Annotated in this window: 404 protein-coding genes, 5 tRNA genes and 2 pseudogenes (2 of these 411 running past the window's edge); 196 read left to right on the forward strand and 215 right to left on the reverse strand. The window is 34.9% G+C overall.

The window, feature by feature from the left end:
- The 3 genes in view from OA86_RS00250 to OA86_RS00260 are tightly spaced (at most 25 nt apart) and all read left to right on the forward strand, a layout consistent with a single transcriptional unit that may run on beyond the window.
- Window positions 1-278, forward strand: partial view of a hypothetical protein gene (locus OA86_RS00250; protein WP_126340428.1) — the 3' portion only. Its footprint begins 118 nt before the window's first position; 278 of the gene's 396 nt are visible here — the last part of the coding sequence; its start codon lies off the left edge, out of view; it ends in the stop codon at window positions 276-278.
- A 25-nt stretch (window positions 279-303) separates the two neighbouring features.
- Window positions 304-1,059, forward strand: coding sequence for a sensor histidine kinase (locus tag OA86_RS00255; protein ID WP_169743928.1), 756 nt, complete (start codon window positions 304-306; stop codon window positions 1,057-1,059).
- A gap of 6 nt (window positions 1,060-1,065) precedes the next feature.
- Window positions 1,066-1,710 (forward strand): response regulator transcription factor, encoded by a 645-nt coding sequence (locus OA86_RS00260; RefSeq protein ID WP_039347113.1) that lies wholly within the window; start codon window positions 1,066-1,068, stop codon window positions 1,708-1,710.
- A 199-nt stretch (window positions 1,711-1,909) separates the two neighbouring features.
- Here OA86_RS00260 and OA86_RS00265 read toward each other — a convergent pair whose 3' ends face one another.
- On the reverse strand, window positions 1,910-2,590 hold the full coding sequence (locus OA86_RS00265; protein ID WP_039347114.1) for an SIR2 family NAD-dependent protein deacylase: 681 nt from the start codon (window positions 2,588-2,590) through the stop codon (window positions 1,910-1,912).
- 94 nt (window positions 2,591-2,684) lie between these two features.
- Between OA86_RS00265 and OA86_RS00270 the strand changes: the two genes are divergently transcribed.
- The 20 genes from OA86_RS00270 (at window position 2,685) to OA86_RS00365 (ending at window position 25,328) form a co-directional block, all read left to right on the forward strand.
- Complete coding sequence (locus tag OA86_RS00270) at window positions 2,685-3,206, forward strand: GNAT family N-acetyltransferase (protein ID WP_039347117.1); 522 nt, start codon at window positions 2,685-2,687, stop codon at window positions 3,204-3,206.
- 86 nt (window positions 3,207-3,292) lie between these two features.
- Window positions 3,293-4,822, forward strand: coding sequence for a 2,3-bisphosphoglycerate-independent phosphoglycerate mutase (gene gpmI, locus OA86_RS00275; RefSeq protein ID WP_039347119.1), 1,530 nt, complete (start codon window positions 3,293-3,295; stop codon window positions 4,820-4,822).
- 169 nt (window positions 4,823-4,991) lie between these two features.
- A complete protein-coding gene (locus OA86_RS00280; protein ID WP_039347121.1) occupies window positions 4,992-6,350 on the forward strand; it encodes an ATP-binding protein in 1,359 nt (452 codons plus the stop codon).
- Between the two features lie 63 nt (window positions 6,351-6,413).
- Window positions 6,414-7,073 carry a LuxR C-terminal-related transcriptional regulator gene (locus OA86_RS00285; protein ID WP_169743929.1) on the forward strand — a complete coding sequence of 220 codons (660 nt, stop codon included), beginning with the start codon at window positions 6,414-6,416 and terminating at the stop codon, window positions 7,071-7,073.
- 92 nt (window positions 7,074-7,165) lie between these two features.
- On the forward strand, window positions 7,166-9,112 hold the full coding sequence (locus OA86_RS00290) for a tetratricopeptide repeat-containing sensor histidine kinase (protein WP_082017275.1): 1,947 nt from the start codon (window positions 7,166-7,168) through the stop codon (window positions 9,110-9,112).
- The gene (locus tag OA86_RS00295; RefSeq protein WP_039347128.1) at window positions 9,113-9,766 is read left to right on the forward strand and encodes a response regulator; all 654 of its coding nucleotides are present in this window, start codon (window positions 9,113-9,115) and stop codon (window positions 9,764-9,766) included.
- Between the two features lie 207 nt (window positions 9,767-9,973).
- Window positions 9,974-11,887 (forward strand): hypothetical protein, encoded by a 1,914-nt coding sequence (locus tag OA86_RS00300; protein WP_039347131.1) that lies wholly within the window; start codon window positions 9,974-9,976, stop codon window positions 11,885-11,887.
- Window positions 11,888-12,209: 322 nt separating this feature from the next.
- Window positions 12,210-13,187, forward strand: a complete 978-nt coding sequence (locus OA86_RS00305; RefSeq protein WP_039347133.1) for an acyl-ACP desaturase — start codon at window positions 12,210-12,212, stop codon at window positions 13,185-13,187.
- 92 nt (window positions 13,188-13,279) lie between these two features.
- On the forward strand, window positions 13,280-13,711 hold the full coding sequence (locus OA86_RS00310; protein ID WP_039347135.1) for a BT0820 family HAD-type phosphatase: 432 nt from the start codon (window positions 13,280-13,282) through the stop codon (window positions 13,709-13,711).
- A gap of 66 nt (window positions 13,712-13,777) precedes the next feature.
- A complete protein-coding gene (map, locus tag OA86_RS00315) occupies window positions 13,778-14,587 on the forward strand; it encodes a type I methionyl aminopeptidase (RefSeq protein WP_039347137.1) in 810 nt (269 codons plus the stop codon).
- Window positions 14,587-15,354 carry a class I SAM-dependent methyltransferase gene (locus OA86_RS00320; protein ID WP_039347139.1) on the forward strand — a complete coding sequence of 256 codons (768 nt, stop codon included), beginning with the start codon at window positions 14,587-14,589 and terminating at the stop codon, window positions 15,352-15,354. Before map ends, OA86_RS00320 begins: the two co-directional genes overlap by 1 nt.
- Window positions 15,355-15,369: 15 nt before the next feature.
- Window positions 15,370-16,140 (forward strand): SGNH/GDSL hydrolase family protein, encoded by a 771-nt coding sequence (locus OA86_RS00325; RefSeq protein WP_039348256.1) that lies wholly within the window; start codon window positions 15,370-15,372, stop codon window positions 16,138-16,140.
- A gap of 127 nt (window positions 16,141-16,267) precedes the next feature.
- Window positions 16,268-17,143 carry a GTPase Era gene (era, locus tag OA86_RS00330; RefSeq protein WP_039347141.1) on the forward strand — a complete coding sequence of 292 codons (876 nt, stop codon included), beginning with the start codon at window positions 16,268-16,270 and terminating at the stop codon, window positions 17,141-17,143.
- Between the two features lie 65 nt (window positions 17,144-17,208).
- On the forward strand, window positions 17,209-17,637 hold the full coding sequence (locus OA86_RS00335; RefSeq protein ID WP_039347144.1) for a DoxX family protein: 429 nt from the start codon (window positions 17,209-17,211) through the stop codon (window positions 17,635-17,637).
- An 82-nt stretch (window positions 17,638-17,719) separates the two neighbouring features.
- Window positions 17,720-20,122 carry a S9 family peptidase gene (locus OA86_RS00340; protein ID WP_039347148.1) on the forward strand — a complete coding sequence of 801 codons (2,403 nt, stop codon included), beginning with the start codon at window positions 17,720-17,722 and terminating at the stop codon, window positions 20,120-20,122.
- A gap of 226 nt (window positions 20,123-20,348) precedes the next feature.
- Window positions 20,349-20,867 carry a hypothetical protein gene (locus OA86_RS00345; protein WP_039347151.1) on the forward strand — a complete coding sequence of 173 codons (519 nt, stop codon included), beginning with the start codon at window positions 20,349-20,351 and terminating at the stop codon, window positions 20,865-20,867.
- A gap of 7 nt (window positions 20,868-20,874) precedes the next feature.
- Window positions 20,875-22,152 carry a phospholipase D-like domain-containing protein gene (locus tag OA86_RS00350; protein WP_052257312.1) on the forward strand — a complete coding sequence of 426 codons (1,278 nt, stop codon included), beginning with the start codon at window positions 20,875-20,877 and terminating at the stop codon, window positions 22,150-22,152.
- A 457-nt stretch (window positions 22,153-22,609) separates the two neighbouring features.
- A complete protein-coding gene (locus tag OA86_RS00355; RefSeq protein ID WP_039347153.1) occupies window positions 22,610-23,122 on the forward strand; it encodes a hypothetical protein in 513 nt (170 codons plus the stop codon).
- Between the two features lie 146 nt (window positions 23,123-23,268).
- Complete coding sequence (locus OA86_RS00360; RefSeq protein WP_039347156.1) at window positions 23,269-24,027, forward strand: NUDIX hydrolase; 759 nt, start codon at window positions 23,269-23,271, stop codon at window positions 24,025-24,027.
- A gap of 119 nt (window positions 24,028-24,146) precedes the next feature.
- On the forward strand, window positions 24,147-25,328 hold the full coding sequence (locus OA86_RS00365) for an acyl-CoA dehydrogenase family protein (protein ID WP_039347159.1): 1,182 nt from the start codon (window positions 24,147-24,149) through the stop codon (window positions 25,326-25,328).
- Window positions 25,329-25,410: 82 nt separating this feature from the next.
- Here the strand turns inward: OA86_RS00365 and OA86_RS00370 are convergent, their stop codons facing one another.
- The 3 genes from OA86_RS00370 to rsmG all read right to left on the reverse strand — a co-directional run bounded on the left by OA86_RS00370 (window position 25,411) and on the right by rsmG (window position 29,337).
- Window positions 25,411-28,137, reverse strand: coding sequence for a PD-(D/E)XK nuclease family protein (locus OA86_RS00370; RefSeq protein WP_039347161.1), 2,727 nt, complete (start codon window positions 28,135-28,137; stop codon window positions 25,411-25,413).
- Between the two features lie 93 nt (window positions 28,138-28,230).
- A complete protein-coding gene (locus OA86_RS00375; RefSeq protein ID WP_039347164.1) occupies window positions 28,231-28,647 on the reverse strand; it encodes a hypothetical protein in 417 nt (138 codons plus the stop codon).
- A gap of 54 nt (window positions 28,648-28,701) precedes the next feature.
- Complete coding sequence (rsmG, locus tag OA86_RS00380; RefSeq protein ID WP_039347167.1) at window positions 28,702-29,337, reverse strand: 16S rRNA (guanine(527)-N(7))-methyltransferase RsmG; 636 nt, start codon at window positions 29,335-29,337, stop codon at window positions 28,702-28,704.
- An 86-nt stretch (window positions 29,338-29,423) separates the two neighbouring features.
- Here rsmG and OA86_RS00385 point away from each other — a divergent pair, with 86 nt between their 5' ends.
- Complete coding sequence (locus OA86_RS00385; protein ID WP_039347169.1) at window positions 29,424-30,623, forward strand: pyridoxal phosphate-dependent aminotransferase; 1,200 nt, start codon at window positions 29,424-29,426, stop codon at window positions 30,621-30,623.
- A gap of 74 nt (window positions 30,624-30,697) precedes the next feature.
- Here OA86_RS00385 and OA86_RS00390 read toward each other — a convergent pair whose 3' ends face one another.
- A complete protein-coding gene (locus tag OA86_RS00390) occupies window positions 30,698-31,477 on the reverse strand; it encodes a zinc ribbon domain-containing protein (RefSeq protein ID WP_039347172.1) in 780 nt (259 codons plus the stop codon).
- Window positions 31,478-31,481: 4 nt separating this feature from the next.
- Entirely contained in the window at window positions 31,482-32,579 is a 1,098-nt protein-coding gene (locus OA86_RS00395; RefSeq protein ID WP_039347174.1) for a Nif3-like dinuclear metal center hexameric protein, read from the reverse strand.
- A gap of 59 nt (window positions 32,580-32,638) precedes the next feature.
- Here OA86_RS00395 and OA86_RS00400 point away from each other — a divergent pair, with 59 nt between their 5' ends.
- On the forward strand, window positions 32,639-33,466 hold the full coding sequence (locus tag OA86_RS00400) for an ion transporter (protein WP_039347178.1): 828 nt from the start codon (window positions 32,639-32,641) through the stop codon (window positions 33,464-33,466).
- A 326-nt stretch (window positions 33,467-33,792) separates the two neighbouring features.
- On the opposite strand, the gene OA86_RS00405 is transcribed toward OA86_RS00400, so the two are convergent.
- The 3 genes from OA86_RS00405 to OA86_RS00415 form a co-directional block, all read right to left on the reverse strand.
- The gene (locus OA86_RS00405) at window positions 33,793-34,845 is read right to left on the reverse strand and encodes a peptidylprolyl isomerase (RefSeq protein ID WP_126340427.1); all 1,053 of its coding nucleotides are present in this window, start codon (window positions 34,843-34,845) and stop codon (window positions 33,793-33,795) included.
- An 83-nt stretch (window positions 34,846-34,928) separates the two neighbouring features.
- Window positions 34,929-35,438, reverse strand: a complete 510-nt coding sequence (locus tag OA86_RS00410; RefSeq protein WP_039348263.1) for an FKBP-type peptidyl-prolyl cis-trans isomerase — start codon at window positions 35,436-35,438, stop codon at window positions 34,929-34,931.
- Window positions 35,439-35,536: 98 nt separating this feature from the next.
- Window positions 35,537-36,610, reverse strand: a complete 1,074-nt coding sequence (locus tag OA86_RS00415; protein WP_039347183.1) for a branched-chain amino acid aminotransferase — start codon at window positions 36,608-36,610, stop codon at window positions 35,537-35,539.
- A gap of 84 nt (window positions 36,611-36,694) precedes the next feature.
- On the opposite strand from OA86_RS00415, the gene mnmC2 reads away from it, so the two are divergent.
- The gene (gene mnmC2 / locus OA86_RS00420) at window positions 36,695-37,381 is read left to right on the forward strand and encodes a tRNA (5-methylaminomethyl-2-thiouridine)(34)-methyltransferase MnmC2 (RefSeq protein WP_039347187.1); all 687 of its coding nucleotides are present in this window, start codon (window positions 36,695-36,697) and stop codon (window positions 37,379-37,381) included.
- Between the two features lie 58 nt (window positions 37,382-37,439).
- Window positions 37,440-37,856, forward strand: a complete 417-nt coding sequence (locus tag OA86_RS00425; protein WP_039347190.1) for an NUDIX hydrolase — start codon at window positions 37,440-37,442, stop codon at window positions 37,854-37,856.
- Here OA86_RS00425 and OA86_RS00430 read toward each other — a convergent pair.
- Window positions 37,851-38,642, reverse strand: coding sequence for a S1/P1 nuclease (locus tag OA86_RS00430; protein ID WP_039347193.1), 792 nt, complete (start codon window positions 38,640-38,642; stop codon window positions 37,851-37,853). The two genes, OA86_RS00425 and OA86_RS00430, sit on opposite strands and share 6 nt — an antisense overlap.
- Window positions 38,643-38,645: 3 nt before the next feature.
- Window positions 38,646-39,353: a DUF4294 domain-containing protein gene (locus tag OA86_RS00435; RefSeq protein WP_039347196.1), complete on the reverse strand. Its 708-nt coding sequence runs from the start codon at window positions 39,351-39,353 to the stop codon at window positions 38,646-38,648.
- A gap of 56 nt (window positions 39,354-39,409) precedes the next feature.
- Here OA86_RS00435 and OA86_RS00440 point away from each other — a divergent pair, with 56 nt between their 5' ends.
- Window positions 39,410-40,486, forward strand: a complete 1,077-nt coding sequence (locus tag OA86_RS00440) for a M42 family metallopeptidase (RefSeq protein ID WP_039347199.1) — start codon at window positions 39,410-39,412, stop codon at window positions 40,484-40,486.
- A 48-nt stretch (window positions 40,487-40,534) separates the two neighbouring features.
- Window positions 40,535-41,185 carry a ribulose-phosphate 3-epimerase gene (gene rpe / locus OA86_RS00445; RefSeq protein ID WP_039347202.1) on the forward strand — a complete coding sequence of 217 codons (651 nt, stop codon included), beginning with the start codon at window positions 40,535-40,537 and terminating at the stop codon, window positions 41,183-41,185.
- 609 nt (window positions 41,186-41,794) lie between these two features.
- Here rpe and OA86_RS00450 read toward each other — a convergent pair.
- The 6 genes from OA86_RS00450 to cphA all read right to left on the reverse strand — a co-directional run bounded on the left by OA86_RS00450 (window position 41,795) and on the right by cphA (window position 49,066).
- Window positions 41,795-42,214 (reverse strand): nucleoside-diphosphate kinase, encoded by a 420-nt coding sequence (locus tag OA86_RS00450; protein WP_039347204.1) that lies wholly within the window; start codon window positions 42,212-42,214, stop codon window positions 41,795-41,797.
- Between the two features lie 177 nt (window positions 42,215-42,391).
- A complete protein-coding gene (rsgA, locus tag OA86_RS00455; RefSeq protein ID WP_039347207.1) occupies window positions 42,392-43,318 on the reverse strand; it encodes a ribosome small subunit-dependent GTPase A in 927 nt (308 codons plus the stop codon).
- 67 nt (window positions 43,319-43,385) lie between these two features.
- On the reverse strand, window positions 43,386-44,453 hold the full coding sequence (locus OA86_RS00460; protein ID WP_039348265.1) for a chorismate mutase: 1,068 nt from the start codon (window positions 44,451-44,453) through the stop codon (window positions 43,386-43,388).
- 40 nt (window positions 44,454-44,493) lie between these two features.
- Window positions 44,494-44,982: a DUF8439 domain-containing protein gene (locus OA86_RS00465; RefSeq protein ID WP_246008065.1), complete on the reverse strand. Its 489-nt coding sequence runs from the start codon at window positions 44,980-44,982 to the stop codon at window positions 44,494-44,496.
- A 104-nt stretch (window positions 44,983-45,086) separates the two neighbouring features.
- Window positions 45,087-46,172, reverse strand: coding sequence for a DNA polymerase III subunit gamma/tau (gene dnaX / locus OA86_RS00470; RefSeq protein WP_039347210.1), 1,086 nt, complete (start codon window positions 46,170-46,172; stop codon window positions 45,087-45,089).
- A gap of 263 nt (window positions 46,173-46,435) precedes the next feature.
- Entirely contained in the window at window positions 46,436-49,066 is a 2,631-nt protein-coding gene (gene cphA / locus OA86_RS00475; protein ID WP_039347213.1) for a cyanophycin synthetase, read from the reverse strand.
- A gap of 197 nt (window positions 49,067-49,263) precedes the next feature.
- Here cphA and OA86_RS00480 point away from each other — a divergent pair, with 197 nt between their 5' ends.
- Both OA86_RS00480 and OA86_RS00485 read left to right on the forward strand, forming a co-directional pair.
- Window positions 49,264-50,151, forward strand: coding sequence for a cyanophycinase (locus OA86_RS00480; RefSeq protein WP_039347216.1), 888 nt, complete (start codon window positions 49,264-49,266; stop codon window positions 50,149-50,151).
- 96 nt (window positions 50,152-50,247) lie between these two features.
- Complete coding sequence (locus OA86_RS00485) at window positions 50,248-51,090, forward strand: isoaspartyl peptidase/L-asparaginase (protein WP_039347219.1); 843 nt, start codon at window positions 50,248-50,250, stop codon at window positions 51,088-51,090.
- Window positions 51,091-51,146: 56 nt separating this feature from the next.
- Here the strand turns inward: OA86_RS00485 and OA86_RS16200 are convergent, their stop codons facing one another.
- Together OA86_RS16200 and OA86_RS16205 are read right to left on the reverse strand one after the other, a co-directional pair.
- Complete coding sequence (locus OA86_RS16200) at window positions 51,147-52,295, reverse strand: putative PEP-binding protein (RefSeq protein WP_311316310.1); 1,149 nt, start codon at window positions 52,293-52,295, stop codon at window positions 51,147-51,149.
- 96 nt (window positions 52,296-52,391) lie between these two features.
- Window positions 52,392-53,897: a PEP/pyruvate-binding domain-containing protein gene (locus OA86_RS16205; protein WP_311316311.1), complete on the reverse strand. Its 1,506-nt coding sequence runs from the start codon at window positions 53,895-53,897 to the stop codon at window positions 52,392-52,394.
- A gap of 219 nt (window positions 53,898-54,116) precedes the next feature.
- Between OA86_RS16205 and OA86_RS00495 the strand changes: the two genes are divergently transcribed.
- Complete coding sequence (locus OA86_RS00495) at window positions 54,117-54,305, forward strand: hypothetical protein (RefSeq protein WP_039347222.1); 189 nt, start codon at window positions 54,117-54,119, stop codon at window positions 54,303-54,305.
- A gap of 30 nt (window positions 54,306-54,335) precedes the next feature.
- Here the strand turns inward: OA86_RS00495 and OA86_RS00500 are convergent, their stop codons facing one another.
- Window positions 54,336-55,358 (reverse strand): 3-oxoacyl-ACP synthase III family protein, encoded by a 1,023-nt coding sequence (locus OA86_RS00500; protein WP_039347225.1) that lies wholly within the window; start codon window positions 55,356-55,358, stop codon window positions 54,336-54,338.
- 92 nt (window positions 55,359-55,450) lie between these two features.
- On the opposite strand from OA86_RS00500, the gene OA86_RS00505 reads away from it, so the two are divergent.
- The 9 genes from OA86_RS00505 to OA86_RS00545 all read left to right on the forward strand — a co-directional run bounded on the left by OA86_RS00505 (window position 55,451) and on the right by OA86_RS00545 (window position 65,779).
- Window positions 55,451-56,353 (forward strand): CorA family divalent cation transporter, encoded by a 903-nt coding sequence (locus OA86_RS00505; RefSeq protein ID WP_039347228.1) that lies wholly within the window; start codon window positions 55,451-55,453, stop codon window positions 56,351-56,353.
- 170 nt (window positions 56,354-56,523) lie between these two features.
- Complete coding sequence (gene rlmF, locus OA86_RS00510) at window positions 56,524-57,501, forward strand: 23S rRNA (adenine(1618)-N(6))-methyltransferase RlmF (RefSeq protein WP_039347231.1); 978 nt, start codon at window positions 56,524-56,526, stop codon at window positions 57,499-57,501.
- Window positions 57,502-57,559: 58 nt separating this feature from the next.
- The gene (locus OA86_RS00515) at window positions 57,560-58,129 is read left to right on the forward strand and encodes a hypothetical protein (RefSeq protein ID WP_039347234.1); all 570 of its coding nucleotides are present in this window, start codon (window positions 57,560-57,562) and stop codon (window positions 58,127-58,129) included.
- Window positions 58,114-58,551, forward strand: a complete 438-nt coding sequence (locus OA86_RS00520; RefSeq protein WP_039347237.1) for a carboxymuconolactone decarboxylase family protein — start codon at window positions 58,114-58,116, stop codon at window positions 58,549-58,551. The genes OA86_RS00515 and OA86_RS00520 overlap by 16 nt, the downstream gene beginning before the upstream one ends.
- A 43-nt stretch (window positions 58,552-58,594) precedes the next feature.
- Window positions 58,595-60,028 carry a pyridoxal phosphate-dependent decarboxylase family protein gene (locus OA86_RS00525; protein ID WP_039347240.1) on the forward strand — a complete coding sequence of 478 codons (1,434 nt, stop codon included), beginning with the start codon at window positions 58,595-58,597 and terminating at the stop codon, window positions 60,026-60,028.
- A gap of 577 nt (window positions 60,029-60,605) precedes the next feature.
- Window positions 60,606-61,481 carry a caspase family protein gene (locus OA86_RS00530; protein ID WP_039347243.1) on the forward strand — a complete coding sequence of 292 codons (876 nt, stop codon included), beginning with the start codon at window positions 60,606-60,608 and terminating at the stop codon, window positions 61,479-61,481.
- A gap of 12 nt (window positions 61,482-61,493) precedes the next feature.
- Entirely contained in the window at window positions 61,494-63,089 is a 1,596-nt protein-coding gene (locus OA86_RS00535) for a S8 family peptidase (RefSeq protein WP_039347246.1), read from the forward strand.
- Window positions 63,090-63,101: 12 nt separating this feature from the next.
- Window positions 63,102-64,199: a hypothetical protein gene (locus OA86_RS00540; RefSeq protein WP_039347250.1), complete on the forward strand. Its 1,098-nt coding sequence runs from the start codon at window positions 63,102-63,104 to the stop codon at window positions 64,197-64,199.
- Complete coding sequence (locus OA86_RS00545; RefSeq protein ID WP_246008064.1) at window positions 64,196-65,779, forward strand: patatin-like phospholipase family protein; 1,584 nt, start codon at window positions 64,196-64,198, stop codon at window positions 65,777-65,779. Before OA86_RS00540 ends, OA86_RS00545 begins: the two co-directional genes overlap by 4 nt.
- A gap of 146 nt (window positions 65,780-65,925) precedes the next feature.
- Here OA86_RS00545 and OA86_RS00550 read toward each other — a convergent pair whose 3' ends face one another.
- The 4 genes from OA86_RS00550 to OA86_RS00565 form a co-directional block, all read right to left on the reverse strand.
- Window positions 65,926-67,506, reverse strand: a complete 1,581-nt coding sequence (locus tag OA86_RS00550) for a DHA2 family efflux MFS transporter permease subunit (protein WP_039347256.1) — start codon at window positions 67,504-67,506, stop codon at window positions 65,926-65,928.
- Window positions 67,507-67,592: 86 nt separating this feature from the next.
- On the reverse strand, window positions 67,593-68,711 hold the full coding sequence (locus OA86_RS00555; protein ID WP_039348271.1) for an HlyD family secretion protein: 1,119 nt from the start codon (window positions 68,709-68,711) through the stop codon (window positions 67,593-67,595).
- 49 nt (window positions 68,712-68,760) lie between these two features.
- Window positions 68,761-70,077, reverse strand: a complete 1,317-nt coding sequence (locus OA86_RS00560; protein WP_039347259.1) for a TolC family protein — start codon at window positions 70,075-70,077, stop codon at window positions 68,761-68,763.
- Window positions 70,061-70,678: a TetR/AcrR family transcriptional regulator gene (locus tag OA86_RS00565; RefSeq protein WP_039347262.1), complete on the reverse strand. Its 618-nt coding sequence runs from the start codon at window positions 70,676-70,678 to the stop codon at window positions 70,061-70,063. Before OA86_RS00565 ends, OA86_RS00560 begins: the two co-directional genes overlap by 17 nt.
- A 166-nt stretch (window positions 70,679-70,844) precedes the next feature.
- Here OA86_RS00565 and OA86_RS00570 point away from each other — a divergent pair, with 166 nt between their 5' ends.
- The 4 genes from OA86_RS00570 (at window position 70,845) to OA86_RS00585 (ending at window position 74,689) form a co-directional block, all read left to right on the forward strand.
- A complete protein-coding gene (locus tag OA86_RS00570; RefSeq protein WP_039347264.1) occupies window positions 70,845-71,174 on the forward strand; it encodes an ArsR/SmtB family transcription factor in 330 nt (109 codons plus the stop codon).
- Between the two features lie 23 nt (window positions 71,175-71,197).
- A complete protein-coding gene (locus OA86_RS00575; protein ID WP_039348274.1) occupies window positions 71,198-72,037 on the forward strand; it encodes an arsenite methyltransferase in 840 nt (279 codons plus the stop codon).
- 72 nt (window positions 72,038-72,109) lie between these two features.
- Window positions 72,110-72,379: a hypothetical protein gene (locus OA86_RS00580; protein WP_039347268.1), complete on the forward strand. Its 270-nt coding sequence runs from the start codon at window positions 72,110-72,112 to the stop codon at window positions 72,377-72,379.
- Window positions 72,380-72,691: 312 nt separating this feature from the next.
- The gene (locus tag OA86_RS00585; protein WP_039347271.1) at window positions 72,692-74,689 is read left to right on the forward strand and encodes a fibronectin type III domain-containing protein; all 1,998 of its coding nucleotides are present in this window, start codon (window positions 72,692-72,694) and stop codon (window positions 74,687-74,689) included.
- Between the two features lie 91 nt (window positions 74,690-74,780).
- Here OA86_RS00585 and dnaE read toward each other — a convergent pair whose 3' ends face one another.
- Complete coding sequence (gene dnaE, locus OA86_RS00590; protein ID WP_039347273.1) at window positions 74,781-79,439, reverse strand: DNA polymerase III subunit alpha; 4,659 nt, start codon at window positions 79,437-79,439, stop codon at window positions 74,781-74,783.
- A gap of 146 nt (window positions 79,440-79,585) precedes the next feature.
- Between dnaE and OA86_RS00595 the strand changes: the two genes are divergently transcribed.
- Window positions 79,586-81,658 (forward strand): alpha-ketoacid dehydrogenase subunit alpha/beta, encoded by a 2,073-nt coding sequence (locus tag OA86_RS00595; protein WP_039348277.1) that lies wholly within the window; start codon window positions 79,586-79,588, stop codon window positions 81,656-81,658.
- 200 nt (window positions 81,659-81,858) lie between these two features.
- On the opposite strand, the gene cax is transcribed toward OA86_RS00595, so the two are convergent.
- Window positions 81,859-82,917 (reverse strand): calcium/proton exchanger, encoded by a 1,059-nt coding sequence (gene cax, locus OA86_RS00600; RefSeq protein ID WP_039347277.1) that lies wholly within the window; start codon window positions 82,915-82,917, stop codon window positions 81,859-81,861.
- Between the two features lie 318 nt (window positions 82,918-83,235).
- Here cax and ligA point away from each other — a divergent pair, with 318 nt between their 5' ends.
- The 10 genes from ligA (at window position 83,236) to OA86_RS00650 (ending at window position 99,063) form a co-directional block, all read left to right on the forward strand.
- Window positions 83,236-85,242 (forward strand): NAD-dependent DNA ligase LigA, encoded by a 2,007-nt coding sequence (ligA, locus tag OA86_RS00605; RefSeq protein ID WP_039347280.1) that lies wholly within the window; start codon window positions 83,236-83,238, stop codon window positions 85,240-85,242.
- 264 nt (window positions 85,243-85,506) lie between these two features.
- Entirely contained in the window at window positions 85,507-88,248 is a 2,742-nt protein-coding gene (locus tag OA86_RS00610; RefSeq protein WP_039347283.1) for a M4 family metallopeptidase, read from the forward strand.
- 193 nt (window positions 88,249-88,441) lie between these two features.
- Window positions 88,442-89,857 carry a leucyl aminopeptidase family protein gene (locus OA86_RS00615; RefSeq protein WP_052257313.1) on the forward strand — a complete coding sequence of 472 codons (1,416 nt, stop codon included), beginning with the start codon at window positions 88,442-88,444 and terminating at the stop codon, window positions 89,855-89,857.
- A 144-nt stretch (window positions 89,858-90,001) separates the two neighbouring features.
- Window positions 90,002-91,213 carry an ATP-grasp domain-containing protein gene (locus tag OA86_RS00620; RefSeq protein WP_039347286.1) on the forward strand — a complete coding sequence of 404 codons (1,212 nt, stop codon included), beginning with the start codon at window positions 90,002-90,004 and terminating at the stop codon, window positions 91,211-91,213.
- 56 nt (window positions 91,214-91,269) lie between these two features.
- Window positions 91,270-91,983, forward strand: coding sequence for an alpha/beta hydrolase-fold protein (locus OA86_RS00625; RefSeq protein WP_039347289.1), 714 nt, complete (start codon window positions 91,270-91,272; stop codon window positions 91,981-91,983).
- Between the two features lie 70 nt (window positions 91,984-92,053).
- The gene (locus tag OA86_RS00630; protein WP_039347292.1) at window positions 92,054-93,013 is read left to right on the forward strand and encodes an ATP-grasp domain-containing protein; all 960 of its coding nucleotides are present in this window, start codon (window positions 92,054-92,056) and stop codon (window positions 93,011-93,013) included.
- Window positions 93,014-93,123: 110 nt separating this feature from the next.
- Window positions 93,124-94,230 (forward strand): carboxylate-amine ligase, encoded by a 1,107-nt coding sequence (locus OA86_RS00635; protein WP_039347295.1) that lies wholly within the window; start codon window positions 93,124-93,126, stop codon window positions 94,228-94,230.
- Window positions 94,231-94,269: 39 nt separating this feature from the next.
- The gene (locus OA86_RS00640; protein WP_039347298.1) at window positions 94,270-95,097 is read left to right on the forward strand and encodes a type 1 glutamine amidotransferase; all 828 of its coding nucleotides are present in this window, start codon (window positions 94,270-94,272) and stop codon (window positions 95,095-95,097) included.
- Between the two features lie 245 nt (window positions 95,098-95,342).
- On the forward strand, window positions 95,343-96,524 hold the full coding sequence (locus tag OA86_RS00645; protein ID WP_039347300.1) for a hypothetical protein: 1,182 nt from the start codon (window positions 95,343-95,345) through the stop codon (window positions 96,522-96,524).
- 379 nt (window positions 96,525-96,903) lie between these two features.
- Window positions 96,904-99,063, forward strand: a complete 2,160-nt coding sequence (locus OA86_RS00650; RefSeq protein WP_039347302.1) for a prolyl oligopeptidase family serine peptidase — start codon at window positions 96,904-96,906, stop codon at window positions 99,061-99,063.
- Between the two features lie 100 nt (window positions 99,064-99,163).
- Here the strand turns inward: OA86_RS00650 and OA86_RS16140 are convergent.
- Window positions 99,164-99,364, reverse strand: a pseudogene (locus tag OA86_RS16140) (hypothetical protein); the annotation flags it as partial.
- 217 nt (window positions 99,365-99,581) lie between these two features.
- Here OA86_RS16140 and OA86_RS00655 point away from each other — a divergent pair.
- The 5 genes from OA86_RS00655 (at window position 99,582) to OA86_RS00675 (ending at window position 107,043) form a co-directional block, all read left to right on the forward strand.
- A complete protein-coding gene (locus OA86_RS00655) occupies window positions 99,582-100,889 on the forward strand; it encodes a DUF2130 domain-containing protein (protein WP_039347304.1) in 1,308 nt (435 codons plus the stop codon).
- 248 nt (window positions 100,890-101,137) lie between these two features.
- A complete protein-coding gene (locus tag OA86_RS00660) occupies window positions 101,138-101,506 on the forward strand; it encodes a hypothetical protein (protein ID WP_039347307.1) in 369 nt (122 codons plus the stop codon).
- A gap of 56 nt (window positions 101,507-101,562) precedes the next feature.
- Window positions 101,563-103,311 carry an N-acyl-D-amino-acid deacylase family protein gene (locus OA86_RS00665; protein ID WP_039347310.1) on the forward strand — a complete coding sequence of 583 codons (1,749 nt, stop codon included), beginning with the start codon at window positions 101,563-101,565 and terminating at the stop codon, window positions 103,309-103,311.
- A gap of 312 nt (window positions 103,312-103,623) precedes the next feature.
- Window positions 103,624-105,273, forward strand: coding sequence for a phospholipase D-like domain-containing protein (locus OA86_RS00670; RefSeq protein WP_039347313.1), 1,650 nt, complete (start codon window positions 103,624-103,626; stop codon window positions 105,271-105,273).
- A gap of 381 nt (window positions 105,274-105,654) precedes the next feature.
- Entirely contained in the window at window positions 105,655-107,043 is a 1,389-nt protein-coding gene (locus OA86_RS00675) for a mercuric reductase (RefSeq protein ID WP_039347316.1), read from the forward strand.
- A gap of 266 nt (window positions 107,044-107,309) precedes the next feature.
- Here OA86_RS00675 and OA86_RS00680 read toward each other — a convergent pair.
- Both OA86_RS00680 and OA86_RS00685 read right to left on the reverse strand, forming a co-directional pair.
- A tRNA-Met gene (locus OA86_RS00680) sits at window positions 107,310-107,382 on the reverse strand.
- A gap of 214 nt (window positions 107,383-107,596) precedes the next feature.
- Window positions 107,597-107,669: transfer RNA gene (locus OA86_RS00685), tRNA-Met, on the reverse strand.
- An 89-nt stretch (window positions 107,670-107,758) separates the two neighbouring features.
- Between OA86_RS00685 and OA86_RS00690 the strand changes: the two genes are divergently transcribed.
- The 8 genes from OA86_RS00690 to OA86_RS00725 all read left to right on the forward strand — a co-directional run bounded on the left by OA86_RS00690 (window position 107,759) and on the right by OA86_RS00725 (window position 114,945).
- Window positions 107,759-108,370 carry an L-threonylcarbamoyladenylate synthase gene (locus OA86_RS00690; protein ID WP_039347319.1) on the forward strand — a complete coding sequence of 204 codons (612 nt, stop codon included), beginning with the start codon at window positions 107,759-107,761 and terminating at the stop codon, window positions 108,368-108,370.
- A 162-nt stretch (window positions 108,371-108,532) separates the two neighbouring features.
- The gene (yaaA, locus tag OA86_RS00695) at window positions 108,533-109,291 is read left to right on the forward strand and encodes a peroxide stress protein YaaA (protein WP_039347322.1); all 759 of its coding nucleotides are present in this window, start codon (window positions 108,533-108,535) and stop codon (window positions 109,289-109,291) included.
- Window positions 109,292-109,305: 14 nt separating this feature from the next.
- On the forward strand, window positions 109,306-109,704 hold the full coding sequence (locus OA86_RS00700) for an acyl-CoA thioesterase (RefSeq protein ID WP_039347324.1): 399 nt from the start codon (window positions 109,306-109,308) through the stop codon (window positions 109,702-109,704).
- A gap of 60 nt (window positions 109,705-109,764) precedes the next feature.
- Window positions 109,765-112,287, forward strand: a complete 2,523-nt coding sequence (locus tag OA86_RS00705; protein ID WP_052257314.1) for a copper-transporting P-type ATPase — start codon at window positions 109,765-109,767, stop codon at window positions 112,285-112,287.
- A gap of 98 nt (window positions 112,288-112,385) precedes the next feature.
- Window positions 112,386-112,919, forward strand: coding sequence for a ferritin-like domain-containing protein (locus OA86_RS00710; RefSeq protein ID WP_039347325.1), 534 nt, complete (start codon window positions 112,386-112,388; stop codon window positions 112,917-112,919).
- A 134-nt stretch (window positions 112,920-113,053) separates the two neighbouring features.
- A complete protein-coding gene (locus tag OA86_RS00715; RefSeq protein WP_039347328.1) occupies window positions 113,054-113,590 on the forward strand; it encodes a type 1 glutamine amidotransferase domain-containing protein in 537 nt (178 codons plus the stop codon).
- Between the two features lie 25 nt (window positions 113,591-113,615).
- The gene (locus OA86_RS00720) at window positions 113,616-114,224 is read left to right on the forward strand and encodes a hypothetical protein (RefSeq protein ID WP_052257315.1); all 609 of its coding nucleotides are present in this window, start codon (window positions 113,616-113,618) and stop codon (window positions 114,222-114,224) included.
- Window positions 114,211-114,945, forward strand: a complete 735-nt coding sequence (locus tag OA86_RS00725; RefSeq protein WP_052257316.1) for a DUF72 domain-containing protein — start codon at window positions 114,211-114,213, stop codon at window positions 114,943-114,945. The genes OA86_RS00720 and OA86_RS00725 overlap by 14 nt, the downstream gene beginning before the upstream one ends.
- Window position 114,946: 1 nt before the next feature.
- Here OA86_RS00725 and OA86_RS00730 read toward each other — a convergent pair whose 3' ends face one another.
- The 5 genes from OA86_RS00730 to queA form a co-directional block, all read right to left on the reverse strand.
- Window positions 114,947-115,924: a polyprenyl synthetase family protein gene (locus OA86_RS00730; RefSeq protein WP_039347330.1), complete on the reverse strand. Its 978-nt coding sequence runs from the start codon at window positions 115,922-115,924 to the stop codon at window positions 114,947-114,949.
- An 88-nt stretch (window positions 115,925-116,012) separates the two neighbouring features.
- Complete coding sequence (locus OA86_RS00735; protein WP_039347332.1) at window positions 116,013-116,897, reverse strand: hypothetical protein; 885 nt, start codon at window positions 116,895-116,897, stop codon at window positions 116,013-116,015.
- Complete coding sequence (locus tag OA86_RS00740) at window positions 116,894-117,613, reverse strand: YoaK family protein (RefSeq protein WP_039347335.1); 720 nt, start codon at window positions 117,611-117,613, stop codon at window positions 116,894-116,896. The genes OA86_RS00735 and OA86_RS00740 overlap by 4 nt, the downstream gene beginning before the upstream one ends.
- Window positions 117,613-118,647, reverse strand: coding sequence for a dual-specificity RNA methyltransferase RlmN (rlmN, locus tag OA86_RS00745; protein ID WP_039347338.1), 1,035 nt, complete (start codon window positions 118,645-118,647; stop codon window positions 117,613-117,615). The genes OA86_RS00740 and rlmN overlap by 1 nt, the downstream gene beginning before the upstream one ends.
- A gap of 89 nt (window positions 118,648-118,736) precedes the next feature.
- Entirely contained in the window at window positions 118,737-119,786 is a 1,050-nt protein-coding gene (queA, locus tag OA86_RS00750) for a tRNA preQ1(34) S-adenosylmethionine ribosyltransferase-isomerase QueA (protein ID WP_039347340.1), read from the reverse strand.
- A gap of 169 nt (window positions 119,787-119,955) precedes the next feature.
- Here queA and OA86_RS00755 point away from each other — a divergent pair, with 169 nt between their 5' ends.
- Window positions 119,956-120,504, forward strand: coding sequence for a hypothetical protein (locus OA86_RS00755; protein WP_126340426.1), 549 nt, complete (start codon window positions 119,956-119,958; stop codon window positions 120,502-120,504).
- An 8-nt stretch (window positions 120,505-120,512) separates the two neighbouring features.
- Here the strand turns inward: OA86_RS00755 and OA86_RS00760 are convergent, their stop codons facing one another.
- The 10 genes from OA86_RS00760 to xth form a co-directional block, all read right to left on the reverse strand.
- Window positions 120,513-121,205 (reverse strand): hypothetical protein, encoded by a 693-nt coding sequence (locus tag OA86_RS00760; protein WP_074781361.1) that lies wholly within the window; start codon window positions 121,203-121,205, stop codon window positions 120,513-120,515.
- Entirely contained in the window at window positions 121,202-121,690 is a 489-nt protein-coding gene (locus OA86_RS00765) for a DNA-deoxyinosine glycosylase (protein WP_039347349.1), read from the reverse strand. Before OA86_RS00765 ends, OA86_RS00760 begins: the two co-directional genes overlap by 4 nt.
- A 39-nt stretch (window positions 121,691-121,729) precedes the next feature.
- Window positions 121,730-122,455: a DUF6090 family protein gene (locus tag OA86_RS00770; RefSeq protein WP_039347353.1), complete on the reverse strand. Its 726-nt coding sequence runs from the start codon at window positions 122,453-122,455 to the stop codon at window positions 121,730-121,732.
- Window positions 122,456-122,577: 122 nt separating this feature from the next.
- The gene (locus tag OA86_RS00775) at window positions 122,578-124,575 is read right to left on the reverse strand and encodes a S9 family peptidase (protein WP_039347355.1); all 1,998 of its coding nucleotides are present in this window, start codon (window positions 124,573-124,575) and stop codon (window positions 122,578-122,580) included.
- Between the two features lie 67 nt (window positions 124,576-124,642).
- Window positions 124,643-125,134, reverse strand: coding sequence for a PH domain-containing protein (locus OA86_RS00780; RefSeq protein WP_039347358.1), 492 nt, complete (start codon window positions 125,132-125,134; stop codon window positions 124,643-124,645).
- A 1-nt stretch (window position 125,135) separates the two neighbouring features.
- Complete coding sequence (locus OA86_RS00785; protein ID WP_039347361.1) at window positions 125,136-126,998, reverse strand: M1 family metallopeptidase; 1,863 nt, start codon at window positions 126,996-126,998, stop codon at window positions 125,136-125,138.
- A gap of 121 nt (window positions 126,999-127,119) precedes the next feature.
- The gene (locus OA86_RS00790) at window positions 127,120-127,464 is read right to left on the reverse strand and encodes a phage holin family protein (protein ID WP_039347363.1); all 345 of its coding nucleotides are present in this window, start codon (window positions 127,462-127,464) and stop codon (window positions 127,120-127,122) included.
- Window positions 127,465-127,467: 3 nt separating this feature from the next.
- On the reverse strand, window positions 127,468-127,980 hold the full coding sequence (locus OA86_RS00795) for a DUF2147 domain-containing protein (RefSeq protein ID WP_169743930.1): 513 nt from the start codon (window positions 127,978-127,980) through the stop codon (window positions 127,468-127,470).
- A gap of 20 nt (window positions 127,981-128,000) precedes the next feature.
- Window positions 128,001-128,396, reverse strand: coding sequence for a hypothetical protein (locus tag OA86_RS00800; RefSeq protein WP_039347367.1), 396 nt, complete (start codon window positions 128,394-128,396; stop codon window positions 128,001-128,003).
- 13 nt (window positions 128,397-128,409) lie between these two features.
- On the reverse strand, window positions 128,410-129,189 hold the full coding sequence (xth, locus tag OA86_RS00805) for an exodeoxyribonuclease III (protein WP_039347369.1): 780 nt from the start codon (window positions 129,187-129,189) through the stop codon (window positions 128,410-128,412).
- Window positions 129,190-129,284: 95 nt separating this feature from the next.
- Between xth and ku the strand changes: the two genes are divergently transcribed.
- The 7 genes from ku to OA86_RS00840 all read left to right on the forward strand — a co-directional run bounded on the left by ku (window position 129,285) and on the right by OA86_RS00840 (window position 138,407).
- Window positions 129,285-130,064, forward strand: a complete 780-nt coding sequence (ku, locus tag OA86_RS00810; protein WP_039348293.1) for a non-homologous end joining protein Ku — start codon at window positions 129,285-129,287, stop codon at window positions 130,062-130,064.
- A 56-nt stretch (window positions 130,065-130,120) separates the two neighbouring features.
- Complete coding sequence (ligD, locus tag OA86_RS00815) at window positions 130,121-132,658, forward strand: DNA ligase D (RefSeq protein ID WP_039347371.1); 2,538 nt, start codon at window positions 130,121-130,123, stop codon at window positions 132,656-132,658.
- A gap of 57 nt (window positions 132,659-132,715) precedes the next feature.
- Window positions 132,716-133,153 (forward strand): DUF6526 family protein, encoded by a 438-nt coding sequence (locus OA86_RS00820; protein ID WP_039347374.1) that lies wholly within the window; start codon window positions 132,716-132,718, stop codon window positions 133,151-133,153.
- Window positions 133,154-133,193: 40 nt separating this feature from the next.
- Window positions 133,194-133,358, forward strand: coding sequence for a hypothetical protein (locus OA86_RS00825; RefSeq protein ID WP_039347377.1), 165 nt, complete (start codon window positions 133,194-133,196; stop codon window positions 133,356-133,358).
- A gap of 192 nt (window positions 133,359-133,550) precedes the next feature.
- Entirely contained in the window at window positions 133,551-134,660 is a 1,110-nt protein-coding gene (locus OA86_RS00830; protein WP_039347379.1) for a DNA topoisomerase IB, read from the forward strand.
- Between the two features lie 170 nt (window positions 134,661-134,830).
- Entirely contained in the window at window positions 134,831-135,787 is a 957-nt protein-coding gene (locus OA86_RS00835) for a fasciclin domain-containing protein (RefSeq protein WP_039347382.1), read from the forward strand.
- Between the two features lie 232 nt (window positions 135,788-136,019).
- Window positions 136,020-138,407 (forward strand): TonB-dependent receptor plug domain-containing protein, encoded by a 2,388-nt coding sequence (locus OA86_RS00840; RefSeq protein ID WP_039347385.1) that lies wholly within the window; start codon window positions 136,020-136,022, stop codon window positions 138,405-138,407.
- Between the two features lie 69 nt (window positions 138,408-138,476).
- On the opposite strand, the gene OA86_RS00845 is transcribed toward OA86_RS00840, so the two are convergent.
- The 17 genes from OA86_RS00845 to OA86_RS00925 form a co-directional block, all read right to left on the reverse strand.
- Window positions 138,477-139,016, reverse strand: a complete 540-nt coding sequence (locus tag OA86_RS00845; RefSeq protein ID WP_039348296.1) for a lipocalin family protein — start codon at window positions 139,014-139,016, stop codon at window positions 138,477-138,479.
- 17 nt (window positions 139,017-139,033) lie between these two features.
- A complete protein-coding gene (gene pdeM / locus OA86_RS00850) occupies window positions 139,034-139,675 on the reverse strand; it encodes a ligase-associated DNA damage response endonuclease PdeM (protein WP_052257317.1) in 642 nt (213 codons plus the stop codon).
- Window positions 139,676-139,936: 261 nt separating this feature from the next.
- The gene (locus OA86_RS00855) at window positions 139,937-142,414 is read right to left on the reverse strand and encodes a ligase-associated DNA damage response DEXH box helicase (RefSeq protein ID WP_082017277.1); all 2,478 of its coding nucleotides are present in this window, start codon (window positions 142,412-142,414) and stop codon (window positions 139,937-139,939) included.
- 89 nt (window positions 142,415-142,503) lie between these two features.
- A complete protein-coding gene (locus OA86_RS00860; protein ID WP_039347388.1) occupies window positions 142,504-144,084 on the reverse strand; it encodes an ATP-dependent DNA ligase in 1,581 nt (526 codons plus the stop codon).
- A 113-nt stretch (window positions 144,085-144,197) separates the two neighbouring features.
- A complete protein-coding gene (locus tag OA86_RS00865) occupies window positions 144,198-145,256 on the reverse strand; it encodes a ligase-associated DNA damage response exonuclease (protein WP_052257318.1) in 1,059 nt (352 codons plus the stop codon).
- 110 nt (window positions 145,257-145,366) lie between these two features.
- On the reverse strand, window positions 145,367-146,131 hold the full coding sequence (locus tag OA86_RS00870; protein ID WP_039347391.1) for a TIGR03915 family putative DNA repair protein: 765 nt from the start codon (window positions 146,129-146,131) through the stop codon (window positions 145,367-145,369).
- Window positions 146,131-147,390, reverse strand: coding sequence for a putative DNA modification/repair radical SAM protein (locus OA86_RS00875; RefSeq protein ID WP_039347393.1), 1,260 nt, complete (start codon window positions 147,388-147,390; stop codon window positions 146,131-146,133). Before OA86_RS00875 ends, OA86_RS00870 begins: the two co-directional genes overlap by 1 nt.
- A 106-nt stretch (window positions 147,391-147,496) precedes the next feature.
- On the reverse strand, window positions 147,497-148,012 hold the full coding sequence (locus tag OA86_RS00880; RefSeq protein ID WP_039347395.1) for a pyridoxamine 5'-phosphate oxidase family protein: 516 nt from the start codon (window positions 148,010-148,012) through the stop codon (window positions 147,497-147,499).
- Window positions 148,013-148,233: 221 nt separating this feature from the next.
- The gene (locus OA86_RS00885; RefSeq protein ID WP_039347398.1) at window positions 148,234-148,689 is read right to left on the reverse strand and encodes a DUF1810 domain-containing protein; all 456 of its coding nucleotides are present in this window, start codon (window positions 148,687-148,689) and stop codon (window positions 148,234-148,236) included.
- A gap of 91 nt (window positions 148,690-148,780) precedes the next feature.
- Window positions 148,781-149,224: a PepSY-like domain-containing protein gene (locus OA86_RS00890; protein WP_074781360.1), complete on the reverse strand. Its 444-nt coding sequence runs from the start codon at window positions 149,222-149,224 to the stop codon at window positions 148,781-148,783.
- Between the two features lie 179 nt (window positions 149,225-149,403).
- Window positions 149,404-150,408, reverse strand: a complete 1,005-nt coding sequence (locus tag OA86_RS00895) for a YncE family protein (protein WP_052257320.1) — start codon at window positions 150,406-150,408, stop codon at window positions 149,404-149,406.
- Between the two features lie 11 nt (window positions 150,409-150,419).
- Complete coding sequence (locus OA86_RS00900; protein WP_039347401.1) at window positions 150,420-153,473, reverse strand: efflux RND transporter permease subunit; 3,054 nt, start codon at window positions 153,471-153,473, stop codon at window positions 150,420-150,422.
- A gap of 200 nt (window positions 153,474-153,673) precedes the next feature.
- Window positions 153,674-154,591 (reverse strand): efflux RND transporter periplasmic adaptor subunit, encoded by a 918-nt coding sequence (locus tag OA86_RS00905; protein WP_039347404.1) that lies wholly within the window; start codon window positions 154,589-154,591, stop codon window positions 153,674-153,676.
- A complete protein-coding gene (locus OA86_RS00910; RefSeq protein WP_039347407.1) occupies window positions 154,591-155,853 on the reverse strand; it encodes a TolC family protein in 1,263 nt (420 codons plus the stop codon). The genes OA86_RS00905 and OA86_RS00910 overlap by 1 nt, the downstream gene beginning before the upstream one ends.
- Before the next feature lie 260 nt (window positions 155,854-156,113).
- Window positions 156,114-157,367, reverse strand: a complete 1,254-nt coding sequence (locus OA86_RS00915; protein WP_082017278.1) for a sensor histidine kinase — start codon at window positions 157,365-157,367, stop codon at window positions 156,114-156,116.
- Window positions 157,364-158,167 carry a response regulator transcription factor gene (locus tag OA86_RS00920; RefSeq protein ID WP_311316312.1) on the reverse strand — a complete coding sequence of 268 codons (804 nt, stop codon included), beginning with the start codon at window positions 158,165-158,167 and terminating at the stop codon, window positions 157,364-157,366. The genes OA86_RS00915 and OA86_RS00920 overlap by 4 nt, the downstream gene beginning before the upstream one ends.
- A gap of 95 nt (window positions 158,168-158,262) precedes the next feature.
- Complete coding sequence (locus tag OA86_RS00925) at window positions 158,263-159,159, reverse strand: diacylglycerol/lipid kinase family protein (protein WP_039347412.1); 897 nt, start codon at window positions 159,157-159,159, stop codon at window positions 158,263-158,265.
- Window positions 159,160-159,271: 112 nt separating this feature from the next.
- Between OA86_RS00925 and OA86_RS00930 the strand changes: the two genes are divergently transcribed.
- Both OA86_RS00930 and OA86_RS00935 read left to right on the forward strand, forming a co-directional pair.
- Complete coding sequence (locus OA86_RS00930) at window positions 159,272-160,255, forward strand: App1 family protein phosphatidate phosphatase (protein WP_039347414.1); 984 nt, start codon at window positions 159,272-159,274, stop codon at window positions 160,253-160,255.
- Between the two features lie 192 nt (window positions 160,256-160,447).
- Complete coding sequence (locus OA86_RS00935) at window positions 160,448-160,882, forward strand: cold-shock protein (protein ID WP_039347417.1); 435 nt, start codon at window positions 160,448-160,450, stop codon at window positions 160,880-160,882.
- A 112-nt stretch (window positions 160,883-160,994) separates the two neighbouring features.
- Here the strand turns inward: OA86_RS00935 and OA86_RS00940 are convergent, their stop codons facing one another.
- The 14 genes from OA86_RS00940 to OA86_RS00995 all read right to left on the reverse strand — a co-directional run bounded on the left by OA86_RS00940 (window position 160,995) and on the right by OA86_RS00995 (window position 176,562).
- Window positions 160,995-161,642, reverse strand: coding sequence for an SOS response-associated peptidase (locus tag OA86_RS00940; protein ID WP_052257321.1), 648 nt, complete (start codon window positions 161,640-161,642; stop codon window positions 160,995-160,997).
- Window positions 161,643-161,741: 99 nt separating this feature from the next.
- On the reverse strand, window positions 161,742-162,017 hold the full coding sequence (locus tag OA86_RS00945) for a hypothetical protein (RefSeq protein WP_039347420.1): 276 nt from the start codon (window positions 162,015-162,017) through the stop codon (window positions 161,742-161,744).
- 148 nt (window positions 162,018-162,165) lie between these two features.
- Window positions 162,166-162,306: a hypothetical protein gene (locus OA86_RS15760; protein WP_169743931.1), complete on the reverse strand. Its 141-nt coding sequence runs from the start codon at window positions 162,304-162,306 to the stop codon at window positions 162,166-162,168.
- Between the two features lie 24 nt (window positions 162,307-162,330).
- Window positions 162,331-162,456 carry a hypothetical protein gene (locus tag OA86_RS15915; protein ID WP_260241519.1) on the reverse strand — a complete coding sequence of 42 codons (126 nt, stop codon included), beginning with the start codon at window positions 162,454-162,456 and terminating at the stop codon, window positions 162,331-162,333.
- Window positions 162,457-162,633: 177 nt separating this feature from the next.
- Window positions 162,634-163,395: a LytR/AlgR family response regulator transcription factor gene (locus OA86_RS00950; RefSeq protein ID WP_039347423.1), complete on the reverse strand. Its 762-nt coding sequence runs from the start codon at window positions 163,393-163,395 to the stop codon at window positions 162,634-162,636.
- Window positions 163,396-163,453: 58 nt separating this feature from the next.
- The gene (locus tag OA86_RS15820; protein WP_052257322.1) at window positions 163,454-164,392 is read right to left on the reverse strand and encodes a GIY-YIG nuclease family protein; all 939 of its coding nucleotides are present in this window, start codon (window positions 164,390-164,392) and stop codon (window positions 163,454-163,456) included.
- Window positions 164,393-164,404: 12 nt separating this feature from the next.
- On the reverse strand, window positions 164,405-164,902 hold the full coding sequence (locus OA86_RS00960) for a hypothetical protein (protein ID WP_039347425.1): 498 nt from the start codon (window positions 164,900-164,902) through the stop codon (window positions 164,405-164,407).
- A gap of 10 nt (window positions 164,903-164,912) precedes the next feature.
- On the reverse strand, window positions 164,913-166,895 hold the full coding sequence (locus OA86_RS00965; protein ID WP_039347428.1) for an AAA family ATPase: 1,983 nt from the start codon (window positions 166,893-166,895) through the stop codon (window positions 164,913-164,915).
- Between the two features lie 4 nt (window positions 166,896-166,899).
- Complete coding sequence (locus OA86_RS00970) at window positions 166,900-170,517, reverse strand: Eco57I restriction-modification methylase domain-containing protein (RefSeq protein WP_052257323.1); 3,618 nt, start codon at window positions 170,515-170,517, stop codon at window positions 166,900-166,902.
- Window positions 170,517-173,846: a helicase-related protein gene (locus OA86_RS00975; protein ID WP_039347432.1), complete on the reverse strand. Its 3,330-nt coding sequence runs from the start codon at window positions 173,844-173,846 to the stop codon at window positions 170,517-170,519. Before OA86_RS00975 ends, OA86_RS00970 begins: the two co-directional genes overlap by 1 nt.
- Entirely contained in the window at window positions 173,847-174,044 is a 198-nt protein-coding gene (locus OA86_RS00980; RefSeq protein ID WP_039348326.1) for a helix-turn-helix transcriptional regulator, read from the reverse strand.
- A gap of 264 nt (window positions 174,045-174,308) precedes the next feature.
- Window positions 174,309-174,704: a septal ring lytic transglycosylase RlpA family protein gene (locus tag OA86_RS00985; RefSeq protein ID WP_039347435.1), complete on the reverse strand. Its 396-nt coding sequence runs from the start codon at window positions 174,702-174,704 to the stop codon at window positions 174,309-174,311.
- Between the two features lie 237 nt (window positions 174,705-174,941).
- Complete coding sequence (locus OA86_RS00990; RefSeq protein ID WP_052257324.1) at window positions 174,942-175,370, reverse strand: DUF6266 family protein; 429 nt, start codon at window positions 175,368-175,370, stop codon at window positions 174,942-174,944.
- Window positions 175,371-176,022: 652 nt separating this feature from the next.
- The gene (locus OA86_RS00995; protein ID WP_052257325.1) at window positions 176,023-176,562 is read right to left on the reverse strand and encodes a hypothetical protein; all 540 of its coding nucleotides are present in this window, start codon (window positions 176,560-176,562) and stop codon (window positions 176,023-176,025) included.
- A 170-nt stretch (window positions 176,563-176,732) separates the two neighbouring features.
- Here OA86_RS00995 and OA86_RS01000 point away from each other — a divergent pair, with 170 nt between their 5' ends.
- Window positions 176,733-177,137 carry a helix-turn-helix domain-containing protein gene (locus OA86_RS01000; RefSeq protein ID WP_039348334.1) on the forward strand — a complete coding sequence of 135 codons (405 nt, stop codon included), beginning with the start codon at window positions 176,733-176,735 and terminating at the stop codon, window positions 177,135-177,137.
- Window positions 177,138-177,449: 312 nt separating this feature from the next.
- On the opposite strand, the gene OA86_RS01005 is transcribed toward OA86_RS01000, so the two are convergent.
- The 4 genes from OA86_RS01005 to OA86_RS01020 all read right to left on the reverse strand — a co-directional run bounded on the left by OA86_RS01005 (window position 177,450) and on the right by OA86_RS01020 (window position 179,443).
- On the reverse strand, window positions 177,450-177,959 hold the full coding sequence (locus OA86_RS01005; RefSeq protein ID WP_039347439.1) for a hypothetical protein: 510 nt from the start codon (window positions 177,957-177,959) through the stop codon (window positions 177,450-177,452).
- Window positions 177,959-178,426 carry a hypothetical protein gene (locus OA86_RS01010; protein WP_039347441.1) on the reverse strand — a complete coding sequence of 156 codons (468 nt, stop codon included), beginning with the start codon at window positions 178,424-178,426 and terminating at the stop codon, window positions 177,959-177,961. Before OA86_RS01010 ends, OA86_RS01005 begins: the two co-directional genes overlap by 1 nt.
- On the reverse strand, window positions 178,416-178,811 hold the full coding sequence (locus tag OA86_RS01015; protein ID WP_039347443.1) for a hypothetical protein: 396 nt from the start codon (window positions 178,809-178,811) through the stop codon (window positions 178,416-178,418). The genes OA86_RS01010 and OA86_RS01015 overlap by 11 nt, the downstream gene beginning before the upstream one ends.
- A 101-nt stretch (window positions 178,812-178,912) precedes the next feature.
- Window positions 178,913-179,443: a DUF5677 domain-containing protein gene (locus OA86_RS01020; RefSeq protein WP_311316314.1), complete on the reverse strand. Its 531-nt coding sequence runs from the start codon at window positions 179,441-179,443 to the stop codon at window positions 178,913-178,915.
- A 747-nt stretch (window positions 179,444-180,190) separates the two neighbouring features.
- Between OA86_RS01020 and OA86_RS01025 the strand changes: the two genes are divergently transcribed.
- A complete protein-coding gene (locus tag OA86_RS01025; protein ID WP_039347449.1) occupies window positions 180,191-181,765 on the forward strand; it encodes a hypothetical protein in 1,575 nt (524 codons plus the stop codon).
- Between the two features lie 433 nt (window positions 181,766-182,198).
- On the opposite strand, the gene OA86_RS15140 is transcribed toward OA86_RS01025, so the two are convergent.
- The 8 genes from OA86_RS15140 to OA86_RS01065 all read right to left on the reverse strand — a co-directional run bounded on the left by OA86_RS15140 (window position 182,199) and on the right by OA86_RS01065 (window position 189,790).
- On the reverse strand, window positions 182,199-183,800 hold the full coding sequence (locus tag OA86_RS15140; RefSeq protein ID WP_052257326.1) for an ice-binding family protein: 1,602 nt from the start codon (window positions 183,798-183,800) through the stop codon (window positions 182,199-182,201).
- A gap of 449 nt (window positions 183,801-184,249) precedes the next feature.
- Complete coding sequence (locus tag OA86_RS01035; RefSeq protein ID WP_074781359.1) at window positions 184,250-184,810, reverse strand: helix-turn-helix domain-containing protein; 561 nt, start codon at window positions 184,808-184,810, stop codon at window positions 184,250-184,252.
- 262 nt (window positions 184,811-185,072) lie between these two features.
- A complete protein-coding gene (locus OA86_RS01040; RefSeq protein WP_126340424.1) occupies window positions 185,073-185,654 on the reverse strand; it encodes a hypothetical protein in 582 nt (193 codons plus the stop codon).
- A 244-nt stretch (window positions 185,655-185,898) separates the two neighbouring features.
- Complete coding sequence (locus OA86_RS01045; RefSeq protein WP_260241529.1) at window positions 185,899-186,255, reverse strand: cupin domain-containing protein; 357 nt, start codon at window positions 186,253-186,255, stop codon at window positions 185,899-185,901.
- Window positions 186,256-186,564: 309 nt separating this feature from the next.
- On the reverse strand, window positions 186,565-187,152 hold the full coding sequence (locus OA86_RS01050) for an SOUL family heme-binding protein (RefSeq protein WP_039347458.1): 588 nt from the start codon (window positions 187,150-187,152) through the stop codon (window positions 186,565-186,567).
- Window positions 187,153-187,211: 59 nt separating this feature from the next.
- Complete coding sequence (locus OA86_RS01055; RefSeq protein ID WP_052257327.1) at window positions 187,212-187,514, reverse strand: hypothetical protein; 303 nt, start codon at window positions 187,512-187,514, stop codon at window positions 187,212-187,214.
- A gap of 489 nt (window positions 187,515-188,003) precedes the next feature.
- The gene (locus OA86_RS01060; RefSeq protein WP_039347462.1) at window positions 188,004-188,297 is read right to left on the reverse strand and encodes a GIY-YIG nuclease family protein; all 294 of its coding nucleotides are present in this window, start codon (window positions 188,295-188,297) and stop codon (window positions 188,004-188,006) included.
- Window positions 188,298-188,806: 509 nt separating this feature from the next.
- A complete protein-coding gene (locus tag OA86_RS01065) occupies window positions 188,807-189,790 on the reverse strand; it encodes an aldo/keto reductase (RefSeq protein WP_039347464.1) in 984 nt (327 codons plus the stop codon).
- A 410-nt stretch (window positions 189,791-190,200) separates the two neighbouring features.
- On the opposite strand from OA86_RS01065, the gene OA86_RS01070 reads away from it, so the two are divergent.
- Window positions 190,201-192,045 carry a Xaa-Pro dipeptidyl-peptidase gene (locus OA86_RS01070; protein WP_039347469.1) on the forward strand — a complete coding sequence of 615 codons (1,845 nt, stop codon included), beginning with the start codon at window positions 190,201-190,203 and terminating at the stop codon, window positions 192,043-192,045.
- Between the two features lie 272 nt (window positions 192,046-192,317).
- On the opposite strand, the gene OA86_RS01075 is transcribed toward OA86_RS01070, so the two are convergent.
- Window positions 192,318-194,327, reverse strand: a complete 2,010-nt coding sequence (locus OA86_RS01075; protein WP_039347472.1) for a M13 family metallopeptidase — start codon at window positions 194,325-194,327, stop codon at window positions 192,318-192,320.
- Window positions 194,328-194,969: 642 nt separating this feature from the next.
- Between OA86_RS01075 and OA86_RS01080 the strand changes: the two genes are divergently transcribed.
- Together OA86_RS01080 and OA86_RS01085 are read left to right on the forward strand one after the other, a co-directional pair.
- Window positions 194,970-195,761: an alpha/beta fold hydrolase gene (locus OA86_RS01080; RefSeq protein WP_039347474.1), complete on the forward strand. Its 792-nt coding sequence runs from the start codon at window positions 194,970-194,972 to the stop codon at window positions 195,759-195,761.
- Entirely contained in the window at window positions 195,758-196,882 is a 1,125-nt protein-coding gene (locus OA86_RS01085) for a PAS domain-containing sensor histidine kinase (protein ID WP_082017279.1), read from the forward strand. Before OA86_RS01080 ends, OA86_RS01085 begins: the two co-directional genes overlap by 4 nt.
- A gap of 150 nt (window positions 196,883-197,032) precedes the next feature.
- On the opposite strand, the gene OA86_RS01090 is transcribed toward OA86_RS01085, so the two are convergent.
- The 3 genes from OA86_RS01090 to mnmE all read right to left on the reverse strand — a co-directional run bounded on the left by OA86_RS01090 (window position 197,033) and on the right by mnmE (window position 200,392).
- Window positions 197,033-197,365 (reverse strand): zinc ribbon domain-containing protein, encoded by a 333-nt coding sequence (locus tag OA86_RS01090; protein WP_039347481.1) that lies wholly within the window; start codon window positions 197,363-197,365, stop codon window positions 197,033-197,035.
- Window positions 197,366-197,606: 241 nt separating this feature from the next.
- Complete coding sequence (locus tag OA86_RS01095) at window positions 197,607-198,764, reverse strand: lycopene cyclase family protein (protein ID WP_039347486.1); 1,158 nt, start codon at window positions 198,762-198,764, stop codon at window positions 197,607-197,609.
- Window positions 198,765-198,880: 116 nt separating this feature from the next.
- A complete protein-coding gene (gene mnmE, locus OA86_RS01100) occupies window positions 198,881-200,392 on the reverse strand; it encodes a tRNA uridine-5-carboxymethylaminomethyl(34) synthesis GTPase MnmE (protein WP_039347489.1) in 1,512 nt (503 codons plus the stop codon).
- Between mnmE and OA86_RS01105 the strand changes: the two genes are divergently transcribed.
- The 8 genes from OA86_RS01105 (at window position 200,391) to OA86_RS01140 (ending at window position 205,448) form a co-directional block, all read left to right on the forward strand.
- A complete protein-coding gene (locus tag OA86_RS01105; RefSeq protein WP_039347492.1) occupies window positions 200,391-200,621 on the forward strand; it encodes a hypothetical protein in 231 nt (76 codons plus the stop codon). The two genes, mnmE and OA86_RS01105, sit on opposite strands and share 2 nt — an antisense overlap.
- Window positions 200,622-200,667: 46 nt before the next feature.
- Entirely contained in the window at window positions 200,668-201,525 is an 858-nt protein-coding gene (locus OA86_RS01110) for a hypothetical protein (protein WP_039347495.1), read from the forward strand.
- Window positions 201,525-201,968: a hypothetical protein gene (locus OA86_RS01115; RefSeq protein ID WP_039347497.1), complete on the forward strand. Its 444-nt coding sequence runs from the start codon at window positions 201,525-201,527 to the stop codon at window positions 201,966-201,968. Before OA86_RS01110 ends, OA86_RS01115 begins: the two co-directional genes overlap by 1 nt.
- A gap of 74 nt (window positions 201,969-202,042) precedes the next feature.
- The gene (locus tag OA86_RS01120; protein ID WP_039347501.1) at window positions 202,043-202,810 is read left to right on the forward strand and encodes a hypothetical protein; all 768 of its coding nucleotides are present in this window, start codon (window positions 202,043-202,045) and stop codon (window positions 202,808-202,810) included.
- A gap of 173 nt (window positions 202,811-202,983) precedes the next feature.
- Complete coding sequence (locus tag OA86_RS01125; protein ID WP_039347504.1) at window positions 202,984-203,532, forward strand: hypothetical protein; 549 nt, start codon at window positions 202,984-202,986, stop codon at window positions 203,530-203,532.
- Between the two features lie 28 nt (window positions 203,533-203,560).
- Entirely contained in the window at window positions 203,561-204,007 is a 447-nt protein-coding gene (locus tag OA86_RS01130; RefSeq protein ID WP_039347508.1) for a hypothetical protein, read from the forward strand.
- A 137-nt stretch (window positions 204,008-204,144) separates the two neighbouring features.
- Entirely contained in the window at window positions 204,145-204,396 is a 252-nt protein-coding gene (locus OA86_RS01135; RefSeq protein ID WP_126340423.1) for a hypothetical protein, read from the forward strand.
- A gap of 77 nt (window positions 204,397-204,473) precedes the next feature.
- On the forward strand, window positions 204,474-205,448 hold the full coding sequence (locus tag OA86_RS01140) for an NAD(P)H-quinone oxidoreductase (RefSeq protein ID WP_039347513.1): 975 nt from the start codon (window positions 204,474-204,476) through the stop codon (window positions 205,446-205,448).
- 481 nt (window positions 205,449-205,929) lie between these two features.
- Here the strand turns inward: OA86_RS01140 and OA86_RS01145 are convergent, their stop codons facing one another.
- Window positions 205,930-207,078 carry an alpha/beta hydrolase gene (locus OA86_RS01145; protein ID WP_039347515.1) on the reverse strand — a complete coding sequence of 383 codons (1,149 nt, stop codon included), beginning with the start codon at window positions 207,076-207,078 and terminating at the stop codon, window positions 205,930-205,932.
- 418 nt (window positions 207,079-207,496) lie between these two features.
- On the opposite strand from OA86_RS01145, the gene OA86_RS01150 reads away from it, so the two are divergent.
- From OA86_RS01150 to OA86_RS01165, 4 genes are all read left to right on the forward strand, one after another.
- The gene (locus OA86_RS01150; RefSeq protein ID WP_039347517.1) at window positions 207,497-208,477 is read left to right on the forward strand and encodes a dipeptidase; all 981 of its coding nucleotides are present in this window, start codon (window positions 207,497-207,499) and stop codon (window positions 208,475-208,477) included.
- 85 nt (window positions 208,478-208,562) lie between these two features.
- A complete protein-coding gene (locus tag OA86_RS01155) occupies window positions 208,563-209,465 on the forward strand; it encodes a histone deacetylase family protein (protein ID WP_039347520.1) in 903 nt (300 codons plus the stop codon).
- 45 nt (window positions 209,466-209,510) lie between these two features.
- On the forward strand, window positions 209,511-210,005 hold the full coding sequence (locus OA86_RS01160; RefSeq protein WP_039347523.1) for a nucleoside deaminase: 495 nt from the start codon (window positions 209,511-209,513) through the stop codon (window positions 210,003-210,005).
- A 458-nt stretch (window positions 210,006-210,463) separates the two neighbouring features.
- Window positions 210,464-210,757 carry a hypothetical protein gene (locus OA86_RS01165; protein WP_039347526.1) on the forward strand — a complete coding sequence of 98 codons (294 nt, stop codon included), beginning with the start codon at window positions 210,464-210,466 and terminating at the stop codon, window positions 210,755-210,757.
- 55 nt (window positions 210,758-210,812) lie between these two features.
- Here the strand turns inward: OA86_RS01165 and OA86_RS01170 are convergent, their stop codons facing one another.
- Window positions 210,813-212,585, reverse strand: coding sequence for an aminopeptidase P family protein (locus OA86_RS01170; protein ID WP_039347529.1), 1,773 nt, complete (start codon window positions 212,583-212,585; stop codon window positions 210,813-210,815).
- A gap of 243 nt (window positions 212,586-212,828) precedes the next feature.
- Between OA86_RS01170 and OA86_RS01175 the strand changes: the two genes are divergently transcribed.
- A complete protein-coding gene (locus OA86_RS01175) occupies window positions 212,829-214,061 on the forward strand; it encodes a porin family protein (RefSeq protein ID WP_039347533.1) in 1,233 nt (410 codons plus the stop codon).
- Window positions 214,062-214,339: 278 nt separating this feature from the next.
- Here the strand turns inward: OA86_RS01175 and OA86_RS01180 are convergent, their stop codons facing one another.
- Window positions 214,340-215,728 (reverse strand): tetratricopeptide repeat protein, encoded by a 1,389-nt coding sequence (locus tag OA86_RS01180; RefSeq protein ID WP_039347536.1) that lies wholly within the window; start codon window positions 215,726-215,728, stop codon window positions 214,340-214,342.
- 27 nt (window positions 215,729-215,755) lie between these two features.
- The gene (gyrA, locus tag OA86_RS01185) at window positions 215,756-218,404 is read right to left on the reverse strand and encodes a DNA gyrase subunit A (RefSeq protein WP_039347539.1); all 2,649 of its coding nucleotides are present in this window, start codon (window positions 218,402-218,404) and stop codon (window positions 215,756-215,758) included.
- A gap of 150 nt (window positions 218,405-218,554) precedes the next feature.
- Between gyrA and OA86_RS01190 the strand changes: the two genes are divergently transcribed.
- A complete protein-coding gene (locus OA86_RS01190; RefSeq protein WP_039347542.1) occupies window positions 218,555-218,869 on the forward strand; it encodes a DUF4286 family protein in 315 nt (104 codons plus the stop codon).
- A gap of 236 nt (window positions 218,870-219,105) precedes the next feature.
- Here the strand turns inward: OA86_RS01190 and OA86_RS01195 are convergent, their stop codons facing one another.
- Window positions 219,106-219,792 (reverse strand): Bax inhibitor-1/YccA family protein, encoded by a 687-nt coding sequence (locus OA86_RS01195; RefSeq protein WP_039347545.1) that lies wholly within the window; start codon window positions 219,790-219,792, stop codon window positions 219,106-219,108.
- 36 nt (window positions 219,793-219,828) lie between these two features.
- Complete coding sequence (locus OA86_RS01200; RefSeq protein WP_039347548.1) at window positions 219,829-220,863, reverse strand: acyl-CoA reductase; 1,035 nt, start codon at window positions 220,861-220,863, stop codon at window positions 219,829-219,831.
- A 59-nt stretch (window positions 220,864-220,922) separates the two neighbouring features.
- Between OA86_RS01200 and OA86_RS01205 the strand changes: the two genes are divergently transcribed.
- The 6 genes from OA86_RS01205 to OA86_RS01230 all read left to right on the forward strand — a co-directional run bounded on the left by OA86_RS01205 (window position 220,923) and on the right by OA86_RS01230 (window position 226,462).
- Complete coding sequence (locus OA86_RS01205; protein WP_039347551.1) at window positions 220,923-221,273, forward strand: 4Fe-4S binding protein; 351 nt, start codon at window positions 220,923-220,925, stop codon at window positions 221,271-221,273.
- Window positions 221,274-221,370: 97 nt separating this feature from the next.
- On the forward strand, window positions 221,371-222,435 hold the full coding sequence (serC, locus tag OA86_RS01210; RefSeq protein ID WP_039347554.1) for a 3-phosphoserine/phosphohydroxythreonine transaminase: 1,065 nt from the start codon (window positions 221,371-221,373) through the stop codon (window positions 222,433-222,435).
- A gap of 40 nt (window positions 222,436-222,475) precedes the next feature.
- Window positions 222,476-223,435 carry a D-2-hydroxyacid dehydrogenase gene (locus OA86_RS01215; protein ID WP_039347557.1) on the forward strand — a complete coding sequence of 320 codons (960 nt, stop codon included), beginning with the start codon at window positions 222,476-222,478 and terminating at the stop codon, window positions 223,433-223,435.
- An 8-nt stretch (window positions 223,436-223,443) separates the two neighbouring features.
- Window positions 223,444-224,685 carry a DUF1015 domain-containing protein gene (locus OA86_RS01220; RefSeq protein WP_039347560.1) on the forward strand — a complete coding sequence of 414 codons (1,242 nt, stop codon included), beginning with the start codon at window positions 223,444-223,446 and terminating at the stop codon, window positions 224,683-224,685.
- A gap of 59 nt (window positions 224,686-224,744) precedes the next feature.
- Window positions 224,745-226,109, forward strand: a complete 1,365-nt coding sequence (locus OA86_RS01225) for a M20/M25/M40 family metallo-hydrolase (protein ID WP_039347563.1) — start codon at window positions 224,745-224,747, stop codon at window positions 226,107-226,109.
- Window positions 226,109-226,462: a diacylglycerol kinase family protein gene (locus OA86_RS01230; protein ID WP_039347566.1), complete on the forward strand. Its 354-nt coding sequence runs from the start codon at window positions 226,109-226,111 to the stop codon at window positions 226,460-226,462. The genes OA86_RS01225 and OA86_RS01230 overlap by 1 nt, the downstream gene beginning before the upstream one ends.
- On the opposite strand, the gene OA86_RS01235 is transcribed toward OA86_RS01230, so the two are convergent.
- The 7 genes from OA86_RS01235 to OA86_RS01265 all read right to left on the reverse strand — a co-directional run bounded on the left by OA86_RS01235 (window position 226,459) and on the right by OA86_RS01265 (window position 234,932).
- Entirely contained in the window at window positions 226,459-227,232 is a 774-nt protein-coding gene (locus OA86_RS01235) for a patatin-like phospholipase family protein (protein WP_039347569.1), read from the reverse strand. The genes OA86_RS01230 and OA86_RS01235 overlap by 4 nt on opposite strands.
- A gap of 706 nt (window positions 227,233-227,938) precedes the next feature.
- Window positions 227,939-229,330 carry a dihydrolipoyl dehydrogenase gene (gene lpdA / locus OA86_RS01240; protein WP_039347572.1) on the reverse strand — a complete coding sequence of 464 codons (1,392 nt, stop codon included), beginning with the start codon at window positions 229,328-229,330 and terminating at the stop codon, window positions 227,939-227,941.
- Window positions 229,331-229,372: 42 nt separating this feature from the next.
- Window positions 229,373-230,266, reverse strand: a complete 894-nt coding sequence (locus OA86_RS01245) for a TIGR01777 family oxidoreductase (protein WP_039348347.1) — start codon at window positions 230,264-230,266, stop codon at window positions 229,373-229,375.
- Between the two features lie 58 nt (window positions 230,267-230,324).
- Complete coding sequence (locus OA86_RS01250; protein WP_052257329.1) at window positions 230,325-231,125, reverse strand: DCC1-like thiol-disulfide oxidoreductase family protein; 801 nt, start codon at window positions 231,123-231,125, stop codon at window positions 230,325-230,327.
- A 170-nt stretch (window positions 231,126-231,295) separates the two neighbouring features.
- Window positions 231,296-231,799 (reverse strand): GbsR/MarR family transcriptional regulator, encoded by a 504-nt coding sequence (locus OA86_RS01255; protein ID WP_039347575.1) that lies wholly within the window; start codon window positions 231,797-231,799, stop codon window positions 231,296-231,298.
- Between the two features lie 311 nt (window positions 231,800-232,110).
- Window positions 232,111-234,540, reverse strand: a complete 2,430-nt coding sequence (locus OA86_RS01260; RefSeq protein WP_039347578.1) for an alpha-ketoacid dehydrogenase subunit alpha/beta — start codon at window positions 234,538-234,540, stop codon at window positions 232,111-232,113.
- Window positions 234,541-234,701: 161 nt separating this feature from the next.
- Entirely contained in the window at window positions 234,702-234,932 is a 231-nt protein-coding gene (locus OA86_RS01265) for a hypothetical protein (RefSeq protein ID WP_039347580.1), read from the reverse strand.
- Between the two features lie 185 nt (window positions 234,933-235,117).
- On the opposite strand from OA86_RS01265, the gene OA86_RS01270 reads away from it, so the two are divergent.
- The gene (locus OA86_RS01270) at window positions 235,118-236,842 is read left to right on the forward strand and encodes a helix-turn-helix domain-containing protein (RefSeq protein ID WP_039347583.1); all 1,725 of its coding nucleotides are present in this window, start codon (window positions 235,118-235,120) and stop codon (window positions 236,840-236,842) included.
- Between the two features lie 151 nt (window positions 236,843-236,993).
- Here the strand turns inward: OA86_RS01270 and OA86_RS01275 are convergent, their stop codons facing one another.
- From OA86_RS01275 to amaB, 3 genes are all read right to left on the reverse strand, one after another.
- Window positions 236,994-237,242 (reverse strand): DUF2007 domain-containing protein, encoded by a 249-nt coding sequence (locus tag OA86_RS01275; RefSeq protein WP_039347587.1) that lies wholly within the window; start codon window positions 237,240-237,242, stop codon window positions 236,994-236,996.
- 153 nt (window positions 237,243-237,395) lie between these two features.
- Complete coding sequence (gene lat, locus OA86_RS01280; RefSeq protein ID WP_039347591.1) at window positions 237,396-238,730, reverse strand: L-lysine 6-transaminase; 1,335 nt, start codon at window positions 238,728-238,730, stop codon at window positions 237,396-237,398.
- A 213-nt stretch (window positions 238,731-238,943) separates the two neighbouring features.
- Window positions 238,944-240,494 (reverse strand): L-piperidine-6-carboxylate dehydrogenase, encoded by a 1,551-nt coding sequence (amaB, locus tag OA86_RS01285; protein WP_039347595.1) that lies wholly within the window; start codon window positions 240,492-240,494, stop codon window positions 238,944-238,946.
- Between the two features lie 217 nt (window positions 240,495-240,711).
- Between amaB and OA86_RS15765 the strand changes: the two genes are divergently transcribed.
- Window positions 240,712-240,870 carry a hypothetical protein gene (locus tag OA86_RS15765; RefSeq protein ID WP_169743932.1) on the forward strand — a complete coding sequence of 53 codons (159 nt, stop codon included), beginning with the start codon at window positions 240,712-240,714 and terminating at the stop codon, window positions 240,868-240,870.
- Window position 240,871: 1 nt separating this feature from the next.
- Here OA86_RS15765 and OA86_RS01290 read toward each other — a convergent pair whose 3' ends face one another.
- Together OA86_RS01290 and OA86_RS01295 are read right to left on the reverse strand one after the other, a co-directional pair.
- A complete protein-coding gene (locus OA86_RS01290; protein WP_039347598.1) occupies window positions 240,872-242,128 on the reverse strand; it encodes a hypothetical protein in 1,257 nt (418 codons plus the stop codon).
- Window positions 242,082-244,655, reverse strand: a complete 2,574-nt coding sequence (locus OA86_RS01295; protein ID WP_039347601.1) for a DUF2339 domain-containing protein — start codon at window positions 244,653-244,655, stop codon at window positions 242,082-242,084. The genes OA86_RS01290 and OA86_RS01295 overlap by 47 nt, the downstream gene beginning before the upstream one ends.
- 168 nt (window positions 244,656-244,823) lie before the next feature.
- Between OA86_RS01295 and OA86_RS01300 the strand changes: the two genes are divergently transcribed.
- Entirely contained in the window at window positions 244,824-246,212 is a 1,389-nt protein-coding gene (locus OA86_RS01300; RefSeq protein WP_039347604.1) for a DASH family cryptochrome, read from the forward strand.
- 44 nt (window positions 246,213-246,256) lie between these two features.
- Here OA86_RS01300 and OA86_RS01305 read toward each other — a convergent pair whose 3' ends face one another.
- The 8 genes from OA86_RS01305 to msrB all read right to left on the reverse strand — a co-directional run bounded on the left by OA86_RS01305 (window position 246,257) and on the right by msrB (window position 250,993).
- The gene (locus tag OA86_RS01305) at window positions 246,257-246,481 is read right to left on the reverse strand and encodes a DUF3253 domain-containing protein (RefSeq protein WP_074781358.1); all 225 of its coding nucleotides are present in this window, start codon (window positions 246,479-246,481) and stop codon (window positions 246,257-246,259) included.
- Between the two features lie 3 nt (window positions 246,482-246,484).
- A complete protein-coding gene (locus OA86_RS01310) occupies window positions 246,485-246,694 on the reverse strand; it encodes a hypervirulence associated TUDOR domain-containing protein (protein ID WP_039347607.1) in 210 nt (69 codons plus the stop codon).
- A gap of 25 nt (window positions 246,695-246,719) precedes the next feature.
- Entirely contained in the window at window positions 246,720-247,265 is a 546-nt protein-coding gene (locus OA86_RS01315; protein ID WP_039347610.1) for a GNAT family N-acetyltransferase, read from the reverse strand.
- A 61-nt stretch (window positions 247,266-247,326) separates the two neighbouring features.
- Complete coding sequence (locus tag OA86_RS01320) at window positions 247,327-247,689, reverse strand: nuclear transport factor 2 family protein (protein ID WP_039347613.1); 363 nt, start codon at window positions 247,687-247,689, stop codon at window positions 247,327-247,329.
- Window positions 247,690-247,727: 38 nt separating this feature from the next.
- The gene (locus tag OA86_RS16090) at window positions 247,728-248,771 is read right to left on the reverse strand and encodes a bifunctional transcriptional activator/DNA repair enzyme AdaA (protein ID WP_039347616.1); all 1,044 of its coding nucleotides are present in this window, start codon (window positions 248,769-248,771) and stop codon (window positions 247,728-247,730) included.
- A 322-nt stretch (window positions 248,772-249,093) separates the two neighbouring features.
- Window positions 249,094-249,693, reverse strand: coding sequence for a DUF2911 domain-containing protein (locus OA86_RS01330; RefSeq protein WP_039347619.1), 600 nt, complete (start codon window positions 249,691-249,693; stop codon window positions 249,094-249,096).
- Between the two features lie 118 nt (window positions 249,694-249,811).
- Window positions 249,812-250,387, reverse strand: coding sequence for a fasciclin domain-containing protein (locus OA86_RS01335; RefSeq protein WP_177187102.1), 576 nt, complete (start codon window positions 250,385-250,387; stop codon window positions 249,812-249,814).
- Window positions 250,388-250,456: 69 nt separating this feature from the next.
- Window positions 250,457-250,993, reverse strand: a complete 537-nt coding sequence (gene msrB / locus OA86_RS01340; RefSeq protein ID WP_039347622.1) for a peptide-methionine (R)-S-oxide reductase MsrB — start codon at window positions 250,991-250,993, stop codon at window positions 250,457-250,459.
- A gap of 90 nt (window positions 250,994-251,083) precedes the next feature.
- Here msrB and OA86_RS01345 point away from each other — a divergent pair, with 90 nt between their 5' ends.
- Both OA86_RS01345 and OA86_RS01350 read left to right on the forward strand, forming a co-directional pair.
- Window positions 251,084-251,659 carry an RNA polymerase sigma factor gene (locus OA86_RS01345; protein ID WP_039347626.1) on the forward strand — a complete coding sequence of 192 codons (576 nt, stop codon included), beginning with the start codon at window positions 251,084-251,086 and terminating at the stop codon, window positions 251,657-251,659.
- A gap of 2 nt (window positions 251,660-251,661) precedes the next feature.
- A complete protein-coding gene (locus OA86_RS01350; protein WP_039347628.1) occupies window positions 251,662-252,438 on the forward strand; it encodes an anti-sigma factor in 777 nt (258 codons plus the stop codon).
- A gap of 93 nt (window positions 252,439-252,531) precedes the next feature.
- Here the strand turns inward: OA86_RS01350 and OA86_RS01355 are convergent, their stop codons facing one another.
- The 6 genes from OA86_RS01355 to OA86_RS01380 form a co-directional block, all read right to left on the reverse strand.
- On the reverse strand, window positions 252,532-253,173 hold the full coding sequence (locus tag OA86_RS01355) for an ABC transporter ATP-binding protein (RefSeq protein WP_039347632.1): 642 nt from the start codon (window positions 253,171-253,173) through the stop codon (window positions 252,532-252,534).
- Window positions 253,174-253,177: 4 nt separating this feature from the next.
- A complete protein-coding gene (locus OA86_RS01360; RefSeq protein WP_039347635.1) occupies window positions 253,178-254,716 on the reverse strand; it encodes an ABC transporter permease/substrate-binding protein in 1,539 nt (512 codons plus the stop codon).
- Window positions 254,717-254,802: 86 nt separating this feature from the next.
- On the reverse strand, window positions 254,803-255,516 hold the full coding sequence (locus OA86_RS01365) for a YqjF family protein (protein ID WP_039347637.1): 714 nt from the start codon (window positions 255,514-255,516) through the stop codon (window positions 254,803-254,805).
- A 125-nt stretch (window positions 255,517-255,641) separates the two neighbouring features.
- Window positions 255,642-258,827, reverse strand: a complete 3,186-nt coding sequence (carB, locus tag OA86_RS01370; RefSeq protein WP_039347639.1) for a carbamoyl-phosphate synthase large subunit — start codon at window positions 258,825-258,827, stop codon at window positions 255,642-255,644.
- Between the two features lie 2 nt (window positions 258,828-258,829).
- Complete coding sequence (locus OA86_RS01375; RefSeq protein WP_039347643.1) at window positions 258,830-259,918, reverse strand: carbamoyl phosphate synthase small subunit; 1,089 nt, start codon at window positions 259,916-259,918, stop codon at window positions 258,830-258,832.
- A 107-nt stretch (window positions 259,919-260,025) separates the two neighbouring features.
- Window positions 260,026-260,922, reverse strand: coding sequence for an aspartate carbamoyltransferase catalytic subunit (locus OA86_RS01380; protein ID WP_039347648.1), 897 nt, complete (start codon window positions 260,920-260,922; stop codon window positions 260,026-260,028).
- 227 nt (window positions 260,923-261,149) lie between these two features.
- Here OA86_RS01380 and OA86_RS01385 point away from each other — a divergent pair, with 227 nt between their 5' ends.
- The 16 genes from OA86_RS01385 (at window position 261,150) to fsa (ending at window position 279,107) form a co-directional block, all read left to right on the forward strand.
- Window positions 261,150-261,566 (forward strand): transposase-like zinc-binding domain-containing protein, encoded by a 417-nt coding sequence (locus tag OA86_RS01385; RefSeq protein WP_039347651.1) that lies wholly within the window; start codon window positions 261,150-261,152, stop codon window positions 261,564-261,566.
- Window positions 261,567-261,716: 150 nt separating this feature from the next.
- Window positions 261,717-263,036 (forward strand): DcaP family trimeric outer membrane transporter, encoded by a 1,320-nt coding sequence (locus tag OA86_RS01390; RefSeq protein WP_039347655.1) that lies wholly within the window; start codon window positions 261,717-261,719, stop codon window positions 263,034-263,036.
- Between the two features lie 146 nt (window positions 263,037-263,182).
- The gene (locus OA86_RS01395) at window positions 263,183-264,727 is read left to right on the forward strand and encodes an MFS transporter (protein ID WP_052257354.1); all 1,545 of its coding nucleotides are present in this window, start codon (window positions 263,183-263,185) and stop codon (window positions 264,725-264,727) included.
- Between the two features lie 56 nt (window positions 264,728-264,783).
- On the forward strand, window positions 264,784-265,011 hold the full coding sequence (locus OA86_RS01400; RefSeq protein WP_039347658.1) for a DUF6814 family protein: 228 nt from the start codon (window positions 264,784-264,786) through the stop codon (window positions 265,009-265,011).
- Between the two features lie 250 nt (window positions 265,012-265,261).
- Window positions 265,262-267,943, forward strand: a complete 2,682-nt coding sequence (locus OA86_RS01410; protein ID WP_039347664.1) for an ATP-binding protein — start codon at window positions 265,262-265,264, stop codon at window positions 267,941-267,943.
- Entirely contained in the window at window positions 267,940-268,302 is a 363-nt protein-coding gene (locus OA86_RS01415; protein WP_039347667.1) for a response regulator transcription factor, read from the forward strand. The genes OA86_RS01410 and OA86_RS01415 overlap by 4 nt, the downstream gene beginning before the upstream one ends.
- Before the next feature lie 47 nt (window positions 268,303-268,349).
- The gene (locus OA86_RS01420; protein ID WP_039348358.1) at window positions 268,350-270,251 is read left to right on the forward strand and encodes an AMP-binding protein; all 1,902 of its coding nucleotides are present in this window, start codon (window positions 268,350-268,352) and stop codon (window positions 270,249-270,251) included.
- 139 nt (window positions 270,252-270,390) lie between these two features.
- Window positions 270,391-272,298 carry an acetate--CoA ligase gene (acs, locus tag OA86_RS01425; RefSeq protein ID WP_039347670.1) on the forward strand — a complete coding sequence of 636 codons (1,908 nt, stop codon included), beginning with the start codon at window positions 270,391-270,393 and terminating at the stop codon, window positions 272,296-272,298.
- Between the two features lie 361 nt (window positions 272,299-272,659).
- Window positions 272,660-273,799 (forward strand): NAD(P)/FAD-dependent oxidoreductase, encoded by a 1,140-nt coding sequence (locus tag OA86_RS01430; RefSeq protein ID WP_039347673.1) that lies wholly within the window; start codon window positions 272,660-272,662, stop codon window positions 273,797-273,799.
- Window positions 273,799-274,515 carry a methyltransferase domain-containing protein gene (locus tag OA86_RS01435; RefSeq protein WP_039347676.1) on the forward strand — a complete coding sequence of 239 codons (717 nt, stop codon included), beginning with the start codon at window positions 273,799-273,801 and terminating at the stop codon, window positions 274,513-274,515. Before OA86_RS01430 ends, OA86_RS01435 begins: the two co-directional genes overlap by 1 nt.
- Window positions 274,516-274,552: 37 nt before the next feature.
- Window positions 274,553-275,605, forward strand: coding sequence for a type III polyketide synthase (locus tag OA86_RS01440; RefSeq protein WP_039347679.1), 1,053 nt, complete (start codon window positions 274,553-274,555; stop codon window positions 275,603-275,605).
- Window positions 275,599-276,396: an enoyl-ACP reductase FabI gene (locus tag OA86_RS01445; RefSeq protein ID WP_039347682.1), complete on the forward strand. Its 798-nt coding sequence runs from the start codon at window positions 275,599-275,601 to the stop codon at window positions 276,394-276,396. The genes OA86_RS01440 and OA86_RS01445 overlap by 7 nt, the downstream gene beginning before the upstream one ends.
- Window positions 276,397-276,831 carry a 3-hydroxyacyl-ACP dehydratase FabZ family protein gene (locus tag OA86_RS01450; protein WP_039347685.1) on the forward strand — a complete coding sequence of 145 codons (435 nt, stop codon included), beginning with the start codon at window positions 276,397-276,399 and terminating at the stop codon, window positions 276,829-276,831.
- A gap of 1 nt (window position 276,832) precedes the next feature.
- Window positions 276,833-278,104, forward strand: coding sequence for a beta-ketoacyl-[acyl-carrier-protein] synthase family protein (locus OA86_RS01455; RefSeq protein WP_039347688.1), 1,272 nt, complete (start codon window positions 276,833-276,835; stop codon window positions 278,102-278,104).
- Window positions 278,105-278,123: 19 nt separating this feature from the next.
- Window positions 278,124-278,378 (forward strand): acyl carrier protein, encoded by a 255-nt coding sequence (locus OA86_RS01460; protein ID WP_039347691.1) that lies wholly within the window; start codon window positions 278,124-278,126, stop codon window positions 278,376-278,378.
- A 75-nt stretch (window positions 278,379-278,453) separates the two neighbouring features.
- A complete protein-coding gene (fsa, locus tag OA86_RS01465; RefSeq protein WP_039347696.1) occupies window positions 278,454-279,107 on the forward strand; it encodes a fructose-6-phosphate aldolase in 654 nt (217 codons plus the stop codon).
- Between the two features lie 98 nt (window positions 279,108-279,205).
- On the opposite strand, the gene OA86_RS01470 is transcribed toward fsa, so the two are convergent.
- Entirely contained in the window at window positions 279,206-280,630 is a 1,425-nt protein-coding gene (locus OA86_RS01470; protein ID WP_169743933.1) for a T9SS type A sorting domain-containing protein, read from the reverse strand.
- A 212-nt stretch (window positions 280,631-280,842) separates the two neighbouring features.
- Between OA86_RS01470 and OA86_RS01475 the strand changes: the two genes are divergently transcribed.
- Genes OA86_RS01475 through OA86_RS01485 form a run of 3 tightly spaced genes read left to right on the forward strand, consistent with a single transcriptional unit; the run spans window position 280,843 to window position 282,369 of the window.
- Window positions 280,843-281,475 (forward strand): NAD(P)H-dependent oxidoreductase, encoded by a 633-nt coding sequence (locus OA86_RS01475; RefSeq protein WP_039347702.1) that lies wholly within the window; start codon window positions 280,843-280,845, stop codon window positions 281,473-281,475.
- A gap of 29 nt (window positions 281,476-281,504) precedes the next feature.
- Window positions 281,505-281,942 carry a MarR family winged helix-turn-helix transcriptional regulator gene (locus OA86_RS01480; RefSeq protein ID WP_039347705.1) on the forward strand — a complete coding sequence of 146 codons (438 nt, stop codon included), beginning with the start codon at window positions 281,505-281,507 and terminating at the stop codon, window positions 281,940-281,942.
- A 4-nt stretch (window positions 281,943-281,946) separates the two neighbouring features.
- The gene (locus tag OA86_RS01485; RefSeq protein WP_039347708.1) at window positions 281,947-282,369 is read left to right on the forward strand and encodes an organic hydroperoxide resistance protein; all 423 of its coding nucleotides are present in this window, start codon (window positions 281,947-281,949) and stop codon (window positions 282,367-282,369) included.
- Between the two features lie 198 nt (window positions 282,370-282,567).
- Here OA86_RS01485 and OA86_RS01490 read toward each other — a convergent pair.
- The 4 genes from OA86_RS01490 to OA86_RS01505 all read right to left on the reverse strand — a co-directional run bounded on the left by OA86_RS01490 (window position 282,568) and on the right by OA86_RS01505 (window position 291,329).
- Window positions 282,568-282,641 (reverse strand) — tRNA-Arg (locus tag OA86_RS01490).
- Between the two features lie 76 nt (window positions 282,642-282,717).
- Window positions 282,718-284,493 (reverse strand): TonB-dependent receptor, encoded by a 1,776-nt coding sequence (locus OA86_RS01495; RefSeq protein WP_039347711.1) that lies wholly within the window; start codon window positions 284,491-284,493, stop codon window positions 282,718-282,720.
- A gap of 65 nt (window positions 284,494-284,558) precedes the next feature.
- Entirely contained in the window at window positions 284,559-287,522 is a 2,964-nt protein-coding gene (locus OA86_RS01500) for a tetratricopeptide repeat protein (protein WP_039347714.1), read from the reverse strand.
- Between the two features lie 249 nt (window positions 287,523-287,771).
- On the reverse strand, window positions 287,772-291,329 hold the full coding sequence (locus tag OA86_RS01505) for an FIDD domain-containing protein (protein WP_039347717.1): 3,558 nt from the start codon (window positions 291,327-291,329) through the stop codon (window positions 287,772-287,774).
- Window positions 291,330-291,457: 128 nt separating this feature from the next.
- On the opposite strand from OA86_RS01505, the gene OA86_RS01510 reads away from it, so the two are divergent.
- Together OA86_RS01510 and OA86_RS01515 are read left to right on the forward strand one after the other, a co-directional pair.
- The gene (locus OA86_RS01510; RefSeq protein ID WP_039347720.1) at window positions 291,458-293,152 is read left to right on the forward strand and encodes an APC family permease; all 1,695 of its coding nucleotides are present in this window, start codon (window positions 291,458-291,460) and stop codon (window positions 293,150-293,152) included.
- Entirely contained in the window at window positions 293,152-293,463 is a 312-nt protein-coding gene (locus OA86_RS01515) for an Mpo1-like protein (protein WP_039347723.1), read from the forward strand. Before OA86_RS01510 ends, OA86_RS01515 begins: the two co-directional genes overlap by 1 nt.
- A gap of 72 nt (window positions 293,464-293,535) precedes the next feature.
- Here OA86_RS01515 and OA86_RS01520 read toward each other — a convergent pair whose 3' ends face one another.
- The gene (locus OA86_RS01520) at window positions 293,536-294,429 is read right to left on the reverse strand and encodes an SPFH domain-containing protein (protein WP_039347726.1); all 894 of its coding nucleotides are present in this window, start codon (window positions 294,427-294,429) and stop codon (window positions 293,536-293,538) included.
- Between the two features lie 305 nt (window positions 294,430-294,734).
- On the opposite strand from OA86_RS01520, the gene OA86_RS15145 reads away from it, so the two are divergent.
- Together OA86_RS15145 and OA86_RS01530 are read left to right on the forward strand one after the other, a co-directional pair.
- Entirely contained in the window at window positions 294,735-297,581 is a 2,847-nt protein-coding gene (locus OA86_RS15145) for a S8 family serine peptidase (RefSeq protein ID WP_052257330.1), read from the forward strand.
- 2 nt (window positions 297,582-297,583) lie between these two features.
- A complete protein-coding gene (locus OA86_RS01530) occupies window positions 297,584-299,374 on the forward strand; it encodes a hypothetical protein (protein ID WP_039347728.1) in 1,791 nt (596 codons plus the stop codon).
- Window positions 299,375-300,002: 628 nt separating this feature from the next.
- On the opposite strand, the gene dgt is transcribed toward OA86_RS01530, so the two are convergent.
- Window positions 300,003-301,358, reverse strand: coding sequence for a dGTP triphosphohydrolase (dgt, locus tag OA86_RS01540; RefSeq protein WP_039348364.1), 1,356 nt, complete (start codon window positions 301,356-301,358; stop codon window positions 300,003-300,005).
- Between the two features lie 50 nt (window positions 301,359-301,408).
- Here dgt and OA86_RS01545 point away from each other — a divergent pair, with 50 nt between their 5' ends.
- Window positions 301,409-302,506, forward strand: coding sequence for a hypothetical protein (locus OA86_RS01545; protein WP_039347733.1), 1,098 nt, complete (start codon window positions 301,409-301,411; stop codon window positions 302,504-302,506).
- Between the two features lie 289 nt (window positions 302,507-302,795).
- On the opposite strand, the gene gcvP is transcribed toward OA86_RS01545, so the two are convergent.
- The 11 genes from gcvP to tpx form a co-directional block, all read right to left on the reverse strand.
- A complete protein-coding gene (gene gcvP, locus OA86_RS01550; protein ID WP_039347736.1) occupies window positions 302,796-305,657 on the reverse strand; it encodes an aminomethyl-transferring glycine dehydrogenase in 2,862 nt (953 codons plus the stop codon).
- 311 nt (window positions 305,658-305,968) lie between these two features.
- Complete coding sequence (locus OA86_RS01555) at window positions 305,969-306,619, reverse strand: J domain-containing protein (protein ID WP_039347739.1); 651 nt, start codon at window positions 306,617-306,619, stop codon at window positions 305,969-305,971.
- A gap of 108 nt (window positions 306,620-306,727) precedes the next feature.
- Window positions 306,728-306,994 carry a hypothetical protein gene (locus tag OA86_RS01560; RefSeq protein WP_039347741.1) on the reverse strand — a complete coding sequence of 89 codons (267 nt, stop codon included), beginning with the start codon at window positions 306,992-306,994 and terminating at the stop codon, window positions 306,728-306,730.
- Window positions 306,995-307,275: 281 nt separating this feature from the next.
- Window positions 307,276-307,608, reverse strand: coding sequence for a hypothetical protein (locus OA86_RS01565; RefSeq protein WP_039347743.1), 333 nt, complete (start codon window positions 307,606-307,608; stop codon window positions 307,276-307,278).
- Window positions 307,609-307,618: 10 nt separating this feature from the next.
- Window positions 307,619-308,194 carry an RNA polymerase sigma factor gene (locus OA86_RS01570; RefSeq protein WP_039347745.1) on the reverse strand — a complete coding sequence of 192 codons (576 nt, stop codon included), beginning with the start codon at window positions 308,192-308,194 and terminating at the stop codon, window positions 307,619-307,621.
- 90 nt (window positions 308,195-308,284) lie between these two features.
- Window positions 308,285-308,728, reverse strand: coding sequence for an SRPBCC family protein (locus OA86_RS01575; RefSeq protein ID WP_039347747.1), 444 nt, complete (start codon window positions 308,726-308,728; stop codon window positions 308,285-308,287).
- Between the two features lie 25 nt (window positions 308,729-308,753).
- Complete coding sequence (locus tag OA86_RS01580; RefSeq protein WP_039347750.1) at window positions 308,754-309,608, reverse strand: VOC family protein; 855 nt, start codon at window positions 309,606-309,608, stop codon at window positions 308,754-308,756.
- Window positions 309,609-309,656: 48 nt separating this feature from the next.
- A complete protein-coding gene (locus OA86_RS01585; protein WP_039347753.1) occupies window positions 309,657-310,070 on the reverse strand; it encodes an SRPBCC domain-containing protein in 414 nt (137 codons plus the stop codon).
- A 66-nt stretch (window positions 310,071-310,136) separates the two neighbouring features.
- Entirely contained in the window at window positions 310,137-310,550 is a 414-nt protein-coding gene (locus OA86_RS01590) for an SRPBCC domain-containing protein (RefSeq protein WP_039347757.1), read from the reverse strand.
- A gap of 117 nt (window positions 310,551-310,667) precedes the next feature.
- Entirely contained in the window at window positions 310,668-311,879 is a 1,212-nt protein-coding gene (locus OA86_RS01595) for a DUF763 domain-containing protein (RefSeq protein WP_039347760.1), read from the reverse strand.
- Window positions 311,880-311,972: 93 nt separating this feature from the next.
- A complete protein-coding gene (gene tpx, locus OA86_RS01600) occupies window positions 311,973-312,470 on the reverse strand; it encodes a thiol peroxidase (protein ID WP_039347763.1) in 498 nt (165 codons plus the stop codon).
- Window positions 312,471-312,832: 362 nt separating this feature from the next.
- On the opposite strand from tpx, the gene OA86_RS01605 reads away from it, so the two are divergent.
- Together OA86_RS01605 and OA86_RS01610 are read left to right on the forward strand one after the other, a co-directional pair.
- Window positions 312,833-315,052: an NADP-dependent isocitrate dehydrogenase gene (locus OA86_RS01605; RefSeq protein ID WP_039347766.1), complete on the forward strand. Its 2,220-nt coding sequence runs from the start codon at window positions 312,833-312,835 to the stop codon at window positions 315,050-315,052.
- Window positions 315,053-315,167: 115 nt separating this feature from the next.
- Entirely contained in the window at window positions 315,168-315,782 is a 615-nt protein-coding gene (locus OA86_RS01610) for a hypothetical protein (protein ID WP_039347770.1), read from the forward strand.
- A gap of 88 nt (window positions 315,783-315,870) precedes the next feature.
- Here the strand turns inward: OA86_RS01610 and OA86_RS01615 are convergent, their stop codons facing one another.
- The 21 genes and pseudogenes from OA86_RS01615 to OA86_RS01715 all read right to left on the reverse strand — a co-directional run bounded on the left by OA86_RS01615 (window position 315,871) and on the right by OA86_RS01715 (window position 336,772).
- Window positions 315,871-316,980 carry a pseudouridine synthase gene (locus tag OA86_RS01615; RefSeq protein WP_246008063.1) on the reverse strand — a complete coding sequence of 370 codons (1,110 nt, stop codon included), beginning with the start codon at window positions 316,978-316,980 and terminating at the stop codon, window positions 315,871-315,873.
- Window positions 316,981-317,112: 132 nt separating this feature from the next.
- Entirely contained in the window at window positions 317,113-318,003 is an 891-nt protein-coding gene (locus OA86_RS01620) for a UbiA family prenyltransferase (RefSeq protein WP_039347773.1), read from the reverse strand.
- A 52-nt stretch (window positions 318,004-318,055) separates the two neighbouring features.
- Complete coding sequence (locus OA86_RS01625; RefSeq protein ID WP_039347777.1) at window positions 318,056-318,982, reverse strand: mevalonate kinase family protein; 927 nt, start codon at window positions 318,980-318,982, stop codon at window positions 318,056-318,058.
- A 90-nt stretch (window positions 318,983-319,072) separates the two neighbouring features.
- Window positions 319,073-320,557 (reverse strand): MFS transporter, encoded by a 1,485-nt coding sequence (locus OA86_RS01630; protein WP_039347780.1) that lies wholly within the window; start codon window positions 320,555-320,557, stop codon window positions 319,073-319,075.
- A 103-nt stretch (window positions 320,558-320,660) separates the two neighbouring features.
- Window positions 320,661-321,839, reverse strand: a complete 1,179-nt coding sequence (locus OA86_RS01635) for an acetyl-CoA C-acyltransferase (protein ID WP_039347783.1) — start codon at window positions 321,837-321,839, stop codon at window positions 320,661-320,663.
- A gap of 137 nt (window positions 321,840-321,976) precedes the next feature.
- Window positions 321,977-323,236 carry a nucleoside permease gene (locus OA86_RS01640; RefSeq protein ID WP_039347785.1) on the reverse strand — a complete coding sequence of 420 codons (1,260 nt, stop codon included), beginning with the start codon at window positions 323,234-323,236 and terminating at the stop codon, window positions 321,977-321,979.
- Between the two features lie 19 nt (window positions 323,237-323,255).
- Window positions 323,256-323,852, reverse strand: coding sequence for a bifunctional nuclease family protein (locus OA86_RS01645; protein ID WP_039347787.1), 597 nt, complete (start codon window positions 323,850-323,852; stop codon window positions 323,256-323,258).
- A gap of 96 nt (window positions 323,853-323,948) precedes the next feature.
- Window positions 323,949-325,319: a sensor histidine kinase gene (locus tag OA86_RS01650; protein ID WP_039347790.1), complete on the reverse strand. Its 1,371-nt coding sequence runs from the start codon at window positions 325,317-325,319 to the stop codon at window positions 323,949-323,951.
- A 156-nt stretch (window positions 325,320-325,475) separates the two neighbouring features.
- On the reverse strand, window positions 325,476-326,423 hold the full coding sequence (locus OA86_RS01655; protein ID WP_039347794.1) for an electron transfer flavoprotein subunit alpha/FixB family protein: 948 nt from the start codon (window positions 326,421-326,423) through the stop codon (window positions 325,476-325,478).
- A 31-nt stretch (window positions 326,424-326,454) separates the two neighbouring features.
- A complete protein-coding gene (locus tag OA86_RS01660) occupies window positions 326,455-327,201 on the reverse strand; it encodes an electron transfer flavoprotein subunit beta/FixA family protein (protein WP_039347797.1) in 747 nt (248 codons plus the stop codon).
- 151 nt (window positions 327,202-327,352) lie between these two features.
- The gene (locus tag OA86_RS01665) at window positions 327,353-328,060 is read right to left on the reverse strand and encodes an SDR family oxidoreductase (protein WP_039347799.1); all 708 of its coding nucleotides are present in this window, start codon (window positions 328,058-328,060) and stop codon (window positions 327,353-327,355) included.
- Window positions 328,061-328,228: 168 nt separating this feature from the next.
- Window positions 328,229-329,074: a T9SS type A sorting domain-containing protein gene (locus tag OA86_RS01670; protein ID WP_039347803.1), complete on the reverse strand. Its 846-nt coding sequence runs from the start codon at window positions 329,072-329,074 to the stop codon at window positions 328,229-328,231.
- A gap of 97 nt (window positions 329,075-329,171) precedes the next feature.
- Window positions 329,172-329,270: pseudogene (locus tag OA86_RS16145) on the reverse strand (T9SS type A sorting domain-containing protein); the annotation flags it as partial.
- Between the two features lie 104 nt (window positions 329,271-329,374).
- Window positions 329,375-330,757, reverse strand: a complete 1,383-nt coding sequence (locus tag OA86_RS01675) for a dipeptidase (RefSeq protein ID WP_039347806.1) — start codon at window positions 330,755-330,757, stop codon at window positions 329,375-329,377.
- A gap of 97 nt (window positions 330,758-330,854) precedes the next feature.
- Entirely contained in the window at window positions 330,855-331,202 is a 348-nt protein-coding gene (locus tag OA86_RS01680) for a hypothetical protein (RefSeq protein WP_039347808.1), read from the reverse strand.
- A gap of 14 nt (window positions 331,203-331,216) precedes the next feature.
- Window positions 331,217-332,365 carry a class I SAM-dependent methyltransferase gene (locus OA86_RS01685; protein WP_039347810.1) on the reverse strand — a complete coding sequence of 383 codons (1,149 nt, stop codon included), beginning with the start codon at window positions 332,363-332,365 and terminating at the stop codon, window positions 331,217-331,219.
- Window positions 332,366-332,441: 76 nt separating this feature from the next.
- Entirely contained in the window at window positions 332,442-333,608 is a 1,167-nt protein-coding gene (locus OA86_RS01690) for a methylmalonyl-CoA mutase family protein (RefSeq protein WP_039347813.1), read from the reverse strand.
- A 315-nt stretch (window positions 333,609-333,923) separates the two neighbouring features.
- Window positions 333,924-334,274, reverse strand: a complete 351-nt coding sequence (locus OA86_RS01700; RefSeq protein ID WP_039347821.1) for an FtsB family cell division protein — start codon at window positions 334,272-334,274, stop codon at window positions 333,924-333,926.
- Window positions 334,275-334,322: 48 nt separating this feature from the next.
- A complete protein-coding gene (gene udk / locus OA86_RS01705; protein WP_039347823.1) occupies window positions 334,323-334,940 on the reverse strand; it encodes a uridine kinase in 618 nt (205 codons plus the stop codon).
- A gap of 82 nt (window positions 334,941-335,022) precedes the next feature.
- Window positions 335,023-335,580 (reverse strand): SanA/YdcF family protein, encoded by a 558-nt coding sequence (locus OA86_RS01710; protein WP_126340516.1) that lies wholly within the window; start codon window positions 335,578-335,580, stop codon window positions 335,023-335,025.
- 64 nt (window positions 335,581-335,644) lie between these two features.
- On the reverse strand, window positions 335,645-336,772 hold the full coding sequence (locus OA86_RS01715) for a 2Fe-2S iron-sulfur cluster-binding protein (protein WP_039347829.1): 1,128 nt from the start codon (window positions 336,770-336,772) through the stop codon (window positions 335,645-335,647).
- A 114-nt stretch (window positions 336,773-336,886) separates the two neighbouring features.
- On the opposite strand from OA86_RS01715, the gene OA86_RS01720 reads away from it, so the two are divergent.
- The 8 genes from OA86_RS01720 (at window position 336,887) to OA86_RS01755 (ending at window position 346,076) form a co-directional block, all read left to right on the forward strand.
- Window positions 336,887-337,459 (forward strand): TlpA family protein disulfide reductase, encoded by a 573-nt coding sequence (locus tag OA86_RS01720; RefSeq protein ID WP_039347832.1) that lies wholly within the window; start codon window positions 336,887-336,889, stop codon window positions 337,457-337,459.
- A 78-nt stretch (window positions 337,460-337,537) separates the two neighbouring features.
- Window positions 337,538-338,518 carry an iron chelate uptake ABC transporter family permease subunit gene (locus tag OA86_RS01725; protein ID WP_039348370.1) on the forward strand — a complete coding sequence of 327 codons (981 nt, stop codon included), beginning with the start codon at window positions 337,538-337,540 and terminating at the stop codon, window positions 338,516-338,518.
- A gap of 41 nt (window positions 338,519-338,559) precedes the next feature.
- Window positions 338,560-339,483, forward strand: coding sequence for an ABC transporter ATP-binding protein (locus tag OA86_RS01730; protein ID WP_039347835.1), 924 nt, complete (start codon window positions 338,560-338,562; stop codon window positions 339,481-339,483).
- Window positions 339,484-339,649: 166 nt separating this feature from the next.
- The gene (locus OA86_RS01735; protein ID WP_039347838.1) at window positions 339,650-340,102 is read left to right on the forward strand and encodes a MarR family winged helix-turn-helix transcriptional regulator; all 453 of its coding nucleotides are present in this window, start codon (window positions 339,650-339,652) and stop codon (window positions 340,100-340,102) included.
- Window positions 340,103-340,107: 5 nt separating this feature from the next.
- Window positions 340,108-342,501, forward strand: coding sequence for a 3-hydroxyacyl-CoA dehydrogenase/enoyl-CoA hydratase family protein (locus OA86_RS01740; RefSeq protein WP_039347843.1), 2,394 nt, complete (start codon window positions 340,108-340,110; stop codon window positions 342,499-342,501).
- An 84-nt stretch (window positions 342,502-342,585) separates the two neighbouring features.
- On the forward strand, window positions 342,586-343,770 hold the full coding sequence (locus tag OA86_RS01745) for an acetyl-CoA C-acyltransferase (protein WP_039347845.1): 1,185 nt from the start codon (window positions 342,586-342,588) through the stop codon (window positions 343,768-343,770).
- Between the two features lie 71 nt (window positions 343,771-343,841).
- Complete coding sequence (locus OA86_RS01750) at window positions 343,842-344,204, forward strand: four helix bundle protein (RefSeq protein ID WP_039347848.1); 363 nt, start codon at window positions 343,842-343,844, stop codon at window positions 344,202-344,204.
- Window positions 344,205-344,285: 81 nt separating this feature from the next.
- Window positions 344,286-346,076 carry an acyl-CoA dehydrogenase FadE gene (locus OA86_RS01755; RefSeq protein ID WP_039347850.1) on the forward strand — a complete coding sequence of 597 codons (1,791 nt, stop codon included), beginning with the start codon at window positions 344,286-344,288 and terminating at the stop codon, window positions 346,074-346,076.
- A 259-nt stretch (window positions 346,077-346,335) separates the two neighbouring features.
- Here OA86_RS01755 and OA86_RS01760 read toward each other — a convergent pair whose 3' ends face one another.
- Both OA86_RS01760 and OA86_RS16150 read right to left on the reverse strand, forming a co-directional pair.
- The gene (locus OA86_RS01760; protein WP_039347852.1) at window positions 346,336-346,890 is read right to left on the reverse strand and encodes an REP-associated tyrosine transposase; all 555 of its coding nucleotides are present in this window, start codon (window positions 346,888-346,890) and stop codon (window positions 346,336-346,338) included.
- A gap of 152 nt (window positions 346,891-347,042) precedes the next feature.
- The gene (locus OA86_RS16150) at window positions 347,043-347,222 is read right to left on the reverse strand and encodes a PLDc N-terminal domain-containing protein (protein ID WP_074781357.1); all 180 of its coding nucleotides are present in this window, start codon (window positions 347,220-347,222) and stop codon (window positions 347,043-347,045) included.
- A gap of 407 nt (window positions 347,223-347,629) precedes the next feature.
- On the opposite strand from OA86_RS16150, the gene OA86_RS01765 reads away from it, so the two are divergent.
- Entirely contained in the window at window positions 347,630-348,568 is a 939-nt protein-coding gene (locus tag OA86_RS01765; protein WP_126340421.1) for a hypothetical protein, read from the forward strand.
- An 85-nt stretch (window positions 348,569-348,653) separates the two neighbouring features.
- Here OA86_RS01765 and OA86_RS01770 read toward each other — a convergent pair whose 3' ends face one another.
- On the reverse strand, window positions 348,654-348,983 hold the full coding sequence (locus OA86_RS01770; protein ID WP_074781356.1) for a helix-turn-helix domain-containing protein: 330 nt from the start codon (window positions 348,981-348,983) through the stop codon (window positions 348,654-348,656).
- A gap of 685 nt (window positions 348,984-349,668) precedes the next feature.
- Here OA86_RS01770 and OA86_RS01775 point away from each other — a divergent pair.
- The 4 genes from OA86_RS01775 (at window position 349,669) to OA86_RS01790 (ending at window position 355,520) form a co-directional block, all read left to right on the forward strand.
- Window positions 349,669-350,961, forward strand: a complete 1,293-nt coding sequence (locus tag OA86_RS01775) for a ferredoxin reductase family protein (protein WP_039347857.1) — start codon at window positions 349,669-349,671, stop codon at window positions 350,959-350,961.
- 370 nt (window positions 350,962-351,331) lie between these two features.
- Window positions 351,332-351,901: a Dps family protein gene (locus OA86_RS01780; protein ID WP_198410771.1), complete on the forward strand. Its 570-nt coding sequence runs from the start codon at window positions 351,332-351,334 to the stop codon at window positions 351,899-351,901.
- 420 nt (window positions 351,902-352,321) lie between these two features.
- Window positions 352,322-354,988: a cation-translocating P-type ATPase gene (locus OA86_RS01785; protein ID WP_039347859.1), complete on the forward strand. Its 2,667-nt coding sequence runs from the start codon at window positions 352,322-352,324 to the stop codon at window positions 354,986-354,988.
- A 241-nt stretch (window positions 354,989-355,229) separates the two neighbouring features.
- Window positions 355,230-355,520, forward strand: a complete 291-nt coding sequence (locus OA86_RS01790; RefSeq protein ID WP_039347860.1) for a DUF7674 family protein — start codon at window positions 355,230-355,232, stop codon at window positions 355,518-355,520.
- A gap of 121 nt (window positions 355,521-355,641) precedes the next feature.
- Here the strand turns inward: OA86_RS01790 and OA86_RS01795 are convergent, their stop codons facing one another.
- Window positions 355,642-355,881, reverse strand: a complete 240-nt coding sequence (locus tag OA86_RS01795) for a hypothetical protein (protein ID WP_246008062.1) — start codon at window positions 355,879-355,881, stop codon at window positions 355,642-355,644.
- Window positions 355,882-356,255: 374 nt separating this feature from the next.
- Between OA86_RS01795 and OA86_RS01800 the strand changes: the two genes are divergently transcribed.
- From OA86_RS01800 to OA86_RS01820, 5 genes are all read left to right on the forward strand, one after another.
- Window positions 356,256-356,489 carry a 4a-hydroxytetrahydrobiopterin dehydratase gene (locus OA86_RS01800; RefSeq protein ID WP_039347863.1) on the forward strand — a complete coding sequence of 78 codons (234 nt, stop codon included), beginning with the start codon at window positions 356,256-356,258 and terminating at the stop codon, window positions 356,487-356,489.
- Between the two features lie 161 nt (window positions 356,490-356,650).
- Entirely contained in the window at window positions 356,651-357,274 is a 624-nt protein-coding gene (locus tag OA86_RS01805; RefSeq protein WP_052257332.1) for a hypothetical protein, read from the forward strand.
- A gap of 121 nt (window positions 357,275-357,395) precedes the next feature.
- The gene (locus OA86_RS01810) at window positions 357,396-357,713 is read left to right on the forward strand and encodes a hypothetical protein (protein ID WP_039347866.1); all 318 of its coding nucleotides are present in this window, start codon (window positions 357,396-357,398) and stop codon (window positions 357,711-357,713) included.
- Between the two features lie 220 nt (window positions 357,714-357,933).
- Window positions 357,934-359,469, forward strand: coding sequence for a SulP family inorganic anion transporter (locus tag OA86_RS01815; protein WP_039347869.1), 1,536 nt, complete (start codon window positions 357,934-357,936; stop codon window positions 359,467-359,469).
- Between the two features lie 146 nt (window positions 359,470-359,615).
- Complete coding sequence (locus tag OA86_RS01820; protein ID WP_039347872.1) at window positions 359,616-359,942, forward strand: YegP family protein; 327 nt, start codon at window positions 359,616-359,618, stop codon at window positions 359,940-359,942.
- 86 nt (window positions 359,943-360,028) lie between these two features.
- Here OA86_RS01820 and OA86_RS01825 read toward each other — a convergent pair whose 3' ends face one another.
- Window positions 360,029-360,340 carry a hypothetical protein gene (locus OA86_RS01825; protein WP_039347875.1) on the reverse strand — a complete coding sequence of 104 codons (312 nt, stop codon included), beginning with the start codon at window positions 360,338-360,340 and terminating at the stop codon, window positions 360,029-360,031.
- Between the two features lie 280 nt (window positions 360,341-360,620).
- On the opposite strand from OA86_RS01825, the gene OA86_RS01830 reads away from it, so the two are divergent.
- From OA86_RS01830 to OA86_RS01860, 7 genes are all read left to right on the forward strand, one after another.
- Entirely contained in the window at window positions 360,621-364,058 is a 3,438-nt protein-coding gene (locus tag OA86_RS01830; RefSeq protein ID WP_039347878.1) for a trifunctional glycoside hydrolase family 18/polysaccharide deacetylase/glycosyltransferase family 2 protein, read from the forward strand.
- Window positions 364,059-364,079: 21 nt separating this feature from the next.
- A complete protein-coding gene (locus tag OA86_RS01835; protein ID WP_052257333.1) occupies window positions 364,080-364,703 on the forward strand; it encodes an MFS transporter in 624 nt (207 codons plus the stop codon).
- Complete coding sequence (locus OA86_RS01840) at window positions 364,696-367,287, forward strand: phosphatidylglycerol lysyltransferase domain-containing protein (protein WP_039347881.1); 2,592 nt, start codon at window positions 364,696-364,698, stop codon at window positions 367,285-367,287. The genes OA86_RS01835 and OA86_RS01840 overlap by 8 nt, the downstream gene beginning before the upstream one ends.
- Window positions 367,284-367,955: an AcvB/VirJ family lysyl-phosphatidylglycerol hydrolase gene (locus OA86_RS01845; protein WP_039347883.1), complete on the forward strand. Its 672-nt coding sequence runs from the start codon at window positions 367,284-367,286 to the stop codon at window positions 367,953-367,955. Before OA86_RS01840 ends, OA86_RS01845 begins: the two co-directional genes overlap by 4 nt.
- Window positions 367,956-367,966: 11 nt before the next feature.
- The gene (locus tag OA86_RS01850; protein WP_039347887.1) at window positions 367,967-368,269 is read left to right on the forward strand and encodes a hypothetical protein; all 303 of its coding nucleotides are present in this window, start codon (window positions 367,967-367,969) and stop codon (window positions 368,267-368,269) included.
- 69 nt (window positions 368,270-368,338) lie between these two features.
- Entirely contained in the window at window positions 368,339-368,893 is a 555-nt protein-coding gene (locus tag OA86_RS01855) for a DUF1003 domain-containing protein (protein WP_039347890.1), read from the forward strand.
- 102 nt (window positions 368,894-368,995) lie between these two features.
- Window positions 368,996-369,439 carry a phosphohydrolase gene (locus OA86_RS01860; protein ID WP_039347893.1) on the forward strand — a complete coding sequence of 148 codons (444 nt, stop codon included), beginning with the start codon at window positions 368,996-368,998 and terminating at the stop codon, window positions 369,437-369,439.
- 14 nt (window positions 369,440-369,453) lie between these two features.
- Here the strand turns inward: OA86_RS01860 and rluF are convergent, their stop codons facing one another.
- The 5 genes from rluF to OA86_RS01885 form a co-directional block, all read right to left on the reverse strand.
- Entirely contained in the window at window positions 369,454-370,182 is a 729-nt protein-coding gene (gene rluF / locus OA86_RS01865) for a 23S rRNA pseudouridine(2604) synthase RluF (RefSeq protein WP_039347896.1), read from the reverse strand.
- 59 nt (window positions 370,183-370,241) lie between these two features.
- Window positions 370,242-370,946 carry a tRNA pseudouridine(55) synthase TruB gene (gene truB, locus OA86_RS01870; RefSeq protein WP_039347899.1) on the reverse strand — a complete coding sequence of 235 codons (705 nt, stop codon included), beginning with the start codon at window positions 370,944-370,946 and terminating at the stop codon, window positions 370,242-370,244.
- Window positions 370,947-371,067: 121 nt separating this feature from the next.
- Entirely contained in the window at window positions 371,068-371,886 is an 819-nt protein-coding gene (locus tag OA86_RS01875) for an undecaprenyl-diphosphate phosphatase (RefSeq protein ID WP_039347902.1), read from the reverse strand.
- A 70-nt stretch (window positions 371,887-371,956) separates the two neighbouring features.
- On the reverse strand, window positions 371,957-372,262 hold the full coding sequence (locus tag OA86_RS01880) for a DUF3098 domain-containing protein (protein ID WP_039347906.1): 306 nt from the start codon (window positions 372,260-372,262) through the stop codon (window positions 371,957-371,959).
- Window positions 372,263-372,264: 2 nt separating this feature from the next.
- On the reverse strand, window positions 372,265-373,164 hold the full coding sequence (locus OA86_RS01885; protein WP_039347909.1) for a cell division protein FtsX: 900 nt from the start codon (window positions 373,162-373,164) through the stop codon (window positions 372,265-372,267).
- Between the two features lie 130 nt (window positions 373,165-373,294).
- Between OA86_RS01885 and rsmA the strand changes: the two genes are divergently transcribed.
- Window positions 373,295-374,065 carry a 16S rRNA (adenine(1518)-N(6)/adenine(1519)-N(6))-dimethyltransferase RsmA gene (rsmA, locus tag OA86_RS01890; protein ID WP_039347911.1) on the forward strand — a complete coding sequence of 257 codons (771 nt, stop codon included), beginning with the start codon at window positions 373,295-373,297 and terminating at the stop codon, window positions 374,063-374,065.
- 23 nt (window positions 374,066-374,088) lie between these two features.
- Here rsmA and OA86_RS01895 read toward each other — a convergent pair whose 3' ends face one another.
- The 8 genes from OA86_RS01895 to OA86_RS01930 form a co-directional block, all read right to left on the reverse strand.
- Window positions 374,089-374,661 (reverse strand): DUF1003 domain-containing protein, encoded by a 573-nt coding sequence (locus OA86_RS01895; protein WP_177187101.1) that lies wholly within the window; start codon window positions 374,659-374,661, stop codon window positions 374,089-374,091.
- A gap of 16 nt (window positions 374,662-374,677) precedes the next feature.
- On the reverse strand, window positions 374,678-375,442 hold the full coding sequence (locus OA86_RS01900) for a TIGR02757 family protein (protein WP_039347913.1): 765 nt from the start codon (window positions 375,440-375,442) through the stop codon (window positions 374,678-374,680).
- Window positions 375,443-375,488: 46 nt separating this feature from the next.
- On the reverse strand, window positions 375,489-375,899 hold the full coding sequence (locus OA86_RS01905) for a hypothetical protein (protein ID WP_039347915.1): 411 nt from the start codon (window positions 375,897-375,899) through the stop codon (window positions 375,489-375,491).
- A 148-nt stretch (window positions 375,900-376,047) separates the two neighbouring features.
- Entirely contained in the window at window positions 376,048-376,494 is a 447-nt protein-coding gene (locus tag OA86_RS01910) for a hypothetical protein (RefSeq protein WP_039347917.1), read from the reverse strand.
- A 60-nt stretch (window positions 376,495-376,554) separates the two neighbouring features.
- Window positions 376,555-377,472, reverse strand: coding sequence for a ribonuclease Z (locus tag OA86_RS01915; RefSeq protein WP_039347919.1), 918 nt, complete (start codon window positions 377,470-377,472; stop codon window positions 376,555-376,557).
- 256 nt (window positions 377,473-377,728) lie between these two features.
- Complete coding sequence (gene ccsB / locus OA86_RS01920; RefSeq protein WP_039347920.1) at window positions 377,729-381,040, reverse strand: c-type cytochrome biogenesis protein CcsB; 3,312 nt, start codon at window positions 381,038-381,040, stop codon at window positions 377,729-377,731.
- A gap of 211 nt (window positions 381,041-381,251) precedes the next feature.
- Window positions 381,252-381,614, reverse strand: coding sequence for a PH domain-containing protein (locus tag OA86_RS15150; protein WP_169743934.1), 363 nt, complete (start codon window positions 381,612-381,614; stop codon window positions 381,252-381,254).
- Window positions 381,615-381,703: 89 nt separating this feature from the next.
- Complete coding sequence (locus tag OA86_RS01930) at window positions 381,704-382,354, reverse strand: protein-L-isoaspartate(D-aspartate) O-methyltransferase (RefSeq protein WP_039347923.1); 651 nt, start codon at window positions 382,352-382,354, stop codon at window positions 381,704-381,706.
- Between the two features lie 181 nt (window positions 382,355-382,535).
- Between OA86_RS01930 and OA86_RS01935 the strand changes: the two genes are divergently transcribed.
- The 8 genes from OA86_RS01935 to OA86_RS01970 all read left to right on the forward strand — a co-directional run bounded on the left by OA86_RS01935 (window position 382,536) and on the right by OA86_RS01970 (window position 388,752).
- Window positions 382,536-383,498 (forward strand): Gfo/Idh/MocA family protein, encoded by a 963-nt coding sequence (locus OA86_RS01935; protein ID WP_039347925.1) that lies wholly within the window; start codon window positions 382,536-382,538, stop codon window positions 383,496-383,498.
- Window positions 383,499-383,548: 50 nt separating this feature from the next.
- Complete coding sequence (locus OA86_RS01940) at window positions 383,549-383,854, forward strand: GIY-YIG nuclease family protein (protein ID WP_039347927.1); 306 nt, start codon at window positions 383,549-383,551, stop codon at window positions 383,852-383,854.
- Window positions 383,855-383,932: 78 nt separating this feature from the next.
- Window positions 383,933-384,814: a class A beta-lactamase, subclass A2 gene (gene bla / locus OA86_RS01945; protein ID WP_039347928.1), complete on the forward strand. Its 882-nt coding sequence runs from the start codon at window positions 383,933-383,935 to the stop codon at window positions 384,812-384,814.
- On the forward strand, window positions 384,815-385,633 hold the full coding sequence (locus tag OA86_RS15155) for a M23 family metallopeptidase (protein WP_052257336.1): 819 nt from the start codon (window positions 384,815-384,817) through the stop codon (window positions 385,631-385,633).
- A gap of 49 nt (window positions 385,634-385,682) precedes the next feature.
- A complete protein-coding gene (locus OA86_RS01955) occupies window positions 385,683-386,573 on the forward strand; it encodes a 3-hydroxybutyryl-CoA dehydrogenase (protein ID WP_039347931.1) in 891 nt (296 codons plus the stop codon).
- 3 nt (window positions 386,574-386,576) lie between these two features.
- The gene (locus tag OA86_RS01960) at window positions 386,577-387,146 is read left to right on the forward strand and encodes a hypothetical protein (protein ID WP_039347934.1); all 570 of its coding nucleotides are present in this window, start codon (window positions 386,577-386,579) and stop codon (window positions 387,144-387,146) included.
- Between the two features lie 7 nt (window positions 387,147-387,153).
- Entirely contained in the window at window positions 387,154-388,476 is a 1,323-nt protein-coding gene (locus OA86_RS01965; RefSeq protein ID WP_039347937.1) for a hypothetical protein, read from the forward strand.
- Between the two features lie 33 nt (window positions 388,477-388,509).
- The gene (locus tag OA86_RS01970; RefSeq protein WP_039347940.1) at window positions 388,510-388,752 is read left to right on the forward strand and encodes a DUF8828 family protein; all 243 of its coding nucleotides are present in this window, start codon (window positions 388,510-388,512) and stop codon (window positions 388,750-388,752) included.
- Between the two features lie 62 nt (window positions 388,753-388,814).
- Here the strand turns inward: OA86_RS01970 and OA86_RS01975 are convergent, their stop codons facing one another.
- The 5 genes from OA86_RS01975 to OA86_RS01995 all read right to left on the reverse strand — a co-directional run bounded on the left by OA86_RS01975 (window position 388,815) and on the right by OA86_RS01995 (window position 395,730).
- Window positions 388,815-389,213, reverse strand: a complete 399-nt coding sequence (locus OA86_RS01975) for an META domain-containing protein (protein ID WP_039347944.1) — start codon at window positions 389,211-389,213, stop codon at window positions 388,815-388,817.
- A 117-nt stretch (window positions 389,214-389,330) separates the two neighbouring features.
- Entirely contained in the window at window positions 389,331-391,730 is a 2,400-nt protein-coding gene (gene pheT / locus OA86_RS01980; protein WP_039347946.1) for a phenylalanine--tRNA ligase subunit beta, read from the reverse strand.
- Window positions 391,731-391,880: 150 nt separating this feature from the next.
- Window positions 391,881-393,011, reverse strand: a complete 1,131-nt coding sequence (dnaN, locus tag OA86_RS01985; RefSeq protein ID WP_039347949.1) for a DNA polymerase III subunit beta — start codon at window positions 393,009-393,011, stop codon at window positions 391,881-391,883.
- A gap of 142 nt (window positions 393,012-393,153) precedes the next feature.
- The gene (locus OA86_RS01990; protein WP_039347952.1) at window positions 393,154-393,870 is read right to left on the reverse strand and encodes a DUF2490 domain-containing protein; all 717 of its coding nucleotides are present in this window, start codon (window positions 393,868-393,870) and stop codon (window positions 393,154-393,156) included.
- Between the two features lie 51 nt (window positions 393,871-393,921).
- Window positions 393,922-395,730 (reverse strand): TonB-dependent receptor plug domain-containing protein, encoded by a 1,809-nt coding sequence (locus tag OA86_RS01995; protein WP_039347955.1) that lies wholly within the window; start codon window positions 395,728-395,730, stop codon window positions 393,922-393,924.
- Window positions 395,731-396,079: 349 nt separating this feature from the next.
- On the opposite strand from OA86_RS01995, the gene uvrA reads away from it, so the two are divergent.
- The 9 genes from uvrA to OA86_RS02040 all read left to right on the forward strand — a co-directional run bounded on the left by uvrA (window position 396,080) and on the right by OA86_RS02040 (window position 411,962).
- Window positions 396,080-398,866: an excinuclease ABC subunit UvrA gene (gene uvrA / locus OA86_RS02000; RefSeq protein ID WP_039347958.1), complete on the forward strand. Its 2,787-nt coding sequence runs from the start codon at window positions 396,080-396,082 to the stop codon at window positions 398,864-398,866.
- A 118-nt stretch (window positions 398,867-398,984) separates the two neighbouring features.
- Window positions 398,985-401,984: a sensor histidine kinase gene (locus OA86_RS02005; protein ID WP_039347961.1), complete on the forward strand. Its 3,000-nt coding sequence runs from the start codon at window positions 398,985-398,987 to the stop codon at window positions 401,982-401,984.
- A 56-nt stretch (window positions 401,985-402,040) separates the two neighbouring features.
- A complete protein-coding gene (locus OA86_RS02010; RefSeq protein ID WP_039347964.1) occupies window positions 402,041-402,655 on the forward strand; it encodes a response regulator in 615 nt (204 codons plus the stop codon).
- 107 nt (window positions 402,656-402,762) lie between these two features.
- Window positions 402,763-405,087, forward strand: a complete 2,325-nt coding sequence (locus tag OA86_RS02015; RefSeq protein WP_039347967.1) for a hypothetical protein — start codon at window positions 402,763-402,765, stop codon at window positions 405,085-405,087.
- Between the two features lie 4 nt (window positions 405,088-405,091).
- Window positions 405,092-407,284 (forward strand): hypothetical protein, encoded by a 2,193-nt coding sequence (locus tag OA86_RS02020; RefSeq protein ID WP_074781354.1) that lies wholly within the window; start codon window positions 405,092-405,094, stop codon window positions 407,282-407,284.
- A gap of 23 nt (window positions 407,285-407,307) precedes the next feature.
- A complete protein-coding gene (locus OA86_RS02025) occupies window positions 407,308-408,624 on the forward strand; it encodes a lysyl oxidase family protein (RefSeq protein WP_169743935.1) in 1,317 nt (438 codons plus the stop codon).
- 270 nt (window positions 408,625-408,894) lie between these two features.
- The gene (locus OA86_RS02030) at window positions 408,895-409,893 is read left to right on the forward strand and encodes an FAD-binding domain-containing protein (RefSeq protein ID WP_246008061.1); all 999 of its coding nucleotides are present in this window, start codon (window positions 408,895-408,897) and stop codon (window positions 409,891-409,893) included.
- Between the two features lie 15 nt (window positions 409,894-409,908).
- Window positions 409,909-411,393 (forward strand): cryptochrome/photolyase family protein, encoded by a 1,485-nt coding sequence (locus tag OA86_RS02035; RefSeq protein WP_039347977.1) that lies wholly within the window; start codon window positions 409,909-409,911, stop codon window positions 411,391-411,393.
- Between the two features lie 497 nt (window positions 411,394-411,890).
- Window positions 411,891-411,962: transfer RNA gene (locus tag OA86_RS02040), tRNA-Arg, on the forward strand.
- A 90-nt stretch (window positions 411,963-412,052) separates the two neighbouring features.
- Here the strand turns inward: OA86_RS02040 and OA86_RS02045 are convergent.
- Window positions 412,053-413,063 carry a M28 family metallopeptidase gene (locus OA86_RS02045; protein ID WP_039347982.1) on the reverse strand — a complete coding sequence of 337 codons (1,011 nt, stop codon included), beginning with the start codon at window positions 413,061-413,063 and terminating at the stop codon, window positions 412,053-412,055.
- 89 nt (window positions 413,064-413,152) lie between these two features.
- Between OA86_RS02045 and OA86_RS02050 the strand changes: the two genes are divergently transcribed.
- The 5 genes from OA86_RS02050 to OA86_RS16155 all read left to right on the forward strand — a co-directional run bounded on the left by OA86_RS02050 (window position 413,153) and on the right by OA86_RS16155 (window position 416,936).
- A complete protein-coding gene (locus OA86_RS02050; protein ID WP_039347985.1) occupies window positions 413,153-414,301 on the forward strand; it encodes a methionine aminotransferase in 1,149 nt (382 codons plus the stop codon).
- 218 nt (window positions 414,302-414,519) lie between these two features.
- Complete coding sequence (locus OA86_RS02055; RefSeq protein ID WP_246008060.1) at window positions 414,520-415,713, forward strand: serine hydrolase domain-containing protein; 1,194 nt, start codon at window positions 414,520-414,522, stop codon at window positions 415,711-415,713.
- 10 nt (window positions 415,714-415,723) lie between these two features.
- Entirely contained in the window at window positions 415,724-416,497 is a 774-nt protein-coding gene (locus OA86_RS02060) for a glucose 1-dehydrogenase (RefSeq protein ID WP_039347988.1), read from the forward strand.
- Between the two features lie 41 nt (window positions 416,498-416,538).
- Window positions 416,539-416,847, forward strand: a complete 309-nt coding sequence (locus OA86_RS15845) for a hypothetical protein (protein ID WP_198410770.1) — start codon at window positions 416,539-416,541, stop codon at window positions 416,845-416,847.
- The gene (locus OA86_RS16155; RefSeq protein ID WP_375600431.1) at window positions 416,847-416,936 is read left to right on the forward strand and encodes a helix-turn-helix domain-containing protein; all 90 of its coding nucleotides are present in this window, start codon (window positions 416,847-416,849) and stop codon (window positions 416,934-416,936) included. Before OA86_RS15845 ends, OA86_RS16155 begins: the two co-directional genes overlap by 1 nt.
- A 201-nt stretch (window positions 416,937-417,137) precedes the next feature.
- Here OA86_RS16155 and OA86_RS02075 read toward each other — a convergent pair whose 3' ends face one another.
- Window positions 417,138-420,197 carry a DNA polymerase III subunit alpha gene (locus tag OA86_RS02075; RefSeq protein WP_039347995.1) on the reverse strand — a complete coding sequence of 1,020 codons (3,060 nt, stop codon included), beginning with the start codon at window positions 420,195-420,197 and terminating at the stop codon, window positions 417,138-417,140.
- A 500-nt stretch (window positions 420,198-420,697) separates the two neighbouring features.
- On the reverse strand, window positions 420,698-421,849 hold the full coding sequence (gene dinB, locus OA86_RS02080) for a DNA polymerase IV (RefSeq protein WP_039347998.1): 1,152 nt from the start codon (window positions 421,847-421,849) through the stop codon (window positions 420,698-420,700).
- Window positions 421,850-421,911: 62 nt separating this feature from the next.
- Between dinB and OA86_RS02085 the strand changes: the two genes are divergently transcribed.
- Entirely contained in the window at window positions 421,912-422,673 is a 762-nt protein-coding gene (locus OA86_RS02085) for an XRE family transcriptional regulator (RefSeq protein WP_039348001.1), read from the forward strand.
- 296 nt (window positions 422,674-422,969) lie between these two features.
- On the opposite strand, the gene OA86_RS02090 is transcribed toward OA86_RS02085, so the two are convergent.
- The 6 genes from OA86_RS02090 to OA86_RS02115 form a co-directional block, all read right to left on the reverse strand.
- Window positions 422,970-424,751: an FG-GAP-like repeat-containing protein gene (locus OA86_RS02090; protein ID WP_074781353.1), complete on the reverse strand. Its 1,782-nt coding sequence runs from the start codon at window positions 424,749-424,751 to the stop codon at window positions 422,970-422,972.
- A gap of 139 nt (window positions 424,752-424,890) precedes the next feature.
- A complete protein-coding gene (locus tag OA86_RS02095; RefSeq protein WP_039348006.1) occupies window positions 424,891-425,283 on the reverse strand; it encodes a response regulator in 393 nt (130 codons plus the stop codon).
- 132 nt (window positions 425,284-425,415) lie between these two features.
- Window positions 425,416-426,072, reverse strand: coding sequence for a response regulator (locus OA86_RS02100; protein WP_039348010.1), 657 nt, complete (start codon window positions 426,070-426,072; stop codon window positions 425,416-425,418).
- 14 nt (window positions 426,073-426,086) lie between these two features.
- Window positions 426,087-428,681 carry a tetratricopeptide repeat protein gene (locus OA86_RS15160; RefSeq protein WP_052257338.1) on the reverse strand — a complete coding sequence of 865 codons (2,595 nt, stop codon included), beginning with the start codon at window positions 428,679-428,681 and terminating at the stop codon, window positions 426,087-426,089.
- Window positions 428,682-428,869: 188 nt separating this feature from the next.
- Window positions 428,870-429,328, reverse strand: coding sequence for a low affinity iron permease family protein (locus tag OA86_RS02110; protein WP_039348013.1), 459 nt, complete (start codon window positions 429,326-429,328; stop codon window positions 428,870-428,872).
- Between the two features lie 109 nt (window positions 429,329-429,437).
- Complete coding sequence (locus tag OA86_RS02115; protein ID WP_039348017.1) at window positions 429,438-429,701, reverse strand: SemiSWEET transporter; 264 nt, start codon at window positions 429,699-429,701, stop codon at window positions 429,438-429,440.
- 137 nt (window positions 429,702-429,838) lie between these two features.
- On the opposite strand from OA86_RS02115, the gene OA86_RS02120 reads away from it, so the two are divergent.
- Entirely contained in the window at window positions 429,839-431,053 is a 1,215-nt protein-coding gene (locus tag OA86_RS02120) for a DUF2254 domain-containing protein (protein ID WP_039348394.1), read from the forward strand.
- A gap of 70 nt (window positions 431,054-431,123) precedes the next feature.
- Here the strand turns inward: OA86_RS02120 and OA86_RS02125 are convergent, their stop codons facing one another.
- The 5 genes from OA86_RS02125 to OA86_RS02145 all read right to left on the reverse strand — a co-directional run bounded on the left by OA86_RS02125 (window position 431,124) and on the right by OA86_RS02145 (window position 434,794).
- Window positions 431,124-431,318: a hypothetical protein gene (locus OA86_RS02125; RefSeq protein ID WP_039348020.1), complete on the reverse strand. Its 195-nt coding sequence runs from the start codon at window positions 431,316-431,318 to the stop codon at window positions 431,124-431,126.
- A gap of 17 nt (window positions 431,319-431,335) precedes the next feature.
- Entirely contained in the window at window positions 431,336-432,226 is an 891-nt protein-coding gene (locus tag OA86_RS15165) for an AraC family transcriptional regulator (protein ID WP_052257340.1), read from the reverse strand.
- An 83-nt stretch (window positions 432,227-432,309) separates the two neighbouring features.
- Window positions 432,310-433,431 (reverse strand): alanine racemase, encoded by a 1,122-nt coding sequence (locus OA86_RS02135; RefSeq protein ID WP_039348024.1) that lies wholly within the window; start codon window positions 433,429-433,431, stop codon window positions 432,310-432,312.
- 1 nt (window position 433,432) lies between these two features.
- Window positions 433,433-433,879, reverse strand: a complete 447-nt coding sequence (locus tag OA86_RS02140) for a GNAT family N-acetyltransferase (protein WP_039348027.1) — start codon at window positions 433,877-433,879, stop codon at window positions 433,433-433,435.
- 9 nt (window positions 433,880-433,888) lie between these two features.
- Entirely contained in the window at window positions 433,889-434,794 is a 906-nt protein-coding gene (locus OA86_RS02145) for a universal stress protein (protein WP_169743936.1), read from the reverse strand.
- Between the two features lie 341 nt (window positions 434,795-435,135).
- Here OA86_RS02145 and OA86_RS02150 point away from each other — a divergent pair, with 341 nt between their 5' ends.
- A complete protein-coding gene (locus tag OA86_RS02150) occupies window positions 435,136-436,119 on the forward strand; it encodes a hypothetical protein (RefSeq protein WP_039348034.1) in 984 nt (327 codons plus the stop codon).
- A gap of 190 nt (window positions 436,120-436,309) precedes the next feature.
- Here OA86_RS02150 and OA86_RS15635 read toward each other — a convergent pair.
- The 5 genes from OA86_RS15635 to holA form a co-directional block, all read right to left on the reverse strand.
- Window positions 436,310-436,394, reverse strand: a tRNA-Ser gene (locus OA86_RS15635).
- Between the two features lie 109 nt (window positions 436,395-436,503).
- On the reverse strand, window positions 436,504-436,869 hold the full coding sequence (gene crcB, locus OA86_RS02155; protein WP_039348036.1) for a fluoride efflux transporter CrcB: 366 nt from the start codon (window positions 436,867-436,869) through the stop codon (window positions 436,504-436,506).
- 59 nt (window positions 436,870-436,928) lie between these two features.
- The gene (gene trxB / locus OA86_RS02160) at window positions 436,929-437,870 is read right to left on the reverse strand and encodes a thioredoxin-disulfide reductase (protein WP_039348039.1); all 942 of its coding nucleotides are present in this window, start codon (window positions 437,868-437,870) and stop codon (window positions 436,929-436,931) included.
- Between the two features lie 463 nt (window positions 437,871-438,333).
- A complete protein-coding gene (locus OA86_RS02165) occupies window positions 438,334-439,212 on the reverse strand; it encodes an IS110 family RNA-guided transposase (RefSeq protein WP_052257341.1) in 879 nt (292 codons plus the stop codon).
- A gap of 520 nt (window positions 439,213-439,732) precedes the next feature.
- A complete protein-coding gene (gene holA / locus OA86_RS02170; protein WP_039348043.1) occupies window positions 439,733-440,770 on the reverse strand; it encodes a DNA polymerase III subunit delta in 1,038 nt (345 codons plus the stop codon).
- 2 nt (window positions 440,771-440,772) lie between these two features.
- On the opposite strand from holA, the gene OA86_RS02175 reads away from it, so the two are divergent.
- Together OA86_RS02175 and OA86_RS02180 are read left to right on the forward strand one after the other, a co-directional pair.
- Window positions 440,773-441,207, forward strand: a complete 435-nt coding sequence (locus tag OA86_RS02175; RefSeq protein WP_039348045.1) for a type I restriction enzyme HsdR N-terminal domain-containing protein — start codon at window positions 440,773-440,775, stop codon at window positions 441,205-441,207.
- Between the two features lie 62 nt (window positions 441,208-441,269).
- Entirely contained in the window at window positions 441,270-441,878 is a 609-nt protein-coding gene (locus OA86_RS02180) for an HAD family hydrolase (protein ID WP_039348048.1), read from the forward strand.
- 124 nt (window positions 441,879-442,002) lie between these two features.
- On the opposite strand, the gene OA86_RS02185 is transcribed toward OA86_RS02180, so the two are convergent.
- Window positions 442,003-442,365 carry a cupin domain-containing protein gene (locus tag OA86_RS02185; protein WP_039348051.1) on the reverse strand — a complete coding sequence of 121 codons (363 nt, stop codon included), beginning with the start codon at window positions 442,363-442,365 and terminating at the stop codon, window positions 442,003-442,005.
- 240 nt (window positions 442,366-442,605) lie between these two features.
- Here OA86_RS02185 and OA86_RS02190 point away from each other — a divergent pair, with 240 nt between their 5' ends.
- Complete coding sequence (locus OA86_RS02190) at window positions 442,606-443,349, forward strand: dienelactone hydrolase family protein (RefSeq protein ID WP_052257342.1); 744 nt, start codon at window positions 442,606-442,608, stop codon at window positions 443,347-443,349.
- Between the two features lie 192 nt (window positions 443,350-443,541).
- On the opposite strand, the gene OA86_RS02195 is transcribed toward OA86_RS02190, so the two are convergent.
- Entirely contained in the window at window positions 443,542-444,195 is a 654-nt protein-coding gene (locus OA86_RS02195; RefSeq protein ID WP_039348054.1) for a CoA transferase subunit B, read from the reverse strand.
- Window positions 444,196-444,321: 126 nt separating this feature from the next.
- On the opposite strand from OA86_RS02195, the gene OA86_RS02200 reads away from it, so the two are divergent.
- The 5 genes from OA86_RS02200 to OA86_RS02220 all read left to right on the forward strand — a co-directional run bounded on the left by OA86_RS02200 (window position 444,322) and on the right by OA86_RS02220 (window position 448,711).
- Window positions 444,322-446,124, forward strand: coding sequence for an ABC transporter ATP-binding protein (locus OA86_RS02200; RefSeq protein WP_039348058.1), 1,803 nt, complete (start codon window positions 444,322-444,324; stop codon window positions 446,122-446,124).
- Window positions 446,125-446,247: 123 nt separating this feature from the next.
- Window positions 446,248-446,703, forward strand: a complete 456-nt coding sequence (locus OA86_RS15170; protein ID WP_052257343.1) for a hypothetical protein — start codon at window positions 446,248-446,250, stop codon at window positions 446,701-446,703.
- A gap of 51 nt (window positions 446,704-446,754) precedes the next feature.
- Window positions 446,755-447,801: a flavin monoamine oxidase family protein gene (locus OA86_RS02210; protein WP_039348061.1), complete on the forward strand. Its 1,047-nt coding sequence runs from the start codon at window positions 446,755-446,757 to the stop codon at window positions 447,799-447,801.
- Between the two features lie 232 nt (window positions 447,802-448,033).
- Window positions 448,034-448,390: a type II toxin-antitoxin system RelE/ParE family toxin gene (locus tag OA86_RS02215; protein WP_039348065.1), complete on the forward strand. Its 357-nt coding sequence runs from the start codon at window positions 448,034-448,036 to the stop codon at window positions 448,388-448,390.
- A gap of 12 nt (window positions 448,391-448,402) precedes the next feature.
- A complete protein-coding gene (locus OA86_RS02220) occupies window positions 448,403-448,711 on the forward strand; it encodes a helix-turn-helix domain-containing protein (RefSeq protein WP_052257344.1) in 309 nt (102 codons plus the stop codon).
- Between the two features lie 81 nt (window positions 448,712-448,792).
- Here OA86_RS02220 and OA86_RS02225 read toward each other — a convergent pair whose 3' ends face one another.
- A complete protein-coding gene (locus OA86_RS02225; protein WP_039348068.1) occupies window positions 448,793-449,494 on the reverse strand; it encodes a CoA transferase subunit A in 702 nt (233 codons plus the stop codon).
- A gap of 524 nt (window positions 449,495-450,018) precedes the next feature.
- Here OA86_RS02225 and rplS point away from each other — a divergent pair.
- Window positions 450,019-450,372, forward strand: coding sequence for a 50S ribosomal protein L19 (gene rplS / locus OA86_RS02230; RefSeq protein ID WP_039348071.1), 354 nt, complete (start codon window positions 450,019-450,021; stop codon window positions 450,370-450,372).
- 116 nt (window positions 450,373-450,488) lie between these two features.
- Here the strand turns inward: rplS and OA86_RS02235 are convergent, their stop codons facing one another.
- The 8 genes from OA86_RS02235 to rpsA all read right to left on the reverse strand — a co-directional run bounded on the left by OA86_RS02235 (window position 450,489) and on the right by rpsA (window position 460,285).
- Window positions 450,489-450,785 carry a hypothetical protein gene (locus OA86_RS02235; RefSeq protein ID WP_039348074.1) on the reverse strand — a complete coding sequence of 99 codons (297 nt, stop codon included), beginning with the start codon at window positions 450,783-450,785 and terminating at the stop codon, window positions 450,489-450,491.
- 12 nt (window positions 450,786-450,797) lie between these two features.
- The gene (cydB, locus tag OA86_RS02240) at window positions 450,798-451,871 is read right to left on the reverse strand and encodes a cytochrome d ubiquinol oxidase subunit II (RefSeq protein WP_039348407.1); all 1,074 of its coding nucleotides are present in this window, start codon (window positions 451,869-451,871) and stop codon (window positions 450,798-450,800) included.
- A gap of 3 nt (window positions 451,872-451,874) precedes the next feature.
- Window positions 451,875-453,206 carry a cytochrome ubiquinol oxidase subunit I gene (locus tag OA86_RS02245; RefSeq protein WP_039348409.1) on the reverse strand — a complete coding sequence of 444 codons (1,332 nt, stop codon included), beginning with the start codon at window positions 453,204-453,206 and terminating at the stop codon, window positions 451,875-451,877.
- 62 nt (window positions 453,207-453,268) lie between these two features.
- Window positions 453,269-453,982, reverse strand: a complete 714-nt coding sequence (locus OA86_RS02250; protein ID WP_246008059.1) for a peroxiredoxin — start codon at window positions 453,980-453,982, stop codon at window positions 453,269-453,271.
- Window positions 453,983-454,252: 270 nt separating this feature from the next.
- Entirely contained in the window at window positions 454,253-454,813 is a 561-nt protein-coding gene (locus OA86_RS02255; RefSeq protein WP_039348080.1) for a hypothetical protein, read from the reverse strand.
- Between the two features lie 101 nt (window positions 454,814-454,914).
- Window positions 454,915-455,643 carry a T9SS type A sorting domain-containing protein gene (locus OA86_RS02260; protein WP_039348083.1) on the reverse strand — a complete coding sequence of 243 codons (729 nt, stop codon included), beginning with the start codon at window positions 455,641-455,643 and terminating at the stop codon, window positions 454,915-454,917.
- 118 nt (window positions 455,644-455,761) lie between these two features.
- Window positions 455,762-458,371 (reverse strand): T9SS-dependent M36 family metallopeptidase, encoded by a 2,610-nt coding sequence (locus OA86_RS02265; RefSeq protein ID WP_052257346.1) that lies wholly within the window; start codon window positions 458,369-458,371, stop codon window positions 455,762-455,764.
- Window positions 458,372-458,485: 114 nt separating this feature from the next.
- Entirely contained in the window at window positions 458,486-460,285 is a 1,800-nt protein-coding gene (rpsA, locus tag OA86_RS02270) for a 30S ribosomal protein S1 (protein ID WP_039348088.1), read from the reverse strand.
- A gap of 351 nt (window positions 460,286-460,636) precedes the next feature.
- On the opposite strand from rpsA, the gene OA86_RS02280 reads away from it, so the two are divergent.
- Window positions 460,637-461,373 carry the 5' portion of a DEAD/DEAH box helicase gene (locus OA86_RS02280; protein WP_039348093.1) on the forward strand. It continues 571 nt past the right edge of the window, so only the first 737 of its 1,308 coding nucleotides appear in the window; its start codon is at window positions 460,637-460,639; the stop codon falls past the right edge of the window.

The following is a 461,373-nucleotide window of genomic DNA, read 5'->3' on the forward strand; positions in this document are numbered from 1 at the left end:
ACTTTGTAGAAGTGGTTTTATTAACAGGAAGTATTTTTTTAGTCATGTCTCAAACATTTAATTCAGATAAAATTTTGGGACTAGGTCATTATTTTCCTTTCTGGGTTTGTATCAGTTTACTCGTGACATATTTAGGAGTTTTACCTCTTCTTGTCATCAGTTACACTGCAACAAATTTGATGAACCTAAATATATTTTTCGTATTATTATTCTTGGTAAATGTAGCAGGATATACCATTTTATTTTTTGGTATTTTGAAGGCGAAAAAAGAAATTTAATTTTTTAGTGATGAAATTTTCTGAAATGGATTTCTTACTTATTCTAACCACTTTCATGATTTTGATAGTGGTTTTAATGATGGTGGCAATCTACAGCGTTTTTATTAAAAAAAAATCGCAATTGATTTTAACACAAAAAATAAAAGAAGCTACCTTTGAACAGGAACTTGCAAATTCGCAGGTCGAGATTAAAGAACAGACCTTGAATTATATAGGACAGGAACTTCATGATGATCTGGGACAGAAACTTTCGGTTGCCAGATTGATGACCAACAAATTATCGTTTTCTGATGAGAGCGAGAAAAAAGAAATTGCAAATGAAATCAATCTTTTAATAGGGGAGTGCATTCAGGATATCAGAAATCTATCGAAAGTTTTTATTACAAAACAAGTTGAACATTTTGGATTTGTTGAATCTTTGGAACGGGAAATTTTTAGAATTAAAAGATTACAGCTTTTGGAGGTTCATTATGATATCAATAATCGCGATTTAGAAATTAACTCCAGTCACGCACTAATTTTATTTAGAATTATCCAGGAGTGTATAAATAATGTCATCAAGCATTCTAAGTCAAAATGTATTGAACTACTTGTTATCGACCATCAAGATTTTATCGATATTAATATTAATGACACAGGAATCGGATTTAATACCCACAGAGAAGACAATGGTAGCGGTTTAAAAAACATGATCAGTCGTGCCAAAATCATAAATACCGATTTTAAGATAAACTCTTCTGAAAAAGATGGAACGAAAGTTTTGATTACTTATAATAAATAAAAAATCATGGAAAAGATAAAAATTGCAATTGTAGATGATCATAAATTAGTTTCGAAAGCGCTGGAAAATTTACTTTCTTTTAATTCTAATTTTGAAGTAATTATGAACTGCTTCAATGGTCAAGATTTTTTGGATCAGCTCAGAACGAGAAAAGATCATCCCGATGTTATTTTAATGGATATCAATATGCCCATCAAAAATGGAATTGAAACGACGGAAGAAATTTCGAAGGAATTCCCAAATTTGAAAGTCATTGCTCTAACAATGGAAGATAATGAGGGAACAATTATCAAAATGCTAAAAGCCGGTGCAAAAGGATATTTACTGAAAGATATGTCGCCGGATATTTTATTTGATGCCATTGACATTGTTCACAAGAAAGGCATTTTTTATACAGATCTGTTGACTCAAAGTTTGCTAAAGATAAAAACAGAGGAAAAACTTTTGAACGAGTTACACGAAACTCTGAAAGGTCGCGAAATCGAGTTTATTAAATTGGCATGCTCCGAACTCACTTATCGAGAAATAGCAGATCAAATGTTCCTGAGTCCCAGAACAATAGATGGTTATCGCGATTCCGTATTTTTAAAATTGAATATAAAAACCAGAGTAGGAATTGTGTTATTTGCTATTAAAAATAATCTTACTTAAAAAAGGGTGTTTTCACGCTTGTTTTACCTTTTTTTTAAATATAGTTTTGCAGGACACAATTCACAAATAATGAAAAGAGAAGGCCGGTTTTTTTTAACCGGTTTTTTCGTGAATTAAACTGAATGTAGATTTTACATATAAAATTTAAAGTGTTATCAAAACATTCAATAAACATCAAATAGCTTCAGACAACTATTTATTATTTCAATAACCTGTCTTTTAATTTTCTCATTCCTTCTGTGGCAGAAGTTTTAAAAAAATTCTCAGCCTTCACAAAATTATTGTCTAACTGCGGATCGATCACAAAAACCTCACAATGATCTGGTATGTATTGTATTAAACTTGCGGCCGGATAAACTTGCATGGAAGTGCCAATAACCAAAAATATATCAGCAGTCTCTGCCACTTTTACAGCTTGATCCATCTCTGGAACCATTTCTCCAAACCATACAATATGTGGACGCAGTTGAACTCCTTCAGAATTGAAGTCACCCAAATTCAAATCCTTTTCCCACGAAATTATTTTAGAATCTGAATTAATTGACCGTGCTTTTTTTAGTTCACCATGCAAATGAATTATGTTCGAGGAGCCGGCTCTCTCATGCAGATCATCTACATTTTGAGTGATAATTTTCACATCAAAATAATCTTCGAGTTCTGCTAAAATAAGATGTGCCTCATTTGGTTCAACTTCATTCAATTGTTTTCTTCTTGCGTTATAAAAATCCAGAACCATTTCCGGATTACGTTCAAAACCTTCCGGACTTGCAACATCTTCAATTCTATGATTTTCCCATAAACCGTTTGAATCTCTAAATGTTTTCACCCCACTTTCTGCGGAAATTCCTGCTCCAGAAAGCACAACAAGTTTCTTTTTCATCTTATTTTTTTTAAAATTACAAAAATTTTATTTCAATTTTGTCGGATTAAATTAAAGAAATCTTAATTAAATTTGTAAACGTAAAAATTTTCAAATGCAAGAGTTAGATGACGATTTTATTTTAAGAAGAGCAGCGATTTCGGATCAGGAAAAAATCTGGGAAATTCTGCAACAAGCTATTCAAAGACGCAAAAACGATGGCAGCAATCAGTGGCAAGATGGTTACCCAAATTCTGAAACTGCCATCATTGACATTCAGAATAAAGTTGGATTTGTATTAGAAAAAAATAATGAAATTGCCGGTTATGCCGCAATTATTTTTGATGTCGAACCTGCTTATGAAAATATTGAAGGAAAATGGTTGAGCGAAGGAGAATATGCGGTGATCCATCGCGTCGCCATTTCCGAAAAGTTTTTAGGTCAAGGAATCGCAACAGAATTATTTTTGAAAATTGAAGATTTTGTAAAATCTAATCAAGTCATGAGTATTAAAGTGGATACCAATTTCGATAATATTCAAATGTTAAAAATTCTGGACAAATTAGAATATTCCTATTGTGGGGAAGTTCATTTCCGCGGAAGTCCCAGAAAAGCTTTCGAGAAAATATTAACTTAAATAGAATTTTTAGCTTTTGAAATTCACACTTGAAAATCTGGGAAAATTGCCCGTAATTCATTAAATTTGTACTATAAAATTAAAAAATGTCAAAAAAAGCGATCTTAGCTATTCTCGACGGATGGGGAATCGGTACTGATTCCAAAGTCTCTGCAATTGATCAGGCAAATACTCCTTTTATAGATTCATGTTATAAAAACTTCCCACACACAACCCTCGAAGCGAGTGGTATTGCGGTAGGTTTACCATTTGGTCAGATGGGAAATTCTGAAGTTGGACATATGAATCTGGGTGCTGGTCGCGTTGTTTACCAAAATTTAGTAAAACTTAACATCGCAGTAGAAAATGCTACTTTAGGAAAAGAAAATGTGATTACTGAAGCCTTCGATTATGCCTTAAAAAATAAAAAAAATGTTCATTTCATCGGTTTGGTTTCCGATGGTGGAGTACATTCCCACATTAATCATTTGAAAGGACTTTTGACCGCTGCTCACGAAAATGGATTGCAAGATAATGTTTATGTTCACGCCTTTACCGACGGACGCGACTGCGATCCACATTCTGGCGAAGGTTTTATAAAAGAACTTCTCGATCATATGGCTTTAACTACCGGAAAACTGGCAACAGTCGTAGGAAGATATTATGCGATGGATCGTGATAAAAGATGGGAACGTGTAAAATTAGCGTATGACGCAATGGTAAATGGAGTAGGTGAGCAAACGCACGATATTTTAACATCCATTAAAAAATCTTACGAAAATGGAATTACCGATGAATTTCTAAAACCCATGATCTGCTTGAAAGAAAGCAATTTGCCTGTGATTAAAATAGAAAATGATGACGTGGTTTTCTGCTTTAATTTTAGAACTGATCGGGGACGGGAAATTACAGAAGTTCTTTCACAGCATGATTTACCAGATTACGGGATGCATCATTTGAATCTCTATTATGTCACAATGACTAATTATGATAAGAATTTTAAAAATGTGAAGGTCGTTTTTGATGAAGAAGTTTTGCATCAAACATTGGGTGAAATTTTGGAAAAAAATGGAAGAACGCAGATCAGAGTTGCTGAAACGGAAAAATATCCACACGTGACATTTTTCTTTTCAGGTGGACAGGAAGCGGAATTTATTGGAGAGCGCAGACTGCTTTGTCCGAGTCCGAAAGATGTACCCACTTACGATTTCAAACCGGAAATGTCGGCTTATGATATTACAGGAAAAATTCTACCAGAGATTGAAAACGAAGGTGCAGATTTTATTTGTCTTAATTTTGCTAATACTGATATGGTCGGACATACCGGCGTTTTTTCTGCCGCAATAAAAGCCGCAGAAGTTGTAGATGAGTGCATCGGTAAAGTTGCAACTGCTGCTTATGAACATGGTTATGCAGTTTTTATTTTGGCGGATCACGGAAACTCAGATGTAATGATCAATCCCGATGGAACACCAAATACACAGCATTCCACCAATCTAGTTCCTTTAATTGTAATGGACAAAGATCACACCTGGAATTTGAAACCCGGAAAGTTAGGTGATGTGGCTCCTTCAATTTTGAAAGTGATGGGAATCGAAATTCCTGCTATAATGACCGGCGAAGTTTTGGTGAGTTAAACAACCATACATTTGGAAGAATTTCTAAAAAAATTTACAGTAAAAACGGCTTTTAAAACAGCCGTTTTTTTTATGTCACAAATTGCTACGTATCTCACCATAATTTGTTATTTTTAATTAATTATTAAAAATTAAGCAAACACTTGTTTTCGTTCTAAAATCAATCGTTATGAATTATAAAGATCCTCTCGTATTAATTCTAAACTTAACGGTGATTTTAGTTCTCATTCTTTTAATTCTGCCAACTTTACTCAACAAGAAAGAAAAAATTGGGGTTAGAGTTTCCTTTTCCATCATTTTTTTTATAGTGATCGTTAATTGTACGGGAAATTTGATCATTTTTTATTTTGAAAATTATAGCTTGCTTCCGTTACATTTTGCATTGATGTGCATTCCGTTTCTGTTCGGTCCTGCGATCTATTTTTATGTCAGAGAAATCAATGATTCGCACATTACTAATTTAGTACCGCATTTAATAATACCTTTTATTGCTCTTTTTGGAGCACTTCTCTACAATTTTTGGTCTCCGGAGGAAAAAAACAATGTTATAAAGCAAATGGCAGAAGGATCTTATTTACCCTATAATATTGTTAATACTACTGTAATTATCGTTCCCCTCTATTATTTTGTGAAGTCAAAAATATGGCTTAAAAAATTTAAACTCAATACGCATGATATCTTTTATGCACAGAAGAGAATACGGAAAAATTGGGCAAATGAATTTCTGAATTATATGATTTTCAGTATGTTTTCATTTTTAATTATAGTTGTTATTACGTCGTATTTTATGCACATTCCTCAAATGTATTTAGATTTAATAGGAATGCCGATCTATTTTCCTTTCATCTATTCTGTTGTAGCGGTTAGAAATAACATGATATCTAAAGAATTGGAAATGAATTACGTTTTGGTAAAATCTGAAAATGAAGTAAAACTCAGCGAGCAGAGAATAAATATTTCACGTGATTTGCATGATAATATTGGCGCCTATGCAAACAGTCTCATTTCTAAAATTGATTATATCTCTACTTCAGATGAAAACATTAATACCCATCAAATTAAAGACTTAAAGGATAATGCAGAAAGTATTTTAAGTCTGCTTCGACAAACAATTTGGGTGCTCAATAATGATGAAATTGGAGCGGAATCCTCCTTCGATTATGTAAAACAATACGCGTTAAAGATTTTTAAAAACACCAATATTAAAGTAGCTTTTGACGAGAATATTGAAAGAAATAAAATTTTGAGTGCCGCAGAAGCCAGCAATATCTTTCGGATTATTCAGGAAGCTTGCCAAAATATCATGAAACATTCGAAGGCAGACAAAGTAAAGATCGGTATAATTAGTAACGATTATTTCGCGATTAGTATTGAAGATAATGGAGTAGGTTTCACAGAAAATAATTCTGGTGATTCCTACGGATTAAAAAACATGCAGCAACGGGCAAAAAATATAGGGATGTTCCTCAAAATCGAGAAGATCATTGAAAGCGGAACAAAAATCACCATTACAAATTCCACGATATAAATACGCTTTTAAGCGTATGTTATTTTTTGAATCTTATTAATATTTTTGAACAAACTAATGACCATGAAAATTGGAATTGTTGAAGACCATTTTATCAACCGCAAGATCATCAAGGAAAAAATACTTCCGTATGAAGATATCCAGTTAGTGATTGAGGCTGAAAATGGGGAACATTTCTTCGATTTAATGAAAGACTTGCGGAAAGAAGATTATCCGCAAGTTGTTCTTATTGATTTAGAAATGCCTTTATTAGACGGGATTTCAACCATTTCCCTTTCTTCCATTCGTTATCCTGCTATCAAATTTATTGTATTGACCATTTATGAAGATAATGATAAAATTTTCGATGCTATAAAAGCCGGCGCAAGTGGATATCTGCTCAAAGAAGACCGAGCGGTAAATATTGTCGATGCAGTTACAAACGTTATCGAATTTGACGGGATCCCAATGAGTCCAGCAATTGCGAGAAGAGCCATGAAACTCTTAAGTGGTATCACCCAAAAGAATATTCCTCTGGAAAAAATTGAAGATTACCAGCTAAGTTCAAGGGAAATCCAGGTTTTAAAAGAAATTGTGAGCGGGAATAATCCTGCCGAAATTGGTGAGAAACTGTTCATCAGTCCTAATACGGTGAGAACGCATGTGAATAATATTTACAAGAAGCTTCACCTGAATTCCAGAGCTCAAGTAATCAGTTTAGCACACAAAAATAATTGGATATAGTTTATAACTATCTACCATTGTTTTAATTACGTAGAATTACGTATTGCCAAAGATGACTTGAATGTTGATTTTTGATAAAAATCACGCTTTTTATGCTACCCTTCAAAAATCTACTTTTGAGAGTGCTGTTTTTTCTCACTTTCCTAACTTCTTTCCCAGTTATGAAAGCTCAGAATCTGCAGGAAGTAATTACAAATTTAAAGACAGAATTAACGAAGAGTCCCGATGATAAAAAACGAGCCTCAATTTATTCTGATCTCACCTGGTATTATGCAAGCGTTTCCGTAGATTCTGCTTTACACTATGGCAAAAAAGCGATTACTGCTACAGAAATATTAAAGGATTCTACGCTTTTAGCTCAAATTTATAGTGATCTGGGCGCTGTTCATTTCCGAAATAACGATTTTAAAAATTCAGAAAGAAATTATCTTCAATCCTATCAAATAAGAAAAAAGCAAAATAATATTGCGGGAATTGCAAAACTCAATAATAATTTAGCATCTGTTTATCAAAGCACCTTTCAGTACAAAAAGGCAATGAAAATGTATTTGGAAGCGCTCAACTTTTTTGAAAGTAAGGCGGATGAAAAAAACATCAATGCTACAAAAGCCAATATAGGATTGCTGTTTATCGATTTAAAAGATAACACCAATGCCATAAAATATATTACAGAAGCAATTGATTTTTTTGAAGAGCAGGATAAAAACGTAGAATTCGACAATAAACTTTGCGAAAATTATTTGAATCTAGGCAAGGCATTTCAAATGAAAAAGGATTATGCCACTGCGGAAAAGTATTATAATAAAAGTTCTGAAATTTGTAATAAAGTAGGTAATAAACAAGGTTATGCTTTCTCGAAAAGAAACCTCGGTAATTTAAATACACTTTTAAAAAATGATTCTGCGGCGGAATTAAATCTTAAAATTTCGAAAGAGACGAGAAAAGAATTCAACTCAAAATTAGATACAGAAAGCAATGATATCGATGTTGCGCAAAACTTGATCGTTCAGGAAAAATTTTTAGAAGCTAAAAGAATTTTGCTGAAAATTCTGCCTGTTTTTGAAAAAGAAAATTCCAAAGAAAATCTTCTTTCAACTTATAAGTTGCTTACAAATATTTACCATCACAGCAGTCAAACCGATAGTGCAGATCTCTTTTTTGAAAAATATGTTGCACTGGATTCTGATCTGGTAAATACGAGTGTGAATAAAGATACCTCTGAAATGGAAAAAAAATACCGGAGTTTACAGAAGGACAATGAAATTTTATCGCAAAAATCCAAGATATTCAAGACCAATGTTATTGTTTTCTCACTTTTAGGTTTTTTACTGATGGGATTTATTTATTACAAAAATTATCAGAACAAACAGAAAATAAAACTCCAGAAAGAAATTCTACATCAGCAGGATCTGGCTACGAAAGCAGTTATGAACGCAGAAGATAATGAGCGGAAAAGAATGGCAACGCACCTTCACGATGGAATCGGACAGTTGCTTACTGCTGCAAATATGAACATGAGCGTTCTGGATGAGTACAAAAAAGATGAAAATAATTTTACAAAAGTTCTCAACAAAACGCGGGAAATTTTGGCGGAAGCCATGTTGGATGTGAGAACGCTTTCTCATCAGATCATGCCCAATATGCTCATCAAAAATAGTCTTGCAGATGCTTTGAGGGATTTAATTTCAAAAACGAATTCGCCAAAACTACATCTTGAACTGAAAATGGAAGGTTTGAAAAAAGATTTAAACCAAAATATTCAGGTTGTTATGTATCGAATTATTCAGGAATGCATCAACAATACGATCAAGCACGCAAAAGCTAACAAAGTAGAAATTTCTCTAATTCAAAGCAATGATATGATCGAGGCTATTTTCAAAGATGATGGAATTGGTTTTAATCCCTTAAAAATAAATTCGCGAAATGATGGTTTAGGCCTCGAAAATATTAGATCCCGAATCGATATGTTAAAAGGAGATTTAAAAATTGACAGCGCTGAAGGAAAAGGAACTTCAATCATAATGAAAATCCCAATTTAGATGGAAAACATACTTGATATTGTAATTATCGATGACCACAATATTATTATTGAAGGTCTGGAAATGCTTTTAAGTTTTGAAAAAAATGTGAGAATTCTAAAAACTTATAATGACGCGTATGATTTTTTGGGCGATTTACGAGGTCAAAAATTATTACCAAAAATACTTTTGATGGATTTAATGATGCCAACGATCAATGGATTGGATGCTTCAAAAATCATTAAAAAAGAATTCCCGGAAATAAGGATTATCATTCTATCTATGAATTGCGAGCCAAAAGTGATTTACGAATTGATAGAAAAGATCGAAGTGGAAGGATATCTTTCCAAAAAAATTAGCAGAACTGAATTGTACACCGCTTTAAATGAAGTCAACAAAGGGTATGTTCACTTGTCGGAAGAAGCGCAACAGGCATTGAATTGTTTTAGAGAAAAAATTATTTCTTACCCTGAAATAAAACTTTCCTGCCGTGAAAAGGAAATTGTCGATTTGATGATCAATGGTTTCTCAAACAGAGAAATTTCAGCAAAACTTTTTATCAGTGAAAGCACCGTCGAAACGCACCGCAAGAATATCTATCGAAAAACAGAAGCGCATTCTATTCCCAAACTCATACAAATTGTGAATGATCTTAATCTTTTGCAAACCATTTGATGAATAAAAAGGCGTCAAATCAGGATAAAAAATAATGAAAAAAATATAATGTTGGAAAATGATCCAGCTTAACCATGTAAATTCAAAGAGAAAACCTCAATTTTTATTGAGGTTTTTTTGTTTTTAGTTTAAAAAATACCCATTTCAGGGTATCATTTTTTTTCAGATATCAAATAATTTTACTTCAGTTAAAAAATCACAAGTACCATGAAACTAAAAAAATCACTCGTTGCGATCTGCACATTCAGTTGCTTAGCAATCACCGCACAACAGGCAGGATTCAATGTCCTGGAAAAAGATTACGACATTTCCCGAAAAGCCAAAAAAGGTTACCTCGGTGGAATAGAAGGTAAAGAAAATGGAAATTTTGACATGATCTATTTCCTGCCTTCATCCAAACGAAAAGTGAAAATAGAAACTTATTCTTTTGATAAAGATGCCAATCTTACCAATACGGTAAAAGACGACTGGGAGGTAGAAAAAGCAAGAAAACGCTACAAAGGCTTAACTTATAAAGGAGATTTGCTCATCAACAAAGCAATTTCGGTAAGTTCGAACATGATGGGCAGAATGGTTTATAAAAACCGGGAAGTAACCGCAAAATACAACTGGCTTGCCGGAGGTTATGTAAAAAAAGTTAAAATGCTCGATAAGCAAAAACTTGCGAATGAAAATGGTGATGAATATCTTTTTGGTGGCGCTTACGAAGTGGAAAGAGACAGCGCAATTTTGGTTATTGGTTTTCCATATAATAAAGAAAAAGCCGATTTTTCGAAAATGGATTTCATGAAAGTGAACAATACAGGAAAGATCACAAATTTAGAAACCATCAACACAGGATATCAACTGCGACCCGTTTTTTCCAAAGCTCTTTTAGATGACGACAGCAAAAATATTGAGAATGACGATCTCCCAAGAGACTGGATCCATATTATGTCGCCCGCAAAAGGCACAGCAGGAGATCCGAACGAAATGACTTATTTCCGGATTTCGCCTAAAGGAAAAATTAAAGAAAATTTTAAATTTATAGCGCCAACTGCAGGATACAGAATTATTAACGCCTACGAAAAAAATGGTGAGGTAATTTTGTACGGTTTGGGAATTAAAAAAGATGGTAAATCAACGGAAGAAATTTTAGGTTCCGCAGTTTCTGCAACCAGTATGGATAGTGAAGAAATTGAACAAACCAAAGGAGGTTCTTCGGCGACGGAAAATATTATCGGCAAAGTAAGCGGTTTAGGCGGTCTAATCAGTGCTGCTCGAAAAACAGTCAATGTGGTTTCAGGAAAAGAAGAGATGATGCCAACTCAGGATGCTTTGGATACGATGATGGATGAAAAAAAATATACCGATTTTATTTTGTGCAAAATGTCTGGAGGTAAAGCTGTTTTTGTGAATGCAACACCGATCGCAGAATTAAATCAAAAAGCCGTTGCAGGTCCAGATATGAAAAAGCCTTTAGAATTTGACGGGAAGAAATTTAAAACCAATAATTTCCAGATTTTAAATGATGGTTCAATGCTTCTAAGTTTTCAGGATTTCAAAAAAAATAACAGTCGTGGCGGCGGTGGAAGTAAGTTCTTGAACACTTTGGCCGGAGTTTACACCAGTTCGAGCGGAAAGAAATACGACAGAATTTATCAGGGATTGTATATGCTGCATTTCACTCCAGATGGTCGTCTTAATAAAAATTATACCGTATTACTTGATCAGCAGAACAAAAAAGGATTTTTCAACAATTCGCCCATGACCGCCGATAACTTCTCAGCTACAAGTTATATCATTCAAAGCAAAGATGGAAAATCGGTCAACTGGATAATGGAAATGGTAAAGGCGATCGATGTTGATACTGATTTCAGCAGCACAACCAACTTTTTCAATGGTTCTACTACCAATATAACTACCACAAGTTATGCCCCGTTCTATAGTATTGAATATGGGAAATTAAATTTGCAGTCAGGGACCTCCACAGAATTTAGAACTTTGGGAGATTTGGAGAAGAAAAAATTCTATCTCTACGAAAAATACAACAGAATCCAGATCGGTGACTACACGTATTTCTTCAGTGAAACACCAAAAGGAGATAGAATGTTAATTTCCAGACTTGATTTAAACCAATAATCATTAAAAAAACGTGATTTCCGCACCTGATCTTGAATGAGTTTTTATGATTTTTCGGGTGTGGTTTTATGTGATATTAAATAATTTTAAAATGAAACTATTAATATCGTTTTTGAAATTTGCCTTCAAAACAATTATAAATGGAGGATCACTGTAATTTAGAATGTTTTTTAATGAAGTCTTTATATATAGCCTTAAAATTTATAGGTTTAACACAAATGATGAAGACAAAATTCAGTAGGAAATTTTTCCTGCTGAATTTTTTTCCTCTATGCAACAAATAATAATTTCATTATATTTGTTCTCTTAAAAAGTAAAGAACATGTACAATAAATTAGTAAGATTAGAAGTGATGCGAAATCTGGGAACAGAAGTTAACGACTTCATTTCCTCCTACCTTACTCCTGTAGAAAAAATATGGCAACCAAGCGATTTCCTGCCTGATTCCTCTTCAAACGAATTTAAATATGAAGTTGAAGAACTTCAAACGTTCGCACAGGAAATGGATTATGATCTTTTTGTAACGCTGATCGGGGACTGTATTACAGAAGAAGCTTTGCCAACATATGAATCTTGGTTGATGGGAATTGACGGAGTTAATCAGGAAGAAAGTACAGGATGGGCTCAGTGGATAAGAAGCTGGACTGCCGAAGAAAACAGACATGGTGACCTGCTCAACAAATATCTCTATCTCTGCGGAAGAGTAAATATGAGAGAAGTAGAAATTACAACCCAATATTTAATTCAGGACGGACTTGATATCGGAACAACAATGGATCCTTACAGAAATTTTGTTTACACGAGTTTTCAGGAAACTGCGACCAACGTTTCTCATAGAAGAGTAGGTACTTTAGCAAAACAAAGCGGTAACGTGAAGTTAGCGAAAATGTGCGGCGTGATTGCTGCAGATGAAGCTCGACATGCAAAAGCATACAAACATTTCGTTACCAGAATTTTCGAAGTAGATCCTTCAGAAATGATGCTCGCTTTTGAAGATATGATGCGCAAGAAAATTGTTATGCCTGCACATTTGATGCGCGAATCTGGGCAAAAAGCTGGTGAACTTTGGTCTCATTTTTCAGATGCAGCTCAAAGAGCAATGGTTTACACGGGTCACGATTATATCAATATCCTGAGCGAACTTCTTGATGACTGGAAAATTGAACACATCACTGGATTAAACGAAAAAGCGGAGAAAGCACAGGAATATTTAATGAAACTTCCTGGTAGATTACAGAAAATTACCGACCGAATTGCAACTCCAGATTTAGATCATCAATTCAAATGGATTAAATCTTAATATTAAATTATAGTAAAATATATTCTCAGAGTGGTCGATGTTTTCTACCACTCTTTTATTTTCTTATCTTTGCAAAAATTAAATTGACCGAGATGAAAAGCAATAAAAAACTAGCCATTGATTTTGACGGTACGGTCGTCGATGATGCATATCCGGGAATCGGCAAACCGAAAACTTTCGCTTTCGACACTTTAAAAAAGCTTCAGTCAGAGGGTTATCGATTAATTCTTTGGACTTATCGTCATGGTAAAACTTTGGACGAAGCTGTACAGTTTTGCAAAAAAAATGGAGTAGAGTTTTATGCAGTGAACTCAAGTTTTGAAGGTGAAATTTTTGATCACGCAGAAGCTTCCAGAAAAATCGATGCTGACTTATTTATTGATGACAGAAATTTAGGAGGTTTTCCGGGTTGGGGCGAAATCTATAATATCATCAATGACAGAATAGAATTTCGTGTAGAAGGCAATGAAGTTTTAGCCTATTCTAAAATCAAAAAGGATAAAAAGAAAGGCTTGTTCTGGTAAAATTTACTGGAAAAATAAGGAGCTTTTAGTTTTAAAATATTAAAAAATAAATTGTCAAAATAAACGATGATTCACTTAAAAACAATCGAAGAACTTCGGTTAATGCGCGAAAGTGCACAATTGGTTTCCAAAACTTTGGGGATGATTGCAAAAGAGATAAAACCAGGTGTAACAACTTTACATTTGGATAATTTAGGGGGTGAATTCATTCGGGATCATGGCGGTGAACCAGCTTTCCTTGGAATGTATGGTTTTCCTAAAAATCTTTGTATTTCGCCAAATTCTGAAGTGGTTCATGGTATTCCAAATGAAAAGCCGTTGGAGGAAGGTGATATTCTTTCTGTCGATTGTGGCGTTTATATGAATGGTTTTTATGGCGATCACGCTTATTCTTTTGAGGTTGGAGAAGTGACTTCGGAAACAAAAAGATTATTACAGATCACCAAAGAATCTTTATACAAAGGAATCGAGCAATGTATTCGTGGAAAAAGAGTAGGAGATATCTCCAATGCGATTCAGGAATATTGCGAAAAACACGGTTATGGTGTCGTTCGCGAACTGGTTGGTCACGGTTTAGGTAGAAAAATGCACGAAGATCCTCAGGTTCCAAATTATGGAAGAAAAGGAAGTGGAAAAGTTTTAAAAGACGGAATCGTTCTCGCCATCGAACCTATGGTCAATCTTGGAACTGAAAAAGTAAAATTTCACGAAGATGGTTGGACGGTGACTTCGCTTGATAATTCACCTTCTGCACATTTTGAACACGACGTTTGCATCATCAACGGAAAACCGGTTTTACTTTCTACGTACAAATATATTTATGAAGCATTAGGAATTGTCAGTGAGGAGGAAAAACCATTTACTTTGGATTTTTAATGAAAACCCTGACTAAATTTCTCTTAAATAAAATCCCAAGACCTTTATTGATCAAAGCGAGTATTTTGGCGCGACCTTTAATTGTTCAATTTTTTAAAGGCAACAAATTTACTGATCCAATCGACGGTAAATCTTATCGGAAATTTCTTCCTTATGGTTACGGGAAACAGCGTGTAAATGCACTTTCTCCCGGAACATTAAGTCTGGAACGTCATCGCCAAATGTGGTTGTATCTGCAAAATGAAACCGACTTTTTTACTAAAAATTACAAAGTTCTTCATATCGCTCCAGAACAGGAATTCCTCAGGAAATTCAAAAAAATGAAAAATCTGGATTATATTTCTGCGGATCTTTACTCGCCGATCGTGGATGTAAAAGCAGATATTTTAGATTTACCTTTTGAAGATGAAAGTTTCGATATCGTTTTTTGTAACCATGTTTTAGAACATATAGAAGACGATAAAAAAGCCATGAGCGAATTATTTCGGGTGATGAGAAAAGGCGGCTGGGGAATTTTTCAGGTTCCTATGAAGAATTCTTTAGAAAAAACTTACGAAGATTTCAGCATTAAAGATCCGAAAGAAAGACAAAAACATTTCGGACAATACGACCACGTTCGCTGGTACGGAATGGATTATTTTGATCGATTGAAAAATGTTGGTTTTGAAGCAGATATCAACTTTTATTCAAGGAAATTTTCAAGTGAAGAACGGGAAAGATTTGCTTTAATGGAGAATGAGATTTTACCGGTCGTTTCAAAGAAATAAATGAAAATAATTGAAATGAAAAACAATTATTTAATCCATTTATTAAAGTCGATTCCGTTATTACCCATTATCTATTTTCAGGGAAAGAAGATCAGAAAAGAAATTCAATTATTCCCCGAAGCAAAAAATCCGGAAGATTCTATCAATGCCAATTCCGATAAAAATTTAAATATTTTATTTATTGGGGAAAGTTCATTTGCCGGAGTTGGCGTAGAAAATCACAAAAATGGTTTTGCCGGTCATTTCTCAAATGCCTTGAGCGAAAAATTTCATTATAATATCAACTGGAAAGTTTATGCAAAAACAGGTTATAATGTTGACAAAATTCAAAGAAAAATAATTCCTCTCATTGTTGAGAAAGAGTGTAATCTTTTGGTGATCGGCATTGGTGGGAATGATACTTTTGAATTGAATCAACCTAAAAAATGGCGTGAAAGTGTTCAGTTCTTAATTAATGATCTGCGACAAAAATTTCCTGAAACTCCAGTTTTATTTGCGCAGTTACCGACTATCGAAATGTTTCCTGCCTTTTCGAAAGAAATGAAACAGGTTTTAGGAAATCACAAAGATATTCTTGCAGATCATCTCGACAAACAAGTTTTAAAGAACAAAAATGTCTATTTCCCGACCGAAAAAATAAATGTTAAAGAATGGCTCGGAAAACTCAAAGAAGGTCAAACTGTTTCAGAATTTTTTAGCGATGGAATTCATCCTTCAGAACTCTGTTATGATTTGTGGGCGAAAGATTGTGTAACATTTTTAGGTCAATCAAAAATAAATTTTTAGTAACCTTTGATAAAAATATCGATCATTAGATAATTATAGTTTTAGTGGTACAACAATGTTTCACTACCTTTGTAGAGATTTCGAATTTTCGAGGTCTTTTAATTTTTAATTACTTCAATAAAAAAGAATGCACAAAGCAGGATTTGTAAATATAGTAGGGAAACCGAATGCCGGTAAATCGACACTTCTCAATCAATTGATGGGAGAGAAGTTAGCAATTGTAACCCAGAAAGCACAGACAACGAGACACCGAATTTTCGGGATTTATAATGAAGAAGATTTGCAGATCGTTTTTTCTGACACTCCGGGAGTTTTAGATCCGAAGTATGGTTTGCAGGAAAAAATGATGGATTATGTGAAAGATTCTTTACAGGATGCCGATGTTTTCCTTTTCATAGTAGATATATTAGACCGTACTGAACCCTTCGAATTTCTGGTTGATAAATTGAATAAAATTCCGGTTCCTGTATTAATTTTGGTCAATAAGATCGATGAGTCAAACCAGGAAGATTTAGAGAAAACAATGGAGTTGTGGCACGAGAGGATTCCAAAAGCAGAGATTCTGCCAATTTCTGCATTGAAAGGTTTTAATACGGATGCTATTTTGCCAAAATTGAAATCTTTATTACCAGAAAATCCGCCATACTACGACAAAGATCAATATACCGACAAACCGGAGCGATTTTTTGTCAATGAAGCAATTCGAGAGAAAATTTTATTAAATTACGACAAAGAAGTTCCTTATTCCGTAGAAGTGGTTACCGAAATCTTTAACGAAAAAGAAGGAATTATTTTTATTGATTCTGTTATTTATGTGGAGCGAGATACCCAGAAAGGTATTATTATCGGGCATAAAGGAGATGCAATAAAAAAAGTAGGAACAGAAGCAAGATTAGATCTGGAGAAATTCTTTTCGAAAAAAATCCATCTTAATTTATTTGTAAAAGTGAAAAAAGACTGGCGAAAAAATGACAGAGATTTAAAGAATTTTGGGTACAGCTAAAATTAAATAATTACAGAATACCGTTACGGAGAGGATTTATTAAATTTGCTTTTAAAATTATTTGAATGAATTATTTAACTTCGACGAAAAACAATCCTTTAATTACAGATATTGTTCTTCTTGTTATTAGAATTTTTATAGGTTTCGCCATGCTTTCACACGGTTTTCCTAAACTTCAGCTTTTATTTTCTGGCGAAGAAATTAAGTTTGTTGATATTTTGGGAATGGGTGCAAAAAGCTCTTTAGCGATTGCGGTTTTTGCCGAATTTGTTTGCTCAATATTTATCATTTTAGGACTGTTCACAAGAATAGCCGTTTTCTTTTTGGTGATAACAATGGCTGTAGCAGGATTATTTGTACACAGTGCAGATGTTTTTTCAACGCGTGAACTAAGTTTGCTATATCTTTCCGTATATCTGTTAATTTTGGCTTTAGGACCGGGAAGGTTTTCAATCGACGCTATGATCAGCAAAAGGAGAGAATCTCGCTGGTAATTTTGAAATTACAGATTAAACAGATCACAAATAAACAGTAATTTTTTTGCTGTTTTTTTTATAAACTTAAATTAGAATTTTTATGAAATTAAAATTAACAATTTGCTTGCTTGCGTTTTTGAATTTTAGCAATGCGCAGGAAAATATTACCTATCAAAAGCCTTCCGCAGAAATTTTGAAACTTGCTGATTTTCAAAGAGCACCTTCTGTCATGATGGACAGTAAAAAAAACTGGATGGTCTTTTCTTATCGAAATACTTACAAAACTTTAGAGGATCTCAATCAGGAGGAAGTAAAACTCGGCGGCTTGCGGATTAATCCTGTTACCAATATTTCCAGCAGTGTTACTTACGTTAATAATCTGAAGGTTCGGAAATTGAAAGATAAGACGGAGATTCAGGTAAAAGGTCTACCGGAAAATCTAAAAATCACCAATATTTCCTGGTCACCAGATGAAAGAAAAATTGCCTTTACGAATACAGTCAAAGATGGAGTAGAACTCTGGATTTTAGATTTGGAAACCGCAACTGCAAAAAAAATATCTTCCTCTAATTTAAATTCAAACTTAGGTTCACCATTTATCTGGTTCAAAGATTCCGAAAATCTTTTGGTAAAAATGTTGCCAAAAGATCGACCTGCACTTCTGGACAGCAAAAAAGATCTGCCAACAGGACCAATTGTTTCGACTTCAGACGGAAAAGTTTCGCAAAACAGAACATATCAGGATTTACTGAAAAATCCACAGGACGAAAAGAATTTTGAGATCTTGACTTCCGCAGAATTATATAAAATTGATTTGAAGGGAAACGCGACTCAATTTAAAGAAGCCGATCTATATGCTGGTTTAAGTTTCTCCCCAGATGGCAATTATTTGATGGCAACAACCATTAAAAAACCTTTTTCTTATATCGTTCCTTTAAGCAGATTTCCAATGGTAACGAACGTTTACGATAAAAACGGATCATTGCTAAAAACGGTAAATGAAGTTCCTTTAAATGAAATTATGGCGAAAGGTTTTTCATCTGTCAGACCCGGTAAAAGATACATGGAATGGCGGGATGATCAGCCTTCAACTTTAGTTTATGCAGAAGCTTTAGACGGTGGCGACCAAGCAAAATCAGTGGATTTTCGGGATGAGATCTTTATTTGGGAAGCTCCATTTTCGAATGCGCCAAAATCTTTCTTCAAAACCAAACAAAGATACGCCGGTTTAGACTGGTCTAACTCAGATTATGCTTTCGTATCCGAAGATTGGTATGATACGAGAAATTTTAAAACTTATTTGATCGATTTAAAAAACAATACTTCGAAAGTCATTGAAGACCGGAATTCACAAGATGTTTACAGCGATCCCGGTAATTTTAATAAAACTAAAAACCAGTATGGCAGAAACGTGATTGACATTATAAATAACAAAGCATTTTTGATTGGCGCCGGTTTTACGAAAGACGGACAAAAACCTTTCATCGATGAAATGGATTTGAAAACCCAGCAGAAAAAAAGATGGTACACTTCAAATTTAACTGGATCTAAGGAAAACCTGATCGATATTCTTGATGCGCAAAAAGGCGATATTTTAACCGTTCAACAGTCTGCAAATTTATATCCTAATTACTTTGTCAGAAATATCAGATCGAAGAAATCAACTCCCGTAACTGCATTTCCGAATCCTTTTGAATCTTTAAAAAATGTGTATAAAGAAGTCATTAAATATAAAAGAAATGACGGCGTAGAATTAACTGGAACGCTTTATTTACCTGCAAATTACGACAGAAAAAATCATACAGAGAAATTACCGCTTTTAATTTGGGCGTATCCAACGGAATATAAAGATAAAAATACTGCGGGTCAAAATACACAGAATCCGAATGATTTTACTTTTCCAAGTTATGGCTCTTTCATTTATTGGGTAACGAAAGGTTATGCGGTTTTAGATGATGCAGCCTTCCCAATTATTGGCGAAGGAAAAACGGAACCCAACGACACTTTTATACCACAATTAGTTGCCAATGGAAAAGCAGCGATCGACGCACTTGATAAATTAGGATATATCGACCGCAATAAAGTTGCAGTTGGTGGTCATTCTTACGGCGCATTTATGACGGCAAATCTTCTCACTTATTCCAAAGATTATGCGTGTGGAATTGCACGGAGTGGCGCTTATAACAGAACTTTAACACCGTTTGGATTTCAGAGTGAGCAGCGAAATTATTGGGACATTCCGCAAATTTATAATGCAATGTCACCCTTTATGAATGCAGATAAAATGAAAACTCCATTATTGTTGATTCATGGTGATGCCGACAATAATCCCGGAACTTTTACGCTTCAAACCGAAAGATATTTTCAGGCGTTGAAAAACCTGGGAGCACCAGTAAGAATGGTGCTTTTACCGAAAGAAGCCCACGGTTATGCAGCGAAAGAAAATATTTTCCATGTTCTTTGGGAAGAAGATCAGTTTCTGGAGAAATGTTTAAAAAAATAAAGATAAAGTCTCCCAGAAATGGGAGACTTTTTTTGGATGTTTATTTTAAAATATATAGACTAAAAAAATTCGTTTTTAAGAAGGGGAGGAGCAATTTCTTTAAATTCAGGACTACAAATAAATTGATGTTTTAAATTAGTTCTCCTTGAATACTTTTTCCGTATCTATTGGTTTTCAGTAAATTAGTTGTAATTTTATTTGATAAAACTAATTAAAAACCATAACCATGGAAAATTTTAAAACCAAAAACGGTGTAAGTGTTCGTGCTTACAGCGGAGATGCGATCACACTTTTGGCATTCGATCTTACCGAGCATTTGACTAAAAACTTAGCAGGTTTTTCGATCGGTTTCAAGTATAAAGAGGGTGATCAATGGATTGAAAAGTATATTTATAATCGCCTGACTTTCCATGATGAGTTCAGGAAAAATAGCGGAATTAAACAGTATGACAGAAATTCAACCCTATATTCACCCATACAAAAATTCAATTGGGTTCATGTTCCAAATACCGATATTTCAAGCAGAAAAGCAGTTTTTGGAGATTATATTTATACCATTACACCAAGATATATCGAAGACGGAAAATTGGTGTCACTCAATTCAGATCTTTCTGTGGAAATTGATATTCCGGTAAAACCTTATCAAGAAAAGAGTACAACACTGGCTTTTACGAGAGGATTTGTTTCCTCCGTTGCGTACGCTACCAGATTCAGTCGGAAAAATAATTGTTCGCCCGAAAAATAATAATGAATTGATTTTTGACATCAAGCAAATCGCTGATTCTGCAATGAGATGGAACGAAAAAACGCGGAAAAATGAGCTGGTTCCATACAGTTTCGAGGAGCAGCATGAATGGTTAGGATGGCAAGCAAGAAACAGAATTTTAGAATTTTTAGAGGAGACGATAAAAGATAAAACTTTAAATTTAAAAGTTTTTGCATTCGATTTAGATGAGCCGGAAATTTGTAAGAAATTGCTTCAGTTGGCAAAAGAAAAACGACTGCTAATGATTTTGGATGATTCCAAAGGTCACAAAGAAGAAAAAGCTTTTGAAACAATTTTTGAAACTGAATTTCTTAAAGTAAGCGATACTGATCATATCAAAAGAGGACATTTCAGTTCTTTGGCGCATTGTAAAATAATGGTTCAATTGAAAAAAGCAGTTCCAAAAAAAGTATTGACAGGTTCTGCGAATTTCTCTACGAATGGATTTTATGTGAATAGTAATCACGTTATTATTTTTAAAAACTCCAAAATATCACAACTTTATTCGGATATTTTTGATGCTTCTTTTGGCGATGAAAATATGAAGAAATTCAAAGTCGGAGCGTTTGCGCTTAAAGACCACCAGATTCTTAAAACCACGTCATCTCCTGAAATGACCGTGACTGTTGCACCTCATAATAAAGTAGATGCAGAAAGGATTTTTGACCGAATCAGCACTAAAATCGAGAGAACAGATACTACAGATATTTTGTTTGCAGTGATGAATGACCGGAGCGCAGGAAGTATTTTAAGTTCTCTTCGCAAACAAATATCAAATGAAAATGTTTTCAGTTACGGAATTACCGATACCATCGGAAAAAATGACGAAGATTTTGGAATTTTCCTTTATAAACCTAACTCAAAACGAGGAATTAGAGTCGCGGCAAGAGGAATTGAAAACAATCTTCCTGAACCTTTCGGAACAGTTCCCGGAATTGATGGTTACGCAATTCATCATAAATTTATCGTTGTCAATTTTAAAGGAAATGATCCGGTGGTGTATTGTGGAAGTTCAAATTTAGCTTTCGGTCCGGAACAAAAAAACGGGGATAATTTATTAGAAATTCGAGATAAAGATATTGTCACCGCTTTTGCCATAGAAGCTTTACGACTGGTTGATCATTTTCACTGGAGAAATACTTCGCTGGAAAGTGTGGGTCATCTTTGGCTGGATAATTTATCTGGTATAAAAAAATGGTCAGAATCATGGTTAACGGAAGGAAATTTGAAATGCAGACAAAGGAAACTTTATATGAAGAAATAGAAGAAACTCATTCGTTGAATTCCCTAAATCAAAGAGTATTTTTATTATTTACCAGTTTATGGCAAATGCATTTTCTCAGAGCATTATCATCCAGAAAACATATTCTATTTAACATAATATAAATTATAGGACTTTTTACGGAAATTAAAATATGCGTGTATTGACCATTTTACTTTACACCAAATCCTCTTTTCCCGGGTTTTATCTGAATTAAATAATTCAGCAGATTCTCATCGATTAATATTAAAATGTATATCAACTCCAATCATCATAAACTGATTAGAGAAAAGTTTAAGTGTAAAGAAAATAATTCTCCCAGCTGGTAATTTACAAACTCTGCTTACAATTTTCATCAGCTTTGCCAGAACAAAATAAATTTCTAGCAACCTGATTTATAAGGAAACTTTTTTTCACCTAAAAAACATTAAATTTGAGCCACTAAACAATTAAAACTGACATGAAAAAATATCTTTTGACAACATGCGCATTCATCTTTATTTTGAGCTGCGAAAAAAAAATCTCCGAAAACATTAATATAAAAAATACAAACGATTCGGTGGTCGTTGTTCCAGAAAATTCAGAACCAATCGAATCTTCTACCCAACAAACCTGCTATTTAGGAGTGACAGGAAAAGACTCTGTATTTATTTCCCTGGATGATAATCTAGGGACTATCACAGGAAAAATGCGTTATAAAAATGCAGAAAAAGACAGTTCATTTGGTGATATTGTGGGAACGCAGAACGGTGATACTCTAAAACTAAACTATACTTTTCAGTCAGAAGGCACAATGTCGGAGCGCGAAATTTATTTTCTAAAGAAGAAAGATCAATTAACGGAAGGTATTGGCGACCACAAAATTGAAGGTAAGAAAGATTTTTATGAAAATACTTCGAAACTCAAATTTGATGGTTCAAGTCTAAAACAAGTTGATTGTAAGGATTTTGATAAAAAAGTAACGGTAAAATAAGACTAATCTCATCAGTATAATATCATTTAAAATTAAATGATTATAGCAATTTTCATTATCTATTGCATTAAATATAGTTCATATGATAAGTTTTAGTACTTTAGACTAATCAAATTTTTAAAAGCCTTATTTATTAATTTCCCCGTATGAAAATCGACGATTCTAAAAATAAACAAAACCTGCAGGAACTTCTGGATACGCGGGATTTTGTACAGCATATATCTGTTGATTGCGTGATTTTTGGTTTCCATAAAGGCATTATGAAAGTTTTGCTTCTCAAATATCATGATCTCGATCTATGCTCTTTACCTGGAGGATTCGTATTTAATGATGAAGATCTACATGATGCTGCAGTTCGTGTTTTGTACGAGCGAACACATCTTTCAAATATTTTTTTGGAACAGTTTCAAACTTTTGGAGATCGGAATAGAACTGAAAATAATGCACACCGGGTTTTGCTCGCAAGCAAACATATTGAGGTTCCGAAAGATCACTGGACTTTTCAACGTTTTATCACCGTCGGATATTGCAGTTTGATCGATTTTTCTTTGGTAGACACCTTTCCCAATAATATGATCGAAGAGTGTAAATGGTTTGAAGTAAATAATCTTCCGAAAATGGCTTTCGATCATGAAGAGATTATCAAAAAAGGATTAGAATTTATACGTCGAAATATAGATACTCAAATCGTTGCAAGCAGTTTGTTGCCGGAAAAATTTACCATGAAAGAATTACAGACGGTTTACGAAATAGTACTCGATGAAAAATTTAGAAGAAATAATTTCCAGCGAAAAATTTTAGCCTTAAATTCCTTGGAAAGACTTGAAAAACTATTCGACGGTTCCGCAAATAAAGCACCTTATCTGTACAAATTTGCAGATAAAAAATTGTACGAATTGCTTTAATTATCAGTTTCATGAAATTCTACCAATACTGCTCATTTATTTCACTAAATTCTTTAGGAAATACGCTCAAAAATTTCCTCACCTTTCCGAAAAATCTTAATTTTAGCAAAATCTAAAAAATGTCATACTACCCTCTTACGACCCTTCCTGATTACTATTTAATGGATGAACTTTTGACCGAAGAACACAAGCTTATTCGGCAATCGGTGAGAGACTGGGTTGAAAGTTTTGTGATGCCAAAAATTGATGAAGCGGCACAAAACCATACCGATATTCCAAACCTGATGAAAGAATTGGGGAAAATTGGAGCTTTAGGTCCTTACATTCCCGAAGAGTACGGCGGTTCTGGTTTAGATCAGATCTCCTACGGATTAATTATGCAGGAGTTGGAGCGCGGAGATTCTGCGATTCGCTCAGCGGCTTCTGTACAAAGTTCTTTGGTCATGTTTCCTATCAATGAGTTCGGTTCTGAAGAGCAAAAGAAAAAATTCTTACCTCATTTAGCTTCCGGAGAAATGATCGGGGCATTTGGCTTGACAGAGCCGAATCATGGTTCTGATCCAAGTTCCATGGAAACGCATTTCGAAGATAAAGGTGATCATTATTTATTGAATGGTGCTAAAATGTGGATCACCAACGCACCGCTTTGTGATATTGCCGTTGTTTGGGGAAAAAATGAAGAAGGAAAAATTCAGGGATTGATTGTAGAAAGAGCTTTCGAAGGTTTTACAACTCCCGAAACGCATCATAAATGGAGTCTTCGTGCTTCGAAAACCGGGGAACTGGTTTTTAATAACGTCAAAGTTCCAAAAGAAAATTTATTACCAAATGTTACAGGATTAAAAGGTCCTTTATCTTGTTTAAATTCTGCACGTTACGGAATTTCATGGGGAGTTATCGGTGCTGCAGTAGATTGTTATTGCACAGCTTTACAATATGCAAAAGAAAGAACACAATTTGGAAAACCAATTGCCGGATTCCAGTTGCAACAGAAAAAATTAGCTGAATTCTTAACAGAAATTACAAAAGCACAATTGCTCTGTCTTCAGTTAGGAAGATTGAAAAATGATCATAAAGCAACGCCTGCACAGATTTCTATGGCGAAAAGAAATAACGTAAAAATTGCGATCGACATCGCGAGAGAATCGCGTCAGATTCTTGGAGGAATGGGAATTATGGGTGAATTCCCGATGATGCGGCACGCTGCAAATCTGGAATCTGTAATTACTTATGAAGGAACACACGACGTTCATTTATTGATCACCGGAATGGATATTACAGGAATTAATGCGTTCGGATAATTTTAATTCTTTCAAATAAAATAGAAAACCTTCAATTACTTGAAGGTTTTTTTAGGCTTAAACAAATCGAATTTTAATTCAATTACCAACTAACTTTCTCTTCTTCAACAAAATATTTTTCGGGATCTAAAATATCGAGAATTACATTTTTTATAGATTTCATGGGAGTTTCCAAAAGTTTTAACGATATTTCATCTTCTGCAAAGATCTGCAAATTTTGAACCCCTTTATTCACCTCTGCAAAACTCCAGATTCCACATTCGACGAAATTATCGGGATTTTTGTTTTGCTTTAAAACTGAATACGCATAAATACACAACTGCATCGCCTGTTTGTAATCATCGCGGAAAAAAAGCTGTTCTAATTTTTCTACATCTTCTGGTTTTTTCGGAGCTGAAATGGAGAGGTTTTTCGTCTTCGCAGTTTTAAAATCGATGATTCTTAAATTTCCGTTGAGTCGGTCAACCCGGTCGATAAATCCATAAAAAGAAACTTTGTCAGTTTTTGCTTCATCTAAATAAAAATCAATGCCTTCAAAATTTCCCTCAACGCTTAAGATCTCAAGAGAATTTCCTTCCTCCACCAATTTTTTATCGTAATCCAAAACGTTGCGCACTACTCTTTCCGCAATTGATCTATGAATAAAATTCATTCCTTTTGCATAGAATTCAACCTGGTGTTTTAAAGTTTCGATGGCTGCATTGATGGATTCGAGCAGCGCTTCATCAGTAAGAGTCAAATCATTTACAGTCAGTTTTTTACCGACTAATTTCTCATAAATATATTGAAGTGCATAATGCACTAAATTTCCATAACTTCTTTGGGACAGTTCTTCTTCAATTTCATTTGTTTCCCGTGTACTCAAAATTTTTGTCAGATAAAAATCTACCGGATTATAGAGATAAGAAGTTAAATGAGACGCGGAAACCCGGGTTTTCCACGTTTCCAACTTCTCTAAAACTTTTGGGGTTTTTTCAATTTGAATTAATTCCTGCTGAATTGGATCTGAGGAATTTTCAATGATGATATTTTCAATTTGATGATGAACATCTTCAATTTCCATCTGGGTAATAAAACGGCTTTTTTCTCCCGTATTAACGCCGGAATTTAACGCATTAAAAAGAAGATGAACATTCTTGGCATCCTGAATTAAGCGATAATAATGATAAGCATAAATGCTGTCATTCTCCAAAAAAGTATGCAGATCAAAATGTTGACGGACATCAAACGGCAGATAAGTATTCTGCGAATTTCCGAGCGGTAATTTACCTTCATTTACGGATAAAAGGATTACATTTTCGAAGTTGAGAAGGCGCGTTTCCAAAAGTCCCATAACTTGTAAACCTTGCAGTGGTTCTCCTTGAAAATCAATGGACTCCGAACTTACCAGTTGATTGATCAAAACTTCCAGTGTTTCCATTTTAATTTCAAAAGAATACGGTGAAATTTGATTTTGAATAATTTTAAAACTCTTTTCGAAATGAGCGATATTTTCGTATAAAATATCATCCAGATCTCTGAATTTCAACTCATAGCAAAATTTAATAAGCAGATCTAAAAAGTCTCTAATTGAAGATGCTTTTTTGAAAAGTTCAAAATAAGAAAGCTCTGCAAGAAATTCTGTGAACTGTTTTTTAGAAATATAAACGATGTTTCTTTCTTCAATATTAAATTTAAAAGTCGTTATTATTTCCTGATCAATTTCTGAATTTGGCAATTCTTCTAAAACGGACAAAACGTCGTTGTAATAATACGAGGAGTTTTTTTTCTCCAGTTGTTTTTGAAGATAAAAAAGCTGCTTCATCGCATTGCTGAAACCTAAATTTTTCAACGGAAATCCCATCGTAATATTAAGATATTGCACTGAATTCATAGCATCTAAACTCGCAGGAAGCAAATTTTCGTCGAGTAAAACCACTGCCGTTTTCGAAAGATTTGGATCATTGATCTCTTTGAAAATTTCAGGTAAAACCTTTGTCTGCGTTATGTTGCCGGAAACTTCATAAACTCTAATGTTTTTTGCTTGGGCAAAATCATTTTCGATCCACTGGAATGGTCTTTTTTCTGTAAACTCTTTCCATAATTTATGACTGCGCAAAAATTTTCCGGCTTCCTGTCTTTCATCATTGAAATAATACAAATCTGCCTGAAAAAAACATTGTCCTTTATCCCATTGTAAAAGACTTTTTATCAATTTTTCCTCAACTGGCGTAAAGGCATTAAAGCCACAAAACACAAATTTCTGATTCGTTTTTTGTGCGAAATCTTCAAGTTTATCTTTGGCTGCTTCGTGAATCATTCCTGAAGTTGCCCAATTTTTTTCGTTCAGTTTTTGCTTTAAAATGGGCAGAAAAACATTCATCTTCTGCCAGAAATTTAAGAACTTTCTGCGTGGAAGATCTTCCGAATCGCCTAAGTTTTCGGACCAGTTTTTAATTCTTTCCTCATCGAACATATATTCTAAAACCGATTTATCGCTTTCTGAAAATTTTAAAATATCATCCCAATCTTTCAACAAAGTCGGAAACCATTTCAAAAAGTTGGCGAAATCCTCCGATGGATGAAGTTCATGATAGATCTGGAACGCAAATAGCCATAAAGAAATTCCCTGAACAGGCTGCTTTCCGGAAAGATCTGTTATTAAATCCTCAATGGTAAAGAAGTTGGGTAGAAAACCAGAATATTGTTTTTCTCTCAAAATTTTCTTGATGAAAACGATCGGTCTTTTACCGGGAAGAACGATGTCAAATCCCGATAAATCAGCATTTTGTTCCAGAAGTTCGGTAATTATTTTTTGGAGAAATTTCATATTAAAATGGAAAGATGAAAAATAAGAAAATTAAAATAGAAAACCTCAGAAAAATAAGTTTTTCCTGAGGTTTTATAATTTTGAAAATAAGATTTATTGAACGACGATATTTTTTTGAATGTAGATATTTTGACCTGCAGAATCCTGACCATTGTAAAATTTGAAAAGATAAGTTCCTGTTTTCTGCGGATTAAAATTAATCTGAGAAGATTTAGTCACCAGATCTCCGCAAGATGCAGTTGTTTTAAATTTATAGGAGATCACCTTTCTTTCAAACTCGGACGTATGCAAATAATCGTATCCGTAAAAACCTTCGCATTTTGCGGTGTAATTTGAGTATGTTTTAATAGTTTGGGTAGTCAAAACATCCATCGTGTCCTGTGCAATTTTCACGCTGTCAATTTTGAGTGCTTCGGTATTTAGAATTTCGTCTCCTTCAAAACGGTCGTTGCAACTCATTACACTGAAAGTCAATAATATTGGTAAACTAAAAAGTAATATTTTTTTCATGATGTCCTATTTATATTATTAAAACGATAAACATAAAACCTTTATTATGCAATATTAAGAATTAAAATTTCCCTTAGATAAATATACCACCTTTTTTGTTTCGAAAAATTCACTTTCAAAATAATTTTGAAGATTAAATACTTCAGTTTTCATTCCAGCTAATTCTTCAGTGAGATCACCGCCTTTCAAATAAAGCACGCCATTGTGTTTCGGATTAAACTGTTCTTTTTCAAATTTACCTCTTAACCAACGGAGAAAAATCGGCATTTGAGTTACAGCTCTGCTTACAATAAAGTGAAATTGACCTTTCACATCTTCAGCCCTTCCATGAATAGCAGTGATATTTTTGAGACCGATTCCTTCTGAAACTTCTTTCACGACTGTAATTTTTTTACCGATAGAATCTACAAGTGTGAAGTGAACTTCAGGAAACAAAATAGCAAGCGGTATTCCGGGGAAACCTCCTCCAGTCCCAATATCCAGAACTTTTGTGGTGGGTGAAAACTCTATCACTTTTGCAATTCCGAGGGAATGCAGAATATGTTTTTCGTAAAGAGAATCCATATCTTTCCGGGAAATCACATTTATTTTTTCATTCCATTCTTTATAAAGTTCATCTAATTTAGCAAACTGTTCGATTTGAACTTTAGAAAGATCCGGGAAATATTTTTGAATTAATTCAACTGACATGCTTTGATTATAATTTCTACAAATTTAAAGAAACAAGTTTAAAACTTTGCAGAAAAAAATTATCTTTGAGAAACTTAAAAATAATTATGGATAATTACTCAGAGCGACTGAATCGGATGAGTTTTTCGCAGACTTTTGTGATGAGCAACAAGGTGCGGGAAATGAAGGCGAAAGGAATCGACGTTATCAGTTTAACCCTTGGCGAACCTGATTTTGATGTTCCGAAAAATATTAAAGAAGCTGCTTTTGCTGCTATCAATAATAACTTCAGTCACTACTCTCCTGTTCCCGGATTTTTGGATTTGCGGGAAGCAATTTGCGAAAAATTAAAACGAGATAATAATTTAGCATATCTACCCTCTCAAATCTGCGTTTCTAACGGTGCAAAACAGTCGATTTTAAATGTTTTATCGGCTATTATTAATGATGGTGATGAAGTGATCTTACCTGCGCCATATTGGGTGAGTTACGATGAAATGGTAAAAATGGTGGGCGGAAAATCTGTTTTTATTGAAACTTCCATTGAAACTGATTTTAAAATGACTGCAGAACAATTGGAGAAAGCCATCACGCCCAAAACAAAAGCTTTTCTTTACAGTTCACCCTGCAATCCTTCCGGAAGTTTTTATAAATATGAAGAATTGGAGAAAATCGCTGATGTGGTCGCGAAATATCCTCACATTACCATTATTTCCGATGAGATCTACGAATACATCAATTACGACGGAAAACACACTTCTATCGCTGAATTTCCGCAGGTTTATGAACAAACTGCGGTGATCAACGGAATGTCGAAAGCCTTTGCAATGACAGGCTGGAGAATTGGTTATTCTGCTTGTCCGAAATGGTTGGCAATCGGTTGCGAAAAAATTCAGGGACAAATGACGAGTGGTGCAAATTCGATGGCTCAAAAAGCGTCGGTAACTGCTTTGAAAACTGATTATTCTGAATATCGTTACATGATAGAGGAATTTAAAAAACGACGCGATATCGTTTATAATTTGATGAAAGAAATTCCTGGATTTAAAGTGAATTATCCGGAATCGGCTTTCTATTTTTTCCCTGATATTTCCTATTACATTGGGAAATCTCTAAACGGGAAAATTATTAATAATGCAGATGATTTTGCAATGTTTTTGCTTGATGAAGCTCATGTTGGAACCGTTGGTGGCGTTTCATTCGGAAACTCAAACTGTGTCCGCTTTTCTTATGCCGCATCGGAAAAAGAGCTGATAGAGGCCATGAAAAGAATTAAAGATTGTTTGGAAAACTGCACGATCAGTTAGTTTTCTTTACAAACAATTTACAAAAAAGCCAGTTTGAAAATTTCAAACTGGCTTTTTTTATATTTCGGAAATTATTAGAATTTAATAATATCTTTCATTTTTTCGTTTTCTTCATTCACCATATCGTCGTCAACAAGAATTTTTCCACTGTGTTCATCGATGATGATTTTCTTTCTCTGTGCAATTTCCATTTGTTTTTGCGGAGGCAAAGTAAAGAATGAACCTTTTGGCGCACCTCTTTCTAAACCTACAACAGCAAGTCCTGTTGGAGAATTTGTACGGATTCTTTGGTAAGAAGCCAATAATCTTGCATCGATATTTGCTGCAAATTCTTTTGATTTAGCGATCAGGAAATCTTCTTCTTTTTGAGTTTCAGAAACTAAATTTTCCAACTCTTCTTTTTTAAATTTAAGGTGGGTTTTTAATTCTGCAATTTTAGTATTCAGTTCTTCGAAAGTTTCGTTCTTATGAGCGATTTTCGCAGAAAATTCTTTAATTCTTTTATCTGAAAGTTGCATCTCAAGTTCTTGAAATTCAATTTCTTTGTCTAAAGCTTCGAATTCTTTGTTATTTCGTACGGTATCTTGTTGCGATTTGTATTTATCGATCAAAGATTTCGCGTGATTAATGACTTCATTTTTTGTATTAATTTCGTCATTCTGTTCTTTAATTTCAGCTGCGAATTTTTCGGATCTTTTAGCAAGACCTTCAATTTCACTTTCCAAATCTTCAACTTCAATCGGCAATTCACCTCTGGTGTTACGAATTTCATCTAATCTGGAATCGATTATTTGTAAATCGTAAAGCGCTCTTAACTTATCTTCAACGGAGATTTCTACAGTTTTCTTAGCCATATTGTTATAAAAAATAATTTACAGGATTGGTTTTCTCAAGAGATTTTGAGATTGCAAATTTAGGAAAAATTTCCGATAAAACCTCAAATAATTGTTGAGTTACAAATTGTTCGGACTCAAAATGACCAATGTCGCAGATCATCATTTTGTCTTCATTTTGAAAAAAATCGTGGTATTTTACATCACCTGTTAAGTAAGCATCGCAATTTTTTGAAAATGCAGCTTTTATTCCACTGGCGCCACTTCCTCCTAAGACGCCGACTCTTTTAATATTTTTTCTATTGAAATTCGAGTGCCGGATTATTTTCAGATTAAATTTATCCTTTACCAATTTTAAAAAATCATTTTCGGTCATTTCATTTTCCAGGTTACCAAAACGACCTAAACCAGCGTATTGATTATCATTTTCTAAACTTAAAATTTTGTACGCGACCTCTTCATAAGGATGCGAAGCTTTCATCGCGGCAAGTATTTGATTTTGTTTATAAGATTCGAAAATGACCGAAATCATTTGTTCATCTGCGTTTTCACGAATATCTTGTTGGCCTGAAAAAGGATTTGAACCCTCATTTGGTCTGAAAGTTCCATTTCCTGAAACTGTAAAACTGCATTCATCATAAAAACCAATATTTCCCGCACCGGCTGCAAATAAAGCTTCTTTTACCTTTTCTGAATGTTCAGTGGGAACATAAACTTCCAGACTTTTTAAATTATTGGATTTAGGCATCAAAATTTGTTGATTTTTTAAACCTAACTTTTCGCAGATGCCATAGTTAACACCGAAATAATGATTGTCAAAAGCAGTATGAATCGCATAAATTGCAATTTTATTTTCGATGGCTTTCAATACTGATCGCTCTACATAATTTTTTCCAGTCAAAGATTTTAATCCTGAAAAAATAATCGGATGAAAAGTAATTATTAAATTTGAATTTTTTTCGATCGCTTCATTTACTACATTTTCCAGCGCATCATGACAAATTAGAATCCCAGTTAATTCCCGATCAGGATTTCCACACAAAAGCCCAATATTGTCGAAATCTTCGGCCTGTTTTAAAGGAATTCGCTTTTCAATTTCAAAAATTGCTTTATTAATAGTCATTTTCTTAAGTTTGTAGCGAAATTAAGGATAATTTCTTTAAATTTAATTTTTTGCTAAATATGGAAAAGGAACACGATTTTTTACCCGAGAGAACAAAATGGAAACGTCTGGTTTTTAGGGTTATTTTTAAAGCAGATACCAAATCTGGTAAAGCATTTGACCTTATTCTCCTTTTTCTTATTTTGCTGAGTACTTTCATCGTAATGATGGAAAGTGTAAGTATTTTTGATGCGAAACTTCATCATATCTTTATTGTAATAGAAATTTTTATTACGGTAATTTTTACAATAGAATATGCTTTAAGAATTATCACGCTTCGTAATAAGAAAGCCTATATTTTCAGTTTCTTTGGAGTAATCGACTTCTTAGCCATACTTCCCTTCTATCTAAGTTTATTTATTCCAATTACTAAATATTTTTTGATCCTCAGAATGTTGAGAATGCTGAGAGTTTTCAGAATTTTCAATCTATTGGATTTCATGAATGACGGAAAATTTATTGTAACCGCCTTAAAAAACAGCTCTCGCAAAATCTATATTTTCTTGATGTTCCTAATGATTTTTTCGGTAATCGTTGGATCGCTAATGTTTATGGTAGAAGGACATCGGGAAGGATTTGAAAGCATTCCTCAAAGTGTATATTGGGCGGTTGTAACGGTGACGACGGTCGGTTACGGTGATGTTTCGCCGGGAACTCCGTTGGGAAAATTTCTCTCGGTTCTTTTGATGCTTGCAGGTTATTCTATTATTGCGGTTCCGACGGGAATTGTAACGGCAGAGATGCGAAATAAGCGTCAGGATTTATATAAAAATTGTCCGAGATGCGGTAATAGTGATAATGATGATGATGCGAGATTTTGTAAAATTTGCGCGGAAAAATTGAAATAAAAAAAAGATGCATTTAAAAAATGCACCTTTATAGAACTCCCCAATCATTTGTGTTTTGTTTGTTAAGAGTTTCTTTCGAATCCTTGCTCTCTCGAACAGATCATCTTTGAAAAGTTCCCATCATTTGTGTTTTGTTTATCCTTTTCGATGCTCAAATATAGAAGTTAATTCTATCACGATCAACCGTGAAATCACCCTATTTTAAAAAAAATAGTCTATTTTCCAAAAAATTAAATTTTTGGTCTTAAATAAAACAACACTTCAAAAAGAAGTGTTGTTTATAGTTATTTGAGATCAATAGTGATTTTCACACCATATCATATCAATTATTTTGACAGATTGCTTTTTACTTTTACAAGTTCAACATCAAAAATTAACCAGGCGTTTGGCGGAATCACTCCTCCTGCTCCATTTGCACCATATCCTAATTCAGACGGAATAAGCAAAGTTGCAGTTTCTCCTTCTTTCAATAATAATATTCCTTCGTCCCAACCTTTAATTACCTGACCAACTCCAATTGGAATATCGATCGGTTGATTTCTTTTGAAAGAAGAATCAAATTCAGTCCCATCTACTAATTTACCAGCATAATGTACAGAAACTTCGTCACCTTTTTGTGGAACAACTCCGTCTGTTTTTTTTGTAATTTTATAAAATAATCCTGAAGGAGTTGATTTCATTGTAGCTTTCAAATCATCAACAAGCTTTTGCTGATTGCCTGCAAATTCTTCTTCTTTTTTCTTTTTATCAGCTTCGATTTTTGCCATCATGGCTTTATTGTCTTCTGCAATTTTAGATTTTCCTTCAGTAAAAATTTTTGCAGCATCATAACCTTTGTACTGATCACCTTTAGAGAAGATCGAAACTTTTTCTAAAACAACATTGGTTTTAGGTTTATCCTGTGGTCCTTTATCAACGTTTGCAATGACGTCGACAATATCTAAACCATTGACTACTTTACCAAAAATAGTATGTTTACCATCTAACCAAGGCGTCGCAACTTCAGTAATGAAGAACTGAGAACCGTTGGTATTAGGACCAGAATTTGCCATAGAAAGAATTCCTTTCCCAGTGTGCTGCAAATTGTTTTTCTCGTCATCAAATTTATAACCTGGATCGCCCATTCCTGTTCCTTGAGGATCACCTCCCTGAATCATAAAATCCTTTATAACTCTGTGGAAAATAGTTCCGTCGTAAAATGGAACTCCTTTAGCTTTTGCTTTGTTATCGATTTTCCCTTCAGCCAAACCAACAAAATTGGCAACTGTAACGGGAGCATCTTTGTCTTCGAATTTAACGATCATATTTCCTTTTGAAGTTTGGAAATTGCCATAAAGACCTTCTTTCAGACCTTCGTAAGTTTCTTTGTCTACGTTCATTTTTTTATAAATTGAGGTGCAACTAGTTAGCGAAAGTGCCGCTACTGCGATTAAAAAATTTTTCTTTAACATTAATATAAGATTTAAAGTACTTTTATTTTGATGATCAAGGGCATATCATTTGCGATTTTCTCGTTGTCTCCATAAGTCCCGAATGCTAAAACTGACGGTACTAAAAGCGTTGCCTCCTGATTTTTTTGCAAATATCTCAATGCATCTTCTACTGCTTTTAACTCTTCAAAATGTCCAAAATGAACATTGATTTTTTCTTTGGAAGTATCAAGAAGTTTCACGTGATCGAAATCAAAGATATCATATCTGTAGGAAATGACGTCACCATCATTTTTTCTTGGATTCTTCTGCAAATTATCAATGTTTACCCAATAGTTTAAACTCATTGGGTAGAACGTTTGATCTTGATTTCTGATCCAGTCCTGAATTTGTATTCTTTCGGTAACATTCAGATTTTTCGCTCTGTTTCTGGAAGTATTCATATCCTTTTCGCTCAAAAATCCACCCACAGGAGGATGAGTTTGCGTATTTTGTACACAACCAATAAGAAACAGCGAGGAAATTATAATTATTTTTTGCATAAAAACTTTTGCGAAAATAAGAAATTCGAACCACATTATAAAACGAAAAAACCGGATAAAAATTTTTTCCGGTTTTTTATATTAATATTAGATCGAAATTAAACGGTTTCTAAAACATTTTTTTCTACCAAAACTCTCCAGCCGAAAGGATCTTCCGCTTTATTGGTCTGAATATCTACCAAATCTTTTTGAAGCGTTAATGCGAAACTTTCTTCTAAAGATAATTTCGGAAGCATTAATTTTTCTCCTTTATAACCTAAAGCCTGGAAAACAGTTGTTACAACAGCTGTTCCAACTCCCCAAACTTCTTTCAAAGTTCCGTTCTTTTGAGCTTCAACAACAGTTTTTACAGAGATAGGTTCAATTTTCATTTCAATTCCTCTCTTATTTGCTAATGCAATAAAACTGTCTCTCGTAATTCCATCGAGAATTTTTTCTGAAGTTGGCGGTGTATAAATGGTATCGTTGATTCTTACAAAAACATTCATTGTTCCACTTTCTTCAAAATATTCGTGGGTAGAATCATCCGTCCAGATGATCTGGTCGTAACCTTCTTCCATCGCTAATTTGGTAGGATAAAAAGAAGCTGCATAATTCCCGGCAGCTTTTGCAGAACCTACTCCACCATTTGCTGCTCTGGAATAAAAATCTGAAATTTTCACTGAAACAGGTTCAGTATAGTAACTTTTTGCAGGTGTCGCAACAATAGCAAACATATATTTATTTGCAATTCTCGCTTTCAAAGCTTCTTCCGTCGCAAAAATCAGCGGGCGAATATATAAAGACATTCCTTCTCCTTGCGGAATCCAGTTTCTGTCCATATCAACAAGTGCCTTCAAACCTTCCAAAAACATTTCCTCGTTAACTTCCGGCATTGCTAAACGAGAAGCCGATTTATTAATTCTCGCAAAATTCTTTTCAGGACGGAAGAGAAAGACTTTTCCATCTTTATCTTTATAAGCTTTCATTCCTTCAAAACAGGCTTGACCGTAATTTACGCCCATCATCGCTGGAGAAAAAGGAAGTTGACCATAAGGAACTAATTTAACATCGCCCCATTTTCCGTCTTCAAATTCGCAGATAATCATGTGATCGATAAACGTATTTCCAAAAGAAAAATTTTCAGGATCAAAACTTGAAATTCTTGGATTGGTAGATTTTTGAATTATCATATTAAAAATTATTTTTGATGTTCTACAAATTTAATATAATTTTTTAAATATCAAAATTTTAAATTAATTTTGAAAAAAATTAAGATGGAAAGAGAGATCAGAACAACTGAAGATGGTAGTAAAACACTGTATATTAATGATTTAAATGAAAACTATCATTCTCATCACGGTGCATTGCAAGAAGCGCTTCATGTCTTTATTGAAAATGGGTTAAAATTGATATATTGTTACGAAATTAACATTTTAGAACTCGGTTTTGGTACAGGTTTAAATGTTTTGGTTACAATTAATGATTTTTTGAAAAATGATAAAAATCATGTCATTAATTATTTCACAATCGAAAAATATCCCGTAAACGCAAACGAAGTGAAAGAATTAGATTACGGTTCTTTTTTTGATAATCCGGAAATTAAAAAAATATACGATGTTTTGCATAATTGTGAGTGGAATCAAAAGGTAGAAATTTTACCTAATTTTTTCTTTACTAAATTTCAGTGCGATTTTTTTGATTTAGAAAATTTAAGCATGCCAAAGATCAATCTTGTATATTATGATTGCTTCGGAGCAAGAGTTCAGCCAGATTTGTGGGAAGAAAGGATATTTGGGATGGTTTCAAATAAAATGGAGATTGGCGGATTACTTACTACCTACTCCTCTAAAGGAAGTGTGCGCAGAATTTTGAAGGAACTTAATTTTGAAGTAGTAAAAATGGCGGGACCTCCCGGAAAGAGAGAGATGATTAATGCCACGAAAATCGGTCCTGAGAACTAGATAACGAATACCAAAAAATTACTAAATTTGAAAAGAGGTTCTTAAAATATTATTAAATATGATTGATAAAATAAATGTCAGAGTTTACGCAACCGTTCTTAAAGACAAGAAAATTCTATCCCTTCACGAAGAATATGTAGGCGATCACTTACTGAAATTTCCAGGAGGTGGATTGGAATTTGGCGAAAGTATCCTGGAATGTCTACACCGAGAATTTGAAGAAGAACTTAATTTAAAAATTAAAAATCTACAGCATTTCTATACACAGGAAGATTTTTTAGTTTCAAAATTTCGGGATAATGAGCAATTGTTGACCATTTATTATCTGGCAGAAATCGTTGATGAAGATGATCTGATCATTCGAGACTCCTGCATCGAAAAAATAGAATGGATTTCCCTCGATACCGAAGAAAATCCATTTCCATTGCCTATTGACAAAATTGTTTTCGTTTTGCTGAAAAAGAAATTTTTATAAAACCTCGTTCAAAATTTTAGCCAAACGAAGACCGCCGTATAATAACTGACGTTCTAATAAAGGTTCAAATTTATAATTGTAGTCGTAAGAATAAGACGCATCAGCAACAGAATTAGAATAAATTCTGTTTGCTTGTTTATGACTGTCGTACAACCAGTCTTCTAAAGTTCCCGCTTGAATCTGTTTTACTTCTTCTTTCGATTTTACATCTAAAACACTGGCAAATTCCGTATAACTGTATTTCTGCGAATCCACTAATTTGGTGTCCCATAAAGAATGCAGGTTGGTATTTTCACCAAAAAATTTAAGTTTAATTTTATTTCCACCCAAATCTTCTGCTCTTCCAACGTGAAGAGGTTGAGCGGCATCCCCCATTAAGTGTATGAGAAATCGAAGCGCAATTTCTTTGTCTTTAACAGAAGTGTTTTTATCCTTAATCTGATCAGAAAGAATTTTTATCTGAGTATAAATATTAGGAGCTTTCTGTGCTTTTAAACTTTGAGTAAATGATTGAATATTCATTTGAGGATCAACATTTATATAATGCCATTGCTCGGTTTGCTTCCAAACTCCGGTAGTATCTGCTTTAATAAAATCTGGCCAGTTTGCCCAATATGCTAATTTTTCGTCACCGATTAATTTTTTCAAATGTCTCTTTGCTTTACCGGAAAGATGATTTTGAGCGATTTCTGCAATCACTCTGTGACCAGTTGTTCCCCAAGAGTAGGCGAAATTGAAACTCAAAATGGCTAAAACCAAAATTGAGTTTTTTAAAATTGTTTTCATTAATTATTTTTTGATTTTAAAATTCTGGTAACCTGGATAAGGTTGAAAATAGCCGGCGTTCCAATTGCTTTGAAGAAGGGCCTCCAGGAATTCATCAGTCCTATTTTTATGCGGATTAAATGGTTCCTTTATATCTACATCTGCAATATTTCCTTTTACATTCCACCAAAATGCACTCCAGCCGCCACGCAGTTCTTTAATAATATCGTACACTGTTTTTCCGGTGGCTCGATTCATTAATTTTGCAAAAACGCGACCCTCGGTCGTAGTAAGATCTCGCAATTGTTTTTCGTATTGATCTGCTAATGCGTTCTGTCTAGCGTTGACATATTTTCGCTGGGCACTTTTATCCAGACCTCTAGATTCATTTTCAATATCTTGATATTGCTCTAAAGCGGTTATAAAAAGCGGATAAACCCGATTCAATTTCTTATTAAGAAAAAAATAATAATTTTGGTCGAGTTGATTATTGAATTTAGGTTTTTTGAATAAAATTAATTCATCCATTACCACCACATTTTCGCCGTTTATTTCGTAGATTCTGGCTTTCTGGCCTTCGTCGTAGTAGTATTTATTTCCGACATCATCGGTTTTTAACATTTCTGGCGGATACTGACTAATTGGCTTTGCGATAAGAATTGAATCTTGCTGTGCATGAGCGAAAAGTGCAGTAAAGAGAAGAAATATTAAGATCAGTTTGTTAAATTTCATTACTTTTACTTCCTATAAAATCAAGTTTTACACTAACAAAATTCATTCCCTTTCTCATGAAATTTAAAAATAAATCGCTACTATTTTTAGAAGAATATCTAAATACTGCATCTCCAACAGGTTACGAACACAACGGCCAAAAAGTCTGGATGGATTACATAAAACCATATGTTGACAAAGTTGAATTTGATCATTACGGAACATGTTATGGCATTATTAATCCGGAAGCAGAATTTAAAGTTGTCATCGAAGCACACGCAGATGAAATTTCCTGGTATGTGAATTACATCACCGATGATGGATTGATCTACGTCATCAGAAACGGTGGCTCTGATCAAATGATCGCTCCTTCAAAAGTCGTCAACATTCATGGTGAAAAAGGAATCGTGAAGGGAGTTTTTGGTTGGCCTGCAATTCATACAAGAATTGGTGAAGAGAAAGAAACTACGCCAAAACTCGAAAATATTTTTATTGACTGTGGTGCAGTGATGAAAAAAGAAGTTGAAGAATTAGGGATCTTTGTCGGAACCATGATTACGTATCCCGATGAATTTTTTGAGTTAAACGATCGGTATTTTGTTTGTCGGGCTTTAGATAACAGAATTGGTGGATTTATGATTGCTGAAGTTGCGCGACTTTTAAAGGAAAATAAAAAGAAACTGCCATTTGGTTTATATATAACCAATTCCGTTCAGGAAGAAGTTGGTTTGTACGGTGCAGACATGATTGCAGATACGATAAAACCAAATATCGCGATCATTACTGATGTTACGCATGATACTTCTACGCCAATGATCGAAAAGAAAAAAGAAGGAGATTTGAAATGTGGAGATGGTCCTGTTATTTATTTTGCACCAAGTGTGCATCACAAAATTCGGGAGTTAATTGTAGAAACTGCAAAAGATAAAAAAATCCCTTATCAAAGAGCGGCTTCAAGCAGAGCAACAGGAACCGATACCGACGCATTTGCCCATTCAAACGGTGGAGTTCCATCAGCTTTAATTTCGCTTCCCTTAAGATATATGCATACGACTGTAGAAATGGTTGCAAAAAAAGATGTGGCAAACGTGATCGAGTTGATCTATGAAACTTTATTACAGATTACTCCGGAAATGAATTTGAAATATCATTGAAAAAATAAATCTAAAGTATACCAACCAACAATTTTTAAAAAAGTAAAAATGAAAACAAAAATGATTGCTCCTTCCCTACTTTCCGCAGATTTCGGAAATCTTGAAAGAGATATCGAAATGTTGAATCAATCGCAGGCAGACTGGATTCATGTAGATGTAATGGATGGGAGATTCGTTCCTAATATTTCTTTCGGTTTCCCTGTGATGAAAACGGTGCAGAAATTTTCGAAGAAATTTGTAGATGTTCACTTAATGATTGTAGAACCTGAAAAATATGTGGAAGAATTCATTGCTCAAGGTGCAGATTTAGTTTCAGTTCATTATGAGGCTTGTATTCATCTTAACAGAGTCATTAATTTAATTCAGGAAAAAGGCGCAAAAGCCGGAGTTGTACTTAATCCTTCAACGCCTGTTTTAATGTTGGAAGATATTATTGCAGATGTAGATCTGGTATTATTAATGAGTGTGAATCCGGGATTTGGTGGACAGAAATTCATTGAAAATACCTACAAAAAGATCGCAGAAACCAAAGATTTAATTTTATCAAACAATTCCACGGCACTTATCGAAGTTGATGGTGGTGTAAATCTGGAAAATGCTGCAAGACTTTTTGAAGCTGGTGCTGATGTTTTGGTTGCCGGAAATGCAGTTTTTTCTACTGAGAATCCACAAAAAACTATTGAACTTTTAAAATTATAATTTAATTTTTAGAGCAATGTTTTACTGAAGTATATTGGAAATAAAACAAGGAAATATTGTATCAATTATGCCCGGTTTATTGAACTTTTTCTCTCATGAGATGTGGAAAATTCATTTTCAAAGATTTCTTTTCTGCCGCCCGAAATGCTTGGCTTAAAAGAATTAGCAAATAAAGAATTCCTAGATCAAAAATTTTATATAATAATTTCATAACAATTCTTTTTTATAAATAGTTGTTTTACTTTAGAAAAAGTGGAATTTTGTAAGGTTTAAATTTAAAATTTATTTCTGCTAAAATTAACCGTTAAAACACCTGTTTTTTTTAATCTCAAACAAAAATTCCAGAAATCTTCTGGAATTTTTGGTGCGATGTATTTAAATTTTAAAAGTAAGAACAAAATGTCTTCTATTTAACTTTGTTATTTTTTGAAGCCAATATTTACAAATGACACAAACGGATTGCTGTAAACACTTTTTGCTTTATCGTATTAAAGATTATATTTTCCGGCAACCGAAATTTTCGGTACAATTTTCATATTTTTAAATTTAAAAAAAACGCAAAAAAAATACTCAGTAAAACTGAGCATTTCATTTAAGATATTCAAAGTCTTAGAAAATTTCTTTCCCAGCAAAATGAAAACTTGCTTCAATTAAAGCATTCTCATCAGAATCTGATCCGTGAACAGCATTTTCGCCGATAGATCTTGCGAACATTTTTCTGATGGTTCCTTCGGCTGCATCGGCAGGATTTGTAGCACCAATTAAAGTTCTGAAATCTTCAACTGCATTGTCCTTTTCTAAAACTGCAGCAACGATAGGATTTGAACTCATAAAATCTACCAATTCTCCGTAGAAAGGTCGTTCAGCGTGAACTTCATAGAATTTTTTCGCATCTGCAACCGTAAGTTGAGTTAATTTTAAAGCTTTGATTTTAAAACCTGCTTCTGCAATTTTTCCTAAAATAGCACCAATGTGACCATCTGCAACTGCATCTGGTTTGATCATGGTGAATGTAATTTTACCTGACATATATCTTGTTTTATTGTGCGGCGAAATTACAAAAAACTTTCTTATCTTTGCACTGAAAGTTCATAAAAAATGAGACGTCAATTTTATTGGCACGGAAATTGTAATTATTTTTCCGATTCTCATGTTTAATTTGAGTTTTCATGGTTATTAGTTTTTACCCAGCTTCGGCTGGGTTTTTTATTGGGCCGTATTTTCTTCGGCTTCCTCCATTAGTTTTAAGTAGGTCATGTACCGTGTTTCCTCGATTTCTCCAGTTTCCAGGTTTTCCAAAACTGCACATTTAGGTTCATTGATGTGCATACAATTATGAAATTTGCAACCTCTTCCAATTCGGAAAATTTCTGGAAAATAATGTTGAATTTCTTCTTTCTGAACATCGATCATGGCGAATTCCCGAACTCCAGGAGTGTCAATTACACTACCACCAAAATCCCAAAAATGCATCTGTGCAAAAGTAGTTGTATGTTTCCCTTTTAAAAGCTTTTCAGAAATTTCTGAAGTCCTGATATTTAAAGCAGGTTGCAATGCATTTACCAAAGTAGATTTTCCACTGCCGGAATGTCCAAAGAAAACAGAAACTTTATCTTTGATGGTTTCCTGCAAAACTTCTAAATTCATTTTAGAATAAGAAGAAATCTCTAAAGTTTCGTAGCCAATATGCTGATAAATATTCTCAATTATTTTTACAACTTCAACTTCGTCCTCGCTTAAAACATCAATTTTATTGAATAGAATTAATGGTTTGATGTTGTACGCTTCACAACATGCCAAAAATCGGTCAAGAAAACCTAAGGAAGTTTCTGGATGTTTTAAGGTATAGATGAAACAGGCGACATCAATATTGGACGCAATGATGTGTGCTTCTTTTGAAAGATTGGTCGATTTTCGAATGAGATAATTTTTCTTCGGTTCAATCTTCGTAATCCAGGCAACGTCATCAATTTCCAAAGAAAATTCTACCAAATCTCCTACAGCAAGTGGATTTGTGAGTCGGGTCTTGATGAGTTTAAATTTTCCCCGAATTCTGGCCTCGAAAAATCTTCCCGTTTCCTGTTCTAAAACCTGGTACCAACTTCCGGTGGATTTTGTGATGAGCCCTTTCATTAATTATTACAATTAAATTTTAACTCAAAATTCAAGCTTAAAAAACCGGGGACAATAAGTATTTTCATTAAATATTATTCTGAACCTCAATCGATTCTTCGTGAATGGCTTTGAAAACTTTCTCTATAAATTCTGGAGACATCCCAGTTTCATCAGCTTTTTGATTCGCATATTCTGTAATTACTTTCCACCTTTCCGGTTGAAAAATCGCAATGCTGTTGTCCTTTTTTAGAGTTCCAATTTTTTCCGAAATTTTCATTCTTTGGGACAAAAGTTCAATCAAATTAAAATCAAGATCTGAAATCAAAGTTCTGTGACGTCCCATTTCATCATCGAAAACGGAAATGTCTGAATTTCTGATCTGTAAATTACCAATTAATTCTGCCAAAACTTCAGGAGTAATTTGCTGAGAAGCATCGCTCCAAGCTTCGTCGGGATTACAGTGACTTTCAATGATCATTCCTTCATAACCAACATTCATCGCTTCCTGCGCAATTCCGGCCAAACCAGTTCTGTTCCCACAAATGTGCGACGGATCAACCAACATCGGAATATTTGGATACTGATTTTTGAAATCTAAAGCGATCTGCCAGTTTGGAATATTTCTGTATTTTGTTTTTTGGTACGTTGAAAAACCACGGTGAATAACGCCTAAATTTTTCACGTCTTGTCCTAAAAGTCTTTCCAAAGCTCCGATCCATAAAGCCAGATCCGGATTTACAGGATTTTTTACAAGGACCGGTTTTTCTGTTCCTTTTAAAGCTTCAGCTATTTCCTGAACAGTGAAAGGATTTACTGTAGAACGCGCTCCGATCCACAAAATATCGACATCCGCTTCTAAAGCTGCAGCAACGTGATGCGCATTTGCTACTTCTGTTGCAGTCTTAAAACCATATTCTTGCTTCACTTTTTTTAACCAGCCTAAACCGATTGTTCCAACGCCTTCGAAACCATTGGGTTTGGTTCTTGGTTTCCAAATTCCTGCACGGAAGATTGGAACTTCAGCACCGCTTTCTTTAATTCTTCTCGCAGTTTCAAGCATTTGAGATTCGCTCTCTGCGCTACAAGGTCCTGCAATTATGATTGGTTTTGGGAATTCATTCACCCAATTATTTTCTAAATTTTGTAAATCCATTTCGTAGAACTTGTCAATTATTAATTGACTATTTTTTATTTTAATTAAAATCAAATTTGAATAAATCATCTAAATCCCGCAAAACAGGATTGATTTCGGCAAATTTATCGAAAATCTTTCGTTTGGTCATAATTTCTTTTTTCAGCGAAACGTCATTTTTATATTTGATGACGATATTAAAGTGATTCACTTTGTGCATGAAATGATTAAAGAAATCGGACCGAACTTTTTCAAACTCACTCTTTGCAGAATCTGATGAATATGTTATTTCTACAATATCTTCACCTTTTTTCTGAAATTTAAAAGAGTTAATGGCATTATAGATAATAATATCTTTTTCCTGAAGTTCTTCGACGAATATTTGCCAAGCGTTTTGCAGATCGGTTTCTGTAAAATGATTGCTTGGTAATTCCTCTTTTATTTTATCAATTAATTTTTCTTCCTCGGTTTCCGATTTTTTTAGTGCATTGTTGATGCTGAATTTTGAAGTAATTTTTTGGTTCGCAATAGGTTCCGCTGTTTTCAGCATTACTTTAGGAATTTCTTTCGGAAAATTATCAGCGACTTCTGGCTTGCTTTCGAGTTTTGAAATTTGAAGAATTGGAGCTACAACTTTAAGAAGCGGTGCTAAAATCAGGAATTTTTTTTTTTAGAATCTCCTCCAACTGCTGTTAAAGATGAAAGTTGCATCAAGGCAATTTCTACGGTTAGTCGAGGGTTTTTGGAGTTTTTATAATTAATGTCCGCGTGATTACAAATTTCAATCGCATCAATTAATTGTTGAGCATTCCAGCTTTTACTTTGCTCAGAAAATTTAATTTTTGTTTGATCGCCAACTTCAATTAAACTTAAAGTCTGCGGATTCTGCGCCATCATTAAATCTCGGAAATGATTCCCTAAACCAGCAATAAATAAATGCGAATCAAAACCTTTTTTTACAATTTCATTAAAGGCAAATAAAGTTTCCGGAATTTTATTTTGATGCGCCAAATCAACAATATTCAAATATTGATCGTAATCGAGAATATTGAGAACTTCAGCAGCTTTTGCAAGCGTAATATTTTTCTGAGTAAAAGTCGCCAACCGGTCAAAAATCGAAAGTGCATCCCGAAGTGCGCCATCAGCTTTCTGTGCAATTAAATAAAGCGCATCTTCTTCATATTTTACCGATTCTTTCTCAGCAATTTTTTTCAAATGAGTTTGAATGTCTTCGATCGTGATTCTTTTAAAATCATAAATCTGACATCTGGACAAAATCGTCGGAATAATTTTATGCTTTTCAGTCGTTGCTAAAATAAAAATAGCATGAGCAGGAGGTTCTTCTAAAGTTTTCAAAAAAGCATTAAAAGCGGCAGAAGACAACATGTGAACCTCATCAATAATGTAAATCTTATACTTCCCAACTTGTGGCGCAAACCGAACCTGATCTGTTAACTCCCGAATATCTTCCACGGAATTGTTCGAAGCAGCGTCGAGTTCAAAAATATTATAAGCGAAACCGTCTTCCGAAGTAGAACCGTCTCTTTCGTTAATTTTGCGGGCGAGAATTCTGGCGCAGGTTGTTTTACCAACTCCTCTCGGACCACAAAATAAAAGCGCCTGAGCCAATTGATTTTCTTCAATCGCATGTTCCAAGGTATCTGTAATGTGAGATTGCCCGACAACAGTTTCAAACTCTTGCGGACGGTACTTTCTTGCAGAAACAACGAAATTTTCCATTGGTCAAAAATAGGGAAATTAATTAGAAAATAAAACAGGAATTAGATTAAACGCGATAAATCTTTTTGTCAAAAATTCACGATTTTATTTTTAAATATTTTGATTTTGCGGTTGATAAATTCTCTGCAAATTTTCTGAATTTTTCCCATGCAAATATAAATTTATGGGATTAAAATATAAATTAGTGCAATTATTACCTGTCCTTTAAAAAAGAAAACTCTCAAAACAATTTGCTTTGAGAGTTTCTTTAAAAGTGAAAAAGATTACATTATTTTACCTTCTTCCAGTATTTCTTTGTTCTGATATTCCTGTACCAAGTCGATTGCATTGGAAACTACATCGCTCAAAGCAGTAATAAATGTTCCTTCTTCCGCCATACTCATCGCATGTTTCAAAGCTTCAATTTCTTTCGGAATGATTTCATAGCTCACATCTCTTCCAGATTCCTGAATTCCCGAAATGATAAGACCATTGATTTCTTCCTCAGCTCTTCCGCGAAGATGCTTTTCGTTGCGAATGATGATATAATCAAACATTCTTCCCGCGATTTTTCCGCATTCTTTGATATCCTCATCTCTGCGGTCCCCAACTCCGGAAATAATTCCAATTTTCTTGGTAGCTTCGACATTTTTCAGATAATCTTCGATGGCTTCGTAACCTGCGGGATTGTGCGCAAAATCAATTAAAACGTTGAATTTCTTGAATTTAAAAATATTCAATCTTCCTGGCGTTAATGCTGCACTCGGAATAAAAGTTCTCAATGAATTAGCGATATCTTCAATTTCAAAACCATAAAGATAAGTTGCTAAACTTGCCGCCAAAACATTTGAGATCATAAATTTCGCCTTTCCTTCCATCGTAATGGGAATATTATTGGCTTTCGCGATTCTAATTTTCCAGTCTCCTTTTTTAATGGTAACGAAACCTTCTTCGTAAACGCAGGTAATTTTTCCTTCTTTTGCGAATTTTTTGATGTGAGGATTATTTTCATCCAAACTGAAAATTGCAACTTTAGAATCTAAATCTGGCATTAACCTCATTGAATAGGCATCATCTGCATTCAAAACGCTCCAACCGTCTTTTTTTACAGAATCTAAAACGACTCTTTTTACTTTGGTTAGATCTTTTAAATTATGAATGTCGCTTATACCGAGATGATCTTCTTTAATATTGGTCAAAACGCCAATGTCACAATAGCTGAAACCTAATCCTGAGCGTAGAATTCCTCCTCTCGCTGTTTCCAAAACCGCAAATTCAACAGTTGGATCTTTTAAAACAAATTCGGCTGAAATTGGACCAGTTGTATCACCTTTCGTCAACATCGTATTCTGAATATAAATTCCATCAGAAGTAGTAAATCCTACTCTATAACCATTATTTTTAACAATATGTGCAATTAGTCTTGTTGTGGTAGTTTTACCGTTTGTACCGGTTACTGCAATGATTGGAATTCTAAACGCTTTTCCTTGAGGATACAACATATCAACAACTGGAGCAGCAACGTTTCGTGGCAAACCTTCGCTTGGAGCAAGGTGCATTCTAAAACCTGGAGCTGCATTTACTTCTAAAATCGCTCCGCCACTTTCTTTCAAAGGTTGCGTTAAATTTTCTGCCATAATATCGACTCCACAAACATCGAGACCGATAATTTTCGAAATCCTTTCGCACATCGTAATGTTTTCCGGATGAATCATATCGGTAACGTCGATTGAAGTTCCACCTGTCGAGAGGTTTGCTGTTGATTTTAAATATACGATTTCTCCTTTTTGAGGAATACTTTCCAGCGTGTAGTGTAATTTTTCTAAAAGTTCGTTGGTATCTTTATCGACAGAAATTTCAGTCAATACATTTTCGTGACCATAACCTCTTCTTGGATCAAGATTTTCTTTTTCGATCAAATCGTTAATATTTTTTTCACCATCTCCTACGATATGCGCCGGAACTCTTCTTGCAGCGGCAATCATCTTGTGATTAATGACCAAAACCCGAAAATCATAACCTGTGATATATCTTTCTACAATAACTTTTGCACCGTAAGTCTGTGCATGTTGCAAACCAATTTTAGCAGCTTCCCAATCATTAACATTGATGGATGAACCTTTACCATGATTACCATCTAAAGGTTTCAAAACAATTGGATAATCTATTTTACGAATTACTTTTTCCAAACCTTCTTCATCAATGACCAGATCTCCTGTAGGAACAGGTATTGCAGCATCATCGAGCATTTTTTTGGTCAACTCTTTATTGCATGCAATATCTACGGCGATAGAACTTGTTTTTCCGGTGATCGTGGCTTGAAATCGCTGCTGATTAATACCATAACCTAACTGAACCAAAGAATTTCTACCCAAACGAATCCAGGGAATATTTCTGGCAACGGCTTCCTGAACAATACTTCCTGTTGAAGGACCGAGTCTTTCCCGTTCTCGTTTTTCTTTTAAAGTTTGAATGCATTCTTGAATAGGATAATCTCTACCATCCATAAGAGCATGAGCGATTTCCACTGATTGTTCCGCTGCATAAACGCCAGAATTTTCTTCGATATAACTAAAAACAACGTTATAAATACCGGGAGTCTTGGTTTCCCGCGTTCTTCCAAAACCGGCATCCATTCCGGCTAAAGTTTGGATTTCTAAGGCAATATGTTCAATAACATGACCCATCCACGTTCCCATTTCTATCCTTTGAAAAAATCCACCCTCTACTCCTTCCGAACATCGATGGGTGATAAGAGACGGAATCAGCCTTTCTAAATTTTCACGAAAACCTTCAATTTTATTGGTGGGTAAATGTTCCGCTTCCTCTAAATCCAGTCGCATTTGAATTAATTTTTTTCGACGAATACTCCAGATATTTGGACCTCTTAAAACCTGTATTTTTACAATTTTCATATTGTTATCCTCTAATTATAATACTTATTTATTTTGTTTGAAAATCAAAGATAAAAGAAATGCTTAATAATTTGAAATATTTTTTTGAAAATGATAATTAATACTTTCAAATTGAAGCAAATCTATACCGATAAAAGATTTCATATTTATATAAAGTATTTAAGGAGAAAGTAATATTTTTTCTAAATTTGCAAGCTATGAGACCAATTGGAAAATTAATGATTATCGGTGGTGCTGTAAACAAAGGCAGCTTTGCAGAAACCGAATACGACCAAAATGTAGAACGAAACCTCAACTTTTTTGAACGAGGAATTCTACGGAAGATCATCAACGAATCCCGATTGAAGGAAGATTCTATCATCGAAATTATTACGACAGCCTCGCAAATTCCTCAAATTGTTGGTCCAGAATATAAGAAGGCTTTCGAATTTCTAGGTTCAAAACATGTAAATATTTTAGATATTCAAAATAGAGAACAAGCCAATAGTGATGCGATTGTTGCTCGTGCAAATGCTGCAGATGTGGTGATGTTTACGGGTGGAGATCAACTTCGCCTGACTTCAATTTTGGGCGGTACCCGATTTCATGATGCAATTTTACTGAAATATCAGGAACAGGATTTTATTTATGCCGGAACTTCCGCCGGAGCTGCCGCTGCTTCTGAAAATATGATCTATCAAGGTTCCAGCAGCGAAGCTTTATTAAAAGGAGAAATAAAAACAACGCAAGGTTTAGGTTTCATAGAAAATGTGATCGTTGATACGCATTTTGTACAGCGCGGAAGAATTGGAAGACTATTTCAGGCGGTTGTCAATAATCCGCGAACACTAGGAATTGGTTTGGGTGAAGATACGGGACTTTATATCGATGGTGAAATCATGACTGCGATCGGTTCCGGACTTGTTATTTTAGTTGACGGTCGTTTTATTAAAGATACAAATCTTACCAATATTGAACTTGGTCAACCTATTTCCATTGATAATTTGATCGTACACGTTTTATCGCAAAATGATTTTTATGATTTAAAAACGAAAGATTTGACTATTGTTAATTCTCAGTACAATCCAATTCCACAGGATCATTAGACTAAAAAATTGAAACTTATCTGAAATCAATTATCTGTTTCAAAATGTATTTTGGAATTGTTGCTTAATAAACCTCATCCTTAAAAATAAAATTTAATGAAAATCATCATCCACGGCGGATTTTTCTCCGAAAGCGATCAAAGCCACGAAGTGAAAACGGCGAAACAAAATTCTTTAAAAAAAATCGCAGCAAAAGCGTTCGAGTTTTTAAAAACAAATTCAGCAGATGCGACTGTTGTTTACGCTATTTCCTTGTTAGAAAATGATTCTTTATATAATGCAGGAATCGGTTCTCAAATTCAAAGCGACGGGAAAATTCGGATGAGCGCTTCTTTGATGAATGGCGACACGCAGAAATTTGCTGGCGTTATAAATATTGAAAATGTAAAAAATCCAATTAAAGTTGCACAAGTTTTAATGAAAGAAGACGACCGAGTTTTAGGTGGAAATGGCGCTAAAATATATGCATTAGAAAATGGTTTCGAAGATTTCTCCACTGAAATTCCGCAGCGTAGAAAAGAATTTGAAGAGAAAGTCAAAAATGGTGGAAAAGGAACGGTTGGTTGTGTTGCTTTAGATTCCAACGGAAAATTAGCAGCCGGAACTTCTACCGGTGGAAAAGGTTTTGAGATCGTTGGAAGAATTTCAGATTCTGCGACGGTTGCTGGGAATTTCGCCAATCAATTTTGCGGCGTAAGTTGCACTGGAGTTGGTGAAGATATTGTCAGCAACGCCACCGCAGCTAAAATTGTAATTCGTGTGACCGATGGAATGACGATTGAAAAAGCTTTTGAAAAAACATTTAGCGAACTGAAAGAAATCGACGGATTTGCCGGTGCAATTTCCATTGATAAAGACGGAAATATTTTCCATCAAGATTCTTATCCAACCATGGTTTTTGCCAGTTATGACGGAACTGATTTTGAAACTTTTAATTAAAAAATAAAAACTGCCTTAAGAAATTGAGGCAGTTTCATTTTAAAATCAGATCTAAATTATTTTTCTTCAATCGCAGCTTGAGCTGCAGCCAATCTTGAGATAGGAACTCTAAACGGAGAGCAACTCACATAATTCAAACCGAGTCGATGACAGAATTTCACGGATTCTGGATCACCACCGTGTTCACCGCAAATTCCAACTTTTAAATGAGGTTTTACAGAACGGCCTTTTTCTACGCCAATTCTGATTAATTCTCCCACTCCACTTTGATCGATGGATACAAAAGGATCTTCCGGCAAAAGTTTTAAGTCTAAATATTTCGGTAAAAATCCACCGATATCATCTCGGGAAAATCCGAAACACATTTGCGTTAGATCATTCGTTCCGAAGCTAAAGAAATCTGCAACAGTTGCCATGGAATCGCCTTTTAAAGCAGCTCTTGGAGTTTCAATCATTGTTCCATAAAGATAAGGAATCGATTTCATTTTCATCTTTTCGCAAACTTCCAGATAAACGCGATCGACAATTTCTTTCTGATGACGAAGTTCGTGTCTTCCCACCACGACAGGAATCATAATTTCCGGTAAGGCTTTTTTACCATCTCGTATTAATTCAGAAGCAGCTTCTAAAATTGCCCGAACCTGCATTTCTGTAATCTCCGGATAAGAAACTCCCAAACGAACGCCACGATGTCCCAACATAGGATTGTTTTCGTGAAGGGCAAGAATTCTGCGGTTCAAAACACTCATTCTAACACCGAGTTCTTTGCTTAATTCCTGTAATTTTTCTTTATCGTGCGGAACAAATTCGTGTAATGGTGGATCGAGCAACCGAATCGTAACCGGTTTTCCGTCCATTACTTCTAAAGTTGCTTTAATGTCTTTTTTTACAAATTGGAAAAGTTCATTCAAAGCAGATTTTCGCTCCTTTTCTGTCGTACTCATGATCATTTTTCGCAGTAGGAATAAAGGCTTCTCGCTTCCTTCCCCGTAAAACATGTGCTCTGTTCTGAATAATCCAATTCCTTCTGCACCGAAATAAGCAGCTTGTTGTGCATCTTTCGGCGTGTCTGCGTTAGTTCTTACGCCTAATCTTTTGGCTTTATCAACGAAAGTCATCAAGGTTTTGTAAGAAGCATTTTTATTTAAATCAGTATTTGAAAGTTGCAAAACTCCTTCGTAAGCCATCCCGGTTGTTCCGTTCATCGTTAACCATTCTCCATCGTAGATTTTTTTGCCATCTTTGGTTAAAAAATATTTTTCTTTTTCAAAAATTTCAATGTCGTTACAACCTACGATACATCATTTTCCCCAACCTCTTGCAACCAAAGCTGCGTGAGAAGTCATTCCACCTTTCGTAGTTAAAATTGCCTGAGCTTTGTGCATTCCATCAACATCTTCCGGCGAAGTTTCTTCCCGAACCAAAATAACTTTTTCTCCTTTCAATCCTAATTCAACTGCTTCTTCCGAAGAAAATACTACTTTTCCAACGGCTCCACCAGGACCTGCAGGAAGTCCTTTTGCAATCGGTTTATTTTTCTTTTCTTCTTCCGGATCGATCATTGGAAGTAGTAATTCGATCAACTGATTAGGATTTACCCGCATTACGGCGGTATCTGCATCGATCAATTTTTCTTTGTACATATCTGCAGCCATTTTTACGGCAGCAACACCGTTTCTTTTTCCGACTCTGCATTGTAACATAAAGAGTTTTCCTTTTTCAATGGTGAACTCGATATCCTGCATGTCTTTGTAATGTTTTTCTAAACGTTGCTGAATTTCATCCAACTCTTTAAACTGAGAAGGCATGAATTTTTCTAAAGTTGTTAAGTCTTTTGAATGATCATTTTTGGACTCATTATTAATTGGTAACGGAGTTCTAATTCCAGCTACAACATCTTCTCCTTGCGCATTGACCAAATATTCACCGTAAAAATAATGATCTCCATTTCCGGGATTTCTGGTAAAGGCAACTCCTGTACAAGAGCCTTCTCCCATATTTCCGTAAACCATCGCCTGAACATTTACGGCAGTTCCCCAATCATCGGGAATTCTTTCAATTTTACGATATTCGATGGCGCGTTTTCCATTCCACGAAGCGAACACCGCTCCAATCCCGCCCATTAATTGATCCCACGGATTATCTGGGAATTCAACTTTTAGATATTTTTTGGTTAAGGCTTTAAATTCTTTTACTAATTTTTTCAGATCATCTGCAGAAAGTTCAGTATCCAATTCAACTCCTTTTTCTTTTTTAAGTTCTTCTAAACGTTCATCCATGAGTTTACGGATTCCTTTACCTTTTGCAGGTTCCATTCCGCCAGCTTTTTCGATGACCACATCGGAATACATCATGACTAATCTTCGGTAAGCGTCGTAAGCAAATCTCGCGTCGCCGGATTTTTCTATGAGACCTTTGACTGTTTCGTCATTCAAACCGATATTTAAAACGGTATCCATCATTCCTGGCATTGATTTTCTAGCACCGGAACGAACTGACATCAAGAGCGGATCTTTTAAATCTCCAAATTTTTTGCCCATCAGTTTTTCAACTTCGGAAAGGGCTTTTTTAATTTCTTTTTCTAATTTTTTCGGATAGGTTTTTTTGTGATCATAATAATAAGTACAAACTTCTGTAGTTACCGTAAATCCGGGTGGAACAGGAAGTTTTAGATTTTTATGTCCTGCCATTTCAGCAAGGTTTGCTCCTTTTCCGCCTAAAAGATTTTTCATTGATTCATTACCGTCAGCTTTTCCGCCACCAAAGAAATAGATGTATTTTGCATCTTTTTTAGTTTTAAGTTCCATAATATCTAGGTTTTTTAATTTCTATATTTCTAAAGTACAAGTAAAGGTAGCCCATTTTACGCCTTAAAAAGAAAGTGACGAGTGACAAAAATCAATTTTTCTCAAAGTCATTTCAAATGGTGAATCAATGAAAAAATATAAAATTTATCTTTCCTGCACCGATAAAAAAAAGAGTTGCATAATTTTTGTTTTACTTCTGCACAATTAAAAAATTATATTATGAAAAAAGTATTGGCTTTTGCGATCCTAGGAACTTTAAGTTTTGCGAGTTGCGCTCAAAAAGAAGAAAAACGTGAGGATTATAAGGAGAATCACAGTGTTGATGAAAAACGAAATGCGGGTGTTCCAGACGCCGCGATGAGCGATTCGGCACAAGTTAAAGATTCTATGAAAGTAGAAACGAAATAATAAAAAATGCGTCGATTGACGCATTTTTTATTAATATTCAAATAAGATTGAACCCCATGTGAATCCGCTTCCAAAAGCAGAAAGAAGAACCAAATCGCCTCTTTTGATTTTTCCTTGTTCAATCGCTTCGCTTAAAGCAATCGGAATTGAAGCTGCGGTTGTATTTCCGTATTTCTGAATATTATTAAATACTTTCTCATCAGGTAAGTTGAATTTCTTTTGGACGAACTGCGCAATTCGTAAATTCGCTTGGTGAGGAATAAACATATCTAAATCATCAACCGTTTTGCCGGCAGATTTCAGAGCTTCATTCATGGTTTCAGGAAATCTTGTTACCGCATGTTTGAAAACAAAATTTCCGTTCATGATTGGATAAACTTCTTCGTTGGTTACATTTTCAGGTTCCAGTCGCATTCTATCACTCCAACCGAATTTAGAACCTGGAAATTTTGTACAAAGCTCTTCTGCGTGTTTTCCTTCTGAATGCATATTGAAAGCCAAAATATCGCCAGCTTTTTCGTCTTCTGAGGCGGATAAAATCACTGCTCCGGCTCCATCTCCAAAGATTACAGAAACTCCACGACCTTCGTCTGAAAAATCCAAACCAAAAGAATGAACTTCTGCTCCAACCACCAAAATATTTTTGTACTGACCAGCTTTAATAAAAGCATTGGCAACACTCATCGCATAAACAAATCCTGAACACTGATTTCTAACATCCAACGCACCAATCGTGTCACAACCTAATTTTTCCTGCAACAAAACGCCACAACCAGGAAAATAGTAATCTGGTGAAAGCGTTGCAAAAACGATAAAGTCGATATCTTTTGAGGTTAAACCAGCCATTTTCAAGGCTTTTTCTGAAGCTTTGAAACCTAGATAAGAAGTGGTTTCGTCGGAATCATTTCTATTTTTGCGATGATGCCTTTCCTTAATTCCGGTTCTTTCTGTAATCCACTCATCGTTTGTGGTCATGAGTTTTGACAGATCATCATTGGTGACCACATTTTCGGGAACATAATGACCAATCCCTTTTATTATACTTTTTATCATGAATTTTTTTTTACTAAAGACAAAGATAAATTATATTTGAAACATAATAAAAAAGTTTAATCTTTACTTAAAAATAGTATTAAATTTGTGAAATGGCAATAGAAATTATTTACCGAAACGACCACTGTGAATGGATCGATGTAGAAGCTCCGACAGAGGAAGATTTGAATTTCTTACACGAACGATATGAGATCAACATGCTTCTTTTAGAAGATACCATAGATCCCAATCACCTCCCGAAATTTGAACAGGACCACAACGTTAAATTTTTTCTGATGCGAGAAAATACGGAGTTAGAACGTTCGAATCTGAACACGATTAGCGATATCTCGACGAAGTTGGGCGTTTTTCTGTTGAGCAATATTATTATTACTGTTCACCGCATGAAAAATCGGAGCGTTTATGAATATAAAAAAGAAATTTTAAAGCTTGAAAATTCTGATGTTTCTGCAGAAACTATCGCCTTGCAATTAGCTTTAAAAGTCATGAAATCTTTTGATGATGAATCAAAGAATCTCATGGAAACCATGGATAATATTGAGAATGAAATTTTTCTTAAAAATACCAACAATTCCAACCAAATTCGAAGATTGTATCAGTTGAAAAGGAAATCTGGTCTCAATGCACGGATTTTAAATATCTCCGCAGACTGGATTTATAAATTCAAACTTTTAAAATTAGACGACGCACAAATTACCGATTTAAATGATAAACATAAAGATGTAATCACCGATTTTGAACATTTGAATGCACAGGTAACCAGTCTTATTTCGATGTTTTTGGCCATGAGCGATCAAAAAGCCAATCAGGTCATGAAATTTTTGGCGATCTACTCTATGTACTTTTTTCCGGTCACTTTTATCGCTGGAATTTATGGGATGAATTTTGATAATATGCCCGAACTTCACCAGCCAATGGGATATTTTCTAACTTTAGGAGTAATGGGTTTTATTGTGTTGCTAACCTTTTTATTCGTCAGAAAAAAACGGTGGTAATTTTTTTGCGGTGATTTTAATTCGATTCTTTTCTTAAAGATTTCTTTATTAAAACTTCATTAATAATCATATGATTCTAGTAGAAATCCTGGCTAAAAAAATTCAACAACTATTTTCTCCGTTTAAAAAATCCGTAAATTCGCAGTCTTAACAGAAATTACTTTAAAAAGATGTCAGCAGAAAAAAATATTCAAGAAAAAACGAGACTTCATATCCGAAATAAAAATAGAGAAAAATATGATCTAGAAGCTTTAGTGATTGCGATTCCTGAACTTTCTGAACATATTAAACCTAATAAATATGGTGAAAATTCTGTAGATTTTGCAAATCCAGTGGCGGTAAAATTGCTTAATAAAGCTTTGCTCAAACATTATTATGGCATCGAAAACTGGGATTTTCCAGATGAAAATCTTTGTCCACCAATTCCGGGAAGAGCAGATTATCTGCATTATATCGCAGATTTATTAACTCAAAGTAATTTTGGAACGCTTCCAAACGGTGATCAAATAACGGTTCTCGATATTGGAGTTGGTGCAAATTGCATCTACCCTATTATTGGTGTTACCGAGTATGGCTGGAATTTTATCGGATCTGATATCAATCCTGAGTCAATCGAATCTGCGCAAAAAATTGTAGATGCGAATGAAACTTTGAAAGATAAAATTAAATTCAGATTGCAGGAAAGTTCGAAATCTATTTTTGCAGGAATCATTAATGAAGATGAAAAAATTGATATAACGATTTGCAACCCGCCTTTTCATTCCTCAACGGAAGAAGCTCAGAAAACGAGTCGTAGAAAAGTAAAAAATCTTACCGGAAAAAAAGTAAAAACGCCCGAACTTAATTTTGCGGGAATTAGTGCAGAACTAATTTGTGAAGGTGGCGAACATACTTTCATCCACAATATGATTAATGAAAGTAAAGATTTCGCAGAAAATTGTTATTGGTTTTCTACTTTAGTTTCTAAAGAATCTAATTTAAAAGGAGTTTACAAAGCTTTAGGACTTGTTGAAGCAACACAGATCAAAACGATTCCAATCGGAACGGGAAATAAATCGAGCCGAATCGTTGCCTGGTCTTTTCTTTCTAAAAAGGAACAGAGTGACTGGCGCGAAACGAAATGGAAAGCTGCGGAGAAGATTGATTAATTTTTAGAAAGAAATTTTGAATTGAAATTGACGGTAATAAACTGAAATTCGTACTTCGATGAATGAAAGCAATAAACAAAGGTTAATCATACTTTCTGATTTATGGGGTGCAGAAAAATCGGACTGGATTAAATATTATACTTCTATTTTAGAAAGATATTTTGAGATAAAGTTTTATGACAGTTGCGTTCTAGGTGATGTTTCAAAAGAGAAATATTCAGAGGAAAAATTGCATCATCAATTTGTTAATGGTGGAATGGAAAAAGCCGTTCAGAATCTTTTAGAAAAAGAAAAGGAAAATATAATAATTTTATGTTTCAGCATCGGTGGATTGATTGCATGGAAAGCTGGTAATTCTGGTCTCAAAATTCAAAATTTATTTGCCATCTCTTCCACAAGATTGAGATACGAAACTCAAAAGCCTTTCGCAAAAATTGAATTAATTTATGGTGAAGAAGATGCTTACAAACCTAAAAAGGATTGGTTTGAAAAGTTTGGGATTAAAATGAATTTTCTTGCGCGTGAAGGTCACGATCTCTACAAAAAGAAAGAAATCGCAGAAAAGATCTGTAAAATGATTGTTCAAAAGGTATTCAATTATAAACTTCAGTTATGGAAAATAGAATAAATATTTCGAAAGTAGATCCAAAAGCGTACGAAGCCATGATCGGCTTAGAAAAATATCTTGCGCAAAGTGGTTTAGATAAAATGCTTTACGAACTTATTAAAACCAGAGCTTCACAAATCAACGGTTGCGCATATTGCATTAATATGCATACCCGAGATGCAGTAAAATTGGGTGAAACTTCACAACGATTATTTTTGCTAAATGCATGGCGGGAAACAGAACTTTTCACTGAAAAAGAAAGAGCCGTCTTAGCATTAACAGAAGCGATGACTTTAATAACAAATGGTCATGTTCCGGATGATGTTTATAAGAATGCCGAAGCTTATTTAACTCCGAATGAATTGGCTGCAGTGATCATGGCCGTAGTCGCCATCAATGGTTGGAACAGAATCGCGATTACTGCAAGAATGCCTTTAGATTAGAAATTTAATTTTATATTAAAGTATAAATCAAACAATTCTCATTGTGGATACCGAAGACCTACTCTTAAAATTAAGTGATCTCAATAAAACCAGTCAACAATTAGATACACCGGAATCTGAAAGACTTGAAATGATAGAAAGTGTAAGCAATTACGCAAATCAATTTATTTTAGGACTTAATACGGTTAAAGCTTTTCAGGAGAAAGAAGCCACGTCATTAGAAATTAGGGATCAAAAAAGACCATTGAAGGAACTTCTCGATTTGTATCAAAAACAAGTTGTTGAAACGGGTATTAACGCGGCTTCAGGAAAGCATTTAGGATATATCCCGGGAGGTGGCGTTTTTCCGGCGGCTCTTGCCGATTTTATCGCAGCGGTTACTAATCCTTTTGCAAGTGTACATTATGCTTCGCCGGGTGCAGCGACTATTGAAAATGAAGTGATCAACTGGCTTAAAAATATCTTTTCTTTTCCAGATGATTCTGTTGGGTGTTTGTCTTCCGGCGGTTCAATTTCTACTCTGATTGCATTTACTGCAGCAAGAGATCAACACAAAGTGAAGAATGAATTCATTCAAAAAAATGTGGTTTATCTGAGTGAGCAAGTTCATCATTCGACTCAGAAAGCCTTAAGAATTATTGGATTGGAAGATATCGTAATTCGCTATATTGCCATTGATGAGAATCATAAAATTAAAACTGATTCCTTAGAAGAATTGATTCAGAAAGATATTTCAGCCGGACTTCAACCTTTTATGGTCGTTGCTACCGCTGGAACTACCGATACAGGAACGATCGATCCTTTAGATGAAATTGCAGATCTTACCAAAAAATATAAAATGTGGTTTCATGTTGATGCTGCTTACGGCGGGTTTTTTATCATGACTTCCAAAAAAGAATTTTTCAAAGGAATCGAAAAAGCCGATTCTCTTATTATTGATCCTCATAAAGGATTATTTCTCCCGTATGGAGTTGGTGCAGTATTGATTAAAGACAGCGAGGCAGTTTTGCATTCCAATTATTATACGGCGAATTATATGCAGGATGGTGCGAATGAGGAAATGCTGAAAAGTCCAGCTAATGTTTCGCCAGAATTGACCAAACATTTTAGAGGACTGCGCGTTTGGTTGCCTTTGCAAATGCTTGGGAAAGAACCTTTCGTGGCTTGTCTGGAAGAAAAACTATTATTAGTTCATTACTTTAGAAATCAACTGGCAGAACTTGGTTTTTGTTTAGGACCACAACCGGATTTGTCGATCAGTTATTTTTGGTATCCTTTTGAGGAAAATATAGAGGAAAAAAATCGTGATTTAATGGATGAAATTCATGCAGATGGTTCCGTCTTTCTAAGTTCTTCAATAATTGATCAACGTTTCGTCATCAGAATTGCAATTTTAGCTTTCAGAACAAAAAAGGAAACGATAGATGAAGCAGTAGAAATGATCAAACGATGTCTGGAAAAATTGAAGCAGAAATAATAGGTAAAGAATATTATGGTTTCTGAGTTCCGTTGAAACAAACTTTTCTATAGCTTTTTCAAAAATTTATCCTTCTAAGATTTCTAATCCTTCACCCTACTCTTAATAATTCCACGCGAAGCTTCTTTAATCAAATTCACAAAAACGGAGGCTTCTGAATCGATCTCGTAAATTAAATTTTTAAGTTTCTGCATTTCTAATCAATTGACAACGAAGTAGTTAATATCTAAGTCTGCACTCACATCAAACTTTGCGGGGAGAAATCTGCTTTCGCCTTTATAGACGGTAATTCCTCTACCTAGTTTATTGACTAGTTGATGCTTTATTTATTCACTTTTTGCAGAAATAATAGTAACTCCCGTAAATACTTAAATTACTTCTACTTCATAATCGATGATTTTTTCCGATACGGGGAAAACACCCTTTTTTAGTCTGAAACTGTTATGTTCAGAATATTATTATTAATTTTGATATTAAACTGATGAAAAATTGCCATGAAAACAAATTCCACTTCCCACAAAGAGATTTTTACAAACCGCTGTTTTTCAATGACTTTAAATTGATTAAATAAAACACGATGGAAAATTTCTTTGCCCTCATTATTGGTGTTGGCGGAGATTTAGCCGCTACTGCAGAAGACGCCACCGCAATTAAAACCTTGCTTTGTGATCCCGAAAAAGGAGGTTATCCGCCGGAAAATATCGAATTTTTGGTGAATGAAGATTCCACAAAACTAAAGGTTCTCGATTCGCTGGAAAATATTATTTCCAAAACGTCAAAGCTTGAGAAAGCCACGGTTATGGTCTATTATTCCGGACATGGTTTGCAGATTCCAAATGATAGCGATCCTGATAAATTAGATTATTACTTGAAAACTTCCGGTGCCGACAAAGCCAATAAAGAAGAGACCATGCTCAATGGAGATCTTTTTTCGGAAAAAATAGAAAAGATTAAAGCTGATAAATTACTCATCCTCCTCGACTGCTGTCACGCAGACGGAATGAAACGAAAAAACATTTCAGAGTTGGAAGATCTGGTGATTGAAGACAAATCATCCAATCGCGCGTTATTAGAAAAATTGAATTCCGGTGAAGGAAAGGTTTTTATTTCCGCCTGCGATGATAATGAAGAATCTGTCATTTTACCAGGTTCGAAAAATAGCCTTTTCACAAAGGTTTGCCTCGAAGTTTTTGATGGAAAATTATCACCAGCTGATGAATTTGTGAGTGTGGTCGATCTAATGTATTACGTCATCAAAGAAATTCCCAAAAGAGTGTTGCCATTTCACCATATTCAACGACCGATCATCACAGAGGTTCAGCATCTGTCCCCCGATTATTTCATCTGCCGCAATGGTAATTATAAACCTCTAAGAAATGATCTGGAAGATTTTATGATTGATGATTCTGTGGAAAGACTTGATTTCATCAAAAATTACAGCAACAAAATTTAAAAACTACAAACAATGGAAATTCTAAACAAAAACGGGAAAGTAATACCACAATTGATTACCAAAGGTGATGACAAAAAACCTTGGGACAGCGCTCACGATTATTTAGATGACGAAATAAAATCTACTGGAAATGCAGAATATGTGGAACCTAATTTAGAGAACAAAATTTTCTCGGCAGAAGATCCCGGAAGCTTTCAGAATAAAGCTGTTTCCGCGCTGGAAAGTTTTAACGAAGATGATTATCTGAAAAACTGGCCAAAACCTGAGGTACAAACCGACCGTTTTGTGTGGCATCTTAATGATCAGTTCTCCGAATTTAAAAAAGCAAATCGAAAACTTCTGGAAAAAATCTCAGATCCGAAAATCAAAATAGGACACATTGATACGGGATTTCAACCAGATCATCCTGCCCTGCCAAAAAATTTGAATAAAGAAAAAAGCAAAAGTTTCATCAAAGGAGAAGAAGGGAAACAAGCGATTGATATTGCGTCGGGAAAAAGTCTGGAACAGGACGGTCACGGAACCGCCACTATGATTTTGCTGGCCGGAAATTCTGTAAAAAACAGCGACACCGACAATAACTACGAAGGTTTTGTAGGAGCTGCACCTTTCGCCGAAATTATTTCGATGAGAATTTCTGAAACGGTTGCTTTGATCCAAACTTCAGCATTTGTCGATGCTTTGGAATATGCTATTTCGGAAGGTTGCGAAGTGATCAGCATGTCAATGGCAGGAGCGCCTTCAAAAGCCTGGGCAAATATGGTCAACAAAGCCTATGAAGCGGGAATCACTATTGTAACCGCTGCCGGTAATTCCTGGTTTGAAGGTCCAAAACAAGCGCTGCCAAAAAGAGTTCTTTATCCCGCAAGATGGGATCGTGTGATTGCAGCAACCGGTGTTGCATGTGATAATTTGCCTTATGTTTTAGAAGCACGACTTCAAAAAAAATCAGAAGGCGGCGAAACAATGCAGGGAAATTTTGGACCAGAAGACGTAATGACTCACGCTTTAGCGGCTTATACACCGAACGTGATCTGGGCAACCATGAATGATAAAGGAAAGTATTTTCGTTTGGATGGTGGTGGAACTTCTTCTGCGACGCCACAAGTTGCGGCCGCTGCTGCGATTTGGCTGACTTATTATCGAGATGAGATCAATGAAATTTTAAAAAAATATCCAGGTGAAAAATGGCGAAAAGTTGAGATGGTGAAAAATGCACTCTTCAATTCTGCCGAACGATATTCGTATCCTTTGTATAAAATATATTTAGGAAGAGGAATTTTAAAAGCTGATAAAGCCCTTGTAATTCCCCCTTCAGGGGAAAATTTGACAAAAGCAAAAGAAGCCAATGTCAATCTTTGGGGAATATTGGATCTATTGGGACTGCTTCTCAGACTCAAAGGAGATAATGAAGCAGATGACGTGAGATCTGAGATGTTTCAAGCCGAAATTCTGCAGCAAATGCACAGTAATCCTAACCTTCAAAAATTTTTAGATTATGAAGAAACGGATATCTGGACCGATGCTGACAGGGAATTAATGAGACAGGAACTTTTGAAATCTGACACGGTTTCTGATAAATTGAAGGAATATTTGAGATCTGAATAAAGATTTAAAGCCATGACAACCACACCAATTTATATATTAATTTTTCTATTCTTACTAAATTCCTGTTCCGAAAGCAACAGTAAAACGTCAACGACAAGCGCTACTGATAATGTTACTACATCAGTTTCAGAGGATACCATGAACATGACTCCACAGGATCAAACTGTAAATGTTGACCAGATCAAACCTGAAAAGCAAACTGAACCGAAGCAGGAAAATATTGATAATCCTATCGCGGTAAATCCATCTGCTCGACAAGTTAAGCTCTACAAATTAAATGCGGCACATGATTCTGTGCAGGTCGCCTTTAATAAAATCAAACCGGAACTTCTTAATAAGCATACAGAAATTATCAATCCGAACCTTTCCGGCTTAATTAAGAAGAATGACGAAATAAATTCTCCGGTTGAACCACCGACTGAAATTTCACCAGAACCAAAAGTTGAAACTCCTGTTGTTGCAGAAAAACCTAAAAATGCAGTGCTTGGCTTTTCCTATTTCCCGCAGATTCCCCTGAATGAAGAACGTGATCTGCGAGTTTTTGTGAAAATCGAGGGTGAAGGAAAACAAGTCGCAAAAAAATTAAAAGCGATTGAAAAAGAAGATCTTGAATTTACAAAGACAAATGACAGCAGTATTGTTTGTATCGTCAAAAATATTGAAGCCTTCAAAAAACTGTCGATTAAACCATTTTATGATTACGATGACTTCAGAATTACAAAAGTGGATGATGGAATTGCAAATACAAATGTAGGCGATCCGAATGAACAGATTTTGGATTTTACCAACGGAAATTACTGGCACTGGAAAGTGAAAGCAATCGCAAAATCCGGACATGTAGGAACCGTTACTTTAATCATCAAAGCGGAAACACCTGCAGGACAAACACTTCAACTGGCAGAACGACAGATCAAAATAAAAATTGGTATCGATCAGCCAGTCCCAACATTTTGGGAGAAAATATATAATTTTCTAGACGCGCATTTTAAAGAAATATTGTCATTAATAATTATTCCATTAGCGCTTTATCTCTTTAATTTAATAAGGAAAAAATATATTGCTAAAAAGGAAGAAGAACCGATACAAAAAACACCCGAAACAAAATTATGATGAATCAAAAACCATTAGAACAATTACTTGCAGATCAGCAACTCGATTCAGCATCCAAAGAAAAACTGAAAGCCCTTCACGAACTCATTGCGCCGAAAGAGTTTTCAGATATTTTGGATCAGGAAGGAAATCAATACGTCAATTTTGTGCAGGAAGGTGGCGGAGTTTGGGGCGTTGCATTAGTCGGCTATCTGTATGCGCTCGAAAGTTTCGGCATTCGTTTTTTAAGAATCGCCGGAACAAGCGCTGGTGCGATCAATACAATGTTAATCGCAGCGATGGGTGACCGGTCAAAAAATAAAAGCATGCGAATTAAAGACATCCTTTTTCAATGGAAATTTGAGGAATTTATGGATGGTAAATCTATCGTGAAACAAATGGCAAGTCGAATTTTGAAGAGTAAGAACTACATGAAAAAAATTGGATTATCGATTTTATTTCTATTTCTTGTCATCATTATTTTTCCTTTTTTGATTTTATTTCTAAAAATAAATCCCTGGTATTATCTTATTCCTTTCCTCGGTTTAAGTTTTCTCATTTATGTCATCCTGCATTACTACCATCTTTTTCAGGTCAATCATATTGGACTGAATCCCGGAAATGCTTTTGAAAATAAATTGAAAACTGCGCTTGACAGTTTTAATATTAAGAGTGTGAGCAATCTTAATGAAGAATACAATCAAAATGGAAGAAAGCTTAATCTGAACTACCGTTTCGGGAATGGTGAAGAATATTACAATACTGCCATCGAAAACATCAACAATATTCATCAGAAAGAACTGGCCAATATTGACATGCTGAAATTCAATTTTTTTCTGGAATCTGCGCAAAGCAGCGACATTTATAAAGAAAATCCCTTCACCCTTCTGCGGGCAGATTATACGATCATTGCGACCGACATTAATGCAAAGATAAAAGTAGAACTTCCCAAAATGGCTAATCTTTACTGGACGAATACAGAACTATCCATAATAAGTCCTGCGAAATTTGTCCGTGCTTCTATGTCTGTTCCCTATTTTTTCGAACCGATGATCACGAAAATAGATATTGCGAAAGATTCGATCGTGCAAGCATGGAAATTCTGGCTGAATGCTGAACCTGCAAATGTTTTTGAGGAAGGCGTTTTTGTAGATGGAGGAAGTATCTCTAATTTTCCGATCGATATTTTTCACGAAAGTGATATTTTTTATCCCAGAATTCCGGTGTTTGGCGTAAGACTCGTCGATCAGGCAGAATTGGGTGAAGCGAGAGGTCCGGGAAGTAAAAACATTTTGAAAAGTCCGTTTAGTTTTCTGGGTGCAATTTTCGATACTTTAAAAGGCTATAACGACAAATCTTTTTTAACGAAATATACGTTTTACAGTACTCATAGCATTCAATACGTGGATTGCAGTCCGAGTAACTGGCTCAATTTTTTTATGCAGGATGAGGAGAAGATTGTCCTCTTCAACAAAGGATTTCGCGCAGGATTAGATTTCATGGAAAAATTTGACTGGGAAAACTATAAGTATGAAAGAATGTTGGTAGCGTTGAAAGAAAAAGGAATTTTAAAGCAGGAAGCAAAACCAAATGTTGGCTAAATTTAATTCAAGATTAACCGCATTGATATAGTTAATCCATATATATGTTTAACTATTCAAACACTAAAAAAGTCACAGAAATTAATCTGTGACTTTTCAATTTTAGCGGTAAAATAAAAAAATATTGTTTAAAATCTTTTTTAATATTAATGCATTGCATCGCTCACATCAATCGGTTCTCTACCCTTTCGTTCTTTCACGAATAAAACAAATGGAATACAGATCAAAAATAGAATTCCGAGGTAAAGAAAAACATCCATGTAAGCTAAAACAGAGGCCTGTTTCAAAACGCTGAAATCTAATAATTTATAAGCAGACTGCAAAGCTACATCTGGAGAAAAACCTTTTGAAATAAAACTAGCTTTTAATCCGGCAAGTCTTTGTTGTACGTCGAAGCTATTTCCATCTAAATACTGCGAAAGATTTGCCCGGTGAATAGAGGTTTGATTTGCGATAAAAGTAGTGATCGCCGCAATCCCAAAAGAACCACCTAATTGTCTCATCATTCCTGTAAAAGCCGCACCCTGACCAATTTCCTGTCCTTTTAAGGTACTCAAAGCTAAAGACGTAATTGGAATAAATAATAATCCTAATCCCATTCCGCGCACGATCAACATCCAGAAGAAATCATTCTTTCCTGTGTCCGGACCAATAATTTTGTAACCCCAGAAACTGTAGATGAAGAAGGTGAGTAAACCCAGCGCAACCAATAACTGTTGCTTGACTCCTCTCGTTAATAGTCTTCCGATAATTGGCATCATCACCGCGGTTGTCAAAGCTGCAGGAATCATTAAAGCTCCCGATTGCAAAGCTGTCCAACCTAAAATACTTTGTGTATAAAGCGGAACAATGAATGTGGATCCGTAAAGACCGAAACCTAAAATAAAAGACATCGCGGTTCCCAGTCTTAAGTTTCCGTTTTTCAAAACCCGCAGTTCCACAATCGGATATTTGTAGGTGAGTTCACGCCAAAGGAAAAGAATCAGTCCAATGACTGCAGACGCAGTTAAGAAAATAATGAGTTTACTGTCAAACCAGTCTTCTTCGTGTCCCCTTTCCAAAATATACTGAAGAGAACCTACCGTAATTGCGAGCAAAAGAATTCCGAACCAGTCGACATCTCTTGCTTTTCGTTTTTCGGCAAATTTCGGACTTCGTACAAATTGTAAAGTCATAATTGCCGCAGCAATTCCAAGCGGAATGTTGATGTAAAAGATATAAGGCCAGCTAAAATTATCGACAATATAACCTCCTAAAGGCGGACCTAAAGTTGGGCCGATAATTACACCTAATCCATAAATCGCTTGAGCCATACTCCGTTTTTCAATCGGATAAGATTCAGTAATGATGGTTTGTGAAGTCACCAAAAGGGCTCCACCACCAATTCCCTGACATAAACGGAAAAATACGAGTTCCCAAATATTGGTCGCATTTCCACAGAGAAAAGAGAAAATGGTAAATATGATAATAGAAGCGGCGAAATAATTTCTACGTCCAAACTGTGCAGACAGCCAGCTTGTCATCGGAACAATAATTACGTTCCCGATCGCATAAGCGGTAATTACCCAACCCACCTCGGAAAGTGTCGCACCCAGATTTCCCTTCATTTCATTCAAAGCCACATTGACGATGGTAGAATCTACAATTTCTAAAAGCGCACACATTATCGCAGTAATGGTGATGATGAACCGTCTGGTGCCGTATTCGACTAATGAATCCTGTTGCATTTTTTTGCTGGAAGTTTGAAGTTTTTTTAAAGAGAGAAATTTTTAAAGTCAGAAAAAATTGATTTTTCGTCCTTTCTCGAACTTCATTATTTTAAATTAACGGTTGTTTTTACATTCATTCCTGCACGAAGTTTTTTTGCGATTTTTGGATCGAGTTTTACAAAATCGATTCTTACCGGAAGTCTTTGAACCACTTTCACAAAATTTCCACTTGCATTATCCGGAGGAAGAATAGAAAAGGTTGAACCTGTTGCCGGAGAAAAAGAACTTACAACACCTTCAAATTTATGATCCGGAAAAGCATCAATTTCAACATCGACTTTTTGACCTTCTACCATTTTAGAAAGTTGTGTTTCTTTGAAATTAGCAATAATCCAGTTGCTGTTATCTCTTACCAAACTAAATAATTGCGCTCCAGCCTGAACAAACTGCCCTTTTTGAGTAGAAACTTTTGAAACAAAACCATCTTCCGGCGCCAAAATAATGGTGTAAGACAACATTAATTTTGCATTTTCAACATCTACTTCTCTTTGTTTAGACACCGAACTTGCAACACCGATTTGTTCGGAACTTGCTGCAGTTTGTGAATTCACAATTCCTGTTTGTTGAGAAACCTGATTTCTTTGATCAACCAAAACCTGTAACTGCCGGTCAGCAGATTGTTTGGCAGCCAAAGCAGTTTCATATTGCTGTTGCGTGATGGTATGATCTTTTACCAAATTGCTGTATCTTTTTAGATCTTGCGAAGTTTTCCACACATTTACTTTAGCTGCTTCAATCTGTGCAGTTGCAGTCGCGATAGCAGCATTAGTAGAATTAATGTTTTGAGACGCAGCATTCGTACTTGCTTTTGCCGTAGAAATATTACTTCTTGCTGTTCCCAACGCAGCTTTTGCAGATTCCAAAGCCATTTTTTGATCTCTGTTATCTAGGATGACCAAAGTATCTCCTTTTTTAACAAATTGATTATCTTTCACATGAACTTCAGTGATATAACCTGAGACTTTCGAAATTACAGGACTCATATTCGAAGCGATCTGAGCGTCATCTGTAGACTCATGGGTTTGGCCAAAAGAATAAGTTCGGTATCCAAAAATTCCACCAACAATTAAAACTGCTGCTAAAATGATAGGAAAAATGGGGCTTTTCTTTTTCTTAGATTCTGGGAAAAGTTCCGGCTGTTCTGGGGTAGTATTATCGTCCATTGTATTATTTTCTGTTTTTATTTGTATTTTTTTCAACGTGAAGCGCTGTTTATTTTAAAATTAAAATTCCTGAGGTTTGCAGTAGCTTTCGATTAGCAAGTGCCGCATCAGCTTTCGCATTAACAACATTTACGTTGGCTGTAATTTGTGCCGCATCCGCATCTAAAAGCTCAGTGATGGTCGCTAAACCGTTATCGAATTTATTTTTCGTCACCCGATAATTTTCATTTGCCTGATCTGCAGCTTTTTCGTAAACAACAATTTTCTTCTTCGCAAACTGGGAATTCTGAAAATCTCTGTTTACTTCCAGTTTGATTTGATCGCCCAGTAGATCGGTGGTCGCCGAAATTTCTTTTTCTTTAGCCTCTGCTTTTAATAAAGCTGAATTTTTCTTCCAGAGATTATCGATGTTGTATTGTAATCCGATTCCGATATTGGCAGCGTTAAAAATGGTAAGGATCTTCGGAACGTCGGCTGCAATATAACCTCCTGTTAAAGCGATTGTCGGTAAATTCTCGGCTTTCGCAGATTTAATTCCCAGTTCGATGGCTTTTTTTTGATAATCGATCGCCAGCAGATCTTTTCTGTTTGAAGTCGCTTGATCTAAATAATAGGAAACGGGACGGTTTTCAGAAAGTTCTGCGATATAATTTTCGTCGATTTGAATTTCTGTAGTTTCCGGAAGTCCCAATAGCAGATCCATATTGATGTTCGCAATGCTGTAATTATTCTCTGCGTCCAGCAATTGCAATTCGATATTTGAGGTTTGCAGATTTGCTTTTAATTTATCATTTCTGGCAATGATCCCATTGTCTTCTAATTTCTGAAAAGACTGATCTCTCTTTTGAGCTGCCGAAAGATTTTCTTCTAAAACTTTAATTGCCTGATTGGCTTTGAAAAGGTTGTTATAAGCTTGTGAAACATTATATGCAATCGCAACTTTATTGTTCTCACTGCTTAGTTTTGACGCTTCGATTAAATATTGTGCTGATTGAATTCCGTATTTTATTCTGCCACCCGCATAGATTGGGAGCGAGGCTGCAACGTTTCCGTAAAATGCAGAATTTGCTGTTGGCGTACTTCCACCGTTTGGCGAAGGTGGCAAAATTTTCAGATCTACATTTGCATTTGCGAGCGCTAAAGCAGTTCCCGAAACTTTTAAACTTGGAAGTCTGTTGTTTTTAGCTTCCAGATAATTGGCAGTCGCTTCCTGGATTTTCGCTTCATCAATTTTCAAATTTTTCGAATTTTGAATTCCGAGCATTACGGCTTCATCCAAAGTAATCGATTTTTTTTCCTGCGCATTTAAGCTAACTGCGAGGGTCAGAAAAGCAATTACAAAAAGTGAGTTATTTATTTTCTTCATAACCTAAAAGGTATTTTAAAACGTTTTTGATGTGGTTGTTGAGGTCTTCAAAATAAAGATTCTCATATTTTTCGTCACCTTTATAAAACTTTTTATAAATCGGCAAAGAATTTAAGGCGCTAAAAATTGTTCCTGAAATTGTAGAATGAATAAATTCTAAGCGCGGTCTTTTGGTGAAAACTTTATTTTTAAGTCCAGATTCGATCAGCTGCTTGTATATCTCCAGAAATCCCATTTTCGATTCATTCAAAACCTTTACAATGTGTTCATTTTTATTTGTCAACTGTTCCCTTTGCATGATGAGGTAAAAAGTTTTGAGGTTTTTTACCCGGTCGGTGTAGCGATTGATCACCACAATTAACTTCTCCCATTCATTCATCTTTTTATCAGCGATAACATCTTTGGCAAAAGACAGACTTTCATTCATCCGAAACTCAAAAATTTTTTCAAACAGTTTTTCTTTCGAACCAAAATAATAAGAAATCATAGAAACATTTACGTTGGCTTCCTTAGAAATTTCTCTAATTGAAGTTCCTTCGAAACCCTTTTCAGCAAAGAGCTTTTCAGCGTTAAATAAAATATTTTCTTCCTTTGAAATCATGATTTTAATGATTTTGCGGTTGCAAAGTTAAACTATTATTTTGCTGAATCAATCAAACGTTTGATTTTAATTGATAGTTTTTAAAAAAAGTTTTCATAGATAAAGCTAATATCGTAATATTGCAATATCAAATTATTAATTCAGAAAATACATTCAATTTTTAAAAATGGGTCTTACAAAAACGGAACACTTTACGGAGGAACAAAATGAAATTTCCTCCTTATTAAAAGCTTTGGCTCACCCCGCCAGAATCGCGATTGTAGAATATCTTTTATCCATTGATACTTGCATTTGTAATGATATTGTTGCAGAAATTGGTTTGGCACAGGCAACAGTTTCTCAACATTTAAAAGAATTGAAAAATGCTGAGATCATTCAGGGAACGATCGAGGGAAAATCGATCTGCTATTGTATCAATCCCAAAACCTTTAAAAAAATGGAGCATTTTATCGGTCAAATATTTTATAAAATCGATCAGCAGAATAATTGCTGCTAACTACAAAAAGAAAAATTCAGACGATGGAAACAAACGAACAGATCAAAGAAATGGTAAAGCAAAAATATTCTGAAATTGCTTTGCAGGATAAAGCAACGAACGAATCATCCTGTTGCGGTGCAGGAGGTTGCAGCACGGAAGTTTACAACATCATGTCGGAAGAATATAACGAAATCGATGGCTATGCGAAAGAGGCTGATCTTGGTTTAGGTTGCGGTCTACCAACGAATTTTGCAAGAATTAAAAAAGGAGATACGGTCATAGATTTAGGTAGTGGCGCCGGAAACGACTGTTTTGTCGCCCGTGCAGAAACCGGTGAAGATGGTCGCGTGATCGGAATTGATTTTACGGAAGCGATGATTGAAAAAGCGAAGAAAAATGCAACTCAATTAGGGTATCAAAATGTGGAATTTCGACAGGGTGATATTGAAAATATTCCGATGACTGCAAATGTGGCAGATGTTGTAGTGAGCAATTGTGTGATGAACCTGGTTCCCGATAAACCAAAAGCTTTTGCAGAAGTTTATCGAATTTTAAAACCGACCGGTCATTTTTCGATTTCCGATATTGTTTTGGTGGGAGAATTGCCTGAAAAAATAAAAAATGCCGCCGAAATGTATGCAGGTTGCGTGGCAAGTGCGATCCAGAAAGAAGATTATTTAAATATTATCAAGGAATCGGGTTTCAAAAATATCATCCTTCAAAAAGAAAAAGCGATTATCATTCCTGATGATATTTTAAGAAATTATCTGAACGAAGACGAAATTGAGACTTATAAAAATTCTGATACCAAGATTTTCAGCATTACCGTTTTTGCAGAAAAAGGTGAGAAATGTTGCTCACCAAATGACAACTGCTGTTAGAAAAAATAATTCTATAAACTCACATTTTATTTTACCTTTGACTTACTTTAAAACTATTAAAATCAAATCAATATGAAAAAAATTATTTCGGTTTTGGCAATTACCGCTTGCACTTTTGCTTATTCCCAGGAAACTCCGAAAAAAGATTGTTGCGCAGGAAAAGATAAAAAAGAATGCAGTATGGAAGGTAAGAAGACTTCAAAAGGTTGTGACATGAAAGATCACAAAGATTGCAAAATGGATGGTAATAAAACAGCAAAAGCCTGTGATATGAAAAACCACAAGGATTGCAAGATGGATTGCAAAGAAAAAGATAAAAGGGAGGCTAAAAAAGTCGCTTAATAATTACAACCGCTGAAAAGCGGTTTTTTTTTTGTAAAATATTTGACTACTTAAATTTTTGTACTTCAATACTCGATGAATTTTACTAAACTTTTAAATAAAACAGATTTGGGTGTCAATAAAATTTAAACCAGCGTATAAATTAAGTAATCAATTATTCAACATTTTAAATTAATAAAAAAATTCAAACTTTTTTATTATTGTATTCATCAATGTTTTTAAAGACCATAAGGTGATAAAGTGATAAGTCCTTAGAAATTAGGTACAAAGAAATATTTATTTGTAATTTACAATAACTAAAAACACAATAAAATGAAAACTATTTACACCTTGATGATGTTTTTTGCCACCTTTTGGCAAATGAATGCAAAGTATTCTACAGTTTCTTTTTCCGAGAATTTCTCTGACACAAAAGCATGCGAGAGTTTAACAATCTCACATCACAGCTCCATTGATTTGAGTACGAAATGCTCGATCAAATCTGATGCAGATTATTCTGTATTTAACACCAATACTTCTTTAGCGACTTGTAATCCACCAACTTCGCCTCAAGATAGTTATGTAACTTCTACCACAGCAAAAATATCCTGGACACCACCTGCTGTTTCGCCGGCGAATGGCTACGAGATTTATTACAGCAACAATAATGTTCCTCCCACTGCAGCTACAGCACCCACTTTAACAGGAATCTTCGGAGTAAATACAAATTTAACAGGTCTTACGCCTTCCAAGGGATATTACGTTTATGTACGCAGCAATTGTAGCCCCACTGAAAAAAGTGTTTGGACTGAGAGCACTGTTTTTGTGACCAATTGTCCTGTCGTAGCAGAATTTACTCAAAATTTTGATTCTGTTAATGACCCCAATTTGCCCAATTGTTGGCGTAGAATAAACGGACTTGGAGATGTAAATGTTCAACCTGCACCAATAGGATCTCCACCAAATGCCTTGCGAATGTATTCTGCTACTGTTCCCAAAGTGGCTATGATTTCATTACCACCGGTAAATACGCTGCAGTCAGGAAATTACAAACTGCGTTTTAAATTACGGGGGAATTCTGCACCAGGCGGAAAACTGGAAGTAGGATATCTTATTGATCAGCAGAATCTTGCAACTTTTGTTTTATTATATACCTATACTGCAAACAGTATTAGCGTAGTAGATAATTATGAGACTCCACCGATTGTTGCTCCTCCCGGAATAGAGACGTTAGCTTTTAGAGCTTCTCCTACTCCTGCGACCGCTATTTTAATTGATGATGTGGTTTACAGCTTAGCTTCATCCTGCACAGAACCAACTACTATCAAAGCAAATGCTTTACAGACAAACGGAGCAACGATATCCTGGACTGCGCCAGTAAATGTACCGGCAAACGGATACGAAATTTATTACAGCACAGTCAATACAGCTCCCACAGCCGCAACACCTCCAACTATTACAGGAGTTAATGCTTTAAGTATTGTTTTAAGCAGTTTAAATTCTGCTACAAAATATTATCTTTGGGTGAGGTCAAACTGTTCACCTGCCGAAAAAAGTATCTGGACGAACAGTATTAATTTTGTGACGCTCTGTAATAATGCAAATCCTCCTTATACCATGGATTTTTCGACAGCAGTTTATCCCGATTTGCCTATATGCACTTCTGCAAGCAATGAAGGTTCAGGTAGCATTTGGGATGTAAGACCTGCAGCTCCGGGATTTACAGGAAAACTTCTGGAATACAGTTATAATACGTTATTTCCCGCCAATACCTGGTTCTACACGCAGGGTATTAATTTGGTTAAAGGAAATACATATTCCATAGGTTATAAATATGGCAATAATTCTACTACGTATAAAGAAAAATTGAAAGTTGCCATTGGAACTTCACCAACCGCAGCTGCGATGACAACCACTATCGGAAATTATCCTTCAATAAGTACTTTGACACCAATTACTGAAACTAATAAAACTTTTAAACCTACCATTTCCGGCGTTTACTATTTAGGCTTTCAAGCTTATTCCGACCCGAAACAGGATCACCTGTATCTTGATGATATAAAAGTGACCACTATCGCTTTAGCAACTGATGAGACCTCACATGGTGAAAATTTATTGAAGATCTATCCAAATCCGTTCAGCGAATTTGTGAACATATCAGAATTTGAAAATATTGAAAAGATATTAATAACAGATGCTTCCGGAAGATTTATTAAAACGGTGAGACCTTCAAAAAGTTTGAATTTAAAAAACTTAAGTAAAGGTTTATATCTGATCAATCTGCAAATGAAAGATGGTTCTGTTCAGATTATTAAGGCTATTAAAAAATAATATCATTAATTTAAAATAGAAGAGCGACAGTAATGCCGCTCTTTTTTTGTTGTAAAGTATTCAGGAAATTTTAGTGCGCAGTGGTATAATTCTAATTTAAAAAAACTTCATACTTCTGCATTTCATGAATAATCTCTAATAAGTGACCATTAATGTCAACCTGTGCTTTCATAGAAATTAATTCCATGGTGGATTGATCTTCCGGATTTTTAACATAGAAATTAAGTTTATGTTCACCGTTCGTATCGATAAAATTGGTCTTAAAAAACTCAATATCTTCTCTTCTCAGATCATTGATATCAATGACAACGGTCATTTTCTTGGCAAATTTTTCAAAAGCATCTTTCAGATCGATCACTTCAGAAACGTTTACGAAAACTCTTCCATCAGATGACTGCGAAAATTTAACTTTAAAAATAACAAATCGCTGTACGTCAATTTTATCACGTAATCTCATGTAATCGCGGTCGCCCAGACGAAAACCGTAACTTCCGCTATAATCTTCCAAAGTTAAAAACGCTATTTTTTCTCCGCTGTTTTTACCGTCTTTCACCGTATATTCAGTAACCAGACCGGAAACCATATATTCCGGAGCATTATTTTTTAAAGCCTGCTTTTCTTTCCAGCTCAATTTATCGTTGGTGAAAAGATCGGGTTGTTGATTGGCAAAAACTGTATTTTTAAAGCTTTCAATTTCATCTAAATTTAAGAAATTAAAATTCCCTCTTGGCTCGACGAGTTTAGTCGGTTCTTCAATTAAAGCATCTTCATCACCATCCAGATTTTCGATTGGAATATCGACCAGATCTTCGTCCACATCAGAAAGGTCATCAATAACATCAATTGGAACAATAATTTTTTCAAGTTCTATTTCTTCCTCTTTTTTACCTTCCAAAATTTCTTTTTTAGTCAAAGCTCCCTGTAAAAACTGAAACTGAAATTTATATTCATCTAAAGGATGCGCCGAAAGGTAGAAGCCAATAATTTCCTTTTCCTTATTGAGTTTGTGCATGTTTTGCCACTCCGGAGCGGGATTTATTTTGGGTTGCTCAATTTTTACTTCATCTGCAAAATCTGCAAACAGAGAATTTTCTATTTCATTAATGTTGTCCTGAAAACTCTGTCCATAGCGTAAAAGTCTTTCTATATTGGTTTTTCCGGAATTGTCGATATCAAAATACTGTGCGCGGTGAAAACGGTCAACTTCATCAAAAGCGCCTGCAACAACTAAACTTTCCGCAACTCTTTTATTCATTTGCGAAGACGGAATTTTTTCAAAAAAATCGTAAATATTTTTATACCGTTCCTCTTTTCTTGCAGCAACAATTGCTTCACTCGGACCTTCCCCAATTCCTTTGATGGCACCTAAACCAAAACGGATCTGACCTTTTTCGTTCACCGCAAATGCATACTGCGATTCATTAATATCCGGACCTAAAACGTCAACACCAATACTTTTGCAATCCTCCATGAATAAAGTGATCTGCTTCGTATTATTAATGTTATTCGACATCACACTTGCCATATATTCTGCCGCATAATTGGCTTTTAAATAGGCAGTTTGATACGCAATCAAAGCATAACATGTGGAGTGAGATTTGTTGAAAGCGTACTCTGCAAAAGCTTCCCAGTCTTTCCAGATCTTGTTCAGTTTGGTTTCATCCAGCTCATTAAGTTTTCCGCCCTCCAGAAATTTTGGATACATTTTATCCAGTGTTGGACGGTCTTTTTTACCCATTGCTTTTCGCAAAGTATCGGCTTCACCTTTTGTAAAATTAGCGAGTTTCTGAGACAGAAGCATTACCTGCTCCTGATAAACAGTAATTCCGTAGGTTTCTTCTAAATATTCCTTTGTTTCTTCTAAATCATATGTCGTTTCTTCCGTACCATTTTTTCGATTGATAAAAAGTGGGATATATTTAATTGGTCCAGGTCGATATAGCGCATTCATTGCGATTAAATCCCCGAATTTCGTCGGTTTAAGTTCGCGCATATATTTCTGCATTCCTGGACTTTCATACTGAAAAATCCCCACCGTTCTACCCTCTTTAAATAATTGGTACGTTTTCAAATCATCTAAAGGAATTTCATCGGGATTGATATCGATCCCGTGTTTTTCTTTGATGAGTTTAATGGCGTGTTTGATGATAGTCAAAGTTCGTAAACCCAGGAAATCCATCTTGAGCAAACCTGCACTTTCAGCGACTGAATTGTCAAATTGCGAGACCAAAATATCTGCATCTTTCGCTGCAATGGTGATCGGAACAAGGTTTGAAATATCTTCCGGCGTGATGATCACTCCACAAGCATGAATTCCGGTATTCCGAATACAACCTTCCATTTTTTGCGCTGCCGAAAGAACATCGTAGCGTTCATCTTGTGGATTTGCCAGAATATCTTTCATTTCCTGCGCCAAAACTTTATCTTCTGGCGCAAGTTTATCAAATTTCGCAAAAGCTTTTGCAATGTTCATTCCCGGTGTTGAAGGAATTAATTTTGCAATATTATTGGTTTCAAAAATCGGAACATCTAAAACCCTTCCCGCATCTTTAATAGCAGATTTTCCACCTAAAACCGAATACGTAATAATTTGTGCAACATTGCTTTTTCCATATTTTTCAACCACCCATTTAATGATCTTATCGCGGCCTTCATCGTCAAAATCAATATCGATATCGGGCATCGAAATCCTTTCCGGATTTAGAAAACGCTCAAAAAGTAAATCATAGGCAATCGGATCTACGTTTGTAATACCTGTACAATAGGCAACGGCAGAACCTGCAGCAGAACCACGACCCGGTCCAACCCAAACTCCCATTTTACGGGCTTCTTCACAAAAATCCTGTACAATCAAAAAGTATCCGGGATAACCTGTATTTGCAATTACACCGAGTTCAAAATCGAGCCTTTCCTTTATTTCTTCAGTGATTTCCGGATATTTTTTTTCAGCGCCTTTGTACGTTAAATATCTTAAATAAGCATTTTCACCTCTTTTTCCGCCATCCAGTTTATCTTCTTCGCTCAAAAATTCTTTTGGAATTCCAAACTCCGGAAGGAGAACATCGCGCTTCAAAGTGTAAGGTTCAAACTTTCCTAAAAATTCAGTATAAGCTTCAAAAGCATCGGGGAACTGGCGGAAACTTTGTGTGAGTTCGTCGCTGTTTTTAATATTAAATTCATGAGTGGGTAAACCTCTTCTCTTCCCAAAACCTTTTCCAATAGGCGAAGATAATTTCTCGCCATCTTTAATACAATATAAAATATCCTGAATATGAGCATCGGATTTTTCCGTGTAAAAAGTTTCGTTTTGGGCTAAAATTTTGGTGTCATATTTCTCTGCGAATTCGAGTAAAACATCATTCAAATGTTCCTCCTCTTCAACCTCATGGTTTTGGATCTGCACATAAAAATCGTCTTTGAAAGTATCTTTCCACCATTTGAAAACTTCTTCCCCTTTCTGCTCCCCAAATTCTAATATCGTGCTTGGAATATCTCCTAAAGTTCCCGCTGTTAGAGCAATAAGATTTTCTTTATATTCGATAATCATTTGTTTTGAAATCCGTGGAACTCCAAAATAAAATCCATTAACGTAACCAATACTTGATAATTTCGTCAGGTTTTTATACCCTTTCATATTTTTTGCCAGCAAAACTACATGAGTTCGGCGGTCTGGATCATCTTTCGTAAACTGTTTCTTTTCGGGTCGGTCAGAAATATAAAATTCACACCCAATAATAGGAATTAAAGGTTTACTTCGAGGTTCAGTTTCATTAAATTCAATGCCTTCTTCTTGTGCCTTTTGCTTTTTATCTAAATATTCCTGTTGTTTCTTTTTAATGTTTCCATTTGTTTTCTCCACTTCTGAAACAAATTTAAAAGCGCCCATCATATTTCCCAGATCGACAATTCCGACTGCTGAAAAATTATTTTCTAAGGCTTTATTGATCAATTCCTGAATATTGGACGAAGCTTGAAGTGAAGAATAAATACTGTGATTGTGAAAATTAAAATAGTCTCCAATTTCAATTTCATAAGTATCGCCAAAATCAACTTTCTTTTTCTTTTTGGAACCTGCAACCTGTCTTCTGATGATAATTCCGAAAGGTTGAATAGGATCGCGATGACTTTTGATAAACTCCTGAAGTTCAGATTCTGAAATTTTAAGTTTCTCGGCAGGAATAATTCCGATCCGCATCATTTCGAAAAAAACCTGTGCGGTTGCGTTTACATCGGCTGCTGCGTTGTGCGCTTCATCAAATTTTTTATCGTATAGTTTTTCGTAAAGTTCTGTCAGTTTTGGAGATTTAAAACGTCCATTTCTTCCACCACCGAGTTGACAATAATTGGTTCCCAATTCCATGGTATCTGCGGAAGCGATTTTTTCTAACGTATTTTCGACTTCTTTTCTGAAAAATTCTGCACCAACAATTTTGTAATCAAAATCGATATTGTGACCGGCAACGACTTCTGCTTTTTTTAAAACTTCTTTAAATTCTTCTAAAACTTCCTGAAGATCTCGTCCCTCTTCATTGGCCATTTTCGTAGATATACCGTGAATTCTACTTGCATTAAAAGGGATGTCGTAACCTTCTGGTTTAATGATATAGTCCTGGTTTTCGAGCAACGTTCCATCTTGCGCATGAAGTTGCCAAGCAATTTGCACCATTCTTGGCCAATTATCTGAATCAGAGAGCGGTGCGTTATAATTTTTGGGTAAACCTGTGGTTTCAGTATCGAAAATTAAGTACATTTAGGAGAAGAATTTTTGTAAAATTAGTGTAAAATTTCTTTAAAAAAAAGTTGGAATTTTGGAAAATAAGAATTGTTTTGCTTCGTGAAAAGATATTGTTTTTTGTGGATTTCAATCTTCGACAAAAATTTTTATCTTTGTTCAATATGGAAATTATCAAAAAAGAAATTGTTTCTCAAGAGATATTGCTGAAAGCGTTTGGTCACATGATGACTGCTAAAGCAACTGCAGATGTTTACGAAGAAAACCGAAATATTTGCAAATACGTCCACTCTACTTCCCGCGGTCACGAAGCGATTCAACTTGCTACTGCTTATCAAATGACAAAGGAAGACTGGGTTTCTCCTTACTACCGTGACGAAAGTATGTTACTCGGAATGGGTTTCGAACCTTATCAGTTAATGTTACAATTATTGGCGAAAGCAGACGATCCATTTTCTGGTGGACGGTCTTATTATTCGCATCCATCAAGTCGCGCTGAAAATTTACCTAAAATTATTCACCAAAGTTCTGCAACCGGAATGCAGGCTATTCCGACAACAGGAGTTGCGCAGGGAATTAAATATATTCAGGAATTCAATTTACAGGAATTTGAAAATAATCCCGTTGTAGTTTGCAGTTTTGGAGATAATTCTATCACAGAAGGTGAAGTTTCCGAAGCGTTTCAGTTTGCAGCACTTCATCAATTGCCAATTATATTTTTAGTTCAGGACAATGAATGGGGAATTTCTGTAACGAAAGAAGAAGCAAGAACTTCAGACGCTTATGATTTCGCAGCAGGTTTTGTCGGATTAAATAGAATGAAAGTTGATGGAACGGATTTCGAGGCCAGTTTTGAAGCCATGAAAAAAGCCGTTGATTTTGTAAGAACAGAAAGAAAACCCATGTTGGTTTGCGCAAGTACAGTTTTGATCGGACATCATACTTCCGGCGTTCGACGAGAATTTTATCGGGAAGAAGAAGATCTGGAAAAACACAGAGCCAAAGACCCAGGAGTTATTCTTAGAAAAAGATTATTGGAAGAAGGAGTCGATGAAGAACTTTTAAAACAAATAGAAGAGAAAGCCAGATTAGAAGTCGAACAGGCTTTTGAAAAAGCGATAAACGCTGAAGATCCAAAACCTGAAACGGTTGAAGACCACGTCTTCGCTCCGACTCCAATTACAGAAGAAGTTGGGCAGAGAGAAGGAGAAAATCCAGAGAAAATTGTAATGGTTGATGCGGCCATTCACGCCATTCAGGAAATTATGTGGAAACATCCCGAAGCTTTATTGTACGGGCAAGATGTTGGGGAAAGGATTGGTGGTGTTTTCAGAGAAACGGTGACTTTAGGAAAAAAATTCGGAAATAAAAGAGTTTTTAATACACCAATTCAGGAAGCCTATATCATTGGTTCAACGGTTGGAATGAGCGCAGTTGGGTTAAAGCCAATTGTGGAAGTTCAGTTCGCCGACTATATTTACCCAGGAATCAATCAACTGATTACAGAGGTTTCAAAATCTAGCTATCTGAGCAACGGAAAATTTCCGGTGAGCAATATTATCCGTGTCCCAATCGGAGCTTACGGCGGCGGTGGTCCTTATCACAGTGGAAGTGTTGAAAGTATCCTCTGTAATATCAAAGGAATCAAAATAGCGTATCCAAGCAATGCAGCAGATTTTAAAGGATTATTAAAAGCTGCTTATTACGATCCAAATCCGGTTGTAATGCTGGAACATAAAGGTTTATACTGGAGCAAAGTTCCCGGAACAGAAGATGCAAAAACCATCGAACCTGCAGAAGATTATATTTTACCTTTTGGAAAAGGAAAAATCCTTTTAGAAGCTGATCAAACTGAAACCGAAAAAGGCCGAACAATGCTCATCGTTACCTATGGAATGGGAGTTTATTGGGCAAAAGAAGCTGCTAAGAATTTCGAAGGAAGAGTTGAGATTATCGATTTGCGAACTTTAATTCCTTTGGATGAAAAATTGGTTTTTGAACGAACAAAACTCCATGGAAAATGTCTCGTTTTAACAGAAGAGCAAATTAATAATTCGTTTGCAGAAGCTTTTGCACAAAGAATTTCGAAAAATTGTTTCCGATATTTAGATGCTCCGGTTGAAGCGATGGGATCTCTCAACTTGCCTGCAGTTCCAATTAATTTAGTTCTAGAAAAAGAAATGCTTCCCAACGCTGAAAAACTTTCTATAAAAATTGGAGAAATGTTGACTCAATAATTTGACATAAAAAGTCTTAAACGATAAAGTCACAAAAGATTTCATTTCGGAAAACTTTTGTGACTTTCATTTTAATCGAACTTTTGAAATATGTATTTAGAATTGCGAATGATTAAGAGCTATATTAGGAACTGTTACACGCAGCACCTTTTGCACACTTTCCTTTTACTTTTTTTCCAAAACTTTTGTGGCTAAAAACTTTATCCCCACCAAAAAGCCGTCGCAATAATAATATACAATCCGATCAACGCAACACCTTCCAGCCAAATACTTTCCCCATCAAAAACGATAAAAGCACTTACCAAAACCGAAAGCGCCAAAGCTGCCAATAATAGCGGACTTAAAACAAAGGACAAAACCGCACCTCCCAAAAAGAAGGAAAGAATAATCAGCAAAGGATAGATCACCAAGGCGATCTGCAACGATGAGTTCATGATCACACTCACAGCATAATCTGCTTTATTTTTCAAAGCCAACTGAATTCCAACCAAATTTTCAATTGCATTTCCCGCAATCGCGACGACGATCAAACCAGCAAAAACATCATTAATTCCGAGAGAATCCATCGCCGGTTTCAAGGCTTCCACAAACCAATCTGACACAAACGCGGCACCAACTCCGGAGGCTGCCAAGATGATCAAAGTCACCGGCAAACTCCACGTGGCTTCTTCCGCATCGCCATTTTTATCAGGCGTTATCGACTTGTCTCCTTTAATTGAAAAGGTTAAGTATGCGCCGAACGTTATTAATAAAACTACTGCAACAATAATATCTAAAGTGTTCAAATGACTTTCCGCCGGTGTATGCAAATAAAAAGTTAAGGTCGGAACCGCCATCGCAGCAACAGCCAAAATCATCAAAACGGCATTCATTTTTGGAGGTTCAGAGTGAAAATATTGTCTTCCGTTCTTTAATCCGCCAAATAAAATGGCCATCCCGAAAACCAAAACAGAGTTTCCTAAAATCGACCCGACTAAAGCGGCTTTTACCACCGTATCCAAACCTGCACGTAAAGCAAAAATACAGACAAACAATTCCGGTAAATTTCCCAGTGCCGATTGTAAAACGCCTGTTGCGGCCGGTCCCATTCTGCTTCCCAACTGTTCTGTGGCTTTCCCGACGATCATCGCCACTAAGACCAAAGCAACTGCGGCAAGTCCGAATAACAGGACAGAATTTAAGCCTGCGTGTGTTGCAAATCCAGTGAATCCTGCGACAATAACTGCGGCTCCGAGAAGTAAATAATCTTTTTTCTGCATAATTCCATTTTTTTCGGAAATAAATATATTGATTTTTTTTTATTTTTTGGGCGCACATTTCCGGCTCTACACTACAATCTTTTTTTTGCCTCGCTTTTCCCTTTCAAAAAAAGGATTTCCATTGCGATCCGGGGCGCGATTATTTTTTATTTTAAAGACTTATTCTTCAATCCAAATGATGTACTTCTCGCATATAAAATCATCATTAAAATCGTAAATTTAAAATTCATGGTTTACCAATATTTAACCAAAGAAAGTGGAAAACTCTATTATGGAATTTGAATGGATTTAGTATTTTTGTACAAACCCTAGGAAAAGATGCCCGAAAACATCCAGCAAAAAATAGAAGATCTTCGTACAGAACTCCATCAGCATAATTATGATTATTATATTTTAGATGAGGCTGCTATTTCTGATTTTGAATTCGATTTAAAATTAAAAGAACTTCAGGAGCTCGAAAAAAACCATCCCGAATTATATGATCCCAACTCTCCTACTTTACGGGTTGGTGGCGAAATAACGAAAAACTTTCCGACGATTCAACATCAGTTCAGAATGTATTCTTTGGATAATTCTTACGATTTTGATGATCTTGAAGATTGGGAAAAACGCATCATCAAAACCATTGATGAACCTGTAGAATTTGTTGCTGAACTAAAATATGACGGAGCATCAATTTCGATTCTTTATGAAAATGGAAAACTGAGACAAGGAGTAACGCGTGGCGACGGTTTTCAGGGAGATGAAATTACAGCAAATGTTAAAACGATTTCAGATATTCCCTTAACCTTGCATGGTGATTTTCCGACTCAGTTTTTCATGCGTGGCGAAATTTATCTGACTCGGAAAAACTTTAATAAAATTAATCTCCGTCGTGAAGAAGAAGGTTTAGATCTCTTTATGAATCCAAGAAACACAGCTTCTGGAAGTTTGAAAATGCAGGATTCTGCCGAAGTTCGAAAACGTGGACTTTCTGCGGTTCTTTATCAATTTATCTCTTCTGAAATTCCCGCAGAAACGCATTGGGAACTATTACAAAATTCTAGAAAATGGGGTTTTAAAGTTTCTGATCAGGCAAAATTGTGCAGGAATTTAGATGAAATAAAAGATTTTATCACTTATTGGGATGAACATCGACACGAACTTCCGTTTGAAATTGATGGAATTGTTTTAAAAGTAAACTCCATTAAACAGCAATCGCAATTAGGTTATACAGCGAAATCTCCGCGTTGGGCAATGGCATATAAATTCAAAGCAGAAAAAGTAGAAACCGAATTGCTAACCGTTGCTTACCAGGTGGGAAGAACAGGCGCAATTACACCGGTTGCGAATCTTAGACCGGTTTTATTAGCTGGAACAATCGTTAAAAGGGCAAGTTTACATAATGAAGACATTATTAAAAAACTTGGTTTGCACGAACATGATTTTGTTTATGTAGAAAAAGGCGGCGAAATTATTCCGAAAATTGTCGGGATCAATGAAGAGAAAAGAAAAGTCGATAGCAGAGAAGTCGAGTACATAACGCACTGTCCGGAATGCGGAACAGAACTGGTGAGAATTGAGGATCAGGCAATTCATTTTTGTCCGAATGATTTGCATTGTCCGCCGCAAGTTGTGGGTAGAATGATCCATTATGTTTCAAGAAAAGCCTTAGACATTGAAGGTTTGGGTGCCGAAACAATTGAGCAGTTGTATCGGGAGAAACTGGTTGAGAATCCGGCAGATTTTTATGTTTTAACAAAAGAACAATTACTTCCTTTAGAAAGAATGGCTGAAAAATCTGCCCAGAATATTTTGGATGGCGTTGAGAAATCAAAAAAAATTCCCTTCGAAAAAGTATTATTTGGGATCGGTATTAAACACGTTGGTGAAACGGTTGCGAAGAAATTGGCGAAAAATTTCGACTCGATTGAGAGTTTGCAAAATGCAACTGCAGAAGAACTCATTCAGGTTGAAGATATTGGAGGAAAGATCGCCGAAAGCATTGTTGAATTCTTTCAGAATCCCGAGAATTTATTGATGATCGAAAGATTGAAATCTTATGGCGTTCAATTGGAAAGAGGAGAAAACCCTAATGAAACTTTAAGTGATATTCTACAGGATAAAACCTTTCTCTTCACAGGAAAACTTTCCTTGTTTACACGGGAAGCTGCTGAAGAAATGGTTGAAAAACATGGCGGAAAAAATATATCCGCAGTTTCTAAGAATCTGAATTACTTAGTAGTGGGAGAAAAAGCCGGCAGCAAACTCAAAAAAGCGCAGGATATTAGAACGATCATCATCCTTGACGAGCAAGAATTTTTAACGCTGATTGCTGCAGAATAAAATTTTCAGTAGGCTTAAAAAATCTTAATTATCATATTTACAACCATTTATATTTTACGATAAGGAAAATCTAAGTTAGTTATGCATTCAATAGTTTAAACTGAAATATGATAAGTTATTGAATCGCTACTATACTTGTAACTAATTAATGTTTTCTTTACTATTTAAGAGTTATTAATTAATTTTCAAAAATATTTATATGTTTTAATTTTTGTATTCCAATTTTATCTACATTTGATAAAATTATTAAATAACTATTGTCTTATGAAAAAACATGTATTTTCTGCAGGATTAATAATGCTGCTTATTGCTGGTCAGGTTTCGGCACAAGAATTTGTGAGTAAAAGAAATATCGACAACAATGGTAGAGTTGATTTGATCACTTTTAACAGTGGTTTAAGCGCAAAATCAACAAACGTAAATGATATTTTGAAGCAGAGTTTAAACCTGGATTCAAGGTCAACGCTCCAAAGTATTAAAACCGACTTAGATCCATCAAGCTCATTTATTGATGAAAAATTTCAGTTGTATTACGATGGAATTAAAGTGCAATATGTTGTTTACACCTTGCATTCTCAAAATGGAAAAATGGAAAGTTTATCAGGGAATGTTTTCCCGATTACTGATGTAACTACCAAACCTACTTTAAATGCAGCATCTGCTTTAAATTCCGCGATCAAACACACCAGTGCGCAAAAATACATGTGGGAGGACGCAGAATATGTGAAAGAAAATTCTTACAAAAAGCCAGATGGTGAATTGGTTTTAATTCCGATAGAACAAAATGACGGCTCATTTAAATTATTGCTGGCTTATAAATTTGATATTTATGCAGCACAACCTTTAAGCAGAGAATATGTTTATGTAGATGCTCTTGACGGAAAAATTTTAATGACTGATGCCATTATCAAACATGCTAACAATTTCTACGGTGATAATGCCACCTCTTCCCACAATGAAAGTTCTATTGAAAATTCGGCAGTACTTAATGCGAAATTAGCTTTAGTTTCAGGAACTGCTGCAACCAGATACAGTGGCTCACAAACAATTTCTACCACGTTAGTTGGAAGCAGTTATACCTTACGTGATTCATCCCGTGGAAGTGGAGTTTTTACTTATAACCTGAAAAAAGGAACGGCTTTAAAAAGCACAGATTTTACAGATAATGACAATAATTGGACTGCCGCAGAATTTAATAATTCTACATATGATAATGCTGCCTTAGATGCACATTGGGGCGTTTCAAATACCTATGATTATTTCAAAAATACATTTAACAGAAACAGCTACAACAATGCAGGAGCGGTCTTAAAAAGCTACGTTCATTACAGTTCAGGGTATGAAAATGCCTATTGGTCTGGCTCAGAAATGGTTTACGGCGATGGTGCCTCTACTTTTTCTCCTTTAACTGCGCTGGATGTTACTGCCCATGAATTGGGTCACGCAGTTTGCGAATATTCGGCAAATCTGGTCTACGCAAGAGAATCTGGAGCAATTAATGAAGGACTTTCTGACATTTGGGGTGCGGTCGTAGAAAATGCTTATGCTCCAACAAAACAGAACTTTTTGATCGGTGAAGATATTACCAAAACTTCGCCTTATTACTTAAGATCAATGAGCAATCCGAATTCAGGATTAGGTGCGCAACCAGATACTTATCTTGGAACTTACTGGAAAGCTGCAACAAGCAGTTGTTCGCCAAGCCAGGCAAATGATCAGTGCGGCGTTCATTCAAACAGCGGCGTTTTAAATCATTTCTTCTATATTTTGACGCAAGGAAAATCAGGAACTAATGATATAGGGAATGCATTTTCAGTTACAGGAATAGGTTTTGCAAAGTCTGCAAAAATTATTTATCGCATGGAAACTTCTTACCTTACTTCAAATTCTACTTATGCCAATGTCTTAACTTATGCGATACAATCTGCTAAAGATTTATATGGAGGTGGTTCAGCGGAAGCAATTGCCACGCAAAATGCTTTATATGCGGTAGGTTTAGGAACTGCTTATTCAGGTGGATCAACTGCAGATACAATTGCTCCTTCTACTCCGACCAATCTTGCAGCGAGTGGAACAACCTCTGTGGCGACTAATTTAAGCTGGACTGCTTCTACAGATAATGTAGGCGTAACTGGTTATGATGTTTACAGCGGTTCTACATTGTTAGGAAATACTGCTTCTACCACGACTTCTATTACTGGATTAGTTGCTTCTACAACTTATAGTTTCTCCGTTAAAGCTAAAGACGCTGCCGGAAATGCTTCAGCTTCAAGTAATGTATTATCTGTAACTACAGGTTCTACCACAACTCCACCGGTATCTTATTGCGCATCAAAAGGAAATTCTACTTCTGATGAAAAAATCAGTAAAGTTGTTTTTGGAACGATCAGCAATTCTTCTACAGGAACTGCAGGTTATGAAAATTTCGCAACTCAAATTGCTAACGTAAATAAAGGAAGTGCTTACACTATTACGATCACTCCGAAATGGACCTCTACTTCTTATAATGAAGGTTACGCTGTTTTCATTGATTACAATGGTGACGGAGATTTCGCAGACGCTGGAGAAACTGTTTTCACAAAAGCTGCTTCTAAAACAACTCCGGTGAGCGGTTCTATTACAATTCCTGCATCTGCAATTACCGGTAACACAAGAATGAGAGTTTCTATGAAATACAACGGAATTCCAACTTCTTGTGAAACTTTCTCTTACGGACAGGTTGAAGATTATACCTTGAATATTAAAGCTACGGGAACTGTTAACTCTTTAACGAATGTTAAAGTAAACAGTGCGATCAATATTTATCCGAACCCTGTGAAAGATGTATTAAACATTACTGCTGAAGGAAATTTTTCTTACCAGATATATTCTGAAAGCGGACAAATGGTGATGAGCGGAGAAGCTAATGAAAAAATGCTAAACGTTCAGAAATTAACTACCGGTTTATACCTTATTAAAATTTCCCAAAACGGAAAAACAACAAGTCATAAATTAGTTAAAAAATAAAGTTAATTGAGTTTAAAAAGACTTTGTTCAAAGTCGGGAGATATCTTCTCCCGACTTTTTTTTGTTCTATTAAAAGATTCAATCTTAAAATCTAAAGTTTTATTCAGTTCAAAACAACGAACCATTTGATTTTATTTAAAAAAAACATTACTTTTAAAATTAATTAAAACGTCTCAATAAATTTTAATATATAATGAAAATAAATCTCATCAATAATTCATCAAAAGAAATAAATCAGAAATTTTCTTTTTTTACGGAAGAGCAATGGCAAACTGAAAAGGAAAATTTTAGCAAAAATATGAAACCTCTCTTTTCGGCGAAAAAGAACGAAACTTTTGTGATCGCGGAAGAAAATTCAATTCAGTGTTTAATTGGTTTAGGAACAAACCCGGAAAGTTTTGATATACAGGCAATCGCTTCAAAATTCTCTTATGATTTTAGAAAAAAAATTCAGACAGAAAATACTTTATTGGAAGTTAAAGGTCTCAATGACATTCAAATTGAATATGTAGTAAAAGGCTTATATTTAGGAACATATACGTATCCATTTAAAGCTGAACATCCACTATTTAATACTGAATTTAACTTAATAATTAATTCAATTTCAGAAGAAAAATTAAGTGATCTGAAATTAAAAGCGCAAGCCGTTTGCGAAGGCCAATTTGCCTGTATGGAATGGTTGAATAAGCCGCAAAATTTCAAAAGAGTTCCGCATATTTCAGGATTTTTAAACGAGATCGCAGAGAAATATAATTTTAAACAAACAGTTTTCGATCGTAAAAAATCAGAAGAAATTGGATTAGGTGCTTTTCTTTCCGTGAATCAGGGAAGTTCACAGGAGGCAGCCTTCACCATTTTAGAATATCAATCAGAAAATGAAGAAGCAAAAACTGTTGGCTTAGTCGGAAAATGTGTACTTTTTGACACGGGTGGAATTTCTATCAAAGGTTCAGAAAATCTGCATTATATGAAATCCGATATGGGCGGCGCAACTGCTGTCATTGGAACTTTAATTGCCGCAGCGGAAATGAAACTTCCTGTCAACATTATTGCGATTTTACCGATCACCGACAATGCCATTTCAAACACCGCTTATATTCCGAGCGATGTTATCAAAGCATACAATGGAAAAACGATAGAAGTTCTAAATACAGATGCAGAAGGAAGAATGACTCTTGCTGACGGACTTTCGTACCTGTCAAAAAATTATAAGACCGATGCATTAATTGATCTGGCAACCTTGACCGGAAGTTCCGTAAGAATGTTTGGTTATACGTGTGGTGCTTATTTTTCTAACAACGAAAATTTAAAAAAATCATTAGAAACTTCTGGTGATAAAACCAATCAAAGGTTATGGAATTTACCACTTTGGGATATTTGGAAAGATGATTTCAAATCAGATGTTGCCGATTTCAAAAATATTTCTTCAAAACCTTTTGGTGACTGTATTGTTGCAGGAAAATTTTTAGAACAGTTTATCGAGGGACATCCGAACTGGGCGCATCTTGATATCGCCGGAGTTGCTTTTGGCAACGTGCAGTATATGAAGGAAAAAGGCGCAACTGGTTATGGTGTTCAGCTGCTGCTTGATTTTTTGGAAAATTTTTAAGGAAAAATTAGCGTATCCGAGAATTTCTCTGTATAATTGATAGTAGATTTTCAAATCTTGAACGATTATTAAAAATCAGTGTTGATTATTTAATAAAAAATTGTTTATTTTTCTGAAAATTTACTAATTATTAAAATTCGTTATATGAAGGAGAATACGATTGTCTGCATTTCCTGTTATTACAAGGGTTATGATTTCATGGAGGAAATGAAAAATTTGGGCAATAAAATTATCCTCATTACCTCCGAGAATATCAAAGAAAAAAACTGGCCGTGGCACGCGATCGACGAGGTTTATTACATGTCGGAGATCGAATCTTCCGTCTGGAATTTAGATGATCTTGTTCAGGGATTTTCCTATCTAGCCAAAAAAAATAAAATCGATGCAGTAATCGCCTTAGATGATTATGATGTCGAAAAAGCTGCACTCGTACGTGAGGTTTTTCGAATTCCAGGAATGGGCCAAACGACGCACCGTTATTTTCGCGATAAGCTGGCTATGCGGCAAATGGCAAAAGATTCCGGCATAGATGCTCCAGAATTTTCCTCTATTTTCAATGATGAAACCGTAAATGAATTTACAGATAAATATCCAGCGCCCTGGGTTTTAAAACCTCGGTCTGAAGCTTCTGCAACAGGAATTATCAAAATAAAATCAAAAGAAGAGATTTGGCCGGCCATTGAGAATTTAGGAGACAAACGCCATTATTACCTATTGGAAAGTTTTAAACCTGGCGATGTTTTCCATGTAGACAGTTTGGTCTATAAAAAAGAAATTATTTTTACTTCAGCTTCCCAATATCTGTCGCCACCGATGAAAGTTTCCCATGAAGGCGGTGTTTTTCGGACCAAAACATTAGGGCGATATTCTGAGGAGTTCAAAGCTTTAGACGCCGCTAATTCTAAAGTTTTAAAAAGTTTTGGATTACATCATGGCGCGACTCATACCGAATTTATTCGTGGCAAAGAAGATGGCAAATGGTATTTCCTGGAAACTTCTTCCCGAGTTGGAGGCGCTCATATTCCGGATATGGTAGAAGCTTCAAGTGGGATCAATCTTTGGCGTGAATGGGCTAAAATTGAAAATGCAGTTTTGAAAGGTTTAGATTATCAGCTGGCAAAACCAACCGGATTTTCCGCTGGATTAATCATCGCTTTAGCAAAAGAAAAATCGCCGGATCGCGAAGAATTTCAGTGCGATGAAGTGGTTCGTTTTCTTCCACTCGATTATCATGTAGGAATTGTTTATAAATCGGATCGGAAAGAAAGAATAGAGGAGCTTTTAGATGATGCTTGCGAAAAAATCAACAAAGGTCATTTGAATATTCTGCCACCGAAATCAAAACCGAGTTCTTAAGTATAAAGTTTTATCTTTAAAAAAATTACAATTTATTTCAATTAAAAAAAATATTTATGCCGAGAATTGAACATACCGATTTTTACTCCCACATTTTAGGAATGAGCCTAAAGGTAGAAGTTACAGGACATTTTGGTCATCCCATTTTAATGTTCCCTACTTCGAACGGAGATTATACGCAGAACCACGATTTCAAATTGAATGAGAGTATCAATTGGTTTGTGGAGCACGGGAAAGTAAAATTGTACAATATAGAAACGATTGACAAGTATAGTTTTTACGATAAAAATATCCATCCTTCCGAAAGAATTAGAAATTACGAATTGTATATGCAGTTTTTGATTCAGGAATATGTTCCTTATCTTCAAGCTTTACATTCCGAGCATCGTATTGCGGTTGCAGGAGCGAGTTTTGGAGGTTATCATGCCTCAAATTTCGCCTTTAGATTTCCCGATGTCGTTTCTCATCTCTTCTGTTTGTCGGGCGCATTTACGATCCGTAATTTTATGGATGGTTTCAGCAATGATCAGGTTTATTACAATTGTCCGCGGGAATTTATGAAAAATGATGTAGCCTGGAAATATAGCCATATGCATATTGTTTTGAGTACTTCTGATGAAGATATTTGTTTGGCTCAAACGCAGGAAATGGCGGGAATTTTAGCCTCGAAAGGAATCAGTCACTGGTATGACGAAAGAAAATGGATCAGTCACGACTGGCCGCTTTGGAGAATGGTTTTCCCAATGTTCATCGGCAAATTTTTCAGTTAAAATCATTAATAATACGATCTTAAAGAATTTTAAAGATTCAAATAACATTCATTAAAAATAAAAAAATATTATGGCTAAAAAAGTAGGAATTTTATTCGGAATGGAAGACACTTTTCCGTGGGCTTTCATTGATAAAGTTAATGAACTTGGTAAAGGTGAAGTTGTCGCCGAAGCAGTGATGATCGATAAACTGGAGCAAGGAGCCGATTATGGTTACGCTGTAATTATCGACCGGATTTCCCAGGATGTTCCTTTCTACAGAGCATATTTAAAGAATGCAGCACTGAACGGAACTTATGTGATGAACAATCCTTTTTGGTGGAGTGCAGATGAAAAATTTTTCAACAATGCCTTGATGTCAAAATTAGGAATTCCCTTGCCAAAAACGGTTTTACTACCAAGTAACGACCGACCGACCGACACGACCGAAACTTCTTTTAGAAATTTAAAATTCCCGCATGACTGGGATTATATTTTCAATTATGTAGGTTTTCCGGCGTATATGAAACCGCATGATGGCGGTGGTTGGAAAAGTGTTTATCGTGTAGAAAATGCAGAAGACATGTGGGACAAATTGGGTGAAACGGGACAATTGGTCATGATGCTTCAGGAAGAAATTGTTTTCCAGGATTATTACAGAGTGTATTGTTTAGGAAAGAAATACGTTCACATAATGCCTTATGAACCGCGAAATGCGCATCACTTAAGATATGCGACCACGCATCAAACGGAAGGAAAAGAACTGGAGAAACTGCTAAAAGTCATTCACGATTACACGATCAAAATGAATGAAGCTTTAGGATACGATTTCAATACCGTAGAATTTGCAGTGAAAGACGGGATTCCTTATGCCATCGACTTCTGTAATCCAGCTCCAGATGCAGACCGAAACTCCGTTGGGGAAGAAAATTTTGCCTGGATCGTAGAAAACGCGGCAAAATTCGCTATCGAAAAAGCGAAAGAATTTGTTCCAGGAAAACCAAATATTTCTTGGGGAACTTTTGTCACAGACAACATTAAGAAAAAATAAAATGTAGTCGAAAAAATTAGATTTAAGAAGATAAAATCAATTTGAATTTTATTTGACTGCAAAAATTATCTTCTTAAATTTTTTATTAATATTTCATAAAACACAAGATCATGCATCAATTTACTATAGGCGTCGAAGAAGAATATCAAATTATTGATGTAGAAACGCGTGATTTGGTTTCTCATGTTTCCAAAATAATTGAAGGTGGAAAAGCAACTTTGCTGGAGAATCTTAAACATGAAATGCACGAATCTGTTATCGAAATGGAGACGGGTATTTGTAATAATATTCAGGAAGTTAAAGCTGAACTCACCGATCTTCGGAAACGACTCATCAAAGTTGCGCACGAAAATAATTTACGTGTTTCTGGTGGTGGAACGCATCCTTTCTCGAGATGGCAGGATAATCCGATAACAAAAGCAGATCGTTACGACAAGATCGTGAGTGATCTGGGAGATGTTGCGAGATCCAATTTGATTTTTGGACTTCACGTTCATATCGGAATTCCGAACCGGGAAGAAGGTATTAGAATTCAAAATGTGATGCGATATTTTTTGCCGCACGTTTACGCACTTTCAACGAACTCTCCTTTCTGGGTCGGTAGTAAAACTGGTTTTAAATCTTATCGCCAGGAAGTTTTTGTGAAATTCCCAAGAACGGGAATTCCAAGTTATTTCAGCTCTGTAGCAGAGTTTGATGCCTACATTAATTTGATGATCAAAACCGGAACAATTGATAATGCCAAGAAAATATGGTGGGATTTACGGGTTCATCCTTTTTATCCAACGATTGAATTCCGTATTTGTGATATGCCTTTACGCGTGGAAGAAACAGTTTGTATCGCTGCGATTATGCAATGTTTGGTAGCGAAAATATATAAACTTCACGAACAAAATTTAAGTTTTAGAAGTTATAGAAGGCTTTTGCTTAACGAAAATAAATGGCGCGCCTCGAAAGATGGAATTCACGCTCATCTGATTGATTTTGGAAAAGAAACAAGCGTTCCTTACTCCGATTTGCTTAAAGAACTTTTGGCATTTATCGATGATGTTGTAGATGAATTAGGTTGCCGCGAAGAAGTAGAATATGCGTGGGAAATTATGAAAAATGGCACCGGAGCTGACCGTCAGTTGGCGGTTTATGAGAAAACCGGAGATTTGAAAGCGGTCGTTGATTACATGATCTCTGAGACTGAAAATGGATATATTACTGAGTAAAATAATTATTTCTTAATTTTGTACCGTAAATATTATTAAATGAAAGGAATTAAAGTTGCCCTACTCGACATGAATAATCATCATGTAAATCAGGGAATGCGAAATATAAAAGAGATCTCTCAGGCGTTCAAGGAAAATGCAGATGAGGATGTTTCTATAGAAATCTTTGACGTACGATATAAGAATGAAGTTCCGAACGTGGACGATTTTGATATTTTTATTTCGTCCGGAGGTCCCGGAAATCCTCATAAAGAAGGCTATGAATGGGAAGAGAAATATGCTGTTTTTCTGAACGGTATATGGGAGCATAATAAAAAGCAGGACGATAAAAAGTTTTTATTTTTAGTCTGTCATTCTTTTCAGGTTGCAAGTATTCATTGGAATATTGGTAACATTTGCAAGCGAAAATCTTACTCATTTGGCGTAATGCCTATTCATAAAACCGAAGAAGGTGAAAATGATTTTCTTCTCAAGAATTTACCAAATCCCTTCTACGCTGTAGATTCCAGGGGTTATCAATTTATAGAAGCTGATGAGGAAAAAATGGAAGAAATGGGTATGAAAATTATGGCGCTTGAAAAAGTTCGTCCGCACATTCATCTGGAACGAGCAGTGATGGCGATTCGTTTTTCTGACGAGATTTTTGGTACACAATTTCATCCGGAAGCAGATCCGAAAGGAATGATCGAAAATTTGAAGGACGATAAAAATCGCGATGCCATGATCGAAAATTACGGCATGGAAAAATATTTGGAAACCATCGACAGAATGGACGATCCAGATAAAATCGTTTTAACACAGGCTCAAATTTTACCCCGATTTTTACAGTATGCGGCGCAGCAGATTTTGAAATGTGAAATGGCTTAAGTTTATTGTAAGCAATTTGTCATGAAAAATGGCAATTTTAAAACATAAAATCCTAAACATTTTTTTTAAAGCGAATTTCCATTTTTTTAAAAATCTGAAAATTTTGTAGCATTTTTCTTTGTTTTTTGTACTCTTTAATTTGATTATTTAGCAGTACCTCTTTTGTGCCTTTTGTGGTTAAGCCAATTCACTACAGTTTAAAGATTCATTCTTTTACATTAAATTTTTATTAAATTAAAGACATTATGATTCCGAAATACAGAAAACAGTTTAATGCAGAATTTACGCAGGAGAAATACCAAAATATTCTGGATCGTTTAAAGGAAAAAAGCGGAATTTATCCGCAATTTCGAGTTTCTGAAAGTCCGATTTTTTTAACGAACGAATTTATTGATAAACTTCACGGTGCTTGTGACAGTATTATTTCTCAAATAAAAGAAATGTCGCCTGCAGAATTAGATATGGCAATTCCAGATGATTGCAGGGTTCCGAATGATACTCTACAGCCTCATTTTTTTACCATTGATTTTGGAATCTGTCGAAATGAAAAAGGCGAAATCGTTCCGCAGTTGATCGAACTGCAATCCTTCCCTACTTTATATTGTTTTCAAAAAGAATTGCAAAATGCTTTTGTAGATGAATATAATTTTTTAAAACCTTTAAAAACGCCCAAAAGCGACGAAGAATATTATGAGGAACTGAAAGAGCTGATTGTGGGAGACGAAAATCCGGAGAATGTAATTTTAATGGAAATTTATCCTGATGAACAAAAAACAAATATCGATTTCTATTTGACCAAAAAAAGATTAGGGATAGAAATCGTCTGTCTTACTAAAGTTAAAAAGGAAGGACTAAAATTATACTATGAAAAAGACGGTCGAAAAATTCAAATTAAAAGAATATATAACCGCGTCATTTTCGATGAGATCAATAAAATTCCCAATTTAAAAACTGAATTTGATTTCCGCGAAGAAGTTGATGTAAAATGGATCACCCATCCGAATTGGTTCTTCAAAATTTCCAAATTCATCTTGCCCAAATTAACGCACGAATTTGTACCCAAAAGTTATTTTCTGAATGATTTTCCGGAAACTGAAAAATTAGAAGATTTTGTATTGAAACCTTTATTTTCATTTGCAGGAAGCGGTGTTAATCTAAATCCCACTTCTGAAGATGTAGAAAAAATTGAAGATCGGGAGAATTATATTCTGCAGCGAAAAGTAGAATATGCTCCATTATTTGAAGACATTAATGGAGAATTTTCGAAAGCTGAGATCCGACTTCTCTACATTTGGGATGAGAATTCAGACCGTCCGAAATTGATGGAACATTTAATTAGAATGACGAAAGCTGCAATGGTTAACGTCGATTTCAACAAAAAAGATGCGATCTGGATCGGCGGGACAACTGCTTTTACAGAGCGATGATCTTTACATCAAATTTATTTTAAAACCATCTTTTTTGAGATGGTTTTTTTGTTGATCATCTTTAAAACTATATTTCTTTCAACGCGCATAAATTGGATTAGTCAATATTGTTATACAATATAATAAATTGATGATCAGATATTTAAATATTTACATCAACCTTAAATTTTTCATATTTGTTTATAAAATTTTATTAAAATACGGTGTTATCACCCGAAATTAAAACTTAGTTCTTTGGTAAATTTGTCATTAATATCAATGAAATTCTAATCAAATCTTATCGCTAAGCCTTAAATTAAAGTACAGTCGATGTGATTGCGAAAAAATTGATGCAGGAATTTTATAATAAGAAATAGATAACCATAATACATTTTTACTCATGAAAAAATTAATCTTATTGGCTTCACTGGCTTTTTACGGTGCCCATCTTAACGCTCAACTGAAGTATCCTGAAACTCCCAAAATTGTAGTCACCGAAAATCTATGGGGAACAGATTACAAGGATAATTACCGCTGGCTTGAAAATATGAAAGACCCCAAAGTTATTTCCTGGTTCAAGCAACAAGCTGATCTCACAAATTCTGTGATGTACACGATTTCCGGTCGTGATGAACTGATTCAGGAATGGCGAAAACTGGCACTCCTGCAACCTGCTGTTGTATTTTCTGAAGTTGAAGCTAAAGGAAAATACTTTTTTCAGAAGAGAAATCCAGGGGAGAAAGTGAGTAAAGTTTATTTTCGCGATAATCTGAACGGACCTGATCAACTCCTGTTTGATCCTCAAACTTTTATCGCTGGGAAAACTTTATCGGTGCAATCCATTAATCCCAGTAACGACGGTACGAAACTTTTGATCGCCTATTCTGAAGCTGGCGCAGAAGTTTCTACTATAAGGGTTTTAGATGTGAAAACGAAAAAGTTTCTGAGCGACATTATTAATAATACAGCCGGAGCTGGAGACTGGACATTTGACGATACTGCCTTTTTTTACACTTGGATAAAATCTGCTGATAATGAAGATCCTAGTGCACGTTTAAATCCGAAATCAAAATTGCATCGATTAGAAACAGATAGTAGTAAAGATGTCGATTTTTTTAGTAGTGAAAGTTATCCTTCTCTAAAAATTGATGCAAAAGTATATCCTGTTAATTTTTTATATAAAGATAATCCCAACTTTGTTTTCGCTGCAGAAGGTTCAGTTCAGAACGAATTGGTTTCATACTATGCGCCCATTGATCAATTTAATTCCAAAAATATTAAATGGAAAAAATTAACAACCGCAGACGACAAAATTGTTCGTGGCATAGAAATTTTTGGTGATAAAGTCTACGCGATCACTTATAGAAATGCGAAGAATTATCAACTCGTTTCAACAAGCCTTCAAAATCCGGATTGGAATAATGCAGAAGTTGTCGCTCCAAATCAAGCGATGACATTAGAAAGTGTTACACGTTCCAAGGATTATATAATCTTAAGTTACAGCGATGGACTTCATAATTTCCTATTCAAATACGATCCGAAAACTAATAAAATGTCGCCTATCAAATTGCCTTATGAAGGAACTGTGAATGTTCAGCGTTTAGCTACAAAATCGAATGACTTCATCATCGGAATGACTTCCTGGAACAAGCCGTTTACCGAAATGCTTTACAATGCAGAAACCGATCAATTTATAAAAAGTCCATTTAATCAACCCGCAAATTACCCGGAAGAATATAAAAATTTAGTGGTAGAAGAAGTTAACGTAAAAGGTCATGATGGCGTAATGATCCCTTTATCCATCATTTATAAAAAAGGACTTAAAAAAGATGGTTCCAATGTCGGTTTTATGGAAAGTTATGGAGCTTACGGAATTAGCATGACTCCCGGATTTGCGACGAGATTGTATTCTTTGGCTGTTAAAGGTGTCGTAATTGCAATTCCTCACGTTCGTGGCGGTAGTGAAAAAGGTCAGGAATGGTACAAAGCTGGTTATAAAACTACGAAACCAAATACGTGGAAAGATTTTATTTCGTGTGCTGAATATCTAATTGCTCAAGGTTTTACCAAAGCAGATCGATTAGCGGGAACAGGAACAAGCGCGGGAGGAATTTTAATCAGCAGATCAATTACAGAAAGGCCTGATCTTTTTGCCGCGGCTGTTATTAATGTCGGTCTCGGAAATGCAATGAGGGCAGAATTCAGTTCAAATGGTCCCGTAAATATTCCTGAATTCGGAACTGTAAAAAACGAAATCGAATCTAAAGCACTTTTTGAAATGGATGGAATGATGCATGTAAAAGATGGCGTAAAATATCCCGCAGTAATGGGCGTTGCTGGTTGGAATGATCCTCGAGTAATTGCATGGCAACCAGGGAAATTTATTGCAGCTTTACAAAATGCTTCTACTTCCGGAAAACCTGTTTTACTCAAAGTTAATTATGATAACGGCCATTTCACAGAAGATAAGGAAGTTACGTATGCCAATTTTGCAGACCAATACGCATTTATGATGTGGCAATGCGGTCATCCGGATTTTCAAGTGAAAAAAAGCAAATGATAGTAATTTAGATTTAATGATAATAAAAGCCAGAAATGTAAAAATTTTCTGGCTTTTTTTTTGGCTACGGAAAATATTTGAACGTATAAATTTTAAAATATTACACCACTTCAATCAAACTTCCTCTTTCATCATCCTTCGTAATATTCAAAGAAACAGGCATCTTCTCTTTCAATTCTTACACATGAGAAATAATTCCTACGATTCGATTTTCTATTTGCAGGCTTAATAAAGTTTCGAAAACAACCTGAACCGATTCTGGATCTTGTATGCCAAAACCTTCATCGATAAAGAGGAAATTTTGTTCTGCGTTTTCGCTGGGGAAAATTGAAGCATTTTATGTGGAAAAAGATTTTTAGAATTAAATTTTGGAATATTCTAAAGTGTTTTAATGTTTCTACTGCAAACTATTGCTTGTCAAAATCTAGTTTGAAAAAGAAATCAGTTTATGTATCTTTGAAATTAATATTTTAAAAAATAAATATTAACACTTTTAAAACGCTTTAAATTTCAAACTAATGAAAGATATAATCTGCCCAAATTGCAAAACTGCATTTAAAATTGATGAAGCAGGATTCGCCAATATTCTAAAACAAGTTCGCGATGAGGAATTTAAAAATGATGTTTCAGAAAAATTGCAGACTTTAATTAATGAGAAAGATTCTGGTTTTAAACTGGCTCATATTCAGCTAAAAAATGAATTTGAGAGTAACATGGCAAAAAAAGATGCAGAAATTTTAAAGTTGAGCAGCGAGAAAGTATACGAAATTTCCAAATTAAAATCCGATAAAGATGCAGAAATTTTGAAATTGAAAAGTGATAAAGATTTAGAACTTGCTCAACAAAAAGGTGATTTTAGTACAAATTTATCCACTTTAAAATCACAGATTTCCAATTTTGCGACAGACAAAGAATTGGCAGTTTCAAAAGCAGTTAAGGTAATTGCGGACGAAAGAGATGAGTATAAAAATGAAAAAGATAATTTAAAGAAAAATTATGATTTTCAACTTACTTATAAAGATGAAGAAATTGTACGACTAAAAGATTTCCGTTCAAAATTATCAACAAAATTAGTTGGAGAAACTTTAGAACAACATTGCGAAGTTGAGTTTAATAAAATACGAGCAACCGCTTTTGGAAATTCTTATTTTGAAAAAGATAATGATGCGAGAGGTGGTAACAAAGGCGACTATATTTACCGAGAATCTGATGAATTTGGCAACGAGATTATTTCAATAATGTTTGAAATGAAGAATAAGGAGGAAAATTCTTCCACTAAAAGTAAAAATGAAACCTTCTTCCAGAAACTCGATAAAGACCGAAACGATAAAAAATGTGAATATGCCATTTTAGTATCCTTATTAGAAGAAGAAAGCGAGCTTTATAATAGCGGAATTGTAGATACTTCTCATAAATTTCCGAAGATGTATGTTATTAGACCACAGTTTTTTATACCGATGATTACGCTCCTGAGAAATGCCGCAATGAATTCGTTGAAGGCAAAAGCAGAACTCGCTTTGGTAAAAAATCAGAACATAGATATTACCAATTTTGAAGAAAATATTAATATTTTTAAAGAAAGTTTTGCGAAAAATTATGAATTAGCAAGTCGGCAATTTAAAACCGCGATTGATGAAATTGATAAAACAATGGATCATTTGCAGAAAACAAAAAATTCACTCTTAGCTTCCGTTAATAATTTACGAATTGCAAATAATAAATCCGACGATTTAACAATTAAAAAATTGACCAAAGGAAATCCTACAATGAGCGTAAAATTTTCGGAATTAAATGAAGATAAATCAACTAATCAAATCGATTCTTAAACTAAAATTCTTCATTCTACAAGAGTATCTTTTCTAATCTCGAAAAACAATCCAATATTTACCCAAATGCCAATCGGCGGTGTGCAGAATTTTCATATTTCAAATGTAAGAAAATTTTGATGTGATGATTTGGTGATTTGCCTATTTGATGATGCAATGTATCGATTAGTTTATACTTTACTTTTTACTCCTGATTTGGGGAAATAATGGCTATTTTTGTTTATACATAATCCAAAACGTTCGTTAAAATGACAAGCAAATTAGATTTAAGGCCAACATTAGATTTACTAATTTTAGAATTAAGCACTCCGATAGAATTGTTTCAAAATCAGACGTTACGCCCAGTTTTGAAATTGCAGAATGATTTATATCTCGCATTATTTAAAGCTTATATCGTTCGGCAAAAAACAGATTTTGAGGCTTTGAGCAAGGATAAGAAACGAATTTTTATCGAACAAAGTCTTCAGAAAGATATCGTGCTCAAAAATACCTTCATCGGAATAACAATTGGCATGTTCTCTTCGGAAGAATTGGAAAACTATATTTTGGAAAATAAAGAATATAACAGAAGGATTATTTCGATGTTAACGGAACGGATCAAGAGTTATATAAAGTGATTTTATAAAAAATGGACCGGAGCTAATATTTTAAAGGAAATAATTACAAAACAAGAATGCAAACACTTATAAAGAATGGACTTTTTTTTTCTGGAATGCCGGAAGAGAAAGCTCTAAAACAAGATGTGTTAATCGATGAATCTGGTCGAATTGCAGAAATTGGTCCATGCAATTCTTTCGATGAATCAGGTTTAAAAATTATTGAAGCAGACGGAAAATGGATCGTTCCCGGTTTTGTGGATTCACACACGCATTATGACGCGGAAGTTCTTGCGTCTCCAGGTTTAAAAGAATCTGCAAGACATGGCGTGACTACGATTATTTTAGGAAGCTGCTCCGTCTCTGCTATTTTCAATAATCCTGAAGATACGGCGGATTCATTTACCAGAGTTGAAGCTATTCCGCGAGAAGTGATGTTGCCGCTTTTAGAAAAGGAAAAAACCTGGACTTCACCGAAGGAATGGAAAGAGTACATCAATAGATTGCCTTTAGGAATCAATGTCGCTTCTTTTATTGGACATTCTGATATTCGAATGAAAGCGATGGGAATCGAACGTTCCTTAAAAGATGGAGAATCCGCGACAAAAGCGGAAGAAAATCAGATGTTCAATATGCTGAGTGATGCTTTAGATGCTGGATTTATAGGCTTATCAACTATGGATAATCCGTGGGACAAAATGGATGGAAATAAATATTGGTCTCATAAAACTCCGTCTTTTTACTCCTCCTGGAAAGAAAGAAAAAGCTTAATCGAATTGCTGAGAAAAAGAGATGCGATTCTTCAGGGTGCGCCTAATCTGGTTACGAGAGTGAATGCTTTTAATTATATGTTCGCAAGTACTGGTGTTTTCCGAAAACCTCTTAAAACGACAATGATTGCGATGATGGATCTGATTGGTGATCGGTATATTTATCCTTTTATCGCGTTTGCTTCCAGAACGATCAATGTTTTAGGAAAAGCAGATTTTCGGATGCAATCGCCGCCATGTCCTTTTACGGTTTATTATGATGGTGTAGATTCGGTGATGTTCGAAGAATTTCCGAGTGGTGAAGCGCTTCGGGATCTTGCAAAAGAACTGGATAAAAGAGATGAACTCATTAAAGACCCGGAATTTAGAGAGAATTTTAAAAAAGAAATAAAGAAAAAATTCGCGCCAAAAGTGTGGCACAAAGATTTAAGTAAAGCCGTCATTATTGACTGTCCGGATCAAACATTAATAGGAAAAAACTTTTACCAGGTCGCGGAGGAAAAAAATCAACACCCTGTAGATGTATTCCTAGACACCATTATTAAGTATGATAAAAAAATAAGATGGACGACCACTATTGCGAATGACAGGAAGGAAAAGTACAAGTCTCTCTATAATTTCCCTTATAATTTAATCAGTTTTTCAGATGCAGGAGCACATCTTAATAATATGGCGTTCTACAATTTTCCTTTAAAAATGATTAAAATAGTACAGGACTCCATCGATATAGGGAATCCAATCATGACTATGGAAAAATGTATTTGGCGACTGACAAAGGAACAGGGAGATTGGTTTAATCTCGATTGTGGATATTTAGCCAAAGGAAAAGTCGCAGATCTAGTCATCATCGATCCGAAAAATTTTAATAATATTAGGGAAAACGTCGAACTTGATGCTATTGAAGAATTTGGAAACTATGAAAGATTAGTCAACAGAAATGAAAATGTAGTGGCAATGGTTTTGGTTGGTGGTGAAATAATTTTTGAAAAGGAAAAGTTTGTAGATAATTATGCTAAATCAGAGAAATATGGCAGATTCTTAGAGAAAGTTTCTTAAGACTACAATTAATTTGATAGATTGAAAATAATGTTCTGTAGGTACAAATCTTTTAATCCAAATAAAAGACGTTTCTTTTCCTCTGTTGCATTTCAATTTCAAAACGAAAACTTTTGTGACGAGTAAGTTTTTGACAATCATAATATATTATCACACAAAAAACCACATCTTTAAGTATACTGAATTACAGCTGATGATGAGGAAATAATAGACCTCCAAATCAATGTTATTAAATGATACAATACATAAAACCGTTCTTCTTTAACATTAATAATTTTTGTAGTTTTACAAAATTATTAATAATATTTAATTATGACGAAGAATTTACTATTTTCATTATTTTTTCTGCAAAGCCTTATAATTTTTGGACAGATTTCCTCAAAGGAAAGAGATTTCAAAATTACCTATCACGAAAATACCATCGAATTACAGTTTGATCATCCGGTCATCGCTAAAGCATTTTCTGGGCTCGATAAACGAGAAGTTTCATTAAATAATATTGATGATAACCGTTTTATCTATTCTTTAAAAAATACAGAACCAAGTTCAATTATTAAATTAGATTATCAACTATTAGAAGGCGAAAACACTGGTTTTCAAACAAGTTATATCGCAACTCCATCAAAGTCATCCGGTACCATCAACGTCTATTTTAATCATCCAGTCGATACCAGTTACAGCCAGGGACAAAATGCTGTAAATCTTGGAAACCAACTAGACGACAAGCTGATTTCTTACATAAATGCCTGTAATACTTCACTGGATATTGCTATTTACAACTCCTATTCTCCTAGTTCTGTTACCGGAATTGCAGGTGCAATCAACAGTGCTTTTGCAAGAGGCGTGCAAGTGAGAATCGTTTATGATGGAAGTACAGGTAGTACGATGATCCCATTATTAAACAGTTCAATACCAAGAATAGCCAGTCCGAATAATTCCAATTACGGCATCATGCACAATAAATTTGTGATTTTTGATGCGAATGTTAGTGATTCAAATAAACCTGTAGTTTGGACAGGCTCTACCAACTGGACAGTGGCACAAATCGATGGGCCAGATAAAAACAGTGCAATTGTCATTCAAGATCAATCGTTAGCGTTGGGTTATCAAATGGAGTTTGAAGAAATGTGGGGTTCTTCCACTGCAATACCGGATTATTCAAATTCAAGATTTGGTCCCTATAAAATTGATAATACACCACACACTTATAACATTGGCGGAAAGATTGTCAATAGTTATTTTAGCCCAAGTGATGGAACTACTGGTAAAATAATTAATGCAATCAATAGTGCAAATACGGACATTGATGTTGCAGCGATGTTGATTACCAGATCAGATATTAGTTCTACTATCATTGCGAAGTATTCTAATGATATCGTTTCTACGCAACTGATCATGGACACTCAAAATCCACAAGGGAATCAAAAAGCTGCGTTACAAGCCGGAATCAGCACGAGTCAAGTTAGAACTGATACAACAAGTGGAGTAATGCATCACAAATTTATGGTGGTCGACAACTATAACAGCAACTCTGATCCTTTAGTTCTTGTAGGATCTCATAATTGGAGTTCTTCTGCTGAAAATAAAAATGACGAGAATACTTTAATTGTGCATGACTTAAATATTGCCAATCAATATTATCAGGCATTTGCTTACTTGTATAAATTATCTGGAGGAACAATTATCACGCCACTAGGAGTAGCAAATAATGCAGTAGCATTTACTCCATATCAACTTTATCCTAATCCAAGTAATGGAATCTTTTACATTAAAAGCGACAAAATTATCGCTGGAAATACAGATCTAAGAATATATGATACAACCGGAAGAAGAATTGATCATCAAAACATTTCTAACTTCAACAGTACAAGCATTGATTTAACAATGCAACCTGCTGGAGTTTATTTCATTAGCATTACAAATTCTTTAGGACAGAGTAATATTAAGATAATTAAACAGTAGCGTTTAAAAATAGAGTGAAAAGCCAAACGATTTGTTTGGCTTTTTTTATTTTAAAGATCCTTCACAAACCGTAAAAAAACTTAATAAAGAGGTTCTTTATAAACAATTTTCAAAGCAATAACTATCGAACAAGAATTAAAATAAGCAATTCCATATTACTTCTGGAAAGATTCGGCTTGACTTTCGCTTTATTAAAAACTTAATATCGTAACAGATGGTTCTTATCGTAAATATCTTCTCCAAAAAAAGTCTTACCTTACTTAGAATAATCAAGTATTAAATCCCATGATGATTAATAAATATTAAAATTATCATCTTTATTTATTGGAGCTTTATGAGATCATTACACATTTTTTAAATTATTAAACAAAAAAAATAAAAATGATAAAAAGAGACGCAATTATAATTGGTTCTGGGCAAGCCGCAAAACCGCTTTCTCAAAAATTGTCTGACGCTGGTTGGAAGACGGTAATGATCGAAAAATCTGAAGCTGAACTCGGTGGAGTTTGCTTAAATGTCGGCTGTACTCCAACAAAAACATTGATTGCTTCTGCAAAGGTGATGCATGATATTAAAACGGCAACAAAACATGGAATTTCAGTTTCAAATCCTAAAATTGACTTTAGCATTACACAAAAAAGAAAAGATAAAATTGTTGATGATTCCAAAGAGGGTTTGATAAAAAGAACTTCCGAGGCTGAAAATTTAGAATTGATTTATGGAATTGCTTCTTTTAGTGGAGAAAAAACCGTGATCGTTAAAAAAATCAATGGTGAAGAGCAAGAATTTACGGCACCTTATATTTTTATTGATGCCGGTTCCAGACCAGCCGTTCCGAAAATTGAAGGATTAGATGACGTGAAGTGGTACGATTCCACAGGTATTCTAGAATTAAAAGAAATTCCGAAGAAGTTAATTGTAATCGGTGCAGGTTATATCGGTTTGGAATTGGGACAAATGTACAGTCGTTTTGGGAGCGAAGTAACAATCATTGAAACTTCTGAACAGATCATGTCTAATGAAGACCTCGATATTGCAAATTCTCTGCAGGAACTTCTGGAAGACGAAGGTCTTACTTTTATACTCAATGCTTCCGTTAAAAAGATAGAGGGAACTCCTAAAGAAATTGCCGTAACTTATAGCAAGCAGGGAAAAAATGATAAAGTGAGTGGCACTCATCTTCTGATCGCTACTGGGCGCCAATCAAATGCAGATGGTTTAAATACCGAAGCTGCTGGAATTGAGTTAGACAAAAAAGGTTTTATCAAAGTAAACGACAAACTAGAAACCAATATTAAAGGTGTTTATGCCTTAGGAGATATTAATGGCGGTCCACAATTTACCCATATTGCTTACAATGATTTTGTGATTATTCGGGAAAATATTCTGGAAAAAGGGAACGCTTCTACAAAACGAAGAATCGTTCCTTATACCATGTTTACCGATCCACAATTAGGGCGCGTTGGCTTATCTGAAACTGAAGCCCGCAAAAAAGGCTTGAATTTTTCTGTGATCAAAATTCCGGGAAAAAGAATCACGCGTGGAATAGAAAATGGCAAACCACAAGGTTTATGGAAGGCAATTGTAGATAAAGAATCCGGAAATATTTTGGGAGCCGCAATCGTTTGCAGCGAAGGCGGAGAAATAGCATCTATCATTCAAATGGCGATGGAAGGTGGTATTCCTGGAAAACATTTGGCAACAGCGATATTTTCGCATCCAACTTATTCCGAATCGCTTAATACCTTATTTACAGAACTCTACAAGTAATTATTTGAAGCGAAGAAATCATTAAAACAAATACTGATTCACTAATTCCAGTTGTTCACGATTCTTAATTTAAAATCTGTTAGGTAATGATTTGGTACCGAATCATAATTAATAATGACGCACTTCTCCAAAAATTTGAAAGAAAGTATGCAAAATGATTTACACTAATATAAAAATATTCATATCAAAAATGAATAAATTTTGACATAAAATCCCCCCGAAACTAAAAAAAAAGAGAACCAATTTCTTGATTCTCTTTAATTTAGTAGCGGAGACACGACTCGAACGTGCGACCTCCGGGTTATGAGCCCGACGAGCTACCTACTGCTCTACCCCGCGTTATTATGGTGCAAATATACAACATTTCTAGATCACTTTCTTCATAAATCATAGTAATTGGTAAATAATTTACAGTAATTATTATATTGATTTCCTACAAGAGTATTCAATATGATTTCTTATTCTCCCATTTTTATTCTTGGTCATTAGTCCCCAAAACCCTAACACAACCCCACAAAAAAAGAGAACCAAATTAATGATTCTCTTTACTTAGTAGCGGAGACACGACTCGAACGTGCGACCTCCGGGTTATGAGCCCGACGAGCTACCTACTGCTCTACCCCGCGTTATTGTGGTGCAAATGTACAACTATTATGATAACTTCCAAATTTTTTCTTAAAAATGTTTATTCACCTATTTTTTCTTAAATTTGTATATGGCAAAAATTCTTAAAATATACCCTGATAACCCACAGCAAAACCTAATTGCAGAAGTCGTTAAATCCTTAAATAATGGTGGGATCATTATTTACCCATCAGATACTGTTTATGCTTTGGGTTGCAATATTTTTGACATTCGTGCCATGGAAAAATTAGCACAGATCAAAAAAATAAAATTAGATAAAGCCCATTTCTCCATTATTTGTAATGACCTAAGCCATCTTTCAAACTTTACAAAACCAATCGACACTTCTATTTTTCGCTTTTTGAAAACTCATATTCCCGGTCCTTTCACCTTTATTTTAGAAGCCAACAAAAGTTTACCGCTGGCTTACAAAGGAAAAAAGACGGTCGGAATTCGAGTTCCAGATCATATCATTCCACAGATGATTGTTGAAAAATTGGGTCATCCAATTGCGTCCACTTCCATTAAAGATGATGATGAAGTCATTGAGTACTCTACTGATCCTGAGCTAATTGCAGAAAAATATGACAGTTTGGTCGATATTGTCATCGATTGCGGTTATGGTGACAACGTTGCTTCGACCATCGTAGATTTAACCAGTGGTGAACCCGAAATTTTACGTCAGGGGAAAGGCGAAATGTAATTTATTATTTTTTATTTTTTATTTGGGCGTCTTTTTCCGCCCTCCATTCCCGCTTTATTTGCTTCACGATGTTCCACAAATAAGAGCTCCATTCAGGTCGGGACGCAGATTACGATTCCTTCACAACATCTTTATAACAATAAATTTTTAATTATTTTAGAAATGAAAATTTTATCATCACCAGCAAAACTTATGAATATCGAAAATACGAGCGCGTTTTTAAAAACAACTCAACCGTATTTTATTCATGAAGCCGAGCAAATTCAGAACACCTTAAAACATAAATCACCAAAATATCTCTCAGAATTGATGGAGATTTCTTCAAAACTCGCCGATGAAAATTGGAGTAGAAATCAAAACTGGAATTCAAAACCTTCTTCAAAAGAAGCAGCACCAGCTTTAATGGCTTTTACCGGTGAAGTTTATCGGGGTTTAGATGCTCAGTCTTTAGACGAGAAATCCACAAAATATTTACAGAAAAATTTCCGAATGCTTTCCGGCTTGTACGGCTTGCTGAAACCTTCTGATAGAATTATGCTCTACCGCTTAGAAATGGGTCGTAAATTTAAATTTGATGGCCATAAAAATCTTTATGAATTCTGGACAAATAAAGTTACAGATCAACTCAACAGTGAGTTAAAATCAAAAGACGTCGTCCTGAATTTAGCCAGTAAGGAATATTTTAAAGTCATTGATAAAACCAAAATAAAAGCGCCCGTAATCGATTTTGAATTTTATAATTATAAGGAAGGTAAGCTGAAGACAATCGTCGTTTATGCTAAGCACGCAAGAGGTTTAGTCATTCGATATTGTGCTGAAAACGATGTTAAAACTTTAGAAGAAGTTAAAGCTTTTAATCTCGAAAAATATCGCATCGACGAAGAACTTTCTACAGAAACAAAACTTGTTTTTACAAGATAATTAAAAATTAAAAAATGAACTATCATACCAGAAAATGGATTAAACCTGAAGATTTAAATCCCAATCAAACCTTATTTGGAGGAAAATTATTACAGTGGATTGACGAAGAATCTGCGCTTTACGCCATTGTACAATTAGAGACACCACGTTGCGTGACAAAATTTATTTCAGAAATTAATTTCATCAGTTCCGCAAAACAAGGCGATATTATAGAAATTGGTATTGAAGCCATCGCTTTTGGTAGAACGTCTATCACTTTGGCGTGTAATGTTCGCAATATGATGACGCGACAAACCATTATCACTATCGATAAATTAGTTTTTGTAGGCGTTGATAATGATGGAAAACCTACAGAACATGGAAAAACACAGATCGAATTTATAAAAGACCGTCTGAAAAATCAGGAAGAATAACTTCTCTAAATCGAAGGTTTACTGAATGTAAGGTAAAAACCTATTAAAAAATCAACAAAAATGTCTCAAAATAATATTCCTCCCTCCGAGAGAATTTCACCAAGTTCCGTGTATTATTGTCCAATGGAATGTGAAGGTGAAAAAGTATATTTCGTTCCCGGAAAACGCTGTCCTGTCTGCAATATGTATCTGGTTCCTATCGAAGAAAGAGCTGATTATCAGAATAAACCGCAAACTTATTCGAGGACGAATTTACCTGAAAATTTCGAGAATAAAATAGGAGAATATTTTTGTCCTATGTTTTGCGAAAGCGACAAAACATACTCTTCTGATGTTGGTTGTCCCGTTTGTCACATGCATTTGGAAGAAATTACTCCCGAACTGGTAAAAAATAATATTCATAACCATTCGCATTCTCATGACACTTCACAACCTTCAAATATTAATCAATCTAAAAATGCGGGGAAATATTACTGTCCAATGTTTTGTGAAGGTGACAAGGTTTATGATTCTAATGTCGGTTGTCCGGTTTGTGGAATGGATCTCGTAAAAATTCTGGAAAAAGGAGAAAAAACTTCTGATGATGACACTTATAAACTTTTAAGAAATAAATTTTTAATTGCTTTAATCTTCACCATTCCTGTGTTCATTTTATCAATGGGCGGAATGTGGTTCGAATTTCCTTTCTCTCATCAAACGCAGGGATTTCTCGAATTAGCATTATCGATTCCGGTTATTTTTTATGCAGGCTGGTTCTTATTGAAACGTGGTTTTATTTCCTTTAAAACTTGGAATTTGAACATGTTTTCTTTGATTGCATTAGGCTCTGCAGCGGCTTTCTTTTTCAGTTTACTTGCTTTATTTTTTCCGGAAATATTACCGCACGAAATTTCCCATGGCGGAAAAACACCGCTTTATTTTGAATCGGTTTGTGTAATTCTAACTTTGGTTATTATGGGTCAAATGCTTGAAGCAAGAGCACATCAAAAAACAGGAAAAGCGATTGAAGAACTCATGAATCTTTCTCCCGATGAAGCCAATTTAATCATCAATAATGTTGAAAATAAAGTTTCGCTTTCGGAAGTTAAGATCGGTAATTTATTAAGAGTAAAACCAGGAGAAAAGATTCCTGTGGACGGAAAAATTACAGAAGGAAATTCGACCGTTGATGAAAGCATGATCACAGGTGAACCGATCCCGACGGAGAAAATATCTGGAATGAAAGTAACTTCTGGAACAATCAATGGAAACGGAACCTTTTTAATGACAGCCGAAAAAGTAGGTGATGAAACCTTGCTTTCCCAAATCATTAAAATGGTGAATGATGCGAGCCGAAGCAAAGCACCAATTCAGAAATTAGCAGATAAAATTTCTAAAATATTTGTTCCTACGGTCATAGGAATATCAGTCTTGACCTTTATTTTATGGCGAATTTTCGGCGGTGAAAATGCTTTAATTTACGCTTTGGTCAACGCTGTTGCAGTTTTAATTGTCGCCTGTCCATGTGCTCTTGGATTGGCAACACCGATGGCTTTAACGGTCGGAATTGCAAAAGGCGCCAAAAACGGAATCCTTATTAAAAACGCGGAAGCACTTGAACAAATGCATAAAGTAAATGTTCTAATTACCGATAAAACAGGTACGCTAACAGAAGGAAAACCAAAATTAGATGAAGTGATCGCTGTTGAAAATAGTGATCGATCTTTAGTTTTGAAATTAGCAGCTTCTTTAAACCAAAATTCTGAACATCCACTTTCCAATGCGGTTTTGAATGAATTTAAAAAAGAAAATCAAGATTTTTTTAAAGTAGAAAACTTTGAAAATATTTCCGGAAAAGGAATAAAAGGAAGCATTGATAATGAATTGGTTTTCCTCGGAAATTCTTCTCTATTAAAGCAATTTAATATTGAAATTCCAGCCTCTTTAAAACAGAAAATCACGGAAAATGAAGATAAAGCGAAAACGATTTCTTTTTTGGCTAAAGGAACTGAGTTTTTAGGAATTTTAAGTTTTTCAGATAATATCAAAGAAAGTTCAAAAAAAGCCATACAATTTCTTCAAAAAAATAATGTAGAAGTCATCATGATGACGGGTGATAATGAACATACCGCAAAAGCTGTTGCGAAGGAATTAGGAATTGAAAAATATTTTGCAAACTGTCTTCCTCAAGATAAATTGGAGAAAATAAAACAACTACAAAGTGAAGGAAAAATCGTAGCGATGACAGGAGATGGAATCAATGATGCTCCAGCTTTAGCACAATCTAACGTGGGAATCGCAATGGGAACCGGAACTGATGTTGCCATCGAAAGCGCGCAAATCACTTTGTTGAAGGGTGATATTCTGGGAGTTGCAAAAGCGAAAATTTTAAGTGAAAAATTATTGAAAAATATTAAAGAAAATCTCTTTTTCGCCTTCATCTATAACACGCTTGGAATTCCCATTGCAGCAGGTTTGCTCTACCCTTTTTTCGGAATTCTGTTGAGTCCAATGATTGCGGCTGCAGCGATGAGTTTCAGTTCGGTTTCTGTTATTTTAAATTCCCTCCGATTGAATAATGTCGATTTAAATATTAAGGATTAATAGTTTCTCGTAATAATAAAAAAGGTGAATTGTCAATATTTTGCCGGTAGATTTTTGGCATATTTTTGGTTTTGAAAAATCTATTAAAAATTTAAATTATGGCAAAGAAACAAACAAAGACAGGAAAAGTTGCTCCAAAAGCAGATGCAGCAGATCAACTGAAAGACTTTATGATCGATGGTTTGAAAGATTTATATTGGGCTGAAAAAGCGCTTGTAAAAAATCTTCCGAAGATGGCAAAAAATGCGACTTCAAAAAAATTAACAGATGCTGTAAATGGACATTTAGCCGAAACTAAAGTACAGGTCACGCGTTTAGAAAAAGCATTTAAAGCATTAAAATTAAAACCTGAAGCCGTTAAATGCGAAGCAATGAACGGTATTTTAAAAGAGGCAGAAGAAATCCTCAAAGAAACTGAACCGGGTGCAGTAAGAGATGCAGGAATCATCGCAGCCGCACAAAAAGTAGAACATTATGAAATCGCTTCTTACGGAACACTTGCGACGTATGCGAAATTACTTGGACATAAGGATGTTTTACAGCTTCTTCTCGAAACTTTGAGAGAGGAAAAAACCTGTGATAAGGATTTGACCAAATTAGCAAAATCAGAAATCAACATCAAGGCAAAATAATTGTGAAGCGGTTTTATAACCGCTTTTTTTATGAGCATTTTTATAACAGTTAAAAATTTTAGAAATTTTCCTAAATAAATCTTAATTCGATCGTAAAGGCACAATTTCTGTTTTTAATATTCCAAATAAAATTTATGAATACCTTAGAAAATAAAAAGATTGCAGTTCTTGCAACAGATGGTTACGAACAATCGGAATTAGAAAGTCCAGTCAAAGCTTTAAAAGAAGCTGGCGCAACGGTGGAAGTTATTTCGTTGAAAGCCGGAAAAATTAAAAGCATGAAAGATCATCAATGGAGCGATCCGGTGAACGTTGATAAAACACTATCAGAAGCGAATGTTAGCGATTATGACGGATTGCTTTTACCTGGTGGAGTCATCAATCCCGATGCTTTGAGAAGTGATAAAAATGCAGTTAAATTTGTAAAGTCATTCTTTGATGCTAACAAGCCTGTTGCTGCGATTTGTCACGGTCCACAAACCTTGATTGAAGCTGATGTCGTAAAAGGAAAAACCATGACCTCGTATCAATCAATTTCAACCGATTTAAAAAATGCCGGTGCAATTTGGAAAGACGAAGAAGTAATCACGGATGGTAATTTGACGACGAGTAGAAATCCAGATGATTTGCCGGCGTTTAATAAAAGAATTATTGAAGAATTCAGCAAGTAGAAAAAACAAAGGATAAAACTGATTGATGATGAACAACAAAATTCCTGAGCAAATTGAAGGTGGATTCAGCGATAACGTTTCAGAAGTAGAATTTGAAACGGTTGCTGAAGCTGCTTTTCATTTTGATAAAGTGAGAAAGCGATTGTTTGATATTAATTCCTGGTATTTTTTTGCTGAAAAAACTGGTGCGGAATTTTCCCTTTGTGACAACAACGGAAAAGTAATTTTCAAACAACCTATTGTCAATAATTATATAAAAATTAAACTTCCATTGCTGTATAATCCCACCGGAAATACTTTTGATTGGGTTCGGATTGAACTTATCGAAGAAGAGCAGTTTGCTGACGGAGAACTGGTTTACATGAAACTTAGACCAAGTGAAGATCCTGATAAAAAAGATGGAAAAATCTCTCATTTCTTTAGAGATAATGCCACCTCAAATGTCCTCATTAAAAGAGACGGAAATAAAACTACAGCGGAAGTTCATGGCAGAAATGAAATTCCAAATACAGAACATTTAACGCTCTTGGAAAAAGCCAGAAACATAGCGGTTTCTGTTAATGCAATTATATTGGGAAGTAAATTTGAATGGAAAACTTTAACAGAAGCGTTGATCAAAAATGATGAAAAATAAGCATTACATCGGATGTTCTGGATTTACAGAAAGATCCTGGAAAGTTTATTTTTATCCGGAAGAATTGCCGTCTAAAGAATATCTTTCCTACTATTCCACCAAAATTAATGCAGTCGAAATTAATTCGACCTTTTATCGTAGACCGACTGTAAAAACGCTTGAAAAATGGTATGGATCAACGGAAAAAGATTTTAGATTTTTCATTAAAATTCCAAAGACCATTTCGCATATAAAGAAATTGATAAATACCAAAGAAGATACTGATGCCTTTTGCGAACATATTTCTTCAGGATTAAAGGAAAAGCTCGCGGGGTTTCTGTTTCAACTGCCTCCATCTTATCATTTTACTGATGAAAATTTGGAGCAATTAATTCAAACAGTTAATGATAATTATTTGAATGTTGTGGAATTTCGACACAATAGTTGGTGGAATGACAAAGTATTAAAAAAGCTTCAGGAAAATAAAATTATTTTTGCGGGAGTCAGTTTTCCAAAAGATATTTCGGATGAAGTGATGATCAACAATGATCACTTTCTTTATTACCGGCTTCACGGTGTTCCGGTACTTTTTAAATCTGAATATTCAGAAGAAGAGCTACAAATCATTGCTGAAAAAATAAAAAGATTTGAGGGAACTTCTTATATGTTTTTTAATAATACCTGGGGAATTGCAGGGATCAAAAATGCTCTGGAATTGCGGCGGATTTTAACATTGCAATAAATTAATATTTTCTTTCAATCACGTAATCCAGCATCAGATTGAGCGAATGTTTTGCTTCGTGATCAGGGAATTCATTCAGAATATTTTTAGCTTTCTGCTGATATTCTTTCATGACGCCGATTGCATATTCTAAACCACCAGAATTCTTTACAAATTCAATGAGCTCTTTAACCCGTTTTGTATCGTTATTATAGCGTTTGATGGTATTGAAATAATATTTTCTATCCTTTTCACTGGCCATTTTTAAACTATGAATTAAAGGCAATGTCATCTTCTTCTCTTTAATATCAATTCCAACTGGTTTTCCAATAATATTTGAGGTCAAAAAATCAAACAAATCATCTTTAATCTGAAAAGCCATTCCAGTTAAAGTTCCAAATTCCCGCATTTTACTCGCCAAATTTTCATCAGCATTGTTAGAGAGAACGCCAATTTCACAGCACGCGGCAATGAGTGTTGCAGTTTTCTGACGGATAATTTCAAAGTAAACGTCTTCGGTAATATCCAATTTTCGGGCTTTTTCTAACTGAAGAAGTTCACCTTCAGACATTTCGCGAATGGTAGTAGAAATAACAGAAAGTAAATCGTAATCTTTGTGATCGGTAGAAAGTAAAACTGCTTTTGACAAAAGATAATCTCCAACCAGAACGGCGATTTTATTCTTCCATAAAGCATTTATAGAGAAGAAATTTCTTCGTTTAAAACTTTCATCTACTACGTCATCATGAACCAAAGTTGCGGTGTGAATCAATTCGATCATCGAAGCTCCACGAAATGTTTTTTCGTTCACTTCTCCCAAGAGTTTTGCGCAGAGAAAAACAAACATAGGGCGCATCTGCTTCCCTTTCGTAGTAACGATAAAACGCGTCACCTTATCCAAAAGTGGAACATTGCTCTGCATCGATTCATAAAACTTCTGCTCGAAAAGTTTCATTTCTTCTTTGATGGGCTTCTTGATTTCTTCTACGATATTCGCCAAAACTGAGAGAATTATTAAAATTGTAAGTAAAGGCAAAGATAATTATTAAAAACAGATTAGTTGGGAAAAACTGTTCAATCTGTGGGATTTATTTCAATTTCTGAGACGAAATAAAATAAAGGCGTTGTTTTGATTTTAGAAAAGGCGTTATAAATTCTTCTCCCGAAATGTAAACCCCTTCGTCATCGACTGCAATTCCTTCAATTTGACCAATTGATAAAGCACTTCCGAGGTAATATCTTCGAGGTTTTTGCTCAAAGAAAACTCCAGGATTCGTTTCATTAAAAATAGAAAGGAAAACTTCTGTCTTTTTGGTATAACCAATTAAATAAAGCTTTTTATCAAAGTAAGCAGCATCTGTAACGACATAACCGGTGTGAAAAGTTTCTGCTTTTTCAGCAGACTGATTTTCGGAAATATTTGGATCTAAAATATAGTGCGTTGTTGATCTTGACTTCCATTCTTTAGTGAAAATATGAATTTTTCCATTCAAAAAAATTATCGCTTCACCATCGAAATTATTGTTTAAATTTTTTGAAGTAAAGTCTTTTTGTTCCGGATAATAAAACGGAATTTTCTGAGCTTTCATAGAAGTCGAACCTTTTTCTAAGCTGTCAAAAGGAATTTTATAGATATTCATATCTTTTCTCGTTCCTGCATTATTCCCAAAATCGCCGATATAAATATGGGTAGAATCACTTGTAATAGACTCCCAATCTATATTTTTAAGATTTGTTTTGAAGACATTTTTAATTTTCCCGGATGTTTTATCAATTTCAAAAATGTCCGAACTGTTTCCGCTATCATTGAAAGTTAAGAGGCGTTTATGATAAAACTCTAATCCGGAATTTTCTTTTAAAGAATCGCTCAAAACGGCAACTTCAAAACGATTCATTTTTAACCATTGATCCTCTTTTTGAGCAGAGAAACTAAGGGAAATAAAGAATATAATAATTAAGTAGAACTTATTCATGATCGATTTCGTTTGAGGAGTAGCAATCTGATTTTAACGAAATCATAAAACAGGCCACTCAATAAAATTACAGAACCTAAAATAAGTGATTTGATGCCGAAATAAGAGAATAAAATTCCGCCCGTAATTCCGCCGAAAAAAAACATGAAAATAATGGTTAAACGCAACTTGATTGATCTGATCAACTTGAACTTATGCATTTCATCTTTATAAAAAAACAATTGAGAGAGTTCGATTCCCATATCAGTAAAAAGTCCCGTTAAATGGGTGGTTCGAACGATTGATTTTGAAATACTGGTTACCAAAGAGTTTTGCATTCCCATCGCAAAAAGCAAACTGTAAGCGATAACATCGGGATCTTCTTTAATTAGATAATTTCCCATGAATGCAATGATTCCAAGAATTAAAGCTTCGGTAATAATGGGAAGAATATAGGTTTGATTTTCGCGAATTCTTGAATAAATTTCTACCACAAAATTAGCAAAAAAAGCACCTGAGAGAAAGAAAATAACAAACAGCGCAACGTGAAATGCATTTGTGAAATTGAGTTTGAAAACTTCGTCCACGAAAAAAGCGAAGTGTCCTGTCACATTAGTAGTCAATTTTTGCACGGCGAAAAAGCCTACAACATTCACCAATCCTGCAACAAAAGAAAGTAAGGACGCAATTCCGAGATTATGTTTGGGAGTTCTGGTTTTTCCGATGTGTGAGAACATTACTCACTACTTTTGTTAGCGAGTTGTCCGCAAGCTGCGTCGATATCTCCACCGCGACTTCTTCTGATGAGAACCGTGATTCCAGCTCTTTCCAGTTGTCGTACGTAATTTTCTTCTGCATCTTTGTTGCATTGATCGTACTTTCCATCACCAATCGGATTGTATTGAATCAAATTCACTTTGCTTGGAATCTGCTTGCAATATTGAATAAGCGCTTTGATATCTTCGTCTTTATCATTAATTTCTTTCCAGACGCAATATTCAAAAGTGATGATATTTCCTGTTTTCTCATACCAATATTTCAAAGAATCCATAATGTCGGTCAGCGGAAATTTATCCGAAAAAGGCATGATCTCGTTTCGCTTTTTTTCAATCGCGGAATGTAAAGAAAGCGCCAGTTTTACTTTTAAACCTTCATCTGCCAACATTTTGATCATCTTCGGAATTCCGGAAGTTGAGACCGTAATTCTTCGTGGAGACATTCCTAAACCTTCCGGTTCGGTAATTTTGCGAATCGATTCTACTACATTTTTGTAGTTCATCATTGGTTCGCCCATTCCCATGAAGACAATGTTAGAAAGTGGTCGGTCAAAATACAATTTGCTTTGTCGGTCGATCAATGCGACCTGATCTACGATTTCTGCTACTTCAAGATTTCGCATTCTTTTCAAACGCGCAGTTGCACAGAATTCACAGTTTAAAGAACATCCAACCTGAGAAGAAACACACGCTGTAGTTCTGGTTTCGGTCGGAATTAAAACGGATTCAACCAAAAGTCCGTCATGTAATTTCACACCGTTTTTAATCGTTCCGTCATTGGATTTCTGAAGTTCGTCAACCGAAATTGGATTGATGATATATTCCTCCGAAATTTTTTCTCTTAAATCTTTCGAAAGATTCGTCATTTCTTCAATTGAATGAAGATTTTTACTCCACAACCAATCATAAACCTGCTTTGCACGAAAAGGTTTTTCACCCAAAGACAAAAAATAATCAGTGAGTTGTTCGAGTGATAATGTTCGGATATCTTTCAAAATAATTTTAGATTTTAAATGATAAATTTTAGATTAAAAACACAGAAATGAATTTAATCTAAAATTTAAAATTTTTCATTTATAATTGATTAAATGATCAACATCGCATCACCATAAGAATAGAATTTATATTCATTCTTGATGGCTTCTTCGTAAGCTTGCATTAAAAAATCTTTTCCTGCAAATGCTGCAACCATCATCATCAATGTAGATTTTGGCGTATGGAAGTTGGTGATCATACAGTTTGCAACCCCAAAATCATGTGGAGGGAAAATAAATTTATTCGTCCAACCGTGATAAGGTCCGATTTTTCTGTTTGAGGAAACTGAAGTTTCTATCGCTCTCATCGTCGTCGTTCCAACTGCACAAACTCTCCTTTGTTCAGCAACAGCTTTGTTGATGATATCTGCATTTTTTTGAGTGATGATGGCTTCTTCCGATTCCATTTTGTGTTTCGACAGATCTTCAACTTCGATTGGATTAAAAGTTCCCAAACCAACGTGAAGCGTAATTTCTGCAAAATCAATTCCTTTGATCTCTAATTTCTTCATTAAATGTTTAGAGAAATGTAGACCTGCAGTAGGAGCTGCAACGGCACCTTCATACTTTGCATAAATCGTTTGGTAACGTTCTGCATCTTCTGGCTCAACATCTCTTTTAATGTATTTTGGAAGTGGAGTTTGTCCCAATTCTTTCAACTTTGTACGAAATTCTTCGTAAGAACCATCATACAAAAATCTTAGTGTTCTTCCTCTGGAAGTTGTGTTATCAATGACTTCAGCAACCAAACCTTCATCTTCGGTAAAGAATAATTTATTACCAATTCTTATTTTTCTTGCCGGATCTACCAATACGTCCCAAACGCGCGTTTCCTTATCTAATTCTCTCAAAAGAAAAACTTCGATTTTGGCACCGGTTTTTTCTTTGTTTCCGAATAATCTTGCGGGGAAAACTTTGGTATTATTAAAAATGAACAAATCGTGCTCGTCGAAGTAATCAACAACGTCTTTAAATTTTTTATGCTCTATCGTTTGAGTTGCACGGTTTAAAACCATGAGTTTTGCTTCGTCTCTGTGTTCGCTTGGATGTTCAGCTAAAAGTTCTTCCGGTAAATGGAAATTAAAATCAGATGTTTTCATTTTTTTAAATTACGGTTTAAAAATTAAGACCGAAAACGAAAAATTTTCGGAGTGCAAATATACGACATTGAAAAGGCAAAGTCAAGTCCTTTTAATTTTAGCCAGATTTCTTCGAAATATTTAGATTGGAATGATTCATGCAAGAAGCAAAATCATTAAAATTTACAGTATGAAAAAGTTATCGTTAATTACCGGAATTATCGTCTTATTTTTTGTCACGAGTTGTCGGGATATTGTTAATTCGGCTTTAGATGTTTTACCGCCTTTTGAAGTTCCGTTTACGACAACGGTTGATGTTCCTTTCGCCGCAATAAGCACAACCGGTTACACACAAACTCCAGAACTTCCTATTAATATTAATTTAGATGCGAAGATTAAAGAGCAAAATGCAAACTTTTCGATCAACAATTTGAAATCAGTGAAACTGAGTACTTTGAGTTTAGATTATGTAAGTTCTCAATTGGGAAATAAATTGGATGTCATTAAGAATGCAAGAATTTATGTGAAAGCTCCAAATCAAGCAGATCGTTTAATTGCAACAGCTTACTATAACACGAATCCAAACACGATTACATTTACTGAGACCGACGACGAAATTTTGGAATATTTTAGAACCACCCAAAACTCTTTAATAATCGAAATTCGGGCAAGTAAAGTAACTGCGGATCAAATTAAAATGAAAATTAATTCGGGTTTTAAAATTAAAGTTCAGTTGTAAAATAACGATCAATGATTAAACTTAAGAGAAGTACCATTCACTGCTTGGTAGGAATTTTTTAAATTTAATTTTTCTGGAAGAACGATTTCTAGCTCTACATTTTTGTACTCAACTAATTCGATCTCGCAAATATAATCTTTGTGTTTTTCTACCACTTTTTTTACGATATAATTACCGGGAAAACTAATTTCGTCCGCAGTATGTAAATAGCTTAGAATACTTTTTCTATAAATTTCAAAAAGATTTATGTTGGCAGTTTGTAACGTTAAAGTCTGCTCAAACACTGGTTTTCTCGCTTTTTTTGATTTGAATACTTTTAAAGTAATTTCTTTCGGCGATGATTCGGAAATAGATGAGAATTCGAAATGATAATTTTCAAAACGGTGTTCAGCAATAAAAGGATAAGAATATTCGTATAAAAATTCAAACTGAATTTCGTGTTTTATATTTGATTCTGTGACTTTAAAATAGTGAACGAATTTCCTTTTCTCATCAAAAAGAAATGCACTTAAAAACTTTTCGTCTTTACTTAATTTTAAGTAATAGGAAAAATCTTCAGTATTAAAATAATTAACGGAATCAAAATTATAGTTATTTTTTGAATTGTGGGCTTTGTATTTCGTCAGAAAATCGAAGTCATAGGTTTGACCGAAATTAAATACAGAAACTAATAAGAACATCAAAAAATAAAATTTCTTCATATAAAGTTTTTAATAATTTTCCACTCCTCTACTTTTTTTACAAATGGGATCGTGTAAGCTGGACTCGTTGAAGGTAAAACAAATATAGGAATTTCAGGATTTTCCCTCATTTTATTTTGTACATTTTTAAAGGATTTTTGGCCATTACAAAAGATGGCTTTTATATTTTGATAATCCATTAAAATCTGCTCAACATCATTGTGAACTTCATTCTTGATTTTAGTATCCAGACTTCCTTCACGCTCGCATGAATCAATGACATCCCAAACTGCGATATGGTTTTTCTCTAAGAATTTTAATTTTTTAGAATAATCTTTTGTGAAATCTTCCTGAAACAATTCAAATAATATTCTCCAGAATTTATTTTGGGGATGAGCGTAATATTGCTGCATCTCTAAAGATTTAATTCCTGGAACTGAACCTAGAATCAAAATTTTTGAAGTTTCTGAAATAATTGGTGGAAAAGAAGATATTCGATTAGGCATTTTTTACAAATTTTTTTAATACTGCCTTTCAGAAAATCCTTATTTCTTGCGTGGAAGTTCTGTATCGATTTCTTTCACAATCTCCTCCATTTGTGCAGTACAATTCTCGTAATTAGAAATAATCTGGTTTACTGACGAAAGATAAATTTGACTTCGGTTTTTTACAGGATTTGAGGCCATCACTTTGGTGATATTTCCTGCTGGATAATCTACGGTATTGTCTGTAATGTAATCTGCGAATTTTAATTTTTGAGTTTTATAGAAATCAGTAGAAATAGTGAGTCGCGGAATTTTCTCTTCATATAAATCTAAAATACTATTCTGTAAGTCATCATTTTCAATAAAACCTAATTTCCCCGATGATTTAAAACCTTCATAACGACCGGTATTTCCACCATAACCAGTGAAATTATAAAAATAGGGTGCAAAATGCTGAATACTGTCGTTATCAGCCAGATGACCTTTTGGAATTGTCGCCAAATAACGAAATGCGTTTCTCTGATTTTTATAAGCTTCGATATTTCCTTTCATTTCTATCATATCTTTCTTTAGATCGATACGAACACCTTTCAGAAAAACACGAACTTGATGTTGCTCATGTCGCGCTTCACTCCAGCTATGAAAGGCAATAGATAACGAAACAGCGAAAATAATAACAGCGATTTCCAAAGCCATCTCTTTTATTTTATGCCAAAAGCTTTTCTCTTTATCTTTTGCAGTTTCAATAATTTTTTTGGTTGATTTTACTACTTCTAACTCCGCCATAGTGAATTGCTTATTATTTTGAAACAAATTTAAACTTTTTCTTAAGAAATCAAATAGCAAAAAAAATGATTTCCAAAATTAATCGGAAATCATTTATTTAGATTTTTCTTGAAAGAGTTATTTTATAAAGTTTCTTTCAACCATTCAAAGAATTCTCTCTGCCAAACCAAACCATTCTGAGCATGTAAAACCCAGTGATTTTCATTCGGGAAGTAAAGGAATTTTGTTTTCAAACCTTTTAATTTTGCAGCTTGAAAAGCTTCCTGACCTTGTTCATAAGGAACTCTGTAATCAATTCCACCCTGAATAACCATGATCGGTTTGTTCCATTTATTCACATAATTGGAAGGATTAAATTCAGTATAAGATTTCGGAGTTGGGTTATCATAAGGAGAACCACCAAGGTCCCATTTCGCAAACCATAATTCTTCAGTGGTTAAAAACCAAGATTTCATATCGAAAAGTCCGTCGTGCGCGATAAATGTTTTGAATCGGTTTTCATGAATTCCTGCCAACATATAAACGCTGTAACCACCGTAACTTGCTCCAACTGCACCCATTCTGTCACCATCAACGTAAGGCAAAGTTTTCGCAAAATCTGCAGCAGCTAAATAATCACGTATTGGTTGACCGCCCCAATCTTTTGAAATATCTTCATTCCATTTTGTTCCCCATCCCGGCATTCCGCGACGGTTTGGCGCGACAACGATATAATCATTTGCAGCCATCAAAGCGAAATTCCATCTTACGCTGAAAAACTGTGTTAATGCAGATTGTGGTCCACCTTGACAATATAATAATGTTGGATATTTTTTCGCAGGATCAAAATTTGGCGGATAAATAAACCAAACTCCCATTTCTTTTCCGTCCGTAGTTTTCACCATTTTCAGTTCGGTTTTTGAAGGAGTTATTTTAGCGTAAGTATCTTTATTAACTTCTGTCACTTGCTTCATTGCGCCATTTTTTAAATCAACAGAAAATAGATCTGCATTGTGATTCATGTCGGTTCTTGAAACTAGAAGCGAGTTTTTATTTTCTGCGTGGATATCGGTAACATCAAAATCACCTTTTGTGATCTGCTGAATTGTTGAATTTTTCGGATTTAAAGAGAACAGTTGCATTGTTCCTTTCCAGGCAGTCGTGAAATAAATGTGTTTTGAATCTTGCGACCAAAATACTGCTCCGACAACGCTTTCGTCCCAAGCTTTAGTTAAATTAGTCGTTTTACCTGATTTCCAGTCTAAAATTTTGACGTCGTTTTTATCGGCTTCGAAACCTTCTCTTTCCATCGATTGCCAAGACAAATACTTTCCATCCGGGGAAAATTTAGGATTGACATCGTAGCCTTTGTTGCTTTCAGTCAGGTTTTTAACCATTCCAGAATTAAGGTCGTAAGCAAAAATATCGGTGTTCGTTGATTGTGCGTATGCTGCGCCACTCAAAGGTTTTGTCACATATAAAAGCTGCGAAGAATCTGGACTCCAAAGAAAATCTTCGCTTCCGCCAGAAGGTCTTTGCGGCGAATCCCAGGGTTTTCCCTGAAGCAAATCTTTGGCTTTATCAGCTGATTCAGAAACATTTACTACAAAAACGTGATTGTATTTTCCTTCATTAAAACGATCCCAATGACGGTGATTTAAATCGTCGTAGATATGTGCAGTAGATTTTGGAACGTCGGAGTATTTGTCTTTTCCCAATACTTTTTCTACCAAAACTTCTTTACTGAAAGCGATTTTTTTACCGTCCGGAGAAATGATGAAATTATCAACTTCACCTAAAGTATAAAAATCAATCCAGGTTTTTCCGGCATCTTTTGATAAGTAAATTTTATCATCTTCCTGCGCATAAACTCCGTTTTTATCCCATTGAATAATTGATTTCTTGCCGAGATCTAAATTGGTCGCGTCACCATTTTTAATATTGAAGAAAAAATTCTTCTTGTTGTTTTTTTCGGTTTTCAGATCGGTTTTACCAACGCTGTAAATTAGGGAACTCTGATCCGGAGAAACTGCAGAAACTCCGATTTTATTCAGCGTCCACAACGTTTCTGGCGTCATTACGTTTTGTGCATTCATTAATAAAGGCGCTGCGAGAGCGATAAGGGTGTTTTTTATTTTCATTTGAAATTTAAATTTTGAAGATTAAGAAACAGTACAAATATAGAAAATTCATAGGATAAGAAGCAGATTAGGATGTTGCTGATGATTTCCGCGTTTGAATTTCATTGCTAAAGTCATCAGGATTTTCGGGACTAAGCATATATACTTTGCCCGATTTCAAAGTGATCTTTATTTTTTTATGAATGTTGGTTACATACCAAATATCCTTTCCATTAAAATATCCAAAATAACCAAACAAACCGCCAACTCCAAAAGTTCGGAGATTGAAACCTGTTTTTTTCACTTTTGAAATGGAATAAATCTCATTTAAGTTAATCCTAATTTTCCCGTAAAGATTTTTGATTAAAATCTGCGATTCTGTAATCGTTATTTTTTTTGGTACAAATCCATAAGAAATCAGAATAACACCATACATAATGACCAAACTGAAAATTGAAATAACAGTTCGCCGTGGTTCAAAAAAGAAAGATATAAATGGAAAAAGAAGTAAAAAAAGCACAAGAATTATAGTCATTGTCCTCGTTCTACCATCCATTTTTGCGGTTTGAAATTCTTTCATCCTAAAGCGCAATTACATTGTCGTTCGGCGTATAATCAAGATAAATTCCTCCATCAAGTTTTACTGATTTTATTTTTTTATTTACCGCAATTTGAGTTTGGTAAGAAGAACCTTTTTTCCAAACTTCTGGGGTGAAATGCTTTTTAGAAACCGTTCCGTCGATCGCAGTAATTTCAACATCAAAAGGAATGGCAAATCCCCCCACATTTTGAATATTTACCATTAAATTTTTACCATTTATTTTAGCGGAACTCACTTTTAAGTCAACATAATTATTGCTGAAAAACCAGTTGTTCCAAAACCAGTTCAGATTTTGTCCGCTTCCTAAATTCATACTGTAGAAAAAATCCCACGGCATTGGGTGTTTTCCATTCCAGGTATGCATATAATAATGCAGCGATTTTTTGAATAAATCGTCACCTAGCATATCTTTCAAAGCCAAATAAGAAAATGCGGGTTTTACGTACGAATTATTTCCATAACCTAATCCAGAAACCTGCGTACTAAGCGAAATTACGGGCTGATCTTCTTCGGTTGAAGGATCATTAATATATCGTTTTACCCGAAAATTGATGAAGGCTTTATCGGTAAAACTTTTTCCATTTTCACTTTCTGCAATCAGGTATTCAAAAGTTGTCGCCCAACCTTCATCCATAAATGCATAGCGAGTTTCATTAATACCCATGAAAAACGGAAAATAAGTATGCGCAATTTCGTGATCCGCAGTTTGTCGGGAATCCGCCATGTCATCAGGAATTGAAGAATCATTGACCATCATCGGAAATTCCATATCGGCAAATCCCTGAAAAGCAGTCATTGTTGGAAATGGATATTCGATTCCCGGCCAGTTTTCTGAAAACCATTTTATGGAATATTTTTCCCACTCCACATATTTTTCAAAATCTACGGTTCCTGCATTATAAGTCGCCTGAACAGACACTTTTTTCGATTTCAACTGAACGCTCGAAGCATCCCAAATATAAGATGAACTTGTTCCAAAGGTAAAGTCAGTCACGTTTTGTGCCGTAAATTTCCAGATATTTTGAGCATTTTGCAAGGTTACTTTTTGAGATTGAATTTCTTCTTTTGTCGCAACGTGAATAATTTCATCGCTTGTTAAAGACTTTTTAAATTTATTTAAAATAGCGGGTTGTAAAACTTCTTCAGGATTTTTTAAAACTCCTGTGGCGTAAACGATGAAATTCTTTGGAACGGAAACTGAAACTTCGTAATTATTAAAGTCATTGTAAAATTCATTTCTTCCGTTGTGCGGCAATTTATCCCAACCGTTGTAATCGTCATAAACCGAAATTCGCGGATACGCATATGCGCAGAAAAGCGTGTTTTCATCAATTTGTCCTTCTCTCCCACTTTCCTTTGATAATGGATATTCCCATTCTATTTTTATTTGATTCTTAGATTTCGGCACTAAAGCGGTATTCAACTTTAATTCATAAAATGTTTCCCAATCGTCACTGTTAATTTTATAATTTTGACCATTAATGGAAAGCGATTTCATTTTTAAACCTTCACTTAAAAAATCTTTTGAAACTTTGCCATTTCTTGGGGAAGTCGCTTTGTGAAGATTCGTCACAAAACGGATGACCACCGTCTTTAGCGAATCGGGAGAATTGTTTAAATAATCGATCATCTCTGCACCTGAAACTATTTTTGTAGCAGGATTTACGGTGAAATCAATTGCATAATTGCCGCCATTCTGCCAGTAGTTTTTTCCCGGTTTGCCATCTTTGGAGCGTGTTTGATTTTCGTAAGCTTTTTTAATATTTCTTGGAATATATAATTCCTGCGCAAATGTGCTGAAGGAAAATATGGTGATCAAAAGAATGCTGAATAAACGAGTCATTGTGTTAATTTTTTGTCAATCAAAATTAAGAAATTTAATAAGAGGTTTAAAAATAAAAAACCCAGTCTCAGAAATTCTAAAATTGGGTCTTTCGTTTTTTCTTGAAACTGAATTTTCTTTTTTAATCTTTAGAAGTGAAAATCCCGCTGAGTAAAGAAGTAATAAGAGACAGTAAAATACTGAAAATAAAGGCAGTTAAAAATCCATCAATCGACATTCCAGGTACGAATTTTGCAGCGAGTAAAATAACCAAAGCATTGATCACTAAAGAAAAAAGTCCCAAAGTAATAATCGTTAATGGTAATCCTAAGATTTTCAAAATTGGTGTTACGATAAGGTTTAAAACGCCCAATACAAGGGCGAAAATAATGGCGCCACTGAAACCATCAAAATGAATCCCGCTTAAAATATACGTTAAGGCATAAGCGACGATTGCTGTAATTAATAGATTTAATAAAATTCTCATAGTTTATAATTTTTTAAATGTTCCAGGATTTACTCTTCTAAAAATCAGGCTCTTTCCAATCCACTTTACTTTCCAGTAACCACGAACTTTCAACGTTCCGTCTTTATTTAAAGTTACCGATGAATCCCAATATCTTCCGGAAGAACCGTCATAAATTGTTCCGTTTTCCCAGGATGATGTTGCGGGATTGAACTTTAAACCTTCTAAAATTTCCATGCCGATTACTTTTCTTTTTCGAAGTTCAGGATCTAAATTTTGAGTATCATGACGCAGATTCATAGGTTTTCCACTTCCAAGCCGTTCATCAAACCATGTTACTTTTGCTCTATATTCATTATTTAATCGATACACTTTTACAGAAACGCTGTTCTCAACAGTCGTCCAGTTTCCTAAAATGTCATCCGCTTTCACTTGTGCATGAAGCGTAAAAATAGAAAAATAAAAAATAAAAATAAAGGTTTTTCTAAGCATGGAACTGACAATGCAAGACTGTTGCCAATTGTTCGGTATTTTCAATATTTGCGCTTTAATATGATTTATGAATTTCTCTTTGGAGGTCTCGGCTTTTTTATTTCTTTCACATTATCGAAAATCCAGTCTTCGATCTGGATGATAAAATGATTTCTCCGCAACACCATTTTACACAGAAATATGACTCCTAGAAAAATGATGCTCAAAAATAGGGAAAAAAGACCAAAACTTGTGGCGATTTTCCAGCGTTGATCTTCGTTTAATCCAAAACTTAATTGTCGTGAAACCCAATCGAGAAATATTTTATAGTGAAGAAAACTTTCCAAAAATAATCCGATTGATAAGATAAAAAGACCAACCATTAAAAGCCATGAGATTACGAATAGCGCGGAAACGAGAAAGGTGCTTCCCGAAACCGAAGGTTGTGTATCTATTATTTTTTGCAGATTCTTTTCAGTCATTATTTTTTCAATATTATTTTACATTTTCTAATTCAATCCAAACCGGACAATGATCACTTGATTTTTCCCAACCACGAACGTCTTTGTCAACTTTACCTCTTTTAAGGAGCGGCACCACTTCCGGTGACAGTAAAAAATGATCAATTCTCATTCCTGCATTACGTTCGTACGCTTTTCGAAAATAGTCAAAAAAAGTATAGATGGTTTCAGTCGGATATAAATGTCGCAACGCATCCGTCCAACCTTGGCTGGTCAAGTTTTCAAATGCTTTTCGAACTTCAGGTAAGAAAAGTCCGTCGTTCTTGTATTTCTCAGGTTTGTAAACATCTTTTTCATTCGGAATAACATTAAAATCTCCGATAAGCAAAACCTTTTTCCCTGAAGTAATGAGCATTTCTGCGTGAGCGTCCAATCTTTCAAACCATCGCATTTTGTAATCGAACTTTGGTCCTGGAGTTGGATTTCCATTGGGTAAATAAATACACGCAATGATCAGATCTTTAATTTTCACTTCCAGATAACGACTTGCTTCCACTTCATCTTCACCGGGTAGATCGGTACGGGAAATTACAGGTTTTTCCAGCTTTGATAAAACCGCTACTCCATTCCAACTTTTCTGACCGAGCCAAACGGAATGATAACCTGCTTCTAAGATTTCAGCTTCCGGGAATTTATCCTGCGGAGCTTTTAATTCCTGCAAACAAACAATATCAGGTTGCGATTCTTCGAGCCATCTTAAAAGAACGGGCAATCGTCCGTTCACTCCATTTACGTTATAAGTTGCGATTTTCATTTCTCCAGAATTTTATTCAAAGTTAATCAGATTATTAAACCTTTCTTTTTTTTGGAAGCATTTTTGATGTGAAAACCGAAAATAAATTGAAGATTATGAGAGCAATTTGGAACGGTGCAATTGGTTTTGGTTTGGTGAACATTCCTATTAAATTATATTCGGCGACCGAAGAAAGCAATATCGATTTAGATATGTTGGATAAAGATGATCTGCAGAATATCAATTTTAAAAGAGTCAATTCAAAAACCGGAAAGGAAGTACAGTGGGCAAATATTGTGAAAGGATACAAAATGGAAGATCGCTACATTGTTCTTGATAAAGAAGATTTCGAAGAAGTGAGTCCGGAAAAATCTAAGATTCTCAACATCAAACAATTTGTGGACATTAATGAAATTGACAGCGCTTATTTCGAAAGTTCTTACTTTCTGGAACCTCAGAAAAACGGCGAAGAAGCCTATCGACTTTTATTAAAAGCACTTTTGAAAACTAAAATGGCGGGAATCGGAACATTTATTTTAAGAGAAAAAGAAATTCTGTGTTTGGTTCGTCCCTATGAAGACAAAGTTTTGATGGTGAACAGAATGCGTTATCCAGAAGAGATAAGATCGTTTGAAGACTTAAAACTTCCGACTGCGAAAAAACCGAAAGACGAAGAAATGGCAATGGCAGAATCTCTCATCAAGCAGTTGGCGACAAAATTCGATCCTGAAAAATACAAAAATACCTACAATGATGATCTCATGAAAATTATTGAAGCCAAAGCAAAAGGCAAAACTAAAAAGGTAGAAACCAAAGAAGAAGTTTCCGCAAAAGCAACCGATTTAATGGCCCAATTAAAAGCAAGTTTAGAAGCCGGAAAAGTAAAAGCGAGTTAAATTTTAAAATAATTTTCTCAAAAATGAAACTTTTTAATCTTCAAATAAATTTCTAAATGGCACTCGAGGAATACAATAAAAAGCGGGATTTCGAGCAAACATCTGAACCAAAAGGCAAAAGCGAAAGTGGTAAAGGAAAATTGAAATTTGTCATTCAACGCCACGCTGCAAGCCGGCTTCATTATGATTTCCGTTTAGAAATGGACGGTGTTTTAAAAAGCTGGGCTATTCCAAAAGGTCCCTCTTTAAATCCGGAAGATAAACGCTTGGCGATGATGGTTGAAGATCACCCTTATTCCTACCGAACGTTTGAAGGAAGCATTCCGAAAGGTAATTATGGCGCTGGAGAAGTGGAGATCTGGGATGAAGGAACGTATGAACCTTTAGAAAAAGTGAAAGGCAAAACCGATGATCTCATCATGCGAAATGAACTTCACAAAGAATCTTTAAAAATTGTTCTTCACGGAAAAAAATTAAAGGGGGAATTTGCCATGGTCAAAATTAAAAATTCCACGGATGGAAATCCCTGGCTGCTCATTAAACACAAAGATCAATACGCCACCGATTTCTATGATGCGGAAGAAAATACAGATCCCAATTCGAAAGTAACTGAAGTTTTGGAAGCCAAAAAAGGAAACTCTAAAAGTAAATCTGAGGATTCTGTAAAAACTTTTAAAAATTATGCTCCTTCTCTTTCTAAAGAAAAAAAACTCACCAAATTTATCACGCCAATGTTGGCCGAAACTGCGCCGAAACCTTTCAGCGGAAAAGACTGGGCATTCGAAATAAAATGGGATGGTTATCGAGCGATTGCAGATTTACGAAACGGCGTTCAACTCTACTCTCGAAACGGCCTCTCCTACCTGGAGAAATTTAAAAAAGTGGTCAATTCTCTGAAATTACAGGATCACGAAATAGTTCTGGACGGGGAACTGGTTGCGTACGATAACAAAGGAAAACCGAATTTCCAATGGCTGCAAAGAATCAGCGATCATCCCAATTTAACGGTTTTTTATCAGGTTTTTGATTTGCTGTGGTTGAACGGACATTCCACGGAAAATCTGAGTTTTTTACAGCGAAAAGAATTGTTGAAAGAAGCTTTAAAGGAAACCGAATTTGTAAAATACCACGATCATATTCTAGAAAAAGGCGAAGATTTTTTCAAACTCATCGAAAAAATGGACCTGGAAGGAATGATGGCCAAAAAAATTGACAGCACTTATCAGGAAGGCATTAGAAACGGTGACTGGCTGAAAGTGAAAAGTCAACAAACCGAAGAGGTTTTGATTTGCGGATTTACCGCGCCGAAAGGAAGCAGGAAAAAATTTGGATCTTTAATTTTAGGACGATATGAAGGGAAAGAACTTATTTTTTGTGGTCATACCGGAACAGGTTTCAGCGATAAAACTTTAAAAGAACTTCATGAAAAAATGGAACCGCTCATTATTTCGAAATCGCCTTTCAAGGTAATACCAAAAGCCAATGATAAACCAACCTGGATCAAACCTGAACTGATCGCGGAAATTAAATTTACAGAACTAACGGAAGAGCATATTTTTCGTCATCCGGTTTTTATGAGGTTGCGCGAAGATCTGAATCCAGAAGATTTAAATTTTGAAACTACAGAAATGAAGGAAGAAGAAAAAGTTGTTCCCGTGAAAAAAACGATAGAGAAACGGGACGCAGAAAAACTTCAGAAAATCGATAAGCAAAAGATTAAGCTCACGAATCAAAATAAGATCTATTTCCCAAAAGATAATGTGACAAAAGGTGATCTGATCGATTATTACCAAAGTGTTTCCAAATATATTCTACCCCATTTGAAAAACCGTCCGCAATCGATGAACCGTTTTCCGAACGGGATCGATGGAATGAGTTTCTATCAAAAAGATGCTTCCGAAGAAACACCTGATTGGATTGATATCGAGAAAGTATTTTCGGAATCGAGTGACAAATACATCAATTATATTCTTTGCAACGATAAAGCGACAATGGCTTATATGAATAATTTGGGCTGCATCGAATTTAACGTTTGGACCAGCCAAATCAAAACCATCGATAATCCGGACTACTTGGTTTTGGATCTGGATCCTTCTGACAATAATACTTTTGATGACGTCATTGAAACAGCGAAAATGGCGAAAACAATTATGGATAAAGGAAACATTGAAGGCTATTGCAAAACTTCCGGAAGTTCGGGAATTCATATTTATATTCCGATGGGTGCAAAATATTCTTTTGAACAGGTGAAAAATTTTGGACATATTCTAATGCAGTTCGTTCAGCAAGAACTTCCAGAAATGACCACTTTGGAAAGAGCTTTACAAAAACGAGATAAGAATAAAATTTATCTCGATTACCTTCAAAACCGTCGCGGACAAACCTTAGCAAGCGTTTACAGTTTAAGACCAAAAAATGGCGCTCCAGTTTCCATGCCTCTTGAATGGAATGAATTAAAACCAGGATTAAAACCAACCGATTTTAACATCGAAAATGCTTTAGAAAGAATTAAAAAAAATGGAGATCTCTTCAAACCCGTTTTAGGTAAGGGAATTGATCTTTTGAAAGCGATTGATCTTTTAGGAAAGGAATAATATTACATTTTGATCATCAATAGATTAATTTGGTAACATATTTGATAGAAATTTTGCATGAAAACTCAGAACTACGCCAATCACCGAAAATTTTACGCTCCACATCATTTTATTTATTTACCGCTTCTGCTTATTTTAGAAGTATTAGGAATAAGAAAAATTTTTACAGATGAAAGCAATCAATTGACGTGGATTTTATTTTCAGTTGTGATTTTCCTTCTTTTTTATCTTGCCTTTATGTTGCGTCAACATTACGCTTTAGGAAATCAAAACCGAATTATTCGGTTAGAATTCAAACAAAGATATTTTGAACTGTTTGGTAAAGGTTCCGACGAGATTGTAGAAAAATTAAATTTTGGTCAGATTGCTGCATTAAGATTTGCAGACGACGACGAATTCAAAATTTTATTAGCAAAGGCAATTTCTCAAAATATATCAGGTGACGAAATTAAAAAATCAATAACCAATTGGAAGCCTGATTTCAACCGCGTTTAAAAAATTAACATTAAATAATAAACCTTAAAAATTTACGATCATGAAAAAGTTTACCTTACTCAGTTTAGCTGTATTTGCATTTCTTTCTTTAACAAGTTGTGAAGCCATCGGAACCATATTTAAAGCCGGAATGTGGTGGGCTTTTATCCTTATCGCGGCAGTTGTAGGTTTAATTATATGGTTATTTACAAGAGGAAAAAATTAATTATTTCCTTTGAAAATCTCCTTTAAACCGAGACTTGTTTAAATTTGAACGATTATAAAAAGAAAGAACCGGCGTTGATCAATCAGAGTCTTATTCTTTCTTTTTGTTTTTTAGAACTCTTTATTGAAAATCTTCTACGAAGTCGTAATTAATTTTTAATGATTTTATAGTCTCCCAATTACAAGTTTTCCAATGAAAAATCCTGAAACCGATCTTATCGCCTCTTTAACTCCTTCAAAAATTCTAAAAATCATGAAGGATCCCGTAAAATCTGCAAAAGCAGTGCACCTGACTTACACGTCTGATCACGAATATGATGGAATCGTGAGAAGGAAATCTGGTAAAAAATATGCCTACTTTATAGGAGACGAAAAAATAAAAGATCAAGAAGAAATTCAACGCATCAACAAACTGGCAATTCCGCCCGCCTGGGAAAATGTGTGGATCTGTTCTCTACAAAATGGTCATCTTCAGGCAACCGGTATCGATGCGAAACAACGCAAACAATATCGTTATCATTCACTTTGGAATGCTTTGCGGAACCATACCAAATTTTACCGTATGCTTCAGTTTGGTTATGCTTTACCACAAATGCGGTTGCAGTTAGAAAAAGATCTTGCTCTCAGAAATTTAGAAAAGACCAAAGTTCTTGCAGTGGTCGTGAGCTTAATGGAAAGAACGAATATTAGGATCGGTAATAACGTGTATGAAAAATTATACGGCTCTTTTGGTTTAACTACTTTGAAAGACCGACATGTCAATATTCAAGGACAAAAAATGCATTTCTCTTTTAAAGGTAAAAAAGGGATTTATCATGACATCGATCTGAAAAATAATAAACTGGCGAAAGCTGTCCAGAACTGTAAAGATATTCCCGGTAAAGAACTCTTTCAATATTATGATGAAGACGGAAAAAGGCACGCGATTGAATCTGGAATGGTCAACGAATATATTAAGGAGATCAGCGGCGACGATTTTACTGCGAAAGATTTTAGAACTTGGTCAGGAACCGTGAATGCGTTAATTGCTTTTAAAGAAATTGGAGAAGCAGAAAATGATAGAGAATATAAATCTAAAGTAAAAGAAGCTTTAGAAGTGGTCGCATCTCACTTGGGAAATACAGGAAATGTTTGTCGAAAATATTATGTTCATCCTTTAGTTATCAATCTTTACGAGAACCATTCCATCAAAAAATATATGGACGAACTCGATCAAATCGAAGTAAATGATGGGAAAACTGGTTTAACGAAAGAGGAAACCGTCGTGATGAAAATATTAGAAAATGAAAAATTACAGTCCTAGAGATTAAATTCACTTAAAAAAAATTTGTCTTTAATTTTTAGTCTGTTTTAATACCTTTTACAGAAATAACGTATATCATCAATAAGGTCAATAGTAAAAATCTATACCATATTTTTTATAATAGAACAATTTTGTTCTACATTTGAATAATAATTAAAAATATAAATATTATGAAACATTTATTTAAAACCTTCGCAGTATTATTTTGCGCAAGTATGTTGACTTTCTCTTGTGCGAGTAAAGATGACGAAACAACAATGGACTCACCAAAATCCATTTATGAATTAGCATCTGCTGACTCTGATTTATCAAGTTTAAAAGCTGCAATCGACAAAGCAGGTCTTTCTGCAACTTTGAATGGATCTGGAACTTTTACCGTTTTCGCACCTTCGAATGCTGCATTCGCTGCGTTTTTAACAGCAAACGGTTTTGCAAGCCTTAATGATGTTCCTAATGATCTGTTGAAACAAGTTTTATTAAACCACGTTCTTGCTACAAAAGTAATGGCAGCACAAGTAACTACAGGATATGTTTCTACTCTTGCAAAAGGAGCAGCTTCTTCCACAAGAGCGCTAAGTATGTTTATCAATACAGCATCTGGTGTAAAAATTAATGGCGTTTCAAACGTTACTAAAACTGATATCATGGCTACAAACGGCGTTATTCACAAAGTTGATGCAGTAATCGGATTGCCAACAATTGTGACGCATGCAGCGGCAAACCCGAACTTTACCTCTTTAGTTGCAGCTTTAACCAGAGCAGATCAACCTAACTTCGTATCTATTTTGGGTGGTACAGCAAATTCTCCGTTTACGGTTTTCGCTCCAACAAATATGGCATTTACTAATTTATTAACCGAATTGAGTTTGCCAAATTTAGCAGCGATTCCAGGAGCAACTTTAACATCTGTTCTTAAATATCATGTCGTTGCCGGTGCAAATGTAGCTTCTACAGACATTACCGATAATATGATTGTTCCGACTTTCCAGGGAGAAACATTTAAAATCACAACTACAGGTGGCGTAAAAATCACTGACCAAAACAATAGAATATCAAACGTCATTGCGACTGATGTTCAGTGTTCAAACGGTATTATTCACGTATTAGATAGAGTTTTATTACCATAGTTTTTAAGTTTTTAATAGTTGAGAATACATCTTTTTTTTATAAAAGGTGTATTCTTTTTTAAACCTCTAAACTAAAAATCCCAGATCCTTTTTTAAAATTTTATTTCCGTGTCGGACATATTCCTTTTAAAACAATACTTTTGCAGCGCTCAATTTTCCTCTTTAAACAATGTTAAATTGATACTTGCTGATTATTAATTTAAACTGTTCTTACCTCCTTTAAAAAATAACTATGAGATATTTATTTACTTTCTTTTTGCTTTTATTTTCCTTTGTTTTAAAATCACAAGTTGGATCCATTAATATTTCAGTATTTGATGAGTTCAGCAAAAAACCACTGGAAGCTATAGTCAAAATTCAAAAAAGAAGCGACAGTATTTCTGGAATTGGTAGAATTCAGCTCGATAATATTCCGTCCGGTTCCTATACTTTTGAGATTTCTTCGGAAAATTACAACACTTCTTATTTGTATGATATCAACATTATTCCTAATCAGAATCTTTCCTATTCTGTAGGTTTAAATAAAAGTGAAATTAAATCGATTCAGGAAGTTTTAATTACGAAAAAAACTTACAAAACCACCGCAGAAAGTCCTGTTTCTCTCCGAAATATTACGAGTGAAGAAATTCAAAAAAATGCAGGTTCCAACCGCGATATTTCACGGGCAATTTTAAGTTTTCCCGGAGTTGGAAGTACGGCAACTTTCCGGAATGACTTATTTATCAGAGGTGGAAGTTCCGCAGAAAACAAGTTTTATATCGATGGGATTGAAGTTCCGATCATCAATCACTTTCAAACGCAGGGCGCTTCTGGCGGTCCTCGTGGCATTATTACCGTAGATTTTATTAAAGATGTCGATTTTTATAGTGGAGCTTTTCCAGCCAAAAGAAATGGCGCTTTGTCTTCGCTATTTGAATTTAATTTAAAGGAAGCCCGAAAAGATAAATTGGGTTACAAAGCAATTGTAGGTTTAGATGATTTGCAGTTGATGATGGATGGTCCACTTTCAAAAGATCAATCCTGGAGTGGTTTATTTTCTGTACGGAAATCGAATTTGCAACTTCTTTTCAAAGCCATCGGTTTGCCTTTTTTGCCAAGTTATTACGACGCCACTTTCAAAGTTTCGAAGAAATATAAAAGTGGTGATGAACTTTATTTTATAGGTTTAGGCGCGATTGATAAATTTGAATTCAACACCGACGCTAAAAAAACGCTTTCTAATCTTACATTGATCGATCGTTTACCAGTTGCGCCACAGTGGAATTATACCTTTGGTGCAGGTTACCGACATTTGGTTGATAATGGAAACTGGCTTTTCACAATTAGTAGAAATATGTTAGATAATCAAGCGACAAAATATTATCGAAATATAGAAACGCCGGAGAATTTACTCTTTGATTACAATTCTCAGGAAGGTGAAAATAAAATTCGGATCGATCGGAATTTCATGCTCGGTGATTTTGTTTTCAGCGCCGGAACCAATTTTAATTATGCAAAATATACCAATAATTCTACCATCAAATCGGTGAATCAATCCGGATTAAGTTTCGATCAGATCAATTCTGATCTAAAGGTTTTCCAATATGGATTTTATGTTCAAAGTGCTCATAAATTCTTTGATAATAAAGTGCAGCTTTCTTTAGGAACCCGTTTTGATGCAAGTACTTATTCACAACAAACTGATAATCCTTTCGATCAGTTTTCTCCGAGATTTTCTTTAAATTATAAATTTGCAGACCGATGGGCGTTTAATTTTAATACCGGAATTTACCACGCTCTTCCAGCATATACTGCTTTAGGTTTGAAACTGAATGATGTTTTAGTCAATCGAAAAACTTTAAAATACATTCAAAACATTCATTATGTTGCAGGTTTAGAGTATAATGGAAAAGACAATCTGCGTTTGACGATGGAAGGTTACTACAAAAAATACAAAAACTATCCGTTCTCTCTTCGAAACCAAATTTCTCTGGCAAATATTGGTGCAGATTTCGGCGTTGTCGGAAGTGAGCCTTTAGATTCCAGAGGATTCGGTGAAACGTATGGAATTGAATTTTTAGCCCAAAAAAGGACTTTGAATAACTTCTACGGAATTTTAGCTTACACTTTCGGATATTCGAAATTCAGTGATGGAGTGGGAAATCTTCTGCCTTCAAGTTGGGATTCCAGACATATTTTATCAGTAAGTGCCGGAAAAGTTTTACCAAGAAACTGGAATTTCAGTGCAAGATTTAGATTGCAATCAGGTTTACCAGAAACTCCGTATGACTTGATTAGAAGTGCTTCCGTTCCGATTTGGAATATTAATAATGGACCGCTTCAGGATTTTGCAAAATTAAATTCTCTTCGCGGAAATGTGGCACATCAACTAGATCTGCGTACCGAAAAGAAATGGGTTTTCAAGAAATGGCAGTTTACCGCATATCTCGATATCATTAATGTTTACGGGTCAAAAACTGCAAGTAATTTACCGGTTGTAAACTTACAGCGAGATAATAATGACAATGGTGTCATTCAAAATCCGAATGCGTCACCTGCAGATCAAAATTATTTGCTAGAAGTTGGAAGTCAGGATAATAATATGCCGATTCCCTACTTCGGATTTATTTTCGAATTTTAAATTCTCTCTCAACTCCATAAGAAAACACCCGAAGCTTTTGCAACGGGTGTTTCTATTTTGAATGAAAATTTAATTGTGTTTTACCCAGATTAAATTTTCTGTTTTAAATCCTAAAGCTTTTGCTTTTTCCAAAAAACGCTGTTTATAAGAATCTGGAATGGTTGTTTCGCGAGACATGATCCATAAATAATCCAGATTATTTCCAGCAACCAAAGCATATTTGTAATCATCATCAACATCAATCACATTATAACCGGCCCAAATTGGTTTAAAGAAAGAAACTTTCAGACGACCTTCTGTCGGTGAGTTGACAAATCGAGCTTCCCCATTTGATTCACTCCATTTGTCTTTTTTATAATTATGACCGCGGTTTTTTACGTTTAATGAATTTTCATCTTTACGCGTATATTCTGCAGTTACGTTGTCGAGATTTTTTTCGAAACGGTAATCGAATCTTGCAATTTCATACCATTTTCCTAAATATTTATCTGCCTGAAAATTTTGAACGGCTTTTGCTCCTTCTGGAATTCCAACGGAACATGAACTTAAAAACAATGCAGCGATAATTCCGACAGTTAAAGGAATTGCTAACTTTTTGAAATTTTTCATTTTTAATAATTTGATCATTACACTTCAAAAATAGTGCCTTCAGTAAAAACAATATTTTTAAAGTTTCCTTTTAAAGTTTTGGTGTCTAATCCTGTAAACTGGCTAAAAGCGGGAAGGACAATCTGCTGCTCAGAAATTGCAAAACACGGTAATCGAAGCCTTTCGTTCTTCGTTTTTAAAACAAATCCCGGATGAATATGTCCGGAAATATAAAATTTATTTTCCTCTATTTTTTCAGGATGATGAACGAAAGTGAACGGTTCAATTTCAAGAAATTCATCTTCGCATTCAATTCCCAGATCGTCATAAACTTCACATTTCATTTTATCGTGATTTCCTCTGATCAAAATAAATTGTTGCGAAAATTGTAGCCGCCATTTTTTAAACAGATTCAGATCAGAATTGTATCCTGCGTGAAATAAATCACCTACAATCACTACCTTTTCCGGTTGAAAATGATTAATTAAGTCTTCCAATCTTTTTAAATCAGTCACTAAAACTTCAGAAGAAATTGCAATTCCATGTTTTCTAAAATGCGCGGATTTTCCAACGTGCAGATCACTTAAAATTAGAATCTTCTTAGCTTCCCAAAAAAGAGCGCGCTGATTCGTAAAAGTTAAAGTCGTATTTTGAATTTTTTTCTCTAAAAGTTCGAGCATTTATATTCTTATTTTTTGAAATTTACTGGTACCTAAAATCAGATTAGTAAATATTTAAATTTTAGTTTAAATGATAAACCATTAAGATATTTTAGAGATTGAGCAAGATTAAGAATTTGGAGGTAAATTTAAGCAGCATACTTAAAAAATCTTTAGATTTCTCTTAATTAATCTTACCTACTTAAATAAACTTAATGGTTAAAAATTAATTCATCAAGAATTTAATAAGATTTGCCGTTTTTAATTTTAATCAGACGAGAGTTATTTTCCTCTCGCAATCTGCATGACGGTTTTTCCTTTCTTCATTGCTTCAGCCTGCATTCTTTTGATCCTTTCACCCAAATCTTCACTGCTTAATGATTGGCGCAAACTATCGACTTTAATAGGAAAACTCAAAGGCGTAAAAGAGTTTGCAAATTTGAGGATTATTTTGGACTTTTCAATCCTGTTAAAAGCTTCTACCAATCTTGCTTCATCGATCTGCTGATTAAAAACTTCAGTATAAGCTTGCTTCAATAATATATTTTGAGAATCATAATCCTCCAGAACATTGAAAATTAATCCTGCGGAAGACTGTAAACTTTTATTATTTTTCTGTTGTCCGGGATAAGTTTGAATCACCAATCCCGAAATCACAGCGATATCCCGAAATTTCCTTCGTGCCATTTCTGTTGCATTAATACTGCTTAAAACATCCTGAATTAAATTTTCTTTCGATAAGATCTGCTTTAAATTTTCTTCCGTCAACGGAATTTCTTGAGAACTTAAGAGTTCAAAACCATAATCATTCATCGCCATTGAAAAAGAGATCGGGGTGATCTTAGAAATCCGAAAAGCGATCAAAGCCGACATGACTTCATGAATCAAACGACCTTCAAACGGATACATGAAAAGATGATAACCGTCGCGCGTTTTGATGATCTCCACCAAAAACTCATCTTCTTTTGGAATGTGAGAGATCCCTTCCTGACTCGCCAAAAGTGGATGCAAAAATTTCAATTCTTTCTCCGACGATTTTGCGTCTAAAGACTGTGAAAGTTTCATGCGAAGAAATTGCCCGAGATATGAACTCAAAGGCAATCTTCCACCCAAATAACTTGGAACCATTGCTTTTCCTTTGGCATTTCGGCAATAAACCGTCATTTCTTTGATGTGGGCAACTTCAAGAACTCTTCCCGCAAGAATAAACTTATCATCTTTTTTCATGCGCGTGATAAAATATTCTTCGATCATCCCGACATAACTTCCGCCCAAAACTTTTACTTTTAACATGGCGTCACTCACGATAACACCAATGTTCATGCGGTGAAGCATTGCAATTCTACGGCTTGTCACTTTATAAATTCCATCTTCGATAACGACTTTATGAAACTCTTCATAATTTTTAAAAGCGCCGCCTCCAATCGTAATAAACTGTAAAATAGATTTCCATTCTTCAGTTGTTATTTCCTGAAAAGCAAACGTATTTTTAATTTGTTCAAAAGTTTCTTCCGCTTTGAAACCTTCACCAACCGCCAAAGTAATCAGATATTGAATAAGTACATCAAATGTCATGACCATCGGAACCCGCGGTTCGATTACTTTTTGCTTTACTGCCTCTTTCAAAGCAGCAACTTCGATGAGTTCCAAAGAATGCGTCGGAATGAAATATATTTTGGAAGTCTCAAACGGTGAATGTCCACTTCTCCCGGCGCGTTGTAAAAAACGTGCAACTCCTTTCGCAGAACCGATTTGAATCACGGTATCAACAGGTTTAAAATCCACACCCAAATCCAAAGAGGAAGTAGAAACGACTGCTTTTAGATATCCAGAACTTAAATTTTCTTCAATCCAGATCCGCAGATCTTTATCAATAGAACTGTGGTGAATCGCAATTTGTCCTGCAAAATCCGGATGTTGCTGCAAGAGGATTTGATACCACATTTCCGCCTGACTTCGCGTATTTGTAAAAACCAAAGTGGTCTTGCTTTCCAAAATAATAGGAATGACTTTGTTCGCCAGTTTATTTCCTAAATGTCCTGCCCAAGGTAAAATTTCCACCTCGTCCGGAAGAACTGCGATGATATCGATCTTCTTCTTTTCCTTCGCAATGACTTTTGTTTTCTTTAATTTATACGGAATTAAAACTTCCAAAGCTTCATCTAAATTCCCAATCGTTGCAGTGATTCCCCAGATTCTAACTTTATTTTGATAGGAAACTAAGCGGGACAAAGCCAATTCGGTAAGAACGCCGCGTTTTCCACCCAGCAATTCGTGCCATTCATCAACGGCGATGCATTTCAAATTTTTGAAAAAGCGTTGATTGTTTTTCTGCGCTAAAAGCAAATGCAAACTTTCCGGAGTAACCAAAAGAATATCGGGCATTTTTTTCGTCTGAGAAGTTCTTTCTTTAATGGGCGTATCTCCATTTCTAACTCCAACAGTCCAGTCGAGACCAATTTCATCAATGGCTTCTTTCATGGCTTTTGCGATATCTTTTGCCAATGCTCGAAGCGGTGTTATCCAAAGTAGTTTTAAACCGTCGCCGTATTTTTCAGGGAAATTAAGAAAGTCAACAATGACGGCTAAGAAAACAGAATAGGTTTTCCCGAAACCAGTTGGTGCGACGACCATTCCGCTGTAGTTTTTGTGATATTTTTCCCAGGTTTCCAGCTGAAAAGTGAAGGGCGCGAAATCTTTTTCGGCCATCCAATTTTTGATGATTTTTAATCCTTCGGTTTCTTGGAAATCTACAGTCATTAAGTTTGGGCCAAAGCCAATTAATTTTTGAATTTAATATGCGGGCTAAAGCTCGCTTCTATTGATAATTTTATGAAATAAAAGATATATTAAGTGATTAGTTTTTTCACTTCTTCAATATCATCAATATCTTTTACTGTTTTATCGCGGCGCCATCTTACAATACGTGGGAAACGCAGTGCTACTCCACTTTTATGGCGATTACTGAAACCAATTCCTTCGAAAGCGATCTCAAAAACGAGTTCTGCTTTTACGGTGCGAACGGGTCCGAATTTTTCTAGAGAATTCTTCGTTACAAAACGACTGACTTCCATAATTTCTTTGTCTGTTAAACCTGAATAAGCTTTTGCAATCGTGACTAATTGATCGTCTTTTTTCACGGCGAACGTATAATCGGTGTAAAACCCACTTCTTCTCCCACTTCCTTTTTGGGCGTAGATTAAAACGGCGTCAATGGTTAATGCATCGACTTTCCATTTCCACCAGTCGCCTTTTTTCCGTCCGGAATGATAGAGGGAGTTTTTCTGTTTCAACATTAAACCTTCGCTGTTGTTGTGGCGGGATTCCAAACGAATCTCCGCTAATTCTTCCCACGATTTTGCAACGACGATTTCGGGTAATTTAAAGTTGTTAATTTCAGAATTCTCTAAGAGTTCTTCTAATTTTAACCGTCTTTCTACTAAAGGTTTTGCTCTAAAATCTTCGCCATCAAATTCCAGCAGATCATAAACAAAAGCCTGAATCGGAATATCCTTCATCATTTTTGCGGAAATAGTTTTGCGATTTAAACGTTTTTGCAGTTCATTAAAATTCAAAACTTCATCGTCTTTCACCGCTAAAATTTCTCCATCTAAAACGAAATTTCCTTCCATCTTTTCCAAAGCGGAAACCAATTCTGGAAACTGCGTATTCACCAATTCTTCACCGCGCGACCAAATGAAAACTTCATCATTTCGGCGGATAAACTGTCCACGAATTCCATCCCATTTGTATTCGGCTTGCCATTCTTCCAGATCACCTAGTTCTTCAGGCGTTTTTTCTAAAGGATAAGCAAGACAGAACGGATACGGTTTAGAATTGTCGGGATTAATGTTTGTGCCCTGAATTAATTCCTGAAAATCAGCCTCTTCAATACTCCATTTTCCCATGATGGAATGCATGAGCTGACTCGTTTCAATCCCCGAATATTTCGATAGCGCATTGATCAATAATTTTTTTGAAACTCCAATTCGAAAACTTCCACCAATCAATTTATTGAAAATAAAACGCTCGGTATAATCCAAGCCATTCCAGCTTTCGAGAACATATTCTTTCTTTTCTTCATCTGATCGATCTTTTAAGGCGATCAATTCGCTCATCCATTGGCTCAAAGATTTTTCAATGGTATATTCAGGTCTGGGTAAAATGAGAGAAAGTGTTTCACCAATATCACCTACGGAACTGTAACTTTCTAAAAAAAGCCATTCCGGTAGACCTGTAATTTCAAGCGCCCAAGATCTTAAAAAATTCGTATTGATGGGACGTTTCGGCCGTTTCCCTGTAAACAAGGCCAGAAACCACAACTTATCTTTATCATCTGCAGTTTGAAGATAATGAACCATCGCATCAACTTTCGCAGTCGTTTTGTTACTGGTTTCCAAGGATGATATGAGTTCTGCGAAGTGTTTCATGGGGTGCGAGTTGCGGGTTTTCTAGGTGCGAGTTACGAGATACTAGTTTTTGAGTGATTGAATATTTGAGTATTAGAGTTTATGTGATTTTGATTTTAAATTAAAGTTTATTTTTAATCGTCATTTTTAGATTGTGGTTCAGCATTGTTTTCTGTAGATTCTTCTTTGTTAGACTCAGTATCAGAAGATTCTTCTTCATCGCCAAACTTAGTTGTTACTTCGTCTGCTTTAATTCCTATTTCATTTAAGTATTTTGTGAAAACTGCGATTTGTCCGTGCGTGACGTGAACCTGTTCGGCTCCTGTTGCTTTTACGGTTTCTAATAATCCCGTCCAGTCAGCGTGGTCGGAAATCGCAAAACCTGCATCTGCAGAGCGCCATCTTCGTGAACCGCGAACCTGCATCCAACCTGAACAAATTCCTGTCGCGCGATTTGGGATTTTGCGGATCATATTGCTGTCCAATAAAGCGGGCGGAACAATCACGATCTCCTGGTTTAGATTTTTAATATCTTCTGTAAAATTCACCGTTTCATAATCTGGAAGTTGAACTCCGACACTTTCGATGGCTTCATTTAATCTTCCGATGGAACTGTGAACAAATATTTTCCCATAACCTTCTACCGACTTCATTATTCGCTGGGCTTTTCCTAAAGAATATCCGATAAAAACCGACGTTTTTCCCTGACTTTTATTGCTTTCTACCCAAGCTCCTAATTGCTCCGAATATTGTTGTGGCGTCAACCACTTGTAAATCGGCAATCCGAAAGTACTTTCTGTTATAAATTCATTGCATTTCACCAATTCAAAAGGTGTAGAAATTCCATCATCCTGAACTTTGTAATCTCCGGAAAAAACGGTAACATACCCTTTATATTCCATTCGGATCTGACAGGACCCAACAATGTGACCGGCTGGATGAAAACTTACTTTTACGCCATTGATCATGATGGGTTCGTTATAGCCGAGACTTTGAACCTCGATATCTGGTCCAATCCTGATCTGTAAAATAGGTTTTGTAAAATGGTGACAAAGATATTTTTTCATGCCCCACTTTGCGTGATCTCCATGTCCATGAGAAATAACCGCCAAATCGACGGGTCGCCACGGATCAAGATAAAACTTTCCGGGAATGCAATAAATGCCTTTATTAGTGAATTTGACGAGTTTCAAAATAGAGTAATTTTATCTTTAGTTTTTAAAATATAAAGGAATTTAAAAGGGTTTTTACTAATGATTGCAAAAGCTATTTTCATACCAATATTTAAGAAATAGTATTCTTTCTAATATTTCTCTGTAAGGTATTTCCAATATCGTTTCGGTAAAGACTGTACGTGCAGTTTAAGATTTTTTCTTTCCGGAATATTGGTCTTTACGAAATAACGTTGCCACAATTTCTGGTATTTTAATTCTTCCTCATGCAAAAGGTTTTGAGTATTGACAAACTTGCTTTTATTAATTTCATCCGGATAAAAAAAGTCTGCATTTTCGGTGTCAGAAAATATACCGTAATGTCTTTTTAGATCAAATATCATCCATTTTTGATCCTGATATCTTGCTTTAAAGTGTTTAAAAATAAGAGGAAGAACATTGAAGTCAGGCTCTACTTTGGCGAAATAAAAATCGTCCTGTAATTTTTCAAAACGCACAAATGCATTCATTCGGTGTATTTCCCGACCAACAGATTTGCAAACTTTTGCGATCTGCATCATATTAGCATTTGCGAAATCATTTAAAACATTTTGCTTCGGACGGGAAAGTGAATATTTTACTGCGCTAAAAATTAAATTTTCAAGTTGCGGATCTTCAGAGAGATAAACCATCAGTAATTGGGAAACGGCGCTTTTCCCGATATTGTCTTCTAACTTTTTTAAAACTCTTTCTGATTTTTCGGATTGGGTTTGAACTTCATGAACAGTGGCGAAAATATTTTCAACAGTATAATTTTCTGTGCTAAAAATTTCAGCATCTAAAAATTTATACTCGAAAACTTCGAATATCGCGGTCATTAAACCTTCAAAACTTCCATCATAAATTACGGTCGTCATTAAAATAAAGTCAATTGCTCAGAAAAAGGAGAGGTAAATTTAGACTTCGTTGTATCCAAAATAATTTTCCTGAAGTTTTGATGATCGATAAAATTGGTAAAAACATTATGCGATTCAAATTCAACAAAATACTTTGCGCGATTAATGGCCACTCCGATTTTCTTTAAATGGTCTAAATTGAGTTTTTGAAATTTACGCGCCATTAAAATTTTCCGAACAGACTTTGTTCCGACACCTGGAATTCGCAACAACATTTCTTTTGGAGCAGTATTAACATTAACAGGAAACTGTTCTAAATGTCTTAAAGACCAAGCCAACTTCGGATCGACTTCTAAATCAAGAAAAGGATTGCTTCGGTCTAAAATCTCATCAGCTTTAAATCCATAAAAACGCATGAGCCAATCGGCTTGATACAAACGATTTTCCCGAACCATCGGAACTTGCGAATGGATTGAAGGCAACCTTGCATCTTCCAGCATGGGAACGTAACCTGAATAGTAAACACGTTTTAAATTGAAGTTTTTGTAGAAATGATCCGCTACTTTGATAATTTTGAAATCTGTTTCATCGGTTGCGCCAACGATCATTTGAGTGGATTGTCCAGCTGGTGCGAACTTTGGAACTTTTTTAAAGATTTTCCGCTCATCCTTATATAATATTAACTCATTTTTCACATAAGTCATGGGTTTGATCATCTCCGAATGGGACTTTTCCGGCGCCAATAATTTCAAACCTTTTTCCGTGGGAATTTCTAAATTAACGGAAAGTCGGTCTGCGTACAATCCCGCTTCACGCATAATTTCATCACTCGCTCCGGGAATTGATTTTAAATGAATGTAGCCGTTAAATTTATGTTCCGTTCTTAATTTTTTAGCCACGCGAACCAAACGTTCCATGGTCGTATCTGAATCGGTAAAAATTCCTGAGCTTAAAAATAATCCTTCAATAAAATTTCTGCGGTAAAAATTAATGGTGAGATCCACAACTTCTTCCACGGTGAAAGCTGCACGTTTAATATCATTTGATTTCCTCGAAACACAATACGCACAATCATAAATGCAATGATTTGTCAGCAAGATTTTCAACAACGAAACACAGCGACCATCTTCCGTATAGGAATGGCAAATTCCGGAAGCATGACTGTCTCCTAAACCACCGTTTTTATTCTTTCGGTTTCCACCACTCGAAGAACACGAAACATCATATTTCGCTGCATCTGCGAGGATCTCTAACTTTTCCTGGATTCGATCGATATTCATATTATGTTAAAAAGCAACGATCAAAAATAGTTCTAATTTATATCAAAACACATTGATCGTTGCTCTTTTTTGTAGCAAATTTTATTTGAAATTGTAGTGGTTTCCGTTAGACATTTAGTCCACCTTCTACTCCACCATCTTCCGTTTTAGCGCCGGTTACAGCTGCGAAAACCATTTTTGCCATGGCAAAAACTTTGTTGTCTTTGGTTTCGTAATAATATCCATCATCCGGTTTTACGCCGATTACGGTAATACGTGGATCATCTTTTCCGTCAAACCAAGCATCGGCGAAATGACTGTAATATTTTTCGATCAATGCTCTGTCTTTGGAAACTTCAGCTTTTCCTTGAATGAAAACATATTCGTAAGAAGAATTGTTTAAAAAGTAAAGTTGAGCAGTATTGTCCTTCGCTAAATTTTCGTTGTGCGTACTTTCGGAAGAACTGATAAACCATAATGTACCTTCCTCGTCAACTTCCTGTAAAGACATTGGAATGCTGTGCGCATTTTTTCCGATGTTGGTTACGAAGAAACATACTCCGGCTTTTTCTGTTAATTTTTTGATTGTTTCAATGGCTTCCTGTCCATTTAAGTCTTTGTGTGGAGATTGTGCTTGTCCCATAATAGTAATTTTTGATTAATGTTAATTTGAATGATTGAGATGAGAAATGTTTTTTTTAAAACAAATATCTTTTATCAAATCTGATTTCTGATTAATCAAATTTTAGTCCAAAAACATACTATCATTTTAATTTTAAGAGATTTTAATACTTTAATAAAATAGAAGTATTATAAAATTACAGAGAATTCAAAGGTATAAAATGAGAAAGAAAAAGGCTTGATTTATCGCGTTTTCGACAGGAGTTCAATCGTTATTAAATCTAATTCGCCCTTATAAAATTGATCTAAAGCTTTACCAAAAATTTTATAATTTTCAGCAGGAAAGATCACAGAGTTGTTCACCACAACCGTTTTAAATAAAGTCATAGATGATTGAAACTTTAAATAATCTGGAAATCCAAAAATTTCTTCTGCCGTTTTCCCTTCAATCTCTTCGACCAATATTCTGGTGAGTTCAATAATTCTTTCAGCCAAAACAGAATTTTTTAAGTAATCAACCGCTTCATCGCTATTTTCAATTTCAAATTTTCTGGCAATATCTGATTTTCCTAAACCTTTGATCTGAGGAAAAATATACCACATCCAGTGCGAAGTTTTTTTACCGTTTTTGATTTCCAGCCAAGCATTTTTATAAGAGTTTTCCTGGGCGATATGAAAGCGATCTAGATTGTATTTCATGTTGTGTTTTTTTAATCATCAAATAAGAAGTACAATATAATCTTTTAAACAAAAAAAAAGGCAATCAAAAAGGATTGCCTTTATTAATAATTTAGTCTTTTTCTACAACCAATTTTTGGAAAGCTCCATTATGATCAAATAGTAAATCTCCTTTTGCTACTTCTGCTTCATAAACCACAGATCCATCTGCTTTTACGATTTTAGCTGCTTCTTTTATTTTACCGTATTTATTTTGAGCAACATAAGAAATTGCGTTTTTTGGTAAATTTTTTGCATTTAAAGAAGTTTCTGTTTCTTCTTTTACTCCTGTTGAGCTATATGTTGCAGAAATCTTTTCATTGTTTAATTTAAATTCTGCTTCAAATTTTCCGTGCTCTTCGTCCCATTTTACTTTTTTTACCTGTGGATAGTCTTTTTTGAAAGCATTTTTTACATTCACAGGAACTTCGCCGCCTTTATTCATTCCGTGTTGCGCTGCAAAAGATCCTACTCCCATTACAAAAACTGATAACATTACAATTACTGACTTTTTCATTTTGATTATTTTTAAACTTAGGATTGAACTTGTTCCAATCTCTACTACAAATCTGCGGCATCATTCTGTAGAGAATCTGAATTTAAAACCAAAACAAATCATTTAACATTTATTTAATACTTTTCGAATTATTTCTTTAAAATTATTTAATAATAAATCACTATTCAATCTAAATTCAATTATTTTCCGATCTGCAATAAATGAAAAGACTCGTCGATGAGTGGAAATCGGTGCGTCGTCTTGTTTTCTTCCGAACCAAATTTTGCAGTCGCTACATAGATATTTTGAGAAGAAACATCGATTGCAATTGTTCGCGCTCCTTTTTCTGTGATGATGTTTGGTAATGCTACAATTTCATCTTTTGATTTTTCTAAATAAGTCGATAAAACACCGGAATAGGTTGAAGCAAAAATCATTTTAGACTTTTCGTCGAATACTACCCCATCACAACCTTTCGCAATTGGTAAAGCATTTACAATTTTTCCATCTTCTGCATTTACGATAACCAGATGTTCTTCACATGCCGAAAATAAGCGGTGGGTTTTATGGTCGATTGCTAAACCACTCGGACTTTCATCTTTGCCCAAAGAAAAATAGTTTACAACTTTTCCCTCCGCTAAATTGATTTCTGCAATCTTCGATTTGTCTTCAATATTGACAAAAATTTTTCCGTGTAAATCGCTTACCAAAAATTCTGGGTTCCCGATGAGTTCGATGGTTTTTTCTACCTTTAGATCTTTTGGATTGATGATGCTTAAACTGTTACTTCCAGCATTGGCTACAATTATTTTTTTTGAATAGTCATCAAAGATCACCGCATCAGGTTTTTGACCAACTTCGATAATTGCGATTTTTTGATTTGTTTTCACATCAAATATATACACCGAATTTGATTTTCCATTTGTAATGTAACCCCGATTATCTTGGTCAAAAGCAATTCCATGAACGCCGTTCTGGTTTTCGATGGTTCCTTGAGATGCCGAAGTTTCAGGGTTGATAATATTGACCTGATTGGAATGACTCGCGTAGATAAAATGATTCGCCGGACAAACCGCCAGATAATCCCAACCACCACTTCCCTCCACAGGAATTGATTTTAGAACTTTAAAGGTTTCCGATTTCGTCTGACTGTTTACCAAATTTAAAACAGACAGGAAGGCTACTAAAAGCAGTTTTGTTTTCATTTTTTAATAATTTAATTTGATGTAGTTGAGGAGTTCATTTTTGATTGTTCTTTGAAATGGAGTTTATTCAACAAGGTCGGGAACACTACGAGAAGTAACGGCAAAGCGATGATAAACCCGCCAATGACAGCGATCGCCAAAGGTTGATGCATTTGCGCGCCGGTTCCTATTCCTAAAGCTAAAGGCATTAAGGCGATAATTGCACCTAAAGCCGTCATTAACTTTGGTCTTAATCTTGTGCTGATGGCATAGATCAAAGACTCTTCCTTCGATTTTTGTGCTAAAGTCTCTTCAAACTGCAGATAGGTAAAAATGGCGTTCTCGCCGATAATTCCGACCATCATAATGATTCCCGTGTAACTTCCAACATTCAAAGGCGTTCCCGTAAGAAAGAGCAAAATAAAACTGCCCGAAATTCCTAAAACGGAGACCAGTAAAATAAGAAATGCCACTGTGATATTTCTGAAAAGGAATAAAATAGTCGTGAAAACCAATAAGCATGAAACGAATAAAATTAATAGCAATTCGCTGAAAGATTTTTGCTGTTCTGCATAAGCACCGCCGTAAGAAACACTATATCCAGAAGGAAGCTTAACACTTTTGTCGATCTCTTTCTGAATGTTTTTTATTGTTCCACCCAGATCGCCATTGTCTAAACGCGCGGTTACGATGCCAATATTTTGCAGATCTTCCCTTTGAACCTCCGCGGAACCTTTTAAAACAGACACATTTGCAAATTCTTTCAACGGTTTTAACTGTCCATTGGGCAAAGAGATCATGCTATTTTGAATCTCGTAGAGCGAAGCATTTGATTTGTTATTGTATAAAATACGAATGGGCGTAAATTGATTTTTATCAAACAGATCTCCGACGGTATTTCCACTCAGTATCGTCTGGGTTTGGTACTGAAAATTCTGCGGCGAGATCTGATACTGAGCTAAAACTGAAAAGTTGGGCGAGATCTGAATAGAAGGTCCCGCAATAATGATCCCGTCAAAAACATCTGCTGTTCCCGGAACTTTTTCTACAATTTTTGAAATTTGCTGCGAATATTGATGAATTGTCTGAACATAAGGCCCGAAAATTTTAATTTCAATCGGTTGTACACTGCTCATCAAATCGCCAAGCATATCGGTAATAACCTGCCCAAAATCTACCGTTAAGGGCAAACCTGTCGTAGCAATTTTAGCCCGAAGTTCATCTGTAACTTCTGCCGTAGTTTGGGTTCGGTCTTTTTTAAGGTTGATCAGATAATCGCCACGATTGGGTTCGGTAATAAAAAATCCCATTTGCGTTCCCGTCCTTCGGCTGTAGGCTTCAACTTGCGGATTTGCCTTAATGATCTTTTCGACTTCCCGAAGTTCGCGGTCTGTTTCCTGCAAGGATGTTCCGGGCGGCGAATTGTAATCTAAGACAATACTCCCCTCATCCATATCGGGTAAAAATCCTGTGGAAATATTGGGAATAATCAGAGCGGTAGCTGCGACCAAAATCGCCATAAAAATATAGGTGAAAATAGGTTTTCTGATAAAAAATCCCACCCATTTTCTTTCCTTTACTTCATGATGAACTTCTTCTTTTTTTGGCGCTGTATTTTTAGATAAAAAGAGATAGATCACGGGCAATAATAGCCAGGTCACGAAAAATGAACTGACCAAAGTGATGATCATGGTGTTTGTCATGACCTTAAAATAAGCACCGGCAACACCGCTCATCAGCATAAAAGGCAGAAAAATAACAATCGTACTGAGCGAAGAACCGACCATTGCTTTCAGCAAATAATTAACGGCTTTCTGCACCAGACTTTTACTGTTCTCTTCCGGAAATTCTTCATGCGTTCTGTGGATCTGTTCTACAATAACAATGGCATCATCGATGATCAAACCGATCGCGGCGGCAATGGCGCCCAAAGTCATGATGTTAAAAGTAGCGCCTGTTGCATACAAAACAACCATCGTTAAACAAATCGTAACCGGAATGGTGATCAAAATAGTAGCACTCGCTTTCCAGGATTTTAAAAATATGATAGCCACGATTATTGCCAGTAAAAGTCCGATCCAAAGCGCATCCGTCACGCTTTTTATAGAACTGTTCACGAAATCTGCCTGTACGTAATAAGGTTTTAGGACGACATCTTTGGGTAAGGTTTTTTGCAGATCTGCGATCTTCAGTTCCATAGCGGTTGAGAGATCGACCACATTCGCATTGGGTTGCTGTACGACTGCGATCAGAATACTTTCCGTTCCATTAGCGTTTACTTTGATGTACTGTTTTGCTTTATGGACTTCAATTTTGGCGATGTCATTAAAGTAAATAATTCTGTTTCCATCATTTTTAATGACTACATTTTTTAAGGCATCAAGGTTTCGTAATTGCGCATCGGTCAAGGTTAAATAAAGGAAATTATAATCTGCCGAATAACCGTTTGATTTGATGAAATTCGTTTCATTCAGCGCCGTTTCTATGTCTTTTGGATTCAGACCCAGTTGTGTCATTTTCCCTTGATCCAAAACGGCCCAAAACTCCTTATCTTCCCCGCCAATGATCCGGATATCACTTACGCCGGGAACTTGAGAAAGATAAGGTTTGATGGTGTAAAGCGCAAGTTGTTTCAGCGCAATTGGCGACATCGATGTAGCATTCAAAGAATATCCCATCACCGGTAAAATGGAAGGATTCATCTTTTCTACCGTAATATTAATGTTGGGTGGCAACTGATTTTTGATCGCATTGATCTTGGCTTCGATCTGTTGCTGACTCAAATCAATATTGGAGTTCCAGCTCATAAAGGCTGAAATCTCGCAACTTCCCCTACTCGTCGTACTTTTCAGCGTTTCCAGATCGGGAATTTGTTTCACGGCGTTCTCCAACGGTCGTGTCACCGCGATGGTCATTTGATCGACGGGCTGTTCGCCAGCTTCTGCTATGATTTTTATTTTCGGAAAAGTGATCTGTGGAAAAAGTGAAGACTTGATATGCGAATAGGAAAAGATGCCGCCCATTAACAGGAGCAGGATCATGACCACCAGCGGACTTTTATATGTTACAAAAAAGGATTTTTTCATTCTATTTTACACTGCATTTTTATTGCAGAAAGTTTATTTTAACAAAGAAAGTCACAAGAGCTTTTTGATTTTAAAGATTAGTCTTTGGCGAGTAAAAGAAAAATAAATATTTTTGCAATGCTCACGTTTTTACTTTTTTTCACTTATTTTAGCTGTATTGCATTTATCTTTTGTGACTTTTGTGGTTGATGACCTCATAGTTACTTCTCCACTTTTACTTTTGCGTTATTTTCTAAACCATAATTTCCGGAAGTGATAATCTGATCTTTCAGCGTAATATTGCCCGAAATAACCTGCACCCAGTTATCATTTTCAGTTCCTTTTGTGATATCAACTTTCACTGCCGTGTTCTTGTTTTTTATTTTCATCACCCAAAATTTCGTCTGCGTTTCATCCGTTAGAACTGCACTTTTAGGCACGTAAATCCCGACTTCATTATTTTTCTGTTTTAAACTGATGCTTACAATTAAATTTTCCGGAATAGAAACGACCTCATTCGGTTTTACCAAAACTTTTTCAGTTTGCGACACCGGATCTACGGCGGGAAGAAGTTTGGCGATATGTCCCTGTATCGTTTTTCCATCCGGTAATTTAATTTGCAAATTGTTGTTATTGAGGAGCATTTCGTGGTATTCGTAGGGAACATTCATCACGAATCCGAAAGTTGAACTATCCGTAATTCCTGCCAAAATCTCCCCTTCCTGCACATAATCTCCAACCTGATGGTTTAAGGCATTCACGAAACCTGTTGCCGGACTGGTAACAGAAGTAACACCCGAAAATCGAAAGGAAGGATCCAGTTTATTAATGGTATTTCCCAAAGCCCGCGCTTCTTTTGTCTGAATCGAAAATAAAAGCTGACCTTTTCTTACGGCTTGGGCCAGATTAATTCTCACATTCGTAAGGTAACCTGTAGCATTTGATTTCACTTCAGATTTCAATAAATAAGTCGCTGTTGCGTTGATCGAAATATCATTATTGATGCTTAAAGTATCAGTCGGAAAAGCCACAGAAACCGGAGTTTCAGAGTTTATTACCGGTTCAGCAGAAACGGTATCCGCATTTTTTTTACACGAAATAAGTAAAATTGAAAGCAAGAAGACGGTAACTATTTTCATTAGGGTAATATCATATTATCAAGTTGATTTTCTAAACGCAGCACCTGCATTTTATACTGTAAAAGGCCACTTTTCAAACTGGTGTAATTGGTGATCGCCAATATGAAATCCACCATTTTTACATCTCCTGTTGGCAATTGTTTGAGATTGGCTTCGATCAATGTTTTAGAAAATTTCATTTGAGTCGTTGCCAGGTTGACCATTTCTCTATACTGCAGGATCTGCTGTTTGATCTGCGCTTTTTGCTGCTGATATTGTTTCTCATAAAATGCAGCATAATTCTTTTTGGTGTCCAGCTCTATTTTCTTTTGAGAGATCAAAAGTTCTTTTTGATGCCCATCGTAAATCGGTATATTCAAAGACAATCCGGCGCTGATTCCAAAATTTTTATAAGGACTTTGTAATAAAGCCGAGGAATAACCGCCATCCGCGAAAATTGCTATTTTTGGTTGATAACTGTAATTGATGAGTTGAATATCATTGTTCAGTTTTAAACTGTCCGTGCGTAAAGTTTGGGCGTAAACACTCTGTTGAAAATCCTGAGTGTCCTGCAGTCCAAAGGTGGGCGATTCCAGATTAGAGGGTTTCGTTTCATCATTCCCGGAAAGATACTGCAGCAATGCAAAATTATGCTGCCAATCTGCAAGATGCTGTTTTTGGGTCAATACGATCTGTTGCGAGTTCACTTTGAAGGACAAATAATCTGTTTGGCGAAAGACAGAGTTTTGGGTCAGTTTTTTTAAGATCAGATCTTCCTGTTCAAAAATGTAAATGATCTCTGCATCTATTTTTTTCTGTTCCTGATTCTCATAGGTTAAAAGATATTGCTCCGTAATTGCTTTTTTTAAATTTAATGCAGACAAGTTCTTCTGATTCAGAAGTTGTTGAATTCCAAGGGAAAAAGAATTCAGCTTGGACTCGTAATTCTTTTTGCTGATGATATCGCGGGAAACTCTTCCTAAAAGTGCCAGATTTTTTCCGTTGATGGTCGAATTTCCATTATAACCCCAATCCTGTACTTGCGGAGAATACGACGCATCTGCAATCCCGTTTACTTTAAAACCAAAATCCCTGCGCATTTTTATACTGTCCAAAGCCGTGATCTTCATTTGATTGCTGAAGTCTTTTAAATTAGGATTGTTTTGCTGAGAAACTTGTAAATAATAAGCGAGTGTTCCGGTATTTTGGGCGTGGTAAAACCCAATGCTTACCAGTACGATAAGCAGAATGAGGAGTTTTTTAAAATGATTCAGATCGGTCATATTCGTGTAAAATTCCTAAATAGTAAGACGAAAATAAATCTCAATTCTGTTTAAATACTGAATTCTGCTTTATCTTTAAATTTAATCCTGAATTTTTTTACTGCAAAAGAATTAAAAGTGTTTTTTAATGAACCTTTCTTAATTCATAAAGAGAAGGACAGGATGAAAAGTGATTATCTTTAATTCTCTTAACCTTCTTCTTTTTCGTGTTGGATGATGATTTCTCTTCCCTTTAAAAATATTTCTAAAATCAAGGCGATCTATTTTTTCTTGACTATAAAAAAATGTCTTCCGTTCTTAAACGCATAATTTAAATTCAAATGAAAAGAAACAGCGATCTGTTTCGCGATCTCCAGACCTAAACCCGTACTGTTTTCCTGCGTATTTTGGCGCTGAAATCTTTTGAATAATTTCTCCTGAAATAATGCCAACCGTTCTGCCTGATTAGAAATGCTCATCTCATTCTTCGTAAAAATAAGTTCAACCGTACTGTCTTTCGGTGCATACTTCAAAGCATTAAGCAAAAGATTCCCCACCAGAATCTCAGCTAAACTAAAATCCATTTCAACATTTAAAGCCTCTTTAAGATCAGTTTTTAAGTCGATATTTTTAGATTTGATCTGTTCCTGATAATTCTTGAAAAAATGTTCGGCGATACCATTAAGATTCACGGACTGAATATCATTAAACTGCCTGTTTTCTATTTTTGAAAGCAGCAAAAGCGCTTTATTCAATTTTCCCATTCTGGACGTCGCCGTAGAGATATCATTTAAAATTTCTGCCTGTTGCTCCGATATCGGTTCGGTTTGCCAAAAGAGTTCAATGTTATTTTGTACAATTGCGAGTGGCGTTTGCAATTCGTGAGAAGCATTTTCTGTAAATTCTTTTTGCGACTGATAGACCCTTTGGTTTTTTGTAGAAAGTTCGTTCAAAGAATTATTCAGATCATTCAGTTCACTTATTTTGCTAGCTTCCAGATGAAGCTCTTTCTGGTCATCGATCCTAAAGTTTTTTAGCTGATCCAGGGTTTTATAAAAGGGTTCCCAAACCTTTTTTTTAATTTGATAATTAATAAGAAGTAAAGTTGCCGTTAAGAGAAAAACCAAGGAGATGAGGAGATACAGAATGCTTTTTAGCAGGTCTTCACTTTCTACCAGAGATTGTTTGATCTGTACATTAAACGCGACACCTGCACTTTGAACGGGGAATTCTAAAATGCGGAAAGATTCTGTTTCATCGTCTTTTACATTAAAAAAAGTATGGGTAAATATCTTTTCAGAAAAGTGTTCTTTCGGATTTGTCGTAATGGTTACTCTGTCATCAAAATTCACAAAGTTCCGGGTGGGAATATTTTGAAGTTTTTGTGCAATTGAAGTTTTTTGGTCTTCCAAATGCTCATCAATATTGTTGATCAAAACTTTTTGAATGACGATATAGAAAAGCGGGATCGCGATCACCATAGCCAGGATGGTGGCTCCAATGTAGCGCAAAGAAATATATTGGGTCAGCTTCATTTCGCTTCTATTTTATAGCCCATTCCGTACACCGATTTGATGCAGTCCTGTGCACCGGCAAGAGTGAGTTTTTTCTTAATGTTTTTGATATGAGCATAGAGGAAATCAAAATTATCAAAGAAATCGATATTATCTTCTGCAATATGCTCTGCGATGGCATTTTTGGAAACGATCTTGTTTTTATTCACCGATAAATAAAGCAAAATATCGTATTCTTTTCGGGTGAAATCGAGGGTTTTCTTTTCAAAGGAGATGGATTTATTATCCACATTAATTTCCAGATCGTTGATCAAAATAGTGTTGTTTCCTTTAAAATGTTTTCTTCTGATGACTGATGAGATGCGCGCGCCGAGTTCTGAAAGATGAAAAGGTTTTGCCAGATAATCATCTGCGCCCAATTGCAGACCACTGATTTTATCATCCAGAGAATTCTTCGCGGAAATAATGATAACGCCATCCGATTTTCTTTCCTCCTTTAATAATTTTAAAAGATGAAGACCGTTCCCATCCGGTAAAGTAAGATCTAATAAAATACAGTCATAGTCGTATAATTCTAGTTTTTCTGCGGCGGTTTTAAAGTCTTCAGCGAGATCACAAATGTACTTTTCACTTTTTAAATAAGTCAATATGCTTTTGCTCAGTTGTTTTTCGTCTTCGATCAATAAAATCTTCATTGCAATTTTTTGGTAAATTAATTTGAAATACTGAATACAATCTGAATTATTACCATTGGTATTTTTTTTACTTTTATCATTATTAATGATCTCTTGAGAATAATTTACCGGATCAACTCGATCCAACCCAATTTAACGCTTTATTTTAAATGCTTTCCTTTCAGAAAGATCCCGAAATATTAATGTTTCGGAAATAATTGATCACCGAAAACAAAACGGTATCAAATTGATGTCGGCACCCTAATTTCCAGAGCAGCCGGAATGAGATAAGCTTCAACTTCATTTACTTTCCCCAGATATTCGCCGTCGACCTGAAAATGCATTTTCTTGGAGAGCTCCATTTTTAAAATATTGGTTTTTAAAACTTCTGTTTTTTGGGGATTAAAAGCAGTATGCGTAACCATCATTTTAAAGATTTCCAGAATGGAGATCTGTTTAATGACGATGACTTCAAATAACTCATCTTCCAAATCGCCCGATGGATTGATCACTGCACCACTGCCATATTTTGTAGCATTTGCAATGACGATCATGGCGGCTTTTGTTTTGATCATTTCGTTATCGATTGTTATTGAAACTTTCATGATGGGATCAATGAATAATAAATTGCGCACTGCATGTAAAGTCGCTTTAAAATAGCCCCATATTCCCCGGGTGTTTTCTGTTTGAAACTTTTCAATCATTCTTGCATTAAAACCAATATCACTTAAATGAATACTAAGCCTGCCATTGATCATGATGACATGTATTTTTTTTCCGATCCCAGAAATAACGGTATGTAATGCTTCGGCTGGAATTGAACTGATACCGAGTTCTTTTGCCAATCCGTTCGCGGAACCTGCAGGTAAGATGGCCAGTGGAATATTTTTTTCTAAAAGACAACCTCCGACGAGCGTCACGGTTCCATCGCCACCTACCGCAACCACTTGATCAGGATGGTAAGTGGCAATTTTTTCTTTAATTTCCGTTACATTACAATCGTCTTTCAGAATATATAATTCAATGGAATACACTAAAGGTTTGAAATAATCGACTATTTCTTTTTCCCAGTCGATGGAATGGTTTCCGGAGCGCGGATTGACGATAAATAGTATTTTGGGTCTGATTGCCGATTCCATAGGTATTGTATCTTTGTCTTCTGATTTTTTCGTGAACTAAGGTATGAATGTTTAAATTCTAAACAGTATTTTCAGACGAAATTGCACTACAAATTACAAAATTGAACAGAGAATGGTAAAAGAATCCAGATATCCGAATGCTGCTGTGAAAATCTATCATGGTTACGGACATACCGCGGATCTTGTTGTTTATGGTCATGTTTTAAAGGAGAAATCTTTTACCCAAAAGAAATATACCGACAATCCGCTCAAAAATATCCTCAATCTGCTTCGTTTATTTTTTATCAGTCCGATCCCAAATGCCAAAGTAAAACTCGACTGGCAGGATCAATCTTTTGATGCAAGGACCGGAAGCGATGGTTTTTTTAAATTTGAATGGAGATCTGACCATGAAGTCGCTGCAGGATGGCATGAAGTAAAAGTGCATTTGCTCAGTGAGGAAGAGGAGATCACTGCGACAGGCGAGGGTAAAATATTTATTCCCGAAAGCACGCAGTATGGTTTTATATCAGACATTGATGATACCGTGCTTATTTCCCACTCCGGAACTACGGGCAAGAAATTGTGGTCCATGCTCACCAAAAATCCACGAAGTCGAAAAACCTTTGCAGATGTGGTGAACTACTACCAGCTTTTAAGTTTTGCGCATACCGGTGTGCCGAATCCTTTTTTTTATGTGTCGAGCAGTGAATGGAATCTTTATGATTATCTGAATGAATTCTTTAAATACAATCAACTTCCAAAAGGCGTTTTCCTTCTAAACAACATCAAAAAATGGACGCAGTTGCTGAAAACGGGTACGACGAAACATTTTGGCAAACTGAACAGGATCGAACGCGTTCTTCTCGCTTTTCCGAAACAGCAGTTTATTTTGCTGGGAGATAACTCACAAAGTGATCCGGATATTTACAAATTGATTGCGGACAAATATCCCCATCAAATACTGGCGATCTACATTAGAAATATCAGTTCTAAGAAAGAGCCTTTCACAAAAGAAATACTGGCATCCTTGAATAATCACTCTATCAAAACTTTGCTTTATAAACATACAAGTGAAGCGATTTTACATTCCAGATCGATCGGATTAATTTCATGATCAAGTTCTTTTTCTGCTTCATCACAAAAAATAAACACGCCTTTATAATTTTTACCTCTGATATCAGCTTGAGATGATGAACGTAGTTTTCTTCATCAATTTAACACATAATTTGGTTAAAATTAACAAATATTTTGCATCCGATTAAATTATGTTGTACCTTATCACACAATTTAAAAACCAACAATTTATATGGCGGATTCTTTCTCCAAAAAAGAAAACTTTAAGAAAAAACTTCAAAAGCAAAAAGAGAAGACAGCTCGACGTGAAGAACGTAAAGACAGCAATGACAAAGGAAAAACTCTGGATGACATGATCATGTATGTTGATCATAACGGTCAGTTGACCAGCACTCCTCCGGATAAGAATGACAGAATTGACGTTGACATCAATAGTATTCAACTGGGCGCAACTCCGATTGAAGCTGAAGAGGTTGTAAAATCAGGTACGGTCACTTTCTTAAGTGAAAAAGGCTACGGTTTTATCACTCAGGAAAAATCAAGTGAAAACATTTTCTTTCACAGCAACAACTGCGTAGAACCTGTAAAGAAAGGCCACAAAGTCTCCTTCGAGATCGAAAGGTCTCCCAAAGGTTTGGTTGCGGTAGATATTAAAGTAATCAGATAAGAACTTAAAAATAAAAAGCTTCGAAAGAAGCTTTTTTTGTGTCTAAAATAGTCCGTCAGAAAACGGATCTTATTATTAAAGACCACGCTTTGCTGGCTGCGAATAACTCCCTTTAAAATAAGGTTAATGCGATGGGCGGTTCATCCATATTCACGGCGACCAGATCGGCTTCATGATTCGGAAAAGCAAAATCCTGTATATCGCGGCTGCTTAACCACTCCTGCTCTTTCGCTTTTGTCAACACGATGGGCATTCTGTGTTTGGTATTATGAATTTCGGTCATCAACTCATTCGCTTCCGTGGTCACGATAGAAAAGGTCGTAAGTGTTTCTCCCGTTTCCTTATCGGTCCAGTTGCCGTAAATGCCGCCCAGCGCAATGAGCTTCGTGTTCGGTAAAGTCAAAAAATGTTTCTGCTTTTCTTTGCCTTTTGCATCAATCCATTTCCACTCATAAAAACCTTTCACCAGCACCAGACACCGTTTGTTGTAATTATTTCTAAAAGAAGATTTTTCTGCGACGGTTTCTACTCTTGCGTTTAGAGTTTGTTTCTGTATTTTCCGGTCTGTTGCCCAGGAAGGGATCAATCCCCAGTTTGCGGAAGTTGCAACGGTGGGATTTTCATCTAAAATAACTGCAACCAGCGGATGACTGAAGCCATTTAAAAAGGGTTGGGCTTCAAAGTCTTCATCCTCATATCCAACACCATACACTTCTTTTATTTCTTTTTTCGTTAAACTTGAATCGACGTAGTAGCACATATCTTTTTATTTTAAATGAATGCTAAATAACGGGAATTAATACGGTTTACTGAACGCTATAATGTAGGAAAAGCATCGTTTTAGACAGCATTTTTCTCCTCAGCCGGAAAAATACTCAAAGTAAATTTCATGATCATCCAGCAACTCGGTGAACAGATCGAAAGCGGTCATTTGATTTTGCAGCTTCTCCAAAAGTTTAGATTCTACGTTTTCAAAATTGCTGTTTAAAGCTGTACAAACTGCCACGACATCTTTCACGACTGCACATCTCTTATACTCAAAGGCTGGACTTAAATCCTGTAGATCCACTCTAATTTCTGTGGAACTGACAGTGAGCCAGATGACGCGGCCGTGGTTGTCGGAATAGATTTGCATAATGATAAAAGTAATCAATATTTCTGGTAAACAATTCAAATAAAAATCATTTAAGCTTTTTTACTCAAAAAAATAATATTTTTTATTATTGGTCAAATTGTACTCATAAAAAATAAAAAAGCCTAAGAAATATTCTCAGGCTAATTCATTATTTCTTTTTATTAGGATTTAATTGTGTTCCACGATTCCCTTGATTTTGATCATATTGGGTATTTGTTCCCGGAGTTCCTTTGTTAGGATTAGACTGATTTGATTCGTTATCCGCCGGTTTAATTGTTTGCTTTGACATTTTTTTATTATTTATTTGTTACTACTATTTTTTAGTTCTGGGCGGATTGAAATCTCTTCCTCCTCCTGAAGGTTTACCCAGCACTTTACTTGGCCAGTTTTTACCAGGAGCTGGCTTTGGAGCTGGTGATGATGGTTTAGAATTACTCATAATGTTTTAATTGTTTGTTTTTAAATTCCTACTCTATATGCTTTTCGGATACCGCATTTATAAGTTGTCGACTCTAATCATAGATCAAAACAACATCCATAAAACAAAAAAAATGCGCTTCCGAGAATAACATCGGAGGCGCAGGAATAAGAGGTTTTTTTTGAGGAATAAGAGCGGTTAACCCAATTCTTTTTTTAGACCAATTTGGTAATTTTCGGACACCGGCAAATGGTGACTTTTTGTCGTGCCGCTGCCATCGTAAATGCTAATTTCGATGGTTTCCGTTTTTTTGTGGTAACATTTGATGTACTTTCTGTTTACCCGAAAAGATTTATGAACGGTTAAAAACTGATTTTTCAAAAAGCCTTTATCCTCCATTTTTGAAAAAGAGAAATCAATTAAGTTCTCCGACTGTCGGTTGATAAAGTGAATTTGTTTATTGTTAGATTCTGATCCTGCTTTTTTATCTGCACACAGGTAAACAATATCTTGAAGAGGAATTGCGTTTTTTTTGGTTTTGTTAAAGTCCAGATAGACATATTGCAATGAATTGAAAAAAGCAACTTCCTGCAGAAACCTCTTGAAACTTTTTACAAACTGTTCTTCAGTAAAAGGTTTGGTTAGATGATCTACGCAAATTTCTGCATCCCGTTTTAACGCCTCCATATTTTCTACATAATCTGCAGTATTGATGCTTGCAAAAAAGACAGGGATTTTTATTTCTTGTGCGACTTCCATTCCCGACATGCTGTCATTCCCTAAATCTAAATCTGCAATTAGGATGTCGGGATGCGTCAGTTGAACTTCCTCAAAAAAATGACCCGAAGTTTTGCTTTTTAAAACAATTTCTAGATTGGGTATTTTACTGAGGTATAATTCTAATTTGTCCAGTTGTTTGGTGTTGTCTTCTAGGAGAGCGATGCGGTAGGTTTGGTGCATAGTAATTTACAATTTTTCGAAAATGCTTTTAATTAAATCTGTAAAAAGGTTACTATTTTTATTCAATAATTAGTTTAAATTCTTTCGTTAATCTAAATATTTTGTTTGCTACTTCTATTTTATTATTTGTAAGAATATTATCAAGATCTCTCGCAACTGCGCTTCCGCTATTATTATTTGAAACAATTCCATTTGTATATTCCAACTTGAATGAATAATCTTTTCTATTTCCTGCTTGTTGGAAAAGCTCCTTATCTAGTTTAATAGTACTCCTACTATTATCAGAAATAATTGCTTTTTTAATTTCACTCAAATAAGCAGTCCAAATTCCTACATATTTACCTTTTGTGACTGAACTATTTTGAACAACTTTTTGTTCAGATAAAATTGTATTTTCTTTTTTCATACCTAAAATTTTATTTTCTTCGATGAAATCTGCATGAGCAATTAAACCTAATTTTTTTCGTAATCCTGAAATAAATGTCCGGTGTGGATTGTCTATATTTTTACGGTCAATATTTAGAACAGGCTTTAATTTTTTTATTAATTGAGTCTCCATGAAATCTATCTCTATCTTTGATTCTGGATATTCATAAAAAGAAACAGCTAAGTTATCTACCATCCATTTCGTTACCTTTTCTTCGGACTCATTATCAAATTTAAAGTGGCTTTTTCTCTCTGCTATTATATCAGAAACACTTCTAATTAATGGTGTTATCTGTTCTGTTTGTGACAATAAAGCACCTACACTTTTTCTTACTGTAGAACTACCTGTTTTTCCACTTTTAAAATGGGTATTTGCATCACGCGATTGTTGACTACTTTCTGTTTTACCAATGTAGATAATTCTGTTTTGCGGTATTTTGTAATTTTCCAATGGAAATTTTTTACCTATAAAAAAGAGAGCATAAATTCCTGGTAATTTGGAATAGGTTTTTATTTCGGAAAGTTTTACTTCACCTTGTGCAAGATTATTGATGATTTCTTCTACTTCCATAATTTTTTTATTTTACTGACTACACAAAATTGGCCAGCCAATATTTGCGCGGTGCAATTGTTCCAGATAAGTTCTGAATAACTTAGAATCTTCAAATCCTACAAACTTTTCTACTTCTAAATATTCAAACCACCACTTATAATTTCTGAACTCTTCAATCTCAAATAAATTGAGACAACCGGTTCCGTTACTACCTATAAAATGTTCTTTACATCTTTGGCGAAGATACTTTTGATGACCGGTGTAAACCACATAACCATTTTCTAAATCTTCCGGGATAGTTAAGGACTTTAACTTGAGTGATTCAGTAATTTTTATTTTGAATTTACAGTGTGCTTTATCACTTCTTTTTTCACAGATAGATAAGGCAGAGATGGGTGTTGTAGTTTTGATTTGATATATACCTGGTTTTCTTTCAACACAGGCAGGTAATTCACTTATAGAAGTAAAAAATGGTATTTCAACTGAATTCCATCCACTTTGTAGAATATCAAATATTTGTTGTTTCATTTTATTCTAATCAATCATTAATTAAATCCAAAACATTTTTGGATTTATCCTTTAAAAAATAAAATTTAAGAAAGTCATTTTCTGCTGCTATTTTTTCTTTAACACAAGTTTTTTTATAAAATTCCTCAAAATTGATTCTATTTTCTTCATTTAAGGTAATAGGGAATTCTACTCCTTTCACACCATCTTTCACTTCGTAACACTTTGCATCTTTTTTAAATTCAGTTTTGGAAATAATCTTTGTTGTAGCATCTTTATGATATAAAAAAACGTCTTTCTCAATGTTTAAAACATATTCATTTATCAGTTTTTCTGATTTTGGTAAAACCAGAAATAATTCTTGATTTCTATTAAGAATTTTTTTCAAAAGTGGTTTTAATATTTCACATTGTTTACGTAAATTTTCAACTAATAAAAATATTTTTTCGACATCAATTTTATAGATTTCACTAATCAAATCACTGTGAGAGAGAGGATTTAGAAGTAAAGAAATATAATCATCAATTGAATTTAAAATAGAATTATCTATTTCTAAAGATTCAAATAATTTCTTTGCAGAAATCATTTTATCATTTAATTTTTTCTTATCACTTCCATCATCATTTTTAAAAATTTCTTTAGGAAGATAATTTTCAAAAGTTTGTTCTAATTCTTTCCGCAGATAATTCATTGATGCCGGATAATCTGGCGGATATGAATTTTTATGATGTAAAGCCTGAGAAAAAAATCCTTTGGACGGAAAATCTTTTGGGGAATAAATATCATCTTCATTTTTTACTTGATACAATTCTCTAACTTTCCATAATGAAGAGTTTCCTGAATATTCGATTCTCCTTTTCACCATATTAAAAAAACTCCTTTCATGTGTAAAAAGATAAATTTTATATTTTGGGGCAAAAACATTAAGAATTATATCTAAAACTTTATCCCGGTTGCTCATATCTAAACTCACCAACAAATCATCTAATGCCAAAAATTTACCTTCAAAATCAGGACGGATAAATTCTAAAAGCAATGTGAATCGTACTGCTAAACCAATACTCGTAAGTTTGGCTTCATTAAAATAAGATTGAGGTTTTGAAATGGTCGTAAAATTACCATCTTCATTTTTTATTTCAATCTTTAGAGAAATTTGTGGTTCATTAAAACCTACATAGTTATACCATCTTTCCCTTCCTTTGTAGAATTGATTAAACCCATTGCTAAAGCTCAATTTATTATCTCCAATATATTCTAAAGAAATTCTTATTTCTTTATCACCATTATTTTTAAAGTGTCTTTCGAAAAATTGATTAACTTCACTATTAATATCATTAATCCAATAAGAAATATCATCATTAAAAGATGAAATTCGCGAATCAAAGTCACTCTGTAAAGTTTGGCTTCTACTTAATTTAAAATTTGGATCTCGAAAAATAAATGGCTGATTATTTTTAATATCTCTTAGCTCGTCGGATAAAGTTTTGTCATTATTTCCCTTATTCGTTTTTATAAACGGAAATATATCACGAACAAAAACTTCCCAAAGATTTATTTGTTTAGAGTTACGATAATTATAAAAATTGATTAAAAGTCGGTGTGATATAAAATCGCTATGTTTATTTAAGTTCTTAAGGTGTTCTAGATCATCCGCTTGTAAACCGCGACTATCAATTAAGAAACTTGAATCATTTTCTAAAATAATTTCTGCATTGGAATTTAAGCCAACTGAATCAGTGTATATTTTTTCGCCACTGGCTTCATCTATATAGCTAATAGATTCAACATAACTTGTATTTATTAGATTCTGATCATTTTTTGGCTCAAAATATTTCTGTATTTCTGCGAGTGGTTTTGTAGAAGATTGCAATAAAGTATAAAGTGCCCAGTAAATCGAACTTTTTCCGCTACCGTTCTCACCATAAATGAGCAAATGTTTACCGCCCAACTCTATCGTTTCTTCTCCGTAAAAAGCTTTGAAATTATAAAGCTTGATCTTATTGATATTTGCCATGTAATTAGCTTTGAAGAATTACTTTTAAAACATTTGGACTTGCAGTAACAAATTTTCTCATTTTTTGCTGTACTTCGCTTTCTTTGATTTCCATATATAAAAATCCGACAACCATATTATTTATTGCAGAAGCATAATTACCATCAGTAATTGGCAAAAACATCTTTTTTATTATTTTCTTTATTCCATCTATTACTAAAATGTTTTTATCATTCATTTCTATTGGGAAATAAATTTCAAAGATAACAGCGTCAATTATTTCTTCAAAAAAAGTAGTGACATGATCATTGTCAATTATATCGAAAATTTTCTCTTTATTTTGTTTACAATAAACTATAACATCAACTAAAATTTCTAAAATAGTTTTTCTCTCATCTTCAATAATTGGAATTGGCAATTGCTCTACAAAAATTTTGCTCCATTGATTGGTTCCTTGACCTGTAGATGAGGAAACTTTATCAAGATACCATTCCATAATTTTTGAATTAAGAAAAGCAAGTAGGTATTTATTACAATCCGAGGTCATGATATATGCAGGTGCAGTTACATACATTTTTTCAGTATCTAAAGCAAATGCTGGTTTATCTGAAATAGAAAGCCACACAATTTTTTCTTCTTCAAACTTTTCAATGTAAGCACAACTTCTTAAATTATAAATAGTATCTCCTTTATCTGCTCGTGCTTTTAATTTAGAAGTATGTTTATCAAGATGTTCTTTTACAAATGGATATTCATCAATATTTATTTTATTCTCGCGCTTTTTGTTATTTTTAGTATATCCGTTATGAGGAAAAATAACATAGTTTTTTTTAAAATCATAATTAAACTTCTGAATATCTCGTCCTCTTAAAAGTGGTTTAATTATTATCTCTGCCTGTGGTTCTTTAGCAATTATGTCGTTTCTTTCTTTTTCAGTAATAAAAAAAGCATCATTATAACCTGTCAAAAAACCTCTGTAAAATTCTACATTCCAGTTTTTTAATTTAATTCCATTATTTTCAATTTCTTTTTTCAGTTTATAATTAAGGTTATCTAAAATAATCCAACCTTCAGAATCCAAATATTCTATTGTAGAATAGTTATTATAAACGTACTCAGATATAGAATCACCTTTTTTTAAATCACCTTTAATAACTGTAGCGCTTACAGGATAATTCCATTCACTTTTTTTTGCGATTAAGATATTTACTTCAACAGTAGCAGAAGGGAAAATTTGAGTATCTTCAATATTAATCAAATTAACAATACTTGTATTTTGCAAAAAATATTTTCTTAACTCTTCTCCAAATTTTGTACGCATCCAAGTATTGGAAGTAACGTAGGAGATTACTCCATCCCTTTTTAATAAGTTAAATGCTTTTTCATAAAATAAAACATAAATATCACCTGTCTTTTTGAAAGTAAGGTAACTTTCATTTTCTAAATAAGAAGATTGTTGCCCAATTTTTTGCATTTGCACGTACGGAGGATTTCCAATCACAATATCAAAACCACCATTATCCAGTACATCTCCAAAGAATAAATGCCAAAGAAAATATGGCCGTTCTTTTTGGTTTTGGAAAGATATCAGCTCAATTTCGATTGATTCTAAATCCGCAAAGTTTTCTTTGTATGCAAAAAGATCTTTTAATTCCTTCGATTTCAAATTAAAACCTTCAAGATTATGATTTGTAGGTAAATTATATTTTTTGTAAAAGGCATCAATCAAGCTTTTAAAGCGATCTTTTTCAGATTTGATTTTAAAATGTATTTTACCTTCGATAAAATCATTAATCTGTTTTTTGATTTCCGTTTTTGTAAGATTTCCTGTATTACCTGCAGTAAAGTATTTCTTTACCAATTCCTGTAAAGTTTCAAAACTTAAATCATCAAAAAATGTTATTTCTACTGCATGTTCATCTCCAAAATTAATTCGTGTCTGTTCAGGAATTCCTAGATTTTTTATATTTTTCAGATTAGATAAATCAATTCCTCGGAAACTCTCCAGCAAACTATTACCTTGCATTATTTTATAATCCAAATTCGGCAAAGATTTTGGCATTCCTTCATCTACCACCAAAGACAACCAAAAACGCAACCTTGCAATTTCTACCGCCCCTTCGTCTAAATCTACGCCATAGATAGAATTTTGTATAATATTTTGTTTTGTTGCAGCAGGATCAAATTCATTTTTTAATTGATAAGCAATCAATGCTTTAAGGTTAAAAATTTCCTGCAACATTCCCATCGGAAATGCACCGGAACCAATGGCAGGATCGCAGATTTTAACATCATCTAAAAGTTGATCAATTTTAGAAAGTTCGTTATCGACAAAGTTTTTTGGACTTTGGTTTTTGACTAAATTTTCTATTTCAGATCTTTCCTTTTCAAGATGTGTATTTAGATATTCGATCAAACTTTCCTGCGTCATATACTGCACAATCTCTTTCGGCGTGTAGAATGTTCCGGTATCTTTATTATAATCGATTAAATTTTCAAATATATGTCCCAACATTTCAGGATCTACGGCAACAGTGTGTTCTTCAGGACTGTTTTCGTACACGGTGAAATTGTAAGAATTAAAAAAATCAAACAACATCTTAAATTGATGTCCAGGAAACTTAATTGTTCTGTGCTTCTTTGGTTCTTGCTCCTCTTCAAATAAACCCCCATTGAGAAAAGGAATGCAAATTTTTACACCATTCTCTAAAACAAACTCATCATTCTTTCTACCATCTGAATTGAGCGCATTAAAAAATATTGGAGTTAAATATTTGCCGTAAAAATCCTCTTGGTTATGTACATCATTTAAAAATAAATCACTTAAAAATGTGGTACTCCCATCTTTATATTCAGTCGTTGTTGCACCGAGCCAATTCTTTTTCTGTAGAAAATATAGAAATACTATTCTTCCCAATAATCTACCTACAAAATTCCGTATTTCTTTTTGGCATTGTTGTTCTCTTTCCTTTAAGTCTTCTGTTTGTATATTTTCAAAAAGTAGTTTATAATTATCGTTAGCAATAATAAAATCTGAAAACTCACGATATAACTGTTTGTATTCTTCAAAGAACTTTTTAGAAACAGGCTCTACATTGAACGCTTCAAAAAAATCCTCTAAACGAAAGCGAGATTGTTCTAGATTATAAAGCCGTTCAATTGCTGTTCTATGTTCTTCTTTATTTCCAAAAATATAAGTGTATTTTTTTGGATTTGTTTCTTGCGCTTCTACCTCGGCAAAGAAATCATTTGCAGCATTTTTACTAATGAAAGAAAATCTCCATTCTGGTTTTTCGTTATCTGTAAAATATGAAAAAGTAACGATCGCACCTTTTACAGCATCTTTAATAATAAATTTCTTAATGAATTCATTTACGCCAACTCTATTTTGTTCAATTCTAACTCTATCTTTTAGAATTACTTCAAAAATTGGAAGACTGACTCCATCAGAGGTTTTCAGCGTCCCGATTTGATGAAATGTTTTTATTATGTTATTTGCTTCAATGGTATTGAACTCCTCTAATATTGGTGATAACCTAACTGTTAAAAGATCTCTTTTGCCAGAAAGAAATTGTAAAGTAGAAATCCAGCGACTTCTATCGTAAGCACTTTGTAAAATATTCTTGAGTTCTGATCTGTTCATTAGGCAAATGTTTCTGTGATTACAATTTTCGGTTCTTCAAATACTTTTGGCGCTTGCTCCTCTTGGGCTCTAAGCGCATCCATTCGTACAATATTTCTAATCGGGTACTTCGTCATTAATTGATTGAGTTCCTGAATTACTTTTGGAAGCGGTGTTTTTTTCTTTTTCTGTCTGGCGGCTAAAGTCGCAATCTCATTTCTAAATTTTCTAAAAACCCCCATGTAGATTAATTTCAGCGACGCATCGATCATTTCAATAAATTCCTCTGAAAGTTCTTGGGGAAAACTTCTTCTAAGATCCTTTAAACTATTCAGAAATAAAATTGAATTTCGTTCTTGTACTGAAAGATTGGAAGTATCATAATCTTCTGTAGAATAAACAGTATTATAAACTTTCTTAAAATGTTGCAATGCATTATCGACAGCGGCAAAATGATTTTCAAAAACTGGAATTGCTTCCTCTTTTTTAGTTGCTTCAAATAATTTTACTGCTTGATAGAAAGTAATCTCGACACAATCTTTTTCATTTGCGACATAAAAACCTTCTTTCATTTTATTTCTTAAATAACACAGCACCGAATTTTCTAAGTCTTGACCAATAATTTTTTTTGCGACTTGCTGTTTTATATTGGCTAATCTACCTACTCTACTTTTAAGTGGCAAATTTTTTATTCTAGTATACTCTTTCGGATTTTTTTCAAAAAGTTCACGAACCATCTCTAAATATTGTAGTCGTTCGTCCACTTCTTCTTTAGGCTCCAAATTTCCTAAAGTGCTTTCTATAAGCTGTTCCTCTTCTGTATAAACTTTACTATCTTCACTAAAGGCAGAGTGAAAACCTTGTAATTTTTTTAAAGCCTTCTCATTTAATTTAATCAGATTATTTGACTGTGCGGTGGGGAAGAAATTGTAAACATAAATTGCAGTTGCTCTGGTACCGATTCTATTCACCCTTCCAATGCGCTGCATTAATTTTGTTGCATTCCAAGGAATATCATAGTTTAATATAATATTGCTTCGATGCAAGTTTATACCTTCAGCAAGAACCTCCGTTGTAATTATAATATTGTAATTATTCTCTTGTTTTTCAGGATAATTTGCATCGAAATTTTTTCGAATGGTTGCGAATTTTTGTTTATTATTTGAAGCGCTTATTGCTAAAACATCCAGCCTTCCTTTTTTACGAAGTTCTTCTGCGAGATATTCAACTGTTTCTTTACTTTCGGAAAAAATAACCAGTTTTTTATCTACGTTTCTTTCGTCAAAAAGATGCTGATCAATTTGTTCAAGGAATTTTTTCGTTTTCGGATCGTCTCCAATGTTGGTCCAGCTTTGTATTAAATTATTTAAAATTTCCTGATCGCTTTGTAATCCTTTAAGTAGTTCCGGTGAAAAATCTTCAGCTTTATATACTTTGTTTTTCGGAGAATCTTCACTTAGCTCTTCAATTTTCTTTTCTAAATCCTCAATCCGATCTTCATTCAAAAATTTATTTAAATCAATATCCGGTACAACGTATACTTTATCATTGGCAAACATATCTATCATCCTTTGATTGGATGTATGAAACCTTTGCAAAGACATTTTGAAGGCAAAAAAACTACTTTCTAATCGCTTCACTAATTGGGTCTTCATAATAATTGCCAACTGTTCCGAAATTAATTTCGCATTATCATATAAATCTGCATATTTGGGATCTACAAATTCTATTGCACGATATCGGAAATAGCCCAAACTTTCAACAAGAGCTGCCACCGTTTCAAAGAATATTTTTTCTTGAGCATCACTAAATGCATATTCTATTTTATGTGGCCCAATTACGTCTGGGAAAGTCATTCCCTGTTCTTTTACATCATCATAATAGCGTGGTATTTTTTTAATATCCGCTCTAGTTCTTCGGATTACTAATTCAGAGAATAATTTCTCTCTAATCGGTTCATATATTTCTTTTACTTTTTTGATAAGTTGATCGTGATCTTTAATTAAATAAAGTTTTTTATATTTTTCAATTTTATCGGCAAAAAACGTTTGTAAGTTAGGAACTCCTTCCAAAGTAGATTTTCTAGAATCTTGGAATAAATAGACTTGGTTTGCAATATCTTCCGGCTTGTTATTGAGTGGCGTTGCGGTTATCAACATTACTTTTTTACGTCGGTCAATATCATTGCCGACAGTAGCTCTAGGTGTTTTACATATTAACTCTAGCAAACCATACATATTGGTATTTGAAGTCCTAAACTTATGGGCTTCATCAATGATGATGAAATCATAATCTTCAGGTAACAAATAATTTGGATTGTCGCCATTAATAATTTTATGCAAACTACCATTTGAAATAAAATGCACATAGTTACCGATACCAAAATCTTTAATTGTCGTTTTCCAGTTGGTTTCAAGTGCGTTTGGATAGACAACTAATGCTTTTGTATTGTAACCGTTTTTCTCTATGTACTTTTTAATAATTCGAGTCGCAACAATAGTTTTTCCTAACCCAACAACATCGGCCAATATAAAACCGTTATGTTTCATTAATTTATGAAATCCTTCAACTACCGCGTCAGCTTGATATTGCAAATTAGTATAGCCACTGGGCAAATTTAGACTACCAATTTTATCTCGGATGACGGCATCACCAAAATATTCGACAAGCATTTTAATAAATAATTCGTAAGGAGTGACGTCTTCTTTTAAATAGGTTTTCGCTTTTAATTGATCAATATCAGTCGGAATAATTTCAGTAGCATCTTTCCAAAGATCCTCAAATTCTTCGGTTGCAAATTTCACATCAGAAAAATCATTGAGTTGAACATTGAACTCATAATTAGAATTGTCGTATGTTCCCAAACCAGAATCTGTTAGATTGGAAGATCCTGTAATGACTGAACTTAAAGTATGTTCATTAAAAGGCTTTGGTCTGAAAATATATATTTTAGCGTGCAAGTTTTTTTGTCCGTACGCTTTAATTGTCACTTTGCCGTGTAAGATATCTTCGATAAACTGCAAAATACTTTTTTCTGTAGTTTCGTCATAAGAAGCTTTCTCTATGTCATCAGCAATAAATTTTAAGTATTCTTCCTTAGTTTTATCTGAATTTTCTAAATAAAGTTGACCTTTTCTATTAGCCTCTGCTATCAAATTATCTGCATTAATTCCCACTAAAATTCTTATCTCAGGAACATCATCTAGGAAAGGTCTTAGTTTAAAATATCCAGATGCTCGAAAATAGCCGACTAACGCATCAAAATAGAATATTGTTTGATTGGTAAAAACACCTTCAAATTTCTTAATTAAACTATTGCCGTTTTTATTTGTGAAAAATTTTGTACTCATTTATTTCGTAGAATTCAATAATTCTTTTATATCTACATTTAACAACTGGGCAATTTCTGTAAGTGTATCAAGTGAAGGTTGGACTTCATTGGTACACCATCGTGAAACTGTAACGTCACTTTTACCCAATTTCTCCGCAAGCCATTTGCTGGTTTTCTCTTTTTCAGCCAAGATAACTTTTAACCTATTGATTTTCATTAGATGTTGTTTGATTAACATAAGATGATAAAAATACAATTAAAAACTAATACCTTCACATTAAATATGGTAATTCTTATAACATTTCCCGTAATTAGTAATTTTTAAATTAGACGCAATAAAAACCTATTTAATAATGTTATTTTAATTAAAGTCAAGCACTAACCCTCAACAAAAAACTCCACTTTCAAAAGCAGAGTTTCACTTTAAAAAAGGGCGGTTAACCCGAGAAAATAACTGTTGGATCATTGTTAAAAGCCACCTTTACTTTTGTACCTTATATTTCACCTTTAAAATCCCATCATTCAAATTCCCTATTTGTTTGAAAGCACCCTGACTCAAATCGAAAGCTCTGCCCGCTTTTAGTGGACCTCTGTCATTGACGGTGACAATTACTTTTTTGGAATTTTCAGTATTGATGATTTCCACTTTGGTACCGAAAGCCAGGTTTTTGTGCGCAGCCGTCATTTTCGAATGTTGGTAAATCTCGCCGCTTGATGTTTTTTGCCCTTCAAATTTATCAGCATAATAAGTAACCGTGGTTGATTGATAAGCGGAGGAAGTGTTTCCTCTGTTTGCGCCACAGGAATATAAGACAAGGCTCAAAAGGCCTAAAAATAACAGATGGGTAGTTTTGGTTTGCACAGCAGATTTTATCATTTCTCTTTATTTCAGGCTGGTCTACAAATTAAGTTTCTTATCTTCATTTTAAAGTTTTCAAAATTACTTTTTTAAAATTCAGGAAGAAAGCACTTGGACAAAGTTCATTGCTATTTTGTTATGTAATGAGCAACCTTGTTTGACAATAGCCTTTTAATTTCCCGAAGTTTTTTTTTACACCTTTGAAACGGCTTTTTACCCATAAAAAAACTCCACTTTCGCAAGTGGAGTTTCGTTTTAAAGAATGGTGAGGAGGCCGAGATAGGGACTGTTACAGCCCGATTTTTCTGCTGCATTGTTGAGGTACATCCAGACATGTACGTCTAAGCCTGTGTAGAAAGGAGGCAGTATCACCTGTGCTGCCAGATCTGCTCTCGTGGCGATCGCCTGGTAGATCTCGAAATTTCCAAGCTCTTCGTTGTAGCAGACCACATTTACCACATCGGTTGCACTGGCGTTGCCTTGCAAACTGTTGTCTTCCCAGGTAAAATCTACAATGTTTCCCGCTGCCGGTGTGCTCACTGCATTCTGAAATCCAGCCAATTCTCCCTTGGTGATCAGAATTTTGTTGTACACGAGTTCCGGAACATTCGCCACCACAAGCAAAGCATTGTCGAGCATGTAAGATGCCGCCAGATTCACTCTGGATTTTGCACCACTGCCCATGCCAAAATATTGGTTTTGAATGGTTTTGAGCGGTGGTGAAAGAGTTTTTGCGGAAGAGCGTAGGAATGGTATAAAAAAGATTTATTTATGAAAAAGATTTCAACCTGAGTTAAGATGAATCAGTAAAATATAATTCGCTGTCTGTTGATTTCCGGCATTTATTTTTTCGCCTCCCATTAAAAAAGGAAGTATTGGAAGCGATGCAAAAACTGGTTCAAAAAGGGCTGATTTTTTTGATTTTTGGCAGAACCATTCTCATGAACTATCCATGAACTATCCATGAAGTATCCATGAAGCATCCATTAAGTATCTATGGAGAATGACCCGTCCTGAAATAACTATACAAATTACTCAATAAATCCTGATATAACTATACAAATATAATTGATGATCCTAATTGAACTATACCCCTGTTTTTTCATAGATCAATATCCTATTAAAGTTCTTCTACCTTTTACTTAATTTTTTTTTGACTATTACTGGAATATGAAGACAAAGTCTGAGTACAAATGCTATTATTTTGATACCGACGAAAAATTTATTTTACCTAGAATTTAATGGTCTTATTAATCTTTTCATTATAAGTGAAAGACGAAAATATAATCACTGATTAAAAATACAGAACATTGATTCCGCGGAGGCTGGAACTAATTTATTTCTTGCTTTTTTGTTTTTTGAATTCTCTTTCGCGGATCATCTGTGCAGCATCTAACATTTTCTGTACATGAATGAAGGGTGTTATTGTATTTCCGGCGGGAAGGTCTGTATATGCTCCTAAAGAAAAATAAGTAATCTCCGTAAGAAACTGCTCCAATTCTGTGAGGGACCATTCTTTGAATGCTCTGCGAAAGACCAAAAATGGATTTAGATATTCGTCATCAGATAATGAACCCTGTAACAAACGAGAAATATATTCCGGGGGATCCTTGAGTTCTAATTTTTCTGACTTTAAATACAATACGCAGGATGCCCGAAGAAAGGAACGGAGTGAGAGGTAAAAATAAAAAATATGGGAAGGATCCTTTTGAGAGAGCACCTTTCGCTTCACGGAATAATTCATTATTTCAAACAATCTGTCTTTTGCTTCACTCAAAAGATCACCCTTGAAAAATGCATCGAATAATTGCAGAGGATCATTTCCTCGATAACTTGACCAAAATTCTGCATCAAAATCTATTTTGGGCTTTTTCATTCTTAGCTGCTTAGTGTAATGCGAAGTACCACCCTATTAAAAGGATATTCTATTCTTAAAACGAATAATTTATGCCGTTGATTAGGATTTTTACGGGAGAATCTTTAACTTTACTTTTGAAATTGGTAGGGCAATGGCTTTATCTTTACGACGCAGAAAAATTAAAACGCATGGCACAGAAAATACATCAGGGACGCAACGTAAAACGCTTTAGAGAAATGTTGGGAATTAAGCAGGAAGTTCTAGCTTTTGACCTTGGTGAGGAATGGAATCAAAAGAAAATATCCTTGTTGGAGCAAAAAGATTTGATTGAAGACCCCTTGTTGGCGAAAATAGCTGAGGTTTTGAAAATTCCAGTGGAGGCTTTTCAGAATTTTGATGAAGAACAGGCGGTAAATCTTATTTCTTGTACATTTTCAGACCAATCAATGTTCAATAATAAAGTTGAAATTCAAAATATTAATCCAATTGAAACAATTTTAAAACTACACGAAGAAAAGATTGCTTTGTATGAAAGGATGTTGAAAGAGAAAGATGAAATGATGGAGAGAATGGAGCAATTGATTGGGAAATAAAATTAAAGAAGTCGGAATAATTACTTATTTATAAGTAAGACTACACTAATTTGTATAAGCTTTTTTACAGTAAAATTTGAAGTTAAAATTGTCATTTTTCTAGTATCTATAAAAAATTTATTTGTTCTGCAATCACTGTTTTATTTATTTATTTTATCATTACTAAATCATTACATTATGGGAAACCAGCAGTAAACCACGGCAAGCCTTGGAGTAATGAAGACATTACGTTAATCAGCTCTTCACTAATTTATTTCGGAATACTTAAAAATCATATTGAAGAAAAAGTTGCAACTAAAATTACGTTATAAATTAAGATTTCGGAATTTTTTTTGTTTTTTTCTCACTTGTAGATTTTGATTTTCCCTCTACTTTATCGGACGAGTTTTTAGGTTTTTCAGATTTTTGGCGAAAAGCATCATTAACATCAATGGAAGGCAAAATATATTTACCTAAAGGCGCTATAGATGTTAAAGCAGTTATGAAGCCTCTTAAACTATTTAGAGTTATTGAAAATCCTGAAAATTGCAATAAGGAAATTTTATCATCTTCAGAAAGTGATACACTTTCATCTAATTTGAAAAAAGCAACTCCTTCTGCGAATATTGAATATCCTGCAGCAGGATTTTCAATTTGATTTATAGCAACCTTTACAAAAATTTTTGTGTCATCTTCATTGAAAATTGCAAAATCTAAATCGATTTCATAATCCGAAAATAAATCATTTCCAATTTCATCATCATCTCCCGGAGCAATGAAGTGGAAATTACTATTTAAGATAGAAAAATCAAGTAAGATAAGAGGCGAAAGAATTGGTTTCATTATGCTACTTTTAATGTTGTATTCTTGCTTGGACTATAATCAACTCCTTCTATACTGTCATATCTTTGTTTTGCGTTATGGTATACCCAGAAACCACTTAAGTCATTATTATTTTTTTTCTTTTCAGAAAGTGGGTAAAAGTGTTCTATTTCTTCACGATAATTTTCTGAATTATGTTTCGCCTTTATTTCAAAGGTTATGTCATAAGATTGTTGAAGTTTTGCAATCTTCAACAAATTAATCAATTTGTCTCCTCTCATTAGTTGAGTGACATAACTTTTTGAAGATCCAAAAATTTCTGCAATATCCTTATTTCGAATAGGTGTATCGACCTCCAATTTTTCCAGTTCATTAAAGAATCTAAACATGATCATTCTTGCATCATGCTCTAATTGTTCTTCTTCACTTTTAAAACTGAATAAATCTTCAAATTCAGGATCAATATTATATTTTTCGTTAAACTTCATATTCGTATTTTCCTAATTTATTTATTAAAGTCTTTTCTTTGCTACTATTTTTCTGTGATTTTTTTCTAGAATGTAAAATTCCCGCAACAACAATAAAAACACCTTTATCACTCTTCATTTCTTTACAATAAATTCTTGCATTTTCTTGTCCTTTAAAAAACTTCATTGCTGTTACATCTTTACAGAATTTATTAATATCCTCCTTATCGTATAACTCGGTATTCTTAGTGTTACTCAAAATCAAGTCTGAAATATATTTAAATTTTTTGCGGTGCCGCTCATCTTGTCTAATAAAATTAAGAATTTCTTCTTTATTTAATTCATCGATATAGATCGCTCTACTTCGATCTTTAGAAGAAATTAATATTTTACAAGTTCTTTTCAAAGCACAAAGTTAATCTATAGGTTAATTAAAAGCAAGCATTTTAATATATATAACACTTATTAACAAATTTACATTATTTATATCTCTGTTGTAATTGTTCACTAATCAATGTCTATTTTACTTATCTGTTCATAAAAAATTTCACGAGCACGCATTCCATCAATTTTCACTTTTAATACCGCATCAAATTTTTGGAACATCTTATCAACATATTTCATTGCTAAATCCATGTAATAAAAATCAAAATAATATTTATAAATCGCTGGTACTTTTGCAAATTTATGAAGAGGATTATCAGAACCTGCAAGATTATATTTCGCGACATGACTCCAAGAATTGTGCGCAACATTACTAAAAGGTTGATAAAAGTAGTTATATAATTCTAATTCATTTGTTTCCGTAGCCATTTCTCGTACACTTTTCTCTGACCAACTTCCAACATTTACAATTGTAAGAAATTCATAATTTTGAGAATTTATCCAATTTTCTATTGAATCAATTACTTGCTGATTTTCTTCTGACGGATTACTTTCCTGTAATAATCTCCGATGCGACATTTGTATTTTATCTTGTCCCAAACCGAAATAAATAAACTTCTGCGATCTCTCTAATGGTTGTAAAAGAATAACCAGAGTATTTTATAACAAATTCAAATTATAAGGAATTGATCGACCACCACTTTTTGTTCGATAGTGCCAATTTCATAAGGAAGCTGCAAATATCTTGTTGCTGTTGCTTCGGATGATTTAATAATTGAAATGTATTTCTTAGGAGATTCCGCCAACAAATGAGTCTTCCCCCATTTCCATCATTTTTCGCATCGCTTTTAATTCTCGTTCATTCATCTGATAATTGAAGTTATCGAAAAGTACACTTCATAAGGATGAACAGCACTACTTTTTTTGAATCCCGTAAACCATCCTGTAGAACGGAACAGAACAGAAACAGAACAGAAGTATCTAATCCAACTGTTTACTTCTAAGTTTCTTTGGACAATTCTTAGCTCTTTTAATATGAAGTCTTATATAGGTTCAAATATAAGGAAAATAATGTGCGGATTAAACCCATTAATCAGCTCATTGCCTATTTTATCAGCTGTTACCACGGGCTAAATATATAATCACTCTGCTTACATCAAAATCACCATTTCAAAATCATCCATAAGAATGGGTATTTAAGTCATTGTTTGGGATAATTTATCCTTTTCCGGAATAGATTATTCTGAAACACCATAATAACTTTACCAGACCAAAGAACACAGAAAAGCAAAGTGTAATCTTCTAACATGCAACTAATTCAAAACAATTTTTGAGATAAAAATTTAATTAAAATGCTTATTGAAGTTTTGCTTTTTTCTGATAAACCCTCTAAATTTATTAATGATGAAAATACAAGTAATTCCCGTTTTTCCCGGCAATCCCCATCTGCAACATATTTTGCAACAGGTGGTGCAGGAAATTCCCATCGAAGCCATTTTTTATCGAGAAAACAATGCTTCAAAAGATTCACCTCAACTTTTGATCTGTACGGCTAATTCAAAAGATGCAACAACAGTAAAGGCGCGGAAATGGGTGATAAATGCGTACGTACAAACAAAAATACTGATCAACGTACAAAATGGACTTTCTCTACACCATCTGGCAAAATGTGGTAATCCTTTTGCGTCCTGTTACTGTCACAGTGATTATCTAATTTACGGAGATAAGGCGGAAACTGGCACTTTACAAAAAATCTGGAAGAAGAACATTGTGGCTTACAAAGATCGTTTTTACCACGATCATGATCTTCTTCTCACACAAGTGCACCAATGTAAGACGCATGAATCGGTGATGGGTGCTTTTTTGGGTTATGTTTCCGTTTATGAACTTGATCTTCAATATTTAGAAAGTCTTTATTTGGGCAGTATCAATTTTGAACAGAATCTCCATGAACGCATTCAAAACTTAATGGCATACCTGCCTATTCTGGAACAAATGTTTGTAAAGAAGAATGCAAAGATTTTCTACCTCATTGATGTGCTAGAAAAATCTAAAAGAGTTGATGATGAATTTCTACTTAACAATGAATTGTACTCCTGCATCTGTAAAACGGAAGGGCAATTATTTGCACTTGTGGGTGAACGTTTCCGGGAGCTCAAAAGAATGACGAAACAACAAAATGAAATGCAAAAGTTACCAGAGAAAGAGGAAGAAAATCGTGGGAAGGAAATGCTTTTCGAGGCTTTGACCGTGGTGACCGAAATGGCAGAACCGGAAGAAATTTATCATTATCATACCAAAACCGAGGAGCATCAAACAGTTTACTATCTTCTGGTAGTGGGCGAAAGCCTAAGTTGTGAACTGCTGGAGCGTGTTCAGCAATCGCTGAGGGACAAAACGGCAAATAAATGTTGCGTTGTTCTGGTTGGGCATCGCAGAAGTTGGATTCAGGAAAATGTTTATTTATGGCAAGGATTTTTCAAAAAAATAATGACAGCGGATCAAATGGTTTATTCTTCTAACCCCTATCATCCAGGCATTCATTGGGAAGAACCGTATGCCGCTAATTATCCGGATCTAAATCTGTATTATCGTGCAGCGGAATGCAGTATTGAGCAGTTCAATGTGCTAAAGAAAAACAGGGCAGAAAATAACTATGAAGGATTGCACGCGCTTTTTGCTACAGCGTTCACTAGAATTCTGCGAATTTATATCTATCGAAGCCTTAGTTATATGCCGAGTTATGTGGCGCCGGAAATTCTGTGGAAACTTTGCCTATATTCAAAACCGGCACTGGAAAAACTAGAGTACCTCTTCGACAAGGTGTGGAAAGAGCGCTTTTTTCTAAACCTCAATCATTATTTAAAATTCAATGATCATCTTACGAATGGTTCGGAAGTAAAACTGGAGGTGATGGAAGAAATTCTGGAAAAGTTAAAAGTCGAAACTGAATTTCTGATGGTGGAGGAATCTTGACAGGTACTTCGAATTATCGATAAAGGCTTTTTATAAATAAAAATAGGTGCTTTAAATGTAGAGACCGGTTTATAATCCAAAAAGATATATTCAGTAATTTGATCAATTTGGTTTCTATATCAATAAGGAGTTTATTCATAGAAGCGGTTAATTAGTTTGATGATCATTTTTAAAGAAATCACTTAATATCCTAATTTCGAATGATTGAATTGAAACTGATGAGTCCGCACTTTCTGTTATTAAAAAAAAATGCTGGCAATCATCAACTATCAGCACAAAAAGCCAATTTTATTTTGTAAAAATTTTTGGACTTGTAGCAGTTTAAAAGCATTGATAATAATTAAATTTCCGCGGACGCCTTTTTTGAAACTCCTACCCTTCACCATCAAAAAAGCCCCACCAAATGGCAGGGCTTATTTAGAACATAAAATTCTTAGGGTTTTGCAATTAACTTACCACTTTGCAGGGTGCCATTTTTACCTTTGACCTGGTAGAAATAAACTCCTGCGGGAAGATTCATTTGCAATTTACTTGTTTTGCCAGTTAAACTTTTTTCTGAAACTCTGGCTCCTGCTGCATTGAAGAGGGTCAAAACTGCACCTTCATTTTCAGCATTCATCGTTACATTCAAAACGGTAGAAAAAGGATTTGGATAAACCAGCACCTGTTTGTTGTCAAGAGTTGAAGAATTGGTAGCGAGTATGGTGCAACCCGGAGTCATCTGAGCATTGATGGCAAACGTAGAGACTGCGCCACTCGTGCTCAACACACGACCTTCAATTGCAACTCCATTATTTAATATTACAGCTCCATTATTACCAATAAGGGTTCCTTTGAAATTGGCATAATCATTAATATTAATGGCACCATCAACTTTCCAATATACGTTTTTTGCCTGTGCCTGATTGGTTAAAACTACAGAAGCATAAGTACTGGTAGATAAAGCTCCTACAATTTTAATTACAAAAACAGCATCTGGATTATTCTGAGCGTTTAAGATAACCGTTCCGTTTAAAACAGTTTCCGCATTCAAGAGATACGTATGTGGGGTAAGAACAAGATTTTGTCCGAAAGCTGCTGGATAAAGCAACTCGATATCGACAGGAAGCGTGTTCAGATAGGTGTACACAGTATTAAGATCTGCGGCGCAAGTTGCTGTTGAAGTATCTGGATTTGGATGAATTGTTCCTGTTACATTTGTAGCTTGAAAGCCAGTGGTTAATCCAAGATTAGAGCCAATATCACCCGTTACAAAAGAAATTCCCGCGTTGGTCACTTCTCCTGTTCCCGTAAATATGGTATAACAAGCTACTGATTTTAACTGCGGAGCAAGAGGCCCGGTAAGAACTGCAGATCCGCAACCAATAGGTTTTGCAACAGTAACTCCTGCAACGGTAACTGCGCCGGTTGTAGATAGGGCACGACCTTCAATAGCCACTCCTGTATTTAAAACAATCGCTGCATTATTCGCTACAATGGTTCCCTTCATCTCTGTATTTGTTGCCAGATCTACAAGACCTTCAATTTTCCAAAAAACATTACAGGCTAAAGCTCCATTGGTTAAGACGACTTTTGAGCCTGCTGAAGAAGAAAATGCACCTTGTACTTTAAAAATAAAAACAGCATTGGCATTTCCGCCTCCGTCGAGAGTTAGCGTATTATTCAAAGAAGCAGTTTGCCCTATTGCATAAGTTCCGGCTGTGAAAATTTGTCCATTTCCCAAAAGCGGTGCGGGGAAATAATTAGGAATCGCAGCATTGAGCTGGTTATAAGCAATAAGAAGATCAGCAGCAGCAATTGCAGTGGTTCCGTCTGAATCATGCATGACTCCATCTACATTTCCGAAATTTGTACTGGAGCCGTTGTTTGTACCTACATTTCCGGTAAGATGAGACAATCCTGTATTGGTTACAGCACCATCCGTGGAAAAGAGTGCAAAATTTGCGGAAGTCCCCAAATTGGGAGCTTGAGCAGCAAGTGTTCCGTTAAAACACATTAAGGCAGCCGAAGCGACCAAGAATAGAATTTTTTTCATAATTTCTAAGTTTAAGCTGAGTAATAGTTAAGTCAGCTACTCAAAGATAGTTCAATAAATCGCAGAAACTATGTGAAAAAACTATTATATTTGTAATTTAACGGCGAAAATAATTAATATTTAATACCAGTTATATTTAAAAATTATTGTTTTCTAAATTTCACACATTTTAAAAAATAGGTAATCATATTAAAAAAATGCCTGTTTATTTCTAAAGTTATATTTATGAATCAAGCATTGTATTTTTAATAAAAATTAATAGCCTATTATAACTATGCACATTTAATTTTTGAGATTATTTTGGTAGTATAATGCGGGTAATATTGCGAATTCGCTAATGGTATTTATCTATTAATGCAACTTTATAAAACTCAATAGGCGCGAATTAATCATTCGCGCCTATCTCAACCTTCTACAGGTTCCTTATTTTTATTTTCTAAATATAATGATTAGAAATCTTCTAAATTCTTTTTTCTTTTTTGGCCCAGCTTCTTGTAAAAAGACGGAGTTAATCCCGTTATCTTCTTGAACTGTGTAGATAAATGAGCGACACTGCTGTAATTGAGTCTGTAAGAAATCTCGGAAAGATTCAGCTCATCGTAAAGTAACAGTTCTTTGACCTTTTCTACCTTGTGGAGAATAATAAAATGCTGGATGGTGATGCCTTTGACCTCAGAAAAAGCGTTTGCAAGATAAGTGTAATCATACCCCAGCTTTTTACTTAAATAATCTGAAAAATTTTGAGTTGGAGGTTCATCAGTATAATGAATCATTTCTACAATAACGTTTTTTATTTTCTCTATGAGGATGCTTCTTTTATCATCCAAGATTATCAATCCAGATTTTTTTAATATTTCTGCCAGCTTTACCATCTGATGCTCGCTTAAATCTTTCACTGTTTCTACCAGTCCTAATTCGATTGAGAAATATTTTATCTTTAATAGATCCAATGTGTCGCGAACCAGCATTTTGCAGCGCAGACTAACCATATATTTGATGAATATTTTCATGTGTTTTTAATGAGTCTGTATTTGTTATAGTTTTTTTATTTAATTCCAAGGGTCAGTTTTATTTACAAAAGGGGTTTTAAAGGACCCTGTTTTTTTGGAACATATAAAGTTACTGTATAAACAAAAGTAAAACAAATTATTCATCATTTATTTATATTAGGAGAAAATCTTGCAACTAGTACCTTCATTTCTGCACTTAAAATGACCTAAAGTGGAAAGTAGGAGGCACGTTTACTGAATGGATATCATCAAGTTCGAATTTTCAAGCTTCATTCAGGGAATAAGTTGGAGGTGGAGTATTGATAATTGTTTGCGTTATCGTATTCACCTCAATTGGAGTGTACTGTTTAATAAAATTAAACTGTTGTTTGCATATCGTAATCAGGGAAACAAGTGCGGTACAGGTTTCACTTTGTACATCGCAAACATTCATTCTCCAATACATTTTCTCTTTCGGAGGGAGAACCTGAAAACCAATTTCTTCTAAGTTTCTATATTCCGCCGCCAAACTTTCCATTAAGTCTTCGTTTTGTTGCCAGAATAAATTAGAATGGAGCTTGCAATGGCTACTCCTGTTTTCTTTAAGATGAGTGAGTTGTTCCCTGATTTGGCTCAAATGATCGTTTAAACGCTCTATAACACTTTCCCAGATTATGCTTTCACTCGTAGAAAAGTTGGAGATAAAAATCAAACAAATTTTATGATTGAGATTTTCTAAACTTTTCAGCATGATTAAAACCTCTGTTAAGTCTTTATCGAGCTCGATATTCGTATTTCGAATGTAAAATAACGCAGCAGAATAAGACTCGGAAGTTTTATCCGGGTCTTTTTTCTTATTCATCATTCTCAGCAAATTTTTTGAATGATTAAATAAGTTTTTCAGGGTACTATTCATGTTATTTAAAAGAATTAATTTAATAATCAGGTCAAAAGTTTTTTTTGGATATGGAGAGATTTCTAGATCGATATCTGTAATTTTTATATTTTTTTGGAGTCAAACAAAAGTTGTTTCAAATAATACCGCAAGACGATATTTTATTCAATCTCAAGTCTGGTTTTCTATAATATTTTCTGGGGTTGTAATGAAGTTATTCGTAACCGCTTTTTATTACCGTAAGAATCATTTTAAAACGCTCATTTGCCTTTACAATATTTGCTTGATGTGCAGGAATAATAATAGATTGACCCGTATTTAAATAAAAAGATTTCCCATCGATTACAATTTCAGCTTTCCCTTCAATGATTTGTGCAAAGGTGTCAAAGGGAGATGTTTTCTCCGTAAGTCCTTCTCCACTGTCAAAAGACATCACACTGATATTACCTGTGGATTTTTTCAGAATTGTTTTGCTTACTATAGAATTGGGAATGTATTCTATAATTTCTACGCTGATAAATGACTTTGATTTTTCGAGTTCTGCTGGATTCATAATAGTTGTGTATAACACATTTTTAATTAAATGCATTTAAAACAGAAGAGTCGAAATTCAAGTAAACTTCCCCTATTTCATTAAAATGATTTAAATAAATGAGGTTCTTATAATCTTTACAATATTTAAAAAAAATTAGAAAAAAGATTATTTCCTCTTACACAAAGATGACCCCTTTGAAAGATAGAATGTTCTACGTAATTATTTATAAATTACATCTATCACACGTTGGTAGCGCAATCGATTATTTATAGGGAATTAGATTCAGTACACGAAGAAGTAAGGAATTGTTGTGGAATTAAAATAAAAAATAGGTGGTCCGAGATTTTATTTCCAGTGGACGCTCACAATGATTTCATTTTTTCTATTGAGAAGCTGGTAAGGCGCATTGTAGCCTAAAAAACGAAAGTTGCCGAAGTATTCGATATTTTTTGCTTCTAGAGATTTTTTTAACTGCGCAGCGTATTTTTTGATGTCCTCATCATTGGCATAACCGCCAAACTCAATTGCAGCCACATATTCTTCTGCAGTGGTTTCAATTTTAATCGCTGAATTATCGGGTTTGGGCAGATTATCTTTGGTATATTCAGACGGCATTACAAAACTCATGGAGGATTGCGAATCATTAATATCCATGCGAACCGGGGAGGTCATGGCAATGCTTTTTTTAGATTGATTTCCGCCAAAAATAAAAGAAGCCAAAGTTCTAAAACCTGAAGAAGATAATTCTTTATAGGATTTCGCGTTCATTGAAACAGTCGCCATCGTAGCTGGTGGATATTTTCGGATCTCAAAATCGTTTTCTTTCTTGAGGACCTCGTATGGTTGGGTTTCCGTTTTTGCCATGATAAAATAAATTTGAGTCCCGAAGAACAGGACGGTTATTGCGATAAGTAGGATGATGAAAGTTTTCATGATTCAGAACATTTAAGTGGTTAAAATTTTAAAATGATCAGAGGACGAGTCCTCCCCTTTTAGTCTTGCTTATATTTTGCCCGCGAAATGATTTTTTCTTCTTCTCTGTCAAGGAGAAGTTGTGCGATAATTTCTGCAGACCGCACTGTAGTTTCTTTATTTTCAGCCAGCTTTCTTTTTAGTTTCTGTTCAGAAATATCGACGCGATAAAGAATACTTAACAAGCGGTTAAAATCATTTCGAATCAAGTCATCAATAAACGCAACCAAAACTTCGAATTGATTTGCACTAGATTTATCTCCAGTATTTTCTTCAATTTGAAGATTGGTGACTACGTTGATGAGTGCTTTATTGTTCTCCATTTTTTTTTATTCAAATTAAAGCAAATCTTTCCTGCTTCAAAAGTTGATATAAACAGCAGTCATTCATTGATCACGAATTTCAAAATGCCGTGAATACCAACTCGTAGACGACCGCTCCTTTCTACACTAAATTTAAAAAATATTTTATAATTTATTTTATATCATTCTGTAAAATATCCCGGCCCCTGCACATATTGCGGTACCTAAGCCTGTCGAAGGTACAGCAAAAGTGGTTTCGACAAGCTCAACCACCGCGAGGACGGCAAACCATCATACAAAAAGGAAATATCGTTAAAAAACAAATATTTCTTGGTTCCTGAGCCTGTCGAAGGTACATTCTATAGTGGTTTCGACAAGCTCAACCACCAAAAAAAATCTCATCCACCACGAAAAGCTCAACCACCATAATGACATCTAAATCATCTTGATACTGAACCCGTTGCGATACCTGTCTCGGTGCCTGAGCCTGTCGAAGGCATCACGAAAGATTCAACCACCACTTTGAAGATTTTTAGACAAAAGCGGCAAATCTTCAGGTCTGTTTTCAATCAGAGCTTCTTTTTTGGAACGGCTCCAACCTTGAACTTGTTTTTCCCTGTAAAATGCATCTGCAATGTTCTGATACTCTTCATAATAAACCAAGACTACCGGGAGCCTTTTTCTGGTGTGGTTAGATCCTTCTCCGCTTTGATGTTGCGCTAATCGTGATTCAAGATTTACAGTACTACCAGTGTAGTAACTGTCATCCGCACATTTTAAAATATACATAAATCCTTTAGCCATTATCTGGTTTGTTTTTATTGAAACAATTATTTCGCGGTGCCTGAGCTTGTCGAAGGCACCGCTTCGTGGTTTCGACAAGCTCAACCACCGTGACAGGCTCTACCACAACAAGAACGGCAATACATCACACAAAAAGGAAATCTCGTTAAAAAACATATACTTCCCGGTGCCTGAGCCTGTCGAAGGCACAGCTACGTGGTTTCGACAAGCTCAACCACCGCGAGGACGGCAACCCATTATTTAAAAGAAAATTTCGTTAAAAAACAGATATATCCAAAAAAGACCTCTTATTTTAAGGTTAAATTTAAAGAATATTTTCCTGTTTATTTTACATCATTCTGTGGAAAATTTCTAAGTTAATGATGTGAGTAATAACTGGCATTCGAAAAGTTTAATTACTTTCAAATAGAAAAAGAAAAAGCTCCTTTCGAAGCTTTTCTCTAAAATATTATCTATTATTTTGTTAGAAGGCTTTTTAAACTTAACAGGGAATAATTTAAAACATAGAATTAAAATTGATTTACGTAATCGTCGATCGTTTTTAATTCTTCTTTGCTTAAATGAATGTCGATGGATTTTGCATTTTGCTTCGCCTGTTTAGCATTTCTCGCCCCTGCTAAAGCGATGGTAATTCCGGGTCTTTCAATGGTCCATCTCAAAACCAACTGACTTAAACTAGCTTCATGTGCATCCGCAATCGGTTTTATTTTCATCAAAAGGAAATTGGTCTTTTTAACAAAATCAGGTTTAAAGTGCGCCAGATCAGCTCTGTGATCGCCTTCCGCGAATTGATGTCCGGGCTGAATTTTTCCAGTTAATAAACCTCTTTCCATTGGACTGTAGGCTAAAATAGATTTGCCATTCTCGATACAATAAGGAACTGTCTCATCTTCAATTCCTCTGGTGACCATGCTGAACGGAATTTGATTTGAAACGATATTCACTGCTTCTCCGGCTTTTGCCATTTGGTCTGCAGTGTAATTACAAACGCCCGCAAACCTCACTTTTCCCTGTTCGATCAACCTTGAGACCGCTTCAAATGTTTCATCAATCGGTGTGGTTACATCCGGCCAGTGAATCTGGTATAAATCAATATAGTCGGTACCAAGTCTTTTTAAACTTTGCTCACATTCATAAATGACGCTTTCTTTTCCGGCGTATTTATAAATATCAATTTTATTTCCGTCGTTGTCTTTAGAATGCATGCCCAAAGTTCCTTTCGTGAGATCCCAACGCATTCCAAACTTGGTTAGAATCTGTATTTTGTCACGGGAAATTCCTTTGATCGCCTCCCCCACAATTTCTTCACTGGTTCCCTGTCCGTAAACTGGCGCTGTGTCGATTGAAGTCACTCCTAAATCGTAAGATGATCTGATGGCTTCAATCGCATCGTTTCGATCGGTACTTCCCCACATCCAACCTCCTGCAGCCCAGGCTCCGAAAGTGATTGCAGATAATTCGAGATCGCTGTTTCCTAATTTTCTATATTCCATTTTTTAATTTTTGCTCGATTGATAATAATGTTGATATAATTATAATTACAACAATAATTTGACCAAGAAGGTTATGGATGAATCTTAAATTTTCAGTAACCAGAAAAGCGACCATCTATTTTCTAAACATTAAATTGCTTTTAACAAAATTTAAGCAGGTTTTATCTTAAAAAAGTGCCTTCAAATTAAAGCAAATCACTTTTTATATTTTTATCAGCATTAATAAGTTTGAGGTACTTTTTTAAATAGAAGTTTGAAAGTAGGGATCATTCTGCACCTAATATTTCCAGTCAATTCATTTTTGTCTTTTCACAAGAAATGATATCTTTAACATCAATTAAAAACCGCACAACTGACGTTGCTCAGCGGAACACTCTCAAACCGTAAAAATTATTATGACAAAAAATAGTATGAAAAAACTCATCCAGTCAAGTTTTCTTTTATTCCTAGTCAGTGCATTCCATTCTGTAGATGCGCAAACCATTGTAAAAGCCGTTCCTGTTTTTGAAAATGGACAGGCACAAATTGTCCCAGAATTTAAAGATGCCGACAAATGGATCAGAACAGATCTTTGGGTCGAAACATCTTTTGATACGGACGGTGATGGCAAAAAAGACCGCATGTATGTGGATGTAACGCGACCTTATCAAACCGAAACGGAAGGTTTAAAACTTCCCGTTATTTATGAATCAAGTCCCTATTATTCTGGTGTTGCACCTGATGTAGACGGAGGTTACTGGGACGTCAATCATGAATTAGGAGTGGCCGGAAAAGACCGCGTTCACGCAGAAGTTGTACGAACAGGTACAAGACCTATTATTTCAAACTCACAGACTGCGACCTGGGTTCCGCGAGGTTTTATTGTGGTTCATTCCTGTTCTCCGGGTACAGGTTTGTCGCAAGGTTCGCCTAGTGTTGGTGGTGAAAATGAATCTTTGGCGCCAAAAGCCGTCATCGACTGGCTCAACGGAAGAGCCAATGGCTATACTTCTGCAGACGGAAATGAAAAAGTAAAAGCCTACTGGACAACCGGAAAAGTAGGAATGACCGGAACTTCCTACAACGGAACGATCCCACTTGCTGCAGCGACAACAGGCGTAAAAGGTTTAGAAGTCATCATTCCTGTTGCGCCCAATACTTCTTACTATCATTACTACCGTTCTAATGGATTAGTGCGTTCACCTGGAGGCTATTTAGGAGAAGATATCGATGTGCTGTATGATTTTATTCACAGTGGTGATGAATTGAAACGCGCCTACAGCAATGCGAAAATTCGGGATACCGAAATGAAAAATGGTATGGATCGAATTACGGGGGATTACAATGATTTCTGGGCTGGACGTGATTATCTGAATCAAATGGGAAAGATGAAAGCTGCAATGCTAATGTCTCACGGTTTTAATGACTGGAATGTGATGCCCGAACACAGTTACCGCATATATAAGAAAGCCAAAGAAATGGGTTTAGAAACCGCAATTTACTACCACCAAAATGGCCACGGCGGACAACCACCCCTGGAAATGATGAACAAATGGTTCACCCATTATTTATTTGGAATCGATAATGGCATCCAAAAAGAAGAGAATAAAGCCTTTATTGTTCGGGAAAATGCAGATTTGAATAATCCAACGCCTTACAAAGACTTTCCGAATCCTGAAGCAAAACCCGTAACCTTTTATTTAACGAAAGGGGCACCAAAAGTTGGAGGTTTAATGACTACTAAATCTTCCATTCAGGGGAAAGAAACTTTGGTTGATAATTATTCATTTAATGGTGAAAGTTTAGCCAGAGCAGAAAACACCGATCACCGTTTATTATATGTAAGTCCAAAACTTTTGAACGACGTTCATCTTTCGGGAGTGCCCAAAATAACCGTCAAATTAGCAAGCAGCAAACCTGCGGCAAACTTATCGGTCTGGTTGGTTTCACTACCCTGGAATGAAGGAAGAGGAACAAAAATAACAGATAATATCATTACCCGCGGTTGGGCTGATCCACAAAACCATGCCTCGGTAAGAAAGGGCGAACCTTTAATTCCCGGAAAATATTATGAAGTGTCTTTTGATTTAATGCCCGATGATCAAATCATTAAAAAAGGACAGCAAATAGGACTGCTCATTTTTTCGAGTGATAAGGAATTCACCTTGCATCCAGAACCAGGAACGGAATTAACAATTGATCTGGATGGAACAATGTTGACTTTACCTATTGTAGGCGGTTCGGAAGCGTTTACAAATGCAGTAAAAGAAAATTAGACGGTCGTTTTAATCTATTTTTATGAGATTAAAAATAGAAGAGAAAGCCTAAGAATTCTTTGTTCCGAAATCGGGAATCAATTTTTGGAGTCGAGACGATCAATATGATGAGCAATCGTTCCAACTTATTAAAATATTCATTAAAAAAGGAAGCTCCTGACGAAGCTTCCCTTTTGTTTATAATCTGGTTATCGTAAATGAATTGTCGTTTATTGCGCAGGCATTATAAAAACTCAAAGACGCGTGTTGAAAATAATTTCTCCGTACCATCTTTACCATATTGTGATGCGGTCTTTTTTTGGCAAGAACATTTTATTGCCTTCTTTGACATCAAATGCCTCATAAAAAGGAGTCGTGTTCATCAACGGACCATTAACACGCCAAAGCGGTGGAGAATGCGGATTATTGTTGATCCATAAACGAAGGAATTCATCTTTCATCTTTACCTTCCAGATCTTAGCGACCGACATAAAGAATCTTTGGTCCGGTGTTAAACCATCAATTTTGGTGGAACCCTGCCCTTCTTTAGTCATTTTAAAAGCGTCATAAGCGACAGCGATCCCGGCAATATCGGCGGTATTCTCCCCAACAGTCATGGCACCATTTACGTGTAAATTATCTAAAACCGTAAAGGTACTGTACAGATTAATGACCTGCTGAATTCTTGATTTGAACTGCGCATAATCCTCTTTGGTCCACCAGTTTTTCACATTACCGTCTTTGTCATATTGTGCGCCCTGATCATCAAAAGTATGCGTCAGTTCATGGCCGATCACCATTCCGATTCCACCATAATTCAAAGCGTCATCGGCGTCATTATCAAAATAAGGGGATTGTAATATTCCGGCGGGAAAGACGATCTCATTTGCGGAGGGATTGTTATATGCCGTAACTGTTGAAGGTGTTGTAAACCATTCCGATTTATCCACTGGTTTGCCCAGTTTCGCAATTTCAAGTTGATAATCGGCTGCCGAAGCAGACATCAAATTCTCAAAATAAGTATCTCTTGAAATATTGACTTTGCTGTAATCTTTCCATCGGTCAGGATATCCGATTTTCTTCGTGATGGCAGAAAGCTTTTCTTTTGCTTTTTGTTTGGTAAGATCACTCATCCAGTCCAGTTTATCGATGCGTGCAGCATATGCTTTTTGCACATTATCCACTAAAACCGCCATGCGTTTTTTTGCCGCTTCCGGAAAATATTTCTTCACATACAATTGTCCCAAAGCTTCCCCTAAATTATTATCGACGGCACTTGCCATGATCTCACCGCGTGTTTTTTGTACCGCCTGACCCGAAAGCACTTTATTAAAATTAAAGTCGGCATTCACAAAAGCTTTGCTTAAATCACCTGCATAGCTTGAAATCGTATTTGCTTTGAGATACAGTTTCCAGTTTTGCAGCGGAACAGACTTTAAAAGACCATTTAGTTTTTCGTAATAGGCAGGTTGAGCGACATCAATGGAATCAATTTGAGCACCCAGATGTTTTAGAAAAACTTTCCAGCCAATATTGGGCTGTTCTTTCTCCAGGTCTGCGATCGCCATCATGTTGTAGTTTGCGTGAACATCCCGGCGTTCAACTCTTGTTTTATGGGAAGTGGCAATTTGCCTGTCGATATCATAAATGATCTCTGCATTCTTTTTAGAAGTTGCTGCGTCGGTGCCCGTCAGTTGAAACAAGGTAGAAAGGCAGGTTTTATAGGCGTTTTGTATGGCCACAGTTGGTGCATCTGATTTAAAATAATAATCCCGATCCGGCAAACCAATTCCAGTTTGGTAACTGTGCGCAATGTTCATACTGCTGTTTTTATCATCGGGTCCAACTCCGAACGACATGATGGAACCATTTCCCACTTTAATTTCATCTGCGACAAAAGTCATTAAAGACGGAATATCCCGAATGGCATCAATTTTCGCAAGCGTTGGTTTGATCGGTTCGAAACCGCGTTTTTCAATAGTGATCGTATCCATTCCGGAGGCATAGAAATCGCCCACTTTCTGTTCAATGCTTCCTGCAGGAAACTGACCTTTTGAAACACTTTCCAAAATACCCTGTAAGCGCATCCTCTGCGGATAATTCATAAACATATAGGCGCCGACTCCGGCTTGCGTTGCAGGAATAGGCGTCGCATCGTACCATTTCTTATTGACGTACATAAAAAAGTTATCGCCCGGTTTTATAGATGGGTCTAAACCAGTAATTTCTGTTGATTTTTTTTCTTGAGAAATACCTGCTGAGAAAGTGAATAGCGAAATCAGAAGAATGAGGATGTTTTTCATAATGTAAATACTATCGATAAGAAATTTATTTCATTGATCAAAAATATGCAATTAAACTGTTAAATCTTGATGTTTTGTTTTAAATATCAGCAATATTGAATATCAAACTGATGAAAACTTCAGAAAGCAAAATTACTTAGCAATTCCAAACTTAAAAAAGATATTTTCTAAACTTCATCATTCATAAATAACCCAGAAATCGCCTCTGATTGCTCGAACGATTTTTTTAACTTATAAACTCTCCCTTGCGTAAGGATCGTTGAAAAATTTACCTTTTAAAACTTCAAAAAAGATTGCAGTGAATATACAAGGGATTAAGGTATCGTTGATTTGTAATGACGACATTGCTTTCCTCATCTTTCAGATTTTCAACATCATCGAACGGAACTGTTTTCAAGTTTTACATTTCTGTTTATTTTGGAGGTCAAAATCTAATATGTTATTTCAATTTCAAATCTATCAAATCACCGTTTACTATTCAATCGTAGCGAAACAGTTTTGTTGTAAAACAGAGCTCGTTTAATCTTGATTGAAAGCTTTTTATCCATCCAACTTGATCATAGAAAATAAAGTAGATGTATTTTATATTAATTAATTATCTTGCATGCTTTAAAATTTAATTTTCTGCAGTAATTAACCGTTATGAATGCGATTCAACGAAATAATGTAACGATCAAAGGAAAGGGAACACCAGTGATGCTGTTTGCACATGGATTTGGTTGTGATCAAAACATGTGGCGTTTTGTAACGCCTGCTTTCGAAGAGGATTATAAAGTTGTTTTATTCGATCATGTGGGCGCTGGGAATTCTGATCTGTCGGCTTATTCGACTGAAAAGTATTCACAACTGGAAGGATATGCTGCTGATATTGTGGAGATTTGCGAAGAAATGGAATTAAAAGATATTATTTTTGTAGGTCATTCAGTGAGTTCCCTGATGGGAATGATTGCCTCCCTACAATCACCCGATCTTTTTAAAACTTTAATTATGATAAGTCCATCTCCTTCCTACATCAACGATGGTGATTATGTGGGCGGATTTACGCGGGAACAGATTACTGAATTAATGGAATCCCTGGATAATAATCACTTAGGATGGTCGATGACTATGGCACCGGTGATCATGGCAAATCCGGAGCGCGGAGAATTGGGGGAAGAATTGTCAAACAGTTTTTGCCGCAGCAATCCTGACATTGCAAAAGAGTTTGCGCGCACCACTTTCTTTTCAGATAAAAGACACCTTCTTCCCGAAGTTAATCTTCCTACGCTGATCTTACAATGTTCGGAGGATGTGATTGCGCCTGAAGAAGTGGGTATTTATATGCATGAAAAAATTAAAGACAGTCAACTGGTAATGATGAAAGCAACCGGACATTGCCCAAATCTTAGTGCTCCGGAAGAAACCATCGCAGCCATGAAAGCATTCCTAAAATGATGTCTGATCAAAATAAAAATAATGCTATTCAAGAGCACGAAGCCAATCTGTTTTTTGAAGAATCAATCTCCGGTTTTCTTATCGCCGATGAGAAAAACAGAATTATTCGCAGCAATACACGCGTATCCGACTGGCTAGGAATTTCAGCGGCGGATATAGAAGGAAAAAAGTTTATAGATCTCCTTTCTATTGGAAGTAAGATCTATTTTGAAACCCACCTTTCACCTCTTTTAAAAATGCAGGGCTACTTTGAAGAGATCCTCGTTGAATTGAGCGGTGCGGCAGGTAAAAGACTTAAGATACTGATCAATGCAAAAGAATCCGCTCCAAAAGAAGATAAACCAAAACTCATTTACTATACGCTTTTAGAAGCTTCGGACCGTGTTCAATATGAACAGAATCTACAAAATGCAAAACGCCTTACGGAAGAAGAACTGGAAGACGAACGAAAAAATGTACTCTTAAGAGAACAACTGATCGCTGTTTTGGGACATGACCTGCGGAATCCACTCGGCGCGATCAGCATGACCGTCGGTCTTTTAGAACGGTCGATCAAAGATGATCACCAAAAAAATCTGCTCGGAATTTTAAAAAGAAGCAGCTACCGCATGAATGAGTTGATCGGAAATGTCATGGATTTTGCACGTACCCGATTAGGTGAAGGAATTGTGATCTCACCGCGGGAAGTTGATCTGAAACCTGTATTAGAGCACGTGATGGAAGAACTGAAATTCTTATTTCCAGACCGGCAAATTGCGGCGGACCTTTCTCTAATAGACCCGATCTTTTGCGATGCAGACCGAATTGCACAGCTCGTCTCCAATCTACTTGCAAACGCTTTGACGCACGGTAATCCGCAATCCCCGGTGTATTTTACTGCACGCAACCCATCCAATAAACTGGAAATTTCTGTAGCCAATGAAGGGGAGCAGATCCCGGAATCGTTGCAGGCAATTTTATTTACGCCTTTCAAAAGAGAAGCCGATCGTCCAAGTAATAATGGTCTGGGTTTAGGACTTTACATTGCGGACCAAATTGCACAGGCGCACGGAGGGACTTTATCTTTTGTTTCCAATGAAAAGGAGACGCGCTTTACTTTTGAAATGGAGTTTAGGAATTAGGAGATAAGGAAATTGATTACTTCCCAATACAAAACTCAGAAAATATATTTCCTACATTACATTACTGCCGTTTTTCCAATTTTCTATAACTTAAATGAACAAAAAAAAACAGTCCTTTTGGACTGCTTAGAAAAGTAATAAAAGTTAATTTTATTTTTTTGCTCTAGTGAAAAATGTTAAAAGTCCTAATATTACATCACCTGCAACCCAAATAAAAATTATAAACATAGCACCTAGTCCTGTTCCAATCGCAGCTCCTGCTTGTCCGGCATCAGAGTCTGCACCCGAAATACCATCTGATGCTGCGCCCATTCCAGCTACGAACCACCAAAGCATAAGTAAATTAAATAGAATAAAAAGCCATTTGCTTATTTGACCAAATACTCCCCTTTTCGGTTTTCGAAGTGTTGTTCCACAACTCGGACAAGTTAATGCTGTACTTCCAACTTGTGCACCGCATTCTTTACAATTGATTAACGCCATAATTTTAAGTTTTTTTCTTTAGTTATTTATTTGATTAGTTGAATCAAATATAATTCTAATTTTCTAATTATTAGAATGTGTCTCAATTGATAATTTTATTCTTAAATTAAACTAAAGAATTAATAATATTTGATAAAATAATCAATAATTTATTTAAATATCGATTATTTCCCAAACTAAAATAAACTATTAATCGAATAGTTATAAAAAATAGTATCTATTAGAAAAAAGTTCAGGATTTTCAGAGTTGTTTCAAGCCCGCCCTCATAAAAGGTCCAATGGGTAGCGCAGTCACCATTTTAAGATCCTCCCAAATCGTACTTTCATTTCCCAGGAATTTTAAAATATCTTCGGGTGAGCGTTTTGAAAACATCAGTGAGAAAATATCTTTTCCTGCCATTTTCCCAGATAAAATCACTTCCAGCAAAGTTCGGTCATACCATTCATACCGCTTATCATCAAACGATTTCTCCGGATTAGGATTTTTTTCTTGCAATAAATTGTCAATTATTTTCGCTGTATTTTTCTGCACAAACTGAAAAGTGTATCCACTACTTGCCTTGGTGTAACCGCCTGCTGTTCCAATGTTGATGATGCGATTAAAAGCATCGCTTTTCCGCTCAAACTTGGCGAGAGACATTGGGATGATTCCAAATTCGGTATGGGTAATTTCGTAATCCGAGATTTGAAGATCATTTTTAATGTAATGCGTCAACGCCGCTTGATATTCTTCTTTGGGCAAAACACTTTTACTGAATAAGGTATACTCTACCAATGCTTCCGTGGAACTTGTTGGTAAAACATACATAAATGTGGCGCCATGTTTTTGATCTAAAGTAAAGTCCATTAAAGTCCCCACCTTTGAATCGAAAGTATCGTTTTTAGTTTTAATCACCCAACCCGTAAAATGTTGAAGCAATGAATTTTCTTCAGTGATCTTCGGATTGAATAAAGAAGTTGAATTGAATAAATATTCAGATTGGTAAGTGTTTTCCTCAGTTTCTACGGTCGCTTCAAGAGCGTCTGAAGTAATTCCTTTTATATTTTCATTTTTAAAACTCACATTTTCAAAACCTGCGGCATAAGATAGGACGAATTCATAAAAATCTTTTCCCTGTATCATTTTGTAGCGATACTTTTCCAGATCAAATTGCCGCGTGAATTCTTCATTTTTAAAGATCAAAGATTTCCATTCGTGCATAACCACCGATTCAAAAAGACCTTTTCCTTCCTCCCAAAAACACCAGGTTCTATCATTCTCATTTTTCTGAACCCGATCGATCACCAGGATTTTTTTAGATTGTAAAACCGGATCAACGAGCAATCGGTAAAGCAAACTTAATCCTGCACAACCGGAGCCGGCAATGATATAATCGTATTTGAGGTCGTTATTCTTCATAAAATTTTGAGGTGATCTGCTATTCTTCAATAGAATTTTCAAAAATGATGTTCGTCGATAAAGATAGACTTTTACGGATTTAAAAAATTTAAATAAGTGGTTTAAGATTTTGGGATTTACTTTCCAATACAAAATTTAGAAAAAATATTCCCCAACACTTCATCATTCGTAAACTCCCCGGAAATCTCCCCCAACTGCTCCAGCGCATTTCTCAACTCATACGCCAGCAATTCGGTATGAATCCCAGAACTCACCGCTTCCTCCACTTGTAAAACAGATTGCAGCGATTTCTGCAACGCATCAAAATGCCTTTGATTCGTAATGATCACATTGCTTTCCTGATCTTTCAAATTCTCCACGTAATCGATCAAAACAGTTTTCACGGCTTCAATTCCTGTTTGATCTTTCGCGGAAATCCTCAATAACTCATCACAATAATCCGGAAACAATTCCAGATTTAAAGTGGCGTCAAATTCGTTTGGAGTTTCGTCGTTGGTCAAATCCACTTTATTATGAACCAGCACAATTTTCAAATCCTCCCGGTGGAATTCCTTCACAAAAGCAATCACTTCTTCCGTCGTAGAATCCCGCTCATCGTAGAGATACAACAGCACTTTCGCCGAAGCAATTTTCTCCTTCGCTTTCGTTACGCCAATTTTCTCAATGATATCCGTTGTTTCCCGAAGTCCTGCCGTATCCACAAACCGAAAAGCCGTTCCTTTCAAATGAATCACTTCTTCAATCGTATCACGCGTTGTCCCTGCAATTTCAGAAACAATCGCTCTTTCCTCTTTCAGCAAAGCATTCAAAAGCGTCGATTTCCCCGCGTTCGGTTTCCCGATAATGGCGACTTCCACTCCATTTTTCAGCGCATTTCCGTATTGGAAACTCTCAATCAAAGCGCTCAGTTTATGGCGCAAGTTGAGCAGCAGTTTATTCATGGCAGTACGGTCCGCAAATTCCACATCCTCTTCCCCGAAATCCAGTTCCAGTTCAATCAGCGACGTAAAATTCAGCAAGTCATTTCTAAGGATCGAAATCTCATTCGTAATTCCCCCTTTCAACTGATTTAATGCCACTTTCCGCGACGCCTCATTTTCCGAAGCAATCAAATCAGCAATCGATTCCGCCTGCGCCAGATCAATTCTGCCGTTCATAAAAGCACGCATCGTAAATTCCCCGGCTTTCGCCAGTCTCGCCCCGTTCTTCACCAAAACTTCCAGAATTTTCTTCGCAATATGCGGCGATCCGTGAAAAGAAATTTCGACAGAATCTTCAGCCGTAAAGCTTTTTGGAGCTTTAAAAACCGAAACCATCACTTCATCAATCACTTCAGTATTCTCGGGTTTCGGGTTTCGGGTTTCGGGTTTTAAACCATCATTTTCAACTAAATCATTTTGCATGTTGGAACTCGCATCCCGCACATCGAAACTTGCATTTGGGCTCTTATCCACGATATAACCATAATGAATGGTGTGCGTTTTCACCTCCTGCAGATCCTTACCTTCAAAAATTTTAGCCGCAATTTGAAAAGCCTCGTTACCCGAAATTCTTATAATTCCAATAGCTCCAACTCCGTTTGCCGTGGCGATTGCACAAATAGTATCTTGATTTAAATTCACGTTCATGTCGCAAAATTACGGAATTATTCCTGTTTTTAGGAGCACCAAGATTTCGCCTCTTTCGAAGACCCGTCCCGCTGTCCACTATATCTTATTTGTTCCGCCTTTCGGCGAAACAAATAAGGATGCCGTTTCCATCGGGGCTAGAATGGAGGGTGGTTCTTCATTCGAAGATATTATAGATATTTCGGAAAGTGATGGAGATAAATTTAAAGTTAAGAAAAGTATTTTGTAGATTTGATAATTAACACTTTTTATAAAAAAAAATTAATCACTTAAAAATGGATAAAGAAAACAAAATTATAAAATTTAATATTTTCAGATATCATTTACTACCAATTGATAGCAATCCAAAAATTTTAGAGTTATTTCCAAAGAAGAAATACACTTTAGATGATTTAAAAGCAATCAAAAATGATCTGTTAAAAAAAATACTTGAGTCGCTTGAGAATTCAGATTCTAATACAAATCCCTTAAAACTTGAAGATAAAGACGGTGAACTTTTTTTATTTAAAATTGCGCAAAAAAAACAAGCAATTATAACCAACAATTTTAAAAATAAAATTGTAAATAATGAACCTTATGTTTATGTAATAATAAATAATAATAAAGATGTTCAGAAAATTGCAATTAGTGAAAACTTTGATGCTTTCAGTACAACCACAGTGGTGAAGAATCTACTTAAAACAATTTTAAGAAAGGAGTTGAGAAAATTTGGACTCAATATAGAAATTGAACAAATATTCAGTTCAATTAGTTTCTGGGAATTTATTAAATCTTATAAATATAAAATCTCTTACTTAAATTTCGAGTACATAAAGCCAAATATGGCAAATATTTCTGGCAAACTCCCAGAAGACTTTAGAAAATTAGCAGAAAATGTTAATAGTCATGAAAGTCATTTGACTTTAAAGGCTCCTGAAAATGGCGTTCTGGAAAATATAGATAAGAAAAATAAAGTTATTAGTGGGCTCGTTGATTATAGCTCGTTAGGAGGCGGAAATATTAAAGTTAAAATTAAGGGAATTAGAAAACAAAAAAGCACTTCCGAAAATCCAGAATTTATAGAAATCAGAGAAATTGATCTGGAAGGACAAGCAGATCAAATAATAAAACTTTATAAAACAATAGTTGAATAATGACAAGTGATATAAAAAACATATCAATAGTTTTTCTCATTTCTATTATAACAATTTACATTTGTTATTTGATAGAATCAAGTAGCCTTTTTGAATATTTAAACAATAATCTACTTACGATTTTGCTTGCCTTCTTAGCTATAAACACAGCAAGTCTAGGCCATTTGGCAGCAAAGATTCAAGATATTATGGTTATTCATAATCACCTAAATTTTAGTGCTACTATTTTTGAAATGAAGAAATCATTAGTAGAACAAATTATTTTGATTGTACTTGCGATTATTATAATAATTATTCGTGAAAGTAATTTAAATTTCCTACTTAAGTTTGAAATTTTAAATATTTTTTCCCTAGCAATTTTCTTATATGGAATTAATATTTTGTGGGATACTGGAAAAAGTGTCTTTGTAATTATCGATGAAATAAAAAAAATTAACAGGTAATTAATACAATTTAATTTCTTGCTAAATAGCTCTGAAAAAGTAAATTATAGAACATTTTTTTAAAAACACTCTCAATGATTGAAAATTTAATTCCTAATTTTCCAGCAATTTATCGTGAATATTCAAATCTTTTCGATCAAGTAGAAATTCGAATTGCGGACGAAGAAAACGAAGCAGAAATAAATAATTTATTATCATTCCAAAATGAGTTTAATAAGTTTGATACTAAATTAAGATTAGGAATTTCAATAACTGAAATAACACTTGATGATAACTTTGTACGTCGGAAGATGGGCGCATTAAAAGATTGTCACTTGTATTTTTACAAATTAACTGATTTATGGTTTGCATATGAAACATATTTTAAGTTTTATTTTTCCGCTCTAAATATTAATTTATCAAATAGAAAAATAATTTGGTTGGACGACAATACGAACGAAATGTACTATAACAATGATAATATACAAACTGCTCTTTGGGATACTAATAATGAAGTAATAGACAAATTTCCAAATGTTCATAAAAGGAAAGCCTTAAAAGAATATTTAATTTATTGTATGGAAGGAGCTAAGGGTGGTCAAAAAAGCAGGTTAAATACGATAATAAATAAAATTTCTATCAATAATGAACTCCCTCTATTAAATCATTCAGAATTATTAACAATTACTTATTCTATTAGAAATAATTTTGTACATAATGGCGAAGTGACGATATATCCAGAAAACTTCAGTTATGTTTTAAAGAATAGACTATTACAAATTTTGTACAAATATTTAGTCGTGATCACAGTAAAATCTGCATCAATCACAATCGAGGAAAAATTAAGAATAAGTATAGTTTAATTAATAGACGGATAAAAATCAATCCTTTTCTAAAAATATTTAAATTCGAAGTATATTATAACGTATGTTTTATAAAAATTAACTTATATTTTATCTATAAAATATGCGCGCAATCCACATCACAAAATCCGCTTGACAAAAGTTTTACAATTACAGGAAACTCCAAAACCTCAATGAAAACTAAGCTCTTCCTTCTAACATTTCTCACTTTAACAACTTTGCTCTTCGGACAAACAGCAGAAAAAATTGCTGCAGTTCGCAAAAAGGTCGAAGCCATCAACACAGAAAAAAGTTATCAGGTCAAAAAATTAGATAGCGACTATTTTGTGAATGTTAATAACGAGACTGCTGATGGTGGACAAGAACTTTCCGGTTATTATAAAAATGGAAAACTAAAAAAAATTATTTACAGTGTCGGAATTTCTTACGGAATGAAAACCTGCGAATATTTCTTTTCAAACGATGAATTAATTTTCGTTTTTGAAAAGCAGGATCAATTTGCAGCTATAAACGACCAGTCAAATCAAGGAACTGGATTGGATCACACAAAACTCACATCCGTCTACACAGGTCGGTTTTATTTCGAAAACTCCAAATTATTTTCAATCAAGCAAACTGGAAAAGAGATTTCCAATAAAATGTATAAGAAAAGTAAAGAGGCAGAACTTTTAAAAGATAGTAAAGTTTTCCGTGCTGAATTAGAGAAAGCAAAAAGCAAGTAAGAGCGTTCGATTAAAAAGCTAAATCAATATGAATATATTTAAATCCATTATCAACAGCGTCAAAACGTTTGGTAGAAACACCAGCACTGAAAAACGCAGAGATCGCTTTACTGCAAAGCAAATTCAATTGGATGATTTAGGTGAAGAACTTAACCTGGTCTTGGAGGGAAAAACCGATTTTAATTTTACCGGGATCAATGCAAATGGGTACGACAGTTTCTTCTTTGTCAGGAATGACCAAAATTTTAATTTAGAGTTTAGGGCACTTAAAAAGATTCAGCTTCCTTACTTAGAACTGTTAGAAAAATTTGCTTTGAAAAACAACATCAAGTTTGAAACAGAAAATCTGGATAGAATCCCTTATTTAAGTCTTAAAACAAATACGAGTATCACGGAAACGGTCGATTTGGCAAAACGTATCCAAAAAGAAGTTTTTGGAAATAATGACAGTACATTATATAAAGTGATTCCTTAACGATATTCCTATTTATAAAAGATAAAATGTGCAGCGATTGTTTTGATAAGCAGTATTACGGTTTTCCGTCTTACACGGAATATGAAGAGTTTGAAGAAATCCTAGATTTAAAAACTCGCGCGCATAAGATTGAAATTATGGAATCAGAAAATGAAGGAACAAAAGGATTAATTGATTATCGCTTGTATTTCAAATGTAATACCTGCAATGAAAACTATGTGTTATCAATACCAGACAATGCTTGGAGAGGATATTTTTTAACTGAACAAAATGCAATTTTCTATCATAAAAATTTAAGAATGTCAGATACAGATAAAAGAAATGGTTGTCTGATTTTCATTCTCCTTCTTTGTTCACTTTTTCTGTATGCACTTTTTGAAAACTTTTAAATAAACTCTTAAAATAAAACTTTTGTGACTTTTGTGGTTTTAAAAAAAACCAAACTACTCCATCAAAAAACAAAAATATGAAAGCAATCCATATCACAAAATCCGGTGGACCGGAAGTTTTACAATTACAGGAAACTCCAAAACCAAAACCGGCAGAAAACCAGGTGCTCATTAAAGTAAAAGCTGCAGGTGTCAATCGCAGCGATATTATCACGCGACAAAACACAGCCACTTACGGCAAAGGTTCGCCGACCACTTTAATTCCCGGCTTAGAAGTTTCCGGTGAAATAACAGAAATCGGTTTCGCCGTAACAGATAAAAAAGTTGGCGATAAAGTATGTGCACTCATCGCAGACGGCGGCTATGCCGAATATGTGGCGGTCGACGGTTCTCACTGTCTTCCTGTTCCTGAAGGAATCAGTCTCACCGACGCGGCGGCAATTCCAGAAACGGTTTTTACGGTTTGGTTCAACGTCTTTCATTTGGGCAAACTTCAACCGGGTGAAAAATTACTGATCCACGGCGGAACCAGCGGCATCGGAACCATGGGTTTGCAAATGGCAAAAGCGTGGGGTTGCAAAACCTACACCACCGCCGGAAGTGAAGATAAGATCGATTTCCTCCAAAAAATGGGCGTTGACAAAGTCATCAACTACAAAAAAGAGGCTTTCGAAGAAGTTTGGAAAAACGAGAAAATAGATGTCATTTTAGACATGGTCGGTGGAGATTACACCCAAAAGAATCTCGAGATCCTTAATAAAAAAGGCCGACTTTGTTACATCAACGGCATGAGAACCACAGACGTCAATATTAATCTGCGCACCATTATGGCGAAGAATCTCACCCTGACCGGAAGTTTTCTAAAACCCCAAACCGCCGAAGTAAAAACCCAAATCGCCAAAGACGTCGAAAAAAACATCTGGCCGATGTTTCATTCAAAAGAAATTCATCCCATAATCTACAAAACCTTCCCACTCGCAGAAGCCGCCGAAGCACACCGATTAATGGAAAGCAGCGAACATATCGGCAAGATTTTGCTAACGATAGATTAATGCTAGTTTGAGAATTTGAGAATTTGCTAATTTGAAGATGAGATTCTTCACTACATTTCGCTTTGCTGCATTCGTTCTGAATGACAAAATCCTTTTATAAAAAGTAAACTCGTATTTGCAGGTGACCCAGGAAACGGAGCCGTTAAGAAAATTGGAATTTGAGCCGTTTAGAAACTTCTGGTGTTCGAAGAGCGGCAATAATTTTTAATCGAAGAAATAATTTTCTTTCCGCTCAAGTTCAGAAGTTTTAGGATCAGATTTCAATTTTTAGGTGAATTTCCAGTCTTGATTTTTTGTTTCTTTTTTATCAAGAAAAAAGAATTCAGAAAAGAAAATTCTTTTAAAAAAATGCTAATATTTCACGTTCAACTTCATTCCACTATGAATAACAATCTCAAGCAATTCAGAAAATTTTTACGTTGAAAATTTATTTTTGAGATTCTACCTTTCGCTTTCCTTCAAACAAATCAAAACAGATCAACTACTTTTTTACTTCCGTCACCGACTTAAAAAACCTTTCCACAGCATACATCGCCAATTGTCCGCCGGGACCATTTAAATTGTACTCAAAACCATGGGTTCCCCAAGGAATCGTCAGTAAATAATTTTTTACTTTATGTTTTTCCAGTTCATTTCTCATGGCAACACTTTGTACGTGCCAAACATGAGCATCATTGATTCCGTGTGCAAGAAGCGTCGGTGGCGAATCTGCAGTAACGTGAAACAAAGGTGATTCTGCATGATATCTTTCGGGAACTTCTTCCGGAGTGCCACCTAAGAAGTCGCGTTCTACTTTTCTGGAATCCATGATCCAGGGATTGTCGGGATTTTTGTAGCTCCACGGCATATTGATGGCGCCGTAAAAAGCAGCAATTCCTTTTACACCATTTTCATGTCCGGTGTAACCCATCGTTAAAATGTTAGAAGCTCCGGCTGATCTTCCCATCATCACAAAGTTGGTGGTATCGATTTTTAATTCGGTCGAATGTTTTCGAAGCCATTTAAAAGCAGAATGCAGATCTTCCTGTTGCGCCGGACTGGGAAATTTTGGGGCTAAACGGTACTCAATGGTAGCAACTTGATAACCTGCATTTGCAAAATAATTATTGGCCGCGGCGATTTCGCTGTTATTTCCCTGCTTCCAGGAACCGCCATGAACAACGATTAAACAAGGACGAACACCAGGAATTGCAGAAGGCGTGAAGTTTAAAGTCAAATCTACGCCGCCATTTTTTGAATAATGATAGGTTTTAAAGGGAATATCTTTTGCGCCATTTCCAGTAAACATTTGAATAAAACTAAACGGTTTTTCCTGATGAAATCCAGTCATATCAGAATCTTTGACTCCAAATGACTTTTCCAAATCCTGCGGTAAATGACTTCCAACATTATAAGCGCGAATGATTGGAGAGGTTAAAATCATAAATGTTATTACACCGATTATTAAAGAAGCGGTACGAAACTTCTTCGAATACCAAGTCCAGATCAATAAAGTCAAAGAAACAAGCATAAATATCCAGGGAAATTCGGGAACTGCAATGCCGACATACCAAACGTAATGGCTCGGAACCGGAAAGAAATTAACAAGGGAAAGTATGAACAGAATGACAATGAGGATAAATCGTACCAAAGTTTTATTTTTAGGAAGATACGATAAATGTGAAAATGCAGATTCAATTCTACTTATTCAGCGGGAATTATCTGCATTAAAAAATTTTCTAAGCGTGAATAACATGATATAAAAATTATTTTTTGTTCTTTTGTCTTGAAACTAAAAAAGAAAAAGTTCAAGACTCGAAACTCACCTAAAAATTGAAATTAAATTCTAAAACTTCCATTATTTATCTCGTCATCGAGACGAGATTTGAGCGAATAGAAAATTATTTCTTCGAATAAAGATTCTTGCCGCTCTTCATACAGTAGAAGTTTGCCTCACCATTTATTATCGTTTTATTTGTTTTGGCGAACCTCCGTTGTCGGTTTTTTAACGAATTAATTTATAATTTTCTTAACGGCTAAGTTTCCTAAATGATCAATATAAAAATATCATGAAAAAACCAGTTATCGATCTTCATTGTGATCTACTCAGTTATTTAACGCGTCCAAATTCTTCCATTTATAACGCAGAAGATATGGGTTGTGCGGTGCCTTTTTTGAAAGAGGGAAATGTGAAACTGCAGATCATGGCCATTTTTGCGCCTGTGGAAAGTAAAAGCCATGAATTTGGTTTGAAGCAAAGTGAAATTTTCAAAAATTTAAATGAAGAAGAATATGAACTGTACCGTTTTGAACAACAGCATTTAGAAAGTTTCCAGACAAATGAAAACATTGGAATGCTGGCTTCTGTAGAAAGTGGTTCGGCATTTTGTGATGAAAGCATGCCTCTAAAAGAAGGTTTTGCAAATCTGGAAAGAATTATTGACAATGTTGGTTCAATCATGTACATCAGTTTTACGCATCATGCTGAAAACAGATTTGGCGGTGGCAACTACTCCACTGCAGGCTTAAAAAATGACGGAAAAGCTTTGATCGATTATTTACACAACAGAAAGATCGCAATCGATTTTTCCCATACGAGCGACGCTTTGGCTTATGATATTCTGGAGTATATTTCAAAAGAAAATATCAACGTCCCAATTATTGCGAGTCATTCGAATTACCGTCCGGTTTTTGAACATCCGAGAAACTTACCCGATGATATTGCGAAAGAGATCATTCACAGAAAAGGATTGATCGGACTGAATTTTGTGCGCGCATTTGTGAATCCAGAAAAAGTAGAAGCTTTAGAAGAACACGTTGCGCACGGACTTGATTTAGGTGCAGAAAATGCGATCTGTTATGGCACTGATTATTTTTACACGAAGGAAAATCCGGACAAGTCAAGAATTCCTTTTTATTTTAAGGAACATGAAAATGCAGGGTGTTATCCTCAAATTAATGAGGTCTTCGAACAACAATTTGGAACTGAACAAACAGAAAGAATTAGCAGTCAAAATGCTTTAGAATTTTTGAAAAGACTTTGGAAGTAGGTATTTTGAAAAACCAGCAATTTGATGATCTCATGTTGTGAAGATTCGTTGATTTAAATTGATCAATATATAAACATAAAAATAAATGTTGCCCATCGCTTTCCATCCTATTTATAAGCATCCTTTACCGGAAGGTCACAAATTTCCCATGTTGAAGTATGAACTATTGCCGCAGCAATTGTTATTGGAAGGAATTGCGGAAGAGGAAGATTTTTTTGAACCTGAGATCGCAGATCTTACCTCTATTTATGCGGTTCATGAAAAGAAATATGTTGATGATCTGTTGAATTTAACTTTAGATCCCAAAGCAGTTCGAAAAATTGGTTTTCCTCTTTCGGCAGAACTTATTGAAAGGGAAATGCGCATCGCTCAAGGAACAATCATCGGTTGTGAAAAAGCTTTGCAAAACGGCGTCGCATTTAATATTGCAGGTGGAACACATCATGCTTTTACCGATCGTGGCGAAGGTTTTTGCATGTTGAACGATCAAGCAATTGGCGCAAATTATTTACTGGAAAATAAGCTCGCTTCTAAAATTTTGATCATTGATCTCGATGTTCATCAGGGAAATGGAACGGCAGAGATCTTCCAAAATAATCCGCGGGTTTTTACTTTTTCTGTTCACGGAAAAACGAATTATCCGTTTAAAAAGGAAACTTCTGATCTGGATATTCCATTGCTTACGGGAACTGGAGATCAGGAATATTTACGCATCATTAGTGAAATTGTGCCGAAATTGATCAACCGGGAAAAACCTGATTTTATCTTTTACCTGAGTGGTGTCGATATTTTGGAGACTGATAAACTGGGAAATCTAAATGTCTCTTTGGAAGGTTGTAAAACACGCGATGAAATTGTTTTTTCGAACTGCAAAAAATTTGAAATCCCAGTGCAGTGTAGCATGGGCGGTGGATATTCTCCGGAAATCAAAACAATTATTAATGCGCATACGAACACTTATCGCGTTGCTGCTGATCTTTATTCTTAATCAGATCAATTTGAAAGAATGTGGATAAACTTTTAAATCATAAAAATGAAAAATACTATTAAATCAACGGACGAAAAATATCTTAAAAGATGTCTGGAACTGGCAAAAGAAGCAGTTGAAGCGGGAGATGAAGCTTTCGGTTCTGTTTTGGTCAATGAGGAGGGAAAGATTATCGCAGAAGCGAGAAACCGCGTTAATGAAAAAACGATTCTGGCGCATCCCGAAATTGATCTGGCGTATTGGGCAGCAGAAAATTTGTCTGACGAAGAAAGAGCAAAGACAACAATGTACACGACGGGTGAACACTGTCCCATGTGTTCGGCAGCGCATGGTTGGGTTGGTTTGGGTACGCTAGTTTATTTGAGTTCTGCGAAACAACTGGGAGAATGGCAAAAGGAATTTGATCTTGCAGCCGCTCCTATTAACTTTTTACCAGTGGAAGATATTATTAAAAATGTTGAAGTTCGTGGTCCGACGGAAGGTGAATTGCTGGAGGAGATCAAGAAATTGCATGAGATCGTTTGGTCCGGAAAGATGTAGATTGAGATTTGATGAAGTTGTAACTGAAATGAGATTCTTCTACAGGCTCAGAATGACAGCGGATATTTTTTTTAAAAGATATTGGACTTTAAAGATTAATGCTGAAGTTGTAATTTTTAAAATAATAGTTTTTCTGTAGTATTCTTTTTATTAAATCTTCGGAAGAGAAATTTCCCTGACTTTTAGCCGCGATTGAAACGGCATCCTTTTCTTTTCGGCAAGCGCCGGAAAGTAAAAGATATAGTGGAAAGCGGGTGAGATCTTCTGGAAATCTGAAAATTTGTTGCTCCTCAAAAATTTACTGTTTTTTAAACTTTTCGTTTCTACATTGACATTTCTTAAATATTTGATGTTAATCCTTATTGATTTTTAAACTAAATAGTAGAATTAACAAAATTTTAATAATGAAGTGGCATTATAATTGAACAAATCATGAAACTAAACAAAAAACAAGCCTTATGAAAAAATTAATTGTTTTATCAGCATTCTTAGTAGGTCTGGTTTTCACGCAAGCGCAGGAAGCTAAACCGAAACAAAAAGATGAAGTACAAAAAACAGCTACGGTTCCGCAAACGATCAACAATGTGGTGAATCCGAAACACAAGAAACACAACGGTTACAAGATCAAGAAAAAAACGAGAAGGGGTAAAAAGTACGTAAAGAAAGTAAATACGGAAAATCACACTACGACCATTAAAACCAAAAATTCTGGTGAAATGGACAAAAATGTAAAAACGGTTCCGACAAAATAAGCATCGGATCTTTACATAAAAAAGTGCAACTTTAATCGGTTGCACTTTTATTATTTTAAATCGGTTTTACAAGGTCTAAAAACCAATCTTTCACGTCGCCTTCCAAATCATTTTCTAATTTTTCTTTGCACCAGTTATGGTATTTATTGAGCCAGTCTCTTTCGGGTTCTGTGAGTAATTCTGTTGCGAGTACGTTTCGGTCGAACGGACAAACAGTTAAGGTTTCAAAATCATAGAAGGTTCCGAAATCTGTCGTTTCTAATTCGCGCACGGAAAACAGGTTTTCGTGACGAATTCCGTAATGGTTTTCGTAGTAAAAACCAGGCTCATTTGACAAGACCATTCCGGGAATGAGTTCCTGCATATTCATATCTTTTCTGATATTTTGCGGACCTTCATGTACGTTCATAAAACTTCCGACTCCGTGACCAGTTCCGTGGTTATAATCTTTTCCTTCCATCCAGAGTGCCATTCTTGCAAAAGCATCGAGCTGAACGCCACGAGTTCCTTTTGGAAATTTCACCATCGAAAGTTGAATCATTCCTTTAAAAGCCAAAGTACAGTTGTGTTTGAATTCTTCAGAGGCAGTGCCAAGCGCAAAAGTTCGTGTAATATCCGTTGTTCCTTCTAAATATTGTCCGCCGGAATCTACGAGAATGGTTTCCGCATTGGTGACGTCTTTGCAGTCGTCTTCTTTTGCAGAATAATGCATGATGGCGCCGTTTTCTTTGTAGCCAACGATGCTGCCAAAACTTTCACCCACGAAGTTTTTACCTTCTGCGCGAAAACCTCTTAATTTTTCACCGATGGAAAACTCAGTCATTGGTTCTTTTCCGGCTTGATGAGTGAGCCAATAGAGAAATTTAACCATCGCTACTCCATCTCGCTGCATCACGGTTCTGAAACCTTCGATCTCTGTTTTATTTTTAATGGCTTTCATTAAATTTCCAGGAACAGCGGCTTTGATGAAAGTATTATTGTCTTTTAAAGCTTCAAAAATAGACTGGTTGCCATTCGGTGAAATTAATATTGTTTCACCGTTGATTTCTAATAAATCGTTATAGAATTTGTCGTAAGGAAGCATTTTCACACAAGCCTCGTCCATTTGTTTTCTGGCATCAACTTCTAATTTATCTAAGTCAACGTAGAGTTTTGCTTCATTTTTGGTTAAAATAATATATCCTAAAAATACGGGATTTGACTGCACATCGCTTCCTCTTAAATTCAAAGTCCAGGCAACATCATCTAAACTCGAAATGATATGAACGGATGCGCCGATCTCTTCCATTTTATTGCGGATATCGACTAATTTATCGGTCACCGATTTTCCGGCTCTTTCTACTGGATGAACGAATACAGGATTTTTTGTCGCGTTTGAATTTCTGTCGGTCCAGATCTCTTGCAATAAAGGTAAATCGACCAGTTTGTTTCCTTTTGCAGAAAGTTTATCATTTAACATTTCCCAGTTTGCGTGCGAAGTTGCGATTGCGTTCACGGCGACGGTACCATGGTCTGGGATTTCTGAATTGATCCAGTCCACATAATTTGGAGTTCCTTCCATTCCGTCTTTAAAAAGATCGATTCCGGAACCTTTCAATTCTATCGGTGCCTGTACAAAATATCTTCCATCGGTCCATAAACCGCCTTTATTTCTGGTAATCACAACGAATCCAGCTGAACCGGAAAAACCTGAAAGCCAAGTTCTTTCCTGCCATTCTGCGGGTAAATATTCACTCATGTGAGGATCTGCAGAATAAATAATAAAAGCATCGATATTATTTTCTGACATTTTCTGGCGCAGCGCCACTATTTTTTCTGATGAGGTCATAATTCTAAATTTGAAGTGAATTTACGAAGAATTTAAGGGTTGAGAAAAAGATGGGTCTTAAAGTTTTACTAAAAATAAAATACCGGTCAGGAATGAAGAATTTTTAGATAAGAGAATATTACTAATCGCCAGCATAAAATTTGACGGAACCTATTTCATCAATTATCCTGCAGCATTGGCATTTATTGATTGGGAAATTCAAAATTAAATGTATATTTATAAAATATAAATAGATAAATCTTTATGAAACAAACTCTCCTAATTTTTGCAATTTTATCATCCTATCTGACTTTCGCCCAGATCAATTTTGAAAAAGCTTATTTTATTAATAATGCTGACAATCGTATCGAATGTTTTATTAAAAATATTGACTGGAAAAATAATCCGACCACCTTCGAATATAGAACTGCTGAAAATGCTGACATTAAAATAGCTTCTATAAAAGACGTTAAACTTTTTGAAATTCCTGATCATGTGAAATACGTAAGAGAAGACGTAAAAATTGACCGGTCCGGAAAAGAGATCAGGCAACTGACAACTGATCCTAATTTCTCATTCAAAGAGGAACAACTTTTCCTAAAAGAGATTGTAGCCGGCGATGCAATACTTTATCAGTATAACGATATCAATTTAATCCGCTTTTTTTATACAAAGAATAATCAACCCATCAAACAGTTGGAATACAAACTTTATATAAGCCGACAAGGTGAAAAGGAAGTTGAAGCCATTTCTTATAATACGAACTATAAAGAACAACTGAAAGAAGATCTGGTTTGCTCTTCGATCACCAAAACCGAGATTGAAAGGACCGATTATAATGCTAAAAGTTTATCTGCACTTTTCTATAAATTTAATCAGTGCAGCAATCCACAGAATGCACAGGTGGTTACGAAAACGAAAAAAGGATACATCAATTTAAACATTCGTCCGAGGGTTAATTTTTCTTCGTTAAAATTAGCCAATCCATATTTGCAGACTACTTTCGACGTAAAAAGTGCAGTTACCGCCGGGATTGGGCTTGAAGCTGAGTTCGTATTTCCTTTTAATAAAAATAAGTGGGCGATCATTTTTGAACCAACTTATCAATCCTACAAAGCAGAACAGGAAACGGATGCGGGCTTTTTGATTGGCGGAAGACTTAAGACAAAAGTTGACTATAAATCGTTGGAACTGCCTATTGGGTTGAGACATTATATGTTTCTTGATGATCACTCTATACTGTTTGTTAACGTACAGGCTGTTTTCGATTTGAATCTTAATTCTTCTATTGATTTTTCGAGAAATGACGATTCGCCCTTTAATAGTTTAAAACTAAAATCGAGCCCGAACGTAGCCGTGGGTACAGGTTATAATTACAATAAAAAGTACGCTGTAGAAGCGCGGTATAATTTTAAAAGGAATATTACCAGTGAAAGTTATCTTTGGGAATCAGATTACACAACATTTTCTTTAATATTGAGTTACAATTTATTTTAAATTCAGATCGTTTTGAAATCTAGATTCTCAGATTAATCAAAGTAAAACTAATAAAAAATACACCAATTGTCATTGGTGTATTTTTTTGGTTCCTGGCGAAAAAGAAGCAGATACTTTTCAAATTTTAAATCTGACAGCAAGCCAAATCTCCGAAAAGTTGTATTCAATAATCGGTAAAATTAAATGAATTATGTATAATTTGAGGACACCTTAGTTCAAAAAAAAGTATACCGAAAATGAATTCGATATACTTTGTTTCAATCTATTTGAAGTAGATCTTATTTCTGAGCTGCAGCCATTTCTGCTTCTTTCTTTTTGAATTCCTGAAACTTTGCGTCGTTTTTACCGGACAGGTATAAACCTTTGAGCAATTTTACAACGTCGATATTATTCGCATCGTTTTGATACCATTTTTCGGCAAAAGGTAATGTTGCCGCTAATCTTGCTCTTCTACCTTCGATAATTTTGTTAGCAACTTCTGCTTTTCCTGCTTTTTTGGCTGCATTATAATCATCGATTGTTTTTGCATCATCGCCCATCGTGATGTAAGTAAGATTTTGCCAAGCTTGCACCATACCAGGTTTCAATTCGACTGCTTTTTTGTAAGATGCAATTCCATCTGCTTCAGTAGCTGGATTTTTGCTCTGCAAAACTCCTAAATTGTACCATGCATTCGCGTCATTCGGATTCTTTGTAATCTGAGTTTTCAGGTTGCCTATAAATTCATCCATTTTACCAGATTTAAAATAAGCGGTTCCCTGCAATTCTGTAAGTTTAGCACTCGTTGGGAATTTTTTCAAACCTTTTTCAATCAAGTTTAAAGCATCTTCGTTTTTGTTTGCTTCTATAAGTAACGCAGCGTTGGTTTCATACAGTTCGTTTTCGATACTTTTAGAAGTTTCTACATTGAAATCAGAGAACTCAGAAGTTGTCCCCATTTTTTTATACAGATCCCAAGAAGTTTTGTCTATTGGTTCTACTTCACCTGTCTTTTTATTTTTCGCAGTATAGTTTGTACGAACTCCTGTAAAGCCAGAATTAATCAACTCATTGTAAAGATTGATCGCTTCTTCTTTGTTGCCGGCAAGTGCATAATTTAATCCTGCATAATACAGAAATTGTTTGTTATCGTCACCACCAGCTTTTAGAAGGTTGTACACTTCTAGAAATTTCGGAGCTGCAACCGAATAATTTTTCGCATTATAAGACTCCATTGCAGATTTGTTTGCAGTTTCAATTAAAGGATTAATCGTAGTTGCAATTTTACCTGTTAAAGTTGAAGTATAGGTTTCCTCTTTTAATCCCTGGATTCCAGATTTGTCAGCTTCTTCTTTTCCTACGAAATAGACTCTATTTTTCGAGCTGTCTTTCCCAGAGTAAATTTTAGTTTTCCCAAGTTCACTCATTTTCGCCAGGTAAGTACCGCCTTCTGCATTTTTACCAGCTTTCAAAAGAGACAGTCCTTTTGCATAATAATATTGCTCTAAAACGGAAGGTTCCAACGAAGTTGTTTTACCTCCCATCGCAGCTTCTGCAGCAGATATTTGTGCAGTTGCTGTCGCAGTATCTCCTGCATCAATCGCTTTGACCGCTGCTGCGATTTCCTTTTTTTGTGCAAGTGCAAAAGTCATAGAAACTAATGCGATGCTTAAAAATATTTTTTTCATTATATTTAATATTAAAAAATTGATTAGTTAATCTTCGGAATCAGAGTCACCTTCTTCCCCTTTTTCTTTTTCTTCTTCCTCTTCTATCTTTTTCAATTCCTTTTCATCGCCAATGTTGCTGATCGCATTATCGCCGGTTTGTTCAGAATCACTAAATTCAACAAGGTTACTGTCTACTTCTCCTGGTAAAGCTTCAGCATCTTCTTCGATGATCTCTTCTACATCTTTATCCATTTCAACTTTAGCGATGGCAGCGATTTCATCATTCTTTTTAAGATTAATGACTTTCACTCCCTGAGTATTTCTACCCATCACGCGCATTTCATCCATTCCCATTCTGATGGCAACTCCAGATTTATTGATGATCATTAAACCATCATCATCGGTTACCATTTGAATTGCGATCAGATTTCCTGTTTTTTCTGTAATGTTTAAGGTAATAACTCCTTTTCCACCACGGTTGGTAATCCGGTAATCTTCAACTGCTGTTCTTTTACCGTAACCACGCTCAGAAACTACCAAAACGGTTTCATTCTGCACATCGTTCACAACTATCATACCAATAACTTCGTCGCCTTTTGCTAAGGTAATCCCGCGAACACCGATGGAACCACGTCCAACTGCTCTGGCTTTTTCTTCAGGGAATCGAATACATTTACCATCTTTCGTAGCAATCATGATCTCAGAATTTCCATCTGTTAATCTTGCACCTAATAACTGGTCATTATCTCTAATTTCAATAGCATTTACTCCATTAACTCTCGGTCTTGAATATGCTTCTAATGATGTTTTCTTGATGGTTCCGTTTCTGGTAATCATCACTACATTCATCTGATTGATATATTCCTGATCTTTTAAATCATTGGTTCGGATGTAAGCTTTAATTTTATCATCAGGTTCAATGTTTATCAGATTCTGAACGGCTCTACCTTTGGATATTTTAGATCCTTCCGGAATTTCAAATACTCTTAACCAGAAACATTTTCCTTTTTCGGTAAAGAAGAGCATGTACTGGTGATTGGTTGCTGCTACAATATATTCTAAGAAATCTTCGTCCCTTGTTGTGGCAGCTCTGTTTCCAACTCCACCTCTACTTTGTACTTTATATTCTGAAAGAGAAGTCCTTTTAATATAACCTGCATGAGAAATCGTCAAAACAACTTTTTCATCCGGAATTAGATCTTCGATGGACATTTCGCCACCTGAATAATCGATTTCCGTTCTTCTTTCGTCGCCGTACTTTTCTCTCATATCTAAAAGTTCGTCTTTGATAATCTGATATCTTCTAGGCTCATTTGCCAAAATATCTTCCAAATCATTGATCAAAGCCATGATCTCGTCGTATTCTGCACGAATTTTGTCGAGTTCCATTCCTGTCAACCTCGCCAAACGAAGATCAAGAACTGCTTGTGCCTGAATATCGGAAAGTTCAAATTCAGTAATCAAACCTTCTTTCGCTTCTGCAGGATTTGCACTATGACGAATAATTGCGATCGCCTTATCAAGAGAATCCTGAGTTCCTATCACTTTCATGAAACCTTCAAGAATATGCGCTCTTTCGCGTGCTTTTCTTAAATCATATTTTGTTCTGCGAACAACTACTTCATGTCTGTGATCAACAAAATGAAGAATTAAATCCTTCACATTTAACTGAACAGGTCGCCCTTTAACCAAGGCAATATTATTAACACTGAATGAAGTTTGCAATGCCGTATACTTATAAAGCATGTTCAACACTACATTCGGTATCGCATCATTCTTCAGTTCGTAAACAATACGCATTCCTTGTCTGTCTGATTCATCCCGGATTTCGTAAATTCCTGAGATTTTTTCATCTTTAACCAATTCTGCAGTTCTTGCAATCATTTCCGCTTTATTCACTTGATAAGGAATCTCGGTAACGATAATAGCATTTCTGTTGTGTACTTCTTCAAAGCCTACTTTTGCACGTAACACGATTCTTCCTCGTCCGGTATGTAAAGCGTCACGAACACCATCATAACCATAAATAATCCCACCAGTTGGGAAATCGGGTGCAATGATGTGCTTCATTAATTCATCGATCGTGATTTCGCGATCGTCGATATATGCACAGATTCCATCAATAACTTCCGTTAGGTTATGGGGCGCCATATTTGTCGCCATTCCTACTGCAATCCCCGAAGTCCCATTCACCAAAAGGTTTGGAATTTTTGTTGGCATAACGGTAGGTTCCGTCATTGAATCATCAAAGTTATTTTGAAATTCTACTGTATCTTTATCAAGATCAGCTAAAATCTCATCAGAAATCTTTTTTAATCTTGCTTCGGTATAACGCATTGCTGCAGGCGGATCACCATCCATTGAACCAAAGTTACCCTGTCCGTCAACCAATGGATAACGCAAACTCCAGGGTTGCGCCATTCTCACCATCGCATCATAAACGGAGGAGTCTCCATGTGGGTGATATTTACCAAGAACGTCTCCAACAATTCTGGCTGACTTTAAATGTTTTCTGTTTGAAAAAACGTTGAGTCCGTACATACCGTAAAGAACTCTTCTGTGAACGGGCTTCAAGCCATCTCTTACATCGGGTAACGCTCTGGAAACAATTACCGACATCGAATAATCGATATAAGAGGATTTCATTTCATCAACAATGTTGATAGGAATTAACCTTTCTCCTTCTGTATGCATATATCTTTTTTAATAGAATGAAATTCAAGCAGTTATAAATCGTCTTGAAAGTTCATGAATTTCTGTTTTTAATAACGTGCTAATTTACGAAAAATTTACCGATTTTTGCCTCTCAATTCAGTATCAAAATCATAAAAAAAGTTAAAAATAATGAGCGTTTTAAGCCTTACTTTTCACACGACCGAAAACATATCTAAAGACTGGGAAAACTATATGAAAAAAGATCTTCATCAAATGGTGGAGGATTTAATTGATGTTGAAAAATACATTCTCTCTGAAGTTGAAAGTGAAATGATCAGCGAAGGAAAAAATACCAATCTTTTACTGGTCTTTGATAATGTGGAAAAGCGACAAGATTTTATTGAAATTGAATTGATCAATATCACGGACAGAATTGAAGGTGCATTTGGGGAAAATGTAATGATTTTTCAAACACTGTTGAATCCAAAAAATTCTAGGTTTTAAAGAGTGTCTTTTTAAGTAATAAATATGTGAACAAATTGGCTATTTTTGGACGGTTCCGTAGGAGTTGACTCTTTGTATCTGTAGAAATTCAAATATTAACCGTGAAGCTCCGTAGGAGCGACCTCTTTAAAACCTATGGTAACACAAACTCGCTCACCGAAATAATATACCTTCGAAAACATACAAAGAAAAAACCCAAATGCAACTAAAAACCTCTAATTAGTAATCTCTAAATTCTAACCTCTTCTCGACATTAAAATTCTTAAAATATACCAGAACAGCAACATCACGGAAGAAAATAAAAGTAGCGACGCTCCAACATATTGATCCGTAGAATACGTGTCTTTTAATTTACTTGTTTGATATAAAATACTTGCACTCGCCAAAATGACCATTCCTACCGAAAACCAAAGTCCCAAATTGAAACCAAAAATAGCACCCGCAACAATTAATCCTAAAGCGATAAATCCACCTACTACGATTGCTGTTCGCAGAAAAGAAAAATCTTTATTTGTCATAAAAACAACTGCAGTTAATCCTGCAAAAAGCGCTAACGTAATCATTCCCGCCTGTTGAATAATTTCAATACCGGAATAACTCGCTGCGATGTAAATTAGTGGTAAAAAGATAACCGCTTCCAACAAGACATAAAATCCTAAACCTGCATATTGTACCGATCTGCTTTGTGATAACGTCCATTTTTCGGAGACATAAGAACCCAGCCAAAATAAGCCTAAAATTCCGAGCCAAATAAATCGACCTCCCAGCATTTTTAAAATTAATTCTTCCGGTACAACTTTGAGTAGAAAACTTTCGACAACGATAAACGCCAAAATTGCCATTGCAACATGAGTGTACGTTTTTTTGTAAAATTCTGCTCTTTCAGATTCGGCAGCGTGGGAAATAATCACAGATGAATTCATTTTTTAAAAATTTAATAAGCGAATATAGAAAAAAATTTAAATTACACTCAAAAATTCTAAAGTATTTACATTATCAGCAAAACAATTAAGGTCGGGATTTTGCGCTTCTCCTAAGCCAATAGAATCTAAGCCAAGTTCCGGTTTTGCCACAATCGCCTGAATGTCTTTTTCATTTTCTTCAATGAAATTTTTGACTTCATCTAAGTTTTTATAGCGCGTAAAATTCAAAACAGAAAGTGGAGAAAATAAAGCTTCATCTTCCTTCAACATCACAAAATTATTATCCCAAAAACGCTCTTGATTCAGTAGATAGATCGCGCGATTGTATTCGTAATTATTCGCATATTTATTGTGATTGATAACTTCTTTAAAGTTTAAAAAATTCTCGAACAAAGCATCAATTACAAAATCTTCCGGAATAAAAAGTCGCGTCACATTTCTACAACCTAATCCATAATAACGGAAAATATCTTCTGCTAAAAGTTGCAATTCTGATTCCGTTTCGTCTCCTTTTAAAACCGCGATCGACGTTCTGTTTTTTCGGATGATACTTAAATGATCTTTAAAATAATATTCGAGATATCTCGCCGTGTTATTGCTTCCTGTAGCGATCACCGCATCAAAATCGGTCAATCTTTCTACAAATTCATATTGAATATTTCCTTCAGAGAACTCCTGCCATTTACTCAATAAAAAAGGCAAAAGCGTTTTGTCTTTCGATGACAATTTAATTAAAGCAATGTTTTGACTCAAGATCACAGAAATTATATCATGAAAGCCGACCATCGGAATGTTTCCAGCCAAAATTAATCCTACTTTTTTCGGAATGTTTGAAGGTCTATATTTTGAAAGCCAGTCATTTAAATTTTTTTCGGTCAGTAAATCAGCCCATTGATTTAAGGCAAATCGCTGACTCTCTTGAGTGAACCATGAATTTTCAATTTCTGATTTTCGCAACAATGCTGCAAATTTTTCATCACTTTCATTAAAATTTTCAGGTTTCGTTTCTAAGAAACTCTTAATATAAAAACTCAGTTGACTAAGTCCTGAAATCTGTTTTTCTCTATTCATTATGTAGGAATTTGGCGGAATTTTAGTAATTTTGTACAAATCTAAAAAATAAAGTAGCAATGGCTATCAGAATAACAGACGAATGTATAAATTGTGGTGCTTGTGAACCAGAATGTCCGAATAATGCGATTTATGAAGGTGCAGTAGATTGGAAAGCTTCCGATGGTACTGCACTGAAAGGAAAAGTCGTTATGAAATCGGGTTTAATGATCGATGCAGATGCACCCCAAGAACCAGTGAGCGACGATGTTTATTTCATCGTAACCGATAAATGTACGGAATGTATGGGCTTCCATGAGGAACCGCAATGTGCTGCAGTATGTCCTGTAGATTGCTGCATCCCGGATGAAGATCATGTAGAATCTGAGGAGAGCTTGCTCCAGAAAAAAGCATTTTTGCACGGAGAATAAAAATTCTGCTCACTTATTGTGGGCATTTTTTTTATAGACTTTTTATTAATTGATGTCAATTTAAAATCTACTTTAAAGAATTTATAAAACTTAAAAAATGAGCAAAAAACACAACTTTAGCGCCGGTCCCTGCATTCTGCCACAGGAAGTTTTCGAAAAATCTGCCGCAGCAATTTTAGATTTCAACGGAATTGGTCTTTCACTTCTCGAGATTTCTCATCGAAGCAAAGATTTTGTTCCCGTAATGGATGAAGCCAGAGCAATTGTAAAAAGATTGATGAAATTGGACGATGATTATGAAGTGATCTATGTTGGTGGTGGTGCGAGTTTACAGTTTTTAATGGTACCTTTTAATCTAATGAAAAGCGAAAATGGTAAAGCAGCTTATTTGGATACCGGAACTTGGGCAGCAGGAGCGATTAAAGAAGCTAAGAAATTAGGAACAGTTGATGTTGTAGGTTCTTCAAAAGCAGAAAACTATTCATTTATACCAAAAGATTATAAAGTTGGAAGTGAATATGATTATTTTCACTGTACTTCCAATAATACCATTTACGGAACGCAGATGAGATCTTTCCCAGAAGTCGATACTTTGATGGTTTGCGATATGAGTTCAGATATCTTTTCCCGTGTGATCGATTTCTCAAAATTTGATATTATTTACGCTGGAGCTCAAAAAAATATGGGACCAGCCGGAGTTACAATGGTAGTGGTGAAAAAAAGTGTTTTAGGAAAAACTGGAAGAGATATTCCTTCTTACCTTGATTATTCTTTGCATATCGCAAAAGATTCAATGTTCAATACACCGCCGGTTTTCCCGGTTTATGCAACGCTTCTTACCTTGCAACATTTAGAAAATAATGGCGGAATCGAAGCTGCCGAAATTAGAAATGAAGCCAAAGCGAAATTATTATATGATGAGATCGATCGCAATCCTTTATTTGAAACGTTCTGTGTGAAAGAAGACCGGTCATTAATGAATGCCTGTTTCAAATTATTAGATGAAAGTAAAAAAGACGAATTTGATGCTGCCTGGAAAGCTGCCGGAATCAATGGATTAAATGGTCACAGAAGTATTGGAGGGTACAGAGCAAGTATGTATAATGCGTTACCGATAGAAAGTGTTCAGGTTTTGGTAGACGTAATGAAAAATATTAACTAACAAATTCAAAAACTATTTTGAACTTGTTAAATTATAAAATATGAAGGTTTTAGCAAACGACGGAATTTCAGAATCAGGAAAAAATGCTTTACTGGAAGCAGGAATCGAATTTATAGATGCCAAAGTTTCTCAGGAGCAACTTGTTGATTTTATTAATGAAAATAAAGTTGATGTTCTTTTAGTAAGAAGTGCCACGAAAGTTAGAAAAGAGCTTATAGACGCTTGTTCAAGTTTGAAAATTATCGGACGGGGCGGTGTCGGAATGGATAATATCGACGTTGAATACGCCATAGAAAAAGGACTTTTTGTGATCAATACGCCAAATGCATCTTCAAGATCAGTGGCTGAAATGGTTTTTGCACACTTTTTCTCTTTAGCAAGATTTCTTCACGAATCCAATAGATTAATGCCTTTAGAAGGCGATACTCATTTTTCTGCAATGAAAAAATCTTTTTCAAAAGCAGTAGAATTAGAAGGTAAAAACTTAGGCGTAATTGGTTTTGGCGGAATCGGAAAAGAGGTTATCAAAATGGGAATTTCTTTAGGGATGAATGTAAAAGTTTTGACCAGAAAACCAAAAACGGAAAAAATATCATTAAGCTTTTTCGATGGTCAGTATGTAGATTTCGAAATTACTTCTACGCAGGATTGGGATGAGTTTTTGAAGGATACCGAATTTATCAGCATCAACACGCCAAAAACGACAAAATATATTTTAGACGCACCTCAGTTTCAAAAAATGAAAGATGGCGTATTTATTGTAAACACTGCAAGAGGTGGCGTTCTAAATGAAGTTGAACTTCTAAAAGCGATTGAATCCGGAAAAGTTGCAGGTGCAGCTTTAGATGTTTTTGAAAATGAACCCGCTCCCGAACTTCCACTTTTGATGAATCCAAATCTATCACTTTCTCCACATTTAGGTGGAAATACTTTAGATGCTCAGGAAAAGATCGGAACCGAACTGGCTAATCAAATTATTGCAATTAAAACGAAACTATAGAATACACAATGCCTATCTTCAAACCTTTTCGGGGCGTTCGACCAAGTGAAGACTTCGTTGAAATTTTTCCCACTCATCCTCTGGATAATTTTTCTCAGGAAGAGATCAACAAAAAAGCGCAAACGGAATCATCATATATTCAGATGATAAAGCCTTATGTTGTGAGCAAATCTAAAGATGTTGATCGTAATTTGCGAAAAATAAGAACTAATTTCGAAGAACTACTTGACGATAAAGTTGTCGTGCAGGATCCCTCTTCTTATTATCTTTATGAGCAGTTTTTGCCTAATAAATCCGTATTTCGTGGACTTTTGGGTTTGGTAAGTGTCGATGATTTCCGGAATGGGAAAATAAAAAAGCACGAATCTACCCTCACTCAGAAAAAGGAAAAACTCGCTTATTATTTAGAAAAAGTGAATATTCAGGCAGAACCTGTTCTGCTGACCTATATCGCAAATCCGAAAGTGGAATTGCTGATGAATCACGAAGAAAAAAATGTTCCCATACTCAATTATTTAGATGATCACGGAACCCGACACAAAGTTTGGCGTATTGATAATCGTTTGAAAATGAAGGAATTCAAAGATGTTATCGAACAAATAGATTCATTTTATATTGCAGATGGTCATCACCGAATTGGTTCTACCGCTTTAAATGCAAAACACCTTCAGGATAAAAATAAAAAACACAACGGCACAGAACATTACAATTTTGTCTTTAGTTATATTGTATCCAATCAGTCCATCAAAATTCACGATTATAACAGACTTTTAAAAGACCTGAACGGACTTTCTGAAGATGAGTTTTTAAAGAAGATTGAAGAAACTTTTTTGGTTCATGACAAGGGAGAAACTCCGTATTATCCTTCACAGAAGTTCCATATTTCGATGTATTTGGGTGGGAGATTTTATTCTCTTCATGTGAAACATGATGTTAGAAAAAAACAAAGTGATCTAAATGATCTTGACCATTTCCTCCTTGAAGAATTTGTTTTTAAAAATATTTTGGGAATTTCAGATCCGAAAACGACTGAGAGAATCACCTACTGCAAAGGAAATTCTGCAGTTGAAGGAATTATCGATTTAAAAGAAAACGTAGATTCTGGCGAATATAAAGTAGGATTTGGAATTTACCCGGTAAGTTTCAATGATTTACTAAAAGTTTCCGACAACAAAATCGTGATGCCTCCAAAATGCACTTATATTGAACCGAAGTTGGTTACTGCTTTGGTGATGTATGACATGAAATAATAATTCTACTTATTGTTATTATTTTTTTTTAAATTTGGGTCTATCAATTTTGAAACCCTATGAAATATTCTATTATAAAAATACTTCCGCTCTTTTTGGGCGGAATTTTATTTTCTCAAAGCCAACAAGACTCCCTACAGTTTAGAAATATTGCCGACGAAATGTTGGTCAATGGAACGGCTTATAAAAATCTACATCAACTTACAAAAAATATCGGTCACCGTTTAAGCGGTTCTGAAGCTTACGAAAAAGCCACAGATTGGGCGGTTTTAAAATTAAAAGAAGCCGGTGCAGATAAAGTTTGGAAAGAAGAAGTAATGGTTCCAGTTTGGGAACGAGGCAAAGAATCTCTTCAAATTAAGGATCAAAATGGAAAGTGGAAATCTTTAAGAATGCTTTCTCTCGGTAATTCTGAAGGAACAAAAGGCAAAGATGTGGAAGCGGAGATCGTCTTTGTGAAAAACAAAGAAGATTTTGATAAACTACCCGATGCTGCTATCAAAGGCAAGATTGTATTCTTCAATTATGCTTTTAACCAAAAATTTATCAGCACCGGACAAGCTTATGGTGATGCCGGAAAATACCGAAGAAGTGCAGCTTCGTGGGCTGGAAAGAGAGGTGCAAAAGCCGTAATTATTCGCTCACTTTCTTCCGCGTTTGATGATGTTCCACACACCGGAATGATGAGATATGATGAAGATGACACTTTCAAGATCGCCGCTGTTGCAATCGGACCAAAAAGTGCCGACGAACTGGAAAAAACTCTAAAATCTCAAAAAGTATTTGCAAAACTCAATTCAAACTGTGCGATGAAGGGCGAGAAACTCTCCCACTCTGTTATTGGCGAAATCACCGGAAACAAAGATAAAAGCGTCATCGTCGTTGGTGGACATTTAGATTCCTGGGATGTTGGTGAAGGTGCGCAAGATGACGGCGCCGGAATTGTTCAAAGCATCGAAATTCTGAGAACTTTCAAGAAAATGGGTTTGAAAAATAACCATACCATTCGTGTAGTCTGTTTTGCCAATGAAGAGAACGGAGTGAAAGGCGGAAACAAATACGCGGAAAATATCAAGAAAAATAACGAAACCCATCTATTTGCAATAGAAACTGACGGTGGTGGTTTTACACCGCGCGGAATTGCCTTGGTAATGACTCCCGAAAAAAGAAAGCAAGTTCAGTCCTGGAAAAATCTTTTTTTACCATACGGCGTTTATAATTTCGATATGCAATATGCCGGAACGGATATCGAACCGATGGAACCTTTCGGCGTTCCTTTGGCGGAATTAGTTCCTGATTCACAACGATATTTTGATATACATCATTCCGATGAAGATACTTTTGACAAGGTGAACCGCAGAGAATTATTATTAGGAGCCGTTGCAATGGGACAATTAATTTACATGATCGATAAAAGCTGGTAATGAGAAAACCTCCTTTTTACAAGAGTTTTTTAAACTCAATCTCGGGCGTTTTTTGGATGCTAAAATCAGAGAGAAATTTTCAGCTCGAAATACTCGGACTCATCCTGAATCTTTTCCTTATCGTTTTCTTGAAATTAAATGCGACGGATACTGCTTTAATTTTAATTGTCAGTTTTGCAGTTTTAAGTTTGGAAATTTTAAATACAGCAGCTGAAAAAATCTGTGATGTTGTGCAACCTGAATTTGACGAACGCATCAAAATCATCAAAGACATTTCCGCAGGAGCAGTAGTTTTGATGTCGTTTGCGGCAATTTGCACCGGAATTCTAGTCTATTGGAAATATATTTTTTAAAGGCTAAAACTTTCGTAAGAATCTTTTGCAGCCTGATAACCGATGTCGAAAATTTCTTCGAGTCGGTTGGCTTTTCTTTCAAAAGTGCCATAATTCGCCAGTTTTTTAGACGTAATAATCCAGTCACAATAGGAAAATTTGTGAATTTCGGTTCGATGAGACATCAATTCGTACGCCCGGGTTGTGACCGCTTTTATGGTATTCAGATCCCCTAATTCTACATCTTGCGGGGGCGAAACATAAACACCGATCAATTTTTTACAATCATGATGAATAATATCTGCGGGAAAATTATTCAGAACTCCGCCATCGCTGAACATTTCATTACCAACAATATAAGGAACCGTAATTCCAGGGATCGAGCAGGAAGCTATAACTGCATCCACGATTCTATCTTTTCCTTCAAATATTTTCTGCTCACCGGAAACCAATTCTGTGGCGATTATTTTCAAATTTATTTCAAGGTCTCCCATCGTCATGTCCTTAAAAACAGGATACAGATAATTTGAAAAGATGGTGGAGGAAACCAATCCAGGTTTGTTGAATGCAAAATGTCGCCAATTAAAAAAATAGACCGATTTAAAAAAATTTAAAATTTCTTCTCCTGATTTTCCAGCTGCATACAACGCACCCACAATCGCACCTGCACTGCAACACGCCATAACATCAGCTTTGATGTTTTTTTCAGCCAAAAATTTCAGAACTCCGGCGTGAGCAAGACCTTTTGTACCGCCACCAGAAAGAACCAAACCAAGATCGTATTTTTCCATGATTAAAATTGAGTCAAAAGTAAGAAACCATAGACCAATTCTGCGATTTTGTTTCAGTTTATGTAATGCAAGGCTTCGTATAATTTGCTATTGATGGTCAATAGGACTAAAACAATTGATATTGGGAGCATTTTATCTTAGTTTAAAATTTGAAAGGTTCAAATTTTAGGTGTTAAGCTGATCTCTTGACATCTTAAGCTGATTGTTTTACGTATAACACTGATAATTTAACGTACTACACATATATTTAGACGTATTAAACTTATATTTAGACGTATTAAACTTATATTTATACGTATTAAACTGATATTTATAAGTATTAAACTGATATTTATCTGCATTAAACTTAAATTTATTTGTATTAAGCTTTAATTTATCAGCTTTACATTTTAATTTATAGTTTAATGGTATAATTTTATGGATGAAATAGTACTGATAGAAAAAGGAGAAGCTGTAACTTGATGATATGTTTTGATTATCATCGCTCAAAGTCTGGAAACTTTGGGCAGCGAAGGAAATTTATCTATTTGACGCTCTCTTTCTGCAGCCCGGCTTGAACGGAGCTCTTTTTGTGAAACGAAGTGGAACAAAAAAGCGGGAGTGGAAGACGGATTAAGCTGCCCAAATAATAATCATTACCAAACCTTTCCAAATAAAAAAACTCCAGTTCAACACTGGAGTTTCATATATCTATAAATCGTTTATATTAGATGTGAATCACTTCGCCATAAGCGGCGGCAACTGCTTCCATCACTGCTTCTGAAATGGTTGGATGCGGGTGAATTGATTTTAAAACTTCGTGACCTGTTGTTTCTAATTTACGCGCCACAACTGCTTCTGCGATCATATCGGTAACGCCGTCGCCGACCATATGACAACCCAGCCATTCGCCGTATTTCGCATCGAAAATTACTTTGATGAAACCATCGGTATCACCGTTGGCTGTAGCTTTTCCGGAAGCTGAGAACGGGAACTTACCAACTTTCAATTCGTAACCTTTTTCTTTCGCCTGCTTCTCGGTTAAACCAACAGACGCCACTTCCGGATGACAATACGTGCATCCCGGAACATTGCCGTAATCGATTTTTTCTACGTGAAGGCCTTTGATCTTTTCAACACAGGTAATTCCTTCTGCGGACGCGACGTGCGCTAAAGCTTGCGTTGGCAAAATATCACCGATCGCATAATAGCCCGGAACAGAAGTTTCGTACCATTCGTTCACCAAAACTTTTCCTTTGTCAGTCTGAATACCAACTTCTTCGAAACCTTGCCCTTCGATATTGGAAGCGATCCCAACGGCTGAAAGTAAAATATCTGCTTCTAAAGTAATGGTTCCAGTCGCAGTTTTCACGGTTGCTTTTACGCCGTTTCCTGAAGTATCAACAGATTCTACGGAAGCGCTGGTCATGATTTCAATCCCTGATTTTTTCAAAGATTTCTCCACGTGTTTTGAAGAGTCTTCGTCTTCCACAGGAAGAATGTTTGGCATGAATTCTACAACGGTCACTTTCGTTCCCATCGTATTATAGAAATCAGCAAACTCAATTCCGATCGCACCTGAACCAACAACGATCATTGATTTCGGCTGCTCTGGAAGAACCATCGCTTGACGGTATCCGATTATTTTTTTTCCATCTTGCGGAATATTTGGCAATTCTCTGGAACGAGCTCCCGTTGCGATAATGATATGTTCCCCTGAATATTCAGTTGCTTTTCCGTCTTTATCGGTTACCGAAACTTTTTTACCTTTTTGAATTTTGGCAGTTCCCATGATGACATCGATCTTGTTTTTCTTCATCAAGAAAGCGATTCCACCACTCATTTTAGTGGCAACTCCTCTACTTCTCTGGATTACTTTGGTAAAATCAAATCCTGGATTTTCTACTTTATTTAAACCGTACTGTTCGGCTTGTTGTAAATATTTAAAAACGTGTGCAGATTTTAACAATGCTTTGGTTGGGATACAACCCCAGTTCAAACAAATTCCGCCCAAGCTTTCTTTTTCAATAATGGCCGTTTTAAAACCTAATTGTGCGGCTCTGATTGCCGTAACGTATCCACCGGGACCACTTCCGATGACAATAATATCGTAGTTCATTATTTAAAAATTTGATGCGAATTTACGGAAATTTTTTGAGGTTTAAATGAGAGTTTCCAAGGCTTTGTTAAAGTTGGGATTGTTAAATTCAAAGCCTGCATCTATTAATTTTTTAGGAAATACATTTCTACTTTTTAACATCAGTTCCGTTTCGGTCTTGATAAAAATTGCAGCGATTTCAAGAAGCCAAACCGGAGCCGGAATTCCGAATGGAGCTTTTACTTTTTTGCGCAGTAAAGTCATCATTTCTTTGTTAGGCAAAGGATTTGGAGCGGTTACATTTATCGAGCCTTTAATATTTTCATTATCAATAATAAATGCTACCGCTTTACAGAAATCTTCGATGTGAATCCAGCTCATTAATTGATTTCCTTTTCCTTGTGCTCCGCCTAAACCTAATTTAGAGATCTGGACAAATTTTGGAAAAGCACCACCGTTTTTACCCAAAACTATGGAAGTTCTCAGCGCAACTTTGCGAACATTCTTATTCTCTTTTTTGAAGAATGCTGCTTCCCATTGTTTGCAGATATTCATCGAAAAATCATCTCCAATAATTCCGTTTTCTTCGGTATTCAAATTGGATTCTGAGTGGATATAAATCGTTGCAGAACTTGCATTCAACCAAATTTTCGGTGGATTTTCACACTGATCGATCGCCTCTTGTAGAATCTTCGTACTTTCAATTCTGGAAGATAAAATCTCCTTCTTGTTTTTTTCAGTGTAGCGGCAATCGACAGATTTTCCTGCGAGATTAATGAGAACATCGGCATTATCCAAATCAGATTTCCAATCTCCTACTGTTCTTCCGTCCCAATAAATGTCGTTTTTATTTTTTGGATTTCTTGTCAATATTTGTACTTGATTATTTTTTGAGAGGAAAAAACTTTCTAATTCTTTGCCTAAGAATCCGGCTCCACCTGCGATTATAATTTTCATTTTGATATTTTTTTGATTGATACTAAATTTTAAAACTTTGTAGCTATTAATAAAAACTTTACACAGCAATAAAAACAATAATGAATAAGTGAAATAAGACTAATGACATTGTTGATTTATAGCCTAGTCGCAATATTCTCGACCGTCTTAAATTTTCAAAGATTGTAAAAATTAGTAGAAAAGCAACAAAATAATAAGTTGATTCGATTCTAAAATTTAAATATAAAAAAGGAATTGTGATTAAAGCTGAAATTAAAATTACAGTCATTAAATTTCCGATATACTCAAAGTACTTTTCTTTTGAAAATGCTTTTGTAAATAGCGTTTGCCAAAAGAGTAAAGCCATCATCAATAAAAACACTTTTTCAGTTATCAAATTTCCAGAGAAAGTTTGACTTAAAAATTTCCCAAAGATAAAGGAAGAAAGTAGCGTTGCGAAAATAAGATATAAAACTCTGTATTTTAAATTGAAACTTGGAACACAAGATTTTTCAGTGATGATTTTTGAAGACGGAACAATCACTTTGCGGTTGTATGAAATCAGGGAATATAATTTTTTAAAAAACCAATAAACGGGTTGAAGACGTCCAATTTTTTCCAGGAAAGGAAATGAGTTTCCTATGATCAACAACAAACTGTCTAAACCATACGTAACCTCATTATTTTGATGATTGATGAGTGCAATTTCGTTTTTAGCGCGATCGTAATCAATGATCAGTCTATTATTTTCTGACATGTCTGAAAAGTTTTCTCGACCTTCTTTTTCCAACATTCCACACTTGATAAATGCGCTGGAATAAGCATTGCACATTGGACAATCTTTGTCGTAAAGTAAACTATGGTCGGCGAGATTTTTCATGATTAAGAATTTTAAAATGGAAGAAAATCTGATTTTGTTCTTTTGGAATTTTTGAAGATAAAATGGAAGAACCAGTTAAAGATTATATTTTTCATTTTATTTAAATTTTTATACTTTCAGTAATTAGTGAAAATAGGCAGGAAATAAAAAAGGAATTTCTTCCTTTCTTTTTATTTTAAAAGATTCGTGATCTTACCAACGAGCCAATGTTCATCGCTCTTGATCGCCAAATCCATTATATTATTAATTTTACTGGTGACATTACCAAAATCATTCATGAGTTTAATAAACTCTTTTGCTTCGTCGGAATCGTTGTCTTCAATTTCTTTTAATCCATCCAGAAAATCGATGATTGGTTCAATCTCTCTTTTTCTGCGCTCTTTCGTAATTTGTTTAAAAAGAAACCAAACGTCTTTATCTGCGGAGAAATATTCTTTTCGTTCTCCTTTAACCAATTCTTTCTTTACAATTCCCCAATCCATTAAAGCCCGGAGATTTGTGTTTGCATTTCCACGCGAAATTTGTAATTCTTCCATTACCTCGTCTGTTGAAAGTGCTTTTCCATTCGCCAATAGCAATGCATGGACTTGAGCCATGGTTCTATTAATTCCCCAATTGGTTGCGAAAGTTCCCCAGGTTTGAATGTATTGTTCTTTAGCTTCTGCGAGTTTCATTTTGATTGGTTTGAATTTCTATTACAAATGTAATAAATATTATTGAACTTTCAATACTTACTGAAAGTTTATTTTAATCTTTTATTTTATCAACTTCGAAAATTAGATTGTAAAGATAAGTTTTGGTAGAAGCCAATTCTTTATTAAACGAAAGGAAGCGAGCTAAAGCCATTCCTAGTTATAATTAAATAAATGTTAATTCTAATCTATTACTCATTAAAAAACCCTTTCAGCATTTTAAATGCTAAAAGGGTTGATTCTAAAAAAACTTTGTCTAAGATCTTAAATTTTGACAAAGTGAATTGTAGTTATTAAATCTTCGGAAATTTCGCCGGATTTGTTTCCGTAAATAAACCGTAAATTTTCTCAACCATATCATCAACACTTGGCTTGCTGAAATAATCGCCATCACTTCCATACGGTGGACGGTGATTTTCTGCAGAAATGGTTAATGGATCGGAATCTAAATATCTGAATGCTTTCTGTTTTTCTAAAATTTGCTGTAAAATACATGCAGTTGCACCTCCTTCAACATCTTCGTCAATCACGACCAATCTGCTCGTTTTTTTAACACTTTCACCAATCTCATGGCTTAAATCAAATGGAATCAAAGATTGAATATCAATCACTTCTGCGGAGATTCCAATTTTTTCTAATTCCTGAGCAGCTTCCATCACCAATCGCCAGGTTGATCCGTAAGTTACTAGAGTCACGTCATTACCTTCTTTGGTAACTTCAATTTTTCCAACAGGAACCGTAAATTCTCCTAAATTATCAGGTTGTTTTTCCTTCAAACGATATCCATTCAAACATTCAATGATCAAAGCCGGATCATCAGATTTCAACATAGTATTATAAAATCCTGCAGCCTTCGTTAAATTCCTTGGAACGAGAACTAAAATACCTTTTGAAAGATTAAGAATTCCCGCCATTGGAGAACCTGAATGCCAAATTCCTTCTAATCGGTGACCACGAGTTCTGATAATTAAAGGTGCTTTTTGCCCACCTTTTGTACGGTACTGAACCGTTGCCAAATCATCACTCATTCCTTGAAGACAGTATAAAATATAGTCCAAGTACTGAATTTCAGCAATTGGTCTTAAACCACGCATTGCCATTCCAATTCCCTGACCAAGAATTGTAGCTTCACGAATTCCGGTATCTGCGATTCGTACTTCGCCATATTTTTCCTGAAGTCCTTCTAATCCTTGATTTACATCACCTATATTTCCAGCGTCTTCTCCGAAAATTAAACATTCAGGATAATTTTCGAAAATTTTATCAAAATTATTTCGAACGACTACTCTACCATCAACCGTTTCTGAAGCGTCGGAATAAATTGGCGCAATTTCTTTAACATTAGTTGCTTTCCATTCGGATTGTGAATATAAGTGCGAAGAATAATTGTCTTTTTCTACTGCAAAAAGCTCTTCATATTTACTTTGCAGATTTTTTCTTTCTAAACTTTGATTTGTTCTAGTTGCAAACAAAGACTTTCTTATCAAATGAAAAATATCTTTTTTTGCAATCGTAATTATCTTATTAAATTTCTCTAATTCTACAACAACTTCGGCATTTTGAGATTTTAAATTTTCAACTAAAGGAAGAATTTCCCCTTTTAAATGCTGAATGGTTTTCTGATAATTTTCCCAGGCTTTTTTCTGACCTTCTTTAACAAATTTCTTTGCGTTTGCTTCGATTTTCTCCAGCTCTTCAAGGGTTGCTAATTGTTGTTCAGTATCTTCAATTTCTATAGAATAATTAAGAACCCATTCTCTGAATTTCAACAAGCCGTCGAATTCACCTTCCCATTTTAAACGCTCTTCATTTTTATATCTTTCATGAGAACCGGAAGTGGAATGTCCTTGAGGTTGAGTTACTTCAATAACGTGAACAACAACCGGAACACTTTCTGTTCTAGCAAAATGTTCTGCTTTTGCGTAAGCATCTAGTAGTGCTGGATAATCCCAGGCTTTTACCTGAATAATTTCACAACCTTGATTTTCGCCTTCATTTCTTTGAAAACCTGAAAGCATTTCTGCAATATCAGCTTTTGCTCTTTGGTTTTGTGTAGGAACAGAAATGCCGTAACCATCATCCCAAATTGAAGTAATCATCGGAACTTGTAATGCACAAGCAGCATTTAAAGTTTCCCAAAAATGACCTTCCGCAGTTGACGCATCTCCAATGGTACCAAAAGCAATTTCGTTTCCATTGTTAGAAAATTTTTCTGAACCTTCAAATTTTACTGATTTATAAACTTTCGAAGCCAAAGCTAGTCCAAGTAATCTTGGCATTTGTCCTGCTGTTGGAGAAATATCAGAAGAAATATTTTTTTGACTCATTAAATCTTTCCAACTTCCATCTTCATTTAAACTGCGGGTTGCGTAGTGGCCGTTCATTTGTCGTCCTGCAGAAGCTGGTTCACGCTCAACGCTTGTATCAGCATATAGCTGAGCGAAGAAACTTTCAACAGAGACTGCATCGATTGCTAACGCAAAAGTTTGATCCCGATAATAACCAGATCGGAAATCACCATTCTTAAAAACTTTCGCCATCGCCAATTGTGGTAATTCTTTTCCGTCGCCAAAAATTCCGAATTTTGCTTTCCCTGTTAAAACTTCGCGTCTTCCTAAATAGGACATTTCACGCGAAATTCTGCCCAGTTTATAATCTTCTAATATGTTTTTTTTAAAATCCTCAAAAGAGATTTCTCGAGTTTGAATATAGGTTTCTTGCATAACAAAGGGATATTTTACAAATATACAAAAATAAGGAAACTTAATAAAATAAGGAATTATAGAAATATTACGCAGTTCTATAAAAACACAGTTCTTCCGCGAATAAATTCACGGAAGAACCAACACAAATGATGAAAAAAAAATTTATTTAACTAAAGACGTTATTTTTTTGGTGGCGGTACAATTTCACCATCGACTAATGAAGCTGGATTATTGTTTTGGTCAGTATTTAAATTATTAGCATTATCTTTCTGTAATAAATTATTTGAGGAATCTTGTACTCTTTGTAAAGTTGCTGTTTCTTCAGGAGATAATACATCATCAGATTGTCTGCAAGATTGTAATGTTATTGTAGTTAAAACTACTGCTGCGATAAGTGCTAATCTTTTCATACGTTTAATTTTTACAAATGTATGTTAGTAAGCAGATATCAAACAAAAAAAACAACCGTTAGTTTATAAAAAATCACAAGCATATTGTAAATTATTTGGTGTTTTTTAAAAAAAAATGCAGTAATATTGTAAATTAAGTGAATAAAAAGAAGTTATCTCACTAACGTTCATCATATTAAGGTCTTATGCAGTTGAAATATATTTTAGCTTTTTTATTTCTATTTACCCTAAATTTTTCTACAAATTTTCATGCTCAGACTGTTTTGAATTCAAACTTAACTAATGAAGAGATTGAAAAGAAGATAGATGATTACAGCAATGATCCTGCAAAAATGTGGGAACTCATCAATTTCTACATCAAAAAATCTAAAAAAGAAAACAATACAGAGGCTTTATTTTACGCCTATCGGTATGCCAGTATTACCAGCACTTATCCTTTAAATTTAAAATATGCTGACAGTGCATTGATTACGGGAAAAAAATCGAAGATTAAAAAAATATTATTAGATGCATATTTAAATCGTGGTAATATAAATATGTCCGAGGAATTTTATCAAAAGGCTCTGGATGATGTTTTGGTTGCAAATAAATTATCACAAGAATCTGGTGATGCCTATATTTTTAATAAAACCATTTACTACATCGCTCAAAATAAAATTTATCTCGGGCAGTATGAAGATGCTAATAAAGAGCTTTTTACATGCTTAAAATTTTTTAAAGATAATTTACAAAAAAAAACATCTTTAGGGAAAAATTATGAAGTATATTATATTTATTCTCTAATGAGTCTGATTGATTCTAATACAAAATTAGGTCAGTTTCAAGAAAACAAAATCCTTTTAAAAGAAGCTTTCGATTATCTTCAAAAAAATAAACTCACACAATATATTCCTTATTTTATTTCTTCTGAAGGTACTGATGCTTATTATTCGCAAGATTATGATACTGCTATATCTAAATTTTCTGAAGCTATTAGATTGTATAATGACCAATGGGAACATAACACTGAAGTTTTCTACCTGGGATTATCTTATTGGAATACGGGCAAAAAAAAATTAGCGATAAAATATCTAGAAGAGATTGATAAACATTATAATAAAACTAAAAAGCTCGATCCTCAATTCAGGTCAGCGTACGAAGTGCTTATTAAGTATTACAATTCCACAGGTAATAAAGAAAAACAGTTGGAATATATTAATAAACTGATGATTCTGGATAGATCTTATGAGAAGAATTACAAATATCTTTATGGAAGGATCGTAAAAGAATATGATACTAAAAAATTGGTATCAGAAAAAAACAGAATTGAAAGTACACTAGAAAATCAAAGAATTATTTTTATAAGTTTAGTAACGATTCTTGTAATTGGGTTCTTACTTTTTGGGTACCGCATTCAAAAGGAAAAGCAAAATTATAAGAAAAGATTTGAGGAAATTATCGCACAGCAAAATAAAATCGAAAAAGAAGAAGATAAATTAATTACAGCATCTCTTGATTACGAACATCAACAGAAATTTGATTACGAATTTTATAATAAAATCCCAGGACTCAATCCTGTTTTTGTAGAAAATATTTTGAAACAACTGGAAATTTTTGAAAATGAAAATAAATTTCTGGATTCTCAGGTTTCGCAAAAATCTTTAAGCGAGGAATTAGGCACTAATTCTACGTATTTTTCGAAAATTATCAACACTTATAAAGGGAAAAATTTTGCACTTTATATTAGTGATCTTCGTTTAGACTTCATTATTGATCATCTTAAAAATGATATGAAATATATTAATAAAGATGTAAAAGAACTTGCCTCCATTGCTGGATTTTCGAGTGCTGAAAATTTTTCAGATAATTTTCGCAGGAAATTTGATTTGAAACCTTCGGTATTTATCAAACTGATGAAAGATAAACTATAAACCTGAGTTCAATTAATATTTTGTTAAATCTGGGATTTAGGCTGCTTGACATTTCCTTCTGAAGATCTACATTTCGAAAAAATTAAAAAAAAATCGAAATCCTATAAAAAGATTTCGATTGATGTAAAACGTAAAATTTAAATTAATAAGATTAATTTTTACGATTGCTAAAATTTAATTCTGTTTCTCGTAAGTAAGCGTCGATTATTTTGAACGCTTCTTGTTCCTGACGTAAATTGACCATTAATTTAATCATACTTGCAGTCGGTGTGGTGGTAAATGACATGTATTTGTCATTTACAAAAGTGATAATATCTTGCGCTTCCAATTTCGATTTAATTAACTGAATTTCCGAAGGTTTTTCACTTTCAAATACTGATACTCTCGTTTCTCTTGCCATAATAATTTCGGGTTTGAAATCACAATATATTAAAAATTTACGTTTTATCCAAATTTTCACTAGGAAATCAATATCGTTAGTACTGAAACTTCATCAAAAATGTTAAAAATTCATCAATTGCAGATTATGGTTGATTTATAATAGGTCTTATTTTTAAATTTTAGAAATGTTAGCAATTATTTTATCTAATGCCATCTGAATTTCTTCTTTACTGACATTTAGGTGTGGACGAAAACGGATGGAATGATCACCACACGCTAAGATAATTAGACCATCATCATATAAAACTTCCCGCAAACGGTCGCGCTGTTCTCCTGTCGGCAAATCAATCGCACACATTAAACCTCTTCCTCTTGCATTGGAAACTTTATCAGGGAACTGTGCTTGTAATTTTTGCAAACCTTCCAATAAATATTCACCGACAATTCTGGCATTTTCAACTAAATTTTCTTTCTCAATAACTTCCATTATCAATTGGAAACGAAGAATATCAATGAAATTTCCACCAAAAGTAGAGTTGATTCTGGAACTTTCCTGGAAAACATTATTCGGGATTTCATCAAATTTTTCTTTATTCGCCAAAACTCCACAAACCTGAGCTTTTTTACCAAAAGAAATAATATCGGGTTTTGCAGTAAAATGTTCATAAGCCCACATCTTTCCGGTCAAACCGATCCCGGTTTGTACTTCATCAAAAATTAATAAAATCTCATTATCATCGCAAATTTTTCTTAAACCAACAAAAAATTCATCTCGAAAATGATTGTCACCGCCTTCTGCCTGGATTGGCTCAATAATTATACACGCAACTTTATTAGGATTCGAAAGAATGGCTTCCTCAATATTTAAAAGTGCCAAATTTTCATTTTTGATGGTTTGTGCTAAATTTTCCTCTGTAATTGGAAAGTTCAAATGTGGATTGATGATTCTTGGCCAGTCAAATTTTGGAAAGTACTGATATTTTCGTGGATCAGAAGTATTTGTTAAACTCAAAGTGTAACCACTTCTACCATGAAAAGCCTGTTTAAAATGGATACAGATTCCAGCTTCCAAATCGAGTCCCTTTTCAAAATTCTTGCGTGTTTTCCAGTCGAAGCAAGCTTTCATAGCGTTTTCTACACCCATCGTTCCACCTTCAATAAAGAACGCATACTGCAATTCTTTTGGAATAGCTACTCTTTCGAAAACTTCCATAAAATTTGCAAATTCTTCCGAATAAACGTCGGCTAAAGTTGGCTTATAGATTGCCATTTTTCCTAACCAAGCTGATCTTTCCACCAAATAAGGATGATTGTAACCAATGGAAGCGGAACCAAACATGGAAAACATATCGAGATAATTTTTGCCTGTAACTCGGTCATGAATCCAGGAACCCTGAGAATTTTCAATGTCCATCACAAAATCAAAACCGTCTGCAAGCATGTGCTTTCCGAGGGTTTCTTTTACTGTATTGGTCGGTTCTGGATGAGATGCAATTGCGTTATTCATATTTTTTGAAGTTAGAAGATGGAAGTCCGAAAATGGAAGTCCAAGATTAAAAGTTATTTTCTCTGTATTTTACATTTTTTAAAAGATTCTTTATTAAGTGGAATCTTTTGCAGCCCGACCTGAGTGGAGCTCTTTTTTATTTTTTTTCTGAGAAAAAAATAAAAAAAGCGGGAACGGAGGGCGGAATTGTCTGCCCAAATTACTTTTATTATTTTACAAATCAAACTTAATTCCCTGTGCTAAAGGCAAACTGTCTGTATAATTTATGGTATTAGTTTGTCTTCTCATGTAATATTTCCAAACATCAGAACCGGATTCTCTTCCGCCGCCAGTTTCCTTTTCGCCACCAAAAGCACCACCGATTTCTGCACCTGAAGTTCCAATATTCACATTGGCAATTCCACAATCGGAACCATTTTGAGACAAAAACAATTCTGCTTGTCGCATATCTGTCGTCATAATCGCGGAACTTAGACCTTGAGGAACATCGTTCTGCATTGCGATCGCTTCTTCCAGAGTTTTATATTTCATGATATAAAGGATCGGTGCAAATGTTTCGTGCTGTACGATTTCGTAAGAATTCTGTACTTCAGCGATACATGGTTTTACGTAACATCCGGAAGAAAAATCATCACCTTCCAAAACGCCGCCTTCAACGACAAAATTTCCACCTTCTTTTTTACATTTTTCAATAGAATCAAGATATTGCTGAACCGCTTGTTTATCGATCAATGGTCCGACGTGATTATTTTCGTCTAAAGGATTCCCGATTTTTATTTGTCCGTAAGCTTTTACCAAACGGTTTTTTACATCATCAAAAATAGATTCGTGAATAATTAATCTTCTGGTAGAAGTACATCTTTGTCCTGCAGTTCCTACTGCGCCAAAGACTGCTCCGATAATCGACATATTCAAATCTGCATTTTCTGTAAAAATAATCGCGTTATTTCCACCCAATTCTAATATTGATTTGCCGAATCTTTGCGCCACATTTGTTCCTACAATTCTTCCAACTCTCGTAGAACCTGTAAAAGAAATTAGGGCAACATTTTTATCATTTACCATTTTCTCCCCAATTTTGTGATCGCCTACGATCATGGTTGAGATTCCTTCGGGAAGATTATTTTCTTTTAAAACTTCGATGATAATATTTTGACAGGCGATTCCACAAAGTGGTGCTTTTTCAGAAGGCTTCCAGATGGTAACATTTCCACAGATCCAAGCAAGCGCTGTATTCCAGGACCAAACTGCAACCGGGAAATTAAAGGCAGAAATAATTCCTATAATTCCTAGCGGATGATATTGTTCATACATTCTGTGTCCAGGTCTTTCGGAATGCATCGTGTAACCATGAAGTTGACGGGATAATCCAACTGCAAAATCGCAGATATCGATCATTTCCTGAACTTCACCCAAACCTTCCTGCAAAGATTTTCCCATCTCATAAGAAACGAGTTTTCCTAAGTCATCTTTATATTCTCTTAATTTTAAACCAAACTGACGAACCAATTCTCCCCTTTTCGGTGCGGGAATTTGACGAAATTCTAAATAAGCTTTTTTTGCAGTTTCAATAACCTTGTCGTAATCAGCAGAACTCGCTGTAGTAACTTTTCCTATTAACTTGCCATCTGTTGGAGAGAAACTTTCAAGTAAATCACCATTGGCAAAGTATTTTCCACCGGTTGAAACTCCTAAATTTTCTTGTTGAATACCTAAATTAGAAAGGGATTTTTCGATTCCAAAATCCTGATTTGTTTGGGACATAATTTTATTTTGAATTGTCCTTAAAGATACTACAATTGCTGAAATCAGAAAAATTTTAACAGGGTTTTATTGAATTTAAAAGGATTTTGGAATTTAGAATACAATATCGCAAATACGATGAATAGCATGATTTTCTTTAATGAGATCAGTATCAATTATTTTGACATCTAAATTTTAAAGGTCTAAATAATAGTATTAATTTTGGGAAAAGTTCTCCATGGAAAATTTACAGCCAGAAGATAAAAACCAGAAATTTAAAAAGTGGTTTAAGCGCGTAGGAATTGGCGGCGTAATCTTTTTTACGGTGAAAGGAATTGCCTGGCTTTTTGTCTTTTACTATGGTGCGGAATTATTTCAGGATTGCACCGGAAAATAAATTAGTCATTCTTCCCTAGATCTTTTAAAAGTCCCATAGAAAAATAACCGATCACCAGCAAAGCTAATCCGATGCAAAGCCACATGAACAAAGGTGTTCTCCAGAATACATTTTCATTTTTATTATGATTTATGGCTGTCACTTTACTCAAATTACTAATTTCTGTTTGCTGAAGCTGAGACTGCACATTTTCCTCAAAATTGGATAAATCGTATCTCGGTCGCAAGAGTGTGGAGTCGATGACAATATTGTATTTTTCACCCGCTTTCAATTCTGAAATAAGAAGAACCGGTTCTTGGAAAAACTGAATATCAGATATTTGTAAAGGTAAATTATCTTCATTTTGAATAATAATACTTAAGTTTTTTTCAAAGATCTCTCCAAACTTAAACTGATTTGGCGCTTTCGAATTTAATTGAAAATCAACGAGCGATTCCAAATAATTCTTTTCCTCGCGTTTTACAACTTTGGTCCTGTTCACCAAAATCGCGGCATCTCTTAAATAAAACTGAGGCGCTGAGATCGTAAATTTCAAACCGTTTATGACTTGCTTTGAATTGAAAGCGATATCAATTCTTGTGGTTTTATCTGTTTTATTTTGCGAGACAGTTTGCTTGAAATTTTTTAATTGAATTAATGGAACTTCCTGCGTCGCCTGATCACTTTTTAAAGAAGCTGCTAAAACCTGAATGGGAAGGGATTTCTTATCCACGAATTCAAATTTTAGAAATTTGTAATTATTTAAAGGAAAACGAAAATTCTTTAAAACCTCAGTATTGGTAGCGCTCTCAAGGTCATTTAAACTTTCATTGTAAACCAGACCATACCATTGATTTTGATCGTTGCTTCCGGAAATAGAATAAATTTTTCCAACATTCGTATTTGCAATGGTCAAATTCAGTTGATCAATTTTGACGGCATTTTCATTAGAGATAATGACAGAAGTAGAAATATTTGGAAGCGTATTTACGGCAACAATTTTCAGATTTTCAACAACACTTTTCTTATTTGAACTCAGGTTTGGATTTAAAACATAGGGAACTTCATTTTTTTTAGAATCTAAAATCCGAAAATGATCCCAGTTGTTTTGCAAAGCGGAAAGTAATTCTGGTTGAACAATAATTTGAGTCAGACCATCTTTTTCTACGGGTTGTAAAGTCCCCGTAAAATTCTGCGCACTACTCCATGCTGCAATCATTAAAAATAAAACTTTAAATACTTTCATCTTCTTTTTCTTCTTCAACAATTTTCGGTTCATCCGATACTAATTTTTTCAATTTTTGGTACACAAAAGAAATAATTAAAATTAAAACCCCCAAAAGAATAAATGCGATAATTTTACCGGTTTCAGAGGCATCATTAATGTCATAAGTGAACAGTTTAACAACCGTAACTCCCAATAAAACCAAAGCGATAATGCGCAATTGTTTCCAACCCCGTTTTATCCCGACAATGAGTAAACCAAAGGAAATTATTCCCCATAAAACCGGGAATCCAACTTTTACAATTTGAGTTTCTAAATTATATATTCCGGTGAAATATTTCTCAGTCATCGAATTATAGGCTTCTGAACTCACATTCATTTCAGAGATCGAAGCAATCGTATCTGGAATGATATTGGCGCTGTTATAAAACATTACCTGAACAATCATTTCCTGACTCAAAATTGTAACTCCCACAATGACAAAAATCCAGAGTGCCCATTTCAATTTCAAAAGACCTAAAACCGGAGTAATTAAACTGTTTTTGATGATGACATACAAACTGAAAATTACGCTTGCTAACAAAACGAAATGCAGTAAATAAGCGGAAATATTTTTCGACATTTTTAAAGGTCCATCGTGTAGATCGGCAGTCGGCAAATTCATGAAAGCAAACATGAGAATCAATAGATTTACAATCCCAAGAACTGTTACACCCTGTTTTAAGAAATGCGATTTCCCTTTAAAAGTGAAGTAAATCAATACAGCGGAAAATGTAAAGTGGAAAGCGGCGCCGTAAGAAATCACGGTCGCAGAACTTTCATTATATAATTTCGCCTGGTAAACTGTTTCAAAAATCCCGGTAAAATAGCCGACTATTATCGATAAACTGAAAGCGATCATCCCGTAAAATTTAGGATCGAAGGTGATCCCATAAAAGGTCTTTTTCTCACTTTCATTTCTCATTAAATAAGAGGTATAAATTAGAGAAATTACAGCCACAATTCCTGTGATAAAGACTGGTCGAATGATCTCTCCGGAATCTTTAAAGACCGAGTAAGACTGTTCCCAATCCATCATCAAACTCACTAACATTAAGGCCTGAACAATCACAGCGCTCCATTTGAAAACTTCGATTTTAGATTTCTGAGCCAACCAAAATAAGAGTGCCGCTTCACAAGCCCAGAATAAAGTGATATAATTTCCTTTAAACTGAATCGGAATCGTAAGTGTAGCGAAAGTCAATGTTAAACCTAAAAGCAAATAAACCGCATTTCTGTTGAGGCCAAAGCGCTTGTAAAGAATGCTCGCAAAAACCAAATTATAAACACCCAGAACAACGGTGAATAAACCTTTGAAAGGAACATTCCAGTCCGTAATAATGGCTAATCCCATTCCGAAGAAAAAGAAAGTATTGGCAACGATGAGAAAATACTGAATTTTTGAAAATGTCCCGGAACTTCGTAAATTATTAAGAACAGTTGCAACGCTGAATATTAAATAGAATAAAGTGGCAAAAAACAGGGATCCACGATGCGGTACATTTGGTAAATTGATCGCATGATTCCACCAGATTGAGAAAAGAAGGCAGGTGAAGACAAATGCTAAAATGGTTACGATATTCCACTTTTTATAGTAGGAAATAATCAGCATTCCAATATTTAAAATTGCGATGTAAGTGAGCAAAACCATATAATTCCCTTCCCCTGTACTTACCATCCACGGTACGGCAAATCCAGCTATGAGTGAAAGCACGCCCAATTCCTGTCGATTGTAGGAGACAGAAATAAAGGAACTTAAAATTGTAATAATGATCATTATTACAAAGGCAACAGATTGACTGAACAAATGATATTCCTGGAAAGCAATGGCAATCGTAAAATAGAAAATGGCAAAAGCTCCCGCGACAAAAACAGAACTGAACGCTTTATAATTCGCCTTCAATCGATGCGCAATTCCCATCACCAAAGCTCCGGCTAAAACACCGATCCCAACTCGCGCCGGTTCATTGATCCAGTTTTTGTCGATGGCATATTTAACGAAGAAACTAATTCCTAAAACCAGAATTAAAATACCGATCTTGTTAATTAAATTTTCCCCGATAAATTTCTCAATATCTGGATTTTCTTCTTTGAATTTCTCTAACCAGGATTTTTTCGGAATTTTAGGTTCCTGAATCTTATTGGAAACTGGAATGGAAACCGGATCATTTGAAAACGCAACGATTCTTGTCTCTTCCGGATTTTCGAACTCAAACTCCTCTTCTGTCAAAGGAATTTCTGAGTCAAATTCAGTTTCCGGTTCTACGATTTCCTCTTCAATTATTTTTTCTTCATGCAAAGGAACTGTTCGCACAATAATTTCTGGTGCTTTGGTGAGTTCTTGTTCTGGAGATTCCGTCGAAACGTTTGTTGAATTTACGCCCGAAACTGTTAATTCCTCGATCTTTTTTTGAAGGCGATCCAGCTTATCTTCTAATTTTTTTAAATTAATTTCAGAGATAGATCGCGAAGAATTGATCTTCCGCAAGATGATGATGAGTAAAATAACCGAAACTAAAGTTAGAGGGTTGAGAAAATCCATAAAGTATGTTTTTACAAACATACATAAAAGCATTTATTTTTTGACGCTTCAGATGAATTTCTAAATTAAAGTTTTTTTGTATGGAAATAGCATAAAAATTGATTGACTCATCCGTAATTTTAAAAAATGTGTAAAAAAATTCTTGTTTAGTTATTAATTGTATTTTCAATGAAGAGAGGTTTGGTTTGGTTTAAAAATGATTTGCGCCTTCACGATAACGAAGCGCTTCATCATGCAATAATTGAGTGTGAGGAATTGGTTTTTTGCTTTTGTGTAGAAGAACAATTATTTGCAAAACTGGATTTAGGTTTTCGAAAAGCAGACATTAACCGTTTTAAATTTCTCGAACAGTCTGTCCTGAATTTGCAGGAAAATTTAGAAAAAATTGGTGGTCATCTTTTGATCGGGGAAGAATCAGCCTTGAAAACTTTACCTGAATTAATTGAAGAATTTGAGATCACAGATCTTTACGCAGAAGAAGAATATTGTAGTGAAGAACTAAATCTCATTTCGGAAGTTCAGAAAATATTACCCGCACTCAACTACCATTTTTACTGGGGAAAAACACTGTATCACAAAAATGATATCCCTTTTGGAATTACAGATATTCCCTTGACGAGCAAAGCTTATCGAATTCCGGCGGGTAAAGAATCTGAACCACGGAAAACCTTTAAAAGCCCAGAAAATTTAAATAGTTGTAAAAATACAAAAAGCTCAAAATTTCCTTCTTATAAGAAGTATAGTTTTACAAAAAAAGAATATGATCATGCAGATCCATTTTTAGAAGGTGGAGAAACTTTGGCTTTGGAAAGACTTCAATATTACACCTTTAAATCAGAACTTTTAACCCGTTATCGCTGGACAAGAAACCGCTCGGAAGGTTTGGATTACAGCTCAAAATTTTCGCCCTATCTGGCTTTAGGCTGTATTTCTCCGCGCGAAATTTATGAGACCGTGAAAGAATATGAACAAATGGTGACAAAAAATCAAAGTACGTGGTGGCTCATCTTCGAACTGGTTTGGCGGGATTATTTTACTTTTAAAGGAATGAAATTTGGGAACGAGATTTTTAAAACAAAAGGTTATAAAGACAAAGAAATTCCTTTTGAAAACGATCCGGAAAAATTTAAAAAATGGTGTGATGGAATGACGGGAATTCCTTTCATAGACGCACACATGAGACAATTTAATGAAACAGGTTACATGAGCAATCGAGGCCGTGTAAATTGTGCAAGTTATTTTGTAGTTGACTTAAACATCGACTGGACTTGGGGAGCAGCGTATTTTGAAAGTAAGTTGATCGATTACGACGTGACTTCAAACTGGATGAACTGGCATATGCAGGCTTTTGAAATTTATTACACAAATCCTGTTCATCAATCCAATAAATATAGAGCGCAGGATTACATCAGAAAATGGATCCCAGAATTAGGAGATAAAAATGATATTGAAACTTTAATTCCTTGGGAATTTGATATTCCGGCTTATCCAAAACCCATTCAAGTTTATAAGAAATGGACGAGAGCGATCAATCTCATTCAAAAATTAAAAGATTGATTGAGTTAAAGAGATTTACTTTTTTCGCAAACGAATTGGTCCTGTCAATTTTGAGGGTAATTTTTTTTTTCAAGACCTTTTTGCAGGACGATTAATTTACCTTCGATCAATAATTCATCGGCAACTTTTCTAACCAAATCCATTTTTTCTCGCCAATCATCCGGAAATAGTTCCCGTGCAACTTCCGACGGACAATAAGTTTTATCCAGACCGCGATCTTCCGAAAATTCGAGATGAAGCTTTTTTATTCGATCCGAATCCGTTACCATTGATCAGGCTTTTGTAACTTCACTTTCCAGTTTTAAAACTTTGGCGCCATCTTCCTGCTCGATGAGAAGTGCCTTATTGTCTTTCTCTCCTTTTCGCGTAATTTTTGAACCTTTGATGGTCTTATGAACTTCTTCAGTAAATGTTTCGATCACTTTTCCCTTTGCAGTTCCACTTCCCCATTTCCACTGCACATTTGTTCCTTTTATAATCATCTTTAGATATTTAATTAAAGAGAATTTAATGCAAATTTTGTTTCAATTTCCAGTCTTCCTTTTTAATTTGGAAAACAGTATTAGTTTTTGAATCTTCTCCAAAATAAGCAACTTCTTCTTCACCTAAATTTTCTGCACCCAGTTTATTCATGGCTTTTATAGAACGAATATTATCTTTCCCGACGTGAAAAATAACTTTATCGACGAACTGAAAAATATAATCCAACATCATTTCTTTTACTCCCGCGTTGATATTTTTTCCCCACGATTTTGTTCCATAAAAAGTATATCCTATAAAAATACTTTTATCATCTTCATTAAAATCATAAAATCTGGTACAGCCTAAAACTTCCTCCGTACGTTTATCGATGATCAAGAAAGCACCTTTACTTTCAAGTGCTCCCGTAAAAAAGTTTTCAAAAACTTCTCTCTTGTATCTTTCTTTATTCGGATGCATTGCCCAAACTTCAGGATCTGAAGCCACATCAAACAGCTCTTCGAAATCATGTTTTTCTAAAGGTACTAAATCGACATATTCGTTTTCCAGAGTCGGTTGTATTGAGAAATTCATAGCGTTAATTTTTTCAAAGATAAAAATTAGTTTTAGTTTACGTAATAATATTTTCTGAAAGTTATCCGTGGTAAACTCTGGAGAAAACGATTTTACCATTCTTTATTTCAAGGACCTCGCCGATCTGCATATCTTCTTCTCCCTCCACTTTTCGGGTATATTCCATAAAAACCTGATCGGAATCGGTAGTTAATTTATTGACTGAATATTGTAAACTGGGCAATCTTTCGAAACAGTCTTTCCACCATTTCCTCAGCGCCTCTTTTCCCTTAATTAAACCTTTCGTTTGAGGTTCGCGAAATTTTAATTTTGGACTGAAATGTTCTGCATTGTCATCATACAATTCCAGTAGATTTTCTAAATGGTGTTCGTTGAATGCTTTGAACCAAAGCGCGGCAATATTTTTTAAATCGTCGGGATTCATACGTTTACATTTTTTATTGTCTTGAAAATCTAAGTTGTTTAGAAAAGAATCGCTTTTTCCAATTCCAATAATTTTTGTTTGCGCCAGATTCCGCCACCATAACCGGTTAAAGTTCCGTTGCTGCCGATTACGCGATGACAAGGAATAATGATCGAAATTTTATTCATTCCATTTGCATTTGCGACGGCGCGAACTTTCTTAACATCGCCTAAAACTTCGGATTGTTTTTTGTAATTCCAGGTTTCACCATAAGGAATTTTTAGTAAAATTTTCCAGACACTTTTTTGAAATTCTGTTCCTACAGGTGAAAGTGGAATGGTGAATGATGTTCTGTTTCCTTCAAAATATTCTGCAAGTTCTTTTTCTAACATTTTGAAATGTGGATTTTCACCTTGAACGATGGTTGCATTTAGGGATTTTGCTAAATCTTTGAACTCGGTTTCCAACATTTTCCGATCAGTGAATTCGAGCATGCAAATTCCTTCTTCAACTGCAGCGGCATACATTGTTCCGATGGGCGTTTCAATTCTTTTTAAATCGATGATTTTTTGAGTTTTTGAATTTTTCGGAGAAACGCCAAATATGGTTTTGAAACTTTCATTAAACCCACTCAAACTTTCGAAACCGCTGTCGTAAGCTGTTTCCATAATATTATCACCTTGCTGTATTTTTTTGAACGCCGTGTTTAACCGAAACATTCTTTGAAAAGCATGAAATGTCATTCCGTGATTTTTCTGAAACCATCTTCTGATCGTTGCAGGTTCTAATCCACGTTCTTCTAAATCTATATCTTTAAATTTTAAGGAAGGATCTTCCCGCAATTCTTTTAAAATCTTCTGAATATATTCTGGAGTTTCATCTGGGTTTTCTAAAGGTTTACAAACTTTACACGGACGATAACCTTTTAAAATAGCATCTTTTGTATTTTGAAAAAATTCTACATTTTCGGGTTTGGGTTTTCGAGCCGTACAAGTTGGTCTGCAAAAAATTCCGGTGGTTTTCACGCCCATCCAGAAAACACCTTCGAAATCTTGGTTTTTGCTGAATGAAGCTTGATACATGATGTCGGTTGAAAGTTCCATGTTGTAAATTTAAAGCAAATTTACCTTAACACCAATAAGAGCGCAACCGAAAAATTGACAAGTATTTTTTTTATGATGGATTCTGGAAGTTGGATGTCGGATGTTTTCAGACTGTGGAAAGACAATTGAATTTAGATATTCAAAACCAAACTTAATTAGAAATACAACTCTTGCGTCCCGACTTGAACGGAGCTCTTTTTTATTGTTATCTGAGCGGAGCCGAAGATGATAAGAAAAAAAGCGGGAGTGGAAGACGGATGAAGACGCCCAAATAATACTTCCTTATTTTACACAAAAAAAGTGAACCGAAGTTCACTTTATATTATTTTTTAGCAGCTGCATCTTTTTCAATCTGCTTGATGTCGTTTAATTTTTCAATGATTTTTAGAACGGTTTCAGGTTTAGCTTCTTTAACTGGAACCAACACTTGAGTCATGTCCCATTTCATTGCTAAATTGGTCGTATGATCATCAACAGGTTGCAAGGAAATTTCGAAATATTCCTGTTTGTCGCTTAATTTTTGAACGAGAACTGTTACATCAGCAATATTTAATTTTTCGTCATAAGAATAGGCTCCCCATTGATCCGCGTTCGAATTCAAAATAATTTTCCATTCTTTTTCCATTGGAATTACAAATAAACTGTAAGATCCTGCCATGACCATTTTTCCTCCAAAATTAACATTTTGACCGAAAGTTATTTTTGTTGCTGCATTTGCTCCAGCTCGCCAAACTTTACTAAAAGGAACGAGATCTCCGAATATTTTTCGGCCTTTAACGCCTGGTCTTCCATACTCAACTGTTATTTTAGAAAGAGAAAATTGTTGCTCTATCATTTGTTTTGGACTTGGTGCGGGAGTTGACCACTGTGAGTAAGCTGTCACAGAAACCGCTAGAAAAGCAGTGAGAAGTAATTTTTTCATATTTTATTTAATTTGAGATAAAGATAAGAAAAAGTAAAGAATATTCTAATGCTCTTTGAAATAACAAAGCCACCTAAACCGAAATTCAGGTGACTCCATTAAAAATAAAACTATGAAACTATGGCATTAAAACCGTATCGATTACGTGGATTACGCCATTTGACTGATTAACATCTGCAATTGTAATTTTCGCAGAGTTCCCTTTTGCATCTTTTACATACATGTTCATTCCTTTCATCCAGAAAGTTAATTCTTCACCCTGAACTGTTTTTGCCATGTATTTTCCGCCGTTTTTCTTGATCCAAGTCATCAAATCTTTAGACGAAATCTTTCCCGGTACGACGTGATAAGTAAGAATTTTATTGAGCATTTCTTTGTTTTCCGGCATTAATAATGTTTCTACAGTTCCTGCAGGTAATTTTGCAAATGCTTCATTGGTCGGAGCGAAAACCGTAAATGGTCCTTTGCTTTCTAAAGTTCCTACTAAACCTGCTGCTTTTACTGCGGCAACCAAAGTGGTATGGTCTTTAGAATTCATTGCGTTTTCAACAATATTTTTAGAAGGGTACATTTGTGCTCCACCTACCATTACTGTTTTTTCTTGTTTTGCCATCTTTTGTGCGTTGGCTGTGTTTCCGATTGCTAAAGTCATTGTTAGTGCTAAAGCAGCTGTTGTGATTTTCAAGAATTTCATAATAAAAAATTTAATGTTATTGTATAATTTAATGTTGCTATAATTTACGACGTCGATTTTCTTTTGGATTTAATTTTGTGAAATTTTTAACGGTTCAAATTCCAAAGCGATAGAATTCATACAGAATCTTTTTTTGGTAGGTTTAGGACCATCATCGAAAACGTGACCTAAGTGCGCATCACATCTTCCACATCGTACTTCAGTTCTTACCATACTGAAAGATTCATCTTTTTTGTAGATAACCGATTTCGGACGGATTGGTTCATAAAAACTTGGCCAACCGCACGTACTGGCAAATTTCGCATCTGAGCGGAAAAGCGCATTTCCACAAACTGCACAATAATAAGTTCCTTTGCTGTCAAACTCATTATACTTTCCGGTAAAAGCAGCTTCCGTATCACCCAATCTTGCAACCGAATATAAATCAGAGCTTAAAACCTTTTTCCACGTTGAATTTGGAATTTTTAAAATTTTTGTATCTGTTCGGGAATAATATGGATTTATAATATTCTTTCCATTTACGACTTGCATTTTCTCTCCGAAAGCGCTACTGAGAAGACTTGTCCCCAATAATACTATCGTTGAAAATTTTATAATATCTTTCATAAAATCTGACTTTTAAAAATAATTTACGACTATAACTATAAATTGGTTTTGTTTTTGATTAAATACTTTTATATTTGCCCTTCCAACTTCATGAAAAAAGAATCTTTAAACACAGATCAACTTGTTTCCTTACTCTTGAGTAGGGATGAAAAGGGATTCAATTATTTATATGATAATTACTCACCTGCATTCTATGGGGTGATTTTTCGTATAGTAAAATATGAAGAGGAAGCTAATGAAGTTTTACAAGATACTTTTGTGAAAATATGGAATTCCATAACTTCGTTCGACCAAAATAAAGGCACGCTTTATACTTGGATGCTTAATATTGCTCGAAATTCTGCAATCGACCGACTGAAATCTAAATCATTTCAGAACGATTTGCAAAACCAAAGCATTCCAGATTTCGTAGATGATAATAAGTCACTCTCTACGGAACAGAAACATGAGTTCCAGGAAGTAGAGAAATTAGTGAACACATTGAGGTCGGACTACAGTATTTTGATCAACAAAGCTTATTTTGGAGGTTTTACGCAGGAGGAAATTGCAGAACAACTCGGGATTCCTTTAGGAACCGTAAAAACAAGAACAAGAGCAGCTTTACTAGAATTAAAAACAGTTTTAAGAGATTTTCAATTTGTTATTTTATTTTTTTTACTTAAATAATAGTGGATATTAAAAATTACATATCATCAGGAGTTATAGAAGATTACGTTTTGGGAAATTGTTCTCAGGAAGAATCCTCGATTCTAGAATGCGTGATAGCCAATAATCCAGAAGTTAAAACTGCCGTATTGGAATACCAACAAATTTTAGAAGAATTTGCGACAAAAACCGCAATCACTCCACCAGCTCACGTTAAATTGGAATTACTGAAAAACTTAGATTTTTCAGCGCCTAAAGAAATGAGTGGAAAAATAATTCCGCTTCAGACAAAGCGTGTTGAGCAAAAAACAAGTTATCAGATTCCAACCTGGATGAAGGTCGCTTCAGTTGCTGCTCTTTTTGGGTTAGGATTTTTGGGATACGAAGTGAATTCGAAAAACACAGAACTCGAGCAAATTGCTCAGAATAATACCGTTCTTGCAACGAAAGTTACCAATTTAGAGGAAATGAATTCGATGATGCAAAACTCTGTTAAGATAGAACTTAAAGGAGTTGCTAATCATCCAAATATGCTGGCCGATGTTTATTGGCACACTTCTAAAAAGGTTTTCCTGGAAATAAAAAACTTACCTGAAGCGCCAAGTGGTAAACAATATCAACTTTGGGCGATTGTTGACGGGAAACCTGTAGACATGGGAATGTATAGTGCGAATAAAGCTTCTACCATTCAGGAAATGAAATCGGTAACTAATGCAAAAGCTTTCGCAATAACTCTTGAAAAGGAAGGTGGAAACCCTACTCCAACAATGGGTGAAATGTATGTGATGGGTACAATTTAATGAGAAAAATATTTAGAAAATATAGAAGCGAAGATTTATTCTTCGCTTTTTTTTATATAGAAATCTGAATAATGAAATTTTCTGCTAAACTTTTTATAACTGCAAAATGTCAGTTGATAAAACCTCGGCTTCCCGTTTAGAGTGCGTTACCATTACAAAAGTAGTTTTCAATTTTTCGTGGATGTCTTTTACTAAAAGCTGTAATTTGTCACGCGTTTCGCTGTCTAACGCAGAAAAAGGTTCGTCCATCAAAACAATTTTTGGGTCGTGCGCAATTGCACGGATAATTCCTACGCGTTGTTTTTGTCCACCACTAATTTCATCCGGGAATTTTTTTAATAGATCTTCTCTCAACCCAACTAAATGCAGCAGATCTGAAATTTTCTCTTCGCAAAAAGCATCGGATTTTTTCAATAATTTTAAACAGTAGATCATATTCTGGTACACAGTGAAGTGCGGAAACAAGGAATTTCCCTGTAAAACATAACCCATTTCTAATCGTTTCTGAATTAAATTTTCTGCGTTTAGAATCTCACCATCAATTTTGATCAAACCACTTTCCGGTGTTAAAAGTCCATTGATAAGACGCAGTAATGTTGATTTTCCGCTTCCACTTTCACCCAAAATGCAGGTAAAACTTCCTTTCTCAAAATCTGCAGAAAAGTTATTTAAAATTTTTTGCGAACCGTAAAAGAAATTGATATTTTGAACTGAAATTACCGCCTTGTTTTCCATTCTTTTAGTTTACAGTTTTTAGGAAATTTTTTGCCACTTCTGCCGGACTTTTCTTTTCAATCTCAACTTCATAATTAAGCTGCTGCATTTTTTCGGTTGAAATCTTAGTCTGAAACTTATTTAAAAGAGTTTCTATTTCAGGGTATTTTTCTAAAATCTCCTGCCGAATTACGATCCCGGCTTCATAGCTTGGGAAATAATTTTTATCGTCTTTTAAAACTTTCAGATTTAAATTTTTGATCTGTGCATCGGTTGTGAAAACATCAACTGCATTTATTTTTCCTTCCTCAAAAGCTTTGTAACGAAGATTAATATCCATTTCCTCTAATTTTATAAACTGAAAAGGATATAATTTCTTCAACCCTGGAAAAGCGTCACTTCTCTCAAAGAAATCGAATTCTGCACCAAAAGTATAGTTGCTACTTTTCAATGCGAGTTCTGTATAAGTAAGGATATTATTTTTCTGAGAATCATTTTTACTGATCGCCACACCATAGGTATTATTGAAACCTAAAAGTCCGAGCCATTTTAATTTGAATTTATTTTGGTAAATTTTATTTAATTCATCAAAATTGATAAGGTGATTTTCCGGCAGCTTTTCCTTTAAAACATTGAGCCATGCAGTTCCCGTATATTCCACGTAAACATCTAAATCTTTAGAAAGCATTGCAGGATGAATGTTGGTCGTACCACCGCCGATTCCGAATTTCCGAACCACTTTAATATCGGTATTATTCTCAATTTCCTGGGAGATAATTTCTCCTAAAATAAATTGTTCACTCGTCGGTTTTGACGCCACGACAATGGTTTTAACACTGTTCGAACTTAGTGGATTTAGATAAATAACAGCTGCAATAGATAAAATTAAAACAGCCACGGTTGGGAAAATAATTCTGTTTTTCTGACGCTTAGTAGCATTTTTAGAAATCACTCTCAGCAAACTTTGATCTTTTTCAAACTGGCCGATCCATTGATCACCTAAAATTGCAAAGAGGGAAATACCTAACGATCCGGTTACAATCAATCCGGTATTCATCGTGTTCAAACCACGGAAAATCGCCTGTCCCAATCCTCCTGCACCGATCAGTGCAGCTAAACCAGTCAATGCGACGATCATGACAACGGTGATTCGCAAACCCGATAAAATAGAAGGTAAAGCAAGCGGAAAATAAATATTTCTGAAAACTTGACGTTTCGTAGAACCCAACCCTTCAGCAGCTTCCACCAATTGAGCCGGAACTTCCTTTAAACCGCTGTACGTACTTCTGACAATGGGAAGCAATCCGTAAATAATTAAAACAATTAAGGCATTTTTCAATCCAATTCCAACCAACGGAATTAACAATCCAAACATTGCAATCGACGGAATAGTGTACAGAAAGTTGATGAGCGGAAGAATAATTTTTCGGCTTTTGGAAGAGTAAAAAACAAAAATACCGATGAGAATACCGAGAAAAGTTACAGCCAGAAGTGAACCTAAAGAAAGAAGCAAGTGTTCCGCTAAAAGTTGAAGATAATAAATGCGGCGCTCCCAAAAATCCATTTAAATAATTTGATACAAGATAAAAATTATATTTTTTGTGCGCAATATGAATTGAGAATCTTCATTATTTAACAGTACAACTTTTCTTACAACTTTATTTTACGTTTGGCTTCGATACTTATCGCCGAACCTTCAGCGAGAAAAACTGAAGTAGGTTCTAAATCTTTAACGAAGGCGAATTCTTTTCCATAAACAGCTTCAAAATCAATAGTTGAAGTATTAGTCAGCACTTCATATTGTCGCCATCGCGGATGTTTCACTTGATATTCAATCGTTTCTGTTTCGCTCACTTTGTTATATCCGAAATAATGTTCTGTCATAAACTCAGCTTCTGAACCAATTTTAATTTCGATCGGATCTTTATGAGTTTCTACATGAATCGTATTCCATTTATTATTGACTTTCCATTGGTAGATGAACTCCCGCGAATTGTCTTGGATTTTCAAAGTATGTTTCATGGGAAAAGTTTCATAATGCTCATTGTAAAAAGTATTTGCTACAAATGAAATCGCAAACTTCGGCACAATTTCACTGATGAAAACAGCACCTCTTTTCCATGCTCCATTTTCAAACCGTTTTACATAAAATCTTAAATTAACTTCTTCAAAATCGGTATGAAAAGGAATTTTAAGACCTAAAACTTTTACCTTTTCGAAAAGAAAACCAATAAAACTAACGTAACATTTACCTTCGAAAAAATCCAGTTCTGTTCCAGAAGGAACATATTTTTCCAGAATTTTTGGATCAATCACGTAATTGATCATGGCTAAATTATTCCATTCGGCGGTGAGGAAACTCATATTTGTTTGCTGTAAAATTATATGTAAAAATAGACATTAAAAAAACCTTCAATCTTTTAAAAGGATTGAAGGTTTCTATTGGTATTAAACTTTGTCAAAGGTTTTCTACATAGAAGAAGTGTAATTTACATCTGTTCCATTTTAAAACTCATACTTTCAATGACTTTTAAAATCGCTTCAACCGTATCCATTGAAGTCAAACAAGGAACACCATTTTCAACCGAAGTTCTTCTTATTTGGAAACCATCTCTTTCGGATTGTTTCCCTTTGGTCATGGTATTGACGATGTATTGAACTTTTCCGGTTTGAATGAGATCGATCAAATTAATTTCCGGATTTTCTTCAATTTTATAACCGATTTTTGTACGAACGCCGTGTTCTTCAAAATAATTGGCAGTTCCCTCGGTTGCCCAAATTTTGAATCCAATTTCCTGAAATCTTCTGGCCAATTCACACGCTTCTTCCTTATGTTTATCGGCAACCGTAAAGAGAATTGCTCCGTGTAAAGGAACTTTTCTTCCAGCTCCGATCAAACCTTTGTACAGGGCTTTTTCTAAAGTTACATCTTTCCCCATTACTTCTCCAGTGGATTTCATTTCTGGTCCGAGAGAAATATCTACTCGCGTTAGTTTTGAAAATGAGAAGACCGGAACTTTTACATAAACTCCTTCTTTCACAGGAGCTAAACCGTTTTTGTAACCGAGATCTTTTAATTTTTGTCCTAGGATTACTTTTGTGGCTAAATTCGCCATAGGAATTTCTGTAATTTTAGATAAGAAAGGAACGGTCCTACTCGATCTTGGATTTACTTCAATCACGTAAACATTACCCTCAAACAAAACATACTGAATATTCATTAGACCAATAATATTCAATCCTTTCGCCAATCTTTCGGTATAATCAACTAAGGTTGCGATCTGTTCAGCGTTTATATTTTGTGGTGGATAAACTGCAATAGAATCTCCGGAATGAACTCCAGCTCTTTCGATATGCTCCATAATTCCGGGAATTACAACCGTTTCACCATCGCAAATGGCGTCAACTTCAACTTCTTTTCCGGTTAAATATCGGTCTATCAAAATTGGATGTTCCGAATTTTCTTTCACCGCATTCGTCATATAATGCGCGAGTTCAGCATCATCATAAACTATTTCCATGGCTCTTCCACCCAAAACGTAACTTGGACGAACCAAAACCGGGAAACCAATTTCGTTTGCAATAACCAGCGCTTCTTCTTTCGTAAAACAGGTTTTTCCCAAAGGTTGCGGAATTCCCATTTCCTGAAGCGCAGCTTCAAATTTATTTCTGTTTTCAGCGCGATCTATATCTTCCAGAGAAGTTCCTAAGATCTGAACGCCGTGTGCAGCCAATTTATCTGCTAAATTAATGGCGGTTTGTCCACCAAACTGAACGACAACTCCTTTTGGTTTTTCAAGTTCGATGATGTTCATTACGTCTTCTTCCGTAATGGGCTCGAAATATAATTTGTCGGAAATCGAGAAATCTGTAGAAACTGTTTCCGGATTATTATTAATGATAATCGCTTCGTAACCCATTTCTTTAATCGCCCAAACCGAGTGAACCGTGGCGTAATCGAATTCTACACCTTGTCCAATTCTGATTGGACCAGAACCCAGAACGATGATTTTTTCTTTATCAGAAGGAACACTTTCGTTTTCCTCTTCATAAGTTCCGTAGAAATATGGAGTTTCACTTTCGAATTCTGCGGCGCAAGTATCTACCATTTTATAAACCGGCATTACTCCATTATTTTTCCGATATTCAAAAATTTCTTTTTGATTAGAATCCCACAATGTTGCGATACTCATATCTGAAAATCCTAATTTTTTAGCTTCCAGTAAAGTTTCTTTGTCAAATTTATTTTCTGCGATAACTTTTTCAAAATCGATGAGTTTTTTAATTTTCCAGATGAAGAATTTATCGATCTTGCTCCACTCAACTATTTTTTCCCATTCGTAACCTCTTCTCAAAGCATCACCAATAATGAACAAACGCTCATCGTCACAAACTCTGATTCTTCTTTCGATTTCCTCGTCAGTTAAAGCTGCAGCGTCTTTTGATTTTAAACCAATATGTCTCAAACCAGTCTCCAAAGAACGGATGGCTTTCTGCAATGATTCCTCGAAATTTCTTCCGATTGCCATAACTTCGCCAGTTGCTTTCATTTGAGTTGAAAGTCTTCTATCAGCAGTTTCAAATTTATCGAAAGGGAAACGTGGAAATTTCGTTACGACATAATCCAAAGCGGGTTCGAAACATGCGTACGTTTTTCCTGTTACAGGATTCATAATTTCATCTAATGTCAAACCGACCGCAATTTTAGCCGCAATTTTCGCAATGGGATAACCGGTTGCTTTACTCGCCAAAGCCGATGAACGCGAAACTCTTGGATTCACTTCGATGATATAATAATTGTAAGAATGCGGATCCAAAGCCAACTGAACATTACAGCCGCCCTCAATTCCTAATGCGCGAATAATTTTTAAGGATGAGTTACGCAACATTTGATATTCCCGATCAGAAAGCGTTTGCGAAGGCGCAACTACAATCGAATCTCCGGTATGAATTCCCACCGGATCGATGTTCTCCATATTACAAACCACAATCGCGTTGTCGTTTTTGTCACGCATTACTTCGTATTCAATTTCCTTATATCCAGCGATGGATCTTTCAACCAAACACTGGCGAACCGGACTATATTTCAATCCAAAACTCGTGATTTCTTTTAATTCTTCAATCGTATGAGCAATTCCACCACCTGTTCCACCCATTGTAAAAGCGGGACGAACAATCAAAGGAAATCCGATTTTCTGGGCAAATTTTAAGGCACCTTCAACATCATTTACAATATCAGAATCTGGAACGGGTTCGTTTAATTCGTGCATTAAATTCCGAAACAAATCGCGGTCTTCAGCTTGATTAATGGCTGAAAGTTTCGTTCCTAAAACTTCCACTTTACATTCTTCCAGAATTCCGGAATTCTGTAATTCTACCGCCATGTTTAATCCAGTTTGTCCGCCCAATGTTGGCAAAAGCGCATCTGGACGTTCTTTGCGGATAATATGACTTACGAATTCCAGAGAGATTGGTTCAATATATACTTTGTCAGCAATTTCAACATCCGTCATAATCGTTGCCGGATTTGAATTGATGAGAATTACTTTGTAACCTTCTTCTCTTAAAGATAAGCAAGCCTGAGTTCCTGCGTAATCAAATTCTGCGGCTTGCCCAATGATGATGGGACCACTTCCTATTACTAAAATTGTTTTTATATCTGTACGTTTTGCCATCTTTAATTCAATACTTTTTTAGATTTAAATTCTTCCATCATTTCAATAAACTGGTCGAATAAATAATTTGCATCTTCCGGACCTGGACTTGCTTCCGGGTGATATTGTACGGAGAAACAAGGATGAATTTTGTGTTTCAAACCTTCGTTTGTTCGGTCATTTAAAGCGATGTGTGTTTCTTCTAAATCGGTTTTCTCTAAAGATTCCTGATCCACCGCATAACCGTGATTTTGGGAAGTAATCGCTACTTTATTTTTCTTTAAATCTAAAACTGGATGATTTCCGCCACGATGTCCGAATTTCAATTTAAAAGTTTTCGCACCACTTGCCAAAGCGATCAACTGATGACCTAAACAGATTCCGAAAATTGGAACTTTACCTAAGGTATTTTGAATCATTTCAATCGATCCCTTTACATCTTCGGGATCACCGGGACCGTTGGAAAGCATGACGCCATCTGGATTAATCAACAAAATTTCTTCAGCTGTTGTATCTTGCGAAACTACGGTTACATCGCAATCTCTTTGGGTAAGTTCGCGCAAAATTCCCGATTTTGAACCATAATCTACTAAGACCACTTTCAAACCTCTTCCCGGACTTGCGTAAGCCTTTTTGGTGGAAACCTGGGCGACCTGGTCAGTTGGAAAATCCGTAGCTTTTAAACTTTCAATTATTGAATTTTCATCAGCATCTTCCGCAACGATTTTTCCTTTTACAACTCCTGAATTTCGGAGAACTCTTGTCAATCTTCTGGTATCGATCCCAGAAATTCCGGAGAGGTTTCTCTTTTGAAAAAATTCATCGAGATCCATTTGAGTTCTGAAATTGGAGGGAAAATCGCAAACTTCTTTTACGATTAAACCTTTGATGGCAGGTTCGATACTTTCGTAATCATCGCGGTTAATTCCGTAATTTCCGATGAGCGGATACGTCATGCAAACGATTTGTCCACAATAGGACGGATCTGATATCAATTCCTGATAACCCGTCATTCCGGTGTTGAAAACGACTTCGCCTTCAATGTCCTGATCGGCTCCGAAACCTTTGCCGTGGAAGACTTCACCGGATTCTAATACTAATTTCTTTTTCATTTTTACTTTTTATCTCTACTATTAAACCAACTGCCAAAAACTCTTTCATTTTTTTTGACAATTTTTCAGTTACATGGCTCTTTTTACTTTTTACTTGGCTCTTCTTATTACTCGAACTCAAAACCTTTTGCTTCCAAAGCTGTTTTCAAAATAGCCATTCTGGCGAAAACGCCATTTTCCATTTGTTTGAAAATTCTGGAGCGTTTGCATTCTACCAATTCGTCATCAATCTCCACACCTCTGTTGATCGGCGCTGGATGCATAATGATGGCATTTTTTTTCATTGCTTTTTCACGCTCTTTGGTCAAACCAAATTTTCGGTGGTATTTTTCGGGAGACAATTTTAATTGCTCGTCGCTTTCGTGTCTTTCGTACTGAATTCTCAACAACATCAAAACATCAACTTCTTTTACCAGATCGTCGATGGCTAAGTAGGTTCCATTGATAATTGCTCCCTCATCAAACCATTGTTCAGGTCCGGAGAAATAAACTTTTGCGCCTAATTTTCTTAATACTTCTGCGTTTGAGTTTGCAACCCGACTGTGTTTTACATCACCGACAATTCCTATTTTCAAGCCTTCGAATTTTCCGAATTCCTGTTGAATCGTCATTAGATCGAGCATATTTTGGGATGGATGATTTCCTGTTCCATCGCCACCATTAATAATAGAAATGTCAATTCCTTTGAACTCATCATAAAATTTTTCTTTTTTATGACGGATCACGCAAAGATCAATTCCGATACTTTTCAAAGTTTTCACGGTGTCATATAAAGATTCTCCTTTATTTACAGAGCTTGCGGTGATATCAAAGGGAACTACATTTAATCCCAATTTTCTTTCGGCAACATCAAAACTTGTTTTTGTTCGCGTGCTGTCTTCAAAAAAAAGATTGGCAACATAAATCTCCTTTTTAGCTTTAAGGACTTTACCTTTTGAAAACTCGTCGGCTTCCTTAAGCAATTTATTAATTTTGTCAACGGACAGATCGGATGTTCTAAGCATAATTTTAGTTTTTAAATAAAAAAAAACGAAGCCAAAACGGCTTCGTTATCAATAAATATCGTGATTATTGGCATCGCTGCCTTTATGTAAATTGTCTAATGGAAATATTCTTTTCATTAGGTGCAAAGATAGAATTTTATTTCAAAAGTCACAATATTTAAAATAAGTATCGCTGTTAAATTTTAAAGTTTGCTAATTTAATATATCTTTGCTAAAAAGATATAGTTATGCCAAATTCCTGTCCTAAATGTAAGGAGAAAAACATTGTAAAAAGTGGTATCATCAATGAGAGACAACGATTTCTATGTAAGGATTGCAGCTACTATTTCACCGTCAAAAAATTAGGCAAACAAATAGATGATTATGTTGTCACCAAAGCGCTCCAACTCTATCTGGAAGGTTTAAGTTATCGCGAGATTGAGAGAATCATTGGTGTTTCTCACAACACGGTGAGTTCCTGGATCAAAAAGTACAATATCACAAGACCGCCTCACTCTGATTTTCATCCGGTTTATAAAGTTTTCAAACATACCGAACTTTTGGAATATATGTCAAAGGAGGAAAACATAAAAGGTTCAGGACTTGTCATCACTGAGTTTGGCGATAAATATATGATGATCAAATGGGAGCGGTTTAAAAAATAAAATAACTTTTACAATGCGCTGTTTTCTTCACTTTTAAAAATCTATTTTCAAAAACTATATTCAGACCACTGATATATATTAAATTTCCTCAGTTAAATTTTTAGTTTCAATTTCGTTTCTACAAAAAAACAAACTAAAAATTATAAAACTATGAAGAAAACTACTATTTCATTGGGAATTGTTTCTTTTCTATTATTTTCCGGAAAATTAATTTCACAGGTAACCCCTTCAAATGAAGATCTATTAAGAAGAATTGAAGCATTAGAAGCTGAGAAAGCTAATCCGAAAGAATGGGACGCTTCATTATACGGCTGGGTTCGAACAGAATATAATTTTGATAGCAGACAATCTGCTTATTCCAGAGAATTTCAACTCAACCTTTATCCACTTGATGAGAAATTAGATGCGAACGGGAAAGACATCAATGGTGCTGGAGGAAGTAACTTTTTAGCAATCACGTCCAGAGTTGGAATTAGATTTAAAGGTCCAGATGTTTGGGGCGCAAAAGCTACAGGAAATATCGAAGCTGATTTCTTCGGAAATACAGAACTCAACAAAACTTCAGGAGGAAGCGGAAGTACTGGATTAATGAGACTTCGCCATGCTACAGCGACTTTGACATGGCCGAAAACCGCAGTAACTTTTGGACAAACCTGGTATCCTTCTGTCATTTCTGACGTTTTCCCAGGAGTCATTAACTTTAATAGTGGAATTATGTTCAATCCTTTTGGTTGGGCAGGTCAAGTTAGAGTTGCTCAAAAATTGACTCCCGAATTAACTTTAAGTATTGTCGCATACAAAGACCGGGAATTTCAAACTGCAAATGCAACAGGTGCTTCTGCGAACAGCGCGACTTTCAATTCTTCTATTCCCACGTTCCACGGACAATTACAATACAAAACAAAAACAATTACGACCGGAGTTGGTGCAGAATACCAATCTTTGAAACCGGTTATTGAATCGGCAGGTTTAGTTTCCACTGAAAAAGTAAATTCTGAGATGTTTTTCGGATATTTTAAATATGCGAACGATAAGATCATCACCAAATTATATGGAATTACTGGTGGAAACCTGAATCATCTGGTAATGCTCGGAGGTTTCGCAGGATATACAGAACCAAACGGACAGGAATCTTACAAACCAACCAAGACCTCTGCTTTTTGGGTGGATGTCGCAAGTGCAAATTCGAAAATTGCTCCAGGAGTTTTCTTTGGTTATACCAAAAATTCGGGAGTTGATGCTGGTTTTAAAAACCTTTACGTGAGAGGTTCTTCTGGACCAAGAATTCTTGATGCGGTTTGGCGCGCTTCTGCGAGAGTCGAATTCAAACAAAATAAATTTAATATCGCACCGGAAATCGAATATACCGCTGCAAAATGGGGCGATACAAATACAGAAGCTAAAGCCGGAAATAATAGTAAAGATGTCGGAAACTTGCGCGGAATGGTGAGGGTGATGTATTCATTTTAAAAATAATTCAACTCAATTTCTTTGTCATTCACAAAATTTTAAAAAACAAAAACAAATAAATTATGGCCAAAAAATTTGCAACCCAACTGGAGCATGATGCTTATGTTGAAGAGAAAAAGAAAAACAGAACGATTTGGGGTGTCATCATGGCGTCGTCTCTAGGAACCTTGATTGAATGGTATGATTTCTATATTTTCGGGAGTTTAGCTGTGGTTTTAGCTACAAAATTTTTCCCGGCAGATAATCCTACTGCGGCATTTCTATCTACGTTGGCAACTTTCGCTGCAGGATTTGTAGTAAGACCTTTCGGAGCATTATTCTTCGGAAGATTAGGAGATATCATCGGTAGAAAATATACATTCCTGGTCACTTTATTGATCATGGGATTTTCGACATTTTTAATTGGGTGTGTTCCAGGTTATGAAACCATAGGATTTCTCGCCCCAGTTTTAGTGTTAATCCTAAGACTTTTACAAGGTCTTGCTTTAGGTGGAGAATACGGAGGAGCCGCAACTTATGTCGCAGAATACTCCCAACCACACCGAAGAGGTTATTGGACTTCCTGGATTCAAACGACCGCAACAGCAGGTTTATTTATTTCCCTCATCGTAATTTTGGTCACTAAAACGTCTCTGTCTGCTGAAGAATTCGACAGTTGGGGTTGGAGAATTCCCTTCTGGATCTCTATCTTAATGGTGGGTGTTTCTTACGTAATCCGTAGAAATATGAAAGAATCTCCTCTTTTTGCTCAGGCTAAAAAAGAAGGTAAAACTTCAAAAAATCCTTTAAAAGAAAGTTTCGGAAATAAATTCAATTTTAAATTCGTTTTGCTTGCATTATTTGGAGCCGTAATGGGACAGGGAGTTATTTGGTACACTGGACAATTCTACGCCATGAGTTTCATGCAAAAAGTAATGAATATAGACTCTGCTCAAGTCGATACAATGATGGCTCTCGCTTTATTTATGGGAACTCCATTATTTGTACTTTTCGGTTGGTTGTCTGATAAGGTGGGTAGAAAACCTATTATGATGATTGGAATGCTGATCGCAATTATAGCGTATCGACCAATTTATAAAACCATGTACAAGTCTGTAAATATTGAAACTAAAGTTCTAGCAAAAAATGGATTAACTGAAAAAAGAACCGCAAAAGTTCACGCCAAAATTGCCACAGACAGTGTTGTTACTTTTCATCAGGAAAAAATATTTGAAGATGGAACTTTAATGAAAAGAGACAGTATTGTTCATTGGGCAGCAGCAGGACCGATCATTAAAGATGGTAAACCTGAAGCACCGCTCATTAAAGAAGCAATCACGGTAAATCCTGATACGAGATGGTTATTGGTCTTCTTAGTCTTTATACAAGTCGTTTTTGTAACCATGGTTTATGGACCGATCGCAGCATTTTTGGTAGAAATGTTCCCGCTGAAAATTCGATATACTTCGATGTCGTTGCCTTATCATATTGGTAATGGAGTGTTTGGAGGATTGCTTCCCGCAGTCGCTACTTATTTGGTAACTTCGGGAAAAGATGCAGGTCATTCTGAATGGTATCTCGAGGGACTTTGGTACCCAATTGTAGTTGCAGGAGTCTGTCTCGTCATTGGAACGCTTTATTTAAAAACTAAAAACAAAAGTTTAGAGGAAGATAAATTTGTAGAAACACCGGCTGAAAGTCCTGTAGTTTAAAAAATGACCTTCTCTACATATCTTTAAAAATTTAAGTAACTTTAAAAAACAAAAAAATGGATCAAGTAAAAAAAATATTAGGAATTGTCTGGTTAATCTTAGCTTTGGTAGTTGCCTATTACGGATTAACGGTTTTCGGAATTCCAAAAGTAATGTCTGACAAACAGGAAGATCATGTTTTCGGCTGGATCATCCTCACCGTTCTAATGCCGATCATCGTGGGAGGTTTAGGAATTTTCGGGTGGTATTCATTCAAAGGAGAATATTCTGACAGAAATATGTAATTAAAAAATGATAGGAAAAGCAGCGGGAAATTCGTTTCCCGTTCTTTTCTTTTAATTATCAATATGAAAAAAAGGCATCAACAAAAACTGGTTATTTTAAGCATTTCATTGTTTGTTTTATTCAATGCACCGGTTTTGCTTTTGTTTAACAGCGCTGATCATTTTATGGGATTCCCTATCATTTACGGTTATATTTTTATCGTTTGGACGCTTTCAGTTCTCAGTTCCTTCATCATTTTCAAAAAATTTCATGAATAGTTATATGCTTTTCGCACTGGTTGTACTCTACTTGGGACTTCTGTTTTTCATTGCACATTTTGCCGAGAAGAAGAGAAGCAGCTTTTGGGTGAACAATCCTTACGTTTATGCGCTGTCTTTGGCAGTTTACTGTTCAGCCTGGACTTATTATGGAAGTATTGGTGTTGCGGCAAATCAAGGTCTTGAATATATGGCGATTTACATTGGACCAATCATTATTATTCCAGCATGGATTTATATTAACACAAAAATCATCAGAATTTCCAGGGTTAATAAAATCAGTAGTATCGCAGATTTTATTTCTTTAAGGTACGGAAACAGCCGATCATTAAGCGCATTGATTGCATTGGTTTGCATGATTGCGATTATTCCTTACATCAGTTTGCAGATCAAAGCGATTTCCGAAACTTTTCATTTGATTACAGAAACTGATCAATCCGATAATATACTCTTTGATTCAGCAACTTATGTCGTATTAATTATCGCCCTGTTTTCTTCGTATTACGGAACAAAATATGTTGATGCCTCGGAAAAAAGACTCGGAATAATCTCAGCAGTTGCAGTCGAAAGTTTTCTGAAATTAATTTTCTTTATCATCTTGGGAATCTTCGTTGTTTATGGCGTTTTTAATGGTTTCGAAGATATCTACACTCAAGCTTCAAAATTACCAGATTTCGCAGCTAAAAATACCTTCAATGGTTTGGAAGGAAGCTTTAATTGGTTTTTGATGTCGATGCTTTCCATGTCTGCAATCTTCCTTTTACCGAGACAATTTCACACAGCAATTATTGAAAACAGAAAAGAAAAACACCTTCGAACTGCGATTTGGCTTTTTCCACTTTATTTATTGATTTTCAACTTTTTTGTCTTCCCAATTGCGTGGGGTGGAAAAATTTTATTTCTAAACGAAAATGTAAATGCAGAACTCTACTCTATTTTGATTCCACAAAAATTTGGTAATACTTTTATTGCCGTAATGGTTTTTTTTGGCGGATTAAGTGCTTGTATTTCAATGATCATTATTTCAAGTATTTCCCTTTCGATTATGCTTTCAAACAATATCATCATTCCTTATGGATGGCTGGATAAATTTAAAATTAATTCAGATGTTGATAACACCAAAACCATTTTTAATATCAGAAAAATAAGCATCTTTCTTTTAATTATAACGGGATTTATCTTTTATAAATATTTGATAGTGGGTAAAACTCTATTTAGTATTGGCTTAGTTTCTTTTGTTCTCATTGCACAATTAGCACCCTCTTTTTTCGGAGCTATTTTTTGGCGTCGGGGAACTTACGCAGGTTCATTGGTAGGAATTTTAGCCGGAATAATAATCTGCTATTTTGGATTGGTATTACCAAGTTTTTCAGATAATTTTATCCAAAGTAGCTTTTATAACAGCAGTGTCTTTAGTTTTTTTTCAATACCCTATTTATCTCCAATTTCACAAATTTTCTTCTGGAGTTTCTTCGTAAATATTTCCTTATTCACTTTAATTTCAACGAATACACTTTCCAATTATCGGGAACGAAACTATGCTGAGTTGTATGCTGATATTGATGATTATATTCAAAATCACGAAAACGCTTATATCTGGAAGGGAACAGCGAACATTTCAGATATCAAAAAGATTTTAGTCAAATTTTTGGGTGATAAAAAAACACAGCAAGCCTTAAAAATTTTTAACTTAAAATATAATATTACCAATGAGAATGACACTGCAGATTCCCGTTTCATCAAATTTTCAGAAAATCTTTTAAGTGGGAGAATCGGTACTGCTTCTGCAAAAATTTTAATTGAAGGCGTAACCAAAGAAGACAAAATTTCCCTGCCGGAAGTTTTAAAAATATTAGAAGAATCTAAAGAAAACATTTCTCTTAACAAACAATTGAGCGAACAATCAAGTCAGCTTTTGAAACTTTCAGATGAATTACAAAATGTTAATGAACATCTGGTTGTAAAAGATCAGCAAAAAGATGAATTTCTAGACAGTGTTGCGCACGAACTTCGAACGCCAATTACTGCAATTCGTGCAACGAGTGAAATTCTTTTGGATGATGAAGATATGCCTCCAGAATTAAAGAAAGATTTCCTGGAAAACATCATCTCAGAATCCGACCGTTTAACTGAAATCATCAATGATATTCTCTATTTAGATAAACTGGAAACTGGAACGATTTCATTAAATATCAAAGAAAACAATATCATTGAAACTTTTAAAAAATCTGTAAAACCTCTGATTCATCTCTTCGAAAAAAGACATCTTCATCACTCTGAAGTTCATCTTTTAGAGAATGAAATCTTCGAATACGACGAACCAAGAATGATTCAGGTATTTCAAAATATTTTAGGAAATGCGTTAAAATTCACGAACGATCAGGGAATGATCCAAACCAAATTTCAGCAAAAAGAGGGTCAACTAAAAATTTCAATTTTCAATACCGGAAAAACTATTCCGGAAGAAGATGTGGAATTTATCTTTGATAAATTTTATCAGTCGAAAAATCAAAATCTTCGCAAACCAATTGGAAGCGGACTAGGTTTAGCGATTTGTAAAAAAATAATGATTGCCCAAAATGGCGACATTGAAGTTAAAAATAAAGAAATCGGAGTAACGTTTGAGATTTATTTGCCAATAAAAAAAGACGAAGAAAAAGAAGAAATGATATGAAAAAAATATTAATCGCCGACGACGAACATAAGATCATCATGACTTTGGAGTATGCCTTTCGCAAAGCTGGTTATGAAGTATTTATTGCACGAGACGGTTCCGAAGTTTTAGAAATTTTAAAAACTGAAGTTCCAGACATGATCTTACTAGATATCATGATGCCTAACGTTGACGGCTATACAACGCTTTCTGAAATTAAAAAAAATAAAAATCTGGCCCGAATTAAAGTTATTTTCCTCTCCGCAAAAACGGGAGAAGCAGATATTAAAAAAGGGTTAGATCTGGGTGCAGACGATTATATCACCAAACCCTACTCTATTAAAAAATTGACGGAAAGAGTTGAAGAATTGTTGAAATAAATAAAAAAAAAGATTACTAATTTTCTTAAACCTAAAAATAAATCATGATGAAAGCAAATGAAATGTTTATAGAAAGTATTGCTCACAAAGAAAAATTTTGGGCAGAACAGGCAGAAAAAATCGAATGGTTTAAGAAGCCAACCCATATCTTAACTGATGATGGTGAAAATTATCCAACTTGGTTTGCAGATGGCGAATTGAACACGTGTTTTTTGGCGGTTGACAAACATGTTAATGATGGTTTTGGCGATCAGGTTGCAATTATTTACGATTCACCAGTTACTAATAGAATTATTAAATATACCTATAGTCAAGTTTTAGAACACGTTTCGAAATTTGCAGGCGGACTGAAAAAATTGGGTTTAGAAAAAGGCGATACTGCTATAATTTATATGCCGATGATTCCAGAATCTGTGTTTGCAATGTTGGCTTGTGCGAGATTGGGCGTTACGCATTCCGTGGTTTTTGGCGGATTTGCACCACAAGAATTGGCAATTAGAATTGATGATTGCAATCCAAAAGCGATTATTACCGCAAGCTCAGGAATGGAAGTTTCGCGCAGAATTCCGTATTTGCCATTTGTGAAAGAAGCGATAAGCATGTCGGAACACCAACCGGAACATATCGTTGCATTTGATCGGAAATTACTTGGAAATCGCGTTGATTTCAAAAATGATTCTTCGCTCACGGATTTTGAAAAATTAATGACCGAATCTGAACCAACCGATTGCGTTCCGGTAGAATCTACACATCCTTTATATATCCTTTACACTTCTGGAACGACAGGAAAACCAAAAGGAGTTATTCGCGATAACGGTGGTCATGCAGTTGCGATGAAGTTTTCGATGCAAAATATTTATGGTGTAAAAGAAGGAGAAACATTCTGGGCAGCTTCCGATATTGGTTGGGCAGTTGGACACAGTTATTCGGTTTACGGTCCACTCATCAACAGAAATACAACCGTTATTTTCGAAGGAAAACCAATTGGAACTCCAGATGCTGGAACATTTTGGCGCGTGATTGAAGAGCATAAAGTTGCCGTAATGTTCACGGCTCCAACTGCAATTAGAGCAATTAAAAAAGAAGATCCGGAAGGAAAATTTTTAAAAAAATATGATCTATCCTCGTTGAGAACGCAGTTTTTAGCAGGCGAAAGATGCGATGTTGCAACCCTCGATTGGTTTGATGAATTTGTTGGAGTTCCCGCAATCGACCATTGGTGGCAAACTGAATCAGGTTGGCCAATGTTAGGATTAATGCCCGGAATTGAAGATGTAAAAATTAAAAGAGCTTCAGCCGGAAAACCAATTCCAGGATACGATATTAAAATTTTTAGTGAAGAAGGTTATGAATTGGAATCCCATCACGAAGGTTATTTGGTCATTAAACTACCGTTAGCGCCAGGAGCAATGATGGGAATTTGGGGCGATCCGGAACGTTTTAAATTTGGATATTTAGCAAAATTCCCGGGATATTATTTTTCTGGAGACGGCGCGATAAAAGATGAAGACGGTTATGTTTTCGTGACGGGAAGAGTTGATGATGTGATCAATGTTGCAGGACATCGACTTTCAACCGCAGAAATGGAAGAAGTTGTTGCCGCCCATAAAGAAGTCGCCGAATGTTGCGTGGTCGGAATCGATGATGATTTGAAAGGTCAAATTCCTTTTGCGATTGCGGTTTTAAAATCAGGTTCGAAAGTGGATGAGAAGACTTTGGAAAAAGAACTGGTTGTATTAATTCGGGAGAAAATTGGTCCCGTCGCAAGTATGAAAAATGCTTTGGTGGTGAATCGATTACCAAAAACTCGTTCAGGTAAAATTTTACGAAAACTCATAAGAACGATGCTGGATGGGAAGGATTATCAAATGCCATCGACTATTGATGATGAAAGTGTTGTGGAAGAATTGCAATTAAAAATGAATGACTATAAACAGAAATATCTCTAAATATTTTGCAATCAAAAAATCTAAAAAACGAGTCGTAACTAGCCCTGATTGCAACGGAAATCCTTTTTTGAAAAAAAAGATTGTAGTGGAAAGCAGGTTCCTGGCTCCTAAATATTAGAAATACAAAAAATAATATATTATGAAAAATTATGTGATAGACGATTTGCCCGATTATTTTAAACAGTACAAAAAATCGATTAAAAACCCAAAAAAATTCTGGGATAAAGTGGCTGATGAGAATTTTGTTTGGTATCAACGGTGGTCAAAGGTCGTTGCTTACGATATGCAGGAAGCGAAAATTGAATGGTTCAAAAATGCCAAACTTAATATTACGAAAAACTGTATTGACCGGCATTTAAACGAACGTGGTACCAAAACCGCAATTATTTTTGAACCTAATGATCCAAAAGAGGAAGCACAACATATTTCTTACAGCGAATTGCGCGACCGTGTGTGTAAAATGGCAAATGTATTGCGAGATTTAGGTGTTGAAAAAGGCGATCGTGTTTGTATTTATTTGCCTATGATTCCTGAATTGGCGGTGACCATGTTGGCTTGTGCGAGATTAGGTGCAGTTCATTCTGTTATTTTTGCAGGATTTTCTGCACAGGCTGTAGAATCTAGAGTAAATGATTGCGGTGCGAAAATGATTGTTTGTTCTGATGGAAGTTTCCGGGGAACAAAATCAATTGATTTGAAAGGAATCATTGATGAAGCCGTAGAAAAATGTCCGACTGTTGAGAAAGTTTTGGTCGTGAAAAGAACTGGTGGCGAAGTGAAAATGAAGGAAGGAAGAGATCTTTGGTTGGCGCCGCTTTATGACAAAGCGCCGTCTGATTTTATTTCGGTGATCATGGACGCGGAAGATCCGTTGTTTATTTTATACACTTCTGGATCGACTGGAAAACCAAAAGGAATGCTGCATACAACAGCAGGTTTTATGGTGTTTACGGCTTATACTTTTAAAAATGTATTCAATTATAAAGAGAATGACATTTATTGGTGTACCGCAGATATTGGCTGGATTACAGGACATTCTTATATTTTGTACGGACCACTTGCGAATGGCGCGACGACCGTTATTTTTGAAGGAGTTCCGACTTATCCGCAACCGGATCGTTTCTGGGAAGTTATTGAAAAACATAAAATAACGCAGTTTTACACGGCTCCTACTGCGATTCGTGCGCTTGCAAAGGAATCTTATGAATGGGTGGAGAAACATGATTTGTCTAGTTTGAGAGTAATTGGATCCGTTGGTGAACCTATTAATGATGAAGCGTGGCACTGGTATAATGATCACGTTGGCAAGAGAAAATGCCCAATTGTTGATACGTGGTGGCAAACAGAAACTGGAGGAATTATGATTTCGCCTTTGCCCTTTATCACACCGACGAAACCGACTTATGCGACTTTGCCACTGCCTGGAATTCAGCCCGTTTTGATGGATGATAAACGAAATGAAATTACAGGAAATCAAGTGGATGGAAATTTATGCATCCGTTTTCCATGGCCGGGAATTGCAAGAACAATTTGGGGCGATCATCAAAGATATAAAGAAACTTATTTTACAGCATTTCCTGGAAAATATTTTACCGGAGATGGCGCGTTGAGAGATGAAGTTGGCTATTATAGAATTACCGGTCGAGTTGATGATGTAATCATTGTTTCCGGACATAATCTTGGAACAGCTCCGATCGAGGATAGTGTGAATTTACATCCAGCCGTGGCGGAATCTGCGATTGTCGGTTATCCACACGATGTGAAAGGAAGTGCCCTTTACGGTTTTGTAATGTTGAAAGACAGTGGTGAGGAGCGTGATAAAGATAATTTGAGGAAAGAAATTAATGGTGTGATCTCCGATACGATTGGGCCAATTGCGAAACTGGATAAAATACAGTTTGTTTCTGCGTTGCCAAAAACCCGTTCAGGAAAAATAATGCGTCGAATCTTGAGAAAAATTGCGGAAGGAGATTTTGCTAATTTCGGTGATATTTCTACTCTTTTGAATCCTGAAATTGTGGAGGAAATTAAGAATGAGAAGATCTAATTTGATGATGTGATGATGTGATAATGAGTTAATGAAAACACATGACAATTAATTACAATCAACCTTGCGGAAACGTGAGGTTTTTTGTTTTTATCGCAAATGGGACAAAAGAAATGTGCCTTGATATATAGATTTTAAAAAGACTACAAAAGAATTTGCAAAAAATTTCACCATTAAGATTTTGGTTAAGGAGTTAAGGTTATCAGCTTTCCTTGAAAATTGAAAACTAATGTGACCTTTTTAGCGTGTTTCTTTCAAACTTAATTAATGTGACTAATGTGGTAAAAAACCAAATAGTAAATCGGTAGAATAAAACTTTTGTGACTTTGTGGTAAAATTTTTTACTACATTTAAATAAAAATTGAAAGATTCAAATTGCGATAACGAAGTCCTAATCATTGGCGGCGGTTTAGCAGGTTTAACAAGCGCGATACACCTCACGAAAATGGGTTGTAAAGTAATTGTTATTGAGAAGAATTCTTATCCAAAACATAAAGTCTGCGGCGAATACATTTCCAATGAAATCCTTCCCTATTTTAATTGGTTGAATATAAATATTGAAGAATTAAAGCCGACCCACATTTCAAATTTACAGTTTTCATCAGAGTCTGGACGAATAATCGAAACAAAACTTCCGCTTGGCGGTTTTGGAATCAGCCGTTATATTTTAGATTATGCACTTTATAAAAAAGCGCTTTCTCAAAACTGTGAGATCCTAGAAGATCAGGTGAATGAAGTGATTTTTAAGGATGATATTTTCGAAGTGCAGTTGGCTTCCGGAAAAACTTTGACGTCAAAAGTAGTTTTGGGTGGGTTTGGAAAACGATCTAATTTAGATCTTAAAATGAAGCGAAATTTTCTTCAGAAAAAATCTCCTTGGTTAGCCGTTAAGTCTCATTTTGAAGGAGAATTTGCAGATGACGTCGTTGGCTTGCATAATTTTAAAGGCGGTTATTGCGGGGTTTCAAAAGTTGAAAACAACTTGCTCAATATCTGTTATTTAACTAATTTTAAATCTTTCAAGAAATATAAAAACATTGAGGAATTCCAAGAAAAAGTCGTCTCTAAAAATCCACATTTAAAAAATATTTTAGAAAATTCTCAACCTGTTTTTGAAAAACCATTGACAATTAGTCAAATTTGTTTTGAGAAAAAAGAAAATGTCGAAAACCATATTTTAATGGTGGGCGATACCGCTGGTTTAATTCATCCCTTATGCGGAAATGGAATGGCAATGGCGATTCATAGTGCTAAACTAGCTTCAGAACAAACAATAGATTTTTTGTCACATAAAATCTCACGAACGGAAATGGAAAACAACTATTCTTTAAACTGGAATAAAAACTTTAAACAAAGATTATGGTATGGCCGACTTTTGGGTAGTACTTTCGAACATTCAAAACTTTCAGAAATTTTGACAACTCTAATTACTTACGTTCCCTTTCTGCTTCCTTTAGTTATTAAAAAAACCCATGGTAAAGAAATCACCATCAATCAATAATGGCTTTAGACACGACATATAGAACAGATTTAGAAGAATCAATGGATGATTTTTCGATGGATAACGAAGGATTAGTAACCGCTTTGGATGACATCGCTCGAATTAATCAACTGCTCGGTGGAAATTCCGTGACTTTAGACGGCGTGAGAACTTTAATTAAGGATTTCCCGAAAGATAAATTGATTACAATTATCGATTTCGGTTGTGGAAGCGGCGATATGTTAAGAATGCTTTCAAAATATGGAACAGATCATAATCTGAATTTCAAATTAATTGGGATCGATGCTAATGAAGCCACAATTCGACACGCGGAGAAATGTTCTGCCGAATTTAAAAACATCACCTATCTCGCTGAAGATATATTTTTATACGATTTTTCTAAATTTAGTATAGATATCGCCCTAATTACGCTTACTTTACATCACTTTAAAAATGATGGGATCATCAACATAATGAAAGTTATTTACGGTCTTGTTACCAAAGGAATTGTGGTAAATGATCTTCAAAGGAGTAAATTAGCATACCGTCTTTTTCAGGTGATAATTTTCGTGTTCAGATTAAAAGAAATGACTGCAAATGATGGTTTAATTTCTATTTTGCGGGGATTTAAACGAAAAGATCTGGAGAAATTTTCTACCCAATTAAATTTCAAAAAAGTAAATATTAAATGGAAGTGGGCATTCCGCTACCAATGGATTATCACAAAAACTAATTAATAAAAGCTGCGGATTGCTTCGTACCTCGCAATGACATATGAGTGTAAAAATAGTTACAGTTGCTAAGCAACTCCCCAAATATTCCCGAAAAACTTCAGAAGTTTTACCTTTTTTAGATCAATGGTTGGTTAATCAGGACAGCCGTTTTGTGCGTAAAGTCAAAAAGATTTTTGAAGGCGCGGCAGTTGATGAAAGATATTCCATTATGGATCCAATTGAAGTTTTCACCGCCACCTCGTTCGAAGATAAAAATGATATTTACGCGCGTGAAGTCGTTTTATTAGGCGAACAGGTTTTGGATAAATCTTTGAAAAAAGCCAACTGGGATCCGCAGTCTTTGGATTACATTATCACCGTAAGTTGTACTGGAATTATGATTCCATCGCTTGATGCTTATCTGATCAATAAATTAAATTTACGTCAGGATATCGTTCGTTTACCCGTTACAGAAATGGGTTGTGCAGCGGGTGTTTCTGGAATTATTTATGCTAAAAATTTCCTTCAGGCAAATCCTGGAAAACGTGCCGCCGTGATTGCCGTTGAAAGTCCGACCGCTACATTTCAGTTAGAAGATTTTTCAATGGCTAATATTGTGAGTGCAGCGATTTTCGGTGATGGTGCTGCTTGCGTCCTACTATCTTCCGAAGAAAATGCGGAAGGTCCAGAAATCTTAGCAGAGGAAATGTACCATTTTTATAACAATGAACACATGATGGGTTTCAAACTGACCAATTCTGGATTACAAATGATTTTAGATATTGAAGTTCCAGATACGATCGGTGAACATTTCCCAAATATTATTCATCCTTTTTTGGCCAAACAAAATTTAGAGATTAAGGATGTCGACTACCTTATTTTTCATCCAGGTGGAAAAAAGATCGTGCAAATGGTCGAAGGTTTATTTTCTGATTTGGGTAAAAATATTGATACAACAAAAGAAATTTTAAGACTTTATGGAAATATGTCGAGTGCAACCGTACTCTTTGTTTTAGAAGAAATAATGAATCAAAAACCAAATAAAGGCGAGAAAGGATTGATGTTAAGTTTCGGACCTGGATTTTCTGCACAACGAGTTTTATTGGAATGGTAAGAAGATTTGAAAATACAAATTATTGGGCTTTAATCTTGGGCGGAAGTTCAGGATTAGGTTTGGCTTCTGCGAAGAAATTAGCTTCTGAAGGGATGAATATTTGTATTATTCATCGAAGTTCTCGTACTGAAATGGAAACTATTAACCAAGAATTTTCTTTAATTAAAAACGAGAATATCCAATTTTTAAGTTTAAATAAAGATGTTTTAAATCCGCAGCATCAAAAGGATGTTTTAACAGAATTAAAGACGGCATTAGGTTCAGAAGCAAAGATTCGATGTCTTTTACACAGTATTGCCAAAGGAAATTTAAAGCCAATGACAGGACTGGAAAATGAAAGTTTATCTACCGATGATTTTGCAATTACCCTTCAAGCCATGGCAACCAGTTTGTACGATTGGACAAAATTAATTTTCAACGAAAATCTATTTGCTGAAGATGCAAGAGTTCTCGCGTTTACAAGTGAAGGAAGTTCAAAACCTATCAATAATTATGGCGCAGTTTCTGCCGCAAAAGCTGCTTTGGAAGCCATCTCCAGAAATATAGCTTTAGAATTTGCACCTTTCGGTTTACGATCAAATTGTATCCAAGCCGGAGTTACCGACACGAGATCATTACAAATGATTCCGGGAAGTGAGGAGATAAAAAAAATTACCAAAAAACGCAATCCATTTAAAAGATTGACCAAACCAGAAGATGTGGGAAATGTCGTCAGCTTATTATGTCAGGACGAAGCTTCGTGGATCAATGGTTGTGTAATTCCGGTCGATGGTGGCGAACATTTGAGTTAAATGAATACTTCAGAAATTTTAGAAAAACTACCGTACACTACTCCATTTTTATTCGTGGATAATTTGGTCAGCATTGATGAAAATGGTGCAAAAGGAACTTTCACTTTTAAAGAAGATTTAGATTTCTACAAAGGTCATTTTAAAAACAATCCAATAACTCCTGGGGTAATTTTAATAGAAACCATGGCACAAATCGGACTGGTTTGTTTAGGAATTTTTCTGGTTGGAGATGATTTAAATGAAGAAAATCAGATTGGTTTAACTTCGACTGATATCGAATTTGTAAAACCCGTTTTTCCGGGGGAAAAAGTGACCGTTATTTCAGAGAAAATTTACTTTAGATTTAATAAACTAAAATGCAAAGTTAAGATGCTGAACGAAAATACAGAAATCGTTTGTGAAGGAACAATCGCGGGAATTATTAAAGTCAAGTAGGATGGAAAGAAGAGTTGTTATCACGGGATTAGGAGTCGTTGCACCAAATGGCGTTGGTTTGGAAAATTTCCGTTCTGCTTTAATGGAAGGATGCTCTGGAATTCAGTTTGATCAACAATTGGCAGACTTGCAATTTTCCTGTCAGGTTTCCGGAACTCCACCAATTGATAAAGAAAATTTAAACCAATATTTTACGGATTTAGAATTACGGAATTTCAATTCGACTGGAATTATGTACGGTGTTATCGCAGGTTTAGATGCCTGGAAAGATGCGGGTTTAAAACCATCAGAAGAAGAAAATCCAGATTGGGATAGCGGAACAATATTCGGCGCAGGTACTTCTGGAATTGAGAAATTTCGGGAAAGCATTTATAAAATTGATGCACTGCAAACTAGAAGATTAGGAAGTACCGCAGTTTCGCAAACCATGAACAGCGGAATTTCTGCGTATTTAGGAGGAAAATTAGGTTTAGGAAATCAAGTCACTACCAATTCTTCCGCTTGTACAACAGGAACAGAAAGTATTTTAATGGCTTTTGACCGCATAAAAGCTGGAAAAGCAAAACGCATTTTAGCCGGAAGCACAAGTGATTCCGGTCCGTACATTTGGGCAGGTTTTGATGCAATCAAAGTTTGTAATTTTAAATCGAATGACAGTCCAGAAAAAGCTTCTCGGCCGATGAGTGCTTCTGCAGCGGGTTTTGTTCCCGGCAGTGGCGCCGGAGCCTTAGTGATCGAAGATTTGGAATCTGCATTGGCAAGAAATGCAAAAATTTATTGCGAAATATTGGGTGGAAATCTAAATAGCGGCGGTCAACGTGGCGGTGGAAGTATGACCGCGCCCAACTCTACTGCAGTTCAGAAATGCGTAAAAGATGCCATATCAGATGCTGGAATTGATTCAAATGAAATCGATTATATCAGCGGACATTTAACTGCAACTTCGAAAGATGCTACAGAAATTCAGAATTTATCAACCGCTTTAAATCGATCTGGAAACGATTTTCCCTATATTAATTCATTAAAAGCTTTAACAGGACATTGCCTTTCTGCAGCAGCAAGTATTGAATGTGTGGCAACTGTTTTACAACTGTCAGAAAACTTTATCGCACCCAATATTAACTGCGAAGATTTAAATCCAGAAATTTCAGAGATTATCGACTCAGATTGTATTCCACAGCATTTAATCCAAAAAGTAATTAATATCGCAGCGAAAGTCAGTTTTGGTTTTGGCGATGTGAACGGATGTATTATCTTTAAAAAATATTCTTAATAAAAAATTAATTCTCAATATGAACAAAGAAGAGGCTATTCAAAAATTAAAAGTAATTGTAAAACCTTATGTGAAAGATGAGGCTGCATTAGAAAACATCAATGAAAACACAGATTTCATAAATGATTTAAATATTAATTCTGCTAATTTGGTTGATGTTATTTTAGATGTGGAAGAAGTTTTCGATATTGAGATCGATGCGGATTCGATGGAGAAAATGCGTGATGTAAAATCTGCATTGGCCGTGATTGAAGAGAAACTATCTGCGAAATAATTGTACTATATTTTTAAATAGAATCATTTTTCCATTGCACCCGAAAATCTTACCTTTGCAAAAACAAAAAGTAATATGAAATTTTTTATCGACACTGCCAATCTTGAGCAAATTAAAGAAGCACAGGATTTAGGAATTTTAGATGGAGTAACTACCAATCCATCCTTAATGGCAAAAGAAGGAATCAGTGGGAAAGAAGCTGTTCTAAACCATTATAAAACCATTTGCGAAATCGTAGACGGCGATATTTCTGCGGAAGTTCTGAGCACGACTTATGAAGAAATGATTAAGGAAGGTGATGAATTAGCAGCGATTCACCCAAACATCGTAGTTAAAATTCCAATGATCAAAGACGGGATCAAAGCTTTAAAATATTTCTCCATGAAAGGAATCAAAACCAACTGTACTTTAATTTTTTCTGCCGGACAAGCATTATTGGCGGCGAAAGCGGGAGCAAACTATGTTTCTCCATTTTTAGGAAGATTAGATGATATTTCTGTCGACGGAATGAACTTGATCGAAGAGATCAGAATTATTTTCGATAACTATATGTTTGACACAGAAATCCTGGCAGCGTCGATTCGTTCGCCAATGCACATTATTAATTGTGCGAAAATTGGTGCCGATGCGATTACTTCGCCGTTAGATTCAATTCTTAATTTATTGAATCACCCATTAACTGATAAAGGTTTAGCACAGTTTGTTGCGGATGCTAAAAAAATGAGCTAAGAAGAATTTATATCTAAAAATATCAAAACCGTCTGAATTATCAGACGGTTTTGATATTTTTAAATTATGATTTTCAACAATATGATTAAAAGAAATTTTTAATTCTTTATTAACTTTTTAGAGAAATTATCGCCGTTTTTCATACTAATTTTCAGAATATAATTTCCTTTTGGAAGATTTGCAGTATTGACACTTTTATAGTTTTTAGATTCAGAAATCTTTCTTCCTTCTGTAGAATAAAGCTCAAAATTTTCAGCATCTTCCGCATTTTTAATATTTAAAAAATTTTTTACTGGATTTTCAACTTCTATCTTTTTAAGAGAAGTATTTGAAGTCGAAAGTTTTTCAGTTACTATTAAAAATTTTTCAATTTTCACGCGGATCAGATTTTGATTTTGATCTGGTATTATAGAATTCACCAAAATAAAATTATCTTTCATCTCAATTTCGTCACCAGACAAAAGACTAAAATCTCTGCTGTTATTAATTTTTAAAGGATTACCAGTAGAGGAATAGGCGTTTAAAGCTTTTTGATTTACTTTTTGATTTAAAATAAAAAATTGATTTTCTGAGAAACCGATATCTAAAAATTGTTCATAATCTTCAGAAGTTACAAAACCATTTCCATTAAAATTAGAATCTAAATACTCATCCTTCAGCACAATTAATCTACTGAAATCTGGAAGTGGATAATTCTTATATTCAAAAACGGAATAAACGATTCCATTATTGGTCATCCTTGTAGAAATATTGGTTTTATTTTGCAATGCTAAACCATTGTAATGGTGGCAACCTGCATTATTTAAGTCCAAAACTTTATTTGTTGTTAAAGAATTTATATCAAAAAATGAATATACTGATGAAGAAAGCGAGCTAATATCGCAAGTTGCTATTTTTCCATTTGAAGATTGTCCAAGCGGGAAATGATAATCATAAATAATTTCACCGTTATTTCCAAAACCAGTTTCTAATTGCCCATTAATCGTATATTTTTTCGAATAAGTACTGTTAGAATTACTTACAACCAAACTTTGATCTGCGAGAACCAAAACACTTAGAGATTGTGCATTCGCACTTTCGGTAACTTCATTTAAGATTCCATTATTCCCAAAAGTGGAATCTAAAGTTCCGTTTTGATTGAATCTCAAAATTTTTGAGTCTTCATAAGTATTATTAAAATCTGCTGGTTTAGGTCCTAAATAAATAATAATTTTATTACCCTGTAGCACCGCATTCATAAAGTTATTTTCCTCAAATTCTAACTTTCCATTATTTGCGAAATTTTGATCTAGTGCTCCTTTCGCTGTCAGTTTAAGAATATAATTCTTTCCAGTGCTATTAATAATATATAGAATAGAGTTGTCAGGTAAAACAAGTAAATTACTATTAAGAACGGTTTGGGCTGAATTAAAGTCGGCAGTGAAGACGCCATTGTTTCCGAAAGAATTATCCTTTGTGATATTAATCTGCGAAAATACCTGAATACCGAATAAGGTAATCAGAAAAAAAGTAAATTTTTTCATGTCATTTTGTGTTAGTGCAAATTTAAGAAGTTTCATGAGATAACTTAGGGTGAAAACACCCCTATTTTGATGAAGAAGATATTTTTATTAGTCTTTCTGTCTGCTTTTTGTCAGAAAAAATTTAAAAAAAAATTATTATTTTTAAATTGTGTACAATTTAATTGTTTACTATATTTGCAGTTCGAAATACGAATAAATAAAATTTAAAGTACATGTCATTAATAGAAGATTTAAAATGGAGACATGCCGTAAAAGCATACGACTCCACAAAAAAAGTTTCTCAAGAAGACCTCAATAAAATATTAGAGGCGGCGAGACTGGCTCCAACTTCTTCAGGACTTCAACCTTTTCGTGTGATTGTGGTAGAAAATCAGGAATTGAAAGAAAAAATGGTTCAAGGCGCTTTGAATCCAGAAGTCATGAAAGACTGCTCACAAGTTTTAGTTTTTGCAGCTTGGGATAGTTATTCTGATGCAAAAATTGATAAAGTTTACGATCATCACACCGATGTGAGAGATTTGCCAAGAGGAAGATTTGGTAGTTATACCGATCAAATTAAAGAATTATACAACGGTCAAACTAAAGAAGAACATTTTGCGCATACTGCAAGACAAACTTATATTGCGTTAGGTTTAGCAATGGCTCAAGCTGCAGAACTGAAAATTGACAGTACTCCAGCTGAAGGTTTTAGCAATGAAGTAGTTGACGAAATGTTAGGTTTGAAAGAATTAGGTTTAAGAAGTGTAACATTACTCTATCTTGGCTACAGAGACCTAGAGAAAGATTATCTTTCTCACATGAAGAAAGTTAGAATTCCGATGGAGGAATTTATCATCAGAAAATAATTTGAGTTACTTAATTTTTTCAATTTGAAATGATAGAAAATCAAGACACCCCCAAATTAAGCGACCAATTATGCTTTCCGTTTTACGTGATCGCGAAAGAAATTACGGGAATGTACCGTCCTTTTTTAGAGGAATTAGACATCACGTATTCTCAGTATTTGGTGATGATGGTCCTTTGGGAATATGAAAGATTAACCGTCAATCAAATCGGAGAAAAATTGTATCTGGACAGCGGAACTTTGACACCTTTATTAAAAAGATTGGAAGCAAAATCCTACATCATCAGACATCGAAAAAAAGAAGATGAACGTGTTGTAGAAGTATTTCTAACGGAAGAAGGAAATCAACTTCAGAAAAAAGCCTGTATCATCCCAGGAAAAATGCAGGAAAAACTGAATTTATCGGAAAACGATCTTTTAGAAATGAAAGAAACAGTGACCAAATTAATGCAAATTATAGAAAAATAAAAAAATGAAAACATTATATACAACAAGCGTAACTGCAAAAGGCGGACGCGACGGAAAAGTCAAAAGTGAAAACGGAATTTTAGAATTAGATGTTAAAACTCCAAAAGCTTTGGGTGGAGCAAGCGATGAATTTACAAATCCTGAAATGCTTTTCGCAGCAGGTTATTCCGCATGTTTTGGAAGCGCCTTAAGTTTAGTAATCGGTAAAGCAAAAATTAAAACTGGCGAAGTTTCTGTAACGGCGAAAGTAAGCATCGGACAAATTGAAAACGGCGGTTACGGTTTAGCCGTAGAAATGGATGTTAATATTCCGCAAGTTACTTTGGAAGAAGCGCAGTCTTTAACAGAAAAAGCGCATCAAATCTGTCCTTATTCAAATGCAACCAGAAACAATATTGAGGTTAAACTTGCAGTGACCAATAATTAATTTAGGTCAGATTATTTAGAAACACATCATTATATATAGAAGATTAAATCGATTAGGAGATTTAATTGAAATTAAAAACGGCAGAACTTGTATAAGTTTTGCCGTTTATTTTTGAATATGTTCTCTTTTAGTAAAGAATTAATCAATTTACTTTCTAAAAACAAAAAAGGATAAAAAATTAATTTCATCCTTTTTACGTGACCGCGACAGGGTTCGAACCTGTAACCTTCGGAGCCGAAATCCGAAATTCTATCCAGTTGAACTACGCAGCCATTTTCTTTATGAGCAATTAATAATTAGTACTAAACAATCTAAAATTACTCATAACCTATTGCTTATTACTCATATTTAGAAAGTAATCTTCACACCGCCCAAAATCTGTGCTCCCAAAACTTTATAACCTTTGTAAGTTTGATACTGGGTGTTGAGTAAATTATTTCCGAGTGCAAAAATACTGAAATTTTTGTGAACTTTGTACTCTGCAGACAAATTTAAATCAGCAAATCCACCAACTTTATCATTTCTGTTTTCTGAAGAAATAAATACGTTTGAATTAATGCCACCATTATTCAACTCAAAAGAGTTTGTCGTTTGATCTGTGGCAAAAATAGCTTTCGCTCCTAAGTTCAATTTCTTATCCAACATCGAGTATTTTGCTCCTAAACTTGCTCTAACTAAAGGTTTATTAAAAATATTCTCATAATTATCGAGCAGATATTTTTTAAAATTAACTTCAGCATCTAAAGCTAAATTTGCCAAGGGGAAATATTGCACACTCGCTTTTGCCTCACTCACGGTTCCATTGTCATAAACAGAAGAAAAAGTATTCGCAAAATCATAAGCCGGACGATTATAATCGACCGTACTATTAAAGAGATCATTCGCTTTAAAGAAAAGGATATCATTCATTTTTCCGAATCCTGCGGTGAAATCATATTTAATATTTTGATCAATATCACCACGCAAACCAAAATAGAATTTATACTTTGTTTCCGTCGCACGCAATTCCTGATCAGAAACCAAATAAGGATTTTGCTCCAATAGATCGGCGTAAGAATTTAATTTTAATCCACCCGTGATTCCTGCATAAAACTTGAATTCATCAGCTGCGGCAAACTGTAATTCAGCTTTCGGAAACCAAAAGGTTCTATTATTCTGAACTTGATCCGCTACTATTAAATTTGAATTTTTAGCATTTAAAAAGGAAAAATCAGAACCGATCATTAAATATGAATTCTCCTTAAAGAAAGTCATCTTTGGTGCTAAAGTCGCATTCAAAAATTGTGAAGAATTTTTATCGAGTAAATCGAAATCTGTTTTCACCGTTTCTAAATTCAATCCTAAATCAGCATTAAATTTTACATCATCGAAACTCGGCAGTTCTACCCCATGCTTTGATAAATTCACCAAAACTTCTGCCTGATTTTCTTTAGAACCAAAATGATCACTTAGGAAAGATGATTTCAGGCGAACATCATTTAAAATTTCATTTGAATAAAAATCATAATAACCATTCACTTTGATACGATTGGTTTTCTGCTGCAGATCTACCTCACTTGAAGCCGGTGTCAAAGCGTAAATGCCGTAATAATTATAATCATTTAATCCATAATCAGCACTAACACTCAATTTTCCTTTTTCTCCGTAAGAGTTCAGAAATAATCCCACATTCGCTGTACTTTGTTTGGAATTCCAGTCATAAACTTTGCGCAAACCATTGGTAGAAAGGAAATGAACATCTCCGCCTACTTCCATTCCGTTTTCTAATTTGGTAGAAATATTTCCGTCGGCAAGAATTTTACCGTAATTCCCCATTCCGAGTTGAAAATAATTGTTCTGATATTCTGCATCAAATTTCGGCGAAATGTCTTCACCCTGAATAATTGAAGTTTTAAAATCTGAAGACGCCGGAACATTGGTAATGTCGTAAGTTGGCGGATTCGCAGACTTTTCTTCAGGTGGATAATTTTTTTCTGCTTCGATAGAAGTTTTCTTCTTCTCGATTTTCTTTACTTCCGGTTCCCGTTTTCTGTCCAAAATCAATTTTTCGTCTTTGATCTGGGAAAACGCAAACTGCGAAAATCCTAAAAATAACAGCGATAATATTTGAAATCGTTTGTTCATTGATATTTTGTATTTATGTAAAAATCCCAAAAATGCATTTACATTTTACGTTTTACATTAAAGTTTTATTTCTTAATTTGTTTTTTTAAATCCTTTGCTTCTGAAACAATCTCCGGAAAATCACCATAGTTGGCGATTATCTGATCCGCGGTATAACTTGCCTGATAATTATCTTTCAAACCAATATAATTTTTTACCATTAAAACCAGAGATTTCGCGCCCCAATATTCTTCGGATGCATAATTATTAGCCAGTTTAAAAATCGTTTCATTGGATGATTTAAAGGCTTTTCCTTTGTTTTGATAAAAGGCTTTTGCATATAAAGCTTCCGCTGCAACTTCTGTATTTGAAGATTTTTCTAAAGCCGTGTACGCAGTTTTCGCCTCGTTCTCTTTTCCATTGTTCATCAAACTTCTGGCTTTAATAACTTTCGCAAGTTCATTTACCGAAGCTGAATTTTTAGGATTTTGTAAAACGAGATCAGCCAGCATTTCTGATTTCTTAAAATCTTTTTCATCAGAATAAATTTTCATTAATTCTACATTCGCGAAGTTTTTCACATTCACATTCGTAGAATTAGATAGCGATACTAAATATTTCTTCGCTTCATTCGTATTATTTTGCGCTAAATAAATCTGCGTAATTCTGGTCTGCGCATCTTCCTGATAATCGTTCTGAACATTGGCAACATCCTGTAAAACCAACAAGGCTTTTGTAGAATTATTCGTTTGGAAATAACTTTCACCCAATTCATATTGCGCCTGATACAAACCTTCTCCGGTTGGATTCTGCGTTAAATACTTTTCAAAAAGCGGAATGGCTTTCTGGTATTCTTTGCTGGCATAGTAAGATTTCGCAGTATTCAAGTTGATTTCATCAATTTCTGAAGCATCGATTCTTACGCCTAAACTTTGAGCAAAATTCTGATATCCTGAAACATCGTTATTTTTAGTGAAAATCGGTCTCGCTGCCTGAACAATTTTACTTGCAAACGCCGTATTTTTATATTGGTTTCCAAGAGACTTTAATTCAGATAAGGCTTTCGCATCTTCATTCTGATCAATGTAATTCTGTGCACGATAAATCTGAGCATTTGCTACCAAATCCTTATCAGTACTTGTTTTAATGACTTGTGTGAAATAATCATTGGAGTTTTTGAAATCGTCATTTGCTGCATAAGAAGTTCCAATCTCATATTGTGCGTCGTCGAAATATTCTGAATTTTTATACTGAGAAAGTAACTTTTTCAATTCCGCGATTTTTGCAACGGTATCACCTTTAAAACCTAAAGCCATTGCTTTTTGGAACATGGTGTAATCATCAGCATTTTCCGTTTTATCGTAAATGGCGATCGCTTCATTCAGATCGTTATTCGCATAATACGTATCGGCTAAACGAAGTTCTGCATCATTTTTAAATGCAGGTTTCGGATCTTTTAAATAAGCTTCAAAATACTGTTTCGCTTTATCAAATTTCTTTGATTTAAAATAAGCGTAACCCAGATCGTAATTCAGCTGTTGTTTCTCTAAAAAGTTTTCGCTTTTTAATTTTTCTAAACGCGTGATCGCGGAAGGATAATTTCCTTTTTGATAATACGTTTGAGCCAACCAATAGGTTGCTCTCGTGTTGAATTCTTTATTGATGTTAAATTCTAAACTTCGTAGGAAATATTTTTCTGCAGCATCTAAATTCCCTTTATTAAATTCTTCGGTTCCTATTAAAAATGAAACTTCCTGATCAACTTTATTGGTCTCCGGAGTTGAATTCGGCATTTTATCGATCGCTGCCAAAGTACCTTTATAATCGCCGGAATACAAATAAGATTTCACCAAAAGTGATTTCATTTCCTTCGTATCAGGACTGTTTGGATATTTTGAAATATAACTTTGAATCACCGTAGATGCAGATTCAAAAGGATTCCCCAATTCATAACTCAACTTCGCATATTGTAAATGAGCGAGTTGCTGCACTTTTGGGTCGTACGTCATTTGATACGCCGAACGAAAGGCAGAAAGTGCTTCCTGTTTTTTACCTACTTCAAAATAAGCGTTTCCTAATTGGTAATACGCGTTTTGTGAAGTCGCAGAATTGCTGTTCAACAATTGATTGTAATAAGAAACTGCTTCATCAAACTTTTTCAAATGTGCTGAAACAAATCCCATTTCATACAAATCACTTTCAGAGGGAGTTCCTTTACTTTCCAGATAAATTTTTAAATGTGGATAAGCCGAATTGTAATCGCCTTTCATGAAATAACTTTCGCCAATCATTTTGTGAACTTCAGCTTTGTAATCAGCGGAAATGTTTTCGTTGAGTAAAGCATTTCCCTCTGCAATCGCCTTATCATAATCTTTATTATTAAAGTACAATTGTACATAATAAGGTTTTACAACACGTCCATATTTCTCGTTGTCTTTAATTTGGTCAAAATAAGTAAAAGCTTTATCATTTTGTCCGTCAGCATAATAAAGATGTCCCAACATGTAACCAATATCGTTTTTATCGGAACCTTCACTTGTTTTATAGGCTTCTTCTAAAGCTTCTATTGCACCCTGAGAATCACCGGTCATGAATTTCGCATAACCGAGTTTCATGATATACTGCGTGTTTTCCTGTTTTGAAAGTTGGTACTGATTAACTTTTTTTAAAGTCTCCAGCGCTTTATCAAAATCCTTTTGGGCCAGATAGAAATCTGCCAAAGGTAAATTTGCCTGAGCAAAATACGCTGAGTTTGGATATTCTTTGATGAAAGCATCTAAACCTTCTTCCGCATGATTTTTTCGTAAAATAACGCCGATGACATTATCGAAAAACTGAGCTGCTTCTTTTTTGGAATTTGAAAGATTCTCGTTATAGAAATACTGTCGGGCGTATTCAAACTGAGAAGCGTTATAAATTTTATTCTGGTAAAGATTTTCTGCGAGGTTGAAACGGTAGTTTTCGCGGTCGCTGAAGTATTGAGATTGTTGAGCTTCGGATAAGCCGAAATAGAATATTGCTGTCGCAATTAAGATTTTTTTTGAATTCATTTAATCCTGATTTTCGGAAAGTTTTAGAATTAATCGTATGGATGATCAAGGCAATAAAGACCCAGAATGATTTCCACATTTAATCAACGAAAATAAAGAAAAGTTATTGCCTACACAAGTTTATTTGATGGTTGTGGAAATGTGGATAACTCTATATTTCTTTGATAATCAAAAAGATGAAATAGCATTTTTTACTATAAAATTTGCTTCCTCAGAAACACTAATGGTAATTCAAAAATTATAAATTCTTTAATTTCTATTTTTTAACAAAATCCAACCTTGACGCTGTTCCGTTTTTTGGGTGACTGAATCGTACCAAGAAATAATATACCAGTACGAAGAAGTTGGTAAAGCTCTGCCATTAAGTTTTCCGTCCCATTCCGTTTTATTTGGATTGGTAGACTCGAAAACTTTGGTTCCGTTCCTGTCAATAATGATGATGGAAACTTCCTGCATTTTATCCAGATCTTCTACTTTCCAAACATCATTAATTCCGTCGGCATTTGGGGTGAAAGCGTTATTTATTTTAATAAAATAAACGGTTTTCGGCGGACCAAAACATCCCGTTGCAGATTCTACCTGAATTACATAAGACCGATCGGTTGGATTAGATAAAATATTCGAAGTTTGTGGAACGCCATTAAAATAATATTTGTAAGGTTTTACACCACCATTTGCAATAACTTCAATTGAATTATTGGTTTGATTGATTACTTCAATTTTCGGCTGATTTTCATCAGAAACAATAAAATTATGAGTGTAAGTACAGCCATTCAGATTCGTTAATACGACTGAATAATTCCCGGCTTTATTTAAATTGATAGTTTGAGTTGTTTCACCTGTACTCCATTTCCATGCGACGTTTTCTGTGCCGGCATCAATAAGCACTGTTTCATTATAACAAATGAAATATTTAGGTAAAAGTGTTGAAGATTTACTTGGCGTATTGACTATTAAATTAATTTTCGCTGACGAAGGACAAAATCCCGGAAGGGTAATTCGCAAATAAACAGTCTGTGCAAAAGGGGTGTCATTGGTATAATTCGCCGCAATTGACAGCGTGTAAGATGCATCTTTGAAATATTCAAAAACCGCATCGGGATCAGTTGTAAATGCTGATTTTTTAGAATCCAGATTAAAAAGCGTTTGGCCATCAAAATTATCATCACAAAGCGTGTAGTCGGTCTGTGTGTTTGATAAAGCGGAATTTCCACCCTTTATAAAATCTACTGACTGTACATCTGAAATACATCCTGTAAGATTATCTTTAATATAGAACTGAACCGTTTTCGGCAGATTGGTCACATCAAAACTGGCTGGAAGTGGATTTCCGCTTGAATCAACAAAAGTATATTGTGAAGGATTCGAAATCACAGAATTCTGAAAATTTTGAAGGGAATAAACAACTTCTTCACAGATCAAAATCTGATTGGAAGTGGCCGCAGGTTTAGGGATATAACTTAGATTAAATGGTACTGTATCGTTACAGCTTGTATTATAAATCAATTTAATATAAGGATTCACACCAAAAACATTTGCGTCGTAATTGAGGATCTGACCTGGGGTTAAAAGCGTTCCGGTCGTGGAATAATATTCTAAATTGACAGTCACCGGACTTTGCGCATCCGTAAGATTTGATGCAATCTGTGTTAAATTAAAAGTTGTATTTCCCTGACAATTTTTCTTGGTTATTGAATTGATAAGCAATTTCGGTTTTAAATAGACCAAAAGCGTGATCGAAGGATGATCCGGTGAAACGCAACTCGTCAAATTATTAACTACTCTAATATATAACGTGGTATAATTAAGTCCACTTCTGAAATTGTAAGGAACAGGATTAATTCCATTTTCTGCATCCACCAAAGAGTTATGAAAAGTTACCGTAACATTTGGATCAGGATTAATTTGCGGAATTAAAGACGCCAAATCAAAAGTCTGTGTCGCACTTGCACATTGAGGCGCCAGTTGCGTTGTAGGAATATTTGCAACTACTTTTGCATATTCTGTAAGAATAAGTGTAGAAATGGTGTTGCAACTTCCAGTACTTAGATTTTTAGGCGAAATTTTCACCCAAACTTTCGGAAATTGTTGAATGTTAATTGTTGAATTTGCAGAATAATTAATTCCATCTGTGGAATATTGATAATCAAAAATCGCAAAATTAGCACCTGCTAAATCCGATAAATATTTAGAAACATCTACAGTAGTTTCTCCAAAACAATATTTTTTAGCCAAATTATTAACAGCACTTGGAACGGAATCAAAACGAATACTGAAATTTTGGTTGACTGAACAGCCAGAAACAGGATCACTAGCATTTACTGTTAAAATTTTCACCGTATTTGCAGCAATCACAAAATTCGCAGGGTTTGGAATAACAGTCGTTCCATCCATAAAAACTAACGTGTAATTTGAGCCTTGTGGATAATAATCGTACAAATTAATAATTCTGGAAGAAGCTCCCGTTTTATCACAATAGTTGAGAGAAACGTTATTCGCATTAAAAGGAGGAATCGTTGAATTCAAATTAACAGCAAAAGGATCAGAATCTACGGAACAAACAGGCGAAGTTTTTCTGGAAGCCCGTGCAAAATAGCTTCCGGTTTGTGTCGCATAATAAGTATTTCCCGTACCCAAAACAGTAGTATTTCCGATGCGAAACCATTCAAAATTAAGATCAGGATCATTCGTAACTGTCATCGTAACTCCGCTTACACAGCCACTTCCACCGTTCGTAGTAATGACAGGTTTTGCAATTTTTTTGAAAGTCACCTGATCTGAAACAGCATTTCCAACTTGCACGCCATTTGAATCACGATACGTTACTTCAACTTTTAAAACATCGCCATCATTCGGTGCAAAAGCTGATAAGGTATTTGAAGTTTCACCCAGCAAAGTTGCATTTTGAAACCATTTAAATTGCGGCGTTAAATTCTGATTTGGTGTGAAGACCCATGCAACACCTTCAGTTTTCCAAGGTCCGTTATTATAGTTATAAGCAACATTGCTGTGCACCGGAACTCTAAATTTAGAAGCATCATCATTTTGAATTCCTAAAATTGCGTTGTAGGTATCTTCAATTTTATTATTCACATAAATAATTACTCTGCCATCTTCAAACAACAAAATACTGCTGCTGTAGGTGGAACTCGAAAACCCACCCGTTCCATTGCTTCGAATTTGATTCTGAAAAGAAACTAACAGTGCATTTACTCCTCCAACAACAATATTTTTATACAAATAATTAACGCTCGAATTTTGAGATTTTGGAATTAAATCGGTGTATCCGAAAAATATTTGCGCCAAATTAAGTTCCTGCGCTGTATTATTTTTAAAAACCTTATTATAATCGGTGGAAGGCAAAGCTGAATAGGTATTATATCCTGTAATTCCGCTAAAAGTACGGTCTTTGTAAGTAGTGATGTCTTTAAGATTATCCAGTTCTGCATCGTTTGTAAAAACTAATCTCCCATTACTACCAGCTACAACTTTAGAATAATTTTTTCCATAAAAACTAAAATTGAAACCAATGGGAAAAGCGGTGCTAAATTTATCTGTTCCTGTTGCCGAAAATGTGATCGGAGTTCCACCTGCAGTCAAAGGATAATTGGAAGGCAGATCTTTGGTCATTGCATAATCACCCGTCGAAGTAGCTACTGCATCTACTTTTAAATTAAATTTCTCCCCATTGCAAAAATAAAGTTGCGACGGATAAGCAACGTTATCTGCCGGATTGAAAAGATTTACTGTTTGGGAGTGACCCAAAAGAAAAGAAAAAAGAAAAAGTACAACGGAGAAATTCCTCATTCACCAAAAATTTTAACAAATTTAAGCCATTATTTATAACCCATTTTTTACCTGTTTTAGTATTTCAAATTTAAAAAAAATCAGTTTTCTCAAATTTTATTTTACATTTGTGTAAATTACTTCCCAATATGAATCAGCTTTTCAGAAGAAAAAACTACAGTGCAAATGATCATCCTTCCGGTTTATTACGTGTTTTAGGCGTTTGGGATATCGTGTTTTTTGGTATTGCCGCAATTATTGGTGCCGGAAGTTTTAGTAGTTTAGGTGAAGCCGTTTTTCGAGGTGGTCCCGGAGTAATTATTCTGTACATTATTTGTGGTTTCGCTTGTGGTTTTACGGCTCTTTGTTACGCAGAATTTGCGAGCAGAATTCCTACCGCCGGTTCCGCATATACCTATGCCTACGCAAGTTTCGGAGAATTGATCGCCTGGGTTATTGGTTGGGCGCTGATCATGGAATATTCTTTCGGAAATATTTATGTGGCTTTTTCCTGGAGCGACTATTTTACAAGCTTCATGGGCCGAATTGGCGTGCATATTCCGGAGTTTTTAACATGCAGTTATCCTGAAGCGAAAAAAGCTTTTTTTGGTGGTTCTCAAAATATAGAATTGATCAATGCCTGGAAAACGGCACCAACTATAGGGAATTTAAAAATTATTTTAGATATTCCCGCTTTGGTTATTAATGGACTGATCACCTGGTTGGTCTATGTTGGTGTAAAAGAATCCAAAAATTTAAACAACGTTTTTGTTATTCTAAAACTTTTTATCATTTTAATGGTGATCGCAATGGGAATCGCCTTTATCAGCACTGATAACTGGTTTCCTGTAAGTACGGTTACTCACGTTCCCTCTTTTATGCCGAATGGATTTGCTGGAGTGATGAGTGCAGTTTCGGGGGTTTTCTTTGCCTACATCGGCTTTGATGCGTTGAGTGTACTTTCAGAAGAGACCAAAGATCCGCAGAAAAATCTTCCACGCGGAATGATCATTTCCCTCGTTTTATGTACTGTTATTTATATTATTTTGACCTTGGTTTTAACCGGAATGGTTGACTATAGAAAATTTGAAGGAATCGGTGATCCGCTCGCATTTATTTTCGAAAGGTCTAATGCGAATATTGCTTGGATGGAATTGCTCGTGTCTTTGGGTGCCATCATTGCGATTACGACCGTTTTATTGGTTTTTCAAATGGGACAGCCGAGAATTTGGTATGCAATGAGTCGCGATGGTTTGATGCCAAAAAAATTCATGGAAATTCATCCTAAACATAAAACTCCTTCTTTTGCTACCATAATTACAGGAATCGTGGTTGGAGTACCTATTTTGTTTACAGATAAATCCTTTATTTTAGATTTCACGAGTATCGGAACTATTTTCGCTTTTGTCTTGGTTTGTGGTGGTGTTTTATTGCTTCCATCGAAAGAAAAATTGAAAGGCAGATTTCATTTACCCTATATTAATGCTAAGATTCTTTTCCCAATTATTTTCCTGGGCGGATTGCTATTCTTTTACTGGTGGCAACCGGAGTTTTTCCACACTTTAATGGAATGGGATCATAAAACTGAAGGTGAATTCCGGATTTCGATGTTCTTTTTCATCATTATTAATATAGGTCTTTGTGTTTTAGCTTTCGTGAAAAACCTTTCTTTGATTCCGTTAATGGGCCTAAGTTCCTGTCTTTATCTTCTCACAGGAATGAGCCATAATAACTGGTTTTGGTTCTTAGTATGGTTTGCAATCGGACTCATCATTTATTTTTCCTACGGATATAGAAATAGTAAACTGCACCGAAGTTCAAATAATGACGAAAATCAAAAGTAATGGCAGAAAGAATAAAAACCTTCGATGAATTTTATCAGTTTTATCTGAAAGAACATAGTCAATTGGGCACACGAATTTTCCATTTTATTGGTACGCTTCTGATTTTTTTGGTTCTTTTCTACGTGATCAAATCTGGGAAAGAGCGATTCCTTTGGTACATCCCAATTTTCGGGTATGGTTTTGCGTGGTTCAGTCATGTGGTTTTCGAAAAGAATAGACCGGCAACTTTTAAATATCCAATATGGAGCTTGGTTTCCGATTTTAAAATGTTCTTTGAACTGTTGATCGGTAAGCTAAAATTCAAAAGTTAATCTCTAAAATTTTAACCAAACAAAAGCCAACTTAAATAAGTTGGCTTTTGTTTTTTTATCAATTTACTAGAATTATTTGATATGGTCCATTTGCTGTGTTGCAGCCATAGAAACCATTAAATCATTTAATAAAGTACTCGCAGAATTAGGCGAATTTGGCAATAAAACCAAACTGCTTTTGTTCGTTGCACCAATCGCTTGAAGCGTGTCATAATGCTGTGTTACCACGATTAAAGCCGAGGCTTCCTGCGCATTGATATTTGCTTCATTCAACATTTTCACAGATTCTACCAAACCAGCAGCAATCTCTCTACGCTGATCGGCGATACCTTGACCTTGTAATTTCTTTGATTCCGCTTCTGCTTTTGCCACCGCTACAATTCTAATTTTTTGAGCTTCAGATTCGTACTCAGCTGCAGTTTTTTCACGTTCTGCTGCATTAATCCTGTTCATCGCGTGTTTTACTTGTTCATCAGGATCGATGTCGGTTACCAAAGCTTTGATGATATCATAACCATAACTTTGCATCGCTTCCTGAAGTTCACCTTTTACCGCAATTGCTACATCGTCTTTTCTTACAAAAACATCGTCCAACTTCAACTTTGGAACTTCTGCTCTTACAACATCAAAAACATAAGAAGTAATTTGATTTTCTGGATTTTCTAAACGGTAAAAAGAATCTGCAACTTGCGAGGCAATAACTTGATACTGTACAGAAACTTTCATTCTAATGAAAACGTTATCTAAAGTTTTGGTATCAATGATCACATCTAACTGTTGAATTCTCAGATTCATACGTTTTGCGACTTGATCAATGAAAGGGATTTTTAAATGCAGTCCTGATTGACGTACAACGTGAAATTTCCCTAATCGTTCTACGATTGCAGCGGTTGCCTGTTTCACTGTAAAAAATGAAGCGAAAAGAACAATAAGTCCGAAAAAAATAATAGCTCCTAAAAATGCCATGGTTTAATTTTAATGGGTTAATAAATTATTCAGCTGTTAATTTTGCTGATTTCATAAAGATAATTAAAAAATTGGGATAACCATTAAAAAAGGTTAAAACACCCTATTTAATAAGGGAAAACACTGTTTCTTAATAGGTTATGGTTTGCATAGCTATTTTTGTTGTAATTTTGATTGAAGAGGAAATGTAAATTACTAGAATTCAATATATTAAATCTTTTTTTTCAAGAAATCTGGCAGTTTGAGAGGATTAATATCTTGTAATGAAAAGTTTCTTGTATAAATAAAACTAAAATCATCAAAAAATGTCGTCCCAAAAAATCATCAATGATCTCGCTTACGAGCGTTTTCAGCAGGCAAACTCCAAAATCGACAGTGTAAAAAAAGGCATTCAGGAAAATCGGATGGGTGAAGCGAGCTTGACGGATATTCAAACAGATAGTGATAAACTTTCAAAAAGAATTGCAAGAGAAAACATGCCTATTTCTGCAGCTTTAGAGCGGATAAATGGGGTGCCAAATTTTCAGGATATCAATATTCTTTATAAAATTCTAAAAATTTCGGAATCTGTTGGAAGAATTACCATTAAAACCCGCTACGGAAATTCCGGATATGGAACCGGTTTTTTAGTCGCACCTGGAATTTTGATCACCAATAATCATGTTTTTCCCGATGCCGAAACTGCCAGAAATTCGATGGTGCAATTCTATTACGAACTTGATGAAAACAACGAATCAAAAAAAGTTCAGACTTTCGGCTTTGTGCCGGAGAAATTATTCATGACTTCATCTTACCAGGCGGATCCGGCCAACGTGAACAGTGGACTTGATTTTACAATTGTCGCAGTTTCAGATAAATCAAAAGAGGGAAAAAATATCAGTGAAATTCCGTGCACGGTTTTAGATGAAACTTTGGGTAAAATTATTGAAGGCGAAAATTGTGTCATCATTCAACATCCAAAAGGGGATTATAAAAAAACGGTGATGAAAGACATTCGAATGCTAACGCTGAAAGATGATTTTTTAATTTATGAATCCGATACGCTTCCCGGCTCATCCGGCGCGGTTGTTATTGGTTTGGGAACCGGTGAAGTGGTTGCGCTTCATCACAGCAGCATTCCGAATAAAAATCCGCAGGGACAATGGTTGCGAAAAGATGGCGGAGTTTACAAAGAAGGCGATGCCGATGAAACGATAAACTGGCTCGGAAATGAAGGAATTAGGGTCAGTTCGCTCATCCGATGCATTAGAAATATAAAAGTACCGGAGGAAATGTCCCCGCTGAGAAATACTATTTTAGGTAAAACACAGCTGGAAAAAGTTCAAAAAAATTCAGAAGAATCAAAAGAAGAAAAACCTGAAACCGAAATGAAAAACTCAAACGAATCGGTCTTGAATCAGGCTGTAAATATGATTCAGAATGTTTCCACGAAAGACAATCTTCCTGTTCAGTATTTTGAAATTGAACTTTCTAATATTCTCACCATGCAAGATGACTGGAAAGAAAATTACAAAAAGCTGGTTCCGGAAGCGATCAGTTCAGAACCATTATTTCCTTTGTCGACCATTCCTTCGCAAAAAATCATTCAATATATCACTTTACGTTCTAATGACAATCCGTGGGAAATTGCGGCAAAACTGGAAGCTTTACCCCAAATTAAAACGGCAACTCCAGATCTGGAAATGGAAACTGACCTTCAGAAAAAAAGCAAAAGCGACAATCAACTCACCGAATCAGACATGCTGGAAAATATGAAAACCAGCAACGCAGCCGGAAGACAAGATGATTTTAAAACAAAATGGAGCGCTTCTACTTATTTCAAACTCGATGATTCTGATGTCTTCAACCAAAGACTTTGGAATAGAACTGCGGTAGGTTTAAAAATTAAAAATACGACTCATACCGATGTCTATTCTTTAATAAAAGATGTTATCGGATATAAAAACTCTCAAAATAAAAACAAATCTGCTTCTAATAATTTAGAAGTTAATAAGATCATCGAAAATTTAAAGAAAATCAATTTAGTTCAGCTCGATACAGGTTATACCGATCATGCAAAAGTAAAGGGAAGGTTTAATTTTGACTGTGACGAAGATTTTATAGATGGTTCTGATGCACGCGATGAAATGAGAACTGGTTTTCTACGACATCCTGGTCACGGAACCAGAACAGCAAGCATTATTACTGGAGGTGACATGAGTTCTATCTATAAAAACGACGGGAATTATGGAATTTTATGTGACGAAAAGAAAAACACATTAGTAAACATTATTCCCTACCGAATTTCTGAATCCGTAGTTTTAATCAATAGAGGAAAGAATGTTGTCGACGCAGTGAATCAGGCGGTTCATACGAATGCTGATGTTATGTTTATGTGTATGGGAACTTATCCGCGACCTATGATCGCCGAAGCTGCGAAAGTTGCGTATGATAATGGTGTAATCTGGATTTGTGCTTCTGGAAATGAAGTTGAAATGGTCGTTTCGCCCGCTTTATATCCAGGAACTATTGCTGTTTCCGCCACAAATCCCAATCAAAAACCTTGGCGTGGAAGCAGCTATGGCACTGCAGTCGATATTTCTGCACCTGGAGAAGACGTTTATGTTCCCTCGATGGATGAAAAATATAATGAAATTATGGTCTATGGAAGTGGAACAAGTTACGCAACACCGCATGTTGCAGCCGCTGCAGCACTTTGGAAAGCTACAAAAAGAGATAAAATTTTTGAGAAATATAAATTCCCGTGGCAAATTGTGGAAGCTTTCAGAATCTGTTTAAAAGAATCTGCAACGAAACCACCAGTTTGGGATGCTGCAAATTATGGCGCTGGAATACTCAATATTTACGAACTTCTGAAATGTGAATTACCAGATATTGATGAAAAAAAATACGCATATGCGAAAGATCCACGCCAAGAATGGGATTTAGGAGTTCGGGAAGCGGTACATTTTCTTTGGAAAACCCTTCTCAAAAAAACAATTTCTACAAGAGAATCAAGTCAGGAAATGGTGATGACAGAACGTTCCCGAATTGCGATTACTGCCATGACGGGAAATACGGTTTCCAGTATTTTTGAAGCTGACAGTATTACTTCGGTTACCGATTCTGAAAAAATTTTAAAAATGTACTTCGACAGTTATAAAAAAAGCTAACCATGGAAAAAAAATATTTTGACCTACATCTTCATCCTTTATTCAAAAACTTCCTCAGTCATTATGATGTTGCAATCCCACCTACGACCAGAACGCTGGAAGAATTAACGCAACCTGTGAGAATGTCGAATGCGCTGACAAGTGTCGTGGATGAATTGTTTATCCATATTCTAAAAAGTCAGAGCAGCATTCAGCAATGTAAAAAAGGTAGTGTGAATTATGCAGTTGCAGCAATCGTAAATCTGGAATTTGGTTTTGCGGATAGCCGTGGATTTTTTGGCAATATTCTAAAAAGTAAATTTTCGAATCCCCTTGATAAAATATACTTCGAAAAAGTTCGAAATGGAGAAGTTTCCTACTACCGATTGATGTTGATGGAGTTGAGTCTTTATAAGAAATTGCGGGATGATAAGGAAAGCAACATCACAATTCTCTCACGAAATAACACCAAGATAGCCAGCGAAAACGGACTCAACATTATTTTGAGTTTAGAAGGTTCTCATAACTTTAGTAAATTAATGATTGGAAATCCTCTTAAAATTGATTTTATAGAAGACCAGTTCACAGACTCCACAAAAACCAAAAAACTGTCGCAAACTGCCGATAACCTTTGGAAAGAAATGATCGTTGATATAGAAAATGGAGAAGATCCTACCGCAAATTACAATCAAAATCCTGCGGCAAATCTGGAAAAATTTTACAAAAGTCTCTCCAGAGAAAAAATGGATCTGCTTTATATTACGTTGACTCATCTCACGCATATCAACGAACAGTTTTTGGCGACGCATGCTTTTGGGATGAAAATGTTGAAACACCCCTCTTTTTACCCTTTCGGAAACGGAATTACCACTTTGGGATATGAGGTTATTGAGAAATGCTATTCGATGACCAATCACAAAGAGGAGTATCGACCGATTATTTTAGATGTGAAACATTTAGGTTTAAAATCGCGGCAGGATTTTTATGCCTTTCGAAAATCTTTAATTGAAAAAGAAAAAAAATACGAAAACATTCCAATCATCGCTTCTCACATCGGAGTTACAGGATATACGAATAATGAATGGAAAAATGCTTTGAAAAGAAACAATTGCACCGTTTATAACTACGAAGGAGCTCGCGCCGTTTCTATCGAAATGGATAAAAAAAATTGTGGAAAATGGGGCTCTTTTGTCAACAATGATTTTACTTTTAACCCCTGGTCCATCAATTTAATGGATGAAGATATTACCGAAATTTTGAACAGCAACGGAATTTTAGGAATGAGTCTGGATGTGAGAATTTTAGGATTTCAATCTGAATATGGAATCAGTTTAACGAGTGAAAATGAATTTTTGAGCACTGCCGATTTTCATACGCACTTCCCACAAATAGCAGTGAAGAACTTACCCATAAATACGATGGAATCAATAATTTCTGAGAATGAAAGCTGGCTGATTCCGACAAAAGAAGACCGTCATCCATTATCTTTCTATTTCAATATTATTCATATCATTCAAGTTGGATTACTCAAAACCGATATTGAAGAACCCTGGAAACAAATTTGTCTTGGAAGTGATTTTGATGGTTTGATCGAACCTTTAAAAATTTCTCCAGACATTTCTTCGTTGGAAGAATTGGAAGCAAATATGATCAAATGGCTTCCTGTTGCAGAAAAAGCTTACGTTAATGAAAATGGTGGAACACGTATTCTTTTTGGAAAATCTACCACAGATCTTAAAAAAATTGTCCGCGGGATCATGTTTGAAAATGGTAAAATTTTTATAGAAAAATGGCTGAATAATTTTGGCTGCTAATTATATCCTCATTTCAATATCAATTTCATATTTTTTAAAGTAAAATGTATGTTGTTTCGCTATTAATCGGAATATTGTATTATTATAATTGTTATGTTTAACAAAAAAAGTTCAACTTTACCCTTAAGAATTGTAATGCTTTAATTCCAAATTAACTGGCTTCAAGGTTAATACATAACCAAAACTAATGAAAAAATTAATATTTAAATTTTACATCCTTAATTTATTGTTAAGTTTGGCGTTATATATTGGGTTCAGAATAATTCTTATCAATACAGAAACAGAAGCGAGCAACACCTTTGAATTTATTTTATATATTATAAAAACTTTTTTAGACCTCTATATCATTGGTCTATTTTCAGTGGTGATGATTGTTTGTTCAACCACTTATTTTCTCAACCTGAACGACCGAATTAGAAATAATACATTATTTTCATTTCTTACATTTCTCGGAATTCCAATTGCAATAGTTTTGTTTTATATAATACAATTTACGAAGGATTTTCAAACGGAGGGTTTTAAAGGTTTACTGTTGCTGGATAACTATTTTGTAGTGTCATTTATTTACATTTTCCTGGCCACCATCTTATTTTTAGTGTTTAGGAGAAAAGTAGGGAAAATATAGTTTCTACATCGTCATTCCGATATCGATCCCTTTTATTTTGCGGTAAAGATCTGTAGCAAAATTATCGGTCATGCCGGAAACAAAATCAATTACTCCCAAAACTTTTTGATAGTCAGTACCATTTTCATAAATAAACTGTTGCGGTAATAATTTTAAAGCCATCTTATCGTACGATTTTCTTTCTGAATTTTCCTTTAAAATGGGCGGAATAAAATGATCGAGTAACTCATTCATCACATTATAACCCGCGTTTTCTATTTCAATTACATTTTTATGATTGTAAATTTTATCGATAGAAAAACTTTCAATTTCCTGCAGAGATCTATTTTCAGATTTATAAATATCGAGCAAGGCCTTGTCTAAATTTCCTTCTAAAATTTTAGAAAAATTAGTCTTATAAATTTCCAGCGATTTGTTAATTAAAGCATTAATGACTTTCGCTCTTAAATAAGAAATCCTTTCATTAGCATTTGTCAGGATGGAAAGCTTCTCTTCTACCCTTTTAATATTTGAATTTTCTGATCTGATGAGTTCAATAAAAAGATTTTCACAATCAGAAGTCGAGACAATTCCTAATCGGTGCGCATCTTCCATATCGATGATATTGTAGCAAATATCATCTGCAGCTTCTACAAGCCAAACAAAAGGATGTCTTTTAAAAATAGTTGGTTCTACACTCTCCTGCGCCAAATTCACCGATTTTGCAATATCAAGAAAAGTATCCTTTTCATTTTGAAAAAAACCGGATTTCTTACGATGAATGATTCCTTTCTTTTTGGCAATCGCTTCACACGGATATTTTGCAATACTCGCCAAAGTCGTATAAGTCAGCTGAGTTCCACCTTCATCTTTGCCATTTTGTTGATGCGTTAGAACCCTTATTGCATTTGCATTTCCTTCAAAATTCACTAAATCAGCCCACTCTTTTTCTGTAAATTTTTGCTTTAAATCTATCTCATTTTTCTCAAAATAACTTGCGATTGCATCTTCACCTGAATGTCCGAAAGCGGGATTACCAACATCGTGACAAAGACACGCCGCGGCAATTACATTTTGAAGATTATGCTGATAGAAATTTTTTGAATTCTCATCCAGTTCATTTTCGAAATTGTCGACAATAAACTCACCGATAACACTTCCTAAGCTGCGACCAACTGATGAAACCTCGAGGGAATGCGTCAATCTGTTATGCACAAAAACACTTCCGGGAAGCGGAAAAACCTGCGTTTTATTTTGCAGTCTTCGAAATGCTGCCGAAAATATAATCCGGTCAAAATCTCTTTGGAAATCTGTCCTTGAAGCGGAAGTTGCAAGATTTTTTCCTGTGCGTTGATGCGTATAAAGTCTGTTTAAAATCATAATAGAAAGCCAAAAATAAGCCTTAAATTTAAAGAATAAAAATTTTTGATATGAAAGTTTACCTACTGTTGTTGCCAATTCTTTTGTTCTCCTGTAATAAGAGTGAAACCGATAAACACAAAAAATATGAAAATACTGAAAATCAATGTTTTATACTAAGCAATGGTATCAATTATGACGAAGCTTCGAAGCCAGTTTCGATTCCGACTCATGAAGAAATTCTAAAAAATCTTCCTAAACATATTCAGATCAAGTCATTACCAGATTTCAAAAAATTCAGTTATGATAAGAAAGAAACTGCAGAAATGAAAGGAAAAGAAAAAGAATATTTTGAATCCAATGAATACAAAAATCAATTCAAAGACTGGATCGCTGCATTACCTGAATTCAATTACGTTTCTGTAAATGATAATTTCGCGTTGGCAAAAAATAAATACGGACTTTGGCTGGTTGAAAAAATAAATGATCAATACAAACCATATTTTTTAGGCCTAACTCAAAATTGTTATCTGCAGGATTTTTATGGAAAGAGTCAAAAATTTATTCAGAATAATCAGTTTGTGATGAATGGAACTTTGGTAGATGTGCAGCGCTTATCAAGAATTCCGATGTTGCCGAAATATGAAGTGATTAAAGATGGTATTTCATTTACAATCAATCTAGATGATGTAAGAAAAGACAATGATAAAGATGGTTTCAATGATTTATTTGAAAATTTCATTGGTCTTAATCCAAATTCTGCAGATTCGGATGGAGACGGAATTCCTGATTTTGAAGATCATAACCCAAAATATAAATCTGAAAATTCAAAATTCACTTCGATGTACGAATTGGTGGTGGATCAACCAGTAAAAAACGAGCAATATTCTTTTACCGAAGTTTTGACGAACTGTGAATATTTCCAGAAAATAAATCCTAAAAATCTGAAAGTTTTAATGTACAATACTTCAGAAAAAGCACCGATCAAAGAAGATGTTTTAGATCTATTCTTCCCCGGAAAATACAGTAAAATGAAAACGTATGAAAATTACCCGGAAGTCTATTTTACCGATTTCTCTGATGCAACCGGCGACGGAACCATTTCCGCAGAATTCATCAAGGGTAAATGGAAATTGGGTAGAAAATATACAGTTACTTTTGGGATGTAAATGTTTGATGAATGATGCTTGACGCTTGATGTTTGATGTTTGATGTTTGATGCTTGAAGCTTAGTGCTTGAAATATGATTAAAATTAAATTTTTAGAGATCACCTGTTTTAAAGGCGAAAATCTGCAGCCCGACTTGAACGGAGCTCTTTTTTATGGAACGAAGTGAAGTAAAAAAAGCGGGAGTGGAAGGCGGAAATGTCTGCCCAAATAAACAATACAATCAAACTCTGATTCGAAAAAAAATTCCTGAATATCATATTCAGGAATTTTATTTTTATGAAAGATCTACTACTCCATATAACTTTCGATCGGAGCGCAAGTACAAATTAAATTTCTGTCTCCATACGCTTCGTCAACTCTGGAAACAGTGGCGAAAAATTTATGATCTCGCACCCAATCTAATGGATATGCAGCTTTTTCACGGCTGTAAGGTTTGTCCCAAGAGTCAGAAATTACGATCTGCTCTGTGTGAGGGGCATTTTTCAAGACATTATTTTTCTCGTCAGCTTCACCATTTGCAATTTCATCGATTTCTTTTTTAATAGAGATCAACGCTTCTGCAAAACGGTCTAGTTCGCGTTTGCTTTCAGATTCTGTCGGTTCAATCATCAAAGTTCCGGCAACGGGGAAACTCACTGTTGGAGCATGGAAACCATAATCCATCAATCGTTTTGCAACGTCGGCAACTTCAATTCCTATCGCTTTAAACTGTCGGAAATCTACTATGCACTCATGCGCTACTCTATTATTTTTGTTGGCGTACAATATTGGGAAATGCTCGCCTAAAACAACTTTCAAATAATTTGCATTTAAAATCGCATGTGCAGTTGCTTTCATCAAACCATCTGTTCCAAGCATTTTGATGTAGGCGTAAGAAATATTCAGAACTAAACTTGAACCAAAAGGCGCTCCTGAGATCGCATCAATAGATTCTTTTGTTCCTATTTTAATGTTTGGATTGCTCGGTAAAAACTTCACCAAATGCTCCGCAACGCAGATCGGACCAACTCCGGGACCACCTCCACCGTGAGGAATGGCAAAAGTTTTATGTAAATTAAGGTGACAAACATCGGCTCCAACATTTCCCGGACTTGTGTAACCAACCTGAGCATTCATATTCGCGCCATCCAGGTAAACCTGACCGCCGTGCTCGTGAATTAATTGGGTGATTTCCTTGATGTTTTCATCAAACAAACCATAAGTAGAAGGATATGTGATCATGGCAGCGGAAAGATTTGCGCTGTGCAATTCAGCTTTTGCTTTTAGATCTTCGAAATCGATCTCTCCATTTTCAAGATTTTTTACAACAACTACTTTCATTCCTGCCATTACTGCAGAAGCAGGATTTGTTCCGTGTGCTGACTGCGGAATTAAAGCAATATTTCGATGACCTTCGCCACGTGATTTGTGATATTCGCGGATCACCATTAAACCTGCATATTCTCCTTGAGCTCCTGAATTTGGTTGTAAAGATGTTCCGGCAAAACCTGTAATCTCTGCTAAGTCTTTTTCTAATTCTTTAATTAAAATTTGGTAACCTCCTGCTTGTTCAGTTGGAACAAATGGATGAACATTTCCCCACTCTGACCAGGAAAGTGGCAACATTTGAGTCGCTGCATTTAATTTCATGGTGCAAGAACCGAGGGAAATCATAGAATGCGTTAATGATAAATCTTTTCTCTCCAAACGCTTGATGTATCTCATCAATTCGGTTTCGGTATGGTAACGGTTGAAAACTTCGTCCTGTAAAATAGGATCAGTTCGCAAGGAATCTGCTGGGATTTGAACTTCTTCTTTAATGAGTAATTTAAAACTTTGCTTGTCTTTGAACTGGGCAAAAGCATCAAATAAACACTGTAATTTTTCTAAAGTAGAAGCTTCATTCACTGAAATACTTACGATCCCTTCAGAGAAATAATTAAGATTAAATCTTCTGTCACGCATCAAACGCATCAAAGAATTTTTCTCATCTTCGTGAATACGGAATTTTACGGTATCGAAAATGGCTTCTTCTACAATATCATAACCCAACATTTTTAAACCGTCATGCAACGCATTTGCTTTGAAATGAATTTGATCCGCGATAAAGTTTAAACCACTTGGTCCGTGATAAACAGCGTACATTCCCGCCATCACTGCCAAAAGAACTTGTGCTGTACAAATATTTGAAGTTGCTTTTTCTCTTTTGATATGTTGCTCACGAGTTTGCAGAGCCATTCTCAGAGCGCGTTTTCCGTAAGCATCCTGGGAAACCCCAATTATTCTTCCCGGAATATCTCTTTTGTAGACATCTTTACAAGCAAAAAATGCTGCGTGAGGACCACCATAACCCATCGGAATTCCGAATCGTTGTGTTGTTCCCACTGCGCAATCTGCTCCCATATCTGCGGGCGATTTTAATTTCACCAACGCCAACGGATCACAGGCAACCACAACCTGTAGCTCGTGTTCTTTGTAATATCTAATATTTTCTGTGTAATCTACAATGATCCCATTTTTGCCGGGATATTGCAATAAAACACCGAAATAAGAATTGTTAAACTGATGGTTTTTATAATTTCCTACAATAATATCGATTCCCAAACCTTCTGCTTTGGTTTTCAATACTGCGATCGTTTGTGGCAAAACCAGATCAGATACGAAGAATTTTATAGAACCTTCTTTTTTCTGTTCTTTTGTTCTGCTTTCAAAAAACATATGCATTGCTTCTGCAGCTGCAGTCGACTCATCTAAAAGAGAAGCATTTGCTAGTTTAAAACCAGTTAAATCGCAAACTACAGTCTGAAAATTTAATAAGGCTTCTAATCTTCCCTGTGCTATTTCAGCTTGATACGGTGTATAAGCGGTGTACCAGGATGGATTTTCTAAAATATTTCTTTGAATTGCGCTTGGCAAAAGAGTGCTGTGATAACCGAAACCAATATAATTATCAAATTCGATATTTTTTGAAGCTAACTCTTTAGAATGCATCAACATTTCCTGCTCTGAAAGTGGTGCCGAAATTTCAAGGTCTTTCTCCAAACGAATAGCCCTCGGAATTGCCTGATCAATTAATTCGTCAATACTCGAAACGCCGATTCTCTCTAACATTGCCTCTTTATCGGCTTCGTTCATAGAAATGTGACGGTTTACAAATTGTGTGGTGTTCATATTTTTACGGTAGATTTTATTTCAAAATAAAGGTTCGTAAAAATACAAATTTTTGGTGAAAAGTACAATTGATAAATCTCATCAAATTAAAATATTATTTATGTTATTTGGAGTTATTCTAAATAAAATTTTATATTTGCGATATGAATGTATCAATCGTTCCATTTAAAATTGCTCCATTGAGCCCATTCTCTTCTAAACAGGAAGACATGTTCTGCGCTAAAAAAAATTGCTGCAAAAAATTTAAGAAAGGAAAACGTTGTAAAAAATGTCCCGGAAGATTAAAACTGGCGTAAAATAACAATTTCGATCTAGTTAGAAAATGTTTTGATCAAAAGCAAAATCGCAACGAGCAAAAGAATCGCAGCGAAAACAAACCGTAAAAATTTTGACTGACCGCCAGGATTGGTTCTTGATGGTTTCTGCGGTTTAAACATTTCCTCCACGTCATTTCTGAATTTCTCTTTATCATTTTCAAAAAGTTCAGTAATCGTAATTCCCCGAACAATTGTTTTGTTGAGCAGTGAATTGGTTGCGTGAAGTAAGATGTTGAATTTACCGTCTTTAAATTCATTGATCTTAAAAACTCTTTCCCCATAACCTTTCTCCAGACCAAAAGGCAGAATTTTCACAATATCCGCATTTTGAGTTTGCCAGGTGATGATCACTTCTTCCCCTTTTTTAACTCTGATTCTGTTCGCTGTAAAAGTTTTGATGAAAGGTGGCATCGTCGGCCGGTAACTTCTCTGTTGATGTCCTAAATTTTCGTCGTAAATCCGGCGTTTTTCAGGATCTCCCAAAATATCATACGCTTCACGGATTTCCCGAAAACGATTTTCAAAGAAATCATCATTGGGATTTTTATCGGGATGGTATTTTAAAGATAATTTTCTGAAGGCTTTCTTAATATCTTCTTCCGAAGCATTTTCTAAAATCCCGAGAAAATAATAGTAGTTTTTCATTGACGAATGCGATACACAAAAGTAAGGATTTAAAATTTTCCGCAAAAAAAAAAACGGAAAGAATAAATTCCCCCGTTTTATAAATAAATGATCGAGTCGCAAATTTTCTTACGCTTCAGCACTTTCGTTTTTGCGATTTCTACTGCAACATCTGGAAGAAAACTTCTCTTTTAATTTTCCTTTTAATTCTGCATATTTTTCATCATCGAGTTCTCTTATTTTGTCGGCAAATGCGAAAGGCGTTCTACCTTTGATGTCGTATTCTTCGAAAATACCTTTCATCGCTTTTTTTCTCTCTGACATTTTTTTAACTGCCAAAGCAATTCCTACTACTGCAAGTGCACCGAATGCTCCTTTTAAATTTGAATTTTTCATTTTTTTTAAATTTTAAATTTTATGTTTTACTACTATTCTTTTATTTTTTATTAAAGACGAATCATTTTTTATTTTACTTTAAAGAATTTTTGTAATTGACTTTAAAGTTTCAACTTTTAGAAGAAATCCTCTTTATAATATAGACGAATCACTTTAAGTTTTACCTTAAAAAGTTGACTTAATAAATTTTAATATTTTTAATTTTAACAAAGACCATTCATCATTTTACATAAAAAAAACGAACAAAAGTCCGTTTCTATTGATCTTAACAACAATTTTAATTAACATTTATCCCGGAAGAAACCGCGATCACAACGCTGTTTCCACATTTCTTTAAATTTTTGTTTTTCCTCATCTGACATTCCATTCATTCGTTCTTCTTTTAATTTGCGAAATTTTTCGCTGCCGAAACTTTTTCTTCCACCAAATCCGCCGAAAAGAATTTTAGACAAGACCAAAATTCCCGCAGCTTGCCAGAAAGTGATCACTTTTGCACCCAAAATATTAGGTAGCAACCAATTCCAAAGTCCCATCACAATTGCTGAAACCGCAAAAAACATCGCTATTACAAACAATGCAAAAAGTGCGATCTTTCCCTTAAATCTATTTTTCATTTTTTCTTTTTTATTCGTTTAGATCTTTATACAAAATTGCCATTCTTTTTCTCAAATGCTTCACTGCATAATTTTTTCTGCTGATGATTGTTTTTATATTTTCTCTCTGTTCATCTGCAATTTCGTGCAGTTTTTTTCCTTCAATTTCACTCTCCACAAAAGCCAGACGCTGCTTTTCCGGAAGTTCTTCTAAGGCTGTAAACAGTTCTTTCCAAACCTCTTCCCGAAAAGCCAAAAGTTCTGGGTTTTCTGAATCATCCAGAAGCAAAATATCTTTGATGGAAAAGGTACCGTCTTCATTTTCAAAGGTAAAATCCTCTAAATTTTCTGTTTTTTTCTTGCGATAACTGTCGGTTATTTTGTTGCGCGAAACGGTATACAACCAACCACTTAAATTTACGATTTCAGAAATATTCGTCAGATTGCTGAACTGATACCAAACTTCCTGCAAAATATCTTCTGCATCTTCCGTATTATTCACTTTCGGACGAATGAAAGACAGCAGTTTTCCGCCATAATTTCTTACGGTTTGTGCAATGAGACTTTCTTTTTCCCTTTCTGACATATCGATAACTTCCACGTCCATATTGTATAAGACGATGCAAGATTTATTTTACTTTAAAAAAAGTGATTTTTTTTACAGGAATTGAAATTATGGTTGATGACCAAAAAATAATTAGGATTTTTCTGCAAGATCTTTCACGATCTCAAAACCTTTGTTGAAGCTATTATTCATAAATTCCTCGTAGTTTTTTTCGGTGTGCGTGATGGCGCGGAGTTCAGTTGTATTTTCGTTAATCGCTCTCAGAAAATATTTCTCTTCCATTCCACTCCAATCTACCACAGCCTGGCTTTTGATATCTTCAACGCCATCTTTAATCATTCCTAAATGAGAAAAAATAATTTCATGAGGTTCATTAAGGCTTTTAATTGTAGAAACCATTCCGTTTCCTTTTGTATCGAGGAAATAAGTTTTTCCTCCAATTTTCCAATCTGTTTTTAATTGAGAACCTTCCATAAAAAATTTCGTCCATTCAGGATAGGTTTTCTCATTCCAAAGAATATCCCAAACTTTTTGAACAGGCGCGTTGATGATAATTTCGTAATTCAAAGTTTCCATAATTGAAGTTTTTAATTTTATTTAATCAGGCATTTTCTAAGTCTGCAATCACGATTTTTTTCATATTCATCATTGCCTGCATTACCTTTAAGCCTTTTGTACGGTCTTCGCCATTCATTAATTCCAGTAATTTCTTGGGTACAATTTGCCAGCTCATTCCGAACTGATCTTTGAGCCAGCCACACATCGACTCTCTTCCCCCATTGGCAATCAAAGAATTCCATAAATGATCTGTTTCTTCCTGATCATCGGTCATTACAACCATAGATATTCCTTCATTAAAATCAAACTGATGGTCAAAAGAATTGTCCATACAGAAAAAAGAATAGCCATTAATTTCAAAATCAGCATGCTGCACATTGTCCGGAATTTCGTGCGTTTCATTTTCAACGCCTTCTCCATATTTTAAAACTCCGCCAATTTTAGAATTCGGGAAAATTTTGGTGTATAATCTCATCGCTTCCAGAGCTTTGCCATTATTTTGGTGAATGAACATTAAATTAGGAACGAGTTTTTGATCGCCTAAATTTTCACCTAGACAAATTTGCCAGGTCACACCGAACTGATCTCGAACCCAACCGTATTTTTTACTCCATGAATATTCACCCAATTCCATTAAAATAATTCCACCTTGTGAAAGGTTTTCCCAATATTTCTGTACTTCTTCTTCGGTTTCACATAAAACCATAAAAGAAATTGACGCATTTTTTTTGAACTGCGGACCGGCATTGAGAATCATGAATTGCTGCCCAAAAAGTTGAAGATTCAAAACTACTGAAGTGTCGGTTGTAATTTTCCCACCAAATGTTTGGGTATAGAAAATTGCGGCTTCTTTTCCGTTTCCGTCAAACCAAAGACAGGGAAATATATTCTTGTTCATTTTAAGATTTTTATAGAAAAAAACAGCATTTGTTATGCTGTTCGTTATTTAATTTTTCTCGACATATTTGTGAAAACGGTCTAAGATCGCATACCAACCAGTTCGCTGCATTTCCCTTGAATATTGAGCTTCCGGTTGAAAAATTTCTATAACTTCCGTTGTATTTTCGTCAATTATTCTGAAATGAACTTCAATCAACCGGCCATCATCTAATTTGCTTTTTACAGATTCCTGATCTTTAATTTCATTGATGATCCCTGAAAAATTATAGCCAAAACTATTGTCTTTGCACTCCAACCGGTAATCGAACCGCCCACCTTCGCGAAAATCAATCGTGGCTTTTGGACAGTGCCAATTTGGGGTTGTAAAATTCCACTTCACAATATGTTTAGCATTATAGAAATAATCCCAAACTTTATGAATAGGTTGTAGAATAATAATATCAATCGTGATCGGCTCCATATATAGTAATTTTTCTAAAAATACGGAATTTTATTTAAAGCTAATTCGGTGAAGCGCTGTTATAAGCTAATTGTTTTCGACATGCTTATGAAAATTATTTAAAATTGCATACCATCCGTCACGTTGCATATCTCGGGGTTGCGATGGATCGGGCTCAAAAATTTCGATCACTTTGGTCGTGTTTGCATCGATATTTTCAAAAATTACCTCTACTTTTCTGCCATCACTCAAATGATATTTAATTTTCCGAAGGGGAATGATCTCGTCATATGTTCCGGTGTAATCAAAACCGAAAGATGCATCCTTTGCTTCCATTCTGTAATTGAAATCTCCGCCTTCTTTTAAATTATTTTCGGCAGTGGGACAAACCCATTCCTCAGTGGCAAAATTCCATTTGGTAATGTGTTCAGCTTCCGTGAAGAAATCCCACACTTTTTTTACAGGTTTTAAAATGGTAATATCAATTTTTATAGGGTCCATATTTTTTATTTAGAGTTAAAGATAAAAATTTATTTAATGACTTGAACAGGAACATCAAAATTACATCCAGACAAAAAGTTTATCAACTCGCACAAGATTTTTTATACCTCATAAATTTTAAAATAATGAGAGTTGAATACCCTTTTGTCCTTTAGGTTTTTCAGCATCTCCGAAAACTGTCTTACCGCCATATTTCCAGGAATTCGCGCGTTCTTCTTCAATGACTTCATTGATATCAAAGTTTGGTGTGAAGTTTTCCTCTGCTTTCGAAATGAGTCGATGTAATTTTTCAACAGATTGAAGTTTGTCAGAATTTCCCAGTTTTGATTTTTCAATTCCTTTTTGCAGAATTGAAATGGTTTCATCATAAATTTTGAGCGGAACCGGAAACGGATGACCATCTTTTCCACCATGTGCGAAAGCGAATCTTGCAGGATCTTGAAATCGTGACGGTGCGCCATGAATGACTTCGCTGACTAAAGCTAAACTTTGCAAAGTTCTGGGTCCAACTCCTTTTAATAATAAAAGTTCTTCAAAATTTTCGGGTTGCGTTTCTCTCGTGATGTGTAATAATGCGCCCAACCGTTTAAGATCGACGTCTGCAGCCTGGATATCGTGATGTGCAGGTAGAATCAAACGCGCAAAATCAGACATGATTTTTTCTGAATTGGTGTGTGAAATTTCGAGAATTCCGGATCTGTTTTCTTTGGCGTCATGAGCAGTCAGATTTAAGATTTTTCCCTGGTTGATGCCAGAAATTCCAGTGTGCGGTTCTTCGATAAAAGATTTTAAATTTTCTGAATGCCAATGATAACGGCGCGCAGTTTTGTCTTTTACATTCATTCCCTGCTGAATTACGGTCCAGTTTCCTTCGTCACTCACCAAAAAATTATGCGTGTATAATTGATAACCGTCTTGAAGTGCGGTGTTGTCAACTTTGGCAGAAAGTTTACTCGCACGAATTAATTCTGTTCCATTTAAACCGGTGCTTTCAGAAATCTTCAGAAGTTCATCTGGTGTAGCGAGCGATTGTTTGCCTTTTCCACCCGCAATATAAATTCCGAGAGCTTTTGCATTGGGATTTACAACTCTTTTTAAAGCACCCATAACGGAAGTTGTAACGCCGGAAGAATGCCAATCCATTCCCATAACGGCGCCAAAACATTGAAACCAAAATGGATCGCTCATTCTTCTCAGCACTTCATCTTTTCCGTAATCGCTTAATAAAACTTCGAAAACCGCCAAACCAAGTTTCGACATGCGTTCATAAAGCCATTGCGGAACATAGCCATAATGAAGAGGTAAATCTGCGGAACCTGAACGTTTCATATTGAGAAATTGGATTTCTAAGTTTGGATCTTAAAATAAAAAACCTTGTCAAGTTTTAATTCCTGACAAGGCTAAAACTATCTTTTAAAAGGTTTATTTTAAAGCGTTCAAAGCATTTTCGTAGTTTGGTTCCTGAGCGATTTCCGGAACCTGTTCGGTGTAAAGAACTTTTCCGTTCTCGTCGGTAACAATAACCGCTCTGCTCAGTAAACCCTGCATTGGAGAGTCGATCATGGTAACGCCATAATCATCGCCAAAAGTACCACGGAAATCTGAGAGATTCACGACATTATCTAATCCTTCAGCTGCACAAAATCTGTTTAATGCAAAAGGTAGATCTTTAGAAACGTTGATCACTACGGTATTATTTAATCCAGAAGCTTCCTCATTGAATTTTCTCGCAGACGCAGCGCAAACTCCGGTATCGATACTGGGGAAAATATTAAAAATGATCCTCTTTGAAGAATAATCATCGTTCGTCATTTCTTTTAGATCTTTGCTGATCAAATTGAATTTTTTTACTGTACTGCCAACTGCCGGCAATGAACCGATCGTATGAACCGCACCACCGTGCAATGTAATATCTGCCATAATTCTAATTATTTTATTTACCCAAATTTACTGAATATTTTAGAGGTTGTGATCTCAATAAAAGTTAAAATATTCTTAAATCAGTTCTCAAAAATTATAGAAAAAGCAATACTATCTTGTTCATTTTATACTCATCACTCGACAAAAGCAAAAATCCCGCAATAGGGATCGCAACGGAAATCCCGCAGCCTCGACTCGTCTTGCAAAGGCGGGGCGAGGCGAGGAATTGGAGAGAAGAGCCCGACCGACCAAATTTTTAGCCTGGGAAAAGGTGTGGGGGAAAATCTTGGGCGGGATTGCCCTAAAATTTAAATATTTCAGTAAATTTGTAATTCTTAAATTTTTAATAAAAATATATTATAATGTCAGAAAATTCAAAAATCGTCTATACGTTGACAGACGAAGCGCCGATGTTGGCAACTCATTCATTTTTACCTATTGTAAAAGCGTTTACCAAAACGGCAGCGATTGAAATTTTACCTAAAGATATCTCCTTGGCCTCGAGAATTTTAGCCAATTTCCACGAATTTTTGAATGAAGATCAAAAAGTAGAGGACGCATTAGCGGAACTGGGAGAAATGGTTTCAAGATCTGACACCAATATTATTAAATTACCAAATATTTCTGCATCTTCTCCACAGTTGGAAGCAGCGATCGCTGAATTGCAAAAACATGGTTTCGCGGTTCCGAATTATCCGGCAGAACCAAAAAATGCAGAGGAAGAAGCCATTAAAACGAAATATGCAAAAGTTTTGGGAAGTGCGGTAAATCCTGTACTTCGCGAGGGAAACTCAGACAGAAGAGCACCAAAAGCAGTGAAAAATTACGCCAAAGCAAACCCACACCGAATGGGCGCCTGGAGTGCTGATTCTAAAACGAAAGTTTTGCACATGACTGAAGGTGATTTTTATGGTACGGAGAAATCGGTAACTGTAGAAAAAGACTCCCAATTCAAAATTGACTTTTTCGGAAACGACGGTTCTGTAAAAGAATTGAAAGGTCTCGCTCCCCTAAAAGCTTTGGAAATTATTGATTCTTCGAAGATGAGTATTTCGGCTTTGAAAACTTTTGTGGCTGAATCTATCGCAGAAACAAAAGCTGCGAATGTACTTCTATCAGGACATTTAAAAGCAACCATGATGAAAGTTTCTGATCCAATTATTTTCGGAGCCATGGTTCAGGTTTATTTTAAAGCGATTTTTGAAAAATATAGCGATTTATTTAAAGAATTAGATATTAATCCTAATAATGGTCTTCAAAATTTATTGGAGAAAGTTAAAGGAAATTTAAATGAATCAGCGATCAAAGCAGATATTGCTGCAGCACTGGAAAACGGACCTGCTGTTGCAATGGTGAATTCTGAAAAAGGAATTACCAATTTTCACGTTCCTTCCGACATTATTGTTGATGCTTCTATGGCAGCATTGATCAGAGGCGGCGGAAAAATGTGGAACAAAGCGGGACAGGAAGAAGATACGATCGCAATGATCCCGGATCGCAGTTATGCAGGTTTTTACCAGGCAGCGATTGATGATATGAAAAAACACGGAGCATTAGACGTAACGACTATTGGTTCTGTTCCTAATGTTGGATTAATGGCGCAACAAGCTGAAGAATACGGTTCTCACAACAAAACATTCCAAATGACTGCTGACGGAAAAGTAAAAGTTTCCGACGCTGATGGTAATGTTTTCCTGGAACAGGATGTTGAGAAAGGAGATATTTTCAGAATGTGTCAAACCAAAGATGCACCGATTCAGGATTGGGTAAAACTGGCTGTAAACAGAGCGCGACTTTCTGACACTCCAGCGATTTTCTGGTTAGATGATCAAAGAGCACATGACCGTGAAATGATCAAAAAAGTAGAGAAATATTTAAAAGATTATGACACCAATGGTTTGGATATCAGAATTTTAAATATTGAAGATTCGATGCATTTTACTTTAGACAGAATTCGTCAAGGTTTAGATACCATTTCAGTTTCCGGAAATGTTTTGAGAGATTATCTGACCGATCTGTTTCCTATTTTAGAATTGGGAACTTCGGCGAAAATGCTTTCCATAGTTCCATTGATGAATGGCGGTGGTTTATTTGAAACCGGAGCGGGAGGTTCTGCACCAAAACATATCGAACAGTTCATCGAAGAAGGTTATTTGCGTTGGGATTCTTTAGGGGAATTTATGGCACTGCAAGCGAGTCTGGAACATTTGGCACAAACGCAGCATAATAATAAATCCCAGGTTTTGGCAGATGCTTTAGATTTGGCAAACGAGAAATTTTTAGCAAACGACAAATCACCGTCCAGAAAAGTTGGTTCGATCGACAACAGAGGTTCGCACTTTTATCTGGCGATGTATTGGGCGGAAGCTTTAGCCAATCAAACAAAAGATGCTGAACTTTCTCAGAAATTTGCACCAATTGCTAAGGCGTTGCAAGAAAATGAGTCAAAAATCAATGAAGAATTAATCGGTTCTCAAGGAAAAGCACAGGATATTGGCGGATATTATCAACCAAATTTCCAGAAAACAGATGAGGCGATGCGACCTTCGGCAACTTTGAATACCATTATTAATTCGATTTAATTTAAATAAAATATTCTTAAATAAGACTCTTCATTTATTTGGAGAGTCTATTTTTTGTACCATATCTAATATGAAAAAAATTCTCTATTTTTGTTTAAACTAAAAAACAAATAGCATGAAAAAATTAATGATGAGCATTCTTGCTCTCACTTTGATCAGTTGTACGAAAAGTGAAACGAAGACAGAGGAAAAATCAGGCGGTATATCTGACCTCGTTTCCGGTGTTAAGAACTACAGCGAAATAAGTAAATCGGTGGACGAAGTTTCTAAAAACATCGAGGTTTTAAAGAAAACAACTCCGCTTTCTAACGAAGAATTAAAAGCGATTTTACCAGAGAGTTTGCTCGGACTGAAAAGAACCGAGATTTCTGTAGGCGATACTTCAATGATGACTCTTACGACAGCGGAAGCCAAATACAAATCAGAAGATCGAAAATCGATCGACGTACAAATAATGGATGGTGCCGGTGAAATGGGATCTGCAATGGTTTCCTCCATGATGATGGGTTTGGGCGGAAATCGTGAAAAAACTACTGAAAATAGATTTGAAAAAACCACCGAAATCAACGGAATGAAAGCCTTGGTTTCCGAAGAAAAAAGTGGAGAAAACGTAAGTTCAAAAATTCAGGTCATTGCAAAAAAACGATATCTTTTTACGATGAGTGGCGAAGGAATTTCTTACGAAGATCTATTAAAAGCTTTTGGCGAAATCAATACTTCCGGATTATAATATATTTGATTTAAAACTAAAAACCCTTTCTGCATCAAAGCAAAAAGGGTTTTTTATATTTTATTAAATTTCTTTAAATAAAAGAAATTTACATCATTTTCAAATTGTTAACTTCTAATTCAGACAAAATTCTCCAGTGTCCACGTTTGATGTTCTTCTTTGTTAATCCGGCAAACATTACACGATCCAATAATTCAACTTCATAACCAAGTCTTGTAAAAATTCTGCGCACTACCCGATTCCAACCAATGTGGATCTCGATTCCAATTTCGTTTTTAGGTTTTCCTTCGATGTAAGAAATACTGTCAACTTCAGCAACACCTTCTTCTAAACGAATTCCTTCTGCGATTGCATTTAAATCAGCTCTGTCTAATTTCCGATCTAAAGTAACATGATATATTTTCTTCATGTTGAATGATGGATGCGTCAATTTCTTTGTCATATGACCATCATTTGTAAGCAAAATTACCCCAGTTGTAGAACGGTCTAATCTTCCCACCGGAAAAACTCTGTACGGAGACGCGTTTGCAACCAGATCCATTACGGTTTTTCTGGCTTTTTCGTCCTTCGTTGTAGAAATATATCCTTTTGGTTTATTCAACAAAATATAAACGGGTTTTTCCGGGGTAATTCCCTGACCGTCGAAAATTACTTTATCTGTTTTTTGAACTTGGTAACCCATTTCAGTTACAACAGTACCATTCACCTGAACTAACCCCTGAGTAATTAATTCATCGGCTTCTCTTCTCGAACAAATCCCTGAATTGGCAATGTATTTATTTAAACGGATGGATTCTTTAGGAACCTCTTTCGCTAATTTATCAAATCTTCTTTTTTGAACGAAATTTCGGGTTTTTTCTCCCTCATCTATCGGTCGTTCGTAGTTTTTGAAAAGTTTTGTCGTGCGGGTTTTATCGTCGCCTTTTACAAATTTTCCTCCTGCACCAAAAGATTTTCCAACTCTTTTACCAGCTGGTTTAGAATGTCTTTCATATGATTTGTCGTAGCTTTTCGCTTCCGACTGTGACATTAGTCTAGGTTCTCTCGGCGTTTTTGGAGCTTTGGGCTCTTTGCTTTCTTCTGATTTTTCAGTACGTGGTCGAGTAGATTTTTGTGCACGTGGTTTCGCAGTACTTCCGGAATTGGAAATTTTGCTTATTCGTTGTGGCTTACTTTTACTGTTTCTATCTCTGCTCATGTTCTGAAAAATTTATCTGCAAAGATAAGGTATTTTTTAGTTCTTTTTGCGGAGCTTTGAAATCGATTTCATTCTTTTTTGAACAGAATCATTCATAGGAATAAACCGTGAAATAAAGTAAAAGAGAATAAATCAGAATCTTAAAATAATTCCGTCCATCAGCATGGCGATAATGCCTATGAATACCCAGATTCTAAGTATATTGAGAACAAAAAAATTGCTTTTTTTGTAAGGGTTTAAAAGAAGATACAAGGCGAATACAAGCACCAGTAATCCGCCGGCAAAATAGAGATTCATGATATTATGAATTCCTTCTTTGCTTATGATTAGAGTGGAAATCCACATTAAAAGAACAGAAATAATTCCCAAAATGACTTTAGACACTTTAATCCCGAACTGATTTGGGATCGTAGCATAACCAAACATTTTATCTGCATTCTTCGTTAAAAGATCTTTGATAATGTCGATCATTAAAAGAATTAAAAACAGAAAAATCGCCATCAGAAAAATTTTGGCTGAAAATGTTTTATAATAGATCCACATTCCAAAAAAGGGATAAACAGTCAGCGTTACAAAAGTGAGATTGTTAACGATCAAAACTTTGCTAAGCTTGTGACTGTAAAACCACATGAAGAACTGGTAAGTCAAAAAGAAGAAGAAAACCCGCGGAGAGATGAGAAATGCAATTCCGAGGGAAATTAAATTTAAGGTAAGATAGGCATAAAGAAAATATTTCTGCTTCAAAAATTTTTGAATTCTCGTTCGGAATGGTTTCGTCAACTGATCTTTTTCCCGATCGTAAAACTGGTTGATAATTCCGCCCGCCAAAATACTTAGAACAGTACAGAAAATAATTCCGTGAACTCTGAAATCAAAGACAAAATTCCGTACGCTCTCTTCTCTGCTAAAGAGAAAAAAAGTAGAAACATACAAAGCAAATGTTAAGAGTAAAGCAACGAATACACGAGCTCCCAAGAGGAAACCTATCAATTGCGAAATTCTGTAAAAGAGAGGATTATTCATAAAAAAAGCCGAATAAATGTAAAATAGATTGCAAATTTTCCGACTTCAATTTCTAGAATCTGTAGATGACTTCTTTGTGAAAACCTTCGAGCATTTTCTCGGCTTTTTCGTAATCTTTGGTAAAGCCTAAAATATATCCGCCACCGCCGCTACCGCAAAGTTTAAGGTAATAAGCATTCGTGTCAAGACCTTTTTTCCAGACTTTATAAATGCTTTCGGGAATCATCGGTTTGAAATGTTCATATGCCCAAACGGAAAGACTTTTTAAATTTCTGAAAAGTGGTGTCATTTCTTTTTTCAGGAAAGCTTCGATACACGCATTATTGTAGCGAATAAACTCCTCTTTCATTGTTTTCCGGAAACCTTCAGTCTTCATTTTTTCAAAGAAAATCTGAACCATTGGTCCAGTTTCGCCCGTCATTCCAGAATCGATCAAGAAAATGGCGCCTTTCCCAGCTTCACTCGCAGGGATCAAAACTTTATTTACATTTTCCTTATTTTCAATCAAAATAGGAAGATTCATGTAGCAGATCAGTGGATCAATTCCAGAACTTTTCCCGTGGAAAAAACTCTCCATTTCACCGAAAATCTTTTTGAGATCTTTAAGTTCGTCTTTCGAAATATGTTCAGGAAGATAAGTTTTAACAGAATAACGTTCGAAAATCGCGGCAACTAAAGCGCCAGAACTCCCAACACCATAACCTTGCGGAATATTGGAATCAAAGAAAAGTCCTTTGCGAATGTCTTTTTGAAATTTGGAAATACTAATTTTATAGGCTTCAGGAAGTTCCAGATCTTTCAGATAATTTGCATATTTCAGCAAAGATTCGTTTGATTCTTTTTCGAAATCACTATCCAAATCAGAAAATTTCAAAGCACCTTTATAAAAACTATACGGCAAAGTAAGTCCCTGTGAATCTTCAATAATGCCGTATTCACCGAACAATAAGATTTTTGCGTAAAATAAAGGATTGGTCATAGTTTGTAATCTGTTTTCCTGTTGCAAATATACAACATTTCTGATTATCAATAAATTAACTTATCAAAATGTACAGCACTACATTAGATATTATTTATGAGCTTTTAATTTGAGGAATCTTATTAAAATTAAACCAATTGCAAAAAAGATAGACATCCCGATGAATGCATAATGCATATTGTGAAATTTCTGAATGGTAACACCGAAAATAAGGGATCCTAAAATAATTGCAAGCTTCTCTAAAACATCGTAAAAACTAAAGTAAGTCGTGTTGTCCATAGAATCTTCCGGTAATAATTTCGAGTAGGTCGAACGGGACATTGCCTGCAAACCACCCATTACTAAACCTATAAATGCAGCTAAAACATAAAACTGCGTCTCAACATTAGGATTTTCTTTGTTAAGAAAATAAGCAGAAAGACAACAAATGATCCAGATTCCGACAGCAATACTGATCACATTTTTATTTCCTATTGATCTTGATAATCTGGAAAAAGCCAACGCACCAAAAATAGCCACGATCTGAATAACCAAAATCGTAATGATCAACTTGTACTGATCTTCTTCTTTCGTGAAAATTTCTGAGGTTCCGAATAAGGTTGCCATCAAAAAAATCGTCTGCATTCCAATACTGTAAAAGAAAAAGGAGGATAGAAAAAACTTCAGATTTCTATCTTCGAATAATTCTCTTCCTACTTTAAACAATTCACGGAAACTTTCCTTCGCAACATCTTTGTAAAAGGCTAAATTATCTTTAATTACTTCAAAAATTCCGCCGTGCTCTTCGTGTGTTTCAAAGATATTTTTATAATTTAAAAGCACAAGATCTTTTGGCAATTTATCTTTAACCAAGCCGAACTGCGGTAAATATCTGAAAGTATATTGTGAAAATCCAAACCACCAAGCTCCGGTAATTAGGAAAGTAATTCTGGTATAAATCTTAGTTTCCTCCGGCGTTTTCGCAACAACCTGAATTAATAGTAAGCAAAGAATTAATAAAATTACAGAACCAATATATCCGTAAACGTACCCTTTTGCAGAAAGTGCATCTTGTTTATCCGGCGTTGCAATATCGGGTAAAAACGAGTTATAAAAAACCAAACTACCCCAAAAACCTACACTTGCAGTCACACTAAATAGTAAACCCAAAAATACATTTTGCATTCCCGTAAACATGGCTAAACCCATACAAGAACAAGATCCCAAATAACAGAAAAACTGGAGAAATGATTTCTTGTTTCCAATCGTATCTGCTAATGAAGATAATATGGGCGAAATAACAACAACGATCAAAAAAGATAAGGTTAAGGAAAAACTAAAAATCGCGGTGGGTTCGTAGGAATTGCCCAAAATGTTGATCATGTGTGGAACAGGAACCTCTTTCCATTCGCCAGAAGCTTCTATTAAGACTTTCTTTTTATATGCAGTTGTAATGATGGAATAATAAATAGGAAAAATCGTGGAGGTAATTACCAGAGAGTATACAGAATTTGCCCAATCGTAAAAAGCCCAAGCTTTCATGATCTTCGGATTATTCTTGATATTTGGCTTTTGCAAATCGGCGTTTTCTGACATTTTGAAATAATTAGTTAAACAAAAATAAAAAAACCATTAAGATATTAATGAAAAAATGTCATTAATAATTCTTAATGGTTCAAACTTTAAAAATTAAGAGGAATTACATGTTCTCGATAACGATCGCACTCGCTCCACCACCGCCGTTGCAAATCGCAGCTGCGCCGTATTTTCCGTTATTTTGTTTTAGAATATTGATTAAACTAACGATGATTCTTGAACCTGAACTTCCAAGCGGATGACCGAGAGAAACTGCGCCTCCGTTCACATTTACTTTTGAGGAATCAAGTCCTAAAATTTTATTATTAGCTAAACCTACCACTGCAAATGCTTCATTAAATTCGAAGAAATCAATATCAGAAATTTCAAGACCTGCTTTTTTCAAGGCGATCGGTATAGCTTTTGACGGTGAAGTTGTAAACCATTCCGGAGCTTGAGCTGCATCTGCGTAAGAAACAATTCTGGCTAAAGGTTTCAATCCCAACTCTTCCATTTTTTCTTTAGACATTAAAACTAAAGCAGAAGCACCATCATTTAAAGTAGAGGCATTTGCCGCAGTTACCGTACCATTTTCTTTCTGGAAAACAGTAGCCAGACTTCCTATTCTATCGAAATTAACCGATTTATATTCTTCGTCTTCTTTAAAAATAATTGGATCGCCTTTTCTTTGTGGAATTTCGACAGAAACGATCTCATCATTAAATTTCCCTTCGCTCCAGGCTTTTGCGGAACGTTTGTAAGATTCAACTGCAAAATTATCCTGATCTTCTCTTGTAAAACCATATTCAGCAGCACATTTTTCGGCGCAAACTCCCATGTGAACTTTTCCGTAAACATCGGTTAAACCGTCGAGAACCATTCCGTCCTGCATTTTCACGTCACCCAATTTGGTAGCGACTCTTGCGTTGTAGTAATGCGGAACTGAGGACATATTTTCCATTCCACCTGCTACGATAACATCTTGATCACCAGATTTAATGGATTGTGCAGCCATCATCACTGCCTTCATTCCAGATGCGCAAACTTTATTAATGGTTGTTGCGGGAGTTTCTTCAGACAATCCTGCACCCATGGCAGCTTGACGAGCCGGAGCTTGACCTTCACCAGCTTGCAAAACATTTCCCATATACACTTCCTGAACCATTTTCGGATCAAGATTAATTTTTTCTAAAGCGCCTTTAATAGCGGTTGAACCTAATTTCGTAGCCGGAACTGTAGATAAACTTCCCATGAAACTTCCCATTGGAGTTCTTGCTGCAGATACGATGAATACTTCTTTCATAAATAGATTTTATATTTTTTACAAATGCCTTTCAACTTGAATTTTTCAGGTTGTAGGCGTTAATTTTCAGTACGCTAAATTACAAAAAAAAACACACTTTCGGAAAAGCGTGTTTTATCTTATTTGGAAGGTAATTCTTAATGTTTTACCGCTGCAATTTCTTCCGGATTATGTTTGTGTTTGAACATTACAGCAAACAACACTGCAATTACTAAAGCATATCCTGCGAAAACGAGCCATATGTCGTGCCACATTTTATCTCCATTTGACATTGTAAAATATTTCTGGATCAACCAACCACTCGCTAAACTTCCGGCAATTGCACCGAAACCATTAGTCATCATCATAAACAAACCTTGAGCAGAAGAACGAATTTTATAATCAGTCGTCGTTTCCACAAAAAGAGAACCTGAAATATTGAAAAAATCGAAAGCCATACCATAAACGATACAAGAAAGAACAATGAGTCCTAAACCAAATCCTACCGGAACGCCATAGGCAAACAAACCGAAACGTAACACCCATGCAAACATCGAAATAAGCATGACATTTTTGATTCCATATTTGCTTAAAAAGAAAGGAATTGCAAGGATAAACAGCGTTTCCGATATCTGCGAAATCGACATAATCAAAGTCGATCTTGTTACAACGAAACTATCAGCATATTCAGGTATTTTACCGAAGTCAGACAAAAAAGTATCACCATACATATTCGTCAACTGCAATGCTGCTCCCAAAAACATGGAAAAGAAAAAGAACAATGCCATTTTGTAATCTTTAAATAAAGAAAAAGCATTTAAACCCAATTTTTCAGATAAGGTAGCATTCGCCGGAATTAAATTCTGAGGCGGACATTTCGGTAAAGTAAAAGAGTAAATCCCTAAAACAATAGCGACAACTGCGGCTATATAAAATTGATTTCCAGAAGCTTTATTTCCGGTGAGATTGGTAATCCACATCGCTGCAATAAAACCAATAGTTCCCCAAACACGAATTGGCGGAAAAACTTTTACAACATCGTAATTATTATTTTTCAGAACATAATAAGCGATGGAATTCGATAAAGAAATCGTCGGCATATAAAACATCATCGCGATGAGCATGACCCAAAAGAAATTTTCCGGCGTCGTAACGGAAGGTAAAAAGAACAAAGTAATTCCATATAAAATATGCAAAATCCCAAATAATTTTTCAGCATTCATCCATCGATCGGCAATAATTCCTGTTAAAGCAGGCATGATGATCGAGGCAATACCTAAAGTTGCGAAAACCTTACCGAATTCTTCGCCACCCCATTGTTTTGTTCCGAACCAGTAAACCCCGATGGTAATGAGCCAAGCTCCCCACACAAAAAATTGTAGGAAAGACAATACGGTAAGTCTTAATTTTAAATTCATAACTTATTTATAAAATTTTTTATTCTATTTTTTTATTTCGTCTTTTTATTTCCTGCTGCAATTCTAACGCAGCATCGAAGTCTTCGTCTTTTACCGCATCTTCTAATAATTTCTGTAAATCTTCTACGGGAAAAGAGGCTAAATCTCCTTCTGAAGCTACGGGAGAAAATTCTGCTTCTGTTGTACCAGGTTCATCCAGTTCTAATAATATTCCTGCTTCACTGAGAACTTGTGGTGTAGTATAAATAGGGACTTCAAAGCGTACTGCCATTGCAACAGCATCGGAAGTTCGGGCATCTAAGATCAACTCTTCGCCGTTTGCATTATTTTTAAAATTGATATTTGAAAAAAATACTCCGTCGATAATTTGGTAGATAATGACCGAAGTTATTGTGAAATTTGCAGAGGTCACAAATTTTGCAAATAAATCGTGCGTTAAAGGTCGCGGCGGATGAATATCTTTCTCTAAACCTAAAGAAATTGACTGTGCTTCGAAATTTCCTATTACGACAGGTAATTTTACGCTGGTTTCCTCATGTTCCAAAAGGAGCGCGTAAGCTCCGGATTGTGTTTGGCTGTAAGAAATTCCACGTATGATTAATCGTTTGTAATCCATAACTACAAATATAAATGATTTTTTAGATTAGGAATTTATTTTCAAATGTTTTATGAGAAATATTTAAGAAATCATGAAGTAAATCAGTAAATCGATCTATGTTTCAGGAATTTCATTCAAATTTATTATTATCGTGAATGCACTTCCCATCACACTGCTTTCTTTTTTAACTTTCGCATTCATAAATCGAATTCTGGAATCGATATTGCTTAAACCAATCCCTTTTGACAATGAATTGATCGGAAATCCTCTGCCGTTATCATTCACAGAAACTTCTATGAGCGGATGATCATACCTAATTTTGACATCAGCAACTTTCGCTTCAGAATGCTTAACCACATTGTTGACCAATTCTTGAATTATTCTATAAATATGCGTTTTAATAGTTTCGCTGAGCAGAATTTCTTTCTCTGAGAAGGTAAGATTGATTTTAATTTTATAGAGTTCTGCAACTTTTTTACAAAAATTTTCAACTGCTCCAAAAAGTCCATAGTTCGTAATTGATGAATTGGACAGATTGTGCGAAATTTCTCTGATCTGTTGACAGGATTTATCAATAATTTTAGATAAATTATTCAGAACATTTTCATTATTTGGATTATTATTTTCGTTCTCCAAATAAGCTAAATTTAATTTGATGGCAGATAAATCTCCAGCAATACCGTCATGAAGTTCTTCGGCAATTCTTTTTCTTTCTTTTTCCTCACCTTCCAGTAAACCTCGAAGTTTGCTAATTTGTTGCTGATGTTTGTGACGAATGACAAGATTGTAAACTCGATTTTTTTCGTCATTCATCAATTTTATTTTGTAGGCCAAACCAAGGCTGAAAAAGATAGTTTCTACAACGATTCCAACATAAAAAAATGCAATGGGATTGGTCATATTTAAAGAGGGAATAAAACTACCTGCAAAAGCGATGAGCGCAAAAATTACAAATACGCAAACTCCAAACAGAAAAAAATATTTATGACTTCCCGAATTTCTAATTGCTTTCAAAACACTCACTACAAAAATTGTCAGCATTATTGGCAAATAAATAAAGGTATACAGGGAGACATACAGATCTTCATTTTTCATGAAAAAAGTAAGTATCGCTAAAAACAGAAATAAAACTGCTACAAATTTTAAGATCCATCGAACCCTATTGAAATATTTTTTAGTCCTCTTATCCAGATCCAAAAAATAAAGTGCAAAAATGGAATAGAAATTATAAAAAATAACCTGCAAGTAAAAACTCGAGATATGCGTAAAAACAGTTGCATTTTCCTTCCCCATAAAATAAGCAACTCCACCTTCAAACCAATTGTAATAATCATCATTTCGACTTAACAGATACATGAGCAAGCAAATATTATAAAGTGCATAATATTTAAAACTTTTCTCCTGGATGTATACAAAAATAACTCCACTAACAATAATGAAAAGGAGTTGAAAAGAAATAGCCATGTTCCAAACGAACAAATCCATCAATGAAAATTTATAATTATTTTTCTCATTACAAGTAAAATTAGACAATTTTATTAGCAATTCATCAATTATTTGCAAATATCATTTTAGTTCTCTTTATAACGCAAAAAAAAACGCCAGATTTCTCTGACGTTTACTTCCTATCTTGAAAAAGTATTAACCTTTCAGAGCCCTAATTTTCTCTGTTAATGCAGGAATAATCTGGAAAGCATCTCCTACTACTCCATAATCTGCAGATTTGAAGAATGGTGCTTCTGGATCACTGTTGATAACAACAATAGTTTTAGAAGAATTCACTCCCGCCAAATGCTGAATTGCGCCGGAAATCCCGACTGCAACGTAAAGATTGGGTGAAATTGCTTTTCCTGTTTGTCCAACGTGTTCGGAGTGAGGTCTCCAACCAATATCTGAAACTGGTTTCGAACAAGCAGTTGCTGCTCCCAAAAGATTCGCTAAATCTTCGATCATTCCCCAGTTTTCCGGACCTTTCATTCCACGTCCTGCGGAAACCACAATTTCTGCTTCTTTCAAATCTAATTTACCAGAACTTTGTTCGTGAGAAATTACTTTGGTATCTTCATTTGTAACAGACAATTCTTTTACTTCTTCAGAACCTGAAGTAGCATTTTCTTTTACGCCATAAGCATTTTGAGAAACCGTAACAATTACTCCTTCTGCATCTGCTTTTGCGTGCATAAAACCTTTTCCGGAGAATGCTCTTCTTTTAACTTGAAATGGGGAAAGACTTTCTGGTACTTCGATCACATTGGTAATCAATGAAAAACCGTTCATTATGGCCAACATTGGTGCAATAGAAGAAGCATCTGTAGTGTGAGGAAATACAATTTTATTTCCACTTACTACTTCGTTCACCGCTTTAGCATACGATTTTGCGCTAAAATTTTTCAAACCTTCATCTTTAATATTGATGACGTTTGTTGCTCCATATTTATAAAGTAAATCTGAAGAATCGGTCGGATTTACCGTGATCGCAGTCACCGTTTCACCAGCTTGATCTGCAATTGCTTTTGCATAAGAAACCGCTTCGAAGGCCGCTTTTTTGTAAATTCCGTTTATATTTTCTGCATATACGAATATTGCCATTTTCTTTGAATTTTAAATGTTAAATTTTAACTTAAATCACTTTTGCTTCCTCGTGAAGTAATCTCACCAATTCGTCAAGATTATCTGCTGAAACCATTTTCACCGCTGCTCTTTGTGGAACTGAATCATAAGAAACACCTTCTACTTTTACTTCAGAAGAAGCAGGCTCTACAACAACCAAAGGTTTGGATCTTGCAGACATAATTCCTCTCATGTTTGGGATGATGAGATCTTTTTCATCAACCATTCCTTTTTGTCCAGCAATTACGGCGGGAAGTTTTACAGAAATAGTTTCTTTTCCACCTTCAATTTCACGAATAGCCGTTGCTTCTGCACCGTTGACGTCTAAACCAACACATGCATTTACAAAAGGCTGATTTAATAACTGCGCAACCATTCCCGGAACTGCACCACCATTATAATCAATAGATTCTCTACCACAAAGAATTAAATCATACGAACCATTTTGAGCAACATTTGCAATTTCTTTAGCAACGGAAAAACTATCTTTTGGTTCTACATTAACTCTTATGGCGTCATTTGCACCGATTGCTAATGACTTTCTGATCACAGGTTCAGTTGTAGCATCACCAACATTTATTACAGTTACTGTTGCTCCCTGAGATTCCTGCAATTTAATCGCTTTCGTTAAAGCAAATTCATCCCACGGATTAATTACCCACTGAATTCCGGTTTTGTCGAAAGCCGATTTGTCTGCAGTAAAATTAATTTTTGAAGTAGTATCTGGAACACTACTTATACATACTAATATTTTCATTTGTCAAAGTTTAATTATTTTTTTAGTAAAATTGAAACTTTAGATTTCAAGTTTACTATGTTTTTTTAATTTCTGTAAATATAAATATAAATACTATGCATGCATAATATATTTTCAGGAAAATATATTAACCGCATAATAATTATGGAGACTAATTATTTGGTTTTGAGGGTCTAATCTCAATTTTTGACGGCAAAGAGCGAGGATTCATTTTGAAGATATCTAAAACAAGATTTCCTAAATCCTCTGGCTGAATTTTCCAGGCATCTTTTTCAGAAGGTTCATTTCCATTAAAATGAGTAGAAACGGAACCCGGCATTATGGTAGAAACTTTAATATTGTATTTCCGTAAGTCAACCATTGCAGCTTGTGTAAAACCGACTGCACCAAATTTGGAAGCATTGTAACCGGACCCTTTTTCGAAAAAATTAGTTCCTGCTAAACTAGAAATACTGATAAAATAACCTTCAGATTTTTTTAATTCTTCAACAGAAGCTTTCAAAGTATAGAATAGACCCGAAAGATTGGTTTCAATCATATCGTTCCAATCATCAACCGAAAGTTCATCAACCGGCTTGAAAACTCCTAAACCTGCATTCGCAATCACATAATCTAATTGACCAAAGTGCTTTTTTATTTCTGAAACTGCTTTTTCTTCATCCTGAAAATTCCTCACATTGGAAACGATTCCTAAAACTTTCGAAGGATCAGATGAAAGTTGCGAGACTGCATGATCTACATCTTCTTTTTTTCTGCCACTGATTGCTACTCTAATTCCCTGCTCGGATAAGATTTTTGCAATTCCAAAACCGATACCTTTTGTACCTCCCGTTATATAAGCAACTTTTCCTGTAAACATATTCTTTTATTTTAATCCTTAAAGATAAAAAAAGTATATTAATTATTTAAACCTCCCCGATTTTAATTGAAAGATACCATGATTATCAAAATCTATATTTCAAAAATGAGTAATACACCAAAAAAAAAGCACCTTCAGAAGGTACTTTTATTTATTTAAAATAATTTTTTAGTTTTTAAGTACTTTTTGAATGTAAACATTCCCGTCGCTACCTTTTACTTTAAGAATGTAAGTTCCTTTTGCGAAACCAGCTACATTAACACCTTGTGTTGCTTTAGAGTTTACAGTAATAACTTTTTTACCAGTCATATCAAAAAGTTCGATAGATTCAACTTTTAAGTTATTAGCCAATTTAAAGTTTAAAACATCTTTTACAGGATTAGGATAAACTTGAAGATTTTTAGAGTTAATAATCTCAGTAACACCCAAGTTATTTACTCCTGTAATAGTCATCACCCAATGTGCGTTCGGAAAGCCAATAGAAGTTGTTGTAACTGGATTAGGAATACTGCATGTAACGGATTTTACGTAAGAAGGTTTAGTCTCTGCACTTGCATTAGTCCCTAAATAAAAACCTACTACAGAACCACCATCATGAGCAACTTCTAAAACAATTTTTGAACCAGCAGGTACTACTTGTGTTAAATTTGTTCCAGTACTTACCAATTTTAAAGCGTCAGCTGGAGTGACAGGAACATCTACTGATTTTAAAAGTGTTTTAGTCCCTCCAGGATAAGTTCCTACTAAACTATAAAGATTAACAGTTGCATTCAAAGGTTCACTTGCCGTTTCTACACCAAATTGTATATTGGTTATTTTATAATCATAGGTTATCGCATAATCTGCCAAAGTAAAAGCTCTGGAATAAAAATTATCTGCGGTAAGACCACCTGCACCACATGCTACTGAATTTAATGCAGTAACAGTGACTGCATCTGTATTTTGCGTAATAACCTGTGCGCTAACATTTGCAGCAAAAACTGCCATTGCTAAAAGAGTAAATGTTTTTTTCATAAAATTTTATTTAATTAGAAACAAATATAAAAAAAATTTTATTATAAAAAAACACCCCAAATAGAGGCGCCTTTTAAAATTAATTTCTGAAATAAAACTATTTCTTGATGAATTTTTGAGATTGAATACCATTTTCAGTATTCACATTAATGATATAGTCTCCAAACGGGAGATTTCTTACATCTACTTGATTGTTTTTAACTTTGTTATCAAATTAAATTTTACGTGAAATATCAACAATTCGCATCTTTTTAAAAATAAAAAAACGCTTCAAAATGAAACGTTTTTCTAAATAAATATTTATGATTTCGCATAATTCTCGAAGAATAACGGAATACTTTCAATTCCTTTATAGAAATTATAAAGTCCATAATGCTCATTAGGCGAGTGGATTGAATCTGAATCTAAACCAAACCCCATCAAAACAGATTTTGCTTCTAAAACTTGCTCGAACATTGCGGTGATCGGAATACTTCCGCCGCTTCTGTACGGCAAAACTTCTTTTCCGAAAGCAGTTTCCATCGCTCTTTTAGCCGCTCTGAATTCTTTGGTGTCGCTCGGTAAAACATATGGCATTCCACCGTGATGTGGTGTTACTTTAACTTTTACATTTGCAGGAGCAATCTTTTCAAAATATTTCGTGAACTTTTCTGTTATCTCATCCGGAGTTTGGTAAGGAACCAAACGCATGGATATCTTCGCGAAAGCTTTTGACGGAATCACGGTTTTCGCACCTTCACCTGTATAGCCACCCCAAATTCCGTTGCAATCTAAAGTCGGACGAATTGAAGTTCTTTCCAAAGTCGTATAACCTTTCTCGCCTTCTACTCCATTTAAGCCAATTGATTTTTTGAAATGTTCCGGATCGTCTTTTAATTTATTCATATCAGTTCTTTCTTCATCAGAAACGGTTTCTACATTATCATAAAAACCATCAATCGTAATGTGTCCGTTATCATCAATTAAATTTGCGATTATTCTCGAAAGCACGTGAATCGGATTTGGAACTGCACCACCATAAAGTCCGGAATGCAGATCTCGGTTTGGTCCTTCAACTTCTACCTCTACATAACTTAGTCCTCTTAAGCCTGTGGTCACGGTCGGTTGTTCATTAGAATAAATATGCGTATCTGAAATTAAAATCACATCACATGATAATTTTTCTTTATTTTCATTTACAAACTCTTCCAAACTTTTAGAACCCACTTCTTCTTCACCTTCAAAAATACATTTCACATTACAAGGTAAAGTATTTGTTTTCATCATTGCCTCAAGTGCTTTGATGTGCATGAAAAACTGTCCTTTATCATCTGCTGAACCTCTGGCGAAAATTGCGCCTTCAGGATGAATTTCTGTTTTTTCAATATACGGTTCAAAAGGTGGTTTTGTCCATAACTCTAAAGGATCTGGTGGTTGCACATCGTAATGTCCGTAAACCAAAACGGTTGGTAAATTTTTATCGATTAATTTTTCACCGTAAACAATTGGATATCCTTTAGTTGCACAAACTTCTACTTCATCTGCACCGGCATCTCTCAAAAATTTTGAAACTTCATCAGCACATTTCAACACTTCATCTTTATAAGCAGGATCTGCACTGATAGAAGCGATTTTCAACAATTCAAAAAGTTCATCTACGTAACGCTGTTTATTTTCTTGAATGTAATCTAAGGTTTCTTTCATTTTATTTTAATTAAAATTATTTAACATCGAACTTTGTAAAAATAAAAAAAATGTCTCGCCAAAGCAAGACATTCCTAATTATATTTTTTTGAAATATTTATTTTTTTACCGGTGTAGCTGTTGCGGAAGTTGGTGCAGTTACTTTCGCACTGTCCATTTTCAAGGGATCAACAGTTTTTGTACTGTCGCTTGTTACCATTCCGATTGTGGGTTTTACCTCTGTTTCTTTTACTGTCATTGGCTTATCGGTCATCACATCATCGCTGTATCTTGTGGCGCCTTCTTCCATTTTCAGAACACCTTTGTTTCCACCTGCCTGAATTTTCTGACAACTGATCGCTAAACCTGCGATTGCAACAACTAAAATTACTTTTTTCATATCTACTTTATGATTATTATGAATTTTTAAAATTTTCACTGCCCCAAAAGTAAGAAATATTGGCATTTTTCACAAAGAAATTACTGAGATTTTAGAATAATCTTTCCTTTTTGAGTTTGAGTGAAAATTAAATAAGAATTTCCACCGTCAGAAATCTTGTATTTTTTCTTAATTTCTTCGGGTGATAACGGATGATTTTTTGAAATAATATTATACTTCTCTCCTTTTTTAATTGACTTGGAATCGATGATTTCTATTTGCAAAACTCTTCCAGGAAAATTCTGGATTCGTTCACCAGATGTATAAAAATGAGTATTGGGATGAAGTTTATTACACTCAAATCTATTCGAAATCAAATTAAAAGCACCCGATTTTAAAACCGCGTTATTTGGAATGTATAAAAACTCTTCTGGTTCAGAAAAATTGGAGACAGCTGTTTTTTCTTCTTTAAATTTATAAGAAAAATTTGCATCTTCACTTTCCAAATTAATGCAGGAAATCTCTACATCGTCAACTATTTTATTGCTTTCAAGGAAGACCAGCAGTTCTTTCACTTCATTTCTAACCGCAATAATTTGGATTTTTGAAATATTTTTTAAAACAGAAATCAAATAAGAAATATCAATCAAAGGTGAAAGTTTGATAATAATTTGTAAAGAAATTTCAAAAAGTTGATCCTGAATTTCTAAAAGATTAGGAGATAGATCTTCGAGTAAAAACTTTTTATTTTTTTCAGAATCTCTTCTCGCGGGATCCAAATAAATTAAGTCAAAATTCTCTGTATTTTTAGCTAAGAAATCTTCCAAATTTTCATTGATAAAATTGACTTTTCTTTCCAGAACTCCCCAATTGTGCTTTACAATATCTAATAGTTCTGTATTCTGCTCAACCAAAGTAATTTCATCAAAATTCTTTGAAAGAAAATAAGCATCAATTCCAAAGCCTGAAGTCAAATCGATAAAACTTTTTCCCAGTAAATTGTCCGCCTTTAATTCTGCAGTCGATTGTGAAGAAGACTGCTCCAAATTTAGATTCGGCGGAAAAATAATTCCGTCTTTCAATAAAAAAGGAAATTTTTTCTGCGCCACCTTTTTACCTTTGATCTGTTGCACAATTTCCTGCATGGAAACTTCGTAAAATGGTGATTTCTTTAATAACAAAGAATGCAAATCTGTTTGTAGATTTGCATTGATATAATTTTGAACTTCTTTATTAAGGATATTTTTCAACGTATCTTTTTAAACTACCAAAATCACAAAAGTTTTTCTGTGAGATTAATTAAATTGCCTGTCAAAGACGGAAATATTACTCAAACATTTCCGCTAAACGAACTTTTTTCATTTCGTTTTTGTCGTACATTTCCTCTGCAGACTTTGTTTTTTCAAGTTTAGGATAAAGATTTACACCGATGATTTTCGTTTTACCTTCTTCTACCCAATTTTGTTCTTTAATGGCGCTTTCATATATTCCTTCCTGAATATTCCCATCTTTTAAAAGTTTACAATAACCACCTTCTTCTTCAATTTTCAAAAATTCTTGCCAGGATCTTTCTGTGAATTGTTGCGTGATATTTTCAATATAATAACTTCCGTTTCCGGCGTCATCAAAAACATTAATAATACTTTCGTACGCCAAAACTATTTGCTGTTTGAAAGAAATTTCCTCAGAAACAGAATCAGAATTTTCAATTTTATAATCATTACTGAAAACCGCATCAGCTCCACCAATCATGGCTGCAGAAAGTTCTAAAGTTGAACGAATTAAGTTATTCTCAGGATCATTTTTCGATTTATTGCGCAAAGAAGTTTCAGCAAAAATAAATGGAATTTCATCTAAATTAAATTCTTTTGAAAACTGATTGAAAATTAATTTTAAAGCCCGAATTTTAGCAATCTCAAAGAAATAATTTCCACCAGCAGCCACGTTAAAAATTATTTTATTTAAGATTTCTGATCCAAAAATCTCAGTCAACTCTTTAGTTTTAGCCAAAGCAAAAGTTAATTGCTGAATAATCGTTGCGCCCGAATTTTGATGCAAAGAAACATCAATACAAATATTTCTTTCAAAATCTTTCGCCAATAATTCTTTGACCAATTGCTGGTTGATCTCTCCATTTTTATCTTCCGAAAAAACATCGATCAGGGAAAAATAACGGTTTGTTTCGTCTAAAGAAATATGATCAGCCAAATCTTTATTATTCACAAAAATCACTTTCTCCGTTAAATCTTCAACATTTTGATTGAGTAGAAAAGCAAAGACATTTTCTTCAGCACTTTCATGATAAAGCGAAACAAGGTGCGTAGATTCTTCTACTTTCGGAAGATTACTTAAAGGTTTTAAACTAGAATCGTAATAAGGTTTAACCTCAATTCCTTCGAGATTTTCTTTAGATAAAATCGAATAAATACCTTCAGTTTTTAGTTGCTTTTGCACTAAACTTTCCCAATCTTTTAAAGTCGTTTTTGTAAACATTATTTTGTAGGGCTAACAATTTAAATTGATTAATAATTCTTCTAAAAAAAATTTAAAAGAGATATTTTAAAACATTTGCTTTCTTTTCGTTATCATTATAATCAGCAAAACAGCAAAGGAAATCACCATCGATTTTAATAATTGCGAATTGAAAATGTGAATATCAATTACTTTTTTATCATTCAGTTCGGTGTATAAATTAATTACGACACCAACAAATGACATTGATAAAAATACGGAAAATAAAATGATATATTTTTTGTTACTGGTCAACATGAATTTTAGAAATAATCGTATTATTTAAATCAACTTCGTCTAATTCTTTTTTACTTGCGAAGAATCAACAACCAAAATAAAAATTTCTTCATTTGGCTTTTTCATGAAATAATTTTCCCGGGCAAATTTTTCTTTCTCAGATTTATTATTCATCAATTTTTTAAAGAAATCATCATTTTTTTGATACTCTTCCTTATAATAAACGAGTTGTTTTTCATAACGGTTGATCTCACCATTGAGCTCATTAACAACGAGAAAAGAAGTATTATCGAAGAAAACCATCCATATTAAAAAGAGAAAAACAGTAATAAAATATTTCGTCAAAATATATTTTTGAAGAAATTTCACAACTGGTGATTTTGGCGTGATCTCTTTAATTAATTCTTTCATCGGAATAGGATTATTTCAAAAATTTTCATTGAAATTTTCATTTCAAATTTAATGCGTTTTTTTCAAAGTATTATTAATTACTGTCGAAAGAAAATCAATTGCAACCGTATTTTGTTTCATGTTGGGAACAATTAGATCTGCTTCATTTTTTGAAGGTTCTATAAATTCCTGATGCATCGGTTTCAAAGTCGTTTGGTAACGGTGCAGAACTTCCTGCAGATCGCGACCTCTTTCCTGTGTATCGCGACGAATTCTACGAATTAATCTTTCATCAGAATCTGCATGAACAAAGACTTTCAGATCATATTCTTTCAATAATTCAGAGTTGGTCAAAACCAAAATTCCTTCCACGATCAATACGCTTTTCGGCTCTATAGAAACGAAATCTCCAGATCTGGAATGCGTGACAAAAGAGTAAATAGGTTGCTCAATTGGTTCCCCATTTTTTAGTGCTTTCACATGTTTGATCAACAGATCAAAATCAATAGACTTTGGATGGTCATAATTTAAGACTTCTCTTTCTGAAAGTGTAAGGTGTTGATTATCATGGTAGTAGTTATCCTGAGAAAGTACATTCACGCCTTCAACATTGAGTTGCTGAAGAATTTTATTGACAACAGTGGTTTTTCCTGAGCCAGTTCCACCTGCAATTCCGATAACGAGCATATTATTTTGTTTGTACAAATATAGCTTTTTGTACGAATTTTCTGAAAATTAAGGTCAAGAATTTCACCAAAATCCTTTAAAATCACCCTTTTTTCTCAATGTCTAAAATATAAAAGAGGACTGCAGAAACTCTGGCCAAAAATTCCCGCGATTGGTTTCTGTAAAAACTTTGATTACTCAAAACGTCCTGAGCATCGAAACCCAAAGCATTCATATCATTATTTCTCGCATAAAATAAAGCCCGCAGATTATGAAAACCCTGCGAAACGATGATCACATCGTTCTGATGATAAATATTTTTGCAGTTATTGATGCTGGTTTGCGTTTTAAAACCTTTCGGATCTTCGGTAATTATATTTTCGGGAACTCCTTCCTGATAAACCAGATAATCTTTCATGGCAGAAGGTTCGTCGTATCCCTGGCTTTTTTCTCCACTAACAATGATTTTTTTGATTTTTCCGTGGTGATATAATAACGCCGTTGCATCCATTCTCGAAGTAAAATACGGATTTGAAATTCCTGATTTCATTTTAGGTGAAGTTCCTAAAACCAAGGCAGTTTCTCTTGGCGGAATTTTTGAAATTTTGGTAAAAGTTTTCCCATTGGTGACGGCAAATACCCATATGTTTGCTAAAATCATCAGCAAGATTCCAATTTCCACCAAAGTGAAAAACGATTTCAATACATCTAAAATCTTTTTCAAATTAAAAGTTTAAATCAAAGTTAACTTTAATATTTTTACTTAAAACAACCGACATACACGCTAAAATTTTCCCAGATTTTTCTTCCGTTTCCGTTAAATATTCATTCTCCAAAAGCTCCACTTCTCCTTCTTCTAAAATGCATTCGCAACTTCCACAAATCCCGGATTTACAGGAATAAGGAACTGGAAATCCCTGAATTAAAAGCTGCTGCAAAAGCTTGACCTTATTATTTTTTAAAGTTGCAGCATACTGATGTTTAAAAAGTTTGAAATCAACCTTGATATTTTCTATCAAAGCAAATTCTTTTTCAATCGGATAAATATCTTCATTAAATTCCTCAAATAATTCAAAATGAATATTCTTTTTTGGAATCCCGTGATGATAACATGCATTTGCGATCGACTTGATCATCTCGCCTTTCCCACAAATTAAAACTTCATCTACAGCATCCCAAATCGTACTTTCTTCATCAGTATCATCTAAATTCAAAAATTGATTGATAATCAAAGCAACTTTTTTTTCATTTAATCGACCTTCAAATAAACCGTTTCCTACTTTTTCCTGAGAATAAAAGTATTGAATCTGTAACCGATCTGAATATTTTTCGTGCAATTCATCCAGTTCATTTTTGAAGGGAATGTCTTGTGTATTTTTATTGCCGTAAAAAAGAAAGAGTCGCGTTCGTGGTTCGTTGTGAAGTATATTTTTGAAGTGACTGATTAAAGGAGTAATACCAATTCCACCTGCAAAACCAATAATGGTGCGGAATTCATGCGGTTTTGAAACTATCGTGAAACGTCCTCTCGGTTCCGAAACTTCAAGGAAATCGCCGACTTCTAAATTGTCAAACAAATCTTTAGAAGAACTTTTATCGTAATTAATTTTAATACCTAAGGAAATTTTATCCTCAAAAGGTGCAGAAGTCATCGAGAAATCATTTTGAATTATTGCGCCGTTGGAAAGATATTTTAAAGTAACATATTGTCCGGCTTCAAAGGTGAAATTTGGCTTTAAAGAATAAGGAATTTCAAATTCAAGCGAGAAGATACTTTTGGTCAGTCTTTGCTTTTTCGCTAATTTTAGCCAGTGAAATTTGATTGGTCTTGTTTTGGGTAAAAGATTTTCCATAGTATAAGAATTCAAAAATAATAAAAATAATATGAAATCGCCCTACTTGGGAAAATACCGGTACTAATAAAGATTGGCGATTGCATATGACCTTAAAAAAATAAATATCTACATATGAAAAAAGTAATTTTAGGAATAATGATGGCTGCGACTTTTACAGCGTGTAAAAAAGAAAATAAAACCGTGGAGAGTACTGATAAAATGACGACTGATTCTATTACTGTTCCGGAATCTAATGAAACAACCGAAGCGGCAATACCTTTCAAAAAAATTGAGTTGAGTCCTGAACAAACTGCAAAATTTTTAGGCAAACAAAACAACGATACTTTATATGTCAACAATTTTTTCGCAACCTGGTGTGGTCCATGTATGCAGGAAATTCCACATTTCAAAAAGAAAATGGAGGAAATGAAAGGTCAACCGGTGAAATTTACTTTTTTTGATCTGGACCAGAAAGAAGATTGGGATACGAAGGTGAAAAATTTCGCGGAGAAAGAAGGTCTGTCAAATCATATGGTTTTGATTGATGGTTCAAAACTGACTCCAGAATTTTTTAAAGCGAATTTCAAAAAATGGGACGGCGGTGCAATTCCTTTCACGTTTATAAGAAAAGGCGATAAAACCGACGAAACTTTAGGATCAATGAGTGAAGAAATGCTGACAGAAAAGCTAAATTCTTTCAAATAATCAAAATATTTTAATTTATAGAAAACATCTTTTCAGAAGGTGTTTTCTTTTTTTTTAAATTTACCGCAAGTTCTTTTTATGACTAAAAATTTCAAGATCACTACTATTATAATCCTTGTTGCAATCGTAATTTCGATTGTCGTGAATTTGAACATTGGTTTTTTGGAACTTCACTTTACAGACTTTTTTTCTTCAACTTCTGATAATTCCCAGATCGCTCAACTGCGGGTTAACCGAATACTGGTCATGCTTTTGGCGGGAATTTCGATCCCAACATCCGGATTTCTTTTACAGGAATATTTTCAAAATCCTTTGGCTGGACCTTCCGTTTTGGGAATTACATCTGTGGCAAGTTTAAGTGTCGCTTTTTACATTTTTTTTTCCCAGAACCTTCTTCTACCTGAATTTTTACAAAATAGTTTTTTGAGCATTACAGCAATCGGTGGAAGTTTAATTTTAATGGCGATTCTACTCCTGTTTTCCGGAAGATTTCAGGATAAATCATTCCTGATCATATTTGGGTTTTTGGTTTCTGCTTTAGCAGGAGCAGTCGTTTCTATTCTACAATTCTACGCGGAAAATCAAAGTTTGAAAAATTATATTCTTTGGAGTTTCGGTGCAAACAATCAGGTTTCTACGAATCAAATTTGGGTGCTTTCTATCATCGTTATCATTGGATTGTTTCTCACTTTCAAGACGATAAAACCATTAATCGGAAATTCTTTGGGAACGGCTTATGCCCAAAGTTTGGGCGTAAATTTGACACAACTTAAATTTTTTGTAATTATTGCCTCATCTCTTCTGGCAGCTTCTGTCACAGCGTTTCTTGGACCGATTTTATTTATAGGAATTGTTGTTCCACATTTCTGCAGAATGCTTTTTAATCCTGCGAAGCTTTGGCAACAATGGATCTTGAATATGATCTTAGGAATTTTAATTATGGAAGTTTTTTCTATCATTTCCGAAACGACACAATTTCCTTTAAATGTGATTACTTCTCTGTTTGGAATTCCGGTAATATTAACGATGATGCTGAATAGTAGAAAGAGCCAGGTATAAAGTAAAAAGAGTCGAGTGAAAATAATATCCATTTATCAGCAATGTTTTTAGAATTAAAAAATACAGCGATCGGTTATAAAACCCCTTTGATCAAAGGAGTTGAAACTTCTTTGGATCTTGGTGATATTTGTCTGTTGATCGGAAATAATGGTGTTGGCAAAACGACTTTAATAAAAAGTATTCTCCACCAAATCTCAACTTTAAAAGGCGAGATAATTCTTGGCGACAAAAACATAAAAAACCTTTCAAATAAACAAATTGCAGAGCAGATCGCAGTTGTATTTTCCAAAGCACCAATTCCTTCGAACTTTACGATGATTGATTTAATTTCACTCGGAAAGTATATTCATTATCCATATTATTTTGAATTGAATTCTGCTGACAAAGAAGAAGTTGATGAAATTATCGAAAATTTGAATTTAAGGCAATACAGAAACTTTTCTTTAAACCAATTATCAGATGGTAATCTTCAGAAAGCGTTTATTGGAAGAGCTTTAGCGCAGAATTCCCCAATGATTATTTTAGATGAACCGACAACCCATTTAGATGAAGAAAATAAAATTATCATCTTAAAGTTACTCAGAAAACTTGCGAAAAATCAAAATAAGTGCATTCTATTTTCATCTCACGACTGGCGTTTGTCTAAAGAATTTGCCGACAAAATGTGGTTTATTCACAACGAGAAATTAGAAGCTGGAATTACTGAAGATATTTTATTAAAACATGACGAACTTCTAAATCCACAGCTTTTTCATATCGATAAAGAATTTATTCCGCCACACATTTTTGCACCTTCTTTAGAGAAAGAAATGCTCTATTCCTTTCTTCAAAAAAACTTCTCAAAAAATCTTTCTGCATACAAATTTGAATGGAAAGGTACTTTTTGGTTAATATCTAATCATAATTTTCAGCAAAATTGTGATTCTTTTGCGGATATTTCAAGATTGATCAAAAACCTTCATTAAATCCTTATTTACTCGACTTTTTTTAAATACTATGCATGCATAGTATTATGCTTTTCATATCTTTTAAGTAGTTGATTTATAGTATTTAACAAAATATTAACAATATAAATATACTATGCATGCATAATATTATTTATATTTGACATAACCACATTATACTATTGATATGAATAAATCTCCTCATGAAAAAGTTGAAAATGTAGATCTCATTTTGAAATCTACCTGGCTTGCAGTTTCGAAAATGTATTCGGAATTAGCACAAGTCCATGATGCAACAGCTGTTCAAGCGTTGACCTTATTGAAGATCGATCCCAAGGAAGGAACTCGAAGTACCAATCTCGGGCCTAAAATGGCGATCGAACCAACTTCTCTAACAAGAATTATTAAATTGTTAGAAGACAATGGCTACATCTACAAAGAAAAAACCTCTAACGACAAACGAGAAGTCATTATTAAACTAACAGATAAAGGTCTCAACTCTAGAAACTTATCCAAAGAAGTGGTAGTGAACTTTAACAAAAAAGTAATGGAAAATATTCCAGCTGAAAAAATGGATATTTTTAAAGAGGTCATGACCGACATTTTGAAAATCGCCAATGAATTAAATAATAAAAAATAAGTAAAATGAACAGAAGAATCAAACACGTTACGGTTTTAGGTTCAGGAATTATGGGTTCCGGTATCGCAGCACACTTCGCCAACATTGGTGTACAAGTGCTTTTGCTCGATATTGTTCCTTTTGAATTGACCGAGACTGAACAGAAAAAAGGTTTAACGAAAGAAGATAAGATTGTTAGAAACAGAATCGCTGCCGAAAATTTTGTCAAATTGACCAAGTCAAGTCCGGCTTTATTGTATTCTCCGAAATTTGCAGAGAGAATTACGGTTGGAAACTTCGACGATGATTTAGAAAAGATCAAAAAAACCGACTGGATCATTGAGGTTGTTGTTGAAAGACTAGACATTAAAAAATCGGTTTACGAAAAGATCGAACAGTTTAGGAAGCCAGGAACTTTGGTTTCATCAAATACTTCCGGAATTCCAATTCATTTCTTAATTGAAGGTAGAAGCGATGATTTCAAAAAATATTTTGCAGGAACGCATTTCTTTAATCCGGTAAGATATTTACCACTTTTAGAAGTTATTCCTACGCCGGAAACCGATCCTAAAATTATTCAATTCTATATGGATTATGGCGCGAAGTTTTTGGGCAAAACAACGGTTTTAGCAAAAGATACTCCAGCTTTTATCGCTAATAGAATTGGTGTTTTTTCCATGATGAATTTGCTTCATGAAATCAAAGGTTTAGGCTTAAATGTTTCTGATATTGATAAATTAACCGGTCCAATTATCGGTCGTCCAAAATCTGCTACCTTTAGAACTGCGGATGTTGTTGGGCTGGATACTTTGGTAATGGTTGCTGATGGCGTTCGAAACAGTAAAATGGAAGCGAACGATTTTAACGACGTTTTCAAATTGCCGGATTACGTTCAGAAAATGGTAGAAAACAAATGGTTGGGTTCAAAATCTGAGCAGGGTTTCTATAAGAAAATTAAAAATGCTGAAGGTAAATCTGAAATTCATGGGTTGAATTTAGATACCATGGAATATGAACTTCAAGGAAAATCGAACTTCCCTACTCTGGAATTAACGAAAAGTATTGATAAACCGATTGATCGTTTCAAAGTTCTTATTGGTGGAAAAGACAAGGCCGGAGAATTATATCGTAAATCTTTAGGCGCTTTGTTCGCTTATGTTTCTCATAAAGTTCCGGAAATTTCTGATGAAGTTTACAAAATCGACGATGCCATGCGTGCAGGTTTTGGTTGGGAAAATGGTCCCTTCGAAATCTGGGATGCGGTTGGAGTTCAAAAAGGAATTGAATTGGCGAAAGATGCTGATTATGAAGTTTCTGACTGGGTGAAAAACGTAGAAAGTTTTTATAAAGTAAACGACGAAGGTCAAAGCATCTATTTCGATAAAAACTCTGGAAACTATAATAGTATTCCGGGACAAGAATCTTTTATCATTCTTGATAATATAAGAAAAAATAAAACCCTTTGGAAAAATTCAGGATCTTCAATTCAGGATTTAGGCGATGGAATTATCAACTTTGAGATCCATTCAAAAATGAACTCTTTAGGAGGCGAAGTTTTAGATGGTTTGAACAGAGCGATCGACTTAGCAGAAAAAGAATATGACGGTTTAGTAGTTGGAAATCAAGGAGCGAATTTCTCTGTCGGAGCAAATTTAGCCATGATCTTAATGATGGCGATCGATCAGGATTGGGACGATCTGAATATGGCAATTGCTTATTTCCAGAAATCAATGATGCGCGTTCGTTACTCTTCAATTCCTGTAATAGTTGCTCCACACGGAATGACTCTTGGTGGTGGTTGCGAAATGACAATGCACGCGGATAGAGTTGTTGCCGCGGCAGAAACGTATATTGGTTTGGTAGAAACCGGAGTCGGTGTAATTCCTGGCGGTGGTGGTACCAAAGAAATGGCGTTGAGAGTATCTCGAGAATTCCATTCTGATGATGTTAAGAATAACAGACTTCGAGATATGTTCATGAATATCGCGATGGGTAAAGTAGCAACTTCTGCTTATGAAGCCTACGATATGGGGATTTTAGAAAACCATAAAGACATCGTGGTGGTGAATAAAAACCGTCAGATAAAGACTGCTAAAATGTTAGCCTTAAGTTTAGCGGAACATGGTTACACGCAACCGATCGAACAAAAAGTAAAAGTTTTGGGTCGTGATGCATTAGGAATGTTCTTGGTTGGAACGGATCAAATGTTAACCGGAAATTATATTTCTGCGCACGATAAACTAATTGCAGACAAATTAGCCAACGTTTTAGTGGGTGGAAATCTTTCTGAACCAACAATCGTTACTGAACAGTATTTATTGAATTTGGAAAGAGAAACTTTCTTACAACTTTGTGGAGAAAGAAAAACTTTGGAGCGTATTCAGTTCATGTTAACTAAGGGGAAACCGCTTAGAAACTAATTTTCAATTGTTGAGCCACGAAGTGGTGAAATCAAAAGCATTGGGTGAAGCCCAATGATATGAAATTAAATTAAAATTTAAAAAATGTCAAAACAAGCATATATAATAAGAGGGTTCAGAACGGCGGTTGGTAAAGCACCGAAAGGAAGTTTGAGATTCACACGTCCCGACGTAATGGCAGCGACCGTTATTGAAAAATTAATGGAGGCAGTTCCAAATCTGGATAAAAACAGAATCGACGACTTAATCGTTGGTAACGCAATGCCAGAAGCTGAACAAGGTTTAAATGTAGCGCGTTTAATTTCATTAATGGGATTAAAAACGGATCAAGTTCCGGGTGTTACGGTAAACAGATATTGCGCATCCGGAAGTGAAGCAATTGCAATTGCTTCTGCAAAAATCCAGGCTGGAATGGCTGATTGTATCATCGCAGGTGGAACAGAATCAATGTCTTACATTCCGATGGGTGGTTATAAACCAGTTCCGGAAAGTGATATGGCGAAATTAAATCCTGATTACTATTGGGGAATGGGTTATACGGCGGAAGAAGTGGCAAAACAGTTCAATATTTCGCGTGAAGAGCAAGATCAGTTTTCTTTCGAATCACACAATAAAGCTTTGAAAGCCAACGAAACAGGTAGATTTAAAGATCAGATCATTCCGATTCCAGTTGAATACAATTACCTGGATGAAAACCAAAAAATGCAAACCAAGAAATATGATTTTTCTGTAGATGAAGGTCCAAGAAAGGGAACGAGTTTAGAAGGTTTGGCAAAACTTCGTCCTGTATTTGCAAATGGCGGAAGTGTAACTGCGGGAAACTCTTCTCAAATGAGTGATGGTGCGGCTTTCGTAATTGTAATGTCAGAGGAAATGATGAAGGAATTAAATTTGGAACCAGAAGCAAGATTGGTGGCTTATGCAGCAGCAGGTGTTGAGCCAAGAATCATGGGAATGGGTCCATTATACGCAATTCCGAAAGCATTAAAACAAGCAGGTTTGGAATTAAAGGACATCGATTTAATAGAATTGAATGAAGCCTTTGCATCTCAATCAGTTGCTTTAAAAAAAGAGTTGAATCTTAATCCAGATATTCTAAATGTAAACGGTGGTGCCATCGCACTCGGACATCCACTTGGTTGTACCGGAACAAAATTAACCGTTCAACTTCTAGACGAAATGAAAAAACGCGGCAACATGAAATACGGAATGGTTTCTATGTGCGTAGGAACGGGTCAAGGAGCGGCTTCTATCTTTGAACTTCTCTAAAGGACGGATAGATGATAGACGGATAGATGATAGACTGCAATAAGATAAGTTTAATTAAATAACTTTTAAATATGAGCGATTTCAAAAGACATAATTTCAAGAAATTGAAAATTTGGCATATGGCTCTGGAAATTGCGAAAAATATTTCAGATATCACTATCACCTTTCCTTCCTTTGAAAATTTTGGAATGAGAAGTCAGATGGATAGATGTTCGGTTTCAATTGTATCAAATGTAGCCGAAGGTTCAAGTAGAACTAATAAATCTTTTAGTCATTTCTTAGATATGTCTTTAGGTTCATCTTTCGAATTGCAAACCCAACTTATTTTAGCAAACTATAAAAAATACATTTCGGATGAACTTACTGTTTCATTAGAAAGTAAAATTGAAGAATTTCAACGTGCTACGATGGTTTTCCAAAACACATTGAATTAATAATTATAACAACCAAATTAATTAAGATGACAGTCTATTATCTATCAGTCTATCATCTATTATCATTAAAAAATTAACATCATGAGCGATACAACAAAAACAACATTAAAAGGCGGTGAATTCATCATCAAAGATATTCCTGCAGCAGAACTGTACAGTCTTGAAGAACTGACAGAAGAACAAAAAATGCTTCGTGATTCACTTCATGAATTTATGGAGAGAGAAGTCATTCCAAACAGAGAGCGTTTCGAGCAGAAAGATTACGCTTTGACTCAGGAAACAATGCGTAAACTGGGCGAACTGGGAACTTTGGGAATTGCAGTTCCGGAGGAATATGGCGGTCTTGGAATGGGATTCGTGAGTACGATGTTGGCATGTGATGTTGTTTCCGGTGGAAATGGTTCCTTGGCAACTGCTTATGGCGCACACACGGGAATTGGAACACTTCCTATCCTCTTGTACGGAACTGAAGAGCAAAAACAAAAATACCTTCCAGCTTTAGCGACAGGTGAAAAATTCGGTGCTTACTGCTTGACAGAGCCAGATGCAGGTTCCGATGCGAACTCAGGGAAAACGAGAGCAGTTCTTTCTGAAGATGGAAAACACTGGATCATCACCGGACAAAAAATGTGGATCTCGAATGCAGGATTTGCAGAAACTTTTACGCTTTTTGCCAGAATTGAAGATGACAAAAACATTACCGGATTCGTGATCAACCGTTCAGAACTGGAAGATCCAAACAGCATGACAATGGGCGAAGAAGAACATAAATTAGGAATTCGCTCCTCTTCCACCCGTCAGGTTTTCTTTAATGATATGAAAATTCCGGTAGAGAATCTTTTAGGAGAAAGAAATAACGGTTTCAAAATCGCTTTGAATGCTTTGAATGCAGGTCGAATTAAATTGGCTGCAGCAAACGTTGATGGACAAAGAAGAATTACTTCATTGGCTATCAATTATGCAAACGAAAGAAAACAATTCGGTGTTTCAATTTCTACTTTCGGCGCGATCCGTAAGAAAATTGCTGAAATGTCAACTGGGATTTTCGTTTCAGAATCTGGAGCGTACAGAGCAGCGAAAAATGTAGAAGATAAAATTGAAGAATTTGTAACGGAAGGAATGACGCACGAAAAAGCGGAAATGAATGCTTTAGCAGAATACGCCGTTGAATGTTCTATTTTGAAAGTTTACGTTTCCGATCTTACGCAACATATTGCTGATGAAGGAATTCAGATCTACGGTGGAATGGGATTCTCCGAAGATGCACCAATGGAAGCAGCCTGGAGAGATTCACGAATAGGACGTATATACGAAGGAACCAATGAAATCAACCGACTTCTCGCCGTAGGAATGTTGATCAAGAAAACAATGAAAGGCGAACTTGATCTGTTGAAACCAGCCATGGCAATCGGAAAAGAATTGATGGGAATTCCTTCATTTGAAGTTCCTGATTATTCAGAATACATGTCTGAGGAAAAAGCAATTCTTCACAACTTGAAGAAAGTATTCTTAATGGTTGCCGGAGCTGCACTTCAGAAATACATGATGGACATTGAAAAACAGCAGCATCTTTTATTAAATGCTTCTGAAATTCTGAACCAAATCTATATGGCAGAATCTGCAGTTTTAAGAGCAGAAAAACATTTCGATACTGATTCTGTGCAAGCAGCAATGGCGAGATTAAATCTTTATAAAGCTGTGGAAGCAATTACCACAGCAGCGAAAGAAGGAATTGTATCCTTTGCAGAAGGCGACGAACAGCGCATGATGCTTTCTGGCTTACGCAGATTTACAAAATACACCAATATGCCAAATGTAGTTGCCCTGACTGAAAAAGTTGCAGCCCATTTCGTGGAAAAAGGATCTTACTAGAAATAGTCTGATATGTGGTTTGAACGCTCTGAGAAATCAGGGCGTTCTTTTTTCTTTTTTTTGGAATTGTAAGCACGGATTGTAAATCCGCGCTATCGGGTTTACGAGGAAAAAAGGTGAATTTTTAAAAAAATTTATAACTATAAAATTATATTTAACGATTCCTTTACGATAATTTAAACATTGCCTCACCCCATAAAAACCAAAAAAACCCGATGTCGCGGATTTGCAATCCGTGACGACACTACAACAACTACAATCAACCCATAAAAACCACAAAAACATCTAAAGGATTTTCTAAATCAGCATAATTTCTCGCACTGCTGAAATAATAATTCTCCGCTTCCGAGACAATTTTCTCTTTTACAGGATTTTGGTGGATATAATTTATCTTTTCTTTAATCCATTTATTAGAATAGACTTCTTCTGCATGATAACCATCTTGCCAAACCTTATATTTCTGCTCACGTGCCAAATGTTCACAAGATTTTTTAAAATAATCCAACATCCACTCTCTTCTACTTTCAGGTGAGTTTTCAATGGTTTCAATAATTTTCTTGGAGGTGAACTTTTTAAAATCTCGCATGATCTCTGACAAAGAATCTTTTCCATCGGACCTGCAAAGAATATGCAGATGATTAGACATTAAGCAGTACGCAAATATTGATAAACCTTTCTGAGCTTGACAATATTTTAAAGAATCTACAATCACCATTTTCTGAGATAACCGCGTGAAAACATCAACCCAACCACCAACCGTAACCGTTATAAAATAGGCCATATCAATATCTGGAGCTTTGTATTTGGTAGACATCATTGTTTTTTTTAAAGAAGTAAAAGCACGGATTGCAAATCCGCGCTTTTATCATTCATCATTCCGCGCAATAATAACTTACTCCGCGCTATAATCATTTGGCGCTATCGTAATTGTAACCGCACTATGCAAATGTTTTAATGTAATTTCACCTACCCTTTTCGATACCAATGAAATAATATGGAGCCCAAAAATGGCATCAATACACAAATGAAAAGCCACATTAATTTTCTGGGTGTTGAATAAGGACTTTTTATAATTTCTGTAATACTAAAAATTAAGACTGCAATAAATAGAATTACAAATACGGTATAATACGTTTGAGTGCTCATCACAATTTTTGTCTTCTTCACTTTTGTTTTAAAATAGATCGATTGAGAAGACTTTTTTTATCCGACTATTTTAACATTAATGCTGTAAAATCTTATTTTCTATAATTAATACTATTCAAAATTACAAATTTGATAATATTCTATTGTATTTAAAACGATATTTATTTTACATATTTCATATTGCTTCTTTCTAATCTTGTTTAGATTTAAAATGTCTACAATTTTCTATGCACCGGATTTCTCATAGATTTCCAACTCCTTTTTAACCATTATCATTTTATCTCCTATAAATATCACTTCGGTTAGAGGGACTGAGCGTAATCCATTATTACAAACATCAATTTTGAATTCGCGCAATCGATTTTTTTAAAAAAAGTCTTATTTTTACCCTAAATAAAATTATGAAAATGAAATCTATTTTGTCTTTTACATTGCTACTGATATTTGGTTTGAACCACTTTCTTGCTCAGGATTTTAAAAAACTACCGGCATCTTATTACCTCGATAAATCTGGCTTGGAGGATGGTAAAATGTTGAAGATAAAAAACCTGACTCATTATGATCTCTATATTACAAGAAATTCTGAAAAAGTAAAGAATTTAAAAGGAAAAGAGCAAATGGATTTTTATAAAAAAGCTTGGGAAGCGGAGCTAATTACTCTAAAACAAGGGAATTATTATATTGATAATGAAGACTTTAATTTTAAATTTAAAATCGATAAAGATGGGTTGCTCACCGATGAAGGCATTTACACCAATAATGATTCTGGTAGTCAATCGGTTTTTACATTTTTAGGGGGTATTGCGGTACAAAGTGTTGAAAAAAAGAACAGTATAATCGTTGAAAAAACCTCTTTAACCAATGATATTTTTATGTCGGAATTATTTGATAAGGAAGGGAAATTGGTGAATAAAAGATCCATCAATTTGAAATTAGGTGGTGGTCAGGCAAATACTATTTCTACGCATTACAAAAAGGGAAAAGTAAGCAGCGAACAAAATAATATAGAAGAAGGTTTTATTTCCTATTACGAAAATGGACAAATAAAAAGGCAGACCAATAATAGAGGAAATTACGGAAAAGAATTTCAGGAAAATGGTAAAATGATCAGCCAATATTACACTAAAAACGGTGATTCTTGCAGCGAGGAATATACTGAAGGATTAATGGAATCCAAAAAATGCAGCAACCCAACAGAGGTAAAGGAATATACTTACGAAAAAGGAAAACTAAAATTTTACGAAGTTTATAACAAAGCTAATCAACAGGTAAAAGTTTACGATGCGAAAGGAAAAATCAGTAAGAAACAACCGATCATGGATAAAATTCCTACTATAGCAAAGTAATTCTTTGTATAGCCGCTGCGCAGCAGTAATAAATGGCTCAAAGTCGGAGACTTTGCGCAACACGGTGTAAGTTAATCGCTGATTTCTACCTTTTCAAAAGACTTTTATAAATCTCCAACTCCTTTTCCATCGCCACCATTTTATCATTAATTTTTACAGGAAAACTCTCTGGATAACTGCTCATGAGATCTGATAACAAATCGTAATTCAGAGCAATACTTAATTTCCAGATGATCCCAAACTGAAGCGAGGGTTGTTTGTAGTAGGCATGCATACTGGAGGTGGTTATACCCAATCTGCGCGAAGCTTCGGTGTTAGAAATATTCAGATCGTGCAATTTTTTTCGAATAAATTGACCGATATGCGGGTAAGGATGAATACCCTGTTTTAGGTAGGTACGAGCGTTTGTCATCATCAATAAATTTGGTTTTTTTTAGGTCAGATCAATTCCATTTTCTTCTACTATTTCAGATAGAATAAACCGAAGAAAAGTAATTTAACATTCATTTACAAGTATAAATATAAATATTTAAAGTCTAAATATAGTAATTTGACGTTTTAAACTGGTAAAATGGAGCATTAACCTCATATATTTTAGTATTAAACGTATAAATATAAGCATTAAACGAATAATTATATACTTAATACTTAATAATATAAGCTTAAACCTTCAATTTATCAGCATTAAACGTATATCTGTAATCTTACACTATGATATAGTATTTAAAGAGTGTTTACCAGGCAATTAATACTACAAAAAGTGTGAGAGGTGTTTTGGACGCTCCGGGAAACTGGGGCTTTCTTTTTTTGTAAAGGGCTCGAAGTCTCCGCACTTTGCTCACCGGGAGAAAACGGGGCGTTTTCTTTGTATTAAATTGATGAAAGTTGGGAAACATTACGGCGTTCCTTTTGGTTGAAAGACATATATCATTCTTCAGTTTTTTGAAAAGTGACATTGGTCATTTTATAATCAAAAAGACTATCGTAAATTTGAGATTAGCAATTTGAAATTAAATACATCCGGATCTGAAGATATATAAACACTACAAACATTCGTAAATGTAAAACTTCGATACCCGGAAAATATTAAAACAATTACTATGAAAAATGTTAAATATCTGATATTTATTTTTCTGATAGTTATCTTACCAATCCTTCTTTGGCTTTTAAATTTTCCAAATACAACTATAAAGCATAATGCCTTTCCCATTATTGTATATAGCAGTCAATTATTTGCTGTAATTGGTTTTTCCCTGTTTGCTACATCCTTTATACTATCAACTAGGATTAAAGTAATAGAAAAGTATTTTGGCGGCCTTGATAAGTTATATCATAAACATCATACAATTGGCAAACTAGCTTTTATGATGATGATGATTCATCCGGTTTTATTAGCGTTGAGATGGATTCCCGACAACACAGAAAAAATATTTTGGTATTTATTGCCAGTACATAGAAAGATTGAAATCAATTTTGGCAGTTGGGCATTATTGGGAGTGTTTGTATTGTTGCTGTTTACCATATTTATAAAATTACCTTATGATAAGTGGAAAATAACACACAAATTTATGGGACTATTTTTTATTTTGAGTATTGCTCATGTCTTTGGTGTAGATAGTTTTTATACTAAAAATCCTTTCCTTGCAATCTACTTTATAATTATTTCGGTTCTCGGGATATCTGCCTATTTATATAAAGCAATATTTTATAACTGGCTCGTAAAAAAACATTCCTTCAAAGTATTAAAAATTAATAAGTTGAATGAGAAGGTAATGGAAATCACATTGCTCAATAAATCAACTGTTTTAAATTATATTCCAGGGCAATTTTGTTTCTTCCAGTTTGTAAACGAAGACATTACCATGGAATCTCATCCATTTACCATTTGTGGCTCTAAAAACGAAGGAGAAATAAATATACTCGTGAAATCTTTAGGAGATTTTACTGTAAACCTTTATGAAAAACTGACAATTAATACTCCTGCCTTGATTGAAGGACCTTTTGGTTGCTTCAATTATAGAACCGGGAAAGACAAGCAAATATGGATTGCTGGGGGCGTCGGGATCGCTCCATTCATCAGTTGGTGCAGAGATTTAGAAAAAAATGATATGGCAGGACTCGAAGTTGATTTATATTACTGTGTAAATAACGAAACGGAGGCCTTTCATTTAAAAGAATTCGAACAATTCGAAAATAAAATTCCCAATTTTAGAGTGCATTTGTGCTGTTCAGATAAAACTGGATTTATAAAAGGAAGCGATATTAAAAACGCAAATAGTAGGACCATATTTATTTGTGGTCCAAAGGTAATGAGGAGTGCTTTGTTAAAAGATTTTAAAGTCCTTCATGTTCCAAATGAAAATATAATTTTTGAAGATTTTGATTTTATATAAGCGCCGTTGCCACAGGAATGCTTCCGCGTGGTCATCATTAAAGATTAATTCACCTTTAGCAATACCCGATGTCGTGGATTTGTAATTCGTGATTAAAATCATCCCATAACGATCACAAAAAGATCCAATGGGCTTTCTAAATATTCATAATTCTCGCACTGCTGAATTAATGATTCTTTGCTTTTCTGATCATTTTTTATTTTATTGACTAATTCTATATTATTAAAGACATTCCCAAAGATCTAAAACTTATTTCTTATAATTTTAATTAGTTAACTTTTCAGTTAAATTTATCATAAAACATATTTTAAGTTTATTTAGGGCATATAAATTGACGATTATTAAAAATAAATTATATAAAAATAAAATTATGGCAAAACAAGACAAAACAACAAGTCCAACTTCTAAAAAAAGTTCAAATAAAATGGAATCTAAAGGATTTCCGGCACAACCACAACTATCTGTGCCGACCGATTTAAAACCAACTGAAGTACAAAATGTCGTACATGCAGTAAATCCTTTAATAGCTGATGCTTTCGCACTCTATACGAAAACAAAAAATTTCCACTGGCACTTATCAGGTTCTCACTTTAGAGATTATCACCTTTTATTTGATGAGCAGGCAGAAGCGATTTATGACAGCATCGATATTCTTGCAGAGAGGGTTAGAAGAATCGGAGGTACTACGATAAGAAGTATTTCTCATATTTCACAATTGCAAACAATTTCTGATAACAACGACGATTTCGTGAGCGCGCAAGACATGATTGCAGCGTTACTTGCGGATAACAGACACATTGCTGCAAATCAAAGAACAGCAATTAAAACAACTGAAGATAACAGAGATTCACCAACCAGTAATCTTTTGCAAGAACAACTGGATGCTACAGAGCGTAGAATCTGGTTTTTATTTGAAATTAGTCAAGGATTTGAAAATTAAGCCAACTTCACAAAATTTCATATTACACAATACCTTCTTTATTGAAGGTATTTTTATATGCCACCATTTGAATTCAATAATTGTCACGTTGAATTTCTTTTTTAATATCAAATTCAATAATTTTAAAAGTAAAAATTGGTAATAATACTGTCAAAACAGTAAACCAGATATGAACCAGCTATACTAAATCCAGGGCTTTTAGGCGAAATAATGTCACTCATCATAATTATTATATGTCCAAAACTACCTCCTCTTACAGGATTTAGATGACGATAGTTCATTTTATACCACATTATCACTTTTCTGCAGTGAGTTTCGGTTGCTATTTAAAATCATTCCAGAATCTATTCCCTTCGCTTTCAGGTTCTGACTAAAAACACTAATTTGCAATAATGAAGTTGCACCATCTATAAAATTAAAATGTCGGATAAAAAACCAAATTATTTCATGCAATCTGTGGCTGAAACTTTAGATCAACTGGGTGTTGAATCTTGCAGCGGTTTATCTCAAGCAAAGGCGCTTCAGATAAAAGAGGAAATAGGACCAAATCGTCTCCAGGCAAAAAAAAAGAAACCCGTTTATAAAATATTGCTATCGCAACTTCAGGATTGGCTCATCTACGTTCTCCTAGCCGCCGTTATTATTACGCTTTTCATGGGCGAATATATTGATTCCGTCATTATTACGCTCGTCATTCTTATTAATGCCGGTATCGGAACTTTTCAGGAAGTAAAAGCCGGCAAAGCAATCGATGCATTATTAAAAATGTCCTCTCCTAAAGCTTTGGTGAAACGAGACGGACAAACCAAAGAAATAGACAGCGCGGAATTGGTTCCGGGAGATCTAGTTATTTTAGATGCGGGCAGAGTTATACCGGCAGATTTGCGCCTGATAGAAACGGTAAACCTTCAAATAGAAGAATCATCTTTAACGGGAGAATCTCTTCCTGTTCATAAAAATGCTGAGGCTTCTTTTGATAATACTAAAATGCCAATCGCAGAGATGGCAAATATGTGCTTTATGTCAACGGTGGTTACTGCAGGAAGAGGAGCAGGTGTTGTAGTGGAAACCGGAATGAATACCGAAGTGGGAAAAATTGCTGATCTTCTCGACACAAACGTTCATCAAAAAACTCCTTTAGAAAAAAAATTAAGCGAACTCGGAAAAACGCTTGGAAAAATCGCAGTTGCAATCTGCATCATCATCTTTGGTATCTCCTGGATTCAGGGAAGAGATCCGGCTGAAATGTTTTTGATCTCAGTTTCGCTTGCCGTCGCTTCCATTCCGGAAGGTTTGGCTGCAATTGTGGCAGTGGTTCTGTCCATCGGTGTTACAGCAATGTCGAAGAAAAATGCAATTATAAGAAAACTCCCTGCAGTTGAAACTTTGGGCTCGGTGAATATTATTTGTTCCGACAAAACTGGTACTTTAACGCTTAATAAAATGACGGTAACTGAAGTCTATACTTCGGAAGGCCCCATTTTAATACAAGCTGCTAATAAAAATATCCTCTCGGAATCAGTAAGAATATTGACAGAAGGAATGATCCTCTGCTCAGACGCAACCCTTGAAAATGAGGAAGCAACAGGCGACCCCACGGAGATTGCGCTTCTGGTGCTCGGTGATAAAATGAAAATTGACCGCACCGATTTATTAGAAAAAAATCAAAGAGTTGGAGAATATCCTTTTGACAGTAACCGAAAGATGATGTCGGTTCTTATAAAGTCGGGAACTGATTTTACGGTTTATACAAAAGGAGCGTTGGGAAGTTTGTATCATGTTGCCGAATTTATTTTTGATCAGGGAGAAATCCGTTCTATTACAGCAAAAGACAAACAAAATTTTAGCGATGCTGCCAGAAAGATGTCCAACAATGCTTTGCGAACCTTAGCTTTGGCGTACAAATCAGCTTCATCTGATATGACTTCAGATGAAATGGAAGAAGGTCTAGTTTTGGTCGGCCTTGTTGGGATGATCGATCCCGCCCGAGATGAAGTGAAGCCTTCTATTCAGCTGGCGAAACAGGCAGGAATAAAAACAATTATCATTACTGGCGATCATAAAAATACTGCTTTTGCTATCGCAAAAAATCTTAAGGTTGCCGATTCCATAGAACAAGTGCTTACTGGTCCAGAACTGGAAGAATTAAGTGAAGCAGAACTTGCAGAAAAAGTGGAGAATTATCGCGTTTTTGCGAGGGTTTCTCCACAACATAAAGTCCAGATTGTTCAGGCACTTCAGGCAAAAGGAAATATTGTATCAATGACAGGTGATGGCGTAAATGACGGACCTTCACTCACTGTTGCGGACATTGGAGTTGCCATGGGAATTACAGGGACCGACGTCGCCAAAAACGCGGCAGATATGATTCTCACGGATGATAATTTCTCGACTATTGTAGTAGCAATTGAACAGGGAAGAAATATTTTTAATAATATTAAGAAATCAGTTATATTTCTGCTGACTTGTAACTTGGGTGAAGTACTCGTCATGTTTGTGACGCTCTCGCTCGGTTGGCCGGTTCCACTTATTGCTACCCAACTTTTATGGATCAATCTGCTCACGGATTCTCTACCTGCGATCGCACTTGGAATGGATGGCGATGATTCCGATGTTATGCAAGAAAAACCCCGAGATGCCAAAGAAAGTTTCTTTTCGCAAGGTGCCGGAATTCACGTTGTTCTAGGTGGAATACTCATTGGTTTAATTACTATCCTGGCATTTTGGTATGGATTTTACGAACTTGGCTACTCCCCTTTTGACAAACAAATCCCAGAAGAAGTAGTTAAAAATGCCAGAACTTTAACTTTTCTAGTTTTAGTTTGTTCACAACTCTTTTATTCTTTCGGTTTAAGAAACAGTAAAAAACCCTTTTATAAATTTAAAATTTTCAGCAACAAGTTTTTAAACGGAGCAATCGCGTTAGGACTATTCTTGCAATTGTCCTTGTTATTTATTCCTTTTCTAAGAAATGCTTTCAGACTTCACATGCCCGATCTGAATGGTTGGCTTATGGCTTTGGCGCTTGGACTGATCCCTTTAATAATGCTGGAAATCTCTAAGATATTTTTAAAGAAAAGAAAATAAAAAAGAGCGATAAATCGAGCACTCTTTTGTACAATTACAATGTTCCTTTTTTTGAAAAGTGCAAATTTCTCCATCTAAAACCCTTTCATTTTGATAGAATATCCTATCAAAATGAAGTGATTTTCATCTTCATTCTTATTTAAATTAAATAACAAAATACTATCAGTTAGACAGTTATGGATCATTTATAAAGCAGTGGAATGAAAATTGACGTTAGCTAGTCAAATAAATTAATATTGTTATGACAATCAAAGAAAAAACTGAATTGCTGAAAATAAAGGATTTAGAGATCAAAACTATTAAAAAAATTTACAAAGAACAAAAAGATTCGGTGATAAGATTGTATGGAAAAGTAGAGCAAATGTTTAGTAAAGGAAATTATTTTACGCGATCAATTATAGGAAATAATTATATCACACCGCTTTCTCAACGGCTGGAAATGAATTATAGTTGGGGTAAACAATATCTGGATCTTTTCCCCCAAAATCTTAAAGTTGAATACAGCAGACAAATATATTCATCGGGTATCTGATAATTTTTCAAAGATTTACACCCAATGTGAATTCTTTGATAAAAGATAAGGTATTGTAAAATGATAATTTGTGACTTTCGCTACATCCAAAGAAATTTCTAGGTTAAAGATTATACCTATTTCAGAATATAGAAATTTTGGGAACCTTCCCATAAACTTTTCTGATCGTTTTCTTCTTTACTTTTTTATCTTCAAACAAGAGAAATAATACCTTTTTTGTACCCCACCAATTTTTCCCTAATTCGTAATCCCAAAGATTATCTGGATAGAAATTAAAACCGTCTCCTAGCTCTTCTATTATTTCTTCCTTTGTCTTTCCAATCAGAGAAATTTGATGTATTGAATTAATATTATTTTTCAAAGAGGCGTTTTTCATATCAATATTTTCTTAAAATTTTGATTCAATTATATCATTTTATATGATAACAGTACTTTTTAATAATTCCTAAATTACTGTTTTCTAAACCGTTAATCATTTGGAATAAAGTGAACTTTATAACACTACGAATATAATTTTAAGATTTGCTGGAACAAAGTAAAGCTCTTGTCATTTTCGTTATAATGATAACAATGATTAAAAGATAAGATGATCTAATACTAACGATATCCTTATCATTCTATTTAAAAAGTAATTTATCAAAATCTAAATCGCTGGAAATTGGAGGGATTTTTGCAGTAATAAAAACAGAGACTTCTCCTACTTGAAATAGTTTTAATCAATAAATATATAAAATCATGTGGAAAGAAACGAATGGAAAACTTCATCAAACTTTTAAGTTTAAAGATTTTTCGGAGGCATTTGCCTTTATGACAAGAGTGGCCTTGATCGCCGAAAGTCAACAACATCACCCGAACTGGTCCAATGAATATAACAAAGTTGAAATCAATTTATTTACGCACGACGCAGGTGATAAAATTACGGACAAAGATCACAAACTTGCCAAAGCGATTGATAAAATGATGGAATAAATGCCAAAATAATTTTTATTGGATTATCTTTGAAATTAATCATAATAGACAATGTTGTAGAAGATGTTTCTTGCATTGTGATAGAAAGAAGTGACAATAAAAATATTTTTTACATTCTGCTTAAAAAAAATTGATTCGTTACAAATAAATAAGTCTTAAATATGAAAATACCAATGTTCAAATTCACTTTTTTGATCCTTTTATTTGGTTCAGTATCGCTATTCTTTGCAAAGGAAAATATTCCTTACAGATTGGCTCAGAATTATTTTGTAAGAAATGACTTTCCTGATCATAAATTTCAAATAATTAAAATAACCAACAACAAACAATTAGTCGGGATTTTCGGAATGGCAGCAGCGATGGGAAAAAATGGAACACCAACAGAAATAGATTTTTCTAAGAATTTTGCAATTGCCGTAATAAATGGCGTTAGTAATAATGTAGATGCTCTAAATATAAAATCTTTGATTCACAAAAAAAACTCTTTAAAAATCAATTATTCATTAATTAAGACAGAAGTAAAATCTTTTTCTTCGAGACATTTTAATTTATTAATTGTCGATAAAAAATACGTCAACAATAAGCTTTATGCAAATTGTAAAAGTGCAACTGAAACCATAATTATCGGTAAAGAAATCTACGAGAATAGTTATAAATCTTCAATAGCATCTATCTATAGTATTTTGAATAATAATTGTATTTCTTGGGTAGAAATCCATTCTGTTTTTAAACGTAAAGCAGGGAATTTTGGTTTAGTGTTTAATAAAAATTATTTTGAGGTATAGTTGTTCGGTTTTAATACAAGCTCAATATTCTAAAAATCGTAACTTTCACGAAAGAATATGAAAATTGAGAAAGTAATAATACAATCGATCCTTAATTTAAGAAGTTTTTAACTTTAAAACCATGAAAAATTATTCCTATGACACCGTAAGCGAGGCGATGAAACATCTTGCTGAACGAGGATACACAACAGATTTCGAGATAATGGCCGAAAAAGAATGTTTAATCTGTCATCAATCTGCGACCAATCTTTCACCCGAAGAATTTGTAATTGATGAAATCTACCGTTTTGAAGGTGACTCCGATCCAGGAGATGAAATGATTGTCTATGCAATTTCCTCCGAAATGCACGGTTTGAAGGGAATTGTGATCAACGCATTTGGATTATATTCTGATCCTGCGGTCTACAAAATTGTAGAGCGTTTAAAAAGACAAGTTTAATAACAGCATATAATTAGGAGCTTCTCACAATGAGATCCTAATATCTGATTTCCTACCATCCATTTTATTTTTCTACTTTTGCAGCCTCCAAAAATTATGGAGGAGCAAAGTTTTCTTTCGAAAATAACCTTGTATATCCTTCAAACTTTTCAAAGTCTGAGCAATTTTTTGTTCAGATTCAATTATTTACAAATTCTAGAAAAAGACTGTTGAAAAATATATGAAATTAATACTCAACTTATTCGACTTCTCTCAAAAAATAAATTACAGAAACGAAATATTAGCCGGATTAACTGTCGCAATGACCATGATTCCCGAATCTTTATCATTTGCAATATTAGCAGGTTTTCCACCTTTAGTAGGTTTATATGCAGCATTTATTGCCGGATTAATCACGTCAGTTTTCGGCGGAAGACCCGGAATGGTTTCCGGAGGAGCCGGCGCAACAGTTGTTGTTTTAATCGCATTAATGCGCTCCAACGGGATCGAATATGTTTTCGCAGCAGTGGTACTCGCCGGAGTGATTCAGATCATAATCGGACTTTTTAAATTCAGCAAATTCATAAGATTGGTTCCGCAACCTGTGATGTACGGATTTGTAAACGGACTTGCTATTATTATTTTTATGTCACAGTTGACGCAATTTAAAGTCATTGAAAACGGACAATTATCTTGGCTCAAAGGTGAAGCTTTGATGATAATGACTGGTTTGGTTGCTTTAACAGTAGCAATTGTAGTTTTATTCCCCAAGATTACAAAAAAAATTCCCGCTTCGTTGGTTGCGATTATTATCGTTTTTGCGGTGGTCGTTGGTTTTGGAATCAATACGAAAACAGTTCAGGATATTGCTTCTGTTGATGGCGGTTTCCCACCTTTTCATATTCCTAACATTCCATTTTCCTTAGAAGCACTTCAAACCATACTTCCCTACTCTTTAATATTCGCAGCAGTCGGTTTAACAGAAGGACTTTTAACTTTAAATCTCGTCGATGAAATGACGGGAACAAAAGGAAATGGAAACCGCGAATGTATCGCTCAAGGAACGTCTAACATTGCAAACGGTTTCTTTTTTGGAATGGGTGGTTGTCCCATGATTGCACAAACATTGGTTAATCTTTCTGCAGGTTCAAGAGCACGACTTTCTGGAATTATTGCCTCAATAACTATTTTGGTCATCATCCTTTTTGGTGCCCCGATCATTGGCAAATTACCTATGGCCGCACTGGTTGGAGTGATGATTATGGTCGCTCTTGGAACGTTTGAGTGGGCGAGTTTCAAAATCATTAATAAAATGCCAAAACAGGATATTTTTATAGGAGTTCTCGTCGCCGCAATTACCGTTTATCTGCATAATTTAGCTTTGGCTGTTTTGGTTGGGGTTATCATTTCGGCACTCGTTTTTTCTTGGGAAAGTGCGAAAAGAATTCGAGCAAGAACTCATATCGACAATGCAGGAATAAAACATTACGAAATTTACGGACCATTATTTTTCGGATCGGTAATGACTTTTTCAGAAAAATTCAAGATTAACGAAGATCCAGCTGAAATCATCATCAATTTCAAAGAATCCCGTGTTGCAGATATGTCCGCAATTGAAACTCTGAATTCAATTACCAAAAAATATAGCCAAGCCGGTAAAAAGATTCATCTTCAAAATCTGAGTCCAGACTGTATTCGACTTTTAAATAATGCTGAAGCGGTGATTGACGTAAATATTATTAAAGATCCAGAATATTTAGTGGCCATCGAAGAATAAAGAATTATCCACCTGATTTTCAATACTTTAATAAAATAGAAAATAATCTTCCATTAATATGTATGCAATTTAACATAAAAAAAACAGTTTACAATCATGCTTAAATTTTCGTAGATTTAAAAAACTAATCAACCAAAAAACTAATCATGCAAAAATTTATTATTTCTAAAAGAAAAAACGGTGAATATCAGTTTAACCTGAAAGCCACGAACGGTGCCATTATTTTAACCAGCGAAGGTTACAAAGCGAAAGCTTCCTGTGAAAAAGGACTTGAATCTACAAAGAAAAATTCTGAAGATGATTCAAAATTCGACAGAAAAAAATCAAACAATGACAAATGGTACTTTAATTTAAAGGCCGGAAACGGAGAAATCTTAGGTTCCAGCGAAATGTATGAAAGTTCTAACGGAATGGAAAAAGGCATAGAATCAGTAAAAACAAATGCTCCGACCGCAATGATCATTGAAGAATAAGATTTAAATATTATTCAAAATGCTTTAAGAGATTAAAGTATTTTTTTTTGCAGTATAATAAGGGAATCTCAGTAATTTAAAGAAAATCAATTCCAAAAATAAGTTGAAAGAAAATTAAGCAATCGGTTCATATCCTGTCTCATAGAAAAAGCCAAAAGATATTTTAACTGGAAAAGAAGCGGCTCAAATCCATTCGCTAATTTTAGAAATTCTCTTTCTGGAATGCTGCCGTAACATTTTCCCTGATGAATCAAATTCAACGCATGATCTCCCAAAGACACTGTCATACTTCCCAATTTTTTATAGAAAGTATGTTCACTTACTTTCACAAACCCATCTTCCAACATTTCGGAAATTAATTTATTAAACAGTTTTTGTCCTTCCGGAGATAAATTCATGATGATTATTTAATAAGGGTACAATTAACAAAAAACAATTTAAACTACTTATCAAAATTAATTTAAATTATGAATGATTATTATCAAAAGAATACTTTTAAAAAGATGAACGCTAAAAATCGTCTTCTGCATTGAAAATTCAATTTTATGCAATATGTATTAAAATAGATAAAAGCTTTTATTAGTAGTACATTTTATTTAAACTATCAATTAAAATTAAAATTTCAAATAGAAATAAATTTTAAAACTGAATTACCTTTGATACTTAATTAATTAATCAATGTCAGACAAAGAAAGACAGGTATTTCAAACAAATAACGCAAAACGGTACCGATTTACTCAATGGACTATAAGAGTCATTGGTTCCATTCTTCTTTTCATACTTATTGTGGTAGGAATTGCAGTTGGAAGAGGGAAAAATCCTTCAATGCCACAAATGAATTCCATCCGAAAATCCTTTGAGTCGAAAATAAATCCCGATAACAAATTTACTTTAGCAACACCACTGAACAAGAAGTTCAAAGGTTTTAAAGATTTTCTACAGAAAAGAATTCTGGAAGAAAAAAAACCCAGGAATGTTGTGAATGCACAGTTGATCCGTGGCGCATTTTACGTTCCGTGGTCTCCCCTTTCGCTTTCTGATCTTCGTGCGAACGGAAGTAAACTCAATACAATTTATCCGGAATGGTTTTTTATCAATCCAAAAACGTTTCAACTGGATTCCCGCATCGATAAAGAGGCACTTTCGGTCATGAAATATCATAAATTAAGTGTTCAGCCGATCCTTAATAATTTCATTTCTATTCCTGGGAAACAGGGAAATTTCAATGGAGATCTGCTTCACACCATTCTTCATAATCAAAAACTTCAAAATCAGTTGATTGGTCAGATCATCACAACTCTTAAAACAAATAATCTTCAGGGAATCAATATCGATTTCGAGGAAATGAAGGAGAATTCAGATGAGTTTCTGAACGCCTTTATGAAAAACTTATACACCCAGTTCAAACAAAATGGATTGATCGTTTCGATTGATATCATGGCAGATAATACCGATTATAATCACAATTATTTAAAAGATTATACCGATTATTTTATCATAATGGCCTATGATCAGTTTAATGATCCTTCACACGCAGGACCCATCAGTGATCAGACATGGATCGAGAAGCAACTTGATCAAATTGCAAAAGATATTCCTTCCGAGAAACTGATTCTCGGTGTTGGAGCATACGGAAGACAATGGATCACAGATGAAAATGGTAAAAGAACGGAAGATCTCACCTACAGCCAGGTTATCGATCGTGCAAAAATTTCGAAGTCTGATATTGATTTTGATGAGAATTCCTACAATCTCCATTATGCTTATAATTTTGCAGGAAGTGAAGATGAACCAGCTTCGAAAAACGATGTTTGGTTTACCGACGCTGCATCAGTTTATAATATCTTAAGATTTTCTGATGATTATCGGAATGCCGGAACTGCATTATGGAGATTAGGCAGTGAGGATCCACGAATCTGGTCTTTTTACGCGAGAGATCTCAGTACAGAAAGTTTAAATAAAAGTCCATATAATTATACACTTTTGGAGATGATGCCGCCGAATTTCAATAGCAAACCAACTGCAATTGGGAATGGGGAGATCATTAACATTCTCTATTCACCGCAACAGGGTCGCACGAAAATTCAGGCCGATAAAAATGAAAATTTAATTGCAGACGAAACTTATTCGCAATTACCATCTGGATTTCTTTACGAAAAATTTGCGGAGGATAGCTCAAAAATTGGTCCCGGTCACAAGATCATTTTAACCTTTGACGACGGACCGAGTTCAGAATATACGCCCAAAATTCTCGATATTCTGGAGCGGGAAAAAGTTCCGGCGACGTTCTTCCTCATTGGTGAAAATGCCGAAGCAAATATTCCTCTGGTTCAAAGAATTAACCGCGATGGTTTCGAAATTGGAAACCATACGTTCACCCACGGAAATCTGGCAAAAATGTCTCCCGAAAGAGCTGCTTTAGAATTAAAAACAACCCGTTCATTAATTGAATGCATCACTGGGAAATCAACCGTACTTTTCCGCGCACCTTACAATGCGGATTCTGAACCTCAAACTTATGAGGAACTGGAACCTTTGGTGCAAAGTAAGCGAGACAATTATATCGCGATCGGCGAAAGTATAGATCCCAATGACTGGGATCCCAAAATGAATGCAGATTCCATTGTGAACCGAACAATTCGTTTTGCGACCCAAAACAATGCAAGCATCATTCTACTCCACGATTCTGGCGGTGATACGAGACAGCCGACTGTAGATGCGCTTCCACGAATTATTAAATATTTTAAGGACAAAGGGTGTAAGTTTACGACGGTTGCAGATTTGATGAAGGTTCCCGAATCTCAATTGATGCCACCAGTACCAAGAAGCTGGAAAAATGATTTAAATTTCTTTTTTGCTGCCGCAAGTTATTGGATAGGACAGGTCATTTATTCCCTCTTTTTACTTGGAATTATTCTTTCGATCAGCCGAATGCTTTTTATGGGTGTTCTTGCGTATCTTCAAACGAAAAAAGAGAAAAAATTGCGTGAAACTTTCAAGGGAATTCCTGCAGGTTTGCAAGTAAGCATCATCGTTCCGGCTTACAATGAAGAAGTAAATGCGATTAGAACGGTCGATTCTTTATTGAGTCAGGATTATCCGGATATTAACATTGTTTTTGTTGATGACGGCAGTAAAGACAATACGTTTGAAAATGTAAAAAAAGCCTTCGAAGGAAACCCAAAAGTAAAAGTTTTCACCAAATCAAACGGAGGAAAAGCGTCCGCTTTAAATTTCGGAATTTCAAAAACCGATTCCGAATTTATCGTGTGTATCGACGCAGATACACAGTTAAAAACCGATGCTGTTTCTCAACTAATGAATACCTTTTATTTAGCTGGAAAACCTAATGAAGTGGGTGCTGTTGCGGGAAATGTAAAAGTCGGTAACGAAATCAACATGATTACAAAATGGCAAAGTATTGAATACATTACATCGCAAAATTTTGACCGCCGTGCATTTTCATTATTGAATTGTATCACCGTAATTCCGGGAGCATTAGGAGCTTTTAGAAGAAAAGCGGTTATCGAAGCTGGTGGATTTACGACTGATACTTTAGCCGAAGATTGTGACTTGACCATGAGATTGCATAAACTGGGCTATATTATTGAACAATGCAATGAAGCCATTTCTTATACAGAAGCACCTGAAACGATCGGGCAGTTTTTGAAACAGCGTTTCCGCTGGAGTTTTGGGATCCTGCAAAGTTTCTGGAAACACCGTGATGCGATTTTCAGAAAAAAATACAAAAACTTCGGTCGGGTTGCATTACCCAATATTTTGTTGTACCAGATTTTACTACCATTCTTGGCTCCACTCGCAGATTTACTTTTGGTAATGAGTTTAATCCTTTCAGGATTAGGTTTGATAGTCGCAGATCCGTATCACATTATTTTATATTATATCATTTTCTCCCTCGTCGACATATTGGGAGCTGCAATAGCTTTTGCCTTTGAGAAAGAAAAATTCAGCAAACTGATCTGGATGATTCCGCAACGATTGATCTATCGACAATTGATGTACTATATTCTGTTTAAATCTTTCCGAAAAGCAATTAAAGGAGAAATTCAAAACTGGGGTGTTCTGAAAAGAACCGGGAATGTGAAAACGACGTAATTTTATTTAAAAACCTGGTGTATGTTCAAATACAAAAAATTATTTCCTCTTTTTCTCGTGCAGTTTTTCACGTGGTTGGGATTATTTTCGTTGTGGATCTATGCAACGCCGGTCATCACGAAATACTTTTTTACCACAGGAAATTCAGAGAGTTTCGATTTTGAAAACGGCACAAAATGGGTCGGGATCTGTTTTGCACTGTACAGTATTTTAGGAGCAAGTTTGACCTTTACTTTGCATAAAATTTTAAAGCGAAATTCGAAATATGCAGTTCATGCCGTGGCATTATTTTGTGGCGCATTAGGTTTAATGTCTATGGGATTTATTCACTCAAAATATTTATTACTGCTGTCATTTGCATTCATCGGCATCGCCTGGAGCAGCATCAGTACGACGCCTTATTTATTGGTTGGCGAAATGGCGCCAGATGAAGAAAACGAAAAATATTATTCGGTTTTTAATTTTTCTACCGTCATTCCGCAAGCTGTTGCGGCATTTTTACTGGCTTTTATGACGAAACAATATTTTCATGGTGAAATGATCGAAACAATTTTTGCAGGCGGCGTTTTTATGTTGATCGGCGCCGTAATTTCACTCCTTATTTATTTTAAAGAACCGAAGAATAAAGAACAAATTAATGATTAAAAAAATAGAATTATTTTTCAAAAAAAATCTTTCAAAAATTAAATGGCAGGAAATTCTCGCCGTTTTAATTTTATTTCTGGCTTTCGTCTTTTTTCGAAGTGAAAGAAAAGAAATGTCCTCTATTCTGCCGCAACTTCATCAGGCAAAACCAATTTGGATATCTGCCGGTATTTTCCTCACCATCATTTACGTTTTATTGCAGGCATTCATGTATATGGCGAGTTTCAGAGCGGTCGGCATCAAACTAAAACTTTCAGATGCTCTGGAATTATTTTTAAAAAGAAATTTCCTGAGCGTTTTTCTTCCTGCAGGCGGAATCAGTTCTCTGGCTTATACGCCGCGACAACTTCAACGAAAAGATTACGACAAAAACAGCATTCATAAAGCAAGTGCTATTTATGGATTTGTCGGCATTGTGACTGTTTTTCTTGTGGGAATACCGGTTGTTGCATATGCCGCTCTCTTCAATAAAAATTTTGGAAATTCCTGGATGTGGTTGTTAGGAGTTGGAATTTTTATAGCGCTGGTTTTTTGGATGGTGAACTCCCTTCGAACAAAAGGAATTCTTTATCAATTTTTAGAAAAACACGTTCCGAAAAAAATTAGTGATATCGACGAATTTTTTGCTGGAGAAATTCACAAAAAACATTTTTACATCACCGTTTTAATTTCAGTTTTAATAGAGTTCTGTGGGATTTTTCACCTTTTGATCGCGATGTTCGCATTTGGTGCAGAAGGATCTTTCTCTGCCGCTGCAGTTGGGTATACGATTTCGGTATTACTGATGCTCGTTTCTCCATTTTTACGAGGTTTGGGTGCCGTAGAATTCACACTGATCTATATTCTGGCAAGCTTCGGATTCTCTCATAGCCAGGGTTTAGGAATCACCTTGCTTTACCGGGTTTTTGAATTTTGGTTGCCTTTGCTTCTGGGATTATTTGCTTTTATCTGGAAAGGAAGAAAAATCGTCGCGCGAATTTTCCCTGCACTCGCTATTTTTATTTTAGGACTTATTAATATTATCTCGGTGATCACTCCACCATTAAAACACCGGCTAAAACTGGGGAAACTTTATCTCTCTGAAGATACGATCCACTTCTCAAAAATACTGACTTTGGTCGCAGGAATTCTTTTATTAGTCACGGCTGCATATATGTTGCGGGGATTAAAACGCGGTTGGTATTTTGCGATGATCCTCGCCATAATTTCCTTTTTTGGAAATATCATTAAAGCCTTAGATTACGAAGAAGCGTCTTTTGCTCTGTTCATTATTTTGCTGTTATTGATCAGTCGTAAAGAATACATCTTAAAAACGAACAGGAAATATTTGAAACTGGGTTTTTCCTGGTTGATAGGACTTTTAATCAGCGTCGTTATTTTTAATTTTCTCAGTTTTTATTTCATTGATAAACGCCATTTTGGAATTGATTTTACCTGGAGCGAATCACTGTATTACACGATTCACAGTTTTCTTCTTTTTCAGGATAGTGGATTGGTTCCGAAAACCGGATTTGCGCGGGACTTTGAATACATCAACGTTTTCCTCGGAATTGTTTCCTGGTTGCTGCTTATTTTTTCCCTGTTTAATGTTCGGAAATTAACAAAAAGTGTTGATCGTTCGAGTGATTTTCGAGACGCCCAAAATTTAATGGAAAGCTACGGAACTTCAGCGCTTGATTTCTTTAAAACAGCCAAAGACAAACTGTTTTACTTTTCTGATGATGTAGAAGGTTTCATTTCTTATCGCATTGCAAATCATTTTGCCATCGTTTTAGAAGAACCAGTTTGCGATGAAGAGCACAAAGAAAAACTAATTGAAGAGTTCGAAGATTTCTGTAAGAAAAATGGTTTAAAATCTATTTATTATCGAATTGATGAGCAAAGTTTATTTCTCTTTAAACCTTTCAAAAAACAGAAACTATTTATTGGTCAGGAAGCGATCATGAAAATCGAAGACTTTAAACTGGAGGGAAAAGACAGAAAAACTTTAAGAAATGGTCTGAACTCTTTGTCTAAAAAAGGATACACCTCAGAGATTTTATACCATCCTCAAAATGAAGAGATTTTAAATGAAATTCAAAGTATTTCCGATGAATGGTTAAAGGAATTTGACAAAGAAGAAATGGTTTTTTCACAGGGAATGTTTGACCGATCTGAAATAGAAACGCAAGATCTGATCGTTATTAAAGATGAAGCAGGAAAGATAGAAGCGTTTCTTAATGTTATTCCAGATTTTGCGCCGGATGAATGTACATATGATCTGATTCGAAAGACCGTAACTGCCCCAAACGGAAGTATGGATGCCATGATCGTAAAACTCGTGGAATATGCGAAGACCAAAAAAATGCTTTATATCAATCTGGGATTAACACCTTTGGGCGGAATGAAGCAGCCCGACAATACGGCTGAAGAAATTTTGAAATTTGTATACAACCGGATCGGAAGTTTCAAACATTATCAGAGTTTGCGCGATTTCAAAGAAAAATATGCAAACCAGTGGCAAAATAAATATTTGATGTACAGCAATGATTTTGATCTGTTGCAAATTCCCGCAGCTTTAAATAAAATTACTAAACCGCAATGAAAAAGTTAGTAAAAATTCTCAGTCTAACTTCACTATTCCTCCTGTTTTCCTGTTCGGATGACAGCTCATTTCCCGTGACAGAATGGAACAGCAACAGCAGCAAACCGATTATTTTTTACGTGAGTGGTGATGCGGGTTTTAACACTTTTTCAAATACATTTGGCCAGGAACTTCACCGTTATGGCTATGATGTTTTCGCGCTGAACACGAAGAAATACTTCTGGAATAAAAAAACACCTTTACAAGCCTCTCAGGATTCCGAAAAATATTTGAAACAGATCATTAAAAACCGTACAAATAAAAAAATCATCATGATCGGATATTCCTACGGCGCAGATGTTTCGCCTTTTATTTACAACCGCTTCGATCCGGAATTTCAAAAAAATATTCAGCAGCTGATCATTATTGGTCCATCAAAAGTGAACGATTTTGAAATTCATCTGGAAGAATACATAACTGGTCACATGGAGCATGGATACAGCGTTACCAACGAAATTAATCAGATAAAGAACGTGCCTTTCACTTTGGTAGTCAGTGATTTCGAGAACAGATATTTTCCACGAAAAGAAATTACGCTGCGAGGTTATCGGTTTCTTCATATTCCGGGTGACCATCATTTCGGTGGCAACACTAAAATGCTTGCCGATACGCTCGTAAAATACTTTTAAAATTCAATTCAATGTCGAACAAAACCTCACAACATATTTTACCAACTGCGTCAAATCTATTGGGTTTCTGTCTTATTGTGATCACTTCCTTACACATCAGTTCCTCTACCAAAAGCTCTGTTTTAGATGAATTTACGAGTATTGTAGCGGTTCTGCTCTGCTTTTCTGTAATTCTTTCTTTTGCTTCTATTAAAAGTGAAAACAGAATATGGACACGGAGATTCGAGTTAGCTGCCGAAATTTTATTCGAAATTGCCATTGTAGGAATTGGTTTAATAGTCCTTGTTATATTAAGAAAATTCTGGTTCCAGTAAACTAATTTAAGTGAAACAGTTGTCATTTTTTTTTAAGTTTGTATTATCTTAATCATTGAAACTTAAATAATGAAAAATAAAAAGTATGTTCTCGATCTATTAAAAAATGAAGATGACCAACTTCAGAAGATGCATGAAATTGTAGAAAAGGCAATTAAAGAAGAAACGTTGATTACCAGCACAATCGAAGAAACTGACCAAGATCGAACTTATGGTGAAAAACTTTCTGATAAAGTTGCAGAATTAGGCGGAAGCTGGAAGTTCATCATTCTTTTTGGAGTTTTGCTCGCGATTTGGATTTTCTATAATACTCAAATTATGGTCAACAAGAGTTTCGATCCATATCCATACATTTTGTTGAATCTTATTCTTTCGTGCATCGCCGCAATTCAGGCACCGATAATTATGATGAGCCAAAATAGAAAAGAGGTGAAAGACAGAAAAAGATCTATTAACGATTATATGATTAATCTAAAATCTGAAATTGAAATTAGAAATCTACACGAAAAAGTAGATTTATCAGTAATCGATCAATATAAACACCTTTGCGAGATTCAGCAAAAGCAACTGGAATTATTAGAAGAGTTGAATAAAAAACTCAAATTAATGGCAAAACCTTCGTAAAATTTTATCTTAAATTCCATTAAAATTTTTCTTCAACATTATCTATATTTCAGAAAATCACCTTATATTTCTACCGAATTATTCTCTTTAATAAATTAAAAAATGATCAAAGACGAACTCTTAAATAAAGCCATGAAAATTGCTCAGAAGGCTCACAAAGGACAAACTGATAAATTTGGAACTCTTTATATTGGACACGTTATAAGGGTGATGAATTCTGGAAAAACGTATGATGAAAAAATCGTCGGAGTTTTACACGATGTGATTGAAGACTGCCCCGAAATTACTTTAGATTACCTTTTGCAGGAAGGTTTTCCAAATGATCTTGTTTTCGCGATCGAATGTTTAACGAAAAATCCCGAAGATCAGGATTATATGGAATTCGTAAAACAGACTGAAAAATCACCACTTGCAGTTTCGGTGAAAATGAATGATCTGCAAGATAATATGAATCTCACAAGATTTAATCGACCGATTACTGAAAAAGATATGATTCGACTCAATAAATATTTGACGGCTTATCTTTATTTAAAGGAAAAATATTAAAAATTTGAAGAAAATTAATCGGTAGTTTTATTAGAATCGTTCAGAAGTTTGTTTAAATCAGCAAGTTCAGTTTCCGTTAAATCACGCCATTTCCCCACCGGAAGATCAAGTTTGAGATTCATAATTCGGATGCGTTTCAGCTTCTTGACTTCATAACCACAAAACTCACACATTCTGCGGATTTGACGGTTTAAACCTTGCGTTAAAACAATTCTGAAAGATAAATTATCGATTTGTTCCACCTCACATTTATTCGTCACCGTATCCAAAATTTGAATTCCACCGCGCATTTGCATAAGGAATTTTGGAGAAATCGGTTTATCAACTCGTACGATATATTCTTTTTCGTGATTGTTTCTGGCGCGCAAAATTTTATTCACAATATCGCCGTCATTTGTCAGCATAATTAAACCTTCACTTGGCTTATCTAATCTTCCGATCGGAAAAATTCTCTTTGGATGATTCACGAATTCTACAATATTGTCGAGTTCTCTTTTGGTATCGGTGGTGCAAACAATTCCAACGGGTTTATTCAACACGATGTAAACAGGTTTTTCTTCTGATTTTTTAATGGAATTTCCGTCTACGAAGATTTCATCGTCGCCAGAAACTTTCGTACCCATTTCTGGAATTGCCCCATTGATGGTAATTCTTCCCTGTTCCAAAAGTCGGTCGGCTTCTCTGCGCGAACAATAGCCAACTTCTGATAGATATTTATTGATTCTGGTTTTTTCTGATTCCATTTTAAACGATTTTTTGAAGGACGAACGAATTTTGAATTGCGAAGTTAGAATAGATTTTTTTATTTATTAAAATTTTCGAATTTATAATCATTTTCTAAATATTGAGAACTTGCATTTTCGATCGTATAATCACCGATTTTTGTTCTTCGTAAGTTTGTCAAATAGGCTCCAACTCCTAATTCCTGACCGATATCGTGCGCTAAACTACGAATATAAGTTCCTTTCGAACAACCTACCGTAAATCGTACGAAAGGCAATTCAATAGAAATGTCCTTGATATAATTAATGTTGGTTTTACGAGATTTCATTTCTACTTCTTTTCCGGCTCTGGCTAAATCATAAGCACGATTTCCCTCGATTTTGATGGCAGAAAAAATGGGTGGTTTCTGATCGATCTCACCAAGGAATTTAGGTAAAGTCTCCGTGATTTGTTTTTCTGTGATTTCTGAAATATCCTGTTGAAGAATCTCTGGTTTTTCGGTATCGTAAGATTCTGTTTGAACGCCGATTTTTATTTCGGTGAAATATTCTTTGGGTGCGTCCTGAATTTCAGGAATGATCTTCGTGAATTTTCCGGTGCAGACAATCAATAATCCTGTTGCTCTTGGATCTAAAGTTCCGGCGTGACCGATCTTAAATTTCTTTGGAAGATTGAATTCGCTTTTGAGTTTGTATTTCAGTTTGTTGACGGCTTGAAAACTCGTCCATTCCAGAGGTTTGTCGAGGAGAATTATTTGTCCGGAAAGTAAATCTTCGTCTGTCATTTAAAATAAAATTTGGTAAGAATATCCCAATTGCAGCCCGACCTGAGTGGAGCTCTTTTTGCCGCAACGAAGTGAAGGCAAAAAAGCGGGAACGGAGGGCGGAAATGTCTGCCCAAAAAAATTATTGAAACTGTGTAAAATAAATCAGCAAAAAAATCCCAACGATAATTCTGTACCAACCCCAAGGTTTGAATCCGTATTTATTGAGCAAACTGATGAACGATTTTATAGCAATCCAGGCGACAATAAATGCAACTACATTTCCGAGGAAAAAGAGCAAGATATGATGATTGTCTGCCATGATCATTTTGTATCCTTTCATTGGATTTGGAGTTCCTTTTCCCCAGGTTTTCACGAAAACTGAATAAACGGTTACTGCTAACATCGTTGGAACAGCCAGGAAAAAAGAGAATTCAGCCGCGGCTTTTCGAGTTAAACCTTGCGTCATTCCACCGATGATGGAAGCTGCACTTCTACTCGTTCCGGGCATCATCGCCAAACATTGCCAAAATCCAATGATGACTGCTTTTTTGATGGACATTTCTTTTTCATCATGGATGACAGGATTTTTGAACCAATTATCGACGAACAACAAAACGATTCCACCTAAAACCAACATGGAGGAAATGGCGACTTGATTACCGAGAACGGCTTCAATTTTATCATCGAATAAAAATCCTAATCCTAAAGCAGGCAAAACTGCGAAACCTAATTTGTAATAAAATTTGAGATTGGAAAAGTCAAAAAATTTCTTCCAGTAAGCTGCAACGACTGCTAAAATTGCTCCGAACTGTATCGAAACCTGAAACATTTTTAAAAATTCAGATTCTTCCATTCCCATCAAATTGGCGGCAAAACCCATGTGTGCTGTGGAAGAAATAGGCAGAAATTCGGTTAGACCTTCGACAATTGCAAGGATGATCGCTTGAAGTGTATCCATATGATAGTTTAAAAAAAAACTTTGTCAAAGATTTTAACTTTGACAAAGTGGTGAATATTTTGTGTGAAAATCAGACTTTTTTTCGCTTGAGTATTGCGTAAACTTCTACTGCGAAACCGGCGATGACCAACATGGGTGCGATACGGATTCTACGGATGGAGAAAATTCCTTCGTTCCAGACATTTGGGTCGTATTTTCCATCAACGGTATTTGCGTCGGGTCCCATCATTAAAAGGAAACCTACGACAATTAAAGCCAAACCGATCAACATGAATTTATAATTTTCCTTGCCGAAATAAAAGGTATTTTCAGGAACTGTTTTGACTTCTTTTTTTCCGTAATTATCAGCGGAAAATTTTTGATTTTTTTTGCTCATTTTTAAGAATAATAAAGATCATCTACATTAGATCTGAGGAATTTCCAGGTGGCGAAAATAGTGCTGAGAACAGTAATAATTATGCCCAAAAAGAAAATTCCGACCACTAAAATAATCAGTTGATTATTGTCCTGTACAAAGGGAGTTCCGATCTGGGTGATAAAATAATACCATGCTCCAAAAAGAACTGCTAATCCGATGACTGCTCCAACTACACCAAGAATTATTGCTTCTTTAATAAAAGGTTTTAGAATGAACCGCCTTTTTGCTCCAACCAGTTGCATTGTTTTGATAATGAATCGCTTAGAGAAAATTTTGAGCCGGATCGAGTTGTTAATTAAAACAACCGCTAAAACGAGGAACAGAATTGAAAATCCTAAGATCCATTTTAAAATATTGTTCAGATTGTTATACACTTCAACCATCAAAGTGCTGTTGTTCTTGACATCCATAATTCCGGGTGTCGCTTTTATTTGCTTGATGGCTTCATTGATTTTCGCAGGATCTACATATTCCGGTTTCAATGCAATTTCTACAGAAGATGGGAAAATATTCTCTTCGAAAAGTGCGCTGGATTCGATTCCCATACTTTTTCTGGCTTCTTCAGCCGCCATTTCCCGCGAAATATAAGTGGCCCGTTTTACGGGTGCTAAAGTTTGAATTTTTTTGAAAGCATCATTTTCCTGCTTCACGATCTTCACAGAATCCTTTGCATCAAAATTTTCGTCAAAATAGGCATTCACAACCAATTGTTCTTTGATATAATCGGAATATTTTTGAGCATTGATGAGGATAAGACCCATTAATCCTAATAAAAATAACACCAGAGCAATACTAACCACAACGGTAATATTACTGGAGCGAAGCCGTCTTTTGTTAAAATCTTCAACTGTCTTTGCCATTAAATAATAAATTTCTGCTAAAATAGAAAAAATCTTCCGTAATTTGCCGAGAATCCTAGAAAATCGGTGTTAAAAAAAACATAAAGAAAATACTTTCTAACGCAGATTTTTCCTTTTGAACATTGAATTTATGAACGTAAAAGCAAAAAAATATCTCGGCCAACATTTCCTTATGGACGAAAATATCGCAAAAAATATTGTGGAGTCACTTTCCTTTGATCAGTACCAAAAAATATTGGAAGTTGGACCAGGAATGGGCGTTCTTACTAAATATCTTCTGGAAAAAGATTCAGAAATTTTCGTAGCGGAAATTGATAAAGAATCTGTTGATTATCTGCAGAAACATTATGCAAAACTAGACGATCAGCATATCATTGGAGATTTTTTAAAATTGAATATTGAGGAAACTTTTGGTGATCAGGTTGCGATCATTGGAAACTTCCCGTACAATATTTCTTCTCAAATTTTATTTAAAATCATTGATTCTTACGGTCATGTTCCTGAAATGGTGGGAATGTTTCAGAAGGAAGTTGCAGAACGAACGGCGGCTGTTCCACGTACAAAAGCGTACGGAATTCTTTCAGTTTTAGTTCAGGCTTTGTATGATGTGGAATATCTTTTTACGGTACACGAAAATGTCTTTAATCCACCGCCGAAAGTAAAATCGGGTGTTATCAAATTGACAAGAAATCCGAAAGAAGGTTTGGTTGGGAACGAAGTTTTATTCAAGAAAATTGTAAAAGCTGGCTTTGGACAGAGACGGAAAAAGCTGTCGAATTCTTTGAAAGTTCTGGAAATCCCGGAAGCTTTGCAAACGCATATCTTTATGGATAAACGAGCGGAAGAATTATCAATTCAGGATTTTATTTCGTTTACAAAGGAGTGGAAAAATGCTATGTAAATTCTAAAATTTAAAGAAATAATTTATTGATCTGAAGACGGAATATTACCGTCTTTTTTTAATTCTTCTAATTGTTTTTGAAGATTTGCAATGACTTCTCTCATTGCTTTGATATCATTTTTGTTAGAAGAAACATTGCTTTTTAACATGACGTTTCTTGCACGTTCGTTGTGATCATCTTCGTCTTCATCTTCGGCAATATCTTCGATATCTTCCTGGATATCGTCAATATCAACGCTGATTTCTTCAATATCTTCGCTAATCTCTTCAATGTCTTCGCTAATTTCTTCGATATCATCCTGAATTTCTTCGATATCTTCGCGGATATCTTCAATGTGCTCATGACTTCTGTTCACGGACATTTGAATAAAAATTGCGAGATAAATTGCTTCTAAAGATAACACAGTGGTTAAAATTAAGAGCATTTTATCTACGGCGACAATTCCGAAAACAGGAAGTAAAAAAGCAATCAAGAATACGATCGAATGGACAATAAGCGAAGGAATAGAACCAATCCACCACATTACCCAATCGGTAATTTTCTCTAAAAATTTTATATTATTTTCGCGCAGCTCGGCTCTACTAATTTTTTCCATAAGAGCGCAAATTTAGTTAAAAATCCTTGGAAACACCCAAACCGAACAGAGCAAAATCGTAAAGAGCGGGATCTTCGGGATTAAATTTTCGTAACACTAAATCCATTTCCTCGACGGTTTTCCAGTCGTTTTGTTTTCTTTGGATGATGTTGATTTTTCTCGAAATATTGCCGGTGTGAACATCTAAAGGAACAGATAGATATTTTTGATCAATATTCTCCCAGATTCCAAAATCGACGCCTTTTCTATCTTTCCGAACCATCCAACGGAGAAACATAATTAATCTTTTTGCAGAAGAATTTTTGTACGTCGAACTTACGTGCTTTTTGCTTCGATGGATATTTTCTCCAATAAAATTTTCGCGGAACCGGTGTAAAGCGTGGTAGAAATTTTGCTCTTCATTTTGAATAAAAAAGAAATTTTCTAAACTGTCATTTTTGGAATAAAGACGTTTTAAATTTAGGATGAATTCACGAAAATCTTCACCCATAAAAGTTCGGTGAACAGTTATTTTCTCTAAAGATTTCAACTCTCTCTCGGAAACATTTTTTATAAAATCAAAAGGTGCATTCTCCATGAAATTCAGCATCTTTTCAGCGTCGTTGATGATGGATTTCCGGTTTCCCCAAGAAATGGTGGCGGTGAGAAATCCGACAATTTCAATGTCTTGTTTCAGAGAAAAGCGGTGCGGAATTGAAATGGGATCGTCGTCGATAAAGGAAAGATTGTTATAGAAATCTGCTTTTTCGTCGAGGAAATCTTTTAGTTCGGAGAAGGTCATTTTTTAATTTGATGCTTTGAAAACTTGATAATTTCTATTTTTTAAACTAATTTAATGGGACAATAAATCTTTTTTCATGTTCAGTTGACCATTGGACTTGCCATGTATTTCCTTCAATTTGGTCAAGCAAGATAAAAGTCCAAATATTTTGAGTTGGATACAAAGTAAACCTACCATTAATTTCCTTTTCGCTAGAGACTAAAGAATTTGAATTTAAAATTGTTTCGAAACGATTTTGACTGTCCGCACTAAATTGTAGCTGCCAAATTTGTCCGTTTCTTGTATTAAATTTAAGAAAATTCCACATATTCTGTGTTGGGAACAATTGATAAACGGAAGTTGCAAACTCTTGCTTTTTTTGTGAGTAATCATTTAAATTCACTTTTTTTATTTGTTCTTGAGCAAAAATATTTGAAGTTGTCATCAACAGAATTAATATAATAGAAATCTTTTTCATCTAGTATTGGAATTAGTTTATTAGTTTGAGTGAATTATCTGATTAATATTTTATCAAGCAATTTTTACATTGCTATTTAAGAGTTCAACATTAAAATTTACTTTTGCTTTCAAGGCTATTAGAAGTAAAAATGTTAACAGAAAAAGTATTATTCATATTTACAAATTTTAGATTCTATAGTGCTATTTTCAAAACTTGTGATTACACTAGCGCAATTACCTTCAATTTTAACTATTTTGCAGTTTAAACCTCCATTTGAATTTATATACAAATCAGTTTCGTCAATATTTTTTTTAGATGTATCAATTATTAGAGTATATTCACAATCATTTTTCCATTTTATTTTATAGTTTTTTATACCACTAAATTTTTTGCCAGTTTTTAAATTGAAAGTCTTTTCAGATTGAAAATCGATTTTTCTTGAAATAAAATATTTTCTATTAGTGTCTTTATTTATCAGATAAAATTTTCCCTTATGAAAATCTATACATTTTAAGTCGTTTTCAGATTCAATTTTAAAACTTAAAAAAGAGAAAAGAATAAAAAAAGGAATTAGATATTTTAGCATTTTATTTGAAATTTGGTTATTGAACATATTTCTATATGCTATTTCTCAATTCTGCTTTATACAATGTTCGCTGCTGTAATTATATTCCTACCCAATCTTCACCGCTTCCAAAGCTTTTGGTAAAAAACTGTTTGGAAAAACTTCTCGGGCTTCATCAGTGAAAACGCTTAAATCGCTGTAACGGTTGGAGAAATGTCCTAAGATCAATTTTCCAACGTTGGCTTTCCTGGCGATTCTTGCGGCTTCTAAAGCAGTTGTATGTCCGGTGTAATCTGCCATTTCTTTTAAATCGTGAAGGAATGTAGATTCGTGATACAATACATCTACATTTTCGATTAAAGGAATTATATCTTCCAAATATCTGGTGTCGCTGCAGAAAGCGTAAGAAACAGATTTGGTGGGTTCTAAAGTTAAAATTTCGTTCTTCAAAACGTAACCATCGCTTAAAATAAAATCTTTACCGAGTTTTAAATTGTGATAATCGCAGGTTTCTATTTCGGAATATTTTGAAACTTCCTGCATATTAAGATGGCGTTCTTTTGGTTTTTCTTTGAAGAGATAACCGTTGCAATAAATCCGGTGATCAAGAGGAATGGTGAAGACTTCTACTCTATTATCTTCATATATTTTCTCGGAAGTTTTGCCGCTGAGTTCATGATAAATGACTTCGAAACCGCGATGCGTTTCTGTAAGTCGGAAAATGGTTTCCATCATTTCTTTGATTCCTTTCGGGCCGTAAACATTCAGAGGCATATCGCGACCTAAAAGTCGGAAAGAAGCAATTAATCCGGGCAAACCAAAACAGTGATCGCCATGAAGATGCGAAATAAAGATATTATTTATTTTAGAAAATCTGGCTTTTGCTTTTCGAAGCTGAACCTGTGTTCCTTCGCCACAATCGATGAGAAATGCACGCTCTTCCATTTCTAAAAACTGCGCAGTTGGCGAAGAAGTTATGGTTGGAATTGCGGAATTGAAGCCGAGAATAGTTAGATAAGTGCTCAAATCGTTGGATGATGGATTTTAGGTGATGGAGTTGGATGTTAGCTTATTGCTTATTTAATGTTTACAAATTTAACAATAATTTGGGGACTTGGGAAAGAAGAAACGAAATATGATTTTAGCCCCGATTAAACGGCTTGTTTGAGCTCTCCCGATTCGTCGGGAAGCGAGTAGTGAAAGCGGGTGTAGTCTTGGTGCAAAAGCGAAACCTGGTTGCTCCTAAAAAAAATCCCAAAAAAGAATTTTCGGGATTTAAAATTTATCTGCCAAATGATTTTTTCAAAGCTTTGAATCTTATAAAAGAAACTGCGGAGAGCAAAACCATACCTGCTAAACCGATGTAAACCCAAGCTGGAATAGGAACTGGATCTCCTGCTGCGTAAGAATGCAGTCCGCTCAAGTAATAATTTACGCCGAAGTACGTCATGACCATGGAACAAAATGCGAACATCACCGCAACATGGAACGACCATCTTCCGCGCAATCCCGGAACTAATCTCATGTGCAAAACGAAGGCATAAACGATGATTGAAATAAAGGCCCAAGTTTCTTTTGGATCCCAACTCCAGTATCTACCCCAAGATTCATTTGCCCAAATTCCACCCAAGAAATTACCAACTGTTAAGGCGAAAAGTCCGATTGTAAGAGACATTTCTGATACGATGGTTAATTCTTTTAAAGTGGTATCGTGGTGAATTTTGTATAATTTTTTATTGGAAATGATATAAAACACTAAACTGATCACGGCGATAATCATCGATAAGGCAAAGAAGCCGTAACTCGAGGTGATAATTGCAACGTGAATAATCAACCAATAGGATTTTAAAACAGGAACAAGAGGTGTAATTTGCGGATCTAAAGCGGAACCACCATGTGCAAATCCCATCATAATTACGGCAACCATAAATCCGGCAGCAGGAATCAGTGCGTTTGAATTTCTGTACAACATTAATCCCGCAGAAATTCCGACCCAGGAAATAAAGATAATCGCTTCGTAGCCGTTACTCCAAGGAGCGTGGCCAGATAAATACCATCTTGCAACCAATCCGAGGAAATGTGCGGTATATCCAACAACTCCGAGAAGAATTATTGCTTTGATGACTTTATTTAAAATTTTATTGGGTCTGAATAATTCAATAAAACCTAAAAGTAAAAGTAAACTACCAATTAAAGTATAGAAAATAAGGAGTTTGAAGTTCAGATTTACTTTATTCATGAAAACTTCCAGCTTCACTTTCGATTCGGAAGGAACTACATTTTTTCCCCAGGTATTTTGATATTGCTCTAATTTTTTGAGTTCTTCACCTGCTTTTGTCCAATTACCACTTTTCTGCGCATCTAAAACACTGGAGAAATAAGGTCCCATCACTTTTTGAGAAGCTTCGTCTGGTTCAAAATTTTGGTCTAACCAAGAATGCCAGGTATTGTTTGGATCATTTTGAACAGGAACAATTCGCATGAGTTGACCGCTAAAAAATTCATTAAAAACCTGAACACGGTCATTTACCGAAATTACTTCTTTATCATAATTGGTTTGATCTGCCGGTTTTTTTCTAAAAGCGGTATTATAATCTTCTTCTAAAACATAATGCAATTGACCATTAGCATCTGCGGGAAACATTTGCATTAAAGAAGTATAGCCTTCGTCGTTGGCTTTGGTTTTTTTCTTTAATTCATCGCCTCCTTTCGTACCCACTTTGATCATTGGAACCATTGTCCAGCTTGCGGTATCGGTATTAATGGAAAGAAACCATTGATTGGCATCTAAAGATTTTCCATCAGTCCCTGTAAATGAATCTTTTTTGTATAATTTTCTCAGAACATCCAAAGCCTGCGTATTCATCGGAACAATACGACCATCGTAATTCTGAACTAAAAGATAAGCGAATTGATCTGCATGTTCTTTAGAAATTTTATTTCTTGCAATGATATCATCTGCTGTAATTGGTTTCGGTGATCTTAAAGTTAAAGAATTCTGAGACTGCTTTTTTGGTGTCGCATCTTCCATCAGAGCAGCATCCGCTTTACCGTGATCGTGTCCATCTGCTGCAGAATGTGCTTGTTCAGCAGAACCATCATTTCCGTGAGAATCAATATATTGCGCATTAAAACTCATGCTCAACAATAATAAAATTACGGTTGCTGCTCTTTTATGATTCACAGATTTCAAATTTTTATTGAGTTTCCAGAAATGAGAGCCTTTCCAGAAAAACATTACAAACATTCCTAAAAATAAAAAGGTATAACCGAAATAGGTAATGATTGTTCCCCAAAAATCGTGGTTTACAGAAAGTACAGTTCCTTTTCGATCGGGATCAAAACTTGCCTGGAAAAATCGGTAACCGCCATGATTTAAAACGTGATTCATATAAATTTTGTATGGCGTTTGTTTTCCCTGATCAATTACGTGAACATGGCTTTCATAAGCACTTGGCGCAGAACTTCCTGGATAAGTTTCCATTAAAAATTTATCTAATTTCAAAGAAAATGGCGTGTTGTAAACTTTGGGTCCAAAACCTAAAATCACATTCATTCCATCTAAAGCAATTTGTTTAAACGCGTTTGGATTTCCTTTCTCCACGGGCAAATCTACAAGCATTTTTGATTTTGGTCCCTGAACTTCAACCGTTAACTGGTCAGAAGCATCTTTGTCTTTTCTACGATCACCTTCATAAGCGATCAGTTTTCCTTTTTTCAAACCTTCAGGAACTACCAGTTTTAAATCATTGATGGTATAAAGACTTCTCAACACCAAAGGTTGAAATTCATCTTTTTTAGTTGTTCCGGTAGCTTGAGTCGCCATTGTCATGAAACTTCCATCAGCTGGAGTTTTGATGAGCAATGTACCGTTGGTATTATTAAATTCTACAGCACCGTCAATCGCTCTGTTAAATGAAACCAAAGTTCCGTTCACCAATTTGGAATCTCCTGGTTTGATGTAAATATTCTCTCTTCCCGCTTGTCCTGTAGAAACCAAATGCAGATAATCTGCGCCGGAATTATCAACGACCAAACTGTCTTTTTTTCTCTGAATGTATTTAATCTGCTTTACACTGATTTGTTTTCCGTGATAATCATAACCTGCTTTAAAAGTTTTCGCAGAAATCTTCGCGATAAGTTTATGTTCGCGGGCATCATCGGGAATCATTGTAAATGGAACATCTTCATAATTTAGAATATCCCCTTTTTCTTCAATTTGAATTTTAAAGAAATTTTTATCGGTCACCACTTCGTTAGAAGTCGCACCTTCACGAATGTGCATAATTCCTTCATAACTGATGTAACGCGTAATCGCACCGCCAATAAATATCAAGATAAAAGCGAGGTGAAAAACCAAAGTCGGCCATTTTTCCCGTCTCCACAGTCTATATCGCGAAATATTTCCTATAAAGTTTAAAATGAGAAGCAACATTACGGCTTCAAACCATTTTGCTTCGTAAATAAGTGCTTTTGCAGTGGGAGTTCCGTAATCATTTTCGAGAAAAGTTGCGTAAGCCATTGAAAAGGCAAAAATCAGCAACAAAACGGCCATTGTACGTGTAGAAATAAAAATATCCTGAAGTTTTTTCATTTGAATAGGTAATTTTTTAAGGTCTATTCAGTGACTTTTCCCGCATTACTACAGAAAATTTCACTATAAGTTTCAATAAGGTGCAAAAATACATTGTATATATTTAATAAGCGAATTTGCAACGTCCTTTTTTGGGAGGAATAAAATTGAAGTTATCTATAAAAATTATACGCAGAATAAGTTTTCAAATTTAAGTAAACCATAACTCTGACTAAACTTTATCAATAACAACATTGGGATTAATTTCAAGAATTTTTTGGTAAAAAAGCTCTTCATTTTCGGGTGTAATATAAAGCTCATTTTTATATTTCGAAAAAATTATCAAACCTTTTGTTCCGGTTCCATACTTATGAAAACCGCTCCACATTGTTTCGCCTTTTCTAATTTTCGTAATATGCTTAATATCGGTTTTATAGATATTGAAGAAAAACCGAATGATAAGTTGTTGATCGTCAATGATGATTTTTAATATAAAATTACCCACAACTGCAAAAAACAAAAGGATACCTATCAGCAATCCAATCGGAATAAAAATAAAAGGATCTTTTTGTTTTAAATAGCTAAGGAATGTCATTAACGACAAAAAAATAATAATGAAACAGTAAAGCGAAATAAAAACCGCATCCGATTTTTTTGATTTAAAAACCATCTTTTGCATCGCTTTTAATGATTTGTGTCATTCAGCATCGGAACAAATTTGTAAGCACCAAATTCTTCTTTCTCAAATTCTTTCTCCGATTTTTTCGTGAATCTGGTCAAAACCTGTTCTTCAGTTTTTCCAAGTGGAATCACCATTATTCCGCCAACTTTTAATTGATGAAGCAATTCGGTGGGAAGAATTTCTGCGCCACAAGTCACCAAAATTTTATCGAATGGTGCGAAAGTCGGAAGTCCCGCAAAACCATCTCCGAAACTTTGAAATTTCGGACGAAGATAAAGTTCACGTAATTTTTTCTGAGAGAAATCGTGCAGGTCTTTTTGTCGCTCAATGGTGTAAACTACAGCATTCATAGCAATCAATACGGCAGTTTGATAACCACTTCCTGTTCCGATTTCCAGAACTTTTTCTTTTTCCTGAAGTTCGAGAAGTTCCGTTTGTTCTGCAACAGTCGAAGGATGTGAAATCGTTTGTTTTGATAAAATCGGGAAAGCACGATCTTCGTAAGCAAAATCCTCAAAAATACTTTCCAGAAAAAGATGACGTGGAACTTCGTTGATAGCTTTCAAAACGCTTTCATCTGAAATCCCAACTTTCTCCCGAAGATATTCTACCAAAATTTTTCTTTTTCCTTTATGTACAAATGAATCCTGCATTTCACAAAAATAGGAATTAGATCCGAGATTTAGAAATAAGAAACTTTAAAAATATTGATGCTTTCAATTTTCCCATCTCTGTTTATTGTCTTTTAGAAAATTATCGTTTCGTCTTCATTCTATCCTCTTTTCCTCTCCAATCTCTTCTCAAAATTATTATCTTTACAAAAATTAATTTTCAATGCTAAAAGCGGGTTTAGTTGGCGCAGGTCATTTAGGAAAAATACATTTAAAACTTCTGAATCAGTCAGAAAAATACGAATTAGTCGGCTTTCACGATGCAGATGCTGAAAATGGCAGAAAGCTGGAAAGTGAATTAGGATATAAATATTTTGAGAAATTCGAAGATTTACTTAGTGAAATCGAAATGCTTGATATTGTAACTCCGACCTTATATCACTACGATTATGCGATGAAAGCCATTGAAAAGCGAATTCATTTCTTCATTGAAAAACCGATTACTCAGACTTTAAAACAAGCGGAAGAAATTTTATACAAATGCCGTGAATTTGGAATAAAAGCTCAGGTAGGACATGTTGAAAGATATAATCCAGCTTTTATTGGTTCGAAAGAATATATTAAAAACCCGATGTTCATTGAGATTCATCGTTTAGCAGAATTTAATCCACGCGGAACTGATGTTTCTGTGGTTTTAGATCTAATGATCCACGATCTGGATATTTTGCTTTCTGTAGTAGATTCTAAGGTAAAAAACATTCATGCGAGTGGCGTTTCGGTAGTTTCAAAATCTCCGGATATTTGTAATGCGAGAATTGAGTTTGAAAATGGTTGTGTCGCGAATTTGACAACTTCCCGAATTTCGATGAAAGCGATGCGTAAATCCCGTTTCTTTCAGCAAGATGCTTATATTTCCGTCGATTTTTTAGAAAAAAAAGCAGAAGTTATTCGCATGAAACCAGCTCCGGAAAATCCGAGTGATTTTGATATGATCATCGAAAATGCAGAAGGTGAAAAAAATCAGATCATTTTTGAATATCCAAACATTCAGCCGAATAATGCAATTCTAGATGAACTGGAAAGTTTTGCAGATGCGATTACAGAAAATAAAAATGTAGAAGTTTCTTTGGAAGACGGAACAGAAGCTTTGAAAGTGGCGCTGGAAATTGTGAGACTGATTTCTTAGCGTCATTGCGAGGAGGAACGACGAAGCAATCCTTTTGATAGAAATTAATTATGAAACCCGGATTTATTTATATTGTAACCAATAAGAATAACACTGCTTTATATATTGGCGTAACTTCAAAGTTACCCACAAGAATTTTGGAACACAAAAAGAAAAAATTCAAAAATAGTTTCACCGCGAAATATAATTTAGACAAATTGGTTTATTGGGAATCTATTCAAGACATAGGAGATGCAATTGGAAGAGAAAAGCAATTGAAAGGCGGTTCCAGGCAGAAAAAACTAGATTTAATAAATAGTATAAATCCTGATTGGAATGATTTATATGAAAGTATTTTAAGCGTCATGGATCTATGAAATAAACGGATTGCTTCGTCATTCGTTCCTCATTCCTCACAATGACTTTATCTAATTTTACAATTATAAAAGTATTTAATGAAAAAAACAATTTCCCTATTCCTTTTTATATCAATCTTCAGTTTTGCGCAAAAGCAAAATTTAAAAAAAGAGATTTTTGACATTACGAAAAACAAAAATGCCACCGTCGCTGTTTCTATCAATTCATTTGAAAATCAATTTAATCTGAATATCAACGGAGATAAAAAACTTCCGATGTTGAGTGTTTTCAAATTCCATATTGCTTTGGCGGTTTTGAATAAAGTTGATGAAGGGAAATTAAGTTTAAACCAAAACATTTTCATTAAGAAATCTGAACTTTTAGAAAAAACCTGGAGTCCGATTCGGGAGAAATATCCGGAGGGAAATATCGAAATGCCTTTAAGCGAACTCATCAAATATACCGTTGCACAAAGTGATAATAACGGATGTGATATTTTGCTAAGATTAATTGGTGGAACAAAAACCGTTCAAAAATTCATCAATAGTAAAGGAATTAAAAACTTTCAAATCAAAGCCAACGAGGAAGAAATGCATCAAAGTTATAAGGCGATGTATGAAAACTTCACGACTACCAATTCTGCGAATGATTTGCTTAAAAAGTTTTATAATGATAAAATAGTATCGAAAAATTCTACTAATTTTCTAATGAAAATTATGATTGAAACGACAACAGGAACCAATAAAATTGTCGCACAACTTCCAAAAGGAACTCAAGTTGCTCATAAAACTGGTTCATCTGGCAAAAATGATAATGGATTAACTATCGCCGAAAATGACATCGCAATTATTACACTTCCGAACGGAAAGCATTATGCAATCAGCATTTTCGTTTCAGATTCTATGGAAAGTGCAGAAACGAATACTAAAATGATTGCCGACATTTCTAAAATCGTTTTTGATTATTTTAGCAAAAAATAAATGAAAGCAAATCTTTTTCTATTTTTTCTCTTTATACAAACCTTTCTCTTTTCGCAGGAGAAGTGGAATCTTCGTTTTTACAATGAAGTGAACAAGCGCGAGATTTCGATATTTGCAGATAATGAGGAAGCAATGCCAATGTCGTCGAAGTTTAATTTTAAAATAACCAATTTATCATCTACTCTTCCGAATGATGAAATCGTTTTAATTCCGGCGAAAACAAAACGATTTCTGATTACAGTCTTAAAAGAAATTAAACCCAACACAGCCAATTCTTTTTCATATACCAATACTTACAATTTTGGAAATGCGCTGCAGGAAAATTTCGATGACGATTATATTTATTCCTTGCCTTTCGAAAAAGGAAAAACACAATTAATTTTTCAAGGATACAACGGAAAGTTTTCTCATCAAAACGAATTTGCACTGGATTTTGATCTGAAAATGGGAAGTCCGATTTTGGCTGCCCGGGAAGGAATCGTAGTTCAAGTAGTCGATAATAACAATAAAAATTGTCCGGATATTTCCTGTGCAAAATACAATAACAAAATTCTCATCATGCACAACGACGGAACTTTTGCTGATTACTCGCATTTAAAATATCGTGGAGGAGTTGTTAAAAAAGGTGATGAAGTAAAAAAAGCCCAACTCATCGGTTACAGTGGAAGTACGGGTTTTGCAAGTGGACCACATCTTCATTTTGCAGTTTTTATTAATAGAATTGACGGAAAAAGAACATTTATAGAAACAAAATTTAAAACCTCAGAAAGTGAGGGAACGCTTTTAGAAGAGGGAAAAACGTATACAAAGAATTATTAATAAATAGCGAAATTTACATTTCGTCTGTCAAGTAAAAAAAATAAAATTTATGAAAAATATCGTAGTAATCGGAGCCGGAACCATGGGAAACGGAATTGCACACACTTTTGCACAAACCGGATTCAAGGTTAAATTAGTTGATGTTTCACAAGAAGCACTGGATAAAGGTATTGCCACAATTACAAAAAATCTGGACCGAATTATTATCAAAGGAAATCTCACAGAAGAACAAAAAGAAGGGACTTTAAATAACATTTCTACTTTCACCAATTTAAAAGAGTGCGCTTCAAATGCAGATTTGATCGTAGAAGCAGCAACAGAAAACTTAGATCTGAAGCTAAAAATTTTTAAACAAATGGATGAATTGGCACCAGAAAATTGTATTCTCGCGACCAACACTTCTTCTATTTCTATTACGAAGATCGCTTCTGTCACCAAACGTCCGGAAAAAGTGATCGGAATGCATTTTATGAATCCAGTTCCGATTATGAAACTGGTAGAAATCATCAAAGGCTACTCTACTTCTAAAGAAACTTTTGATGCGATTTTCGACATGAGTAAAACTTTAGGAAAAGTTCCGACGGAGGTAAATGATTATCCGGGATTTGTGGCAAACAGAATTTTGATGCCCATGATCAATGAAGCAATCGAAACTTTATATAACGGAGTTGCGGGTGTTGAAGAAATTGATACCGTGATGAAACTGGGAATGGCTCATCCGATGGGACCTTTGCAACTGGCTGATTTTATTGGACTTGATGTTTGTTTAGCCATTTTAAATGTGATGTACGACGGTTTCAAAAATCCAAAGTATGCTCCTAATCCTTTATTGGTCAATATGGTAATGGCTGGAAAACTGGGCGCGAAATCTGGGGAAGGTTTTTATGATTATTCGGAAAGTAGAAAAGCAGAGAAAGTTTCAAAGATGTTTTTAAAATAAAAAATGAAAAGTCTCCAATTTTTTTTACTGATTTTTCCCACCATCTTATTTGCTCAAAATCAAATAGTTAAAAGCGATTTTGATGGTGATAAAATCATGGACAAGGTTTATTTCGATTCGGAAAGTGGTATGGTGATCTGTCAGCTTTCATCAGAAAAATTTAAGAAAGTAAAGACTAACAGTTATAATGATGACGGCACACTTAGTTTAGGGAAAACTAAAAATGGCTTTGAAATCAGTGTTTCTCAAATGAGAGCCGGAAACTCTTTTCAGTTTAGGTATGAAAAAGAATCGAAAAAGATGCGGTTGATTGGAATGTGGCGCAGCGAATTTGGTCCTGCAAACAATGATGGCAGCGGGGAATCGAGTGTAAATTTACTCACAAACAACTATATCGGTGACTGGAATTATTATGATGTGAAAAAGAGTAAATTGGTTAAAATACCTTCGATAAAAAAGAAAATGATTTTTCCGAAAATTTATTTTGATGATTTGGGCGATGTTTTCTACAAGTATATGGATCAAGATGTTAAATATTATGAAGCTGAGAAAAAAAGACTTTATCACGATTAAATAATAAATGCGCAGAAAATTACCCGAAATCCGTATCCAGATCCTATTGGTCATTGCAACTTTTGTAATGATCATTTTGCGTTTTCTGCTCAACGAAAAAGGACGGGTAAATCCCGATTCTATTCGTTATATGCGAACAGCCGACGCTTTTCCGGTGATCGATAATACAGTGACTCCGCTTGGATATCCTTTAAGTTTAAAGTTTTTTACGATGTTTGGACTTGATGAATTTTGGGGAAGTAAAATTGTTGGAATTCTATCCTATTTATTTATCATTTATTTCGCCAGAAAAAAGAAATTTTATTTGACAGAAACTATTCTCATCGGTGGCCTTTTTAGTTTCGTTTCCATCTTTTCTTATACCATGAGCGAAACATTAATTTTACCTGTTGTATTCGTATTTCTTTACTTGTCCCATAAAATAATTAATGAGGAGATCAAAGACTCGAAAGCTATTATCTATTTAAGTTTAACCTTAATTTTATTGTACAACATTCGTTATCCGGCGTTATTTTTAATGTTTGGAACCGGGCTTTTTGGGATTGTAAAATTTAAAAAATCGTTTGGTAAAATCTTCGTTCTTTCCGGATTGATCGGATTCATTTTTGTGGTTGCATATAAATTTTTGTTCATCGATTATTTTAATGAAAATTATGTTGCTACATTTTTAGAGATCGGTTTGCATTCTACTTCTACTTTATTGTTCGAGCTTTTCCAAGGTTTAACGACTGTTTTTAATCCTTTCATTCACATTGCAAATCCATCGGGTGGAATTATTAACGTTGCTATTTATGGAATTGGATTCTTAAATATGGTGTTGATGGCATTTCTCTTTCTTAAAAATAAACTTTCTGAAACCGAATTTTTCTTCGTTTTCATCGGAATTATTGGTATAATCTGTTCTTATTTTATTCAGTATTTCTATTCTGTAAATCCAATCGACTACCGTTTGATGGCGCCTTTTTCTCTGGGGATTTGGATAGTCTATTTCAAGAAACTCTATCAAATTTTTGGTAAATTAACCTACGGAATTACGGTTTTAAGTTTGATGACCGGCTTTGTTTTCACCTGGCTCTCTAAAGGAAATTATCTGGAAAACCGGCGAGAAATCACCAAATTTCTCAAATCTGAAAAATTAGAAAAAGGCCGAGTCAATTTTTATATGGAAAGCGAAACTGACCTCTCAAAAATGCAGATCGCCGAATTGATCAGCACTGTAAATCCAAATGTGAAAGTCACTTTTAAAGCAAGTGATACGCTGAAAGAAAATGTATTAACACAATATAAAGTTTTACAAAAAATTAAGATCGACACGAATAAATTTCAATAATTTTTGTATTTTTGACGAGTTAAATTAATTATTATGAAATTACCAAAGTTTTTATTAGCCGACAATTCAGATTTTCCTGAAGATCTATTCGTAGTTCACACAGAATACCCAAGATTTGTCCTCAACGTAGAGGAAGAAGAAGTTGAATGGTTCGATGATTTAGAAGGCGATGATGAAGAAACAATGGCAGACGAAGCCACCAAAGTTGTAGAAGCAGCCTTTAAATGGTGCGACGAAGAACTCGCAAAATATGACGAAGAAGACGAAGAAGCATAAATAAAAAAGCAAAAAGGAACTCAAAATTGAGTTCCTTTTTTTAGGTGTATTTTTGAAATATTTTATAATTTATTAAGCTTCATTAAAAGAAGATTTCCTTTGTACAATTCCAAAGTATTTCCTGAAACCACGTATTTATTCGCTTCATTCAACATACTCAAAAACTGATTTTCAACCTGCAGATTATCACAAGCCATTTTTGTAGCGCCTACATTTTTGGTCATAAAATTTCCAGCAGTTGGATCCAGAGATAATTCTCCAAAATAATTATTACACCCTGCATTTCCAGTAATTTTACCTGCTTCAATATTCAGCGTAGGTTTTTTTCCTTTTACATTATCAGCCAAAGTCCAGTGTGTATTGCTAATGTTTGCTTGAGCACCACCAACTTTTGAACTTGACATTGTAGAACAAGAAGCAAATGTAGCAACCGCAAACAAGGCTAAAAAAATATTCTTCATTTTTTTTATTTTCTCAAATTTAAGAAATTATATCGACTTTCACAGAATCGCTTTTAGATATACTGCCAAAAAAAAGCATTTCCGGCTGAAATGCTTTTGTATATAATAAGATCTTTTTTATGATCTCAATTCTGCAGAAAATTCTTTCTGGAAAGTTTTAATTAAAGAATTCATAACCTCAGTAATATCTTTCTCTTCCAGAGTTTTTTCTTCATTTAAAAGTTCAAAACTCAAAGCATATGATTTCTTGCCTTCCGGAAGATTTTTGCCTTCATATACATCGAAAAGGTTGATGTTTTTCAAATATTTAGAAGGGTTTTTCTTCGCCGATTTGTAAAGATCTGCGTAAGTGACATCTTTATCAATCAACAAAGCCAAATCACGTCTGATCTTGTTGAATTTCGGAATATCTACGAATTTAAAATTATCTTTCGACCGAAGTTGCTGACAGTTTTCCAACTCGATTTCCGCGTAAAAACAATCCTGATCAATATCGGCATCTTTCAATAATTCTGGAGAAACTTTTCCTAATCTTGCGATAATTTTTCCGTTGGAAACAAATTCTAAAGCATCAGAAAAGCGTGCATCTTCAAGATATTGTTCTTCTGTTTTTAAATTCAATTTATCCAAAAGAACTTTTACGTAAGATTTCAAAACATAAAAATCGGTAGTAGATTTTGGCTGCAACCAGTTTTCAGAAACATTACGTCCGGAAATCAAAAGAGCTAATTGTTTTCTCTCTTCGTACTTCTCTTTTTTATGATAAATTTTTCCCAATTCGAAAAATTTGATATCCTGATTTTTTCTTTTAATATTGTAATCAGCATTTTCCAAAAGTCCTTCTAATAAAGACTTTCTCATAAATGCTAAATCACCACTCAAAGGATTCAAAAGTTTGACAGCGTCGGTTTCATCTTTCACAGAAGTAAGCGAATTGTTCATCACTTCATTAAAACCATTGCTTTGCAAAGTTCTCGCCCATGAATTTTCTAATGCATCCTGATCATCAAAACTCAGTTTTACGGGGCTGAAAGAAAACTTCTGTGGTGAATCTATTTTGTTATATCCATAAATTCTTAGAATCTCTTCGATAACATCGATTTCTCTCGTTACATCGGCTCTGTAAGCAGGAACAGAAAGTTCTAATCCATTTTGAATTTCATTAAGAACGACAATTTCTAAAGATTTTAAAATCTCTTTAATCTTTTCCTGATGAATTTTGGTTCCTAAAATCTGTTCGATTTTTGAAAATCGTAAGATCACATAATGATCATCTAACTTTTTCGGATAATGCTCTAAAAGTTGTCCCGCTAATTTTCCACCTGCAATTTCTTCAATCATCGAAATCGCGTGAGTAATCGACGTTCTTGTACTGTTTGGATCTACTCCACGTTCAAAACGGAAAGAAGCATCGGTATTTAAACCGTGAGCTTTTGCCGCTTTTCTCACCGCAATCGGATTGAAATAAGCGCTTTCTAAAAAGATGGTTTTTGTTTCTGCAGAGACGCCAGAATTTTGACCACCGAAAACTCCCGCGATACACATTGCGTGATCTTCACTATCTTTGATCATAATTTCAGAACCGTTCAAAGTTCGTTCTACTCCATCTAAAGTTGTGAATTTCGATCCTGCCGGATTTACTCCAACTTTTACTTTTTTACCTGAAATTTTATCGGCATCAAAAGCATGAAGCGGTTGACCAAAACCGTGCAAAATATAATTCGTAATATCTACAATATTGTTGATAGGACTTAAGCCAATTGCTTTCAAACGGTCTTTCAACCAAGCCGGAGAATCTGCAACAGTTACATTTTCGATCACTGCACCGATATATCTTGGGCACAATTCTGAATCCTCAATTTCTAACTGGAAATCAGTATTTCCATCAATATTTAAAGTTTTGGAAACTGCTTTTTCGAAATCTGATTTCATTTGATTCGAAACCAAAAACGCATTCAAATCCCGGGCAACACCGTAATGTGACATTGCATCGGTTCTGTTTGGCGTTAAACCAATTTCGTAAACTTCGTCATTCGTCAATTCAAAATAATCAACGAAATTTTTTCCAACTTCGAATTTTGTTTCATCTAAGATCATAATTCCGCCGTGATCGTCGCTCAAACCCATTTCGTCTTCTGCGCAGATCATTCCCTGAGAAACTTCGCCCCGAATTTTGGCTTCTTTAATAGGAAAAGAATCTGAACCTTTATGAATAATGGTTCCTACAACTGCAACTGGAACAACTTGTCCTGCAGCAACATTCGGCGCTCCACAAACGATATTCAGGATTTTTCCTTTACCTATATCTACAGTGGTCACTTTCAATTTATCCGCATTCGGATGTTGTTCGCAAGTCAAAACTTTTCCCACAACAATTCCTTCCAGACTGCCTTTTACAGATTCAAACTTGTCGATACCTTCAACTTCAAGACCGATATCGGTAAGATATTCTCCGATCTTATCGGATTTTAAATCTGTTTTGATATATTCTTTAAGCCAGTTATTTGAGATTTTCATTTTTGATGTACGTTTCAGATGTTATATTTCAAAACCCGGAACAATCGCTCTAAATTTTGAACGGTGCAAATATCGTGTTTTCGAAGGTTAAAAAAAAATTGAGATTCAAAAAGTTTGAATCTCAATTGGTATTTTATAGTAGGTCTTAATTTACATTCCGATTACCGGCATCGAAAGCATTAAGATTTTTTCTTCGTCTTCTAAACCGTCAACAGGCTCGATAATTCCTGGTCGGTTTGGCTGTGACATTTTCATAGTGATATCGTCTGAACTTAAAACAGATAACATTTCTGTTAAGAATTTAGAACTGAAACCGATATTGATGTCTTCTCCATTGTAATCGCAAGGAATCTGCATATCAGCTTTGTTTGCATATTCAGTATCTTCTGCGTGAAGGTGAAGAATATTTCCAGACAATTTAAATCGAACTTGATTCGTAGATTTGTTCGACATGATCGAAGCTCTTCTAATGGAACTCAACAATAAATTTCTGTTGATCGTCAAAACATTCGGATTTTCTTTTGGAATTACGGCAGTATAATTTGGATATTTTCCGTCGATCAATCTACAGATCCAGGTATTATTTCCAAATGTAAATTTCGCCATGTTTTCATTAAATTCAATCATAACATCTTCCCCAGAATTGGCTAAAATATTTTTGAAAATCGCCAAAGGCTTTTTCGGCATGATGAATTCAATCGGTTCTGCGTTGATCAGATCTGTTCTTTTGTAAACCACCAATCGGTGAGAATCGGTAGAAACAAAATTCGTTTCATCTTCTTTAAACTGGAACAAAACTCCCGTCATTACAGGTCTTAGAGAATCATTACTTGTCGCAAAAAGGGTATTTGCTAAAGCTTCAGATAAAATTCCGGCAGAAATTTTCACACTTTGGGAAGCATCAAATTCCGGAAGTTCCGGGTAATCATCTGCGTTATCCAAAGCGACAGCGAAATTATCTTTCTCATCTAAAATCTCCAGCAAACTTCCATTTCCGTCTGAAGCTTCCTTCACTGATAAAGTTAAGGGTTGCTCGTTATACGTTTTTACAAAATCCTGAAAGATCTTTGCAGGAACCGCAAATTTTCCGGTGTCGTCAGATTTAACTTCCAAAGTCGTGATCAAAGTCGTTTCCCCGTCGGAAGCTGTTATTTTTAGATTGTTTTCTTCAAGCTCAAAAAGATAGTTTTCGAGAATTGGTCTCGATTGAGAACTGGAAATCACACCACTTACGGTGTTCAAGGCTTTCTGTAATTCTCCGCTTGCAACAATAAATTTCATTCGTTAATTTTTATTTTTTCTAAAGTTTTGTGAAACATATTCGTCCCCTTCAAAAAATATTTTGACAAATATAAGGATTTGGACCAAAATAAGGAAACAAACGCAAAAATTAAAGGTTAATTTGAGAAAAAGTTATCAACACTTAATCTGCCCCCGGAAAATGATAATGTTTCTCCGCAGAACCGTCGATCGTGATGTTTAAAGCGAGATATAAAAAATGTAAATTTTTATTGCCTGAATTTGCGAATTCTCGTTGCCAAAGATAACCTGACGCAATTCCAAAATTTTCATCAATCTGGTATCCAAATCCACCGTAAACTCTGTTTCGCGCAAATAATGGTTTTTCTGTAGTCACAAAAAATACTTCATCGTAAGCATTAGCAAACAAAGTTCCAGGTTTTACCGTTTCTGAATTCAATGGAACTGAGATATTCATCCGGTAACGCAAACGAATTCGCTCGGAATGCAGATCTTTCAGCGGTTCATAAAACCAGCTTTTTTCTGCGCGGAAACGGTTTTCAAATTTAAATTTTCCCGCTTTCAAATCAATGACATCCTGCAGCCAGATTCGAAATTCCTCTTTGCTGAATTCATGATTTTTGTAATTTCCATATCTTCCGATTCCGATGAAAGGTTTATGATTCTTGGTCAAATTATACCCGATTCCACCTTTAATTTCATAGTAATCCGGATAAGAATAATCGTCAATTCCACGCATTTGACTTTCCGCGAACAGGAAAAATTTAGGGTGAAACTTATAAGTTACCGAAATAGCATTGAAACTTGAAACATGTTCACTTTGAGCCGAAACGTTCAGGATCAGAAGAAAAATAAACAACTGGAAAATCCTTTTTTTCATGTCACAAAAATAATAAAACTAGCGGAATAAAACACAGTTTTTTCAGTAGTGTTAAAGTCCAATTTTATAAGTAAAACCTACATGAAACCAGCGTTTTGGCATCGGAACCCCAAATGTTTCTGTATAAGAGGAAGTGGTTATATTATTGACCAAAACATAGAGATTCAACTTTTTGAGATCATAGCTTAACTTTTCATCTAATATTTGATAACTTCCTGTTGTAACCCTCTCGTTATATCTGTAAATCAATTGATTGGTCAGATTTTTAAAGAATCTGTTTTCTAGTTTAGCGACAAACTGATGCTTCAAATTTTCTAAAACATATCTCGAAATTAAATTGGTAGATTGCAGCGATTTACTATCCAAATAAGTATAACCTACGGAATACGATTTAAGAAAAGAATTGAAATTCTGTCCTAACTCAATTTCTACCCCTTTTGTCTCAATTTTACCGATATTTTCCGCCCGCCAAATATCGTTTTGATTTTGCTTTGTCCAGTCGATCGCATTGTTCGAATTACGTAGAAAACCGCTCACTTTTGCAACAAAATTATTTTGCTGAAAACGATAACCAATCTCTGCAGAGATGGCGTTTTCTGGCAGTAAATTAGGATTTCCTGTTTCGGTTTTACTAACATAATACAAATCAGTAAATGTTGGAACACGATTTACTTTTGCAATATTTCCGTAAATCTTATGGTTATCATTAAAGTCAAATCCCACATCTAAACCGGGATAAAAGAACTGTCCTTCTGTATCATAATTCGCCCAGGAAATGCCGGGAGAAAGGTGAAATTTATCCTGAAAAAAAGAAAAATGATGCTCCAAAAAAACCTGTGTTACAAATCTTTCTCGTGAACCTAAATTATTACTGGCCAAAAATTCTTTCCGCAACTCAACACCAATTCCAGTCGTTCCCAAAGTAGATTGATAATTTCCGCTTATTTCTCCGCCAATATTATTTCCAATGTGCATATTTCGGTACACGTCAGGTTTTGCTCTATTGAATAAATACAAATCCTGCCCTCTTCTCCAGTAAATATTTGAATTTAAATTGAATTTATTGTACTTTTTTGTAAGACCCAAACTCACGATCGATGCCTGTGTTTCTTCGTATTGTTCCGTTGCAGTTGGCGTGGAATAAAAACCGTTGGCACCAAATTTTTTCTCTTGAATTCCAGCCTGAAATTTTAAACTTCCATTCTCCAACTGATATTGGTTCTGGTAAAAAATATTGCTGATCTTGTAATCGGTGTTGTATCGGTAACCTTCTGAACTTGAGGAACCAGCCTGCAGAAAATTAGAGAACTTCTTTGTTCCAAAATTAGCACCAATTCCTAAAGAATAAGTTTCGAAATCACCGCCACTTCCGGAAATAATTACATTTTCCTCAGAACTTGGTTTGGTGATAATATTCACGACGCCAGCATAAGCATTTTGACCAAAACGCCTTGCCGCAGGACCTTTCACAATTTCTATTTTTTCTACCGACGCCAGATCGAAAGGAATACTCATTGAATTATGACCGGTTTGTGAATCATTCATCCGGATTCCGTTCACCAAAATTAATACCTGCTCGAAACTGCTTCCCCGCAAAGAAATATCAGCTTGAACGCCATTTCCGCCTCTTCTGCGGATGTCAAATCCTGTGACTTGTGCAAGAAGTTCTTCTACACTTTTAGCAGGAGAATTTTTAATTTCTTCTTTGGAAATCACGGTGATATTTTCATTCACCTTTTTCAGAGGCATTTCTAGTAATTTACCCGAAACCATAACTTCGGGAATACTGCCTTCTTTTTCCTGGGCTGAAAAATTGATCGTTGCACTTAGAATTAAAATACTTAAAACTGCTTTTTTCATTAAACTCAATTTAAAATAATCGTGTTGAATTAATAGATTTTTATAAAAGAAGCGGCAAATATATTTCAGAAATAACCAATAAACAAAGGATTCTCTCTCGGAATATTTTAATATGAAAAACAAAAGATGCAACCATTTGGAGTTGCATCTTATTAAAAGTTAGAACTTAAAACTTTATCTTTTTCTCATCAAATGTGTAATTAGATCATTGAATAGTTTTCTCATGATATTATTACTTATTTGTTACACAAATATTGGAAAAATATCAATACAAACCAAATTTTATTGTGAATATTATTAAAATTTTTCCCTTAAAAAAATAGTATTTTTGTAGGTCTCAATTTTACTTATGGCTACAACGACAGAAATCGATATCAAGAAACAACTTTTCGTAAAAAACGCACACCTTAACAATCTGAAACACATTGATGTACTTCTGCCGAAGAATAAACTCATTGTGATTACAGGTGTCTCGGGAAGTGGGAAATCGTCGCTCGCTTTTGACACTATTTATGCAGAAGGACAGCGACGTTATGTAGAAAGTTTAAGTTCGTATGCGCGACAGTTTTTAGGAAAATTAGAAAAACCAAAAGTTGATGATATCAAAGGTTTAGCGCCGTCGATTGCGATCCAACAGAAAGTAATTTCTTCAAATCCCCGTTCTACGGTTGGAACTTCCACGGAAGTTTATGATTATCTGAAATTATTTTTTGCGAGAGTTGGTCGTACTTATTCGCCAGTTTCCGGAAATGAAGTGAAAAAAGATTCGGTTACCGACGTCATTAATTTCATTAAAGAAAATGAAAATCAGACGTTTCTCTTGCGAAGTCCTTTAATTTATGAAATTGATCATTTTACTGAACTTTTAAATACGTTAAAACTTACTGGTTTTACCCGATTAGAAGTGAATGGAAATGTTGCGGGAATTGAAGATTTAGAAAGTTTTGGTTTCGTGCCGGAAAAAGAAATGGAAATTCAACTGGTCATCGATCGTTTCAGTTATGAAGAGGACGAAAGTTTTCTACAAAGGTTGGCTGATTCCATTCAAATGGCTTTTTATGAAGGTCGCGGCTATTGTTCTTTGAAAAATATTGAAACCGGAACGATCAGAGAATTCTCTAATAAATTTGAGCTTGATGGCATTGAATTTATGGAACCTAATGTTCATTTTTTCAGCTTTAATAATCCTTACGGAGCTTGTCCGGAATGTGAAGGGTACGGAAAAGTAATTGGTATTGATGAAGATCTGGTGATTCCGAATAAAAATCTCTCTGTTTTTGAAGATGCTGTTGCAAGCTGGAAAGGCGAAAGCATGAGTGAATGGAAAAAAGATTTCATCAAAAAAGCAAAAGATTTCCCGATTCACAAACCTTATTTTCAACTGACGAAAGAGCAAAAAAATTATTTATGGAAAGGCGACGAGTCGAAAACTTTCCCTTCCATCAATAATTTCTTCAAAATGCTCGAAGGAAATTTATATAAAATTCAGTATCGCGTGATGCTTTCACGTTATCGTGGAAAAACCTTATGCCCAACTTGCGAAGGTTTGCGGTTGCGTGAAGAAACAAAATGGGTAAAGATCGATGGACACAATATTCAGTCGATGATTGATCTTCCTTTAGATGAATTCTTACCATTAATGAATTCTTTAAAGCTGAACAAACACGACGCAGAAATCGCGAAACGTTTGCTTTATGAAATCACCACAAGATTAGCATTTTTGGAGAAAGTTGGTTTGGGATATTTGACCATTAACAGGACTTCCAACACACTTTCGGGTGGAGAAAGTCAAAGAATTAATCTGGCGACAAGTTTGGGGAGTTCGTTGGTTGGTTCCATTTATATTTTAGATGAACCTTCGATTGGTTTACATTCCAAAGACACCGAAAACTTAATTGAAGTTTTAAAAAATCTGCGTGATCTGGGAAATACCGTAATCGTTGTAGAACACGATGAAGACGTGATGAAAGCTGCAGATTACATTATTGATATTGGTCCGGAAGCAGGATATCTAGGCGGCGAACTGGTTTTTGCGGGACATTTTAAAGAACTGAAAAATTCAGATTCATTAACCGCACAATATTTAACAGGAAAACTGGAAATCAAAGTTCCTGAAACCCGTAGAAAACCGAAAGAGTGGATTCATATAAAAGGAGCGCGACAAAATAATTTAAAAAATATCGATGTTGATATTCCTTTGGAATGTCTGGTCGTCATTTCCGGTGTTTCCGGTAGTGGAAAATCGACTTTGATGAAAGATATTTTGACTAATGACATTCAGATTCAGCTCGGAATGGGTGGAAAAAAAGGTGATTATGATTCGGTGGAATTTCCGGATAAAATCATTAAAAACATTGAACTCATTGATCAAAATCCCATCGGAAAATCAAGCCGTTCAAATCCCGTTACTTATTTGAAAGCTTATGATGATATACGGGATTTATATTCAAAACAGAAACTGGCGAAAGTTCAAAATCTAAAACCGAAACATTTCTCCTTTAACGTTGATGGCGGAAGATGCGATGAATGCAAAGGAGACGGCGTAATTACCGTATCAATGCAGTTCATGGCAGATATTGAACTGGAATGTGAAACCTGTCACGGAACCCGTTTTAAAGATGAAATTCTGGAAATAAAATTCGACGAAAAAAACATTTCCGATATCCTTCATTTGACGGTTGATGAAGCGTTGGAATTCTTCGCAGAAAATAATCAGACAAAAATCGTGACCAAACTAAAACCTTTGCAGGAAGTTGGTTTAGGATATTTGCAGTTGGGTCAAAGTTCTTCTACCCTTTCTGGCGGTGAAGCGCAGCGGGTAAAATTAGCCTCATTTTTAGTTAAAGGTGTTACGACTGACAAATCCCTCTTTATTTTTGATGAACCTTCTACAGGACTGCACTTTCATGATATCAATAAATTATTGAAATCTCTTCAAGCATTAATAGAATTAGGACATTCGGTGATTGTAATTGAACATCAACCTGATATTATAAAAACAGCAGATTATGTGATCGACATTGGTCCGGAAGCGGGAAAATACGGTGGTGAAGTTGTTTTTGCCGGAACACCGGAAGATTTGGCGAAAGATAAAAAATCGCACACAGGTAAATACTTGAAGGAGAAATTGGAGTAAACTGATTTCAACATTGATAATATATAAGCCAGCTTTTCGAAGTTGGCTTTTTAAATTCCTAAAAAAAATTCTTTCTTCTAATTCCAAAATATTTTTAACTTTACTTAAATTCCTATGAATGATCACTCGAAAATTTACAGTTTTGATACTACTTCTATTTTCGGGAACCTTTATTTTTTCTCAAACTCCTAATTTTTCTGTAAAAACATTATCCTTAAACGAAGGACTTTCGCAGGGTTCTAATTATTTTCGATTTGAAGACCAACTCGGTTTTATGTGGCTCTCTGCAAATGATGCGATCAATAGATTAGACGGAAGCCAAGTAAAAGTTTATAATCTGAACCGCTATTTTGAAAATTGTCCGAATTTGGCTCAAGCTTACGGAATTGCGGATGATGCAGAAAACAATATGTATTTTGGTTCTACAAAAGGTTTATATTGCTACACAAGGAAAAAAAATAAGTTTCATTTACTTAAAATTTTTCCGGATAACAATATTCAGCTGACAATGCCATTTGTATTTTGGGATAATAAAATCTGGTGTTTCAATAGTAAATATGAAATTTCCAGTTTTGATGTTAAAACGCATAAAGTAGCATTTTTCACCAAGCTCAATTTACCGGAACTATCTTCTGTCCACGTTTACAATCAAAATTTTTCTAAGACTTTTTACCAAAGTTTTCCCATGATTATTGGCGGTCAAGCGTGGTTTTGCACTAAAAATAAAGTTTTAAAATTAGACTTGAAAACAAAAGACATCGATAAACCTTTGGATCAAATTTCTTTGAAGGAGAATCTGGAATTCAATTCTATTTATTATACCAAAGAAAACAAGAAACTCCTTTTCGGTACGAACGAAGGTTTATTGATTGATGATTTAACAAATAATGATGTAGTCCTTCAAAATGAAATCGGTAATTCTTCTTTAAAAAATTTATTAGCGGCAAGTTCAAACGGAAAGCTTTTGGTTCTATTTCAGCAGAATAAATTAACGATTTTAAAGGAAAAGACCAGTGAAAAAATCTTTCAAGAAAATAAAAATTTTTCTTATTATCAATTTGGTTTCGATAAAAATAACCGACTCTGGCTTTGTGATGATGGAAAAGGTCAACTCATTTTTGATTTTGGTGGACCTTTAATTAAAAAAGCAACGAGTGAAAATACTTTTACCAATCCAGATTTTAACGGGGTTGCTACTATAAATTCTATTAATGAAAATGAACTGCTCATCAATTCAAACTATACCTGGAATAAAAATACAAAAGCTGCACAAAGAATTACTGGAATTATAAATAATAACTCCAGCTTTAGAAGCAGTCATGATCAATACAGGAAAGGAATTTGGTTATATAATGACGCAAGTTTTGCGGGCAGCAATTTACTTTTTATGGATAAAAATAAAAAAGTATCGCAGTTCGCATCCAGTAAAACTTTAAGTCCATTCGGCAAAATTCAGGATATAAAAGCGGTTTCCGAAAATCTGCTTCTGCTGGCAACGGAAATGGGACTTATAAAATTTGATATCAAAAAAAACAGCTTTACAGAAATACCTCATCAAACGCAAAAAAACGCTTTTTACATCAACCCACTTTCGGGGAATCGTTTTGCAATAAGCTACATTAATCGCGATATGCTCTTGGCAAAAACGACCGAAAACGGAAACGTAATTTTTGAAAAAAAGATTCTTCCTGGTAAACAATCTTTTTATTTGCAGGAAGATGTTCGAAAACGAAATTATTGGGTTGGAACCGATAACGGACTTTACCTTCTAGACAAAAACTTCAACATTTTAAAATTATTTGATGCTAATTCCGGAATGGCAGGAACTTATATTTATGGATTACTGATGGATGATTTCGGGAATATTTGGGTGAGTCATCAAAGAGGTTTAAGCTCTATCAATGCTACGACTTTTGAAGTTATTAATTATGATTTAGAAGACGGAGTGCAAGACTGGGATTTCAATAATCGGTCATTTTGTAAAACTCCAGATGGAACTTTGTATTTTGGTGGCGCAATGGGTTTTAATTATTTTAAACCGCCGCTAAAGCATTCTTCTAATTATCAACCTAAAATTTATGTTGATGAAATACAGATAAATTCTAAAATCTTTCGACCTGAAATTAATCCAGATTTTATCGAAAAAATCAATTTTAAAGCAGATGAAAACAACATTTCGCTAAAAGTCGCTATTTCGGATTTGGCTAATGCGGAATCTTATAAAATAGCTTATCGGATTGATGGTAAGAAATGGATCTTAAAATCAAATTTAGCACAGATCGATTTCACCAGTTTATCACCAAAAACTTATCAGTTACAATTGGCGGTTTATGATAAATTCAGTAATAAATTTAACGTTCAGAAAACAGTAAAAATTACCATTAAAAATCCATTTTATAGAACAATTTGGTTTTGGATCATCAATTCAATTTTATTCACCGGGCTGTTATTTTATCTTTATAACAGGCGGAAATATACGCTTCAAAAAAGAAAATTCCGGCACAAATTAGAACTGGAAAAACAACGGAATAAAATTACCGCAGATTTGCATGATGATTTGGGAGCTTCACTTAGTAGTTTGCAAATTAACAGTGCTGTTGTTCAAAAATTATTCGATAATAATCCTATAGAAGCAAAAAAAATTCTGAAAAAAATAGAATCCCAAGCGAAGAATATTTCCGAAAATATTGGGGATATCATTTGGAGTTTAAAACCTTCGAAAGATGAATTTATGTCTTTGAGCACGAGAATAAAAAAAATCACAAGCGAGATTTTGGGCAGTTCTAATATTAAGTATAAAATAAAAATAGATGAATCGATTAATGAAGAAATCACTGATTTTTCAGCTCGGAAAAACATTATTTTAATTTGTAAAGAAGCACTTAATAACATCCTGAAACATAGCGATTCCACAAAAGCCGAATTGGTCATAACAAAGTATGAAACTCATTATATATTACAGATTTTTGATAATGGAATTGGGTTTACAAAAACTGAAAACGGGGGAAACGGTCTTACCAATATGAAAAAAAGAGCAGGGGAATTAGGAGCAAAAATAAAAATAGCTACTGATGACGGAACTTCAATTATCATTAATATCCCTAGATTTAGGGAATAATATACCGTGATTTTACCATTAGCTTTGTAAAAATAATTTTTGAAGAAATCTACAGAATGATTCGGATTTTCGCCTTTGACGATAGTTTAGAACGGCTCAACAGTTTGAAAGCGCTTATTTCCTTAAGCGACAATCTGGAATATGTAGGAGACGCAGAAAATTGCGAAAATGTCTTGAGCAAAATGGAAGAGTTTTATCCTGATGTAGTTTTAATGGACATTAATATGCCTATTGTTGATGGTTTAGAAGGTTTGAAACAAATAAAATCCAAGTTTCCGCAAATAAAAGTTTTGATACAAACCGCATTTGACGACAGTGATAAAATTTTTCAAAGTATTTCTAATGGTGCAAGTGGATATATTCTAAAATCTGACCATCCGACGAGGATTTTGCAGGCCATAGAAGAAGTTTATGAAGGTGGTGCCGCCATGAATCCTGCAATTGCAAAACGGGTTTTAGATTATTTCTCTCCAAAAAAAAATTTAGAAATCCTAACCGCGAAAGAGCAGGAAGTTCTAAAATCCCTCGCGGAAGGAAACAGTTATAAAATGGTTGCGGATATTTTAGGTGTAAGTTACTCTACCATCAATTCTCACACGAAACACATTTACGAGAAACTGCATATCTCCTCTTTGGGCGAAGCTATTGCTTGGTATTACAAAAATCTCTAAGTCTCTTACCTTCCTGTTTACAATTTACCTCATCCCTATTTTTAGGGATTTTTTGTTGCATAAAATTCAATAATCTTTGTAAAGAAAAAAATTAAAAAATCAATAGTATGAAAACAATTCAACAAATTATGATTCTACTTTTCTTCGGATCATTTTTATCAACTCATGCGCAACAGACTGCCCGTAAAGGTTGGGACGGAGTCGTAAAAGGCGGTCCTCGACTTAATGTAAGTTATAATTCTACAATGCCTAATTCTGCAACCAAAGATGTTTACGTGAATAATTCGTCGGGAATCAGTGGAGATGTCTTTATACCACTTCAACTTTTTCGAAAAGGTTGGGATGGAACAGTGAAAGGTCATAGTTTCGGTTTAAATATCGGTGGAACTTATAATTTTGGTGGAAATGGCGATCCAAGTGTTGCTTTACCTAATGCCTATCAAATTTTTGGGCAAAATTCCAGTTCTGTTGCATATAAAGGGGTAGATCCAAAAAATCCAGGCTTTAGAATTGGCGGCGGACCACAAGCCAATTTTAATTTTGGAGAACATTTCACTATTTCTTCACTGGTTTTGGCAGAATATTTCAGCATGACCCAAAAAGAAGTCAGTGCCGTACAAACAACTCAAGTTAATGGACAAACCAAAGAATATAATTTATGGACTTTACCAGAAACAAAAACTACTGGTTTAGCAATTACTCCAAAAGTAAGGTTAAGATATATGTTTACGAATAGTTTGGGAATTTTTGCAGATGCTGCTTATATTTTCGGTCCGAAGATCAATACGCAAATCTCAATATTAAAACCTTTAGGAAACCCTAATCAAGCTGGGCAATATGAACAACAACAATTGGATTTAGGAACTACAGTAAAAAGCGATGTAAAATCTACCTCCTATAACGCACTGTCTTTAAATGTAGGATTTAGCTTTGATTTTGGTAGAAACAGATGTCCAAATGGTGACTGTCGTGATAGAAAAAAAGTTGATGATAAAGGTTGGAATGGTATAAGCAAAATGACAAAAGCAGATTCTGGAATAAAAAATACTGAGATGTCAAACGGTTCTGATATTTTCACGGCAACTCATATTAAAAAAGAATCATCAAAAAAACCAAATTGTGTACAGATTCTTTCACCAAGTAATGGTAGTAACCAAAGTATTAATGAACCAATAAAAGTTGTAATAAATAATGAAAATTTGGCGAAAACAGGAAATGTCGATATCAAAATTTATAAAATCTCAAATGACAAAAATTATTTTAATAAAATAGAAAACTTGTCACACTTCACAGATACCCAAAATTCTACTTTAATATCAACAAAATTTGACAAAGAAGCACAGAATACTGGATTTAATCCTATTACTTTAGTGGGTAAGCAAAGTGGCGCGGTGATAGAATCTTCTGTAGAAAAAGGAAAACTTACAGAAGGCGTTTATAGAATGGTTGTAGTTAGTGAATGTGGTGTAACATCAAGTAATTTTACCGTAACACCTTGTGATGTTCATCTAAATATTACAAATATTACAGATGTCTGTGAAGGTTATGTAAACGGCGGTTTCAAACATAAAATTTGTTTCACTTCTAATTACCAAAGCAGTAACTGTGATTTAAAATTCACATCTGCTCTTTCAGATCTTAAAATTTATGATTCTTCTATTTCCCCAATTGCCTTTACACAAGTTTCTGGATTTCCTTTACAAGCACAATTACAAGGAGCAGCAACAAGTAAAAATTATTGTATAGAAATCATTACAACTTCACCTTCAATATTAATAGCACTTCAAGGTGATCAATGTCCGGGTTCAGTTACTACGCAATGTATTCCCGGTGTGGAAGCAACGTTAGATTTAAAATCCTGTATTTGTGATTTTTGTGAAAAAGCATTGGAATATGACAGTGATTATACGCCAAATGCATCTTATACTGCAGCAGGAAATTCTCTAAGCATTCACCAAGCATGGTGGGATATGAATCCTGCAACAGCAGCAACAATCGTGGCAGCAAAAGCAGAAATTATTTCGTTCAGCCGGGAAGTAAGCGATGACTGTATGAAATGTGATAAAAACTCAAACCAATGGGGGAATTTTATTAGTGGAACCTCTGGTTTATCCAATGGAAGTTTTGGCAATGCTACAAATCCTCTTACTGGGAACACGCATCACACTTTATATTTTGCCAATCCTAATAAGTATTTTTTTGATTTAAATATCAGTTTACCACCAATTTCTACATTGACTTGTTGTTGTGAAAAATTTAAAATTAAAATACGATACACCTACACTTACAAAGATCAAAACGGAGCATGCAGAATGTGTAGTGAAGTATTTGAATATTCTTACCAAAAAGGACAATGTCCAATCAAAAACCCAACAGGTGGCGGTATTGATATTAAAGATGTTTCTACAAAAGTATCTAACATTAAAAACTAAAATCATGAAAAATTTAAAATATATATTTATCCTGGCCTTTTTAATTATTAATACGAAGTGTTTTGGTCAGTTTCCGCTAAAATTTGGTGATGGAGTTATTACACACAGTCCGAATTCGTATACTGCGGCGGGACCCTCGACAACTCCTGCAGTAGTAAGAGTTATACATACATCTAATACTATGACTGCACCTTTAGGTTCAACGTGGACTTCACCAGCGCCAAAACCTCCAAATGATTTTTATACCAATTGGAATGTAAATACCTTAGGTTATGTTTTTGGAATTACAATGGATCAAAATACAGATCCGAATGTTTACGTTAGTTCTACTCAGATTTATGGAAGTTTAACTTTAAACAATAGAAAAATCTGGAGATTAAAAGGGCAAACTCCTTCGATAGGATCAAATTCATTGGTCTTTGATTTTAATAATATTTCTGGATCTGGAACCGCAACAAGTTTAAGATCTCTTGGTAATCTGAAATATGGAAAATTTGGAACTACTGAAAACATTTATGTCTCTGACTGGGAAACAGGGGAGATTCATCGATTAACAGGAAATTCAACTGCATCTTCGCTTTGGAGTAACCAACCAGCCTTTAATCCTAAATTTGGTAAAAACAATGATGATAAAAGAGAAATGCCTTATGGTTTAGCGATTAGAAAGATATCTTCAAGCTTATCAAAATTATATTATTCGAAAATTTCAACCGACAGCAACTTTAATTCAATTGGTGGCTATGGAAACAATGAAATTTATTCTGTAGATTTAGATGCTGGGGGAAATTTTATTTTTGGAACGGAAACTTTTGTCAATATTCCCGTTATAAATTTGTCACCAGGATCTTGGGGAGGTTATGTAGGTTCAGTTAGTTATGGTTGTCAAATTCTTCCAGTAATTTCTGATATAGCCTTCACTAATGATGGAAAAAAGATGTTGGTCGGTCAACAATCTTGGGGAGTTTTTGGAGTTTTAGCACCACATAATTCAAATGTAAAAGAATTTGAAAATTCACCACTTCTGTCAACAAATTGGGTAAATTCTGTGAACTTATTTCCTTCTGGTCAAAACTTGGGTGCTAATTGTTCAGGTGTCGGTGGAAGTAAAAACGCTGTAGGTGGAGTGAGTTATTCTGACAATAAATTAAGAACAAATTCAAATTATGCTTGTGATGATGCTGTTTATTTCACCGCAGATTATATAAATGTTGCGACAGGAAGTAATACCGTATATGGAGTGCAAGGAATGAACGCACATGGCGGCAGCTCAAATAGTATTTCTAATTCAATATGGATTGATGCAGACGATAATTTAAATTACTATGATAAAACCTTCCTCGGCGATGTAGAAATTTATAAAAACCCGAACGCTTGTTCTCCATGCGACTGCGGTGATTGGGCAAGTGTTGGTTTAGGCGATAACGCCAATTGGTGGACAAATACTTCTACGCCTCCCGCTCCGATTCCATCTTTAAGTTTTAATCAAGGAACTTCTACGGGAATTTTATTTCCGCACTATAATTGCAAAGGAAATTGTAATGCTAGTTTCTCCTATAATTTGATAAGCCCAACTACTGGTTCAAGTATAGCATTATCAGGATCGAGCAGTTTAGATTTAGGACAAACTGCAATTAAAAATTTACCTTGTGGTAGTTATTTTATTAACATCACACCAATTTGCGGAAACATAAAATGTCCACCAATCAGGATTCCCTTGGTTATCGTTTGTCCACCACCGTGCAGCGATTGTGGAGGAAATGCATCGGTAACATTACAAGGAAATCCGGTTTATCAAAATGGAATGATTTCTGGGAATTTTGTTATCAATAATTCTACACCAATTTCAGAGGTAAGAATGTTGGTAGAGGAATTTAGATTGGTTTCATCCACAGGAAACGAAAACTGTATTCTTTGCAAAAACACGCCGAAAACTTGGGGAAGTATTCAATCCGCAGTTCTTTCATCTATTGCTCCTTCATTTAGTAATGCAGTAACCATTGATAATAGAGAAGCCGTTTTCAATAATGGCGGAATTATACCAATGCCAGGAACCTTATCTTTCTCTCTTGCTTTACCACAAACTACAGGTTTAGATTGTTGTAATCTTAAAGCAGAAATCTGCGTGAAAATTATCATCCGTGATGTTAATTGTTGCGAGAAAGAAATTTTAAAATGTTTTACTGTAGATTTGAAATAAATTTATAAAGCAAAATGCAAATAGTGAAGATTAATACTTTAAACAGACGCTTTTTACAAGTGTCTGTTTATGTTTTTTTTAGCTTAATTATTTCATCAACAATAAATGCCCAAACATTTACAGCTAAAAATGTAGAACTTTATGATAATTTCAGAGAGGTATTTACGCAAGAAATACCCGTTGAAGTTTCCGGACTACCAATCAACATTGATGGCATTTTCGGACTAGAAAGTGTGGAAATAACGCTTCATCATAATAGAACTAGTGATTTGAAAATCCAGTTACAAGCTCCAGACGGAACAACTTCATGGGTAACCAACAGAAATGGAGGTTTAATTGGCAAAAATTATATCGCAACTAAATTTTCACAATTTGGAAAAGATGGAATTATAAACACTGCAAAAAATCCGTTTACTGGAAATTTTATTCCCGACGGACAGTTTGCTTATTTCAACAACAATCAAAATCCAAACGGAACTTGGAAAGTATTAATCGAAGATTTAAAACCGGAAGAAAAAGGATTTCTCGATGAAGTACAAATTACTTTTGGTAAAAACCCAGCTATCATTAAAAAAAGAAATATTTGCAGTTTTGCTACTCCCGAATTTTGTTTGAATAATGGAAAAAACATTGAACTTTTACCAGATTTAGTTATCGTTCCTAATTTTACAAAAACACAGTTTCAAGAATTTTCTAACGATGATGAACACTTTCATTCTCAACTAAAAATATCTGTAGCAATAGCAAATATTGGTTTAGGACCATTAGAAGTTTTTCCAGATACTTTAGGAATGAAAATCAATAAACCCGCTTTTGACAAATCGGATAAAAGATTTCCCCTTTTTCAGAAAATTTATTCTTTAAAAGACAAAAATTTTTCTTCCGTAAATAAAAAATCAGGAACCATTTATTATGAAAAACTCCCCGGTCATGAACATTATCATGTAGATGATTGGATAGAAATGAGATTGGTGAAATTTGAAAAAAACAAAAAAATTATTGTTGCAAAAGGTGCTAAAGTAAGTTACTGTCTTTTTACTAATGGAATGCTTTATGAAAAAGATAAAAACAGCATCATTGATAATAAACAATATGGTAATGATCTGAAAAATTACGGTTTAGGTGATTACCCTAGTTGTGAATTAATGAAACAGGGTATTGCAGTTGGCGGCTATGATTATTACGGTTTGATGTATGAAGGTCAGTTTTTGCAACTACCAAAATACATGAAAAACGGAGATTATATTTTGGAAATTGAAATAGATCCGGATCATAAATATTATGAAAGCAATAGGAAAAACAATCTTTTTTCGATGCCGATAAAAATTGAAAAGCAATAATGGTCACAGAAAAATTAATCAAACTAAATCCACTTTTTTAAAAGTGGTTTCTTTACATGTAACTTTAAATATTAATGACTCAGTTCCCGCAAACCCAAATTAATTTTATAAATTTAATCCACTCTATTTTTAGTTCAATCATTTCAAATATCAAATAATACTGCCATCGATTTTCCAACAGATCTTACGTCAATTCAGCAACGTATTCAAGAAATTGATCCCATTCAATATGGCATCACCAGAAATTTTAGAAACGGGGCAGTCACCAAATTGAGTCCTTACATTTCCCGTGGTGTTATTACTACAAGAGATGTTTTTGAACATTTAAAAACTTTAAATTTAGAATGGTTCCAGATCGAAAGGTTAGTTCAGGAATTAGCTTGGCGCGATTTTTTTCAAAATGTCTGGAAAGAAAAAGAAAATGAAATTTTTTCTGACCTAAAACAACCGCAGGAAAATCTAGAAAATCACGGAATTCCAACTGCGATCTTAAAAGGGGAAACTGGAATTAAAATTTTAGATGAAGCCGTGAAAACCCTTTATAAAACCGGATATCTTCATAATCATTTACGAATGTATTTGGCCTCTGTTTGTTGTAATATTGCGCATTGTCATTGGTCGGAACCTGCGAAATGGCTTTATAGTAATTTGCTTGACGGAGATTTAGCGAGCAATCATTTAAGTTGGCAATGGGTCGCGGGTAGCTTTTCTAATAAAAAGTATTTTGCGAATCAGGATAATCTTAATAAATATTTTGGAGGAACTCAGAAAAATACCTTTCTTGATGTTGATTATTCAGAATTTGAAACTTTAAAAACGCCCGAAATTTTAAAAGAAATTGAGAAATTCAATTTAGAAACTTCCTTGGATTTTTTAAAAAGTGACGACATTGAAAATGAAAAAGCATTGATATTTAATCATTATAATTTTGATCTAAATTGGAAAAGCGGAGAAAATAATCAGCACGTTCTACTTCTTGAACCTTCCTTTTTTGAAAAATATCCTGTTTCTAAAAAAGTTCTGAATTTCGCTTTAGATATATCTAAAAACATTCCTGATCTTAAAGTTTTCGTTGGAGAATTCGCAGACCTGAATGCAATTGTTTCTACTGAAAATCTTTATTACAAAGAACATCCAACAAATTTGCATTATTTAGGAACAAAGGAAAATCGCAAATCACTTTCAACTTTAGAGGGAAGTTTCCCCTCCTTTTTCAACTACTGGAAAAAAATCAAAAAAGAATTGCAAAAGGAATTTGAAACCAGATAAACAACTTCTAAATTTATGTCTAAATCCGTGAATCTCATTTTCCCCAATCAATTATTTGAAAATCATCCTTTGCTTGAAAATGGTGGTGATATTTACTTAATTGAAGAGTATTTATTTTTCAAAAAATTCAAATTTCATAAGCAGAAAATCGCATTCCATCGAGCCTCCATGAATTTTTTTCAAACTTACTTAGAAGAGAAAGGGGCGAAAGTAATTTACATTGAAAGTGATGACGAATTATCTGACATGAGAAATTTTCATGTTGAAGTTGATAAAAAAAAGATCACAGAAATCAATGTTGTTTCTCCAAGCGATGATTGGCTGGAACGAAGATTAAAGAAAGTTTGCGAAAACATCAAACTGAATATTCTCGACTCGCCACAATTCATTAATGACAAAAGTAATTTAGCCGAATTCTTTAACACAGAAAAAAAGTTTTACTTTCAAACCGCATTTTATAAGCAGGAAAGAATTCGACTGAATATTTTAATGACCGAAGACGGAAAACCCGAAGGTGAAAAATGGACTTTCGACGTTGATAATCGGAAGAAATATCCAAAAACCAAAACTCCACCTTCCATTCTTTTTCCTGAATCTTCAGAATTCTGGAAGGAAGCTATAAAATACACCGAAGAAAATTTTGAAAATAATCCCGGGGAACTTTCAGAAAATCCGCTCTACCCAATCACTCATGAAGAATCTCAAAACTGGCTGAATCAGTTTTTTGATTACCGCTTTCAGGATTTTGGAATTTATGAAGATTCCATTGTAGAAAAAGAAGCATTTCTGAATCACAGCGTGCTTTCTCCGCTCCTCAATTCCGGACTTTTAAAACCTGTTGAAGTCATTAATCAAACGCTGATTTTTGCGGAGAAAAATAAAATTCCCCTCAATTCTTTGGAAGGTTTTATTCGCCAGATCATCGGTTGGCGAGAATTTATGCACGGAATGTATCTTTACAAAAGTCGGTTTTCCCGAACTCAGAATTTCTTCAACTTCAAAAGAAAAATTCCAAAGAGTTTCTATGATGGAACGACCGGAATTCCGCCCATCGATGAAACCATAAAGAAAGTTTTGAAAAATGCTTATTGCCATCACATCGAACGTTTGATGATCCTCGGAAACTTCATGTTGCTCTGCGAATTTGATCCAAAAGAAATCTATAAGTGGTTCATGGAACTCTTCATCGATGCTTACGATTGGGTCATGGTTCCCAACATTTATGGCATGAGTCAGTTCGCAGACGGTGGAACTTTCGCCACGAAACCTTATTTGAGCGGCTCCAATTACATCAAAAAAATGAGTGATTATTCTACGGGCGACTGGGAAAAAATTTGGGACGGACTATTTTGGCGATTTGTGGGAACGCAGGAAGAATTTTTCAAAAAAAATCCACGCGTTTCAATGATGCATTATTCCTTTCAAAAAATGGATCCTGAAAAAAAAGAAGCTCATTTAAAGCATGCGAATGATTTTCTGAAAAGCTTAGATGCTCTGTAATTTTCCTTTTAAGGTGTTAGAAAATTATTTTCTCTTCCAAAGATTCCACCCGCTTTCTGTTACAATTTTTTTGTTTTGTCTTTCGCCAAAACAAAAAGGATTTCCACGTAAATCGGGACCAGAATAATATTTTCGTTTTTTTGGATAATAGAAGAAATCTATTTTCATTTTCAGTAAATATCGCTAACAATGGTCATAATCAATCACTTATCCACAAAAAAATGTTAGTAAGCTGTTAATTTTAACATTAAATTCACATTCCGTATTGAAATAATTATTATTTTTACTTCGAATTAAAAATGAAATGAAAACCATTTTCTTTTCTTCGGATTTAAATTTATTACTTAATATAAAAAGTTAAGAGAAGCACCGTCGGCTTCTCTTTTTTCTTGGTATCTAACTAAAAAATGAGATCTTCTTATCTACTGAATCCACTTCTAAAGAGTGGATTCTTTTTTTTAGCACTGCCTAAAAATCCTTAAATTTGGTGCACTTGCGGCTTCATAGTTCAACGGATAGAATAAGAGTTTCCTAAACTTTAGATCCGGGTTCGATTCCCGGTGAAGCTACTAAAACAAAGAGCCAGGTAAAAAGTAAAAAGAAACCTGTTTCGCTCTTTTACTTTCCACCTGGCTATTTTAACTTTTGCCTTGGCTATTTTATTTCTTATCCACTACAATTCGGTCTTTTCTATTCGCCAATTCCCAGGCAGTCGCAAAAACCAATTGGGTACGTTTTTGTAAAGCAACATAATCAATTTTATCTGGAGTGTCACTTGGTTTGTGATAATCGGCGTGAATGCCGTCAAAGTAAAAGGCAACTGGCACTCCATTTTTTGCAAAATTGTAATGATCTGAACGGTAATACAATCTTTCTGTGTCATTAGGATCGTCATATTTGTAATTGAGTTCTAATTTCGTCGTGGTATCATTCGCTGCAACATTGATCTTTTTTAATTCTTTACTCAACATTTCTGAACCAATTACGTAAACATAATCTTTTCCGCAATTCGCTGGATCGCATCTTCCGATCATATCGATATTCAGATCTACCACCGTATTTGCCATAGGAAAAACAGGGTTTTCTGAATAATATTTGGAACCTAAAAGTCCGTGTTCTTCTCCCGTAACATGTAAAAATAAGATCGAACGTTTGGGTCCATTTCCAGATTTTTTCGCCATTTGAAAAGCTTTTGCAATTTCCAGAACGGCAACTGTTCCACCTCCGTCGTCATCGGCTCCGTTGTAAATTTGACCATCTTTCATTCCGAGATGATCATAATGCGCAGAAATCACAATTACTTCTTCCGGTTTTTCTGAACCTTCGATGAAGGCTAAAATATTCTCAGATTCGTGTAAGTTTCCACGTCTTCCCATCAAAGCTTCTTTCGGAACAATTTGATAATAAGAATTCATTGATTTTGGATGGGAAACTCCCATTTTTTGATACTGTTCAATCAAATAACGACCAGCTTTTTTCTGACCTTCACTTCCAGTATTTCGTCCTTCCATTTCATCTGACGCTACGACATAAAGATTGGTTTTTAAATCAGCAGAAGTAATTGATTCGTAGGATTTTTTAAAGGGAGAACCTGAATAAGATAGATTAGCCGCACAACTTTGTAGCAAAGCAAACGCAATAATGGGTATTAGAAACTTTGAATTTTTCATGTATTAATCAATTTTTGAAGTCTAAAGATAAGTTTAATTTTTAGGATAAGTCCATCGGATTTTTCAGTAATTTTGATAAAAAGTAAAATATGTTTCTTCCCAAAAAGCATTCTGATTCCGGCAGTACAATCTTTTCTGAAATGACTATACTCGCTCAAAAACAGGAGGCTGTAAATCTTTCTCAAGGATTTCCTGATTACGAAATTGATAACCGTTTGAAAAAACTATTGTGTGAAGGAACAGAAAAAAACTTCAATCAATATGCACCGATGCCGGGAAATCCCCTACTCATTGAAAACCTTATTGAATTTAATAAGCAGAGAACAATTCCAATTTCTATCACAAAAGAAAATATTACTATTTCTCCTGGTGCGACGTATGGAATTTACACGGCATTAGCTTCTATAATTAGTTTTGGCGATGAAGTAATTGTTCTCGAACCCAATTATGATTCTTATGTTCCCGCCATTGAAATGAATGGTGGAAAATCAGTTTTCGTAAGTCTTAATGATGATTTTAAAGTAGATTTTGAAGCTTTGAAACAAGCCATTGCTGAGAAATCAAAAGCCATTATCATCAATTCACCTCATAATCCTTCGGGCAAGATCTGGAAAAAAGAAGATTGGGAAAAACTATCCAACATCATCGAAGACACCGAAATCATCATCATTTCAGATGAAGTTTATGATATTCTAACTTACGATGACAGAGAATTTTACAGTGCTTTTCATCATCCAAAACTTCGGGAAAGGTGTTTCAGTATTTTTTCTTTTGGCAAAATGTTCCATATCACAGGCTGGAAAGTCGGTTACATTTTAGCTTCTCCCGAACTTTCTGAAGCCTATCGACGCGTTCATCAATATCTCGCTTTTAGCGTAAATGCTCCGGCTCAATATGCTTTAGCAAAATATCTGGAAGTTTTTGATCGAAATGTTAACATCAAATTGATGCAGGAAAAAAGAGATTTCTTCCTCAATGAATTTCAAAATTTGCCATTTACTTTAAATGAAAAAGCCGAAGCTGGATATTTTCAAATTCTCAATTTTAAAAATATTTCTGACCTTTCTGATAAAGACTTTGCTGTTTGGCTGACGGAAAAAGCGAAAGTCGCGACCATTCCGGTTTCTGCCTTTTATCATGATCAAAAAAGTACAGGAAACGTGAGATTTTGTTTTGCGAAAAAAGAGGAAACTATTTTAAAAGCCATCCAAAATTTAAAAGAGCATCTCAATTATTGAGAAAACAGATTCAAACAATTGAGGAAATTCTGCGCCAGAAATTTCTTATTGATTAACTTTAATAAAATTAAACGATGATTAAAACCAGACCTTTTTCAATAATTCCCAAGAAAATAATTGTAACCTCCTTAATCTGTTTTATGTCAATCTCTTCAATTGCTCAAACTAAAAAAACAGTGCTCACTGCACAGGAAAGCGATCCTATAAAATTAGGTTAGATGCAAGGTTTTCCACCACCAAAAGATAAAATTCTCAACGCCGCCGACGGTTCCTTTTTCAATTTCCCCGCCATTCGCTGGAGCGTTGTTCACATGCGGGAACTCATGCCAACCGTTGAAGTTTCCCGTGGTTTAGATGCGCCGAAACCTTTAACTTATCAATTGGATAAAAACATCGATGCGCTGGAATTTCTTCCTTTGGGCGAAAAACAAAAGATGTCTTGGGAAGCTTCTCTTCAAAAGAATTATGTAGATGGAATTTTAATTTTACATAAAGGAAATATCGTTTATGAAAAATATTTCGGTGCTTTAAAAGAAGATAAAGTGCACGCTGTTATGTCCCTCACCAAATCATTCACCGGAACTTTAGCATCGATTTTAGTTGCTGAAGGTTTGCTTGATGAAAATAAAAAAGTAGTCGAATATGTTCCTGAATTAAAGAATTCTGCCTTCGCCGACGCGACCGTTCGACAGGTGATGGACATGACGACCGCTTTAAAGTACAGCGAAGAATACGCCAATCCAAAAGCCGAGATCTGGGATTTTTCTGCCGCCGGAAATCCTTTACCAAAACCGAAAGATTATAAAGGTCCGATCGGATATTATGCTTATTTAGAAACCGTTAAAAAACAGGGAACTCACGGTGAAATCTTCGGCTACAAAACTGTCAACGCCGATGCTTTAGGCTGGATCATTTCTAAAGTCACGGGAAAATCAGTCGCAGAATTATTATCAGCAAAGATCTGGTCAAAACTCGGAATGGAACAATCTGCTTATTATCAGGTGGATGCTTTAGGAATTCCTTTTGCAGGCGGTGGATTTAATGCCGGATTGCGAGATCTCGCACGTTTTGGTGAACTCATCAGAAATAAAGGAAATTTTAATGGTCAGCAACTTTTCCCCGCTCCAGCAGTTGAAGATATTGAAAAAGGCGGCAACAAAATTGCTTTTGAAAAATCCGGACATCCATTATTAAAAGGTTGGTCTTACCGAAATATGTGGTGGATGACCGAGAATTCCCACGGTGCTTTTGCCGCGCGTGGCGTTTATGGACAAACGATTTATATCGATCCAAAAGCTGAAATGGTGATTGTAAGAATGGCGTCGCAGCCCACTGCCGATAACAGTGCCAATGATCCATGGTCATTGCCCGCTTATGAAAAAATAGCAGACTATTTAATGAATAAAAAATAAATTTAAAAATATGAATACTTCCACATTGTTTGATTTAAAAGGAAAAACCGCCATCGTAACCGGCGGTGGAAACGGAATCGGAAAAGCCAGCTGTAAAATGCTCGCCGCGTTCGGAGCCAACGTTGTCGTGTCTGACTATAATTTAGATGCCGCAAAAGAAGTCGCGCAGGAAATAGAAAAAGACGGTGGTTCAGCCATCGCCATCGATTGTGATGTCACCAAAGATGAAGCCCTCGTTCGCCTGGTTGATGAATCTGTAAAACATTATGGAAATCTCAATATTTTAGTGAACAACGTCGGCGGTGGCGGAGCCGGACAAGAAGATCCAACAAAAATCGAAGTCGCGCAGTTTAAAAAAGTATTTGAAATGAACGTTTTCAGCATGTGGCGATTGTGTCAGTTGGTCGCGCCGCACATGATTGAATCCGGTTATGGAAGCATCATCAATATGTCCTCAATGGCGAGTATTAATACAAGTCCGGCAATCAGCGCGTATGCATCTTCAAAAGCTGCCGTAAATCACATGACCAAAAATTTAGCCTTCGATTATGGTCCACATATCCGCGTAAATGCGATTGGTCCAGGTGCAGTTCGTACGCATGCTTTGTCCACGGTTTTAACTCCGGAAATTGAAAAAACCATGTTGGCTCATACGCCTTTACAACGTTTGGGCGAAGCTGATGACATCGCAGGAGCCGTACTTTATTTCGCTTCCCCGGTTTCCAGTTGGGTGAGCGGACAGGTTTTATTTGTGAATGGTGGCGGAAGTCAGACTTTGGATTAGATTTTAGATTTTAGATTTTAGATAAAATTTCGAAAATATAATTGACCAGTGAAGTTTTCTTTGCTGGTTTTTTATGGCAGACATTTCCGCCTTCCGTTCCCGCTTCCGCCGCGGCGGGCTGCAGATGGGATTTTAAAATTGATAATAGAATGTTCGATTTCCACTGCACATTTTTTAGTAGTTTGGTTTTATGGAAAGAATTAAACAAGGTAGAGAAATTAAAGATGGAAACGAAAAATAAAAACATCAAGACTTTCGCTGAACATCTTGACAAAAGACACGGCAAAATAGATACAGAAGCAAGAACTAACTTTGAAATTAAAGCCAAATCTTTTGCAATTGGGAGTTAATTAAAGAAGAAAGAAAATTAGCAAACATGACCCAGAAACAACTTGCGGACAAAATTGGAGCTAAAAAAAGTTTTATTTCAAGAATCTAAAACCGACACAGCGACATTCAACTTTCAACACTTTACAAATTAATTGAAATGGGATGTGGACGAAAAATCAACTCGACCATTCAGTAATAACTAATCTTTTTTAACAAACTAGAAATTCTCTTTGCTAAGTGAAACGCCTTTGCGTCCGTAATTTAAAGAGTCATTTTTTTCCAAAACCTTCACGTCTTTGCGTTAAAAATTCTACTTCACCACCATTTTATTCCGCGGCAAACCAATCTCATGTTCCTGCGGATAAGGATTTCTCGTCGTCATACTCACATCTTCATTTATTTTTTTGTGGACTTCATAACTTTTCTGCTGATCTTCCGCATATCTTGGATCTGGAATAAAAGGCATTTTTGCCATCTTGAAAATCGTGATCGTGGGGAAATGAAAATCAACTTCCACCATTCCCAACAACAAATAACAACCACCGCCTTGGAAAGGATACTTCTGTAAATTATCCGGAAAATGAGCGGTGTCGAAAAAGTTTCCTTCTGAATCAATCCAAGTTCCGAAAAACATGGTTCCTTTCTTGGTTGGAACGTGTTTTCTTGAAATTAAATAGGCCAACATTCTCACCTGTCGTTTATGATGCCGCGGTAAATGTCTTGCCATTATGATACTGCGATATTTCGTCTGCAACAAATCAAAAGGACTGCAGGAAACGCAAAATCCGAGAATTTCTATTTCATCAAAAGCATCTTCAAACCGGTTTCTTTTCAACACAGGAAGTTGATATTCCTGAACGGGAGTTTCAAAAAAAGTCGGTAATCGATATTCAGGTTTGAAATGGATCATGAGCAATCGCGCTTCAATCAAAAGTTCATTTTTAGGTTTGCCCGTAAAACGAAAAGCACCAACAAAAATCAAAGTTTGCAACGTTTCAATTCCGACCGGAACACGTTTGATAAAGTTTTCTAAAGAAGTATAATCTCCATTTTTTCTTCTTTCTTCCGGAATAAAATTGGCAATTCTGCTTTCGAGTTTTTCAATATGCATAAAGCCTAAAAAAACATCTTCCCCATAAACCGTCGTTTCAAATAAACCTTTATTGACGCACGGATTATGAATTTTTCCACCGCCCATTCTGCATTCGTGCACATACACTTCTGTCCGGTAAAAACCACCGCCATTATTTATGGCAGAAACCATAAATTCAATCGGATAATAGACCTTTAAGTACAAACTTTGATAACTTTCTACGGCATAAGACGCGGAATGTGCTTTACAAAATGAATAACCCGCAAAAGATTCAATCTGTCGATATACTTCTTTGGATAATTGTTCCGGATGTCCTTGTCGGGAACAAGATTCGAAAAAATGTTCTCGAACTTCTTGGAGCTTTTGAATCGACCGACTTTTTCCACTCATCGCCCGTCGCAACACATCGCCATCATCTGCAGAAACACCTCCGAAATGCAAGGCAATTTTAATAACATCTTCCTGATAAACCATAATTCCGTAAGTTTCCCCGAGTTGCTCTTTAAAAACATCATGAAAATATTCAAACTTCGTCGGATTATTATGACGGAAAATATATTCCTTCATCATACCACTTTTCGCCACACCCGGACGAATAATGGAAGAAGCCGCCACCAAAGTTTTGTAATCTTCGCATTTCAAACGCCGCAATAATCCACGCATTGCCGGACTTTCAATATAAAAACACCCGATTGTTTTTCCCTTGCTTAGAAAATCGTTACAATTTTTATCATTTTTAAAAACGGTGGTTTTATGAATATCAATCGTAATTCCCTGATTTTTCTTTACGAGTTCCAAAGTGTCCTTGATCGTTCCTAATCCGCGCTGAGACAGAATATCAAACTTTTCAAAGCCAATATCTTCCGCAACATTCATATCAAATTGTACAATCGGAAAACCTTTTGGTGGCATTTCCAAAGCGGTATAATTGGTGATCGGTTCCTGGGAAATAATGATTCCACAAGAATGCATACTGCGTTGATTCGGGAATTTCTCCAGCAACATTCCGTATTTTTGGACGAGTTTCACGACTTTATTATCATCGTGCGTTGCCATGGGATTTTTCGCCAGAACATCGAGTTCTTCTTTGGGTAAACCAAAAGCTTTCCCAACTTCCCGAAAGATGGAGCGATACTTAAATTCGACATTGGTTCCACAAAAAGCGACATGCTCTCTTCCGTAGCGTTCAAAAATATATTTCAAAATTTCGTCCCGTTCGCGCCAACTCCAGTCAATATCAAAATCGGGCGGATTATTTCGGTTTTTATTGAGGAAACGCTCAAAATAAAGATTGAGTTCGATGGGACAAATTTCTGTAATTCCGAGCAAATAACTCACGATACTATTGGCGCCACTTCCCCGTCCTACATGCAGAAAACCACGACTCATGCTGTATTTTACAATATCTAAAGTGATCAAAAAATAGCCCGAAAAGTTCAGATCGGTAATTACTTTTAATTCTTTTTCAATGCGATCAATGACCTCTTTTGATTTTTCCGGATATCTTTTTTCCAAGCCATCGTAGGCGAATTTCCTTAAAAGCGCATCGTCATTTTTTTTATTTCGCGTAAAATGGATTTTATTTTTAGGCGTTTTAAAATCAAAATTGAAAGAACATTCATCTAAAATAAATTGAGTATTTTCAATGATTATCGGATATCTTTTAAACTTCTCTAAAATAGTTTCGACAGACTGAAAAATTTCATTTGGATAACAGCAATCTTTTTCCGAGAGTTTTGAAATTAAAGTATTCTGATCGATCGTCCTTAAAATTTTATGAAGATTAAACTCCTTTTTTGTTTTAAAAGTAATCGGATGCAAAATGACCATTTTATCTGAAAATCTCTTCCATTCCGGTCTTATTAAAAGATTCAATTCTTCTGCCCGAATTCCGATAAATTCGTTCTCCTTTAAAATTTCCGGAATATTTTGAAGCGGATAAATCACAAAAACTTTCTCAAAATCAGGAGAAACCTGTGGAAGTTCTGCGCCATCACAATTATGATTCGTGAGCAAACGGTTGATCTCGGCAATTCCGGTTTCGTCTTTTGCGATCGTAATATATAGGAGTTGATTTTCTTTGCGGATTTCTACGCCGACAATGGGTTTGATGTCAAATTTTTCACATTCTTTTTTAAAATCATAAATCGCTGTAACGGTATTGATATCAGTTAACACCAATTCTTTTGCGCCGGAATCGACTGCTTGATTCACGAGTTCTTCAACCGATAAAGTGCCGTAACGTAAGCTGTGGAAAGTGTGGGAATTGAGGAACACGATTATTAATTATGAATTTTAGATTTTAGATTTTAGATTTTAGATGAAATAATTCAAGTGTTTAAAACAGATTGTCATTAAAAATATAATCACAAGAGATTTTAAAAAATGAATTCTAAGTGAGAATTTAGAGCATAACTATATTATTCTTCTTCATTCTTTTGTCTTGAACCAAAAGTTCAAGACTGGAAACTCACCTAAAAATTAGAATTTAATCCTAAACTTCCAAACTCGCGCGAATCAAGATTGTTTTTTTAGACTTAAAATTCTGGCGCGCTTCAAACACTGGAAGTTTTTTAACGGCTCAAATTCTAATTTTTTTAACGGCTCCGTTTCCTAAGTCGGAGAAAAATACTTCATAATCACAAAGACCTCTTCAGAAATTGTAAAATCACCTTTTTTGGACTTTTGAGCATTTAAAAAAAGTAAGAAAACTTTTGTGACTTTTACTTCTCTTATTTATTGTTTTTTGATGGAATCAGTGAATCTTTGATTTGTGGTTAAATACAAACCAACTCAAATCCCGACGCCCGTCCCAAAGCATTTTTGCCGAAGCGGTTTTTCATGCGATCCATGGCTTGGTAAAGATTCATCAGTTCTTCGCTGTCTTCAAATAAATTCATTTGATAGGTTCCGTGAACGAGATTCGTAAACCGTAAACCGACCAATCGCAATCGCATTCTTCGCGTGTAGAGTTTCTCGAATAAATCTAAAGCAACTCTTGCCAAAGTGTGATCAATAGAAGTATAAGAGATTTTACACTGTTTAGTTTCAGTATCGAAATTGGCATATCTTATTTTTAAAACAACGGTGGAAGTCAGCCATTTTTCTTTTCTAAGTTGATAAGCCAACGATTCTGCCATCGCAGAAATTAATCTTTTCAATTCAAAAATATCCATTGTGTCATTCGTAAAAGTATGTTCGCTGGAGAGTGATTTTCTTTCGGAATAAGGAACAACCGGAGTTAAATCAATTCCGTTAGCTTTTTTCCAAAGTTCGCCCCCATTTTTACCAATTATTTGCTGTAAAACTAAAACAGGCATTTCGGATAAAGTCTGAATGGTTCGAATTCCGACGCGGGAAAGTAATTGAAAAGTTACGTCGCCAACCATTGGAATTTTGCGCACCGACAAGGGATTTAGGAAAGGTTTTATATTTTGAGCCGGAATATCTAATCTTCCAACAGGTTTCGATTCTCCGGTTCCTATTTTGGAAACCGTCTTATTCGTGGATAAAGCGAAACTGATTGGTAATCCTGTATTTTTCGTGACGGAATCTGCAATTTCTTTGGTCCATTGATAACATCCAAAAAACTGATCCATTCCTGAAAGATCCATATAAAATTCATCGATGCTGGCTTTTTCTAAAACGGGAACTTTTTCCTGAATAATTTCGGTGACTTCTTTTGAAAATTTGGAGTAACGTTCATAGTCGCCACGGATCACTTTTGCTTCAGGACATAACCTTAAAGCCATCTTAATAGGCATCGCAGAACGCACGCCAAAATAACGTGCTTCATAGGAGCAAGACGCTACTACTCCACGATCGCCACCTCCTATGATGACGGGAATTCCGTTCAGTTTTGATTCCTGTAACCTTTCACATGACACAAAAAAAGTGTCCAGATCCATATGTGCAATTGCTCGATTCATAGGTACAAACTTAGTACGATTTATATCAATTTTTTGTACCTTTGTTGATATAATTTATAGCAATGTCAATTTTATCAGAAAACATGCGGTATTTGAGAGCTCAGCAAAAATACGCGCAACAAAAAACCGCCGACGATCTTTTAATCACCCGCGGTCGGTATGCGAAATATGAAGATGGCGCCACAGAACCGCCGATTGAAATCCTGATCCGAATGTCTAAATATTATCGGGTAAGTATCGATTTACTCGTGGGAATGGATGTGCGAAAATATTCCTTAGACAAGATGATGAAGCTTCCCGATAACCGCGTTATTCTTCCGATCATGGTGGATGAAAAAGGGGAAAATAAGATAGAAATTATTCCGGAAAAAGCACAAATGGGTTATCTTCAAGGATACAGCGATCCGGAATATATTGAAAAGTTGCAAACCATTTCTTTGCCTTTTTTGAGAAACGGAAAGTTTCGGGCTTTTCCCGCAAGTGGAGATTCGATGCCGCCTTTTAAAAATGGAACATACATCGTGGGGAAATATGTGGAAAATGTGAATGATCTGAAAAGCAATAAAACTTATATTTTTATCACTCAAAATGAAGGTGTTGTTTATAAAAGATTTGAAAAGAAAACTTCGAGAAATATTACCGTGAGTTCGGATAATCCGCTGTATAAACCTTATGATATTAAACTATCGGATCTGGTGGAAATTTGGGAATATTCCTGTAGTATTAATACGGTAGAATTTGAGACGGAGACTTTGGATATGATGACGGTGAAGGAGATGTTTTTGAGTTTGAAGAAGGAGATTGATTTGATAAAGAGAAAATAAGAAACTTAACTTTTAGAATTTTTCAACATTAAGATGATGAAGGTTTTGAGATAGGTTAAGTTTTCCTGCGGGAAATTAAGGTGGATGGAAATTCGTTAATTCGTGGCTTAAGATTAGAGTTTTGGTAGGAGATTTGATAGTTTTTTTAACACAAATTGTACTAATTTTTTACACTAATTTCACGGATAATTGGTGTGTAAATTTTAAATAAAAAACCTCCCAAATTCAATATGATTTGAGAGGTTAATTGGTGTGAAATTTATAATTTACTATACTTCAAAAATAATTTAAAACTACTATTTTGTGATGATCAATTTCTGGGAAGTTTTGTCAGTGTTATTGGCAGCAGAAATGATATAAACTCCAGGTGCTAATAATCCAAGGTTCACTAATTTACTTTTTCCACTTTCTAAATTAATTTTCAGGCTTTTAATTCGTTGACCAACATAATTGGTTACGATTAAATCATAGTTCCCACTTTTCATCGATTTAACATTTACATTTCCATCAGATTTTGCAGGGTTTGGATAAATTGAAAGAGATTTTGAATTTGTATTTTCCGTAGTTGCTAAAGTAGCAGCCTCTACAATATTGTAGATCTGATTCTTCGCAGGATTGGTAATTGTTTGTTTAATTCCTGAAGGCCAAAAAATTTCAATTTTATCAATCGCAGTTGCGGTTCCAAGACCAAAAGTTTGAACGAGCGTACTACCGGTATATTCACCTGAAGCGGAAGAAACCTGTCGCGTTTGAACTTTTCCATTCGCATAACAAACTACTCGCGCACCAATCCCGGAACGGTTAGATTGCACTCCTTGCAAACGCAAACTGATCCAATTATTGGTACCGCCATTATTTTTATAAAGTCCGTGAACAATTGTTGTAGAATAAGAAGGCGTAAAAATATCGGGATAACCATCATTATTATAATCAGAAATGGTAGAACAATAATCCCGAATTGGGGTCGTGGTTGCATCATCGGTCGCTTGATTGGTAAAGGTATCATCGCCATTATTGAGGTACAATTTATTCAGACGTTTTTGGCTGCTTCCATTATTTGAAACAGTAAGATCCAAAAAACCATCGTTATTAATGTCGAGCCAGGCGGAACCAAAACCAGAGCCACCATCAATAGACGGAAGTGCATTAACAACTTCGAAATTCCCACCGCCCAAATTTTTGTAAAGGAAATTATGTTTGATATCGGCAAAATCATTCACCGTCATAAAAAGATCCATCAAACCATCATTATTGTAATCTCCCCAGGAACTTCCTTGTGAAGCCGATGCATCATTTGCGATGAGAGACGTCGTATTCTTCGTGAATGTACCGTCGCCGTTATTGTGATAAAGACAGTTATTTTGACCCGGCAAAGCATTATTAAAATAATTCACCACGTACATATCCTGAAAACCATCATTGTCATAATCAACCCAGGAAGCGCTGTACGTATTAAAGTCGTCGGTAACAATAGCACCTGTCGTAATTTTAGTAAAAGTTCCGTTCCCATTGTTGTGATACAAACGATTTGGCTGTTCAAAATTCGCAACGTAAAGATCTAAAAAACCATCGTTGTCATAATCTGCCCAAGCTGCGCCCAAAGACCAATCCTGATCAGTTACAATATCACCTTCCATTATTCTGGTGAAAACGCCGTTTCCATCATTTCGATATAAAAAATTGACAGATTGTGCGGCACCACTATTTCCGCTGTTACAAATAAACAGATCTATATTCCCGTCATTGTTATAATCTCCCCAAGTGCAGGCAATTGAAGGTCCGATCGTGGTATAAATTACGTTATCTGTTTTTGTGGTAAAAGTTCCGTCGCCATTATTTACAAATAAAGTGCTGCCGCCATCAATAGTTCCAACAATTAAAACATCATCAAATCCATCGCCGTTGTAATCGGCAAATGAGGCACTATACGTTTTAATTCGAGTATCTGGCAGTGTTCCGGTGTTTATTTTAGTAAAATATTGAGCACTCAAAGAAGAAGCAGACAAAAAACTGATCATCATACCACACAACAGAGCGTTGCGACTTTTCTGAAACTTAAATAAGGAGTTTTTTTTCATAATATTTTTTTTTAATTTGGTAATAAAATATAGCAGATCATAAAGTATAATTAATTAGATCTTTACTGGCGAAGTTAATTTATTTGTTTGCTCTGTGTAAGCGTATTTTTACGTGATTTTAAAGTTTCTGTTTTCCCTTTTATTTTAAGTCGGAAGGAAAATAGAACCCGTCATTCATTACTGCATGATAAGCATCCTTAATTTCTTTAAGACTTGGTGGTTTAGGAAGTAAACCTTTTATACCAGCATTTTTAGCTTCTTGTACATATTTATTCTCACTAAACATTGTAAGAATAATAATGCGCAGTGTTGGTTTTTTGGCGAGTGCGATTATTGCTGTTTCAATTCCATTCCGTTCTGATATTCTACTATCGATAAGCACCAGATCCGGGGAAAGAAGATTTAGATCATCGATAAATTTAAAGCTGCTATCGATCTCGTTAATTTCTATTTGTCCCGGAATTTCCTGTAACATTAAACGCAAGCTCTGTCGAAAACTAGCATGATGGTCCACAATTACAATTTTTGTCATTCAACTCATTTTATAAAGGATGAAATTAGGGTAAAAAGTGGATGTGAGACAGCGTAAAAATACCTGATGTGAAGAACAAGTTTATCAGATATTTGTTGAAAAAAAACTTAAAAAAAGCTAAGAAATCTTTTTTTACACGATCGTCAATTTATTTCTGATGGCATAAATTACGAGATCAACAACATTTCGCGTAGCAGTTTTAGCGATAAGATTAGCACGATGTCCTTCTACTGTTCGTTTACTTATAAATAATTTATCAGCAATTTCCTGTGTAGATAGACCATTGACAATATATTGTAAAACATCAAGTTCCCGCTCAGTAAGACGCTCATTTAAATCCTCCAGAAAAATGCCTGAAGATTCCGCAGGATCAAACTCTGCAATTTCGCCGAGTAATTGCGGTGAAAAATAAGTTTTACCCCCGTTCAAGCTATTTATTGCAAACTCCAATTCAGATTTACCGATACTTTTTAGGATAAATCCACTCGCTCCAGCTTCTGCCATAAGCCGAAGATATTTCAAGTCGCTAAACATGGTGAGCGCCATTATTTTTAAATCGGGATATTTTTGGATCGCTTCTTTTGTTGCATCCACTCCGTTCATAACCGGCATTTTAATATCAATCAAAACAAGATCTGGAGTCATCGTGGTCAGAAGTTGCAGAAATTCCTGCCCGTTGGTCGCTTCTCCAATGACTTTAAACTGACTGCATTCGTTAATCATTAAACGCAGTCCCTTCAAAAAAATCGTATGGTCATCTACCAAAATTATTTTAATAATGTCTGTCATATCTTTAAGAAAGTTTACATTATACTTTGTTCGTTTTCTACAGCAGGTGGTAAGGTTATATTTGTTCTGAAATATTGTCCAGGTACAGACTTAAAATTACAATGTCCATTAATAGATTTTACGCGTGAAATGATATTTGATAAGCCCAAACCTTTCGAAGGTGATAAAAGTATTTTTTGGATATCGCACCCAATTCCATTGTCAGAATAGGTGATTTTCACTTCTTTATTCGTTTTTAAAAGTGCAATTTCTATTTTACTTGCGGAGGCGTGTTTAAGGGTATTATTAATCAATTCTGAAATAATTCTGTATAGGGCGACTTCCGTTTGCTTGGGTAAATCAGGGAAATTTTCTTCAATTTGGAGGGCTACAGAAATGGTGTTCATTTTATTGATCTTATCTACATATACGCTTAATGCTTCAATAAGTCCAAAATCATTCAACAAATTTGGCGTAAGATTATTTGCAATTTCACGGGTACTTTTTATGGATTCAAGTAGGAGATCATCTGTCATTTTTATAAATTCCTTTTGTTCAATAGGTTTCTCCATTCGAGCAGCAATTAATTCCAAATAAATCTTCGCTGTAGATAGTAAAGGTCCTAAACCATCATGCAGATCTTCTGAAAACCGTTGTCTTTCGCGCTCTTCAGTTTCTATGGTATTTCGCAAAATTTTCTGCTCCATTTGCTTTCTGTCGGTGATATTTCTTACGACAACAATTAATCCTGTAGATTTTCCGTTAGAATCACTGATGATCGCAGTTCTTAGCTCGCCCGAAAAAGTGCTTCCATCTTTCCGCTGTAAAAGTATATCGGTATCTCTGTTGCTTTTTTCGGAACTTTTCAACGTGAGATTTTCGATCACTCTTAATTGATCCGTTTTCACAATCCATTCGTTGATATGGGTACCGATAATTAAACTTTCATCTGAAATCCTAAAAAGTTTTTTACTTTGCTGACTCGCAAAAACAATTAATCCCTCCGTATTTATTTTGAAAACAGCGTCCGGTGAAGCGCTAATTAATTTTCTGTATAACTCTTCACTTTCAATTAAAGCCAGTTCCGCAAGTTTTCGTTCGGTGACATCCTGAATATTTCCTTGAACTAAAATTATTTTGCCCGAATTGTCTTTCGTTAATTCCGCGTACACGCTAATATATTTTTCTATTGTATTATTTGATACTATTCTAAAATCGAAAACAAAATGGGAATCCAACTCACTAAATTTTTTTCGGAGAATTTCAATGAGTTTAGGACGATCTTCTGCATGAACAGTGCGCAAAATAGTAACCCAATTCATCTCCATGTTTTTTCCCCCCAGAATAATGGGAAGTTCATGGGACCAGCTCAATTGATCATGCACCAAATCCCAATCCCAGCTTCCAGATTTTCCGATACGTTGCGCTTCGGTAAGTTTCGATTGGTTTAAGAGCAGATCATGCGTTCTCTCATTAACTAAAATTTCCAGTTTGGAACTGAGTTTTTTCTTCACCCTGAATCGGAAAAAGAGAATAACTACCGCGACCAAAACAAGAATGGAGAGATAAATAAACGTGTTCTTTAAACTTCGCTCTTTGGTAATCTGTAGTTTCTGCAAAGCATTTTCTTTTTCCTTTCGCTCCGTTTCGTATTTAACCTGCATTTCTGCAATGGAGTTCGTATTTTGAGTAGTGAAAATAGCGTCTTTGGTTGCTTCATATTTATTGAAATAATTATCAAACTCAGCATGATTTCCTACCGCATTGTAGTATTTTGTCATCGACCGATAACTAAAAAGCAAAATATCTTGATTTTGTAAAGTTTCAGCAACACGTAAACCTTCACTAAAATATTCAAATGCCTTCTGATAATTTTTCATCAACAAATAGGTTTCACCAATAGAATTGGAGACATAAGAGATTTCCCAATTCCGACCCATTTCTTTATTAATGTTCAGGGCTTTTTGATCGTACTTCAAGGACTTTTCATACGCTCCGTTTTTACGGTACAAAAGGGCTAAATTGTTATAAGAACTGCTTAGTGTAGGAGAATCGTGCTGCTTTTCAAGTATTGCGACTGATTGATTTAAAATAATATAAGCAGTGTCAATTCGATTGTTAGAAACGTACAAACTCCCCATGTTATTCAAAATGGAAGCTTCCCTTTTTTGGTCGCCTAACTTGCGTGCAAGTACTAAAGATCGTTTGTAAAATTTAAGAGCTTCCGAAACATTATTTAGATTAAAGTAAACATTCCCAATACTGTTTAAGGTATGAGCAATTTTATCAGAATCTGCCATTTTTTCCCTTATGCTTAAAGACTGGTATAAATAATCTAAAGATTTTTTGAAGTCATTTGCATAGAAATATGCGATCCCCAAATTTTGAAGCGCATCTCCTTTTTCTTTCTCCAACTTCAATTTATTTGCCAGTTCCAAAGCTTTTGTTGCATAATGCATGCTGCTGTCGGGAGACACTTTTCTGTAAGAAATACTTAAGGAATTAAAAATTGAAAATTTTTGCAGATTATCAATCGAATTTCGATTGAGTTCTTTTTTTAAACTGTCGATCACATTTCTAGAAGCCAGCGGTTTTGCTAACAAAAAATTGGTGAACACTAAAAAAAGCATCACTACCAAATTACTAAATTTCAACTTTATTAGAGATAAAAAACGTTTTATAAGTTCTTCCACAATGACTATTGATCTTTCAATATTACATAAAAAACATTCAAAGCTCAAATTTTAACATAAAATTTGTTTTGAACCTCTGCGGAAAATGATTAAATAATGTTGTTTATTTTGGTTTATAAAGATGATCAGTACTGCTCTTTCCGAAAATACTCTGATTTCTCTTCCTGGTTTTTTGTGGCCGCATCAATGGAGTGGGAAGCATGTAAATCTGCATCTTCTTCGGCTTCATCAGATAATTTTTCATAATATTTATGAATCCGATCCAGTTCTTCTTCGGTCAAATTTTCGATATTTACAATCCTATTGCTCGTGGTTTTATTGGCGGCAATTAATTCGTTCAACTTAATTTGAATGGCCTTAGAATCTTTATTTTGCGCTTTTTGAATTAAGAAAACCATTAAAAAAGTGATAATGGTCGTTCCTATATTAATAATCAATTGCCAGGTTTCGGAATACTGAAAAACGGGACTTGTTGCAGCCCAAATAATAACAATCGCCAAAGCGCCTAAAAATACATAATAGCTTCCTGTAAAAGTAGTTGCAGCATTAGCAAAATTTTCAAAGAAATTTTTGTTAGTACTCATTTCAACATTTTTATAATTAATTTCGACACAGAAAAAAGTTTGCCAAGATATTCTGTTTCAAAAAAATATTTATTGCTTTATTAGGACAGAAATAATTGCTACTCTTTAGTTATTTACTTTTTTTGCGATAGATCAAAAAACTTATTAAAAGACAAATATTCACTAAAACAGCAAAAGCATTGGAAAGAATAATTGGCAATTCATTTTTGGTGAAACCGTACCAAACCCAAAGCGACAAACCGACGATTAAGGTACAAATCATTAATAAGGAAAGATCTTCTACGTCTTTTTCTTTTAAAACTTTGATGAGTTGTGGCAACATTGCAACTGAGGTAATTCCACCTGCGACAAGACCTAAAATATTTTCATCCATATTCAATTATTAGAAAAACTAAATTAGGAAAAATGAGCGGAATTTTTTAGAATAAAACAGATGATCCTTCGAGAAATTTTTATTGAACAAATGATTTTTAGTGATATATTTAATGTATAAAAAATGAAAGCATGAGCATGAGCAAATTAACGCGGGTTTACTATAATAAAATGGTAGAAAGTATTGCCTTCTACCCTGCTCTCATTGCAGTTGGCTTTCTGGCTTTATCTTGGGGAATGTTGGTTCTGGATTTTTCAGAATTCGGAAAAAATTTGAAAAGCGGACTTAGTTGGCTAAGTTTAAAAGATGCAGGAACCGCACGAACCATTATTTCTACTGTTGCAGGTGCCATCATTTCTCTCACCGTTTTCAGTTTTTCTATGGTGATGATTGTGCTAAATCAGGCAGCTTCGCAAATGAGTAATCGTGTTTTGAACAGCATGATTGAGAATCGGTTTCAGCAAGTTATTTTAGGAATTTATATAGGAACAATTGTTTATGCCTTATTTTTATTGAGTACCATTCGAGATATTTCCAGTGGGATTTATGTTCCTGCACTCAGTATTTATCTACTTATATTATTGACTGTTATTGATATTTTTCTCTTTATTTATTTTCTGGATTATGTGACACAGACTGTAAAATATGAAACGGTTATCGACCGCGTAAAAAAGCAGACTTTCGCAACAATGGAAAAAGATTTTGCGAAAATAAGTTCAATTTCTCCAACTTGGGAACATTTAACTTATTCTGAAATTAAAGCCCAGAAATCTGATTATTTCCAGGGATTCAATGAAAAAAGACTTTTGAATTACTGTGAGAAAAATGATTTGTTCGTTAGTTTTATATTCAGACAAGGCAGTTATATTATAGAAGATACGCCATATATCCGTGTTTATGGTAATGCAGAAATTACAATAGACCATTTGAAAAACATCGCTGATTCGGCAGATTTTTTTAGCGGACAACCAATTGATCGAAGTGCAGATTACGGATTCAATCAATTAGCAGAGATCGCACTGAAAGCTTTAAGCCCTGGAATTAATGATCCCACGACTGCGGTTTTAAGTACTCATGCCATTTTTTCTCTTTTACAATTTAAGATGACCAATGAATTACCGCAAATTTTGTTTGATGATCAAAAAACCGCAAGAATTTTCCGTCCCACTTCTACTTTTATCCAGAATTTTGAGAAATGCATTTTACCGATTTGGAACTACGGCAGAAAAGATCAATATATTCAGACGGAACTGTTGGGTATGATTACGCAACTTCAACATTTGGATTTGCAGAACAAATTTGGATCTTTATTTAAAGTTTGGTTAGAAAGGATTGAAATTGAAAAAGTATGATTTCTGAATCTCTCTTCACTACAAAACTAATCCCTTTCTTGTAGATGTTATAAAGTAATAATTTTCATCTTTATTTGTCAAATCTTTCAGGAGGAGAAATTAGTACTTTACCATTTCTCATGTTATTTAATTTTTCTTTTTCCTGCAAAATCTGATGATTGCTAAGAATATTTATTCCACCAATTTTCCGGTCGATCAGCGACTTTACGCCTGTGTAAAAAGAATTAGATTCCTTTGGTGCTGCATTTTCTGTAGTTAATTTCATTGTATCAATTTTAAAGGTTAAAAGGTATTGTTTGTATTTCTAAATTTCTTTCTAAAATAATTAGGACTTTCCTGATTGATTTTTTTAAAGTATTTCCCAAAGTGTGACTTATCGGAAAAACCCAATTCAAATGAAATTTCGGTTACCGATAAATGGGTATTAAGAAGCAATCTTTCCGCTTCTAAAATCACTCTGTTCTGTATATAATTTTCTGCAGATATATCTAATTTTTCTTTAATTAAAGCATTCAAATAGTTTGCAGAAATCGTTAATTTTTGAGAATAATCTGAAGTTCTCTTCAATTCTTTAAAATGAAGTTCGACTAAATTCCTGAAATCTTCCAGATATAAACTTTTGCGATTCGTCTTGAAATCGATATACTCCACATTCGCGGTCTTCCGAATGTATTTAAGCATCGACGCTTTTAGCAATAAACAAATGATTTCTTTGCTTAAAAGACTTGGTGACAGGAATTCTTTTTTCATATCTGAAATTCCTGTTTTAAAATTGGCCAAATCATTTTTAGAAAAACCCATTAATGAAGGTAAGTTCAGAAAAGCCGTATCATTTTTTATCTTTCGATTTCCGGTGTAGATTAAATTGTAAAAAGAACGGGTGAAAAGCACGGCTTCTCCTTTAAAATTTTCTACTTCAGAAAAACGAAAAACCTGGTTATAATTGACAAAGAAAACGCTGCCTTTCTGCAGTTCATACACCTCATTATCGATCATTAAATTCCCGGAACCACTTTCTACGATTAACAAAGTATAGAATTTGGTCTTAAATGAATTCTGAGCAGAAAAAACTGAAATAAGATCCGAAACCGTCAAGACCACAAACTCTCCATCAAAAGAAAAAGGACGTTTCAAAGAATTGATTGTTATCGCATTGATTAATGAAGTTGCCATGAAGTAGTCTGTTTTAATATTTAAATAAAGATAAAACAAACTATTTTAATAAGTAAAAAGATGAAAATAAAAAGTGATTTATTTTAATTCAAACACAAATATTCATTAGTTCCAATTTCGAAAGGAACCATTTCAGTTTCAACTTTTTTATCAACGTAATCGGAATTCATCGCTCGTAAAACAGCCATATAATTCATACTAAAGTTAATGGTATCACCAACTTCCAGATTTTCGGAATTTTCTCCCAAATCTAAAATAAGCATGTCAGAACTGGCGCCGATAATTTCAATTCCCGGGATAATGGTCGAAATATCTTTATGATCAATATCTAATAATCCGACATCTACAATAGCTCGAAGAGAAAATTTCCCTTTTTCATCATCCGAGAAAATGGGTGTTTCTCCTGTTAAATTGGTCCCCGAAAGTCCGGAAGGAATCGTGGGTTTTTCCTGCATTTCTATAATTTCTGCAGTGAGGGTAAAAACATCTTGATACATTCCTGCAATTAAGGAATCCTCATAAACATTGGTCCCAAAAAACAGGGTTTCACCTATCCGAAAATGATTGATGCCAAAAGGAATTTCATTTTTAAAAATTAACGGAATTGTCACCGATGAACCGCCAGAAATATAAGGAATTGTCTCCCCGGAATTTTCTTCGATAATCTCTTTGAAACGGTTGAGTTTATACAATTTTCTTTCGTCGGGCAAAATACCGTTCAAACAGTTTAAATTGGTTCCCAATCCAACAACTTCGATATTAGATAAGGCGATAACTTCATCGTAAAAATGCATGAGATTTCGCACCATAATTCCTTCCCGAAGTTCTCCCATTTCAACCATCAAAACTACTTTGTGAATTTTATTTTGTTTTACGGCTTCCTCAGAAAGCAGTTCCAAAGTAGCCAATTCAGTATTGAAACTTACATCTGCAAATTCGACAATACTTTTTGCCAGGCGTTTTGCAGGTGGTTTTATGTAGATCGTTTGCGTTTTTGGAGAAAGTTTTTTAATCGTTTTTAAATTGCTTAATCTGGAATCGCAAATTTCTTTATCAGAAAGATTTAATAAAACTTTCAGAAATTTTTCATTTCCACATAATAATTTGGCAACAATAGCCCACTCAATTTTATTTTGTGCAAAAACCTGATCGAGTACTTTGAAATTATGACGAAGCTTTGTTGCATGTAAAGTAATGTATGACATTTTATTTTTTTAATCTCATCTCGAGATATTTGCTGGTGAATCCCAGTTTTTCGTATAGAAATTTGGCAGGATTATCGGGTTCGCAGTGCAATGCCATATCGCCTTCTGAAAGTTCGATCGCTTTTTGCATCAATTGTTTTCCAACTCCTTTACCACGCAGATTTTTATCGGTAGCGATATAAACCAAAATATTTTCTGGAATATATCCATTCATCCCAGTTTTATTAATGATAACTGCACCGACGATTTTCTGGGTTTGTGAATCAACGGCAGAAAGTACGTTTCCGCCTGGTTTATTTTCTTTACCAAAAGCATAATCCAAAGATTTTTCTATATCATTTTTCGGATCACCATACTGTTCAAGATTTTCAAATAAGAAATTGATGATTTCTTGTTTGATTTCGTTTGAGGGAATATTTTGTTCTGAGTAGGTATTTATATTTATCATTTCTTAATTTTATCCCGGAATCGGCATCGTTAAATCATAACCAGCGACACTTTCGGTTTTATTATTGAGTTTCTTCAATTTCGGTTTCACAATGAACAAAGGAATATCACTTTTATTGATCATTTTCTTAAAGAAATTATCTCCCATAAAGGATTTCCATGAGTCTTCATCCTGATCAGCCAAGAGAATAATATCACTGTTCTTTTCCTTTGCTGCTTTACAAATAATTTCTGCATTATCATGAGACAGCTGAAATTCTGAAATATAAACTGCAGATTTCAAGAGCAAATTCTTCTTCATTTCCATGTAAGCTTTTCTAACATCGATGAGTTGGTTTGGTTTCCCAACTCCCAAAAGATTAATTCCACCTTCATTTTTATTAGCCAATAACATAGAAATATCTGCCTTTTGATGAAGTTCATGTTGCACTCTTACTGGAAAAAGAATTTTTTTGAAAGAAGTCTTTTTGAAATTTTCAGGCACCAAAAGAACGGAACAGTTTGAATGTAAAAGCACGTTATAGGAATTAGATCCCAAAATAAACTGTTTCATCTTTTGACGTCCCGAAGTTCCCATCACCACAACATCTACCTTCTCTGAATTTACAAAATCATTAATTGTATCTACAATATTTTGGGTGCTGATTTTGGTTTCGATATTCAAATTATATTTTTCGTACAATCTGATTCTCAATTTCTCAAGTTTTATTTCGGCCGCTTCAATATTATGTTGTACCGTTTGCGAACCAATTACTTGTTTTCCGCCGTGATCAATCATCGTGTACGTTTGAACGATGTGTGTTATAATTAATTTCGCTTGATGACGAAGTGCCATTTTCGCTGCAACTTTAAGGGCATTTTTTGATTTATCTGAAAAATCAACTGGTATTAATAAGGTATTGATTTCGGTTCTCATCTGCATTTTATTTTATGGTTCATAAAAAATCTTGAGGCAAAATTACAAAGACCCGAATGAAAAGCGTGTTAGAAAAAGACCCAAAAGTGGTATCAATTACTTATTTTTCAATAACGTTTTATACAATAATCGAAAATAAATAATTTCGATTTAAAAAAGTAAGGAGAGATAAATGTTAGTTAAAAAAACTTTAATAAAATATCATTTTTAGTATCACTACTCTTTATGAACGTACTTTTAAAATTTTATTTCTGAAATAATATGCTTGTAAATTGAGCGAAAAAACCCGCAGTTTATGGCTATATTTGCAATTAGTTCCAAACTTAATCCTTTACTAATTTATGTCCTTACAACTCTTTAATCCTTTTAAGGATTTGATTTTTGACGAACAATTTTGCTTCCTTACCGGAGATTTAACTACTGAAAAAATATCCGTGTTCCCAGATTGGTTGATGGACCATTTTAAATTTGGTGGTGATCGCATTGAGATGATGGATAAAGCTAAGTCTTATCATTATGAAGATCTGAAATTACCTTGTTCTCCCCGAGTAAAAAAAGCTTTTGAGCAACTGGACGAAAAAATTCAGGAAGCTTATCAAAAAGGATTTGAAGGAATGGCATCACTCGATGAAAATTTGCTTTTTCTATGGACTGGAAGAATAGTTTATGGACATTTATACTACGAAATGCGTTATGAACGAGACCGATTACTAAGACAAAGAGAAAACTTTAACCTTTCTTCCTCACTTCGGGAACGTTTTGGCAATTTCCATTTAATGATGCAGTCTATCATAGAACCAGTTTCCTTTATTGGAAAAAAACCTTGGAGCATTGCTGTATTTCCCCTTAAATATTCTGCCGATATTTTCAGTTATCGCAACGATGCTATTAATTTATTATTCCAGTTTGGAGTTAATGGTTTTGGCTTTATCGCGTGTTTACAAGACAATGGAATTATTGGAGAGAAACAAAAAGACATTCTCGACAAAATGAAAGGTCACGTTTTACACCCTGTTCAGTTTGAAGAGTTGTACGCAAGATTCCATTATTCAGATTATCTTTTACAGTATAGATCTGAATATAAAATTGAAAATAATGACCAAGGAATTACGATGGAAGCAATTCCTATTTTGCAGGTCGCTAACCGACCAACTTTTGGATTTTGGGACGAGGATATATTTGCGCAGTTACTGTCGAATTACTGGTCGGTTTATGGCATTCAACGAGAAGATATTATTAAGTTTCAAAAACCACCATTGAGTTATTTGGAGAATCCGTATTCCAAGGATTTTATTGATCCGGAATCGATTGATTTACCTTTTTAATGCTATCATTTTTAAAAATAATTAAACACCTGAAAGGATTCTTAAAGCAGAGAAGGATTTAAGACTGCAATCAAAACTGTAAATAATTTCAATTAATCGAATATTTTTTTTAAAAAATTAGCAACGATAACGTAAGTCGTAACGAAAAACAAAAAAGCCCTAAACATTAATAGTTTAGGGCTTGCTTTTGCGGAGAACTAGGGATTCGAACCCCAGGACCTGTTACAGTCAACAGTTTTCAAGACTGCCGCAATCGACCACTCTGCCAGTTCTCCAACTAAATTTGATTTCTCATTTTCAGTGGTGCAAATATAAAGACCTTTTAGATATTGACCAAATTATTTTTGAAAAAAAATTTTAAACCCTTCATTATCAAAGGAAAAATTAATTCTCAGAGACTTGTAAACCGAAGTAAACAGCGATTAAACCAACAATTACACTCAATATAACATACAATATCAGTATTGAATAGTTGCCACTTTGCCATAATGAATAGTTTTCGGCTGAGAAAGTAGAGAACGTTGTAAAACCTCCACAAAAGCCTGTAATCAAAAGAAACTTCAAATAGTTGTCAAATTTGATAAAATAAGAAGTAAACACTCCAATCAGAAAACACCCGATAATATTTACCACAAATGTTCCCATCGGAAATGAATTGATATTCCAAAGTTTTTGGGTAAAATTCGAAATTAGAAAACGAAATACGCTTCCTAATCCTCCTCCAATGAATATGTAGAACAGGTTTCTCATCTTTTAAGGTCGTAGTTTTAGAAATAAGATCTTTGAAAAATATAATCTTTAAAAAACATCTATATCAATTCTCCCAAATATTTTTCCGCATCCATCGCACCCATACAACCACTTCCAGCAGCGGTAATTGCCTGTCTGTAATGGCTGTCCTGAACATCTCCTACGGCAAAAATTCCTGGTAAATTGGTTTTTGACGTCCCTGGAATGGTATTAATATAACCGTTATCGTCTAGGGTAATTTGATTTTTGAAAATTTCTGTATTTGGTTTATGACCAATTGCAATAAAAATTCCGTGAACGTCGATTTTCGAAGTTTCCTGAGTTTGGTTATTGATGACAACAGCTCTTTCTACCAGAGAATTTTCGCCTTCAATTCCAATTAATTCATGGTTAAATTTTACTTCGATATTTGGAGTGTTGCTTACCCGATGAATCATGGCTTTTGAAGCTCTCATATAATCTTTACGAACTAAAATCGTCACTTTATTAACCAATTTGGCCAAATAAGTAGCTTCTTCAGCAGCGGTATCTCCAGCTCCGACAACCACAACATCTTTTCCTTTGTAGAAAAAGCCGTCACAGGTCGCACATGCAGAAACGCCACCTCCTGAATATTTCTTTTCATCATCTAAACCTAAATATTTTGCAGTCGCTCCTGTAGAGATAATGACAGACTTTGCTACGATTTCTTTATTCCCCGCCCATAATTTATGATTTCCACCAACTACCGTAGAAAATTCGGCTTTGGTAATCATTTCATAATGAACTTTTGTTTCAAAACGTTCTGCTTGTTTTTGAAGATCCATCATCATTTCAGGACCGGTAACACCGTTTGGATATCCGGGAAAATTATCAACTTCTGTGGTTGTTGTTAATTGTCCGCCTGGTTCAAGACCGGTATATAATTCTGGTTTCAAGTCGGCTCTTGCGGCGTAAATTGCAGCTGTAAATCCGGCCGGACCGGAACCTACGATAACACATTCTAAAATATTTTCTTCCATTAATTAAGGTTAAAGTTGAGATACAATTTTGAGTTGTCAAAAATCGTGATTTATTTCGGGGTAACGAAGTTTTCGGCGATGAATTTTTTCGATAACGTATAATTTTTAAAGAAATAGTTCTTTTGAGTTTTGAATGAAATGATGCTTTTAATACCAGTGATTTTTTTGTCATTCTGACGAAGGAAGAATCTCTTGATTAAGTACTCACTACAACTTTCTCATTGTCCTTTTGTCTTGAAACAAAAGGTACTGTGTTAATTTCCAAATATTTTTCGATATTTGTTTAAACTATTTTAAGGAGAACTTTATGTTCATCCCGTGTAGGCAGGCGCAACCCTGTCTACTTTTTTTTGCTCATAAGCTGAGTCAAATACTTCCTCATTTTTCCATAGAATATACATTAAGATCATTAACTTTCTTGCAACGGCGGTTACCGCTATCTTTTTTGCAGGTTTTCTATCTTTTAAATTATTATAAAATCCTTCATTATCGGATTAAATCTACTTGCACACAAAGCCGGCATATACAATGCGTATCTGATAAAACTATTTCCTTTTTTTGAGATTCTTGTTTTTCCTATTCGATTACCAGACTGATTTTGCTGGATATCTAATCCTGCGTAACTGGCCAATTGTCTAGTGTTTGTTATCAGAGCGAAGGCATTGGTTTCAGCAACTATGCAAATTACAGTTATAAAACTCACTCCAGGAATGCTGCATACTTTCTGTATCTTCTCATAAAATTCAGAATCAGACATGACCAACACTCGTAATTCTGCTTCTATTTCTACAACTTGTGTTTCAAGTAAAGCCAACTGCTTTCTCATACGCTTTTCTGTAGAAGAGGGACAACCGTGGCTGTGTTGACGTGCATGCAATTGATTTTTAATTTGATTTATTTTATACTTTACTTCACGGTACTCACGACTAAAGAATTTTAAATTCCGCATGATTTTAGTCGGCATGTTCCAGTTTCTTAATTTCCTTTCTAATCCTAACTTGCATAAAACCTCCGAATCCTTCTGATCTGTCTTGGTCTTTACATTTAAACTCTTGGAGTAATGTTTAACCATATTGGGAAGCAAAACGGATAAATTACATTCATGTTCGCTCAAAAAATACGCCAGATGCTCATAATAAACTCCCGTAGCTTCCATTACAAAAATTAATTCTGCGGAAACTTTCTGTTGATTTGTCCATTTCAAAAGTTCTTTAAAACCCTCCTGATTATTACCAAACTTTTTACTCTTTCCAAATTTTTGATTTTGAAAACTATCAGAAGTTCCAAAACAACAATCTAAAAAATCCATCGACACGTCGATGCCTACACAATGTTTTTCCATAACTTTTTAATTTTAATTAGGAAAAAAGCCACAGTTCCTTATCATCTTTTCTCGCATTTATACGGGATGTATAAAACTCCCTAAGTACTGTTCAGATTCAGAGAAACTTAGAGACAGAGAATCTTTCTTTTTACGGTATATTAAACTTAATTACCTGAACCAAAATATTTCTTCTGTCTCTTAGCTTTATTCTCTAAAGTAACTGATATTTATACTATTGCAAACATACGAGAACAAAAAGTTCAAGGCTTGGAAACTACAGCTAAAAAATTAATATAAAAACTAAAATTTCTGAACTCGCGCGAAAATTTAAATATTTCATGAGTATTGAGATTTTTGCGCGCTTCGCACAAAGAAATTTTTTGACGTTTTCCTATCAATTTTTCTTAACGCCTCCATTTCCTTGGCCATTAAAATATCCAAATTGCGACCCGACCTGAGTGGAGCTCTTTTTGTGAAACGGAGTGGAACAAAAAAGCGGGAACGGAGGGCGGATTAAGTCGCCCAAAAAAAGAAAATTTTAAAGCTTCACTTTATATTGATCAACATGTAGAATTTTATATACCATCTCTTTCAACAACTCGCTTTCCGTCATGTTTACAGCGCCTAACCCCTTGCTTTTGAGATCCATCTCGCGCAAAATGGAAATAATTCTGGTGCAATGCTTAAGGTTGTAAAGACGTGCAGCTTCAGCAAAATCCTTGATAAAATAGGGATTAATTCCCATCGAAGAGGCTTGATTTTGAGGCGATTCTCCTTTCATCGTATGGAAAATAACCAGATTTGAGAAGAAATTGTATAAATTCCCCATCATCATCGGAAATGAATTTTGTTTGGGCGATTTACCTAAAAAATGAGCAATTCTAAAAGAATTGGTCGAATCTTTCTTGCCTAAAGCTTTGATGAGTTCGAAAATATTAAAATCTTTGCTTATCCCAATATGCGTTTCGATGATTTTTTCGTCGATCAGTTCGCCTTCCTTTAAAATCATTTTGAGTTTCTGCAACTCATTGGAAATCCTGGATAAATCGGTTCCTAAATACTCTGAAAGTAGAACCGGAATATGTGGTTTGCTTTTCAAACTCAACTTGATCATTTCGCTCGTAATCCATTTTGCAACTTCGTAATCCTTCACTTTATCACTCAGGAAAAGCATTTTACTTTTAGTCAGGTTTTTCGCAAAACTTTTACGTGCATCCACTTTTTTATACTTGTGCGCAATGACCAAAAGTGTTGATTCGACAGGATTTTCGGAATAAACTTTCAGCGCTTCCGCTTCTTTCTCCGTCATTTTAATTTCCTGCGCTTCCCGCAAAATAATGACTTGTTTATCTCCCATCATTGGAAATTGTCGCGCTAACGAAAGAACGTCGGAATAATTGGTGTCTTTCCCGTAAACTACGGTTTGATTAAAGGCTTTTTCGTCTTCTTCTAAATAGTCATTTTCAAAAGATTTCAAAGCAACATCCATAAAGTAAGGTTCTTCACCATGAAAAAAATAAATAGGCAAAAGCTCTTTATTTTTAATATTTTTGAGGATTAAATCTAATTCTTTCATAAATGGAACTTCCGAAACTGAATTTTAATGAGGATTTTGACTTTCAAATCAAGAGAGACAAAGATAAGTTTTTTATTTATGATCTGGTGCGCAAATCCTGGTTCCTGTTAACGCCGGAAGAATGGGTACGACAACATTGGCTGCATTATTTTCACTTTATTAAAGGCCGAAATCTGTCTTCATTAATTTTAGAAAAAAAATTGATTTTAAATGATACAACAAAGAGAATTGACTTGCTCGTCACTGAAAAAACAGTAGCAAAAATTTTGGTAGAATGCAAAGCGCCGGAAATTAAACTCACCGAAAAAACATTTGAGCAAACTGCAAGATATAATTCTGTTTTAGACGCGGAAGAAATTATTTTAAGCAATGGTTTACAACATATTTCTGCAAAGTTTATCGACGGAAAGTATGAGTTTTATAGGAGTGAATTTTGAAAGATTGATTTTTTTTCAGGTCTTTATTGACGACCTTTGTTGTATTACTAATAAATATCTAAATGATTAAAAATATTATTTTCGATTTCGGCGGCGTGGTGATGGATTGGAATCCACGTTATTTTTTCAAGGATCATTTTAATGATGATGAAAAGATGGAACATTTTCTGAAAAATATTGCGACCGACGAATGGAATTCAGAGCAAGATCGTGGCAGAACAACAAAAGAAGGTACAGAAATACAAGTGAAAAAACATCCCGAATGGGAAAAGGAAATTCGGGCTTATTATGACAACTGGGCAACAATGCTAAAATCTGATATTCCCGAAAACGTGGCGGTTTTACGAAAACTGGAACATTCAAAATATGAATTGTTTGGTTTAACGAATTGGTCTTTAGAGTTATTTCCCTATGCGTTAGACCACTATGATTTCTTCAAAATATTTCAAGATAAAATTGTAGTTTCTGGCACAGAAAAATTGATTAAACCTGATCCGAAAATTTGGGAAGTTCTATTAAACCGTTATCAAATTAAAGCAGATGAATCCGTATTTATCGATGATAATTTCAAAAATATTGAGGTTGCTAAAACCTTAGGATTTATCTGCATTCATATTAAAGAAGATACAGATTTAGAAAAAGAACTGAAGGAATTAGGCGTGGAATTTTAATCCTCACCCTAAATCCCTCTCCAGTGAAGAGGGATTTGAAAATGTTTTTTTACTTTTTTCGATAACTAATTCCAAAGAAGTAAACTTATTCATGATATCTTTTAGTAGGTTTAAATCTTGCGACTTAAACCTCCTCCCTATTTACCAGATCCATTGAAAATGCAGGTAGACAAATTGCTAAATAATCGCATGGATCTTCAAAGGGATTGCTATATTTCACTCTAGCTCCTTTTTGAATTAGAATACTTTGTCCGGTTTCTAAAATGACCATTTCCCCGTCGATTTCAAATTGTTTTTTTCCTTTAATAATATAGGTGAATTCATCAAATTCAGGCGTTTGAAAAGGTTCGCTCCAGTTTGGTGGTGCAACCATGTGAGCAATCGAAATATTAGAATTATCGGTGGAATTTCCCCAGATCTCTTCAATAAGTTTTCCGTCAGTTGTCGGAACGATGAATGGTGATTTTTGAATTTTATATTTTGACATATTTTTTTAATTTTTAAAAGCTTTAATGAGTATTAAGAATGAGGAAAGTAAATAACTTACAACTTCGATCAGAACAAAATTAAATCTTTAAATTTAAAAATCAAAAATAAGAGCATGACTTTTTCAAAATGAAAATCTTGGTAATTTTATTATTAAAAATATCAATCGACATGATTTTATTTTTAGCCATCGATGTAAATGAGTTTGTATGTACTTTTACACTAATAAAAAATAAATAATATGATACGTAATGTATTTTTAGCAGCAATTTTTATGGCATCAGGAACAATATTCGGGCAAAAACTGAAAAGCGTTTCTTACCAGGACGGCGCTCAAAAATTAAGTGGTTTAGTCACTTCAAATGCAGGAAAGAAACTTCCGGGAGTTTTGATCTTACCTGCTTGGATGGGAATTGATAAAGAGGCAAAAATGGCCGCTGAAGAATTAGAAATAGCTGGATACATCGCCTTTATTGCCGATATTTATGGTGTAGGAAATAATCCAACTGATTATCCATCTGCCGGAAAAATCGCAGGTTCTTACAAACAAAACTTTGAAGCTTACCAAAAAAGAATTTCTTTGGCTCTGGAACAATTGAAAAAAAGTGGTGCAAATCCTGAAAAAATCGCAGTGATCGGTTACTGCTTTGGCGGAACCGGAGCTTTGGAAGTAGCGCGGGGAAAAATACCGGTTGTAGGTGTCGTTTCTATTCATGGAGGTTTAGGAAAAGATGCATCGAGAAAAAACGAAATGATCTCCACAAAAATGTTAGTTGAAAATGGCGCAGATGATGAAGGCGTGACTCAGGATAATTACAACGCTTTGGTCGCAGAAATGAAGGAAGGAAAAGCGGATTGGCAAATTATCACTTACGCGAATTCAAAACATACTTTTACCAATCCAGAATCACCTGATTATAATGCAGTGATGGCAAAAAGAGCCTGGAATCATACGATGACGTTTTTGAAGGAGATTTTAAAATAATTTAAAATGCTGCAACAAGCTCAGCATGACAGTGAATTTAAGTAAAATATTTTCTTGCAAATTTTAAAGATTACGCAGATTTAATTAGTATACTTTTTGAATTTGCTTAATCTGAAAAATCAACGCTAGAAAGTTCTCAAAAAAAATCCTTTTCAGTTTTGAAAAGGATTTTTGTATGATGTGTTAATTTGGTTAGAATTGCATTTCGGGGATTTCTCCGTCGATAATTAAGTCGGCTTCTGTGGATTTTATAATATCTTCAACTGAAACTCCGGGTGCTCTTTCCAAAAGTTTGAACCCATTTGGTGTTACTTCTAAAACAGCCATTTCTGTCACCACTTTTTTCACACAACCAACTCCTGTTAAAGGAAGCGTACAATTTTTCAATATTTTGCTTTCTCCGGCTTTGTTTACATGCATCATTGCCACGATAATATTTTCTGCAGAAGCCACGAGATCCATCGCTCCACCCATTCCTTTCACCATTTTTCCCGGAATTTTCCAGTTGGCAATATCTCCTTTTTCCGAAACTTCCATCGCACCGAGAATGGTGAGATCCACTTTTTTACTTCTGATCATTCCAAAACTGAAAGCAGAATCAAAAAACGAAGCCCCCGGAAGCGTTGTAATGGTTTGTTTTCCCGCGTTTATTAGATCCGGGTCTTCTTCTCCTTCAAAAGGAAAAGGTCCCATTCCGAGAACGCCATTTTCACTCTGGAATTCTACAGAAAGATCGTGAGAAACGAAATTCGCCACCAAAGTCGGAATTCCGATACCGAGGTTTACGTAGTAACGGTCTTTAACTTCTTTTGAAATTCTTTGGGCGATTTGTTCTTTTGTGAGCATGGGTTTATCTTATGCTGCAATTTATAGAAATTCCTTTTAATATAAAAATAGTATCGAGTCAATCTATGAGATTTCGTGAGCAATCGGAATTATATCTGTAATTTTGCGCCCAATTATTTTTACAGAATGAAAACATTATTACGATATTTAAAACCACATAAATGGCTGCTGATCTTATCTTTAGCATTAGCAACAATTAATCAGGTTTTCTCCTTGTTCGGTCCTGCGATCACGGGAAATATTCTGGATCAGTTGGTAACACATCCTAATTTTTTTGATACTAAAAAACTTTTGCCCAGAACTTTAGATGAATTTTTAAAGGGAACCGATCTTTATCACGGGGTTTTTTATTTTTTAGGATTATTGATAGGAACTGCCATGGTGAGCCGAATTGCGAAAGCTTTTCAGGATTATGTCGTAAGTGTCATCACGCAAAAATTTGGTGCTAATATTTTTACGGATGGTCTGCAACATTCAATGGCATTGCCTTATCAGCAGTTTGAAGATCAAAGAAGTGGCGAAACACTCTCGATCTTAACGAAGGTTCGTGAGGATTCAGTAAAATTTATCACTAATTTCATCAACATCTTTTTCGGGATTCTGGTAAGTATTATTTTCGTTTCCATTTATGCGATCCGTTTGCACTGGTCGATCATGCCGGTTTATGTGGTTGGAATATTCTTTATCGCGTTCATTACCAATATGTTGAGCAAGAGAATTAAAGGTATTCAAAAAAATATTGTTGCAGAAACAACGGCTTTAGCGGGAAGCACGACAGAAAGTTTAAGAAATATTGAGATCGTAAAAAGTTTGGGTTTAACCAATCAGGAAGTTAAACGGCTGAACAGCAATACCTATAAGATTTTAGGACTGGAATTGCGAAAAGTAAAGAGCATTCGGTCTTTGAGTTTTATTCAGGGAACGCTGGTTAATTTTCTGCAACAGGTGATCACGTTTACTTTATTGTTTTTAATTTTCAAAAATATCGTTACTCCAGGACAGTATTTATCCTTGGTTTTTTATGGATTCTTCATTTTCGGACCGATGCAGGAAATCGGGAATATCATTATTTCTTATCGGGAAGCTGAAGCGTCGCTTTTCAATTTCGATAATTTAATGAAGAAGCCGAGTGAAGAGAAACCGCACACGCCGAAACAAATTGGTGCGATAGAAAAATTACAGTTTGAAAAAGTTTCATTCCAACATCAATCTGCGTCTTATAAAGCTTTGAATAACATTTCTTTTGAAGTGAAAAATGGAGAAACCATCGCATTTGTTGGTCCAAGTGGATCCGGAAAAAGTACTTTGGTGAAATTATTAGTTGGATTGTACCGCCCGAAAGAAGGTTCTATTTTTTACAATAATATCAACGGAAATGAATTTGATTTTGATGAACTGAGAAATCAGATCGGTTTTGTAACACAGGACACACAACTTTTTGCTGGAACCATTAAAGAAAATCTTCTCTTCGTAAATCCAAATGCGACCAAGGAAGATCTGCGACTGGCTTTGAAAAAATCAAGTTGTACTGCATTAATTGAACGAGCGGAGAAAGGAATTGATACCGTAATTGGTGAAGCTGGCTTAAAGTTAAGCGGTGGAGAAAAGCAAAGAATCGCGATTGCAAGAGCACTATTGAGAAAGCCACACTTGCTTATTTTTGATGAAGCAACGTCGGCTCTAGACAGTATTACGGAGGAAGAGATCACTTCTACCATCCGGGAAATTTCCAGAGAAAAAGAACAAATTACGGTTCTGATTGCTCATCGATTAAGCACGATCATGCATGCGGACAGAATTTATGTTTTGGAAAGAGGTCAGGTTATCGAAACCGGTTCTCACGAAAATTTATTGACAGAAAAAGGGTTGTACTATGCAATGTGGAGACAACAAATTGGGGAAAGGAAAATGGTTGGAACGACGGTTTAAGTAATACGTTTTTACTCGCAATTTCGTGTAAATATCGGTGTTTCGATTTTCGAACCGATTAGTGAGATTACGTATATTTGAGAGCTAACCTTTATTGAAATTGTTGGAACGAAAACTGTAATTATGATGAAAGAAAAGTTTAAAAGTGTGCATTTTTGGCTGGTAGTAGGAAGTTTTATGCTCTATATTTCTTCAATGTTTTTTACGCCTTTTTATGTTGCTAATCCAAAGGCAGATATTTATTCCAATTCCTTTTATATGTTGCTTGCAGGATGGATGGCCATTTTGGGCGGAGGATTAATCCCAACAATCATCTGGCTCGCAAATCCACTCTATTTTTTTGGTGGTTTTTTGATACTCAATAAAGAGAAATTTGCAATTATACCGGTAACCTTATCTCTAATTCTTGCAATCTATTTCGCAAGTCTCAATTCTATTATGGACGGTGAAAGTGGCGCAACGACAAACATTACAGCACTTGGTTCTGGATATTATCTTTGGCTTTTGAGCATTATAGCTCTATTTATCGCTGCAATTATGACTTTCTTCAAGAAAACCCCATCATCTAATTTTTCATAAAATATTGAAAACGGAGCAGTTAAATTATATTACAATTAGAAATTATTAAGAATGATCGTTATCGTAGGAGCAGGTTTATCTGGACTTTTGACCGCCTATCTTTTGAAAAAAGAAGGCATCCCATTTAAAATTTTAGAAGCCAGAAACAGAGTTGGCGGAAGAATAAATACCATCTACAGGAAAGAGGAAGCGCCAATAGAAATGGGTGCGACGTGGTTTACTGCTCAACATCCGAATTTAATAGCGCTTTTGGAAGAATTAGGAATCGGACGATTTGAGCAATACATGGACTCGAAAGTTTTTTATGAACCGAACTCTAATTTTCCTGCACAAATTGTAGAAATTCCGAAGAATGAGCCGAATTACCGAATTGCTGGTGGAACTTCAAATCTGATTAACACTTTGGTGCGGAAATTAAATCCAGAAGATGTAATTCTTAATCAAGCGGTAAAAGAAATCGAATTCAATACAAATTCAGTTTTTGTAAAAGCAGAAAATATTTTTGAAGGCAAAGCTGTTGTTCTCGCTCTACCGCCGAAATTGTGGGCGAATGGAATTATTTTTGAGCCTGAAATTGCAGAACATTTAAAAGAAATTGCTTTACAAACGCACACTTGGATGGAAGATTCTATAAAAGTTGCACTTACGTTTGCAAAACCTTTTTGGAAGGAAGAAAATTTACCTCGAACGCTTTTTAGTAATGTTGGTCCAATAGTGGAGTTTTATGATCAGTGTGATGAGGAAAACTCCAGATATGCACTTTGTGGATTTATCAATTCTGCATTTAAGCAACTCTCATATTCAGAGCGAAAAGAACTCGTTATCGATCAGTTGAAAAATATTTTTGGAAGTCGGGTCGAAGAATTTTTACATTATGAAGAATGTGTTTGGAGTGAAGAAATTGATACTTTTGAAGATTCTGAACATTCCCTTTTTCCGCATCAAAATAATGGCAATCCAATTTTTAGGGATTTATATTTCGATAATCGATTAATTATTTCCGGTTCAGAAACTTCCTCAAAATTTCCTGGATATATGGAAGGAGCAGTGATATCTGCGATTGAAAGTGTGCAGAAAATCGTTGAATCACGACGATGAAAATTTCAATTTGATATAAAATAATCTCAATTTTCGAGACTTATTTTTTTATACTTTTTCAAAATTTATAAATCGTATTTCCCTTCATCTCTTCTTCGCAGCATTTTCTACTCAATTCTCTATTCAAATGTCCTCCCTCGAAAATCATTTAAATTATAATTCCTGAAATGCGAATCTACTTTAAACAAAGTTGCCTATTTGGACAACTTTATTTTGTATATTTGCAAGTGACATGAGTGAGCAAAAAATCAGAAATATCTTTATCTACAAAAATTATTTTTCTGACTTCCTCGAAAAACAAAGGCAGAAGGTTAGAGATAAAATTCTTTGGACAATAAAATTGATTGAAACAATTGATCAGATTCCTGCCGAATATTTTAAACATTTGGAAGGCACAAATGGACTTTACGAAATTAGAGTTCAAAATGGAAGCGATATATTTAGAATATTTTGCTTTTTTGATGAAGGTAAATTGGTGATTTTAATAAATGGATTCCAAAAGAAAACTCAGAAAACACCGAAGAAAGAAATTGAAAAAGCACTGAAAATAAAAGACCAGTATCACTTGGAATATAATAGTAAAACTTGAAATCACAATAAAATGAATAAAGCAAAAAATATGAAACTAACTTCTTTTGATGAACTTTTGGATAAACAATATGGTAAAAAAGGCACAAAAAAAAGAGATGATTTCGAAAATGGATTTGAAGAGTTTAAATTGGGAATGTTAATTCAGAAAGCGAGGCTTGAGAGAGGTCTTACTCAAGAACAACTTGCGGAGAAATGCGGAACCAATAAAAGTTATATTTCAAAAGTTGAAAATAATATTAAAGACGTGAGACTTTCAACACTACAAAAAATTGTAGAGAAAGGATTGGGTGGAAAACTTGAACTTGGAATTAGTCTTTAGAAATATTCGTTGGATTTTTCACTAAAAAAACATTTCCCTTTCGAGAAATGTTTTTTTTATCATTAAATTAAAATGGAAGTTCTAATCTCTTTTTCTAACGGTTCTCTGCTCAATTCTCTTCTCAAATTTTTCTCCCTGGAAAATTCTTTGCACCATAATTCCGGGAATGTGGATTTCGTTCGGATCGAGTTGCCCCGGTTCTACCAATTCTTCCACTTCAGCGATGGTTATTTTTCCACTTCCTGCCATTGGAGCATTGAAGTTTCTGGCGGTTCCTTTGAAAATCAAATTTCCGGCGTGATCACCTTTCCAAGCTTTTACGATGGAATAATCTGCTTTGAAAGCGTGTTCTAAAATATGCATTTTACCATCGAAATCTTTGGTTTCTTTTCCTTCTGCGACTTCAGTTCCGTAACCTGCAGGAGTATAAAAAGCAGGGATCCCACATTGTGCCGCGCGGCATTTCTCGGCTAAAGTCCCTTGTGGCGTTAATTCTACTTCTAATTCACCGGAAAGCATTTGACGTTCGAATTCGGCGTTTTCTCCAACGTAAGAAGCGATCATTTTTTTGATTTGCTTCTTTTTCAAAAGTAATCCTAATCCGAAATCATCAACTCCTGCATTATTTGAGATACAGGTTAAATCGGTAACATTACTTTCTACTAATGCATGAATCGTATTCTCTGGAATTCCGCAGAGTCCGAATCCGCCGACGATTAAGGTCATTCCGTCGCTGATTCCTGCGATGGCTTCTTCTACATTTTTTACTCTTTTATCGATCATTTTTCTTTATTAAATTGGTGGCATTAATTTACGATTTTTTTTGGAATTTTGATTTTTTGTAAAACGTTCTGATTTAGTTTTAACCACAAAGTCACAAAGATGTTTTAACACATTAGTCACATGAGTTTTTAGAAAAATAATTATGTAAAAAGTCCACAGAAGTTCTATCCTCCATAATCTTTTTAAAATTTTTATTTTTATTTTTGCGCAGTCTTGCGTGAGGGATAGAAGCGGTATCCTTTTTTTTCAGAGGGAAAAGGAAGGGCAAAAAAAGATTTAGCGTACAGCCCGACCTGAATGAGGGAATGTTGCGCGAGCGAAGCGAGCGCTGAATGACCGAGTGAAGGACACGCCCAAAAAAAGATTGAGGTTAAGGTTAAGGTTAAGGTTAAGAAATATGTGATTTATTTTTTTAAAGTGTTGGGTGATAATATTTTTTGTAGTATTTTTGCAACCTGTTAATCAACCTCTGACGATGGCCGTGAAAGTTGCTTAGCTCGACAAAACAAATTTTTATTATAAAAATGGATTTAGTAAAGTACGTACAAGACAAGTACATCACAAAAAAAGAATTCCCAGAATTCAAAGCCGGTGACACCATCACTGTGTATTACGAAATTAAAGAGGGCGCGAAAACAAGAACTCAGTTCTTTAAAGGAACTGTTCTTCAATTAAGAGGAACTGGTGCTACCAAAACATTTACAATCAGAAAAATGAGCGGCGATGTTGGTGTACAAAGAGTTTTTCCTTTGAACATGCCTGCTTTGCAAAAAATTGAAATCGACAGAAGAGGTAAAGTTAGAAGAGCTAGAATCTACTACTTTAAACAACTTAGAGGTAAAAAAGCGAGAATTAAAGACGCTGCTTACAAAAAGTAATTCTGATTCCAAGAATAAAAGAAACCCATCAATTCATTTTGATGGGTTTTTTAGTTGTAAAGCAGTGATACATTCGGTGGAAAATTATGACTTAAATTTTGTTGGTAATGTTTAAGCTATTGATTAAGTTTATTTTTCAGCCATTTCGCTGCTACTGATCCAATTACTCCACCGATAAATGAGACCAAAATATTGATCCCAAATAAAAGAGTATTTACAGTTCCGGTTTTCATGATTGACATAGGATCGAAACCTAGCCTACCAAACATTTTAATAAAGAATATACTGCCAAAAACACCAGCAATGGTATTTCCTATAATGCCTAAGGAATATTTTTTGAAAATATAACCTATTAAGTTAGCACCAATGATACCAATTAAAATACTTAGGAGCGAGATCAAAGTATCTGTCATAGCTACTCAATTTTAATGACCATAATCCATTTTATCAATTTTCCCACTCATCAATCTTTTTTGAACGATAAAATAAGTAAAAAGAAGGATGAACCCAATAATTCCCCAAATTAAAGCCACCGACAAACCATATTCTCCTGCTGCAGTATTATAAATTGTTAAAGATTCGTTAACATTATTGATGGAAGGAAGAATTACGGGGAATAAAGATGCAAGTGAGGATGTTATTCCGCCCAATATTACTAAAGTTGAAAAAACGAATCCATAAATATCTTTTTTTAATTTTTTTATAAAAAATAGACCAATCAATCCTGTAAAATAAATCAAAGGAAATACTATTAAATAGGGTTTGTCGAAAAAATTATCCAAAGAATTGGGCTTTACTATTTGCCAAACCAATAAGGAAAAAAAGGTGAGAACAGTAAGTACAATGTTCAATTTAAAAATGACGCCTTTGAGCTTACTGTTGATAGAAGAATTGGTTTTTAAAATAATCCAGTTCGCACCGTGAATTGCTAAAGTAACTACTGAAATTAAACCAATAATAATAGTAAACCAATCTATAATACCGGGCGTTTTGCTTAAGGGACTAAAGCTACTATCCCATAATGGTAAGAAAAAATAGTGTCCTTCATAAACAGAAACTCCATTGGTAACACCACCTAAATTTACTCCTCTTACAATATTTCCTAAAGCAATACCGAAAAATAATGCCAGTAATAAACTAGAAACTCCGAAGGAGGTATCCCATAAATCTTTCCACATTTGATAATTAAATTGGCTTCTAAATTCTAAGCCAATTGCTCTAAAAACGATTAACCATAAAACTATTATTAAAGGCAAATAGAAACCACTAAAAACAGAGGCATAAAAAGAGGGAAAAGCCATAAAAAGCATTCCGCCGCCTGCAACCAGCCAAACCTCATTTGAATCCCAAAATAAACCCGCAGATTTTGCAATTACTTCTTTATCGTTTTCTTCTTTCGCAAAAAACAAATGAATTATACCTGTTCCAAAATCATAACCATCTAAAATAAAAAATATGGTTAAAACAACTGCAATAATTATATACCAAAATATTTCCATCATTTAATTTGTTTGAGGTCTTGGACCATGGTGAATAGTTTTACCAACTAAGACTAAAAATAATAAACCCAGTAACATATACAAAGCAACAAAACCAAGCAAAGTGAATAAGGTATTACCGGAGGAAACAGTGGGAGAAATACCCTCACTTGTTCTTAATAAACCATAAACCAAATAAGGCTGTCTTCCTAATTCTGCGGTATACCAACCGGTAATGTTTGCGATATATGGAAATGGAAGTAGGAACATAATTATCCAAAGTAATGGTTTTGAGTTGTACAATTTTTTTCGCCATAAAAATAAAAGTGCCATTGCCATAATAGCAATAAATAAGGTGCCCAAACCAACCATGATATGATAAGAGTAGTAAAGTGCTGGAATATTATCTGGTAATTGATCTTGTTTAAATTGATCCATTCCTGGTATTTGTTTATCCCATTCCTGATAGGTTAAAAAACTCAATATATTGGGAACGGCAATCTTATTGTCTAATTTTTTTTCAACCATATTGGGTTGACCAATGAGTACGATCTCTGCTCCTTTTTCTTCTGTTTTAAAAATCCCTTCCATTGCAGCAAAAGATGCAGGTTGGTATTTTGCCACATTTTTCGCATTCCAATCTCCTGTTGGAAATGCTAATAAAACGCTCGAAATTAATCCAAAAACGACTCCTGTTTTTAAAAATAATTTCCCGTATTCAACTTGTTTCTTTCTTAAAATATAAAAAGCTCCGATACTTGCAACCACAAAAGAGGAGGTTACCACAGAAGCGAATTGATTATGTAAAAAAGCAGGCAGAAGCCATGGATTTATAAACAGGGCAGAAAAATTTTTCAAAGCATATTTTCCATTTTCTAAAATTTCGAAACCTACTGGATTTTGCATCCAGGCGTTGGTGGCCAAAATAAACCATCCACTTGCCCAAGAACCAAGGAAAACGAGAAAACCTGTGAGAAAATGTAGTTTCTGTCCCATGAGTTTTTCCCCAAAAATAAATAGGGCTAAAAAGGAGGATTCTAAAAAGAAGGAAAACATTCCTTCCATTGCTAATGTTTGACCAATAATACCACCCGTTAATTCAGAAAATTTTGCCCAGTTGGTGCCGAATTGAAACTCCATAGGAATTCCTGTGACGACTCCCATTGTAAAATTTATGGCAAAAATTTTCATAAAAAATTTAGCAGCATCGTTGTATTGATCAACTTTTGTTCTTAAAAATTTCCACTTAAAATAGACGATCATTAAAGATAATCCCATTGTTAGCTGTGGGAATATGTAGTGAAAAGTGATGGTAAATGCAAATTGCAACCTATCGTAAAAAATCATGTCTTCCATAAAAGGATGGTTAGATTCTAAAAAGAGCATCTTTTTGATGCTCTTTCAAATTATAAATTATTCTATTTTTTCAGAATTTCGTCTAAAATTAAATCTTTGTCTAATTTTTTTGTACAGAAAAACCAATCTTCACATTCCAAATCGTCAGTCCAGGTCATTCTCTCTTCAGCAACACCACAAGATCCTGCTGGAGAAATGATCACATCGTCTCCCGGATTCCAATCTGCAGGAGTTGCAACATTAAATTTATCTGCAGTTTGCATTGCAATTAATGCTCTGTAAAGCTCATCAAAATTGCGTCCGAGGCTTAAAGGATAATAGATTAAAGCTCGCACTATTCCTTGTGGATCAACAAAAAAAACCGCTCTAACCGCTTGAGTCTTACTTTCACCGGGTTGAATCATTCCATATTTTTTTGCAACACTCATAGAAATATCTTCTATTAAAGGAAATTTAACTTCAACATTTTCCATTCCGTTGAATTTAATTTTATCTTTAATCGTTCGTAACCACGCAATATGACTGTATAAACCATCAATTGATAAACCTACCAAATTACAGTTTGCTTTTCTAAATTTTTCTTCTAAATGAGCAAAAGTTATAAACTCTGAAGTACATACCGGAGTAAAATCTGCGGGATGACTAAATAAAATCGCCCATTCTCCCTTATAGTCTGATGGAAAATTAATTTCACCCTGAGTGGTTACCGCTGTAAATTCTGGCGCTTTATCTCCAATTCTAGGCATTGTAAAAACTTCCTGTTCTTGTTGTAACATTTCCATAATTTTTAAATTTAAAATTTTAATTATCTTCAAATTTAGTAAACAATTTTTTTTAATAATGTAACATAAGTCACTTTACCAAAATTAAATTTATAAAATTATATCATTTTATTTAAAATATTTTAAATGATGGATCTTATCTTAAAAGAAATTTCTACGAGTTCAAAACCTTAGAGTAAAAAGCGAGAATAAAGAAGCTGGTTACAAAAAATAATTCTGATTACAAGAATAAAAGAAACCCAATAGTTCATTTTGATGGATTTTTTAATGCTGTAAAGCGACGATGCACTCTTCTCGGATTTGCCACAATTCTGCCGGTGAATAGTTAATTTTGGGATTTTGTTGAAGGTAATTTCTGAGGAATTTTTTGTGATAATCTACTTTAAAATCGGTGATTTGATCCGGTTGAATTTCTATTTCTTCTACCAGATCGTGTATAAAATCTTCAGGTTTGGAATTTCTGGTGGTGAAGTCATGAATTTCGTTTTCTAATTTTAAGTAATTGTGCGCTTCGGGCATTTCTTTTAAACGATAATTTTGAAGAACTGCGGCGATTTTTGGAGTATTTTGTGAATTCATCTTAAAAATTCCAAGCATTAATTTCACGTCGCGTATATTATTTTCATCAGCTAATCTTTTGAGCAAAGCGTGTTTCGTGCTGCAGGTACCACCATCTTCCTCCAAGATGCAGAAAATATTTTCCTTATTAATATTTCTTTTATAAGGTAGATTTTTAACGAATTCACAGGCTTCGTCAAAATCAGAAATCCCCATTTCGATGAGGTAGCTCGATATTTTGCCCGTATTTTGTAAAATTGTATTCAAATTTATTTTTTAGATCGCATTATTGAAACGTGATTTGGGATTTGAAAATATATAAAACGAGTCTTCAAATGGAAAGAAAGTCTAAGAATATTTTTCAATAATTATTTTTCAATAATAAATCGGGAAGAATATTGCTCTCCTAAATTGCTGACTCTAGCCGTGTATACCCCATTCTGAAGCATTTGTACACTAAATGAATTTTTAGGCGAAATTTTCTGTGTAGAAATCAATTTTCCAGAGTTATCGAAAATTTCTACAGTAGAATTTTCTGCGATAGCTTTTGATGATCTCAGGAAGATCTCATTTTTTGCCGGGTTAGGATAGATGGAAATTGCGTTATCTAAAAGAATTTCGCTATTCCCTAAGATCAGATTGGAGTAGAAAATTTTGTTTCCATATTTATTGGTGACAATTAAATTTTTACCCGAAAAAATCTGTTCATATTGAAAAGTGAACTGATCTGAGGTTTGAAATCCGAAATAAAAGGTCGTTGCCATCGAATCAAACTGTCGAATAGCTTGTTCGTTTTCTCCATAATATTCGGCTAAAGTAACCGCAACATTCTGAAGTGTAAAATAAGCTGCATTGTTAGCACCAAAAGTAAGTTTCCCACCCGCAGTATTGAAAAAAATAGAATTGAATCCATTATTGTTATCGAAATCGAAAGCCACTTTGCCTGATTGTGTGAATGGAACTGGCGGATAATAATCAACGCCGCTCCACTGGATTTTCGTGATCGTCCAGTCTGCATTTTTGAGTAAAATACTGTAGGGTTGTGCCGAAGCGAAAAAGCAGAAGAATCCTAAAATTAAAATGTAGATTTTTTTCATGATGGTGTTTTTAGTTTAGCATAAAGATATAAATGTTTTACTAAAAATATCAACTTAAAAAAATACCATAAAAAAACCGCCTTGCAAATACAAGGCGGTTTGAAAATATTAATTAAAATTATTTTTTAATCATTAGTTTAGAAGAATACTCTACTCCTAATCCTGTAACTTTCACTACATAAACTCCATTTGGAAGAGCTTGTGTGTTTACTGCTTCTGTAGCTGCGATTTTTTGACTGGAAACTAATTTTCCACTAGCATCGAAAACTTCTACACTAACTTTTCCTAATATACTTTTGTTTGATTTTAAGAAAAATTCGTTTTTAGCAGGGTTTGGATAGATACTGAAAGCTTTTGTAGCATTAACATCATTTGTTGCTAAAACACATTCTACAGGAACATCATAACTATAAGTTTGATCGTTGATATCTGTTTTAGAACCCGCAGATGCATCTACACCTAAACCTCTGGCTGCAAAAACATTCCAAATCATACATTTATCTGCACCTCCAGTAGTGGTATTTGCAGCTTCAGCAGCTAAAATTGCATCTCTCCCATCTATAAATGTAGGGTTACAAACCTGTAGTTTCAAACCATTCACTACATTTTGTAAAACTCTTGTACTTCCGTTTGTTGTGTTTGCACTTACATCTGAGGAATAACCGTATTTTTCAGCATATTTCCAATGTAAATCCCATAACATTGTTGCCCAAACGAATCCAATTGAGTGAACATCTGGTACTAAAACAGTTCCTCCTTGAGGTAGATATTCCATTCCGTTGGTATCACCATAACCGTAACCGTTGATTGCCAAGTCTGGAGAATATTTTGCAGGTCTGATTCCACCACCAGTAATCGCTTCAGAAGTGGCGTAAGTACCAATTCCTCTTGCAACAGCAGCTGTAGCTCCCGGTTGATTAGTCAACATCAATGCAAAGAAATCTGACCAACCTTCACCCATTTGTTCTTTATCAGCTGATGAGTTAAGACAAGATGAACCGTTACCTGTATTTCTATTAGAAATTCCGTGGCCATATTCGTGAATTACTACTCCATTATCAAAACTTCCATCTCTTGTTGCTTGTCCAGCAGGATCGTACTTTAAAGTAATATTTACGTTTTGGGTTGCTAAAAGTCCTTTCATATAAATACCTTCAGAACTATCAATCAACACAGACGGAATTGTTATGTTTGCATTTACTCCTGCCATTCCAGCTGTTGGTGCAGAATCGGGCATATTGTAAATGATAACTCCTTTTGCTCCTGCATCTTGTGCTGCCTGTACTTTTGCCTGAAACTCGCAAGTTCCTCTTGCAATTAATCCAATTTTTCCTGCAAGTGAACCTGCCGGTAATGGAGCACAACCGTCGATAACAGCTGCTATTTTAACATCTGCAGTGATACCTGTTGCATCTAAAGTAGGACCAAAAGTTGTAGATATATAGTTAGCTACAACTCTACCAACTGCTTCTGTTGGCGCATTATAAAAAACTCTTTCTATAACTGTTGCATCCCAAAGATACATTTGCATTCTTGGTCTAGAACCATCTCCTGGCGTAGAGAAATTAGCATTATTTGTTCCACCACCATCTTGCGACTCTGCCTGAACATAATCATTTTGTGAACCACCTTTGCCAAAATTCCATCCCTGGAAATTTCTGGCTGTTTCTGTAAAGCCTAAACGATAAAAAATATCGTGAACTTTATTATTAATGTAAAACAAGTTGGTTGTTGCTGAATTTAGATTTCCTGCAGTATCGTTTACAATAAAAGGAAAATCGAATGATCTAGCCGCGCCACCATCAGCGTAAGCTCCAGGTGCATTTGCATTAGCTTTGTCGTCATAAGCCATTACATTATTTCCTCTTGTTGTATTGTAATTACCAATGAAACTTCCTCCTGGAATTGAATGCCATCCTTCTGGAGAAGCGTCTGTAAACCAAGGATTATTAACCAAAGTTCTTGCACCATGACTTGGACTTTCGAGAGGCAAAGCGAAAACTCGGTAACTTGCAGCTAAAGGTGCCAAAGCGCCAACTTCTTTATTTGAATTTGACGAGAAATCACTTGCAAAACCTTCTGGTGTATGCGCCGAATAATCATGGCTGTAAGCATCATGTTTAAAGTTGCAAGAAAGGGTAAGATTTTGTTTGCTCAAAATTTGTCCTGTAGTCGCATCAGCAAGAATATCCCAATAGTTTGAAGTACCTTTTTCTTCGAAAATGAATTCATGACATAATTTCAGGTCATTACTTTCAGTTTGAAAATAAATCAAACGGGTTTTAACAAATGCAGCTCCTTCTTTGTCAGCATCATTAATCCCAATAAGTTCGTAATTACTGCTGTTTTTCAAGTTTAAAGTCTGCGCTACATCACCAAAAATTGATTTTGTTGCTTTCGCTGAACTCGGCTGTGAGGCAGTTACATAATTTTTAGTAAAAGTGTCATTGATGTAAGTAACTTTTGCGTCTTTGATCAACGCAGTACCTAAAGCATTGTAAACTGGTATTCCATTAAAGGACTGTTGTATTTTTACAACTTCGCCGTTCATTGATTTGGAAAAATCTTGATTAACGATTTCAAAATGATTTAGATTAGGTTTCAAGAACGTATTCTTTGCTGAGATGTGATTCTGGATTATTGATTTAAAATCCTGCGCATTCACACTACCGAAAGAAAACATAAAACAAACCGCTGCAATCTTCAAGGGTAAATTTCTATTTTTCATATATATTAATTATCTGGCACCGAATTTATAAAAAATTTTGATATGTTTTGAATATTTAACACAAAAAAACGCCTCATGTTATTGAGGCGTCTTTTTTGTAATTGAAAATCAGGCTTAATTCCCTTCCATTTTCTTTTTCAATTCTGCTAATACATCTAAATCACCAAGTGTTGATTTTTCTTCGTTGTTTGAAGATGATGCTGGTTTTACAGATGAAGTGTTAGATGAGTTATCTCTTACATTTTTCTTTTCTTCGTCTCTGAAGATTCCTGTATGAGAAACTACTACTCTTTTGAATTCTTTGTTGAATTCGATTACTTTGAATTGAGCGTCTTCTCCTTTTTTAATTTTGGATCCGTCTTCTTTTTCTAATAATCTTGAAGGACAGAAAGCTTCAACTTCTGCATCTTCAAACTGTACCTGCGCACCTTTGTCGAATACTTCTGTAGCTTTTCCTGCATGTACAGAACCTTCAGCGTATTTAGTTTCAAATTTATCCCAAGGATTCTCTAACAATTGTTTGTGACCTAATGATAATCTTCTTGCAGCTGTATCTAATTCCAGAACAACAACTTTCAATTTATCACCTACTGCACAGAATTCTGATGGATGTTTGATTTTCTTAGTCCAAGAAAGATCTGAGATGTAAATTAATCCATCAATACCTTCTTCCAGTTCAACGAATACACCGAAATTAGTAAAGTTTCTTACTGTTCCTGTGTGCTCAGAACCTACTGGATATTTAGCTTCGATATTTGACCAAGGATCTTGGTTTAATTGTTTCATTCCTAAAGAAACTTTTCTGTCTTCTCTGTCTAAAGTTAAGATTTCAGCTTCTACTTCATCACCAACTTTAACGAAATCACCTGCACTTCTTAAGTGAGTTGACCAAGACATTTCAGAAACGTGAATTAATCCTTCTACACCTGGAGCAACCTCAACGAATGCACCGTAATCTGCAAGAACTACTACTTTTCCTTTCACTCTGTCACCAACTTTAAGATCAGCAGAAAGTGCATCCCAAGGATGTGCTTCCAATTGCTTCATACCTAATTGGATTCTTGTTTTCTCGTCATCAAAATCAAGGATTACCACTTTTACAGTTTGTCCGTCTTCCAAGATTTCTGATGGATGATTAACACGGCTCCAAGAAAGGTCTGTAATATGGATCAATCCATCAACACCACCTAAATCTACGAATACCCCGTAAGAAGTAATATTTTTAACAGTTCCTTCCAGAACCTGTCCTTTTTCTAATTGACCAATGATTTCTTTTTTCTGACCTTCAAGATCTGCTTCGATCAATCCTTTGTGAGAAACGACAACGTTTTTAAATTCCGGGTTGATTTTTACAACTTTGAATTCCATTGTTTTTCCTACAAACTGATCGTAATCTTTAATAGGCTTAACATCAATCTGAGATCCTGGTAAGAAAGCTTCGATACCGTGAATATCTACGATCATACCTCCTTTCGTTCTTGATTTCACAAAACCGTTTACGATTTCGCCAGTATCATGAAGTTCGTTTACTCGATCCCAAGCTTTAAGCGTTCTTGCTTTTTTGTGAGATAATTGTAATTGACCAGATTTGTCTTCTCTTCTGTCAACCATTACTTCCACCTCATCGCCTACAGCAAGTCCTTGGTTATAACGGAATTCGTTTAGAGAAATAACCCCTTCAGATTTGAAGTTGATATCAACAATAGCTTCTTTATCCGTAAGTCTTACAACTCTACCAATAAGTACGTCATTGTCTTGAAGATTGTTAAGAGATCCATTATAGATTTCTTCCAAATCGCTTTTCTCTTGTCTTGCTTCAGCATCTAAACCTGATTCAAATGAATCCCAGTCAAATTGTTCTGGAGCTACGTTTTGGTTCAAAAGAACCACTGCTTTGTCTGTCGTTTCTGACATAAAATAAATAATTTGTATTCTAAATTTTTCAATATTGGCTCAATGTGGTATAATGAAAAATAGAGAAGATGTTAATTGTTAATGTTTTAACTGCGCCAAATGCTTCCACAAAAAGTGGTGCAAAGATAAGTGTTTTTTATGAAAGACTTTATATAAATTTCCGATTATTTGAAGCTGATTCCGGCTCTCCGCTCTATCTTTTTTGTCATTGCGAACGAAAACACGCAACCTATCGAAAAAGGCCGCAATCGCAATAACAAAAAAGGATGCCGCTCCGATCCGGGCTAGAAAATCTCGCCCCGAAATCTAAATCCGCATACAATTCAACCTCGAAATTCTTACCTTTGCAAAATGGAATTACAGTCACTCTATCAAAATTTGCAGATTCAGGATATGAATCAAATGCAGAAATCCGCATATAAAGCCTCCGAAAACGAAAAAGATCTTCTCCTATTATCTCCTACAGGTTCAGGAAAAACACTTGCTTTCCTTTTTCCGGTCTTAAGAAATTTAAAAAAAGAACTTTCAGGAATTCAAGCCATGATTTTGGTTCCTTCCCGTGAATTAGGTTTACAAATAGAACAGGTTTTCAAATCAATGGGAACCGATTTCAAAGTAAGTGTTTGCTATGGCGGTCACGATAAAAAAATTGAAGTCAATAATCTAATTGAAGCTCCGGCTTTATTAATAGGAACTCCCGGAAGGATTGCTTACCATTTAAAAAATGATAATTTCGACGCAACGACGATTAAAACTTTAGTTTTAGACGAATTTGATAAATCATTAGAATTTGGTTTTCACGACGATATGAGTTTAATTATCAGTGAAATGCCGCTTCTTTCTCAAAGAATTCTGACTTCTGCAACCGCAATGGACCAAATTCCAGATTTCACAGGCTTAAACAATGAAGAAAAAGTTGATTTCTTGAAAGTGTTAGAAATAAAACCAGATTTTCAATTGCGTAAAGTAATTACGACTTCTGAAGAAAAACTGGAAACACTTTTTCAACTTTTATGTAAAATAGGAAACAAAAGAACTTTGATTTTCTGTAATCACCGTGATGCAGTAGATCGCATTTCAGAATTACT

Source organism: Kaistella jeonii (genome assembly GCF_000812865.1).
Taxonomy (GTDB): Bacteria; Bacteroidota; Bacteroidia; order Flavobacteriales; family Weeksellaceae; genus Kaistella; species Kaistella jeonii.

What these genes read in the sequence shown, in the direction of transcription:
- OA86_RS00335 (WP_039347144.1), top strand. Translation starts at nt 17,209, where the DNA reads ATGAATTATTTAACTTCGACGAAAAACAATCCTTTAATTACAGATATT.
- OA86_RS00930 (WP_039347414.1), top strand. Translation starts at nt 159,272, where the DNA reads ATGGTAAAAGAATCCAGATATCCGAATGCTGCTGTGAAAATCTATCAT.
- OA86_RS00735 (WP_039347332.1), bottom strand. Translation starts at nt 116,897, where the DNA reads ATGAATAAGTTCTACTTAATTATTATATTCTTTATTTCCCTTAGTTTC.
- OA86_RS00255 (WP_169743928.1), top strand. Translation starts at nt 304, where the DNA reads ATGGATTTCTTACTTATTCTAACCACTTTCATGATTTTGATAGTGGTT.
- mnmE (WP_039347489.1), bottom strand. Translation starts at nt 200,392, where the DNA reads ATGAACGTGAATTTAAATCAAGATACTATTTGTGCAATCGCCACGGCA.
- OA86_RS00415 (WP_039347183.1), bottom strand. Translation starts at nt 36,610, where the DNA reads ATGATAATTCAAAAATCTACCAATCCAAGAATTTCAAGTTTTGATCCT.
- OA86_RS01025 (WP_039347449.1), top strand. Translation starts at nt 180,191, where the DNA reads ATGATGAAAATACAAGTAATTCCCGTTTTTCCCGGCAATCCCCATCTG.
- OA86_RS00650 (WP_039347302.1), top strand. Translation starts at nt 96,904, where the DNA reads ATGAAAAAATTAATCTTATTGGCTTCACTGGCTTTTTACGGTGCCCAT.
- OA86_RS16205 (WP_311316311.1), bottom strand. Translation starts at nt 53,897, where the DNA reads ATGGAACTTAAAACTAAAAAAGATGCAAAATACATCTATTTCTTTGGT.
- OA86_RS02015 (WP_039347967.1), top strand. Translation starts at nt 402,763, where the DNA reads ATGAAAACAATTCAACAAATTATGATTCTACTTTTCTTCGGATCATTT.
- OA86_RS01215 (WP_039347557.1), top strand. Translation starts at nt 222,476, where the DNA reads ATGAAGGTTTTAGCAAACGACGGAATTTCAGAATCAGGAAAAAATGCT.
- OA86_RS01420 (WP_039348358.1), top strand. Translation starts at nt 268,350, where the DNA reads ATGAAAGCAAATGAAATGTTTATAGAAAGTATTGCTCACAAAGAAAAA.
- OA86_RS00900 (WP_039347401.1), bottom strand. Translation starts at nt 153,473, where the DNA reads ATGAAAAAATCCTTTTTTGTAACATATAAAAGTCCGCTGGTGGTCATG.
- dnaN (WP_039347949.1), bottom strand. Translation starts at nt 393,011, where the DNA reads ATGAAATTTATTGTTGCAAGCGGAGAATTACAGAAAGCCTTGAACACC.
- OA86_RS00300 (WP_039347131.1), top strand. Translation starts at nt 9,974, where the DNA reads ATGAAACTAAAAAAATCACTCGTTGCGATCTGCACATTCAGTTGCTTA.
- OA86_RS01095 (WP_039347486.1), bottom strand. Translation starts at nt 198,764, where the DNA reads ATGAAGAATAACGACCTCAAATACGATTATATCATTGCCGGCTCCGGT.
- dgt (WP_039348364.1), bottom strand. Translation starts at nt 301,358, where the DNA reads ATGATTTTAAACAGACTTTATACGCATCAACGCACAGGAAAAAATCTT.
- OA86_RS00740 (WP_039347335.1), bottom strand. Translation starts at nt 117,613, where the DNA reads ATGTTCTCACACATCGGAAAAACCAGAACTCCCAAACATAATCTCGGA.
- OA86_RS02245 (WP_039348409.1), bottom strand. Translation starts at nt 453,206, where the DNA reads ATGGAAGACATGATTTTTTACGATAGGTTGCAATTTGCATTTACCATC.
- OA86_RS01250 (WP_052257329.1), bottom strand. Translation starts at nt 231,125, where the DNA reads ATGAAAAATCTCGCCGACCATAGTTTACTTTACGACAAAGATTGTCCA.
- OA86_RS01495 (WP_039347711.1), bottom strand. Translation starts at nt 284,493, where the DNA reads ATGAACAAACGATTTCAAATATTATCGCTGTTATTTTTAGGATTTTCG.
- OA86_RS01615 (WP_246008063.1), bottom strand. Translation starts at nt 316,980, where the DNA reads ATGAGCAGAGATAGAAACAGTAAAAGTAAGCCACAACGAATAAGCAAA.
- OA86_RS00670 (WP_039347313.1), top strand. Translation starts at nt 103,624, where the DNA reads ATGACGAAGAATTTACTATTTTCATTATTTTTTCTGCAAAGCCTTATA.
- OA86_RS00280 (WP_039347121.1), top strand. Translation starts at nt 4,992, where the DNA reads ATGAATTATAAAGATCCTCTCGTATTAATTCTAAACTTAACGGTGATT.
- OA86_RS00990 (WP_052257324.1), bottom strand. Translation starts at nt 175,370, where the DNA reads ATGGGCAGTGGTGCAAAATCCAGAGTGAATCTGGCGGCATCTTACATG.
- OA86_RS00875 (WP_039347393.1), bottom strand. Translation starts at nt 147,390, where the DNA reads ATGAATATCGATCGAATCCAGGAAAAGTTAGAGATCCTCGCAGATGCA.
- yaaA (WP_039347322.1), top strand. Translation starts at nt 108,533, where the DNA reads ATGAAAATTTTATCATCACCAGCAAAACTTATGAATATCGAAAATACG.
- OA86_RS00270 (WP_039347117.1), top strand. Translation starts at nt 2,685, where the DNA reads ATGCAAGAGTTAGATGACGATTTTATTTTAAGAAGAGCAGCGATTTCG.
- OA86_RS01885 (WP_039347909.1), bottom strand. Translation starts at nt 373,164, where the DNA reads ATGGCAAAGACAGTTGAAGATTTTAACAAAAGACGGCTTCGCTCCAGT.
- OA86_RS00905 (WP_039347404.1), bottom strand. Translation starts at nt 154,591, where the DNA reads ATGAAAATAGTTACCGTCTTCTTGCTTTCAATTTTACTTATTTCGTGT.
- OA86_RS01905 (WP_039347915.1), bottom strand. Translation starts at nt 375,899, where the DNA reads ATGAAAAAGATTTCTATTATATTAATTCTGTTGATGACAACTTCAAAT.
- OA86_RS01400 (WP_039347658.1), top strand. Translation starts at nt 264,784, where the DNA reads ATGGATCAAGTAAAAAAAATATTAGGAATTGTCTGGTTAATCTTAGCT.
- OA86_RS02060 (WP_039347988.1), top strand. Translation starts at nt 415,724, where the DNA reads ATGAATACTTCCACATTGTTTGATTTAAAAGGAAAAACCGCCATCGTA.
- OA86_RS00400 (WP_039347178.1), top strand. Translation starts at nt 32,639, where the DNA reads ATGGAAAAGGAACACGATTTTTTACCCGAGAGAACAAAATGGAAACGT.
- OA86_RS02150 (WP_039348034.1), top strand. Translation starts at nt 435,136, where the DNA reads ATGTCCTTACAACTCTTTAATCCTTTTAAGGATTTGATTTTTGACGAA.
- OA86_RS01710 (WP_126340516.1), bottom strand. Translation starts at nt 335,580, where the DNA reads ATGATTTTAGCAAACATATGGGTATTTGCCGTCACCAATGGGAAAACT.
- gpmI (WP_039347119.1), top strand. Translation starts at nt 3,293, where the DNA reads ATGTCAAAAAAAGCGATCTTAGCTATTCTCGACGGATGGGGAATCGGT.
- OA86_RS02200 (WP_039348058.1), top strand. Translation starts at nt 444,322, where the DNA reads ATGAAAACATTATTACGATATTTAAAACCACATAAATGGCTGCTGATC.
- crcB (WP_039348036.1), bottom strand. Translation starts at nt 436,869, where the DNA reads ATGAGAAACCTGTTCTACATATTCATTGGAGGAGGATTAGGAAGCGTA.
- gcvP (WP_039347736.1), bottom strand. Translation starts at nt 305,657, where the DNA reads ATGAACACCACACAATTTGTAAACCGTCACATTTCTATGAACGAAGCC.
- OA86_RS01565 (WP_039347743.1), bottom strand. Translation starts at nt 307,608, where the DNA reads ATGAAAAATAGATTTAAGGGAAAGATCGCACTTTTTGCATTGTTTGTA.
- OA86_RS01635 (WP_039347783.1), bottom strand. Translation starts at nt 321,839, where the DNA reads ATGAAAGAAGTATTCATCGTATCTGCAGCAAGAACTCCAATGGGAAGT.
- OA86_RS00635 (WP_039347295.1), top strand. Translation starts at nt 93,124, where the DNA reads ATGCATCAATTTACTATAGGCGTCGAAGAAGAATATCAAATTATTGAT.
- OA86_RS01895 (WP_177187101.1), bottom strand. Translation starts at nt 374,661, where the DNA reads ATGGAAAAAATTAGTAGAGCCGAGCTGCGCGAAAATAATATAAAATTT.
- OA86_RS00985 (WP_039347435.1), bottom strand. Translation starts at nt 174,704, where the DNA reads ATGATAAAATCTGCTGTGCAAACCAAAACTACCCATCTGTTATTTTTA.
- OA86_RS00340 (WP_039347148.1), top strand. Translation starts at nt 17,720, where the DNA reads ATGAAATTAAAATTAACAATTTGCTTGCTTGCGTTTTTGAATTTTAGC.
- OA86_RS15765 (WP_169743932.1), top strand. Translation starts at nt 240,712, where the DNA reads ATGGAAAATTTACAGCCAGAAGATAAAAACCAGAAATTTAAAAAGTGG.
- msrB (WP_039347622.1), bottom strand. Translation starts at nt 250,993, where the DNA reads ATGAAAGATATTATAAAATTTTCAACGATAGTATTATTGGGGACAAGT.
- OA86_RS01110 (WP_039347495.1), top strand. Translation starts at nt 200,668, where the DNA reads ATGGATAAAGAAAACAAAATTATAAAATTTAATATTTTCAGATATCAT.
- OA86_RS00690 (WP_039347319.1), top strand. Translation starts at nt 107,759, where the DNA reads ATGGCAAAAATTCTTAAAATATACCCTGATAACCCACAGCAAAACCTA.
- OA86_RS01850 (WP_039347887.1), top strand. Translation starts at nt 367,967, where the DNA reads ATGTCGAACAAAACCTCACAACATATTTTACCAACTGCGTCAAATCTA.
- tpx (WP_039347763.1), bottom strand. Translation starts at nt 312,470, where the DNA reads ATGGCAGATATTACATTGCACGGTGGTGCGGTTCATACGATCGGTTCA.
- OA86_RS02220 (WP_052257344.1), top strand. Translation starts at nt 448,403, where the DNA reads ATGAATAAAGCAAAAAATATGAAACTAACTTCTTTTGATGAACTTTTG.
- OA86_RS01815 (WP_039347869.1), top strand. Translation starts at nt 357,934, where the DNA reads ATGAAATTAATACTCAACTTATTCGACTTCTCTCAAAAAATAAATTAC.
- OA86_RS01825 (WP_039347875.1), bottom strand. Translation starts at nt 360,340, where the DNA reads ATGAATTTATCTCCGGAAGGACAAAAACTGTTTAATAAATTAATTTCC.
- OA86_RS01910 (WP_039347917.1), bottom strand. Translation starts at nt 376,494, where the DNA reads ATGTTCAATAACCAAATTTCAAATAAAATGCTAAAATATCTAATTCCT.
- OA86_RS01575 (WP_039347747.1), bottom strand. Translation starts at nt 308,728, where the DNA reads ATGGAAACTTTGAATTACGAAATTATCATCAACGCGCCTGTTCAAAAA.
- OA86_RS00790 (WP_039347363.1), bottom strand. Translation starts at nt 127,464, where the DNA reads ATGAGAATTTTATTAAATCTATTAATTACAGCAATCGTCGCTTATGCC.
- OA86_RS00675 (WP_039347316.1), top strand. Translation starts at nt 105,655, where the DNA reads ATGATAAAAAGAGACGCAATTATAATTGGTTCTGGGCAAGCCGCAAAA.
- OA86_RS02195 (WP_039348054.1), bottom strand. Translation starts at nt 444,195, where the DNA reads ATGCTCACAAAAGAACAAATCGCCCAAAGAATTTCAAAAGAAGTTAAA.
- OA86_RS01690 (WP_039347813.1), bottom strand. Translation starts at nt 333,608, where the DNA reads ATGTTTACAAAAACGACTTTAAAAGATTGGGAAAGTTTAGTGCAAAAG.
- OA86_RS01835 (WP_052257333.1), top strand. Translation starts at nt 364,080, where the DNA reads ATGTTCAAATACAAAAAATTATTTCCTCTTTTTCTCGTGCAGTTTTTC.
- OA86_RS00980 (WP_039348326.1), bottom strand. Translation starts at nt 174,044, where the DNA reads ATGAAAATCAATAGGTTAAAAGTTATCTTGGCTGAAAAAGAGAAAACC.
- OA86_RS00515 (WP_039347234.1), top strand. Translation starts at nt 57,560, where the DNA reads ATGAATGAAAGCAATAAACAAAGGTTAATCATACTTTCTGATTTATGG.
- OA86_RS01955 (WP_039347931.1), top strand. Translation starts at nt 385,683, where the DNA reads ATGAAAAATATCGTAGTAATCGGAGCCGGAACCATGGGAAACGGAATT.
- OA86_RS02190 (WP_052257342.1), top strand. Translation starts at nt 442,606, where the DNA reads ATGATACGTAATGTATTTTTAGCAGCAATTTTTATGGCATCAGGAACA.
- OA86_RS00940 (WP_052257321.1), bottom strand. Translation starts at nt 161,642, where the DNA reads ATGTGCTACTACGTCGATTCAAGTTTAACGAAAAAAGAAATAAAAGAA.
- rplS (WP_039348071.1), top strand. Translation starts at nt 450,019, where the DNA reads ATGGATTTAGTAAAGTACGTACAAGACAAGTACATCACAAAAAAAGAA.
- OA86_RS01365 (WP_039347637.1), bottom strand. Translation starts at nt 255,516, where the DNA reads ATGAGTTTCCTCACCGCCGAATGGAATAATTTAGCCATGATCAATTAC.
- OA86_RS15170 (WP_052257343.1), top strand. Translation starts at nt 446,248, where the DNA reads ATGATGAAAGAAAAGTTTAAAAGTGTGCATTTTTGGCTGGTAGTAGGA.
- OA86_RS01620 (WP_039347773.1), bottom strand. Translation starts at nt 318,003, where the DNA reads ATGAATAATCCTCTCTTTTACAGAATTTCGCAATTGATAGGTTTCCTC.
- OA86_RS00960 (WP_039347425.1), bottom strand. Translation starts at nt 164,902, where the DNA reads ATGAAACAACAAATATTTGATATTCTACAAAGTGGATGGAATTCAGTT.
- OA86_RS02140 (WP_039348027.1), bottom strand. Translation starts at nt 433,879, where the DNA reads ATGATAAATATAAATACCTACTCAGAACAAAATATTCCCTCAAACGAA.
- OA86_RS00545 (WP_246008064.1), top strand. Translation starts at nt 64,196, where the DNA reads ATGATGAATCAAAAACCATTAGAACAATTACTTGCAGATCAGCAACTC.
- OA86_RS00430 (WP_039347193.1), bottom strand. Translation starts at nt 38,642, where the DNA reads ATGAAAACAATTTTAAAAAACTCAATTTTGGTTTTAGCCATTTTGAGT.
- OA86_RS02225 (WP_039348068.1), bottom strand. Translation starts at nt 449,494, where the DNA reads ATGATCGATAAAAGAGTAAAAAATGTAGAAGAAGCCATCGCAGGAATC.
- OA86_RS01140 (WP_039347513.1), top strand. Translation starts at nt 204,474, where the DNA reads ATGAAAGCAATCCATATCACAAAATCCGGTGGACCGGAAGTTTTACAA.
- OA86_RS00945 (WP_039347420.1), bottom strand. Translation starts at nt 162,017, where the DNA reads ATGCAAATCTATTCCGACAACCACGGCCGCGTCATCTGGCTCACTGTC.
- OA86_RS01065 (WP_039347464.1), bottom strand. Translation starts at nt 189,790, where the DNA reads ATGGAATATAGAAAATTAGGAAACAGCGATCTCGAATTATCTGCAATC.
- OA86_RS02090 (WP_074781353.1), bottom strand. Translation starts at nt 424,751, where the DNA reads ATGAAAAAAAACTCCTTATTTAAGTTTCAGAAAAGTCGCAACGCTCTG.
- OA86_RS01000 (WP_039348334.1), top strand. Translation starts at nt 176,733, where the DNA reads ATGGCACAGAAAATACATCAGGGACGCAACGTAAAACGCTTTAGAGAA.
- serC (WP_039347554.1), top strand. Translation starts at nt 221,371, where the DNA reads ATGAGCAAAAAACACAACTTTAGCGCCGGTCCCTGCATTCTGCCACAG.
- OA86_RS15915 (WP_260241519.1), bottom strand. Translation starts at nt 162,456, where the DNA reads ATGAGTAATTCTAAACCATCATCACCAGCTCCAAAGCCAGCTCCTGGT.
- OA86_RS00890 (WP_074781360.1), bottom strand. Translation starts at nt 149,224, where the DNA reads ATGAAAAAGTCAGTAATTGTAATGTTATCAGTTTTTGTAATGGGAGTA.
- OA86_RS01090 (WP_039347481.1), bottom strand. Translation starts at nt 197,365, where the DNA reads ATGGCGTTAATCAATTGTAAAGAATGCGGTGCACAAGTTGGAAGTACA.
- OA86_RS02125 (WP_039348020.1), bottom strand. Translation starts at nt 431,318, where the DNA reads ATGAAATTAACTACAGAAAATGCAGCACCAAAGGAATCTAATTCTTTT.
- OA86_RS01605 (WP_039347766.1), top strand. Translation starts at nt 312,833, where the DNA reads ATGTCAGAAAATTCAAAAATCGTCTATACGTTGACAGACGAAGCGCCG.
- dinB (WP_039347998.1), bottom strand. Translation starts at nt 421,849, where the DNA reads ATGAATCGAGCAATTGCACATATGGATCTGGACACTTTTTTTGTGTCA.
- OA86_RS01195 (WP_039347545.1), bottom strand. Translation starts at nt 219,792, where the DNA reads ATGAATTCATCTGTGATTATTTCCCACGCTGCCGAATCTGAAAGAGCA.
- OA86_RS01050 (WP_039347458.1), bottom strand. Translation starts at nt 187,152, where the DNA reads ATGAAAACTTTCATCATCCTACTTATCGCAATAACCGTCCTGTTCTTC.
- OA86_RS01805 (WP_052257332.1), top strand. Translation starts at nt 356,651, where the DNA reads ATGAAAATACCAATGTTCAAATTCACTTTTTTGATCCTTTTATTTGGT.
- OA86_RS00645 (WP_039347300.1), top strand. Translation starts at nt 95,343, where the DNA reads ATGATTCCGAAATACAGAAAACAGTTTAATGCAGAATTTACGCAGGAG.
- OA86_RS01435 (WP_039347676.1), top strand. Translation starts at nt 273,799, where the DNA reads ATGGCTTTAGACACGACATATAGAACAGATTTAGAAGAATCAATGGAT.
- OA86_RS16150 (WP_074781357.1), bottom strand. Translation starts at nt 347,222, where the DNA reads ATGAGCACTCAAACGTATTATACCGTATTTGTAATTCTATTTATTGCA.
- OA86_RS00840 (WP_039347385.1), top strand. Translation starts at nt 136,020, where the DNA reads ATGAGATATTTATTTACTTTCTTTTTGCTTTTATTTTCCTTTGTTTTA.
- OA86_RS01395 (WP_052257354.1), top strand. Translation starts at nt 263,183, where the DNA reads ATGGCGTCGTCTCTAGGAACCTTGATTGAATGGTATGATTTCTATATT.
- OA86_RS00780 (WP_039347358.1), bottom strand. Translation starts at nt 125,134, where the DNA reads ATGAAAGAATTTCAAACCGCAAAAATGGATGGTAGAACGAGGACAATG.
- OA86_RS01230 (WP_039347566.1), top strand. Translation starts at nt 226,109, where the DNA reads ATGAGAAAACCTCCTTTTTACAAGAGTTTTTTAAACTCAATCTCGGGC.
- OA86_RS02010 (WP_039347964.1), top strand. Translation starts at nt 402,041, where the DNA reads ATGATTCGGATTTTCGCCTTTGACGATAGTTTAGAACGGCTCAACAGT.
- truB (WP_039347899.1), bottom strand. Translation starts at nt 370,946, where the DNA reads ATGACAGACGAAGATTTACTTTCCGGACAAATAATTCTCCTCGACAAA.
- OA86_RS00700 (WP_039347324.1), top strand. Translation starts at nt 109,306, where the DNA reads ATGAACTATCATACCAGAAAATGGATTAAACCTGAAGATTTAAATCCC.
- OA86_RS15820 (WP_052257322.1), bottom strand. Translation starts at nt 164,392, where the DNA reads ATGGAAGTAGAAGAAATCATCAATAATCTTGCACAAGGTGAAGTAAAA.
- OA86_RS01300 (WP_039347604.1), top strand. Translation starts at nt 244,824, where the DNA reads ATGAAGAGAGGTTTGGTTTGGTTTAAAAATGATTTGCGCCTTCACGAT.
- OA86_RS02115 (WP_039348017.1), bottom strand. Translation starts at nt 429,701, where the DNA reads ATGGATGAAAATATTTTAGGTCTTGTCGCAGGTGGAATTACCTCAGTT.
- OA86_RS00290 (WP_082017275.1), top strand. Translation starts at nt 7,166, where the DNA reads ATGCTACCCTTCAAAAATCTACTTTTGAGAGTGCTGTTTTTTCTCACT.
- OA86_RS00720 (WP_052257315.1), top strand. Translation starts at nt 113,616, where the DNA reads ATGATGAACAACAAAATTCCTGAGCAAATTGAAGGTGGATTCAGCGAT.
- OA86_RS00450 (WP_039347204.1), bottom strand. Translation starts at nt 42,214, where the DNA reads ATGTCAGGTAAAATTACATTCACCATGATCAAACCAGATGCAGTTGCA.
- OA86_RS01345 (WP_039347626.1), top strand. Translation starts at nt 251,084, where the DNA reads ATGAAAAAAGAATCTTTAAACACAGATCAACTTGTTTCCTTACTCTTG.
- OA86_RS01150 (WP_039347517.1), top strand. Translation starts at nt 207,497, where the DNA reads ATGAAAAAACCAGTTATCGATCTTCATTGTGATCTACTCAGTTATTTA.
- OA86_RS01165 (WP_039347526.1), top strand. Translation starts at nt 210,464, where the DNA reads ATGAAAAAATTAATTGTTTTATCAGCATTCTTAGTAGGTCTGGTTTTC.
- OA86_RS01385 (WP_039347651.1), top strand. Translation starts at nt 261,150, where the DNA reads ATGCCAAATTCCTGTCCTAAATGTAAGGAGAAAAACATTGTAAAAAGT.
- udk (WP_039347823.1), bottom strand. Translation starts at nt 334,940, where the DNA reads ATGCTCGTTATCGGAATTGCAGGTGGAACTGGCTCAGGAAAAACCACT.
- OA86_RS01970 (WP_039347940.1), top strand. Translation starts at nt 388,510, where the DNA reads ATGAAATTACCAAAGTTTTTATTAGCCGACAATTCAGATTTTCCTGAA.
- rluF (WP_039347896.1), bottom strand. Translation starts at nt 370,182, where the DNA reads ATGGAATCAGAAAAAACCAGAATCAATAAATATCTATCAGAAGTTGGC.
- pheT (WP_039347946.1), bottom strand. Translation starts at nt 391,730, where the DNA reads ATGAAAATCTCAAATAACTGGCTTAAAGAATATATCAAAACAGATTTA.
- OA86_RS01640 (WP_039347785.1), bottom strand. Translation starts at nt 323,236, where the DNA reads ATGAATTTAAAATTAAGACTTACCGTATTGTCTTTCCTACAATTTTTT.
- OA86_RS01680 (WP_039347808.1), bottom strand. Translation starts at nt 331,202, where the DNA reads ATGCCAATATTTCTTACTTTTGGGGCAGTGAAAATTTTAAAAATTCAT.
- OA86_RS00505 (WP_039347228.1), top strand. Translation starts at nt 55,451, where the DNA reads ATGGCAATAGAAATTATTTACCGAAACGACCACTGTGAATGGATCGAT.
- OA86_RS02005 (WP_039347961.1), top strand. Translation starts at nt 398,985, where the DNA reads ATGATCACTCGAAAATTTACAGTTTTGATACTACTTCTATTTTCGGGA.
- OA86_RS01660 (WP_039347797.1), bottom strand. Translation starts at nt 327,201, where the DNA reads ATGAAAATATTAGTATGTATAAGTAGTGTTCCAGATACTACTTCAAAA.
- OA86_RS00615 (WP_052257313.1), top strand. Translation starts at nt 88,442, where the DNA reads ATGAAAATAAATCTCATCAATAATTCATCAAAAGAAATAAATCAGAAA.
- OA86_RS00860 (WP_039347388.1), bottom strand. Translation starts at nt 144,084, where the DNA reads ATGAAACACTTCGCAGAACTCATATCATCCTTGGAAACCAGTAACAAA.
- OA86_RS00825 (WP_039347377.1), top strand. Translation starts at nt 133,194, where the DNA reads ATGAAAAAGTTTACCTTACTCAGTTTAGCTGTATTTGCATTTCTTTCT.
- trxB (WP_039348039.1), bottom strand. Translation starts at nt 437,870, where the DNA reads ATGGAAGAAAATATTTTAGAATGTGTTATCGTAGGTTCCGGTCCGGCC.
- OA86_RS16200 (WP_311316310.1), bottom strand. Translation starts at nt 52,295, where the DNA reads ATGAACGGAACAACCGGGATGGCTTACGAAGGAGTTTTGCAACTTTCA.
- OA86_RS01785 (WP_039347859.1), top strand. Translation starts at nt 352,322, where the DNA reads ATGTCGGATAAAAAACCAAATTATTTCATGCAATCTGTGGCTGAAACT.
- OA86_RS01070 (WP_039347469.1), top strand. Translation starts at nt 190,201, where the DNA reads ATGAAAAAACTCATCCAGTCAAGTTTTCTTTTATTCCTAGTCAGTGCA.
- holA (WP_039348043.1), bottom strand. Translation starts at nt 440,770, where the DNA reads ATGAAAGAATTAGATTTAATCCTCAAAAATATTAAAAATAAAGAGCTT.
- lat (WP_039347591.1), bottom strand. Translation starts at nt 238,730, where the DNA reads ATGAATAACGCAATTGCATCTCATCCAGAACCGACCAATACAGTAAAA.
- OA86_RS02145 (WP_169743936.1), bottom strand. Translation starts at nt 434,794, where the DNA reads ATGAGAACCGAAATCAATACCTTATTAATACCAGTTGATTTTTCAGAT.
- OA86_RS00845 (WP_039348296.1), bottom strand. Translation starts at nt 139,016, where the DNA reads ATGAAAAATTTCAAAAAGTTAGCAATTCCTTTAACTGTCGGAATTATC.
- OA86_RS01860 (WP_039347893.1), top strand. Translation starts at nt 368,996, where the DNA reads ATGATCAAAGACGAACTCTTAAATAAAGCCATGAAAATTGCTCAGAAG.
- OA86_RS01800 (WP_039347863.1), top strand. Translation starts at nt 356,256, where the DNA reads ATGTGGAAAGAAACGAATGGAAAACTTCATCAAACTTTTAAGTTTAAA.
- OA86_RS01645 (WP_039347787.1), bottom strand. Translation starts at nt 323,852, where the DNA reads ATGGATTACAAACGATTAATCATACGTGGAATTTCTTACAGCCAAACA.
- OA86_RS00385 (WP_039347169.1), top strand. Translation starts at nt 29,424, where the DNA reads ATGGATAATTACTCAGAGCGACTGAATCGGATGAGTTTTTCGCAGACT.
- OA86_RS00325 (WP_039348256.1), top strand. Translation starts at nt 15,370, where the DNA reads ATGAAAAACAATTATTTAATCCATTTATTAAAGTCGATTCCGTTATTA.
- OA86_RS01990 (WP_039347952.1), bottom strand. Translation starts at nt 393,870, where the DNA reads ATGAAAAAAAGGATTTTCCAGTTGTTTATTTTTCTTCTGATCCTGAAC.
- OA86_RS15140 (WP_052257326.1), bottom strand. Translation starts at nt 183,800, where the DNA reads ATGAAAAAAATTCTATTCTTGGTCGCTTCGGCTGCCTTAATGTGTTTT.
- OA86_RS01245 (WP_039348347.1), bottom strand. Translation starts at nt 230,266, where the DNA reads ATGAAAATTATAATCGCAGGTGGAGCCGGATTCTTAGGCAAAGAATTA.
- OA86_RS01675 (WP_039347806.1), bottom strand. Translation starts at nt 330,757, where the DNA reads ATGAAAGAAACCTTAGATTACATTCAAGAAAATAAACAGCGTTACGTA.
- OA86_RS01780 (WP_198410771.1), top strand. Translation starts at nt 351,332, where the DNA reads ATGGCAAAACAAGACAAAACAACAAGTCCAACTTCTAAAAAAAGTTCA.
- OA86_RS00480 (WP_039347216.1), top strand. Translation starts at nt 49,264, where the DNA reads ATGAGACCAATTGGAAAATTAATGATTATCGGTGGTGCTGTAAACAAA.
- OA86_RS00755 (WP_126340426.1), top strand. Translation starts at nt 119,956, where the DNA reads ATGAAAAAGTTATCGTTAATTACCGGAATTATCGTCTTATTTTTTGTC.
- OA86_RS01260 (WP_039347578.1), bottom strand. Translation starts at nt 234,540, where the DNA reads ATGCAAGAAACCTATATTCAAACTCGAGAAATCTCTTTTGAGGATTTT.
- OA86_RS00715 (WP_039347328.1), top strand. Translation starts at nt 113,054, where the DNA reads ATGAATACCTTAGAAAATAAAAAGATTGCAGTTCTTGCAACAGATGGT.
- OA86_RS01315 (WP_039347610.1), bottom strand. Translation starts at nt 247,265, where the DNA reads ATGAATTTCTCAATACAACCGACTCTGGAAAACGAATATGTCGATTTA.
- OA86_RS01875 (WP_039347902.1), bottom strand. Translation starts at nt 371,886, where the DNA reads ATGGATACACTTCAAGCGATCATCCTTGCAATTGTCGAAGGTCTAACC.
- OA86_RS00500 (WP_039347225.1), bottom strand. Translation starts at nt 55,358, where the DNA reads ATGATAAAAAGTATAATAAAAGGGATTGGTCATTATGTTCCCGAAAAT.
- OA86_RS01460 (WP_039347691.1), top strand. Translation starts at nt 278,124, where the DNA reads ATGAACAAAGAAGAGGCTATTCAAAAATTAAAAGTAATTGTAAAACCT.
- mnmC2 (WP_039347187.1), top strand. Translation starts at nt 36,695, where the DNA reads ATGGAAAGAGAGATCAGAACAACTGAAGATGGTAGTAAAACACTGTAT.
- OA86_RS00565 (WP_039347262.1), bottom strand. Translation starts at nt 70,678, where the DNA reads ATGATTTCAAAGGAAGAAAATATTTTATTTAACGCTGAAAAGCTCTTT.
- OA86_RS00770 (WP_039347353.1), bottom strand. Translation starts at nt 122,455, where the DNA reads ATGGCGGAGTTAGAAGTAGTAAAATCAACCAAAAAAATTATTGAAACT.
- OA86_RS01360 (WP_039347635.1), bottom strand. Translation starts at nt 254,716, where the DNA reads ATGGATTTTTGGGAGCGCCGCATTTATTATCTTCAACTTTTAGCGGAA.
- OA86_RS01855 (WP_039347890.1), top strand. Translation starts at nt 368,339, where the DNA reads ATGAAAAATAAAAAGTATGTTCTCGATCTATTAAAAAATGAAGATGAC.
- queA (WP_039347340.1), bottom strand. Translation starts at nt 119,786, where the DNA reads ATGAAAACATCTGATTTTAATTTCCATTTACCGGAAGAACTTTTAGCT.
- OA86_RS01515 (WP_039347723.1), top strand. Translation starts at nt 293,152, where the DNA reads ATGGCAGAAAGAATAAAAACCTTCGATGAATTTTATCAGTTTTATCTG.
- fsa (WP_039347696.1), top strand. Translation starts at nt 278,454, where the DNA reads ATGAAATTTTTTATCGACACTGCCAATCTTGAGCAAATTAAAGAAGCA.
- OA86_RS01485 (WP_039347708.1), top strand. Translation starts at nt 281,947, where the DNA reads ATGAAAACATTATATACAACAAGCGTAACTGCAAAAGGCGGACGCGAC.
- OA86_RS01235 (WP_039347569.1), bottom strand. Translation starts at nt 227,232, where the DNA reads ATGGAAAAATACGATCTTGGTTTGGTTCTTTCTGGTGGCGGTACAAAA.
- OA86_RS00585 (WP_039347271.1), top strand. Translation starts at nt 72,692, where the DNA reads ATGAAAACTATTTACACCTTGATGATGTTTTTTGCCACCTTTTGGCAA.
- OA86_RS01760 (WP_039347852.1), bottom strand. Translation starts at nt 346,890, where the DNA reads ATGTCTACCAAATACAAAGCTCCAGATATTGATATGGCCTATTTTATA.
- OA86_RS02110 (WP_039348013.1), bottom strand. Translation starts at nt 429,328, where the DNA reads ATGAGTACTAACAAAAATTTCTTTGAAAATTTTGCTAATGCTGCAACT.
- OA86_RS02165 (WP_052257341.1), bottom strand. Translation starts at nt 439,212, where the DNA reads ATGGAAAAACATTGTGTAGGCATCGACGTGTCGATGGATTTTTTAGAT.
- OA86_RS01040 (WP_126340424.1), bottom strand. Translation starts at nt 185,654, where the DNA reads ATGATGAATAAGAAAAAAGACCCGGATAAAACTTCCGAGTCTTATTCT.
- cphA (WP_039347213.1), bottom strand. Translation starts at nt 49,066, where the DNA reads ATGAAAATTGTAAAAATACAGGTTTTAAGAGGTCCAAATATCTGGAGT.
- OA86_RS00410 (WP_039348263.1), bottom strand. Translation starts at nt 35,438, where the DNA reads ATGCAAAAAATAATTATAATTTCCTCGCTGTTTCTTATTGGTTGTGTA.
- OA86_RS00540 (WP_039347250.1), top strand. Translation starts at nt 63,102, where the DNA reads ATGACAACCACACCAATTTATATATTAATTTTTCTATTCTTACTAAAT.
- OA86_RS00440 (WP_039347199.1), top strand. Translation starts at nt 39,410, where the DNA reads ATGAAATTTAAAAATAAATCGCTACTATTTTTAGAAGAATATCTAAAT.
- OA86_RS00630 (WP_039347292.1), top strand. Translation starts at nt 92,054, where the DNA reads ATGGCTAAAAAAGTAGGAATTTTATTCGGAATGGAAGACACTTTTCCG.
- OA86_RS01155 (WP_039347520.1), top strand. Translation starts at nt 208,563, where the DNA reads ATGTTGCCCATCGCTTTCCATCCTATTTATAAGCATCCTTTACCGGAA.
- OA86_RS01530 (WP_039347728.1), top strand. Translation starts at nt 297,584, where the DNA reads ATGGAAAAAAAATATTTTGACCTACATCTTCATCCTTTATTCAAAAAC.
- OA86_RS01975 (WP_039347944.1), bottom strand. Translation starts at nt 389,213, where the DNA reads ATGAAGAATATTTTTTTAGCCTTGTTTGCGGTTGCTACATTTGCTTCT.
- OA86_RS00530 (WP_039347243.1), top strand. Translation starts at nt 60,606, where the DNA reads ATGGAAAATTTCTTTGCCCTCATTATTGGTGTTGGCGGAGATTTAGCC.
- OA86_RS01320 (WP_039347613.1), bottom strand. Translation starts at nt 247,689, where the DNA reads ATGAATCCCGACGATTTAAAAAATATTGCCGCGCTTTGGTTCAAAGCA.
- cax (WP_039347277.1), bottom strand. Translation starts at nt 82,917, where the DNA reads ATGCAGAAAAAAGATTATTTACTTCTCGGAGCCGCAGTTATTGTCGCA.
- dnaE (WP_039347273.1), bottom strand. Translation starts at nt 79,439, where the DNA reads ATGTACTTAATTTTCGATACTGAAACCACAGGTTTACCCAAAAATTAT.
- OA86_RS01665 (WP_039347799.1), bottom strand. Translation starts at nt 328,060, where the DNA reads ATGTTTACAGGAAAAGTTGCTTATATAACGGGAGGTACAAAAGGTATC.
- lpdA (WP_039347572.1), bottom strand. Translation starts at nt 229,330, where the DNA reads ATGAACTACGATATTATTGTCATCGGAAGTGGTCCCGGTGGATACGTT.
- OA86_RS00485 (WP_039347219.1), top strand. Translation starts at nt 50,248, where the DNA reads ATGAAAATCATCATCCACGGCGGATTTTTCTCCGAAAGCGATCAAAGC.
- OA86_RS01440 (WP_039347679.1), top strand. Translation starts at nt 274,553, where the DNA reads ATGAGTGTAAAAATAGTTACAGTTGCTAAGCAACTCCCCAAATATTCC.
- dnaX (WP_039347210.1), bottom strand. Translation starts at nt 46,172, where the DNA reads ATGGAAAATTTCGTTGTTTCTGCAAGAAAGTACCGTCCGCAAGAGTTT.
- OA86_RS02235 (WP_039348074.1), bottom strand. Translation starts at nt 450,785, where the DNA reads ATGACAGATACTTTGATCTCGCTCCTAAGTATTTTAATTGGTATCATT.
- OA86_RS01120 (WP_039347501.1), top strand. Translation starts at nt 202,043, where the DNA reads ATGATTGAAAATTTAATTCCTAATTTTCCAGCAATTTATCGTGAATAT.
- OA86_RS00880 (WP_039347395.1), bottom strand. Translation starts at nt 148,012, where the DNA reads ATGGGACAAGCACAATCTCCACACAAAGACTTAAATGGACAGGAAGCC.
- OA86_RS01220 (WP_039347560.1), top strand. Translation starts at nt 223,444, where the DNA reads ATGCCTATCTTCAAACCTTTTCGGGGCGTTCGACCAAGTGAAGACTTC.
- rpsA (WP_039348088.1), bottom strand. Translation starts at nt 460,285, where the DNA reads ATGTCAGAAACGACAGACAAAGCAGTGGTTCTTTTGAACCAAAACGTA.
- uvrA (WP_039347958.1), top strand. Translation starts at nt 396,080, where the DNA reads ATGGCTACAACGACAGAAATCGATATCAAGAAACAACTTTTCGTAAAA.
- OA86_RS00965 (WP_039347428.1), bottom strand. Translation starts at nt 166,895, where the DNA reads ATGGCAAATATCAATAAGATCAAGCTTTATAATTTCAAAGCTTTTTAC.
- OA86_RS01560 (WP_039347741.1), bottom strand. Translation starts at nt 306,994, where the DNA reads ATGAAAAATTCAAATTTAAAAGGAGCATTCGGTGCACTTGCAGTAGTA.
- OA86_RS00835 (WP_039347382.1), top strand. Translation starts at nt 134,831, where the DNA reads ATGAAACATTTATTTAAAACCTTCGCAGTATTATTTTGCGCAAGTATG.
- OA86_RS00390 (WP_039347172.1), bottom strand. Translation starts at nt 31,477, where the DNA reads ATGGCTAAGAAAACTGTAGAAATCTCCGTTGAAGATAAGTTAAGAGCG.
- map (WP_039347137.1), top strand. Translation starts at nt 13,778, where the DNA reads ATGATTCACTTAAAAACAATCGAAGAACTTCGGTTAATGCGCGAAAGT.
- OA86_RS15160 (WP_052257338.1), bottom strand. Translation starts at nt 428,681, where the DNA reads ATGCTTTTTTTAGTGTTCACCAATTTTTTGTTAGCAAAACCGCTGGCT.
- OA86_RS02265 (WP_052257346.1), bottom strand. Translation starts at nt 458,371, where the DNA reads ATGAAAAATAGAAATTTACCCTTGAAGATTGCAGCGGTTTGTTTTATG.
- OA86_RS00995 (WP_052257325.1), bottom strand. Translation starts at nt 176,562, where the DNA reads ATGAAAAAGCCCAAAATAGATTTTGATGCAGAATTTTGGTCAAGTTAT.
- OA86_RS02100 (WP_039348010.1), bottom strand. Translation starts at nt 426,072, where the DNA reads ATGACAGACATTATTAAAATAATTTTGGTAGATGACCATACGATTTTT.
- OA86_RS00365 (WP_039347159.1), top strand. Translation starts at nt 24,147, where the DNA reads ATGTCATACTACCCTCTTACGACCCTTCCTGATTACTATTTAATGGAT.
- OA86_RS01060 (WP_039347462.1), bottom strand. Translation starts at nt 188,297, where the DNA reads ATGGCTAAAGGATTTATGTATATTTTAAAATGTGCGGATGACAGTTAC.
- OA86_RS01820 (WP_039347872.1), top strand. Translation starts at nt 359,616, where the DNA reads ATGCAAAAATTTATTATTTCTAAAAGAAAAAACGGTGAATATCAGTTT.
- OA86_RS01390 (WP_039347655.1), top strand. Translation starts at nt 261,717, where the DNA reads ATGAAGAAAACTACTATTTCATTGGGAATTGTTTCTTTTCTATTATTT.
- OA86_RS00535 (WP_039347246.1), top strand. Translation starts at nt 61,494, where the DNA reads ATGGAAATTCTAAACAAAAACGGGAAAGTAATACCACAATTGATTACC.
- OA86_RS01445 (WP_039347682.1), top strand. Translation starts at nt 275,599, where the DNA reads ATGGTAAGAAGATTTGAAAATACAAATTATTGGGCTTTAATCTTGGGC.
- OA86_RS01295 (WP_039347601.1), bottom strand. Translation starts at nt 244,655, where the DNA reads ATGGATTTTCTCAACCCTCTAACTTTAGTTTCGGTTATTTTACTCATC.
- OA86_RS01520 (WP_039347726.1), bottom strand. Translation starts at nt 294,429, where the DNA reads ATGGCATTTTTAGGAGCTATTATTTTTTTCGGACTTATTGTTCTTTTC.
- OA86_RS01930 (WP_039347923.1), bottom strand. Translation starts at nt 382,354, where the DNA reads ATGCAGGATTCATTTGTACATAAAGGAAAAAGAAAAATTTTGGTAGAA.
- OA86_RS01415 (WP_039347667.1), top strand. Translation starts at nt 267,940, where the DNA reads ATGAAAAAAATATTAATCGCCGACGACGAACATAAGATCATCATGACT.
- acs (WP_039347670.1), top strand. Translation starts at nt 270,391, where the DNA reads ATGAAAAATTATGTGATAGACGATTTGCCCGATTATTTTAAACAGTAC.
- OA86_RS02180 (WP_039348048.1), top strand. Translation starts at nt 441,270, where the DNA reads ATGATTAAAAATATTATTTTCGATTTCGGCGGCGTGGTGATGGATTGG.
- OA86_RS01410 (WP_039347664.1), top strand. Translation starts at nt 265,262, where the DNA reads ATGAATAGTTATATGCTTTTCGCACTGGTTGTACTCTACTTGGGACTT.
- OA86_RS01085 (WP_082017279.1), top strand. Translation starts at nt 195,758, where the DNA reads ATGATGTCTGATCAAAATAAAAATAATGCTATTCAAGAGCACGAAGCC.
- OA86_RS02250 (WP_246008059.1), bottom strand. Translation starts at nt 453,982, where the DNA reads ATGTTACAACAAGAACAGGAAGTTTTTACAATGCCTAGAATTGGAGAT.
- OA86_RS01720 (WP_039347832.1), top strand. Translation starts at nt 336,887, where the DNA reads ATGAAAAAAGTAATTTTAGGAATAATGATGGCTGCGACTTTTACAGCG.
- OA86_RS16090 (WP_039347616.1), bottom strand. Translation starts at nt 248,771, where the DNA reads ATGGAACTTTCAACCGACATCATGTATCAAGCTTCATTCAGCAAAAAC.
- OA86_RS02215 (WP_039348065.1), top strand. Translation starts at nt 448,034, where the DNA reads ATGAGTGAGCAAAAAATCAGAAATATCTTTATCTACAAAAATTATTTT.
- OA86_RS00710 (WP_039347325.1), top strand. Translation starts at nt 112,386, where the DNA reads ATGGCAAAGAAACAAACAAAGACAGGAAAAGTTGCTCCAAAAGCAGAT.
- OA86_RS00800 (WP_039347367.1), bottom strand. Translation starts at nt 128,396, where the DNA reads ATGACTGAAAAGAATCTGCAAAAAATAATAGATACACAACCTTCGGTT.
- OA86_RS01765 (WP_126340421.1), top strand. Translation starts at nt 347,630, where the DNA reads ATGAAATCTATTTTGTCTTTTACATTGCTACTGATATTTGGTTTGAAC.
- OA86_RS00925 (WP_039347412.1), bottom strand. Translation starts at nt 159,159, where the DNA reads ATGGAATCGGCAATCAGACCCAAAATACTATTTATCGTCAATCCGCGC.
- OA86_RS01735 (WP_039347838.1), top strand. Translation starts at nt 339,650, where the DNA reads ATGAATAAATCTCCTCATGAAAAAGTTGAAAATGTAGATCTCATTTTG.
- carB (WP_039347639.1), bottom strand. Translation starts at nt 258,827, where the DNA reads ATGGCAAAACGTACAGATATAAAAACAATTTTAGTAATAGGAAGTGGT.
- OA86_RS00705 (WP_052257314.1), top strand. Translation starts at nt 109,765, where the DNA reads ATGTCTCAAAATAATATTCCTCCCTCCGAGAGAATTTCACCAAGTTCC.
- OA86_RS01700 (WP_039347821.1), bottom strand. Translation starts at nt 334,274, where the DNA reads ATGAAAGAATTAATTAAAGAGATCACGCCAAAATCACCAGTTGTGAAA.
- OA86_RS00555 (WP_039348271.1), bottom strand. Translation starts at nt 68,711, where the DNA reads ATGGACGATAATACTACCCCAGAACAGCCGGAACTTTTCCCAGAATCT.
- OA86_RS01125 (WP_039347504.1), top strand. Translation starts at nt 202,984, where the DNA reads ATGAAAACTAAGCTCTTCCTTCTAACATTTCTCACTTTAACAACTTTG.
- era (WP_039347141.1), top strand. Translation starts at nt 16,268, where the DNA reads ATGCACAAAGCAGGATTTGTAAATATAGTAGGGAAACCGAATGCCGGT.
- OA86_RS01330 (WP_039347619.1), bottom strand. Translation starts at nt 249,693, where the DNA reads ATGAAAAAATTACTTCTCACTGCTTTTCTAGCGGTTTCTGTGACAGCT.
- OA86_RS01130 (WP_039347508.1), top strand. Translation starts at nt 203,561, where the DNA reads ATGAATATATTTAAATCCATTATCAACAGCGTCAAAACGTTTGGTAGA.
- OA86_RS02260 (WP_039348083.1), bottom strand. Translation starts at nt 455,643, where the DNA reads ATGAAAAAAATCTACATTTTAATTTTAGGATTCTTCTGCTTTTTCGCT.
- OA86_RS01740 (WP_039347843.1), top strand. Translation starts at nt 340,108, where the DNA reads ATGAACAGAAGAATCAAACACGTTACGGTTTTAGGTTCAGGAATTATG.
- OA86_RS01500 (WP_039347714.1), bottom strand. Translation starts at nt 287,522, where the DNA reads ATGAATTCAAAAAAAATCTTAATTGCGACAGCAATATTCTATTTCGGC.
- OA86_RS00885 (WP_039347398.1), bottom strand. Translation starts at nt 148,689, where the DNA reads ATGAAATACAATCTAGATCGCTTTCATATCGCCCAGGAAAACTCTTAT.
- OA86_RS00950 (WP_039347423.1), bottom strand. Translation starts at nt 163,395, where the DNA reads ATGCACCAAACCTACCGCATCGCTCTCCTAGAAGACAACACCAAACAA.
- OA86_RS00435 (WP_039347196.1), bottom strand. Translation starts at nt 39,353, where the DNA reads ATGAAATTTAACAAACTGATCTTAATATTTCTTCTCTTTACTGCACTT.
- OA86_RS01005 (WP_039347439.1), bottom strand. Translation starts at nt 177,959, where the DNA reads ATGAAACCAATTCTTTCGCCTCTTATCTTACTTGATTTTTCTATCTTA.
- rsmG (WP_039347167.1), bottom strand. Translation starts at nt 29,337, where the DNA reads ATGTCAGTTGAATTAATTCAAAAATATTTCCCGGATCTTTCTAAAGTT.
- OA86_RS01335 (WP_177187102.1), bottom strand. Translation starts at nt 250,387, where the DNA reads ATGAAATTCTTGAAAATCACAACAGCTGCTTTAGCACTAACAATGACT.
- OA86_RS02055 (WP_246008060.1), top strand. Translation starts at nt 414,520, where the DNA reads ATGCAAGGTTTTCCACCACCAAAAGATAAAATTCTCAACGCCGCCGAC.
- OA86_RS01590 (WP_039347757.1), bottom strand. Translation starts at nt 310,550, where the DNA reads ATGGACCCTATAAAAATTGATATTACCATTTTAAAACCTGTAAAAAAA.
- OA86_RS00520 (WP_039347237.1), top strand. Translation starts at nt 58,114, where the DNA reads ATGGAAAATAGAATAAATATTTCGAAAGTAGATCCAAAAGCGTACGAA.
- OA86_RS00375 (WP_039347164.1), bottom strand. Translation starts at nt 28,647, where the DNA reads ATGAAAAAAATATTACTTTTTAGTTTACCAATATTATTGACTTTCAGT.
- ccsB (WP_039347920.1), bottom strand. Translation starts at nt 381,040, where the DNA reads ATGAAAAAACTTCAGGATATTTTTATTTCTACACGTACAATGGCCGTT.
- OA86_RS01610 (WP_039347770.1), top strand. Translation starts at nt 315,168, where the DNA reads ATGAAAAAATTAATGATGAGCATTCTTGCTCTCACTTTGATCAGTTGT.
- OA86_RS00895 (WP_052257320.1), bottom strand. Translation starts at nt 150,408, where the DNA reads ATGAAAACAAAACTGCTTTTAGTAGCCTTCCTGTCTGTTTTAAATTTG.
- OA86_RS01650 (WP_039347790.1), bottom strand. Translation starts at nt 325,319, where the DNA reads ATGGATTTGTTCGTTTGGAACATGGCTATTTCTTTTCAACTCCTTTTC.
- OA86_RS00550 (WP_039347256.1), bottom strand. Translation starts at nt 67,506, where the DNA reads ATGCAACAGGATTCATTAGTCGAATACGGCACCAGACGGTTCATCATC.
- OA86_RS00610 (WP_039347283.1), top strand. Translation starts at nt 85,507, where the DNA reads ATGAAAAAACATGTATTTTCTGCAGGATTAATAATGCTGCTTATTGCT.
- ligA (WP_039347280.1), top strand. Translation starts at nt 83,236, where the DNA reads ATGCCCGAAAACATCCAGCAAAAAATAGAAGATCTTCGTACAGAACTC.
- OA86_RS00785 (WP_039347361.1), bottom strand. Translation starts at nt 126,998, where the DNA reads ATGACTCGTTTATTCAGCATTCTTTTGATCACCATATTTTCCTTCAGC.
- OA86_RS00870 (WP_039347391.1), bottom strand. Translation starts at nt 146,131, where the DNA reads ATGACGACCGTAATTTATGATGGAAGTTTTGAAGGTTTAATGACCGCG.
- OA86_RS01655 (WP_039347794.1), bottom strand. Translation starts at nt 326,423, where the DNA reads ATGGCAATATTCGTATATGCAGAAAATATAAACGGAATTTACAAAAAA.
- OA86_RS01255 (WP_039347575.1), bottom strand. Translation starts at nt 231,799, where the DNA reads ATGAAACTCGCAGAAGCTAAAGAACAATACATTCAAACCTGGGGAACT.
- OA86_RS01290 (WP_039347598.1), bottom strand. Translation starts at nt 242,128, where the DNA reads ATGAACCGAAAATTGTTGAAGAAGAAAAAGAAGATGAAAGTATTTAAA.
- OA86_RS01595 (WP_039347760.1), bottom strand. Translation starts at nt 311,879, where the DNA reads ATGAAACGTTCAGGTTCCGCAGATTTACCTCTTCATTATGGCTATGTT.
- gyrA (WP_039347539.1), bottom strand. Translation starts at nt 218,404, where the DNA reads ATGCATACAGAAGGAGAAAGGTTAATTCCTATCAACATTGTTGATGAA.
- OA86_RS01310 (WP_039347607.1), bottom strand. Translation starts at nt 246,694, where the DNA reads ATGATTATAAAAGGAACAAATGTGCAGTGGAAATGGGGAAGTGGAACT.
- OA86_RS01200 (WP_039347548.1), bottom strand. Translation starts at nt 220,863, where the DNA reads ATGAATAGAGAAAAACAGATTTCAGGACTTAGTCAACTGAGTTTTTAT.
- OA86_RS02120 (WP_039348394.1), top strand. Translation starts at nt 429,839, where the DNA reads ATGAGCAAATTAACGCGGGTTTACTATAATAAAATGGTAGAAAGTATT.
- OA86_RS02050 (WP_039347985.1), top strand. Translation starts at nt 413,153, where the DNA reads ATGTTTCTTCCCAAAAAGCATTCTGATTCCGGCAGTACAATCTTTTCT.
- amaB (WP_039347595.1), bottom strand. Translation starts at nt 240,494, where the DNA reads ATGTCCCAAACAAATCAGGATTTTGGAATCGAAAAATCCCTTTCTAAT.
- OA86_RS00570 (WP_039347264.1), top strand. Translation starts at nt 70,845, where the DNA reads ATGGGTCTTACAAAAACGGAACACTTTACGGAGGAACAAAATGAAATT.
- OA86_RS00660 (WP_039347307.1), top strand. Translation starts at nt 101,138, where the DNA reads ATGACAAGCAAATTAGATTTAAGGCCAACATTAGATTTACTAATTTTA.
- OA86_RS01585 (WP_039347753.1), bottom strand. Translation starts at nt 310,070, where the DNA reads ATGGAGCCGATCACGATTGATATTATTATTCTACAACCTATTCATAAA.
- OA86_RS01730 (WP_039347835.1), top strand. Translation starts at nt 338,560, where the DNA reads ATGTTTTTAGAATTAAAAAATACAGCGATCGGTTATAAAACCCCTTTG.
- OA86_RS00640 (WP_039347298.1), top strand. Translation starts at nt 94,270, where the DNA reads ATGAAAGGAATTAAAGTTGCCCTACTCGACATGAATAATCATCATGTA.
- OA86_RS00820 (WP_039347374.1), top strand. Translation starts at nt 132,716, where the DNA reads ATGAAAACTCAGAACTACGCCAATCACCGAAAATTTTACGCTCCACAT.
- OA86_RS01625 (WP_039347777.1), bottom strand. Translation starts at nt 318,982, where the DNA reads ATGACCAATCCTTTATTTTACGCAAAAATCTTATTGTTCGGTGAATAC.
- OA86_RS01580 (WP_039347750.1), bottom strand. Translation starts at nt 309,608, where the DNA reads ATGAACAAGAATATATTTCCCTGTCTTTGGTTTGACGGAAACGGAAAA.
- OA86_RS02045 (WP_039347982.1), bottom strand. Translation starts at nt 413,063, where the DNA reads ATGAAAAATTCAAAGTTTCTAATACCCATTATTGCGTTTGCTTTGCTA.
- OA86_RS00855 (WP_082017277.1), bottom strand. Translation starts at nt 142,414, where the DNA reads ATGACTGTAGATTTCCAAGAAACCGAAGGATTAAAAATCATCAAAAAT.
- OA86_RS01755 (WP_039347850.1), top strand. Translation starts at nt 344,286, where the DNA reads ATGAGCGATACAACAAAAACAACATTAAAAGGCGGTGAATTCATCATC.
- ligD (WP_039347371.1), top strand. Translation starts at nt 130,121, where the DNA reads ATGGCACTCGAGGAATACAATAAAAAGCGGGATTTCGAGCAAACATCT.
- OA86_RS01670 (WP_039347803.1), bottom strand. Translation starts at nt 329,074, where the DNA reads ATGAAAAAAACATTTACTCTTTTAGCAATGGCAGTTTTTGCTGCAAAT.
- OA86_RS15165 (WP_052257340.1), bottom strand. Translation starts at nt 432,226, where the DNA reads ATGGCAACTTCATTAATCAATGCGATAACAATCAATTCTTTGAAACGT.
- OA86_RS00265 (WP_039347114.1), bottom strand. Translation starts at nt 2,590, where the DNA reads ATGAAAAAGAAACTTGTTGTGCTTTCTGGAGCAGGAATTTCCGCAGAA.
- OA86_RS02185 (WP_039348051.1), bottom strand. Translation starts at nt 442,365, where the DNA reads ATGTCAAAATATAAAATTCAAAAATCACCATTCATCGTTCCGACAACT.
- OA86_RS01725 (WP_039348370.1), top strand. Translation starts at nt 337,538, where the DNA reads ATGACTAAAAATTTCAAGATCACTACTATTATAATCCTTGTTGCAATC.
- OA86_RS01450 (WP_039347685.1), top strand. Translation starts at nt 276,397, where the DNA reads ATGAATACTTCAGAAATTTTAGAAAAACTACCGTACACTACTCCATTT.
- OA86_RS01900 (WP_039347913.1), bottom strand. Translation starts at nt 375,442, where the DNA reads ATGACCTTCTCCGAACTAAAAGATTTCCTCGACGAAAAAGCAGATTTC.
- OA86_RS00830 (WP_039347379.1), top strand. Translation starts at nt 133,551, where the DNA reads ATGAAAAATCCTGAAACCGATCTTATCGCCTCTTTAACTCCTTCAAAA.
- OA86_RS00370 (WP_039347161.1), bottom strand. Translation starts at nt 28,137, where the DNA reads ATGAAATTTCTCCAAAAAATAATTACCGAACTTCTGGAACAAAATGCT.
- OA86_RS00935 (WP_039347417.1), top strand. Translation starts at nt 160,448, where the DNA reads ATGGCGGATTCTTTCTCCAAAAAAGAAAACTTTAAGAAAAAACTTCAA.
- OA86_RS00465 (WP_246008065.1), bottom strand. Translation starts at nt 44,982, where the DNA reads ATGCTGAAAACAGCGGAACCTATTGCGAACCAAAAAATTACTTCAAAA.
- OA86_RS00305 (WP_039347133.1), top strand. Translation starts at nt 12,210, where the DNA reads ATGTACAATAAATTAGTAAGATTAGAAGTGATGCGAAATCTGGGAACA.
- rlmF (WP_039347231.1), top strand. Translation starts at nt 56,524, where the DNA reads ATGTCAGCAGAAAAAAATATTCAAGAAAAAACGAGACTTCATATCCGA.
- OA86_RS00725 (WP_052257316.1), top strand. Translation starts at nt 114,211, where the DNA reads ATGATGAAAAATAAGCATTACATCGGATGTTCTGGATTTACAGAAAGA.
- OA86_RS01830 (WP_039347878.1), top strand. Translation starts at nt 360,621, where the DNA reads ATGTCAGACAAAGAAAGACAGGTATTTCAAACAAATAACGCAAAACGG.
- OA86_RS15760 (WP_169743931.1), bottom strand. Translation starts at nt 162,306, where the DNA reads ATGTCAAAGCAAACAATTAAACCGGCGGATAACGAATCAAATCAGTCT.
- OA86_RS01105 (WP_039347492.1), top strand. Translation starts at nt 200,391, where the DNA reads ATGTCGCAAAATTACGGAATTATTCCTGTTTTTAGGAGCACCAAGATT.
- OA86_RS00260 (WP_039347113.1), top strand. Translation starts at nt 1,066, where the DNA reads ATGGAAAAGATAAAAATTGCAATTGTAGATGATCATAAATTAGTTTCG.
- bla (WP_039347928.1), top strand. Translation starts at nt 383,933, where the DNA reads ATGAAAAAAACAATTTCCCTATTCCTTTTTATATCAATCTTCAGTTTT.
- OA86_RS01510 (WP_039347720.1), top strand. Translation starts at nt 291,458, where the DNA reads ATGAATCAGCTTTTCAGAAGAAAAAACTACAGTGCAAATGATCATCCT.
- OA86_RS00360 (WP_039347156.1), top strand. Translation starts at nt 23,269, where the DNA reads ATGAAAATCGACGATTCTAAAAATAAACAAAACCTGCAGGAACTTCTG.
- OA86_RS01175 (WP_039347533.1), top strand. Translation starts at nt 212,829, where the DNA reads ATGAAACAAACTCTCCTAATTTTTGCAATTTTATCATCCTATCTGACT.
- OA86_RS00595 (WP_039348277.1), top strand. Translation starts at nt 79,586, where the DNA reads ATGGAAATTATCAAAAAAGAAATTGTTTCTCAAGAGATATTGCTGAAA.
- pdeM (WP_052257317.1), bottom strand. Translation starts at nt 139,675, where the DNA reads ATGCTCGAACTTTTAGAGAAAAAAATTCAAAATACGACTTTAACTTTT.
- OA86_RS01225 (WP_039347563.1), top strand. Translation starts at nt 224,745, where the DNA reads ATGAAATATTCTATTATAAAAATACTTCCGCTCTTTTTGGGCGGAATT.
- OA86_RS01555 (WP_039347739.1), bottom strand. Translation starts at nt 306,619, where the DNA reads ATGAAAAACTACTATTATTTTCTCGGGATTTTAGAAAATGCTTCGGAA.
- OA86_RS00395 (WP_039347174.1), bottom strand. Translation starts at nt 32,579, where the DNA reads ATGACTATTAATAAAGCAATTTTTGAAATTGAAAAGCGAATTCCTTTA.
- OA86_RS01845 (WP_039347883.1), top strand. Translation starts at nt 367,284, where the DNA reads ATGAAAAAGTTAGTAAAAATTCTCAGTCTAACTTCACTATTCCTCCTG.
- OA86_RS01470 (WP_169743933.1), bottom strand. Translation starts at nt 280,630, where the DNA reads ATGAAAAAATTTACTTTTTTTCTGATTACCTTATTCGGTATTCAGGTA.
- OA86_RS01265 (WP_039347580.1), bottom strand. Translation starts at nt 234,932, where the DNA reads ATGAAAAGATTAGCACTTATCGCAGCAGTAGTTTTAACTACAATAACA.
- OA86_RS00765 (WP_039347349.1), bottom strand. Translation starts at nt 121,690, where the DNA reads ATGCCTAATCGAATATCTTCTTTTCCACCAATTATTTCAGAAACTTCA.
- OA86_RS01160 (WP_039347523.1), top strand. Translation starts at nt 209,511, where the DNA reads ATGAAAAATACTATTAAATCAACGGACGAAAAATATCTTAAAAGATGT.
- OA86_RS01270 (WP_039347583.1), top strand. Translation starts at nt 235,118, where the DNA reads ATGCAGTTGAAATATATTTTAGCTTTTTTATTTCTATTTACCCTAAAT.
- OA86_RS02210 (WP_039348061.1), top strand. Translation starts at nt 446,755, where the DNA reads ATGATCGTTATCGTAGGAGCAGGTTTATCTGGACTTTTGACCGCCTAT.
- OA86_RS01810 (WP_039347866.1), top strand. Translation starts at nt 357,396, where the DNA reads ATGAAAAATTATTCCTATGACACCGTAAGCGAGGCGATGAAACATCTT.
- OA86_RS01940 (WP_039347927.1), top strand. Translation starts at nt 383,549, where the DNA reads ATGAAACCCGGATTTATTTATATTGTAACCAATAAGAATAACACTGCT.
- OA86_RS01055 (WP_052257327.1), bottom strand. Translation starts at nt 187,514, where the DNA reads ATGGAGAACAATAAAGCACTCATCAACGTAGTCACCAATCTTCAAATT.
- OA86_RS01995 (WP_039347955.1), bottom strand. Translation starts at nt 395,730, where the DNA reads ATGAAAAAAGCAGTTTTAAGTATTTTAATTCTAAGTGCAACGATCAAT.
- OA86_RS01305 (WP_074781358.1), bottom strand. Translation starts at nt 246,481, where the DNA reads ATGGTAACGGATTCGGATCGAATAAAAAAGCTTCATCTCGAATTTTCG.
- OA86_RS15150 (WP_169743934.1), bottom strand. Translation starts at nt 381,614, where the DNA reads ATGACATTCCTTAGCTATTTAAAACAAAAAGATCCTTTTATTTTTATT.
- rsmA (WP_039347911.1), top strand. Translation starts at nt 373,295, where the DNA reads ATGAACGTAAAAGCAAAAAAATATCTCGGCCAACATTTCCTTATGGAC.
- OA86_RS01770 (WP_074781356.1), bottom strand. Translation starts at nt 348,983, where the DNA reads ATGATGACAAACGCTCGTACCTACCTAAAACAGGGTATTCATCCTTAC.
- ku (WP_039348293.1), top strand. Translation starts at nt 129,285, where the DNA reads ATGAGAGCAATTTGGAACGGTGCAATTGGTTTTGGTTTGGTGAACATT.
- OA86_RS01190 (WP_039347542.1), top strand. Translation starts at nt 218,555, where the DNA reads ATGAGCGTTTTAAGCCTTACTTTTCACACGACCGAAAACATATCTAAA.
- OA86_RS01135 (WP_126340423.1), top strand. Translation starts at nt 204,145, where the DNA reads ATGGAATCAGAAAATGAAGGAACAAAAGGATTAATTGATTATCGCTTG.
- OA86_RS02095 (WP_039348006.1), bottom strand. Translation starts at nt 425,283, where the DNA reads ATGACAAAAATTGTAATTGTGGACCATCATGCTAGTTTTCGACAGAGC.
- OA86_RS01630 (WP_039347780.1), bottom strand. Translation starts at nt 320,557, where the DNA reads ATGTCAGAAAACGCCGATTTGCAAAAGCCAAATATCAAGAATAATCCG.
- OA86_RS00425 (WP_039347190.1), top strand. Translation starts at nt 37,440, where the DNA reads ATGATTGATAAAATAAATGTCAGAGTTTACGCAACCGTTCTTAAAGAC.
- OA86_RS01180 (WP_039347536.1), bottom strand. Translation starts at nt 215,728, where the DNA reads ATGAAAAAAATATTTTTAAGCATCGCATTAGTTTCTATGACTTTTGCA.
- OA86_RS01170 (WP_039347529.1), bottom strand. Translation starts at nt 212,585, where the DNA reads ATGACCTCATCAGAAAAAATAGTGGCGCTGCGCCAGAAAATGTCAGAA.
- OA86_RS15155 (WP_052257336.1), top strand. Translation starts at nt 384,815, where the DNA reads ATGAAAGCAAATCTTTTTCTATTTTTTCTCTTTATACAAACCTTTCTC.
- OA86_RS15145 (WP_052257330.1), top strand. Translation starts at nt 294,735, where the DNA reads ATGTCGTCCCAAAAAATCATCAATGATCTCGCTTACGAGCGTTTTCAG.
- OA86_RS00285 (WP_169743929.1), top strand. Translation starts at nt 6,414, where the DNA reads ATGAAAATTGGAATTGTTGAAGACCATTTTATCAACCGCAAGATCATC.
- OA86_RS02020 (WP_074781354.1), top strand. Translation starts at nt 405,092, where the DNA reads ATGAAAAATTTAAAATATATATTTATCCTGGCCTTTTTAATTATTAAT.
- OA86_RS00655 (WP_039347304.1), top strand. Translation starts at nt 99,582, where the DNA reads ATGAAAGATATAATCTGCCCAAATTGCAAAACTGCATTTAAAATTGAT.
- OA86_RS00345 (WP_039347151.1), top strand. Translation starts at nt 20,349, where the DNA reads ATGGAAAATTTTAAAACCAAAAACGGTGTAAGTGTTCGTGCTTACAGC.
- OA86_RS00320 (WP_039347139.1), top strand. Translation starts at nt 14,587, where the DNA reads ATGAAAACCCTGACTAAATTTCTCTTAAATAAAATCCCAAGACCTTTA.
- OA86_RS01375 (WP_039347643.1), bottom strand. Translation starts at nt 259,918, where the DNA reads ATGAAAAAGAAATTAGTATTAGAATCCGGTGAAGTCTTCCACGGCAAA.
- OA86_RS00355 (WP_039347153.1), top strand. Translation starts at nt 22,610, where the DNA reads ATGAAAAAATATCTTTTGACAACATGCGCATTCATCTTTATTTTGAGC.
- OA86_RS00310 (WP_039347135.1), top strand. Translation starts at nt 13,280, where the DNA reads ATGAAAAGCAATAAAAAACTAGCCATTGATTTTGACGGTACGGTCGTC.
- OA86_RS01355 (WP_039347632.1), bottom strand. Translation starts at nt 253,173, where the DNA reads ATGGAAAACAAGGCGGTAATTTCAGTTCAAAATATCAATTTCTTTTAC.
- OA86_RS02175 (WP_039348045.1), top strand. Translation starts at nt 440,773, where the DNA reads ATGGAACTTCCGAAACTGAATTTTAATGAGGATTTTGACTTTCAAATC.
- OA86_RS01745 (WP_039347845.1), top strand. Translation starts at nt 342,586, where the DNA reads ATGTCAAAACAAGCATATATAATAAGAGGGTTCAGAACGGCGGTTGGT.
- OA86_RS01790 (WP_039347860.1), top strand. Translation starts at nt 355,230, where the DNA reads ATGACAATCAAAGAAAAAACTGAATTGCTGAAAATAAAGGATTTAGAG.
- OA86_RS01480 (WP_039347705.1), top strand. Translation starts at nt 281,505, where the DNA reads ATGATAGAAAATCAAGACACCCCCAAATTAAGCGACCAATTATGCTTT.
- OA86_RS01275 (WP_039347587.1), bottom strand. Translation starts at nt 237,242, where the DNA reads ATGGCAAGAGAAACGAGAGTATCAGTATTTGAAAGTGAAAAACCTTCG.
- OA86_RS00495 (WP_039347222.1), top strand. Translation starts at nt 54,117, where the DNA reads ATGAAAAAAGTATTGGCTTTTGCGATCCTAGGAACTTTAAGTTTTGCG.
- OA86_RS01545 (WP_039347733.1), top strand. Translation starts at nt 301,409, where the DNA reads ATGAAAGTTTACCTACTGTTGTTGCCAATTCTTTTGTTCTCCTGTAAT.
- OA86_RS00580 (WP_039347268.1), top strand. Translation starts at nt 72,110, where the DNA reads ATGAAAAAAATTATTTCGGTTTTGGCAATTACCGCTTGCACTTTTGCT.
- OA86_RS02035 (WP_039347977.1), top strand. Translation starts at nt 409,909, where the DNA reads ATGTCTAAATCCGTGAATCTCATTTTCCCCAATCAATTATTTGAAAAT.
- rpe (WP_039347202.1), top strand. Translation starts at nt 40,535, where the DNA reads ATGAAAACAAAAATGATTGCTCCTTCCCTACTTTCCGCAGATTTCGGA.
- OA86_RS01570 (WP_039347745.1), bottom strand. Translation starts at nt 308,194, where the DNA reads ATGGACGTGGAAGTTATCGATATGTCAGAAAGGGAAAAAGAAAGTCTC.
- OA86_RS01965 (WP_039347937.1), top strand. Translation starts at nt 387,154, where the DNA reads ATGCGCAGAAAATTACCCGAAATCCGTATCCAGATCCTATTGGTCATT.
- OA86_RS01205 (WP_039347551.1), top strand. Translation starts at nt 220,923, where the DNA reads ATGGCTATCAGAATAACAGACGAATGTATAAATTGTGGTGCTTGTGAA.
- OA86_RS01775 (WP_039347857.1), top strand. Translation starts at nt 349,669, where the DNA reads ATGAAAAATGTTAAATATCTGATATTTATTTTTCTGATAGTTATCTTA.
- OA86_RS01455 (WP_039347688.1), top strand. Translation starts at nt 276,833, where the DNA reads ATGGAAAGAAGAGTTGTTATCACGGGATTAGGAGTCGTTGCACCAAAT.
- OA86_RS00620 (WP_039347286.1), top strand. Translation starts at nt 90,002, where the DNA reads ATGAAGGAGAATACGATTGTCTGCATTTCCTGTTATTACAAGGGTTAT.
- OA86_RS01960 (WP_039347934.1), top strand. Translation starts at nt 386,577, where the DNA reads ATGAAAAGTCTCCAATTTTTTTTACTGATTTTTCCCACCATCTTATTT.
- xth (WP_039347369.1), bottom strand. Translation starts at nt 129,189, where the DNA reads ATGAAAATCGCAACTTATAACGTAAATGGAGTGAACGGACGATTGCCC.
- OA86_RS00975 (WP_039347432.1), bottom strand. Translation starts at nt 173,846, where the DNA reads ATGAGTACAAAATTTTTCACAAATAAAAACGGCAATAGTTTAATTAAG.
- OA86_RS02135 (WP_039348024.1), bottom strand. Translation starts at nt 433,431, where the DNA reads ATGTCATACATTACTTTACATGCAACAAAGCTTCGTCATAATTTCAAA.
- OA86_RS01505 (WP_039347717.1), bottom strand. Translation starts at nt 291,329, where the DNA reads ATGAGGAATTTCTCCGTTGTACTTTTTCTTTTTTCTTTTCTTTTGGGT.
- rsgA (WP_039347207.1), bottom strand. Translation starts at nt 43,318, where the DNA reads ATGAAAGGGCTCATCACAAAATCCACCGGAAGTTGGTACCAGGTTTTA.
- OA86_RS00625 (WP_039347289.1), top strand. Translation starts at nt 91,270, where the DNA reads ATGCCGAGAATTGAACATACCGATTTTTACTCCCACATTTTAGGAATG.
- OA86_RS01380 (WP_039347648.1), bottom strand. Translation starts at nt 260,922, where the DNA reads ATGCTTAGAACATCCGATCTGTCCGTTGACAAAATTAATAAATTGCTT.
- OA86_RS01880 (WP_039347906.1), bottom strand. Translation starts at nt 372,262, where the DNA reads ATGAGCAAAAAAAATCAAAAATTTTCCGCTGATAATTACGGAAAAAAA.
- OA86_RS01935 (WP_039347925.1), top strand. Translation starts at nt 382,536, where the DNA reads ATGCTAAAAGCGGGTTTAGTTGGCGCAGGTCATTTAGGAAAAATACAT.
- OA86_RS01715 (WP_039347829.1), bottom strand. Translation starts at nt 336,772, where the DNA reads ATGGAAAATCTTTTACCCAAAACAAGACCAATCAAATTTCACTGGCTA.
- OA86_RS01750 (WP_039347848.1), top strand. Translation starts at nt 343,842, where the DNA reads ATGAGCGATTTCAAAAGACATAATTTCAAGAAATTGAAAATTTGGCAT.
- OA86_RS01080 (WP_039347474.1), top strand. Translation starts at nt 194,970, where the DNA reads ATGAATGCGATTCAACGAAATAATGTAACGATCAAAGGAAAGGGAACA.
- cydB (WP_039348407.1), bottom strand. Translation starts at nt 451,871, where the DNA reads ATGGAAATATTTTGGTATATAATTATTGCAGTTGTTTTAACCATATTT.
- OA86_RS00915 (WP_082017278.1), bottom strand. Translation starts at nt 157,367, where the DNA reads ATGAAGCTGACCCAATATATTTCTTTGCGCTACATTGGAGCCACCATC.
- OA86_RS00295 (WP_039347128.1), top strand. Translation starts at nt 9,113, where the DNA reads ATGGAAAACATACTTGATATTGTAATTATCGATGACCACAATATTATT.
- OA86_RS00575 (WP_039348274.1), top strand. Translation starts at nt 71,198, where the DNA reads ATGGAAACAAACGAACAGATCAAAGAAATGGTAAAGCAAAAATATTCT.
- OA86_RS02085 (WP_039348001.1), top strand. Translation starts at nt 421,912, where the DNA reads ATGTCAATTTTATCAGAAAACATGCGGTATTTGAGAGCTCAGCAAAAA.
- OA86_RS00970 (WP_052257323.1), bottom strand. Translation starts at nt 170,517, where the DNA reads ATGAACAGATCAGAACTCAAGAATATTTTACAAAGTGCTTACGATAGA.
- OA86_RS00405 (WP_126340427.1), bottom strand. Translation starts at nt 34,845, where the DNA reads ATGAACGTAGACAAAGAAACTTACGAAGGTCTGAAAGAAGGTCTTTAT.
- OA86_RS00760 (WP_074781361.1), bottom strand. Translation starts at nt 121,205, where the DNA reads ATGAAGAAATTTTATTTTTTGATGTTCTTATTAGTTTCTGTATTTAAT.
- OA86_RS01035 (WP_074781359.1), bottom strand. Translation starts at nt 184,810, where the DNA reads ATGAAAATATTCATCAAATATATGGTTAGTCTGCGCTGCAAAATGCTG.
- OA86_RS00665 (WP_039347310.1), top strand. Translation starts at nt 101,563, where the DNA reads ATGCAAACACTTATAAAGAATGGACTTTTTTTTTCTGGAATGCCGGAA.
- OA86_RS01115 (WP_039347497.1), top strand. Translation starts at nt 201,525, where the DNA reads ATGACAAGTGATATAAAAAACATATCAATAGTTTTTCTCATTTCTATT.
- OA86_RS01075 (WP_039347472.1), bottom strand. Translation starts at nt 194,327, where the DNA reads ATGAAAAACATCCTCATTCTTCTGATTTCGCTATTCACTTTCTCAGCA.
- OA86_RS00460 (WP_039348265.1), bottom strand. Translation starts at nt 44,453, where the DNA reads ATGGATTTACAAAATTTAGAAAATAATTGGGTGAATGAATTCCCAAAA.
- OA86_RS00910 (WP_039347407.1), bottom strand. Translation starts at nt 155,853, where the DNA reads ATGACCGATCTGAATCATTTTAAAAAACTCCTCATTCTGCTTATCGTA.
- OA86_RS00560 (WP_039347259.1), bottom strand. Translation starts at nt 70,077, where the DNA reads ATGAAGAAAATAAATAACTCACTTTTTGTAATTGCTTTTCTGACCCTC.
- OA86_RS00775 (WP_039347355.1), bottom strand. Translation starts at nt 124,575, where the DNA reads ATGAAAATAAAAAACACCCTTATCGCTCTCGCAGCGCCTTTATTAATG.
- OA86_RS01475 (WP_039347702.1), top strand. Translation starts at nt 280,843, where the DNA reads ATGTCATTAATAGAAGATTTAAAATGGAGACATGCCGTAAAAGCATAC.
- OA86_RS01010 (WP_039347441.1), bottom strand. Translation starts at nt 178,426, where the DNA reads ATGAAGTTTAACGAAAAATATAATATTGATCCTGAATTTGAAGATTTA.
- OA86_RS01840 (WP_039347881.1), top strand. Translation starts at nt 364,696, where the DNA reads ATGATTAAAAAAATAGAATTATTTTTCAAAAAAAATCTTTCAAAAATT.